The following is a 453730-nucleotide window of genomic DNA, read 5'->3' as shown; positions in this document are numbered from 1 at the left end:
GGTCGCCGACCCGAACGACTATGCGGCGGTGATCCGCGCGCTGAAGCAGGACACCATCGGCAACGACCAGCTCGAATCGCACTACCGTGGCGTCATCGATGCGATCGACCCGATCATCCGCAAGCACGGCATCGTCGACGTGCCACGGCGCCCGCTGCAGATGCGGCTGGGCAGCGAAGCGGAGAGCGCAGCCTCGCCTGCCCCGCATTACCTGCCGGCGCCGCTGGTCGGCAACACCGGCCAGCAGGGCACCTTCGTGTTGCCGCTGGGCAACCCGGCCACCGGCGCGAAGGCGCAGTACGACGACTTCAACTTCGGCTCGGCGGCGTGGACGCTGAGCGCGCATGAAGGCCGCCCCGGTCACGACCTGCAGTTCGCGGCGATGGTCGAGCGGGGCATCTCGCTGGCGCGCACGTTGTTCGCGTTCAACTCGGTCAACGTCGAGGGCTGGGCGTTGTACGCCGAAGCGGAGATGGTGCCGTTCGAGCCGCTGGACGGGCAGATGATCGCGCTGCAGTTCCGCCTGCTGCGTGCGGCCCGCGCCATGCTCGACCCGATGCTCAACCTCGGCCAGACCGACCGCGAACAGGCCCGCCGGGTGCTGGTCGAGGGCGTGGGCCTGTCCGAGGCGATGGCCACCCAGGAACTGGACCGCTACACCGTGCGTTCGCCGGGCCAGGCCTGCAGCTACTTCTATGGCTATACCCGCATCCTGGAGCTGCGCATGCAGACCGAGCTGGCGTTGGGCGACCAGTTCGACCGGCTGGCGTTCAACAACTTCCTGCTCGACCAGGGCCTGTTGCCGCCGGACCAGCTGGCCACGGCGGTCAACGAGGTCTTCATTCCGGCCCAGCGCCGGAAGTGAAAAAAGGGCGCCGCAAGGCGCCCTTCTTTTTTGTAGGAGCGGCCTGGGCCGCGAAGCTGATGCCGTGTGCAATTGCAGGTATCGCGTGTGTTCGACGTTCCCCGGCTTCGCGCCTGAAGGCGCTCCTACCGTCCCGGCGGCACCCAGATCGCCACGCCGGCAGCGCGCTTCTGCTGGGTGGGGATGCCCACGCTCAGGCCACCGGCGCTGTGCCGGCCGTAGCTGCCGGCGCCGACCGACATGCCCACCGGCGAGCCGCCGGCGCCCACGCCCATCAGGATCACGCCGTTGGCGCCCAGGGCGGCGGCCTCGCGCTTGAGGCGGGCGATGGCCGCGTCGGTCTGGCCCTGGGTGCCGAAGCCGACCGCGCTGGAGGACTCCAGCTGGGCGATCTCGACGGCGCCGGCCGGAGGGGTGGAATAGATCTGTACCGTGGCCGGATCCACCGGCGCGCGTGCCTGGCCGAGCATGACCTTGGACGTGCTGGCGCAGCCGCCGGTGGCCAGGGCCAGGCCCAGGCCCAATGCGATGGCGAGCGGGAATTTCATGGCTTCACTCCCCGGTGATCGGTGTTTGCGGATGATCCACGGCCGTGACTGAATCGGCCGCGAACTGGTTGCCGCGACGGCGGCCACTTGAACACGGGCATTTCCGGGCTATCTTGCAGTGAGTTTCTGATGGAGGAAAGGACATGGGACTGATCAGCCTTATCTGGGGTATCGCGGCATTGCTGTGGATGGTGCTGGCCTTCATCCCGCTGCTGGGCTGGGGGAACTGGTTCCTGATCCCGTTCGCCGCGGTGGGCGCGATCATCGCCGCCATCGGCCTGCTGTTCACCCACGCCACCAAGCGTGGCCGCGCCAAGACCGGCCTGGTGCTCAATGCCATCGTCATCATCGTCGGCGTGATCCGGCTGAGCATCGGCGGCGGCATCATCTGAAGCCCCGCCGACCGGGGGAACGGCCATGGCCGGGCAGGGGGCGTAAAATAACGGGGTTGGCCGGGGTGTTTCCCGGCCGCCAGGGCCAGCGACAGGCGTAATCCCCCGATGATCATCCGACCCCGCCCCCACGGCTGGCAGCTGCTGTACATCCTGCGCGGCTCGATCGTGCCGGCCATCGCGCCCAAGGTGCTGGCCATCGGCGCGTTGGCGGTGGCCGTGGCGGCATTCGAGCGGTACTGGCACCCATTCGGCCGTGACGGCGTCACCGTGGTGCCGTTCACCCTGCTTGGCCTGGTGCTGTCGATCTTCCTGAGTTTCCGCAACAGCGCCTGCCACGAGCGCTGGTGGGAGGGCCGCAAGCAATGGGGGCAGCTGGTCATCGAGTCGCGCAGCTTCGCGCGCGAGGCGGCCGCGCTGCTGGCCCACCAGCCGGCGCTGCAGGCGCGCGCCTCGCACCTGCTGATCGGTTTCGCCCATGCCCTGGCCGCCCGCCTGCGCGGCGGCGACGAGGCCGCGGCGACCGCCCCGTGGCTGGCCTCGGACCAGGCCCCGGTGCTGGAACGCCGCAACCTCCCCGACGGCGTGCTGGCGCAGCTGGGGCGCGAACTGGCGGTGCCGCTGCACGCCGGCCAGCTGGACCCGTACCTGTACGCGCAGTTCGAAACACGCCTGCATGCCATGTCCAGCGTCCAGGCCGCCTGCGAGCGCATCGCCGGCACCCCGTTGCCGTTTGCCTACACCCTGCTGCTGCACCGCTGCGCGTGGCTGTTCTGCGTGCTGCTGCCGTTCGGCCTGGCCGGTGCGCTGGGCTGGGCCACGCCGGTGGTGTCGATGCTGCTGGCCTATGCCTTTTTCGGCCTGGACCAGCTGGGCGAGGAAATGGAAGAGCCGTTCGGCCTGGAGCCCAACGACCTGCCGCTCGATGCGATGGTGCGTACCATCGAGATCGACGTGCTGGACGCGCTCGGCCATCGACCGCTGCCCGAGCCCCTGCAGCCGCAGGGCTACCTGCTGCACTGAATCATTGCCATTGGAACCAAGGAGTACCGCGATGGGCCACCCCCTCTACCGTCCGCGCCGCATGCGCCATGACGCGTTTTCGCGCCGCCTGATGCGCGAGCACACGCTGACCACCGACGACCTGATCTGGCCGGTGTTCGTGCACGAGCTGGACGGCCGCGCGCCGGTCGGCTCGATGCCGGGCGTGGACCGCATGTCCATCGACGAGTTGCTGCACGAGGCCGAGCAGGCGCTGGAGCTGGGCGTGCCGGTGATCGACCTGTTCCCGGTGATCGACCCCTCGCGCAAGTCGCTGGACGCGGCCGAGGCCTGGAACGAGGACGGCCTGGCCCAGCGCGCCGTGCGCGCGCTGAAGCAGCGCTTCCCCGAGCTGGGGGTGATGACCGACGTGGCGCTGGACCCGTACACCACCCACGGCCAGGACGGCATCATCGACGAGCGCGGCTACGTGCTCAATGACATCACCGTCGAGGCACTGGTGAAGCAGTCGGTCTCGCATGCGCAGGCGGGCGTGGACATCGTCTCGCCGTCGGACATGATGGACGGCCGCATCGGCGCCATCCGCCGCGCGCTGGAAGCCGCCGGCCACATCAACTGCCGGATCATGGCCTATTCGGCCAAGTACGCCTCGGCCTTCTATGGCCCGTTCCGCGACGCGGTGGGCAGCTCCGGCAACCTGGGCAAGGCCGACAAGAAGACCTACCAGATGGACCCGGCCAACAGCGACGAGGCCATGCGCGAGATCGCGCTGGACCTGGAGGAAGGCGCGGACATGGTCATGGTCAAGCCGGGCATGCCGTACCTGGATATCGTGCGCCGGGTGAAGCAGGAGTTCGGCGTGCCGACCTTCGCGTACCACGTCAGCGGTGAGTACGCGATGCTCAAGGCCGCCGCGCTCAACGGCTGGCTGGACGAGCGCGCGTGCGTGATGGAGACGATGATCGGCTTCAAGCGCGCCGGTGCCGATGGCGTGTTGACCTACTACGCGCCGCAGATCGCGCGCTGGTTGAAGGAGGACTGAGATGGAACCGAGTGCAGGCGTGCAGGTGTACCACTGGGTGGTGTGGCTGGCCGGGGTGGGCCTATTCGCGGCGGTGACCCTGGCGGTGATCGTGGCGATCGTGCGTGCGCGCCGTCGCCCGGCCGAGCTGCACTCGGCCGCCGAGCGGCTGCAGCGTGAAGCCGCATTGCAGCCCGAGGCCGATGCCCGCCTGCGCGCGTTGAGCCAGCTCAAGGAGCGTGGCCAGATCAACGAGGCCGAGTACGAGAAGCGGCGCGCCGAGTTGCTGAAGGGCTGAGCGGTTTTCGCGCGGAAGCTTCCTTCCCGCGCGTGGTGCCAGTACCCCTCCCCAGCCCTCCCCTTGGCTGCGCCAAAGGGAGGGGGTGATTCACGCAGGTCGGTCAGGTCATCGCGAAACCGTGCTCCTGCCCCCTCCCTTTGGCGCAGCCAAGGGGAGGGCCGGGGAGGGGTGCTCTTCGCGCTTGGCTAGCGGCAGTCGTCGCTGCCATCCACCACCGGCGCCTTCATCCGGTAGAGATCCAGCCCGCCGGCCCGCGGTGCCCGCGCCTTGCCGCTGAGCACCAGCTCGGCGGGCTTGTTGGCATCAAGCACGGCCCCGCGGGTATCGCCGTCCTCGCTGTTGAACGACAGCCCCAGCAGCGTGGCCGTGCCCCAGGCCGCCTGTTGGCACTGCGCGACCCAGGTCTGCGCGCCGCCGCCCGCCGTGGCACGGGCGAACACCACCGCGCGGCCACCGCCCAGCCAGCTGCCATCGACTTCATCGGCGGCGCTGTTGATGCCGGCCATCGGGGTCGGTGCGGCGAAACCGTCGCCGGCGCGGGCCGCCGTCCACAGGTCCCAGCCGCCCACACCGCCGGTACGGTTGCTGGCGAACAGCAACCGCCCGTCGTCGGCCAGGGCGGGAGAGCGTTCGTCCTGACGGCCGTTGACCGGCCCGTCCAGCCGTTGTGGTGCACCGATGTGGCCGTCGGCCGCGAGCGGCGCACGGTACAGGTCGAACCCGCCCTGGCCACCGGTGCGGTTGGAGGCGAAGTACAGCCAGCGGCCGTCCGTGCTGAGGAACGGATCCACCTCGTCGGCCGCGCTGTTGAGCGACAGTGGCCGTGGGTCCACCCAGCGCTTGTCCTGCAGCGTGGCCTGCCACAGGTCCCAGCCGCCGGCGCCGCCGTCGCGGTTGCTGGCCCAGACGATGCGCTGCCCGTCGGCGCTGAGCGTGGCGCGCAATTCGTCGGCGCGGGTGGAGACTACCCCCATGCCCTCGATGCCGAACTCGGAAAGCGCCGAGGCTGCGGGGGTACAGAGTAGACTCGCAGTCAGCGCGAGCAGCAGTGGTCGGGTCCGCATCCGGGTTCCGCAGGTGAAGGTCGCGTCCAGTCTAGGTCATGCAGAGGAAACCCATGAGCGCGCCCCGCTACGCCGTATTTGGTCAGCCCATCGCCCACTCGCAATCACCGCGCATCCAGACCGCGTTCGGCAAGGCCCATGGCATCGCGGTGGACTACCGCGCCATCGAGGCCTCGCCGGAACAGTTCCCGGCCGCGTTGGAAGCCTTTGCCGCCGACGGTGGCGTGGGCGCCAACGTGACCCTGCCGCACAAGGAAGCCGCCTTCGCCCTGTGCAGCACCACCACCTCGCGCGCGCAGCGCGCCGGCGCGGTCAACACGCTGTTGCGCAAGGGCGAGCGCTGGCACGGTGACAACACCGACGGCATCGGCCTGGTGCGTGACCTCACCGGCCGCCACGGCCTGGACCTGCGTGGTCGCCGCGTGCTGCTGCTTGGTGCCGGTGGCGCCGCGCGCGGCGTGGCGCCGGCGCTGCTGGATGCCGGCATCCTCGAGCTGATCGTTGTCAACCGCTCGCCGGAGCGTGCCGATGCGCTGGTCGATGCGATGAGCGAACCCGGCCGCGCCATCTCCGCCTACTGGGAGCAGTTGCGCGAGCAGGGCGACTTCGAACTGATCATCAACGCCACCTCGGCCGCGCGCGGCAACGAGAGTGGCTTCAGCCTGCCGCTGTCGCTGGTCAACAGCATGACCACCGCGGTCGACCTGAACTACGGCGAGGCCTCCATTCCGTTCCTGGCCTGGGCGCGTGCGGCCGGTTGCCGCAACAGCTTCGATGGCCTGGGCATGCTGGTCGAGCAGGCCGCCGAGAGCTTCCAGCAATGGCACGGCATGCGTCCGGAGACCGATGCGGTCTACGCCGAGCTGCGCGCGGGCGACGCGCTGCTGGTCACCGCGGACTGAGTGGCGCGATGAACAGTACCGAACTGTTGTCCACGCTGCTGGTTTCCATTGGTTACCGGCTGCCGATCATCATCGCGCTGGGCGTTGCGGTGATGATGGTGTTCGATACCCCGTCGAGCCGGCCACGCCAGATGGCGCTGTGGGGCTTGTTGGTGCTGCTGCTGTGCACCCTGGTGGGCGGTGGATTGGCGGTGCTGCCATTGCTGTTCCTGGCGCAGGGCAACTACGGCGCGCTGAGCGGGCTGAATACGCTGCTCAGCGTCGTCCACATCGGGCTTTCGCTGCTGGAGGCGGCCGGCTTCATCCTGCTGGCATGGGGCGTGGCGCAGGCGCTGCGGCGTCCTGCCGCGGGCGGCAAACTCTGAGCCGGCGGCGCATTCGGTGAATGCGGGCGGGTATGGGAAAATGCCCGCCTTGAACGGAGCAGGTGGCAGGTTGGCGTGACGGAAAAAGTAGAAGCACCCCGGACGCTGACCGAAGACCTGAAAGCCGGCATCCGCGACGCCTACGCCAAGCTGCAGGCCAATACCCCCGGCTTCAGCACGCGCCGCTCGCAGAGCCAGATGATCGGCGTGGTCTCGCGCGCGCTGGCCACCGGCAACGTCGGCGTGGTCGAAGCGCCCACCGGCGTCGGCAAGAGCCTGGGCTATCTCACCGCCGGCGTACCGATCGCGCTGGCCAGCAGGAAGAAGCTGGTCATCAGCACCGGCACGGTGGCGCTGCAGTCGCAGCTGGTCGAGCGCGACATCCCCAATTTCCTCAAGGCCACCGGCCTGCAGGCCACGGTGGCGCTGGCCAAGGGCCGCACCCGTTACCTGTGCACGCGCAATGCCGCCGAGGCGCAGGGTGAGGGCGTGCAGGAAGGCATGTTCGGCGACGACGTGCCGCTCTACGACCGGCCGCTGGCGCCGATCGAGATGGACGTGGCCGAGAAGCTGACCAAGGCCTTCATCGAGGGCCGCTGGAACGGCGACCTGGACAACGCGCCGGAAACCGTCACCCCCACCCTGCGCATGCGCATCACCACGCCGGCCTCGGCCTGCGCCGGCCGGCGCTGTGCCTATTCGGCGCAATGCCCGGTGTTGCGCGCGCGCAACGAGGTACGCGACGCGCAGATCGTGGTGACCAACCACGCCTTGCTGCTGTCGGCGCTGTCCATCGGCGAGAGCGACAGCGGCCAGCCGTTGATCGCCCCGCCCGCTGACATGCTGCTGGTGCTGGACGAAGGCCACCACATCGGCAACGTTGCCATCGACCAGGGCGCGGCGTTCCTGCCGCTGGACGAGATGGCCAAGCGCACCGGCCGCCTGCAGATCCTGATCGCCGGCGCCTACCGCGCGGTGGACAAGGACAAGATCGGCAACCTGCTGCCCAACGAGGCCATCGAGGTGGCTTCGCGGGTCAGCAAGCTGCTCAAGGGCTTCCGCGACGAGATCGCCCACGTCTGGATCCCGCAGCCCGACGAGCGCGAGCCGATGTGGCGCGCCGCCAACGGCCGCCTGCCGGAGGCATGGAAGCAGCCCATCGAGGAACTGGCCGACGAAACCCGCACCCTGCTCAACTGGGCCACCGCCGCCACCGCGCTGGTGGCCAAGGGCAAGCCCGACGATGCCGGCCATGAACGCCTGCAGCGCAACCTGGGCATGGCGTTGGAGATGATCGAGCAGCAGTACAACCTGTGGGCGGGCTGGCGCCGCGAGGACAAGGAAGGCCAGCCGCCGATCGCGCGCTGGGTAACCCTGTCGCGCGAGGGCGACTACCAGTTGCATTGCTCCCCGGTGTCGGCGGCGATGGTGCTGCGCAAGCTGCTGTGGGACGAAGTGGATTCGGTGGTGATGACCTCGGCCACGCTCACCGGTGGCGGTGATTTCCAGTCGCTGGCCATCGACAACGGCATTCCCGAGGACGCGGAGATGGTGTCGCTGGCCTCGCCGTTCGACCTGCCCAACCAGGCCGAGCTGGTCGTGCCGAAGTTCCCGGTGACGCCGGACGACCGCGAGCGCCATCCCAAGGAAGTGGCCAGGTACCTGGCCGCCGAACTGGATTGGGACAAGGGCAGCATCGTGTTGTTCACCTCGCGCTGGAAGATGGAGAAGGTGGCCGAGCTGATGCCGGCCTCGCTGCGCAGGAAGGTGTTGGTGCAGGGCGAGAGCGCCAAGCAGAAGATGATCGACGAGCACCTCAGGCGCACGGCCGCGGGCGAGGGGTCGGTGCTGTTCGGCCTGAACTCGTTCGGCGAAGGACTGGACCTGCCGGGCGAGGCCTGCACCACGGTGGTGATCACCCAGGTGCCGTTCGCGGTGCCGACCGATCCGCAGACCTCGACCCTGAGCGAGTGGTTCGAAAGCCGTGGCCTGAACTCGTTCAACCTGATCGCCATCCCGCACGCGCTGCGCACGCTGACGCAGTTCGCTGGCCGCCTGATCCGCACCTCGACCGACACCGGGCGGGTGGTCATCCTCGACTCGCGGCTGCTGACGCGGCGTTATGGCAAGCGCATCATCGACGCGCTGCCGCCGTTCAAGCGGGTGATCGGCTAGCCGCCGAAATATGAAAAGCCCCTCTCCCGCAAGCGGGAGAGGGTTCGCACACCCGCCTCGTACGCTCCTCCTCCATCCCTGTCCATCCCATGCCCGACTTCACCGCGACCTTCCCCTGGGAAACCCAGCTGCAACGCCTCCAGCAACACGCCCCTGCGCTGGCGTCATTGGCGCTGTTCGACGCCGAGGGGCTGACCGAATCCGGTCGTGCGCTGGAGCAGGTGCTGCAGGCCGGACAGGCACTGGCCAAGTGCGGCGTGGACGTGGGCCTGGTCGCCGACGAGCTGCGTCGCTACCAGAAGTTCGCACCGCCCGGACGCCCGTCACTGCAGATCGTGCAGTTGCGTCGGCAGCAATCGACGGTGCAGCAGGCGCAGCGGGTGGCCAGGCAGGCCTTCATCCGTCATGCCGATGCGCTGGCACGCGTGCTGGCGCTGCAGGTGCCGGCGAAGCTGGGGACGGTAGTGGTGGTCGAGCGTTGGCTGCAGGAGCGACTGGGCTGATCGGTTTCCTGCTTGGACACGCCGCTGCCACGGCGTGGCCAAGGCGAGCAGACGGGCGCAACCGCAACAACCTTGGCCCTGCTCAGTGCCACAGGCCCAGGACCAGGCCGAACAGCACGAACTGCACCGTGTGGTAGCCGCCGTCGATCAGCCACAGCGCGGTACTGCGCTGGGCGAACTGGTAGTTGATGCCGAAACTCGCCGCGACCATCCCGAAGCCCACCACCAGGCCGCTCAGCACGGCGTGCGGCAGCGGCGGTGCCGGGCCCAGCCACCACGCGAATGCGAACGCGGCCACCAGCGAGAACACGAAGCTCACGCCGAACACCTTGGCCGGGTGTCCTTGCGGCACGTCGCCACCGTTCTCCCGGTTCCATGCACGGCCGAACAGCGCCGGTGAGTACCACAAGCCTCCCAGCACGAAGCTGGACACGGCGGCCAACACTACGGCGTAAACGTTCATGCGATTCCCCCTCCCCGGACGATGCCCGCATCGTATCTGCATGCGCGCGCCAACAGCGGGGCTGCAGGCGGTCCGCGGGAAAAAAAAGGCCGGTGGCATGCCACCGGCCTTTCCTGTCTCCTGGCGGTGGCCGGGATCAGGCCTCCAACGCCGCCGCCGGCCCGAAGAACTCGTAGCGGCTCTGTGCGTCCGGCACGCCCACGTCACGCAACAGCTTCTTCACCTGGGCCATGAACGGCTTCGGGCCCAGGAAGTACGCGTCCACGTTGCCTTCGGCCGGCAGCCACTGCTGCAGCAGTTCGCGGCTGAGCAGGCCTTCGGCATCGGCGGCATCGCCCGGCAACGCCTCGCTGTAGCAGGTGTAGCTGCGCAGCTGCGGGTGCTGCTTCTGCATGTCGGCGATGAACTGGCGGAATGCATGCACCTGGCCGTTGCGCGCGCAATGGATGAAGTGCACCGGGCGGCCGCTGGCCAGCGCCTGCTCCAGCATCGGCAGGGTCGGGGTGATGCCCACGCCACCGCTGATCAGGGCGATCGGGCGGTCACCGGCCACCAGCGTGAAGTCGCCGGCCGGGGCGAACAGCTCCAGCGCGTCGCCGAGCCGCACGTTGTCGTGCAGGTGGTTGGACACCTTGCCGCCATCCTCGCGCTTGACGCTGATGCGGTAGCTGCGGCCATTGGGCACGGCCGACAGCGAGTAGTTGCGGCGCACTTCCTGGCCATCGATCTGCAGGCGCATGCCGATGTACTGGCCGGGCTGGAAGTCCACCACCGCGCCGCCGTCGACCGGCTGCAGGTGGAAGGAAGTGATCTCGGCGCTTTCGCGGACCTTGTCGACCACCTGGAACATGCGCCCGCCGCGCCAGCCGCCCGGTGCCTGCGCGTTGGCCGCGTACACCGATTCCTCGGCGCCGATCAGCAGGTCGGCCAGCATCTGGTAGGCGGTGCCCCAGGCATCGATGATCTCGTCGGTGGCGATCTCCGGCCCCAGCACCTCGCGGATCGAACGCAGCAGGTAGTGGCCGACGATCGGGTAGTGCTCGGGCAGCACCTGCAGGGCGACATGCTTGGCCACGATCTGGCCGACCAGCGGGCCCAGCGCCTCCAGCCGGTCGATGTGCTTGGCGTACATCAGCACCGAGTTGGCCAGCGCACGCGGCTGGTCGCCGCTGGACTGGTGGGCCTGGTTGAACAACGGGCGCGCCGCATCGCTCTCGGTCAGCATCAGGCCGTAGAAGTGCTTGGTCAGGGCTTCACCGCCGGTTTCCAGCAGGGGAACGGTGGCCTTGATCAGGTCGCGCTGTGCAGCAGTCAACATGGGTGTTTCTCTTTCTGCTTGGGGTACCCTGTGGGTTCCATGTTTCGTGCCAGCTTTTCTGTATATGAAAATCAATGACTTGGCTTATGTGCGGGTTGAAACGACCCGATTCGATCCGGGTCGGGATGACTCGGTGGTGTCAAAATGACCTGCAACCCCTTCATGTCCGGGATCATCCCGCTGGTCGACGACCTGGCCCGCGACGACCTGGCCGATGTCGAGCGCTATGGCCGGTTGCTGCGGGTGCTGCGGCAGCTGTTGCCCAGCGATGCGGTGGCGCTGCTGCGGCTGGAGGGCGAACAGGCGGTGCCGCTGGCAGTGGAAGGGTTGAGCACCGACACGCTGGGCCGCCGCTTCCGGCTGGACGAGCACCCGCGGCTGGCGGCGATCCTGCAGGGGCAGGGCACCGTGCACTTCGCCGCCGACTGCGGCCTGCCCGATCCCTACGACGGCCTGGTCGAGTCGGTGCACGGCCACCTGGAGGTGCATGACTGCATGGGCTGCGCGCTGTACATCGACGGCCGCCCGTGGGGCATGCTGACCATGGACGCCCTCACCCCCGGCCAGTTCGAGCAGATCCAGCGCGACCGGCTGGAAGCCTTCGCCAGCCTCGCCGCGGCCACGGTCAAGGCCGGCGAACGGATCGGTACGCTGGCGGCCCGGTTGAGCGAGGAGCAGGCGCTGGCCGAAACCTGGCGTGCGGCGGCCGGGCAGCGCACGCCACCGGAGGTGGTGGGGCAGAGCACGGCCTTCAAGGCGCTGCGCAAGGAGATCGCGCTGGTCGCGCCCAGTGACCTGAGCGTGCTGATCAGCGGCGAGACCGGCGTCGGCAAGGAACTGGTGGCACGCGGCATCCATCGCCAGTCCGCGCGCAAGGACAAGCCGATGGTGGTCATCAACTGCGCCGCCCTGCCCGATGCACTGGTGGAAAGCGAACTGTTCGGCCACGTGCGCGGCGCGTTCACCGGTGCGGTGGGCGAGCGGCGCGGCAAGTTCGAACTGGCCGATGGCGGCACGCTGTTCCTGGACGAGGTCGGCGAGCTGCCGCTGGCCAGCCAGGCCAAGCTGCTGCGCGTGCTGCAGAGCGGGCAACTGCAGCGGGTGGGCTCGGACCGCGAGCACCAGGTGGACGTGCGGGTGATCGCCGCCACCAACCTGGACCTGGCCGACGCGGTGCGGCAGGGGCGTTTCCGCGCCGACCTGTACCACCGCCTGGGCGCCTATCCGCTACGGGTGCCGCCGCTGCGCGAGCGCGAGCGCGACGTGCTGCTGCTGGCGGGCTTCTTCATCGAAGAGGCGCGTTCGCGGATGGGCCTGCGCAGCCTGCGCCTGTCCGCCGATGCCCAGGCCGCGCTGCTTGGCTACGACTGGCCGGGCAATGTGCGGGAACTGGAGCATCTGATCGGTCGTGCGGTGCTGCGCGCGCTGGCAGCCAGCGGCACGGTGCGCCCGCGCATCCTCACCGTCGATGCGGCGGCGCTGGAGTTGCCGGTGCACAGCGATGCCAGCGTGCAGGCCCCGGCCGGTGCCGGCGAAGCGCTGCAGGCCGAGGACCTGCGCAAGGCCGTGGATGATTTCCAGCGCCAGCGCATCGCCGCCACGCTGGAGCGCACGGCGGGCAACTGGACCGAGAGCGCGCGCCTGCTGGGGTTGGATCGGGCCAACCTGAATCGCCTGGCCAAACGCCTTGGGCTGAAGTAGCCGGGGTTGGGGTTCGAGGGGCTTGCCGGTGGCACTTGCCCCTTTCCCCTATGCCTGCCGCACAAGCGAGGGGCAATTGCGGTACTGCAGTGGACCGGCCGTTCGCATGGACGGCCCCCTGCCTTGTGCCGCAGGCAGGGGTGAGGGCCGGGGAGGGGGGGAAGCCAGTGCGCCCGGCGTCGTCCCCGTTGCTCAGCCTTCCTCGTCTTCCGGACGGTTCAATGCCGCGGTCATCGCCGCGGCGTCCTCGCGCGCGAGGAACAGGTATTCCAGCTCGCAGCCGCCGAACTTGTCTTCCAGTTCGTGCATGCGCACCGGGTGGCTGCCGAAGCGGTAATGCGTGCTGCCGTCATCGGTATCGATGGCGTACACGCCGAAGGACGGCGGATTGGTCAGCGTGCCTTCCAGCTTGACGGATGACGGGTCGATGGCGCGCTGGATGAGGGCTTCTTGGTCGATCATGGGGGGACGGTAGGGCTGGGGGTCGTGATTTCGGGTGAAGTGGAATCTCTGGCGCGTCCTGCGTCAATGCTTCTCGTGCTTCCAGTTGCGGTGCTTGCCATCGGATAACCACGCGATGGCCTGGGTGATGCGTTGTTGCCGGGTGGTTTCGCGCTTGGCCTCGCCGATCCACTCCAGGTAGTCGCGCTGGTAGCCGGGGGCGAAGCCGTCAAAGGCGGCCTGGGCCTGTGGGGCCGCGGCCAGCGCCTGGGCGAAGGCCGGCGGTATCGGCAGGGCGGCCCGCGGCGCAGGCCGCGGGGCCTTCACGCCGCTGTCGATGCGGCGCATGCCCTCGCGCAGTTGCGCGGCGAACGCGCGCTTGTCCGGCAGGTCCCGGGCGTGCTGCAGGCGCCCGTACTGGCCCATGGCCTCGGTGTTGTCGCCCGGGCCGGTCTGGCGTTGCCAGAAGCCCAGCGTGGCATGCGCCTTGAAAGCGGCCATCCCGCACAGCAGCTTGCCCTTGTACAGAAAGCTGGGCATGCCCCACTTGATGGCTTCCTCGGCCTGGCTGCAACCGGCGTGCACGCGTGCCCGGATCTCGCGCAGGATGGGTTGCGCGAAATCGGCGGCGTTGGCGATGTAGGCGTCGACGCGGGGATCGGGGGACATGACGGGGCCTCGGATGCGCGAAGCCTGCCGTCAGTCGGCCGGCAAAACAAGCCCGCCGATGCGGCGGGCTCGTCAACGGCCTGTTTGGGTACGGTCAGGCGCGGCGTAGGCGCCGTGCCAGGCCGCTGCACAGCGCGATGAAGGCGGTGAACACGGCCATCGACAGGAACTGCAGGCGGGTCTCCGGGGTGCTCAACAGCAGCGCGAAGATCAGCGCGAGGATGGCCAGCGCCAGCACCGTCAGGTAGGGGAAACCGGCCATCCTGAATGGCAACGGGGTGCCGTTGCGTTCGGCGCGGCGGCGCAGGATCAACTGCGAGACCAGGGTCAGGGTCCACACCAGCAGGCAGGTCGAGCCGACCACGTTGAGCAGCACCGGCAGCACCTTGTCCGGGTACAGCAGCTCCAGCACGGTCGCGCCGAAACCGAACAGCACGCTGGCCAGCACCGCGATCAGCGGCACCTGGCGGGCGTTGGTGCGGCCCAGCCAGCGCGGTGCTTCGCCACGCGAGGCCAGCGAGTACATCATCCGCGAGGCACCGTAGAGGTTGGCGTTGAGCGCCGAGAGCAGGGCGATCACCGCGATCAGCGTGATCGCGGTGGCCGCGCCGGGGATGTTGGCCACCTGCAGCACCGCGGCGAACGGGGAGCGCAGCGCATCGCTGGTCCATGGCACCACGGCGATGATCACGCCGATCGAGCCGATGTAGAACACCAGGATGCGCCAGGCCACGGTGCGGATGGCGCGGGCCAGGCTGCGCTCCGGGTCCTGGGTTTCAGCCGCGGCGACGGCCACGATCTCGGTGCCGCCGAAGGCGAACACCACCACCAGCAAGGCCGCGCCGATGCCGGCCAGGCCCTTGGGCATGAAGCCGCCATGGCCGGTGATGTTGGACAGGCCCGGCGACGGCACGTTGGGCAGCAGCCCGCACAGCAGGGCGATGCCGATCAGGATGAAGCCGATGATCGCGCCGACCTTGAGGATGGCGAACCAGAACTCGAACTCGCCGTAGTTGCGCACGCCCATCAGGTTGATGATGGTGAACACCACCATGAAGGCCAGCGATACCAGTGGCACCGACAGCTCCGGCCATATCGTCTTGAGCAGGCCGGCCGCGCCAACCGATTCGGCGGCGATCACCACCACCAGCTGCGCCCACCACAGCCAGCCCACGGTGGCACCGGCGGTCGGGCCGAGCGCGTCGGCCGCGTAGACCGAGAACGCGCCGCTGGTGGGGCGCGCGGCGGCCATCTCGCCCATCGCGTGCATCATGATGATCACCAGGGTGCCGGCGACCAGGTAGGAGATCAGCACGGCCGGGCCAGCGGCGTGGATGCCGACGCCCGAGCCCAGGAACAGGCCGGCGCCGATGGCGCTGCCCAGTCCCATCATGATCAGCTGGCGCGGCTTGAGCGCGCGTTCCAGATTCTGCGACGGCGCACTGGCCGGGGCGGTCGAATTGGCGGACATCTGAACGATCTGGTGTAGAGAAGTGCGACACCTTACCGCGTTCGATTGTCATCGTGTCTGTCCATCGCGCCCGCCACGGCCCGCTGCCAGTAGGATGGACATCCCGGCGCCCGATGTGCGCCTGCAGCAATGGATGACGGATGCGCGGCCTGGATTTCAGCTCGTGGCAGGGCCTGCTTTCCACCCTGGTGGGCCTGGCGATCATCACCCTGATCGGCGTGGGCATCCGCCTGCTGGTGATGCAGGTGGTGCAGCAGAAGCGCGAGGCAGCCAACCGGCAGATCAACGAACGGCTCAAGACCTTGATCGCCGCCTACAAGACCCTGGGTGGTTCCTTCACCGGTGACCTGTCGGTGGACCCGATCCACCTGCGCGAGATCCGCCGACGCGCCGCCGGGTTGGCACAAGGCCAGGCCACCCCCAATGCCGAGGGCGCGCTGTTGCTGCCGCCGATCGATGGCGGCGAGGCCGGGGACCGGGCGCGGCGCATCCGCGATGCGGTGGAGGCGGCCCTGTCGGACGTCATCCTGCTCGGCACCGAGGAACAGGTGCGGTTGGCGGCGCGCGCGGCCACCGACATGGTCGAGGGCCGGCCGATCCATACCGCGGCACTGGTGGTGTCGCTGCGCGACTTCATCCGGGGCGTGCTCGACCTGGACACCATCCCGGCCAGCGTGGCGATCCCGCAGCAGGGGCCGGCGCGCCCGACCTCCAGTGGCGGTGGCGGAAAAGGCGGCGGCAAGGACAAGGAGGGTGCGGCCGGCGGCGCAGGCAAGGGTGGCGGTGGCGGCATGGGCGGCATGGGGGCCGGCGTGGGCATGGGGGCGGGGCTCGGCTATGGCGCCGGGCGCGGCGGCGAGGAGGAGGCGCAGTAGCGGCCTTGGCGATGATCCGGCAGCGCGCACGCCCTGCTCCCTCCCGTGCAGCGAAGGAGAGCCGTGGTTCTGCCGCTGCCTTGCTTCCCCGATCCAGCCGGGACCGGCCGATGGTCAGCCGGTCCCTCCGGGCAGCACCGCGCGTATCGCGTCGCACAGCTCGTCCTGCGAGAACGGCTTGAACAGGGTGCGATAGCGGCCCTCGATCAGGCCCTCCTGCACCAGCACCTCGCCGGCGTAGCCGGTGATGAACAGCAGGGGCGGCAGGGTGCCGGCGCGCTCCAGCGTGTGCACCATGTCCAGCACCGTGACCGGACCGGGCATGCGCACGTCGGAGATGATCAACTCCACCTTCAGGCCGGTGCCCAGGTAATGCAGCGCCGCCTGCGGGTTGTAGGCGGTGGACACCCGGTAGCCGAGGTTGCGCAGCATGTCGGCGAGCGCGTCGCGGACCTGTGCATCGTCTTCGATCAACAGCACCGATTCGCCGTTGCCGCAGGCCGGCGGGGCGGCGCGCGCTGCCGCGACCGGCTCGGCGGCGTGGCCGGAAACCGGCAGCAGGAAACTCACCGACGTGCCGGCTCCCGGGCTGGATTCCACGTCGATGAAGCCACCGGCCTGCTCGACGAAACTGGCCACCATCGGCAGGCCCAGGCCCGACCCCTTGCCGGTGGGCTTGGTGGTGAAGAACGGTTCGAACACCTTGGCCCGCACTTCCTCGGCCATGCCCATGCCGTTGTCGCTGACCGTGACCTGCACGTACGGCCCCGGCGTGCCGCTGCGGCTGGAGACGGTGTTGACCAGCGACATCACGATGCGCCCGCGGCCATGGGTGGCATCGCGCGCCTTGACCGCCAGGTTGATCAGCGAATTCTCGAAGTACGCGCGGTCCACGTGCACGGCATGGATGTCCTCGGCGCAGCGCAGGATGAACTCCCCTTCCTCGCCCACCGCCTTGTGCAGCAGGTCGCCGATATCGGCCAGCAGCTGCCGCGGGTCGATGGTGGTGGCGGTGCGTGGCTTGCGGCCGGTGAAGGTCATCAGCTGGTTGGCCATGCGCCCGGCCTTCTCCACCGCCTTCTCGATGATGGTGGCGTGGCGCAGCACCGCGTCCTCGTCGCTGCCCTTGCGCAGCAGCGAGATGCTCAGCGATATCACGGTCAGCAGGTTGTTGAGGTCGTGGGCGACGCCGCCGGCCAGGTTGCCCACCAGCTCCATCTTCTGCGTGTTGGCCACTTCGCTCTGCATCCGCAGCAGGCGCTGCATGCGCGCCTCGATCTGCTCGCTGTTTTCCTGCCCGCCGTGACGCAGGTCCAGCCCGCGTTGTCCCAGGCCGTGCAGGTCATGGCTGACGCTGACCCAGTGGCCGGCGACGCCGTCGGTGGCAGGCAGCGGCGAGGCGGCGCTGACGAAGCCGTGGTAGCTGCCGTCGGCGGCGCGCATGCGGTACTCCACCGGTGGCATGCGCCCGGCCGCCATGCCACGGCTGACCGCGGCATTGAGGTGCATCACATCGTCGGGATGGACCCGCTGGATCCAGTCGTCGACGTGGAACTGCCGCACCTGCGTGCGCCCGTACAGGGTCCGCCGGGCGGCATCGTTCATCCAGAAGATCTCGCCGCCCTGCCCGAACACGCAGACCTGGCAATCGGTCGCCTGCAGGGCGTCGTGCAGCAGCGGCGACAGGCCCGGTGGCGCGGCCCCGGGCGTGGCCAGCGCGAAGCATTGCACCAGCAGCGGCGCGTCCGCGCGCGGGAGCGGCACGAACACCAGCTGGTAGCCGAGCCCGTCGCGGGCCAGCCGGCGTTCACTGCCGTGCCGGCGGCATGCCTGCACGGCGGCCTGTACCTGCGGGTCGTCCCACAGGTGGGCGGCATCCCCGGTGCGCGCATGGCAGGCCATGAGCAGGGCGTCGAAGGCAGCGTTCTGCAGGTGCGGCCGCGTGGCCTGGCCGATCAGCAGCGCGAACGCCACCGAGGCGTGCTCCATGCCCCGGCAGAGCGCCATTGCCATCGGGTCAGCGGGTGCGCGGTCCATGGGTGTCCTGTCGGTGAAGGGGGGCGGCCGTGCTCAGGCGATGCGCTCGACCCGGCACCGCTGGCACAGCGGGTAGCTGTCCAGCAGCGGCGTGATGGCCGCGTGCATGCGATCGAAGCTGTCGCCGTACATGTACAGCGCGGTTTCGGTGGGACCCTGCCAGTGGCTGTTGAGCATGCCCACGCCTTCCAGGCGGCGCATGCATTCCTCGTGGACGTGGTTGATGTCGCAGGTCTGGTAGACCTCGGCGGGCAGGTCGGTGCCATTGAGGTACAGGCCCAGGCCCTGGTGCACGCCAAATGGAATGCGCGGGCCACCGCCGGGCAGGCTGATGCTGGAGCCGACCGGGGCCAGCATCGCCTCGAACAGGCGCCGGATCAGGAGCACGCTGTCACCGCCCAGGTCATCCACCCGGATCCGCAGGTCGCAGTTGGCGACTTCGCCGCTGGACGCCAGCAGGGTGCCGCCGCCGATCACCTCGGCACGGATGCCGTGAAGCTGGCAGGCATCGCTGAATGCGTCCTCCAGCTCTGTCCGGTGGGCCGGTTGAAGGCGTGCGTTGAGGGTGACCGTGATCGTCCCGCGCGCGCCGGTATTGCCTTGGGTTCCCTGCATTACCGCACCACTCCTGACTGCCTGGGCGGGAGCGGCACCGGCATCGGCATCGGCCGACGCGCCCCCGTGGCTCAGTATCCGCAGCCCGGTGTGCAGGCCCGGTGTGCAGGGGTTGGCTGCGCTGGGCAGGGCAGGGGCAGGCCGGTCACCGGGCAAGGGCATGGAAGCGAGCGAGAGGCCCGGTGAGCGTGCGCCTGCAGCAATCCTCCGCGCCCGATTGAACTACCTTATCCCTACCTTCCGCGCGCGGATGCGCCTTCCAGAGACCGTAATGAGCCTGAAGACCCTGAACCCCTACGATTTGTTCGATGTGCGTTCGTTGCTGAGCGAGGAAGAGCGCGCCGTGCAGGATTCGGTCGCCCGCTTCACCGACGAGCGCGTGTTGCCGATCATCGGCGACTGCTTCGACCAGGGGCGTTTCCCGAACGAACTGATCCCCGAGATCGCCGAGATGGGCCTGCTGGGCAGCACGCTGCCGGAGCAGTACGGCGGCGCCGGGCTGAACGGTGTCAGCTACGGCCTGATCTGCCAGGAGCTTGAGCGCGGTGATTCGGGCCTGCGCAGCTTCGTGTCGGTGCAGAGCTCGCTGTGCATGTACCCCATCTACGCCTACGGCTCGGAGGAGCAGCGCCTGCGTTGGCTGCCGGAGATGGCGCGCGGCAAGGTGATCGGCTGCTTCGGCCTGACCGAGGCGCACGGTGGCTCGGACCCGGCCAGCATGAAGACCCGCGCGGTGAAGGATGGCGGGGACTGGGTCATCAACGGTTCGAAGATGTGGATCACCAACGGCTCGGTGGCCGACATCGCCATCGTCTGGGCCAACACCGAGGAGGGCGTGCAGGGCTTCGTGATCGAGAAGGGCACCCCGGGCTTCACCGCCCAGGAGATCAAGCACAAGATGAGCCTGCGTGCCTCGGTGACCGGCGCCCTGTTCTTCGACAACGTGCGCGTGCCCGATGCCAACCGCCTGCCCAACGTGAAGGGCCTGAAGGGGCCGCTGGGCTGCCTGACCCAGGCCCGCTACGGCATCACCTGGGGCCCGCTGGGCGCGGCCATCGCCTGCCTGGACGAAGTGCTGGCCTACACCAAAGAGCGGATCCTGTTCGGCCGCCCGGTCGCGGCCACCCAGAGCGCGCAGATCAAGATGGCCGACATGGCCCGCCGCATCACCGCCGGCCAGTTGCTGGTGTTGCAGCTCGGTCGCCTGAAGGATGCCGGCGTGATGCAGCCGCAGCAGGTGTCGCTGGCCAAGTGGAACAATTGCCGCCTGGCCATCGACATCGCCCGCGAGTGTCGTGACCTGCTCGGCGGTGCCGGCATCACCACCGAGCACGGTGCGATCCGGCATGCCCTGAACCTGGAATCGGTGATCACGTACGAAGGCACCGAGACCGTGCACCAGCTGGTGATCGGCCGCGAGTTGACCGGCATCAACGCGTTCTGAACGCGCGCGCTGCGTGACACGGACGGCCGGCCCTGCCGGCCGTTTCCATGTCTGGCTGACAACGGCGGTCACACCCGCCTTGGCCCCGCTCGCCTACCATCGGTGACAATGGGCGCGCCTGGCACACGTGGCCAGGCGTATTTCACTCCTGTTGGCAGCACCGAGAACCCGTGAAGACACCCCCCCAACTCCAGGTCCTGATCGACGATGGCGTCATCGACGAAGTGTTGCGCCCACTGAAGAGCGGCAAGGAGGCGGCGGTCTACGTCGTGCGCAGCGGCGATGACGTGCGCTGCGCCAAGGTCTACAAGGACATGGCCCAGCGCAGCTTCCAGCAGCGCGTGCAGTACCAGGAAGGGCGCAAGGTGCGCGGCAGCCGCGAGGCGCGCGCGATCGGCAAGGCCAGCAAGTACGGCCGCAAGCAGCAGGAAGTGGCGTGGAAGAACACCGAGGTCGACGCGCTGTACCAGCTGCGCGAGGCCGGCCTGCGGGTGCCCGAGCCGTACGGCTATTTCCACGGCGTGCTGGTGATGGAACTGGTCACCGACGCCGAGGGCTTCAGCGCCGCGCGCCTGGGCGAGGTGGAACTGGCCGCCGAACAGGCCCGCCAGTTCCACGCGGTGCTGGTGCAGCAGGTCAAGCTGATGCTGTGCTGCGGCCTGATCCACGGCGACCTGTCGCCCTACAACGTGCTGGTCGGCCCGGATGGCCCGGTGGTGATCGACTTCCCGCAGGTGGTCAGCGCCGGCGGCAATAACGCCGCGCGCACCATGCTGCTGCGCGACGTCAACAACCTCACCGCCTACCTGGGGCGCTCGGCGCCCGAATTGCTCGATACCTGGTACGGCGAGGAGATGTGGGAGTTGTTCCAGGCCGGCGACCTGCTGCCGGAGACCGAGTTGCGTGGCCAGTACACGCCCGACGAGCGCGCGGTGGACCTGGACAGTGTCCGCCACGCGATCAACGATGCACGCGAGGAAGCCCTGATCCGGCAACAGGGCCGCGAGGCCGCGGCCGAGGAAGACGGGTACTGAGGCGCGGGTTGCGTTCGCATGCGCCGGCTTCTCCTGCGAGGGGGTTGCCAGTGCATGGCCAACCGCCCCTCCCGTTGCGCCAGCAAGGGGAGGGGGCAGTGGAACCGCCAGGCAGGTCAGAGCGAGACGTAGCGGCCCGCGTCGCGCTCCTCGATCAGGATCATGAAATCGACGTACAGCGATACCAGCGCGCCGCTGTCATCCAGGCCCCAGAACGCCGGATAGGCGCCATCGCCGTAGCCGCTGGGCGTGATGACGCAGTCGTCCGGGTGGGCCAGTGCCAACGTCCGCGCGATGCCTGCGCCTGACCACTGGCGGAAGCAGCGCTCCTGCGCGATGTGGCTCAGCGTCTGCAGCCCACTGACATCGAAGATCGCCAGGTTGCCGGCGTCCACCCCATAGATGCCGGTGCCGTGCTGGGTGCGCGCGGCCTTCCAGGTCACCGCGCGACGGTGCGGGTCGAAGCGGATGCGGATGCCGGCCACGCGCCGGTCGACCATCACCGTTTCCACCGGATGGCGGCCCAGCGGTGCCCGCCGCGCCAGTGGCTGCAGGTCATCGAAGCCATAGCCGAAATCGCTGATGGCCAACACGCCGGAGCGGATGTCGATCTCACCGATCACCTGCTGGGTGATCTGGCCACGGAGGTCGTCCTGCTCGATGCGGCGATCACCCCGGAACAGCAGGTTCTCGTCGAGCGCGAGGTCATCGTTGGGTGCGGCCAACGGCGCATCCGCCGTGCTGAGCGTGCCCAGTTCGGCATACCGCGCGGCGTTGATCACCGGGGCGGTGGGTGGATCGAACAGCGTGAACACCTGGCTGATCCGCCAATCGCCATTGGCGTCGTGCCGCAGGTCGTACACGTGATAGCGGGCGCTGGCAGCGCCGTTGCGGCGCGTATGCACCTGCGCCTGCGTACCGTCGATCCGTTGCCCGATGACCTCGGTGGTGGCCGGGTCGAAGTCCGGGTCCGAGCCGTACGCATCGCTCGTGCCGGAACCGCAATCCCTGTCGAAGTGGGCCTGGTCGGCTTCGGAAACGAGGCTGTGCCAGCGGCCGAAGTCCACGTCGTCGCCCATCGTTTCGCGGGCATGTGTCCATTGCCGGTGCCAGTGCTGGATGAAGGCCCGTACCCGAGCCTCCGGCGTCGGGGCGATGGTGGCAGACGCCGGTGCGGGTGTGGATGGCTTGCCGGTCAACAGGTCGAACAATTTCTTCATCATGTGATGCTCGCGGAAATCAGTAGCGTGTCGTAGCGCGCCGGCGACCCATGGATGCCCATGCGGGCGAGGCCAGGCAGGGCCATCAGTCGTCGCCCAGCGAGGATTCCTGGCGCGGGTCGGCGAACAGGAAGGCATCTTCACCGCCGTCCACGCTGACATAGGCCGTGCCGAAGTTGCGCAGGCGCCATCGCCACTGCCCGTAGCGCGTGCGCAGCGTGCCCTCGACATAGCAGGGCCCATGCAGGAAATAGTCGTGCTCCTGGCGTGGCGTGATCACCACCGCATGCCGGAAGAACGCCACGACCTCGCGCGGGGTGGGCTTGAACGATTCGCACAGCGGCGCATCGCTGGGCGTGTCCACGCCCTGGCCGGTGATCCGGACATCGCTGATGGTCCCGAGTGGGCCAGGGGGTGCCGCGCCCACGGTAAACGGCAGCAGCAGGCCGGCGAGCATCCAGTGCAGTCGGCGGCTGAACGCGGGCGGATGGGGGGTGGACATGGTTCTCTCTCCCTGTGCGATGACGGCGTGCAGCCTTGCAGCGCCGGGGAGAGTTTTACCCGAAGTGGGACCGTTGGCGCGTCAATGCGGACGTGCCGTGCAGACCTGTCCGCTCCTTTGCGCCGCAAAGGAACGGGTTGAGGCCGGATGCGTTGGGCAGGCCGGTCATAGGCGGGCGTCGCGGCGGAGGCCGCCCCTGCGCGAGACCGCGCCTACGAGGGACGCAGGGTGCACGGATCGACCCCCTCCCTTTTGCGCAGCAAAGGGGAGGGTTGGGGAGGGGTGACTTTGGCGGGCCGGTCGCGGGCGTCTTTCGCGGCCGATGTCGGTGCTTCACCGGCCAGCTGCCGTGCCAGATCGGCATTGGTGAGGTGTCCGTGCAGAAACAACAGGTCGCTGAAGATGCGCATTTTCATGCTCCTACTTGAGTAGGGCTCATGTTGCGTCCAAGCTGTTGGCTGGAATAGCGATCATTCCTCAAGCAAGGCTTGAGGAAAATTGAAGGCTCAATGTCAAAGCCACCCCTCCAGCTCCTGCAGGGCTTCATCGCCACCGCCCGTCTGGGCAACCTTTCGCGGGCGGCGGAAACGATGCATGTCACCGTCAGTGCACTGAGCCACCAGATGCGCCAGCTGGAGGAGCGCCTGGGCTATCCGCTGCTGCTGCGACAGGCGCGTGGCGTGGCACTGACCCCGGAGGGACGGCGCCTGTTCGACCAGGTTGCCCCGCATCTGGATGCGATCAACGAAGCGTTCCGCCCCTTCCCCGCACGCCACGACTGCGTGCTCACGGTGAGTGCGGTGCCGAGCATGGCATCGGCCTGGCTGGTGCCGCGCCTGGGGCGGTTCGTGGCATTGCATCCGCAGATCGAGATCAACCTGCAGTCCAGCCAGCACCTGGTCGATTTCGAAAAGCAGTTGCAGTTCGATGCCGCGATGCGCGTGGGCAACGGCCACTGGCCGGGCCTGACCGCCGAGCCGTTGATCGACGAATGGCTGGTGCCCATGGCCAGCCCGGCATTGGTGGCACGCATGGGCGGCATCGACGCGTTGCCCTTGTCGCAATGGCCATTGCTGGGCGACCCGGATGGCGAATGGGACCGCTGGTTTGCGCTGGCTGGTGAGGCACCGCCGAAGCGCTACATCGCCATCCTCGATGACTCCGAATCCCACCACCGCGCCGCGCTGGATGGCGTCGGCGTCGCGCTGGGGCGCGTCACGCGCGCGCGGCTGCTGCTCGAGTCCGGGCAGCTGGTGCTGCTGTCGCCGGAGCGTCTGAAGACGCCCTGGTCACACTGGCTCGTCTACCCGGAGCGCTCGGCCACGCATCGCGGCTTTCTTGCCTTCCGCCAATGGCTGCACGACGAGGCCGCGGAGCATCGTGCACACGTGGGCGGTTAGCACGGGGAATGCGGGACGGCTGCCGTTGGGCCGGTTGGCGGTACGCGTGCCTGGCGGCCGTGGTCGTTCCCGCCAGGTTCGCAGCGTGCACGGATCGGCCCCCTGTTGCGCGGCAAGGGGGAGGGTTGGGGACGGGGGCCTTCGGCAGGCCGGCCGTATGCGTGCTTCGCGCTGAAGACCGCGCCTAGCGCAGCCGGTGGTCCCTGATCCAGGGGGCCAGCAGCCGCAGCCGGGTGGGCTGCCAGGACAGGGTGAACGCGGTCACCAGTGCCGCCCCGGCCAACGCCATCACCCATACCAGCACCGCCATCGAGGCGTGGTCCACGGCCAGGCACAGCAGCAACGCCATGACGATGCCCAGCGTACTCAGCCCCCGCAGCACGCGCAGGCCGCCCCTCGACGGGGCGCGCGCCCACACCTGCCGGGCGTGGACGTCCATCGACAGGGCCAGCCATCCCATGCCGGCCAGCGCACTCAGCAGTGCCGTGGCAAGCAGCAGGTTGTCGAGCAACGACTCAGGCATGCACGGCCTCCTCGCGCGGTGCGTGCGCCGCCGTCACCCGCATCCGCTGGCCCACCTTGCGGGCCGCCATCACCGCGATCACGGCGGTGGCCAGCAATGACAGGTCCACGCCGGCCACCGGCCAATACCCTTGGGCCAGGGTACGCAGCAGGTGATCCCCCGTGGTCATCCCGTTCAACAGCACCGCGGCAAGCGCGAACAGGGCGATCGCCCAGCACTGTTCCCGCCACGCCGGATTGACCAGGCCGCGTGCCACCGGCGCACTGCGCCAACCGGCATGCACCAGCGCCAGTGCCCAGGTGCCCCAGAACGCGTAGCGCTCCCAGTCACCGCGCGCCGGCAGCGCCTCCGGCAACAGCCGGTTGGCGATCAGGATGCCGAGTGTCGCCAGGACCATGCCGGTCACCGTGGTGACCGCCAGCGCATCGACGATGCGCGCGCCCTGGCGGCCCTGCTGCGCGTGTTGTCGCTTGCGCTTCTCGACGAAGAAGATGAAACCGGTGGCGATGCAGGTGGCACCGGCCAGGCCTCCCAGCACGTACAACCAGCGCAGCAGCCAATGGCGGAAGTGCTGCAGGTGCAGGCCGGTGAGGAATTCGTTCATGCGTGCCACCGGGGTGGCCGGCGGGTCTTCGCGGATCAGCTCGCCGGTGGCGGCCTTGAAGTGGATGCCGTCGCCGACCAGTGCGATGCGGTCGGTACCGGCGCGGTAAACGCTGACGTAGCCGTTGGCATCGCCCACGTGCTGCAGCACCAGGAAGCCGACGTCGCCGGCCTTGTCATGGGCCTGCCAGCGCCGCTGCGCCTGGGCCACCATCGCATCCACCGAGGCCAGCCCGGCGGCGACGCCGGCACGCGTATGCGGCAGGCCGGTTTCCCGCGCCTCCACCTGCTCGTGCAGGTCATGCAGGCCATGCAGCTGGGTGTGGCCGACCGGGAAGTAATAGGTGCCGGCGAAGATCAGCAGGCCGGTCAGCGCGAAGAAGAAATGGAACGGCAAGGCCACCACGCCGGTGAGGTTGTGCAGGTCCAGCACGCTGCGCAGGCGCGCCTTGCCCGGACGGAAGGTGAAGAACTCGCGGAAGAGCTTGCGGTGCATGACCACGCCGCTGACCAGCGCGGCCAGCATCACCAGCGCCGAGAAGCCGACGATCCACACGCCCAGGTTCTTCCAGTCCAGGGTCAGGCCGTAATGCAGCGGGAAGAAGAAGCCGCTGCCGATCTTGAGCTGGTCGTCCGGCAAGGCCTTGCCATTGCGCGGATCGATGGTGGCGTATGCCCAGATCTGCTCGTCCGGGTTCTTCGCGTTGGGCACGTCGTAGCCGGCGTACAGCGCAAGCACCGGGTCGCGATGGGTGGTGTAGGCACTCCAACTGCCGACCTGGTCGAAGCGTTGCGGCATGTCACCGTTGACCATCGGCCGCATCGCGGCGATGGCTTCTGCGGTGGGCTGCATGCGCTCGAAGGCCGGCCGCAGCACGGCGTCGAACGACGGCATCGGCTGCGGCTCGATGCGCGTGGCCGGGATCGACCAGCGGTCGATCTCGCGGTCGAACACCGACAGCGCACCGAAGAAGAAGGCGGCCATCAGCACGAAGCCGAGCACCAGCCCGAACCAGGTGTGCAGCCATGCCATGGCCTGACGGAAGCTGTTGAACATGGATGCCTCCGGCTCAGACCAGTCGGGATTGCAGGAGTGATGCGGCCGCGGCCATCAGCGCACCGCCGCCGACCAGCACCATCCACAGCCGCGCCACGTGGTGGGTGGCGATGGCCCACAGGAATGCGCCCAGGTAGGCCAGCAGGCCGACCAGCGCGCCGAGGAACTCGGCGTCATGGAACGCCAGCTTCACCGCGAACAGCGCGCTGGTGGTCAATGCCACCGTGCCCCACGCGAACACATAGCCGCCGAGGATGGCGGCAAGGATGCGCGGGAGGACCTGCAGGCGCCGGGACGCGGCAGGCGGTGCGGAAGCGGTGGATACCTGTGGCATGGCGATGGCTGGTCTCAGGTGGATGGGAAGTGGCGTGGTGCGGCGAATCGCCCCTCTCCCGCGCGGGGAGGGGCTGGGGTCAGAACCGGTAGTTGAAGCTCAACGTGTAGTTGCTCGGTGCGCCGTAGTAGCCCACCTGGTACAGGCTGTTGATGTACTTGCGGTCGGTGAGGTTGTTGACGTTGGCGCGGACGGTGGCGTTGGGCAGCACGTCCCAGCCGATGAAGGCGTTGAGCAGGGCATAGCTGCCCTGGGCGATGGTGGTGCCGGTGTAGGTGTCCCGGGTGGAGATCGCGCTCTGCCAGCGCCCGCCGATGCCATAGGACAACGCCTCGTAGCCGGGAAGGCGCGAACTGAACACCAGGTTGGCGGTGCGGCGCGGCACCCAGGTGTAGGTATCACCGCCGTCCTGGTTGTTCATCGACAGGTGGGTGAAGCCGAACACCAGGCTGGCGTGCTCGCCGAGCTTGCCGGTGGCCTCGAATTCGACGCCCTTGGATTCCACGTCCACGCCGTAGTACCAGTACATCGCGGTATCCAGGTCATAGCCGCCGGAAGTCGCCAGGCCCTGCTGCTTGGCCTTGAACAGCGCCAGCGTGGTCAGCAGGCGGCGGTCCAGCCACTCGGCCTTGACGCCCACCTCGTAGTTCACGCCCTTGGTCGGGTCCAGGTAGACGCGGTTGCGGTCGTACTGGTCCTGCGGCTGGTAGATGTCCGAGTAGCTCACGTAGCCCAGCACGCGGTCGTTGAAGTCCCAGGTCAAGCCGGCGTAGGGGCTGATGTTGCTTTCGGTCTGGTCGAAGGTGTTGCCGTTGTTGCCATCGCGGTGGTACTGCGCCCAGTTGAAGCCGACCACGGCCTTGAGGCGGTCGGTCAGGGCCAGGCGGGTGGCGCCATAACCACGCTTCAGGCGCTGGTTGGTCCAGTTGGAGCGGGTGCGCGGGCCCCATTCCGGCTCGGCGATGGCGTTGCCGGCATACGGGAACGCCGGCAGCGCGCCGAACGCCGGGTCGTTGGGATCGACCGGGTGGTCCCAGGTGGTGGCGCTGCTCTTGGCCACGCTGACGCCGAGCATGGCCTCCTGCTCACGGCCGAACAGTTGGAAGCGACCGTTGAGGGTGACATCGCCCAGGTGCGAGTCCATGTCGTCGATGCCCTTGTAGGCCCAGCCGACCAGGCCGGTGTGGGTCTGCGGGTCCAGGCCGGTGGTGCTGAAGGCGAAGAACAACTGGTCATCGTTGCCGATCTGGCGATAGTTGTAGGACGCCTTCACCTCCCAGTTCTCGCCCAGGTGGTGGGTGTACTCGGCGAAGGCGGTCCGGGTCCGGGTGTTCCAGTAGGTCCAGTCCTGGGTGGTGGACGCGCTGCGTCCCCAGCTCGGCTGGCTGCCATCGGTGTTGGCGAAGCTCAACGCACCCCACATGTTCTGGTCGCTGTTGGCCTTCTGCCACGAATAGCCCAGCGTCAGCGTGCCGTTCTCGCCGATCTGGCCATCGACCACGCCATACAGGAAGTTGCGGTCGTTGGTGAAGCCGCGCAGGTACGAGTCGCCGTCCTCGTGCGCGGCCACCACGCGCGCGGCCCAACGGCCGTCGGCGGTGATCGGGGTGGAGTAGTCCACCTCCACGCGGCGCTTGCCCCACGAGCCCACGCTCACGCCCACTTCGCCCCTGGCTTCGTTGGTGGGGCGCTTGCGCACGTAGTTGATCGTGCCCGAGGCGTTGCCCACGCCGGTCAACAGGCCATTGGCACCGCGGATGACCTCCAGCTTCTCGTAGCCGAAGGCATCCATCGCGCCGGTGACGATGCCCCAGTCATTGGGTAGGCCGACGCCGTCGATCTGGGTGTTCTTGATCTCGAAACCGCGGGCCAGGTAGTTGGTGCGGTTGGTTTCCCATTCCTCCACCTGGATGCCGGTGGCCAGGCGCAGCGCATCGTTGATGCTGTTGGCGCCGAACTGGGCCATCTGCGCGCGGTCCACCGTGCTGATCGACTGCGGGGTGTCCTTGATGTCCAGGTCCAGGTTGGTCGCCCCGTTGCTGACCCGGTTGGCGCGCTGGGAGACCACCCGCACCGCGTCCAGGGTGGTGGCGCTGGCATCGGTGACGGTGCCTTCGGCGGCCATTGCCATCCCCGGGCTGGCCGCCAGGGCCAGGCTGATCGCCCACGGCAGGTGGCCGGAAAGGGAACGGCGGCAACGGGGAGGCAAGCCGGCGCCAGGGGCCGGACGACGGTGGGAGCGACTGGGGGACATGGAAGGCCTGGGGGTTGGAAGGCGGGAAATCGCGTGACGGAGACGGGCGCATGCCACATCCGTTGTGGGCATCTGCCGATGGACAGGCAGGTAATGGCGATTGAGAAATTAAATGCGAATGATTTGCATTTTGCAATATGCGGCCCAGTCAGGTTCTGCCGGAGAGGTGGCCGGTCGCGCTTTGCCGTGCAAACGGACGGTGTGCGCCATTGCCGTATGGACGCGCGGCTTCCCTGCCGCCTTGTATGCTCGCGCTGGCCCATTGCCTGGAGGCGCCATGTCCGACGTGTTCGAGTCTGCGGTTCCCGCCGGGGGGGCTTCCGGTGCCCGGCGCCTGGGATGGTGGGTGCTCTGGCTGCTGCTGGCCGCGATCAGCCTGCATTTCCTGTTCAAGGTGCTCGGCCAGTACGGACAGTTGGATCCGGAGCACTACACGATGTACTGGTCACGCCGCGGCTGGCTGTGGCTGCACATCAGCGGCGGCGTGCTTGGCATCGTGCTGGGGCCGGTGCAGTTCCTGAGCCGTTGGCCGCGTGCCCGGCCACGCCTGCACCGCTGGTCCGGCCGCTTCTACTTCGGCGGGATGCTGCTGGCCTGCGCGGCGGCGGTGGGCCTGATCGCCACCTCGCCGGCGCCGCTGGCGATCACCCTGGCCTTCGCGGCCACCGCGCTGGCGTGGTTGGTGACCGCGCTGGTGGCGATGCTGGGCATCCGGCGCGGCGACGTTGCCCGCCATCGCCGCTGGATGACGCGCGCCTACCTGGTGACGCTGGCACCGGTGAGCTTCCGCCTGTTGTTGCCGGCATGGATCGCGCTGGGCAACGCACCGTCCCCGGACGTGATCGCGGTCCTGCTGTGGGTGAGCTGGGTGTTGCCGGTGTCACTGCACGTGGTCTGGGTGAACTGGCCCAGGCGCTCGCCGGTCATGGCGGCCGGTTGAGGTCGACGGCCGGTCGGTGGCGCGCTTCAGCCGTGGCGGTGTTGCCACACCAGGCCGGTGACCACGCCGGCCAGGCCGATGCCTGTCCCAAGCACGGCCGGGAGCACGCCTCCCGCGCCGCTGAAGTAGATCAGCAGCCCCAGCGCGGCACCGCTGAAGGTGGGCAGCCAGAACCGCCATGCCATCAGGAAATCGGCGATGTCCAGCACGTCCAGCAGATCGGAAAGCGACATGTGAGCTCCTGATGGGGTCCAACGCGGAGGGAGGCGGCATCACCGCAGGACACGCGCGCTAGTGGTCCCCAAGGCCGGCGATGGCCTGGCCGAAGCTCAGTTCATTGCCACTGGGGTCGGCGATGCGGAAATCGCGCATGCCATAGGGGCGGTCACCGATCGGCACGACCATCGTCACGCCGGCTGCCTGCAGCGTGGCGTGGTACGCGTCGATGTCGGTCACGGCCAGATAGACGTGCGCCGAGCCCGCAGGCTTTGCCTCCGCGCGCTGCGTGAGCGTGATCTCGACCGCATCCCGGCACACGGCGGCGATCTCGGCGGGCTCGCCCCAGGACCAGGCAAGATCGAAACCCAGCGTGGTCCGGTAGAAGTCCAGCGACCGCGCGAGGTCATGCACGGAGAGGATCGGCGAAACGGATTCGAACATCATGTGGACGGTCCTTTTCGTGGGCGGGTGGGCCTGTGTTGCGGCATCGCCATGCGCTCAGTCGCCGGCCAGCTCGCGCAGCTCGGCCACGCGCGCGATGTTGAGCTGCATCGGGCAGAACGCGTACATCGGCGAGCCCACGTAGGCACCGGCGAGGTCGCAATGCGTGTTGCGGTAGACCAGCCAGGACTTCTGCGCCTGCTCCAGCCGGTCCGCGTCCTGGGGCGACTGCGTCGAAAGACGGTCGTGGATGCGCTTGTACAGGGCATTCATCTCCGCCTTCACGTGCTCGGAGGTGGTCGACGAACAGGCATCCACCACGCCGTTGTTGAGGGTGCCGGCCCGGTCCACGCAGTCGGAGTACATGCGGTCGTAATCGGCGTGTTCCGGCGCGGCCATGGCCGTGGCACAGGGAAGCAGCAGAAGCAGGAGTCGGCAGGGCAGGCGCATTGGACGTCCGGATGTCGGGGAGAAGCAGCCATGCAATCGCGGGCGGGTCGGTGGCGCAGCCACCGCGCCCGCGCACGGGCATTGCGCCGAAGCTTATCGGCTTTTGCGCCGCCGCAGCGCGGCGAGCGCGTCCCAGGGCAGGCTGCCGTCATCGGCCTCGACGGCCGTGGTGGTCCCGGCGTGCAGGATGAGATCGGCGGCGATGCCGCGCGGGCTCAGCACTGGAAGCCGAGCACGACGTCCGTCCCGTCGCCGCTGGAGCGGTCCAGGTCACTGCGGCGTTGCAGCGGCTCGGTGCAGCCGCGCGGCGTGATGTAGTCCGAGGCCATGCCCACCAGCGCCGCCGCGTCCAGCGGCTTCCCGTCCTTGGCGCGGACATGGATGTAGTACGGCTGCTGGAACATCACGATGTAGGTATCAAGCACGTAGTGGCGGCCGTCGTGCTCCAGTTCGGCGTGGTTCTCGCTGACGGGGGCCCAGGTGCGGTCGATCAGCGTGCTGCGCGCGGCCAGGCAGGGGGTCGACAGCAGGGCGGCGGCGACAAGCATGGCGGTGGTGAATCCTTTCATGGGGTGTCCTGTGCGGTTGTGGGTATTACGCCAGCGGGCGCGGTTTCCGGGCGAGCGGGCAATGCCTGCATATCGGCCGCGCGGCGCGTTCCTGCAGTCAATCGCCGGCGCGCCGGGGCGTGTCGAAACCGCCGTGTGCCTTGCAGGATCGATGTGGCCGGCGCGTCCAGGCACGATCCGCTCGACGCAGGGCCGTTCAACGATGGCTGCGTGAGAGCACCATCGAATAGGCGAAGCGTCCCGGTGGGTGCAGGCTGATGGTGATCAGCAGCAGGCGGCCCTGGGTGTCGCGGTAACGGCGTTGCACGCGCAGCGCCGGTTCGTGTTTCCTGATATCCAGCAGCTTGGCGTCACCGGCGTCGAAGGCGGTGGCGTCGAACACCTGTTCCACCCGCGACAGCCGCCCCGGCTCCAGGAACCGGGCCAGCGTGCGCGCGGTGCTGGCGATGTCCAGGAAGCGCTCGGTGGGCACGCCGGTGCGGATCGGGATCAGCACCTCGATGACCGCGCCGGGCACGTGGGTGTGCTCTTCCAGGCGCAGGCAGTGCAGGCGCAGGTAGTCCTTGCCTTCGGCGATGTCCAGGTACTGCGCCATGGCCTGGTCGGCGATCAGGCGTTCGGCTTCGAGCACCTTCAGGCGGGCGGTGTTGCCGTACTGCATCAGCAGGTCGACGGTGTCGATCTGCTGCTCATAGCGCATGGCTGCGTTCTGCGCGATCACGCGGGTGCCCGCGCCCGGACGGCGCTGCACCAGCCCGGCGCTGATCAGCTGGGCCAACGCCGCGCGTGCGGTATGGCGGCTGACGTTGAAACGCTCGCACAGCTCCAGTTCGGTCGGCAGCAGGGTGCCCACCGGGTGGTCACCTTTCTCGATCGCCGCCTGCAGCAGGTCGCCGAGTTCGGCGTAGCGGGGCTTGCTGCGTCTGGTACCAGTCATCTGTACGGATCCTTGTTCAACGTCATTGCGAAGGCTCCTGCCCGCAACGTCCAGGCCCCTGCGATGTCCCATGACGGCCCGGAAGGCCAGGGCAGCGGCGTGCGTGGGATGGCCGGGGTTGGCCGGCGCTGCTGTCCGCATCCAACCACGCCGTGATCGCCGTTGCCGGAAGCCGCATCGCGTTGGGTGGGGACGGCAATGATGCCGTGGCCGGGCGTGGGTTGGCGAGCACCGGCATGACCTCACGTTGCCTGCCTGCAGGCCCGTGCCTGCGCTTGCGCTGCCCGCTTGTCCCAATGACGTGACGCTTGTGCGACGTCCACCGCTGTCAGCCAGTGGATTGGACCACCGGTGGAATGATCACCGGCAGCGCGTGCGGCACGAAACGGAATGTTGCGCGCGGCCGGCACCTGCCATACCCGTGCACGCGAGGTGACACCTGTGGCGACGGTGCCGGCGTGCGGTGACGGGACACACGCAATGGCTGGCGGGCGGCCTTCAGGCGCTGGCGGGCATGCGTGGGCCGCGCAGGATACCCGAAGCCCGGCGCGGTGCGCTTGCCCTCGGCTGGCCGGAAGCAGCCCGGCAGCCCGCTACCATGTGTGACGCGCCGCGGTGGTGGCGCCTTCCCCGAGTCCGTGCTGCAGGGTGGCTGAAATGACGTTGCTTGAAGGTGTCCGTGTCCTTGACCTGTCGCGCATCCTGGCCGGCCCGTGGTGCACGCAGGTGCTGGCCGATTTCGGCGCCGACGTGATCAAGGTCGAACGCCCCGGCGTGGGCGACGACACCCGCGGTTGGGGGCCGCCCTACCTGAAGGATGGCCAGGGCAACGACACCGCCGAGTCGGCGTATTACCTGTGCGCCAACCGTGGCAAGCGCTCGCTGGCCATCGACTTCACCACCACCGAAGGGCAGGCGCTGGTCCATGCACTGGTCGGGCGCTGCGACGTGCTGGTGGAAAACTACAAGGTCGGTGGCCTGGCGAAGTACGGGCTGGACGCTGCCAGCCTGCTGGCGATCAACCCGAAGCTGGTGTACTGCTCGATCACCGGCTATGGCCAGGACGGTCCGTACGCGCAGCGCGCCGGCTATGACGCCGCCATCCAGGCCATCGGCGGGCTGATGAGCGTCACCGGCGAGCCGGATGGCGCGCCCGGCGCCGGCCCGCAGAAGGTGGGCGTCGCGGCCACCGACCTGATGACCGGCATGTATGCGGCCACCGCCATCCTGGCCGCGTTGCGCCATGCCGAGCGCACCGGCCGGGGCCAGCAGATCGACCTGGCATTGCTGGATACACAGGTGGCCTGGCTGGCCAACCAGGCTTCGAATTACCTGGTGGGTGGTCTGGTGCCGGACCGGCAGGGCACCGCGCATCCCAACATCGTGCCGTACCAGGTGATGCCGGCCGCGGACGGGTACTTCATGCTCGCCGTCGGCAACGACGCGCAGTTCGCGCGGTTCTGCGAGGTGATCGGTGAGGCGCAACTGGCCGTTGATCCGCGCTATGCCACCAACCGTGCCCGTGTCGCCCACCGTGCCGAGCTGGTGCCCCACCTGCAGCAGCGGCTGCGGACGCGGCCGGCCGCCGCGTGGCTGGCCGCGCTGGAGGCCGCCGTGGTGCCGGCCAATCCGGTCAACCGCATCGACCAGGTGTTCGACGACCCGCAGGTGCAGGCCCGCGGCCTGCGCATCGATGTGCCGCATGCCACGGGCGGCACGGTGGCGATGGTACGCAACCCGCTGAAGTTCTCGGCCACGCCGTTGCAGTACACGCAGGCCGCGCCACTGCTGGGGCAGCACACCACGCAGGTGCTGGGAGAGGTGCTGGCCATGGGTGAAGCGCAGCTGCAGCGGCTGCGCGGGCAGGGCGTGATCGGCGGGTAGTCTGTGGGTTGAAGCTATCCCTCCCCAACCCTCCCCTTGGCTAAGCCAAAGGGAGGGAGCGGAAACGGGTTTTGCTGCGAACGATCCGCTCGCGCAGAAGACCCCCTCCCTTGCGCCGCAGGCACAGGGCAGGGATTGGGCGCGTTTACGCGCCGCCCGGGAAGCCGTGCTGGCGCCACGCCTCGAACACCACCACGGCGACCGAGTTGGACAGGTTCAGGCTGCGGTTGTTCGGTTGCATCGGCAGGCGCAGGCGGCGGCCGTCGGGCAGGGCATCGAGTACTTCCTGCGGCAGGCCACGGGTTTCCGGACCGAACAGGAAGGCATCACCGTCGGCGAAGGACACGCTGTCGTAGCGCACGCTGGCGCGGGTGCTCATGGCGAACAGGCGTTTGGGCGCGATGCGCGCCAACGCGGTGTCCAGGTCCGGGTGGACCTGCATCTGCGCGTACTCGTGGTAATCCAGGCCGGCGCGCTTGAGCTGCTTGTCACTGAGGTCGAAGCCCAACGGCTCGATCAGGTGCAGCCGCGCGCCGGTATTGGCGCATAGCCGGATCACGTTGCCCGTGTTGGGCGGGATCTCGGGCTGGTACAGCAGGACATCGAAAACGGGTGCGGAAGTCATCGGCGAAGTTTACGCCGCGGTGCCTCCCGCAGGGCGTGGGCTTACTTGGCGATCACGCTCTGCACGACCACGCCTTCGACCGCGCCGGCAGCCATTTCCACGGCCTTGGCCTGCACCTGCTCCAGGTCCGGGCGGACGTTGACGGCCGGCAGCGAGACGATCCACTGGCCAACGTTGGCACCGATGGCCACCGGGGTGTTGGCGGCCAGGCGCGAGGCGGCCTGTTCTGCCATCAGCTCGACGATCTGGCCGACGGTCGGGCGCACCTGCACGGCGGCCAGGGTCGGGATGCTGCTGTTGGCTTCATGGGTGGCCTGGGCGATCTGGTCGGCCGACGGGCGGACCTGCACGGTCTCCAGGGTGGTGATGTCCGAAGCGTGCACCGCGGAGGCAAACCCGGTGCCGGCAACGAGGGCGATGGCGAAGGCGAGGGACTTGGCGTTCATGGCGATACCTGTGTGGTGTGTGTGAACAGCGGTGTGGTAGTAAAGTAGTACACCAAATATCGGGATGCAAGAACTTTTTCAACTTCCCGAGGTTTATTCAGCATCCAGTCATGTTGCTTTGGGGTTGATCTGGACGCACTCAGGAGTACGCAGGACGCGTGCCAACTGCATCTTGTTGAATTGAAAGGATGTTTCTGATTCTGAAAGTGTCCGCTGTCCGGACACTGGGTGTGCGCAGGGGTTGTCCGCGGACACCGGCCGCCGTTGACGGGCGGCCATGACGCTTGGCGTATGCGGTGGAAGGCGCAGGACGGTTAGGATCGGCGCTCACTTCATGCCCAAGGAAAGTGGAATGAACGCTGCACCCCGTACCGCCCTGTTGACCCTCGCGCTGAGTGCTGCCCTCGGAGGATTCGTCGGCACGCCGTTGCCGGCGCAGGCCAAGACCAAATCGGTGACCGCCGCAGCCACCGTCGACATCCCCTACGACGAGTTCACCCTGCCCAACGGGCTGCGCGTGCTGGTGCACACCGATCGCAAGGCGCCGATCGTGGCGGTCAACCTCTGGTACCACGTGGGCAGCAAGGACGAGCCGGCTGGCCGCAGCGGCTTCGCCCACCTGTTCGAGCACCTGATGTTCAACGGCAGCGAAAACGCGCCGGGCGAATACTTCACGCCGTTCGAGGCGGCCGGTGCCACCGACATGAACGGCACCACCAACACCGACCGTACCAACTACTTCGAGAACATCCCGACCACCGCGCTGGACATGGCGTTGTGGATGGAGTCCGACCGCATGGGCCACCTGCTCGGCGCCATCGACCAGAAGACCCTGGACGAACAGCGCGGCGTGGTCCAGAACGAAAAGCGCCAGGGCGAGAACCAGCCCTATGGCCAGCTGCGCGAAGTCGTCTCGCGCACGATGTTCCCGGTGGGCCACCCGTACCACCACACCACCATTGGTTCGATGAACGACCTCAACGCGGCTTCGCTGGAAGACGTGAAGACGTGGTTCCGCACCTGGTACGGCCCGAACAACACGGTGCTGGTGCTGGCCGGCGACATCGACGTGGCCACCGCCCGGGAAAAGGTCGCCCGCTACTTCGGCGACATCCCGGCCACCCCGACCATGTCCCAGCCCAAGGTGGACGTGGCGGTGCTCGCGCAGAACGGCCGCACCGAGCTGGAGGACAAGGTCCCGCAGGTGCTGGTGCAGCGCATGTGGAACGTGCCGCAGGTCGGCGACAAGGACGCCGACCTGCTCGACCTGACCTCGCAGGTGCTTGGCGGCAGCGCCAGCTCGCGCCTGGACGAGCGCCTGGTCCACCGCGACAAGCTGGTGGACAGCGTCAGCACCAGCAACTACGGCTCGCAGCTGGCCGGCAACTTCTCGATCCGCGCGCTGGTCAAGCAGGGCGTGGACCCGGCCAGGGTCGAGGCGGTGATCGACGAGGAGCTGCAGCGCCTGATCAAGGACGGCCCGACCGCCGAGGAACTGGCCCGCGCCCAGACCGATTACCGTGCGGGCTTCATCCGCGGCATCGAGCGCATCGGTGGCTTCGGCGGCAAGGCCGACGCGCTGGCTTCCTGCGCCACCTTCACCGGCAACCCGGCCTGCTTCCGCGAGTCGCTGGCCACCGTGGCCAGCGCCACGCCGGCGACGGTGCGTGCGGCCACCGCCAAGTGGCTGGGCAACCCGAGCCACACCTTCGTGGTCAAGCCGGGCGAGCGCAAGCCGCTGGTCGAGGAGGCCTCGGCCAAGCCGGCGCCGTTCCAGTTGCCGGCGGTGGATGCCAGGTACACCACCACCGCCAGCAACGTCGACCGCAAGGCCGGCGTGCCGGGCGTGGACAGCTTCCCGCAGCTGGTCTTCCCGGCGCTGCAGCACGCCACCCTGAAGAACGGCAGCAAGGTGATCCTGGCCGAGCGCCATGACACCCCGGTGGTGAACATCAGCTACGAGTTCGCCGGTGGCTACTCCAGTGACCACGGCGGCAAGCTGGGCACGGCCAACTTCGCCAGCCAGATGCTCGACGAGGGCTCGGGTGAACTGAACTCGCTGGCGTTCAAGGCCCGTGCCGAGGACCTGGGCGCGCAGCTCAGTGCCGGTGCCGCGCTGGACGGTTCCAACGCCTACCTGTCGGCGCTGACCGAGAACCTGGACGCGTCGGTGCAGCTGTTCGCCAACATGCTGCGCACGCCGCGCTTCGACCAGGCCGAGATCGACCGCGTCAAGGGCCAGTGGCTGTCCGGGATTGCCCAGGAGAAGGCGCGTCCGCAGACCGCCGCGCTGCGCGTGCTGCCGCCGCTGCTGTACGGCGCCGACCATCCGTACGGCATGCCGTTCACCGGCAGCGGCACCGAAGCCTCGGTCGCGGCGATCAGCCGCCAGGACCTGCTCAACTACCAGAAGCAGTGGCTGCGCCCGGAGCAGGCCACGGTGATCGTGGTCGGCGACACCACGCTGGCGGAGATCGTGCCGGTGCTGGACAAGCACTTCGGCGACTGGAAGGGCGAGGGTGCCGCACCGGCGAAGGTGGACGTGGCCCAGGTGGCACGCCCGACCGCGCCGCGCGTGTTCCTGATCGACCAGCCCGGCGCGGTGCAGGCCAACATCTATGCCGGCGAGCTGATGCCCTCCACCCGTGACCCGGGTGCGGTGCAGCTGGAGATGTCCAACGAAGTGCTGGGCGGCTCGTTCACCTCGCGCCTGAACATGAACCTGCGCGAAGACAAGCACTGGTCCTACGGGGCCCGCACAGTGATCACTTCGGCGCAGGGCCAGCGCCCGTTCCTGGGCATTGCCCCGGTGCAGATCGACAAGACCGCCGAATCGGCCGCCGAGATGCTGCGCGAGATCGCCGAGTACGGCACCGGCAAGGTGCCGGCCACCCAGGCCGAAGTGACCAAGGTGGTCGACAACGACCTGCGCAGCCAGCCCGGTGCCTATGAAACCGCGCAGGCGGTGATGGGCACCATTGGTGGCATCGTCCGCTACGGGCGCCCGGACAACTGGGTGCAGGTGCGCAACGAGCAGGTGGCCAACTTCACCCCGGCGCAGGCCAGGGACGCGGCCAAGGCAATCGACCCGAACGCCCTGACCTGGGTGATCGTCGGCGACCTGTCCAAGATCGAGGCCCCGGTTCGTGCGCTCAAGCTGGGCGAGGTGACCGTGATCGATGCCGACGGCAAGCCGGTGGCCAAGGCCAAGTAAGCCGCAGCGCCCGCTCCCGCGTGCGGGAGCGGGCAGGCAAGGAGAAACAGGCCCCTCTCCCGCCCGCGGGGGAGGGGGTGGGGTAAGGGCCGCCCCCCGCGTCCGGGATCATGACGCGTTCATCCATTGACGGCACAATCCGTTCTGCACTTCACAAGGAATAGTCCATGCGCGTCCTGCTTCTGTCCGTCCTCATCGCCAGCACCGCCGCCTGCACCTGGGTGCCGATCGAGTCCAGCGGCAAGGCCACGCGCGTGCTGCCGGCCGGCCCGGTGGCGCCGGGCTGCATCAACAAGGGCGAGATCGTGGTCTCGGTCAAGAACAAGGTGGGCTTCTACAACCGCAACCCGCTGCGCGTGCAGGAAGAGCTGGAAACCCTGGCCCGCAACGAGGCCCCCAGCGCCGGCGCCAACGCGGTGCAGGCCACCAGCCAGCCGGCCGATGGCAGCCAGCGCTTCGCCGCCTACCAGTGCCCGCCGCGCTGAGCAGGGGGTAGCCGCGGCCCTGGCGACTCCATACGCCGGGGCCGGAATTTGTAAAGATGCGGTAAAAAGGCGCAGACGCTAGAATAGCGCCCCCTTCGCCTGAGTCTTGGCGCTTTCCGATGCCTTTCCAGAATGTCTCGATCGCGGGACTGGCGCATATTGATGCGCCGCATACGCTGACCTCCAAGGAAATCAACGAGCGTCTCCAGCCCACGCTGGAGCGCCTGGGGATTCGTGCCGACGTGCTTGGCGACATCGCGGGCATCCACGCACGGCGCCTGTGGGACCAGGGTACGCAGGCTTCGGACGCGGCCACCATGGCCGGCCAGAAGGCACTGGAAGACGCCGGCATCACCGCCGACAAGGTGGGCCTGCTGGTCAATACCTCGGTCAGCCGTGACTACCTGGAGCCGTCCACCGCCTCGATCGTGTCCGGCAACCTGGGCATCGGCGAGGACTGCGTCACCTTCGACATCGCCAACGCCTGCCTGGCCTTCATCAACGGCATGGACGTGGCCGCGCGCATGCTTGAGCGCGGTGACATCGACTACGCGTTGATCGTCGACGGCGAGACCTCCAACCTGGTCTACGAGAAGACGCTCGAGCGCATGATGTCCCCGGACATCACCGCCCAGCAGCTGCGCGACGAAGTGGCCGCGCTGACCACCGGTTCCGGTGCCGCCGCCATGGTGCTGGCACGCTCGGAGCTGGTGCCGGACGCACCGCGCTACAAGGGCGGGGTGACCCGCGCGGCCAACCAGTGGAACAAGCTGTGCGTGGGCAACCTGGACCGCATGGTCACCGATACCCGCCTGCTGCTGATCGAAGGCATCAAGCTGGCCACCAAGACCTTCGAGGCCACCCGCATCGCGCTGGGCTGGGCCGTGGAGGAGATCGACCAGTTCGTCATCCACCAGGTCAGCCAGCCGCATACCAACGCCTTCATCAAGGCCTTCGGCATCGACCCGAAGAAGGTGATGACCATCTTCGGCGAGCACGGCAACATCGGCCCGGCCTCGGTGCCGATCGTGCTGAGCAAGCTGCGCCAGCTCGGCAAGCTCAAGAAGGGCGACCGCGTCGCGCTGATGGGCATTGGCTCGGGCCTGAACTGCACGATGGCCGAGGTGGTCTGGTAACGCGCTTTTCCCTTCTCCCGGAGGGGAGAAGGGCTTTGATCACGGGGCCGGTTCTGCCGGCCTTTTTCGCAGGTGTGACCCGATGAGCACGTTCCCCGGCTACCCCAGCAGTACCCACCGTTTCGAAGTACGCCCCGGCTTGTCGATGAACTACATCGACGAGGGCCCGCGCGATGGCGAGGTGGTGGTGATGCTGCACGGCAACCCGTCGTGGAGCTACCTGTGGCGGCACCTGGTCAACGGGCTGAGCGACAAATACCGCTGCATCGTGCCGGACCACATCGGCATGGGCCTGTCCGACAAGCCGGACGACAGCCGCTACGACTACACCCTGCAGTCGCGCGTGGATGACCTGGATGCGCTGCTGCGCCACCTGGGCATCACCGGCCCGGTGACCCTGGCCGTGCACGACTGGGGCGGCATGATCGGCTTCGGCTGGGCACTGTCGCACCATGCCCAGGTCAAGCGCCTGGTGATCACCAATACCGCGTCGTTCCCGCTGCCGGCGGCCAAGCCGATGCCGTGGCAGATCGCCATGGGCCGGCACTGGAAGCCGGGCGAGTGGTTCATCCGCACCTTCAATGCGTTTTCCTCCGGTGCGTCCTGGCTGGGCGTGAGCCGGCGCATGCCGGCCGACGTGCGGCGTGCCTACGTGGCCCCGTACGACAGCTGGGACAACCGCATCTCCACCATCCGCTTCATGCAGGACATCCCGCTGTCGCCGGCCGACAAGGCCTGGTCGCTGCTGGAGCGTGCCGCCGCGGCGCTGCCGTCCTTCGCCGATCGCCCCGTGTACATCGCCTGGGGCCTGCGTGACATCTGCTTCGACCATCACTTCCTGGCCGGCTTCCGCGCGGCATTGCCGCAGGCCGAGGTGACCGCGTTCGAGGATGCCAACCACTACGTGCTGGAAGACAAGCACGAGGTGATCGTGCCGGCCGTGCGTGCGTTCCTGGAGCGCAACCCGATCGCCTGATGCGCCTGGCGTGGCGGCGTGGCCGCCCGTGTGGGTGCACGCGTCTCCACGCCGCGTTGCTGCAGGGCGCTGAACGATCGGTGGCTTCGCCGCCGGGGCCCCTCCTGCCGGCCGTGTCTGTGCCAAGCTGTCCGCCTACCCGTACATGGAGCGATGGATGGATTTCGACAGTCTGGACCGTGAGTTGCGCGACAGCGTGCAGGACCGGGTGCTCAGCCCGCAGGAAAAGGTCGAGCTGCGCGAGCTCGGCGAAGAGCTGCCACCGGACCGCGTGCGTTTCCTGCGCAACCGGGCCTTCGACATCGCCCGTGAACAGATCGCAGCCAATCCGGCCGACGCGCTGCCGCTGCTCAAGTGGGTCGAGCAGATCGTGCGCACCCTGGATGCCACCGCTGATGTCCCGGAGACCCTGAGCAGCGTCTACTTCTCGCCGGGGGATGCCTGCATGCAGCGCCTGCGCGGGCTGTGTACCAGTGCAAAGAAGAGTCTGGACATCTGCGTGTTCACCATTTCCGACGACCGCCTGACCAGCGTCATCCTCGATGCGCACAAGCGCGGCGTGCAGGTGCGCATCGTCAGCGACAACGACAAGCTCTACGACGATGGCAGTGACATCCGTCGCCTGCACGAGGCCGGCATCGCGGTGCACGTGGACCACACCCAGTACCACATGCACCACAAGTTCGCGCTGTTCGACGGCAAGCTGCTGGCCAACGGCAGCTTCAACTGGACGCGCACCGCCACCTCGTACAACGACGAGAACCTGGTGGTCACCAACGACCGCAACCTGGTGCGCAGCTTCGCGCAGGAGTTCGAGGACCTGTGGGGGCGTTACACCGCGCTGTGAAGCACCCTGCAGCGGGCTGCCGGCTCGGCAGCCCCGGGTAAGCGCGGCGGCGGGAGCTCAGGCGGCGACCGGCGTGTTCGGTGGCGAGGAGGGGCTGTTGCCGTTGTCGTCGGGATGGTCGTCGTCATTGTCGGCGTCATCGCGCCAGCGCCAGTCCGCCAGGGTCAGCGGCGCCATGCCATGCGCGATGCGCGCGCGGTCGCACTGCGAGCTGGCCTTGCCGTACTCCCACGAGGCATCCACCTCGCGGCACACGCTGGGCCGGTTGGGATGGATGGTGCAGCGCGAGTACACGCCGATCTCCGAATCCAGCGCCACGCAGCGGATCGGGTCCGAGTACGTGCCCTGCATGCACAGGCGATGCGGGTCCAGGCGCTGGGTCAGCTGGTGCGGCACGCCGCCTTCGGTGACTTCATCCGATTCCATCCAATGGAAGGCGACACGGTACTGGGTGCAGCAGGCACCACACGTCAGGCAGGGATGGGGCATGGGAAGCCGGCCTTCGGGCGGCAGCGGGGCGATGGGGAAGGCACGGAATTTTCCACGCTGCCGGGCCGCGCGCAAGAATTTTCTTCAGCGGCGACAATAGGAAGATGAACAAACACTGCAATATCGCCGCGCGCCTGCCTGAACTGGCGCGTGAACGCCCCGACCAGATCGCCATCCGTTGTCCGGGCCGACCCGGTCCCGGGGGCATGGCTGCCTACGACGTGACCCTGGATTACCGCCGCCTGGATGCGCGCAGCGATGCGATCGGTGCCGGGCTGGCCGCGTATGGCATCGGTCGCGGCGTGCGCACGGTGGTGATGGTGCGCCCGGGGCCGGCGTTCTTCCTGCTGATGTTCGCCCTGTTCAAGATCGGCGCGGTGCCGGTGCTGGTCGACCCGGGCATCGACAGGCGTGCGTTGCGCCAATGCCTGGACGAAGCCCAGGCGCAGGCCTTCATCGGTATCCCGCTGGCGCACCTGGCGCGCCTGCTGCTGGGCTGGTCGAAGTCCGCCACGCGATTGGTCACAGTGGGCCGGCGCTGGGGCTGGGGGGGCACCACGCTGGCTGCGCTGGAGGCGGCCGGCAGTGGCAAGGGCAGCCAGCTGGTTGATACCGCGCCCGATGACGTGGCCGCGATCCTGTTCACCAGTGGTTCGACCGGCGTGCCCAAGGGCGTGGTGTACCGCCATCGCCATTTCGTCGGCCAGGTGGAGCTGCTGGGCAATGCCTTCGGCATGCAACCCGGTGGCGTGGACCTGCCGACCTTCCCGCCGTTCGCGTTGTTCGACCCGGCGCTGGGCCTGACCTCGGTGATCCCGGACATGGACCCGACCCGGCCTGGCAGCGCCGACCCGCGCAAGCTGCATGACGCGATCAATCGCTTCGGCGTGACCCAGCTGTTCGGCTCACCGGCGTTGATGCGGGTGCTGGCCGAACACGGCCAGCCGCTGCCGACGATCACCCGCGCCACCTCGGCCGGCGCGCCGGTGCCACCGGAGACGGTGGCCAGGATCCGCGCGCTGCTGCCCGAGCATGCGCAGTTCTGGACGCCGTACGGGGCCACCGAATGCCTGCCGGTGGCGGTGATCGAGGGCCGCGAGCTGCAGGACACCCGCAGCGCCACCGAGGCCGGTGCCGGTACCTGCGTGGGCCGTGTGGTGCCGCCCAACCAGGTGCGCATCATCGCCATCACCGACGTGCCGATCGCGGAGTGGAGCGGGGTGCGCGAGTTGCCGGTTGGCGAAGTAGGCGAGATCACCGTGGTTGGCCCGACCACCACCGACAGTTACTTCAATCGTCCGCAGGCCACGGCCGCGGCGAAGATCCGCGAGGTGCTCGGCGATGGCGGTGAGCGCATCGTGCATCGCATGGGCGACGTGGGATGGTTCGACGCGCAGGGCCGCCTGTGGTTCTGCGGGCGCAAGACCCAGCGCGTGGAAACCGCGCAGGGCCCGCTGTACACCGAGCAGGTCGAGCCGGTGTTCAATACCGTCGCCGGCGTGCGCCGCACTGCGCTGGTTGGTGTCGGCGCGCCGGGCAGCCAGGTCCCGGTGCTGTGCTACGAAGTGCTGCCGGGCACCGATGCCGTGGGGGTGGAGGCGCAGCTGCGCGCGCTGGCCGTGGCGCAGCCGACGCTGGCCGGGATTGCCACGTTCCTGCGCCATCCGGGTTTTCCGGTGGATATCCGTCATAACGCCAAGATCGGGCGCGAGAAGCTGGCGGTGTGGGCGACGGAGAAGCTGGGGGTTTAGGGCCCAAAGCACGACCCCTCCCCGGCCCTCCCCTTGGCTGCGCCAAAGGGAGGGGGCAGAAGCGTGGCTTTCGCGATGACCTGACCGACCTGCATGAACCACCCCCTCCCTTTGGCGCAGCCAAGGGGAGGGCCGGGGAGGGGTCGCTTCTGCTTCTGTTTCTGCTCTACGCATCCAACGCCCGCAGCACATCCTCAAGCACATCGCTGGTCTGCGTGAGCACCGCATCATTCCAGTAGCGCCGCACGCGGTAGCCCACGGCCTCCAGTACTTCGGTCCGACGTGCGTCGTAACCGCCTTGCTGCAGGTGGTGTCCGCCATCGAGCTCGATGATCAACTGCCGCTCCAGGCAGACGAAATCGACGATGTAACCGGCCAGTGGCGCCTGTCTGCGGAAGCGTGCACCTGCCAGTTGCCGGCGACGCAGGAACTGCCAGAGCGCGCGTTCGGCATCGGTGGGGTGGTTGCGTAGTCGGCGTGCGTGTTCGCGCAGTCGATCCATGGCGCGGTTCCCTTCCCTGGTGTGGAGGCTGACGCTGGCAGCTCCGCATCGGGAGCGGTATCGGGCTTTACCCCTCCCCAACCCTCCCCTTGGCTAGGCCAAAGGGAGGGGGCAAGAGCGTGGCTTTCGCGATGACCTGACCGAACCGCATGACCCCTTCTCCCTTTGGCGCAGCCAAGGGGAGGGCTGGGGAGGGGGAGAACGCGGTTCCGGCCAGATCCCCAAAACCCCAGGCCCTCCGCTGCTGCGATACTTGCAACCCGAACAGCCGGCACAGGGGCCGGCAGCAGAGGCGATCGAACAGATGAAGATTCTTGTCACCGGTGGCGGTGGGTTCCTGGGGCAGGCCTTGTGCCGCGGGCTGGTCGAGCGCGGGCATGAGGTGCTCAGCTTCAATCGCGGCCATTACCCGGCGCTGCAGGCGCTCGGCGTGGGCCAGATCCGGGGTGACCTGGCCGATGCCAATGCGGTGCATCACGCCGCCGCCGGCGTTGACGCGATCTTCCACAACGCCGCCAAGGCCGGTGCCTGGGGCAGTTATGACAGCTATTTCCAGGCCAACGTGGTCGGTACCCGCAACGTGCTGGCCGCGTGCCGCGCGCATGGCATCGGCCGGCTGGTCTACACCTCCACGCCCAGCGTGACCCATCGCGCGACCCATCCGGTGGAAGGCCTCGGTGCGGATGAAGTGCCTTACGGCGAGGACTTCCAGGCACCCTATGCGGCCACCAAGACCCTCGCCGAGCAGGAAGTGCTGGCCGCCAACGGTGCCGAGCTGGCCACCGTGGCATTGCGTCCGCGCCTGATCTGGGGCCCGGGTGACAACCAGTTGGTGCCGCGCCTGGCCGAGCGTGCCCGCGCCGGCCGGTTGCGCTTCGTGGGCGACGGCAGCAACAAGGTCGATACCACGTTCATCGACAACGCCGCGCAGGCGCACTTCGATGCCTTCGATCACCTGGTGGTCGGCGCGGCCTGCGCCGGCAAGGCCTACTTCATCTCCAACGGTGAGCCGCTGGAGATGCGCGTGCTGCTCAACAAGCTGCTGGCCGCGGTCGATGCGCCGCCGGTGACCAAGACCGTTTCGTTCAAGACCGCCTACCGCATCGGCGCGGTGTGCGAGCGGCTGTGGCCGCTGCTGCGGCTGCGCGGCGAGCCGCCGATGACGCGCTTCCTGGCCGAACAGCTGTGCACGCCGCATTGGTATTCGATGGAACCGGCGCGCCGCGATTTCGGCTATGTCCCGCAGGTGAGCATCGCCGAAGGGCTGCGCCGCCTGGCGGCCGGTCGCTGAAGCGCAGGGTCGTCATCCGGCGCTCACGCCCCCATCACCGTCTGACCACCGCGTCTTGTCCAGCATGGACCCTGTTTTCATATACAGGAGGTCGCCATGCTTCATTACGCCGTCGTCTTCTTCGTGATCGCCATCATCGCCGCGTTGCTGGGCTTCAGTGGCATCGCCGGTGCGGCGAGCAACATCGCCTGGATCCTGTTCGTGGTGTTCCTGATCCTTGCGGTGATCTCGCTGTTCCGCAAGAAGGGCTGAACCGCTTGAACCACAACGGCCCGCCCGGGTGTCCCCGGGCGGGCCGTTGCGTTTGCCGCCGGGCGCCGGTCAGGGCGCGAGCGGGCACGCGAAGTAGGTCACCGTCTTGCCATTGTCCAGGCGGGCTTCGCCCACCGGCCTGAAGCCGAGCTGCTGGTGGAAGGCCACGGAAGCGGGATTGGGCGGATCGGCGTTGATCTCGCAGACCAGGCAATCATGGCCATGCAGGCGTGCGTGCGCGGCCAACGCGGCGTACAGCTGCCGTGCCAGCCCCTTGCCGCGCGCCCGCGCGTCGACCACCACGCGGTCGATGTAGACGAAGCGCCGGTAGCGCGCCGACAGCCAGGCGAAGTTGGGGTTGTCGTAGTCGGCGTCCTGGTCCAGCGCGATCAGCAGCGCCTGCGCATCGGCGCAGGTGCGGGCGAAGAACGCCTGCCGCAGCAGCCGTGCGAAGGCCGCCGGCTCCTGCCAGGACAGCTCCTGCGCGTGGGCGTTGTTCAACGCCAGCAGTGCCGGCAGGTCGTCGCCGGTGATCGCGCGGGGCGCGTCACCGGCGGCGGGCGCTGGGTTCATGGCGTGGAGGTGATCGAGCTGGACAGCGCCTTGTCGGCGGCATGGCGCTCCAGCGCCAGCTCGACCAGGCGGGTGATCAGCGCGGTGTAATCCAGGCCGGAGGCGCCCCACAGCTTGGGATACATGCTGATCCGGGTGAAGCCGGGCAGGGTGTTGATCTCGTTGATGACCACCTCGCCGGCCTCGGTGAGGAACACGTCCACGCGCGCCATGCCGGCGCACTCCAGCGCCTGGTAGGCGCGGATGGCGATCTGGCGGATACGCTGCTGGGCGTCGTCGCTGATGTCGGCCGGGATCACCGTTTCGGCGCCGTTGGCGCTGATGTACTTGGTGTCATAGGCGTAGAAGTCGTCGTGCACCACCACTTCGCCGCAGACACTGGCCTCGGGGTGGTCGTTGCCGAGCACCGCGCATTCGATCTCGCGGCCGACGATGGCCGATTCCACCAGCACCTTGTGGTCGAAGGACAGCGCCAGCGCCATGGCGGTGGCGAACTCTCCGGCATTGCGCACCTTGCTCACGCCGACCGACGAGCCCTGGTTGGCGGGCTTGACGAACAGCGGCGTGCCCAGTTGCGCGACCAGCGTGGCGTAGTCGGCGCCGGCGGCGGTGCTGCGGTTGAAGCAGGCAAACGGGGCGACGGCCAGGCCGGCGTCGCGCAGCAGGCGCTTGGTCACGTCCTTGTCCATCGCCGCGGCCGAGCCCAGCACGCCGGAGCCGACGAACGGCAGGTTGGCCATGCGCAGCAGGCCCTGCAGCGAGCCATCCTCGCCCAGGGTGCCGTGCACGATCGGGAACACCACGTCGATCTGCTGCAGCGCCGAGGCCGGGTCGCTGGGCACCAGCTGCGCCTGCTCGCGGCCCGGAAGCACCGCCACGGCATTGCCGGAACGGTTCAGCGCGATCCGCGCCGGGTCGTTGGCGTTGAGCAGGAACTGCTGCGGGTCGCTGACGTGCCAATGGCCCTGCTTGTCGATGCCGATCAGGCTGACATCGAACCGCTCCTTGTCCAGCGCGTCGAGGATGTTCTTCGCCGACTGCAGCGAGACCTCGTGTTCGGCCGAACGACCGCCGAAGATGATGCCTACCCGGGTCTTGCCCATTGCCTGTTGCTCCTGCCGAATGCCTGTGAGGGGTATGCATAGCATGAAGCAGGGAAAGGGGCAGGGGGAACAGGAAATGTTCTTGCGGGGAGCGGGCGAGCAGGGACGGGCAGGGCGGTTTCACGCGCTCCCGCGCCCGTTGCCGTTCCACGGCAAAAAAGCACCGGTGTGTCTGGAAAGGTGACATTCAGCCAAACACCCCCCGCGCCGCCGGCCGCATGCGCCCCCGCGTTCCCGGTCCCCGACCACGGCCATTCCCGGTTGCCTGCTTCGGTAGAATGCCCGGCATGTCTCCATCCCCCTTCAATGTCATCAAGCCGCTGGCCGGGCGAGCGCTGGAAGTGGCGCTCAACCGTGCGCTGGCCCTGGACCCGGATACCCGCAGTGCGCTGGCCACGCTGGACGGGCAACGCATCGCCCTGACCCTGGAATCGCCGGCACTGGCGATGCAGATCGGCGTCAGCGGGCAGCGCCTGACCGTGGGCCCGGTCGATCCCGCGCAGGAGGCCGACCTGGCCGTGCGCAGCACGCTGGGCGGCGTGCTGGCGCAATTGCCGTTCCTGGCCAATGCACGGCGCGGCAACAGCGCGCCGGCCGGGCGGGTGAAGGTGTCCGGTGATGCTGAATTGGCGCGCCGGCTGCAGCAGCTGGCCAGCCGTTTCGATCCGGATTGGCAGCAGCCCTTCGTCAAGGCGTTCGGCGAGGTGCTGGGCGTACAGATCGCGCAGACCCTGCGCGCGGCGCTGGTGCAGGCGCGGCGCAGTGCAAGGGACCTGGCCGAAAGCGCGGCCGAATACGTCACCGAGGAGTCGCGTGACGTGGTGCCGCGCGCCGAGCTGGAGGCCTTCCACGACGACGTGGATGTGATACGCGACGACGTCGAGCGCCTGGGCGTGCGCGTGGCGCGGCTGCGCCAGCGCCTGGGAGGTGCCGCATGAAGGCGACCCGCGCGATGTTCCGCGCCAGCCGCATCGGCCGGGTGATCCTGCGCTACCGCCTGGACGCGCTGCTCGATGGCACCCCGGTGGAGCGCTGGCTGCGCCTGGCCAAGCCGTTCGTGCCGCGCGCCAGTGCCGACATCGCCTCGCTCTCGCGTGGCGCACGGCTGCGCCTGGCGCTGCAGGAGCTGGGGCCGATCTTCGTCAAGTTCGGGCAGATCCTGTCCACCCGCCGCGACCTGGTGCCGCCGGACGTGGCCGCCGAACTGACCCTGCTGCAGGACCGGGTCAAGCCGTTCGACGGGGAACGCGCGTTGCAGCTCGTCGAACAGGCACTGGGCCTGCCGATCACCGAGGCGTTCGCCAGCTTCGATACCACGCCGCTGGCCTCGGCCTCGATCGCGCAGGTGCATGCCGCGACGCTGGACGGTGGCCGCCAGGTGGTGGTCAAGGTGTTGCGCCCGGACATCGAGCAGCAGATCGCCGGTGACATCGCCCTGCTCAAGTCGCTGGCCGCGCTGGTCGAGCGCACCCATCCGCGTGCGGACAAGATCCGCCCGCGCGAAGTGGTGGCCGAGATCGAGACCACCCTGGCCGCCGAGCTGGACCTGCAGCGCGAAGGCGCCAATGCCAGCGTGCTGCGCCGGTTCTGGGAGAACTCCGACGACCTGTACGTGCCGGAGGTGATCTGGTCGCACACCGCCGAACGCGCGCTCACGCTGGAGCGGGTGTGGGGTATTCCGTCCGATGACATTGCCGCGCTGGACGCGGCCGGCATCAACCGCCAGGCGCTGGCGGCCAAGGGCGTGCGCGTGTTCTATACGCAGGTGTTCCGCGACAACTTCTTCCACGCCGATGCGCACGCCGGCAACATCTGGGTCGACATCGACCCGGCGCGCCGCGACAACCCGCGTTTCATTGCGCTGGACTTCGGCATCATGGGCCAGCTTTCGGAGGAGGATCAGTACTACCTCGCCGAGAACTTCATGGCGATCTTCAACCGCGACTACCGGCGCATCGCCGAGCTGCACCTGCAGGCGCAGTGGATGCCGGCCACGGTGCGCATCGACGAGCTGGAAGCAGCCGTGCGCGCGGTGTGCGAGCCGTACTTCACCCGCCCGCTGTCGCAGATCTCGCTGGCCGAGGTGCTGGTCAAGCTGTTCCGCACCGCGCAGCGCTACCAGCTGACCCTGCAGCCGCAGTTGATCCTGCTGCAGAAGACCCTGCTCAACATCGAGGGCGTGGGCCGCCAGCTCGACCCGCAGCTGGATATCTGGGCGGTCGCCAAGCCGGTGCTCGAACGCATCCTGCGCGAGCGCTACAGCCCGCGCCGCGCGCTGAAGGAACTGGCCAAGCGCCTGCCGGAAATCATGACCCAGGCCCCGGACATGCCGGCGCTGCTGCACAGTTGGCTGCGCCAGCAGGTGGAGGGCAAGCACGAGCTGGCGATGCGCTCGCAGGACATCGTCAGCCTCAACGAGACCCTGCGCCGCATGCAGCGACGCGTGGTCACCGCGGTGACCGGCGTCGGCCTGGTGGTGGTGTCGGCGCTGCTGTACGGGCTGCAGACCGGTGGCCCGCTGCTGGCCTCGGTGCCGCTGTGGTCGTGGATCACCGGCGGCGTGGGCGTGCTGGCGCTGGCATCGGCCTGGTTGCGGCGATGAGCGCGGCGATGGAAGCCACCGATGCGGAGGTCGTGTTCGAGCCGTTGCCGTTGTTGTACGAGGATCAATGGCTGGCGGTGGTGAACAAGCCGGCCGGGCTGATGGTCCACGACAGCAAGCTGGCCCGCGGCGAGGATGACTTCCTCGCCGACCGCCTGCGCGCGCAGCTGGGCAAGCCGATCTTCCTGGTGCACCGGCTGGACCGTGCCACCAGCGGCTGCCTGCTGCTGGCCTTCGATCGTGAAACGGCCAGTGCGCTGGGCAAGGCGCTGATGGGTGGCGAGGTGAGCAAGGATTACCTGGCGGTGTGCCGGGGCTGGCCGGCCGAAGACGCGTTCACCGTCGACCACGACCTGGACGGCGGCCCGGGTAAACCGGTCAAGAAGCCGGCCATCACCCATTTCCAGAAGCTGCTGACCGGCGAGCTGCCGATTCCCTCGAACGGCTTCCCGACCTCGCGCTATGCCTTGCTGCGCTGCCAGCCGCAGACCGGGCGTTTCCGCCAGATCCGCCGGCACCTCAAGCACCTGTTCCATCACCTGATCGGCGATACCAGCCACGGCGACGGGCGGCACAACCGTACGTTCCGCATGCAGGGCGTGCACCGCATGCTGCTGCACGCCGAGCGGCTGGCGTTCCCGCATCCGCAGGGCGGCCGGGTGGACGTGAGCGCGCCGCTGGACCGCGAGTTCGGCAAGGCGATGGACCTGTTCGGGTGGTCGCTGCAGCCGTGAGGTGAGGGGGCCGTTGCCCCCGACTGCACCCCGCCCTGCTGCGCAGGGAGGGGACGGTTCCTGCAGGTCGGTCCGATCACAGTGATCGCCACGCTCCCGCCTCCTCCCCTGGCATCGCCAAGGGAGGAGGCGGGGTGTCGTTGCTTCCTCTTTGGCTTACTTCCCGCCCTTGGCCTCGGGCTCATTGACGATCTGCTGCAGGTCCTTTTCCAGGTCCGCCAGCAGCGGCGTCATCTTCTGCTGGATGGCGACCATCAGGTTCTGCATCAGCGTCGGGGTCTTGTCGAGCAGGCTCTGGCCGGCCGGGCTCTCGTAGAACTCGGCCATCGCCAGCACGTCCTCCTTCGAGAACGAACGCTTGTACAGGTCCACGTACATCGGCCGCATCTGCGACCACGACAGCGCTTCGCGCATGGTCTGCGAGGTGCGCTGCTGGATGCGCTGGATGCGTTGCTTCTGCTCCGGGCTCAGCTGCTGGTTGCCGCTGAGCTGGGCGAACTGCTGCTGCTGCATGGCTTCCATCTGCGGCAGCATCGCGTCGAGCATGTTCTGCGCACGCGAGGCGGCGAGCAGGCGGTTGATGTCGCTGTCCGACGGTGGCGTGGCCAGGGCGGGCGCGATGCCGGCCAGCAGCAGGCTGCCGGCCAGCAGCAGGGGCGTGAGGCGGGAGCGGACGGTGCGATGTGCAGACATGGGCCTTCCTGGAGTCCGGGGCATGCCCGGAGCATACCTGCGGTGCAGCATCGGCGTGCCGCTCGCTGGGCCTGGCCGACCGGACGTGTGACCGGGTGTTTTCGGCAAGTTGTTGTTTTCAATGTAAAAACAGCAATCCGCGTGAAGGGCCTAGCAGATCAAGATGTCACCTGGATGAAAATTTTGCGGAAAATGAGATGTAAATCACATTTTTAGGCGTAGGCTCTGCCTGAAGGTGCGACACAGGGGAGGGGCAGGCACGGTAGCCAGGCCCCTGCATCAATGGGGGGAAGGGCGATGGAAGAGCTGGCCAAGGGGTCGACTGTCGTGATGATCGCGGGCTGGGTCGCGGTGCTGACCCTGCTGCTCGCGTGCGTGCTGTTGACCCTCATCGTGATCCTGAGAATGCGCGCGCAGCGCCGCGAGCAACGCGACCTGCAGGCACGCGAGCACTGGACGCGGGTGCTGCAGCAGGCCCTGCTGGGGCCGGTGGAGGTGCAGCGGCTGCAGCCGGGTGAAGTGCAGGGCTTTGTCGACGCCTGGAACGCCCTGCACGAATCACTGCCGGAGGAGGCCGCACGGCGCCTGGTCCCGGTCGGGCAGCGGGTCGGGCTGGAGGAGGTCTCGCCACGGCTGCTGCGCGGCAGCTACCACGACCGTGCGATGACCATCATCGCCCTGGGCCACCTGCGCGATCGTCGCCTGTTCGACCGGCTGTCGCCGTTCCTGACCGACCGCAGCCCGATCGTGTCGCTGTGCGCGGCGCGTGCGCTGGCCCAGGTGGACCCGCCCCGCGCGATGGCGATGTTCGTGCCACTGGTGGCCGAGCGCGAGGACTGGGTGCCGGGCAACGTCGCACGCATCCTGGCCGAGAACAAGGACGGCAGCGCCGCCCGCGAGCTCGGCAATGCATTGCTGCGTGCCAACGCCGATACCACGGTGAAGCTGGTGCGCTTCCTGGCCGACATCGATCCGCAACGCGCCAGCGGCGTGCTCCGGCAGCTGCTGGACGGGCACGTCGACGACCACATCATCTCGGTCTGCCTGCAGCTGGTGAACGACCGCCACGAGCGCGAGCGGGTGATCGGGTTCCTTGCGGCCTCGCGCTGGCATGTCCGCATGCATGCGGCGGTCGCGCTGGGCCGCATCGGCGAGGCCGCCGACGCCGCGCGGCTGGAGCCGTTGCTGGCCGACAGCGTGTGGTGGGTGCGCTACCGCGCGGCGCAGGCGCTGATGGCGCTGAGCGGCAATGGGGTGGAGGCCATGCGCAAGGTGCAGCAGCGGCAGGGGGATGCCTTCGGCCGCGACATCATCGACCAGGTGTTGTCCGAGCACGGGCTCAGGGGGGCGACATGAACTACTGGCAATCCTTCGTGGAGTACCTGCAGCAGTTGCCATGGCTGCAGCAGCTGGCCGCGCTGCAGTGGCTGTTCGTCGCCTACTTCGTGGCGATCAACCTGGCCTACCTGGTGCTCAACTACATCTCCGCCTACCAGATCGTGCGCTACATGCGCGAATACCGGGCCAACTACCTGCCGGCGGCGCTGCGCGAGTACCAGCCGCCGGTCAGCATCGTGCTGCCGGCCTACAACGAGGAAACCTCGGTGGTGTCCTCGGTGCGTTCGCTGCTCAAGACCAGCTACCCCGACTTCGAGATCGTGGTGGTCAACGACGGTTCCAGCGACCGCACCCGCGAGGCATTGATCGAGGCCTTCGGCCTGGTACTGGTGCCGGAGGCCTATCGCGCGCGGCTGCACACCGAGCTGGTCAAGGGCGTCTATGCCTCGGCCCGCTACCCGCGCGTGCGCATGGTCGACAAGGCCAACGGCGGCAAGGCCGATGCGATCAACGCCGGGATCAACTGCGTGCGCTACCCGCTGTTCTGCGTGATCGACGCCGACAGCATCCTGCAGCCGGAAAGCCTCTCGCGGGTGGTGCGCCCGTTCCTGGAGGACCGCCGGGTGATGGCCAGCGGTGGCGTGGTGCGCGTGCTCAACGGCTGCACGGTCAAGGACGGCATGTTGTCCGAAGTCGGCCTGCCCCGCCGCCTGCTGCCCAGCTTCCAGCTGGTGGAGTACCTGCGCGCGTTCCTGTTCGGGCGCATGGGCTGGTCGCCGATGAATGCCCTGCTGATCATCTCCGGCGCGTTCGGGGTGTTCTACAAGGAACGGGTGATCGCCATCGGTGGCTATCGCACCGATACCGTGGGCGAGGACATGGATCTGGTGATCCGCCTGCATCGCAACCTGCGCGAGGAACAGCGCGATTACCGCATCGTGTTCGTGCCCGACCCGGTGTGCTGGACCGAGGCACCGACCGACCTGGCCTCGCTGCGCAACCAGCGCGTGCGCTGGCAACGCGGCCTGGCCGAGAGCCTGTGGTCGAACATCCGGCTGATGTTCAGCCGCCACGGTGGCGCGGCCGGATGGGTGGCGTTCCCCTTCATGCTGGTGTTCGAGTTCCTGGGCCCGGTGATCGAGGTGATCGGCTATGCCTCGATGATCGTGCTGGCATTGGTGGGGCTGGTGCCGCTGGATGTGTTCCTGGTGTTCCTGGCCGCCGCGGTGGGCATGGGCATCCTGCTCTCGGTCAACGCGATGCTGCTGGAGGAGCTGTCCTTCGGCCTGTACAAGCGGCCACTGCAGCAGCTGCGGATGTTCGTCGTCGCGGTGCTGGAGAACTTCGGCTACCGCCAGATCAATTCCTGCTGGCGCTTCGTCGGCACCATGCGCTGGTTGTTCAGCCGGCGCCGGCGCCACAGCTGGGGACATGTCAGCCGCGATGGTTCCTGGCAGCAGAACGCGGCCGGTGCGGAGCCGGCGAGCCAACCGCATGCGCCGGAAGGGAGCCACCTACCATGAAGACCAGGAGCGATTCATTGGCCATGCAACCGCCTTCCACTCCCCGCACGCTGCACGTGGCGCTGCTGCTGGTGCTGGCCAGCTGCAGTGCCACCGCGATGGCACAGGATGCCGAGCCGGACGCGCTCACCGTGCAGATGCGCCAGGTGCAGGCACTGGCCACCGGCGGGCAGCGTACCGAGGCCCTGTCACGCTACACGGCCCTGCTGGTCGAGCATCCCGGCAATGGCGACCTGTTGCTGGCACGTGGGCGCACCTACGCGTGGGACGGCCAATATGCGGCGGCAGAGAACGACCTGCGCGCGGTGGTGGAAAAAAGCCCGACCTATGCCGACGCGTGGTCGGCGCTGGGTGACGTGTACCGCTGGAGCGACCGTCCGCAACCGGCCGCCGACGCCTATTCCCATTGGGTGGAACTGGCACCGCAGGATCCGGCCGCGCGCATCGCCCGCGGGCGCGCCCTGCGCGATGCTGGGCAGCGCGAAGCGGCGCGCACCGACTTCGATGCCGCCGCCGGCCTGGGCGCCGACCCCGGCGAGATCGCCGGCCTGCAGCAGAGCCTGTTGCCGCGCCTGTCCAACCCGGACGTGATCGTCGCCGGCTACCGCTGGAGCGCCAGCGCGGGTTGGGACCACACCGGCTTCAGCGGTGACCGGGAAAGCTGGAACGACGCCGACCTGACCGTGCGCCGCCAGTTCAGCCGCGGCTCGCTGGGCCTGGAGCTGTTGCGCGCCGATCATTTCGGCACCCGCGATACGGCCTGGGCACTGGATGGCTACGTCCCGTTGTGGCCGCGCGCCTATGCCAACCTGCGTTACCAGCACGGCCCTTCCGGCGGGGTGCTGCCGCGCCAGGCCTGGCGCGCGGAAGTGTTCCAGGGCGTGGGCAGTGGCTGGGAGCTGTCGGCCAGCGTGGACCACCTGCGCTTCTCCGGCGATACCGAGTTCTACGGGATCGGCGTGGGGCGCTACGTCGGCAACTGGTACGGCCGCTACAAGCTGCAGCACGTGCCCGGCGTCGGCAATGGCAGCTGGAGCCACCGCGTGCTGCTGCGCAACTACTACAAGGGCGATGCCGACGACTACCTGGAGGTCAGCGCCAGCAGCGGTCGCAGCACCGACATGGACCGCTTCGGCACCGTGGTGCGCGACAGCAACGCCGCGGTCGGGGTGGCATGGAAGCACTACTTCGCGCCGAACTGGGGCTTCAAGATCGGGCTCGGCTATGCCGATGACGACGGCGGCTACGACGAGCAGCGTGTCTCCGCGTCGCTGTACACGCGCTGGTAGCCGGGCCGCGGTGATGACGATGACCGAACACGACGGCAATGCATGGTCGCGTTTCTCCTCCGCCTTCCCGGCACTGTTGCTGGCGCAGGCGGTGCTGGTGGCCGGCGCGGTGCTCAATGGCCTCCAGGGCGCGAGCTGGGACGGCAACCAGCGGTGGGCCATCGCGGGCATCGCACTGGTGCAGGCCGGCCTGGTGCTGCTGCGGCTGGTGCCATTGCTGCTGCTGGTGAGCCTGCCGGTGCTGGCCATCCGCCGGCGCGTGCCGCGCGTGCTGCTGCTGGCGGTGGTGTGGTCATTGCTGCTGGTGGTGCAGGCCATGCTCGACCAGTACTACCAGGTGGCGCAGGTGCCCTTGGGCGCGGACCTGTTCGGTTACAGCACGGCGGAAATCCGCACCACGCTGGCCGATGGTGCAGCGCTCAACCCGCGCGGCGTGCTCGCCCTGGTGCTGCCGCTGGTGGTGCTGTGGCTGGGCCTGTTGCTCTGGCATCGCCGCGACGGGCGGGGCTCGACGCTGGCCACGACGATACTGCTGGTCGCCGGCATTGCCGCATGGCTGCTGCCACTGCCGGCCGGGGCCAAGGTGTTGGGTGATGATGCCGCACGTGGCCTGGCCTGCAACAAGCTGGCCTGGTTCAGTGGCGATGTATGGCGCTGGCGCCGGGACGGCGCAGGCATCGTTTCGCCGCCGCAGGTGGCCGCAGCCACGCAGTTGCCGGCGCTGGATCCGCAGTACCCGTTCCTGCGCCAGGAGTCGACCCCCGACACGCTGGGCGACTATTTCTCGCCGACCCGCGACGGCAGCCGGCCGAACGTGGTGGTGATCGTGGTCGAGGGCCTGGGGCGTTCGTTCTCCGGGCCGCAGGCATCGTTGGGCAGCTTCACGCCGTTCCTCGACGAACTGGCCACGCGTAGCCTGTACTTCGACAACTTCCTGGCCAACCAGGGCCGGACCTTCGGCGTCCTGCCGACGTTGTTCGGCTCGGCACCGTTCGCCGAGCAGGGCTTCACCGCGCTGGGGGCCGGCATGCCGGCGCATCCGGGGTTGTTCAGCGTGCTCGGCCAGCAGGGCTACCACACCGCCTTCTACAACGGCACCGACACCGCCTTCGACGACGAGAAGGGATACATGCAGCTGCAGCAGGTCCAGCAGCTGGTGGACATGAACTCCTTCGGCGACGGCTACCAGCGCAACCCCTTCAGTGCCTGGGGCTATCCGGACAAGGAGCTGGTCTCGCGCGTGCTGGCCGACAGCAACCGCCTGCAGGCCCCGTTCCTGGCGGCGATCCAGACCATCTCGATGCACACCAGCTACGCATTCCCCGGCCAGGAGGTCTACCGCGCGCGGCTGGAACAGCGCCTGCAGGCGTTGCAGGTGCCCGCCGCGCAACTGCCGGCGTACCGCGCCAACGCCGCGGAGTACAGCACCATCCTGTACACCGATGACCAGCTGCGCCGTTACTTCGACAGCGTGGCCAGTGCACCGTGGTACGCCAACACCATCTTCGTGGTGACCGGCGACCATCGCCTGCCGGAGATCCCGATGGGCGAGCACGTGGACCGCTACCACGTGCCGCTGATCATCTTCTCGCCCCTGCTCAAGCAGCCGCGACGCGTGCGCGCGGTGTCCTCGCAGCTGGACGTGACGCCGTCGCTGGTGGCGCTGCTGTCCAATACCTACGGCCTGCAACGCCCGGCGCGGACGCCGTGGCTGGGCACCGGTCTGGACATGGCCGAGAGCTTCCGCAACATCCATGCGCTGCCGCTGCAGCAGACCAAGACCAGCGCGCCGGAGTACCTGGCCGAACGCTGGTGGCTGCGCGAGGGCAAACTGTACGAGCTGCAGGACGGCATGCACCTGGCCGAAGCCGACGATCCCGCGGTGCGTGACTGGGTGGCCGCGCGACGGGCGCATTACGTGCAGGCCAATGCGATCTTCATGCAGCAGCGGGCATTGACCCCGGACGGTGCCAACGCGCCGCTGGTGGCGTACCAGGCACCGGCACGGCCGGATGCCCTGGCGGTGGTCGCACCGACCGCGCACGGCGTGGGCATGGAGTCCGCGCAGGTGGCGCGCATCGGCGAGGGCGTGCAGCTGACGGCGGTGTTCAGCAATGGCGACGCGGTCCCGAGCAAGCCGTTCGTGCCGCTGGCCGTGCTGGCGACCGAGGATGGCCGCGAGTTGAAGGAGGTGTACGGCAGCGCCGTGCAGCTGCCGGTGGGCGGCAAACAGCAGGTGCAGCTGCTGCTGCCCTATCCGCAGGCATGCGCCGGCCGCTGCTTCGTGTCGGTGTTCCCGTCCGACCCGGACAACGGCAAGCCGGTCGGCATCGGCCGCTACCACCTGCCGGTGGAGGCCGGTGCCGCCACCGCCGGCGGGAGCGCGCCATGAGGTCGCTGTGGGCCGGTGGCCTGGTCTGGTTGATGTGCGCGCTGCCGGCCACGGCGGCAAGCCCCGCCAGCCGCGCGTTCTGGACCTGGGAAGCGGAGTCGTATGCGCTGGTCGAGGATCCGGCCGTGGCCGAGGAGGCCATCGCCTACCTCAAGCCCCGGCATGTCGACACGCTGTACCTGTATGCCGATGCCTACCAGGGCCGCAACCTGATCGTGGAGCAGCCGCAGCTGTACCGTGCCTTCATCGAGCGCATGCATGCGCAGGGCATGAAGGTCTACGCGCTGCTCGGTTCGGCCTACCTGAACACCGAGAACTACGTGCTGCCATCGCATCGCGCGCAGGCCGAGGCGATGTTCCGGCGGGTGGTCGAGTACAACGCCAGCGTGCCGGAGACGGCGCGCTTCGACGGCGCCAACCTGGACATCGAGCCGCACATCCTGGATGCATGGGACGAAGACACCCGCGAGGGCCTGCTCGCCGGCTTCCTGGACATGAGCGATGCGTTGATGCAGATCAAGCATGCGCATGGCGCGACCTTGAGCGTGGGGCCGGCGATACCGTTCTGGCTCGATGGCATCGAGCTGGAGTGGAAGGGCAGGCGCCGCCCGGTCAGCGAGCACACGATCGACCTGTATGACTACGTCGCGCTGATGGACTATCGCGACAAGGCCGAAGGCAGTGACAGCATTCTTTCGCATGCGGCCAGCGAGATCGCCTATGCCAACCAGGTGGGCAGGAAGGTGGTGATCGGGCTGGAGGTGTCGCCGAACGAGATCGACAAGGTCACCTTCGACGAGGAAGGGCCGAAGGTGTTCGAGCAGGAAGTGGCCAAGGTGGAGCGTGCCTTGCGCAAGGAGCCGTCGTTCGCCGGCTTCGCCATCCACCATTACCGCGCCTGGCGGCGTTGGGAAGCGCGGGAGTGGGATCCGGCGCAGGCGCGCTGAGTTCTCTCCGGGCCGCCTGTGCCGGCCCCTGCCCAGCCTTCCCCTGCCGTGCAGGGAGAGGGTTCGCTGGACGGGAAAGCGCATCGTGATGCTGCGTCTCACTGTCCCTTTGGCGCCGCCAAGGGGAGGGTTGGGTGGAGACTTCCGCCGAGCGCGCCCGCCGAGCATGGCCCGGCATGGGTCGGCTGCTTACAATGCGCCGATGGGGACAGGCCTGATCGAAATCTCGGCGCAGCTGGCGATACCGGAAACGGAGATCGTCGAACGCTTCGTGCGCGCCAGCGGGGCCGGCGGGCAGAACGTGAACAAGGTATCCACCGCGGTGGAACTGCGCTTCGACGTGGCCGGCTCGCCCTCGCTGCCCGAGCCGTTGCGGCAGCGCCTGCTGGCACGCCGCGACCGCCGCATGACCGGCGAGGGCGTGCTGGTGATCGACGCCCAGCGCTTCCGCACCCAGGACCGCAACCGCCAGGATGCCCGCGAGCGGCTGGTGGCCTTCATCCAGACCAGCCTGTCGGTGCCCAAGGCGCGGGTGGCGACCAAGCCCACCTACGGTTCCAAGCTGCGCCGGCTGGACCAGAAAAAGGAACGCGCCCAGGTCAAGCGCGGCCGTTCAACCCGCAATTGGGAGTAGTACTTGAGCCATTCCGAGCCCGTGGTGCCCGTCATTCCGTCCAATGTGCCCAGGGTCAAACCCAATGCGTTCGTCCGTTGGCTGGGGCGCACCGTGCTGCGCCTGGGCGGCTGGCGCATCCGCGGCCCGATCCCGGACCTGTCCAAGGCGGTGGTGATCGCCGCGCCGCATACCTCCAACTGGGACGGGCTGTGGGGGCTGGCGGCCAAGATGGCGCTGGGCGTGGAGGCGCGCATCCTGGGCAAGGACAAGCTGTTCTGGTGGCCGCTGGGCAGCGTGCTGCGCGGGCTGGGCGTGGTGCCGCTGGACCGCAGCTCGCCGCAGGGCACGGTCGGGCAGGCGGTGGCGATGATCCAGGGCAGCGACCGGATCTGGTTCGCGCTGGCCCCGGAAGGCACGCGCAAGCCGGTCAAGGAGTGGAAGACCGGTTTCCTGCGCATCGCGCGCACCGCCCAGGTGCCGGTGATCCCGGCCTATTTCCACTACACCGAACGGGTGATCGGCTTCGGCCCGCCGTTCCACACCAGCGGTGACGACGTGGCCGACATGGCGGCCATCCGCGCCTGGTACCGGCCGTGGCAGGGCCGCAACCGCGGCACCACCTGAGCGGCCGCGCGGCGGGGCCGGCCAGGCCCAAGGCGCCACCATCGGCACATGCTGGAAACCGGTGATCGGAGTAGGGTGATGAGCTGTTCGAAGCCCGTTCCCAAGGAGCCGTTTCATGTCGCGTACCGTAGTTCTGGCCGCTGCCATCAGCCTTGCGCTGGCGGCCTGTTCCGGCAAGGAGTCCACCACCCCCGTGAGCGCCAACGCCCCCGCCCAGGCCGGCCAGCCGGCCGACGCCTCGACCAACCCGTTCATGACCGCCAGCAGCCTGCCGTTCCAGGCACCGGCGTTCGACAAGATCAAGGACAGTGACTACCTGCCGGCCTTCGAGGAAGGCATGCGCCAGCACCTGGCACAGATCAAGCAGATCACCGACAACACCCAGCCGGCCACCTTCGACAACACGCTGCTGCCGATGGAGCAGTCCGGTGAAATCCTGGACCGCGTCAGCCGTGTGTTCTTCAGCGTGGTGCAGGCCGATACCAACCCCGAGCGCCAGAAGATCCAGGAAGACGTGGTGCCGAAGCTGGCCGCGCACAGCGATGCCATCTATCTCGATGCCAAGCTCTTCGCGCGCGTGAAGGCGGTATATGACGCACGCGCCAGCGCCGGGCTCGACGCCGAGCAGCTGCGTGTGGTCGAGGAGACCTACAAGGGCTTCGTCAAGGCCGGCGCCGAACTCAACGACGCCGACAAGGAAACCCTGAAGCAGTACAACGCCGAGGAAGCCACGCTCTCCAACGACTTCCACAACAAGCTGGTGGCGGCCACCGCCGCCGGCGCGGTGACCCTGGATGACAAGGCGCAGCTGGCCGGCCTGTCCGAAGCCGACATCGCCGCCGCCGAAGGTACCGCCAAGGAGCGCAAGCTCGACGGCAAGTGGGTGCTGAGCCTGCAGAACACCACCCAGCAGCCGGCGTTGATGTCGCTGCAGGACCGCGACGTGCGCGCCAAGGTGCTGGAAGCCTCCGAGACCCGCACCGAGCACGGTGACGCCAACGACACCCGCCGCATCATCCAGCGCCTGGCCCAGCTGCGCGCGGCCAAGGCCAAGCTGCTTGGCTTCCCGAACTACGCCGCCTACAACCTGACCGACCAGATGGCGCAGAACCCGGCCAACGCGCTGAAGCTGCTGACCGACACCGTGCCGGCGGCCACCGCCAAGGCGCGGGGTGAACTGGCCGAGATCCAGCAGGTGATCGACGCGCAGAAGGGTGGCTTCAAGGCCGCCGCCTCGGACTGGGACTTCTACGCCGAGCAGGTGCGCAAGGCCAAGTACGACCTGGACGAGTCGCAGATCAAGCCGTACTTCGAGCTGGACAACGTGCTGCAGAACGGCGTCTTCTATGCCGCCAACCAGCTGTACGGCCTGACCTTCAAGGAGCGCAAGGACCTGCCGGTGTACAACCCGGACGTGCGCGTGTTCGAGGTCAGCGACGCCGACGGCAAGCCGCTGGCGCTGTTCTACGCCGATTACTTCAAGCGTGACAGCAAGTCCGGCGGCGCGTGGATGGACGTGTTCGTCGAGCAGAACGGCCTGACCGGCAGCAAGCCGGTGGTCTACAACGTGTGCAACTTCACCAAGCCCGCCGCCGGCCAGCCGGCGCTGCTGAGCTGGGATGACGTGACCACGATGTTCCACGAGTTCGGCCACGCCCTGCATGGCATGTTCTCCAACACCAGGTACCCGAGCGTGGCCGGCACCGCGGTGCCGCGCGACTTCGTCGAGTTCCCCTCGCAGTTCAACGAGCACTGGGCGTCGGACCCGAAGGTGTTCGCCAACTACGCCAAGCACTACCAGAGCAAGGAAGCGATGCCGCAGGCGCTGGTGGACAAGATCGCCAAGGCCAAGACCTTCAACCAGGGCTACATGACCACCGAATACCTGTCGGCGGCGCTGCTGGACCTGGCCTGGCATACGCAGGCGGCCGATGCCCCGCAGCAGGACGTGGACACGTTCGAGGCCGATGCGCTCAAGCGTTACAAGGTGGACCTGGCGCAGGTGCCGCCGCGTTACCGCAGCAGCTACTTCGACCACATCTGGGGTGGCGGTTACTCGGCCGGTTACTACGCCTACTTCTGGGCGGAGATGATCGACCATGACGCCTTCGAGTGGTTCAAGGAGAACGGTGGCCTGACCCGTGAGAACGGCCAGGTGTTCCGCGACAAGATCCTGTCCATCGGCAACACCCGCGACCTGGCCACGGCCTACCGCGACTTCCGCGGCAAGGACCCGAGCGTGGAGCCGCTGCTGCACAACCGCGGCCTGAAGTAATCGCGGCATCACAGTGGTTTGATTGAAACGACGAACGGCAGGGGAAACCCTGCCGTTCGTGTATCCAGCGTTGTTGTAGGAGCGGCCTCGGCCGCGAAGCTGGTAACGGCGAAGCCTGCATGAAGTCTGCAACTGCATCCGCCATGACGTCGTTCCGGCTCGTCAGCTTCGCGGCCGAGGCCGCTCCTACGGCAGCAATCTACAACCGGCTGACCATCTTCAGCCGCACCTGCGAGGCGGCCACATCGTGGCGCTGCGCGGCCATCGCACACAGCCGATCCAGCAGCGCCTGTGGGTCCTGCAGCAGCGGGTCCGCATCACCGATGCGGACGGCAAGATGGCCCCACCAGAACGGGTGGCCGTCCACGTAGATTTCGTAGCCAGCCACGTATTGGTGTTCGTGATGCAGATTGATGATGTCCATCGGCGATATCCAGCCAACTGCGCAGGAGCGGCCTCGGCCGCGAAGCTGGCGTTGGCGATGTACGCAAGACGTCTGCAATTGCAATCTGCAGGAACGGCGTTCTGCCCCAATGGCCTCGCGGCCAAGGCCGCTCCTACACAGGCGTATCTCACGTGCCCACATGCACGCGGTTGCCCACTTCGTTGCAGCCCAGGTGTTCCAGTGCCATCTCCAGCGCCAGCACGTAGCTCTGCGCGCGGAAGCCCTGGGCAACGCCCAGGCGATGCCCATTGATGCTTGGCAGACGTGCTTCCGGCGCCTGACCATCGTCGTCATGTACTTCCACGTAGACGTTGTGCAGGCGCGGCAGCAAGCGATGCAGGCGTGTGCTGCCCACACAGGCACCGGGCGCGAGCAGGGTGACCTCGCCGGGGCTGTGGTCGGCCACGCACAACGCTTCCAGCAGTTCCTGTTCGCAGCGGCAGTCACGCACGGCGATGCTGGTGCCGCTGTCCAGGGCGCGCTGCACCAGCGAGTGCATCACCACCTCCGGCAGCGGCGCGGCGGCGCGTTGCAGCGCCCCGCTGCCCTGGGGGCCGCGCACGATGTTGATCGACATGGCTCAGGCCTCCATTGCCTGCAGGCGACGCGCGGCGATGGCCAACGACAGTTGGCGGGCCTGGTCGCGTTGCGCGGTGCAGACCACCACTGCCGGTGCGTGCTGCGGGTGCAGGTGTGCGTCGAGCGCATCGGCATCGTTGCGCACCATTTCGATGTAGGGCACGGGCAGTGCCTCCAGTGCCGCCAGCAGGGCCTGGCCGTGCTGGTCCCATTGCGGCGCGCCCGCCACGGCGGTTTCGATCAGCACCCACGCGGGCCGTGTGTCCCGCGCTTGGTGCAAGCCGTCGAGCAGGGCCGGCAGTGAATCGCCGCTGCGGCAGTGCAGTGCGTGGCCACCGATGCGGGCCGGAAGCGGCGCCGGCGGCACGCCCTGCGGTGCTTGCCGGATCAACAGGATGCTCATGTGACACCTTTGCGGAGCGCCGTTTGGCGCGGTGGTGACACGATGCGCGCCGGGCAGGTAACACCGCTACGCCGGAGCAGGGGTGTGCGCGTAAAGATTGCGTAGCGTTGCCATCGCCGCAGGAGCGGCCTCGGCCGCGAAGCCGGTGACAACGCTGCGTCCAAAATGCCGGGACATCGCGGGGCGTCAGCGGCCATCGGTCTTGCTCCTACCGGGGAACTTCGCTCTTTCCTGCCAGTCCACTGCCTTGTCTTCCCTCAGGAACGTGCCATGAACGAGACGACCGTCGCGCGCAAACCTCACCCCGCCTTGGCCTGGCTGCGTCGCGAGGCGTTGCCGTTGGCGGTGATGCTGGTGCTGATGGGCGCCGCCCGCGACAGCCTGGCCAACCACTACCAGGTGCCCAGTGGATCGATGCAGCCGACCCTGCAGCCCGGTGACCGGGTCGCGGTGGACATGCGCGCCTATGGGTTGCGCCTGCCCTTCACCGAGCTGCAGGTGCTGGCGACCGGGCAGCCCCGGCGTGGCGACGTGGCGGTGTTCGACTCGCCGGCCGACGGCACGCGCCTGGTCAAGCGAGTGGTGGCCGTGGCCGGCGACCGGGTGGAACTGCACGGAGGCTACCTGCACATCAACGGGCAGCCGTTGCAGCGGCAGGTCGCCCAGGAACTGTTCGGCGACAAGGCGGTACGGCTGGACCTGGCCGACGGCGGTGGCCCGGACATCACCGGCATCACCATCCCGCAGGGCAAGTTGCTGGTGCTGGGCGACCATCGCGGCAACAGCTTCGATGGGCGCTTCTTCGGCCTGGTGGACGCCGACAAGGTCTACGGCAAGGCGGTGGCGGTGTACTGGCGGCGGGGCGAAGGCCTGGAGTGGCTGCGGCTCTAGCGCGGGCGGGTAACACCAGGGAGGCACGAAGCCGGCACGGAAACGTCGCCGGCTTTTTCGTGGATGACGTTCCGGTCGTGGCGGGCTATTGGTATTACCAATAAATCGTAGTAACCCTATGGTCTAATAGGATCATCGCGGCAACAGCGCTTCAATCGCGCTTCGTTGGTCGGATCATTTCATTATTGGTATTACCAATAATGCGACCACGGCACTCCACCTGCGGGTGGCCGCTTCCGCCTTTGTCGAGAACCTGCATGCAGCCCTGGGAACAACTCTACGACCCCGCTGGCAACCTGTGGCTGTCCAGCCTGATCGCGCTGTTGCCGATCGCCTTCTTCTTCCTGGCCCTGGCCGTGCTGCGGATGAAGGGCTGGTTGGCCGGCACGATCACCGTGGCCATCGCGCTGGCGGTGGCGCTGCTGTTCTACCGGATGCCGGTGGCGCAGGCACTGGGTGCGGCCGGCTATGGCTTCATCTACGGCCTGTGGCCGATCGCCTGGATCATCATCGGCGCGGTGTTCCTGTACAAGGTGTCGGTCAAGACCGGCCAGTTCGACATCATCCGCGCCTCGATCCTGTCGGTGACCGAGGACCAGCGCCTGCAGATGCTGATGGTGGGCTTTGCCTTCGGCGCGTTCCTGGAAGGCGCGGCCGGCTTCGGTGCACCGGTGGCGATCACCGCCGCATTGCTGGTCGGCCTGGGTTTCAAGCCGCTGTATGCCGCGGGCCTGTGCCTGATCGTCAACACCGCGCCGGTGGCGTTCGGTGCGATGGGCATCCCGATCATCGTCGCCGGCCAGGTCACCGGGCTGGATGCCTTCGAGATCGGGCAGATGGCTGGCCGGCAGTTGCCGTTCCTGACCATCATCGTGCTGTTCTGGATCATGGCCATCATGGACGGCTGGCGCGGCGTCAAGGAAACCTGGCCGGCGGTGCTGGTGGCCGGTGGCGCGTTCGCCATCGCGCAGTACCTGACCTCCAACTTCATCGGCCCGGAACTGCCGGACATCACCGCCTCGCTCGCATCGCTGGTGTGCCTGACGCTGTTCCTGCGCCGTTGGCAGCCCAAGCGCATCTTCCGCTTCGAGACCGAAGCCAGTGCGGCGGCGGCTGCGCAGGCGCTGGACGCGCCGGCCTACAGCGCCCGGCAGATTGCCAAGGCGTGGTCGCCGTTCCTGATCCTGACCGCGATGGTCACGCTGTGGAGCATCAAGCCGTTCAAGGCGCTGTTTGCCGCCGGCGGCCCGCTGCAGGGCTGGGTGCTGAAACTGCCGGTGCCGGGCCTGGACCAGCTGGTGCAGAAGATGCCGCCGATCGTTAACGCGCCTACTGCCTACGAGGCCGTCTACAAGTTCGACGTGCTCTCGGCCACCGGCACCGCGATCATGCTGGCCGCGGTGATCGCCATCGTCTACCTGCGCATGCCGGTGCGCGTGGCAGTGCGCACCTTCGGCGAAACCGTCAACGAACTGAAGACGCCGATCTATTCGATCGGCATGGTGCTGGCGTTCGCCTTCATCGCCAACTATTCGGGACTGTCGGCAACGCTGGCGCTGGCCCTGGCGCATACCGGCGATGCGTTCACCTTCTTCTCGCCGTTCCTGGGTTGGCTGGGCGTGTTCCTGACCGGCTCGGATACCTCGTCCAACGCCCTGTTCTCGGCGCTGCAGGCCACCACCGCGCAGCAGATCGGCGTGTCCGAAGTGCTGCTGGTGGCGGCCAATACCACCGGTGGCGTCACCGGCAAGATGATCTCGCCGCAGTCCATCGCCATTGCCTGTGCGGCGGTGGGCCTGGCCGGGAAGGAATCGGACCTGTTCCGTTTCACGGTCAAGCACAGCCTGATCTTCACCGTGATGGTCGGCCTGATCACCACCGCGCAGGCGTACTGGCTGACCTGGATGATTCCCTGAGCCATGGACAGCCTGCCAGCCACCGCCCATGGGCTTCGGGCCACAATGTCGGCATGAGCACTCAACGCATCTCCGACAAGGTGGCCGCGCAGCTGCGCGCGCTGGTGGACGAACAACAGCTGCAGCCGGGCGACCGGCTGCCCGCCGAGCGCACCCTGGCGGTGCAGCTGGGGGTGTCGCGCACGGCCCTGCGCGAGGCCATCGCCCAGCTGGGCAGCCAGGGCCTGCTGGTGGCGCGGGTGGGCGGCGGCACCTTCGTCGCCGAGCCGGCCGCGCGTGCGCGGCAGGCACTGGATGAGCCACTGGCCCCTTACCTGCCGCTGTTCCAGGGTGACCCGGAGTACCGCTTCGACGTGCTGGAGATCCGCCATGCACTGGAAGGCGCCACCGCCTGGCATGCCGCATTGCGCGCGACCGACGATGACCGCGTACGCATCACGCAGGCCTTCCAGACGATGATGGACGCGCACGGCAAGGACGACCCGGCCGGCGAGGCGCAGGCCGATGCGGCCTTCCACCTGTCCATCGCCGAGGCTTCGCACAACCTGGTGCTGCTGCAGGTGATGCGCGGCCTGTTCGAGCTGCTGCAGACCAACATCTCGCAGAGCCGCGAGAAGCTCTACACCTCGGCGACCACGTTTTCGCCACTGTCCGACCAGCACCGCGAGATGATGGACGCGGTGCTGGCCGGTGATCCCGAACGCGCGCGCGCCGCCGCGCATGCCCACCTCGCCTTCGTGCACACCACGCTGCGCACGCTCGATGAGAACGAGGCGCGGCGTGCACGCGCCTCGCGCCTGCCTTCCCCCCACGGTTGACCCCATGATCATCTCCGCCTCCACCGATTACCGTGCGGCCGCGCAGCGTCGCCTGCCGCCGTTCCTGTTCCACTACATCGATGGCGGCGCGTATGCCGAACACACGCTCAAACGCAACGTTTCCGATCTGTCCGACATCGCGCTGCGCCAGCGCATCCTGCGCGACATGTCCGAGCTCAGCCTGGAAACCGAGTTGTTCGGCGAGGCACTGGCAATGCCGGTTGCGCTGGCACCGGTCGGCCTGACCGGCATGTATGCGCGCCGCGGTGAGGTGCAGGCGGCGCGTGCGGCGGACAGCCGGGGCATCCCGTTCACCCTGTCCACGGTGTCGGTGTGCCCGATCGAGGAAGTGGCGCCGGCGATCAAGCGGCCGATGTGGTTCCAGCTGTACGTGTTGCGCGACCGTGGTTTCATGCGCAACGCGCTGGAGCGCGCGCAGGCGGCCGGGGTGACCACGCTGGTGTTCACCGTCGACATGCCGGTGCCCGGTGCGCGCTACCGCGATGCGCATTCGGGCATGAGCGGGCCGAACGCCGGCGTCCGCCGCATCGGCCAGGCCATGACCCATCCCCGCTGGGCGTGGGACGTGGGCTTGTTCGGTCGTCCGCACGACCTGGGCAACATCTCCGCCTATCGTGGTCACCCGACCGGGCTGGCCGACTACATCGGTTGGCTGGGCAACAATTTCGACCCCTCTATCTCGTGGAAGGACCTGGAGTGGATCCGCGAGTTCTGGAAGGGGCCGATGGTGATCAAGGGCATCCTCGATCCGGACGATGCGCGTGATGCGGTGCGCTTCGGCGCCGACGGCATCGTGGTGTCCAACCACGGTGGTCGCCAGCTTGATGGCGTGCTGTCCACCGCGCGTGCGCTGCCGGCGATTGCCGATGCGGTGCAGAGTGACCTGAAGATCCTCGCGGACTCGGGCATCCGCAACGGCCTGGACGTGGTGCGCATGCTCGCCCTCGGTGCCGACAGCGTGCTGCTGGGCCGCGCCTTCGTGTATGCATTGGCCGCGCAGGGCGAGGCCGGCGTGGCCAACCTGCTGGACCTGATCGCCAAGGAGATGCGTGTGGCGATGACGCTGACCGGCGCGCGCCGCATCGCCGACATCAGCCGCGATTCGCTGGTCAACCTGGCATGAGCAGGCACGACACCTTGCTGGCGCAGCTGCGCGCGGCCGTGGGCAATGGCTATGTGCTGACCGGCGACAAGGCCACGCGTCGCTTCCGCAAGGGCTACCGCTTCGGCGATGGCCCGGTGCTCGCGGTGGTGCGCCCCGGCACGCTGCTGGAGATGTGGCGCGCCTTGCAGGCGGCGGTGCAGGGCGGGGCGGCGGTCATCCTGCAGGCGGCTAACACCGGCCTGACCGGTGGCTCCACGCCGGATGGCGACGACTACGGCCGGCCGGTCGTATTGATCAGCACGCTGCGGCTGACCGGTGTGCAACTGCTCGACGGTGGTCGCCAGGTGCTGTGCCTGCCCGGTGCGACGCTGGACCGGCTGGAGCAGGCCTTGGCACCGCTCGGCCGTGAGCCGCATTCGGTGATCGGCTCGTCGTGCATCGGAGCCTCGGTGCTGGGCGGTGTCTGCAACAACTCCGGGGGGGCGCTGGTGCGGCGAGGGCCGGCCTATACCGAGATGGCGTTGTTCGCGCAGGTGAACGCGGCCGGTGAACTGCAGTTGGTCAATCACCTGGGCATTGCCTTGGGCGACACCCCGGAGGAGATCCTGCGGCGCGTGCAGGCCGGTGATTACAACGCCGCGGACGTGCAGCTCGATTCCGGCCGCGCCGCTTCCGATCCGCGCTATGCGGAACAGGTGCGGCAGGTGGATGCAGGCACGCCGGCGCGTTTCAACGCCGATGCCAGCCGGCATTACGAAGCCGCCGGTTCGGCCGGCAAGCTGGCGGTGTTCGCGGTGCGCCTGGATACCTTTGCCCGGGAGGCGGCCGAGGTGTTCTACATCGGCAGCAACCAGACGGAAAGCCTGACCGGGATCCGGCGCCACCTGCTGACCGGCTTCGAGCGGCTGCCGATCAGCGGCGAGTACATCCACCGGGTGGCGTATGACATCGGCGAGCGCTACGGCAAGGACACCTTCCTGCTGATCGACACGCTCGGCACCGCGCGGGTGCCGGCGGCGTTCGCGCTGAAGAGCCGGGTCGATGGCTGGTTCGAACGGATCGGCCTGCGCGGCGTCACCGACCGCGTGCTGCAGGCGGTGACCGGCCTGTTGCCCTCGCACCTGCCGGCGCGCATGGGCGAGTTCCGCCAGCGCTATGAACATCACCTGTTGCTGAAGGTATCGGCGCAGGATGCGGCGGCGACCGCGGCCTGGTTGGAGCAGTTCTTCGCCGCGCATGAAGGCGGCTATTTCCACTGCACGCCGGAGGAGGGGCGCAAGGCGTTCCTGCACCGCTTTGCGGTGGCCGGCGCCGCCGTGCGCTACCGTGAAGTGCATCGCACGCAGGTGCAGGACATCGTCGCGCTGGACATCGCCCTGCGCCGCGATGACCGCGACTGGTTCGAGCAGCTGCCGGCCGAGCTGGACGCGCGCCTGCTGCACAAGCTGTACTACGGCCATTTCCTGTGCCACGTGTTCCACCAGGATTACATCGCCCACAAGGGCGAGGACCCGATGGCCATCGAGCACGCGATGTGGAAGCTGCTCGACGAGCGCGGCGCCGAGTACCCGGCCGAACACAACGTCGGCCACCTGTATCCGGCCAAGCCGGCGCTGGCGCAGTTCTACAAGCAGCTTGATCCGAGCAATACCTTCAATCCCGGCATCGGCCAGACCAGCAAGCAACCCGGTTGGAAGGGCTGTGATTGCTGAATCTTGCTCATGCCTTTGCTTAAGCCCCTCTCCCGCGAGCGGGAGAGGGGTTGGGGTGAGGGGAAGCTTCTAGCTGGAAAGGCAAAGGCCAAAGCCAAGAGCCAAGAGCCAAAGCTGCCCTCATCCGCCCCTTCGGGGCACCTTCTCCCGTACACGGGAGAAGGGACGGCATCCGCCGTCATACAGTTCGGCGCGGGCGCGGGCGCGGCATCGGCATCGGCATTGACTCCTGAATCGATACTTCCTGCATATCAATCCGTACACAACAGGTTATGGATCGACCTGTTCAACAGGTCCAAGCTTTCCGCATCTCCAATGAAGCGGCTCGGCTATGGGCCTCGATGCGATGGAACTCGAACACAACGGCACGCCAACCTGCCGTGATTCCCTGGCGCCTGCGACTGCACTGACCGCCACCGTCGAACAACCCCACATCCGCCAGGGCACGCCCGAGTTCCGCCGTGCGGTGGTGGCGCTGTTCATGGCCGGCTTCGCCACCTTCGGCGTGCTGTACTGCGTGCAGGCGCTGTTGCCCGGCTTCAGCCACCACTTTGGCGTGAGTGCGGCCAACAGCGCGTTGGCGTTGTCGGTCAGCACCGGCGTGCTGGCGGTGGCGATGCTGGGGGCCGGCATCCTCTCCGACCGCGTGGGCCGGCGCCCGGTGATGGTGGCCTCATTGCTGGTTTCGTCACTGTTGACCCTGGCCACGGCGATGGTCGATGACTGGAACACCCTGCTGGTGCTGCGCGCTCTGCTGGGCGTCAGCCTGAGCGGTGTGCCGGCGGTGGCGATGACCTGGCTGGTCGAGGAGATGGACAGTCGCGCCTTGGGCTTGGCCATGGGCCTGTACATCGGCGGCAATGCGGTGGGCGGCATGAGCGGCCGCCTGATCGCCGGCGTGGTGGCCGACCACTGGGGCTGGCGCGCCGGCATTGGTGCGGTGGGGGTGATCGCGCTGTTGGCCACGTTCGCGCTGTGGACGCAGCTGCCGGCTTCGCGCCACTTCCGTGCCCGTCATGCCGAACCGGCGCGACTGCCCGCACGTTTCGGCGGCGTGTTCGGCGATGCGGCGTTGCCGTGGCTGTTTGCCTGCGGCTTCCTGCTGCTGGGGGTGTTCGTCACCGTCTACAACTACCTGGGCTATCACCTGATGGCGCCGCCGTACGGCCTGAGCCAGACCGTGGTGGGCCTGATCTTCATCGTCTATCTGGTCGGCAGCTTCAGCTCGGCGTGGATGGGCCAGCTGGCCAATCGCCTGGGCCGCGGTCCGGTGCTGGCGTTGTCGTTCACCTTGATGGTGGGCGGCGTATTGCTGCTGATGCTGCCGTGGTTGTGGGCGATGGCGTTGGGTATCGCCGTGGTCACGTTCGGCTTCTTCGGCGGGCATTCGGTGGCCAGCAGCTGGGTGGGGGTACGCGCCGGCGCCATGCGTGCCGAAGCCTCGGCGCTGTACCTGCTGTCCTACTACCTGGGCTCCAGCCTGCTGGGTGCGCTGGGTGGCGTGTTCTATACGCGCTGGGGCTGGATCGGCGTGTGTGGCTATGTGCTGGTGCTGACGTTGGCGGGCGTGGGGGCGGCCTGGCAGGTATGGCGTCACCTGCAGGCGACGAGCGATGTACCGGTGGTGGTGGGGCGCTGAGGGTTGAAAGCCAAAAGCCAAAAGCCAAAAGCCAAAAGCCAAAAGCCAAAAGCCAAAAGCGTTACCCCTCCCCAACCCTCCCCTTGGCTGCGCCAAAGGGAGGGGGCAGAAGCACGGCTTCGCAGTGATCTGATCGACCCGCATGAACCATCCCCTCCCTTTGGCGCAGCCAAGGGGAGGGTTGGGGAGGGGTAGAGGGGTAAACGCCTTCAGCCCCGCACCACTTCCTGCCGCATCAAGCCGATGAACTGTCGCATCAGCGGCGTCACCGCTTCGCGTCGCCACGCCAGCTGGATTTCCGATGCCGCGCCGCGATCACTCAGCGCGACGAAGCAGGCGCCGTCGACCTGGATATGGCTGCAGGAGGACGGCAGCACGCACACCCCCAGTCCCGCCGCGACCAAGCTGATCAGGGTTGATGATTCCCCCGCTTCCTGCACGATGCGCGGGCTGAAGCCGGCGTTGCGGCACAGCGTGATCACATGGTCGTGGATGCCTGCACCGGCATCGCGCGAGAAGCCGACGAACGGGTCCAGCGCGAACTGGCGCAGGGACAACGAGGCCATGTCCGGATCCTTGCCGGCCAGCGCCGGATGGGTGGCATGCACCACCAGCGCCAGCGGATCGTCGAGCAGGCGCTTGGCGACCAGCTCCGACGGCAGCACCCGCTTGCGGATGATGCCCACGTCCAGCTCGTTGGCCAGCAACGCATCGATCTGGCGCAGGCTGTTCATCTCGCGCAGCTGCAGTTGCACCTGCGGGCGCTGCTGTCGATAGGCGAAGAAGGCGCGCGGGATCTGCGGCAGCAGCGGGGTGGCGCGGGTCAGGCCGACGCGCAGTTCGCCGCTTTCGCCGCGCTGCGCGCGCTGCACCCTGTCCACCGCGGTATCGACGCGCTGCAGGATCTCGCGCGCCTGCTCCAGCAGCACTTCACCGGCTGGCGTGAGCTGCACGCGGCGATGGCTACGCACGAACAGATGCGCGCCGATCAGGGTTTCCAGCTGGCGGATCTGCTGGCTGAGCGGCGGCTGCGACATGCCCAGGCGTTCGGCGGCGCGGCCGAAGTGCAGCGTGTCGGCCACGGCGAGGAAGTAGCGCAGGTGGCGAAGTTCCAGTGACATGCGCCGGTTCCGGGGAAGGTGCGGTGATTGTCGCCGGACTCCACCGCGAATGGGGGCGATGGCGATGCGCGCCGTCGTGCGCGGGCTCAGCGTTCCGAAGGCCCGGTGTCGTCGTATTGCCGTGGCGCGAACAGGTCCGGCTGGATCAGCTCCACGAACGCGCGCGCCTGCGGCGACAGCACCTTGCCCCGCCGCACGACTACGCCGTAGCTGCGCGAAGGGAAGTAGTCGCCCATCGCACGGGTGACCAGCTTGCCGCGATCAGCGTCGTTCAGGCACAGCGCGGTGACGATGGAGATGCCCATGCCCATCGCCACGTACTGCTTGATCACCTCCCAGCCGCCGACCTCCAGCGCCACCGTGTAGGGCACGCGGTGTTGCTGGAACACCAGGTCCACCAGCCGCCAGGTGATCTGCCGGCGCGGCGGCAGGATCAGTGGCCACGGCGACAGGTCTTCCAGGCTCAACTGCTTCTTGTGCGCCAGCGGGTGGTCGGGCGGGGTGATCAGGACCTGGTCGAAGCGGTACACCGGCGCGTAGCTGAGGTCGGCCGGGACATCCATCATCGAGCCGATGGCCAGGTCGGCGGCATCGCTGCGCAGCAGGTCGGTGCCGTCCGCACTGATGGCGTTGTGCAGGGTCAGGCGCACGTCGGGGTACTGGCGGCGGAAGTTTTCGACGATCTTGGGCAGGAGATACAGGATGGTCGACGAATTTGCGGCGATGTTGAGCTCGCCCGCGTCCAGCCCGCCGACTTTCTCGCGGAAGCGCGGCAGCAGCCCGTCCAGGCTCTCCACCAGCGGCTGGGCCATGTCGTACAGCAGCTGGCCCTCGCGGCTGGGTACCAGGCGTCGCCCGCTGCGCTCGAACAGCACCATCCCCAGCTCCCGTTCCAGCGCCTGCAACTGCAGGCTCACTGCCGGCTGGCTGACGAACAGGGCCTCCGATGCCCGCGAAACTGACCCGAGTCGAACCGTCTGCAGGAATGCACGCAGCGGCTTGAGCCGGTCCGACTTGTAGGAAAAACGCGGGTTTACGGGCGTCTTCTTGGGCATGGCAGGTCAAGTATTAGCACAACTTATAAAAAAGATTGCAAAAACTGTTTTGTTAAATACCTCGTTGCGGCGGCAGGTTGGAGTCCCCGACACCCGCAGGAACCTCCGATGTCCGCCGTCGCCCACGCTGTCGCCGCAACGATCCCCCCCCGCCCGACCCCGGGCATCACCGTGACCACCCAATTGGCCGGCCAGTCCGAGCTGTTGCCGGCTGGTGCGCTGGGGCTGCTCGTATCGCTGCACCGCGCGGTGGAGCCGGAGCGGCAGGCGCGTCTGGCCGCGCGTGGCCAGCGCCAGGCCTTCTTCGACCAGGGCGGCAGCCCGGACTTCCGCGACGACACCCGCGCCATCCGCGAGGGCGACTGGACGGTGGCCCCGATCCCGGCGGCGCTGCAGGACCGCCGCGTCGAGATCACCGGCCCGACCGACCCGAAGATGGTCATCAACGCGCTGAACTCCGGCGCCAAGGTGTTCATGGCCGACTTCGAGGACTCCACCTCGCCGACCTGGCGCAACGTGCTGGCCGGCCAGCGCACCATGATCGGTGCGGTGCGCGGGGACCTGGCGTTCACCGCGCCGGCGGCCAACGGCAAGCCGGGCAAGCACTACACGCTGCGTCCGCATGACGAGCAGGCGGTGCTGATCGTGCGCCCGCGCGGCTGGCACCTGGACGAGAAGCACGTGCTGATCGACGGCCAGCCGATTGCCGGTGGCCTGTTCGACGCGGCGGTGTTCGCCTTCCACAACGCGCATGCGCTGATGGAGATCGACCGCGGCCCGTACTTCTACCTGCCCAAGCTGCAGTCGATGGAGGAGGCCGCGCTGTGGGAATGCGCGCTGTCGCACATCGAGGGCATGCTGGGCCTGCCGCAGGGGCAGATCAAGGTCACGGTGCTGATCGAGACGCTGCCGGCGGTGTTCGAGATGGACGAGATCCTGCACGCGCTGCGCGACCGCATCGTCGGCCTGAACTGCGGCCGCTGGGACTACATCTTTTCGTACCTGAAGACCTTCCGTCACCACGCCGACAAGGTGCTGCCCGAGCGCGGCCAGGTGACCATGACCCAGCCGTTCCTGAAGGCCTATTCGGAACTGCTGATCAAGACCTGCCACCGCCGTGGCGCGCATGCGATGGGTGGCATGGCCGCGCAGATCCCGATCAACCACGATGCCGCCGCCAACGAGCAGGCGATGGCGCGCGTGCGCGCCGACAAGCTGCGTGAAGTGACCGCCGGCCACGACGGCACCTGGGTCGCGCACCCGGCGTTGATCCCGGTGGCCAGGGCGATCTTCGACGAGCACATGCCCACGCCCAACCAGCACAGCGTGCTGCGCCGTGACGTGCAGGTCGGCCGCGAGGACCTGGTCGCACCGTGCAGCGGCAGCATCAGCCGCGCCGGCTTCGAGAACAACGTGGAGGTCTGCGTGCGCTACATGGCCGCCTGGCTGGACGGCAACGGCTGCGTGCCCATCCACAACCTGATGGAGGACGCGGCCACCGCCGAGATCAGCCGCAGCCAGATCTGGCAATGGCTGCACGCAGGCAACCAGCACCTGGACGACGGCACCGCCATCGACCTGGCCTTGCTGGACAGCACCCTGCGCGCGCTGCCGGCCCGGCTAGGCGACACCTCCGCACTGCCCGGTGGCAGCCGCATCACCCAGGCCATCGGCCTGCTCGACCAGCTCAGCCGCGCCGACGAACTGGCCGAGTTCCTGACCCTGCCGGCCTACCGGCAGATCGACTGACCTTCCCCCTTACGCATCACGATCATTCGAGGACGCAACGATGAGCACCTACCAGCAACAGATCGACGCCCTGCAGCAGGATTGGGACAACAACCCGCGTTGGAAGCACATCACCCGCACCTACAGCGCCGCCGACGTGGTGCGCCTGCGCGGCAGCGTGCAACCGGAGTACACGCTGGCCAAGCGTGGCGCCGAGCGGTTGTGGGACCTGGTCAACGGCAGCGCGAAGAAGGGCTACGTCAACGCCTTCGGCGCGATCAGCGCCGGCCAGGCGATGCAGCAGGCCAAGGCCGGCCTGGAGGCGGTGTACCTGTCCGGCTGGCAGGTGGCCGCCGATGGTAATACCTCCGAAACCATGTACCCGGACCAGTCGCTGTATGCCTACGACTCGGTGCCGACCATGGTCCGCCGCATCAACAACACCTTCCAGCGCGCCGATGAGATCCAGTGGAAGAACATCATCGACGGCAAGGTCAAGGCCGAGGACGCCATCGACTTCTTCCTGCCGATCGTGGCCGACGGCGAGGCCGGCTTCGGTGGCGTGCTCAACGCCTACGAGCTGATGAAGAACATGATCACCGCCGGTGCTGCGGCGGTGCATTTCGAGGACCAGCTGGCCGCGGTGAAGAAGTGCGGCCATATGGGCGGCAAGGTGCTGGTGCCGACCCAGGAAGCGATCCAGAAGCTGTCGGCCGCACGCTTGGCCGCCGATGTGCTGGGTGTGCCGACCATCGTGCTGGCCCGCACCGATGCCGAGGCCGCCAACCTGCTGACCAGTGACTTTGACCCGAACGACGCGCCGTTCGTCACCGGCCAGCGCACCGCCGAAGGCTTCTACCGCGTGAAGAATGGCCTGGAACAGGCGATCAGCCGTGGCGTGGCCTATGCCCCGCATGCCGACCTGGTGTGGTGCGAGACCGGCACCCCGGACCTGGGCTTCGCCCGCGAGTTCGCCCAGGCCGTGCACGCCGCCAGCCCCGGCAAGCTGCTGTCCTACAACTGCTCGCCCTCGTTCAACTGGAAGAAGAACCTGGACGACAAGACCATCGCCCGGTTCCAGGACGAGCTGGCGGCGCTGGGCTACAAGTACCAGTTCATCACCTTGGCCGGCATCCACATCAACTGGTTCAACACCTTCAAGTTCGCCCATGACTACGCCCGCGGCGAGGGCATGCGCCACTACGTGGAACAGGTGCAGGAGCCGGAGTTCGCCGCGCGCGAGAAGGGCTATACCTTCGTCTCGCACCAGCAGGAAGTGGGGGCCGGCTACTTCGACGACGTGACTACGGTGATCCAGGGCGGCGCCTCCAGCGTCACCGCGCTGACTGGCTCCACCGAGGAGGAGCAGTTCCAGGCGGAAGTGGCAGCCTGAGTCAGATTTGTCCGGTTGTTTTGGAGGGGCTCTTACGAGCCCCTTCTTTTTTGTGATTTGCGTCCTTGCACTTTCATGCTGAAACAGCATGGATGGGCGTTTACTTTGGTGATAACCTCGTGAACCAACCCGCCATGCATGGCGGGGGTCCATGAGGCAGGGAATGAGCGGCATGGTGTCCGGGGGTCTGGCCAAGCAGACGGATCCCCCCGCAGGTCTGTCGGCCGCAGGGGGATCGACGCTGCGTGCCCAGCTTTCGCCCGTGGAGTTCGCTCTGTTCGCTTCGTTCGGCGTCCGCCGCCGGTTGGCCGCGGACCAGGTGCTGTTCCGGCGCGGCGACCTGTGCACCTCGATGTACATCATCGTCAGCGGTGCCATCTGCCTGGACTTCGGTCCCGGCCTGCCGGCCAAGCAGCTGGCGGCCAATGACTTCTTCGGCGAGCTGGCCATGCTGATGGAGCGCCACCCGCGCAGCTCCGATGCCCGCGCCAGCTGCGAGACCCTGTTGATCGAGTTGACCCAGGAAGGGTTCGAGCAGCTGATCGAGCAGGACCCGGCGATGGTGGTGTTCTTCCTGCGCCGCACGGTCTCGCGCGTGGTCGGCAGCGAGCAGCGCCTGATCGGCCAGCTCAGCCGCCGCAACCAGGAACTGGAAGCGGCGCTGGGCAATCTCTACAGCGCCACCCACGAGCTCAACCACACCCGCGAGATGGTCTACAACGACGATCTCACCGGGCTGCACAACCGGCGCTCGCTGACCGCCTACCTGCAGCGCTCGCACCGTTCCGGGCAGCGTCCGCAGGGCCTGCTGCTGATCGACTGCGATGACTTCAAGGGGCTCAACGACCGCCATGGCCACCTTGCCGGCGACCAGGCGCTGCAGCGCCTGGCCCGCATCCTCGACTCGGTGGTCGGCCAGGACGACTTGGCCTGCCGCCTCGGCGGCGATGAGTTCTGCGTGCTTTTGTGCCGTACCGATGCACTGCACCTGATGCGCACCGCCGAGTTCATCCTCGATGCGATGCGCAGCCTGGCCGCGTTCCCGGGGGCAGAGCCCGGCGCGCGTTCGGTCAGCATCGGCGTGTCGCTGGTCAACGAGGCCTACCACTGGAACGAGGCCTACGCGCGCGCGGACCAGGCGTTGTACGAAGCCAAGCGCCTGGGCGGCAACCGCGCCCAGTGGTTCGCGGGCTGATGGGCCGCGTGGAGTGATGACGTGGCCGACGACGCCGACCCCTCCCTTGCCCGCCGCCAGCTCAAGACGCTGGTACTGACCGACCTGTGCGACTCGGTGGCGCTGATCGAACGGATCGGCGACAACGCCGCGGCCGAGTTGTTCCGTGACCTGGACACCCGCGTGCTGCAGCTGCTGCAGGTCTGGAACGGCCGCCTGATCGACCGCTCCGACGGCATGTTCCTGCTCTTCGACGCTCCGGCAAGTGGCCTGGGCTTCGCCCTGGACTACCAGCAGGCACTGCAGGCGCTGGGGGCGGAGCGGAGCCTGTCGCTGCAGGCGCGGGTGGGCCTGCACGTGGGCTACGTGCTGTCGTGGCAGAACAGCGACGAAGCCGTCGCCGTGGGCGCCAAGCCGCTGGAAGTGGAAGGCCTGGCCAAGTCGATGGCGGCGAGGTTGATGAACCTCGCGCGGCCGGGCCAGATCCTGTTGTCGCCGGTGGCCGAATCGCTGTTGCGCGGCAACCTGCAGGCCATGGGGGAGCGGCGCGGCCGGCTGCAGTGGAAGTCGCACGGGCGCTGGCGCTTCAAGGGCGTTCCCGCCGCGCAGGAGGTAATCGAGGTCGGCGAGGCCGGGCGCGCGCCGATGCGCATGCCGGCGGCCTCGGCCAAGGCACGCAGGGAACTGCCGATGTGGCGCAGGCCGCTGGCGCTGGTGGCCGAGGTTGTGCTGGTGGCGGCACTGGCGATCACCGCCTGGGTGATGGTCCGCCCCGAACCGGCCATTGCCTTCGCCGAACGGGACTGGGTGGTGCTGGCGGACCTGGAGAACCGTACCGGCAACACCATGCTGGATGATTCGGTCACGCAGGCATTCCGGGTCAGTCTGGAGCAGTCGCGGTACGTCAATGTCCTGAGCGACATGAAGACGCGTGACACGCTGTCACGCATGCGGCGTGATCCGGCGACCACGCGGCTGGATCGCAAGCTGGCCTCCGAAGTGGCGATGCGTGATGGGGCGCGCCTGGTGATCCTTCCCTCCGCGTCCGAAGTCGGCGGGAAGCTGCGGCTCCGTGTTGAACTGGTCGATCCCCGCACCCAGGCAACGGTGCTGACCGAGATGATGGAAGGCGCGAGCGTGGGTTCGGTGCTGGGTTCGGTGGATGGGCTCGCTTCCCGGCTGCGCACGCGCCTGGGCGAATCGGCGGTGTCGGTGAAGGCCGCATCCGACCCGCTGCCCGCCGTGACCACCTCCAACCTCCAGGCGCTGCGCGCCTATGCGCTTGGATTGCGCAACGCACGGGACGGTAACTGGCAGGTTTCGCGGCAGATGTACCTCGAAGCGGCGCGGATCGATCCCGATTTCGCCCAGGCCTATCTGGGTATCGCACGTGCCCACGCCGCGCTCTCGGAGCGTCCGAAGGCATTGCCGTGGCTGGACAAGGCGCTGGCCCTGCGCGCACGTTTGCCCGACCGTGAGCGGCTCTATCTGGATGCCTGGCAGGCCGAGTTGAGGATGCCTTCGCAGGCCCTGGAGAAGTGGCAGGTGATGGCGGGCCTGTATCCCGATGATTTCGCCGGGCAGGCGAATGCGGCCTGGCACCTGTATGTGGCCAATCGCTTCGATGAAGCGTTGCCGTATGCCGATGCGGCCGATGTTCCGCAGGACCCGCTGCGGAACTACGCCGCCGACTACGTCGGCAGGTTGTGGTTGGCCAAGGGCATGCCGGACAGGGCGCTGGCCCACTTCACCGCAGCGGGCCAGGCCAACAGGATTGGCCATGCCCGGCGGGTTGCCGCGGCCTACGCGGTCATGGACCGGCATGCCGACGCGGAGCGGATCCTGGAGGGCGTTGGCACAATGGACAGCCCCGGCGTGGACCTGTTGCCCTACATCGAACGGGTGAGCATCGCCCTGGACCAGGGGCATTGGCAGAAGGCGGAAATGCTGTCCGAGCGTGCGCGTACGGCGTCCCGGACGAGCGATCCGTTCGTGTACCAGCAGTTCCAGCTCATCCGCTCCGTCGTGGACCAGGTGCAGCTGTCCGAAGGCAGGCAGCAACGTCGCGAGGTGGTCGCGCGGGAACTGAGCGAGGAACTGGCGCAGGCAAGCTGGGACCCGCAGAATCGTGGCGACCTTGCGACGATGTTGCTCGTCAATGCAGGCCTTGGGCTGCGTGATGGAAACACGCGCCTGGCCCAGGACGCACTGGCCCGCGTTGGGAGGCTGCCTGATGACACCCGCTACAGCGTCCTGAGCGCCTTCGAGCGGATTCTCCGTGCAGGGGTGCAGGGCGAGTCCGGTGATCTGGAGGGGGCCATTGCACTGCTTTCCCCGCGACCTGACGACATGTATCAGTCACGGGTCATGCTCTACGGGTTGCTGAGCAAGGCCGGTCGTCATGCGGAGGCTGAAGCGCAGGCGCGCTGGCTTTCAAGCCAACGCGGCCGCGCCTACATCGAGGCCAATGCCTCCCAGGCACTGCAGCCGTTGAACGTGGCCGACGCGCGGATGGCCAGCCTGTGGTTGGCCGAGTCCCTGGCCGCGCAGGGAAAGACAGGTCATGCGAGTGAGGAAGTGGCGCGCCTGCTGGCACGTTGGCCGCAGGAACGCATGCCGCCTCAGCTGCGGTCCAGGGCAGAGGCTATCCTGTCGGCCTCGAAGCAGAAGATCACGTTGTGATTGCCCCGCTGGGAAAGGTGCTTGGCCAGTTGCTCGCGGGCGAAGGCGATCTCTTCCTTGCTGGCCAGTGAGTGCGTGGTCATGCAATAGAACAGGTCGCCCGGCTTCGGCGCATGGTCGATGAGCGCTTGTGCCTCCGCTACGCCCAGGCTGGCCAGTGCGTTGCCCGGATTCTCCTGGAAGCGTTCGCGGAACGCGTCGTCCGTGGACAGCTTTTCCAGCAGGATGTCGGCTACCACGGGGTCCAGCCCCGGGTGCTCGGGCGTCTGGTCGCAATCGTTTGAAGATGTGTTCATCGTCGTCCGCCATTGCCCGGCGGGGAAGGCGTCGCAGACGCCCGTCCGGTCATGAATGAAATGTATTTGCGCCGTGCCCCCTGCACGGCCCGAGGATGATACCGATGAAAGTGCGTCGCTGTACCGCCGTTGTGATCGAGCCGCGCGAGAACTGCCGGTTCGATCTTGGTGACCTGCTGTCAGGCGGAAATGGACTGGTGCGCGAACGGCGTTGGCTGGCGTTGGCACCGCATCTGGAGGCGGCGCAACCGCTGTCCGATGACGAGGTATTGCTCATGGGCCGCTTCAGTCCCGACGCCTGGGAAGAGCGGCAGGTGCCACTGGACGCGGCGGTGGCGCGGTTGCTGCAGTGTGGCCTGCTGATCGCCGACGTACCGGCGTCCGGCCCGCACCGCGAGGCGGACGAGCGCTATCGCGCGCTGCGCTGGTGGCCGCTGGCCGCGATCACCCACCACGCGGCCCGTTGGGATGGCGTGGACAGCGTCCAGTCGATGCAGCGATTGGGTACCGACAACATCGCCGGCCTGTTGCGTGCCTGTGGTACGCCGCCGCCGGCCACGATCGAGCGGGAAGCGGCCGGGCCGGACCTGCGGCTGCCGCGCAGCGCGCCTGGCGCACTGGAGGCGCTGATGGCCCAGCGCGTGACCTGCCGGAACTTCGACCCGGACAGGTCGCTGGAACAGGACCTGTTCTCGCGGATGCTGGAGCGTGTGTTCGCCGCGCAGGCGTGCGTGCGCCAGGGCGAGGGCGTCGACTTCCTGAAGAAGTACACCCCCTCCGGGGGCAGCCTGCATGCGACCGAGGCTTACCTGCTGATCCAGCGCGTGGAGGGCATCACCGCGGGCTTGTATCACTACCGCCCCGGCGAGCATGCGTTGCGGCCGTTGCCGGCGCCGGTGCTGCCATTGCAACAGTTGGCGCGCGATGCCCTGGCCGGCCAGCACTGGTTCGCACACGCGCCGGTACTGGTCGTCTATGCGCCGCGCATCGCACGCAGCCACTGGAAGTACCAGCACCACCCCAAGGCCTACCGCGCCTTGATGCTGGACGTGGGCCACCTGTCGCAGACCCTCTACCTCAGCGCGACCGACCTGGGGCTGGGCGCGTTCGTCACCGCGGCGATCAACGAGGTGCAACTGGAGCAGGCCTTCGGGTTGCCGCCGATGGAAGCCGGCCCGTTTGCCGTGGGCGGCTTCGGCTGGCGCGCAGAGCAGCAGGAGATCGCCGAGCTCGACCCGAACCGGGCGGTGTGGTGAGGCCGGGGCTGGCTGCCTGCCGTCCTCCTGCCGGGCCGGGCTCAGCTGGCCTCGAAATCCACCAGCACCGCGCCGTCGCCCACCTGGTCGCCGGCCTTGGCACGGAAGCCCTGCACGAGACCATCGGCGGGTGCCTGCAGCGTGTGCTCCATCTTCATCGCCTCCATCACCAGCAGCGGCGTGCCGCGGGTGACGGTGCTGCCGGGCGCGACCAGCAGCGTGACCACGCGGCCGGGCATCGGTGCGAGCAGGCTGCCGCCATGGTCGGAGGTGTCGGCGGCATCGGCGACCGGGTCGTGCACGGTGAAGCGCAGTTGGCGGTCATCACCGAAGACGTGCAGCGCGTTGCCATCACGCACGCTGTCGCCGCGGTGCAGCCGGTCGCCGATCTGCAGCGCATAGCCGGCATCGTGGGTGCGGCCCTGGACCTGCAGCAGCCCGTCACCGTCGTGTACCTGCCAACCGCCGGCCATGCGCCGCACCCGCAGCGTGCGCTGCTGTTGCAGGTGTTCCAGCGTGACCGCACGTGCGGCCGGGCCGGTCAGGCGCCAGCCGTCGGCGATATCCCACGCTGACGCATCGGCACCCGCCTCACCTTGTTCACCGGCAACCAGTACCGCGGCCACCGCCCAGTCGGCGGGCGTGGCGGCGTTGTGCTGGATGTCCAGCGCCTCGCGCTCGCGCTCGATCAGCGCGGTGTCCAGGTTGGCATGGCGGAACGAACCGGTCATCACCAGCCGGCGCAGGAACGCGGCGTTGGTGGTCACCCCGACCACCTGGCAGTCCAGCAATGCACGCTGCATGCGCTGCAGGGCGCGGTCGCGGTCCACGTCCCAGACGATCAGCTTGGCGATCATCGGGTCGTAGTACGGGGTGATCGCATCGCCCTGCTCGACGCCAGCGTCCACGCGCACGTGGGCAGTGGCCTGCGGAAGGCGCAGGTGGCGCAACGTGCCGGTGGACGGCAGGAAACCGCGGTCGGCGTCTTCGGCGTACAACCGGGCTTCCAGCGCATGGCCGTGAATCTGCAGTTGCTCCTGCGCCCTGGGCAACGGCTCGCCGAAGGCGACGCGCAGCTGCCATTCGACCAGGTCGGTGCCGGTGATCAGCTCGGTAACCGGGTGCTCGACCTGCAGGCGGGTGTTCATTTCCATGAAATAGAAATCGCCATCCGGCCCGGCGATGAACTCCACCGTGCCAGCGCCCACATAGCCCACCGCACGTGCGGCGTCGGTCGCGGCCTTGCCCATCGCGGCGCGGCGCTCGGGCGTCATGCCGGGAGCAGGAGCTTCCTCCAGCACCTTCTGGTGGCGGCGCTGCACCGAGCAGTCGCGCTCGAACAGATACACCACGTTGCCCTGGCTGTCGCCAAACACCTGGATTTCAATGTGGCGCGGGCGCTCGACGTATTTTTCCACCAGCACGTGCGCATTGCCGAACGCCGACTGCGCCTCACGCTGGCAGCTGGCCAGGGCGGCCTCGAAGTCGGCACTGGCCTCGACCTTGCGCATGCCCTTGCCACCGCCGCCGGCGCTGGCCTTGATCAGCACCGGATAACCGATGGCGTCGGCCTGCGCACGCAGGAAGTCCGGTTCCTGTCGCTCGCCGTGATACCCGGGCGTCAGCGGCACATTCGCCGCCTGCATCAATGCCTTGGCCGCGCTCTTGTCGCCCATCGCGTCGATGGCGCTGGCCGGTGGGCCGATGAACACCACGCCTGCGTCCGCGCAGGCACGCGCAAAGCCGGCGTTCTCGGACAGGAAGCCGTAGCCCGGGTGGATGGCCTGCGCACCGGTGCGGCGCGCCGCCTCGAGAATCACATCGGCGCGCAGATAGCTTTCTGCTGCAGGCGCGGCGCCGATATGTACCGCCTCGTCGGCCAGTCGCACATGTCGCGCATTGCGGTCCGCATCGGAGTACACCGCCACCGTGGCGATGCCGAGGCGCCGGCAGGTGCTGATGACGCGGCAGGCGATTTCACCACGGTTGGCGATCAGGATCTTGTTGAACATGGAAGGTCTCCGGTCGCCGTTACATGCGGAACACGCCGAAGCGTGTTTCCTGCGTAGGTGCATTGAGGCTGGCGGCAAGCGCCAGGCCGAGGACGCGGCGGGTATCGGCGGGGTCGATCACGCCGTCGTCCCACAACCGCGCGCTCGCATAGTACGGATGACCCTGCTGCTCGAACTGGTCGCGGATCGGCTGTTTGAATGCATCCTCTTCCGATGCCGACCACTGCCCACCCTTGGCTTCGATGCCGTCGCGCTTGACCGTCGCCAACACGCTTGCGGCCTGCTCGCCGCCCATCACGCCGATGCGCGCGTTCGGCCACATCCACAGAAAATGCGGCGAATAGGCGCGGCCGCACATGCCGTAGTTGCCGGCGCCGAACGAGCCGCCGATCACGACGGTGTACCTCGGTACACGCGCGTTGGCCACGGCCATCACCAGCTTGGCGCCGTCTTTGGCGATGCCGCCGTGTTCGTACTTGCGGCCGACCATGAAGCCGGTGATGTTCTGCAGGAACACCAGCGGGATATTGCGCTGGCAGCACAGCTCGATGAAGTGCGCGCCCTTCAGCGCCGACTCCGAGAACAGGATGCCGTTGTTGGCGATGATGCCGACCGGATGGCCATGCACGTGCGCGAACCCGGTGACCAGCGTGTTGCCGTAGCGCGGCTTGAACTCGTCGAAGCGCGAGCCATCGACCACGCGCATGATCACTTCGCGCACGTCATAAGGCTTGCGTGTATCGCTGGGGATCACGCCGTACAGCTCATGCGCATCGAACAGCGGTGCTTCATCGTCCTGCAGCGCAACGCCCGGCGCGGGCTTGCGCCAATTGAGGCTGGCGATGATGGCGCGTACCCGCGCCAGCGCCTGCAGGTCGTTGTCGGCCATGTGGTCGGCGACGCCGGAAATGCGTGTGTGCACATCGGCACCGCCCAGTTCCTCGGCGCTGACCACCTCGCCGGTGGCGGCCTTCACCAGTGGCGGACCGCCGAGGAAGATGGTGCCCTGTTCCTTGACGATGACCGTCTCGTCGCTCATCGCCGGCACATACGCGCCGCCGGCGGTGCAGCTGCCCATCACGCAGGCGATCTGCGGGATGCCCTGTGCCGACAGGTTGGCCTGGTTGTAGAAAATGCGGCCGAAATGGTCGCGGTCCGGGAACACCTCGTCCTGCAGCGGCAGGAACGCGCCGCCGGAGTCGACCAGGTAGATGCAGGGCAGGCGGTTCTGCTGCGCGATCTCCTGCGCGCGCAGGTGTTTCTTCACCGTGACCGGGTAGTAGGTGCCGCCTTTGACGGTGGCATCGTTGGCCACGATCAGGCACTCCACCCCGGACACGCGGCCGATACCGGCGACCATGCCGGCGCCGGGCACCGGGTCGTCGTACATGCCATGTGCGGCCAGCGGCGCGACTTCCAGGAACGGGCTGCCGGGGTCGAGCAGCGCATCGATGCGCTCGCGCACCAGCAGCTTGCCGCGCGCGGTGTGCTTGGCCCGCGCCGCGTCGCTGCCACCGCGTGCGGTGGCTTCCAGCGTGGCGCGCAGATCGTCAACCTGCGCCTGCATGGCAGCACGGTTGGCTTCGAAGCTGTCGCTGCCGGGTTGCAGCTGGGAGGTAAGGGTGGTCATGGCGGCGGAATCCTGGAGGTTCTGGAGCATGCCCGGGCTCGCCGAGGCGGGAGCAGGGCGGTTGCTTCCCTTCTCCCGCACGCGGGAGAAGGTGCCCCGAAGGGGCGGATGAGGGGGCTCTTCGGACGTTGAGTCCGCGTGCTCGGAGCTTCCCCTCACCCCAACCCCTCTCCCGTGAACGTGAGAGGGGCTCAAGCGGCATCATGCGGTCTTCTGGAACAACTCACGCCCGATCAGCATGCGGCGGATCTCCGACGTGCCGGCGCCGATCTCGTACAACTTGGCATCACGCCACAAACGGCCGGTCGGGTACTCGTTGATGTAGCCATTGCCGCCGAGGATCTGGATCGCCTCGCCAGCGGCCCAGGTTGCCTTCTCGGCCGAGTACAGGATCGCGCCGGCGGCGTCCTGGCGCGTGGTGCGGCCTTGGTCGCAGGCCTTGGCCACCGCATAGACGTATGCCCGGCAGGCATTGAAGCCGACATACATGTCGGCCAGCTTGGCCTGGATCAGCTGGAACGTGCCGATCGCCTCGCCGAACTGCTTGCGCTCGTGCACGTACGGCAGCACCACGTCCAGCGCCGCGGCCATCAGGCCCAGGGGGCCACCGGACAGCACCACGCGCTCGTAGTCCAGCCCGGACATCAGCACTTTCACGCCGCCGCCCACCTCACCCAGCACGTTCTCCACCGGCACTTCGCAGTCCTGGAACACCAGCTCGCAGGTGTTGGACGAACGCATGCCCAGCTTGTCCAGCTTCTGCGCGGTGGAGAAGCCCTTCATGCCCTTCTCGATGATGAAGGCGGTGATGCCACGTGAACCGGCGTTGATGTCGGTCTTGGCATAGACGATCAGCACGTCCGCATCCGGGCCGTTGGTGATCCACATCTTGTTGCCGTTGAGCACGTAGTGGTCGCCGCGCTTGTCGGCGCGCAGCTTCATCGACACCACGTCCGAGCCGGCACCCGGCTCGCTCATCGCCAGTGCGCCGACGTGTTCGCCGCTGCACAGCCTGGGCAGGTAGTTCTGCTTCTGTGCCTGGCTGGCGTTCTTGCGCAGCTGGTTGAGGCACAGGTTGGAATGCGCGCCGTAGGACAGGCCAATGCCGCCGGAGGCGCGCGAGATTTCCTCCATCGCCACCACATGCGCCAGGTAGCCCATGCCGGTGCCGCCGTACTCCTCTTCCACGGTCATGCCGAGCAGGCCCTGCTCGCCAAGCTGGCGCCAGAGCGGGTTGGGGAAGTGATTGGTGGCGTCGGCTTCCGCGGCCAACGGGGCGATGTGCGCGGCGGCGAACTGGGCCACGCTTTCGCGCAGCATGTCGATCTCTTCGCCGAGATCGAAGGACAGGGTGGGGACGTGCATGGGGCGGCTCCAGTACAACCAGGCGAGGGGGCGCTCCGGGGTGGGGGTGACGGCTGCGGCCGTCCGCACGGGCGTTTGCGCGCAGCCTAGCCGGTCTTCGTGAAAAAGTGAATACAAATTCAAAAATTGAACTTAGAATCACTCCATGGCCTACAAACGCTCGGAATTGATGGAAAAGCGCCTCGCCGGCAACCGCGAGGCGATCCTGGCGGCCGCCCGGCGACTGGTCGCGGCCGGCGGCTACCGCAATGCACCGGTCACTGCCGTGGCGGCCGAGGCCGGGGTCTCCACCGGGTTGATCTACCGCCACTTCCCGTCCAAGGCGGAGCTGTTCGTCGAGGTGCTGACCGCGGCGGTGGAGCATGAGCTGGCGATCCTGTCGGCCATCGCCGATGAAAGCCGTCCGGCGCCACAGCGCCTGCACGCGGCGGTGGCCTCGTTCGTGCGCCGCGCGATGGCCGGGCCGTGGCTGGCCTATGCCTTCATCGCCGAGCCGGTGGATCCGGAAGTGGAGGCCGAGCGCATCCGTTGCCGGCGCCTGTTCGGTGACGTGTTCAAGCGCATCCTTGCCGACGGCGTGCATGCCGGCGAGTTGCCGCCGCAGGACCTGGACGTGAGCGCGGCCTGCATCGTCGGTGCCTTCACCGAGGCACTGGTCGGGCCCGTCGCCCCCAGCCGCGATGGCCTGCGCGATGGCGAACATCTGGTCGATGCGATCGGTGCGCTGTGCCTGCGTGCAGCCGGTGCCGCAGCGCCGCGTTGAGGCCGCTGGGATGGTGCGTTGCCGCATTCATTGAGGCCGCCAACCCGTTGCAGGCGCGGCCCAACGCTGGTCTATACTCGCCGGCAGCCATAGTCCTTCGACTACTCGCCTGGGGTATTGAGACGTGCGGAATTACGACCTCGAGTTTCTCAAGCGCTTTTCCATCGTCATCGTCATTCTGGCCGTCATCACGGTTGGCCTGATCATCTTCGCGTACTTCCTGCAGCACTCCATCCCCGCCGAAGTCTCGCCCACCGTGGCCAAGCGCGTTGAACAGCGCATCGCGCCGATCGGTGCGGTGTATGCGGGTGCGACCGGTGCCTCGGCCCAGGCCGCGGCTGCAGCGGCCGCCGCCGCGGCGGCTTCGGCCAGCGGTGCTTATGGCGGCACCCTCGACGGCAAGACGATCTTCGACAACCTGTGCACCGCCTGCCACACCACCGGCGTGGGCAAGGCGCCGACGCTGGACCACGCGCACTGGGACAGCCGCTTGGCGCAGGGCAAGGACACCCTCTACAAGCACGCCATCGAGGGCTACACCGGCCCGGACGGCGGCATCATGCCGCCGAAGGGCGGCAATGCCGGGCTCAGCGAGGAGCAGATCCACGCCGCCGTGGACTGGATGCTCGACAACCTGAAGTAAGCCGCCAGATTCGGTGGCTTGCGGTCACATCGGCTGCTGCACAATATCCGGCGCCGCCCTCGACGGGCGGCGCTTTTTGTTTGCCCGCCGCCGCCAACCGGAGTTGCCCATGCGCCGTACCCCCACCCTTCTCGCCCTGGCACTGGCTTTGGCCTGCGCCGGTCCCGCGCTGGCCGCCCCGCCGGCGGTGTTGCCGATCGGCAAGGTCCAGGGCAACGGCGCGCGCAGCGCCCATGAAGGCAAGACCGTCACCATCGAGGCCGCCGTGAGCGCCGACCTGCGCGAAGGCCTGGGTGGCATCTATGTGCAGGACGCCGGCGATGGCGATGCGGGGACTTCCGACGGTTTGTTCGTGCAGCTGCCCAAGGACCAGGCGGTGCAGCCCGGGCAGTGGCTGCGTATCACCGGTACCGTGCAGGAGCTGCCGGCCGGCAAGAGCGACAACCGCCTGACCACCCTGCAGGCCGACAAGGTCACCGCCATCGCCGCCCGTCCGGCCCCGGCGGTGACCGTGCTGCAGGACGTGCCGGCCAACTGGGAAGCCCTGGAAGGCATGCAGGTCCGCATCGCCGTGCCGCTGACCCTGGCCGGCCAGGATGGCCTGTCGCGTTACGGTGAGCTGACCGCGGCCTTCGGTGGCCGCCTGTGGCAGCCCAGCGAAGTGGCCGCCGCCGGCAGCCCGGAGCAGGCGGCGGTGATCGCCGACAACGCCCGCCGTCGCATCCGCCTGGACGATGGCAGCAGCCAGCGTGATCCACGCAGCGTGCCGTACCTGGCCGAAGGCACGCTGCTGCGCACCGGCGCGCAGCTCACCGACGTGCAGGGCATCGTCGACCAGCGTTTTGATGGTGACATCCGCCTGCAGCTGACCGCACCGCTGACCGTCGCCGAGGCGCAGCGTCCGCAGCAGCCGCCGACGGTGGCCGGCGGCCTGCGCATCGCGGCGTTCAACCTGGAGAACTACTTCAACGGTGACGGCAAGGGCGGCGGCTACCCGACCCTGCGCGGCGCCAGGACCGCCGAGCAGCAGGCGGCCCAGCAGGCCAAGCTGGTCACCACCATCCGCAGCCTCAACGCCGACGTGGCGGCGCTGATGGAACTGGAGAACGACGGCTACGGCCCCGGTTCGGCGATCGACCAGCTGGTGCGTGCGATCAACGAAGGGCAGGGCAGGGACGGCGACTGGGCGTTCGTCGATGCCGGCCACGGGCCGGGCGACAACCCGATCCGCGTTGGCATCATCTACCGTCGCTCGAAGGTGAGCCCGGTCGGCAGGCCGGCGGTGCTGGAGCGCGAGCCGTTCGGCGAGCGCAGCCGCGTGCCGATGGCGCAGGCGTTCCGCATGGGCCGCAAGGGCACGCCGTTCGTGGTGGTGGCCAACCACTTCAAGTCCAAGGGCTGCTCGGAAGCCAGCGGTGCCGATGCCGACCGCAATGATGGGCAGGGCTGCTGGAACGCCACCCGCGTCGAGTCGGCACGCCTGCTCAACACCTGGCTGCAGACCGACCCGACCCGCAGCGGCAGCAAGGACGCGGTGCTGCTGGGCGACTTCAATGCCTATGCGATGGAAGACCCGATCCGCCAGCTCGCCGCCGACGGCTGGCAGGACGCCTTCAAGCTGGCCGGCGTGCAGCAGCCTTACAGCTATGTCTACAACGGCCTTACCGGGCGCCTCGACCACGCCTTGTTGAGCCCGGGCATGGCAGCGCGCCTGAAGGGCGCTGCGGAGTGGCATACCAACGCCGATGAAGCCGACGAGGCCGGTTACCAGGGCCGCAACGTCCCGGGCCCGTGGCGCAGTTCGGACCATGATCCGCTGCTGCTGGGCTTCGAGCCGTAAGTTCCCGTACGCGAAGACCGCCCTCCCTTGAGGCAACGGCAGGGAAAGGCTTCGCCCCCTCCCTTGAGGCAAAGGGAGGAAAAGGCTTTGCCCCCTCCCTTGCGCCGAAGGCGCAGGGGAGGGCCGGGGAGGGGCAGTTGCCGTTGCGGTTGAAGCCTCACCGCGGAAAGAGGCACTACAGCGTCCCGCGCGCGATCAAGCCAATCGCCGCCACCGCCAGCAGCAGGCCCACGCGGTTGAGCACGCTGGTCTTCTCGCCGAACACCCACACGCCCACCAGTGCGCCCAGGCACACCACGCCGATGTTCATCCCGGCGAAGATCGTCGCCGGGCTGTGCGGCAATGCCTGGTGCGCACGCACGTAGAACAGGATGTTGCCGAAGTTGATCGCACCCAGCAGCAGGCCATAGGCCAGATTGCGGGCATCCAATCGCGAGGCGCCGGTGAAGTGGCGTTGCAGCTGCCAGGCGAGCATCAGCACGAAGGCGATGCCGAAGCTCACCAGCAGCGCCGAGGTCGACGGGGTGCCGGCGGCGGCGACCTGCTTGAGCAGGATGTCCACCAGCGCGAAGCCGGCCCACACGCCCAGCAGCCAGCCCCAGCTCGAACCGGTCGGCGTCGTCGCATCGCCGTTGCGTGCGCTCACCCCGACGATGGCCAGCAGCCCCAGCGCCAACCCGGCCAGCTTCCAGCCGTTGGCCTGTTCGCCGAACCACACGAACGCCGCGGTCAATGACAGCAGCAGCGACAGCCGCTGCGCCACGTCGCTGCGCACGATGCCGGCCTGCCGCACCGCCCGCGCCAGCACCAGGAAGATGCCGGGCAGCGCCACCGCCAAACCCAGCAGGGCCAGCCATGGCGTCTGCCCGCCCTGCAGCGATTGCAGGGAAGGCTTGAGCACCAGCAGCGACAACACGCTGGCGGCCAGGTAGTTCCAGGTCACGGCCTGGGCGATGTCGATGCCGCGGCGTGGCGCTAGTTTCAGCAACACCGACACCAGCACGCTGCAGGCCACGCTCAGGAACAGGAAATGCATTGTTTCGGCTACCGTGAAGACCACGGCGGTGATGCCGCCGGTCGGGGCCGGTATTATGGCTGCATGCAAACGCCCCCATTCCCCCACGAATCGGCGACGCTGACCCTGGAAGGCCCGGCCGGGCCGCTGGAGGTCGCCGTCGACCTGCCCGATGGCGACGCCGCGCCGCGGCCGGTCATCGCCGTCATCTGCCACCCGCTCTCGATCGAAGGCGGCAGCATGCACAACAAGGTGGTCACCATGGTCTCGCGCGCGCTGCGCGACCTGGGCATCACCACCGTGCGTTTCAACTTCCGCAGTGTCGGCGCATCGGCCGGCGTCTACGACAATGGCGAAGGCGAAGGCGATGACCTGCGCGCGGTGGCGCACTGGGTGCGCAGCCAGCGGCCGGACGCCACGCTGTGGCTGGCCGGTTTCAGTTTTGGCGCCTACGTGTCGTTGCGCGCGGCCGGTGCGCTGCAGCCGCAGGCCCTGATCTCGATCGCCCCGCCGGTGGGCCGCAGGACCTGGGATTTCAGCCAGGTGCAGCCGCCGTCGAACTGGCTGGTGGTGCAGGGCGAGGCCGACGAAGTGGTCGACGCGCAGGCGGTCTACCAGTGGCTGGCGTCGCTGGACAACCCGCCGCAGCTGGTGCGCATGCCCGACACCTCGCATTTCTTCCATCGCAAGCTGATCGACCTGCGTGGCGCGATCCAGCATGAAGTGCGGCGCTGGCTGCCCGACAGCAGCAGCTGACCGCATGGACGCACTGACCCCCTCACAACGCTACGCCGCCGGCGTGGCCCGCGGCGACTGGCGTGATGACCCGGCCCAGCATGCGGCGCTGGCCGAGCTGGACCGCATCCACGAGGCGCTGGTGGATTCGGCGCAGGACGGCTGGCTGGACCGCCTGTCCGCCTTCTGGAAGAAGCCCGAGCCGGTCAAGGGCCTGTACTTCTGGGGTGGCGTGGGCCGCGGCAAGACCTTCCTGGTCGACCTGCTCTACGACGGCCTGCCGATCGAGCAGAAGTACCGCACCCACTTCCACCGCTTCATGCGTGGCATCCACGAGCGCCTGCGCGAGCACCAGGGCCAGAGCGACCCGCTGGCCAAGATCGCCCAGGAGTGGCGCAACAACCTGCGCGTGCTGGTGCTGGACGAGTTCTTCGTCACCGACATCGGCGATGCGATGTTGCTGGCGCGCCTGCTGGAGCGCCTGTTCGCCGAGGGCGTGACGCTGGTGACCACCTCCAACACCGCGGTGGAGAACCTGTACCTCAACGGCCTGCAGCGCGAGGGCTTCCTGCCGGCGATCGCGCTGCTGCAGAAGTACTGCGTGGAGCTGTACGCCGAAGGCACCGAGGACTACCGCATGCGTGCGCTGACCCGCTCGCCGGTGTACCGCGCGCCGCTGGAGGATGACAGCGATGCATGGCTGCTGGGCCGCTGGAAGGAACTGAGCGGCAGCGACGACCCGCGCAACGGCAACATCGCCATCGAAGGCCGCAAGATCCCGGTGCGTGGGCGCGGCAAGAGCATCGTCTGGTTCGATTTCCCGGCGTTGTGCGAGGGGCCGCGTGGCCCGTCGGACTACATCGAGATCGCGCGCGAGTTCAACACCGTGCTGCTCGGCGGCATCCCGCATTTCGACCGGATGAACGAAGACGCGGCGCGTCGTTTCGTCAACCTGATCGACGAGTTGTACGACCGCCAGGTCAACCTGGTCTGCACCGCGCAGGATCCGCCGCCGCTGTTGTATTCGGGCACCCGCCTGGCCGGCGCCTTCGAGCGCACCGCCAGCCGCCTGATCGAGATGCAGAGCGCCGAGTACCTCGGTACCCCGCACCGTCATTGAGGGCACCGCCGGGAGTGCCGGGCCACGCTCGGCGCCACGGCGCATCACCGCTTGACCCCGTTCCGCATCCCCGGCCGTTCCTGTATCCGCACGCCACATCGGCACAGGAGCCAGCGCCATGAAGCACACCCACGCATCGAAGCGGTCCCCGGCCCGTACCGCGGCCCTGGCCGCGGCCGTCACCCTGCTGGTCGGCTTGCCGGTGCTGGCCACCGTGCGCACCGCCGGGCCACCGTCGTCCGTGGTGGAAGGCGACCTGCAGGCACCGGGCGTGCAGCGCGTGCGCGAAACACGCGCCAACTTCCAGCCGCCGGCAGGCAGCACCTGCAGCGACACCCCGGTACTGAGCGAAGTGCCCGACCCCGATCGTGGCCAGGTCCAGCACACCCGCCGCAGCCGCCACGCCATCGCCGAGAGCGAAGCGGCGATGGTGTCCGAGGCGGTCATGCCGCCGTCGCCCCCGGCCCCGCCGGCACCCGTGCCGCGCTCGGCCCCGGCGGCCGATGCGGCTTACCGGACATCGGCAAAGGCGATGGCGCCGGCCGGCCGCGCCAGTGAGGTCGCGGTGCGCCAGCAGTCGCAGGTGCCGGTGACGGCCGGCGTGGTCGACGACAACGCCGACTTCGGGGCGTTCCAGCAGTTCCTGCAGCGTCATGGCGAGTCCGCGCAGCTGGGCCGCGACATCCGCGTGCGCCAGCGCCTGCAGGTGGTGGATACCCGGGGCCGCCCGGTGCCGGATGCGGAGGTGTCGGTCGTTGCCGGCAATGGCGCGCGGATGTGGGCGCGTACCGATGCCGATGGCCAGGTGTGGGTGCACCCCAATGCCTTCGATGACCGCGATACGCCGCGCTACCAGGTGCAGGTGCGCCGTGACGGCCGGAGCGTGGAGGCGACCCTGCAGCGTGGGCAGAAGAACGCGCTGCAGGTAGTGATGCCTGACGCCGCGCCGCCGGCTCGTGCGCGGCTGGACCTGGTGTTCATGGTCGATGCCACCGGTTCGATGGGCGATGAGATCGACAAGCTGCGCGGCTCGCTGCAGGGCATCGTGCGCGACATCAGCCGGTTGCCGTCCAACCCGGACATCTGCCTGGGGCTGGTGACCTACCGCGATCGCGGTGATGAGTACTTCGTGCGCGGCTGGGACCTGACCGGCAATGTCGACGCGTTCCAGCAGGTGCTCGATGGCGTGCAGGCCAATGGCGGCGGCGACTATCCCGAGGCCATGAACGAGGCGTTCAACCACGCGGTGCAGTCGTTGAGCTGGCGCGGCCCGTCGACCACCCGCGTGCTGGTGTCCTTGGCCGATGCGCCGCCGCACATGGACTACGCCCCGCCGCGCTATGACCAGACCGCGTTGGCGGCGCTGGGCAAGGGCATCAAGGTGTTCAGCGTGGCCGCGTCCGGCCAGGACACCACCGGCGAGATCGTGCAACGCCAGATCGCGCAGTACACCGGCGGGCGTTTCATCTTCCTGACCTACAAGGACGCCGCCGACCCGGCCAGCGGTGCCGGCACCCAGACCACGCATGACGTGAGCAACTCTTCGGTCGACACGCTGGACCAGCTGGTGGTGCGCCTGGTCCGCGAGGAGCTGGCGCGGTTGCCCAAGGGCTGATCCGGAGGAAGGCGTCGCCGCGCTACGATGGGCGCGGCTTTGGCTGCCAAGCCAATGGCAGGCACCACGGTCGCGCTTACGGCAGCGGGATGCTGTTGCCGGCTTCCCGCTCGTGCACGGCGGCGGTGGCATCGCCGGTGACGCGCATCATCTGCAGCGGCTGGCCGTTGTAGCGGAATTCCAGCGCCGATTGCAGCCGGTCCAGCGCCAGTACCTGGTTGCAGAGCGATTGCGCATGCCGTTCCAGCACCTGCGTGCGCGCTTCCAGGCGTTGTTCCATTTCCGCATCGAGCTTGTCGGCGCGCTTGTCCAGGCGGTCCGAGCCGCCGGTGAACACCGTCCACAACACGCTGCGCGCCATCGAGCCGGCCAACGACTCGGCGGCGGCTTCCACGCGTTGCTCGAAGCCCTCGTCGAAGGCGTCCTGTTCCCAGCGCCCGCGGCCGATGGTATGGGCCACGAAGTCCTCGGCCTCGCGCCGCAGCTTGCGTACCTTGCGCGAGTTGGCGTCGCCGGTCAGCGTCTCGTACACCGCGTCCAGCGCATCGAAGGTGATGCCCACCGACTCGGTGGCGATCCCGGTGACCGCTGGCATCAACTGGCGCACGCCGTTTTCCAGCGCCCGCAGGCGCTGGGCATCGGCCGCCGAGACCGGCTGCATCCGGCCATCGATGCTCAGCTCGCCGTCGTGGAAGACGATCTCGCGCAGCGCCTGCGTGTCGCGTCGCAGCCAGATGCCGCCGCCATCGACCAGCACGTCGTAGTCGGTTTCCACGCCGCATTGGTCGGCCGAGAGAGAGGGGGCGTTCACCGTGGCGGCGTGGCCGGCGACGGGGAGCAGGAGCAGCAGGGTGGCGAGGGCAGCGGTGCGCATGGCGATGTCGTCCTTGGGGTGACGCCAGCTTCGCGACTTGGCGGCAGGTTGGCCCCGGTCGAAAGTCACGCCTGACGGCGGGACGTGATTTTCACGCCATCGGAACAACTGATTTCCGCACAAAGAAATCCGTCAAACCCCTTGACTGCGCAGTCGATTCAGACAGTTCGGATCGTGATTATCCGGACAGTTGCGGCGCAGCCCTTGTGCCACAAGGCTTGGCGAAATTTCACAACATTTCGTGTTGACCCTGTCATATACCCCCACTATCTTGTGGGTCGTCGGTTCCGGCGGGTTTGCTCCCCGCTGGATTCAAAGGGAAGCCGGTGACGCCTTCAGGCCAGTCCGGCACTGCCCCGCAGCGGTAATTGGGAACGACCCCGCCACACAGCACTGAGGCAGCGGCCTTGGGAAGCGGCGGAGTAGGAGAAGGCCCCCGCCTTCATGCCCATGAGTCCGAAGACCTGCCGACAGCCGCGCGAAGCACACCGCGCGGTGCCGGCTGCGGTGTCTTCGAGGGGAAGACGGCTGGTGACGTGGTGCTGCTGACGCCGACCCCCGGGTCGATGCCGTCGCGGCCGCTGCGACGCCGCCCTTCCATGCTCACGACCCGCACCGGCCCCGGTTCCTGCGAGGGCAGGCACCCCGTGCACCACGCCATGAAGGACACACCGTCGTGACCACTTCCGCTACCGAAGTCGCCCCGGCCGAGGCCGGCTTTGAACTGACCCCGCCGCCCACCGCCACCGCCATGAGCGTGACCAAGCGCAATGGCAACACCGAGCCGGTGGACCTGAACAAGATCGTCCGCGCGATCCAGCGCTGCTGCGAAGGGCTGCATTCGGTCGACCCGATGCGCGTGGCCACCCGCACCATCTCCGGCCTGTACAACGGCGCCACCACCCAGGAACTGGACGAGCTGTCCATCCGCACCGCCGCGCTGCTGATCGGCGAGGAGCCGGAGTACGGACGGCTGGCCGCGCGCCTGCTGGCCAACTTCATCGCCAAGGAAGTGTCCGGCCAGGAAATCCACGCGTTCTCGCAGTCGGTGGGGCGCGGCCACGAAGTGGGCCTGATCAACGACCGCCTGCTGAACTTCGTGCAGATCAACGCGCGCAAGCTCAACGATGCGATCAACCCCGAGTACGACCTGAACTTCGATTACTTCGGCCTGCGCACGCTGTACGACCGCTACCTGCTGCGCCACCCGCATTCGCGCAAGGTCATCGAGACCCCGCAGCAGTTCTTCCTGCGCATCTCCAGCGCGCTGAGCGAGGACGTGCCCGAGGCACTGGCGCTGTACCAGCGCCTGGGCAGCCTGGACTACCTGCCGTCCAGCCCGACCCTGTTCAACGCCGGCACCAGCCACGAGCAGCTGTCCTCGTGCTTCCTGCTGGACTCGCCGCAGGATTCGCTCGAGTCCATCTACGCCAAGTACGGCGACATCGCCCAGCTGTCCAAGTTCAGCGGCGGCATCGGCGTGAGCTACACCCGCGTGCGTGCGCGCGGCTCGCTGATCCGGTCCACCAACGGCCACTCCAACGGCATCGTGCCGTGGCTGAAGACGCTGGATTCCTCGGTCGCGGCGGTCAACCAGGGGGGCAAGCGCAAGGGCGCGGCCTGCGTGTACCTGGAAACCTGGCACGCCGACATCGAGGACTTCCTGGAGCTGCGTGACAACGCCGGCGACGAATCGCGCCGCACCCACAACCTCAACCTGGCCAACTGGGTGCCGGACCTGTTCATGCAGCGCGTGGAGGCCGACCAGGAATGGTCGCTGTTCGACCCGCGCGTGGTGCCGGAATTCACCGACCTGTACGGCCCGGCCTTCGAGCAGGCCTACCTGCAGGCCGAGGCGCAGGGCAAGGCCGTGCGCACCATCAACGCCCGCAAGCTGTATGGCCGGATGATGCGCACCTTGGCCGAGACCGGCAACGGCTGGATGACCTTCAAGGACAAGTGCAACCTGGCCAGCAACCAGACCCTGCGCCCGGGCAACGTCATCCACCTGTCCAACCTGTGCACCGAGATCCTGGAGGTCTGCTCCAACGACGAGACCGCGGTGTGCAACCTAGGCTCGATCAACCTGGGCAACCACTTCGACGAGCACGGTGACTTCGATTTCGAGAAGCTGGCCGAGACCGTGCGCCTGGCCGTGCGCCAGCTCGACCGCGTGATCGACCTGAACTTCTACCCGATCGAGACCGCCCGCCGCGGCAACCTGCGCTGGCGTCCGGTCGGCCTGGGCTGCATGGGCCTGCAGGACGTGTTCTTCCGCAAGCGCCTGGCCTTCGATTCGGAGCCGGCCCGCGCGCTGTCCAGGAAGATCGCCGAGACCATCTACTTCCACGCGCTGGAAACCTCGTGCGAGCTAGCCACCGAGCGTGGCAGGCACCCCTCGTTCAACGATACCCGCGCCGCCCACGGCGAGCTGCAGTTCGACGCCTGGAACGTGGTGCCGGAAGACACCGCGCGCTGGGACGACCTGCGCGCGCGCATCAAGCAGCACGGCCTGCGCAACTCGCTGATCATCGCCATCGCCCCGACCGCCACCATCGCTTCCATCGCCGGTTGCTACGAGTGCGTGGAACCGCAGGTGTCCAACCTGTTCAAGCGCGAGACGCTGTCCGGCGACTTCCTGCAGATCAACCGCTACCTGGTCGGCGAGCTGAAGCAGCTGGGCCTGTGGACCGACGAAATGCGCGATGCGATCAAGCTCGCCGATGGCTCGATCCGCAACCTGCAGCAGATCCCGGAAACGCTGCGCGAGGTGTACCGCACCGCGTGGGAGCTGCCGATGCGCTCGCTGATCGACATGGCCGCCGACCGCGGCGCGTTCATCGACCAGTCCGCCTCGCTCAACCTGTTCATGGAAAGCCCGAACATCGGCGCGATGTCGTCCATGTACATGTACGCGTGGAAGAAGGGCATCAAGACCACCTATTACCTGCGTTCGCGCCCGGCGACCAAGATCGCCAAGACCACGGTCAGCGCCTACACGCCGGTGGAAGCCGTCGCCTGCTCGCTGGAAAACCCGGAAGCCTGCGAAGCCTGCCAGTAAGCACCGCTCAAGCCCCTCTCCCGCTTGCGGGGTGAGAGGGGCCGTTTTGCGAACCACCGGTTCGCGGCCCATCGAACGCCCTTGCACTCGTGCAAGGGCCGGGGCGCGAAGCGGGGGTTGGGGTGAGGGCACTGCTGAGCAAGCAGCCCTGAACCTCGAAGAGCCAACCCTCATCCGGCGCCACGCGCCAGCTTCTCCCTGCGGAGAAGCGCAAACGAGATTTCCCATGTCCAAGAAACCCAACCAGATGCTGCTCGACCCCGGCTTCGAGCTGACCCTGCGCCCGATGCGTTACCCGGACTTCTACGAGATGTACCGCAACGCCATCAAGAACAGCTGGACGGTGGAGGAGATCAACTTCCAGATCGACATCACCGACCTGCACCACAAGATGACGCCGGCCGACCGCCACCTGATCCACCGCCTGGTCGCGTTCTTCGCCACCGGTGACTCGATCGTCTCCAACAACCTGGTGCTGAACCTGTACCAGCACCTCAATGCGCCGGAAGCGCGCATGTACCTGTCGCGCCAGTTGTACGAGGAAGCGCTGCACGTGCAGTTCTACCTGACCCTGCTGGACAACTACCTGCCGGACCCGGAGGAGCGCTTCAAGGCGTTCGCCGCGGTGGAGAACATCGATTCGATCAAGAAGAAGGCCGACTTCTGCTTCAAGTGGATCGACTCCATCCAGGGCCTGAAGCGGATCGAGACGCGCGAGGAGCGCCGCCAGTTCCTGCTCAACCAGATCTGCTTCGCCGCGTGCATCGAGGGCCTGTTCTTCTTCGCCGCGTTCGCCTACGTGTACTACTTCCGTTCGCGTGGCCTGCTGCCGGGCCTGGCATCGGGCACCAACTGGGTGTTCCGCGACGAGAGCTGCCACATGGAGTTCGCCTTCGAGTGCGTGCGCACCATCCGCGCCGAGGAGCCGGACCTGTTCGACGCCAGGATGGAACAGCAGGTCTACGAAATGCTGGAGGAAGCCATCGAGTGCGAAGTGCAGTTCGCCGAGGACGTGCTGTCCGGCGGCGTGGCCGGCATCTCCACCCGCGACATGCGCCAGTACCTGCAGCACTGCGCCGACCAGCACTTCGCCAAGTTGGGCATGGCCAAGAAGTACAACGTGCGCAACCCGCTGCCGTTCATGGAGCTGCAGGACGTGCAGGAGCTGACCAACTTCTTCGAGCGCCGCGTCTCGGCCTACCAGGTTGGCGTGCAGGGCGAGGTGTCCTTCGACGAAGCGTTCTGATCGTCGCATGCTGGTAGTACCTGACACCCCGGTGCGAACGCCCGGGGTGTTCTTGTTTTCGGATTGCAGTCGAGGGCGAAGCCGGGATCGCCGCGTAGGAGCGGCCTTGGCCGCGAAGCCGATGTGATCGGCGTACACCAGCCGCACAGCCCGTGCGGCGTATCATCCCGGCATTCCCCCATTGCCGACGTCCCATGACTCCGATCCCGCAGACCGATCCGCCCGTTGAAGTACGCATGGCCGAGATCGTTTTCCCGAACCACACCAACCACATGGGCACGCTGTTCGGTGGCCAGGCGCTGGCATGGATGGACAAGGCGGCCTTCCTCGCCGCCGCCCGCTATTCGCGCCGCACCGTGGTCACCGCGCGCTCGGACCAGGTCGACTTCAAGCTGCCGATCCGCATCGGCCAGATGGTGGAAACCATCGGCCGCGTGGTGCGCGTGGGCCGCAGCTCGATGCACGTGGAGGTGGAGCTGGTGACCGAGGACCTGCTCACCGGTGCCCGCGAGCTGTGCACCAAGGGTACCTTCGTGATGATCGCGCTCGACGCCGAGGGTCATCCGACCAGCGTGCCGTCCCTGCCGCCGCTGTGACCCGGTTGCGATGACCACCTCGTCCCCACCGCCGCTGGGTGGCCTGTCCCCCGCACTGGTGGCCGAACTGCCGGAGTTCATCGCCCGGCACCGGCGCCTGCTGGTGGTGACCGGCGCCGGCTGCAGCACCGACTCGGGCATCCCTGATTACCGCGATGCCGACGGCCAGTGGAAACGCACCCCGCCGGTGACGTTCCAGGCCTTCATGGGCGAGGCGGCGACGCGGCAGCGTTACTGGGCCCGCAGCCTGCTCGGTTGGCCACGCTTCGGCCTGGCCCGGCCCAACACCACCCACCACGCGCTGGCGGCACTGGAAGCCGATGGCCGGGTGGAACTGCTGCTCACCCAGAACGTGGACTGTCTGCACCAGCGTGCCGGCAGCCAGACCGTGATCGACCTGCACGGGCGGCTGGACCAGGTGCGCTGCATGGCCTGCGAAGCGCGTTCGTCGCGTGAACGGCTGCAGGTGCGCCTGCTCGCCGCCAACCCCGGCTGGGACCGGCTCGACGCCGGCATGGCGCCGGACGGCGATGCCGACCTGGAAACCGACTTCAGTGCCTTCCAGGTGCCGGACTGCGAGCACTGCGGCGGCCTGCTCAAGCCGGACGTGGTGTTCTTCGGCGAGAACGTGCCGCGCGAACGCGTGGCGGCGGTGCAGGCGCACCTGCAGCAGTCCGATGCAGTACTGGTGGTGGGGTCATCGTTGATGGTCTATTCCGGGTTCCGTTTCGTCGATGCCGCCGCCAAGGCCGGCCTGCCGATCGCGGCGGTGAACCTGGGCCGCACCCGCGCCGATCACCTGCTGTCGCTGAAGGTGCAGATGCCCTGCGCGCAGGCGCTGGGGTTCCTGCTCGACGGGACCAAGACGCAGTGATCCACCACGCCGGTTGAATCGGGTCCGGCGGGGGCGTGCAATGTGCGTTCCCCACTTTTTGCGGATCTTCCCGTGAGCCACCTGTTCTCGCCCCTGTCGCTGGGCCCGCTGTCGCTTTCCAACCGCATCGTCATCGCGCCGATGTGCCAGTACTCGGCCGAGGATGGCCAGGCCAGTGATTGGCACACCATCCACCTGGGCCAGCTGGCACAGTCCGGTGCCGGCCTGCTGATCCTCGAAGCCACCGCCGTGCTGCCGGAAGGGCGCATCAGCTGGGCCGACCTGGGCCTGTGGGACGAGGCCACCGAAGCCGCGCTGGGCAAGGTGCTGGCCTCGGTACGGCGCTGGTCGAAGATGCCGATCGGCGTGCAGCTGGCCCACGCCGGGCGCAAGGCGTCCACCGCCCGGCCGTGGGACGGGGGCCGGGCGATCGCGCCGGACCAGGAACATGGCTGGCAGGTGCTGGCCCCCTCGGCGTTGCCGTTCCTGGAGGGTGAGCCGACCCCGCAGGCACTGGATGCAGCCGGCATCGATGGCGTGGTCGAGGCGTTCGCCGCGGCGGCCCGCCGTTCGGTGCGCCTGGGCCTGGACCTGATCGAGCTGCATGCCGCGCATGGCTACCTGCTGCACCAGTTCCTGTCGCCGTTGAGCAACCACCGCACCGATGAATACGGCGGTTCGCTGGAGAACCGCATGCGCCTGCTGCTGCGGGTGTTCGATGCCGTGCGTGCGGCGGTGCCGGCCACGGTCGCCGTGGGCGTGCGCATCTCGGCGACCGACTGGGTCGATGGCGGCTGGGACGTCGAGCAGAGCATCGCGCTGGCCAAGGCACTGGAAGCACGTGGCAACCATTTCCTGCATGTTTCCAGCGGTGGACTGGACCCGCGCCAGCAGATCCCGGTGGGCCCGGGCTACCAGGTGCCGGCCGCCGAGGCGATCAAGGCGCAGATCGGCACGCCGGTGATCGCGGTGGGCCTGATCACCGAGCCGGCCCAGGCCGAGGCGATCCTGGTCGACGGCCGTGCCGACGCCATCGGCCTCGCCCGCGGGATCCTCTACGACCCGCGCTGGCCGTGGCACGCCGCCGCCGCCCTGGGCACGCATATCAGCGCCTCGCCGCAGTACCTGCGCTGCGAGCCGCATGAAGCCCGCGGCCTGTTCGACGTCGGCCGCTGCGATTGACCCCGGCCGGGCGTGGCCTGGCACTACGGGTGGTCGATGTCCACTCGCCACGCGGGGGGCAGGGCATCGACCACATGCTGCAGCAGCGTCCTGATCTTCGGCGTGAGGTCGCGCCGGTCGCTGACGCACAGGAACAACCGCATCGGTGCCGGAGCAGCACGGGCCTCGTCGCCGCCCGGGGCGGTGAACAGCGGCTGCAGCTCTCCGCGCGCCAGGTAGGGCGCGGCGACGAAGGCGGCCAGGCGGGTGATGCCGCCCCCGTTGGCAGCCATCTCGGCGAGCGCGTCGATGTCGTCGCTGACCAGCGCCGGCTGCACGTCGGCGTCGAAATGCAGGCCGTCGCGGGTGAAGCCCCAGCGCAGGTAGCGCCCGTCCAGCGGATGGCGGAACAGCAGGCAACGGTGCTCGCGCAGGTCTTCCGGCGAGCGCGGTGTTCCCGCATCGGCAAGATAGGCCGGTGACGCGCAGAACACGAACGGCACCTGCGCGACGGGGCGCGCCACCAGGCCTTCCTCCAATTGGGTTTCGATGCGGAAGCTCACGTCCACGTCCTCGTGTGCATGGTCGACGCTGCGGTCGGTCAGCAGCAGCTCGATCGCAAGGCGTGGATAGCGCTGCTGCAGCGCTGGCAACAGGGACGCGAGGACATGCCGGCCGAAGGCGGCGCTGCTGGCGATGCGCAGCCGGCCGGCCGGCGTGGCATCCGGGTCGGTGACGGCTGCCTGTGCACGCTGCAGGTCGCGCTCGATATGGCGCACCTGCGCCAGGTACAGCGCGCCACGTTCGGTGAGGGCCAGCTGGCGGGTGGTGCGGTTGAGCAGGCGCACGCCCAGGTGGGCTTCCAGGCGGGCGATGTTCTGGCCCACCGCGGCCGGGCTGATGCCCAGGGTGCGTGCGGCGGCGGCCAGGCTGCCGGCATCGGCGGTGCGGATGAAACTGCGGAGGGACTGGAGGATGTTCATGCCGGCGCGCATTTTCCGGGGGGATTGCCAAGTATTTCTTTATAAAGCGCCAAGCCCGAGCCATCTAGCTGGCCGTGGCGGGGCCGGCCAGACTGGCGGGTTCGCGTTCGTCGACGGTTCCGCTGCCGGTGGCAGCGACCGTGTCAGCTGCAACCGGTTTTGCCGGGCTGCTGCCGGAGCGGTTACCTTGCGCGGTCCCCCGCCGTGTTGCTGGCCATGCGCCCTGATTTCATCCTGACCCTGTCCTGCCCGGATCGCACCGGCATCGTCTACCGCGTGTCCGGCCTGCTGTTCGAGGCGGGTTGCAACATCCTGGATGCGCAGCAGTTCGGTGACGAGGAAAGTGGCCGGTTCTTCCTGCGCGTGCACTTTGACATGAGCAATGCCGGCGATGTGCCGTCCGTGCGTGCACGCCTGCAGGCGCTGGGGGAGGCGTTCGCGATGCAGTGGGAACTGCATGATGCCCGTCGTCGTGCGCGCTTGCTGGTGCTGGTCAGCAAGCAGGGCCATTGCCTCAACGACCTGCTGTTCCGCACCCACAGCCGCCAGTTGAAGGTGGACATCGCCGCGGTGGCTTCCAACCACACCGACTTCGCCGGCCTGGCCGGTTCCTACGGGGTGCCGTTCCATCATCTGCCGGTCAGCGCGGACAACCGCGCGCAGCAGGAGCAGCAGATCATCGATCTGGTCGAACGCGAGCGCATCGACCTGGTGGTGCTGGCGCGCTACATGCAGATCCTGTCGCCGCGCCTGTGCCAGGCGCTGGCCGGGCGGGCGATCAACATCCACCACAGCTTCCTGCCCAGCTTCAAGGGCGCCCAGCCGTACCACCAGGCGCATGCGCGCGGGGTCAAGATCATCGGCGCCACCGCGCACTACGTGACCTCCGACCTGGACGAAGGCCCGATCATCGAGCAGGACGTGGCGCGCGTGGACCATGCGATGACGCCGCGTGACCTGGTACAGCTGGGCAGCGATACCGAATCGCTGGTGCTGGCACGCGCGGTGCGGCGTCACGTGGAGCACCGCATCCTGCTCAACGGGCACCGCACGGTGGTGTTCCGCTGATCTGCTCTCCCTTTCGCGCAGCGAAGCGAATGACGGGGGAGAGGGAGCTTTGTCGTGCACCCTCCCTTTCGCGCAGCGAAGGGGAGGGCTGGGGGAGGGGGGCTACACGTTGTCGGGAAGGCGGCCCGGCTTCGCGGCCAAGGCCGCTCCTGCAGAGGCTTATCCCACTACTTCAATCCCGCCTTCGACCAGCGCGATCCGCGTGGCCGCGTCGTTGGCCGAGGACACCGGCCGGGTCAGTTCCCACAGGAAACGTACGCGGAAGCCGCTGATCGCCGCGTCCTGCGCGCTCCACAGCACGCAGTAGTCACGCGCCAGGCCACAGACATGGACCTCGGTGATGCCGCGCTCGTGCAGCCAGCCGGCCAGCCCGGTCGCCGGGCGGTCACCGCGTGGGCCATGGTTCTCGCGGAAGGCGCTGTACGAATCCACCTGCTGGTCGGTGCCCTTGCGCAGGATCAGGTCGGCCACGTCCCAGCCCACGCGCGGGTCCAGCGCGGCCCCCGGGCTGCCCTGCACGCAATGGTCCGGCCACAGCGTCTGCGCCTGGCCATGCAGGTCGATCACCTCGAACGGCGCACGCCCGGCATGCTGGCTGGCGAAGGAAACGTGGTCGGCCGGGTGCCAGTCCTGGGTGGCGACCACCGTGCGGTAGTGGCGCGACGCCAGCAGCGCGGCGATCCCGGGAACGACGGCATCGCCCTGCTGGCAGGGCAGGGCACCGCCGGGCATGAAATCGGGCTGCAGGTCCACCACCAGCAACGCTACATCGGCTGCGTACATCGACTGTTTCCTGACGCGGGAGTGGCGACAGTTTAAGCGGTGGGGCATGGCAGGGCATGACCAGGGAATTCCTGCCCGGCGCGGTGGTGGGATGCGGTGGCGCAACGAGGTGGACTTTCCGGGGCGAAGGCACCCCTCCCCAACCCTCCCCTTCGCTGCGCGAAAGGGAGGGGGAAAAGCGGGGCTTGCGGTGATTTGCCAGTGCACGCGGAACACTCCCTCCCTTTGCCGAAGGCAAGGGGAGGGCGGGGGAGGGGTTGGACGTTGCCGTTGCTTCGGCGTGAGCAGCAACGCGCGCCATCGCGGCGAAAGGCCCCCCTCCCCAACCCTCCCCTTCGCTACGCGAAAGGGAGGGGGCAGACGCAGCATCTGCGGTGATCTACCCGAGCACGGCGCGTTGCAGCCTTACGCGGCCACTTCCCCGCGCAGCGTGCGAGCGGCACCCACCATCGCTTCCAGCGCGGCCCGGGTCTCCGGCCAGCCGCGGGTCTTCAGGCCGCAGTCCGGGTTCACCCACAACTTGCCCGGGGGCAGCACGTCGCTGGCCTTGCGCAGCAGTTCCACCATCTCGGCGCTATCGGGCACGCGCGGGGAATGGATGTCGTACACGCCCGGGCCGATCTGGTTGGGGTAGTCGAAACGCGCGAACGCATCCAGCAGTTCCATGCGCGAGCGCGAGGTCTCGATCGAGATCACGTCCGCGTCCAGGGCGGCCACCGCTTCGATGATGTCGTTGAACTGCGCGTAGCACATGTGGGTGTGGATCTGGGTGGCATCGGCCACGCCGCTGGCGCTGATGCGGAAGGCACGCACCGCCCAGTCCAGGTAGTCCTGCCATTGCGCGCGCCGCAGCGGCAGGCCTTCGCGCAGGGCCGGCTCGTCGATCTGGATGGCACGGATGCCGGCCGCCTCCAGGTCGTTCACCTCATCGCGCAGCGCCAGCGCGATCTGCGTGCAGGTATCGGCGCGCGACTGGTCATCACGCACGAACGACCACTGCAGCACCGTCACCGGCCCGGTCAACATGCCCTTCATCGGCTTGTCGGTGAGCGATTGCGCGTACCGCGACCAGCGCACCGTCATCGGCGCCGGCCGGCTGACGTCGCCGAAGATCACCGGCGGTTTCACGCAGCGCGAGCCGTAGCTCTGCACCCAGCCATTGCCGGTGAAGGCGAAGCCATCGAGCTGTTCGCCGAAGTACTCGACCATGTCGTTGCGCTCGAACTCGCCGTGCACCAGCACGTCCAGGCCGATCTGTTCCTGCACGCGCACACAATGCGCGGTCTGCTCGGCGAGGAAGGCATCGTAGTCGGCATCGGAGAGCTTGCCGGACTTGTTCCGCGCGCGGGCCAGGCGCACGTCCTGGGTCTGCGGGAACGAGCCGATGGTGGTGGTCGGGAACGCGGGCAGGCGCAGCGCCTGTGCCTGCTGCAGCTGGCGCTGTACGTGCGGTGTGGCGCGGGCGGCATCGGTGGCGGTCAGCGCGGCCACGCGTGTCTTCACCGCCGGGTTGTGCACACGTGGCGAGTGGCGGCGCGATTCGATGGCCGCACGTGCCTGGTCCAGCGCCGCCTCCGCCGAGGCCTTGCCGTCCAGGGCATCGGCCAGCACGCGCAGTTCCTGCAGCTTCTGCCGCGAGAACGCCAGCCAACTGCGCAGCTCGGCATCGAGCTTCTTCTCCTGGCCAAGGTCCACCGGGCAATGCAGCAGCGAGCACGAGGGTGCCAGCCACAGCGTGTCCGGTCCCCGATGGCCCAGGGCGTAACGCGCCAGGATCAGCGCATTGTCCAGCGCGGCGCGCCAGATGTTGCGGCCGTTGACCAGCCCCAGCGACAGGACGCGCGTGGCCGGCAGGGCACGCAGCACGGCGTCGAGCTGCTCCGGCGCACGCACCAGGTCCACGTGCAGGCCATCGACCGGCAGCGACGTGGCCAGCGCAAGGTTGTCATCCAGCGCACCGAAGTAGGTGGCCAGCAGCAGCTGTGGGCGCGGCACATCGGCCAGATAACGGTAGGCGCGGTCGAAGGCGGCGCGGGCAGTGTCGTCCAGGTCCTGCACCAGTACCGGCTCGTCCAGCTGCACCCATGCCGCACCGGCGTCCTTCAGTTCGGCCAGCAGTTGCGCGTACACCGGCAGCAGGCGATCAAGCAGGGCCAGCGTATCGCTGCCGTCGGTGGCCTTGGACAGCCGCAGGAAGCTCACCGGGCCCAGCAGCACCGGCCGGGTCTCGATGCCCAGTGCCCGGGCTTCGCGGTACTCGCTCAACGGCTTGTCGGCTTGCAGCGTGAAGGCCTGGTCCTGGGTGAGTTCGGGCACCAGGTAGTGGTAGTTGGTGTCGAACCACTTGGTCATCTCCAGCGCGTGCAGGTCCACGCCGTCGCGCTGCAGGCCGCGTGCCATGGCGAAGTAGCCGTCCAGCGGCGCGCGCTGCGCCAGTGCCCGGTAACGCTGCGGGATGGCATCGAACAGCACCGCGGTGTCGAGCACCTGGTCGTACAGGCTGAAGTCGTTGCTCGGCGGTACGTCGACGCCGGCATCGCGTTGCAGCCGCCAGTGGCGGGCACGTAGTTCAGCGGCGGTCGCCTGCAGTTGCGCGGCATCGGTCTCGCCGCGCCAACAGCTTTCCAGCGCGTGCTTGAGTTCGCGGCGCGCGCCGATCCGGGGGAACCCCAGGTTGGTAACGATAGTCATGTCAGTGTCCTCATTGCATTGGGCATTGAGGAACGAAGGAACCGCGCATCGTGCGCGGCCTTGCAGCCACGTCCGCCACGCCAGCGACCTTCGCCCCCGCGGGCGAACCGGATTCATGGCGGGGACACGGCGGACCGGCCCGCGGCGAGGCAGGGCATCGGTACCGGCCGTCTCCCCGCGGAGGCTCCAGGTCGAATCGAGGGACGGCAGGTCCCCCGGCCAAGGCCGGTATTCGGGCTGATGGACACGGGCACCGGGGTGCCCACCTACTGGCCGTCGCTTCCCGGGGATGAACCCAGTGCTGGATGACGGCGGTTGTTTCCATTCACCGCTGCGGGGCAGCTCCGGAATGGCGGCACGAGGCCGCTTCACCGGATTCCCGTTTAAATTCATCCCTTCATGCGGATAGAGGGATGAATACCTGAGGCGCGCACAAAATAGGCCGGACCGCGCGCGCGGTCAAGCGATGGTTTCCATGCAAGGCGGCGGCTGCCGGAAGCGCGCCACGCACGTGTGTTCGCCCCGGCCGCAGGCGCTGCCGTGCCGGGCGGCATTCAGTGTGCGGTGGAGTGCGAGAACACGTTGATCACCACCACGCCGGCGCAGATCAACCCGATGCCGATCAGCGCCGGCAGGTCCAGTTTCTGCTTGAACACGAACAGGCCAATCAGCGAGATCAGCACGATCCCCACCCCGGACCAGATGGCATAGGCGATGCCGGTGGGCACGGTCTTCATCACCATCGACAGCAACCAGAAGCACACCCCATAGCCGAACAGCGCACCCAGCGTGGGCCAGAGCCGGGTCATGCCATCGGAGGCCTTGAGCAGGGAGGTGGCAGCCACTTCCAGCGCGATGGCGCAGGCGAGCAGTGCATAGGCGTTCATGGCGATGGCCGGCTGGGGGAGAGGGGATTCTAGCGATGGTCGTGCCGGGGGTCTTACGGGGCCTGCGTAGAGTGGCCGCCGGCTGCAGCCATGGCGGTCTGCGCAGGGGCAGGAGAGCGACGTGGTCAGGGCAACGGGCAAGCGACAGTGGCGTCGCCAGACGAAGGGGGGGATGCAGCCGCGCCGGGGAGGCGCGCGCTTCATGCTGCTGGCGGCCCTGTTGTGCCCGGGGATGGCAACGAACGTGCTGGCACAGCATCGTGCTTACAACGTACCGGCCAGCGTGCCCGCGGCCGAGGTGCCGCAGCGGGAAGCCGAACGCCGGCAACTGTTCCAGCAGGTGCTGGACAACCCGGCCGACCTGGAGGCCGGGTTTGCCTATGCGGTGCTGTCCACGCGTCTGGGCGATTACGAAGCCGCCATCGCCACCTACGAGCGCATGCTGATCGAGCGGCCGGGTACGCCGCGGCTGCAGCTGGAACTGGCCGCGCTGTACTTCCGCCTGGGGGCCTATCCACGCGCGCGCCAGCTGTTCGAGAAGGTGCAGGCGTTGCCGGAAACGCCGGATGCGGTACAGCGCCGGATCCGCGGCTACATGGCGGTGATCGACGGCGAGCAGAAGCGCGAAGGTGGCTTCTCCGGTCGGGTCAGCCTTGGCGCACGGGTGGAAAGCAATGCCAACGGTGCGCCGGACCGGCATGCGATCAGCCTCAACGGCCTGGACTTCGAGCTCAGCCCGGACTCGCGCGCGGCCGGTGATGCCAGCAGCCAGTTCGGCCTGCAACTGCGCTACCGGCTGCCACTGTCGGCGCAGGGCGACGTGCTCGACACACGCCTTGCCACGGCCTCCAACCGCTATCGCGACCTGCATGGGTTGGACAGCGACGTGGCCGAGCTGCAGGTCGGGCCGGAGATTTCGCTCAGCCGCTGGGGCATGCGCAACGGCCGCGTGGCCATCGCCGCATTGCTCGGCCAGACCTGGCTGGATGATGCGCGCTACATGCATGCCGCCGGCCTGGCGCTGGGCTTCCGCAGGCCGGTCGGGCGTGAGGCTGCCATCGCCGCGAACCTGGACTGGCGCGACGAGCGTTATACCCCGGCCCCGGCGATGGCCAGTGCGCGCGGTTACTCGGGCGACCGCTACCGCGCCAGCTTCACCTACAGCCGGCAGCTGGATGACGACTGGCAACTGCTGCTGAGTCCCGGCGTGGAGCGGCGCGAAGCGGCCGTGGACGCCAACAGCCATTGGGAGCCGCGCTTCAACACCGCGGTGAACTACCGCTTCCCGGCGCTGCTGGGCAGCCGTAGCCAGCCATGGTTGTTGGCGGTGAGCGCGCAGCTGGCGCGACGCCGGAACGATGCGCCACTGCGTGCGGTTGACCGGCAGGCCAGCCAGCGCGGCAACGACCTGGTGCTGCAGGCCATGCAGACGATCCCGCTGCGCCGTGGCACCGACCTGCAGGTGTATGCCGGCTATCGCCGGGTGAGCTCGAACTACGACCTGCGCGATTACCGCAATCGCTTCGCGGGCGTTTCGCTGGTTCAGGCGTTCTGAGGACATGGGCATGCGTATTTCCCTTCCCCTGGTAGTGGCGATTGGCCTGGCGCTTGGTGCGTCGGCGGTGGCGCATGCCGAGAAAGTGGGCGTGGCCGCGGCAGTCGCGCCCGATGCGCGCAGCCGCTCCGGCAACGCGCCGCTGCAGGTGGTGCGGCTGGGGGACAACGTGGTGCGCGACCAGCGTTTCCAGACCGACGCGAAGGGCGTGGTGCAGGTGCTGCTGGTGGACGGTTCCAGCTTCACCATCGGGCCGCGCTCGTCGCTGGTGATCGACCACTTCGTGTACGACCCCGACAAGGGCACGGCCCGCCTGGCCGGCAGCATGTCGCGCGGGGTCATGCGCTTCATCGGCGGCGCCGCTTCCAAGAGCGCCGATGGCGTGACGGTGAAGACACCGGTTGGCGTGGCGGGCATCCGTGGCGGCATCCTCGGGCTGTGCGTGGATGACGCGCCGGCCGGCTGTGCCGGCAGCGCCCGCGGCGATTTCGAGTTCGGTATCGGTGCCACGTTCGCACCCAACCAGGGCACGCCGGTCGCGTTGCACCAGCCGGGGACCTCGTTCGCATCCAACGGCATGGGCGCCACGCTGCTTCCGGTGATGGGCATGCCCGTGGACCCGGCGGCTGCACTGCCGGCGGCACCGGCGGGCAGCCAGCTCACCGGCGGGCTGGACGCACAACCCAATCACATGGCCGGCTTCAGCGGCGGCCCGATGGCACCGGAGCTGGGTGTGCCGGGGGTCGATCCGCTGCTGGCACTGCTTGTACTGCCCACCGCTGCACCGGCCACCAGCGTGGGCCAGTCCCTGATCGAGACAGGCATCGAACAGCGGCCGCCGGTGGATCCTGTAGATCCCGTAGATCCCGTAGATCCTGTGGATCCCGTAGATCCTGTAGATCCTGTAGATCCCGTAGATCCTGTAGATCCTGTAGATCCTGTAGATCCCGTAGATCCCGTAGATCCCGTGGATCCTGTGGATCCCGTAGATCCCGTAGATCCCGTAGATCCCGTAGATCCCGTGGATCCCGTGGACCCCGTGGACCCCGTGGACCCCGTGGACCCCGTGGATCCCGTGGATCCCGTAGATCCCGTGGATCCCGTAGATCCCGTGGATCCCGTAGATCCGGTAGATCCGGTAGATCCGGTAGATCCGGTAGATCCTGTGGATCCCGCCCCAACCCGAACCTTCTCCGGCAGCCTGCAGGGCTTTGCCGGCGGCCTCGGTGGCGGCTCGCCGTTGCAGCCGGGCAGCGCCGAATTCCAGTTCGACCCGGATGGCGGCACGGTGACAGCGCGCATCGCCCCGCGGACCTGGGAAGGGGCAGCGTTCACCGGCAGCGGGGACTACCTGCACGACCTGAGTTATGGGGTGACCACCGGCGAGGGTGACGCACAGGTGGTCGGTGACAGCAACGCCCTGTGCGATTGCGACTACCTGAGCTGGGGGCAGTGGTCGGCGGACGTGGCGGCCAATGGCACCACCTACTCGGCCCAGAACGGCTACTGGATCATCGGCCAGCTCACGCCGCTGGCCGAACTGCCGACCGACGTCATCGCCAGCTATGCGGGCACCGCGATCGGCAGCGTGTCGGACAACGGCGTGGTCACCACCGGCGTGACCGGTGACTTCACCGCCACGGTGGATTTCGGCAGCGGCACCGGCAGCCTGCAGATCGCCAACTTCGATGGGCGCAGCTTCGGCGACAACGCACTCAACCTGGACCAGCTCATGTCCGGCATGCCGGACGGGGCGTTCAGCGGCTCGCTCGGCATGGATGCCAACAGCGGTTTCTACGGCGAGTATTCGGCTGGTTTCGCCAGTGACGGCACCGATCCGGCGGCGGCGATGCTGGGCACGTTCTGGGGCAGCGATGGCAGCTGGTCGGCCAGCGGCGTCTTCGCCGGTGACAAGACCGGCGATGCGCCGCCCAACGGCCTTTGAGGTCGCCCGTTCTGGCCACGCGCCCGTACTCTGGTGAACGCCCACGCCGATTCCGGCTGCTGCTGGCCGGCGTGGCCATGCTGCTGCTCGCGTTGACGTTGGACATCACCTTCCGCGACGGCTTCTCGCGCCTGGCCGACCTGGTCTTCGACGCGTTCCAGCGCGCCGCTCCCCGGGCGGCCACCGCCGACCCGGGCGTGGTGGTGATCGACATCGACGAAGCCTCGCTGCAGCGCATCGGCCAATGGCCATGGCCGCGTGACCGCATCGGCCAGGCGGTGGATGTGCTCGGTGGCATGGGCGCGGCCGCCATCGCCTTCGACATGGTGTTCACCGAGCCGGACCGCACCTCGCTCGGCCCGCAGCTGCAACGGCTGCGTGCGCAGGGCATCGAAGTGCAGGTTCCGGCCGGGGCGGTACTGGACAACGACGCGTTGTTCGCCGCGTCCATCGCACGCAATCCGGTGGTGATGGGCGTGGCGCTGTCAGACGAAGGCGGGCGCACGCTACTGCCGCCGGTGGCAGGCCTGTCGTTTGCCGGCAGTGACCCGCGTGATTACCTGGATGCCACACGCGGTGGCTTGCCGAACCTGCCGGCGCTGACCGACGCGGCCAGCGGTATCGGCAGCTTCTCGTTCCCGCCGGCGCGCGACAACATCATCCGCACCTTGCCGCTGGCCGCGGTCGCGGCCGGCCAGGTGTACCCGGGCCTCGGCGTGGAGGCCCTGCGCGTCGCCCAGGGCGCATCGGGGCTGACGCTGCGCTCCAGCGACGCGAGCGGGGAGGTGGGGGCTGGCCCGGTGGCGATGACCTCGGTACGGGTCGGGGTGCTGGAGCTTCCGGTCATGGCCGATGGCCGCTTCCGCGTGCATTTCTCCGGCATGCCGCACATGACCGTGATCCCGGCCTGGCAGCTGTTGCAGGACGATGGCGCCGCACTGGCCGACAAGGTCGAGGGCCGCATCGTGTTGATCGGCACCTCGGCGATCGGCCTGCGCGACATCGTCGCCACGCCGCGCGTCGCGGCAGAACCGGGTGTCAACGTGCATGCCGAGCTGATCGACCAGGCGTTGAACCAGCAGTTCCTGCAACGCCCGGACTGGGCACGCGGTGCCGAGGTGCTGGCGGCGGTGGTCGCTACGCTGCTGTTGCTCGCAGTGCTGCGCCTGGGGCGGCCGGTGCTGTCGTCGCTGGCACTGCTGGTGCTGGTGGGCGGCGTGTTCGGCGGCGCGTGGTGGGCCTACCGCAGCCACGCGATGCTGCTCGATCCGCTGCCTGGCCTGCTATGCCTGCTGGTGGTGTTCCTGACCATGATGCCGGCGTTGTTGTTCCTGGGTAACCGCGAGAAACGCTTCGTGCGCACCGCGTTCGCACGCTACCTGTCGCCGGCCCTGGTCGAGCGCCTGTCACAGGATGCGCAGGCGTTGCAGCTCGGCGGCCAGACCCGGCAGATCACGGTGCTGTTCTCCGACATCCGCGGCTTCACCACGTTGTCGGAGCAGCTCAGCCCCGACGCGCTCACCGCGCTGCTCAACCACTACCTCACGCCGATGACCGATGTACTGCTGGCGCACGAGGCCACCATCGACAAGTACATCGGCGACGCCATCATGGCGTTCTGGAACGCCCCGGTGGATATCGCCGACCATCCGCGCAAGGCCTGCCTGGCCGCCCTGGGCATGGCCGATGCGGTGGCCGCACTCAACCGGACCCGCGACAGCGCGCTCCGCATCGGCGTCGGCCTGCATTGTGGCGATGCCTGCGTCGGCAACCTGGGCTCGCAGCAGCGCTTCTCGTATTCGGCCATCGGCGACACGGTCAACCTGGCCTCGCGCGTGGAAGGCCTGACCAAGTTCTACGGCGTCACCGTGCTGGTGACCGAGGCGGTGCGCGCGCAGGCCGCGGACCTGGCCTTCGTCGAGGTCGACCGCGTGCGTGTGGTGGGGCGCGTCGAGCCGGTGGTGCTGCATGCGCTGCTGGGCGATGCCCGCCACGCGGCCGACGCTGCCTTCCTGGCGCTGGCCCGGCACCACGCGGCCATGTTGACCAGCTACCGGCAGGGGGATTTCCAGCAGGCGCGGGTGCTGTTGCAGGCACTGGGCGACGCGCCGGCGGCACGGCCGTTGCAGGCCCTGCACGCGCTGTACGCGCAACGCCTCGAGCACCTGCTGGACCAACCACCCGAGGGGTGGGATGGCATCTTCACGGCCACCTCCAAGTAGTGCCAGACTCCACCTTCAGCCCGAGGCAGGTTGCCAATGGATTCCCACGCACTGCTGCAGACCTTGACCCTGTTGATCGTCGGCCACGCATTGGCCGACTACCCGCTGCAGGGCGAGTTCCTGGCCAAGGCCAAGAACCGTTTCGCGCCGGTCCCCGGTGTGCCGTGGTACCAGGCACTGGGCGCGCATGCGGTGATCCACGGCGGTGCGGTAGGCGTGATCACCGGCAGCATCGTGCTGGGCGTGCTGGAAGCGCTGAGCCACATGCTGATCGATGACCTGAAATGCGGCCATCGCATCAGCTACAACGTCGACCAGTTGCTGCACGTGGTGTGCAAGTTCATCTGGTTGGGGCTGCTGGCCTGGGTGCCCGCGCTGCCCTGAGCGCGCCCTTACTCCTCCAGCGCCGGTACCGTTTCGCCGCGCTGCCAGGCGCGCAGGCCAACCAGCCCATCGATGCGGTCCAGCAATCGGCGCGTGTATTCGTAGCCGGCCTGCTCCTGCGCACGGCCCAGCTTGAAGTTCAGCAGGCCCATGCCCGGCACCGTCGGCGGCTTGAGCAGCAGGTCGTTGCCACGCCCGGCACCGCGCAGCATGCGCCCGGAGGTGATCTGCATCGAGCGCGCGGCCACCACGCCGATGCGCGGGAAGTCATCGCCCTTGCGTCGGCCAGTCAGCAGCTGCCAGGCCAACGACAGCCGCGAGGGCACCTGCGCGTAGGCGCTGCTGACGCGCCACTCGTCGTCGGAGGACAGCATCGAGATCAGGTTGGGGCCGCTCTTGATCGCGCGCATCACCGACACCGGCACGTTGTTCATCACCCCGCCGTCGACCAGGACGTGGCCCTGCGCGCTGATCCACGGCGGCAGCGCGACGGGGATGGCGGTGGAGATGCGCAGTGCATCGCGGGTCAGGCCGTGGCGCACCACCTCCAACTCGTTGGTGGACAGGTTGGCACCCACCGCGAAGCAGTTGATCGGCAGGTCTTCCAGCCGTGAGTCGCCCAGCTGGTCGTGCATGCAGGCATCCAGGTGGCGGTGGTCGAGCAGGCTGTACCAGGGCAGGGTGAAGCGGCCCAGCGCCTTGCGCTGCAGGAAGAACTGGTCGTAGTCGGCCATCATCCGCGCGGCATCGTCACCGGCGGCATAGGCGCGCGCGACCACCGAGCCGATCGAAGTGCCGCCGATGATGTCCAGTTCCACGCCGGCTTCGCTCAGCGCCCGCAACGTACCGATGTGGCCGGCCCCCAGCGCGCCGCCACCGCCAAGGACCGCGCCCAGCGCATGGCCGCTGAGCAGGCGCGCGACGCGGCCGAGGTGCGCGGGGCTGTCCAGGGCGACATGGTGGTGCAGGTGCAGCAGGCGCTGCTGCAGCCAATGTGCGGTGCCGGCGATGGGCTCGCTGGCATGTTCGCGCCACAGCAGCAGGCCGACCTGGCGCGGGCGGAACAGCGGCAACGCATAGGCTTCCAGCGTGCCCAACGGCACGGTGTCCTGGCGGGCCTCGTCCAGCCGGCCGCACAGCAGCAGCTGGTCGCAGTGGCGCAATGCCACGCGGTCCCAGCCGGCATGGCCGTCACCGGCGACCAGCAGCAGCTTGCCGCCGTCCGACTCCTGCAAGCCCAGCCAGCGCGACAGCTGCTGCTCGTCGGCGGTCTCCAGCCCGGCGGGCAGGTCATGCGCGCGCAGCACGGTCACCCGTGGCACGTTGTCGCGCAGCGCCTGCAGCAGCTGCGCGACCAGGGCTTCGGGTACCGGTGCGCCACCGGCCGGGCACAGGCCGATCGCATCGGCGGTGCGTGGGGCCAGGGTTGCGGCGGCCGAGGTGGTCGCCGCCAGCCGCCGTCCCAGCGTGCGCAGGATGGACTGGGTGAAGTCCGGCTGCGCCGCGGACAAGCGGTCGAAGCTCTCGCGGCTGAGTTCCAGCACCTCCGAGTCGCGGCTGGCCACCACGTCGGCGGTGCGGGTCAGCCCGCCGAAGAAGGCGATCTCGCCGACCGGTTCGCCCGCGCCGATCTCGGCCACCAGGTGGCGGCCGTCCAGCAGCACCTCGAAGCGGCCCCGTACCACGTAGTACACGTGGTCGGCCGTATCGCCCTGCCGCACCAGGTGGTCGCCCTTGCGCAGCGCCAGCCGACGCATCTGCGCCAGGATGCTGTCGCGCTGGGCCTCGGACAGGCCAGCCAGCAGCTCGGAGCGGGGAACGGAGGAAGCATCGGCGGACACGGCGGGGCTCTTGCGACAAGGGCGGGATCAGACAGCGGAGGTTGTCCGCATGCCACTGTGCCCCGCCAACGTAAGAGCGGCTGGCCCCGGCCGTCCCGCCACCTGAACGGATCGGCCGGTGCCCACGCCGCCGCGCCAGACCACGACGTGATTCCCCGATGGCCGTAACCGAGCAAGCCGAAAACCCGTCCCCCGCGCCGTCCGCCCGCGACACGCAACGCTATGCCGCCTCGCTGCGCCTGTCCGTCGCCCCGATGATGGACTGGATTGACGCTGTATCTATATTTATGTAAATCAATAGTTTAAGTCGGTACATTGGGGCCTTGTAGCATTGCTGTGCCACCGCTGGTAGCGCTGCGCATTGGCAACGCAGGTGGCGCTATGTGGATGTCCTAATGGATACTATGATCTAGTTGTACTAGGAGGTTGCTATGTCCAGTGTTCACATGACCGACGCATGTCGCTTTTGCTCAATTGGCGCTAAGGCCTCCACGGCTTCGCTGGTTGATAAGCCGTGGCTGGAAGATGACCACTACTACGCAATAGCGTCCATTGGTGCTCTTGTTCCTGGTTGGTCACTAATCGTGCCCAAGAAGCACAGCTACAACTTGGTCGACCATCTTGAGAATGCGGATTTCTACAAGTTCGTGGAAGCAGCTGTTAGTCGCATTGAGAGCATGTACGGACCGGTTCTTGCATTCGAGCATGGCAGTATAGCTGCCGATTCGGCGACGAGCTGTGGAACCGCACACGCGCATCTCCATTTGGTGCCGCTCTCTTTCGCTCTCGCTGACGCTGCAGTCGAAGCCGATTCGAGTTTAGCTTGGGACACGGTTCGACTAGCTGATCTGGCTCAAGTAGTAGGAGGTAATGAATACCTCTTCGTGGCTGACCGGTACAACGGTAGGGAAACCACTGGCCTCGTAACCACTTTGCAGGCAGGTAGATCGCAATTCTTCCGGAGAATTATTGCATCTCATTTGGGATGCCCTGATGAGTATGACTACAAGGAATTCCCTCGACTTGAGATCGCTGCCAGCACGGCGATCTCGTTGAGTCATGACGTAGGCTTGATTTCACGGGTGGCCTAAGTCGTGACATTGCCAGGGAAGGTTCGTCCAAGGCGACGGAAGAGTTTGCTGCAAGAGCGAATGAAGGTCGGCAAGCAGCGAGGCCGACGAGATGAAGGGTCCGTTGCACCAGGCCCGGAAGATGAGGTCCTGAATGATGACGAGCGCGAGCGATTTCATTGGGAGACTAGATATCCCGATAAAACTGCTCGGAAGCTCATACTCATTGAGAGTGTTTTCGTAGTTTGTATCATCATGCTAGCCCTGATTGGGCTTCTCGTGACATGGCATGGTGGCATTATTGATTTTGTTCAGAGCACCTGCGAGGGATGTGGCCCGGGTACTCTTAGAAAATACATGTACATGTTCTTTTCAGGTTTGCTCGGCGGCTCCATGTTCGGGCTCAAGTACTTGTACAAGGTTGTAGCCCGAGGATACTGGAATCAGGATCGTGCAATTTGGCGCTACACCTCCCCGCTTCTTTCGGCTGGACTAGCACTCGCTACCGGCGCATTGACAGATGCCGGGATATTCGGCTTCGCGACTTCTTCGGCTGGTTCCAGCTCTTCGTTTGTTGCGCTGGGTTTCATTGTCGGCTACTTCGCGGACAGGGCGTCGGGGAAGATGCAGGAAGTTGCGGAGACCTTATTTGGTGCGCATCCCTCACAGAAGAGATCTTAGCGTCTGCATATGGGAGGAATCGGCCGATCTTCTGTTTATGTTGTGGGTGCTGCCCAGGATTGTGAGTGCGCTGCCGATAGTCTCACGTCCGAGCTGATCGGGGTTAAGGCCTATGGTTTGCTGCCGCTCCCTGTCGAATGGGTGCCTCCTTTTTTTTGCATAGAAGATGGGGTGTTGCCCGACGAAAATAGGCTCGTCAAAGCAGCGCAGTTTGCTGGCCTCGACGCGAGGGAACCCCTTTACGTTAGGTCAAGTGGAACGAAAGAGGGCATCGATGAACGTGGCGCACTTTGCAGCGAAGAAGCCCGTATCGAGACTATTGTTGAGGTGTTGGGGAGGCTACTGGAATCTGATGCTTTAAAAGAAGCGAGAAAGTTGCAGAAGGTTCACTTCATTATCCAGAGGAAGATCCGTACCCAAGCAAAAGGACATCTCTCGAATGAACGCCGAATTGCAAGGAAGTCGAGAGATTGGGTGGCCGAAATAGAGCCAAGTTTGGGGCACTTGGCCGAGTCAGGCTCGGTTGCGGTAAGGCGTTGGAGATCAGTCGAGGATGGGGGGGCGCCGCTAGCTTGTGACTTGAGGGCAAACCTATATCGCGTATTGAGGGGCGTGGCTGCTTGGGCGGGAATTCGGCGCTTACATTTGGAGTGGGTGTGGGACGGCTTGCGAATCTGGATCGTCCAATGTGAAGAAGCCAAAGATTTGGCTGGCGTCGTACCCAGCGATCTAGCAAAGAAATATGTTTCGGAAGTTGGTGATCTAGCTGGTCTTCGTTGCTTTAGGAAAGCTTCGGCACCAGATTTTTCCAACTATGGGAAATTGAAGAATGCGAGGGTATATAGGGATCTAGGGTATGCGATGCCGCCCTTCTTCATTTTGAACGATCAGAGTCTAATAAAGGCGCTAGTTCTTCGGTCTGAGATCACAGAGGATCTCGAGCACGATCTGAAACTGTTGTGTAAAGCTCCGTTGGTTCTTCGGACGGATGGGACCGGCATCCCTGCTGAAAAACGTCAAATGCTTCCGCGAAGCGACGAACTGCGCTCGAGTGAAGAGGCGAAGAGCTGGTTGCTTGAGGTGCTTCCCGAGCGCCTTTCAGAAATTAATGTCGAGGATGCAGGCCTGGCTCTGATAGGCCATCATTTTCTGCCGGCCGTTTCGTCTGCATGGTGCTTGGCATACCCTGATCGCCGACGAGTGCGCATTGAATCACTGTGGGGTATTCCAGAGGGGCTGTACTATTTTCCTCACGATGTTTTCGATGTTTTCGATGTTTTCGATGTTGACGTGGCTGACGTCAACGACAGCAAAAAACCCGGCGAAAGCGTTCGCATTGTGGGGCAAAGGGAGCGATATAAAGAAAAGTTCATTGCGCCAGATGCTAGCGGAAAATGGGTGATTCATTCGGTTGCGAATCCCCACGATTGGGGTTCGAGCGTAGGGAAGAATGGTTGGGTCAGAGAGATTGCACACACCTCGCGGCGTATTGCTATTGAGGCTCAGCATCCGGTCGTGGTTATGTGGTTCATAGGTCTAGTTGACCAAGTGCAGGCTGATCAGGTGCTGCCCTGGTATCACGAGCCCTGGACTCCAGTGCAGGAAGCTGGAGTCTCGTCCGAGATCTCGAGAGCAACTAAACCGGGTGAGACGCGGACGATAAAGACTTCTGCTGATCTTGATGAATTGATTGCAAGGGGTGCTGGCGGGGCAACAAGAATCGCAATCGAGCCAGAGGAGACTGGCATTGTTCGAGATCAGAAGTTCATTGAACGACTATCCGCCGTGGCAAAAGAGAATGGCTATATAGTCGAGCTTCGCGGCGGTCTTCTTTCGCACGTGTATTACACACTTAAGAGAGACGGAATCGGCGTGGTTTGTGTTGATGCCTTCGCCACCGATGACGAAACGATCGAGTTTAATAAACTTGTCAGGGATAAAATTCCTGAAAAGATCGAAGCACATGGCGAGTCGGCAGAGGTCGCAAAGCTAGAGGGTGAAGCCCTATTGGCTGCACTCAAGAACAAATTGGTGGAAGAAGCCTTTGAGGTCATGGATGCCAAGAGCACCGAGGCCATGAGTGAGGAAATCGCGGACGTAATTGAAGTTCTTCATGCCTTGGAAGATGCACTCGGGTTGGCACGATCTGAGGTTGAGGCGCTAAGAGACGCGAAGAAGAAGAAGCGTGGAGGGTTTCGAGAGGGCGTCATGCTCCTGAATACTCGTTTATCTACTCCAACTAGCGGTGAGCTCGTCACTGGTCCTAAGTCAGGAGCAGTGATACGAGAGGTAAGTTCTCTGCCGTCATATGATCCAGGAGTCAACATCGACAAGAGGGCACAAGGCGGTGATCTCGAGCGCCTGCTCACTTTCTCCATGCCGGCTTACGCTACTGAATTCAAGCTCGCCCGACAGTCTTTCGATCTCGCGACGCAGCTGGGTCATAGTCATCCAATGAGATTTGAGGTGCTGCTCCAGCGCTCCGGCGCAGATCAACGTGTGAGATTTAAGCTCACAAATTCCGCTTACCAGTTGGATCTCTTTCCTACAGCGAGTGCTCCCGTCAACGGTGAAGGTACGGATTGACCGGCAGCTTTAGATTGCCGTGAAACATCAATTCCGTCGCCTTTGGTCGCTTCATATGGGTTGAGTAGTGAAGTTGAAATCGCAACGAGGAAGCGCATTCGTACAAGCTGACAATATCGGGGTGATCGTCGTAGGTGACAATCCATGGTGTTTTTAGCCTTAATACTTGATCCGCCACTTTCCTATGATCGGCCTCGTGGTAGTAATTAGTGTAAAGCTGCTTTCCTTTCACATAATAAGGTGGGTCGCAATAAGTCAGTCGTTTCTTTCTTCTCGTGGGCTCAGAAAGAAGATCAAGAGCGTCGATATTGGTTACCTTGATTCTCTTGCGATAGCTTCCTATAGCTTCGATTCGTTGCGCTAGCCCGTCACGATTGAACCGCGCATCAAGTTTGTACTTTCCAGCTTGAGTTCGCCCGCCGATTGGGCCCCCGCGCAGAATGCCGGACCGGCTTGTACGATTGAGAAGAAATGCTGAGTACGCTACTTGAAGCGGCTCGTGGCCTTCGAAGTTTCTGACAATCTGCTTTGCGGTTTCGCGCGCTGCAATCGTGACGGTCGCGGCTCTGACCATATCCGCAAGTCTCTTTGAGTCATCGACAGCGCACTGCCAAAAGGTGTAGATGATCGGGTCTATGTCGTTGATATGGATCCTCGCCACCAGATCCTGCTGGAGCAGATACAAGGCAGCACCTGCACCACCTGCATATGGCTCGATGTACTCACCGCCAGTAAGGCCGTTGGCTCGCACGACGTCTGCGAGCCAATGGCCAAGGCGACCTTTGCCTCCCGGATATCTGAGTGGTGTGATAAAAGCCATTTAGTATCTGAATTTCCGGGGGCTTAGCATGATTTTACCGAGCTTTGTAGTCTATCCCACTATCGGTGATGTAGACCTCATTGGGGCTTCTCGGGCCGAGCTAGACTAGGTGAGTCCGCTGCCAGTTCTTCGAAGCTTCGCGCCGGCGGGAGTCGATGAACGCGGCGAGGTCGTCTACAGCTACCAGCCATGGCGACTTCTGGCTGCCAAGCCGGAAGACCGGGACTGGGAGCGACTGGCGCGAAGCGCGCCGGTTCGCTTCTTCTGGCTTCATGCCGAAGTGATGGCAGCACTTCTCCAAGGGGATGTGTCCGGTCCCGAACTCTGCCAGTAGCAGGAAGACGGTAGTGGTGTTGGTCATGGGGTGTCTCCTTGCTGGCCTTGATCGGCCAAGGCATCCCATCGGTCAGCCTCGGCCAGGTAGTAGTTCACCCGTTCCTCTCGTACTGAGGGCGGGAAGTTGTAAGCGACGCGCGCTGCATCTGCGGCCTCGCGGTTTTTCTCTGCCATCCAGCGGGCTTTGAACCCGTAGGCGTCCCCCTGGTCGGTCGTGGCATTCATTGCCGCGCGCTGGCCTGTCTATCCGGAAGCGCGAACAGGCGCTGCAGCAGTGCTTGGTGCTGCTCCCGCGTGAGGTCGAGAGTGCTTTCGCACCCAACTGCCCGCACGTGCGCGCGGTACGCCTCCTCATCCAACCCTTTCTGTCCGTGAGCCAGCCTGCGCAGGGCTATCACGAGTGCCTTACTGATGTGAAACTCGCCCATCACGCGCGCTCCTGCTCGGGCCATTCTGCGCAACCGCCCACGCCTCAAACCGAGCGCGAGAATCCGCCTCCTGCGCTGCGGGGGGGCTCACTCTCGCGCTGCTGCATGTCCGTGATGTACGCCAGGACGGTGCGCAAGCGGGCCTTGTGGCTCGCCTTGATGTCGCCGCTGCCTAGCAGCTTGTTGAGCAGATTGACGGCTCCGGTCATGGCGGGGATCGCGCGCTGTGCGCGGTCATCTGAGGTCTTGTCGTTCACGCGCTGGGCTCCTTGCGGCTTGGGCGGTGGCTGTACCGGGCGCGGCCCGGCATCAACGGAATGAGGAGCTTCTGTTTCGTCGGGATGCTGTACTGGGCGACGAGACAGGGCTCTCCGAACTTGTTGTGGACGGTGATGCGGGTGGAATGGATGACATGGCCGTCCGCCCGCAGGTCGTGCACCCGCGCGCTGGCGCGGTAGATGCCGAGTTCCTAGAAAATTTCCACTGCCGTCATGGCGCGGTTGGACAGCGCCGTGAGCAGCCTTTCGCACTGTGCGGCATGGGTCATAAGGGCCTCAGAGACAGAGCTGCATCTGCGGGGGGAAGGCCAGCGCCGGCGCACTGCGACGAACGCGCTTGGGCCTTGCTGGCTGGCCGTGCATCAGCTCCCACTCGGCCAATGCCCGTTCAAAGTCGGGATGGCGGGCCGTATGGCTGCAGGAGCATTCGATTCCGTGGCCGCCGCCGGCGGAGGCGCGGCGAAGGTCGTGGATGTGGCGCGCGGCGTGTCCCTTGCTGCAGGGCAGGAGGGGTTCCGCGTGGCTGACCATGCGTTGCATATCGATCTCCTTAGGAGCTGATGGCGAGCGGAGCGCAGATGGCGACCAGCGCCGCCGCCGCAATCGCGGCGAACAGCAGGAGGTCCAGGAGGGATTTCTTGTCGCCCTTCACGGCTGGGTGCCCACGAAAGCGAGGTCATAGATGACGCAGTGCGCCCGGGCGTCCGCCTTAGAGAGGGGGACCACGGCATCTGCCCGGGCGCATGCGAGGGGAACGGAGTAGGAGCCGCTGGTGACGGCATCCACGGCGTCGAGTGCTTCCTGCCAACGACGGGCGGAGAAGCCATCAGTCAACGCGATGGCGACACCTGCAGCGCAGTCGGGCACGCGGCCAGCGCCGCGGAAGCCGTTGAGCGCGGTTCCCGCGATAGTGGCGCGCAGGCCCCAATCGTCATGGTCGGCAAGCTCGTAGACCGCGAGCGCGGCGCAGATGCGCGGGCTGGAGATCACCAGGTCAGCGGGGACGGTTACGTCGCCGGCGGTCCGGGTTTCGGGGGCCGGTGCCGGAATCGTGGGAGCGGCGCAGCCGCCCAGGGCGAGCAGCAGGGAGGCGAGGAGGGCGCGGATCATGCGGCGCCACCTGTTGCACGCACGATGGCCGCTCGTAGGCGCACTTGCTTTGTCTTGCCCAGGTCATTGGCCGGCGTGTGGCGATTGATCTGGATACGCGCAACCGCCTCGGCAGCCTCAAGCAGCTCCGCGACGGCTGTGTTTGCTTCAGCCAGATCCTTGAGAAGTCGCTTCGCTTGCGGGTCACCAGCCAGCCCCGCGAACATGCGGGCCTGACCTTCGGCGCGAGCGAAGTCATCGAGCACATCCACCCTGCTCACGCCGCACCGCCAATGCGAGCGCCGGGCAGGCGCACGCGGCCGGCGAGATGCGCCATGCGGAACTTGTGGAGAGGCCGGGCACCGTTGGCGGTGAACCAGCCGAGCACATCGCCGTGGAGGCGGGTGGGCTTAAAGAGGGGGCATGCCCCGATGGATTCGAGCAGGAATGCCGGGGTGTCACCGCTGGGGTGGTTGCGCTCGAAGGCGCCCCGCATCTTGTAGGCCGAGCGTGCGGCACGGTATCTGCTGTGCCAGGACTGGCGGGCGGTAGCCATGATCCGAGTCTCCAGCCCCTTCCCGGATGGGTGTGTCGCGGGGCGGGACATGGATCACCCATGGGTATGTCCGCAACGCAATACCTTCGGGTAAGTATTTTTCAGTAGGCCAAAGAGAAGCCCCGCTGGAGCGGGGCTTGGGATGCTGGAGATTCGGCTCGGTGCTATTTCATCTTGTCGGGGTTGAATCCGCTGACGTCGAACTCCCAGGACGGCGCGCCTTGCCGGAAGGTGTTGGCTTGGATGCGCACAACTTCCGCGGACTGCATCCGGCGAACAAAGTCAGCGTACCCCCGGATGAAAAGTGTTTCGGTTGAATTGTCCTCTGGGCCCGTCGCGCTATACCTGCGCGGCTCCGCGTCGCCAAAGCGAACCATAACGTCGCAGCCTGAGTAGCTTCCGCACTGCAGCTGTCCACGTTCAATGGAGAAGATCACATCGTTCCCGTAGCGGGGGTGCTTTCGGAGGGCGAGGGTTGCATGCTGCGGCCCCCTGTATGGGAAGTCGAACTCGTGGGTATTGGTGCTGTAAACGCTTGCTTCCACTGTGGTCTTGCTAGTCATGTCGTCAGTGTGCGACGTATACATCCACTGCTTCCCGACGTTCTCCTTCCGCACCATTTCGCGCAACTCGGGCAGTAGTTCAAGCGCTACCTTTTCTTCCGGAGTGCCTTTGTGATTGGAGACAAGTTGCTCCGCTGAGAGAACGCGAGCTGACGCTGGCCTGGCTTCATTCTTGGCGTCAATGAGCAACTGGGCGGCGGTGATGCGGGGCACTGCTGCAGGCGCGGGAGCGTGGGTGCTCGTCTGCTTTCCACCGATCACCAGGCAGTAAACGACTACAAGCAGAATCAACCCGCCCAGGACCAACATTGGGCCGCTTGAAGAGCGAACGGGTTTAGGGGCCGGCGGCACCGCTGACGCCGGCTGGAACGGAGGCGGCGTTCCTAGCCGCTGCCGTAGCGGGTGGCCGCAATTAGGGCAGCTCTCCGCTTGGTCACTCACCTGATGCCCGCACTCAATGCATGCAACTAGAGCCATCTAAGTTCCCCCCTGTTTCTTGCAACTATTCCGTCAGTTGAACCGCTCGATCCTGTTCCGCAGGTATACCTTTCCACCGATCAATGTTCCTTCCGGAATGTGGAAGGGGGGCATCATAGCTCTTGTTGTCGTTGGCGGCATGGATAACTCCACGATCAAGAAGGCGCTTGATCTGCTGGTCGTTGCCCATGTTGATCAGATAGATGCCGTCACCGTCGAACGAAGTGATGCCCGTGTCCACCACCACGGCATCGCCCGGCTGAATCACAGGTTGCATGGAGTCGCCGTTACCGGTAATAAGCCGCAGCCGGCCGGGCGCAGGCACGAAGCCGACAATGCTGCGGATGTAGCCGGGCTCGAAGTCGATTGCACGGATCACGTCCGGATTGTTCAAGTTCTCCACCCTATCCCCCATGCCGGCAGTCGCGTCCAATTGCTGGACGTGAACGTAGCCTTCGCGTGTCGCCGGGATTGAGATTGTTACTTCGGAGTCAACGCCGGCGCCGGCGAAGTAACCGGGGATACCGAGCGCCTGTTCGATCTTCTCGATGGAGTCCTCGCCGACGCGCTTTGCACCGGCCTTGCCCTCTGGGTACAGCATCCGTGACACGTACGAAGGCGTAATCCCAACGGCATCGGCGAAGCGGGCCGATACGCCAGAAAAGCGCTCCTGGATGAGGTGGCGAAGGAGTTCGCGGCGGCGATCAGCTTTGGTCATATGAGGCGATCAGCCTTTGGTCATATGAGAAGCCTGAAAGGAAGTTACCTGCAAGTAGCTGACCTACGGGTATTGTTTTCGGTGTACTCGGGGATAAATTTTGACGCCTATGGACACCCTTCGTGCCCACCTCTCGACCCTCATCCAGGCGGATCAGGCGGCCTACGCCGCGCGTTGGGGCACAGCCATCGGCTATCTGCGCAAGGCGTTGAGCAAGGGCCAACGCTTCGATGGCGGCCTGGTGCGACTGCTCCACGCTGAAAGCGGAGGCGTCGTCTCCCTAACGGAACTGAGGCCGGACATTTGGCCGCCTGACACACCCCCAATTCCCGGTGCATTTCAAAGTAGAAAATCCGGCGTTCCACGGCACCCTGGAGTTCGCATGGGACCCGTGTTTCAGGGCGAACTCCTCTGGGGTTTTCCATCCTAGTGCACTGTGGGGACGTTCCTCGTTATAGAAGCGCCGCCACCCTTCGATCTTGCTTCGCGCGTCGGCCAGTGACAAGAACCAATGCTCATTCAGGCACTCCTGCCGAAGGCGACCGTTGAAGCTTTCTACAAGCGCGTTGTCTGTCGGCGTGCCGCGTCGGGAAAAATCCAGCTCCATGCTGTTCTCATAAGCCCATCGATCCATTACCTTCCCGGCGAACTCGCTACCGTTGTCCACCTTGATTGCGCCCGGCGATTTTTGGCGCAGGTACTCAGCGGTATCGTCCAGCTCCTGGAGGCGCACGGGTGCCCGCAGGGCCACGCGAGCGGAGCGGAACACTTGTCGGAGCCATATTGAGATCGTTGCCCGCGGTGGCCGGGCCGGCACCCGCCTTCCGGCGCTGTTGCACGTACGCAATGAAATCGCCTTGGGTCAGGCGATCCACGCGGTTATCGCCCAGGTCGCTGGCGAGGATTCGGGCGAGATCGGCGGTCTTTGAGCGCCCCATGGATTGTCGGCGGCCATTTGCGCGGAATACCAGGTGAACATCTGGGCGACGGTCATGCGCACCCCCACGGTCTCCCCCCGAGCGCGCTGACCGGCAAGCTCCGCTTCACGGGGGGTGAGCCATTCTTTCACCAGAGTCTTTGAGGGGGAACGTCTCTGATTCCCGGTGCACGAGCTTTCCTTCGGACTTGAGCCGGATAGTCGCCGTGTAAGATGTGGCGCCGTTGGCGCGCTTCCTGGCTAGGATCGATCCCATGGTGCTACAAGTCGAATTCTGTAGCACTGGATGTAGCACTGCCGATGAGGCAATGCCCGGAAACCCGCAGAAACACTAGACAAATGCAGCAGGCCGAAATGACCGCTCCGCAAGCCGCCAAGCCCCGTCAGCCCTACGTTCTGGAGGGTTTGAGGCTCTCGGTTGCCCCGATGATGGACTGGACGGACCGCCATTGCCGGGTCTTCCACCGCATCCTCGCGCCGGACGCGCGGCTGTACACCGAGATGGTGCACGCCAATGCGGTGATCCACGGCGACCGCGAGCGGCTGCTCGGCTTTGACCGCTGCGAACACCCGCTGGCGCTGCAGCTGGGGGGCAGCGAGCCGGCCGCGTTGGCCGCGGCGGCCCGGATCGCCGCCGACTGGGGCTATGACGAGATCAACCTCAACTGCGGCTGCCCCTCCGACCGGGTCCAGGCCGGGCGCTTCGGCGCCTGCCTGATGCGCGAGCCGGAGCTGGTCGGCGACTGCGTGGCGGCCATGGTCGCGGCGGTGGACATCCCGGTGACGGTCAAGTGCCGGCTGGGCGTGGATGAGGACAACGAGTACGACCGCTTCGCCGGGTTCGTCGACCGCCAGGTGCAGGCCGGCGCGGCGATGGTGGTGGTGCACGCCCGCAATGCGTGGCTGCAGGGCCTGTCGCCGAAGGAGAACCGGGAGATCCCGCCGCTGCGCTACGACTGGGCGTACCGGCTCAAGCGCGAACGCCCGGACCTGCCGGTGGCGCTCAATGGCGGCATTGCCAGCGTCGAGGCCGCGCAGGCGCATCTGCAGCACGTGGATGGGGTGATGCTGGGCCGCGCCGCCTACCACGACCCCTACGTGCTGCACGCGCTGGAGGCCGCCCAGACCGGTGCCGCGGTGCGCACGCGCGAGGAGCTGCTGCTGCAGATGCGGCCCTACGTGGAGGCTCGGTTGGCCGACGGACTGTCGCTCAAGCACATCAGCAAGCACCTGCTGGGCCTGTTCCATGCCCAACCGGGCGGGCGTTCCGCCAGGTCCTCAGCGAAGGCGCCCACCGTCCCGGTGCCGACTGGGGCCTGATCGAGCAGGCACTGCAGGTCACCCGCGACCAGGCCGAACGCGTCGCCTGAGGGTGCGCGGCCGGGCAGAAAGGCGGCAATTTATCCGGTCATTTTGCTGAATGAGCGGCGCGGGAGCGGGCAGGGTTCAGACCGGATTCACTCCCAAAAATCAAGAATTTGCCGTGATTTCGTAAGGGCCGGGAAAAATTTTCAACGTCGCCTTTTACGAATTTTGAACGTTGCCCCGCAGTCCGTTAGGATCGTTCCCATGCATCCGCACTTTCGTCGTCGTCTGCAGATCACCCTCGCCGCCACGTTGACCGTGGCAGGTCCGGGCGTGGTCGCCGCGTCGGCCGAGCCGCCGCCGCGTGCGGAGCCGGCCCGGGCCCAGATGGTGGCCGAGCGTGGGCGTCCGGCCAACGACCGCTCCCTGTCCGACGCCGTGCGCCGGGTACAGCGCGAAACCGGCGGGCGCATTCTCGGTGCCGAGCGCGTGCCGTACGATGGGCGCGACATCAACCGCGTCAAGTACATGGATGACCGCGGTCGGGTCCGTTACATGGACGACCCTTCGCCGTCGCGGGCTGCTCCCCGGCCGCCGCGGTCCGATGACCAGCCACCACGCGGCGATAACTCCTGAACAGCGATAATCGCTACGCGTTCCGCATCAAAATGCCGGCAGGTGCCGGCCCAAGTTACTAGGGAGAGTTCATGCGTATCCTTCTGGTTGAAGACGAAGCCCCGCTGCGGGAAACCCTTGCAGCCCGCCTGAAGCGCGAAGGTTTCGCAGTGGATGCGGCACAGGATGGCGAGGAAGGCCTGTACATGGGCCGCGAAGTGCCGTTCGACGTGGGCATCATCGATCTGGGCCTGCCGAAGATGTCCGGCATGGAGCTGATCAAGGCGCTGCGCGATGAAGGCAAGAAGTTCCCGGTGCTGATCCTGACCGCCCGTTCGAGCTGGCAGGACAAGGTCGAGGGCCTGAAGCAGGGCGCCGACGACTACCTGGTCAAGCCGTTCCACGTCGAAGAGCTGCTGGCCCGCGTCAACGCGCTGCTGCGCCGCGCCGCCGGCTGGTCCAAGCCGACCCTGGAATGCGGCCCGGTCGCGCTGGACCTGGCGGCACAGACCGTCAGCGTCAGCGGCAGCAACGTCGACCTGACCAGCTACGAGTACAAGGTCCTCGAATACCTGATGATGCATGCCGGTGAACTGGTCTCCAAGGCCGACCTCACCGAGCACATCTACCAGCAGGATTTCGACCGCGACTCGAACGTGCTTGAAGTGTTCATCGGCCGCCTGCGCAAGAAGCTGGATCCGGACGGTGAGCTCAAGCCGATCGAAACCGTGCGTGGCCGCGGTTACCGGTTCGCGATTCCGCGTACCGAGGGCTGAGCCCCTCCCAGGGGCGTTGTGGTATGACGGGCCGTCAGTGGCTATTGAAGCGTTGGCGGCCCCGCTCCCTGCAGGCCCGCCAGCTGTTGGCTGCCTCGGTGGGCCTGGTGGCGTTCCTGGCGCTGGCCGGTTACGCACTGGACGCCATGTTCGCCGACACCGCGCGAGCCAACCTCAGTGAACGCCTGAAGAACTACGCCACCGCCTATGCCGGTGGCGTGGATTTCACCCGCGACGGCTCGTTGTACATCCGCGAGCAGCCGCCGGATCCCCGCTTCGACGTGCCAGGCAACGGCCTGTACCTGCAGGTGGTGATGCCTGGTGGCACCGGCAATTCCATGTCCGCCGAAGGCCCGATGCTGCCTGACGTCAGCGGGCGCATGCTCAAGCCGCGCGAGGAAGTGTTCGAAGGCCCGTTGCCGATGACCCAGATCGACGGCACGCCCGGCGAGGTCTACCGCTATGGCATGGGCCTGGTCTGGGGCGGCGACGGCGGCCCGGAAACCGAATTCCCGTACACCATCTACGTGCTGGAGGACTCACGCGCGCTGGGCAAGCAGCTGCGCGTGTTCCGTGGCGCGGTGTGGTTCTGGCTGGGCGTCACCGGCCTGATCCTGTTGCTGCTGCAGACCCTGGTGCTGCAGTGGAGCCTGCGCCCGCTCAAGCGCGTGATCAATGAGCTGACCAAGGTGCAGCGCGGCGAGCGCGAGCGCATGAGCGAGCTGCACCCGCGCGAGCTGGCGCCGCTGACCGAAAGCATCAACGCCTTCATCGAAAGCGAGCGCGAGAACCTGGAGCGGCAGCGCAACACGCTGGCCGACCTGGCGCATAGCCTGAAGACGCCGCTGGCGGTGCTGCGCACCCAGCTGGACAGCGGTGCCAATGACCCGCAGGAGCTGCGCGAGGAACTGGACGTGCAGCTGCAGCGCATGAACAACCTGGTGTCCTACCAGTTGGCGCGTGCGGCATCGTCCGGTCACAAGCTGTTCTCCGCGCCGGTGCCGATCGAGTCCAATGCCGAGGAGATCGTGCGCGGGCTGGAGAAGGTCTACGCCGCCAAGGGCGTGCTCTGCGAGTTCGAGCTGGAGCCGGGCGTCAGTTTCTACGGCGAGCCGGGCGACCTGCAGGAGTTGCTGGGCAACCTGCTGGAGAACGCCTTCAAGTGGGCCAACCGCCGCGTGATGCTGACCGCACGGCCGATCACCAGCGGTGGCGGCCGCCGTGCCGGCCTGATGCTGGCGGTGGACGACGACGGCCCGGGCATCGCCGACGAGAACATCGCCAAGGTGCTGCAGCGTGGCGTGCGCGGCGATGAGCGCGTGCAGGGCCACGGCATCGGCCTGTCGATCGTGCAGGACCTGATCAAGGCCTACCGCGGCCAACTGCAGGTGAGCCGTTCCAGCGAACTGGGCGGTGCCCGCTTCGAAGTCACCCTGCCGCCGGGCATCTGAGCACGGCGCCATCGCGTTGCCCCAGGCAGGCGCGTCAGCCGTGACCACCGCAGGCTGGGATGCAATCCAGGCATCACCACGCGATCAATATCGCGCTTGGGCCGCGCTGCCCGGCGACGGGCCATACAGCCGGCGCAGGTGCGCGGCGACTGCCGGCATCGCCTGTTCCAGGACATCGGGTGCGGAGAAGTGGTACTCGCTGACCACCGCGAAGAACTCTTCCGGGGCTTCGGCCGCGTACGGATCGAGGGTGACCTCCTGCTCCCGGTCCACCTGCGCGCGGAAGTGGTCGTAACAGTGCTGGAAATCGTGCGCCCATTGCCGCTGCCATTCGCGTGGCAGCGGCGGGGTGCCGTCAATGGCGCCGTCCAGTGCGTCCAGCTTGTGTGCCATTTCATGCACGGCCACGCAGAAGCCGGCGTGCGGGTCGGCGATATCGGCCTGCACGTCGGCCCAGGACAGGATCAACGGGCCGCTGTCCCAGGACTCGCCGATCAGCTCGTCGTCCCATTCGTGTACCACGCCCCATTCGTGGCCGTCGTCGATGGCATCGTCATGACGGCGTCGTACCCGGAATGCATCGGGGTAGACCACCAGTTCCGACCAGCCGTGCAGGCCTTCGGCACCGAACTCGATCAACGGCAGGCAGCACAACGCGGCCAGCAGCATGCGCTGGCCTTCGTCCAGGACCAGACCGGCGACCGGCGTGATGGTCTTGTGCCGCAGGAACAACCCGGTCAGGGCGCGTAGCCGCTCTTGCTGGGCGGGCTGCAGGGCATGCAGCCAATGACAACCCCGGCAGGTCTGTTGCCAGAGGGCGTCATCAAGCGGAGCAGGCGTGCGCCGGAACCAGCGCAGCAACGACTGGATCAGCGGAACATCCCGGGCAGCATGCGGTGCCAGCGCGGTGCGCGCAGGCGCGGCAGGATGTCGTCGTCACTGCCGCCGCCGGCACTTTGCGTGGCCTTGGCCTTGGCCGGTGGCGTGGTGGCGGCCGGCGCGGTGGTGGCGATGTTCACCGAGGCCGCCGGGACGGCGACACGTTCCACCTCGCTGGGCGCGTAGCTGCAGCCGCCCTGGCCGGCACCGCCGAGCGCATCCGAAGCCTGCGCCGCAACCGGGGCCAGCAGTAGGATCAGGCAATGAGCGAAGTGGCGCATCGTCGACATCCACAGCAGGGTGAGTTCCCGATTCTAGCCTGCTTTCTGGACTGAATTGGGCCCCCCGTCGGGCGCTTTGCGAGGGCATGCCGCATAATTTCGCGGTCTGTTGTCGAGGAACCCCCTGTGGATGACCGCCAATTGCTGGCCAAGCTGGGCGCTGGAGCGTTCTCCGGTGACGCGCTGGCCCGTGAGCTCGGCCTGACCCGGGCAGCGGTCTGGAAGCGTATTCAAGGCCTTCGCGCCGCAGGCGTGGCCATTGAAGGCCGCGCCGGCGACGGCTACCGGCTGGCGCAGCCACTGGACCTGCTGGATGCCGCACGGATCCGCGCCGGGCTGGCTGCCCCCGTGCAGGCGTTGCTGGCAGGGCTGGAAGTGGCCTGGTCAGTGAGCTCCACCAACACCGAATTGCTGCAGCGCAGCGCGCCTGAGCGCGGGGTGGAGGTATTGCTGGCCGAGCGCCAGACCGGTGGCCGGGGCCGTCGCGGCCGGCACTGGGCCTCGCCGTTGGCCGCGCACGTGTACCTGTCGCTGTCGCGCAGCTTCGCCGGTGGCCTGTCGCGCCTGGGCGGGCTGAGCCTGGCCGTCGGCGTGGCCACGGTCGAGGCGCTGCAGGGATTGGGCTTCGGCCAGGTGGGCCTGAAATGGCCCAACGACGTGGTGGTGGACGGCCGCAAGCTGGGCGGCCTGCTGGTCGAGGGCGGCGGTGAGTTCGCCGGCCCGGCGCGTGCGGTGATCGGGCTGGGACTGAATGTCCACATGCCTGCGGCGGCGGCCGCCGACATCGGCCAGCCCTGGGTGGACCTGGACGCATTGGCCGGCCTGCCGGTGCGGCGCGATGCGGTGGTCATGGCGCTGCTGTCCTCGTTGCTGCCGGCGCTGGACCTGTTCGGGCAGGAAGGGCTGGCGCCGTTCCTGCCGCGTTATGCGGGCATGGACGTGTTGCGTGGCCGCACGGTGCGGGTGGAGGAAGGGGGCGTGATGCACGAGGGCGTGGCCTGCGGGCTGGCCGACGATGGCGCGCTGAAGGTGGAGATGGCCGGGCGGGAAACCTGTTTCCATGCCGGCGAAGTCAGCGTGAGGGCGGCATGAGCGATTGGTTGTTCGACCTGGGGAACTCGCGCTTCAAGTTCGCACCCCTGCATGGCAACCAGGCCGGCAGCGTGCAGGCCTGGGCGCACGGTGCCGAAGCGATGACCGCCAGCGCGCTGGAAGCGCTGCCACGGGGCGAGGCCGCCTGGGTGGCCAGCGTGGCCGCGCCCGCACTGACCGGGGAGGTGATGCGCATCCTGTCCGAGCGTTTCGAGCAGGTGCATGTGGCGCGCACCCAGGCGCAGTGCGCCGGCGTGACCGTGGCCTACGCGCGCCCGGAGAAGTTCGGCGTTGATCGTTTCCTGGGCCTGCTGGCGACGGTGTCGTTGCAACGACCGGTGCTGGTGGTGGGTGTCGGGACGGCGTTGACCATCGACCTGATGGACGGCGATGGCCTGCATCGCGGCGGCCGCATCGCGGCTTCGCCGACGGTGATGCGCGAGGCCCTGCACGCGCGTGCGGTGCAACTGCCCGCCAGCGGCGGTGATTACGCAGAGTTCGCCAACGACACCGCCGATGCGCTGGCGTCCGGCTGCGATGGCGCGGCCGTGGCGCTGGTCGAACGCAGCCTGCAACAGGCTGGCGGGTTGCTGGGTGCCGCGCCGACGTTGATCGTGCACGGCGGCGGCGCCGCACCGTTGGTGCCGCTGCTGCCCGACGCCGAACACCGGCCGGCACTGGTACTTGATGGGCTCGCGCGCTGGGCCGTTCACCACGGCGCCGGTGGACGGTAGGATCTGCGCATGCTGAGCCGCTTCCTGATCGTCATTCTTGTGATCCTCAACGTGGGCGTCGCGTTGTGGTGGATGGTGCCGCGCGCCGATACCGCCGCCGCACCTGCCAAGCCCGAGCTCGGCGTCGCCACGCTTGAGCTGATGCCGTCGCCGGCAGCGCCGGCCGCCACGGGCGATGCCGTGCCGGCGGTTACTCCCGCGGCTGCAGTGGCGACACCGGCCGTTGCACGGCCGGAGGACGCCGAGCCGGCAGCGTCGACACCGGCGCCGGCCAAGCCGACCGAAGCCAAGCCGGCCGAGGCGGTGCCGCCGGTGGCAGCCACGCCCAAGCCGGTCGAACACTGCGCCAGCCTCGGCCCGTTCACCGACGCGGCCAAGGCACAGGCGGCGCAGGCGGCACTGGGTGCCGACGCACAGCGTCCGCGCGTGCGTGAAGTTCCCGGCAAGTCCGGCAGCGGCAGCTACCGGGTCTTCATCCCGCCGGCGGCGTCGCGTGAGGAAGCCCAGGCCACGGCCAAGCGCATCGTGGAAGCGGGCTTCAGCGACTACTTCGTGGTCTCGCAGGGCGAGGAGGCCAATGCCGTCGCGCTCGGCCAGTACCGCAACCGCGAGGGTGCCGAGCGCCGCCTCGCCACGCTGGTGGCCGCCGGGTTCCCGGCGCGGCTGGCTGGCGGCGGCAACGAAACCCCGCCAACCTGGTGGCTGGACGTCGCCTCCAGCAGCGCCTCGCCAGCCACCCTGATGCAACGCGCCGGCGCCGCCCAGCAACAATCGCTGGATTGCGCGCGACTGCGCTAGAATGGCGCCCGCCTCCGGCCAGCGGGGGCGCCCGGCGGGTTCCAGCACCGCCCGAGAGATTTCTTGCCGCTTTAGCTCAGTTGGTAGAGCAACTGTCTTGTAAACAGTAGGTCATCCGTTCGATTCGGATAAGCGGCACCATCGCCTGATCCTCTGGCGTCCAGGTAAGTCCAGAATTCATACTAAGCCCGCAGAAATGCGGGCTTTCTTGTGCACTTTGGTCCGAGCTTGTCCACGTACATCCAGCGACGTTGGGGGTACAAGTGGGGGTACATTTCGGAAAATGGAGTTCAGCAAGGAGGATGTACCCCCAATGGGTGCTAAGCAATTGACAGATATGGCCGCGCGCAACGCGAAGGCCAAGGACAAGCCTTACAAGTTGGCAGCAGGAGCAGGCCTCTACCTGCACGTGATGCCCAACGGTGCGAGGTACTGGCGGATGAAGTACCGCTGGGATGGCAAGGAGAAGCTACTGGCGATCGGGGTGTACCCCGAGGTCTCACTGAAGGAAGCCGGCGAAGCACGGGATCAGGCTAGAGCGAAGCTTCGTGCTGGGCATGATCCCTCCGAGCACAAGCAGTTGAGCAAGCTCACGTCCAAGTTGTCAGTGGATACCCGCTTCCAGGCGATAGCCAAGGAATGGCTCGAGTCACGGGGGGACTTGGCGCAGTCAACGCGGGAGAAGGCAGTGTGGATGGGTAATCCCCCCGCAGATTAGCTGACGCCAAAAGTGGAATTTTCTCGTACCCTTTTCCGAGGAGGTTCCATGAAGACATCCCGTTTCACCGATAGCCAGATCATCGTGGTACTCAAGCGACGTCCCCCCAGCCTGAGTAGATGTCGGGTTTAGAGTCCTGTTTTTATCTTATCTGTCTTCGCCGCCAGCTGCGCGGCGTACTGGGCAGGTGCCATTCCGCCGAGTGCTCTTTTGGGTCTTTCTTCGTTGTAGCCACGTCGCCGGCTTTCGATGCTGGTACGGGCATGGAGCAATGTTGGGAACCAGTGTTCGTTGAGGCATTCATCGCGTAGCCGGCCGTTGAACGACTCAACATATGCGTTCTGATTGGGTTTCCCGAGCTCGATCAGGCGCAGGGCGATTTCCTTGTCGTGAGTCCAAGCCGCCATCGCTTTTCCGCAAAATTCCTTGCCATTGCCCGTGCTGATGACTCGCGGCAGGCCGCGCTGAGCTGCCAGCCTGTCCAGTACCTTGGATACCCCTTGGCCCGATATCGCTCGCTCCACTTCGATGGCAACCCCCTCATGGGTCGCATCGTCGACGATGGTCAGACACTTGATCACCCGACCCTCAGCAGTTCGATCAAACACGAAGTCCATCGACCACACTTCATTTGCAGCGAACGGCCGTATCAGTGGCTGTCGCTCGCCCACTGCGACCTTCTTGCGCTTCCTGCGGCGCACTTGTAGGCCGGCTTCCTGGTACAAGCGATCCACCCGCTTGTAGTTCACAACAAGCCATTTTTGCCGCAGTTTCAGATGAATCATGCCCACGCCGTAGCGTTTGTGCCGTTGCGCCAAAGCGGCGATCTGCTCACGAAGCTCGGCGTTGTTGTCGGGCCTTGGCACATATCGCAATGCGCTGGCGCTCATTCGCGCTACCGCCAGCGCTCGTCGTTCGCTCAACCCCTTCTCAACCATGCTCCGCACCAGCAGCCTGCGCGCTGGTGCAGTCACCACCTTTTTTCGCAATGCGTCCTTGATCACATCGTTCTCGAATACCTGCTCAGCCATTAGCTTCTTTAGGCGCGCGTTCTCCGCTTCCAGGTCCTTCAGCCGCTTGGCGTCGGGCACGCTCATACCGCTGAACTTGCTGCGCCACAGATAGTACGAGGCCTCGCTGAAGCCGTGCCGGCGGCAAAGATCCTTGATGGGCATGCCTGCTTCAGCCTCACGCAGGAAGCCAATGATCTGTTCTTCGGTAAAGCGCTTCTTCACGTCCAATCTCCTTGTCATTGAGGATTGGACTCCAAACCGTTGTGCTACTCAATCTTGGGGGGGCGTCGGGGCCCAAACGTGGAACGCCAGCATTGGATGCCGTCGGTCCTGAGTCATCTGATGGTTGTCTGGAGGACAGCGCGTTCTGTCGTGGATGGAAGCGCCTGATGCAGGCGACGCCTTCGGCCAGGCCATTGGCTTATGCTCTCCGGGAAGTTCTACGGGTCGAGATGGGGGCCCATGGCTCAGCGTGTCAGGGCGGCGGACCACCCGGGCCGCCCTATTGGAGATGCATGAGGATGCCTGTTCGTCCAACGCTTGGCCGTCGAGGTTTCATGGCCCGTCTTGCAGCGCTCGGTGCCCTGGGGATGCTGCCCGCGCGATACCTGCATGCGGCCACGCGTTGTGGGGCGGGCGAGCGCTCGTGGATTCCGGATGACGCGTTCCTGGCGGCGCTTCCGGGAATCATGCAGGCCTTCGCGGTGCCGGGCATCGGCATGGCCGTGGTCGAGGACGGGGCGGTTGCCTGGAGCCGCGGGATCGGTGTGGCCAACACGCTGACGGGCGAGCCCATCAATGCCCGGACGGTGTACGAAGATGCATCGCTGAGCAAGCCGGTATTCGCCTACCTGGTGCTGCAGCTGGCCGACCTGGGCCTGATCGACCTGGATCTCCCGCTGGTCCGGTACCGTCGCCCCGACTATCTCGGGGATCATCCGTGGCTCGACCTGATCACCGCGCGCGACGTGCTGCGGCATAGCAGCGGCCTGCCGAACTGGCGCACGTCCCCGGCAACCGAGGCATTGGTGCCGCTGATCAGGCCGGGCGTGGACATCAGCTACTCCGGCGAGGCCTTCTTCTGGTTGCAGCTGGTGGTCGAGGCGATTACCGGGCAGAGCCTGGATGAAGCGATGCGCGTGCATCTGTTCGGGCCAGCGGGGATGCACGACAGCACCTTCAGCTGGAGTCCGGACATCGCCGCGCGTTCGGTGCATGGATACCGCGCGCATGACAGCACCGAGACGGGAATGCCGGTACAGGTCCTGCGTGACCAGTGGAGCGCCGCGCAGAAGGTCGCCGAGCGCTGGGGAAAGCCGCTCCCCACCTGGAAGTACGAGGATGCCGAGCGCGCGCTTCCCGAGGTGTTGGCGGTCGCGCCACCGGGGCGGGTGGCCTGGGCCGGCGACATCCATGCCAATGCAGCCGCGAGCCTGCGTTCCAGCGTGCAGGATTACGCGACGTTCCTGGCGCTGATGATGGAGCGCAGGCAACGCGCGGCCTGGGAGGTGAGCGAAGCGTCACGGCAGGCGATGCTCACCGCGCAGATCACGGTGCCCGGGCGTTGGACCGAGAAGGGGCTGGGGTGGAACATGGAGAAGACCGGTGACGGCATGGTCTTCCATCATTCGGGAAGCAACAGCGGGATCTTCAAGAATTTCGCGATCGGCGATGCCCGGCAGCGGCGGGGCCTGGTGGTGATGACCAACGGGGGCAGTGGTGCGCTGGTGTATCGGCGGGTGGTTCGCGCGGCGACCGGCCACGACCTGCTTTCCTTCGACCTGTAAGCCATCCGGCTGCAGTGGGAGCGGTTGAGCCTGCGAAGGAGCCGGGCGTTGGTTGCAGCCAGGCAGGAAGGGCGTGGGCTGTTCGGTGGGCGTCGAATGTCCGTTGCCGCTCCCCGCAGCGTGCAGCGTCCGACGGCAATCAGCGCGACGGCTCCGCTTCGCTGCAGCGGACGCGGTGCATCGGGAAGTCGGCCGACTGCGCCGGGTCCTCCCGGGCGATATCGATGCGGGCCAGTGCGCGCTGGTCGTCGATGCGGTGGTAGCGGATACGTTGCGGGAAGTCGTTGTCCGGATTCTCGAAGACCGCCTCATTGGGGTCGACGCGCGTGGCGTTGAATTCCGTCGCGTTGCGGCCGGAGGGCAGCGCGGTCAGCACCAGTCGCCCATCGTCGTGCTGGCGCAGCAGCATGAATTCGAAGCTGGCGGTGCGATGGGCCTGCAGGCTGCGGCTGGTGCCCAGCATCGTGTCGCCGGCCAGGGTTGACCATTGTTCGCCGGAGCCCGGCGGTTGCCCGTCCAACTGCCAGCAACCGGACAGCCAGGCCACGTGGTTGATGTCGGCGGCATTGCCGGCCTGCGCGAACGTGCCGGTGATCACCAGCGAGAATGCGATGAGGGAACGGCCAATGCGCATGGTGACCTCGGTGCAGGCGCGGACGGATGTTGGACGGCGGGGCAGCACGCGCCCTGTAGCGTCCAGTGAATCATGGATACATCCGGAAATCGCCATCGGCCGCCGGTCCGGCGCGCGCGGCAGCCCGACCGGGCTGGCCCGTGGTGGCGGTGCCTGACGCCGTGGCGCGTCCGTGCCTGCCGTCATATGCCTGAAGGGGTTGTGCATTCATCGTGTGCCGGACGGCCCATGAACCGGCTCTGCTGCACTGCGGCAGGTCGGATGCGGGCCGCGCGACTAAACTGGTTTCATCTGAAATGGAGGTGGTATGGCTGTTTTTCGTCCTGTTTCGTTGATCGGTGTGCCCACCGACGTGGGTGCCGGTCATCGCGGTGCGCGTCTGGGGCCGGAGGCACTGCGCATCGCCGGCTTGCCGGAGGCGTTGGCGGCGCGTGGGGTGGATGTACGCGATATCGGCAACCTCGACGGCCCGCGCAACCCATGGACCGGCCCGGTGCAGGGCTACCGCCACCTGCAGGAAGTGGTGGCGTGGAACCACGCGCTGATGGAGGCCAGCTACGCCGAACTGCGCGACGGGCGCATGCCGATCATGCTCGGCGGTGACCACTGCCTGGGCGTGGGTTCGATCACCGCCGTGGCGCGCTGGTGCCGCGAGCAGGGCAAGCAGTTGCGCGTGCTGTGGCTGGACGCACACTCGGACTTCAACACCTCCGATGTCACCCCGTCGGGCAACATCCATGGCATGCCGGTGGCCTGCCTGTGCGGCCTCGGCCCGGAAGCATTGACCCACCTGGGCGGCCAGGCCCCGGCGATCACGCCGGCGCAGGTGCACCAGATCGGCATCCGTTCGGTCGACCCGGAGGAGAAGCGCCTGATCAAGACGCACAACGTCGATGTCTATGACATGCGTTACATCGACGAAGCCGGGATGAAGCGCACGATGGAAGCCGCATTGGACGGCATCGATGCCAACACGCACCTGCACGTGAGTTTCGACGTGGACTTCCTGGACCCGAGCATCGCACCGGGCGTGGGCACCACGGTGCCGGGCGGCGTGAACTACCGCGAGGCGCAGCTGGTGATGGAGATGATCGCCGACACCGGGCGGATGGGGTCGCTGGACATCGTCGAGCTCAATCCGCTGCTGGACCACCAGAACCGCACCGCGGAGCTGGCGGTGGACCTGGTGGAAAGCCTGTTCGGCAAATCGACGCTGATGCGGGACTGACGTGAGGCAGGTGGGGCGCTCGACGCGAGCGCTCCACGCGCTCCCCTGTGCCTGGCAGGGAAGGGGCGATGCCGGCAGGGCCCGTTGCCCGTGGCGCGGCAACGTTTTACCCGGGGCCGCAACCAGACGGGAAACCCACTGCTCCCATGTCGCCGCATCGCCTGCCGGCGCCGGCCACCCCGCACTGACGCCATCGCGACCTGCCTGAACGTGAGCCGGTGATGTTCACGCCCACTGCACGGCGCAACGGCCAGATTCTCCTTCACACGCGGGACGACCGGTGTTCGATACCGGCAGCCGCAGTCGAATGAAGGAGTCATCGAATGAAGCGAGTGCTGATGTTGGCCCTGTTGGGAATGTTCTCGGTCGGCATGCTCAGCGGCTGCAACACCGTTGCCGGTGCCGGCAAGGACATGCAGAAGGCTGGCGAGAAGGTCGAGGACAAGGCGAAGGACTGCAGCGACGGCAAGTGCTGATCACAGTGCGGTGCGCCGCCCGCACCGCGATGGTTTGACCACTGATCCCACCCAGGAGATGAAACATGAAGCGTTTGGTTGCCCTGATGTTGCTGTCGCTGTTCTCGGTCGCCGTCCTGTCCGGCTGCAACACCGTTGCCGGTGCCGGCAAGGACGTGCAGAAGGCGGGCGAGAAGGTGGAGGATGCGGCGAAGCGTTGATCGCCTCGCACCGCATGAATGAAAAAGGCCGGCATATGCCGGCCTTTTTCATTGTCGGCGGGCAGCGAGCTGAAGACGTGTTCAACAACATCATCGCCGTCCAACGTTTCATGGACCCGATGGCAACACCACCGGCGGCACTCTGGTCCTGCGCGGATTGAGCGCGTTTTCCCCCAACGGAGACAGCCCGATGAACAAAGACATCATTTCCGGCAAGTGGAGCCAGCTCAAGGGCAAGGCGCAGGCCAAGTGGGGCGACCTGACCGACGATGACCTGACCATCGCCGAAGGCAACGCCGAATACCTGGCCGGGCGCCTGCAGGAGCGCTACGGCTGGGCCAAGGACCGCGCCGAAACAGAGGTGCGTGACTTCCAGAAGGCCCTGCACAAGGACTACCCGGACTACCACTGAGTCGCGGGGGTACCTTGCCGGGGAAGGGGCCGCGTCCAGCGGCCCTTTCCATTGCCGGCGTGCCCGTCACTCAGCGGCCGCGGGCCGGCGGGTCGGGCACGAAGCCGCCCGGGAAGGCCTGCGGGGCGGCGGCGTTGCCACCGCGGTAGCGCGGCAGCACGCCCATCGCGACCAGGCGGGAGCGGGCGTCATAGCGGATCTGGCTGACCTGCACCGGCGTGCGGCTGGCGCGTTCGAAGTGGGTCAACGAGGACTGCGACCACTCGCGCGCGCCATGGCCGGTACCCAGCTGCTGGCGATTGGCGCTGGGGCTGCGCGCGGACGGCATCGCCGCCGATGCTTCCGCGGCAGCGGCCTTGTCGGCACTGGCCTCCGAGGCCATGCCGCGCGGCATCGGGCGCGGTGCCGGCATCGGCCGGTAGTCGTCGTAGATCCGGGCGCGGGCTTCCTCGAACACGGCGATGCCGACCACGCCGACGTTGGCAGGGCGGCCGGTGCGGCTGGCGTAGCTGTCGCCGTGGTCGGTGAACACGAACTGCGCCACTTCGGCATTGGACTTGCGCCAGCCGGTGATCTCGCTGCTCTGCCACGGCTCCAGCACGTAGCCGGACTGGTCGGGCGAGGCGGTCTGGCCGCTGATCGCGTTGACGCCATCCACCGACAGCACCACCAGCACGCGCTCGCCGGTGCGGTTGCGCAACTGCACGCTGTAGCGGTGGCCCGGGCTGCCGGCCACCCAGCGCTGGCCGCGGTGCGGGTATTGGTCCAGATCACCCTCGCCATCACGGTCGATGATGGACACCGCCACCGGGCCGTCGGCCGGGGGCGGCACGGGGCCGTAGCTGAAGCCACTCAGGGCGAGGACGGACAGCAGGCTGGCGCAGAAACGGTACATGGCGGGCTCCTTGGCGGGGTACGCGGCCTTGAACGTCCCGCCGCGGCCGGTGGGGTTGGGGGCAGGGAGCCGGCCGGGGCGTTACACTGGGCCGGTTAATCCGTCCGTCAGATTTGTGTTCATGACTACCCGCGTCCTTACCGGCATCACCCCCTCCGGTACCCCCCACCTGGGCAATTACGTCGGTGCCATCCGCCCGGCCATCGCCGCCAGCCGCGCCTCGGACATCGAGAGCTTCTTCTTCCTGGCCGACCTGCACAGCCTGATCAAGTCGCAGGAGCCCGAGCGTACCCAGCGTTCGACCCTGGAGATCGCCGCCAGCTGGCTGGCCTGTGGCCTGGACCCGGACAAGGTGTGGTTCTACCGGCAGAGCGACATCCCGGAAACCACCGAGCTGATGTGGTTCCTGACCGTGGTGGCGAGCAAGGGCATCCTCAACCGCGCCCACGCCTACAAGGCCGCGGTGGACAAGAACCGCGAGGAGCAGCTGGACGACGACGCGGGCGTGACCGCCGGGTTGTTCATGTACCCGGTGCTGATGGCCGCCGATATCCTGATCTTCAACGCCAACCGCGTGCCGGTGGGGCGTGACCAGATCCAGCACATCGAGATGGCGCGCGACTTCGCGCAGCGCTTCAACCATGTCTACGGCAAGGAGTACTTCGCCCTGCCGGAAGTGATCATCGACGAGCAGGTGGCCACGCTGGCCGGCCTGGATGGTCGCAAGATGAGCAAGAGCTACCACAACACCATCCCGCTGTTCGCCCCGCGCGAGGAGCTGAAGAAGCTGGTGTTCTCCATCGTCACCGACTCGCGTGCACCGGGCGAGCCGAAGGACACCGAGGGCTCGGCGTTGTTCCAGATGTACCAGGCCTTCGCCACGCCGGAGCAGACCGCGGCCTTCGCGCAGGCCTTTGCCGCCGGCATCAGCTGGGGCGATGCCAAGCAGCAGTTGTTCGAGCGCATCGACGGCGAGCTGTCGCCGCTGCGCGAGCGCTACAACGCGCTGATGGCCGAGCCGGAGAAGATCGAGGCGATCCTGCGCCAGCGCGGCCAGCAGCTGCGCGAGCAGTTCGCCATCCCGTTGCTGAAGGAGCTGCGCCATACGGTGGGCCTGCGCGACCTGTCCACCGCCGGCGATGCGCCCAAGGCCGCGGTGGTCGCCAAGGCCGCGCTGCCACTGTTCAAGCAGTACCGCGAGAAGGACGGCCGCTTCTATTTCAAGCTGCTCGACGGCGAAGGCCAGCTGCTGATCCAGAGCGAGGGCTTTGATTCGCCGCGCGATGCCGGCCAGCTGATCGCGGTGATCAAGCAGGCCGAGCAGGGCGATGCGCTGCAGAGCGAATTGTTCAGGCTGGAGGCCGAGATGGCACCGGTGCTGGACGCGCTGCAGGCACTGCGCGAGGCCGCTGCCAAGGACTGAACCCACGGGAGGAATGCGTCGATGGCCTGGTTGTCGTTGTTGTTGTTCCTCCCCTGGTTCTGCGTGATGGGGGCGTTGTACTGGTGGTTCCCGCGCCAGCCGCGCCACCTCACCCGCACCCTGTTCGACGCTGGCATGCTGGTGCTGGCACTGCTGGTCAGCGCCGGCTTCATGCACTGGGGTTACCGGGTGGGCGCGGCCGAGGTGGCCGACGGCCTGTGGAAACAGATCATGGCGGTGCTGTACGCCTACGGCGGCTTCCTGGCGGTGATGGTGTTGGCGCTGCTGTTGCGCCCGCGCGTGCTGCGGCGCTGAGCCACGCCTGCGACCAAGGTCCGGGTTGAGCCGCCTGGCGGTGGCTGTCAGGATCGAAGCCGGTTCCCGTGGGAGTTGTGCAGATGTCCGTCGAACATGGCATCCATACCATCGACACCGCGTTCCAGCGCGATCATTTCGATGCGGCGTACCTCATCGTGCAGGACGGCCGAGGCGCCTTCGTCGACTGCGGCACCAGCCATTCGTTGCCGAACCTGCTGGCCAGCGTGGCGCAGGCCGGGTTGCAGCCGGCTGACATCGATTGGCTGATCCTGACCCATGTGCACCTGGACCATGCCGGCGGTGCGGGCGCGCTCATGCAGCAGCTGCCCAATGCGCGGCTGGTGGTACACCCACGTGGTGCGCAACACATGATCGATCCGGCGCGGCTGATCGCCGGTGCCACCGCGGTGTATGGCCAAGCCGAGATCGCGCGCAGCTACGGGCAGATCCTGCCGGTGCCCCCCGAGCGCGTGGTGGTGGCCGAGGACGGGCACCGGGTGTGGCTGGCCGGCCGCGCGCTGGAATGCATCGACACGCCCGGGCATGCACGCCACCACCACTGCATCTGGGATGAGGCCAGCCGCAGCTGGTTCACCGGCGATACCTTCGGGCTGTCCTACCGGGAGCTGGACAGCGCTGCCGGCGCGTTCATCGTGCCGACGTCCTCGCCGGTGCAGTTCGAGCCCGAGGCGATGCATGCCTCGATCGAGCGCCTGATGGAACGCCGCCCGGAGGCGATGTACCTGACCCATTACGGGCGGGTGGTTGATACCGCGCGACTGGCCGCGGAACTGCATGAGCAGATCGACGCGATGGTAGTGATCGCCCGCCACTGCGATGGCTTGCCGCAACGTCACACGGTGCTGGTGGAGGCGCTGGCCGGCCTGTATGTGGCGCGATTGCGGCATCTGGGCAGTTCGCTGGACGAGAACGAAGTGCGGCGCGTGCTGGGCATGGATATCGAGCTCAATGCGCAGGGATTGGCGTGCTGGCTGGACCGGGACAAGCGCTGAGGTGTTGGGTGTGGGGCGTGCGGGGATTCTGCGGCGTGGGCGTTCTTCTGCGCAGCGACGCGCGCCCCCTCCCCAGCCCTCCCCTTGGCCTGCGGCCAAAGGGAGGGGGCGGTTCCAGGAGTTCGGTCAGGTCACCATGAAAGCCACTGTTTGCCCCCTCCCTTTTGCGAAGCAAAGGGGAGGGCTGGGGAGGGGGGCTGTTCGTGGTGAGCCCGACGTGAAAGGACGAACGGTGATCCTTTGTTGCCCGATGCGCTGTCAGCTTCGCGGCCAAGGCCGCTCCTACTCATTGGTCGGCTTCCTACGTAAAATCACCCGCTCTGCCTGTTGCTGGTAATTGCCGTGAACCCGATGCGCATCCTGCTGCTCTCGTCCTGCCTGTTCGTTGGCGGCATCGCCAATGCAGCCAACGACCTGCCCGGCGGAGGCATCAATCCGGAGACGCTGTCACAGCACGTCCGCGTGCTGGCCTCCGATGCGTTCGAAGGACGCGCGCCGGCCAGCAACGGTGAGCAGCGCACGGTCGACTACCTGGTCGAGCAGTTCACCAAGGCCGGCCTGCAGCCCGGCGGCGCCAACGGCAGCTGGGTGCAGGAAGTGCCGCTGGTGCGGGCGACCGTCGATGGCGAGGTGGCGGCCAGCCTGACGCTGGGCGGCAAGACGCTGCCGCTGGTCAACGGCGAGGACATCACCCTGCAGAGCCTGAGCCCGTTCGGCGTGGTCGACCAGCAGGACGTGCCGCTGGTGTTCGTCGGCTACGGGATCTCCGCACCGGAGCGGCATTGGGACGACTACAAGGACCTGGACCTGAGCGGCAAGATCGCGGTGGTGCTGATCAACGACGCCGACTTCGAGGCCGAGCAGCCCGGTGCGTTCGATGGCAAGGCGGTGACCTACTACGGCCGCTGGACCTACAAGTTCGAGGAAGCCGCACGCCGCGGTGCCGAAGGCGTGCTGATCGTCCACGAGACCGCGCCGGCGGCCTATCCATGGGCGACGGTGAAGGCATCGGGTACCTCGCCGCTGTTCGACATCGAGCGCAGCCAGGACGACGCATTGGCGGCGCACACGCCGGTGCGAGGCTGGATGCAGCGGGCATTGGCCGAGCGCATCTTCAGCGCCGCAGGGCTGGACTTCGAAGCGGAGAAGCGCAAGGCGATGCGCGCCGACTTCCAACCGATCGCGTTGGGTGACGCGCGCCTGTCGGCCAGCTTCTGGGTCAAGCGCGAGCGCGTGGTCAGCCGCAACGTGGTGGCCAAGCTGGAAGGCGCCAGCCACCCGGAAGAGTCGGTGATCTTCTCCGCGCACTGGGATGCGTTCGGCATCGGCCAGCCCGATGCGAATGGCCAGACCGTGCGCCACGGCGCCATCGACAACGCCACCGGCGTGGCCGCGGTGCTGGAACTGGGCCGCGTGTTCGCCGCCGGCCCGCGCCCACAGCGCAGCCTGTACTTCGTGGCGCTGACCGCCGAGGAGAAGGGCCTGCTGGGGGCGAGCTACTACGCCGCCCACCCGCTGGCGCCGCTGGAAACCACGGTGGCGGTGCTGAACATCGAGATGTTCAGCCCGGACGGCGAGAACGCCGACATCGCCACCTGGGGCAAGGGCCGCGTCTCGCTGGAACAGGACATCGACCGCGTGGCCAAGGCCCGCGGCCGGCGCTGGTCGCCGGACCCGAACCTGGAAGCCGGCTTCTTCTACCGCGCCGACCATTTCGCCTTCGCCCGCAAGGGTGTGCCGGCGATCACCGTGGGCGCCGGGCTGGACAAGCTCGACGGCGGCGTGGCCGCTGGCCGCGCGCTGCGGGATGCCTACTTCGCCAAGTGCTACCACCAGGCCTGCGATGCCTGGTCACCGCAGTGGGATGGGCGTGGCCTGGCCGCCGACACCCTGCTGGTCTACGACCTGGGCCTGGAACTGGCCAACAGCCGCCAGTGGCCGACGTGGGAGAAGGGCGCCGAGTTCGAGGCCGCCCGCGAAGCGAGCGATGCTGCTCGACGCTGAGGCAGGATTCGCACGCCATTCCCGCGTGCGGGAATGACGTAACCCGACGGGTTTCTCACTTCTCCCTGAGGGCCAGGGCCAGAGCTACCCCTCCCCAGCCCTCCCCTGCTGCGCAAGGGAGTGGGCGGTTGTGCGTGGTCGGTGAGATGACGGCGAAGCCTGCTTTTCGCCGCCTCCCTTCCGCGAAGCAGAGGGGAGGGCTGGGGAGGGGGGCCTGGGGACGTGCAGGGGAGCGCACTCCTCTTCACTCCTCACTTCATCCGCGCGTGCCATCCAGCCAATTGGGTCCCTTGTTCTTCAGGAAGAACACGTACACCACCAGCGAGACGGCGATCACGGCGGTGACGTAGATCGCGAAGGTATCGACATGGCCTGTCTTCAACGCGGCCTGGTACAACAGCGGCGCGGTGCCACCGAACAGCGAGTTGGCCAGCGCGTAGCCAAAGCCCACGCCCAGCGCACGCACGTGGGTGGGGAACAGTTCGGCCTTCACCACCGCGTTGATCGAGGTGTAGCCGGTGAGGATGACGAAGGCGATGGCCAGAGTCATGAAGGCCGCCAGCGCATCGTGCTGCTGCGGCAGCTGGGTGACCATGTACCAGGTGTAGAGCACGCCGCCGACGCCGAAGAACACCAGCAGGCTCTTGCGGCCGATGCGGTCCGACAGCCAGCCACCGAGCGGTTGCAGCACCATCAGGAAGGCAAGCACGCCCAGGTTGATCAGCGTACCGGTCATCACGTCATCGCCGGCGAACGCGCTCTGGATCATCTTCGGCCCGTTCACCGAGTAGGTGTAGAACGCCACGGTGCCGCCGGCAGTGATCAGGAAGCACAGCAGGAGCGGACGCCATTGGTGCACGAACAGCTCGTACATCGAGCCGGAGGCCTTGGCGCGGCCCTCCCTGGCGGCTTCGATGGAATCGGCGGTCAGTGATTCATCCATGCTCCGGCGCAGCCAGAACACCACCAGCGCGGCGATGCCACCGATGCCGAATGCCACCCGCCAGCCCCAGGCCGAGATTTCCGGCTTGTCCCAGAAGGTGAGCATCAGCAGCAGGGTGAGCTGGGCCAGCACGTGGCCGCCAACCAGGGTCACGTAGTGGAACGAGGACAGGAAGCCACGCCGGCCGGGCAGGGCGGCTTCGGACATGTAGGTGGCGCTGGTGCCGTATTCACCGCCGGTGGCGAAGCCCTGCAGCAGGCGCGCGAACAGCAGGACCAGCGCTGCGGCGCCGCCGATCTGTGACGCAGTCGGCGTGATGGCGATCAGGAACGAACAGCCGGCCATCACCGACACCGAGACGGTCAGTGCCAGGCGCCGTCCATGGCGGTCGGCGAAGCGGCCGAAGTACCAGGCGCCGATCGGGCGCATCAGGAAGGTGGCGGCGAAGATCGCCCACACGTAGATCGTGGAGTTCTTGTCAGCGGCCGAGAAGAACTGTGATTCAAAGTAGACCGCGAACACCGAGTAGACGTAGACGTCGTACCACTCGACCAGGTTGCCGGCCGAGCCCTTGAGCGTGTTGGAGATCGAGCGGCGCAGTGCGGCATGGTCGGAACGCGCCGGGGTGACGGTGGAAGTGCTCATGTCGGGTGATGTCCTCGCGTGCTGGCCGGGGCCGCTCCGTTGCCGGTGCCGGACGGAGGGGCGCCGCCCACCGTACCGCAAGCCGCCGCTGGGCGATGTAATGACTTGGTAGGGGGGCTGGGCGAAAACAGCATGCCGTTTTCCGTGCTGATAACGCGCGGCCCGGTGCCCTAGAATCCGTGTTCCCCTGATGGTGGTATCTGCCCCATGTCTTCACCTGAAACCACGTCGGCTGCTCCGCGGAGCGGCCTTGTCGTCTTGGCATTGTTCCTGGTCTACGTGGTCTGGGGCTCCACCTACCTGGGCATCCACCTGGCGCTGGAAAGCGGGTTGCCGCCGCTGTCGGTGATCGCCGGCACGCGCTTCGTGCTGGCGGGCAGCCTGCTGTACGCGTTCCTGCGCTGGCGCGGCGTGGCCGCGCCCACCGGCGCGCAATGGAAGACGCTGGCGGTGATGGGCGGATGCCTGCTGTTCCTCGGCAACGGCATGGTGGTGCTGGCCGAGCGCGACGTGTCGTCCGGGCTGGCCGCGGTGGCGGTGGCCTCGGTGCCGTTGTGGATGGCGCTGTTCTCGGCCTTCCGTGGCGACACGGTGACGCGCGGGGAGTGGCTGGGCATCGCGATCGGCTTTGCCGGCGTGGTGTGGCTCAATGCCGGCAGCAGCCTGACCGCCACGCCGACCGGCCTGGTGCTGCTGCTGATCGCGCCGCTGGGCTGGGCGTTCGGCTCGATCTGGTCGCGCGGGCGCGACCTGCCATCGCCGTTCATGACCGCCGCCGGGCAGATGCTGTGCGGCGGCGTGATCCTGGTCTGCGCCGGCCTGCTGCGCGGCGAGCACTTCAACGGCTGGCCGAGCGTGAAGGGCGTGCTGTCGGTGGGCTACCTGACCGTGTTCGGCTCCATCGTCGCGTTCACCGCATACGTATGGTTGCTGCACAACGTGCGGCCGGTGCTGGCCAGCAGCTACGCCTACGTGAACCCGGTGATCGCGGTGGCGCTGGGCATCTGGATCGCGCAGGAGCGTTTCAGTGCCTCCGATGTGGGTGCGATGGCGGTCATCCTGGCCGGCGTCGTGGTCATCACCCTTGCCCGGATCCGTCGCGCATGAGCTCGTCCGACTACCGCAATGGCCTGTGGGCCACCACGTTCGCCTTCGTCATCTGGGGCTTGTTCCCGTTGTACTGGCACCTGCTCAAGCAGGTGCCGTCGGACCAGATCATCGCCCACCGCATCGTGTGGAGCGCGGTGCTGCTGTGCAGCCTGTTGTTCGCGCGCGAGCGCCTGGGCTGGCTGAAGAAGATCTGGGCGGTGCCGCGCACCTTCTGGCTGCTGGGGCTGGCCAGCGTGGTGATCGGCTTCAACTGGAGCCTGTACATCTGGGCGGTCAATGCCGGGCACGTGGTCGAGACCAGCCTGGGGTATTTCATCAACCCGCTGCTGAGCGTGCTGCTGGGCGTGGTGGTGCTGGGCGAGCGGTTGGGCCGGCTGCAGTGGCTGGCGGTGGGCCTGGCCGCGCTGGGCGTGGCCTGGCTGACCTGGCAGGGCGGGCGGGTGCCGTGGATCGCGATCGGGCTGTCGATCTCGTTCGCGTTGTACGGCCTGCTGCGCAAGCTGACCGCGGTGGAGCCGGTGTCGGGCATCGGCATGGAAAGCCTGTTCCTGTTCGTGCCGGCATTGGCCTGGGTGCTGTGGGCCGAGGCCGGGCATGGCGGTGGCTTCACCGGGATCTGGGGCTGGGGCACGCTGGTGCTGCTGGTCGCCTCCGGTGCGGTCAGCGCGGTGCCGTTGATCGCCTTCACCTATGGCGTGCGGCGCATCCCGTTGAGCGTGGTCGGCCTGTTGCAGTACATCGGCCCGACGCTGCAGTTCCTGTGCGGCGTGCTGGTGTTCCGCGAGCCGTTCGGCATGGCCAAGCTGGTGGGTTTCGCCTTTATCTGGGCCGGGCTGGTGGTGTTCGCGCTGGCCGGTTGGCGGGCCGCGCGCAGGGGGCGCGGGTAATGGCGAGGAAGGCGGTGGGAGCGGCGTAAGCCGCTCGACCCCTCCCCAGCCCTCCCCTTGGCTGCGCCAAAGGGAGGGGGCAACAGCCGGCGGCCTGCAGGATGGCTGTCTCCCTTCAGCACCAGCGCGCATGAATACCCCCTCCCTTGCGCAGCGGGGGAGGGTTGGGGAGGGGGGGGAGGTGCGTCGTGGCGGATGTGCTGTCGGCTTCGCGGCGAACGCCGCTCCTGCCGGTGGTCAACCCAGCGGCTGGGGCGTTGGGCAGTGGCCGTGTTCGCCGGCGTCGGCAAACCAGTCGTTGACCACGCCGGACAGCCGGTCCAGCCGCATCGGCAGGGTCAGGTGGTCCTCGCCTTCCACTTCCAGGTAGTGCGCGCGCGGTGCGGCAGCCGCCAGGGCGCGGCCCTGCGCGACCGGGATGTGCTCGTCCTGGCGGCCATGCACCAGCAGCACGCAGGCCGGCACCTGCGCCAGCGCCTGGCCGACATCGACGCGGTCCAGGTCCAGGCCCAGCTTGCGGTCGGCCGCGGCGATGGCCTGGTCCAGGCCCTTGCCACCGTACTGCCAGCGCGCCAGCGGCAGGGCGACATAATCACTCCAGCGCTCGGCAGGCTTGGACAGCATGTGCGGCACCATCGTGCGGATCGCCTGGCCGGCATTGTCGAAGGATTCCATCGCCACCACGCTGCGCAGCTGCGGGCCCAGCTCGCGCGCGGCGAAGATCGCCGTGGCCGCGCCGTAGGACACGCCGAGCAGGTGTACCGGGCCTTCGATCTGGCCTTCGGCCTTCAGCGCCTTCAGCGCGGCCACGACATCATCGGCCTCGCGGGTGCCGTAGCCGGACGGTGCGTGCCCGGAGCGGCCATGGTTGCGCAGGTCCAGCGCCACGGTGCGGTAGCCCTGCTGGGCCAGCTCCAGTGCCCATGGCAGCAGCGAGCCACCGTCCATCATCCAGCCATGCAGCAGGATCACCGTGCCGCGCGCGGGTTGGCCATGCGTGGTCGGTGCCGAAGCCTGCAGCGAGAACTCGGGAAAGCGTTCACCCTTGCCGAGGTAGCGGTAGTCCATCCGGTAGTCGCCCGGGTCGAACGACACCCAATGCAATGCCACGCCATCGGCACCGCTGACGCGGCCCTGGTGGTGGGGTACGCGCGCGAGCAGCGCATCGATGCGTTCGGTGGGGACCAGCGGCGAGGTGCCGCCCGGCGCGGCCAGGCGTTCACTCAGCGACAACGAGGGGACAGGGTGGGAGAAAGCAAAGCCGGCCAGCATCACGCAGACGCCGGCCAGCGCCAGCGAGCGGAGCATGGCGGGATTCCGGAAGTGGGAGGCTGCACACCGTAGCGGCATTGCAGCAGCGCAGCTACCGCACCGCGATGACAGTCTGATGACCGTTGTGTGGTGTTGGGGTTGCGGCAGGGCGTACCGGCTGCGGCGGCCCTCATCCCAACCCCTCTCCCGTGGCACGGGAGAGGGGCGTTGGATCAGCCTTGCTGGATCAGAAGCGCTGCTGGTACTTCATGTACATGAAACGACCGATGTCGAAGCCACCGTAGTAGGTGAAGCTGCTGTTCGGCTGGCTGTACATGATCGGGCCCTCGTGCTTGAACACGTTGTTGACGCCCAGCGACACGGTGCCGTCCCACGGCAGGGCATAGCGCACCTGCAGGTCATGGAAGGTGTTGGAGCCCAGCTTGCGGCTCGGCTGCATGTCCGTGTACGGCGACTGGAAGTCCGGCAGGTTGCACTCCGGGCCGCCTTCCAGGTCGTAGGAGCACTTCTCCTTCATGCTGGAGGTGTAACGGGTGGTCCAGCTCGCGCCGAAGTTGCCGTTCTGCCAGTCCAGGGTCAGGTTGGAGCGCACCCGGAAGTTGCCTTCCCAGCCGGTGAACTGTTCCACCGGGGTGGTGTCCACGTTGTCGCTCTTGCGCGAGAGGTAGTCCACGTAGGTGGTGTTCCAGCGCAGCGACAGCTGGCCGAACGCCATTTCCGGCAGGCGGTAGCGGACACCCAGGTCATAGCCGGCCGTTTCCTGGTAACCGGCGTTGTTCAACGAACGGTTCATGCCGCTGACCTGGCCCTTGTTGGTGCCGGAGGTGTAGCGGGTGAAGCGGTCGCAGGCCGAGGCGATGCCCTGCACGTAGCACTGGTTGAGGATGTCCGTGGCCGACTCGCCGACGATGACGTTGTCGATGCGGATCTTCCACCAATCCAGGCTCAGGTCCAGGCCGGTGACGAAGTCCGGGCTGTACACCAGGCCGACGGTCCAGGTCTTGGCGGTTTCCGGCTTCAGTGCCGCATTGGAGCCGGAGGTGAAGTCGGTCACCGCCTGCACGCCGGAGGTGGTGGCCAGTTCGCCGTCGCCGGTCTTCTGGCGGAAGTCGGCACCCATCCCGGCGGCGGTGCAGCGTGCGGCCACTTCACTGTTGCGTGCGGCGGCGCCGAAGGAGCGGTCACACGGATCGGTGATGCGGTCGCGGGTGGTGACGGTGCCGCCGTACAGGTCATCCACGGTCGGTGCACGGAAACCGGTGCCGTAGGTGGCGCGGACCAGCAACGTGTCGACCGGCTTCCACTTCAGGCCGAACTTGCCGTTGGTGGTGCCGCCGAAGTTGTCGTAGTCCGAGTAGCGGCCCGCCAGGTCCAGCGACAGCTCGCGCACCATCGGCAGGTCGGCCAGCAGCGGCACCTGCAGCTCCAGGTAGACCTCGTCCAGCTTGTAGTCACCGCGCGTGGGCAGGCCACTGGTACCGGCGATCTCGCCCTTCTGCACCATCAGGTCCGGCGTGTAGCTGGCTTCCTCGGTGCGGTGCTCCACGCCCATCGCGGCCATGATGTCGCCGGCCGGCAGGGTGAACAGCGAACCGGAGATGTTGGCGCTGACCACCTTGGTGGTGCTGCGGATATCGTCGACGAAGCTCTTGAACAGGTAGTCACGCACGGCGGGGTCGCCGCTGAGCGAGCCGGGGCTGTCGCTGCCCATCGGCGCCAGCGGATTCCACGGCACGCAGCCTTCGATCACGTTGCCCACGCTGCCGCAGCGGGCCACGCCGTTGCCGTCGATGAAGGACGGGCCGACGGCCAGGTTCACGTTCGGCTGGTACATGCTCTGCAGGGTGCGACGCTCGCCCTCATTGCGGTTGTACATGTAGCTGACGTTCCAGTCCCAGAGATGCGAACCGGTCTCGAAGCTGCCTTCCAGGCCCAGGCTGGCGCGCTTGGTGGTCAGGCTGTTGTTGGTCGCGCGCGGGAACTCCTCGGTGCGGTGCGAGAACAGCACGTCCTTGCCCCAGTGGTTGAACGCACTATCGGCCGAAAGCGCGGCGCGCGAGCCATTGGCGGCCTGCGCGGCCGACACCGAGTACGGGTAGCCGGCCAACTGCTTGATCGATTCACGCTCGCTGTACAGCACGTCGGCGACCACGCGCAGGTCGTCGGTGATCTGGAAGCCGGCGTTGGCGAAGGCGGACTTGCGCTCCAGCGAGGAGAGCAGGGTCATGTTGGTCTTGGTGTTGGCATAGGTGGCCGGGTCACGCGGCTTGAAATTCTCCACCTTGGACGGATCACCGCCGGGGCCGACACTCAGGACATCCTTGCCTACCGTCACCGAGCCCCATGCGGTGGTGCCGTTCAGGCCATCACCGGGGTGGTAGGGGCCGTTCGGGTAGGCGGTGAACGCGCGCGCGCCGCCCAGCACCGGGTCTTCCTTGGACTTCTCGGCGCCGACGCTGAACCAGCCGCGCTCGAAGGTCTTTCCGAAGTTGGCGCTGTAGGAGCGCTTCTGGCCATCGCCTTCGCCGTACTGGCCGACGTAGGCGCTGGCGTTTCCGCCGTCGAAGTTCTTGCGGGTGATGACGTTGATCACGCCGGCGATGGCATCGGAGCCGTACAGCGCCGAGGCGCCGTCGGTCAGCACTTCAATGCGCTCGACGATGGCCGAGGGGATCGAGCCGACGTCGGAGTAACCGCCGGCGCTCACGCCCATGCGGCGGCCGTCGATCAGCACCAGGGTGCGCTCCGGACCAAGGTTGCGCAGGCTGACGAACATGCCGCCGTAGTCGCGTCCGGAGGACAGCGCAGAGGCACGGCTCAGCGACGGTGCGCCGGCGGCGGTGACGTCCTGCAGGATGTCGGCGACGTTGACGTAGCCCTTCTTCTCGATTTCCGCGCGGGTCAGCGCGATGACCGGCTGGGCCGTCTCCACGTTCGCCTGGCGGATGCGCGAACCGGTGATCTCGATGCGGTCCAGCGTGGTGGTGGACTGGTTGGCATCCTGCGCGAATGCAGGAGCGGTGCAGCTGCCGGCGATCGCCAGGGCGATCGCGGTGCGCAGCGGGTTCGACTTCAAAGACATCTCTTTCGGTTTTCCTTTATACCTACTACGAAAAAAGCGCCCGGCTGGGCGCTGTGACAGATGCATCACCGTTGGGGGAGGGACGCAGCATCCGCCATCACAGCTACGCTGCCCGCCGGGTACCCGGCGGGCGCGCATGATGAACCAAATGGATGGATGCGTGAAGGGCGGGTTTCCGCCATGCCCACCTGCCGTGGCGGCAGGGGGCGTTCATCGGGCAGACGGGTTGTCGTGCCGGCGCGGCTCAGGTCTCGCGCAGCGCAGTGGTGATCGGCAGGCGCGCCGCACGCAGCGCCGGGAACAGGCCACCCACCAGGCCAATGCCCAGCGCCCACTTCAGGCCGCTCCACAACAGTGGCGGGGAGACCTTGAACTGGAACACCACCTGGCTGAAGTTGCTGCCCAGCGTGGACACAGTGAAGTTGTTGAAGGCCAGCCAGGCGATCACCCCGCCGAGCAGGCCGCCGAGCAGGGCCAGCAGCATGGTTTCCAGCATCACCGCGGTCACCACCGGCACGCCGCGGAAACCGATCGCACGCAGCGTGGCGATCTCCCGTGCGCGCGTGGCCACCGCCGCGTACATGGTGTTGAGCGCGCCAAACACCGCGCCCACCGCCATGATCGCGCCGATCACCGTGCCCAGCACCTTGAGCAGCTTGTTCAGGCCGCCGCCCTGCTTGCGGTAGTACTCGGCGGTGGTTTCCACATCCAGTTTCAGCCGCGGGTCTGCGGCCACCGCGGCCTTGAACGCCTCGAAGCCCTGCTTGCCGTCGGTCCGTATGCTGATCGACTGCCACGCACTGCGGTCGTAGGTACTGGCCAGCGTCTGCGCATCGGTCCACAACTCGGACTCGTGCGAGTCGCCGGATTCGAAGATGCCCACCACCGTCCATGCCTGGTTGCCGAGCGTGAGCGTCTTGCCCACCTCCAGTCCCTGGAACTGCTTCTGCGCCCCGCGGCCGGCGACGATCTCGCGCAGGCCGGTGCCGAACGCACGGCCCTCGACGATGTGCACCTTGTCGTGCACCGCCCAGGCCTGCTCGCCGACGCCACGGAACTGCGCGTTGACGTCGGTGCCGTCGCTGCGCGAGGTCAGGTTGACCACCTGTGAAAGCTCCGGCGACACCAGCGGACGGCCGTTGTCACCGCGCGCCACGCCGGGCAGGGTTTCCAGCAGCGGCACCTGCTCGCGGGTGATGACCGAGTTGGTCTCGGCCTGCGAGCCTCCGCGCAGCACGATGGCGGTGCTGTCATCGCCCGTGCTCTCCAGCGTTGCCTGGAAGCCCTGGCCCATGGCGAGCATCGCCACCAGCACGCCGACCACGCCGGCGATGCCGATCACGATCACCGACGAGGCCCCCCAGCGCTGCGGCAGGCTGGCCAACCCGATCCGGGTCGCCGCCAGCGCCAGGCGGCCGCTGCGGGTCAGCACCAGCCACAGGGCGATGACCACCACCAGCACCGCCACGCCCACCCAAGGCAGGGCGATCCAGATGCCCAGGCCGGCGGCCAGCAGCACGATCACCAGCGCATTGGAAAGAAAGTTCTTCATGTCGTTCTCCTCAGCGCCCGGCCAATGCGTCGACGATCTTCAGGCGCTTGGCACGCAGTGCCGGCAACACGCCCACCACCAGCCCGATCACCACGATCAGGACCGCCCCCATCGCCCAGGTCTGCAGTGGAACCTGCGGCGGCAGCATTCCGCGTGCCTGTGTGGCCATGCCTGGCAATACCAGCGCGGCCAGCCCCAGCCCGATGACGCCACCAAGACCGACCAGCAGCACCGCTTCCACCATGACCAGCATCAGCACCGTGCCGTCCTTGAAGCCCAGCGTCTTCAGCACCGCCAGTTCCGGGATGCGCTCGCGCACCGCCTGCGCCATCGTGTTGCCGGTGAGCAGCAGCAGGGTGAAGAACACCGCGCCCATGATCGAGGTGACGATCATGCCGATGTCGGCGAACTGCTTGACGAAAGCCTGCTGGAACGCCGATTCGGACTGGCTCTTGGTTTCGTGGTCGGAGTTGGCCGAGATCGCATCAATGGCCTGCGCGACCCGTGAAGCATGATCCGGGTTGTCCAGCGTCACCGTGTACCAGCTGACCTGGTTTTTGATGTAGTCGTTGGATTCGTCGAAGTACTTCCAGTTCATCATCAACTGGCGTTCCTCGTTGTTGGCGACGGCACGGTCCTTGGAGCGGAACGTCCCCACCATCTGCAGCGGCCAGTCATTGCTGCCGCCACGCGGGAAGATGGTGGCCTGCAACGGGATCGTGTCGCCGATCTTCCAGCCGAACTCCTTGGCCAGCGTTTCACCGACGATGGCGCCGGTGCGGGTAGTGCGGAAGGCTTCCAGCTGTGCCTTGGGGATCTCGAATTCGCTATAGACGTCGAAGTAGTTAGGTGCCACCGAGAAGTTGGCGAAGAAGTTCTTCGGATCCTGATAGATGCCGCCGAACCACATGCCGTAGGTGATGTCGCGCACGCCTTCCACCTGACGGATCTGTGATTCCAGGCGGATGGGAAGGGACTGGGTGATCGACAAGCGCGAGGAGACGATCAGGCGATTGGCGCCGGCTACGCTGCTGCCGCCGCTGTTGAAGGCCACGCGCACCGAATCCAGCATGCCGAACAGCAGAAAGGCCGTAACGATGGAGAGCAGCGTGAACAACGTGCGTGTGCGGCTGCGGAACAGCTGCGCCCATACCAGTGAAAAGTACTTCATGGTCGCGCTCCTCAGTGCACGGGGGCGTCGACCAGCTCGCCCTTGTCCAGATGCACGGTGTGGGTGGCGTACTCGGCGGCCTTGGGGTCGTGGGTGACCATGATGATGGTCTTGCCGTGTTCGCGGTTGAGCAGCTGCAGCAGGCCCAGCACTTCTTCCGCGCTCTGGCGGTCGAGGTCACCGGTGGGCTCGTCGCAGATCAGGAAGGTGGGGTCGGAGACGATGGCGCGGGCGATGGCCACGCGCTGCTGCTGGCCGCCGGACAGTTCGTTGGGGCGGTGGTCACGGCGTTCGGCCAGGCCGACCAGGGTGAGCGCGATCTGCGCGCGACGCTTGCGGTCGGCAGCGCTGAGGTTGGTCAACAGCAGCGGCAGTTCCACGTTCTTCTGCGCGGTGAGCATGGGCATGAGGTTGTAGAACTGGAACACGAAGCCGACGTGGTGGCTGCGCCAGGTGGACAGTTGTCCGGCGCTGAGCCGGTCGATGCGCTGGTCTTCGATGTTGATCTCGCCGCCGCTGGGGGTATCCAGGCCGCCGATGAGGTTGAGCAGGGTGGTCTTGCCGGAGCCGGACGGTCCCATCAGGGCAACGAAGTCCCCGCGTTCGATGTCCAGGTCGATGCCGTGCAGGACCTGTACCTTTTCCGGTCCACGCTGGTAGGTCTTGGTGATGTTGCGCAGGGAGACGAGGGTGCTCATGGGTGGTCCTCAGCGATGGAGTGGGCGTCGGCAGCAGTGAAGTGGATATGGGCAGCAGCGGAGCGGATGTAGGCAGCAGTGGAGCGGGTTGGGTCAGCGATGGTGATTGGCGTCCCCTCTCCCGTCCTGCGGGAGAGGGGCAGGGGTGAGGGCAGCTGTTGCAGTTGCCGTTGCTTCTTCCCCTCCCTTTGCCAAAGGCAAGGGGAGGGCCAGGGAGGGGTGCCGTTGCTTTGGCTTTGGTTGTTGCTGTTGCTGTTGCCGTGCCGGGTTCCCTTCCGCAGCGACGGAGCTGGCAGACAAGACCCCGAGAGGGGCGACGCACAAGGATGTGCGTCGTTTTTCGACGGGACAGGGATGTCCCGTCGAAAAATCCTGCCGGCGGAGTGGACCCGCGTCGCGTAGCGGCGTGGGCGCGGAGGCAGGGTGTGCTTTCTTTTGGTTAGCTTTTCTTTGCACAAGCAAAGAAAAGTAACTCGCTCCCCGAAGGGGAGTGAAAGCTCTTGACCTTGCTGTTGCTCTAGGAGCACAAGCAACAGCAACAGCTTTCGTGCCCCTAAAGGGGCGCGAGCCACCTTTCTTTGCTTGTGCAAAGAAACCTGGCGCAAAGAAAGCACACCCTGCCTACGCGCCTTCCGCGCTGCGCGCTACAGGTCCACTGCGCTGCCGGGATTTTTCGACGGGACATCCCTGTCCCGTCGAAAAACGACGTGCATCCATGCACGCCGCCCCTGCGGGGTCCTCTCCGTCAGCTCCGTCGCTGCGGAAGGGGCCCGGGTAGGGCAACAGCAACAGCAACAGCCAAAGCCAAAGCCGAAGCCGAAGCCGAAGCCAAAGCCAAAGCCAAAGCAAAGGCCAAAGCAAAGGCCAAAGCAAAGGCCAAAGCAAAGGCACCCCTCCCTGGCCCACCTCTACGCTTCGCGCAGGGGTGGGGAGGGGAAGAAGCAACTGCAACAACAACGGCAACAACCGAAGCAACTACGCGATCAACAGCAGCTGGCTTTACCGCGCTTGGTTACTGCCATGTGCTACATGACATCAGCGTTGCGTCGCCTGCTTACTTCTGCGCGCCGTCCAATGCCACCTTGTCGCCATCCTTCAGGGTGTCCGGCGGGTTGACCACCACCGTCTGGCCGGCACTCAGGCCGGCCAACACCTGCTTGTCCTTGTTCAGGGCTTCACCGACCTGCAGCACCTGCTGCTGCACCTTGTCGTCGGCCTGCAACACGAATGCCACCGGCTTGCCGTCGCGCTGCGTGATGGCCGTGGCCGGCACGCGGACGCCCTTCGGGGCCTGCGCATCGACCGGTGCCGCCTTCTCCAGGAAACTCACCCGCACGCCCATCTCCGGCACGATGCGGGGGTCCTTCACGCCCAGCGCCACGCGCACCTTCACCGTTGCCTTGCCACGGTCGGCGGTCGGGATGATGGCGATCACCTCGCCGGGGATCTTCCAGTCCTGGTAGGCGTTGAGCACCGTCTCCACCGGCATCTTCGGCTGCACGCGGCCGATGAAGGCCTCGCCCACCTCGACTTCCACCTCCAGCGAATCCATGTCGACGATGGTGCCGATGCCGGTGCGGGTGAAGCCGCCACCGGCCGACAGCGGCGAGACGATCTCGCCCGGCTGCGCGGCCTTGGCGGTGACCACGCCGGTGAATGGCGCACGCACGATGTTGTTGTCCACGCCCAGGTCGGCGATGGCCAATGCATCCACCGCCACCTTGGCGTTGTGCTGGGCGGTCAGCAGCTGCGCGCGCAGGCTGTCGCGGGCGGCGACGGCCTGGTCATACTGCGAGCGCGACACCAGCTGTTGGCCGACCAGTGCCTGCAGGCGCGTGGCCTCGGCATCGGCCTGGCGCAGCTGCGCCTGCAGGCCGCCGATCTGGCTGCGCGCCGCGTCCAGCTGCGCGGCGTTGAGGCTGCGCTGGGCGTTGGCGTCGATCGGGTCCAGGGTGGCCATCACCTGGCCTTCCTCCACCCGCATGCCTTCCTCGATCATCACCTCGCGCACCTTGCCGGTGATCTTGGCCGAGACGGTGGCCATGCGCCGGGCCACGACGTAGCCGCTGGCATCCAGCACGGCATTGCTGCCGCCGCCCTGGCTCATCGCCACCACCGGCGCGGTCTCCACCGTCGCGGCCGGTTTGCCGCGGGCGAGCATGCCCACGGCCAGTGCCGCCAGCAGCACCAGGACCAGCCCGATCACTACCCACAGCCAGCGGCGGGACGGGGAAGGGCCGCGCGGCGGCGGGGCGGCCGAGCGGTCGATGCGGAGTTCTTTCAGCAGTTCAGCGGAGGCATTCATGTAGGAAAGGACGGCGCGTGGCGGGAAATGTGACCGAAGGTACCCCAAACCACCACGACCGGTGCGTCGTGGCATGTGGCCGATTCTAGACAGGCGCCGGGGGCCGCGCAGGTGACGGGTGTCACCCGCTTTGCCTGACCGGCGTGACTGCTGCCAGGCCGATGCCGCGCCTAACGTGGCGCCATTCCCACCAGGAGCGGATCGCGATGACGCAGGGCAACGAGGTACTGGCCAGCCTGCGTGGCGTGTACAAGCGCTACGGCACGTTGGCGGCGTTGGAGGGCGTGGACCTGGACCTGCATGCCGGGCAGGTGCTGGCCCTGCTCGGGCCCAATGGCGCCGGCAAGACCACCACCATCGGCCTGTTGCTGGGCCTGCTGCGGGCCGATGCCGGCCAGGTCACCCTGTTCGGGGAGCACCCGCAGCAGCTGTCGGCACGTCGCCGCATCGGCGTGATGCTGCAGGACGCGGCGCTGCCGGAAACGCTCACCGTGCAGGAACTGCTGCGGCTGTCAGCCAGCTACTACCCGGCACCGCGGCCACTGGCCGACAGTGCCGCGTTGGCCGGCATCGGAGACCTGTTGCGCCGTCCTTACGGCAAGCTCTCCGGCGGCCAGCAACGGCGGGTGCAGTTCGCGTTGGCCATCTGTGGCCGGCCGCGCCTGCTGTTCCTGGACGAACCCACCGTCGGCCTGGACGTGCCGGCGCGCCAGCAGCTGTGGGACACGGTGCGCACGCTGGTGGGCGAGGGCACCGCCGTGGTGCTCACCACGCACTACCTGGAAGAGGCCGAGCGGCTGGCCGACCGCATCTGCGTGATGCTGCGCGGCCGGGTGGTCAGCGATGGCAGCGTGGATGCGCTGCGCGCCCGCGTACTGGTCCGCGCGGTGCGGTGCCAGTCACGGCTGGACGTCGCCCAGGTCGGTCGCTGGCCGGGCGTGCGCCAGGCGCAGCGTGACGGGGAGCGCCTGCACCTGGCCTGCGACCAGGTGGAGGCGGTGGTGCGACGGCTGCTGGCCGCCGACCCGGACCTGTCCGCGCTGGAGGTCAAGCCGGCCGGCCTGGAAGAAGCCTTCCGCGATCTCACCGATCCCCAACCGCAGGCCGCCTGATGAACACCACTTCCTCCGCGTTCCTGGCCGGCGCCCGCATGTCCGGCCGCCGCGTGCTCGGCGCCTACCTGCAGGAGGCACGGGCCGAATGCCTGCGCTACCTGCGCAGCCCCGGCTTCGTGCTGCCGACGATGCTGTTCCCGGCCACCTTCTACCTGATGTTCGCCGTGGTGCTGGGCCTGGGCCAGGGTGCCGATGGGCCGCGCTTCCTGCTCGGCACCTATGCCACCTTCGGGGTGATGGCGCCGGGGCTGTTCGGCTTCGGGGTGTCGCTGGCGCTGGAGCGCGGCAATGGGCTGCTCACGCTCAAGCGTGCGCTGCCGATGCCGCCGGCGGCGTATCTGCTCGGCAAGATGGCCATGGCCATGCTGATGGCGCTGGCGATCGTGGTGCTGCTGCAGATGCTGGCGGTGCTGGTCGCCGGCGTGTCACTGGCGCCGGTGCAGATGCTGCGCCTGACGCTGAGCTGCGTGCTCGGCGCGTTGCCGTTCTGCGCGCTGGGCCTGCTGATGGGCACGTGGGTGAAAGGGGATGCCGCACCGGCGCTGGTCAACCTGCTGTACCTGCCGATGGCGTTGCTGTCGGGGCTGTGGTTCCCGTTGTCGATGCTGCCGCCGGTCCTGCGCAGCATCGCCCCGGTCTGGCCCAGCCACCACCTGAACATGCTGGCCCAGTCGGCCATCGGCTTCGATACGGGCAGCGCATGGCCGCATGCGGCGTGGCTGGGCCTGTTCACCGTGGTGGTGGCCACCCTGGCCGCCTGGCGCCTGCGCCGTTATGGCTGATGGCATCATGGGCCGCACTGCAACCGGAGTCACCCGCTGATGTCCCGCACCCTGCCCGCCTGGCTCAGACCGGCACCGGATTCGGTGGTGGCCGACAACATCAAGATCGGCCGGTGGCCATGGCTGGATGCGATCCACCTGCTGTGGACGGTGTGGGTGTTCATCACGCCGTTGTTCGCCGGCGGCTACACGTGGCGCTGGGTATGGATCACGTTGGCGTCCTACCCGGTGTTCGTGTTGCTGTACGTGATGACCCTGCTGTCCTCGCGCCGTCACGTGGCGATCTTCGCCATCGGCATGGTGGTGCTGGGGATCTCGCTGCTGGGCGTGTATCCCTCGGCCATCAGCTACTTCGTGTTCGGTTGCGTGGGGTTGCGCATCAACCGCTGCATCTCCACCACGCGCTACCTGGTCGAGCTGCTGGCGTTGAACGCGGTGTTCGTGGCGCAGACCTCGTGGATCGGCTACCCGTGGCAGGCGATCGCGTGGGTGCCGGTGTTGTCGATCATCATCGGCCTGATCGTCAGCGGTGAGCGTTCCGGCCAGGAGAAGGATGCGGCGCTGCGGTTGTCGCACGAGGAAGTACGGCGCCTGGCGGCCACCGCCGAACGCGAGCGCATCGGCCGCGACCTGCACGACCTGCTGGGGCACACCCTGTCGCTGATCACCCTGAAGCTGGAGCTGTCGCGCAAGCTGTTCGACCGTGATGCGGAGCGCTCGCGCATCGAGCTGGCCGAAGCCGAGCAGATCGCCCGCGACGCGCTGGCGCAGGTGCGCAGCGCGGTGACCGGTTTCCGCGCCGCCGACCTCGCCGCCGAGCTGGCATCGGCGCACCTGCTGCTGGAATCCTCGCGGGTACACCTGCGTTACAGCCCGCCGCCGGCGATGCCGGCATGGATCGAATCCGGGCTGGCGATGATCCTGCGCGAAGCGGTCACCAACATCGCGCGCCATGCCCAGGCCAACGAGGCCATGATCGCGGTGCGCAGCGAAGGCAATGCGGTGGTGCTGGAAGTGGTGGACGACGGGCGCGGCGGCGTCTCGGCCAACGGCAACGGGCTCGCCGGCATGCGCGAGCGGGTGGAAGCCATGGGCGGCACGCTGGCGATCGATTCGCCACGCTCGCACGGCACGCGGCTGGAGGTGCGTATCCCCGTCAACGGCGTGACCACGGCCTCCATCGACCATGCGGCGCTTGCCATGCGGCACGACAACCCCCTGCCCGATGGAGCGCGCGCATGATCCGCATCCTGTTGGCCGAGGACCAGGCGATGGTGCGCGGTGCGTTGTCCGCGCTGCTCAACCTGGAAGCCGACCTGGAAGTGGTCGGTGCCGCCGCCGATGGCGAAGTGGCCTGGCGCGAGCTGCAACGGCTCAAGCCCGACGTGCTGGTCACCGACATCGAGATGCCCAACCTCACCGGGCTGGAATTGGCCCAGCGCGTGCAGCGCCACCAGCTGCCGGTGAAAGTGGTGATCGTTACCACCTTCGCGCGCAGTGGTTTCCTGCGGCGCGCGCTGGATGCCGGGGTGCAGGGCTACCTGCTGAAGGATTCGCCGGCCGAAAAGCTGGCCGAGGCCTTGCGGCAGGTGCAGCGCGGTGGCCGCGCGATCGATCCGCAGCTGGCGATGGAAGCGTGGTCCGAGGCGGACCCGCTCAATGACCGCGAACGCCAGGTGCTGCGGTTGGCCGGCGAAGGCCGTTCGGCCAACGAGATCGCCGAGCAGCTCGGCCTGTCACACGGCACCGTGCGCAACTACCTGTCCGAATGCATCGGCAAGCTGGGCGTGGCCAACCGCATCGAGGCCCATCGCCTGGCCCGCCAGAAAGGCTGGCTATAACCGCAGGAGCGGCTTCGGCCGCGAAGCCGGGAATGCCTGCGTCATCCGACGACACTGGCTTCGCGACCAAGGCCGCCCCTACGAGATTCAATGCGGCTTGCCGCGCGCCATCGCCTGGAACACGCCGTCGCGGCGCACCCACAGGTGGAACAGCGCCGCCGACAGATGCCCGAGTACGGTGGCGAACAACACGTAGGCCAGCAGGCTGTGCGCGTTGCGCAACGCGGCGTACAGGGCCGGATCGTGCGGGACGATCGGTGGCAGGTTCAGGCCCGACCACATCACGATCGGGTAACCGCCCGCCGACAGCATCGACCAGCCGATCAACGGCATCGCCAGCATCAACCCGTACAACAGCCAATGCGAAGCATGTGCGGCGGCCGCCTGCCACGCCGGCAGGTCAGCCGGCAGCGGCGGCGGCCGGTGGCGCAGGCGGTTGTACAGGCGCACCAGTGCCAGCAGCAGGATCGCGATGCCGAGCGGGCGGTGCAGGTCGATCAGCGCCGGGCGCCAGTGCAGCGAGGCGACCATGCTCACGCCGACGAACAGCATGGTCAGGATCATCGCCGCCATCAGCCAGTGCAGAACGCGGGCAGTGAGGTTGAAGTGGCCTGCGTCGCGGCTCATCGTGCACCTTCCTTGCCGGTGGCGTCGGTTGCCTTGCCGCCGGCGATCTCGCGCTCGCGGCGGTTGAATGACTGCGAATACACCGCTGAGCGCGCGGCCAGGATCGGGTCATCGGAACCCTTGATGCCACGCGGCAGGATCAACGGGTCGTAGTTGAGGTCGCGGCAGGCGCCGTCGGCCTGCGCCTGCATCGAGGTCAGGCTGAGCGTGCCGACCTTGACCTGGCGGCGCTGCCCGGGCCACACCTGCGAGGGATCATCGACCGGGTCGCCGGCCTCGGCCAGGGTCACCCACATGTCCCAGCGCACCGGGCCCAGCGCCAGCCGTTGCTGGAATTCGTCGGCCAGGTAATCCAGCCCGGCCTGCGCGCGTTGTTCCGGCGTCATCTCCACGAACGGTGCCTGTGGGCGCATGCTCCAGCGCACGAAGTGCTCGCTGCCGTCGGCGGCGATGAAGCGGAAGCTGTTGACCCCGTTGTAGTCGGTGTTGGCCCAGCTGTTGGACCACGGCGCGGTCCTGGCCCACTGCCCGAACGCACGTGCCGACGGGTACTTCGCCTGCACCGCGGCCATCTTCGCTGGGTCCGGTTTGCCGGTGGCCGGATCGGGGATGCCGGCACGGGTCTGTTCGAGGAAGGCCTCGGGCGTGGGCACGGCGAAGAACGGGAAGCTGTTCATCGCCGTGCGCCATTCCTGCCCGTCATCGCTGATCAGCTGCAGCGCCATGCTGCGAACGCGCGCGTTGGCGTCGGCGCCGTGCGGGTCACCACCGCCGATCGACAGGCGGCCCAGCACCGGCACCTGCGGTTGCGCGAACACGCGGGCCGAACTCAGTGCCGCGCCTTCCGGCGTGCCCTGGAAGGTGCCTTGCACGCACATGCCCTTGGCATGCGCACGGCGGAAGCCCGGATGCGCCGGCCCGGTGGCTTCGATGCTGTCAGTGAAGGCCTGGGCGGTGGCGCGGTCGCGGCCGATCCAGCCGGCCAGCCAGGCGAAGGCCAGTGCCAGCAGGCCGACGATCAACGCGATCAGCGCGATCCATGGCAGCGGCGAACGGGCGGCGCGGGTATTGCCGAAAAGCGACATGACGGGGTTCCTGCCTTCACGATGCGTGTGGGTGGGCGACGCAGGGATGCTGTCAGAAAATCCGTCGGGCGAATATTCACTTTTTCGCCAACATTTGCCGGAACGACGAATCCCCGCCGAGGCGGGGATCCGTGGCTTCAACCGAAGGCCGGGGAATGCCCGGCTCCAGCTCAGGCGTAGCGCGCCTTCAGCATCGCCCAGGCCGAACGCAGGGCCAGGGCTTCGCCGCCGGCCGGACGGCCCGGGCGTTCGCCGTCGTTCCAGGCGTACACGTCCAGGTGCGCCCAGACCTGGCCGTCGTTGATGAAGCGCTCCAGGTACAACGCGGCGGTGACCGAGCCGGCCATGCGCGAGCCGGAATTGGCCAGGTCGGCGATGCCGCTGTTGAGGTAGCGCAGGTATGGGCGCCACAGCGGCATGCGCCACAGCGGGTCGCGGGTGGCGTCGCCGGCCTGCAGCCACTGGTTGGCCAGCGTGTCGTTGTTGGAGAACAGCGCCGGCAGGTCCGGGCCCAGCGCGATGCGGGCGGCACCGGTGAGCGTGGCGAAATCGATGATCGCCTCCGGCTGCTGCTCGCTGGCGTAGGTCAGCGCGTCGCACAGGATCAGGCGGCCTTCGGCGTCGGTGTTGTCGATCTCCACGGTGATGCCCTTGCGCGTGGTGATCACCTCGCCCGGACGGAAGGCATCCGGGCCCACCGCGTTCTCCACCGCCGGCACCACCAGCGTCAGCCGCACCGGCAGCTGCTGCGCCATCACCAGCCCGGCCAGCGCCAGTGCGTGCGCGGCGCCGCCCATGTCCTTCTTCATGTTGCGCATGCCGTCGGCCGGCTTCAGGTCCAGCCCGCCGGTGTCGAAGCACACGCCCTTGCCGACCAGCGCCAGGTGCGGCGCATCGTCCTTGCCCCAGCGCAGCACGATCAGGCGCGGCGCCCGGTGCGAGGCGCGGCCGACGGCGTGGATGGTCGGGAAGTTCATTTCCAGCAGTTCGTCGCCGGCGATCACTTCCAGCGCGCCGCCGTGGGCGTCGGCCAGTTCGCGCGCGGCGTCTTCCAGCTGCTGCGGGCCCATGTCCTCGGTGGGCGTGTTGACCCAGTCGCGCACGCGCAGGCAGGCGGTGACCACGTCCAGCACTTCCTGCGCGGGGCTGGCGACCAGCTGTGCCGGCGCGCGCGCCGGCTTGCGGTAGCGTGCGAAGCGGTAGCTGCCCAGGCCCCAGCCGAGCTGCAGGGTGGTGATGCTGGCCGCATCCAGTTCATTGGCCAGCTGCCAGGTGGTGCCGGCCGGCAGTGCGAACGGGCCATGCGCGTAGGCATAGGCATCGGCGCGGTCACCCACGCCCAGCACCGCGCCGGCGATGCCGTTGCTGCCCGGCAGCAGGGCCACGCTGTTGGCCGCGGCGTTGAACTGCTGGCTGGCCAGCCAGGCCTGCACGGCGGGCGGCTGGGTGGCCGCCCATGCGGCGAAGCCGTCGCGGTCGAGCACGTACAGCGGCAGGGCGTTGGCGGTGTCGGTAGTGAAGCCGTTGATCGGGGTCATGTCTGTCTCGTATCGGATGGCGGTCGTCGGCTCAGCGCGGCGTGGATGCGTTGGCATCCAGCCAGTCGGCCAGTCCGGTCAGGGTGTCGAACTGCAGGTCCGGCTGCAGTTCCTGATGGGTCCATGTGTGTGCTTCGCGGTTGATCCAGCAGCCGCGCAGGCCGGCGCGCATCGCGCCGGCCACGTCCATCTCGGCGTGGTCGCCCACGTGCAGCACCTGCGCATGCGCCACGCCCAGCCTCTGGCAGGCCGCGTGGAAGATGCCCGGGTCCGGCTTGGCCGCGCCGAACTCGCGCGAGCCCAGCTGGAAGGCGAACAGCTCGCCGATGCCGATGCGCTGCAGGTCGGCGTTGCCGTTGCTGACCGCCGCCACCGGCACGCGCGCGGCGATGCGACGCAGCGCCTCCAGCGCGTCGGGGTAGAAGGTCACCTGGTTGCGCGCCGCGTAGAACGCCTCGTAGGCCGGCTCCAGCAGCGCCGGGCTGGCACCGCTGTTCTCCAGTGCTTCGGCCAGGGTCAGCCGCCGCAGGGCGCTCAGGTCGTAGTGCAGGTGCGGGTTGTCGCGGAACGAGCGCTCGCGCAGTTCGCGCATGGCCGCCACCGGATACATCGCTGCGGTGGCGGGGCTGTGCTCGAGCATCCAGTCGTGCAGCACCTGGTCGATGCGCGCGCCGATGGGCGCGAAGGGCCAGAGTGTGTCGTCCAGGTCGAGGGTGATGGCTAGGACAGGAAAGTTCACCGCGCCATTTTACGGCAAGCCTGCCGCGCTGGCCCTCACGGCTTCAGGCTATTCGAGCAGCCGGGCCCAGCCCTGCATGCCGTCCACGCGGCTGAGCACCAGCTTCACGCAGACCAGCAGCGGCACGGCCAGCAGCAGGCCGACGATGCCCCACAGCCAGCCGAACAGCATCAGCGCCAGGATCAGCATCAACGGCGAGATCGCCATGCTGCGGCCCAGCACGATGGGCGTGACCAGCTGCCCCTCCAGCGTGTGCAGGGCCAGGTAGCTCAGCGCCGGCAGGCAGGCGGTGAGCGGGTCGTCGAACATCACGAAGCCCACCAGCAGCATCAGCGCGATGCCGATCAGCGGGCCCACGTAGGGGGCGAAGTTGAGCAGCGCCGCCACCGTGCCCCACAGCAGTGCCTCGGACAGCCCGATGCCCAACAGCATCAGCACGCCGGACAGCACCAGCCCCAGGGCGATGTTGATGACGGTGATGGTCAGCACGTAGCGCGAGATCTCCCGCTCCATCGACCGCAGGATGTCGGCGGTGAAGCGCTTCTGCTGGCGGTTGGGCAGCAGGTCGATCACGTGCCGCTGCAGGCTCTGCCCGTAGATCATGAAGAACAGCGTCAGCAGCACCACCGCCAGCGCCGAGGCGGCCAGCTTGGGGGTGCGCACCAGTGCCTTGTACGGGTCATCGAGCTGGGTGCGGACCACCTGCACCTTGCGGTTGCCTTCGCCGCCGGCGGCACGGGCAAAGCTCTCGGCGGCCTGGTTGGCCTGCTGCACCGGCTTGACCAGCGCCTGTACCTGGCGCGAGATCTGCCGCATCTGCTGCGGGGCCTGCTGTACCCAATCGGTGGCCGGCCCGGCCAGCTGCACCGCCAGCGCCACGCTGCCGGCCAGGCCGAGCAGCAGCACCAGCAGCGCGGCCAGGAAGCGTGGCAGGCGCAGCTTCTGCAGCAGGCGGATGATGGGGTTGCCGACCAGCGCCAGGAACGCGGCCAGCAGCACCGGCAGGATCACCGTCTGCGCCGCCCACAGCGTGTAGCCGACGGCCAGCGTGGCCAGTACCACCAGGGCGGTGGAGGCACGCGGGCGTGGCGGCAGTGGCGCGGGTGCCGCCGGTTGCGGTGACGGCTCGGACAGGGGCTCGGACATGCAGGCGACGCTCCGGCAGACGGAAGGGCGCGGCGTGAGGCCGGGCCCGGGTCAGGATTCTGACAGTTCCGTCGCGGCTTCGGCGGGTCCGGGTTGGGCCGCGTTGCGCGGGCGGGCCGGTGCCGGCTCGGCGCCCGCCGGTCCGGCGGTTTCGCCGGCGGCCTGCTCGGCCTCGTCGGCGGCATCGGACGCCTGCGCGGCGGCCATGCCTGCCGCCGCCGCGGCGAACGAGGCCACCGATGCCTGCGCCGAAGCGACCAGCCCGGAGACCGAGCCGATCATCTGCAGCCAGCGGGCACCGCTGAACGCACCGCCGGGTTCCAGCTTGCCGGCCAGGAAGCCGCCGGCCAGGCCGACCACGACGATGCGGCCCGGCGTCCACGCGCTGCGCCAGGCCTGGTTGAGTGCATCCCAGCGCTGCGTGGTCTCCTCGCCGCGGACCTGCACCACGGCTTCGGCGCGGCGCACGCGACGCTGCAGGGCTTCGAACTTCATGGCGTGTTCTCCCCCGGTACCTTCACGTCGGCATCCGGATCCTCGTCGCTGGGCTCGTCGAACAGGCCCATGCGCGAAAGCTGGCGGCGGGTGGCGTGCATGCCGGTGTGGTGGAAGAAGTAGGACACCCGCCAGATGGCGTAGCCGGTGACGAGGAGGCTGGCCAGGGTGGGTATCAGCAGCGCGACGAACAGCGACAGCCCCAGGTACTGCAGCAGGGCCACCAGCGTGGCCGCCAGCAGCAGCCACGCCGAGGCGCCGAAGACGATCGCCACGCCGCTCCAGGCCAGCGCCCGGCCGAACGCGCTGCGGGCCAATGCCAGGTCGGCCGAGGCCAACCGTCGCAGTGAGCGCAGCGTGTCCGATGCCGAATCCAGCGTCTGCCGGCCGGCGGCGCCGACCTGGCGGATGCTTTCTTCCAGCCCCGGCTTGGGATCCGGGGTGGGCTGCTCTTCCGGTGGCGGTGTTGCGGTTTCGCTCACGCCGGTCAGTCGTTGCTGCGGGCGAGCTTGGCGATGATCCAGCCGGCGGCGAAGGCCACGCCGAAGGAGGCCAGCGGACGCTCGCGGATCAGGTCGGCGGCGCTGTCGATCAGGTCCTTGCCCTTGTCCATCAGTGCATCGACCTGTTCCTTGGCGGCGGCACCGCCCAGTTCGGCGGCGGCCAGGCCGGACAGCGCGCTGTCGGACAGCTCGGCCTTCATGTTGGCCTTGCCAAGGCGCAGTTCGTCGGCGGCGGCACCGGTGGCGCCCTTGACGGCCGAACCGGCGGCAGCGGCGGCGGACTTCAGGTGTGCGCCAGCCTCGCCCAGGTGTTCCTTCATGTTCTCGGTATTGGTGGGGCTCATCGTGATCTCCTGGTTTCAGCGGGTGCGCCGACGTGCGGCGCGCGGGTTGCAGCAGATAGCAACAAATAACAGTACTGCGGTGTAAGGAACGTTACGCCGGGTCAAACCGGCCTCACGCCGGCATCATCGCATCAACAATTGGCCGCCCCCGTTGCCGCGGCGCACGCTCAGCACCAGCTGCTGCGGGCGCGGGCTGAAGCTGGCGCGCCAGCTGGCCAGGTCGGTGAATTCGCCGCTGCTGGCGGCCACGATCACATCGCCGCTGGCCAGCCCGGACTGCGCCGCGCGGCTGCCGCGCGCCACGTCACTGACCAGCACGCCGTTGAGGCCGGACTGGCGCAGCGACTCGGGCAGGTCGGCGAAGGTGGCGCCGGACAGGCGCGGGTCGAGCATGTCGCCGGTGAGCGCGCGCGGTTGTTCCTTCAGCGTGGCCTTGAGCTGCAGCGGCTTGCCGTCGCGGCGGATGTCCAGGTCCACGGTGCGGCCGACCGTGGAGAGGCCTTCGAAGTTGTGCAGCGCCTGCGCGTTGTCCACGCGCTGGCCGTTGATCGACAGCACCACGTCACCGGCCTTGAGCCCGGCCGCGGCCGCGCCGGAACCGGCCAGCACGCGCGTGACCAGCGCACCGCGAGCTTCGGCCAGGCCCAGGCCCTGGGCGATCTGCGGGGTCAGGTTCTGGGTTTCCACGCCCAGCGTGCCGCGCACCACCACGCCCTTGGTGACCAGCTGCTCGACCACGTCGCGCGCCAGGTTGGACGGAATGGCCAGGCCCAGGCCGATGTTGCCGGCCATGCTGCCCTGCGGGTTGAAGCTGGCGGTGTTGATGCCGACCAGCTGGCCGGCCAGGTTGACCAGCGCGCCGCCGGAGTTGCCCGGGTTGATCGAGGCGTCGGTCTGGATGAAGTTCTGGTAGCCCAGCCCGCGGATGCCACTGCGGCCCACCGCCGAGACGATGCCCGAGGTGACCGTCTGGCTGAAGCCGAACGGGTTGCCGATGGCGACCACGAAGTCACCCACGCGCAGCTGGTCGCTGTTGCCCAGCGGCAGCGCGGTGAGCTTCTCGGCCGGGATGCGGATCAGCGCGATGTCGGTGTCCGGGTCCGAGCCGATGAACTCGGCCTGCACGGTGCGGCCGTCGGCCAGGGTCACGCGCACGTCGTCGGCGTTGTCGATGACGTGGTGGTTGGTCAGTACCAGGCCCTTGGCCGCGTCGATGATCACGCCCGAGCCCAGCGACTCGTTGATGCGCTCCTGCGGCACCTGCGGGAACAGGCGGCGGAAGAACGGGTCGTCGAAGAACGGGTTGCGCACCCGCACCACCTGCTTGGTGTTGACGCTGACCACCGCCGGCATGGCCTGTTCCAGCATGGGCGCCAGCGATGGCACCGGCTGGCCGGCGACCGAGGCCGGCAGGGCGGCGGTGGCGGGCACCACGCTGGCGACGGGGGTGGCCGCGTCGGCGCGGTTGTCCAGGTGGGCGTTGATGGCGGTGGCGGTGAAGCCGCCGAAGGCGGCGGCCAGGGCCAGGGTCAGCAGGGTCGGGATCGGTCGCATAAGCCGGGGGGTTCCATGCAGGGGCGCCGGAGGGCGGCCCGGGGTGGGACGGATTGCTGAACAGGAGTGTGGCCGCAGGCGCCTAAATCAACAATGAAATTTTCTGCATCGCCGCAATCGCAGGGCCGGTGCGGGCTGCACGGATTGCAATAGTCCAGATGCATATTTTTCGTTTGACAACACCCCGGCGGTGGGTAAGCTTGGTCGGGCCATCAGCCACTAGATGTTGGGTTGGTGTGAAAAACGTCCCCAAGCAGTAGGGTTAGTGCTCGGGGTGCAAGCACCCCAACGGAAGGCGTGCAATGACCGCGACAGTGATGCAGAACACCGGCAGTCCCCGGCTCGATCCCATCCCGCCAGCAGGCGCGTAAGCACGCGCCTGCGCGTCGTCGTCGTTGCAGCCCGGCCCGCCGGGGTAAAGAACAAACGCACCGCAAGGTGCCCCAGGAGAGTTTCCACAATCATGAGTACGGTGCGTCTGGAAGTGGTCAGCAATCAAACCAAGTCGGACCTGATTCCCCTGCAACCTGCCTCGCAGGACATCTGGGAGAAGAAGTACCGCCTCACGACCAAGGCAGGCGAAGCGCTGGATGCGGACATCGATGGCACCTACAAGCGCGTGGCCCGTGCCCTGGCCGACGCCGAAGCCACCGACGAGAAGCGCGCCTACTGGTATGAGCGCTTCGCCTGGGCGCTGCGCCGCGGCGCGATCCCGGCCGGCCGCATCACCTCCAATGCCGGTGCGCAGGAACACAAGCCGGCCACCAGCACCATCAACTGCACCGTCTCGGGCACCATCACCGACTCGATGGACGGCATCCTGGAGAAGGTCCACGAAGCGGGCCTGACCCTGAAGGCCGGCTGCGGCATCGGCTATGAGTTCAGCACCCTGCGTCCGCGCGGTGCGTTCGTCGCCGGCGCCGGCGCCTACACCTCCGGGCCGATGTCCTTCATGGATATCTACGACAAGATGTGCTTCACCGTGTCCTCGGCCGGTGGCCGTCGCGGCGCGCAGATGGGCACCTTCGACGTGTCGCACCCGGACGTGAAGGACTTCATCCGCGCCAAGCGCGAGGACGGCCGCCTGCGCCAGTTCAACCTGTCGCTGCTGATCACCGACGGCTTCATGGACGCGGTCAACAACGACGCCGACTGGCCGCTGGTGTTCCCGATCAACATCAAGGAACAGGCCGAGGTCGACCAGAACGCCGCCGACGTGGTCTGGCGCGAGTGGCCGACCCACGAGAACTACATCGTGCGCGACGACGGCCTGGTGGCCTGCAAGGTGTACGGGCACATCCGCGCCCGCCACCTGTGGGACATGATCATGGTCTCCACCTACGACTACGCCGAGCCGGGCTTCATCCTGATCGACCGCGTCAACGAGATGAACAACAACTGGTGGTGCGAGAACATCCGCGCCACCAACCCGTGCGGCGAGCAGCCGCTGCCGCCGTACGGCGCCTGCCTGCTGGGCTCGGTCAACCTGACCAAGTTCGTGCGTGACCCGTTCACCGACAAGGCCTCCTTCGACTGGGACGAGTACAAGGAAGTGGTGCGCGTGTTCACCCGCATGCTGGACAACGTGGTCGAGGTCAACGGCCTGCCGCTGGAGCAGCAGCGCAACGAGATCATGCGCAAGCGCCGCCACGGCATGGGCTTCCTGGGCCTGGGCAGCACCATGACCATGCTGCGGATGAAGTACGGCTCGCCGGAATCGTGCGAGTTCACCGAAGCCATCGCCCGCGACATGGCCGTGGCCGGCTGGGAAACCGGCCTGGAGCTGGCCCGCGAGAAGGGCGCCGCCCCGATCATGGACGAGCAGTTCGACGTCACCGCCGCGATGCTGCGCCAGCGCCCGGAAATGAAGAAGGACGGCTGGAAGGTCGGCCAGAAGATCGCCGGCAAGGTGCTGCACGCCCGCTACAGCCGCTACATGCAGCGCGTGGCCACGGTGGCGCCGGCGTTGGTGGAGGAACTGGCCACGGTGGGTTCGCGCTTCACCCACCACAGCTCCATCGCCCCGACCGGCACCATCAGCCTGTCGCTGGCCAACAACGCCTCCAACGGCATCGAGCCCTCCTTCGCGCACCACTACAGCCGCAACGTGATCCGCGAAGGCAAGAAGTCCAAGGAAAAGGTGGACGTGTTCTCCTTCGAGTTGCTGGCCTACCGCGCGCTGGTCAACCCGCAGGCCATGCCGTTCAGCGATGACGCCGCCGCGCAGCTGCCGGAGTACTTCATCAGCGCCGACGACATCTCGCCCAAGGAGCACGTGGACGTGCAGGCCGCCGCCCAGAAGTGGGTGGACAGCTCGATCTCCAAGACCGCCAACGTACCGACCGATTACCCGTACGAGCAGTTCAAGGACATCTACCGCTACGCCCACGCCCAGGGCCTGAAGGGCTGCACCACGTTCCGCTTCAACCCGGCCGCCTTCCAGGGCGTGCTGGTCAAGGAGACGGACCTGGAGAACACCACCTACCGCTTCGAGCTGGAAGACGGCCAGGTGGTGGAGGTCAAGGGCAACGAGCAGATCGAGTACGACGGCGAGATGCACACCGCCGCCAACCTGTTCGATGCCCTCAAGGAAGGCTATTACGGCAAGTTCTAAGAGCCTTCGCCGTCGCCCCGTGTTCCGGCGCGGGGCGGCAGACGGTGGTCGCCGCCACCGGGTTGTTGCGCGTTTGTTCCCCGTTGCATTCGCTTGGATATAGCATCGCCCGCATGACAGACCCGATGCCCTGAGGAGGGCTCTATGAGCAATGGTAATGGTGTGACGGCGACCGTTTCGCAGGTGGCCGAGAACGTGAAGGAAACCGCCGTCCACGTGGGCGACTCGATCGCCGCCACCGCCAGCGACGCCGTCGCCGCGGTCAAGGCCGGCGCGCAGAAGGCCGAGGCCGGTGCCAAGAAGCAGGTGGCCAAGGTCAAGAAGGCCGTGAAGAAGGCCGAGAAGGTCGTCGCCAAGAAGGCCGCCGCCGCCAGGAAGGAAGTGAAGAAGACCGTCGGCTCGGTGCGCAAGAAGCTGGAGACCGCCAAGGCCAATGCCCAGGCCGAAGCCGCCGAGCTGAAGAAGAAGGGCGCCGGCAAGCGCGCCGCGACCAAGAAGGCCATCGCCAAGGTCGAGAAGAAGGCCGCCACCAAGGTGGCCTCGGCCAAGAAGACGGTCAAGGCTGCCGAGAAGAAGGTCGCCAAGGCCGTGGGCAAGAAGGCTGCCGCGGTCAAGAAGTCGGTCAAGGCCACCGAGAAGAAGGTTGCCAAGGCCGTCACCGGCAAGACCGCTGCTGCCAAGAAGGCAGTGAAGAAGGTCGAGAAGAAGGCCGCCAAGAAGGTCGCCGCGGTCAAGAAGTCGGTCAAGGCCGTCGAGAAGAAGGTGGTCAAGAAGGCCGCCGTCGCCAAGAAGACCGCGAACAAGAAAGTCGCCTCGGCCAAGAAGACCGTCGCCAGGAAGGCCACCGCCGTGAAGAAGGCGGTCAAGAAGGCCACCCGCAAGTAATCGCCGCACCGCGCCCCCCGTCCCAGCCGGGACGGGGAAGGCGCCGTAATCCGTACGCAACGCATAACCAGGACTCGCACCATGGCCGTCAAGATCGACAAGAAAATCAAGGGCTATTCCGTCATCACCCCGGACGACAAGGCGCGCGAAGCCGCGGCCAAGGCGGTCCCGGTCGCGGCGCCCCAGGACGAGTCCCCGGCCGACAACATCGTGCACATGCACGAGCGCATCGAGCGCCCGGAAGTGCTGATCGGCAGCACCTACAAGATCAAGTCGCCGCTGGTGGAACACGCCTTCTACGTGACCATCAACGACATCGTGCTCAACCAGGGCACCGAGCACGAACTGCGCCGTCCGTTCGAGATCTTCATCAACTCCAAGTCGATGGAGCATTTCCAGTGGATCGTGGCGCTGACCCGCATCATGTCGGCCGTGTTCCGCAAGGGCGGCGACGTGACCTTCATCGTCGACGAGATGAAGGCCGTGTTCGACCCGAAGGGCGGCTACTTCAAGGCCGGCGGCGTGTACATGCCGTCGCTGGTGGCCGAGCTGGGCTCGATCGTCGAAGACCACATGAAGGCCATCGGCCTGCTGCACGACCCGGAAATGAGCGCCCACCAGCGCGCCCTGATCGCCGAGAAGCGCAAGCAGTTCGAAGAGCGCTCAAAAAAAAACAGTGACGTAACCGCAGCGTCGGCGCAGGGCGCCGCGCTTGCCCCCTCCCTTCCGCAAAGCGAAGGGGAGAAACTGGTAATCCTCGACAGCGCCGAAAGCGCCGACAACGGCAGCTTCCCGCCTAGCGCCAGCATGTGCCACAAGTGCAGCACCAAGGCGCTGGTGATCATGGATGGCTGCCAGACCTGCTTGAATTGTGGGTATAGCAAGTGCGGTTGAGCTAACCAGATGGTTGTGAATGAAACCCGGCGCAAGCCGGGTTTCTGCCATCTGGGCTCCCGCGTTCGGGTCAGGCCTCGTCCTGCTCATGAGGGTGATGGGGGCTCTGCAATCGCTTGAACATTCTTGTCGCAAAGACTGTTCGGCAGACAATTGAAACTGTCCCCGCCTCTTTCCGCTCCCATGATTTACCAGAGGAAGGCATTGGCGAACTCCTCGGCTCGAAGCAGTTCATCGGGTGCCTTGATGGACGCGCGTAGCAGGGTTCGGATCGTGCCGCGGTCCACCACCCAGAAGTTCACCTGGGTGATATCGTCATGTGGGCCTGCTTCAACCTGGAATATCCAGAGCTGCCCTGGGACGACTCCATCGCGTGTGTTTGCCTGAAAGGGTTGTTGCTCGAGTGCGCCCAGTGTCAGGTTGAACTGCCGGTTCATCACCTCCCGGAACAGCTGTTCCTGGACTGCGTCAGACGCCGGGATATCGAGATTGGTGGTCAGGCCGACAGTCTGACCCGTGCGCAGGTCTTTGAATGCGATAGCCGCTTCTGACTTGGGGTGGCCAACCAGAAATCCGGACAGCCATACCGGAACCTGAACATCCGAATGCTTGTTCTTCAGTGCCAACGAATCTCCGTCCTGATTCTTGAGCCACGGTTCGGCCCACCTTCCTGGGTAGTCCAGATACCTGTTCATGAGCGACGCGCCCCGGGGTGAGTCACCAGCGATGAACGAAAGCGCGGCGGCGTACTGAAGCGAGTCGTCCTTGAGCTGTGCTTCGAACCGGTCCGCACCAACGTACTCCCAGGCGCGCAGTGCATTGGTCAAGTGAGTCGCTGCCTTTACATCGTCTCTCTGTCGAAACGCGGTGATGCCGATGATCGAATTCAGTACGGCAACATCCCTGGGAAAGGTCGCATCGGCCAACGAGCCCGCAGCGAGCTCGGCTGCCTTCTGATCACTTCCCGAGTGCGCCCAGAGCTCCTCGATCATGCGGTCGCGCTCAGCCCACTGTGGATCCCGTTCGATCGGCGTACTCCAGTCCATCGCGCTCCACAGCGACGGTAGCGCTTGCAGCAGGGCGTTGATGCCGTCAGCTTCGGAAGTCATGTCCACACCAACGAGCCAACCGCTGCGATATCCCAGCCATCGGGTGTTCTGCATCGCCGTGCCTTCGATTGTGAAGTGTGATTGGAAGCCGGCTTGTATTAGGCCGGGCAGGGCCATGTCAGGGAGTGTGGCCCCATCGACAGGGACCTCATCGCCAAAACGAGGCTGGAGCCGGTTGAAGAGCTTATGTCGCCGTGCCTGATCATCAAGGCCGGACATTTCGTCCGAATGCTGCATGGAAATCATCACCTCGGTCGTGGTCGCGTCGGTGGCTACGTGAAGGTACTTCCAGCGCGTGATTTTGCCCGGCTTCGAAGCAGGTTCCACATGCACAAGCAGCCAGCTTCCGGCCATCAATGGCATGGATAGTCCTGAGGCCGAGTCGGTAATGTGATGCTTGGAAAAGTTCGTATTCCACTGCTCTGGGAAAAGTCGAGCATCCTCCAGCATTCGATGTGAGTAGCGCTCCGTGGCGACACCGTTCTTGGCCAGGAACGAACTAACCAATCCCTCCGTGATGTAATGGTCCATCTGGTCGAAGTAGGGGCCATTGGCGGAGTTGTCGACCTTGGCAATGAGCCCGTCGATGATCCGGATGGTCTCCTCGTGCCGATTCTCCTGACGTAGGGTGAAGAGCAGTAACTGCAGTGCATCACTGGTCTCATACGGGTTTTGTGCCATCGCCAGCAGTTCTTCGCTGAGTGCGCTGGCCTGGGCCCACTGTTCTGCCTGGATGGCGGCGACCGACCTTGCACGCTCATTCAGATAGGGAGGGGAAAAGGCCGATGACTGTTGATGTACAGATGAGGCGGGCTCCTCCGAGACGGCTAAAATCGGGAAGAAGAGAAGTGCGGTAGCGAGTACCCCGCGAAGTGCCGGAGACAGGGGCAGAGAGCCTCGATACATATCCATGTGCTTGTCCGTGGTTTGTGGCGTCCGTAGCGCAAAGGATAGTCGACAGCCGGTGCACGTCGAGGGAGGGATGAAACAGAACTCCGGCAGTGCTTCGGGATGCTCAGGCGAGAATGGGGCGTAGAGCCCGGTTTTGGGAAGACTCCCTTCTGGTTGGACTGCGCTGGCGCAGTTCAACGAAAATAGGGGTCAAACGAAAATAGGGGGCAGAGTCGATTTTCCGCCTCCACAACCTGCTTGAAGCGGTGCTCGGCGAAGGTGAGTGGATGCCGCGACCAGGATTCCTGGATGCAGGGGACAGAGCGCGATCAGCTCTGAGTTCAGCAGGGCGCCGAATGTCTGCGATGATCGGGACAACGCTGCTTTTTCCAGCCTCACTTGGGAGAACTGAAAGATGATGGATGCCAGCGGAACTCAGCCATGAGCCGCTATCCTTGGTCGGTGATCGTCAGGGTTCTCGTGTTCTTTCTGCCGTTGCTGGCGTTGTATCTGTTTTCGCGTTGGTCGGCGGTGCAAATGGCCGGTCAGGCACATCGCGGGGATAGTGCGCTTGGGATTGCTGTGCTGCTGGGTGCAATGACGCTGGTGATGTTGCTGGGTTTCATCGTTGATTTCGTGGTGCAGCTCCGGCGTCGACGCGCGTTTAATTGGCTGGTCGATGTTCTACTGATCGGCTTGTTGATGACGCCGTTCGGATGGTTCGCTTGTAACTGGTTCGGCGGGAAGGACTACATTCTCTGCAAACTGCCGATGTCGCTGTTTGGGACGGTGCTCGATTGGCTGGGGCTGTGAGCTGAAGTGCCACGGCGCCAAGACAGGGGGCAGCGCCGAATCTTCGGTCTCGCGTGAAACACTATTTTGCCCCCGTTGCCCAACGGCGGTCAGGCAGGCTCTAGGATGAGGCTTGGGATTCAAATCCGGTGGTCGTCATTGAAGAGATTCCTTTTGTTCTTGCTTCTGTGTGGCGCGCCATTCATTGCCATTGGAGGTGACAACCCTGAACTTCGCGCCCTCAAAAGTGCCGATCAAGCAGATAGGCAGGGTGTCGAGAATCTTGAATCACGCGACGCGGTTCTCGATCGAATGAAACGCGACAAGGTAAGGCGGGATAGGGTCTTGGAGATCGTAGAAGCGGGTGGCCTATCCACCGCTTGGGACTACTTCAATGCGGCACTGGTCCTTCAACATGGGCGCGAGATAGAAGATGTTCGCCTTGCTCACGCGCTGGCTATCGTCTCGTCGACCATTGATCCCAGCCATAGTGGTGCGAAATGGCTCAGGGCAGCTTCTTGGGACAGGCTGATGATGCGTTTGGGAAGGCCTCAGTGGTATGGCACTCAATCCGTGCTTGGTAGATCGGGTCGTTGGGAGATCTATCAGGTAGAGCCAGGGGCAGTCACGGATGCTGATAGAGCTGCGCTGGGCGTGCCGTCATTGGCCGATGCCGAAGTGAAAGTTGCGGCGCGTAATGCATCGAGGTAGGTAGCATGAGAGCTGGGGAAAGCTGGGAGGTGGTCACATTACCGCTTTCTTCAGAAAACAGGGGTCCAAAAACAGGGGCAGAGTCTAGTTTCCCTCCACAACCTGCTGGAAGCAGTGCTCTGGATTGGCCCTCTGCTCCGCCCTTTCGGGAACCCGGCTCTGACCCCAGTTTTTCCGAGACCTCTAAGAGCACTTCGGTCGAGTTTGCGGGCAAGTGACATTTCAATCAATAACGACCTCATGATACGTAGTTTCTTGTAGAGGCTCATCAGGAGTAAGCATGCTGAACAACGCCCTTGTAAGTACCCGGTTCTCGTTGAATCGTATGTTGACGAGGTAACTCTCCGAGGCCTCGCCCCCTTTTAGAGATAGAGTCGCCTCATTTCCCGAGAAGGTAATTATCCCTTCCCTCAAATCGCTAATATCAAGAAATGCAGAAACCGGAACAAACAGATTACGGTCATTTACTGTTATCTGAAGGTGTTCAACTCCACGACACGGATGCGTAGTGCCAGCACACATTGGCAGACGTGGATCGCGGCCACTGACCAGCTCGGTTACAATGTTAACTACGACATTAAGCTTTGCAGAATTGCCAACCATCCGGACAGATGGCCTGTCTCTCATGGGTGTAGAACTCGCCTCATCACTAGCTTGCGCGAGCGAACTCCCCATAACCATCAAAATTAGTATTGCAAATAATCGCATATCAGATCACCAGAATGGAAAAATGACGGCCCCAGGGCTTTCCGCAAGCAATACAATATCTCTATTTCGCGAAATTTTATCGCGAATTTCCTGCGTCAATATGGGATAACAGGGGTCAGAGTCGAGTTTCCGTCCCAGAAGGCGTGTGTGATTCATGGCGATTTTCTGTCGTCATTCTTCGGGTTGTTGGTACTCGGTGGCTCAAGCTCAGGCCAAAACGTGGGTAAGAGGCGGGTTTCTGCTCTGATCCTTTCCCGTTGTGAAAGATCAGGGAGCAGCAGATCAGCAGCACGAATCGCAGCCTGATGGTGACACCGACTCCTAGTCAACTTGATCTAGACTTTCGCCTCTCGAAGGTGGGGAGACCGTCCGTTGCCCGCGACTGCTCCCTTCTTCCATCCGGCCCCTCGGCGTTGCACCTGCAGGCACAGCAGCGGCAAGCCTTCGACCAACGTGGCTGTCGCGTTTGGCAATGTGATGGCGGCGTGATGCCGTTCGGCATGGGTCGGTGTTCTGCAATTCCTGAATTCGCATCAACGCCGGTAACGCCTGTTTCAGGCGGTTTTTGCGGCATGCATCCCGTATCGGCGGTGAAGTTGGGTCTTCACGACGCCCTTGCCGAAAGTGTGTATCCATGTGCCACGGCGGTATGAATAAATCGCCGCCGTGGCCGACTGAAATCACCGCGGCGGGTGATCGGGGAGTTCTGCAAGGCCATGCATGAGCGTGGCGCTTCATGGCGCCGGGTGTCGTGCGGGTTCGGCATCGGACGGAACGGCGTTGTTCATTCAAGTGCGGGCGCAAGGGGAGTGCCACGCGCGGCAGCATTGATGCGTCAAAGCAGTCTGTCTCAAACGGGGTCTGTCTCAATCGAGTTGGCGAATGCGCCTCGAGAGGGGTGCAGAAGGGGATGACAGCATGTGGCAGTCGATGGCACCGCGCGCCCGGTCGCGCGGCTTCAACGTTCGATCCACCCGTGTGAGTCCGTGCCTGGCGTTTGCCCGGCGTGTAGCGGGGCTGCTGGTGCTGGTGCTGTGTTTCGCGATGCCGTCCACCGCGTGGGCCGCGGCGTACGCCACCGGAGGCTCGAGTCCCTATCGCAATACGGTGCTGTGGTTGACCTGGGGCGGCGGCACCGATCGCGGCACGCCGGGCGTACTACTGGGCAATGGCAGTGCCTCGTCGATCTCGATGCCGGTAGCGTCCGGCTTCAATCTGGAGGTGACCTGTACATTGGCCAATGCCTCGGGCGTCCCGCTCAGCAGCTATCGCCCCGGTGCGTTCGGCGGTGACAGCCTGGATGACCTGTACAACATCGGGGGGACCGGCAACGCCAACCAGCTGATCGCGGGCATTTCCGGCACCACCGGCGTGGCCAATTTCCGCATCAACTGCGAGTCGACCTTGGGCGGTGCGCCCTATCGCCTGCGCGGCGTGGTGATGGCGGATGCGGAATCGATCAATACCGGCGTCGAGTACGTCCAGGCCACGGCCGACGGCACCTGGAACGTGGTGGAGATGCGCAAGAACGTCGGCGCAGGCCCGTATCGCGTCACCAAGTCGCTCAACGGTGCCGAGGAGGTGATCCGCTTCGGGCCGGGCAACGATAACAACACGGCGGCGGTGACGTTCCTCAGCTTCGACAATGCCGCCTACGCGCCGGGCAACCTGGCAGTGGGCATGGACTTCGAGTTCCGCGGCGGCGGTACCACCGCCATCGCCATCGGCCTGCTGGTGCCTTACGCGGATTTTGGCGATGCACCGACCAGCTATGGCGATGCCATGCATGTGGTGGATGACCTGCAGTTCCGCAACGACAACATCCCCGCCAACGCCACCAACCTGGACATCAACACGGCCGGCTATACGCCCGGTGGCTTGGCGCCGCCGGTCGTGGACTACCTCGGCAGCATGGGCCCGGATACCGAGCAGCGCAGCAGCTACAGCGTGGATGCACGTGGCGATGATGACTTCCCGGCCGGCAACCCGAACGAGGAGAATGCCTGGCCGGCCAACTACCGGCTGACCGTCATGCAGGCAGGCACGGTGGTGAGCCAGCCGGTCGCGTGCGTGGGCAGCGGCCGCGTGGCCGGCTGGATCGACTTCAACCGCAATGGCCAGTTCGACGACGGCGAGCGCAGCAATACCGCAGCCTGCAGCGGCGGCAGCGCCGCGCTGAGCTGGACCGTGCCGGCGACGGTGGTGGCCGGGACCAGCTACGTGCGCCTGCGCTATGCCACCGACCCCGCGGAGATCCAGCAACCGACCGGGGTGGCCGATGATGGCGAAGTGGAGGATCACCGGATCACCATCACCGCACCGGCGTTGCGCATCACCAAGAGCAACAACAGCGGCGACGGCAGCTGGAACTACGGCGAGCCCGGCACCACGTACACGCTGACGGTCAGCAATACGTCCGATGTGGCCACCGGCAATCCGCCGACCGTGCAGCCCGGCACCATCACCGTGCTGGACGAGCTGCCGGCGGGCATCGCTCCCGGATGGAGCGGTGCGCATACAAACAACGGCTGGAGCTGCACGGCCAGCGGGCAGCGCGTGACCTGTACTTCGAACCAGGTGCTGGCCGCCGCGGGAAGCCCGGGTTCAAGCAGTTCCATCGAACTGCCGGTCACGGTGCTGCCCACCGCCGTCGGCACGCTGGTCAACCATGCCAGCGTGGGGGGCGGGCATGACCCCTTCAACACGGGCGTGACCCCGGAACCCGGCACGAGCTGTACCGATGCCGACCACTGCACCCAGAACCCGGTGACCGTGCCGGCCGCGCGCGTGCGGTACGGCAAGCAGGCCAACACGGCCGGGCCGGTGAACGTTGGCGACACCATCAGCTACACGCTGACGGTGACCGTCGAGGACAGTGCCACCCGCGACACCGTTACCTTTACCGATACCCTGGGCACCGGCCTGGATTTCGGCAGCGTCACCAGCGCTGGCGCGTTCAACTGCACCGCGGGTAATCCGTTGGTGTGCGAGCTGCCGGCCGGCACGGCAATCGGCACCTACAACCTGACCTACAGCGCGGTGGTCAACGCGCAGGCCAGCGGCCAGGTGGTCAACACCGTTGTCGGCAGTGGCAACGAGACGCCTACCTGCTCCGGCACCTGCACGACCACCACGCCGGTGTCACCGCCGCAGGTCACCGTATCCAAGGCCAGCACCACTACCGGGCCGGTGGTGATGGGGGACAGCGTCGGTTACACGCTGACCGTCGTGGTGGCCAACGCCCGCACCACCGGCGTCGTCACGTTGACCGACACCCTCGGCACCGGCCTGGATTTCGGCAGCATCACCAACGCCGGCGCGTTCAACTGCACGGCCGGCAACCCGCTGGTATGCACGCTGCCGTCGGGCACCGTGCCGGGCAGCTACAGCGTGTCCTACACCGCCACCGTCAATGCGCTGGCCAGCGGCCAGGTGCGCAACGCCGTGGTGCCCACGGGGCCCGACACCCCCACCTGCGCCGGCAACTGCGACACCACCACGCCGGTGGGCGCGCCGCGCATCACCGTGTCCAAGTCCAGCGCTACCGGCGGTCCGGTGGTGGTGGGGGACACCATCACCTACACCGTGGCGCTGGTGGTCGCCGATGCCAGTACCACCGGCGTGGTCACCCTGACCGACACGCTGGGCACCGGCCTGGACTTCGGCAGCGTCACCAGCGCGGGCGCCTTCAGTTGCGGTGCTTCCAACCCGTTGGTGTGCACGCTGCCCGCCGGCAGCCCGGCCGGCAGCTATCCGCTCACCTACACCGCGGTCGTCAACGACCAGGCCAGTGGTTCGGTGAAGAACGGCGTGGTGCCCACGGGCCCGGACAATCCTGCCTGTGGCAACTGCGAGGTGGTCACGCCGGTGGCCAATCCGGTGGTGCGCTACAACAAGCTGGCATCCACCGGCGGGCCGGTGGTGGTGGGCGACAGCATCGCCTACACGCTGCAGGTCACGGTGCTCAATGCGCGCACCACCGGCCTGGAGATCCTGACCGACACGCTGGGCACCGGTCTGGACTTCGTGGCGGTGACCAGCCCGGGCATCTTCACCTGCAATACGGGCAACCCGCTGATATGCACGTTGCCTGCGGGTACCGTACCGGGCACCTACAGCCTGACCTACACCACCGTCGTCAATGCCCAGGCCAGCGGGCAGGTACGCAATGCGGTGACCGGCACCGGGCCAGACACGCCCTCCTGCGCGGGCAGCTGTGACACCACCACGCCGGTGGCGACGCCGGGCGTGAGCTACGCCAAGTCGGTCAACACCGCCGGCCCGGTATCGGTGGGGGACGTGCTGACCTACACCCTGACCACCGTGGTGACCAACTCGCAGACGAGCGACGTGGTGACCCTGACCGATACGCTCGGGGCCGGGCTGGACTTCGGCAGCGTCACCAGTGCCGGTGCTTACGCCTGCACGCCCGGCAACCCGCTGGTGTGCACCCTGCCGGCCGGCACCGCGCCGGGAAGCTACAGCCTGAGCTACACCGCCACCGTCAACGGGCAGGCGAGCGGGCAGGTGACCAACGCGGTGCTCGGCAGCGGTGGCGACAACCCGTCCTGCACCGCGAACTGCGATACCACCACGCCGGTGAACGCTGCCGAGATCGAGTACCACAAGGCATCCACGCCGGCCGGTCCGGTGTCGGTGGGTGACCGCATCACCTATACGCTGACGGCGATCATCCGCAACTCGCGCACCACGGCGGTGTTCACCCTGACCGACACCCTGGGCACGGGGCTGGATTTCGAAGCGGTCAGCTCCGCAGGCAGCTTCAGTTGCAATGCCGCCAATCCGCTGGTGTGCACCTTGCCCGCCGGCACCGTGCCGGGAACCTACGCGCTGGAGTACACCACCCTGGTCAACGCGCAGGCGCAGGGAGCGGTCACCAACGCGGTGACCGGCACCGGCACGGGCACCTTGCCGTGCACCGCAAACTGCAGCACCACCACGCCGGTGCGTGCGGCATCGGTGAGCTACCACAAGACCACGGGCACGGCCTCGCCGGTGAGCGTGGGGGACACGGTCGACTACCGCGTCGAGGTGGTCGTCAGCGATTCGCGGACGAGTGACGTGGTCACCCTGACCGACACCCTGGGCGTCGGCCTGGACCTGGTCGCGGTGACCCAGCCCGGCGCGTTCACCTGCAACGCGGCCAACCCGCTGGTCTGCACCCTGCCGGCCGGGACCGTGCCGGGGACCTATCCGGTCGCCTACCAGGCCAGGGTCAATGCCCAGGCCAGTGGCAGCGTACGCAATACGGTGCTGGCGACCGGCAACGACAACCCGAGCTGCAGCGCCGACTGCAGCACCGGTCACACCCTGCGCGCCACCGAGGTGCAGGTGGGCAAGCGTTCGGTGCCGGCCGCGGGTACCGAAGTGAAGGCCGGTGACAGCATCAGCTACACCCTGACGGTGGACGTGCTCAACGCCTCGACCAGCCAGCCGGTGCGCCTGGACGACACGCTTGGCGCCGGGTTGGTGTTCGACGCGGTCACCGCCGCCGGTGCGTTCAGCTGCAGTGCCAGCCTGGTCTGCACGCTGCCCGCCGGCACCGCCCCGGGCAGCTACAGCATCACCTACCAGGCGCATGTCGCCGCCGATGCGCGTGGCACCATCGGCAACGTGGTGGTCGGGCAGGGCGGTGGTGGCACCCCGCCGACCTGCACCACCTGCAGCACCGAGCATCCGCTGGCCGAGCCGCGCGTGGTGTTGGCCAAGCAGGCGGACCCGGCCAGCGGCAGCGAGGTACGCCCCGGTGACCGCCTGCGCTACACCCTGTCGGCGACGATCGAGAACGCCGCGCTGCGGCAGCCACTGCAGCTGCTGGACACGCCCGACCCGGGCCTGACCCTGGACGCATTGCCCAGCGGTTGCGTGCAGCAGGGCGCGGACGTGGTCTGCACGCTGCCGGCGGGCACCACGCCCGGGCAGCATGTGTTCACCTACACCGCCACGGTCAACGAGAAGGCATTTGCCACGGTGCGCAACCGCCTGCGGGGCGAGTACCCCGACGGTGGCCAGCCGCCGGAATGCGGCAGCTGCGAAACCGAACACAAGGTGGTGTCCGACTTCGCGCTGCGCATCACCAAGAGCGCCAACCCGCGCCGGGTGAAGGTCGGTGACCTGGTGCGCTACCAGCTGGTGGTGGAGAACGTGGGGGGCAGCGACTGGCGCGACGGCGTGGTGGTGGACACCCCGCCGACCGGTTTCAGCTATGTCGATGGCTCGATGCGCGTGGCCGACGATGATGGCGCCTTCGCGCTGGCCAGCAGCCAGAACCCGCTGCGCATCGCCGCGGTGGACATCGCGGTGGGACGCAACGCGACCATCACCTACCTGCTGCGGGTGGGCGCGGGCGTGCGCCCCGGCAGCCACGTCAACCATGCGGTGGCGACCACCCCCGACGGCACTGCGGTATCCAACATCGCCACGGCCGAAGTGCAGCTGGATACCGATCCGCTGCTGGAGGACAGCCTGGTGTTCGGCACCGTGTTCGACGACCGCGACGGTGATGGCTGGCAGGACAGTGCCGAACTGACCGGGGTGACGGTGCAGGGCGGTTTCGCCGCCTCGGCCTACGTGCCGGGCTCGACCACCATCGATCGCGGGCAAGGCCCGCAGGCGGTGGCCGATGCCAGCGCGCCGCTGCTGCATGGATTGGAGATCGGCACGGTCCACGGACGCGGTTCCACCGCCGAGCCGGCCGAGGCCAATCAGGTGGTCGTGCGGCAGCGCCTGCGCGAACTCGCCTTCACCGATGACTTCGTGCTCGACAGCAGGCAGGGCCAGCGCCTGCAGCTTGATGCGGCGGGCAAGCCGACCCTGCTGCGCAGCGGCGACGCCGCCAAGGGATTGACCGCCGCCGAGCCGGCGGTGCGGCGCGAAGTGTCCGCCGTCGCCGAGGGCTATGAGGTGGCCTACGTGATCGGCAACACCGGCATCCAGGAGCAGGGCATCCCGGGCGTGCGGCTGGCGACGGTCGAGGGCCTGCTGGTCGAGACCGACCCCTTCGGTCGCTATCACCTGGCCGACGTGCACGGTGGCGACGCGCGCCTTGGCCGCAACTTCATCATCAAGCTGGACCCGGCCACGGTGCCCAGCGGGGCGGTGCTGACCACCGAGAACCCGTTGCTGCGCCGGGTGACGCAGGGCGTGCCGACGCGCTTCAGCTTCGGCGTGCGCCTGCCGCCGTCGCCGCAGGCACCGGACGAGCGGGCCGAGCTGGTGCTGGGCGAGGTGTTGTTCGCACCGGGCAGCAGCGAACTGCATGACGCCTACCGGCCGGTGCTGGCGAAGATCGCCGCGACCGTGGATCGCTACCTGGGCGGCGACGTGGTGATCCTGGCCAATGGCGAGAACCAGGACCTGGCCTTCCGTCGCGCCACGGTGGTGCGCGATGCCCTGCAGGCCGAGGTGGCCGAGGCCGCGCGCGCGGGCCTGACGGTGCAACTGCGCACCGATGTCAGCGACCCGCATTCGCTGGTCGCCGGCGTCGATGCCCAGGGCGCGCTGCTTGGCAACGTGCTGTTCGATACCGACAAGTCGCGCATCCGTGACGAGTTCAAGCCGCTGCTGGCGAGCATCGCGGCACGGCTGGAAGCGATGGGGGGCGGCCAGGTGAGCCTGGTTGGCCATACCGACGTGCGCGGCAGCCATGCCTACAACCAGGCGCTGGGATTGCGCCGCGCCGCGGCGGTGTTCGAGGCCCTGCGCGGCCTGCTCAGCCCGGCGGTGCAGCAGCGCATCCGCGTCCGCAACGAGGAGAGCGCCGCCATCCGGGAAGCGGCGCGCCAACAGGAGGCACGCCAATGAGCACACGTCACGTTGCCTCCCGTCGCCTCCGCCGCATCGTTCTGTGCCAGGCGCTGCTGCTGTGCCTTGTCGGCACCGCCCAGGCCGCACCGCCGCCGGAGGCCTCCGGCGCAGCCACGCGCATGGATTGCGATGCCAGCCAATGCAGCGCCGACGGCGCGCTGCTGTTCACCCTGCGCTCGCGCAGCTATGACGAGCCGGTCACCGAGGGCACCTCGGCCCGGTCCTCGTCGCAGGTGCTGCAGCCTGACCGCCGCGTCAGCCTCGCGCTGGATGCGCCGGGCAAGGCCACGGTCACCGGCAACTTCCTGATCCGCCTGCCCGAGGGCGGGGCAATCTGGGCCACCGAAGACCCGGCGATGGGCCTGCCGGAACTCTCGGTCTCGGCCCCTTCGATGGTGGCCTTCGACAACGGGCGCATCACGCGCCCGGTGGACTTCTTCGTCCGTGGCAACTACACCGCCTTCATCACCCGCTTCGAAGTCAGCCTCTACCGCGGCAGTGACAGCGACCGCGTGGCGCCGCTGGCGCAGTTCGACCTGCCGGTGGCCGCGGTGGGGCAACACAGCTGGGACGGCGCCTTGCCGGAGGACGTGCCGCTGCGTCGTGGTGACCGGCTGGTGTACGTGCTGCGCGCGTATGACGCCGAGGGAAACGTGGATGAAACCTCGGCGCAGTCCATCCAGCTGGTGACGCCGGCCGAAGTGGAGCGTGGCAACCAGCAACTGCGGGACGCACTGGAGGACCGCCGTGGCAGCGCGGTGGATGCGGACCAGGCCGCCTCGCTGTCCCTGCTGGAGCAGGTGTTCGACGGCAACGGGCTTCGCCAGCAGAACATTCCCGTGTACGGCGCGCGCGCGACCTCCCGCTGGGTGCGTCGCTGAAGATCAACGGCGAGAGCTACCCGCTGGACCAGGACCGCAAGTTCGCCGCCGAATACCTGATGCCGATCGGCCACCATGCCTTCGACGTGCGCGTGGAGCGGCAGGACGCGCCGGCCATCGCGCGCACGCTGGAGGTGGACGTCAGCGGCAGCTACCTGTTCGGGGTCGGCCTGGCCGACATCACCGTCTACCAGAACAAGGCATCCGGTGCCGGCCGCGACCTGGCCCGCGGTGACCGCGACGACAGCGTGCTCAGTGACGGGCGGCTGGCGTTCTACCTGAAGTCCAAGACCCGGGGCCGCTACCTGCTGACCGCCCAGGCGGATACCCAGAACAGGCCACTGAAGGACCTGTTCACCGGCTTCACCAATGCCGACCCGCGGGACCTGTTCCGCAGCCTGGACCCGGATCTGTATTACCCCACCTACGGCGACGACTCGCTGACCCAGCGTGACGTGGACACGATGGGTCGCTTCTACCTGCGCCTGGACTGGGACAAGAACCAGGCGTTGTGGGGCAACTACAACACCGGGCTGAGCGGCACCGAGTACGCGCAGTACGTGCGCTCGCTGTATGGCGCGGCGTTGTCGTGGCGCTCACGCCGCGCCAATGCCTGGGGCGATGCGCGCAGCGAACTGCGGCTGTTCGGCGCGCAGGCGGAAACGGCCCCGGGCCATAGCGAGTTCATCGGTACCGGTGGCAGCCTCTACTACCTGCGCCATGCCAGCATCCTGGCCGGCTCCGACCAGGTGGTGCTGGAGATCCGCGACCCGACCACCGGGCGCGTGGAGCAGCGCGTGTCGCTGGTGCGTGGTGCAGACTACGAGATCGACGCCCTGCAGGGACGCATCCTGCTGACCCGGCCACTGGCCCAGGTGACGCGCGAGAACCTGCACCGCCTCAGTCGCGACGTGCCGCTGGATGGCTACGAACAACGCCTGATCGTCGACTACGAATGGGTGCCTTCCGGTTTCGATGCCGATGACGTCACCGCCGGCGTGCGTGGCAAGCATTGGTTCGGCGACCACGTCGCACTGGGGGCCACTTATGTCGACGAGCAACGTTCGGGCCAGGATTACACCCTGCGCGGTGCCGACCTGACGTTGCAGGCCGGGCGCGGCACCTACCTGAAGATCGAGCACAGCCGCAGCGAGGCCACCAGCACACCGGTCTTCTTCTCCGACAATGGCGGCCTGAGCTTCCGCCAGCTCAATCCCGGCGGGCCGCGCGAAGGCGAGGCGACCGCGGTGGAAGGGCGCATCAACCTGCGCGAGCTGGGCTGGACCCGGCGCGACTGGAGCGCCGGCGCCTGGTGGCGGCAGGTCGATGGCGGGTACTCGGTGGGACGTTTCGATACCGGCCAGCGCGTGCGCGAGCAGGGCGTGGAGCTGCTCGGCTACGTCACCGACGACTTCAACCTGTACGCCCGCTACAGCGAAGCGCGACGTGGCAGCGAATCCCTGACCCAGGCGCAGGCCACCGTCGAATGGCGCATCGGCGAGAACGACCGCCTGTCGGCCGAGCTGCGGCGCGTCCAGGAAACACGCCAGGCCGGCGATGCCGCGGGCGTGCTGGCCGCAGCGCGCTACACCCATCGCATCGGCACCGCGCTGGACCTGTACGGCGGCGGCCAGCTGACCGTGGACGACGACCATGGCCGCTACCGCGACAACGACGCGGTACTCGCCGGTGGCGCGTATACCTTCGCCAACCAGTCCAGCGTGGGCGCCGAGTTCAGCGACGGTGATCGCGGCAGCGCCGCGCAGGTCAACGCCGAGTACAAGCTGACCCCGCAGCACAGCTTCTACGGCAGCTACACCCTTTCCACCGACCGCAGCGAGTACGACCCGTTGTTCAGCCCGAACGCGCAGGATGGGTGGACGCTGGGCCAGCGTTGGCGCCTGTCCGACCAGGTCAATGTCTTCAACGAAAGCCAGTTCCTGAAGTCCGGCCAGGAGTCCGGGCTCGCGCATACCTTCGGCATGGACTTCTATCCGGCCGTGGGCTGGAACGCGGGCTTCACCCTCAGCGACGGCAAGCTCGACGCCAGCAGCGGGGAAGTGGACCGCAAGGCGGTCAGCCTGTCCGGTGGACGTACCTCACCGGACACCGACTGGCAGAGCAAGCTGGAGTGGCGGCGTGATACCGGTGCCGAGCGGCGCACGCAGTGGGTCAGCACCAACCGGCTCAGCCATCGCCTCAACGACAGCTGGCGGATTGCGGCGCGCTTGAACTATGCCGACACCGACGATGCGCTGAACCCGGTGGCCGGGGCGCGCTTCATCGAGGGCAACATGGGCTTCGCCTACCGCCCCTGGGACAACGATCGCTGGGGCGTGTTCGGGCGTTACACCTACCTGTACGACCTGTCCACGATGGGACAGGTGGATGGCGTGGACTACGACCAGCGCACCCAGGTGCTGTCGCTGGAGGGCGTGTACCGGATCGACCCGCGTTGGGAAGTGGCCGCGAAGCTGGCACGGCGCGAGGGCGAGGTACGGTACGGGCGGGGCACCGGCCCATGGTTCGATTCGGCCACCAGCTTCGGTGCCGCGCAGCTGCGCTACGACCTGTACTACCAGTGGCATGGCCTGCTCGAGTACCGCCTGCTCGATGTCCGCGATGGCGGCCGCCGGCAGGGCTGGCTGGTGGGCCTGGACCGCGACATCGGGCGCAACCTGCGCGTGGGCGTGGGCTACAACTTCACCGACTTCAGCGATGACCTGACCCGCTTCGACTACGACCATCGCGGCTGGTACCTGAGCATGGTCGGCAAGTACTGACCCCGCCGCGCCAGTGGTGCGCGGCGGGCGGGAGCGTTCCTCGCTACTTCGTCGCAGCGGGTGTGCCGAAGGTATGCCGCGTGGCGCTGCTGACCGAATAGTCGGCACCGCCGTCGTGCGGGGTTTCCTGGAAACGGGCGTCGATCTCGTCGCGGCCGTTGCTGCATTCAAAGACCCAGGTCTCCGACCAGTTGCGTGACCCCATCTCCCCTTCCGGCTGCGCGCGCAGGAAAGGCACGACGTTCAGCAGTTCCTGGCAGCCGTCGTTGCGCAGCAGTACGTACATGTGCTGCAGCACGTCCTTCTGCAACTGCTCGCTGGCGAAGGTGCCCTGCTGCACGGTGCCCGCAGGCGCGGCGGTCGCGGCAGGCGGTGCGGCCTGCGCGGCGAAGGGGGCAGCGAGCAGGCTGCCTGCCAGGACGAGCAATGCGGTGCGGTTCATCATCGGGGCCTTCCTTGGTATGGGGTGCCGGTGCCACGGCGCCGTGGCGGTAGGGGCACGCTAGCAAAGCGGATGCAGGCCGGGGTGAAGATGATGGGCGCGGCAGCGGACGCGCTGCCCGCGGATGCGGCCCCGTACAATTGCACGGCTGGCCGGTGCTACCCATGGCGCCGGGCCGGAACACCACTTGCTGACAGGACAAGGAATGAAACATCGAACTGTGTTGGCCGCGCTGTTGCTGGCCATGTTGGCAGGCTGTGGAAAGGCGCCGGATGACGGCGGCAAGGCGGCCGCCGCGCCGGCGACGACGCCTGTTGCGGACACGCCCGCTGCCGCCGCGAGCGCCGAACCGTCCGTCGAGGATGGCGTGGACCCGTCGGTCTGGGACAACGAAGGCGAACCGGAAGGGGAAACCCTCGGGGCGGAGATCACCTGCGAGCAGCAGCCGCTGGCGACCTATTTCTTCACCCTGGTGGGTGGCAACTCGGTGGACAACTGCGGGCGCAAGGATGCCAAGGTGCTCGCCGCGTTTGATGCGCTGATGAAGGAAGCCACGCCGGCCGAATCGACCGACCCGCAGATCCTGCCGCTGCGCGAGCGCCTGCTCAGTGGCCCCAGCGCACCGGGCCAGCCGCTGATGCTGGACGGCGATGTCTGGTGGTATTACTCGGCCTGCCAGGCGCACCAGTGCAGCACCACCGCGTTGGACATGCTGTACGCACCGACGCAGGCGAAGATGGTCGGGCGCCTGGTCGCCAGGTGCAAGGTGTGGTGGCTGGGCGCACCGAGCGCCGAGCAGCAGGCGTCGATCGAAGGCAACCGTCCGCTGGACGAGGCGTCGTTGCAGGTGGACGGCGAGCCCTGCGAGTAACCGCGCACGCCGGCGTGGCAGGTACAACGCAGCGGCCGGGCAGATGCCCGGCCTTTGTGTCTTCCGCGCAAGGCACGGCCGTCAGGGTGCCGGTTCGCGGGCCAGCCCCTCGATTTCATAGAAGCGCTGCAGTTGCCGCGTGTTGGCCAGTTTCAGCTTGGGCAGGGCGATGCCTTCGAACAACTGGTCGTAGCGGCGCCGGTGGGGCGGGGTGACGATGGCGATGTGGTGCAGCATCGCCCACTTCACCGTGTCCTGGTTGCCGGCCAGCGCACCATGGCGATTGCGTTCGAACCAGCTGCGGCGGAAGTAGCGCAGCAGGCTGGTGCGGGTGGGCAGGTCGAGCAGGATGAACCCGGTGGCGCGCGCCAGCCGCGCCGGCAGGCAACGGCTGTAGTTGCCGTCCATGACCCAGCGCTCCTGCGCGATGGCGTCGGCATGCAGCTGCAGGAAGTCGGCCTCCGGCCGCGGCTGCCAGTCGGTGTGTGGCAGGTGGAAGAGCTGATCCAGGTGGACCGCCTGCAGCTGCCGGTGGCGCGCGATGGCCACGGCCAGCGTGGATTTGCCGCTGTTGGAAGGGCCCAGGACGCAGATGCGCGGGCCGAGGTCGGCGAGCGTGGTCATGGGCCGATTATGCCGGCAGTGCCCGGACACGCGGGCGACGGCCGCCGCTTATCATCGGGCGTGGACAGGGAGGATGGCTGTGATTGGACGACTGAAGCGCTTGTTCGCCAGGCCCGAGGCCGCGCGGCCCGCTGCACGGATGGCGCGCGTGCCGGTACACATGCACTGGTTCGACGGGACCGCGCTGCCAATCCCGGACTGGCAGCGCGTGCAGCAGGAAGTGGCGCAGGACATCGACGATGCCGACGCCCACGTGTTCTGGACGTCCGCCGCGCATGCCTGGCTGCAGGCGCTCAACGCAGCGCTTGGCGAGCATTACGGCATCCATGAGTCGCAGGACTTCCTGCTGCTGTCGAACCTGCAGGAGCGGCCGGCCCAGGTGTTCCTGGCGACCTGCCAACGCATGCTGGCACGGATCAACCGCAGCCTGGGCGCGCTTGCGGTGGAGGGCGGCCACGGCAAGTACGTGGTGATGGTGTTCGATGACCCGGACGACTATTACACCTACATCGGCCACTACTACCCCGACGAGGGCGAGTACGCGATGTCCTCGGGCATGTTCATCCAGGCCGGCTACGGCCACTTCGTGATGCCGCTGGAGAACATCGACGCGATGGAGCCGGTGATCGCGCACGAGCTGACCCATTGCCTGCTGCAGCACCTGCCGATTCCCGCCTGGTTGAACGAAGGGCTGGCGGTGAACACCGAGTACACCCTGTTCCCGCACCTGGCCGCGCCGGGTGCGCAGATGTACTTCCCGCACGAGATTGCCGCCCAGCACGCGGCGTACTGGGACGCGGTGAGCATCCAGACGTTCTGGTCCGGAAAGTCGTTCCTCGCCGTCGACGAGGGCAACCGGCTGTCCTACGACCTGGCACGCAAGATCACCGCGCTGGCAGCCAACGACGAGCCGGCATTCCGCGCGTTCGTGGCGGCGGCGCAGCGGGACGATGCCGGCCTGGCGGCCGAAGCCCGCCTGGGCTATCCGGTCGGCAACCTGGTCCAGGCGGTGCTGGGGGAGGGCGACTGGGAGCCACGGCCGGACGCCTGGCGGGAAGGTACCGAGCGCGGTCAGTTCTGAGCCCCGCTCCTGCCGGGCATGCGTTGAATGCAACATGTGTTGTATATTGCCGGCACCCCTTCCGGAGCCGGCGCCATGTCTTCCTTCCTGCAGCTGTTGTTCGGCGGCAACATGATCAGCGGGACGCTCAAGGCGGCGGCCTGGATCATGGCGTTCTGCGTGGCCGGCGGCCTGCTGGTGCAGTCGGTGCTCAACGGCTGAGCAGTGGCGTGCGCGCATGCGCGCGCACCAATCACCGCACCGCGAGCTGCCGTTGAATACCCCGACCAAACGCACCGCCCGCCGCCGGGCCGCCGGGCGTCCGCCCGGCACCGACAACTCCCGCGAGCGGCTGCTCGAACTGGCGCGCGACGCTTTCGCCAGCCGGGGCTACGAGGCCACCAGCCTGCGCGCGATCGCCGCGGCCGGCGAGGTCAATGCCTCCACGCTGATCCATTACTTCGGCTCCAAGGAAGGCCTGTACGCCGAAGTGGTGGCGGGCATCGCGCCGCTGACCGCGGACTTCGTCGCGGCATTGGCGTCCGGCGCCGATGGGCGCAGCCTGGTCACGCATTACCTGCAGATGTGGGAGAACCCGGAGGGCGCCGATGCGCTGCGCGCGGTGATGCGTACCGCGCTGGCGTCACCGACGGGGATGGCGGTGTTCCGCCAGACCCTGACCACCGGCATCCTCAAGGCCGGCCATGCGCGCTCGCCGCTGCAGATGGAGTTGTTGATGTCGCACCTGTGGGGGATCGGCCTGAGCCGCTACTTCACGCAGTTGCCGGCGTTGTCGCAGGCCAGCATCCGCACGATCGCCGAGACGGCTGGGCCCGTGCTGGACCAGTACCTGGCCCGCTGAGCCGGCCCCCGGCCTTCAGCCGATCTTCTTCACCCGCGTGCCGGACGCCGGCAGTGCGTTGCCGTCAGCAGCCCGCGGTGCCATGTAGGGCACCGGCTTGCCGGTGTGGTTGTCGAGCAGCTGCGAATGACGCTCGCCCCGCATGAACAGGTGGCGCTCGCCCCATTGGCGCAGGGCGACCACCACCGGGAACAGCTGCTCGCCCTTCGCGGTAAGGACGTATTCCTGGTACGCGCTGCCATCGGAGGCGGCGCGGGTGGCCAGGATGCCGGCGTCAACCAGCTTGCGCAGCCGGTCGCTGAGGATGTTGCGGGCCACGCCGAGGCTGCGCTGGAAGTCGCCGAAGCGGTGCATGCCGTCGAAGGCATCGCGCACGATCAGCAGCGACCAGCGGTCGCCGATGAGGTCGACGCTGCGTGCGACCGGACAGGGCTGGGGCGTGGGGGTGCTCATCGATGGATTCCACGGGGGACTGCACGGCATTGTAGTTGCATTTCGAAACCATGGTGGCTAGCATCCATCTGGTTGCAATATGCAACTGGATGGATGCGGTGCATGCCTGCCCTGCCAACCCCCTGCCCGGACGGGTGCCGTTCGCCCGCCGCTGTGATGTCGCCGGCCCTGGTTGGGCTGCTGGCGGTCGCCAGTGGCATGAGCGTGGCCAACGTCTATTACGCGCAGCCGTTGCTGGATGCACTGGCGGCCACGTTCTCGATCTCCCATGCGGCCGTGGGCGGGGTGGTCACCGCGACGCAGCTGGGCTGCGCGCTGGCGCTGGTGGTACTGGTGCCGCTGGGTGACCGCATGGAGCGGCGCCGCCTGATGCTGGTGCAGGCCGCACTGCTGGTGATGGCGCTGGGCTGGGTGGCGTTGGCCCGCGGCCCTGCCGCCCTGCTGGCGGGCATGCTGGCGGTGGGCATGCTGGGCACGGCGATGACACAGGGGCTGATCGCCTATGCCGCCAGTGCGGCGACGCCCGGCGAGCAGGGGCGGGTGGTCGGGGCGGCGCAGGGCGGTGTGTTCGTGGGCCTGCTGCTGGCACGGGTGTTCGCCGGGGCGGTCAGCGATGCCTGGGGCTGGCGCGGGGTATATGCCAGCGCGGCGGCCCTGATGCTGGTGATGGCATTGCTGCTGTACCGGCGGTTGCCGGGACAAGCGCCCGCCGCGCAGGGAATGGCGTACGCGCGCCTGCTGGGCTCGATGGGGCAACTGCTGCGGCGTGACCGCACCCTGCAGGTGCGCGGTGTGCTGGCGTTGCTGATGTTTGCCGCGTTCAACGTGTTCTGGACGGCGCTGGTGCTGCCCTTGAGTGCAGCCCCTTACGGGTACTCGCATACGCAGATCGGTGCGTTCGGGCTGGTGGGCGCGGTGGGCGCGCTGGCCGCCGCGCGCGCGGGCCGTTGGGCCGACCGCGGCCGGGCACAGGCCACCACGGCGCTGGCGTTGCTGCTGCTCGTGCTGGCGTGGTGGCCGTTGTCGTGGATGCCGGCCTCGCTGTGGGCGCTGGTGGCCGGCATCGTGTTGCTGGACATGGGCGGGCAGGCACTGCACGTGACCAACCAGAGCCTGATCCTGCGCGGGCAGGCACAGGCCGCCGGGCGCCTGGTGAGCCTGTACATGCTGTTCTACGCGGTGGGGAGCGGCCTGGGCGCCATCGCCACCACCGCCACCTACGCACGCTTTGGCTGGAACGGCGTCTGCGCGCTGGGCGCGGCCATCAGCTGCGCCGCGTGGCTGTTCTGGTGGCTTACCCGCGACACACTCCCCGGATCCACGACCGAGTCATCCTGACGGATGCGCATGCGCCCCCGCGCGCGGATGAGCGCCTGGCCGGCACTTGTGCGGTGGTGCATGCGGGCTTACAACGCGCAATCACTGGATGCCGGGAGATGGGCCGATGTCGCTGGTGCTCTATGGTCACCCGTTCTCCTCGTACACGCAGAAGGTGCTGATCGCGCTGTACGAGAACGCCACGCCGTTCACCTTCCGCAGCCTGGGCCCGGAGACGCCGGAGCACGTCAGCCAGTGGTTGCAGCACTGGCCGCTGGCCAAGTTCCCGTTGCTGCTCGATGGCGATCGTGACGTGGTGGAAACCAGCATCATCATCGAGTACCTGCAGCTGCGGCATGCCGGCGCGGTACGGCTGATCCCGGACGACCCAATGCAGGCGCTGGCGGTGCGGTTCATGGACCGCTTCTTTGACCTGCACGTGATGAGCCCGGTACAGCAGGCGGTGGCCGGTGCACTGAGCGGTGACCCGGCGCGGCGCGCGCAGGCGCATGCCGATGCCGCGCAGAAGCTGGAACGGGCCTACGGCTGGGTCGAGGGCCGGCTGCAGGACGGCGCATGGGCCTGCGGCAGCGCGTTCAGCCTGGCCGACTGCGCCGCTGCGCCCGCGCTGTTCTACGCCGACTGGACCACGCGCATCGCCGACCGCTATCCCGCGTTGCAGGCCTACCGCGCCCGCCTGCTGGCGCGTCCCTCGTTCGCGCGTGCGGTGGAGGAAGCGCGGATCTACCGGCATCTGTTCCCGTTGGGTGCGCCGGACCGCGACTGATCCGGCGACGGCGGTGGCCGCCGACGATGCGCGGTGTCACCCACGCCGGCGACACGCTGAAGGCGACACCGGCCGACCGGACGGGTGGTGTATCGGCCACGCATGCGGCAGGATCGGTCCCTGCAATCAATCGCAAGGAGCACCGCATGGCAATGACGATCCACCGATATGCACTTGGGCTGGTCTGCGTGATCGGCCTGGCCGCGTGCACGCAACCGGCAGCACCTGCTGCGCCGGCCACGCCTGAAGCACCTGCGCCGGCACCGGAAGCGCCGGAAGCCGGCACCAAGCCCGCGCCCAATGCAACGGTGGTCCATGAGGCGCCGGGCCAGGCGCCGCAGGGCCACGCCTGCATGATCGCCGGCGAGTTCAACGTGCTGGGGAAAACCATCCGCTCGCGCGACTGCGTGCAGACCACCGGTGCGTCCAGCGAAGCCGAACTCAAGCGCATGTGCGAGGGATTGGCGCAGACCTCGGCGCAGATGGGAGGCAAGGCCGGCCAGATCACCTACATGGACGCCTGCCCGTCGCCATCGCAGGGCAGCTGCAAGCAGCTGTTCGGCCACCCATTCGATGGCTACTACTACGAGCGCTCCGCCGAAGACCTGGCGGTGCTGCCGGACAGCTGCGCCCAGGGCGGCGGCCGGTGGTCCGGCGGTTGACGCCTGCCGGCAGGGATCAGGCCGTGGTCACCTGCGGTGTTGAAACAGGGACGGCACGACCGGCGTGGCGTCGCTACGGCGCCGGTTGACCGGTTACGCGCGGGCGCTCAGTCTTCCCGCGCCTTGCTCCAGCGCCCGCCATCGTCGGGCGCCACCTCGAAGCGCGCCCATTGGCGCAGTTCCGCGGCACTGGCGTGGCCGATGCTGCCGATGCCGTCACCGGCCACCACCGCGTACACCAGCCGGTCGGAGGACGGGCCGTCCAGCGCCGGCGTCACCGCGATGCGGCGCACGCTCCAGGCGCGGCCCAGCCGGCCATTGCTGTAGTAGCGGCCCGGCGTGATCGCGGCCGGATGCAGGGTGTCGCGCTCGGCGTGCTGCTTGGCCAGCTCCAGCAGCTCGGTGAGGTTCTCGTCGGTGATGTCGACGAAGGAGTTGAGTTGGCCGATCGCTGCGTGGAAATCCTCCTGGGTCAGGTCCACCCGGCGTTGCAGTGGGACGACCGCCGCCGCGCGCGGTTGCCGGCGATGCAGGTGCACCGGGTAGCGCCGCCAGGCGAAGCAGGCATTGAACGCCACCGCGGCGAGCAGGATGGCCGCCACGTTGATCGCCACGGGCGTGAGCAGGTACTGGTAGCCCAGCGCGTGCACGTCGCTGCCACCGATCACCGCGGCCAACGCGGTGGCACCCCCGGGGGGATGGATGCAGCGCAGGTAATGCATCGCGCCGACCGCCAGGCCCACGGCCACCGCACCGGTCCAGGCATGGTCCGGTGCCAGCATCTGGCAGGTGACGCCGATGAAGGCCGAGAACAGATGTCCGGCCAATACCGGCCACGGTTGCGACAGGGCACCGTGCGGGACCGCGAACACCAGCACCGCCGAGGCACCCATCGAGGCGAGCAGGATGGCACCGCCGGCATTGCCGCGGAAACCGTGCGGGAAACACCAATGGGTGAGCTGGTAGACCACCAGGATGCCGAGCAGTGCGCCCAGCGCGGAGATCCACTTCTCGCCATGCCCGGTCTGGTTGCGCTCGATGCTCAACCAGCTGCGCAGGGAATGCAGGGGCACGGGGAAGGATTTCATCACGGCGGGGCAGGGGGCGGGCGCGCAATTCTGCACCGAAGCCGTCCCGCAGGGTGATGCCGAACCGGGCCGGATCGACATCGCGCTGATGTGGATTGGTTGTAGCGATATGCGTCCAGCGGATAAGCCGGCGCGTAGCGGCTACGATGGGGCATGGAAATGATGCTGGATCGTGGTGGGCGATGATTCCCGGACCCCTGATTTCGTGGCAGATGCTGCTGTTGATGTTCGTGCTGCCGACGCTGGGGCTCGGGTTGGCGGTGGCCTTGGCGGGTTATGCGGGGTGGTACTTCCTGGCCAGGAGGGGCAGCATCGCGGCGTTCTTCAGTTGGAAGGTGCGGCTGTGGAGCGTGCTGGCGGTGGTTCTGTGTGGCTGGGCGGTCGTCGTGGTGGTGAAGCTGCACCAGATCGACCGGCAGATCGCGCTCCAGGACTGGTACAAGCAGCGCCGCCGCAGCTTCCTGCTTGACCGGGACTTCCAGTACGGCGAGTTGCAGGTGCCACGCGGCACCCTGGTCAATCGCTATGACCCGTTCGACAACGGTGAGCCGCAACGGCCGGTGGAGCTGCGCGGGCTGGACCGGCTGCGCTTTCCGCAGCCCGTGCAGGTGGCAGGCGCGTGGGCCACCCAACTGGAAACCTCGGCCACCCGCGTGACCCTGGCAGGTGACCAGCGCATCGGCCCGGTGTACCGCTTCGACGGCGACAGCGGTGATTACGTGCTTGACCCCGATGTACCGCACCTGGACTGCAAGGCCGGTGACGATGCGTGGTTCAACGTGCCCTTGATCGACTACGACATCGTGGCCGAGTTCGCCGTCGGCGAGCCGGACGGCGCACAGGCGCGTTTCAAGCCCAGCCAGTGGCAGTTGCTGCGCTGTGGGCCGCCGGAGGATCCGATCCGGATGCTGCCTGCCTTCCAGGCACCGGGGCCGAGGGGCGCGCAGGACCCGGTGTTCCTTGAAGCGGGTGCGGCGCCCTGAGGTTTTATGCGGATTTGATGGCGGCGGACGGTCATCGCCATCGCGGGTTTACGCGAGGGAAAACCACACTTTCCGGGTCGCCGCGCAGGGTGCGCGGTCCTTCCCGGAAAACCCCATGAAACCTTCGATCCTCCCGCTGCCGATCCTCGTGGCAGCCACCTTCGGCTGCAACCCGGATGCCTTCGCTGCCACCATCAGCGGCAATGCGACGCTGACCAGCGATTACGTGTGGCGCGGTTCCTCCCAGACCCAGGGCGATGCGGCCGTACAGGCGGGCTTCCGTGTTGCCGCAGCGGAGGGGCTGTACGCCGCGGTGTCCGGCTCCAACGTCGAGTTTTCCCCGCAGGTGCACGCCAGCAGCGAGCTGGATGTCAGCGTGGGCTGGGCGGGCGCACTGTCCCCGGAGTGGAGCATCGATGCCAACCTGCTGCATTACCGCTATCCGGCCACGACCGTGGACCTGAACTGGACCGAGCTCAACACGACGGTGACCTGGCGGCGCGACTACTGGCTCTCACTGGGCTGGTCAACGCAGGCGTTGGGGACCCCGCAGGATGGCCTGTACAGCCAGCTGGGCGCGCGCTGGCCGGTGAACGAGCGGCTGCGGCTTGAAGCCATGGCCGGCTACTACGCGTTGCAGGACGCGCGCGGCGGTGGTTATGCGCATGGGCAGCTCAATGCGATCTGGAGCGTGGTGACGCCGCTGGAGGTGCGGCTGAGCGTGCATGGCACCGATCGCCATGCACGTGCGTTGTTCGGGGATGATCTCGCCGGCACGCGTTGGGAAATGGCGGTGCAGGGAGCATTCTGATCGAGGCGCGGTGGAGCGACCCCTCCCCAACCCTCCCCTTGCTGTCGCAAAGGGAGGGGGCGGTTGTGCATGGTCCGAACGCATGCAGCACAGCCCCGCCGTTGCCCCCTCCCTTGCACCGCAGGTGCAGGGGAGGGCTGGGGAGGGGGGCTTTGCTGTTGCTTCGTTTCTGCTCCCTGCCCGTGCTCCGCATTGCAGGCACCGCGTACCGCGCCCAAGATGGGGCACCACGTTTCCGGTGCCCCCATGTCCCGCGACAACCTCAACGACCTGCTGGCCTTCGTCACCATTGCCCGGGAAGGCAGCTTCACCCGTGCGGCGGCACAGCTCGGCGTGTCGCAGTCGGCGCTCAGCCACACCATGCGCGAGCTGGAGGCACGGCTGGGCATCCGCCTGCTGACCCGCACCACCCGCAGCGTGTCGATGACCGAGGCCGGCGAGCATCTGTACGAATCGGTGGCACCGCGGCTGGAGGACATCCAGGCCGAGCTGGCGATGATGGGCCAGTTCCGCGATACGCCGGTCGGCACGGTGCGCATCAATACCACCGGCCATGCCGCCGACCTGTACGTCTGGCCGCGGTTGTCGTCGATGCTGCCGCAGTACCCGCAGCTGAAGGTGGAAGTGGCGGTGGACTATGGCCTCACCGACATCGTCGCGCAGCGCTTCGACATCGGCATCCGCCTCGGTGAACACCTGGCGCGCGACATGATCGCGGTGCCGGTCAGCCCGCCACAGCGCATCGCGGTGGTGGCCACGCCGGCGTACTTCGCCACGCATGGCATCCCGCGTACACCGCAGGAGCTGGTCACGCACAACTGCATCGGCATGCGCCTGCCCACCCATGGCGGCCTGCTGCCCTGGGAGTTCGACCGCGATGGCGTGCAGTACAAGTCACGCGTGGAAGGGCAGTGGATCTTCAACGGCAGTGCCCCGGCACTGCGCGCGGCGCTGGCCGGCGTGGGCCTGGCCTACCTGCCCGAAGACCTGATGCACGAGCACCTGGCCACCGGTCGCCTGCAACGGGTGCTGGAGGATTGGTGCGAGCCCTACGACGGCTACTACGCGTACTACCCCAGCCGCCGCCAGGCCTCGCGGGCCCTGCAGGTCGTGATCGAGGCCCTGCGCCACCCCGCAGGGTAGGCGCGCCGTGGCCGCGCAGCACGCTGCATCGCCAATCAACACGCGCTCAGACCGTCATCCCAACCGTGATCGCATGAACCCCGCCACGGCTCGTACCCCGGCTTCGCGGCCAAGGCCGCTCCTGCCGGGATTGATGAGCGGTGCTCATTACCGCATCCCGCGGTCGTGACTTAATCCGTCACGGTCGGCTGCCTAGACTGTCGGCCTTGCTTCGTTCCCCGCTACAGGATGCCCGCATGAAGACCTTCGGCTACGCCGCCTACGACACCACCTCGCCGTTGGCCCCCTACGCCTTCGAGCGCCGCACGCTGCGTGGCAATGACGTGGCAATGGAAATCATCTACTGCGGCGTCTGCCACTCGGACCTGCACACCGCGCGCAACGACTGGGGCTGGAGCTACTACCCGATCGTGCCGGGCCACGAGATCGTCGGCCGGGTGATCGAGGTCGGCCCCGATGTCAGCCGCTACAAGGTCGGCGACCACGTGGCGGTGGGCTGCATGGTCGACAGCTGCATGGAATGCGACCAGTGCCACCGTGGCGAGGAGCAGCTGTGCCGCCAGGGCATGGTGGGCACCTATGCCGGGGCCGACCGCATCAGCGGGGAACCGACCCAGGGCGGCTACGCCAAGCATCTGGTGGTGCGCGAGGAGTTCTGCCTGCGCATGCCCAACGGGCTGGACCTGTCGCGCGCCGCGCCGCTGCTGTGCGCCGGCATCACCACCTGGTCGCCGCTGCGCCACTGGAACATCGGTCCCGGCAGCCGCGTCGGCGTGATCGGCCTGGGTGGCCTGGGCCACATGGCGGTGAAGCTGGCCGTCGGCCTGGGCGCGGACGTCACCGTGCTCAGCCGCAGCCCGGGCAAGCGTGCCGACGCGCTGGCGCTGGGCGCCGACCGCCTGCTGGTGTCCGAGGACGCCGAGGCCATGGCGCAGGCGGCGTCCGCGTTCGACCTGATCATCGATACCGTGCCGGTCAAGCATGCGCTGGACCCGTACCTGCCGCTGCTGGACGTGGACGGCACGCTGGTGATCGTCGGCCAGATCGGGCCGATGGATGAAACCAGCACGGTGCCGCTGCTGCTGGGCCGCCGTCGCATCGCCGGCTCGCCGATCGGCGGCATCCGCGAGACCCAGGAACTGCTGGATTTCTGCGCGAAGAAGAACATCCTGCCGGACTGCGAGATGATCCGCATGGACGAGATCAACCATGCCTTCGAGCGCATGGAGAAGTCCGATGTCCGCTACCGCTTCGTGATCGACATGGCCTCGCTGGCCGCCTGATCGCAGGGATAGCCGCATGCGCACGCGTGTACTTGGAAACAGCGGGCTGGAAGTCTCCGCGCTGGGCCTGGGCTGCATGGGGCTGACCCATGCCTACGGCCAGCCGGTGCGCACCGCCGACGGCATCGCGTTGCTGCGCGCGGCCTTCGAGCGTGGCGTGACCTTCTTCGATACCGCCGAGGTCTACGGCCCGTATACCAACGAGGACCTGCTCGGGCAGGCCCTGGCGCCCATCCGCGAACAGGTGGTGATCGCCACCAAGTTCGGCTTCCGCGATGCCGACGGCAACAAGGGCGTGGACAGCCGGCCGCAGACCATCCGTGCCGTGGCCGAGGCCTCGCTCAAGCGCCTGCGCACCGACCGCATCGACCTGTTCTACCAGCACCGCGTCGACCCGGCGGTGCCGATGGAGGACGTGGCCGGCACCGTGCGCGAGTTGATCGCCGAGGGCAAGGTGAAGCACTTCGGGCTGTCCGAAGCCGGCGCGGATTCGATCCGCCGCGCGCATGCGGTGCAGCCGGTGGCGGCGCTGCAGAGCGAGTACTCGTTGTGGTGGCGCGAGCCGGAGCAGGAGATCCTGCCGCTGCTGGAGGAACTGGGCATCGGCTTCGTGCCGTTCAGTCCGTTGGGCCGGGGCTTCTTGACGGGCGCGATGGATGCGAGCACCCCCTTCGAGGCGAGCGACTTCCGCAGCCGCCTGCCACGCTTCTCGGAGGAAAGCCGGCGCGCCAACGCCGGCCTGCTGGAGGTGATCGCCCGCCTGGCCGCGGCAAAGGGCATCACCCCGGCGCAGATCGCGTTGGCCTGGCTGCTGGCGCGCAGGCCGTGGATCGTGCCGATCCCGGGTACGACCAAGCTGCACCGCCTGGAAGAGAACATCGCCGCCACGACGGTGGCGCTGGACGCGGCCGAGATGGCGGACATCACCGGCGCGCTGGACGCGATCACCGTGGTCGGCGAGCGCTATCCGCAGCAGTTGCAGCGCGTGACCGGACGCTGAGATCGCAGCGGGGGCGTCATTGAACGCCTCCCTCCACGCCGGGCCGGGGGCGGCGGGCACGCGCCAGGCGTTTGACCTGGCAGTCCGCGCCCGCCGTTGCCATGACATGCACGGCCAGCATCACCAGCACCTTGACGGCATCCAGTCCGCTGCTGGCCAGCCATGCCCCCAGCAACGCCATGAAGCACATCACGGCGATGAAATCGAACGCCAGCCGGGACACCGCGCCGGTCACCACCAGTACCAGGAAGTAGCCGGCGCTCGACAACACCCATGTGCTGGACAGCAGTTCGTACGGTGCGGGCATGGCCGACGGCAGTGACGCGGCGTGATGCCGCGCACCCAGAATCCGGTCGTTGCGTGAGCGCTGCATGGGGCGAAGGTGAAGTGGAAGAGAAGTGGCGCCACTGCGTCACGAAACCACTTCAAACCCTGCGCGAAACGTTGGCCGTGGCTGCCTGCATGCTGCTAGCGTTGTGGCCTTCGATCAATCGCAGGGATGGGCATGAAGCGTTCGTGGGGGTGGCGGTTGCTGGCGTGCGCGCTGCTGCTCGGCGGCGGCGCGTGGCTGTGGAAGCAGCCGTTCGCGATCATCGCGCGCGAAGGCTGGCGGCTGTCACGGCTGCCGGCACCGCACGCCATCGCCGTCCCGGTGCAGGGCATCGGTGCGCGGCAGATCGCGGCCACGTTCGGCGCGCCCCGCGGGCGTGACCGCACGCACCAGGGCGTGGACATCTTCGCCGCACGGGGAACCCCGGTGCGGGCCGCCACCGAAGGCGTGGTGCTCAGCGTGCGCGACCGCGGCCTGGGCGGCAAACAGGTCTGGTTGCTGGGCCCGGCCGGGCAGCGCCATTACTACGCACACCTGGACGGCTGGGCACCGGGGCTGGCGGCCGGTGACGTGATCCGGACCGGCCAGGTGCTGGGCATCGTCGGCGACACCGGCAACGCCAAGGGCACGCCGCCGCACCTGCATTACGGCATCTACGGGCCGGACGGCGCGCTGGATCCGCTGCCGTTGATGCATGCAGCCAACCCCGCCAAGCGGTAAGGTACGCCCCCTGCAAGCCGCCCCCCGCGCGGCATGAGTCGCAACGATGGTGATTGACCAATTCGACCGGGACCACCTGTGGCACCCCTACAGTTCGCTGGGCAGCCCGGTGCCGGTGCTCAAGGTGGCGCGCGCCGACGGCGTGCTGCTGCAGCTGGAAGACGGCCCGCAGCTGATCGACGGCATGGCCTCGTGGTGGTGCGCCATCCACGGCTACAACCATCCGGTGCTGAACGCGGCCGCGGTCGAGCAGCTGGGGCAGATGTCGCACGTGATGTTCGGCGGGCTCACCCACGCGCCGGCGATCGCGCTGGGCAAGCTGCTGCTGCAGATCGTGCCGCAGCCGCTGGATGCGATCTTCTACGCCGACTCCGGCTCGGTGTCGGTGGAAGTGGCGCTGAAGATGGCCATCCAGTACCAGGCCGCGCGCGGGCGCCCGGGCAAGAACAACATTGCCACCACGCGCTCGGGCTATCACGGCGACACCTGGAACGCGATGTCGGTATGCGACCCGGTCACCGGCATGCATGGCCTGTTCGGCAGTTCGTTGCCGTCGCGCTGCTTCGTGCCAGCGCCGCGCACGCCGTTCGACGGCACCTGGGACCCGGCCGACATCGCGCCGGTCGCGGCGCTGTTCGCCGAACGTGCCGACGAGTTGGCCGCCTTCATCATCGAGCCGGTGGTGCAGGGCGCCGGCGGCATGCGCTTCTATCACCCGCAGTACCTGCGTGAGCTGGCGCGGCTGTGCCGTGAATACGACGTACTGTTGATCTGCGACGAGATCGCTACCGGCTTCGGCCGTAGCGGCCGCCTGTTCGGCTGCGAGCATGCCGGCATCACCCCGGACATCCTGTGCATCGGCAAGGCGCTGACCGGCGGTTACATGACGATGGCCGCCACGCTGACCCGGCGCGAGATCGCCGACGTGATCGCCGCCGGTGATCCGGGCGTGTTCATGCATGGCCCGACGTTCATGGCCAACCCGCTGGCCTGCGCGGTGGCGCTGGCCTCCACGCAGTTGCTGCTGTCGCAGGACTGGCAGGGCCGGGTGGGCGCGATCGAGGCCACCCTGCGCGAGCGGCTGGCACCGGCGCGCGCGCTGCCGCAGGTGGCCGACGTACGCGTGCTGGGTGCGATCGGCGTGATCGAACTGAAGGCCGCGGTGCGGCTGGAGCGCATCCAGCAGCGCATGCTGGAACAGGGCATCTGGATCCGTCCGTTCGGGCGGCTGGTGTACGTGATGCCGCCGTACGTGATCAGCGACGCGCAGCTGCAACAGCTGTGCGACGGCATGGTCGCGCTGGTGGCGGGACTGGAAGCGGAGGACCTGCGCGCATGAGCGGCAAAGTGGTATTCGTCAGCGGCATCGACACCGAGATCGGCAAGACCGTGGTCACCGGCTGGCTGGCCCGGCAATGGGCCGAGCAGGGCGAGGACGTGATCACCCAGAAGCTGGTGCAGACCGGCTGCGTGGGGGCCTCCGATGACATCCTGCTGCACCGGCGCATCATGGGCACCGGGTTGTTCGAGGAGGACCGCGACGGCACCACCATGCCGGTGCTGTTCGCCTACCCTGCCTCGCCGCACCTGGCCGCGCGGCTGGAGCAGCGGACGCTGGACCTGGACGCCATCGAGCGTGCCACCGCGACGCTGGCCACGCGCTACGGCACAGTGCTGCTGGAGGGTGCCGGGGGGCTGATGGTGCCGCTCACCCAGCAGTTGCTGACCATCGACTACGTGGCGGAGAAGGGCTGGCCGGTGTTGCTGGTGACCTCGGGCCGGCTGGGCAGCATCAACCACACCCTGTTGTCGCTGGAAGCGCTGGCCGCACGCGGCATCGCGCTGCACGGCGTGGCCTGGAACAGCCGTGATGACAGCACCGACGAAGTGATCGCGGCCGACAGCCGCAACTTCATCCGTCAGTGGGTGCAGGCGCGCTTCCCGGACGCGGCCTGGTATGACGTGCCGCGGATCGACCTGGGCTGACGCTGCCCGGTCCCTCTCCCGTAGCCGGGAGAGGGCATGCGCCCGGGGCTATTTCTTCAGCTTGTAGGCCAGCACGTAGTCACCGGCCTTGGTGCCGGTGGAACCGTGTCCGCCGGCCACCAGCAGCACCACTTGTTCGCCCTGGCTGTCCAGGTAGGTCATCGGGGTCGCCTGCCCGCCGGCGGGGATGCGCACGTTCCACAGCACCTTGCCGGTGGCCAGGTCATAGGCACGGAAGTTGTCGTCCGTGGCCGCGCTGAGGAAGGCCACGCCGGTGGCGGTCAGCATCGGTCCACCGATGCCGGGCACGCCGATACGGACCGGCAGCGGGACCGGTGACAGGTCCTGGATGGTGCCGTTGCGGTACTGGTAGGCGATCGTGCCGGTGCGCAGGTCGGCCGCGACCACCGTGCCCCACGGCGGCACCTGGCAGGGCACGCCGATCGGCGACATGAAGGGCGTCATCTCCACCGCGTAGTCGGCGCCCTTGTTCTCGTTGAGCCCGTGCTCGCCCTTGTTCATCTGGCGGCCGCTGGTTTCATGCTTGGGCACCAGCCGCGAGACGAAGGCCAGGTAGGTCGGCATGCCGAACATCACCTGGCGACGCGGGTCCACCGCCACGCTGCCCCAGTTGAAGGTGCCGAAGTTGCCCGGGTAGATCAGGCTGCCCTGCAGCGTCGGCGGGGTGTAGCGGCCGTCGTAGCGCAACGAGCGGAACTGGATGCGGCACAGCATCTGGTCGATCAGGCTGGCGCCCCACATGTCCGCTTCGCGCAGCGCCGGCGGCTCGAAGCTCAGGCTGGAGTAGGGCTGGGTCGGCGCGGTGGTCTGCCCGGGGATGTCCACGTGGCGCGATGCCGGGCGCTGTCCGACCGGCAGCAGCGCGCTGCCGTCGCGGCGGTCCAGCACGTATACGTCACCCTGCTTGGTCGGCTGCACCAGCGCCGGCGTGCGCCCCTGCGGCAGGTCCAGGTCCAGCAGCACCGGTTGTGCCGGGGTATCCATGTCCCACAGGTCGTGGTGCACGAACTGGTGTACCCAGCGCGCCTGGCCGGTGGCGATGTCCAGCGCCACCACCGAGGAGGCGTACTTCTCCTCGGCCGGGGTGCGGTACATGCCCAACTGGTCGGGCGTGCGGTTGCCCATCGGGAAATAGGCCAGCCCCAGCGCCTCGTCGGCGCTGGCCACCGCCCAGCTGTTCGGCGAGCTGGGACGGTAGACCTGTGCGGGATCGTTGGGGTCGAGCGGGGCGGTCTGCTCCGGGTTGCCGGAGTCCCAGTTCCACTGCAGCTGGCCGCTGTGCACGTCGTAGGCGCGGATCACACCGGAAGGCGAGTTCACCGCGTAGTCGTCGTTGACCGCGCCGGCGACGATCACCTTGCCGCCGGCAATCAACGGTGGCGAGGTCGAGTAGTAATAGCCGGCCTGCTTGAACGGCATGTTGTGGGTAAGGTCGAGCACGCCGTTGTCGGCGAAGTCGCTGCAGTGCTGGCCGGTGCGGGCATCGAGGGCATGCAGCTTGGCATCGGCGCTGGGCAGGAACACGCGCGCGGCGCAGGCGGTGGCCGCGGTGACGCCGGGCGCGGGCGGGTCGACGAAATAGGACAGGCCGCGGCAGGTCTGGTGCTGGCGCTGTGGTTCCATGCCCGCCCCCGGATCGAAGCGCCAGCGTTCCTTGCCGGTATCGGCGTCCAGTGCGATGGCCAGGCTGTGCGGCGTGCACAGGTACAGCGTGTCACCGATCTTCAGCGGCGTGACTTCATACGTGGTTTCACCCACGTCGTCGGGGCCGCGGAGGTCGCCGGTGCGCATCTGCCAGGCCAACTGCAGCTGGCCGACGTTTGCCGGGGTGATCTGCGTCAGCGGCGAGAACCGCTGGCCGTAGCCGCTGCGCCCGTAGGCCTGCCACTCACCGTCCGGTTGCGGGGCATCGCCGAGCGCGGCGTCCGCGTTGACGATGGCCATCGGCAGCGTGCCGCGTGTCTCGTGCAGGTGACGGGGGATGCCGGCGAAGGCGACCGCGGCCACCAGCAACGCCGCCAGCAGCACCGGCGCGCCGGACGGCCCGGTATAGCCGTGCCGGCTGGACCGGCGGGCCGCCGGCAGCGCGATCAGCAGCCCGAGCAGGGCCGGCACGCCAAGCCGGGTGGCCAACGGCCACCAGTACAGCCCGGCCTCCCACAGCGACCAGGCCAGCAGTACCAGCAGCCAGCCGGCATACAGCCAGCTCGCCCAGCGGCGGTGCCGCCACAGGCCCCAGGCCACGGCCAGCAGCACCAGGCCACTGAACAGGTAGAACGGGCTGCCGCGCAGGGACAGCAGCCAGGCACCGCCGATGGCCAGTGCCAGTCCGAACAGGGTGGTCAGCAACAGCGTGAGGATCCGCATGGCAGGTTCCGGCGGCCGGGAGAGTGGTGCCATGGTGCGCCGCGGGATGTCTGCATGGCGTCATGTTGGTTTGTCCGTGCTGGCCGTAGAATCGAGCCTTCGTCGACCGGGGAACCGCCATGAGCATTCTGGACTTCATCAAGAAGGAACTGATCGAGATCATCGAATGGACCGATGACTCGCGTGACACGCTGTCCTACCGCTGGCCCGATGACGACCGCCAGATCAAGAACGGCGCGCAGCTGATCGTGCGCGAATCGCAGATGGTGCAGTTCGTGGCCGCCGGCCAGTACGCCGACCTGTTCGGCCCCGGCAAGCACACCCTGAGCACCCAGAACATCCCGGTGCTGTCCACCATCCTGGGCTGGAAGTACGGCTTCGAGTCGCCGTTCAAGTGCGATGTCTACTACCTCAACACGCGCCTGTTCACCGGCAACAAGTGGGGCACCGCCAACCCGGTGATGATGCGCGATGCCGACTTCGGCGTGGTGCGCCTGCGCGCGTTCGGCACCTACGATTTCCGTATCGTCGACCCGCCAAAATTCCTCAAGGAAGTGGCCGGCACCGACCAGAACTTCCGCCTGGACGAGTTCGCCGACACCATGCGTTCGCGCATCGTCAGCGTGTTCACCGAGGCACTGGCCACGGCCAAGGTGCCGGCGCTGGACGTGGCCTCGCGCTACAGCGAGCTGGGCGACGCGCTGCTGCCGATCATCAACCCGGCCATGACCGGCAAGTACGGCATCGAGATCACCAGCTTCGTGCTGGAGAACGTGTCGGTGCCGCCGGAGGTGGAGAAGGCCATCGATGCGCGCTCGAGCATGGGCGTGGTCGGCAACCTCAACGATTACGTCAAGTTCCAGATGGGCAGCGCGATGGGGTCCGGCGGCGACGCCTCGGCCGCGGTGCCGGCGCAGATGGCGGTGGGCTTCGGCATCGCGCAGGAAATGATGCGCGGCATGCAGTCGCCGGCCGCCGATGCCGGCGCCCCGGCGCTGGACGTGCTGACCCCGGAACAGGCCGCGCAGGCGTTGTCGGTGTCGGTGGAGGACGTGATGGCCGCCATCGCCGCCGGTGACCTGAAGGCGCGCAGGATCGGCAACGCCACCCGCATCGCCCGTTCGGCACTGGAAGAGTTCCTGCGCGGCTGATGAACAACGCAACGGTGGGCAAACATCCCTGCCCGGAATGCGGCGGGGATCTGCAATGGAATGCCGCCAAGCAGGCGCTGGTCTGCCCGTACTGCGGCACCGTCGTGCCGCTGTCCGAGGCCGCGCAGGGTGATGGCGATGGCAGCGCCGGCGTGGTCGAGCTGGACCTGCTCCAGGCCCTGGCGCGGATGCAGGCCGATGCCGCCACGCAGCCGCCACCGCCACCGCTGCCGCTGCCGCAGGACGGCAAGGGCCCGGGGGGCGTGCTCGGCATGCTGCAGAGCATGGCCGCCACGCCACCGGCGCAGCGTGGTTACGGTACGCAGCCGCGCGAGGTGCAATGCCAGAGTTGCCATGCGATCTCGGTGTTCGTCGATGGCAAGGTCGCCGACCGCTGCGAGTTCTGCGGCTCGCCGCAGATCATCGCCCACGAAACGCTCGGCGATGCGATCACCCCGCAGAGCGTGCTGCCGTTCCGCATCAGCGACGGCCAGGTGCGTGATGCGATCCGCGCGTGGTACGGCACGCGCTGGTTCGCGCCCAACCGGCTCAAGACCGCCGCGCTGACCGATACGCTCAAGGGCATGTACCTGCCGTACTGGACCTTCGATGCACACGTGGCCGCGCAGTGGACGGCCGAGGCCGGCTACCACTACTACGTGACCGTCAGCTACCGCGATTCGCAGGGCAACACCCAGACCCGCCAGGAGCAACGCACCCGCTGGGAGCCGGCCGCCGGTTCGCTGCAGCATTTCTTCGACGACGAACTGGTGCCCGGCACCGTGGGCGTGCACCCGGCGTTGCTGCAGAAGATCGGCCAGTTCCCGACCACCACCGACCTGAAGCCGTACACGCCGGAGTTCGTGCGCGGCTGGACGGTGGAGCGTTACCAGGTGGACCTGCGCCAGGCCGCGCAGCGTGGGCAGGCACAGATGCAGGAGCAGACCCGCGCGCTGTGCGCCGAACAGGTGCCCGGCGATACTCACCGCAACCTGCAGGTGCGCGCTGACTACAGCAACCGTACCTTCAAGCACATCCTGGTGCCGGTGTGGCTGGTCAGCTACACCTACGGCTCGCGCAGCTTCCAGGTGTTGGGCAATGGCTATACCGGGCAGATCGCCGGTGAACGCCCCTACAGCGCATGGAAGATCTTCTTCGCGGTGGTGGCGGCGCTGGCGGTGTTGCTGGTGGTGGTCTACGTGCTCGGCATGCAGCAATGACGGCCAGCGACGGCGCGGGGGCTTGAAATCCCGTGCGGCATCCCCCATATCGGGTCAGTTGAAACGAGAAAGAGGGAGGCTCATGGAAGCCAACACGACTGGAAGGGTCCAGTGCATGAAGTGCAAGGCGGTGTACGCGCCGGTGATCAAGGTGCTGGAACGGGTCTGCCCGGAGTGCCTTTCGATCAAGACCGTAGCACTGCAGGCCAGCCAGCAGTCCCGCGCCAACGCCGGGGCCTGACCCGCCCGCCACGAGGTCCAAGGCCAGGCTGACGCCTGGCCTTTTTCATGGGCGCTGCCTGGTGGCCGTCACTGGCCCATGTGCAGCACCGGCAGGAACCCGCCGTACACCACGCGCTTGCCATCGAACGGCATCGGGTTGTTGGCCGGATCCATGCGCGGGTCCTCCATCATCCTGCGCATGCCGGCATCGCGGGTCTCCTTGTCCGGCCATTCGATCCACGAGAACACCACGGCCTCATCCGCGCCGGCCTGCACGGCGCGGTGGAAATCGGTGAGCTGGCCATGCGGCACGTCGTCGGCCCAGCACTCGGTCACGCGCAGCGCACCGTACTCGATGAACAGCGCATCGGCGAGCTTGGCATGGGCGATGAAGCGGTCCTTGTTGGCCTGCGGCACGGCGGCCAGGAAACCATCGACGTAGGACATGGGGCACCTCCTGCGGGGGACATCGGACGGTGGCCCGAGTATGCGCCGGCGGATGTTGCGCCCGCGCAAACGGGGCGGGCCTGCCGCGGCCGGATCGGCACGGGGTTGATCTTTGTCAGCCTGGCCGGCGCAGCGGCTGCGGACAATTCCCCCGTCCCCCCCGGGGGCGGGCGGGTCCGCTCAATGAACGTCCACGCCTGCCGCTATGGGGGGATGCCCTGTCCGGCCCGGTCGCCCACCGCCGCCGGACGCCCCCAACCCGACCCGGCGCCCGGCCCGCATGGCGCGCGCTCCTGCAAGGAACGACGATGCACCTCCCCCACCGCGCCGCGCTGGCCCTGGCCGCCCTGTGCATGCCGATGGCCGCGCTGGCACAGGACACCGCCCCGGCCACCCGCGTTTCCACCCAGATCTTCGTCAACGCCAGCCAGCTCGACCGTGATGGTGTCACCCGTGACGACGAAGGCCTGGCCGTCGACCTCAAGCGCACCTTCATCAACGTGGACCACCGTTTCAACGAGCGTTGGTCCATGCAGGTCACCACCGACCTGCAGTGGCTGCGCAACAGCCAGGCCAGCGACCTGTGGCTGCGCCACGCCTACCTGCAGCGCAGTTTCGGCAAGGGCAGCTGGCTGCGGCTGGGCAATGCGCCGTTGCCGTGGATCCAGCAGGAGTCGGCGCGCGAGGGGTTTCGCTACGTCGACGCCGGCCTGATCGCGCGGACCCGGATGGGGAGCACGGCCGATTACGGCGTGCACGGCCAGTACAGCCGCGGGGACCTGGTGTACGCCGCCTCGGTGGTGACCGGCGGCGGTTACCAGAAGCCGCGCCTGGGCCGGCGCGCGGATGTCGAGGCGCGGGTCGGATGGATGCCGGCCAAGGGCGTCGAGCTGGCGGCAGGCGGGTACCGTGGCACCCGTGCGCAGGATGCCGGCAACCGCCCGCGCGAACATACCGCGCAGCGCTGGAACGCGATGGCCAGTTGGGTGGGCGAGCGCGGCCGCGTTGGCGCGCAGTATTTCCACGCACAGGACTGGAACCGGATCACCCGGCCCGGCAGCGACGACCAGCGTGGCTGGTCGGCCTGGGCGAGCTACCGGTTGACGCCCGCCTACGCGCTGTTCGCCCGCCACGAGCAAACCCGCATGAGCCTGGACATCGACCCGCGCACGCGCGAGCGCTATGACCAGTTGGGCGTGGAGTGGAAGCCCAACGGCCACCTGCGCCTGGCGATGGTCGGCAAGCGCGTGGAGCAGCGCACCACCGGCCGCACGCTGGAAAGCCACGAAGCCGGCCTGTGGGCGCAGTTGGCGTTCTAGCGGAACCGCGCCCCTGTGCCGTCGGCGCAGGGGCGGGGAAGGGCATGCCCGCGTGGCGGGGGCTTATTCGCCCTGGTACTGCTTTTCTTCCACCAGCGCCGAGCCGGCGACGCGGTTGATCTCGTTCTTGACCACGATGCGCTCGCCGTTGGTGCCATAGACGCCACGCGCCAGGGTGATGAACTCGGCGCCGAAATCCTGCTGCGATTCCTTGGCGCGCAGGGCGTCCTGGATGTCCCACATGCGCTCGTTGATGGCCTTGAGCTGGTCCTTCAATGCCGCCAGCGCCGGGCGCGCGGCCTGCTGTTCCAGCCACAGCGGCCACAGGCCATCCAGTTCGGTGCGCACGTTGGCCAGCTTGCCGGCCTCGGTGATGCGCTCGGCCTTGATCTCCAGGATGGTGATCTTGTCGATCAGTTCGCCAATCGATACCGGGGTCAGCAGGGTCTGCACGTGGACATTCGCCATTTTCAGGGATGCGCCCATGATACCGCCCGGGGACAACGGTTACCGATGCACCGGTGTTGGCCCGGAGCGCATCGGGTTGCGCACAATGCGGGCCTGTTCATCCACCGGAGTGACCGATGCCGTTGCGTTCCTGTCTTGCAGTGCCACTGCTGCTGGTGGCGTGGGCGGCTTCGGCCAACGACGCCCGCCTGGATGGCGCGTGGGAGTTGCAGTCCGGTGAGTCCATCAATGCCGAAGGCGCGGTGGTCGACTACGCCAGCCTGAAGCTGGCCGGCACCAAGCTGCTGGCCGATGGCCGCTTCGCCTTCACCACGACCCGCGCCGGCACGTTCTGGGCGGGCGGCTCGGGCCGTTGGCAGGCCGAGGCGGGCCAGTACGTGGAAACCCCGCTGATGGCGTCCTACCCGCTGGAGAATGGAGGTACCTACACCTTCCGTTACACGCTGGAAGGCGACGTGTGGACGCTGGAACGCTGGGAAGGGCAGCGCCGGGTCGAGCGCGAAGTCTGGAAGCGCGCCCCCGCACAGCCGTAGACGCGGCCTCGGTGGGGAACCGGCAGCGCCCGAAGCATCATCCGCAAACAGCACCCCTTCCCAACCCTCCCCTTGCTGCGCAAAGGGAGGGGGCAGGGCGGTGCGTTCGGGGGTCAGCCCTCTACCTGCGGCGGGAAACCTGCTTCATCCAGGGCCTGGGTGAAACGCGCCAGCGGCTGCGCCGACTGGATCTGCACGGTCTTGCTGGGCAGGTCGATGTCCACCGTCGCGGCCGGATCGATGTCCTTCACCGTGGCGGTCACGCTGCGCGCGCAGCCGCCGCAGGTCATGCTTTCGATATGCAGTTTCATGGGGAGCTCCTGTGGATGGGCGGCAAGGATGCGCCTTGCCACGGTGGCAAGGTCAAGCGCCATCGGCCCGTGAATGGCGGCGGTTGGCCCGGCCTTCAGGCTGCTTGACCTTCCCATCATGGGAACCTTTAAGGTGCAGCCGACCACCCATGGAGACACGCCGATGACCACGGCAAATGCCGGCCAGCCCGGCCACCAGGACCTGATGATCGAAGGCATGACCTGCGCTTCCTGCGTGGGCCGGGTAGAGCGCGCGCTCAAGGCGGTGCCCGGCGTGCGGCAGGCCAGCGTCAACCTGGCCACCGAACGCGCCAGCGTGCAGACCGACGGCAACGTCGACCGCCAGGTGCTGGTGCAGGCGGTGCGCAAGGTGGGCTACGAGGTCAGCGCGCCGGCGCCGGTGGAACTGGTGATCGAAGGCATGACCTGCGCCTCGTGCGTGGGCCGCGTGGAGCGCGCGCTGAAGGCGGTGCCGGGCGTGCAGTCGGCCAGCGTCAACCTGGCCACCGAACGCGCCAGCGTGCAGGGTGATGCGGCGCTGGACGCCGGTGCGCTGATCGCCGCCGTCGCCAGGGCCGGCTACACCGCCAGCCGCGTCGACCCGGCCGGTGCCAGCGAGGATGCCCAGGCACAGCGGCATGCCGATGAACTGCGCGTGCTCAAGCGCGACCTGCTGCTGGCCGCGGTGCTGACCCTGCCGGTGTTCGCGTTGGAAATGGGCGGGCACCTGGTGCCGGCCTTCCACCACTTCATCGCCGGCACGCTGGGCACGCAGAACAGCTGGTTGCTGCAGTTCGTGCTGACCACGCTGGTGCTGGTGCTGCCGGGCCGTCGCTTCTACCAGAAGGGCATCCCGGCGCTGCTGCGCGCCGCCCCGGACATGAACTCGCTGGTCGCGGTGGGCACGCTGGCAGCCTATGGGTTCTCGCTGGTGGCCACGTTCGCGCCGCGCCTGCTGCCGGCCGGCACGGTCAACGTCTACTACGAAGCAGCGGCGGTGATCGTCACCCTGATCCTGCTCGGCCGCATGCTCGAGGCCAAGGCCAAGGGACGTACCTCCGAGGCCATCAAGCGTCTGCTGACGCTGCAGGCCAAGACCGCCCGCGTACGCCGCGACGGCAGCGTGGTCGAGCTGCCGCTGGAACAGATCGCCAGCGGTGACGTCATCGATGTGCGCCCGGGCGAACGCATCGCGGTGGATGGCGAGGTGATCGACGGCGAGAGCTACATCGACGAATCGATGATCAGCGGCGAGCCGGTGCCGGTGCGCAAGGCACCGGGCGGCACCGTCATCGGCGGCACCGTCAACCAGACCGGCACGCTCGGCGTGCGTGCCACGGCGGTGGGCGGTGCCACGGTGCTGGCGCAGATCATCCGCATGGTCGAGCAGGCGCAGACCGCCAAGTTGCCGATCCAGACGCTGGTGGATCGCATCACCCTGTGGTTCGTGCCGGCGGTGATGGGCCTGGCGCTGCTCACCTTCGTGGTGTGGTTGCTGTTCGGCCCGCAGCCGGCGCTGACCTTCGGCCTGGTCAACGCGGTGGCGGTGCTGATCATCGCCTGCCCGTGTGCGATGGGCCTGGCCACGCCGACCTCGATCATGGTCGGCACCGGCCGTGGCGCGGAGCTGGGCGTGCTGTTCCGCAAGGGGGAGGCGCTGCAGTTGTTGAAGGAAGCGCAGGTGGTGGCGGTCGACAAGACCGGCACGCTGACCGAAGGCCGCCCGGTGCTGACCGACCTGCAGCTGGCCGACGGCTTTGCACGCGCCGAGGTGCTGGCCCGCGTCGCCGCGGTGGAAGACCGTTCCGAACACCCCATCGCCCGTGCCATCGTCAGTGCGGCCCAGCAGGAAGGGCTGCAGCTGCCGGCGGTGGAGGCATTCGAATCGGTCACCGGTTACGGCGTGCGTGCCCAGGTAGGCGGCGCGCGCGTGGAAGTGGGCGCGGACCGTTTCATGCAGACCCTGGGGCTGGACGTGGCGGTGTTCGGCCAGGACGCCAAGCGCCTGGGCGAGGAGGGCAAGACCCCGCTGTACGCCGCCATCGATGGCCGCCTGGCGGCGATCATCGCCGTCTCCGACCCGATCAAGCACGACACGCGCGCCGCCATCGCCAGCCTGCACGCGCTGGGCCTGAAGGTGGCGATGATCACCGGCGACAACCGCCGCACCGCCGAAGCCATCGCACGCCAGCTGGGCATCGACGAAGTGGTGGCCGAGGTGCTGCCGGACGGCAAGGTCGAGGCGGTGCGCCGGCTCAAGGCCGCGCATGGCCGCCTGGCCTACGTGGGCGATGGCATCAACGACGCGCCGGCGCTGGCCGAGGCCGACGTCGGCATGGCGATCGGCACCGGTACCGACGTGGCCATCGAGGCCGCCGACGTGGTGCTGATGTCCGGCAGCCTGCAGGGCGTGCCCAACGCCATCGCGCTGAGCAAGGCGACAATGGGCAACATCGGCCAGAACCTGTTCTGGGCGTTCGCCTACAACACCGCGCTGATCCCGGTGGCCGCGGGCGCGTTGTATCCGCACTGGGGCGTCCTGCTCTCGCCGGTGTTCGCCGCCGGCGCGATGGCGTTGTCCTCGGTGTTCGTGCTGGGCAATGCGCTGCGGCTCAAGCGCTTCCAGCCGACCAAGGGTTGAGGGAGACGAGGATGGAAGCAAGCATGAACATCGGCCAGGCGGCCAAGGCCAGCGGCATCTCCGCCAAGATGATCCGCTACTACGAGGACACCGGCCTGATCGGGCCGGTGGCCCGCACCGAGTCGGGCTACCGCATGTATAGCCCGCGCGACATCCACACGCTGGGCTTCATCAAGCGTTCGCGTGACATGGGCTTCAGCGTCGAACGCATCGCCGAGCTGCTGCAGCTGTGGCAGGACCGCTCGCGCCACAGCGCCGACGTCAAGCGCATGGCGCTGGAGCACGTGCAGGTACTGCAGCAGCGCATCACCGAATTGCAGGAGATGGTGCGCACCGTGCAGGCGCTGGCCGACTGCTGCGCAGGCGACGAGCGCCCCGACTGCCCGATCCTGCGTGACATCGAGACCGGCGTGCCATTGCTGGAAACACCGCTTCCCACCACATTCGGCAAAGTCGGTGGCGCGCACGGGCATTGATTCTTCATGCAGCGGATGCATGGCTGAATGAAATGCGGCGCGCGCTGCGCGCGTGGCAGAAAACGCCTGAATGGAAGCCTAAAAAACGTGTTCTTCGTGGCCCATGGTTTCAGGATGGGTTGGGGTGACTAACGGAAAAATTACATCCGGACGTACGCAGCAGCCCTCATCGCTGCGTGCCATCAAGTCTGTAATCCCCATACGAATAAGGTGTACCCATGAAGACTTCGTTGATCGCTCTGGCCCTGGCAGCCGCTCTCCCGTTCGCTGCTTCGGCCGCCGAAGGCCTGTCCTACAACTACGCTGAAGCGGACTACGCCAAGACCGACATCGATGGCGGCAAGGCCGATGGTTGGGGCGTGAAGGGCTCCTGGGCGTTCCACCAGAACTTCCACGTGTTCGGTGATTTCGACCGTCAGGAAATCGACCACACCAACGCCCGCTTCAACCAGTGGCGCGTCGGCGTTGGCTTCAACAAGGAAATCGCCAACAGCACCGACTTCGTTGCGCGCGCGGCTTACCAGAAGCTGGACCTGCGTTACGCCGACCTGGACTTCAACGGCTACAGCGCTGAAGCCGGCATCCGCACCGCGTTCGGCCAGCACGCCGAAGTCTATGCACTGGCTGGCTACGAAGACTTCGACAAGAAGCACGGCGTGGAGCCGCTGGACGGTGGCCAGTTCTACGGCCGCCTGGGTGGCCAGGTGAAGTTGAACCAGAACTGGGGCATCAACGGCGACATCAAGATGAACCGCCACGGCGACAAGGAATGGACTGTCGGCCCGCGCTTCAGCTGGTAAGACGTTCGTACCTGTTGCACAGAGAAAAGCCCGGCATTGCCGGGCCTTTCTTTTTTGCGCGAGGTGCAGCGCCCTCACCCCAACCCCTCTCCCGCCCGCGGGAGAGGGGCTTCAAACGCTGCAGCGGCGCAGACTCGCCTCAACACGCGCTGGGCTGAGCCCCTCTCCCGCCGGCGGGAGAGGGGTTGGGGTGAGGGCAATCCGCCCTTGTAACCCAGTGGTAACCAAACTGCAGCATCGTGCACGGCGATCCCAAACAATCGCTGCCATGAAGACTCGCCTGCTGCTTGCCGCCTCGCTGTTGCTGACCACGCCGCTGGCCTGGGCCCAGCGCGACCACGTCCCGCTGGAACAGCGGCTCAGTGCCGAGCAGCTGCGTGAGGTCGGGCTGAGCGCGCAGCAACTGCAGTTGCTCAACCGCATGCTGGGCGAGGCCGACGCCGCGGCGCCGGCGGCAACGACGGCGCTGCCGGTGCCGGCACCGATGCAGATCGGCCTGGAAGAAGGCCCGGTGCAGGCCAGGGTGCAGGGCGCGGTGGAAGGCTGGGAGCCGGGCACGGTGTTCACGCTGGACAACGGCCAGCAGTGGCGGGTGATCAAGGGCCAGATGCGCCTGCGCCAGACCCTGCAGTCGCCGGAGATCCAGGTGGTGCCGGGCATCGCCGGCCGCTGGTTCCTGCAGGTCGACGAGGACCTGCCCAAGGCGCGCGTCTACCGCATCCGTTAAGCGCGGCACCGCCGGCAGGCGCGGCTCCAGTGGCCAGGCCGGCATCGTGGGGGCATCACGTGCTTCGCGGCCAAGGCCGCTCCTACGGGCGTACCCGCTGGGTCAGGCCCTTGAGGAAGTTGCGCAGGGCCTGGTCGCCGCATTCGCGGTAGTTCTTGTGGTCCGGCTGGCGGAACAGCGCCGACAGTTCCGGCTTGGACATCGGGAAGCCGGCGGCTTCGAAGATCGCATGCATGTCCACGTCCTTCAGCTCGAAGGCCACGCGCAGCTTCTTCAACACGATGTTGTTGGTGACGCGCTTTTCCGGCGGGCGCTGCGGCTGCGATTCGTCGCGGCCACGGTAGTGGTAGATCAGGCCATCGAGGAAGCGCGCCAGCACCGCGTCCGGGCAGGTCTCGAACAGGGGCTCGTCATCCTTGCGCAGGAAGTCATGCACCTGGGCCTGGTCCACCGCGAAACCGGGGTCGGCCAGCAGGATGGTGTCCACCACCATGGCATCGCTCAGGTCGAGCATGTAGCGGATGCTGCGCAGTACGTCGTTGTTGATCATTGCCACTCCGGAACGGCCGCGCGGGACCGTCCGGCGGCTGCATAGTGTAACGCCGGGCTCCGGCCGGGCCGTCTACAATTGCCGGCGATTCAGCTGGAATACCGCCCCATGCGCACGCTTGCCTACGCCGCCCTTTCCGCCGGCACGCCCCTGCAACCGCTGGCGATCGACCGCCGCGCGCTGCGCGCCGACGACGTGGCCATCGACATCCTGTACTGCGGGGTGTGCCACTCCGACCTGCACCAGGCCCGCAATGACTGGGGCTCGGCGCGCTACCCGATGGTGCCCGGGCACGAGATCATCGGCCGCGTCAGCGCGGTCGGCCCGGCGGTGAAGGGGCTCAAGGTCGGCGACGCGGTCGGCGTGGGCTGCATGGTCGACAGTTGCCAGGACTGCGACCAGTGCCACCACGGCGAGGAACAGTTCTGCCGGCACGGCGTGACCATGACCTACAACGGCCGCGACCGCGTCAGCGGGGAGATCACCCAGGGCGGCTATTCGCGGGCGATGGTGGTGCGCGAGGCCTTCGCCATCGCGTTGCCGCCGGCGCTGGACCTGGCACGCGCCGCGCCGCTGCTGTGTGCCGGCATCACCAGCTGGTCGCCGCTGCGTCGCCATGGCGCCGGCCCGGGCACCCGGCTGGGCGTGATCGGCCTGGGCGGGTTGGGCCACATGGCGGTCAAGCTGGGCGTGGCGCTGGGCTGCGAGGTCACCCTGGTCACCGGCAGCGCCGGCAAGGCCGAGGATGCGCGCGCGCTTGGCGCCCACCACGTGCTGGTATCGCGCGATGCCGAGGCGATGAAGGCCGCCACCGCGTCGATGGACCTGATCCTGGACACGGTGCCGGTGTCGCATGACCTCAAGCCCTACGTGAAGTTGCTGGACGTGGGCGGACGGCTGGTGATCGTCGGTGCGCTGGAAGAGATGCCACCCCTGGATGCCGGCTTGCTGGTGCGCGGACGCAAGCAGGTGGGTGGTTCGCTGATCGGCGGCATCGCCGAGACCGCCGAGCTGCTCGCCTTCTGCGCCGAGAACGGCATCTACCCCGACTGCGAGCAGATCCGGATGCAGGACATCGACGCGGCCTTCGAACGCATGGAGCGCGCCGACGTGAAGTACCGCTTCGTCATCGACATGCGCAGCCTGCAGGAGACGGCCGGCTGAGGCCGGTCCGCTTGCGATGAGCCTGCGCGCGACCATCCACCTGTGCCTGCACGTGGCGGTGCCGGCCCTGCTGGCGTGGCTGTTCTGGCGTCCGCAGTTCGGCAAGGCGTGGCTGTTGCTGCTGCTGGGCTGGGTGATCGACCTGGACCACCTGCTGGCCGACCCGATCTACGCGCCGGACCGCTGCAGCGTGGGCTTCCACCCGCTGCATACCGCGCCGGCGGTGGCCGTCTACGCGGGCCTGACGGTGCCGCGGCGCACCCGCCTGTTCGGCATAGGGTTGCTGGTGCACATCGCGCTGGATGCCATCGACTGCGTGTGGATGCGCTGCAGCAGCTGAGTGCTTACCAGCCGCCCCAGGGGCCGGGGCCGTAGTAACCGAACGGACCGCCGCCCTCGCCCTTGCTGAGGTGGATGTTCACATCCATGCGCCGGGTCTTGCCGTCGTCGTTGGTGTAGTTCTTGCCCAGGTTCAGGTCCACCGCGCTCCAGTGGCTGTTGCCGTAGGCCTTGGAATAGCCGATGCCGGTACTTACCGCGCCGTGCACCTGCAGCGTGTCGTCCACCACGGTGGGGGCATCCGGGTCCGCCTTGCGCGGCAGGCCGCGCCCGCTGTGGTCGCCGTAGTAGGTGCCAGGGGCATCGCGCTGGTAGGACGGGTCGCCCAGGTAGCGCATCGGCGCCTGCGGCACGCTCAGGTCCAGTGATTCGGGAGTCGGGTCGTTGGCCAGGGCAACGACCGGGGCCAGCAGCAGGGCGAGGAGCAGCGGGGATCGGATCACGGGAATCACTCCAGGTGCAGGCCGCGCCGCGGATGACGGGCCATCCGAACGCTACCAGAATCGGCTTGAATGATGCCTGTCATCCCCTGCCGGGTTCAGCCGCCCCGGCCACGTTCGCGCCGCTGGAACGCGTACAGCGCCGCCAGTGGATGCTTCCGGCGCTCGATCGCGGCCTGCACGATGGCCGCGCCGGTCATCGAGTAGGTGATCCCGTTGCCGCCGTAGGCCATCGCGAAATGGACCCGCGGGCCCCATTGCGGGTGCGGGCCGAAGAAGGGCAGGCCGTCGTCGGTTTCGGCGAAGGTGCCGGCCCAGGCGAAGGCAGGGGGCGCCTGCAGGTGCGGGAACAACGCGGCGACCTTGCCGGCCAGGCCGCGTGCCTTGCGATCGACGCGGGCATCGCGCCGGGCCGGGATGTCGACCGCGTCGTCGTCGCCGCCGACCAGCAGGCGCTGGTCCGCGGTGCTGCGCAGGTACAGGTACGGGCGCGCGGTTTCCCACACCAGGGTGGAGGCGAGCGGGCCAAGCATGTCCCGTGGCAACGGGTCGGTGACGTAGGCATAGCTGCTGCGGTTGCTGGCCACCTTGTGCGTCAGCCAGTGCTGGCTGGCGTAGCCGGCGGCGACGACCACTTGCCGGCAACGTACGCTGACGCCGTCGCTGGTACGGAGCAGGACGCTGCGCGGGTGTACCTCGATGCCGTCGATGCGGGTGCGGTCATGCACCCGCCCGCCGGCGCGTTGCAGCCGCCGCAGCAGCCGGTAGGTCATGCGGTAGGGGTCGATGCGCGCGGCCACGTCGCTGAGGATGGCTCCGGGGGCCGTGAAGCCGAAGCGCTCCCGCACGCCCGCCGCATCCAGCCAGTGCACGGCCAGGCCGTGCCGTTGGCGCAGTTCGAACTCGTCGATCAGGGGGCCCAGGTCCCTGCGCCGGCTGGCGTAGTACAGGCTGCCGGCGCGCTGGAAATCCACGTTGCGGACCTGCCCGGCGAGTTCGCCCAGCTCGCTGACGGCCTCGGCGCAGGCCCGGTACGCCTGCAGCGCGGCCTCCAGCCCGAAGCGGCGGGCCAGTTCGGACATCGGCGTGTCGATCTCGTACTGCAGCAGGGCAGTGCTGGCCGCGGTGGAGCCCCAGCCGATGTCGCGTTGTTCCACCACCACGACCTCATGGCCGTGGCGGCCCAGCCGCTCGCCGATCAGCGCGCCGGTGATGCCGCCGCCGATGACCACCACCTCGCAGTGCAGGTCGCGCTCCAGCCGCGGGAACGCCTGCATCAGGCCATTGCGGATCGCCCAGAACGGATAGCCGCTTTTCAGGTCCATGGCTGCCGGTGCCGGTTCATGCCGTGCGGTGCCCGGTGTGCGGGGTGTGGATCAGTTCGTCCACGTCGAAGCCGTTCTGGCGGGCGTAGGCGATGTAATGGCGGCGGGTGGTCTCGTCCATCTCCGGCTGGCGTGCCAGCAGCCACAGCGAGTGCCGGTCGGGGCTGCCGACCAGCGCGGTGGAATAGCTGCGGTCCAGCTGGATCACCCAGTAGTCGCCCACGCCCCAGGGTGCCGCGCGTGCGTCGTGGGTGGGGAAGCTCACTTCCAGCCTGCTGTTGTTGCCATCCACCGGCCACGCCTGGCCGATCGCTTCCTCCAGCTCGCCATGGTGCAGGCAGCGGTTCTGCACGCGCAGGCTGCCGTCGTCGTTGAGCGAGTAGAAGGCGCTGACGTCGGTGGCATCCCGGGGTTCGTGCTGCAGCGGCAACCGGTCGATTTCGTACCACGTGCCCAGGTAGCGCTGGAGCTCCAGCGACGACACGGTGGGCAGGGGCGGAAGCTTGCGCATGGTGCAACGGCGGTCGGGCCTCGGGAGTCCAGCTATAGGCCAGCAGCGGTGAAGGGGTTGTGGCCGGCATACCCCTTTTCGGCAAGCTTGGCGTGCCGTGCGCAGCGGCCATGCCGGTGCGTGGCGCCGTTAACCCGGGCTTGAACCTGGCGGGCTTAGGCTGGTGCCATCCGTCAGCGGGAGAAATCCATGTACGCAGTGATACTGCTCAAGGGCCAGAACCGTTTCGCGCGCGAGCGCTGGGAATCGCTGCCGGCGCGGGTGGAGTACGAAGGGCACGGCTTCTCGCTGCGCGCCGGGCCGCACCAACCCCCGTCCGATGGACCGGAATTCGACCCGGTGGCGGTGTACGCGCCGGACGAGTTGACCGAGGAGGAATTCCAGGAGATCTACGCGCTCAACGCGCCGCATATCGCCGAGCTGCGCGCGATGTATTGAGGCGTGCCGGCGCGAAGCAGCGGATGGTTCGCATGATCTGGACGTGGCCTGTTCTATAGTCGCGCCATGCGCGGTGGTCCGCGCGTTCCGGTGCGTGCCCTTGTTCCTGTCCTGCCTGTTGCAGCCGTTGCGTGCGGCCCTGCTTGCCACTGTCCTGATCGGCGCCGGCGTACCGGCCGGCATTGCCTGGGCCGCGCCCGATGCGGGCAGCGCCGCCACGCTGACGCCGCAGGCCCGCATCGAGAAGGCCTCGCGTGCGCTGGATGCGGTCAAGCGTGCGGTCAATGACGCCGATGCACAGGAAACGCTTAAGACCCTCGTCGACCAGGCCAGCCAGGCCCAGCGTGACGCCGAGGCCAGCGTGCAGGCGCTGCAGCCGGACCTGGAGGCGCTGGACGCGCGCATCGCGCTGCTCGGGCCGGTGCCCGAAGGCGGCGAGGACCAGGACATCGCCCGCCAGCGCAAGGCGCTGGACAAGCAGCGCAGCGACCTCAACAGCGACATCGCGCGTGGCAAGCTGCTGGCCGAGGACGCACGCCAGCAGAGCGAATCGATCGAGAAGATGCGCGCCCAGCTGCTGGGCGAGCAGTTGGGCCGCAAGGTGGCATCGCCGTTGTCGCCGACGCTGTGGCGCGAGTTCGCCCAGCACCTGCCCGATGACCTGTCGCGGCTGCAGTCGCTGGGCCAGCAGGCGCGCGACGGCCTGTCCAGGGCAACCGCGAAACACGGGTGGACCGCGCCGCTGGCCGGTGCGGTGATGGCCCTGTTGATGGTGTTCCCGCTGCGCTTGTGGCTGCGCCACCTGGGGCGGCGCTACGCCGCATCCGAGCGTGCGCCGGCAGGGCGGGTGCGTCGCACCGGTCTGGCGGTGTGGCTGCTGCTGGTCGGCACGCTGCTGCCGGGGCTGGCGGCCAAGCTGCTGGTCGCCAGCCTGGATGCGATCTCGGCGATCGCGCCACGGCTGGTGTCGGTGGCCGATACCTTCGTGGTGGCCACCTTCATCGCTGCCTTCATCGCTGCGCTGGCCGCGTGCCTGCTGGTGCCGACCCGACCATCTTGGCGGTTGCTGGACATCGATGACCTGGCGGCGGTGCGCCTGCGCCGCTTCGCCTGGGGCGCGGCCTGGCTGACCTGGTTGACCATGCTGATGCGCGCGGTCAGCCGCGCGGCACTGACCTCGAACGTGGGCACGATCACCCTGGATGGGCTGATCGCGCTGACCTACGTCGGCCTGATCATGAGCATGCTGGCCACGCTTGCCGCCCTGCACCGGCGCCGGTCGGCCGAGGCCGCGCAGGCCGAGCAGGAGGCCGAGGCGGCGGGCAAGCCGTACGCCACGCGCGGGTCGCGCAGCGGCTGGCTGGTGGTGGCGCGGCTGGGTGGCCACCTGGCCGTGTTCGGCGCGTTGATCGCCACCTTGCTGGGTTACCTGAACTTCGCCATGTTCACCGCGCAGCAGATGGTGTGGGTGACCGTGGTGGTGCTGGCCACGCAGTTGCTGATGAAGTTCGCCGATGACTTCGCGCTGTGGCTGCTGGCGCCGGAGAGCGCCATCGGGCGCACGCTGCGGCTGTCCACCGGCCTGCCGCCGGGACGGCTGGAGCAGGGCGGGGTGCTGGTTTCGGCGACGCTGCGGGTGGTGCTGGTGATCGTCGGCATCACCGCCGTGGTGGCGCCGTTCGGCAATGTCAGCGTGCTGTACGACTGGGTGCAGGCGCTGGCCGGCGGGGTCCGGATCGGCGGCAGCGTGCTGCGGCCGTCGTCGGTGTTCTGGGCGATCGTGGTGCTGTTGTGCGGGCTGGCGCTGATGCGCGTGGTGCAGCGCTGGCTGACCGAGACCTACCTGCCCAAGACCGACCTGGACACCGGCGCGCGCAACTCGATCAGCACCGTGGCCCATTACACCGGCATCGTGCTGGCGGCCTTGTGGGCACTGGCGACGCTGGGCATCGGCTTCGAGAAGCTGGCGCTGCTGGCCAGCGCCCTGTCGGTGGGCATCGGCTTCGGCCTGCAGGCGATCACCCAGAACTTCGTGTCCGGCCTGATCCTGTTGGCCGAGCGGCCGGTCAAGATCGGCGACTGGGTGAAGATCGGCGACCAGGAGGGCGACATCCGCCGCATCTCGGTGCGTTCGACCGAGATCCAGGTAGGCGACAAGTCCACGCTGATCGTGCCGAACTCCGAACTGATCACCAAGACCATCCGCAACATGACCATGGCCAATGCGCTGGGGCGGATCCAGATCCAGTTCTCGGTGCCGCTGGGTACCGACGTGGGCAAGCTGCGCGGCCTGATGCTGGACATCTACGCGGCCAATGAAACCGTGCTGAGCGAGCCGGCGCCGTCGGTGTTCATCGATTCGATCAACGGCGGGCTGGTCGCGATCAACAGCTTCGCCTATGTGCCGTCGGCGCGGAGCGTGTACGGCACGCGCAGTGCGCTGCTGTTCGAGCTATTGGAGCAGTGTGCGGCGAACGGCATTGCATTGGTCACGCCGACCGATATCCACCTGGTCCGCGACCCCCAGCCGTAGGCGCGGCCTCGGCCGCACCCCATCGCCGAACGGCTTGCCCCTCCCCAACCCTCCCCTTGCCTGCGGCAAAGGGAGGGGGCGACACCGTCATGCGCATCGGGGTCGGCAGGCGCGGCCTTGGCCGCGAAGCCACCGGATCGTCTCAAACCCCGCCCCGCGGCGCAGCGCCCGGGTTGCTTCCCGCGCCCTCAGGAGCGCGGGAACCCCGCCGGCGCCGGCAACAACGCATACCCTTCCACCGCCAATGATTCGGCATGGCTGAGCCAGGCGCGGATCTCCAGGTCGTCGATGTCATGGTCCACGCCCACCGGCATGGTGATGCGTCCCTGGCTGTCCGGTTGCACCCATTGCTGGGCCAGCACCACCTTGCGGCTGGAGGACACCGCTTCCACCCAGAACGCACGCGTGGGCCGCTGCGCGGCGTACAGCTCCAGCACGTACTGGCCCGGCTTGGCGTGGCTGGGCTGGCGGCTGATCATGCGCGACTGGCGCACGCTCGGGCGTGGCCCGGTGAACGGCTGCAGCGGTGCATCGATGGCGATGCCACGGCGCAGCTGCGCGTCGCGGAACATGCGCATGCCCTGGTCGGCATCGACCAGCAGCGCACACCACTGGCCGTCGGCCGAGCCGTCCTCGAAGGCGGTGCAGCGGTCCACGTAGGCCAGGCGATGCGTGGGGTCGGCCTCCTCGAACTTGCGCGAGGTGTTCTCCAGGTACATCGATGCCAGCTGCCAGTCCTTGTCGTACTCCAGCAGCACCGGCGGCTGCACCTGCTGCACGCCGACCAGTACCTTCTCGTCCTCCAGGCGCAGCATGCGCGGCTGGTCGCCACCCAGCCACAACGAGCGCGCGAACGCACGGTACGGCGCGTAGCTGCTGCCGGCGTCGCCGCGCAGGGCCGCGACGCTGGCGCTGTCCGGGCGTGGCGAGGCCAGCAGCGAGCGGCCGAAGCCGATCGCCGAGATCGCCGGGTCGATCAGCTGCAGCGCGGTGGCGCCGGAATCCAGCGTGGTGCCCGCGGTGGCGGTGACCTGGCGCGGCGTGATGTCCTTGCCCAGGAACACCAGCAGGTTCTCGCGGCGCTGCTGTTCGAGCACGTGGCTCAGATCATTGGGCATGGCCAGATGGTCGGAGGCCAGCACCACCAGCGTGTTGTCGCCGAACTCGCTGCTGCGGATGCGCTCGACCAGGCGCGAGATCAGCCGGTCGCTGCACTTGAGTGCATTGAGCAGGCCGATGTTGCCCAGCGCGCTGCGGTAGCGCGTGCCCTTGCAGGCGACCGGCAGGTGCCCGGCCGGGTGATGGGTGTCCATGGTCAGGGTGGTCAGCATGAACGGCTGGCCGCCGCGCGAGAGTTCCAGGAAGCGGTCGAACGCGCGGTCCAGCAGCACGTCGTCATGCACGCCCCAGTTGGAGAAGTGCTTGCGCGCGATGTCCTGCTGCTCGAACCAGGCCAGGTCACGCACGTCGTCGAAGCCGTGCGTGCGCAGGAAGTCCGCCTTGGCCGCGAACTGGCCGTTGGCCCCGCCCATGTAGTGGTTGCCGTAGCCCTGCTGCTTCAGGTAATCGCCCAGGCAGAACGCCTCGGGCAGGAAGCTGCCCATCCGGCCCATGCTGTTCTCGTCGCCCTGCGCGGTGGTCAATGGCACGCCGCACATCGAGGACACCAGCCCGGCGATGGTCCAGCCGCCGCCATCGGCCGAGGCGATGTCACGGAAGTCCAGGCCCTGGCTGGCCAGGCGCTGGATGTTGGGCATCAACCCGGGGAAGACGCGCTCGTCCAGGTAGGTCCGTTCCAGGCTTTCGCCGTAGATCCACACGATGTTCGGGCGACGCGCCAGCGGCGCCGAGGGCATCACGTACTCGGGCACCACGGCGCTGTAGTCCACCGGTTTCATCTGCTGCTGCAGGCGGCGCAGGTCGCTGTACAGCGGGCTGGCCAGCACGCAGGCCACCAGCAGCGCGGCGAAGCCGGCGAACACCGGCATGCCGAAGCGCGGCAGGCGCAGGCGGCGCACGCGCAGCAGCAGCAACGGCGAGAACGAGATGATCACCAGGCACGCGAAGCCGAGGATGTAGGCGCTGAAATCGCCGACGCCGGCACCATCCATGTCGCTGCGCAGGTGGTAGAGCGTGGCCGAGTTGATGCCATCGCCACTGAGCTGGTCGATCAGCCACCAGCCACTGAAGGCCAACAGCAACGCGGTGAGCAGGCTGGCCTTGGTCCGGGCCAGGGTGGAGGACAACAGCAGCAGGACGACAAGCGCCGCCAGATACAGCCCGATGATCCAATGCATGCGGTCACGTGGGTAGCGGAGGGAAAGCCTGCGGTGAGCGCAGGCCCGCACCATCGCTGCATTGCAGGCGTATGACGATGCGGGGAATCGATGTTGCCTACAGGAACCTGACTGAAATGTTTCGGTCAAAAATGGGCAATTCGCCTATTCATGATCCAGCCATGACGTGCTAGGCATCATTTTGTGCATCGCAAGGTGAAGTGGCGCCGCAGGCCATCACCGATCTCCGGGGAACAGCAGCTCTTACGGTCGCCATCGATGGCGGCCAGCAACAGGAGCCGGCCCCCGCCTCAAGGGGAAACCAATGGAATTGCAACGCATGCCGGCCTTGTTCGCCGGCCTGGAAGAGTTGTCCGTGCCTGGCTGGGATGCCGCCGCGTTGCAGCAGGCCACCCAGGCCTACCCGCGCCCGCGCGCGATCGTGTGTGTCTCGCCGCGTTGGCAGACGCGCGGGGTCTGCATCAGCATCGCGCCCGAGCAGGACAGCCTGCACGCGATGGAATCGGTATCCACGCGGGTGGCGCGCCGCGTCGCCGGCCTGCTCGACATGCCGAGTGCACGCCTGGACAGCAGTCATCCGCTGGATCCGGAAGTCGTGCAGCTGGTGCAGGCGTTATACCCGCAGGCGGATATCCCGGTGGTGCAGATCAGCCTGGATTCGGAGCTGTCGGCGCTGGAACATGCCGCGTTGGCGGCGTGGCTGCGGCCACTGCGCGAGCAGGGCGTCCTGATCGCCGGCATCGGCACCATCTGCCCGGATGCTGACGATGCCACGCGCCAACAGGTGTCGTGCTTCCGTGACCAGGTGGGCCAGTTGATCGACGAGGGCGACATCGTGCGCCTGGCCGAATGCCGGCTGCCCGCGCCCGGCGGCGAGCGGCACATGCACCTGGCGCCGAGTGCGCTGCCGTTGCTGTATGCGCTGGCCGTGCGCGAGGCCGGCGACAGCGTCGAATTCTTCAATGGCAAGTGCGCGGGCATGCCTGCGACGCCCTCGGTCGTGCTGCATCCCAAGGCTGCCTGAGCCTTCAGCGGTGGCCGCGTTCCTCGCGTTCGCGTGAGCGCGTGCGGCGATCGAACAACAATGCACTGACGATCAGGCCCATGCCGATCGCCACGCCCAGCAGGAACAGCAGGATCGCGAACGCCGGGTAACCGAACAGCGTGAAGCGCGTGGGCACCTGCATCAGCAAGGCCGAGGAGAGCAGCAGTGCGGCGGTGATCAGCCCGGCGGCGATGCGGTTGGCGACCTTCTGGATGTTTTCCATCAGGCGCGACTCCTCCAGCCCGGTGACCTTCATCTGCAGGCGGTTCTCGGCGACCAGGCTGAGGATGTCGGACATGCGCCGCGGGCCGTCGCGCAGCAGGTGCTGCAGCTCCATCGCCTCACTGGCCAGGTTGGCGCGCGAAAGCGACTTGCGGAACCGCGCGCGCATCACGTGCTGGAGCTGTTTTTCCACCACCTTGCGCGTATCCATCTCCGGTGCCAGTACCCGGCACACGCCTTCCAGGTTGAGCAGCGCCTTGCCGAGCAGGCTCAGTTCCGGCGGCGTGCGCAGGTTGCTGGCGGTGGCGATGCGCACGATCTCCAGCACCACCTGGCCCTCGGAGACGGTGCCGTTGGCGGCGTAGCGGGCAATCATCTGCCCGGTCTCGCGCAGGTGGCGTTCCTCGTTGTAGTCCTCCAGCCGGGTGCTGATGGCGATGATCTCGTCGGTCACTTCCTCGCCGCGGCCATCGACGGCGGCGAACAGCAGCTTGAGCAGGCGTTCGCGCAGGCGCGGCGGTACGTGCGCGACCATGCCCAGGTCGAAGATGGCCAGTTGCCCGTCCGGGGTGACGCGCAGGTTGCCCGGGTGCGGGTCGGCGTGGATCTCGCCATGCACGAAGATCTGGTCCAGGTAGCCGCGCACCAGCGCCGCGGCCAACGGCAGCATCGGCTGTTCGGTACGGCGAACCGGCGGGATCGCGTCCACGCGCACGCCGGGCACCAGTTCCATGGTCAGCACGCGCCGGCTGCACAGGTCCCAGATCGGCTGCGGCACCCACAACTCCGGATAGGGCGCCAGGTGCTGGCCGAACCGCGCCAGGCTGGCCGCCTCGGCCTCGTAGTCCAGTTCCATGCGCAGGGTCTTGGCGAACTCCTCCAGCCAATCGGAGAAGCGCACCTTGCGGCCAACCCGGGTGAGGTGGTCGGCGGCGCTGGCGAAACTGCGCAGCACGCCGATGTCCGAGCGCAGCTGCGCGGCGATGTCCGGCTTCTGCACCTTGATCGCCACTTCCCGGCCATCGCGCAACTGCGCGCGGTGGACCTGGGCGATGGAGGCGCAGCCCAGCGGTTCGGGGTCGAACCAGTTGAACAGCTTGCTGATCGACGCGCCGAGGTCTTCCTCGACGATGGCGCGGATCTGCTCGACCGGGATCGGCGCGACCTTCTCCTGCATGCGCTCCAGCGCGGCCACGTACTCGGCGGGGATCATGTCCGGGCGGGTGGACAACACCTGGCCGAGCTTGACGAAGGTGGCGCCCAGCGCCTCCAGGTCGGCGACGAACTGGGTCGGGTCACCGGCGGCCGGCGCGCGCGCCAGGCGCGGCAGCTCGCCGTCGAGCGAGATGCCTGAGAACACGCCGGAGTTGCGATAGCGCAGCAGCAGGCGAACGATCTGCTGGCGGCGGCTCATGCCGCCAACGGTGGCCGGGCTGTCACTGGTGGTGGGCTGCTCGTTCAAACGCAGGGGTCCACAGGGGCAGGGACCCCCAGTGTGGCCGCGGAAGGGTGGGCGAAGGGTGAATGCGGCCCCCTCGCGTTGCGGCGCACCGATGAGTGAGAATCGGCAGCTCTTCCCCCTTCGGAACCTCCCCATGGCTGGAGCCAGCCTGTTCGCCCTGCTCGACGACATCGCCACCCTGCTTGATGACGTTTCCATCCTGACCAAGGTCGCGGCCAAGAAGACCGCCGGCGTGCTGGGCGACGACCTGGCCCTCAATGCCCAGCAGGTGACCGGGGTCAGCGCCAACCGCGAGTTGCCGGTGGTGTGGGCGGTGGCCAAGGGCTCGCTGCTCAACAAGGCGATCCTGGTGCCGGCGGCGCTGGCGATCAGCGCCTGGCTGCCGTGGGCGATCACCCCGCTGATGATGCTCGGCGGTGCCTTCCTCTGCTACGAGGGCGTGGAAAAACTCGCGCACAAGTTCCTGCATTCCAAGGACGAGGACGACGCCCACAAGGCCGAGCTGACCCGCGCGCTGGCCGATGACAGGACCGACGTGGTGGCCTGGGAGAAGAACAAGATCAAGGGTGCGGTGCGCACCGACTTCATCCTCTCGGCGGAGATCATCGTGCTGTCGTTGGGCGTGGTGTCCAGCGCGCCGTTCGGCCAGCAGGTGGCCACGCTGATCGCCGTGGCACTGGGCATGACGGTGTTCGTCTACGGCCTGGTGGCGGGCATCGTGAAGCTCGATGACATCGGCGCGTGGATGCTGGACAAGGGCAGGGCGATGGCCGCGCTCGGGCGCGGCATCCTGCATGCCACGCCGTGGCTGATGCGCGGGCTGTCGATCGCCGGTACGGCGGCGATGTTCCTGGTCGGCGGCGGCATCCTGGTGCATTCGATCCCGGCGCTGCACCACTTCGTGGTCGGGCTGGCCCCGTCCCACCTGGAGTGGCTGGCCAACGCGCTGGGCAGCGTAGTGGTGGGCGTGGGCATCGGTGCGGTGGTGCTGGCGGTGGTGACGTTGGTGCAGAAGCTGCGCGGCGGCTCCGCGCCGGCGCACTGAGGTGCCGGCATGCAGCGCGGCCCGGGCCGCGCTGCATGCGATGACGCCCCGTGGCATGGATCACGGCGGGGTGGAGAGCTCACGCAGGTGCTGTTGCGCGCGTGCCAGTGAGTGACCCGAGAGGCTCTGCAGCAGGCGCTGCAGGCCATGCGTTGGTGGCAGCCGACGCAGCGCCCAGCGCGCCAGCGCGGCGCTGGCGAGCATCGCCACGATGCCGAAGCCCAGCGTGGCAACGAACCATTGCGGCGCCAGCCGGTACAGGTCCAGGTGCAGCCACTGCACGCACAGCCATTGCGTGGCCAGCAGCCACAGGCAGAACCACGGCAGTCCCAGCGCCAGTTCGGTGGCTGCGGTGAAGCGTTGCAGCCGTGCCAGCTGCTGCATCCGCTGGAGGACCGGCGCATCGAGCATGTCGATGCGCAGCGCCAGCAGGGCGCGGGTGATGGACACCCAGATCGCGGCGATGCCATACACGTGGAAGGCCAGGCCGGTGAGCAGCAGGTGCGGGACGTCGCGATGCGCGATCCAGAACCCCGCCGCCAGCATCGTCACTACGATCCACGCCAGCAGCCAACCCAGCTGCAGCGCGCTGAAGCCGCGCAGGCGGCGGCGTACCTGCTGCTGGCGCGGTTGCCGCCAGGCCTCCAGCGCGGTGGCTTCCAGCGCGTCGATGCGTCGTGCCTGGTCGGCCCAGGCGGCCTTGAGCTGTTCCAGTTCCATCGGGGGCCTCGTCAGTCTTGGGAAGGGGACAGGTGCCGGCGCAGCTGCTGGCGCAGGCGGTGCAGGCGGGTGGCGGCATTGCCGGCGCTGATGCCGAGCACCTGGCCGATCTCCTGGTGGCTGCAGTCATCCAGGTGCAGCAGCAACAGGGCGCGGTCCAGTGGCGGCAGGGCGTGGATCACGGCATGCAGTTGCGCGCGCTGGGCAGCCTGCTCGGCGGTGTCCTCCACGGCCAGGCCCGATTCCATCGGGTCGGGGACGAGCGTGCCGTGGTGGCGCTGCCGCAGCTGCCGGCTGCGCTGCTGGGAGATGGCCACGTTCAGGGCCACCCGGTACAGCCAGGTGCCGAACCGGGCCTTGTCCGGGTCGAACGAGGCGAAGCCGCGCCAGGCCTGGATGCTGATGTCCTGGACCAGGTCGCGGCGGTCCTCCGCTGTCTGGCTCCAGGCGCGGGCCACCTTGAGCACGATGCCCTGGTGCTGCTGCAGCAGGTCGGCGAAGTGGTGCTGCAGCGTGGCGTTGGCGGTCACGGGGATGTCCATGCAAGGGTGATTCGCACCAGCGCAGGGAATATCACAGCGGCGGGGAGGAGGCGGTCGCGGTCGGCCGGGGCCGGCCGCACGGCAGGCGGCTCAGTCGGCGTTGCGGATCTGGTCGCGGCCGGCCTGCTTGGCGGCGTAGAGCGCGCGGTCGGCGCGCTGCAGCAGCAACTCGGTCGGCTCGCCGGGGCGGCGTTGCGCCGTGCCGGCGCTGAAGCGTACGTGCACCCGCTGGTCGTCCTGCAGGAAGGGGCGCTGGGCCAGTGCTTCCTGCAGGCGGCGCAACTGGGTCTGTGCCTGCGCCTGCGGCATGGCCGGCAGCACCAGCACGAACTCGTCGCCGCCGAGGCGGGCGACGTGGCCGTGGCTGCCCAGTCGCGCCTGCGCGGTGGCGACCAGGTGGCGCAGCGCACGGTCGCCGCCGGCGTGGCCGAAGGCGGCGTTGGTCTGGCTGAAGTGGTCCAGGTCCAGGAGCGCGATGCTGAGCGTGGAACCGTCGTCGGGCAGGCTGGAAAGCAGGGCATCGAGCCCGCGCCGGTTCAGGGCGCCGGTCAGCGGGTCGGTGCGCAGCTGGTTGCCGGCTTCGGCCAGTTCGGTTTCCAGCTGGCGCACGCGCTGCTCGGCGGCCTGTGCTTCGGCGCGCGCGTTGGCCAGGTGGTCACGCGCCCGCGCGGCCTGCGCCTGCACGCGTGCGGTGTCCTGCAGCACGTCCTGCAGCAGGCTGGTCAGGTCGGCGATGCTGCGGCTCTGGCGCACGGCGATGGCATAGCTGGCGATGCGGTCGTGGTACTCGCCGGTTTCGGTGGCCATGCCGTCGACCTGGTCGATGAAATCGACCATCAGTTCCTTCATCGCCTGCTTGGATTCGTCGATGCCCTGGCGCAGCAACCCCTGCCGGTAGATCACTTCGCGCAGGTCATTGCGGGTCTGTTCCAGCGCATCGCCGTCCAGCGGACCGGACAGCAGCTGGCGCACGCTGCGGATCTGGCCGTGCAGCCAGCTGTCGGCGTCGAGCAGCTCGGTGATGTTCTCCAGCAGCAGGTCGAACAGGCTCAGCAGCAGGTCGCGTTGCTCCTGCAGGCCCTCGCTGCGCACGCCGACCTGGTGGCACAACTCGCGCAGGTGCTGGGCCACCGGCTGCAGGGCCTGGCCGCTGCGCCAGGCCCGCAGTTCCTCGCCCATCCGCCGTGCCTGCTGCTCCAGCTCGGGCGAATGCTGCATCAGGCTCGCCAGCACCGCATCGAGCGTGTTGGCCAGCAGGTCGCGCAGCTGCGCGGCCTCGCCATTGCCGACGGGCTGCTCCTGCTCGATGGTGCGGATGTACTTGTCGATCAGCTGCCGCATCAGGCGGCCATAACGCTCCCAGTCCCGCTCGGCATGCGCGCTGTGCAGGCGCTGGCCCATGTCGCCCAGTTCACCCGGCAGGCTGCACATGCCCTGGGCAAAGGCACCGAGCAGCGGCTCGGGGCTGTCGGCGCCGACGAACAGGCGCTGCAGCAGGGCCATGCCGGGGTTGTCCAGCGTCGCCGGTTCCGGCCGCGGCGCAGGACTGGTCCGACGCGACAGGATGCGTCCCAGCCCGAGGCTGCCTGGTGCGGAGGAATCGGAGCTGTCGGCCATGGCGCGCGGGTTCGGGTGGGGGTGCGGGGGCGCGCAGGCGCCCCCGGGCGGGGTGGTATCCAAGCCTCATTATCGGCAAGGTGGTGGGGGGCTTGAATCGCAGTCGATCACAGGAGCGGGATATGCGGGTGTTGTTGGCGGGGGCGACCGGGTTGGTCGGGGCGCAGGTGCTGCGGCGCCTGCTGGCCGATGCGCGTTGCAGCGCGGTGGTGGCGCCGACCCGGCGGCCATTGCCGGTGGTCGATGCTCGCCTGCACAACCCGGTGCACGATTTCGCCGCCTTGCCGCTGGACGCGCCGTGGTGGCAGGTGGATGCGGCGATCTGCGCGCTGGGGTCGACCTTGAAGCAGGCCGGTTCGCGCGAGGCGTTTCGCCAGGTCGACCATGGCTACCCGCTGCTGATCGCCCGCACGGTACGGGCGCGGGGCTGCGCGGTGTTCGCGCTGAACTCGGCGATGGGAGCCGATGCCGGTTCGAGGTTCTTCTACAACCGGGTCAAGGGCGAACTGGAACGCGACCTGCGCGCGCTGGGGTTCGATGCGTTGACCTTGGTCAGGCCAGGGTTGATCGGCGGTGAGCGGCTGGAGAAACGTGCCGGTGAACACGCCGCCCTGGTGGTATTGAGCGCGCTGGGGCCGGTGCTGCCCAAGGCCTGGCGGATCAATCCGGCCGAACGGATCGCCGGGGCGTTGGTGGAGGCGGTATTGGCACCCACGCTGGGCGAACGGGTGGTGGGCTCGGCGGCGTTGGCGTGAGTTCTGGAGGGCGGGGGGACGTTGTTTCTGACGCAGGCTCGCGGTCGAAGCCGTTCCTACGCCCCCTCCCTTTGCCGCAGGCAAGGGGAGGGCAGGGGAGGGGTGCTCTCGTGCAGGAACCCTGATCGGCTTCGTGACCGAGGCCGTTCCTGCGAGGGTCACGCAGGCAGCGACTGGCCGCCATCCACGGCCAGCACCTGTCCGGTGATCCAGCGCGCCGCCGGCGAACACAGGAACAACGCTGCCTGCGCCACGTCCTCGACATCGCCGAAGCCGCCGAACGGGATCCTGTCGCGGATCCGTGCGTACAACGCCGGTTCCTCGCTGCGGCGACGCTCCCACAGGCCGCCGGGGAATTCGATCGAGCCCGGCGCCAGGGCATTGACCCGGATGCGCTCGTGCGCCAGCTCGGTGGCCAACGCGGTGGTGTAGTAGTTCAGCGCGGCCTTGGCCGTGGAGTACGCCGCCGCGCGTGGGGTCGGCACCGAGGCGTTGATCGAGCTGATGTTGAGGATGGCCGGCATCGCGCTGCGGCGCAGGTGGGGCAGCACGCAGCGGTTGGTGCGCACGGCCGCCATCAGGTCGATGTCGAAGCCGGCCTGCCAACTGGCATCGTCATTGCCGTTGCCATAGCCGGAGGCGTTGTTGACGACGATGTCGACGCCGCCAAGCGCCGTGGCCGCGGCGTCCACCCACTGCGCGATCTGCGCCGGATCGGCGAGGTCACAGGACTGCGCATGGACCGCCTGCGCACCGGTGGCCTCCAGCAGCACGGCGGCCTGCTGCAGTACCTGTGCATTGCGTGCGCACAGACTGATGCGCGCGCCGGCGCGGGCGAAGGCGTCGGCGATGGCCAGGCCGATGCCGCGGCTGCCGCCGGCGACCAGCACGCGGGCACCGGTGAGGGTGGGAACGGACATTGGCTGCATCTCCAGGGAAGGCTGCGCGGATTATCCGATGCCGTGGGTGTTCACTCCCAGACGCGCGGTGGCGCGCCCTGCTCGGGGTGATGCATGCGTACCACGCAGAAACGATGGCCCGTCGGGGCTTCCATCACCCACCAGCGCTTGACGAAGCCGATGCGGCGGGCGCCCAAGGCTTCCAGGCGGTCGGCCTCGGCGTCGATGTCGTCCGCTTCGATGTCCAGGTGCACGTGTGAGGCGTGGCTGACACGCTGCACCTCGACATTCAGGTGGCCGGGGGCATCGCGCAGGCGGCTGTACTGCGAACCATCGGTGTTGGATTCGCTGGGCTCGGCCTCCAACCCCAGTGCGGCGCCCCAGAACGCGGCGGCGGTGTCGCTGTCGGTGTCCTGGCAATCGATGATGAATCCGGCAAGACGGCTGCGGTGGCTCATGGAGGGCTCCGGGTGGCAGGGGAGCCGGCAGCTTACCCGCGTGTGGTTGCAGCGCCGGTTGCGATGGCGCGCGGGCCGGCCAGGCGCCAGGCGGCGCTGCACAGCGCCCCGTAGACCAGCCATTCGGCCAGGCGTTGCAGCAAACCGCGCACGTCAGCCAGCGCGGGACTGCCCATCAGCAGGAACAGCAGCAGCCAGGCCATCGCCAGTGCGATCCACAGCAACCGGGTGGCGGGCCGCAGGCCGGGCGCGGCCGCCATCAACACCAGCCCCAGCGTGGTGCCCAGGTAGGTCAGCACGCCCAACAGGTTGTGCAGCACCTGCCAGACGCTGCCGCCGTGCGGGCAGCCCAGGTCACATGGCGCCAGCGCCGAGCCGATCCAGGCCAGGGGTTCGCACAGCAGCAGCCAGTAGCCGACGCGCCCGATACCCACCAGCGGTACGCGCGCGGCCATCACCACCAGCAGCACCGCGCCCAGCACGCCCACCGGGATGAAGCCGGCCAGGCTGATCAGCCGCGCGTGCGCGCTGCCGGTGGCACCGAGTTCACTGATGTACTGCGCCACCGGCGAATACCCGGGCTTGAGCGCCGCGCCGCCCAGCAACATGGCCAGGTAGACCAGCACGAACAATCCGACCAGCCAGCGCCTGTCCTGCATCGGCGCGCCTCACTGCGGGGTGCTGGACAGGAACAATTCCACCTTGCCGCACGACGGGCAGGCGTACAGGTCGAACTCCTCGCGGTGCACGAACAGTTCGCCCAGTTCGCCTAGCAGGAACGGCATCGCCTGCGAGCCCTCATGGAAGCGGCGGCGACCGATGAAGGCCATTTCGCTGTCGGTGCAGCGCAGGCAGGTCATCTGTCGCGGCCCCTGGACATGCACGACGCCCGGCGCGTGCGCCTCGGGGTCGGGGGCACTGCCGTCGGCATGCGTGCCGCAACGCCAGCACACGCGTGCCTCGATGCCATTGCGTACACCGCATTGCGTACAGATCCAAGCGTCCATGGTGTTTACCGAATCGTGTGCGTGGCTTTCCGGCCCATCGTAACGCCGGAGGATGACACCGCGGTATCCGCCGGCCTGGCAACGATCAGTGGATTGGCGGCGCGTGCAGCTGGGCGAACAGCAGGTTCTGCGCCTTGCGGGCCATTGCACGCGGCACGCTGGCGACGAAGCTGCCACCGCTCAGGGCCATGTCGCCCTTGATGATCAGGCCGTTGATGCGGGTGTAGCTGCGGAAGGTGTAGCGGTTCCCGTCGCGGCTGACTTCCAGGAACATCGGTGCGGTCAAGAAGCCTTTGCCCTTGCGGTAGACACGGTTCGGGCCGGCTTCGCTGGCAAGGTGGTAGCCATTGGCCTGTGCCCAGGTGGCGACCTGCGCCAGGACGTCTTCATCGCTGGTCAGCGTGGTCTGGTCGAACGGCCGGCCGCTGTTCCTGGCGATCAGTGCCATCACGTTCAATGCCCCCAGCCCGATCACGGCGCCGACAACCATCCCTGTCATTATTCCCATTGCGTTTTCCCATTGAAGTAGCGGGCCGTATGGTAACGGCCCGCAGGCGTGCATGCGTGTTCAGCAGGGAGGAACCGCTGCATCGATCCCAAAAAAAAGGGCCCGCATCACTGCGGGCCCCGGGACTGCGCTGGCAGGACCGGTCAGTTGGTCCGGGCCAGGTCGTCGATCAGCGCACGCAGGAAGCGGGCGGCTTCGCCGCCGGTGCAGGCGCGGTGGTCGAAGGTGACCGACAGCGGGATGACCTTGTGCGTTTCCACGCCACCCATCACCGGCGTCAGCTGGAAGCGGGCGCGGCCGGCGGCGACGATGGCCACGCACGGCGGCACGACGACCGGCGTTGCGTAGCGGCCGGCGAACATGCCGAAGTTGGACAGCGAGATGGTGTAGCCGCTCAGTTCCGAAGCGGCGATCGAGCGGTCTTCCACCTGCTGGCGCAGGCGGTTGATGCCTTCGCGCACGCCACGTGCATCGAGCATGTCGGCATTGCGCAGGGCCGGCACGAACAGGCCGTCGTCGGTATCCACCGCAATGCCGATATCCACCTGCGCGTGCAGGGTGCGGGTGAGGTTTTCACCGTCGAACCAGGCGTTCATGGCCGGCACGGTCTGGCAGGCGACCACGATCGCGCGCACCAGGCGCGAGGTCATGTCATTGCCCGGTGCCCAGGCGTGGATGTCGGCGTCGTCGGTCAGCGTGGTCGGCACGACCTTGCTGTGCGCATCGGCCATCACCCGCGCCATGTTGCGGCGTACGCCCTTGAGCGGTTCCGGCTGGCCCTTGGCGACCACGCCCGGCGGCGCGGTACGCATCGGCTTGCCGGCGGCGGAAAGCGGGGTGCGGGCGGCTTCATCCCTTCCACCGCCTGCGGGGGAAGGTGCCCGCAGGGCGGATGGGGGAGCGCCCTCACCCGACGCACGCTGTGCGCCGACCTCTCCCGTACGCGGGAGAGGTGCGCCGACGCGGGCGGTACCGGCTTCGGCGGCCTGCTTCACATCGTTCATCGTCACCGCGCCGTCGGCGCCGGTGGCACGCACGCGGGCCAGGTCCACGCCCAGCTTGCGCGCCATCGCGCGCACGGCCGGCACCGCCTTGACGCCACCGACGGCCACGGCCTGCTCGGTGTGCACGGCATTGGAACTGACCATCGCGCCGACCACGGTGCCTTCGTCGGCACGTTCGGCGGCGGCAGCCGGTGCCGGCGCTGCGGCAGGTGCAGGTGCCGCAGCGGCCGGTGCCGGGGCGCCGTGGTGGTGGCCGGTATCCTGGCCTTCGGCACGCTGCGGCAGGTTCGGGTCGATCTCGAAGTGCGCCAGCATGTGGCCGGTGACCACGATGTCACCCGGCGCGCCGGCCAGCTTCAGTACCTTGCCGGACACCGGCGAGGGCACCTCGACCACGGCCTTGGCGGTCTCCATCGAGACCAGCGGCTCGTCCAGCTTGATCACGTCGCCTTCCTTGACGAACCACTCCACGATGGTGGCGTCCGGCAGGCCTTCGCCCAGGTCGGGCAGGTTGAAGCTCTTGGTCTGGCTCATGTGCAGTTCTCTTCCAGCAATTCAAGTTCGCGTGCCGGTAGCCAGCCCTGCGTGCCATCGGCACGCTCGGACCACCACCAGCCGCCATGTTCATGGTGCAGCCGCACCTGCTCGCCACGGTCCACGTCCAGTTCGCGCGCGCTGTAGTCGCGCAGCACTTCGGCGCGGCCGTCGTCGAGCATCCGCAACCAGGCAATCGGCGTCCATCCGGCATCGCCGGCGTCGGTGGTCACCCACGCGAACGCCGGCCATTCCTCGTCACGCACACCCAGGGCGACGATCTGCCCGGTGTGCACGTGCAACGGATTGCGGTACTGGCTGCGGTGGCTGCCGGTCAGGCGTGCCTGCATGTCAGCCCGCCGCCACCGCGCGCTTGGCCGCCGCCACGATCCGCTCCACGCTCGGCAGGTACTTCATTTCCAGGCGGAACAGCGGGATGTGGGTGTCATAGCCGGTGACGCGCTCGACCGGGGCGAGCAGGTCGTACATCGACTCCTCGGCCAGGCGGGCGGCGATCTCGGCACCGAAGCCGGCGGTCTTGGGCGCTTCCTGCACGATCACGCAGCGGCCGGTCTTGGCCACCGACTCGGCGATGGTGGCGAAGTCGAGCGGGCGCAGCGTGGCCACGTCGATGACTTCGGCACTGATGCCTTCGCCGGCCAGCTTGTCGGCCGCTTCCAGGGCTTCCTTCACCTGCGCGCCCCAGGTCACCAGGGTCACGTCGGTGCCGTCGCGCAGCACGAAGCACACGTCCAGCGGCAGTGCTTCGCCGTCGTTGGCGACCACTTCCTTGTACTGGCGGTAGATGCGCTTGGGCTCCATGTAGATCACCGGGTCCGGCTCGCGGATCGCGGCCAGCAGCAGGCCATAGGCACGCTGCGGGCTGGACGGCAGCACCACGCGCAGGCCCGGCACGTTGGTGAAGATGGCTTCGTTGGCCTCGCTGTGGTGCTCCGGCGCACGGATGCCACCGCCCCACGGCACGCGCAGCACCATCGGGCAGTGCAGGCGGCCACGGGTGCGATTACGCAGGCGCGCGGCGTGGCAGATGATGTGGTCGACCATCGGGTAGACGAAGCCGTCGAACTGGGCTTCGGCCACCGGCTTCATGCCCTGCGCGGCCAGGCCGACGGTGAGGCCGGCGATGGTGGTCTCGTCCAGCGGGGTGTCCAGCACGCGCTGTGCGCCGAACTGCTGCTGCAGGCCGGCGGTGGCGCGGAACACGCCGCCGTTGACGCCCACGTCCTCGCCCAGCACCAGCACCGACGGGTCGTGTTCCATTTCCCATGCAAGGGCCTGGGTGACGGCTTCGATGAGGGTGATCGGGGTGGCGGTCATGGTGGTTTCTCCGCTGTTGCTGGCCGCGCTGTGGGCCACGTCGTGGCCGGCCGGGGTTCCGGGAAGGGCGCGCTTGATGTCATCCATGGCGCTGCTCCAGGGCGATGGCGGCGGCGCGCTGGGCCAGCAGGTCCGGCGGCGGATCGGCGTACAGGTAATCGAACATGGCCTCGACCGGCTGCACCGGGCAGTTGAGGTAGGCGTTGACCTCCTCGTCCACGCGGGTGCCGCACTCGGCGATCCAGGCCTTCTCTTCCTCCTCGCTCCACACGCCGGCGGCGGTGAGGTACTTGCGCAGGCGGATCAGCGGCTCGCGCTGCCAGGCGGCCTTGACCTCGACGTCGTCGCGGTAGCGGCGGGCGTCGTCGGCGGTGGTGTGGTCGGACAGGCGGTAGGTGAGGAACTCCAGCACCGTGCCGCCCTTGCCGGACAGGGCACGTTCGCGTGCCTGCTCCATGGCCGCCAGCACCGCGATCAGGTCGTTGCCGTCCACCTGCAGGCAGAACAGGCCGCCGGCCAGGCCCTTCTGGGCCAGGGTCTCGGCACCGGTCTGGGCCGAACGCGGCACCGAGATCGCCCAGCCGTTGTTGACCACGCACAGGATCAGCGGCAGCTGGTAGGCGCCGGCCGAGTTCACCGCGGCGTAGAAGTCGGTCTTGGAGCTGCCGCCGTCACCGCAGACGGTGACCGCCACCTGCGGCAGGCCGCGCAGCTTGAACGACAGCGCCGAGCCGGCCGCGTGCAGGCATTGGGTGGAGATCGGCACGCAGATCGGGAAGTCGCGGACGGCGTCGCTGTCGCGGTCGTAGTCACTGCCGCGCTCGTCGCCGCCCCAGTACATCAGGACGTCGCGCGGGCGCACGCCGCGCATGAACATCGCGCCGTACTCGCGGTAGCTGGGGGCGAACACGTCGCCGCTCTTCATGGCCGCGCCGATGCCGACGTGGGCCGCTTCATGGCCCAGGCAGGAGGCGAAGGTGCCGAGTTTGCCGGTGCGCTGCAGGGCAACCGCCTTGGTGTCGAACACCCGGGTGGCCAGCATCTGCTTGAACAGCGGCAGCAGGCTGCGCGGGTCGCGCAGCGACTCCGGCAGGTCGTCGCGTACCAGGCTGCCTTCGGCATCCAGGTACTGCAGGTAGTCGATTTGGAACTGGGCGGAAACCGTCATTGCAGCAACACCTTGAACAGATGGTTTCAAATGATAGGAATTGCGCATGGTAAGGAATCAGGCTGGAAAAGCCGTCCTGCGGCGCAGCACGACTGACCGTACAAATGCCGGATTCGTTCCATGGCCCTCGCCACGGCCGAGCAAATACAGCGTATTCAGCAAGGCCGCGCCAAGGCAGGGCATTGTCGCGCCGGTTGCCATCGCAAGTGTTCTTATTCCGTTTGCGCGGAACCGCGCCGTCGGGGGATGCCCGCCGGGCCGGGCCGTGCCCGGCATGCGATCCCGGCAATATCCGGCGGCGCCGGGCGCCGCGCTACCGGGCGTGCGGCTGCGTTACCCTTTGCGCCCCGCGCAGATGGCAAGGCCGATGACCGTAGAAAAGAACCAGCGTGAGCTCGAGGCAGGCATCCACACCGACCTGCAGGGCCGGCTCACCTACGGCGGCTACCTGCGCCTGGACCAGTTGCTGTCGGCCCAGCAGCCGCTGTCCAACCCGCCGCACCACGACGAGATGCTGTTCATCATCCAGCACCAGACCTCGGAGCTGTGGCTGAAGCTGCTGGCCCACGAGCTGCGCGCCGCGCGTGCCCACCTGCAGCGCGACGAGGTCTGGCAGTGCCGGAAGGTGCTGGCCCGCGGCAAGCAGGTGCTGCGCCTGCTGACCGAACAATGGGCGGTGCTGGAAACCCTGACCCCGTCCGAATACATGGGCTTCCGCGACGTGCTCGGGCCTTCGTCCGGCTTCCAGTCGCTGCAGTACCGCTACATCGAGTTCCTGCTCGGCAACAAGAACGCGGACATGCTGGGCGTGTTCGCCCACGACCCGGCCGGGCAGGCGCAGCTGCGCGAGGTGCTGGAGGCCCCCAGCCTGTACGAGGAGTTCCTGGCCTACCTGTCGCGCTTCGGCCATGCCATCCCGGCCACCTACGAGGGCCACGACTGGACCCAGTCGCATGTCAGCGACCCGGCGTTGCGCCATGTCTTCGAGAACATCTACCAGGACACCGACCGCTATTGGCGCGAGTACTCCCTGTGCGAGGACCTGGTGGACCTGGAGACCCAGTTCCAGCTGTGGCGCTTCCGCCACATGCGCACGGTGATGCGGGTGATCGGCTTCAAGCGGGGCACCGGCGGCTCCAGCGGCGTGGGGTTCCTCAAGCAGGCGCTGGAGCTGACCTTCTTCCCGGAACTGTTCGAAGTCCGCACCAGCATCCGCGCCGATCCGCCGACGGGCGCCTGAAAATCCAACGTATTCAGCAGCTTGCAGGGGCGCCTCGGGGCGCCCCTGCGGCGTTTCCGGCCGCCGCCGGCCGGCCCGGGCAAGCCTTCTGTGGATTTGACGTGAAGCCGGCCCTTCGGTGATGCTCGCCCGTCGCGCCGGTTCCGGCCGACTTCTTTCGCATCACTTGCCCATCGAATGACTCAGGGGACACCCGCATGAGCGCTGCCGCGCCCAATTCCGCATCCAACCCGGCGCCCGTGCCGGCGTTCACCAACCTCCTCGGCCATCCACGCCCCCTGTGGATGCTGTTCATGACCGAGTTCTTCGAACGCTTCGCGTTCTACGGCATCCGCTGGGCGCTGACGCTGTACATCGTCGCCCAGTTCTCCGAGAGCCAGGCCGGTGCCAGCAAGCTCTACGGCGCCTACCTGGCGCTGGTGTATGCGGCAGCCCTGTTCGGCGGCTTCGTCGCCGACCGGATCATCGGTTACCAGCGTTCGATCCTGATCGGTGCGGCGGTGATGTCGCTGGGCCTGTTTCTGATCGCCATCCCCAACGACCAGGTGTTCCGTATCGGCCTGGCCACGGTGATCGCGGGCAACGGCCTGTTCAAGCCGAACATCTCCAGCATGGTCGGGCAGCTGTACGGCATCAACGACTCGCGCCGTGACTCGGGCTTCACCATCTTCTACATGGGCATCAACGCCGGCGCGCTGGTCGCACCGGTGCTGACCGGCATCCTGGCCGAGAACGTGTTCGGCACCGAAGCCATGCCGGCCTACAAGTACGTGTTCATCGCCTCGGGCGTGGGCATGCTGATCAGCCTGGTGTGGTTCTGGTTCGGCCGTCGCCAGCTCGGTGATATCGGCAAGCCGCCGGCCGGTGGGGAAGGCATGGGCCGCACCATCGCCGTGCTGGTGGGTTCGCTGGTGGCCGTGCCGGTGGCCTATGCGCTGCTGTCCATCGACGCCGGCATCCTGGGCTGGATCCTGGGCGCGCTGTTCACCGCGCTGTGCGTGATGATCCTGGTCGAGGGCATCCGCGAGGGCAAGGTGGCCCGTGACCGTGCCATCGCCATGCTGATCATCTTCGTGTTCAACGTGCTGTTCTTCATGTTCTTCGAACAGGCCGGCAGCTCGTTCAACTTCCTGGCGCAGAACATCGTCAACCGCGACCTGGGCGGCTGGACCTTCCCGATCGGCTGGTTCCAGTCGGTCAACTCGGTGGCCATCCTGGCCCTTGGCCCGATCTTCGTGTGGTTGTGGACTGCGCTGGGCAAGGCCAACCCGTCGATCCCGCGCAAGTTCGGCCTGGGCCTGATCTTCAACGGCCTGGCCTTCCTGCTGCTGATGTACGCGCTGTCCTCGCTGGTCGACGGCGCCGGCAAGATCCCGTTCTGGACCCTGTTCATGGTCTACGTGATCCAGACCGTCGGTGAGCTGTGCCTGTCGCCGATCGGCCTGTCGATGACCACCAAGCTGGCCCCGCTCAAGGTCGTGGGCCTGGCGATGGGCGGCTGGTTCCTGTCCACCGCCATCGGCAACAACCTGTCGGGCATCTTCGCCGCGGTGGTCAGCGGCGAGAGCGGCATGACGGTGGAATCGGCCCTGAAGGGGTATACCTTCGGCTTCTGGTCGCTGCTGGCTGCAGGCGTGCTGTTGTTCCTGATCGCCCCGCTGGTGCAGAAGCTCATGCATGGCGTGAAGTGAGGAAAGACCGATGAACAAGCTGTTTGGAGTGGTCCCGTTGGTGTTCGCCCTGGCCGTGGCCGGTTGCAACCAGCCGCCACCGCCGGTGGAGAAGGTGCAGCCGCTGGACACCTCCGAACAGAAGGCGCCGGTGGCTGACACCAGCCAGCCGGTGTCCTCGGGCAACACCCCCACCGCGGCGGATATCGCCGCGGTGGCCGCGCTCAACGCGCAGTTCGACCCCGCCCGCAACCCGGTCGCCGACCTGGAAACGGCCAAGGTCGAGGCCCAGCGTGGCGGCAAGCGGATCATCCTGGACGTGGGCGGGGAGTGGTGCTCGTGGTGCCACCTGCTGGATGCCTTCATGGAAGGGGATTCGGAGATCCGCCGCTTCCGTGATGGCAACTACGTGTGGATGAAGGTCAACTTCAGCGAAGAGAACGAGAACACCGCGTTCCTGTCGGGCTACCCGGAGATCAAGGGCTACCCGCACCTGTTCGTGCTCGATGCCGAAGGCAAGCTGCTGCATTCGCAGTTCACCGGCGACCTGGAGAAGGGCAAGGGCTACGACCGCGAGAAGTTCTTCGCCTTCCTCAAGCAGTGGGCACCGCCGGCCGCGCAATGAGCCGCGGCGGTGGGGATGACAACGGCGCCGGAAGGCGCCGTTGTCGTTTGCGCACGGGCCTCACGGCCGAGGCCGCTCCTGCGTGGCAGGCGCAGCTCGCCGTGATCTGCCCTCCCTTTCGCGCAGCGAAGGGGAGGCTGGGGAGGGGAGCTTCCACGCGATAGGTCGTGCACTGGCCTCACGGCCGAGGCGCTCCTGCGTGGCAGGCGCAGCTCGCCGTGATCTGCCCCCTCCCTTTCGCGCAGCGAAGGGGAGGGCGGGGGAGGGGTAGCGCCGCATGCCTTCATATTTCCCGCGCGCGGCCGCTAACGGATGCATCTCCGCCTGCGCACGGCCCGCTCCGTCTTCGCCATGCAGCCTGCTTCTGATTCCCCCTCCATCGTCGATACCCCGCCCGTCGCGTCGGCCAGCGTCAGCCTGCCAAGCGTGGACGAACTGCTCGACGAGACGCCGGCCGCCGAGGACACCTCGCCGGTACCCGCCTCCTCGCGCCTGCCGCAGGCTGCGGTGCCGCCGAACATCATGCTGCAGTCGGCGGTGATGCGGCTGGTCGAGCAGAAGGAGCAGATCGACCAGGTGGCCCGCAATGGCCTGCTCGCCGGCCTGTTGCCGCCGGAGTGGAGCAGTTCGCCCGGCAATGAACTGCGCGCCTTCGTTGCCTCGGTGTTGCCGTTCGCATCGGACAGCGCCCGCGGCGAGACGGTTGCCGCGCGGGTGCCGTTGAAGTTCCTGCTCGGTCATTCGCAGCGCTGGGGCAAGGCCGATGTCGCCGAGCCGCGTTCGCTGGCGGCCTACCTGGCCAGCGACGAGCGCGCCACCGCCGGGGGCACCGATCTGGCCGAGGTGATGCTGCTCTCGCCCCTGGGCGTGGCGTGGACGCAGACCGGCCGTGCCCGCGCCGGTTTCCTGCGCGCGATGGGCGTGGAAACCCTGGCCGCACGCGTGACCGCATTGCCCTATCCGGCGGCCGAGCAGCTGTCGTTGTACCAGGTGCACAGTGGCGGACGGGCACAGGTCTGGTGTGTGTTGGACAAGCGCCGGCTGCGCGCGCTGGCCGTGCCGGCGCTGAGCCTGCCGGTGCTGTCGGCTTATGGCGTGGAAGCGCCGCAGGCATGGCCTTCGAACTGGCCGGATCCTGCGGAAGTTGACGCCGAGCTGGCGTTGGCGGCGGCCGGCAAGTCCGTGCCGGAGGTCGATCTGGTCAAGCTGGTGGACAAGATAGGACGCAGCAGGGCCAGCGAAGCCTGGGTGGGTGCCAGCCTGATGCAACTGCACACCTGGGTGCCGCGCTGGCGGTTCTTCCTGGCTTCGTTCATCGGTTTGCCAGCGGTGCTGTTGCTGCTGGCGGCGCTGGCATTGCCCGGCAGCATCGAAGCGGCGGCGGTGGCCGCTGCGCTGGGCTTTGCCGGTGGCGCGATCGCCGCGTTGGCGGCGCCGTGGATCTATGCCCAGCGCAAGCACCTGAGCTGAGCCGCGCGGCCGCGTGCCCTCCGCCGCCGGCCCGCGGCCGGCGACGTCTCAGGCTTCGCTCATGCGAGGCAGGCCGGCATCGGCCAGGCGGGTGATCAGGCGCTCGAGCACCTGTTCCTCTTCCTCGCTGAGCACCGACATCAGCCGACGTTCCATCTCGATTACCAGCGGAGCGATGGTCTCGTAGACCTCGAAACCGGCCGCCGACAGCGCCAGCACCGAGCGACGGCGGTCATCGCCGTGCGTCTCGCGCTTGATGAAGCCGCGTTCCAGCAGGCGGGCCACGGCGCGGCTGACCGCCACCTTGTCCATCGCGGTGCGCTCGGACACTTCGCTGGCCGAGGAGCCGGGGTACAGCGCCAGGATGGTGATCACCCGCCACTCGGGGATGGCCAGGCCGTAGCGGTCGCCGTACAGCCGGGCGATGTTGCCGCTGACCCGGTTGGACAGGACGCTGATGCGGTAGGGCAGGAACTGCTCGAGATCCAGCAGGACATGCGAGGCCCGGATGCTGGTGGACTTGCTGTAATCGGAAGAGCTCATGCTGCAGTGCACCTTGATGGTGGTTTCATGTGAAACTATAACCTTCGGTCCAGACCCGCGTTTGCGCGTGTCTTCCTGTTTTTTACACCGCCGGCACCCGGCAGTGGTCACGCAATCGGAGGCAACCCATGAATACCCAAGCCCACGCCGCACCCCACGCGCCCAATCCGGGCATGCAGGTCACCACCTTCGAGAACCCGATGGGCATTGATGGTTTCGAGTTCGTCGAGTTCGCCGCGCCGGCCGGGCAGGCCGCCCAGCTGCACACGTACTTCCGGAACATGGGATTCACTGCCGTGCTCCGCCACCGGCAGCGTGCTATTACCGTCTACCGTCAGGGCGGCGTCAACTTCCTCGTGAACGAGGAGCCGGATTCCTTCGCCGCCGACTTCGCGGCCAAGCACGGCCCCTGCGCCTGTGGCTTCGCCATCCGCTTCCAGAAGCCGGCCGCCGAGGTGCTGGCCGCTGCGCTGGGCAACGGTGCCGAGGAAGTCAGCCTGCTGGCCGACACCCGTGCCGTCCCGGCCCCGGTGATCAAGGGCATCGGCGACTGCATGCTGTACCTGGTCGACCGCTATGGCGAAGGCGGCAGCATCTACGACACAGACTACGTGCCGGTCGACGGTGCCGAGCAGGACCCGAAGGGCTTCGGCCTGACCTTCATCGACCACCTGACCCACAACCTGTACCTGGGCAACATGCAGCAGTGGTCGGACTACTACGAGCGGCTGTTCAACTTCCGCGAGATCCGCTACTTCGACATCAAGGGTGCCAAGACCGGCCTGGTGTCCAAGGCGATGACCGCCCCGGACGGCATCGTGCGCATCCCGCTCAACGAGTCCTCCGACCCGAAGAGCCAGATCAACGAGTACCTGGACGCCTACAAGGGCGAGGGCATCCAGCACATCGCCTGCTTCACCGACAACATCTATGACACCGTCGAAGCCATGCGCGAGCGCGGCATCGAGTTCCTGGACACGCCGGACACCTATTTCGACGTGGTCGACCTGCGCATCCCGGACAACGGCGAGGACGTGCCGCGCCTGCGCCGCAACAAGATCCTGATCGACGCCGACCCGGAGACCAAGCAGCGCAAGCTGCTGCAGATCTTCACCCAGAACTGCATTGGCCCGATCTTCTTCGAGATCATCCAGCGCAAGGGCAACGAAGGCTTCGGCGAAGGCAATTTCCAGGCGCTGTTTGAGAGCATCGAGCGCGACCAGATCAAGCGCGGCGTGCTGTAAGCGGCGAACGATGCGCTTGCCTGAAGCCCCTCTCCCGCAGGCGGGAGAGGGGTTGGGGTGAGGGCAAAGGCCACCGAAGCACGTAGCATCACCGCAACCGATCCACCCTCACCCCAACCCCTCTCCCGCCTGCGGGAGAGGGGCTCAATCGCAAGGCAAGGGCGCCACCATGGTCACCAACGGTTATCAATCCGGCTTTGGCAACGAATTCGCCACCGAGGCAGTGCCCGGCACCCTGCCGGTCGGGCGCAATTCACCGCAGCGCGTCGCCCATGGCCTGTATGCCGAACAGTTGACCGGCAGCGCCTTCACCGCGCCGCGTGGCAGCAACCGTCGCAGCTGGCTGTACCGCATCCGCCCGGCGGTGATGCACGGGGAATTCACCCCGTTCGATCAGCCCAACCTGCATGGCGAGTTCAGCCATGCGGCGGTATCGCCCAACCAGCTGCGCTGGAGCCCGTTGCCGCTGCCGTCCACGCCCACCGATTTCATCGAAGGGCTGTACACGATGGGTGGCAACGGCGCGCCCGATGCGCATGCCGGTGCCGGCATCCACATGTACGCGGCCAATGCCGACATGCGTGGCCGCTATTTCTACAACGCCGACGGCGAGCTGCTGATCGTGCCGCAGCTGGGCCGGCTGCGCCTGCGCACCGAGATGGGCGTGATCGACGTCGAACCGCAGCAGATCGCGGTGATCCCGCGTGGCGTGCGCTTCGCGGTGGAGCTGCCCGACGGGCAGGCGCGCGGCTATGTCTGCGAGAACTTCGGTGCGCTGCTCAAGCTGCCCGACCTCGGCCCGATCGGCAGCAACGGCCTGGCCAACCCGCGTGACTTCGAAACCCCGGTGGCCGCCTACGAGAACGTGGAAGGCCCGTTCGAGCTGGTCGCCAAGTTCCATGGCCGGCTGTGGCGCGCGGACATCAACCACTCGCCGCTGGACGTGGTCGGCTGGCACGGCAACTACGCGCCGTACCGCTACGATCTGCGCCGCTTCAACACCATCGGCTCGATCAGCCATGACCACCCGGACCCGTCGATCTTCCTGGTGCTGCATTCGGCCAGCGACACGCCCGGGACCAGCAACCTGGACTTCGTGATCTTCCCGCCGCGCTGGCTGGTGGCGCAGGACACGTTCCGCCCACCGTGGTTCCACCGCAACATCGCCAGCGAGTTCATGGGCCTGATCCACGGTGCCTACGACGCCAAGGCCGAGGGGTTCGTGCCCGGCGGCGCATCGCTGCACAACTGCATGAGCGGCCACGGCCCGGACGCGGCCACCTTCGACAAGGCCTCCAACGCGGACCTGTCCAAGCCGGACGTGATCACCGACACCATGGCCTTCATGTTCGAGACCCGCGGCGTGATCTGCCCGACCGAGCAGGCCATCGCCGCACCGCACCGCCAGCGCGAATACCAGGCCTGCTGGAGCGGCCTGCGCGACAACTTCGCCCCGCCCAGGGGCTGAGTTTCAGGCCGCCGGCAGCGGCGTGGCCTGCAGCACCGTCGCTAGGTGCGGCTCGGGCAGCACTTCCTGCAGGCGGCCACGCACGCGTTGCGCGTAGCCGTCCGAGGTCATCGCCGGCAGGTGCGCCAGCGCCAGCCGGATCGCGTTGACCGTCTCGCCTTCCTCGCGCGAGGACTGCAGTTGCCGGTGCAGTTGCTGCGCGGTGGGGTTGCGCTGCAGCGCCAGGATGTCCAGCACATAGATCCGCGCAGCCACCATCGAGCGCCGGCGCTCGGTGGCAGGCGCCGCCGCTGCTGCCGGCGCAGGCGCAGGCGCCGCCATGGCCACCGGCGCGGGGACGGCCGGTGGGGCGTCGGGGGCATCGGCCAGCAGGTAGCCGTCGCGGATCAACTGCGCGACCAGCGCCGGCGCATCGTTGCCCAGCAACTGGGACAGGTCGTCCAGGCTGCGCTTGCCATCGCACAGGATCAGGGCACGGCGCTGGCGCAGGTCCAGCGGTGCCCGATGGGCCTGCAGGACGGAGAGGGCGAGTTCGGTTTTGCGCGGATGCATGGGACGTGACACGGCGGCGCGGACGCCCAAGCCTGGGTCCGGCAGGTGAAAGCACGATGACAACCGGCATGCCGCTACACTCGGCCCCCGGTCCTCCTTGGAGTTGCCGCATGACCCGCACCGTCCTGTCTTCGCTTGTCCTGCTCGCCCTGCTGGCCGCCTGCAACCGCACCCCCGACGCGCCGGATGCGCCGGTGGCACCGCAAGCCCCTGCGGCAGCGGGCTCGCCCGCGCCGGCCCCGGCCGAGGCCGCGGTGACCGGCAACGCCGATTGGCAGGGCTATGGCCCCCTGCAACTGGGGATCGATGCTGAACAGATGCGCGCGGTCTGGGATGGCGAGCTGCAGGGCGATGCCGTGGCCGACGGCGGCTGCTATTACCTGCAGCCGGCCGGGCAGGGGGCCGACGGCGTGGCCTTCATGCTCGAGGGCGGCAATTTCGTCCGCTACGACGTGCGCGCCGCCGACGTGCAGGCCCCGGGCGGCGGCAAGGTCGGCATGGCGCTGGCCCCGCTGCAGGCACTGTATGCACAGGCCGAAGCACCACAGCCCCACAAGTACGTGGAAGGCGGCAAGGTGCTGCGGGTTCCCGCCGCCGATGGCAGCCAGGGCTGGCTGGTGTTCGAACTGGGCGCCGACGGCAAGGTGACAGCGTGGCGGGTTGGCCTGCCGCCGCAGGTGGATTACGTGGAAGGGTGCAGCTGAGTTCCTGCGGAAAGGCGATGACTGCGCCTAGAATCAGCCGCATTGCCGTCGGGAGAGACGCGGATGTTTGAAGCCATTGGATTGTTCGTACTTGGCTTGGTGCTGCTGGCGCTGGGGGGCGACTCCATCGTGAAGGCCGCGTCGGGGCTGGCCCAGCGACTGGGCGCCTCGCCATTCGTCGCCGGCCTGCTGCTGGTGGCCTTCGGCACGTCGCTGCCGGAACTGGTGGTCAATGCCCGCGCTTTCGCGGTGGGGGCACAGGAACTGGCACTGGGCAACGCGGTGGGCAGCAACATCGTCAACGTCGGCCTGACGCTGGCGCTGGCCGCGCTGGTCTACCCGCTGGTGGTGCGCACGCGCCTGCTGTCGCCATTGCTGGTGCTGCTTGCCGTGGCTTCGCTGGCGCTGATCGTGTTCGGGCTCGACGGTGCGATCAGCCGCGTGGAAGGCATCGTGCTGCTGCTTGGCTTCGTCGCGGTGCTGGTGTTCGTGCTGGCGCGCGCCCGGCGCGAGCCGGCCGCGCTGCAGGAAAGCATCGCCGCCTACGCGACGACCCGCACCGAACTGGGGCTCAACCTGATCCGCCTGGTCATTGCCGGCGTGGTGCTGTATTTCGGCGCGCGCTGGGTGGTGCAGGCGGCACCGGTGATCGGCGCCGGCTGGGGCATGTCGCCGCTGCTGGCCGGCCTGCTGCCGGTGGCCATCGGCACGGCGCTACCGGAAGTGGCCGCCGCGATCGCGGCGGCGCGGCGCGGCCAGGGTGACATGGTCGTCGGCCACGTGATCGGCTCGAGCCTGTTCAACCTGCTGGTGGTGGTCGGTGGCATGGCGGCATTGCGCCCGATGCCGTTGCCGGCCTCGTTCGTGCGCCTGGAGCTGCCGGCGGCGATCGTGCTGGTGCTGATGCTGTACCCGATGCTGCGCGGCGACCTGAAGATCAGTCGCGGCGAGGGCGCCGTGTTGTTCGTCGCGTTCCTGGCCTGGGTCGGCCTGGAGCTGGCGCTGTTGAACTGACCGGATTGAGGCAAGGATGCGGAAGTTTCTGATATTGGGGTTGATGTCGGCGGTATTGGCAGGGTGCGTGCACGGCGGGCGGGCTCCGTCCGCCTGGATTGACCCGGGAATGGCGGTGCAGTTGGCCGCTGCAGCAGGGTTGGGACGTGGCGTGGATGGTGTGTTCGCGCTGAACGTGCGGGCCACGGGGGATGTCAGGGGTTCGTTGTTCCTCAATTCCGAGCGGGACTATCGGGACCCGCGGAACCTGAGCGTGGAACTCATGCCCGCTGCCAGGGCCGCGCTGGCGGACAGGCTGGGACGGGATCCCCGGCAAGCGCTGCTGGGCCGGCCGATCCTCGTGCGTGGCAGCGCACGACTGGTGAAGGTGGTTTTCATCGACGAGGGGCGTGTCATGGACAAGTACTACTACCAGACGCAGGTCATGGTCAGTGATGCTGCACAGGTTCAGCTGCGTTGACCCGGGTGCGCGGCCACGCTGCGCGGGAACACTCCCGGTAGCGCAGCCATGCTGCTCCGGGGTACGACCGGGAGAGCTACCGCCGAGCGCGGCTCGGCGCTACCGGTGAAGTGCGCCGGTCACGGCTTGTCGCCCGGCGGCTCCGGGCGGCTTTCCATCATCAGCGACAGCGCCGCCTTGGCCATCAGGTGGGCGCTGATCGGTGCGGTGATGAACAGGAACACGGTGATCAGCAGCTCGCGCGGTTGCGGGTCCTCGCCGAGGAAGATGTGGTACGCCACCGAGCACACCAGCACGCAGCCCACACCCAGCGTGCTGGCCTTGGTCGGCGCGTGCAGGCGCTTGAAGAAGTCGGAAAAGCGCACCAGCCCCAGCGCACCGACCAGGATGAAGAAGCAGCCGAAGGCCAGCAGCGCGGACAGGACGATCTGCAGGAAAGTGATCATTCGACGATGTCCCGGCGCAGTACGTACTTGCTCAACACCACGGTGCTGCAGAAGCCCAGCATCGCGATCACCAGCGCGGCCTCGAAGTAGATGGCCGAATCCAGGTAGATGCCGAACAGCATCAACTCGGCGATGGCGGTGACCGACAACGTGTCCAGCGCCAGGATCCGGTCCGGGACGGTGGGGCCGCGCAACAGGCGCCACAACGCCAGCAGCATCGCGATGCCGACCACGTGCATGCACACCACCAGCGTGGTCTGGAATATCAGGTAACCGTTCACGGGAAGATCTCCATCAGCGGTGCTTCATAGCGGCTCTTGATCTCGGCGATCAGCGCATCGGCATCGTCCAGGTGCAGCACGTGCACCAGCAGGTGACGGCGGTCATCGGACAGCGCCGCCGACACGGTGCCGGGGGTGAGGGTGATGAAGCTGGTCAACGCGGCGATGCCGTGGATGTTGGCGATGTCCAGCGGCACCCAGATGAAACCGGGCTTGAGCCGTTGCTCCGGGCCCAGCACCTGCATGGCCACGCGGATGTTGGACACCAGGATGTCCCACAGCACCACGCACAGCAGCTTGGGCACCGGCCGCAGCGTGCCCAGCCGGGCGAACTCGCGGTCCAGGCGTGCGGCGAACAGCGGCACCACCAGCCCGAGCAGCATGCCCAGCAGCAGTTGGCCCAGGTTGAAGCTGTCGGACATCAGCAGCCAGAAGGCGGTGACCGTCAGCGACAGTGCCGGCGAGGGGAACAGGCGACGCAGCAGGGGGCGGGGCGTACTCATGGCTGCCTCATCTGTGGCGTGGTGCCGCGCACGTCGTTGAGGTACTGCTCCGGCGACAGCAATTGCGTGGCGATGGCGTCGGTCTGTCGCATCAGCGGCGCGGCGAACACGCTCATCAGCACCACGTAGCCGAGCAGCAGGCAGGCCGCGGTGGTCTCGTAGGGGCGCGCCGGGGCCGCGGGCTGCGGCTCGGGTTCCGGTGCATCGTCCTCATCGCCGGGCACGTGCCAGAACAGGCGGATGCCGGTACGGGTCAGGCCCATGATCACCAGCAGGCTGCTGCCCAGCACCACCGCCCAGACCACGCCGGTATGGGCCTGCGGCACGGCGCTCAGCAGCGCGGCTTTGGCCAGGAAGCCGGCCAGTGGCGGCAGGCCGGCCACGGCCACCGCGCCGACCAAAAACAGCAGGCCCGGCACGGTCTTGCCCGGCAGTACGGTCTGCTCGCCGTCACGTGGCTGGCCGCCACGGATGCGGCGACGACGGATCAGGTCGACCACCAGGAACAGCGCGGCGGCGGTGAAGGTGCTGTGTGGCAGGTAATACAGCCCGGCCGAGATCGTGCCGGCATTGCCCAGCGCGAAGGCGATGAACAGCGTTGCCGCCGAGACCACCACCAGGTAGGCCACCAGCACGCTCATGCGGGTGGCGGCCAGTGCGCCCAGGCCGGCCAGCAGCAGCGTGGCCAGCCCGGCCCACAGCAGCCAGTCGCCGCCGTAGCCGGCCAGTGCGCCGGCACCGGCGCCGAACCACAGCGTGCTGACCCGCAGCACGGCGTACAGCCCGACCTTGGTCATGATCACGAACAGGGCCGCGACCGCCGCCGGTGCACGCGAGTACGACTCCGGCAGCCACAGGTACAGTGGCAGCAGCGCGGCCTTGGAGCAGAACACCAGCAGCAACAGGCCCAACGCGGCCTTGGCCAGCTTCAGGTGCGACGGCGACAGGCCGGCGATGCGCTGGCTGATCTCGGCCATGTTCAGCGAGCCGAGCGTGGCGTACAGCATCGCCAGCGCGATCAGGAACAGCGTGGAGGCGGCGATGTTGAACATCACGTAGTGCAGGCCGATGCGCAGGCGCAGGCCACGGCCGCCGGACAGCAGCAGGCCATACGAGGCGATCAGCAGCACCTCGAAGAACACGAACAGGTTGAAGATGTCGCCGGTCAGGAATGCACCGTTCAGGCCCATCAGCTGGAACTGGAACAGCGCATGGAAGTGCGGTGCGCGCCGGTCCCAGCCGGTACAGGCATACAGCAGGCAGGCGATGGCCAGCAGCAGGGTGGTGCCGAGCATCCAGCCGGCCAGGCGGTCGGCCACCAGCGCCACGCCCAGCCGGGCCGGCCAGTCGCCCAGCAGGTAGGCGGTGATGCGGCCTTCACCGGTCTGCACGACCAGCAGCGCCACCGACACCGCCAATGCGGTCATGCTGGCCCACGCCACGCTGCGCTGTACCTTCGGGCCATAGCGGCGGTGTTCGACGAACAGCGACAGCGCCGCGCCCAGCAGCGGGATCAGGACCGGCAGGATCACCAGGTGGTTCATGCGCCGGCCTCCGGCTTGCCCGCGGTGGGCGGATCCGGCTCGTGGGCGTCGACGTGGTCGCTGTGGTTGTCACTGCGGCTGCGCATGGCCAGCACGATGCTCACCGCGGTCATCGCGAAGGCGATGACGATGGCGGTCAGCACCAGCGCCTGCGGCAGCGGGTCGGTGTAGTGGGCAAGGTCGCTGCTCACCCCGTCCTTGAGCACCGGCGCCTTGCCGGTGACCAGCCGCCCGGCGCTGAAGATCAGCAGGTTGGTCGCATACGACAGGAAGGTCATGCCGAGGATGACGTCGAAGCTGCGTGCGCGCAGCAGCAGGTACACGCCGATCGCGGCCAGCACGCCGATCGCGCTTGCCAGGGCCAGTTCCATCAGTGCATCTCCCCGGTGCGTGCCGAACGGCGGTGGATATCGATTTCGCCGTGGCGGGCGTTGCGGGTGCGCGAGGGCTTGATCGTGCCCATCATCGACAGGATCAGCATCACCCCGCCGAACACCACCAGGTACACGCCGGTGTCAAAGCCCATCGCGCTGGCCAGCGGCACCTCGCCGATCAACGGCAGGTGCAGGTCCAGGTGGCCACTGGTCAGGAACGGCACGCCGAACAGCATCGAGGCCATGCCGCTGAGCACGGCGACCATCAGGCCCAGGCCGATGCAGCGGATGTAGTCGAAGCCGAAGCGCGACTCCACCGACACGGTGCCCTGGATCACGTACTGGATCAGCAGCGGCACCGCCAGCACCAGGCCGGCGACGAAGCCACCGCCGGGCGCGTTGTGGCCGCGCAGGAACAGGAAGATGGACACCGTCAGGGTCAACGGGAACATGATCTGGGCCAGGTCGGCCGGCACCGGCAGCTTGATCGGCGGGCCGGGCATGATCTGTTCCGGCGCCATCCGCGAGCGCCGCAGCAGCGCATGCACCACCAGCGCGGCGATGCCGAACACGGTGATCTCGCCGAAGGTATCGAAGCCGCGGAAGTCCACCAGGATCACGTTGACCACGTTCTGGCCGTAGGCCTCGGGCAGCGAACGCACCAGCATCTCGCCGGCCATGGTGTTCGGCGGCAGCGTCATCATCGAGTAGGCCAGCGCGGCCAGGCCGCCACCGGCGACGATGGCGATCAGCGCATCACGCCGCCTGCGCCAGCGCGAGCGTTCCGGCGGCGACTGCGCCGGCAGGTAGTTCAGGGCGAGCAGCATCAGCACCAGCGTGACCATCTCCACCATCAGCTGGGTCAGGGCCAGGTCCGGTGCCGACAGGAACACGAAGGTCAGCGCCACCATCAACCCGGTGCCGCCCATCACGATCACCGCCAGCAGGCGCTGCTGGAACAGGAACAGCCCGGCGAACGCGCAGGCCAGCATCACCAGCCACAACACCCAGCCCAGCAGCGGCATCGACTGCGGTGCCGGCCATGCCGGCATCGCCGGGCTGGCGATGAACGGTGCGGCGGCGACGATCACCGCCACCAGCACCAACGCCATCAGCATGCGTTGCAGGCTGCCGTTGGCCAGTGCGGCGGTGACGCGGTGGGCGATGCCGAACAACAGGTCCAGGTTGCGTTGGAACAGCAGCTTGCCGGTGGGGCGGTTGGCGGCGGCGTACAGGTCGGTGAAGCGGCGCAGGCCGAAGTACAGGGCGATGCCGCCGGCCACGCCGATCGCGCTCATCGCCAGCGGCAGGTTGAAGCCGTGCCAGATCGACAGGCTGTACGCGGGCATCGCCGGGCCGAGGATGGCGCTGGCGCCGGCCTGCAGCACCGGTGCCACGGTCAGTGCCGGCGCGATGCCGACCGCCAGGCAGATCACCACCAGCACTTCCACCGGCACCTTCATCCAGCGCGGCGGCTCGTGCGGGACCACGTCCAGGTCAAGCGGGCCCTTGCCGAAGAAGGTGTCGTGCACGAAGCGCAGGCTGTAGGCCACGCCGAGGATGCCGGCCAGCAGCGCGGCAGCGCTCATCGCCGTGCGCATCCAGTGCGGACCCTCGGTGGCCAGTGCCTCGGCGAACAGCATTTCCTTGGACAGGAAGCCGTTGAGCAGCGGGATACCGGCCATCGCCAGCGAGGCGATGATCGCCAGCGTGCTGGTGATCGGCATCAACCGGCGCAGCCCGCCCAGCTTGCGCATGTCGCGGGTGCCGGTCTCGTGGTCGATGATGCCGGCGGCCATGAACAACGAGGCCTTGAAGGTGGCGTGGTTGAGGATGTGGAACACGCCGGCCACCACCGCCATCGGCGTGGACAGGCCGAACAGCAGCGTGATCAGGCCCAGGTGCGAGATGGTCGAGTACGCCAGCAGGCCCTTGAGGTCATGCTGGAAGATCGCGTTCCAGGCGCCGATCAGCAGGGTGATCGCACCAATGCCGCTGACCACGTAGAAGAACAGCTCGGTGCCGGCCAGCGCCGGGTGCAGGCGCGCCAGCAGGAACACGCCGGCCTTCACCATCGTGGCCGAATGCAGGTACGCCGAGACCGGAGTGGGCGCGGCCATCGCGTGTGGCAGCCAGAACTGGAACGGGAACTGCGCGCTCTTGGTGAAGATGCCGGCCAACACCAGCACCAGTGCCCACGGATACAGCGTGCTGGCGCGGATCAGGTCGCCGGAGGCCAGCACCACGTCCAGGTCGAAGCTGCCGACGATGCGGCCGATCAGCAGCACGCCGGCCAACAGTGCCAGGCCACCGCCGCCGGTGACGATCAAGGCCATGCGCGCGCCCTCGCGCGCGTCCTTGCGGTGCGACCAGAAGCCGATCAGCAGGAATGAACTGATGCTGGTCAGCTCCCAGAACACCATCAGCAACAGCAGGTTGCCGGACAGCACCATGCCCAGCATCGCGCCCATGAACAGCAGCAGGTAGCTGTAGAAGCGACGCGTGCTGTCCCTGGGCGAGAGGTAGTAATGCGCGTACAGCACCACCAGTGCGCCGATGCCAAGCACCAGCCCGGCGAACATCCAGGCCAGCCCGTCCAGGCGCAGGCTGAAGTCCAGCCCGATCTGCGGCAGCCATTGCCAGCTGTTGCGGATGACCTCGCCGTCGAGCACGGCAGGGGTCACGCTGCCCAGCAGCACCAGCCCGAGCACGGGCGCGGCACCTGCAAGACAGGCAGCGGTGGTCCGTGACAGGCGGGCATACAGGGCGATGGCCGCCGCCAGCAGGAAGGGCAGCAGGAGAAGGCACAACAGGACTGGCGTCATGCGGAAGCGCAGGGGTGACGGGCAGGTTTTCCAGTCTAACAGGCGCTTTTTTCCGCCCGGAACCTTTTTCTGAACGAGCCGTTCGGGTTCGGCGCGCTCAGTCGTCGTTCCCGGCGGCCGCCGCCAGCGAGCGCGGGTCGCGCACCAGCAGGGTGTCGGTTTCCAGCGTTTCGACGATGCGCCGCGCCACGCTGCCGATCAGCAGGTCGAACAACGCGCCCCGGCCGTGGGTGGCCACGACGACCAGTTCGGTGCCGGCGGACCGTGCGTGGTCGGCGAGGACGCGGGCTGGCTCACCGGGTTCGATGACCGCGTGCACGTGCGCTTGCCCCAGCCGTGGCCGCAATTGCGCCAGCAAGGCCTGCGCCTGCGTGCGCGCGGCGCTGGTGGCCTGTTCCTGCAGGGTGTCGCGGTCGCCGCCGGGGAGCAGGCTGCCGGGGGCATCAAGTGCATGCACCAATGACAACTGCAATGGCACATCGAACAGTTCCAGGGCGCAGCCAGCCGCCTGCGCGGCGCTGTCGGAGAAGTCGCAGGCCACCGCGAGGTGGCGGTAAGGGCCGCGTACCCGGTCATGCACGATCAGCACCGGCAGCCGGCTGTGGCGGGTCAGCCACATCACGGTTGAGCCCAGCGTGGGCTGCTCGAACAGGGAATCACGGGCGATGCCGGTGATGATCAGGTCGCAGTCCTCCTGCGCGGCCAGCTGCAGCAGTGCACGACCGACGTGGCCGTGGCCGATGCGCAGCTCCACCTGCAGGTCATCGGCGTCGCCTTCCAGCAGGCGTTGCAGGCGACGTTCGGCCAGCTGCCGGGCCTGGCCGTCGTCGACCGCTGGGGCCGAGGACAGCAGCCCGCCGGTGATGCCGGTGGCCGCTGCGTCCGGCAACACGGTCGCCACCACCAGCCGTGCGTTCCATTGCCGCGCCAGCTGCAACGCACGGGCCAGTGCACGGTCGGTGCGGGCGCTCAGGTCGGTGGCGAGCAGGAGAGCGGTGGGGGTAGTCATGGAATTCTCGTGGGAACGAACAAGCCGCTTCAGCAGAAGTGCGTGTGGGATCGCCTATGCTGTCACGTATGGAAGATAGCACTCACATCGAAAGGGAGCCGCGCACGGCATTGGTGTTCGGTGGCAGTGGGCAGATTGGCGAACGTCTCGTCGCGAACCTGCTGTCACAAGGGTGGGCGGTGACGGCGGTGTCACGACAGCCCCGCACCTCGGTCGCGGGAGAGGCGTGGTTGGTTGCCGACCTGTTCGGTGCATGGCAGGGGCCTGCACGATTCGATGTGGTCTTCAGCTGCGGGCCGCTGGATCATTTTGCGCGCTGGTTTGCGAGTACGTCGTTGGAATGTCCGCGCATCGTGGCCTTTGGTTCGACCAGCATGGAGGTCAAGCAGGATTCGATCGAGCCTGCCGAGCGGGCCGTTGCGCAACGGATGCGGCAGGCCGAGACCACTTTGTTCGTGGCGGCAAGTGAGCGTGGGGTGGCGGCGACGTTGCTGCGGCCGACGCTGATCTATGGTGCGGGCCGGGACAAGACCTTGACGGTGATTGCCGATATTGCGCGGCGTCGGGGTTTCTGCGTGTTGCCCTTTGCTGCGAACGGGCTGCGCCAGCCAGTGCACGTGCAGGATCTGGCCGATGCTGCCATGCAGGTTGTGGCGCGGCCGGAGACGTTTGGCAAGGGGTATGCCTTGGGAGGGGGGGAAACGTTGCCCTATACGACGATGGTCCGCAGGGTGCTGGATGCGCTGCGCCCGCGGCCAAGATTGTTGCGGGTGCCGACTTCACTTTTCAGGTGGGCATTGCACAGGGCACATGCCAAGGGCCGCCTGCAGGGCATGAGCGACGCAACCTTGGCGCGCATGTGCGAGCCGCTGGCGTTCGACACCGCACCGGCACGGCGTGATTTCGGCTATGCGCCGCGTCCGTTCATGGTGGATGCGGCCATGCTCGGACTGGCCGACGCACCCGCCGGCGAGGCGTCACCGTAGCGCGGGTGAACACCCCGGACTGAAAGGGCCGGCAATGCCGGCCCTTTGCATCAGTAACGCCAGCCGAACTGGCGGAACAGCTTGGCCAGCACCCAGATCGGCCCGATCAGCAGGTAGGTCAGGTCGGTCAGGAAGCTGGGCCGGCGGCCCTCGATCTTGTGGCCGATGAACTGTGCGATCCACGCCACCACGAACACGCCGATGGCGATGCGCAGCAGCATCGGGATGCCCAGCCGGTCTTCCAGCAGGCGGCACAGGCAGCCGCTGACGAAGAACAGGAACAGCATGCCGATGCCCAGCGGGCGGGACAGGCGGTTGTAGTAGGCCCAGGTGCCGAACATGGCCAGGGCGGCCCAGATCCCGTGCTGGAACCAGGGCATCAACGGCGGGATGCACCACAGCAGGGCGATCACCGACCACAGGATGGCCGGCACCGCGACCACGTGGATGGCCTGGTTGGTTTCATTGCGGTGGTCGCCGGAGTAACTGGCGAAATAGCGGTCCACCGGACGCGCGGTACTCATGTCCATACTCCCTCCCGGATGTGGCCGGCAGAGCATAGCGCGCCTTCCCTACGGACGCGCATGGTTGCCCAGGCGCGCCCCCGGGGCGGGATCAGTCGAGGTGGATCCCGGCCAGCTTCTGCAGTGCCTCGGCGTATTTGTCGCGGGTACGCCCGATCACCTCGGCCGGCAGCGTCGGGCCCGGCGCGGTCTTGCCCCAGTCCAGCGTCTCCAGGTAATCGCGGACGAACTGCTTGTCGTAGCTGGGCGGGCTGATGCCCACCTGGTACTCGTCGGCCGGCCAGTAGCGCGAGGAATCCGGGGTCAGCATCTCGTCCATGATGTACAGGCGGCCGTCGGCGTCGGTGCCGAACTCGAACTTGGTGTCGGCCAGCAGGATGCCGCGCTCGGCCGCGTACTCGGCGGCGAACTTGTAGATGCGCAGGGTGGCGTCACGCACCTTCTCGGCCAGGTCCGCGCCGACTGCCTTGACCATCGCGTCGAAGTCGATGTTCTCGTCGTGGTCACCGACGGCGGCCTTGGTGGACGGGGTGAAGATCGGCTCCGGCAGCTTCTCGGCCTGCTGCAGGCCGTTGGGCAGCTGGATGCCACTGATCTTGCCGGTGCGCTGGTAGTCCTTCCAGCCACTGCCGATCAGGTAGCCGCGGGCGATGGCTTCCACCGGGACCGGCTTGAGCTTCTTGGTCACCACCGCGCGCTTGGCGTACAGCGCCGGGTCCACGCCTTCGGGCAGCACGCTGGCCACGTCGATGCCAGTCAGGTGGTTGGGCATCAGGTGGGCGGTCTTGGCGAACCAGAAGTTGGATACCTGGCACAGCATCTCGCCCTTGCCCGGGATCGGGTCGGGCAGCACCACGTCGAACGCGGACAGGCGGTCGGTAGCCACGATCAGCAGGTAGTCGCCCGGGGGAGTGCCGGCAGGCAGGCGTTCGCGCGGGATATCAAACACATCACGCACCTTGCCGCGATGGCGCAAGGGCAGGCCGGGAAGATCGGATTGCAACAGCGTGGTTGGCACGGGCACTCCTGGGACTTGGCTATGAAGCCGCCGGCACGGAGGGACCCTTGGGGCCCGCGGCAGGACGGCGGGCGGCCTAGTGTAAAGCCGGATTGGGCCGCTGTGGCATAAAATGCAGGGCCCGCCCGCCCTGAATCGCAACCCCGCCCATGCGCTGGTACGGAAAACTGCTTGGTTTCATCGCCGGGGCCCTGCTTTTCAGGCCCAATCCGCTGTTTGGCGCGGTGATCGGCCTGTTGCTGGGGCATGCCTTCGACAGTGACTGGTTCAAGCTGGGCAAGGACCTTCCGTACCGTGAACTGGGGGTCACCCGCGACGCCACCGACGCCGAGATCGACCTGGCCTACCGCCGCCTGATCTCCCAGTACCACCCCGACAAAGTGGCCGGCGCCGCGCCTGAACTGCGCGAACAGGCCGAAAAGAAGGCGCGGCAGATCAACGCCGCCTACGACCGCATCAAAACCCTGCGCAAGCGCTGAAAGGCTTTCCCATGTCCAACTGCATCATCGCCCCGTCCATCCTGTCGGCCAACTTCGCCAAGCTGGGCGAGGAGGTCGACAACGTCATCGCCGCCGGCGCCGACTGGGTCCATTTCGACGTGATGGACAACCATTACGTGCCCAACCTGACCATCGGCCCGATGGTCTGCCAGGCGCTGCGCAAGCATGGCGTGACCGCGCCCATCGACGTGCACCTGATGGTCGAGCCGGTGGACCGCATCGTGCCGGACTTCGCCGAGGCCGGTGCCAGCCTGATCAGCTTCCACCCGGAGGCCAGCCGGCACGTGCACCGCACCATCCAGCTGATCAAGTCGCACGGCTGCAAGGCCGGCCTGGTGCTGAACCCGGCCACCCCGGTGGAAGTGCTGGACTGGGTGCTGGAAGACCTGGACCTGGTGCTGCTGATGTCGGTCAACCCGGGCTTCGGTGGCCAGGCCTTCATCCCGTCCACGCTGGACAAGCTGCGCGCGGTGCGCGCGATGATCGACAAGCTCGGCAAGCCGGTGCTGCTGGAAGTGGACGGTGGCGTGAAGGCCGACAACATCGGGCAGATCGCCGCCGCCGGTGCCGATGCCTTCGTCGCCGGTTCGGCCATCTTCAATGCGCCGGACTATGCCGAGGTGATCGCGAAGATGCGCGGCAACGTCGCGGCGGCGCGTGGCTGAGTATTGACGGCATGCGTCGTGCAGGCCGGAAGCGCGGGATTTCCGCGCTGTTCCGGGAGCATGTCGTTCGATGTGCCTGGTGGGTGGGCGCATTGGCTGGGATGGCCAGCTCGCCGGCAGCAGCCGAGGCGGTATCGCTATCTGAATCGTTGTGCGGGAAGCAGGTCGTGGCGCTGGGGGAATTGCCCAGTCATGGCGAAGCACTGGCTTTCCAGTTCAAGGCCGATTCTGGCGGACGCAGGAACTGGCTGAATGGCGCCAGTGGCTGTTCGGGACAGCAGTTGGCCGCCGTCGGTTGTACGTCGGCGGCCTGGACGACCAGGTATCCGACACCAGTGACTACGCCGGACAGGCGCTGCCGGCGCTGATTGCGGGTCAGCTGGAGGGTGCCGACAGGTTGCATTGTGAAGTGGCGGTGCGCAGGAACCTTGGATGGGACTACAGCAACGCACATGCCTACGATGCCGACGAGCGGGAGCTGCTCTCGAGCTGCGCCTCCCGGGCTGCCGCGGCCGGTGGTGCGCTTGCGCCCGAGGCGATGCGTATGTTGGTCAGCCTGTCCAGCTACTACGAACGGTCGGCGGCCCGGATCCCGCGGTCAACGCGCGATGAGGCCATGTACCAGAACGTGGTCTGGCATATTGGCCGGCTTCCGCCTGGAGCCAAAGTGGTGATCTGGACGGCGAACGTCCATGCCGCGCGGAGGCCCGGCAGCGGGCCGTTCGTGCCGATGGGCCATTTTCTTGCTCAGCGCTTAGGCGGTGACTACGCCGCCATCGGTGGCACCGCACTGAGGGGCTGGTCCAGGACGGCCGGTGGGCCGACCATGGAGTTGGAGGCCGCGCCGGAGCAGGCACTGGAAGCTCAGGCAGTTCAAACCAAGGGTGCAGTCGTCCTCGTGGATGCTGAGCGGTTGCGGAAGATTGGCCCGGTAGCGTCGCGGCTGACCGGATCGTTCGTCGAGGCGGACTGGTCGCAGTACTTTGATGCGGTGTACGTCGTGCGTGACGAGCGCGCGCCTACCCCACAATGGTGAGATCGCTGGTGAGGGCGTGAGACGGCGGTATGCTGTTCTTCTTCTAGCGAGGTGGACATGTCAGATCTGAACATCCGCCCGGCCACCGCCGATGACGCAGGCCTGATCCTGCATTTCATCCGCGAGCTGGCCATCTACGAGAAAGCCGAATCCTCGGTACAGACCGACGAGGCGGGCATCCGCGCCAGCCTGTTCGGGCCGGACGCCAAGGCGCAGGCGCTGGTGTGCGAGCGTGACGGGCAGGCCATCGGCTACGCGGTGTTCTTCTACAACTATTCCACGTGGCTCGGCCGCAACGGCATCTACCTGGAAGACCTGTACGTGAGCCCGGCGCAGCGTGGCAGCGGTGCCGGCAAGGCGCTGCTCAAGCACATCGCGCGGTTGGCGGTGGAGCAGGGCTGCGGGCGCTTCGAATGGTCGGTGCTGGATTGGAACACGCCGGCCATCGCGTTCTACCGCGCCGCCGGCGCGTTGCCGCAGGACGAATGGACGGTCTACCGCCTGCAGGGGGATGCCCTGCGACAGTTCGCCCAATCCGAATGAGGGAGAGTGCCGGGGCCGTGCGCGGCATCGGCCTTCCCGCCCATGTCCGGCGCAGCAGGGCTGCGCGCTGCCGGGGGAGCAAAAAGAAAGCCGCAGTGCTGCCACTGCGGCCGGGGAATTCATTCGGAGGCTGATCCTGCCTCCATCCGTCGTCCTTGCTATGGACTCCCATTCTCCGGGGAGTTGATGACGGGCATGTGACATTCACCGGATGCATTGCCGGTGCCTGCTAGCCTGCGCGCCTTCGATGGAGAGCCGCATGCCAACGCCCCCCTGGTTCCTGATCCTCAACGGCAAGTCCGCCGGCGATGACGCCGTGCGCGATGCGGTCGCGCGCGTACGTGACCGTGGCCAACCACTGTTGGTACGGGTGACCTGGGAAGCCGGTGATGCGGAGCGCTACGTGCACGAAGCCATCGCCGCGGATGCGGCGGTGATCGTTGCCGGCGGCGGGGATGGCACCTTGAGCGAGGTGGCCGAGGCACTGGCGCATACCGGCGAAGCGGCGGCCGCCTTGCCGGCGCTGTCACTGCTGCCGCTGGGCACGGCCAACGACTTCGCCACGGCAACGGGCATCCCGGTCGAGCCATTGGCGGCGCTGGATCTGATCAGCAGCGGCGGCGCACGGCCGATCGACCTGTTGCAGGTGGACGGCGACGGTGCGGTGCATTGGTGCGCCAACCTGGCCAGCGGTGGCTTCGGCACCGAGGTCACGGTGGAGACCCACGACGGCCTGAAGAAGATGCTTGGCGGCCTGGCTTACGTCATCACCGGCATCGCCCGGCTGGGCAGGATCGAGCCGATCCGCGCCCGCATCCATGGCGAGGGCTTCCAGTGGGAAGGCGGCCTCATCGCGCTGGGCCTGGGCAACGGTCGCCAGGCCGGTGGCGGCCAGGTGCTGTGCCCGGACGCGGTGCTGGATGACGGCCTGCTGGAGCTGACCGTGGTTCCCGAGCTGTCCGGGGAGCTGGTATCGACCCTGGGCACCCTGTTCAGCGACGGCAAGCACGCTGCGCTGGAGCAGGTGGCCGAACGCGCCCGGCTGCGCGAGGTCTGGATCGAGGCCTCGCGGCCGATGACCCTCAACCTGGACGGCGAACCCCTGCAGGCGCGCCGTTTCCATGTGCGCTGCGAGGCGGGGCGGGTGCGGATGCATCTGCCGATGCTTACGGAGCTGATGTCCGGCTGATGTGATCGCGGGCATCAGTGGCCCGTGATGGCCGCGAGGTGAGCGACCTACCCCTGGTTTGCACTGCCGATGATGCCGCCCGCTTGACTGTTCCAGGGTCCAGCGACATCGGGAAGCACGGGTGGAACCCCGCGGCGAAACGGGTCACGCACTGTCCTGAAAACGGGCACGCCGAGGCACGCGGGCGTAAGGCCGGTGTCACTGCGCCCGCCTAGGATCGCGTCCCTGATTCCCTGCCTGGCTTGATCCGCCCATGTTCCTGCGCCCGTCCTTCCCTGCTTTTTCCCATCGCAGCACTGCCGTGCTTCTGTACCCGCTGGCCGTGGTGCTGGGCATCTGCTCCGCGCCGGCGTCAGCGACGGAGCCGCGCCTGAACCAGATCCAGGTCATCGGTACCCACAACAGCTACCGACAGAGCGCCGATGCGCGGGTGTTTGGCGTGATGGACCCGTTGTTGAAGCCGCTCATCGATGCGTCAACCCGGCAGATGTCCATGCAACGCCGGCGCGAGTATGCCGACGAGCATCCGCATGTGTTCACCGATGGCCTCGCGCAACCGCTGGAGTACCGTTTCCCGTCGCTGGAGACGCAGCTGCGCGCGGGACTGCGCAGCATCGAGCTGGACCTGCATGTGGACCATGACGGCGGTCGATTCAGTGACCCGTTGCCCTATCGCCTCCTGCGGTCGCGGGGCGAGAAGGAGCTGGAGCCCCTTTACGACGCAGCGTTGCAGACCCCCGGCCTGAAGGTCCTGCATATGGCCGATGTCGATTTCCGCAGCAGTTGCCCGACCTTCCGGATCTGCCTGCGGCAGTTGCGCAACTGGTCCGATGCCACGCCAGGGCATTCGCCCGTATTCGTGCTGTTGGAGCCCAAGTCCGCTGGCCATGCAATCGCCCTCGCCGGGGCCACGCCGGTCGCACCATTCGATGCCCGCGCGTTCGCGGAAATGGATGCCTCCATCATCCAGGTGCTGGGACGGGAGCGGGTGCTTGCACCGGATGATCTGCGCGGCAAGGCGGCCACGCTGGAAGCGGCCGCGCGTGGCGGCCAGTGGCCCACTCTGGATCAGGCGACTGGAAAGTTCGTCTTCCTGATGATCGTGCCCGGGATGCATCTGGAGACGTTCGCCCCGTACCTGCAGGGACATCCCAATCTGGAAGGACGCATGGCATTCGTACAAGGCCGACCGGGCATGGACCACACTGCGTTCGTGATGATCGACAACGCACTGACGCGCGGCGATGAAATACGCCAACGGGTCGATGAAGGCTACCTGGTCCGCAGTCGCGCCGATATCGATACCGGGGAGGCGCGCGCCAATGACAGCCACCGGCGTGAGGCGGCGCTGGCAAGTGGCGCGCAGATCATCTCGACCGATTATCCGTTCGCACCGAACATCTTCGGCAACGACTACGTGGTCCAGCCGTTCGACGGTGGCTGGCGCTTGAATCCGGTCATTGCAGGCGGGATTGGGCAGGCACGGTGAACCCTCCGCAATCGTTTCGCCCGGCACATCGGCGTCCAAGGGGGGAGGGCGGTTGCGGATATCGACTCCCCATCCTGAATGGGGTGAAAACCCGGCCACGGATGGGTCCCCGTGGCTCCCGGTCGTTGCGGTTGAAAGCAAATTCCGCTGGCTACGTTCCCACGCGCGGCCGCAGTTGCGGTAAAGTGCCCCGGTGCCCATTCTGACGACCAAGCGTTCCCTTTCTTCTGCTCGCCGCTGGTGGCGATGGTGGCCCGTTGCCGTCGTCCGTCCCGCCACCGTCGTTTCCCGGAAGGAAAGCCGTCTTGATCTCGCCAGAGCAGTTCCAGCAGCAGGCCGCTGAAGGCCACACCCGCATCCCCGTCGTCCGCGAAGTGCTGTCCGACCTGGACACGCCGCTCTCGGTTTACCTCAAGCTCGCCGACGGCCCGTTCACCTATCTGTTCGAATCGGTCGAAGGCGGCGAGCGCTTCGGGCGCTATTCCATCATCGGCCTGCCGGCCCGCCGCATCTACAGCTTCCGTGGCCACACGCTGGAGACCAGCGAGCTGGGTGAGGTGATCGAGCGCCGCGACGTCGCTGACCCGCTGGCCGAAGTGGAAGTGCTGCGCGCCCAGCATTCGGTGCCGCAGTTCGAAGGCCTGCCGGGCTTCACCGGTGGCCTGGTCGGCTGGTTCGGCTTCGAATGCATCCAGTACATCGAGCCGCACCTGGGTGCCGGTGACAAGCCCGACGAGCTGGGCACGCCGGACATCCTGCTGATGCTCTCCGAAGAGCTGGCGGTGTTCGACAACCTCAAGGGCCGGCTGTACCTGATCGTGCATGCCGATCCATCACAGCCGCAGGCCTGGGCGCGCGCCAACCGTCGCCTCGACGAACTGGCGCACCGGCTGCGCCAGGGCGGCGCCGGCTACCCGCAGGCGCAGGTGTCCGATGCGATCGACGAGCAGGACTTCAAGTCCTCCTTCACCAGCGAGCAGTACCACGACGTGGTGCGCAAGGCGCAGGAGTACGTGCGCGCCGGTGACATCTTCCAGGTAGTGCCCAGCCAGCGCCTGCGGGTGCCGTTCCGCGCGCGCCCGATCGACGTGTACCGCGCGCTGCGCGCGTTGAATCCGTCGCCGTACATGTATTTCATCGATGTCGGTGGCACCCAGGTGGTGGGTTCCTCGCCGGAGATCCTGGCGCGCCTGCGCGATGGCGTGGTCACCGTGCGCCCGATCGCCGGTACCCGCCCGCGTGGCGCCACCCCGGAACTGGACCAGGCGCTGGAGGCCGAGCTGTTGGCCGATCCGAAGGAACGCGCCGAGCACGTGATGCTGATCGACCTGGGCCGCAACGACGTCGGTCGCATCGCCGAGCCCGGTACGGTCAAGGTTGGCGAGCAGTTCGTGATCGAGCGCTACAGCCATGTCATGCACATCGTCAGCGAGGTCACCGGCACGCTGAAGGCCGGCCTGAGCTACAGCGACGTGCTGCGTGCGACCTTCCCGGCCGGCACCGTCAGCGGCGCGCCGAAGATCCGCGCGCTGGAGATCATCCGCGAGCTGGAGCCGGTCAAGCGCAACGTGTACTCCGGCGCGGTCGGTTACATCGGCTGGCACGGTGATGCCGATACCGCCATCGCGATCCGTACCGCGGTGATCCAGGACGGCCACCTGTACGTACAGGCCGGTGGCGGCGTGGTCTACGACTCCGACCCGGACGCCGAGTGGCACGAAACCATGAACAAGGGCCGTGCGTTGTTCCGCGCGGTGGCGCAGGCAGCGAAGGGGCTGTGATGCCTGCCTTCTGTCGTTCCCCGGATGTCTGACTTCGATCATCAAGGAGATACGTTGATGCCACGGATACTGCCGCGTTTTCTTTTTACCGTGCTGCTGATGCTGCCGTTGGCCGGCATGGCGCAGGTCAATAGCCTGCCGTCGCAACCGCACCTGCTGGTGAAGGGGCAGGCCAGCCAGGAAGTGGTCCCGGATCAGTTCGGGATCAGCATCGTCCTGCGTTCGATGGACAAAGCCCCCTCGGTGGCGAGAGAGAAAGCGCAGGCCAACGCTGCGCAGGTGCTGGCAGCATTCAAGGCACAACATGCGCTGAGCGAGAGCGTGCAGGCATCGGCGCTGAGTATCGGGCCGGAGTATCGATACGAAAACAATGCGCAGGTGTTCGTGGGGACCAAGGTCGAGCGTTCGCTGTCGGCGAAGTTCGGTTCGCTGGAGGATGTACGGCATCTGCTCGCCAGCTTGAAGACCAGCGAAGAGCTGCAGGTTTCCGGCATCACCACCGGCTTCAAGGACGAGGCCAAAGTGCGTGCCGGGCTGAAGCGCCAGGCGGCTGAGCAGACGCGGGAGACTGCGCGCAGGCTTGCCGAGTCCTACGGTGTGCGCCTGGGTGGGCTGTACACCATTTCCGAGGTGGCGCCGAGCTTTGCCTATGGCGTTCAAGCGGGCACGTGGCCACTTGAGCGCGGCTCCGGTGGATTGCCATCGCCGCCTGTGCCGCCAACCGACCTTGCAGTCAATGCGCGCGCGGCAGATGGCTTTTTCTCGGAGTCTCTGGAAGCCGGCAGCCTCACCCTTTCCGAAAATGTCTACGCGATCTTCCTGATCGCCCAATGAGCCTATTTCCATGCTGTTGATGATCGACAACTACGACAGCTTCACCTTCAACCTCGTGCAGTACCTGCAGATGCTCGGTGCCGAGGTGAAGGTGGTGCGCAATGACGCGATGAGCGTCGAGCAGATCGCCGCGCTCAAGCCGTCGCACATCGTGGTCTCGCCGGGGCCGAAGACGCCCAACGAAGCCGGTGTGTCGCTGGAGGTGATCCGCCAGCTCGGCCCGAGCATTCCGGTGTTCGGCGTGTGCCTGGGCCACCAGAGCATTGGTCAGGTGTACGGCGGTGACGTGATCCGTGCCAGCAACATCATGCACGGCAAGACCTCGCCGATCCGGCACGAGGGCAAGGGCGTGTTCGCCGGCCTGCCGGACCGCTACGAGGCCACGCGTTACCACTCGCTGGTGGTGGACAAGGCCACGCTGCCGTCCGAGCTGGAAATCACCGCCTGGACCGAGAACCCGGACGGCTCGATGGAGGAAATCATGGGCCTGCGCCATCGCCAGTATCCTGTGGAAGGCGTGCAGTTCCATCCCGAATCCATCCTCACCCAGCACGGCCATGCGCTGATGAAGAACTTCCTGGACCGCACGGCATGATGATCGAGCCGTCCCAGCTGCTGTTGTTCATGCTGGCCGGTTGGGTGCTGAACCTGACCCCGGGCCCGGACGTGCTCTACATCATCAGCCGTTCGCTGCGTGGCGGGCGCCGTGCCGGCTTTGCCGCGGTGGCCGGCATCAGCACCGGTTGCCTGGTCCACGTGGCGCTGGCATCACTGGGGCTGGGCGTGCTGCTGGCCACTTCGGCGACGTTGTTCATGGTGGTCAAGGGCATCGGCGCCGCCTACCTGCTGTGGGTCTGCGTGCGCCTGCTGCTGGCCAAGGGCAGCCCGGACACCCTGCAACAAGGCGTGGATGCCGGCGGCGGCGCGGGCTCGTGGTGGCAGGTGTTCGCCGGTGGCTTCCTGACCAACGTGCTGAACCCGAAGGTGGTGCTGTTCTTCCTGGCCTTCCTGCCGCAGTTCATCGCCCCCTCGGTGCAGAACAAGACGCTGGCCTTCGCCATGCTCGGGCTGATCTTCACCGTCAACGCGCTGCCGATCACCACGCTCTACGTGCTGGCGGCCGACCGCATGCGCAGTAGTCGCTGGGCCGCGCGCGGCATGCAGTGGCTGGACAAGGTGGCCGGTGTGCTGTTCATCGGCTTTGGCGTGCGCTTGGCATTGAGCGCGAGACCGGTGCCATGAGTGATGCCGACCTGCGCTTGTTCGTGGTGATGCTGGGCGGGCGCCATGCCCGCGCCAACACCGAAGTGCACGACGTCGTGTTCGCCGTGGCACCCAGCATCGAACAGAGCTACCCCCAGCTGCGCCAGCAATGGTTCGGCGATGCGTCCGGGCTGCACTTGGATTCGTGGATGACCGTCGATGGAGTGGAGCAGTGGCAGGTGCGCCTGTCCGCCGAAGCGCCCGCCGCCGAGGCACCCCGGCTGTACTTCGTGAACCTCGGTGGCTACGTTGCCGGCGAGTTCGGCGAGGCCCATCGCTACCTGCTGGTGGTCGCCGGCGACAGCGTCGATGCCAAGCGCAAGGCGCTGGCGCAGGCCGAAGCGGAGTGGATCAAGCCGCACCGTGACGCGCTGCTGGACGTGGACAGCTGCCTGCCGGTCGGCCCGATCGGCGGCCTGCACGTGCAGCTGCTGCCGGGCCCGCATGCCGGCATCCACAGCCAAAGCGACTACATCGTTATTTCCTGATTCCTGGAGTTGTCATGACCCTCACCGCGCAGGAAGCCCTGCAACGCACCATCGAGCACCGCGAGATCTTCTTCGACGAGATGGTCGACCTGATGCGCCAGATCATGCGCGGGGAAGTCTCGCCGACCATGACCGCGGCCATCCTCACCGGCCTGCGGGTGAAGAAGGAAACCGTCGGCGAGATCGCCGGCGCGGCCACGGTGATGCGCGAGTTCGCGCTGCCGGTGGCGGTGCAGGACAAGACCCACCTGGTCGACATCGTCGGCACCGGCGGCGATGGCTCGCACACCTTCAACATCTCCACCTGCTCGATGTTCGTGGTGTCGGCGGCCGGGGCCAAGGTGGCCAAGCACGGCAACCGCAGCGTGTCGTCCAAGTCCGGCAGCGCCGATGCGGTGGAGGCGCTGGGCGCGATCATCGAACTCAACCCGGGGCAGGTCGCGCAGGCCATCGAGCAGACCGGCATCGGCTTCATGTTCGCGCCGATGCACCACCCGGCGATGAAGGTGGTGGCACCGGTGCGCCGCGAGATGGGCGTGCGCACCATCTTCAACATCCTTGGCCCGCTGACCAACCCGGTCGGGGCCACCAACATCCTGATGGGTGTGTTCCATCCCGATCTGGTGGGCATCCAGGCGCGCGTGCTGCGCGAGCTCGGTGCCGAGCGCGCGCTGGTGGTGTGGGGACGCGACAACATGGACGAGATCTCGTTGGGGGCCGGCACGCTGGTCGGCGAACTGCGCGATGGCAAGGTGCGCGAGTACGAGATCCATCCGGAGGACTTCGGCATCGCCATGTCCGCCAGCCGCAACCTGAAGGTCACCAACCCGGAAGAGTCCATCGCCATGCTGCGCGGCGTGCTCGACAATGTGCCGGGCCCGGCCAATGACATCGTCGCGCTCAATGCCGGCGCGGCGCTGTACGTGGCCGGCGTGGCCGACAGCATCGCCGATGGCCTGGCCCGTGCCCGCGCGGTGATCGCCGATGGCAGTGCCCGCGCCCGCATGGAACAGTACGTGGCCGCCACGCGCCGGCTGGCCGCTGTCATTTGAACCCCGGCTCGCCCCGGTCCTCCCGATCACCCGCGCCCGCAATGCCCGTCTTCCAGGAAGCAGAACCATGAGCGACATCCTCAACACCATCCTCGCCCGCAAGTCGCAGGAGGTGGCGCAGCGCAGCGCCCGCGTGCCGCTAGCCGAGTTGAAGGCGCGCGTGGCCGACGCCTCGCCGGTGCGCGGCTTCGCCAATGCGCTGCAGGCGGCCATCGCCAACGGCGACCCGGCGGTGATCGCCGAGGTCAAGAAGGCCAGCCCATCCAAGGGCGTGATCCGCCCGGACTTCCGCCCGGGCGAGATCGCGGTGAGCTACGAGTTCGGCGGCGCCAGCTGCCTGTCGGTGCTGACCGACGTGGACTTCTTCCAGGGCGCCGACGCCTACCTGCAGGAAGCGCGCGAGGCCTGCACGCTGCCGGTGCTGCGCAAGGATTTCGTCATCGACCCCTACCAGGTGGTCGAGGCGCGCGTGCTGGGTGCCGACTGCATCCTGCTGATCGTCTCGGCGCTGGATGACCGTCAGCTGGCCGAACTGTCCGACCTGGCGATGCAGCTGGGCATGGACGTGCTGGTCGAGGTGCATGACATCGACGAGCTGGAGCGTGCCATCCAGGTGCCGGTGCCGCTGGTGGGCATCAACAACCGCAACCTGCGCACCTTCGAGGTCTCGCTGCAGACCACGCTGGCGATGAAGGATGCGGTGCCGCGGGACCGCCTGCTGGTCACCGAAAGCGGCATCCTCGGCCCGGCCGACGTGGCGACCATGCGCGGTGCAGGCGTCAATGCCTTCCTGGTCGGTGAGGCCTTCATGCGGGTCGAAGAGCCGGGCGAGGGCCTGCGTCAGCTATTCTTCCCGGCATGACCGAGTCCTATCCTGTTCCCCGCGACGATGCCCCGCTGGTCGTCTTCGATTTCGATCACACGCTCTACGACGGCGATTCCGGCAGCCACCTGTTCGCCTGGTTGATCAAGCGCAACCCGCTGCGGATGCTGGCCGCGCTGCTGATCACGCCCATCGCCGGCCCGCTGGTGGCGATGCTGCCGACCCGCCGCATCGGGATCTCCGCCTATGTGTGGGTGGCCACCTTCGGCCTGCACAAGGCACGCGAGTTCAACAGCGTGATCGACCAGTACGTGCTCAGGCACGAGGCGGAAATCCGCCGCAAGCTGCTGCCGCATGCGCTGGACGTGTTTGCCGCCCATCGCCGTGCCGGCGACCGGGTGGTGGTGGCCACCGGCGCGCCGCCGGAACTTGCCCGCGCCATCCTGGCCTTCGTCGCCCAGCAGGGCGTGCCGGTGATCGGCAGCGAGGTCGGCCCGCGCCTGGGCGCGGTGGGTGCCACCCGCCACTGCCACAACGAGGAAAAGATGCGCATGCTGCGCGAGCGCGGTTATGGCGACATCGCCATTGCCTATTCGGACAGCACCGCCGACCTGCCGCTGCTCAAGGCCGCCAAGGCCCCGGTGGTGGTCAATCCCAAGCATTCGCGCGTGGCGTACTTCGGCAAGGTGCTGCCGGCCGGCACGCCGATCCTCAACTGGGGTTGCGTCGGCCGCGGCGGCGATCCGCTGCCGAAGTAACGAACGGCCTTCTCCCACGCGGGGTGAAGGCATGCGGCTTGCGAGCCGTTGGCCCGTGCATGGCCGGGGGGCGCAGCGAGGTGCCCAACGGGCGGATGAGGGCTTCTGCGCTCAGCCGGCGCGCAGCTTCATCACCGCCATGCCGATCTGGAACAGGCTGATCGACAGCACCAGCACGCCCACGGCGACCAGCACCCAGCGCTCCTTGACCCGCTTCACCAGCAGCGCCGCCACCGGCGCGGCCATCATCCCGCCGACCAGCAGGCCGGCGACGATGGACAGGTGCTGCAGCCCCATCGAGAGCAGGAAGGTGATCGAGATCGACAGCGTCACCACGAATTCGGCCGCGTTGACCGAGCCGATGGTGGTGCGCGCCTGCCCGCCGCGGGCCAGCAGGGTGGAGGTGGCCACCGGGCCCCAGCCGCCGCCACCGCTGGCGTCCAGCAGGCCGGCGAAGAAGCCCAGCACCGGTACCCGCTTCACTTCCTGGCGCGGTGCGAACTTGCCGGCCGCACGGGCCAGGATGAAGATCGCCAGCACCAGCAGGTAAAGATAGATGAACGGCCGGACCACATCGCCGGGCAGCTGGGTGAGCACATAGGCTCCGATCGCCCCGCCGACCGCGCCGGACACGGCCAGGCGCAGGAACAGCCGCTTGTCGACGTTGCCGGCGACCAGGTGCGAGACCCCGGACGCGCCGGTGGTGAACACCTCGGCGGTATGGATGCTGGCGCTGACCGCCGCCGGTGGCAGCCCCATGCTCAGCAGGACCGAGGACGAAATCAGTCCGAACGCCATCCCCAGCGCGCCGTCCACGAGTTGGGCGCCCAGGCCGATCAGGATGAACCAGTAAAACTCGGTGCCGAATTCCATTCCCTGAGCCTGCGGGCTGGGGCAGGGCAGGTCAAGGCGCAGCGCCCAGGCTGACCGGCTTCAGTGACAGTGGCAGGCCGGGGGTAACGCTCCGGCAACGTCGTGGTCGTGGCCAACGGGCAAGCGACCGTGGACGGTGCGGTTGTCGGCGCTATGGACCTGTCGGCCCTTTGCGGCAAAGGGCGTGAGGGTGTGAGATTCAACGTGGCGCCCAATGTTTGCCCCCTGTAACAAACATCGGGTGGGGTGGGGCAGGCTCAGCGCGTTCCGTACAGGACCACGGTCTTGCCGCGGGCATGCAGCAGCCCGTCGGCCTGCAGCTTCTTCAGCACGCGCCCGGCCATTTCACGGGAGCAGCCGACCAGTCGGGCGATCTCCTGGCGGGAGACGCGCAGCTGGGTGCCCTGCGGGTGGCTCATCGACTCCGGCTCCTTGGCCAGGTCGTGCAGGGTGCGGACGATGCGGTCGGTCACGTCCAGGAAGGCCAGGCGGCTGGCCTTGCGGCTGGTGTGCAGCAGCCGGCGGGAGATCTGCGAGCCGATGGCGTACAGCAGCTTCGGCGCGTCGGTGGACAGCGGCCCCAGGAACAGCTGGTGCAGCCGCTCGTAGCTGATTTCGGCCAGCTCGCACGGCGTCCGGGTACGCAGGATGACTTCACGCTTTTCCGACTCGATGAACAGGCCCATCTCGCCGACGAACTCGCCGGCGCCGAAGTAGCCCAGCACCAGCTCCCGGTCATCTTCCTCCTCGGCGATGATGCTGACCGAGCCGCTGACCACGTAGTACATGGTCCCGGCGGGGTCGCCCGGGCGGAACACATCGGTGCGGGCCGGATAGCGCCGGCGGTGGCTATGGGCCAGGAAGCGGTCGATGGTCGCGATATCCAGCGCAAGCGGGCTGGAGGCGAGGCGCACATTGGTCACAGTGTTTGTGTTCCCAGGGCTCATGTTTGGAGTCCATAAATGAATGAACTTGACGGAGTTCACAAAAAGAATGAACTTGCTTAATGGGCAAGCTTAACGAGCCCGATCATAAGGGGCAAACGACCTTACGTGGGAACCGTATCGCGGGGGGGAACTTTGCCCCATAATTCGCGCTTTCCACCATCTACAGGATCGACCGCCGTGGTCAAGCCTTTGCCTCGCCTGAGGTTGCAAGGATTCAACAACCTCACCAAGGCCCTGAGCTTCAACATCTATGACGTCTGCTATGCGCGTACCGAAGAGGAGCGCCAGCGTTATATCGAGTACATCGACGAGGAATACAACGCCGATCGTCTCACGCAGATTCTCACCGATGTGGCCGAGATCATCGGCGCAAACATCCTCAACATCGCGCGTCAGGATTATGACCCGCAGGGTGCATCGGTCACGATCCTCATTTCCGAGGAACCGGTGATCGACAAGAAGGCCGCCGGCAAGGAGCTGATCTCCGACGCCGTGGTCGCGCACATGGACAAGTCGCACATCACCGTGCATACCTACCCGGAGACCCATCCGCAGGAAGGTATCGCCACGTTCCGTGCCGACATCGACGTGGCCACCTGTGGCGTGATCTCGCCGCTGAAGGCGCTGAACTACCTGATCGAGAGTCTGGAATCGGACATCGTGATCATGGATTACCGCGTGCGTGGCTTCACCCGTGACGTGAAGGGCAAGAAGCACTTCATCGACCACAAGATCAACTCGATCCAGAACTTCCTGGCCAAGAACATCAAGTCGCGCTACGAGATGTTCGACGTCAACGTCTACCAGGAAAACATCTTCCACACGAAGATGCACCTGAAGGACTTCGACCTGGACCAGTACCTGTTCGAGGAGAAGGCCAAGAACCTGTCGTTCAAGGAACGCATGAAGATCGAGGCGCTGCTGCGCCGTGAGATCGAAGAGCTGTTCCACGGCCGCAACCTGGCCGAGTAAGCACAGGCAACACCGGCGGGACGGCCCGCCCTGCAGTCACTGCAGAACGAAACCGACGGCGGCCCGGTGCGGAAGTACCGGGCCGCTTTGTTCTTGAATGAGGAAAACAACGATGCCCTGGATCTATCTGCTGCTCGCCGGCGTGTTCGAGATCGGCTTTGCACTGGGCCTGAAGTACAGCGAAGGCTTCTCCCGGCCGCTGCCCAGCGTGATCACCGTGGTGATGGCCGGCATCAGCCTGTGGCTGTTGACCCAGGCGCTGCGCACCATTCCGGTGGGCACCGGCTATGCGGTATGGACGGGCATTGGCGCGATCGGCGTGGCCATCGCCGGCATGCTGCTGTTCGGCGACAGCACGTCGTGGCCGCGGCTGCTGTGCATCGCGCTGATCGTCTCCGGTGTCATCGGCCTGAAGCTGGTCAGCTGACCCGCAGTACCGAGCCAGGCCCGGCAGGTTCTGCGGACATGCCATAGCGGGGCATGGCCCGCTCTACCCGGAGTCCAGGGAGTGCCGAGCCACGCTCGGCACGGGTTTCACCGACATGTCGCAACGAGGCATGACACCGGTCGGCCGGGCTGTCCCCCCCTGACGGATGTCTCAAATTCGATACGCCACCGACTTCATCGCCCGGGAGGCCAGGGCCATCACCGAGGGGATCGGGAACGGGAGCTTGCGCGCGCCGGCATGCTCGGCGTGTTCGGCATGGCGGGCCTCGTCGAGCTTCATCACCTTCAGGATCTCGCGGCTGCGCTGGTCGGCCGGTGGCAGGGTCTCCAGATGCTCGTCCAGGTGCGCTTCGACCTGGCGCTCGGTCTCGACCACGAACCCCAGGTTCCAGCCATCCCCGCGCAGGCCGGCCAGGGTGCCGATGGTGTAACTGCCGGCATACCACAGCGGGTTGAACAGGCTGGGGCGGCTGCCCAGTTCGCGCAGGCGATCGGCGCACCAGCTCAGGTGATCGGTCTCCTCCTGTGCGGCCGCCAGCAGGTGTTCGCGCGTGGCCGGGTCGCGGGCGACCGCCGCCTGGCCGAAATACAGGCCCTGGGCGCAGACCTCGCCGACATGGTTGATCCGCATCAGGCCTGCCGCATGGCGGGTTTCGGCGGCGTCCAGCACCACCTCGGGGGTGTCGCCGGCCGGGTTCGGGCGTGCGGCCGGCGGATTGCCGAACACCGTGTCCAGGGCGCGCTGGGCTTCGGTCAGCAGGTGGTCCAGGGGCGTCTGTATGCGGGCAGCGGTCATGGCGGGCCGGTGGAGTGGGGTGGCCCGATTCTCGCCCCTGGTCCCTGGCCTGCCAAGGGCACCCAGCCCCGGGGTTGGGGATAACTTGCGCCGGCCCGGCGACCCCGGTACAATCCCGCGCTTCTGTTTCACCATTCACAACGCGTGGCAAAGTTCCGGTGGGATCCTCCGCCGCAATCCGCCCGACCTACCTTGAGTTCTTTATGAGCACTTTCACTGCAAAGAACGAGACCGTCCAGCGCGACTGGTACCTCGTTGACGCCGCCGGCAAGACGCTGGGCCGTCTGTCCACCGAGCTGGCTCGCCGCCTGCGTGGCAAGCACAAGCCGACCTACACCCCGCACGTTGACACCGGTGATTACCTGGTCGTCATCAATGCCGAGAAGATCGCCGTCACCGGCAAGAAGCTGAAGGACAAGAAGTACCATCGCTTCACCGGCTACATCGGCAACCTGAAGACCGAAACCCTGGAGCAGGCGCTGGAGCGTCACCCGGAGCGCGTGATCGAGATCGCGGTCAAGGGCATGCTGCCGAAGGGCCCGCTGGGTCGTCAGATGTACCGCAAGCTCAAGGTCTACGCCGGCACTGAGCATCCGCACGCCGCACAGCAGCCGCAGGTTCTGGATATCTAATCATGGCTATCACTCAAAACTACGGCACTGGCCGCCGCAAGTCCTCCACCGCCCGCGTGTTCCTGCGCAAGGGCACCGGCAACATCACCGTCAACGGTCGTCCGCTGGACGAGTTCTTTGGCCGTGAGACCGCGCGCATGATCGTGCGCCAGCCGCTGGAACTGACCAAGAACACCGAGAGCTTCGACGTCATCGCCACCGCTGCTGGCGGCGGCACCACCGGCCAGGCCGGTGCGATCCGTCTGGGCATCGCGCGCGCTCTGGTCGAGTACGACGCAACCCTGAAGGTTGAACTGCGCAAGGCTGGCTTCGTGACCCGCGACGCCCGTGAAGTCGAGCGTAAGAAGGTCGGCCTGCACAAGGCACGTCGCGCCACCCAGTTCTCCAAGCGTTAATCGCCTTGGGGTGGGATTCTTCGGAATCCCCCTGGGAAAGCAAAAGCCCGGCTTCGGCCGGGCTTTTGTCGTTTCCGGGGTGTGGATCCGGCGTGGGTATCCACCTTGCTGGAATCTTCCGGGCCCGGTCGATGCATAAAAAAAGACCCGATCTTTCGATCGGGTCTTTCGTGTCTGGCAGCCCCGGAAGGATTCGAACCTCCGAATGTCTGAGTCAGAGTCAGATGCCTTACCGCTTGGCGACGGGGCTGTGGTGCAGTGCGATTATCGCACATCCGGCCCGATGGTTGGGCATTGGCGCGAGAGGGTGGAACAGAAAAGGCCTGATCTCTCGATCAGGCCTTTTTGTGTCTGGCAGCCCCGGAAGGATTCGAACCTCCGAATGTCTGAGTCAGAGTCAGATGCCTTACCGCTTGGCGACGGGGCTGTGGTGCAGGTGGAACCTGCGTTCCCATGGTGGCTATGGGTGGACTCGAACCACCGACCCCAGCATTATGAGTGCTGTGCTCTAACCGGCTGAGCTACATAGCCTTGGGAGCCGGTAATTCTGGTGGTGCCGCGTCATTCTGTCAACAGATTTTTTCGCGCTTGTGGCCTGCGCAAGGCCATGGCAGAGTCCTCGACAGTAGAAATTTTAGGAGTCCGCATCGTGATCGATCCGGACGGCTATCGACCGAATGTCGGCATTGTGCTGATGCGGGAGGATGGGCAGGTGTTCTGGGCACGACGCGTGCGCCGGGATGGCTGGCAATTCCCGCAGGGCGGAATGAATACCGACGAAACGCCTGTCGAGGCCATGTACCGCGAGCTGCAGGAGGAAACCGGCCTGCTGCCCGAACACGTCGAAGTACTGGGGGCGACCCCCGGATGGCTTCGCTACCGGCTGCCCAGCCGGGCCGTACGCCGCAACGAACGCCAGGTCTGCATCGGCCAGAAGCAGGTCTGGTTCCTGTTGCGCCTGACCGGCGACGAGGCGCATGTACGGCTGGACCAGACCGAGACCCCCGAGTTCGACCATTGGCGCTGGGTGGATTTCTGGTACCCGGTCGAGCATGTGGTGATCTTCAAGCGCGGTGTCTATGCCCGTGCGCTGCGGCACCTGGCGCCATTGGCGCGGGGCATCGCCGGGTCCGGCGTGCAGTCGATGCCGACATCGGCGCTGGAGGCCTGGCTGCCGGGCAATACCGCCGGGCACGACCGGCCGCGCAAGCGGCAGCGGCGGCAGGGGCCATGGCGGAAGAAGATTAATAATGATTAACGGCTGGAATTGACAACCATTATCATTTGCGGTGGAATGCGCTCAGCCAATCAAGGCTGTCCAACGAGCAAGCATCCGTGTACGTCTGCATCTGCAATGGGGTTACCGATCACCAGATCCGTGAAGCCGCGCTTGCCGGTTGTGACAGCGTGGCCGAACTGACCATGCGCACCGGATGCGGCTCCAATTGTGGCTCCTGCCTGGACATGGCCGCAGGCCTGCTGGAGCAGGCGCGGCTGACCCGCGAGTTGCCCTTGCCGATGTTGCAGGCCGCCTGAGCCTGCCCGCCGCCGCGGCGGCTAATGATCACGATTCGCGTTCCTTCATTGCGCGCCGACAACGGGTAAAGTTCGCCCGTTCACACCGTCGGAGTCCGTGCCATGAAAGGCGACGCCAAAGTCATCGAGTTTCTCAACAAGGTCCTCTACAACGAGTTGACCGCGATCAACCAGTACTTCCTGCACGCCAAGATGCTGAAGAACTGGGGCCTGAAGGAACTGGCCGAGCATGAGTACAAGGAATCGATCGACGAGATGAAGCACGCCGATGCGCTCTCCGATCGCATCCTGTTCCTCGAGGGACTGCCGAATTTCCAGGCGTTGGGCAAGCTGCGCATCGGCGAGAACCCGACCGAGATCCTGAAGTGCGACCTGGCCCTGGAGAACGAGGCGGTCGTGGTGCTGCGCGATGCCGTGGCCTACGCCGAGTCGATCAGCGACTACGTCAGCCGCGAGCTGTTCGTGAAGATCCTCGATTCGGAGGAAGAGCACATCGATTGGCTGGAGACCCAGCTGGACCTGATCGAGCGCATTGGTGAGCCGAACTACCTGCTGACCAAGATCGACGACTGAGTTCCGGCGTCTCGCCGCGACGGCGTCATGTGCGGTGGATGACCGCGCATGGCGCCGTTGTCGTTTGTGCGGTTTGGTGCCTGGGGCGGCGTTGCCGTGTCGCGTTGAGCGGATGTGCCGGGTGCGGACGGGGTTGGGGACGGGGCAGGGATTTCATCCCGGCCCGCGCAACCGGTAGCCAGGGCGCAGGGCTGGCGGGGACCTTCGTCCCGCCGGTGTCAGGACTGCGGCAGGCCGTGCTGGTAGGCGGCCAGGGCGATGCGGGCGCGGGCGAATTCGGCGATCACCAGCGCGGCCATGACCGTCGGGCGTTCCAGCGTGCCGGTGCGCGCGGCGTGTTCGATGCGGCGGGCGGCATCGGACAGGGCCTGCGCACCGACGTTGCCGCTGGAAGACTTCAGGCTGTGCGAGATCTCGCGGATGCGCTCGTTGTCCGCCATCGCGGCAGCCTGCTGCAACTGTTCGACCAGCCGGGGCGTTTCGTCCAGGAACAGGGCGATGATCGCGCCGGTTTCATCGCCGGCGATCTCGAACAGCTCGTCCAGCACGGTGGTGTCCAGCACGGCCATGGCCGGCACGTCGGCCGGGCCAGGTGACGGGGGCGCTGCGGGAGCGCTGGGGGCTTCTGAAGGCATGGGCGTGTCGGTCGTGGTGGTGGCAGCGGGCGGCAGGTGCCGATGGCGTTGCAGGCAGGCCTGCAGCTGGGCGCGTGAGATGGGTTTGGAGAGGTAGTCATCCATGCCGGCATCCAGGCAGCGCTGGCGGTCGCCGGCCATGGCGTTGGCGGTCATGGCGATGATCGGCAGCCGCGCGCTGCCGGTGCTGGCCTCGTGCGCGCGCCAGCGGCCGGTGGCGGCATAGCCGTCCAGTACCGGCATCTGGCAGTCCATCAGCACGGCCTCGTAGTCGTGCCGGCGCAGCTTGTCCAGGGCAATGGCCCCGTTCTCGGCGGCGTCGGGGATGCAACCCAGGACCTTGAGCAGCTTCTGCGCCACCATCAGGTTGACCGGGTTGTCCTCGACCAGCAGCACCTTCATGCCGGTCAGGTCGACGTTGTCGGTCGCGGGAAGCGCCTCGGGCGCAGCCGGCACGGGCGTTGGCGCGCTGACGGCCGGTGCAGCTGGCGTGGTAGGGGGAGCCGGAACCGGCGGGGTCGTCGGTTCCGCGTCGGGCGCGGCAGTGGCTTGAACGTTCGTGGCCGTGGCAACAGGTGCGGTGCTGGTCGCTATCGATGCTGCCGGCGCATCGTCGTGGCGCGATGCGACCACCCGTGGTGCCGCCAGCGCCTGGCGCAGCTGTGCGTCGGCCAGCTGCTTGGGCAGCAGTATCGCCGCGCCGGTCTGCAGGTCCTCGGCCGGCAGCGCATCGCCCTGCAGCCACACCAACCGGGGAGCGGTATTGCCCATGCGCTCGACGGCACGCTGCAAGGCGACCGCGCTGCCGCGCTGGGACTCCAGGTCGCCGATGACGGCATGGAAGCTGCTGCTGGTGGCGGGGTTGCGCAGGTACTCCAGGGCTTCCTGCAGGCCCGGCGCCGCCAGCGGCTCGTAGCCCCAGGTGGCGAGGATGCGCTCGAAGCGCTGGCGCAGGCGTTGTTCGGGCAGGAGCAGCAGGACCTTGCGGGGCTTGCCGAGGTGATCGGGTTGCTGCAGGTCGCCGATGACCTTGAGCAGCGGGATCTCGAACCAGAACGTGGCGCCGCGCCCCGGCTGTGACTGCACGCCGATGGTGCCGCGCATCAGATCGATGATGCGCTTGCAGATGGCCAGGCCCAGGCCGGTGCCGCCGTACAGGCGGGTGGTGGAGGCGTCGGCCTGGGTGAAGGCATTGAACAGGCGTTCCTGCTGCGCGCTGTCCAGGCCGATGCCGGTGTCGCGCACCTCGAAGCGCAGCTGATGCTGCGCCGGGGTCTCGCCGAGCCGCTTGACGTTGACCTGCACGCTGCCGCGCTCGGTGAACTTGATCGCATTGACCAGCAGGTTGCCCATCACCTGGCGCAGCCGCACCGGATCGCCGCGCACCGGCAGGCGCACGGCCGGATCGATGTGCAGCGACAGGCGCAGGCCCTTGTGCTCGGCGGCGCGCTGCATCAGCAGCAACATGCCTTCCAGGGTCTCGCGCAGGTTGAAGGTGGTGATCTCCAGCTCCAGTCGGTTCGCCTCGAGCTTGGAGTAGTCCAGGATGTCATCGACGATGCGGAACAGCTGCCGCGAACTCTCGGTGGCCGTGTTGAGCATGTTGCGCTGCTCCGGATCCAGCGGTCCCTGCGAGACCATCTCCAGCATCGGCAGGATGCCGTTGAGTGGCGTGCGGATCTCGTGGCTCATCGTGGCCAGGAATTCACCCTTGGCCAGCGTGGCGGCCTCGGCGGCCTGCTTGGCCTGCAGCAGTTCCTGCTCGAGCTTGCCGTGGCGCTGCTCGGCCTGGCGCAGGCGATTGCCTTCCAGCTGCAGCTCGTCGTTCTGCAGCTGCAGGGCATGTGCATCGCGTGCCAGGCCATTGCCGCTGATCGCTGCCAGCAGCGCGGCGATGGCCGCGGCGATAGCGGCCGCGCCACCGGCCATGGCCGGCACCTGCGGCAGCCAGGCGGTGGCAGCGGAGGCCGCCGCGCAGCCGGCGGCCAACAGCGCCCAGTTGCGCGCTCCCCCGTGGCCGGCCACTTACAGCACCGCGTTCTGGAAATCGAAATTGAGCTCGGCGCCGGCGTGCTGCACGACGTTGCCCTGGATGAAGTCCACGCCCCCCATCCACATCGCCGCGGCGGCCTGCGGGTCTTCGATCTGCTGGCCGATGATCTGCACGTTGGCGCGGTGGGCCAGGTCGATGGTGGTGCGCAGCTCATCGCGCAGCTTCTGGCTGGTGTGGCTGCCGGCGTAGCGTGCGGCCATGCGCACGTAGCTCAGCGGCAGCTGGGTCAGCAGGGCGTTGGCTTCATCGCCGGGTTCGAACTGGCTCAGGCAGAACTGCACGCCGGCCGGCATCAGCCGTGCGCAGAACTGCTGCAGGCCGACCACGTGCACGAGTGCATCGGACAGGCGGACGTCGATGACCAACCCGTTGCCGGCGACCTGGCGGTCCTGCAACGCCTTGAGCAACCAGTCGGCATAGGCACCGCGGGCCAGCGTGCGCAGCGACTGGGAAACGAACAGGCGCATCGGCGGGGTGGCGAACTGGTACAGGTGCAGCAGGCCGAGCGCGTGTTCGACCACCTGCTGGTCGAGGTCGGCGATGCGGCCGGCGGCTTCGGCGGCCGGGATCACCTGGCCGGCGGAAAGCAGGGTGCCGTTGCTCTGGCGCAGGCGCAACAGCAGCTGGTACTGCGCCGTGTCGCTGCCGGCGACGGCGACGATGGGCTGGTAGGCCAGCTCCAGCTGGCCGTCCAGCAGGGCCAGGTGTTCCTTGTTCTGGGCCTCGTCCTCGGGCACGTAGGCAGCGCTGCCGGTATGGCTCAGGCGCGCCTGCAGGGTAGTGCGCTCGACCGCTTCCAGCGCGTTGTCCGCGTCGGCGAAGCCCTGCGACAGGCGGGCATGGCCGACGGCGCAACGCAGGAAGACCGATTCTTCCTCGCGTGCGGAGAACGGCTGCGCGGACAGGATAGTGCGGGTGAACTGGGCCAGTTCCTCGACCTTGGTCTCGTCCAGGTCGCGCGCCAGCAGCAGGAAGCTGTTGTCGTTCAGGCGTGCCAGCTGGTAAGGCTTGAGCCCGCCGAACAGGCGCTGCGCGGCCTGCACCATCAACCGTTCGAAGCTGGCGTAGCCGTAACGCTCGCGCAGGCCCAGCGCGCTGGCGATCTCGATGAACAGCAGTCCGCCGCTCGCCGAGGCCGCCAACGCCGCCTGCAGCTGCTGCATGACGTTGTGGCGCGTGGGCAGGCCGGTTTCCGGATTGTTCAACAGCGGGCCGGGCTCGCTGCGGCCGGCCGGCTGCATGCGGTTGCGGCGGATCCGGTTGGCGACCGCGGCGACCAGGTGGCGTGGGCGGATCGGCTTGACCAGCACGTCGTCGGCACCGCAATCGAGTACTTCGAACTGACGGTCCGGGTCGGCTTCACCGGTCAGGAACACGATCGGCAGCAACTGCTGCTGCGGATGCTGGCGGATCATCGCGGTCAGGCGCATGCCGTCGATGCCGGGCATGTGCAGGTCCATCAGGATCAGGTCGGGGCGGTGCTCGGTGATGGCCTGCTGCACGCCATCGACATCCATCTGCACGAAGGCCTGCATGCCGGCGCCATGCAGCACGCTCTGCGCGAACAGCGCCTGGGAGCGGTTGTCCTCGATGATCAGTACCCGGTACGGCGCTTCGGCATCGGTGGCCTGCGCCGGATCGGCGGCCGGGGCGTCCTCGCCGCTGCTGCGGATCTGCGCCTGCACGGCTTCGGCCGGCGGCGCATTGCGCACGCTCCAGCGCTGCCAGTAGCCGGCGGGCGGGGTTTCCGCACGAATGGGTCGGGCGGTCGGGGTCGGGGTGTCGGTGCTTGCCATTTCTGCTCCCGGTGGGCCGGGCGATTATGCGTTCAGGAAGAGGGTGGCAGCGACCGTTCGCCACTGCCGGAAAGGGGAGGCGTCGCCGCCGGGGCCGCGAACAGGCGCTTGAGGCCGCGCCACAGCATGCGCCAAACCAGCCAGACCACCAGCGCGCCGAGGATGCTGGCGCCCAGCACGAAGCACAGTGCCAGCCACGGATGCGCCAACGCCAGCGCCAGGCCGCCGACGACCACGGTGTCCTCGGCGACGGAGGCGACCCAGTTGCTGGCCGGTTCGGGCGAGGTGTTGAGCAGGGCGCGGGTGCCGGACTTGAGCCCATGGCTGGCCAGCGCGACGCCGGCGCCGGCAACGAGGGCGCCGGTGCCGAGCTGGCCGTCCGGCGACAGCGTGGCGGCGGCCAGGAACGCCCCGGCGGGCACGCGGGCCAGGGTCTGGACCAGGTCCCAGATCGAATCCACGCCGGGGATCTTGTCGGCGAAGAATTCGGCCGCGGCCAGCGCGGCGGAGGTGCCCAGCACCCACCACGATTCGGTGGCCTGCAGGGCCGGAGGCAGGTCCACCCAGCCCAGCAGCCCGGCCAGGCCGACGCCGAACACGGTCAGGTAGACACGGATGCCGGCCAGCCAGGCCAGCAGGATGCCGATGACGAATATGTGGGCTTCGGTCATGGGAGGGGCCGCGTGCGAACCGTGAGCAGGGTCCCAACTATCGGATATGCCCGCGATGATTGCCAGATGCGCGGGTACAGGCGTCGGCCATCGACTCTCGTTTACACTGGCCCGTCGTTAGTCAGACCGAGCAAGGCCGCCCTGTCGGGGCGCCGGAGCCTGCCATGAGCCCTCGACCCACTTCCCGTTTCCAGATCACCCCCCGTGGCGGCGCATCGGCGCGGCCGGGCTGGGTGCCGCTCGCGCTGCTGGCCGGTGCCTGGCTGTTGTCACTGCTGCTGGTGGGCTGGCTGTCGGCGCGCTATGCCTCCCCCGATGCCGGAGGCCTGCGCGAGAAGCTGCGCCAGGCCGAGAGCCAGGTGAAGGTGCAGCGGGACAAGGTCGAGGAACTGCAGCAGCGCCAGGCCACGCTGGAGGCCTCGGACAAGATCAGCCGCGCCGCCAACACCGAGGTGCAGGCCTCGCTGGCCGAGCGCGACGAGGAGATCGCCGGCCTGCGCGCCGACGTGGCGTTCTACGAGCGGCTGGTGGGTTCGACCAGCCAGCGCAAGGGGTTGAACACCCATTCGATCGAGTTTTCCCCCGAGGCCGCGGGCAGTTGGCACTACAACATCGTGCTCACCCAGAACCTCAACCGTGGCGCGATCAGCCAGGGGCAGATGCGGTTCTCGGTCGAAGGCGTGAAGGACGGCAAGCTGACCACGGTCAGCTGGGACGACCTGCATCAGCAGAAAAGTGCACCCGGCAAGGACTATTCGTTCCGCTACTTCCAGCAACTGGACGGTAGCGTGATGCTCCCCCGGGATTTCACCCCGCAACGTGTGCGAGTCTCGCTCACCGGGCCTGGGGGAGGCGCCACACAGACATTTGATTGGAAACTCGCCGGCAACGGCAGAGGGGAGTAACTATGTTCGGAAGCAAGTCCAGCCGCGACAACCACCTGGTCGTGGACGCCCTGATCGGGCCGCAGGTGGAGATCAGGGGTGACGTCGTATTCAGCGGTGGCCTGTACGTGGAAGGCCGCATCCTGGGCAAGGTGATCGTCGAGGACGGGGGCAACGGCACCCTGACCCTGGCCGAGCAGGGCCATATCGAGGGCGAGGTGCGGGCCACCGTGGTGGTGCTCAGCGGCCGCCTGGACGGTGACGTCCACGCCAGCGAGCGGATCGAGCTGACCCCCAGCGCCCGGGTGACCGGCAACGTGCATTACCAGGTGGTGGAGATGAGCGCCGGCGCGCAGCTCAATGGCCGCCTGGTGCATGCGGCCGCCATGGCCGCGCTGCCGCCGCCGGAGGACAAGCCGGCCGGCAAGGCGAAGAAAACTGAAGCCTCCGAGGCTTGAAAGCCCGCTGCCCGGCCCCCATGCTGGGCAGCATGAGTACGTTAGTGTCCCTGCCCGGCGTCCAGCCGGCGCCTGATTACCAGTCCCTGGACCGCCCGCTGAACTTCACGGCTTCGGCGGCATCGAAGGTGCGCGAGTTGATCCAGGACGAGGGCAATGCCGCCCTGGCCCTGCGCGTCTACATCCAGGGCGGTGGCTGCTCGGGCTTCCAGTACGGGTTCGAGTTCGACGAGAACCGTGCCGAGGACGATCTGGCGGTGGTCACCGAGGGCGTGACCCTGCTGGTCGACCCGTTGAGCCTGCAGTACCTGATGGGCGCCGAGGTGGACTACACCGAGAGCCTGACCGGCGCGCAGTTCGTGATCCGCAACCCGAACGCCCGCACCACCTGCGGCTGCGGCAGCAGCTTCTCGGTCTGATCCGCTGATCCACGCCATGCGTGGCATCGCCGTGCTTGCGGTGGGCGCGCTTTGGCGGCAGGCTCTGGGCGATGTCGACTCCTGACCGTACATTTTCCGGATACGCCTTTGCCGGCGTGCCACTGGACCGTGCCGATGCACTGCGCGGTGATGCCGAAGCGCTGGCGCGGCTGTGGCCGCAGGCCAAGGTGCTGGTGCTGGATGCCGATGGCACCGCATTCGCCGATGGCGAAGGGCAACCCTTCATTGCCGAGGGCCACGCACTGGGCGGCGGGCCGGGTGCGGCGACCTTCCTGGGCCGTGATGGCAATGGCCACCCGTGGTTCGCCGCCGAGGCGACCGGGCTGACCCTGCAGGCGCCGGGGCGCATCGACCTGCGGCTTGCCGCGGCCACCTGGCCGCCGGAACTGGCCGATATCTTCTGTTACGCGCGCGGGATGTCGTACTGGCATTCGCGCAACCGGTTCTGCGGCGTCTGTGGCGCGGCGATCCGCTTTGGCCGCGCCGGCTTCATCGGCCATTGCGACCAGTGCGGCACCGAGCATTACCCGCGCGTGGATCCGGCGATCATCGTCGCGGTGGAAAACCAGGGCCGCCTGTTGCTGGGGCGGCAGTCCAGCTGGGCGCCGCGCCGCTATTCGGTGCTGGCCGGCTTCGTCGAGCCCGGCGAGAGTTTCGAGCAGACGGTGGCCCGCGAGGTGTTCGAGGAATCGCAGGTGCGGGTGCTTGCCTCGCGTTACCTGGGAACCCAGCCGTGGCCGTTCCCGGGGGCGTTGATGGTCGGTTTCATGGCCACCGCCGAGGACGACACGCCACGTGTCAACGGCGAGCTGGAGGACGCGCGCTGGTTCAGCGTCGAAGAGGTCGGTGCGGCGCTGCAGCGCGAGGCCAACGACGACGGGCAGGGCATCCTGCTGCCGCCACGCATCTCGATCGCGCGCAGCCTGGTCCAGCACTGGTACGAGCGGCAGGGAGGCTGATCCGGTGGCGATGGGCGTACGCCATGTGATGGCAGGGCCTACAATCGCCAGCGGAGGAATCACATGTTCACGACCCTGGTAGCAGTGATCGCAGCGCTGGTGGTGGGCCATCTGGCCCCGGCCATGATGGCGACCGTGCGCGATTGGCGCTGGTTCGGCCGCTGGATGCACTGGCTGCAGGGGCAATCCGGCCAGGAGGGCGCCGGGCGCTACTGGTTGGCCCTGCCGATCCTGCCGTGCGTGGGGCTGGTGGCGCTGCTGCAATGGGCGCTGGACGAGCGCCTGTACGGGCTGCCGGCGTTGCTGTTCGGCGTGCTGGTGCTGGCGGTGTGCTGGGGCCCGCGTGACCTGGACCGCGATGTCGAGGCGGTGATCGATGCCGAGGACGCGCCCGCGCGCGATCTGGCGATATCCCACCTGCAGGCCGCCGGCGGCAGCCTGCGCGAGGACGCGCCGTCGCTGGTCGAGGCGACCGTCATCGATGCGCTGCGGCGCTGGTTCGCGCCGTTGTTCTGGTTCCTGTTGCTGGGCCCGTTCGCGGTGGTGCTGTACCGGTTGCTGGCGCAGTCGGTGCAGGGGCCGCAGTCCGCGCAGGTGGGCCCGGCCAGCCGCGAAGGCGGTGGCTGGTTGCTGGCGGTGCTGGAATGGCCAGTGGCGCAGCTGATGACCCTGGCGATGGCGCTGGTCGGCAACTTCGATACGGTGTTCTCCGCGTGGCGGCAGGCAGGCGGCAACCGCTGGGCGCTGTCGTCGGCGTTCGTGGGCAAGGCGGCGCGTGCCGGCGTTGGTGCCGAGCTGGTGGATGAAGCCGAAGAAGCCCGCCTGTCGGGGCAGATGGCCCCGGACGAGCGTTACCCGGAGCTGCGCGATGCGATGAGCCTGGTCTGGCGCATGCTGCTGTTGTGGATGGCGCTGCTGGCCCTGTTGGTGATTGCCGGCTGGGTGGGCTGACCCCCGCAGGAGCGGCCTCGGCCGCGAAGCCGAGGCACTCTCAGTGGCACGGAACGCGGGACATCGTGCAGGTGATCACACGTACTGCCGGGACCGGCACGCAGTTTCTGCTTCGCGGCCGAGGCCGCTCCTGCGGGGGCAACCGGATCAGCCGGGGGCGAGCAGGTTGAAGGGGTACCAGGGCAGGTTGCGGGCGACCCAGTAGCCGAGCACCAGCACCAGCCACGGTATCGGCCGGGCGAACAACCGCACCAGCGGCAGCCATCGCGCGGGCCACAGGCCGGCGCCATGCAGGGCCATCACCAGTACCGGGATGATCGAGAGCACCAGCAGGGGGTTCATCGCCATGGCCTGCGGAAGGTCCAGGTGGACCAGTGCGTGCAGGCAGCGGGTGCTGCCACAGCCCGGGCACCAGATGCCGGTGAGGGCGTAGAACGGGCAGCCGGGGAGTGGATTGCCGGGGACGTTCGGGTCCACCCGGCGCAGGATCACCGCGGCACCGGCGCTGATGCTGGCAATCGCGGCCAGGGGCGCGTAACGGAGCAGGTGCTGCGGGAATTTCATGTCGATCAGGACCGGCCGGTTGCGGGCAACCGGCCGGCCAGGTGCATCAGTAGCTCGAAGCGCCGCTCATCGCGCCGCCCAGGCCCAGCATGGTGAACAGCACGAAGTACAGGATGGTCACGACGATGCCGGCGATGGCAGCGTAGATGGCCCACTTCTTGGCCTTTTCCGAGGCATCACGTGCACCGGCGATATCGCCGGCAGCCAGCAGGCCGTTGACCTTGGCGGCATGGATGATCGACACGATGCCCAGCGGCAGGCAGCAGAACAGGGTGGACAGGATCGCCCAGACGAGGTTGTTGGAAACGGCAGGACTGCTGGTATTCACGTAAAGCTCCTTGTAGAAAAAATCAGCGTGACTTGCAGGAATTTGCGGCAATGATCGGCGAAATGACCATGGTGGCCACCCAGCACAGCGGCCAGGTGATCCATCCGATGAACACGAACAGCAGCAGGAAATTGACGAAGGCCAGCGCCCAGTAACCGAACATGACGATCAGCCCGGTGACGACGTTGCCCGCATACAGGTGGCCGATGCCGAACACCTGGAACAGGCCGGGCACCACTTCCAGCAACGCAGCCACGCCACCGGACTTGTGCGGGTGGTAATAGTGATGCACCTGCTGCGGAGCGGCAGGTGGTGCCGGTGGCGGTACTGGCAATGTCGAGGTGGTGTTCTGGTCCATGAATCCCCTTTCGCGAGGCATGCCGCGATCCCCTTGCAGCACGCTTGGGCGGTAGGGTATCCAGTTGTCCTACTTCTGGAAAGCGTGATCTCTTACGCTTCACCACCTCTTAACGTCCGCACGAGCGTTTCCAGCCGTGCGGCGTCGGTGTCCTGCCCATTCACGGGAGCGGCGGCGACCACCTCCACGTGCGCGCGGAAGCGGCGCGGCACGCGCATCCGGCCCAGGCGGGTATCGCGGCGGCTCCACATGCTGGCCCACATGCCCTTCAGGGCCATCGGCACGACCGGGACCGGGCGGCGGGCCAGGATCTTCTCCACGCCCGACCTGAAGGCGGCGATCTCGCCATCGCGGGTCAATGCGCCCTCGGGGAAGATGCAGACCAGCTCGCCTTCGGCCAGCGCGGCATCGACTTCGTCGAAGGCACGCTGCATCAGCGCGGCGTCTTCCTTGGGGCTGGCGATCGGGATGGCCTTGGCGGTACGGAAGATCCAGCGCATCACCGGGATGTTGAAGATCTTGTAGTACATGACGAAGCGCACCGGGCGCGGGATCGTCGCCGACAGGATCAATGCATCCATGTAGCTGACATGATTGCAGACGATCAGCGCGGCACCCTCGTCCGGCACGTTGTCCTCCACGCCCCTGACGCGCAGCTTGTACAGCGTGCGCACCATCAGCCAGCTGAGGAAGCGCATCAGGAACTCGGGGACGATGCTGAAGATGTAGACCGCCACCACCACGTTGGCGATGGCCAGTACCAGCAGCAGTTGTGGGATGGTCAGGCCGGGCAGCGGCAGCGTGTAGCCGAACAGGGTCAGCTGCTTGAGCTGCAGCAGCAGTCCAAGCACGGCGGCGGCGACGATGAAGCCGGAGTTCTGGATGTTGAGCGCGGCGAACACGCGCGACATCTCCGACCGGGGCGTGCGGCTCTGGATCAGCGCGAACAGCGGCACCACGAAGAAGCCGGTGAACAAGCCGATGCCGAGCAGGTCGATGACGATGCGCGCGCTGCCGGGCTGCTGCAGGAAGCCGGCCACGTCCAGCCCGGCCGCGGTCACCGCGCCGGTGCGGGCGAAATACAGGTCCAACAGGAACACGCTCATGCCGAACGCGCCCAGCGGTACCAGGCCGATCTCGACGATGCGCCCGGACAGCTTCTCGCACAGCAGCGAGCCGACGCCGGTGCCCAGCGAGAACAGCGCCAGGGCGAAGATGTACAGGGTGTCGCCACCGCCGAGGTTGACCACGGCATAGGTGGGCAGCTGGGCGGTCAGCACGGTGCCGAAGAACCAGAACCAGGACACGCCGAGGATGGCGTTGCGCACCGCCTTCTGCTTCCTGGCCAGGCGCAGCACCGCCAGCGATTCGGTCCACGGGTTCCAGTTGATCTTCAGCTCCGGCGCACCGGCGTCCAGCCGCGGGATCATGCGCGCGGCGGTGTTGCCGGCCAGGGCCAGCGCGATGATCGCCACCGCCGCGACGACCGGCCCGTGGCTGCCGGCCAGCGAGAAGATCAGGCCGCCGGCGATCATGCCGGTGAGGATGGAAATGGAGGTGCCCATCTCGACCAGGCCGTTGCCGCCGGTCAACTCCTCCGGCTTGAGGATGGAGGGCAGCACCGAGTACTTCACCGGCCCGAACAGCGTGGACTGCAGGCCGGTACAGAACAGCGCGACCAGCAGGACCGGCATGCTCTGGGTCAGGAAGCCGACCGCGGCCAGCGCCATGATCACGATTTCCATCGTGGTGGTGACCACGATGAGCTTCTGCTTCTCCATGCGCTCGGCGACCTGCCCGGCCAGCGCCGAGAACAGGAAGTACGGCAGGATGAACAGCGCCGGGGCCAGGTTGGTGTAGAGCGTGCGTTCTTCGGTGCTGACGCCGAGGAAGAACAGCAGGCCGATGATCGCCTGCCGGTAGATGTTGTCGTTGAAGGCGCCCAGCGCCTGGACGATGAAGAACGGGAGGAAGCGCCGTTGCTTGAGCAGGGCGAACTGGTTGTGGCCGGACATCGTGTCTCCTCGGTGCTGCGCGGCACATTAGCAGAGCCGGGTCAGCCCTTGGGCGAGGGCAGCAGCGCCAGCAGGGCGCGCGCGGCCGGGGTGGGATCGGCCCGCCAGACCGCGCAGGTGCGGAACTGGAAGGGTTCGTCCAGCGGCCGGGCGATCACGCCGTGCATGTTTTCGGCCATGCTGGCTGGCGTCACCGAGACCGCCAGCCCCGCCGCGACCAGCTGCCGCTGCAACTCGCCGTGGGTGACTTCGTACTGCAGCTGCGGGTGGATGTCGCGGCCAAGCAGGGCGTCATCGACCAGGCGGCGCACGCCGGCGCCGGGCACCAGCGTGGCGTAGGGCTGGCCGTCGAGCGCCTGCAGCGGGATGCGCTCCAACGCCGCCAGCGGATGCCCGGGCGGCAGCACCATCGACAGCCCCTCCTCGTGCAGCAGGCGGTGTTGCGGCGGCAGCGGTACCTGCGGGCCGACCCCGACCAGGGCCACGTCGAGCAGGCCTTCGGCCAGGTCGGCCAGCAGCGCCTCGCTCATGCCCACCCGCAGGTGCACGTCCACCGCGGGATGGGCGGCGCGGAAGGTAGCCAGCAGTGCCGGGACGTCGACCACGTGCAGCGAGGTGATCTGGCCGATGTTGATGCGGCCGCGCACGCTGCCCAGCGCCAGTGCCATTTCCTCCTGCAGGCGGGCGGCCGCCTGCAGGGTGAGCCGGGCATTGCGCACGAACACCTCGCCGGCGCTGGTCAGCCGCACCCGGCGTGGGCCGCGTTCGAACAGGCGCGCACCGAGGGCCTCCTCCAGCCGGGCGATCTGGTGGCTCAGCCCCGATTGCACGGTGTGGCAGCGGCTGGCAGCGGCGGTGAAGCTGCCTTCCTCGGCCACGGCCACGGCGAATTCCAGCTGGCGCAGGGTGAACATGCCATCACTGAAACAGATGGATTGAATGAAAACAATACATTTGTGTCATTCAAGGGTGGGAGCCAGACTGCGTGCACTTTCCCCCGGCGACCGCAGCCATGTCCTCCTCCCCCACTTCCGCCCCGACCCTGCCGCAATCGCGGGTACTGCTGCTGGCCATCGCGACCGGCCTGATCGTGGCCAGCAACTACTACGCCCAGCCACTGCTGCAACTGCTGGCCGGTGATTTCAAGGTCAGCGCCAGCCAGGCCGGCTGGGTGGTGACCACCGCGCAGTTGGCCTATGCCACCGGCCTGTTGTTGATCGTGCCGCTGGGTGACCGCGTCGAACGGCGGCGATTGATCGTCGGCCTGTTCGTGCTGGCCGCGGTAGGGCTGGCGATCAGCGGCAGCGCCGGACACCTGGGCCAGCTGCTGGTGGGCACCGGCCTGAGCGGGTTGTGCGCGGTGGCCGCGCAGGTGATCGTGCCGCACGCGGCGACGCTGACCGCCCCGGAGCACCGCGGTCGCGTGGTCGGCACGATCATGGCCGGGCTGCTGCTGGGCATCCTGCTGGCCCGCACGGCCTCCGGCGTGCTGGCCGGGATCGGTTCGTGGCACACGATCTATTGGGTGGCCTGCGTGGCGCTGCTGCTGTCGGCGTTGGCGCTGGCCCTGTTGCTGCCGGCGCATCGGCCCAGCACGCAGCTGTCCTATCCGCGCCTGATCGGCTCGGTGCTGGCCCTGCTGCGCGACGAGCCGGTGCTGCGCCAGCGTTCGCTGCTCGGTGCGTTGCTGTTTGCCGGGTTCAGCGTGTTCTGGACGCCGTTGGCGTTCCTGCTGTCCGGGCCGGCCTATGGCTATTCGATCGCCACCATCGGCCTGTTCGGCCTGGTCGGGGCCGCCGGTGCGCTGGCGGCCAGCCGCGCCGGTCGTCTGAGTGATCGTGGCTACGGGCGCTGGGTGGCCGGCGGAGGCCTGGTGATGATGCTGGCCTCGTGGGGCGTGCTGTTGCTGGCGCCGGTCTCGCTGGCGGCGCTGGTGGTGGGCGTACTGCTGCTGGATGTCGCCGTGCAGGCGGTGCACATCAACAACCAGAGCGTGATCTACCAGTTGGATGAAAACGCGCGCAGCCGCATCACCTCGGCCTACATGACCTGCTACTTCATCGGCGGTGCCACCGGCTCGGCGCTGGGCACCGCGGCCTGGACGTCGCACGGCTGGATGGGGGTGTGCATGGTCGGCATGGTGCTGGCGCTGGTGGGCGTAGGCGTGTTCTTCCTGCCGGCCAGGGCGGGCGCGGGCGCAACGGCCCGGTAGCGCCGGGCCACGCCCGGGCGGTGGTACGCGATGGCGTGCAGCGCAGCGTGGCCCGGCGCTACCGCTGGCGGGGTTGGATGGCTTCGGCGGCGGTGCCGCGCAGCCGCGGCAGCAGGCGCAGCATCAACGCCAGTTGGGTGCGGACCAGGCGTGCCTTGTCGTCGATGTCATCGGGCACCTGTTCCAGCGCATCGGCCAGGGCGATTTCCTCTTCCTGCGGCGAGGCTGCCTCGCGCCGGCCCAGCGCGTCGGCCAGTTGTGCCAGCGACTGCTGCAGCTGACGGTGGCCGGCATCGATGATCGGGTCGGCATCGACGCTGGCCGATTGCGCGCGGTGTGCACCCAGCGCGGACAGGTAGCTGAGCAGGGTGTTGGACAGGGCGAGGAAGCGGAAGCCGCCATCGAGGTTGCCGCGCGCATAGCCGGGCTCGCGCAACATGTTGGACAGTGCCACCGACAGCGCGACGTCGGCGTTGTGCATGTCGCGGCGGGCAATGCGGTAGGGCAGGTCGTCGCGCATGCCACTGCGGTACTGGCCCAGCACCTGCTCCAGGTAGGCATTGCTGGTGGCCAGCACCTGCGCCATCACCCGGTGCAGGCGCCGGCCCTGCCAGTCGGGCAGGATCAGCAGCGAGGCCAGCGCGGCGATCGCGCAGCCGATCAGGGTGTCAAACAGGCGTGGCCAGATCAGCACGAATCCATTGCCGAGCAGGTTGAAGCAGACCAGCGCCATCACCGTGATCGCGGCGGTGGCGACCAGGTAGCGGTCGGTGCGGGTGAAGAAGAACAGCAGTGCCGCGGCCAATGCCAGCAGCAGCTGCAGCTCGGTGCCGGGGAACAACTGCAGCACCGCCCAGGTGACGCCGAGGCCGGCGAGGGTGCCGCCAATGCGTTCGAACAGGCGCCGCCGGGTGGCACCGAAATGCGGCCGGCACACGAACACGATGGTCAGCAGGATCCAGTAGCCGTTCTCCGGGTGCACCAGCTTCAGCACCGCATAGCCGGCGATCAACGCCAGGGCGATGCGCAGGCCGTGGCGGAACAGCAGCGAGCCGGGGGTGAGTGCCTGGCGCAGGCGCGTGGCCATTTCGCGCAAGGTGTGCGGCGAGGAATCGCGCAGGCGGGTGTCCACGCCTTCCAGCGGGGTGTCGGCCAGCGAGGCTTCGGACAACTGGCGCTCGATGCTGGCCAGGTTGTGTGCCAGCAACTGCAGCGAGCCGAGCAGGCGCGCCCAGTGCGGGCGCTGCTGCTCGCGCAGGTACTGCAGGGATTCATGCAGGTCCTGGCCGGCCTGGCGTGCCTGTTCGCCATAGTCGAACGGCTGGCGCAGGCGGATGGCCTGGCCCAGCGCCTGGCAGGCCTTGCCCTGCAGCGACAGCAGGCGCCGGCAGCGGTACAGCACGTCGCTGTGGAAGAACGTCTCGGCCAGCGCCTCGTAGGGGTAGTGCGAGGAGCTGGCGCGCTCGTGGAAGTCCTGTGCCATGTAGTACAGGCGGAAGTACAGGCCAGACTGCACGCCGGGCCGGCCGGAGCGGCCGAAGCGGCTGAGGATGGCGGTCTTGGCGGTGTTCAGCGCCTCGACCACGCGCACGTTCTGCTCGGCCAGCACCAACCGCCGCGCTTCCAGGTTGCTGTGCCGCACCGGCTCGAACAGATCGGCCTTGAGCTGCAGGAAACGGCCCAGCTCGAAGAACAGCCGTGCCAGCCGCTCACGTACCGGGCGGTTGGCGAACATCGCCGTCCACAGGATCGACAGCGCGCCGTACCACGCAGCGCCGATCAACAGGTGTGCCACCTCGCGCCAGGCCATGTCCGGGGCCTTGAGCTGGTCCATCGCCAGCATGGTGTAGATGGCCAGCGTCACCGTGGCCTGGCCGATCGAGGCATAGCGTTCACCCAGCGCGCCGAGCAGGGTCAGGCCGAAGGCGGCCAGTGCCAGCGCGCCGATGAACGGCAGCGGGTGCGGGAACAGGTACACCACCGACGCGGCGGCCGCGCCGAAGCACAGCAGCGAGAGCAGGACCGATTTGGTGCGCCCCCACCCGTTGTCGTCGGTCTCGGCGATGGCGCTGGCGATGATGCCCAGGAACAGGCCGGGGATGGCGGCGATCTGGTCGTCGTACCAGCCATAGGCGAGCACGGTGGCCAGGGCGATGAACACGCGCAGGCCATAGCTGGCTTTTTCGTGGGCCCAGAGCTGGCCGAGCTGGCGTTCGAGGCGGGGCATATCGACAGAAGGCAAGGCCATTGCGGTGGAGGAAGCGTGCGGCATCGACACGATTACCATCACCGGGTTGGCATTGAAAGGAGAATGGGATGAGACAGCGTCGCATGGGCATGCTTGTGGCCGTGCTGATGACGGTGCCGGCCTGGGGGCAGGCACAACCCTCGGCCGAGGTCAGTCAGGCGGTGCAGGCCGCCACGCCGCAGCTGCAGGCATGGCGACGTGACCTGCACCAGCATCCGGAGCTGGGCGGGCAGGAACGTCGCACCGCCGACCTCGTGGCCAGGCACCTGCGCGCGCTGGGGCTGCAGCCGCGCACCGGCATCGCCGGCACCGGCGTGGCCGCGGTGCTCAAGGGCGGCCGACCGGGGCCGAAGATCCTGATCCGCGCCGACATGGATGCGCTGCCGGTGCGCGAGGAGACCGGCCTGCCGTTCGCCTCGCAGGTGACGGCGACCTATCGCGGCCAGCCGGTGGGGGTGATGCATGCCTGCGGCCACGATGCGCACGTGGCGATCCTGCTGGGGGTGGCGCAGGCGCTGGCAGCACGCCGCGACAGCCTGCCGGGCGAGGTGATGTTCGTGTTCCAGCCGGCCGAGGAGGGTCCGGCCGTGCCCGGTGCGCCGTTCGGCGCCAAGCTGATGCTCGACGAAGGCCTGCTGCGGGACTTCACCCCGGAAGCCGCGTTCGGCCTGCATGTGTGGGCCGGCCTGCAGGTGGGGCAGATCGGTTTCAGGTCGGGGCCGCTGCTGGCCTCGGCCGATGAGTGGTCGCTGACCGTCACCGGCAGGCAGACGCACGGCTCGCGGCCGTGGGATGGGGTGGACCCGATCACCGTGGGCGCGCAGGTGCTGCTGGGCACGCAGAGCATGATCGCGCGCCAGGTCAACATCGCGCAGACCCCGGTGGTGCTGACCGCCGGCCAGTTCAACAGTGGCGTGCGCTTCAACATCATTCCCGAGCAGGCCACGCTGGTGGGTACGCTGCGCACCTTCGATGCGCAGGTGCGCGAGGACGTGATCGCGCGCTTCGAGCGCATCGCCACCGATTACGCGCATGCCGCCGGCGCCACCGCGGCATTGACCGTGGTCAACAACGCACCGGCGACGATCAATGACCCGGTGTTGTCGCAGCGGGTGCGGCCGTCGTTGGAAAAGGTGGCCGGTGCCGGGCAGGTGGTGGAGATGCCTTTGCAGACCATCGCCGAGGATTTCTCGCAGTTCGCCAACCGCGTGCCGGGGTTCTATTTCCTGGTGGGTTCGACCGGTGCCGGGATCGATCCGGCACAGGCACCGGCCAATCATTCGCCGCGTTTCCTGTTGGACGAAGCAGCCTTGGCCAACGGCATGGCGGCGATGTTGCAGGTGACCACGGATTACCTGGAGGCCGGCGCAACCCGCTAGCGCGCCGGCACGCCGCGGCGCTACCGGTTCGCCGCGCGCATGAAGTCGATGAACACCCGCAGCTTGGGGGCGAGCTGGTCGCGCGACGGGTAGTAGAGGTGGAAGCCGGCGAAAGGCGGTTGCCAGGCTTGGAGCACCGCTTGCAGATGGCCGGCGGTGATGTCGGCGCGTACGGTGTGCGCGAACACCTGCTGCAGGCCCAGGCCGCTGCGCGTGGCCTGCAGCGCCAGGTGGCTGTCGTTGAGCAGCAGCGGGCCGTCGACTTCGACATGGAAATCGCGGCCGTCGCGGCTGAACTCCCAGGCCATGATGCGGCCATCGCTGCTGCGGTGGCGGATGCAGGCATGCTCGACCAGTGCTTCCGGGCGGTCCGGGACGCCATGCCGTCGCAGGTAGGACGGTGCGCCCACCACCACCAGTTGCAGCGGTGGCCCCAGCGGCACGGCGATCATCCCGGCGGCCAGCGATTCGCCCAGGCGGATGCCGGCATCGAAGCCTTCGGCCACGACATCGACCATGGCCGGCTGCACCGACAGCTCGACCTGCACCTGCGGGTAGCGGGCGTGGAAGCCGGGCAGGAACGGCAGCAGCAGGTGCTCGGCCGGGAAGCGCGGGGTGGTGATGCGCAATTGGCCGCCGGGAACGTCACGGCTCTCCTCCACCGCCTGCAGCGCCCCACCGATGCGCGCCAGTGCCGGCACCGTTTCCTGCAGAAGACGCTGGCCGGGCTCGGTCAGCCCGACGGTACGCGTGGTCCGCTGCAGCAGGCGGGTGCCCAGGCGGCGCTCCAGGCTGCGGATGGTCTGCGACAGCGCCGAGGGTGACACGCCCAGTTCCGCTGCCGCCTGGCGGAAGCTGGCCAGCCGGGCCACGCAGGTGAAGGCGACCAACGCGGGCAGCAGGGCAGGGTCGATTGTGCGGTCTGGCTTCATGGTCAGTCCCGATTATGCGGGTTTATCGCCTGCCGGGCGCGGCCTACAGTGGCCATCCCCCTGATCCCTGGAGTCGACGATGCAGACCCGCGTATTGGGCCGTGACGGCCCGGTTGTTTCCGCCCTTGGCCTTGGCTGCATGGGCATGAGTGCGTTCTATGGCGGCCGTGGCGATGACGCGGCGGCGATCCAGGTGATCCATCGTGCGCTGGAGCGTGGCGTCACCCTGCTCGACACCGCCGACATGTACGGCCCGCATACCAACGAGGTGCTGGTCGGGCGTGCGATCGCCGATCGCCGCGCGCAGGTGTTCCTGGCCACCAAGTTCGGCGTGCGCCTGGATGCCTATGACCCGCAGGCGCGTGGCGTGGATGGCCGCCCGGAGTACGTGCAGGCCGCATGCGAGGCCAGCCTGCAGCGGCTGGGCGTGGACCACATCGACCTGTACTACCAGCACCGCGTGGACCCGAATGTGCCGATCGAGGACACCGTGGGGGCGATGGCGCGGCTGGTCGAGCAGGGCAAGGTGCGCTACCTGGGCCTGTCCGAGGCGGCGCCGGAGACCATCCGTCGCGCGCATGCGGTGCATCCGATCACCGCGCTGCAGACCGAGTATTCGCTGTGGTCGCGCGAGCCCGAGCACAACGGCGTGTTGCATACGGTGCGCGAGTTGGGCATTGGTTTCGTGCCGTACTCACCGCTGGGGCGTGGCTTCCTGACCGGTGCGATCCGCAGCCCGGAGGATTTCGAGGACGGCGATTACCGGCGCAATTCGCCGCGCTTCCAGGGCGAGAACTTCGCCCGCAACCTTGCGTTGGTGGAGCAGGTCAACGCGATTGCCGCCGCCAAGGGCATCAGCCCCGGGCAGCTGGCATTGGCCTGGGTGTTGGCCCAGGGCGATGACCTGGTGCCGATCCCGGGTACCAAGCGCCTGGCCTACCTGGAGGAAAACCTGGGTGCGCTCGACGTGGTGCTGGATGCCGACGAGCTGGCCCGCATCGACGCGGTGTTCCCGGTGGACGTGGCCGCCGGTGCGCGTTACCCGGCGGCGAGCATCGGCAGCGTGCATCGCTGAGGGAGTGAGGGCTGGGGGGCGGGGCAGAAGCAAAGGCCGCCCTCATCCGCCCTTTGGGCACCTTCTCCCGCTGGCGTGAGAAGGGAAGAATCACCGGCTCCGGCACGCCTGCCTGCGCTTCGCTTCCGCGCGTTCGTCCTGCCGGGCATGAACTGCCCGGCAATGCGGGAGAAGCAAGGATGATCGGGACCCTCCCTTCTCCCGTCTGCGGGAGAAGGTGCCCGAAAGGGCGGATGAGGGCAGCGCTGCGCTGTGTGCTTCTCGCCCCAAAGTGACGTGCTTCAATTCGTCAATAAATGGATGCAACAAAAAAGGGCGGCCTCAAGGCCGCCCTTTTCGTCTTCCGTCACGCCGATGCCTTACTGCTGCTCGCGCGCGATCGCGCGCCAGCCGATGTCGTTGCGATGGAACTCGTTGGCCCAGTGGATCTTCGCAACGCCTGCATAGGCATGCTGCTGCGCATCGGACACGCTGTCGCCCAGCGCGGCCACGCACAGCACGCGGCCGCCGGCGCTGACCACGTTGCCGTCGGCATCCAGCGCGGTACCGGCATGGAATACCTTGGCGCTGCCCGGCACGTCCGCCAGGCCGCTGATGACGTCGCCGGTGATCGGCGTTTCCGGGTACGGCTTTGCCGCCATCACCACGCCCAGCGACGGGCGCGGATCCCATTGCGCGTCCACGCCGGCCAGCGCGCCGTCGATGGCGGCTTCGACCAAGTCGACCAGGTCCGACTGCAGGCGCAGCATCACCGGCTGGGTTTCCGGGTCGCCGAAGCGCACGTTGAACTCGATCACCTTCGGCGCGCCGCTGGCGTCGATCATCAGGCCCGCGTAGAGGAAGCCGGTGAACGGCACGCCGTCGGCGATCATGCCGGCCACGGTCGGTTCCACCACCTCACGCATCACCCGCGCGTGCACGTCCGGCGTCACCACCGGGGCCGGCGAGTACGCACCCATGCCGCCGGTGTTCGGGCCGGTGTCGCCATCGCCCACGCGCTTGTGGTCCTGGCTGGTGGCCATCGGCAGCGCGACGCGGCCATCGACCATCGAGATGAAGCTGGCTTCCTCGCCCTCCAGGAACTCCTCGATCACCACGCGCGCGCCGGCATCGCCGAAGGCATTGCCGCTGAGCATGTCGCGCACCGCGGCTTCGGCTTCGTCCAGCGTCATCGCCACGATCACGCCCTTGCCGGCGGCCAGGCCGTCGGCCTTGATGACGATGGGCGCACCCTTCTCGTGCAGGTAGGCCAGCGCGGCATCAACCTCGGTGTGCACGGCGTAGTACGCGGTGGGAATGCCATGGCGGGCCAGGAAGTCCTTGGCGAACGCCTTGCTGCCTTCCAGCTGCGCGGCGGCGGCGGTCGGTCCGAAGATGCGCAGGCCGGCGGCACGGAAGGTGTCGACCACGCCAGCCACCAGCGGCACTTCCGGGCCGACCACGGTCAGGCCCACGGCCTCGTCCCGGGCCAGTTTGAGCAGCCCGGCGATGTCGGTGACCTTGACCGCGACGTTGCGGCACTTGCCTTCGGTGGCGGTGCCGGCATTGCCCGGGGCGACGATCACTTCGCTCACGCGCGCGGACTGCGCCAGCTTCCAGGCCAGGGCGTGTTCACGGCCACCAGAGCCGATGACGAGGATTTTCATGGGGGTCGGTTCCTGTGGGGAGGGAGCGGGAGGGTTCAGGTGGCCACGCGGACCGGTGCCGGCATGCAGTGCGCGTTGCGGATCACTTCGCACAGCCCTCCAGTTGCAGTTCGGCAGGCATCGGGTAGCGCGACTGCGCAGGCTCGTAGGTGATGACGTGGGTCTTGCTGACACGGCCGCGGCAGCCGTTGCCTTTTTCCTGTACCTGCAACGGCCAGTACGCAAGGCCGGGCTGGCTGTCGTCGAGGCGGACCTCGAGGTTGAGGTCCAGGCGCCCGTGCGAGCAGTGCCCGGCGTCGTTGCACTCGATGGCGTTGTGGTCGTCCAGGTGGGTGCGCAGCCAGCCGGCGTCGGCCACCTTGTCGCCGCCGTCGAACACCAGCCAGGCCCGATTGCGCATCACCGAGCCGACCGCGACCAGTTCGTCGTCGATCTGGTACGCCCAGGCACCGGCGCCAACCTGCAGCGTGCTGACCGTGCCCGGTTGCCCGCCGGCACCACTGGCACGTCCGGGCAGCTCGGCGGCCAACGACATGCGGCCGTCGGCCGCTTCGTGCAGCACGATGAAATCGGTGGTGCCCAGTTCGATGGAAGTGGCGTCATCGTAGTGGGTGCAGACCGCAAGCATGCGGTACCGCTTGCCGCCGATGACCGCGGCCTGGTCGGCGCAGACGTCGCGGTGGATCGGGCGGACGTGATCCATGTCCGGATCCGTCAGCTGCTGCGCCCAGGGTCCCTTCAGCTGTGCAGGCGCGCCGTAGCGTTCCTGCAGCAGTGCCAGCACGGCGTCGTCGTGGCGCAGCACCGGCACCTTCGCCTCCGCCTGGGCGGGGGCGGGCTTGTCCTGCTGGCAGGCGGCCAGCAGGAGCACGGCGCCCAGGGAAACCGATCGTAGAAACACCCCCGTCGCCATCGTCGCGGTACTCAGTGACGGAAGTGGCGAACGCCGGTGAACACCATGGCGATGCCATGTTCGTCGGCCGCGGCGATCACTTCGGCATCGCGCATCGAACCGCCCGGCTGGATCACCGCGGTGATGCCGGCTTCGGCGGCGGCGTCCAGGCCGTCGCGGAACGGGAAGAACGCATCGGAAGCCATCACCGAGCCCGGCACCACCAGCCCGGCATCGGCGGCCTTGATGCCGGCGATGCGCGCGGAGTACACGCGGCTCATCTGGCCGGCGCCCACGCCGATGGTGCGCTCGTCCTTGGCGTAGACGATCGCGTTGGACTTGACGTACTTGGCCACGCGCCAGGCGAACAGCAGGTCGCGCAGCTCGGCGGTGGTCGGTGCACGCTGGGTCACCGTCTTCAGCTCATCGGTGGTCATGTCGCGGTTGTCGGCGCTCTGGATCAGCAGGCCCGAACCAATGCGCTTGGTGTCGTAGTTGTTGCGCGCCTCACCGGCCGGGATGCGCAGCACGCGCACGTTGGCCTTCTTGGTGGCGTACTCCAGCGCGGCCGGCTCGTAGTCCGGGGCGATCAGCACTTCGACGAACTGGCGGTCGAGGATGGCCTTGGCGGTGGCCGCATCCAGCGTGCGGTTGAAGGCCAGGATGCCGCCGAAGGCGCTGGTCGGGTCGGTGTTGTAGGCCATCTCATACGCGGCGCCGACATCGGCGGCCACGGCCACGCCGCAGGGGTTGGCGTGCTTGACGATGACGCAGGCCGGCACGTCGAACTGGCGCACGCATTCCCATGCGGCATCGGCGTCGGCCAGGTTGTTGTAGCTCAGTTCCTTGCCCTGCAGCTGCACGAAGGTGGCCAACGTGCCCGGTACCGGCCACAGGTCGCGGTAGAACACACCGCTCTGGTGCGGGTTCTCGCCGTAGCGCAGGTCCATCACCTTCACGAAGGTGGAGTTCATCTGCGCCGGGTATTCCTCGCGCACCGGTACCGCGGCGGTGGTGTCGCTGACTGCGGACAGGTAGTTGCTGATCGCCGCGTCGTACTGGGCGACGCGGTTGAACGCGGCCACCGACAGCTCGAATCGCTTGGCGGCCGACAGCTTGCCGTCGTGGGCATTCAATTCGGCCAGCAGGGCGTCGTACTGGTCCGGGCTGGTGGCCACGGCGACGCGGGCGAAATTCTTCGCGGCGCTGCGCAGCATGGCGGGGCCGCCGATGTCGATGTTCTCCACCGCGTCGGCCAGGGTGCAGTCGGCCTTGGCGGTGACCGACTCGAACGGATACAGGTTCAGCACCAGCAGGTCGATCGGCGCGATGCCGTGTTCGGCCATCACCGCATCGTCGGTGCCTGCGCGGCCGAGCAGGCCACCATGCACCAGCGGGTGCAGGGTCTTGACCCGCCCGTCCATCATTTCCGGGAAGCCGGTGACATCGGAGACGTCGGTGACCGGCAGGCCGGCGTCGCGGATCGCCTTGGCGGTACCGCCGGTGGAGAGCAGCTCGACGTTGCGGGCGGCCAGGGCGCGGGCCAGTTCGACCAGACCGGTCTTGTCGGAAACGGACAGCAGGGCCCGGCGGACGGGCAGCAGATCAGCAGACATGGGGACAGGGGGCAGCGGAAGCGGGCCGGTATTGTAGCCGGGCCGTCACATCCGTGACCTGTGGCTGGGAGGTTGCATCTGCCGACAAGGGGCAGGTGGCGCCGAGCCATGCCCGGCGGAAGTACCCGGTGAACGCTTCAGCGCAGCGTGGCTGCGCGCGACCGGGCGGGGCGGCTCAGGCCAGCCCGTATTCCTTGAGCTTCTTGCGCAGGGTGGCGCGGTGGATGCCCAGCAGCGCGGCGGCGCGGCTCTGGTTGCCTTCGCAATGGTTGAGAACTTCCACGAACAACGGGATTTCCATCTCGCGCAGGACGATTTCGTACACGTCATCGGCGTCACAGCCGTCCAGATCGCGCAGGTAGCGGCGGACGGACTGGGCGACGTGTTCACGAAGCGGCGGCTTTGCAGCGCCACGACTGATGTCAGGACGTGTGGGGGCAGCGTTCAAGGGAGTTCCCGCAAATTCGACGGAGTCGGGCGCGCTTGGCCCGGCGTGGGGGGAGGAGTCTAGCGCGTGGGCCGGCAGCCCGCCACGCCGTTGTTCCTCCAGTTACTGGAATTCGAAGCTGAAGGCGACCGTCGCGGCGGCCGGTTCGCGCAGCCGGAAGGACACCTGCGCGCTTTGTCCGGGCGCCAACCGGCCCTGCGCATCGGCAGCCGGGCCCAGGTACTCCGCCGGTTGCAGTGTGCGCCGGCCGATCACCCGGCCATCGGCGTCGGACAGCGACAGCCGCAGCGCTGGCCATGCCTGCTCCCAACGCGCTTCATTGCGGAAACTGGCCTGCACCTGCAGGACGCCCGGCTGGCCCGGCACCGGGCGGATCTCGCGGCTGAGCATGCTGTAGGCACTGGGCTCATGCCATGCCGGCAGGGTGCAGCGCAGCACCGTGCACAGGGCGCTGACCAGGGGCCGGGTGCCGGCATCGGCGGCAAGCCGGGCGCGGTCGGCGACCAGCACCTGCACCAGCAGCAACAGCCCCAGCGCGGCGACCACGCCCCATTGCCAGCGCGGCGTCGCACGCGGCGGTGCGCCGGCCTGACGCTCGGTACGCATGAAGCTGGGAGCGGTCACCGCAGGGACCGGCGGGGCCGGTTCCTCGTCCAGCGTGTCGCTGTTGGCCTGCTGCGATGGAATCAGGTCATCGGCAATGGTGATATCGCCGCCCTCGTGCAGCGCCTGCGCGGCCTCCTGATCCGATGCGACGGGCGCAACGGGCTCCGCCGGGAGCGGTGCCGTGGCCGGTGCCTGGCCCTGCAGGAAGGTGGCCAGTGACGGTTGCGATGGCGTGGGTTTGTCGCTCATGTCAGGCGGTGACGGGGCAATGCGCCCATTCAAGCACGGCGCACGCCGGTGATGCGCATCCAGTCGCCGTCCTGCACCGCCTCAAGCTGGTCGAACCAGGCCGCATAGCGTTCCAGCAGTTCGCCCTCCTGGCCATGCAGGATGCCGGACAGGGCGATCCGCCCGCCGGTGGCCACGCGCGTGGCCAGCAGTTCGGCCAGGGCGTCCAGCGCCGAGGCCAGGATGTTGGCCACCACCACCGGATAGGTGGCGACCGGTTCGTCCTCGGGCAGGTAGGCGGCGATATGCACGCCGTTGCGCTCGCCGTTGTCGGCGGTGGCGATCAGCGCCTGCGGGTCGTTGTCCACGCCCACCGCCGCACCCGCGCCGAGCTTGAGCGCGGCCAGGGCCAGGATGCCGGAGCCACAGCCGAAGTCGAGCACGGTGCGGCCTTCCAGTTCGCCTTCGGCCGAGAGCTGGTCGAGCCAGCGCAGGCACAGGGCGGTGGTCGGATGGGTACCGGAGCCGAAGGCAAGGCCCGGGTCCAGTCGCACCACGGCGGCCTCGGCGGCCTGTGCCGCTTCCGGCAGGTCATGGTTCCACGGCACGATCCAGGTGCGCTGGCCGAACGACATCGGCTGGAACTGGTCCAGCCAGGCGCGTTCCCAGTCCTCGTCCTGGACCGCGCGGAAGCTGGCGCTGCTCCAGTCCAGGCCCGGGTCGAATGCCTCCAGTGCGGCCAGCAGGGCCAGGCCGTTGGTATCGGCCGGGAACAGCGCGGTCAGCACCAGGTCGTTCCACAGCGGGGTCTCGCCCACGCCCGGCTCCAGGATCGCGCGCTCGTTGCTGGTGTCGGCATCGGCGTCGAGCATGGTCACCGCCAGCGCACCCACGTCGTCGAGTGCATTCTCGTAACGGGGCTGGGTGGTTTCGGTGCAGCGCAGGGTGAGTTCGAGGAAGGGCATGGCGGGGGACGGCAGCGGCAGGACAGGGCACGCATCCTAGACGAGGCGGGCCCGGATTGCGCGCGGCCGGGGCTGTTGACATCCACACGCCAGTCCATTGCTACACTTGCGCCCTGCACTCGGCCGTCCTGTCCCTGCCTCCGGATGTTCTCCCTGCTTGCCAAAAAGCCCTGGTACCTGCTGGCGCTGCCCGTTGCGGTGCTGCTGGGCGTGCTCGGCTATCGCGGTGGCATCGGGCTGCATGCCGGCGGCGGTGGCAACGCTGAATTGGCGGCCGTCGGTGCCGGTGCGGAGGTGAGCAACGCCAACGGCTTCAGCAGCGGCCCGGCGCAGCCGGAAGTGGCCGCATCCACCGCGATCGGCCCCGGCCTGCCGGTGGACCTGCGTGCGGTGTTCGAGCGCGGGCGCGACCTGTACGCATTTGCCCGCGAGCTGCGTGCCGCCGCCGATGCCGGCGATGCGGAAGCGGCATGGATGGTCAGCCGCATTCATGATTACTGCGGTGTCTATGCGATGGACCCGCGCGGGTATGCGCTGGACAGCAGCACGCTGGCCAGCATGGGCCTGAGCGACGTGCCCGGCCTGAACGCCGCGCGTGAGCGCGTCAGCGTGGGCTGCGTGGGCTTCACCGCCGCCGATGCGATCGGCCGTGGCGTGATCCTGCAGGAGCGCCAGCAGGCCGCAGCGGCCGGCAACCTGGCCGCCGAGGCCGCGCTGCTGGCGATGGGGGAGCCGCTCAAGCGTGATGCGGACTACCGCCGTGGCCTGGTCGAGCGCGTGCTGAACTCGCAGGATCCGGAAGCCTTCCTGGCGGTGTCCTCTGCAATGGGTGTCACAGCCGCCGGCGATGATGCCTACCGCGGGATGGTGGCGGGCGACCAGTTTTCCCAGCTGGCCTGGCAGGTTGCGGCCTGCCGGTTGGGGTTGGCCTGCGGGCCGAACAGCATGTTGATGACAAGCTATTGCGCCAACGGCGGGATCTGCTCCAAGGATCCAGGCCAGGATTTCGAATCGTTCGTGTATGACGCCGCCGTGCCACGGCAGAGCGAGGGAAGAATGAACCAGCTGGTAGACAGCCTGCGCGGTGCGCGGGGAGGTAAGCGATGAATTATCGTCAGTTCGTCCATGGAGCCAAGTTCTGGGTCTGGGTGGTGTTGTTCGTCGCCTACTCCGCCGGTGCGGTGGGAGTGGTGCTGATCGATACCTACGAGGATCGTTACCGTGCGATGAGCAAGGTCAAGCTCACCACCGTGAAATCGGACATCGACACCCGTCGCGCCGGTGCCAGCCAGGCCGCGGCCATCTACCGCGCGCAGAGTGGCGCGCCGTTCTCCACGCTGCAGCCGGGCAGCAGCTTCCAGATCGTGTGGCCGGACGGCTCGGTGGAGACGGTGACGGTGATGGATCCGTCCTCGCCACTGGGGACCGAGCCGGTCACCGGCAGCGCGATCGACGCCCGGTAAGCGGGCGCGAGGCAGGCAACGCGGAAGGGCGGGTTTCCCGCCCTTTTGTTTGCCCGCAAGTATTCCCGCGCGTGGCCGATATCGGGGCGTGCGAATGAGTGTGTTGAAAGACCCGTGATGATGATTGCCCGTTACGACCACACCCTGGTCGGCTTTTCGATAGTGGTCGCCGTGCTGGCGTCGTACACCGCGTTGGACATGGCCGGGCGGCTGGCCACGGCGCAGGGCAGGGTCGCGCGCTGGTGGTTGCTGGGCGGCGCGGTGGCGATGGGGTTGGGCATCTGGTCGATGCATTTCATCGGCATGTTGGCCTTCGACCTGCCGATCCCGCTGGGCTACGACCTGGCGCTGACGCTGTGGTCACTGGCGGTATCGGTGGGCGCGTCGGCTTATGCGCTGTGGCTGGTGTCGCGCCCCAGCCTGCAGGGCCTGCGGCTGCTGGCCGGTGCGGTGCTGATGGGGCTGGCGATCGCGGCCATGCACTACCTGGGCATGAGCGCGCTGCGCATGCAGCCGGGCATCGACTACCACCCCGGCTGGTTCCTCGCCTCGATCATGGTCGCCATCGGCGCGGCGGGCGCGGCATTGTGGATCGCCTTCCGGCTGCGCAACGAGCGCCGCAATACGCTGTACATGCGCGCGATGGCGTCGCTGCTGATGGGGGTTGCCATCGTCGGCATGCACTACACCGGCATGGCCGCCGCGCGCTTCCCGGAGGGCAGCATCTGTGGCGCGGTGAGCGCCGGCGGCATCGACACGCGCTGGCTGGCGGTGCTGGTGATCGTCACCACGGTGGCCACGCTGGGCATCGCCACGGTGGCCTCGCTGTTCGACCGTCGCATGCGCGAGCGCACCGGCGTGCTGGCCGACTCGCTGGCCGACGCCAACCAGAAGCTGGTGCAGGCGGCGCTGCATGACCCGTTGACCCAGCTGCCCAACCGCATGCTGCTGCAGGACCGCATGGGCCAGGCGATCAAGCGCGCCCAGCAGGAAGGACGCATGGTCGCGGTGATCTTCTGTGACCTGGACGGCTTCAAGACGGTCAACGATGCCTATGGCCACCATCTCGGTGATCGCCTGCTGGTGGCGGTGGCACGCCGCATCGGCGCGCTGCTCGGGCCGCAGGACACGTTCGCGCGGCTGGGCGGCGACGAGTTCGTGATGGCGCTGGGCGTGGGAGGCCCGGACGACGCGCTGCTGGTGGCCGAGCGCATCGTCGCGGCGGCGGCGCAGCCGTTCCTGATCGACGCGGCGGAGCTGCAGGTCAGTGCCAGCCTCGGCATCGCGTTGTACCCCAGCGACGCGCGCAACGAGCGCGAACTGATGGCCCATGCCGACGTGGCCATGTACCACACCAAGCGGCTGGGCCGGAACGGCTACACCTTCTTCACCCCGGCCATGCAGGTCAACGCCAATCGCCAGCTGCGCCTGCTGCAGGACCTGCGCAAGGCGGTGGAGAACGACGAGCTGGTGCTGCACTACCAGCCCAAGTTCGACGCCGGTGGCCAGCGGGTGATCGGCGCCGAGGCATTGCTGCGTTGGCAGCACCCGGAGCTGGGCATGCTGGCGCCGGACATGTTCATTCCCATCGCCGAGCGCAGCGGGTTGATCCTGCCGATCGGCGACTGGGTGCTGGACCAGGCCTGCCGGCAGCTGCGGCAATGGCATGACGCCGGCAACCGGGAATGGACGATGGCGGTGAACCTGTCGCCGCTGCAGTTCGATTCGCCGGTGCTGGTGGAGACGGTGCGACGGATCATCCAGGAGCATGGCATCGACCCGACCTGCCTGACCCTGGAAGTCACCGAGACCACGGCGATGAAGGATGTCGAGGCCAGCCTGGACGTGCTCAACCAGTTGACCGCGATGGGGTTGAAGATCGCCATTGACGATTTCGGCACCGGCTATTCCAGCCTGCTCTACCTCAAGCGCATGCCGGCGGCGGAGTTGAAGATCGACCGTGCCTTCGTGCGCGACCTGGAGCGCAACGAGGAGGATGCGGCGATCGTGTCCTCGATCGTGGCACTGGCGCGCGCGCTGAACATCAAGGTGGTGGCCGAGGGCGTGGAGACCGCGGCGCAGCGCGAGTTCCTGCGTTCGCTGGGCTGCGACTCGCTGCAGGGCTACTTCCTGGGGCGGCCGACGGCGGCTGCGGCCTTCATGGGGTTGGCAGCGCCGGCATGACCCGTCGGTGATGCCCGTCATCCACTGAGCGTGGTCGCGAGCGACGCGCCGCGGGCGGGGAGGGAGCGCAGCGCAATCCCGGCCTGCGGCGCCAGGCAAAGGAAAAGGCGGGTTTCCCCGCCTTTTCCTGTTCCATCAAACCCTCGATCAGGTCAGCGCGATCGACTGGTTCTTGCGCTCGGCCAGGCGCTTTTCCAGGTAGTGGATGTTCTGTCCACCGGCCTGGAAGCCCTTGTCGCGCATGATGCGCTGCTGCAGGGCGACGTTGGTCTTGATGCCGTCCACGACCATCTCGCTCAGCGCCACGCGCATGCGCGCGATGGCGGTGTCGCGGTCCGGGCCGTGCACGATCAGCTTGCCGATCATCGAGTCGTAGTTCGGCGGGACCTTGTAGCCGGCGTAGATGTGGGTATCCACGCGCACGCCCGGGCCACCCGGCGGGTAGAAGCCGGTGATCAGGCCGGGGCTGGGGATGAAGGTTTCCGCGTCCTCGGCGTTGATGCGGCATTCGATGGCGTGGCCGTGCAGCACCACGTCGCTCTGCTTGATCGTCAGCTTCTGGCCCGAGGCGATGCGCAGCTGCTCGGCGACCAGGTCGATGCCGGTCACCATCTCCGTCACCGGATGCTCCACCTGCACGCGGGTGTTCATCTCGATGAAGTAGAAGCGGCCGTCCTCGAACAGGAACTCGAACGTGCCGGCGCCGCGGTAGCCGATGCGGATGCAGGCTTCCACGCAGACCTTGCCGATCTGCTCGCGCAGTTCGGCGGTGATGCCCGGTGCCGGTGCTTCTTCCACCACCTTCTGGTGACGGCGCTGCATCGAGCAGTCGCGCTCACCCAGGTGGATGGCGTTGCCCTGGCCATCGGCCAGCACCTGGATTTCCACGTGGCGCGGATTCTCCAGGTACTTCTCCATGTAGACCTCGCCGTTGCCGAAGGCGGCCTTGGCCTCGGACTTGGTGGTCTCGATGGAGGCCTTCAGTGCGCCCTCGGCATGCACCACGCGCATGCCGCGGCCGCCACCGCCGCCCGATGCCTTGATGATGACCGGGTAGCCGATCTCGCGGGCAATCTTGGTGTTGGCGACGATGTCCTCGCCCAGCGGGCCGCCCGAGCCGGGCACGCACGGCACGCCGGCGGCCTTCATCGCGCGGATGGCTTCGACCTTGTCGCCCATCAGGCGGATGGTTTCCGCACGCGGGCCGATGAAGATGAAGCCGGACTGCTCCACGCGCTCGGCGAAGTCGGCGTTCTCGGACAGGAAGCCGTAGCCGGGGTGGATGGCCTGGGCGTCGGTGACTTCAGCGGCGGCGATCAGCGCCGGGATGTTGAGGTAGCTTTCCGACGACGGGGCCGGGCCGATGCAGACCGACTCGTCGGCCATGGCCACGTGCTTGAGGTTGCGGTCGACGGTGGAGTGCACCGCGACCGTGCGGATGCCCAGGGTGTGGCACGCGCGCAGGATGCGCAGCGCGATTTCCCCTCGGTTGGCGATTACGACCTTGTCGAGCATGGCCGGCGCCTCAGGCGATCACGAACAGCGGCTGGTCGAATTCCACCGGGCTGCCGTTCTCGCCGAGGATGGCCACCACGGTGCCGGACACTTCGGCCTCGATCGGGTTGAACATCTTCATCGCCTCGATGATGGCCAGGGTTTCACCGGCCTTGATGGTCTGGCCGACGCTGACGAAGGCCGGCTTGTCCGGCGAGGACGAGGCATAGAAGGTGCCGACCATCGGTGCGCGCTGCACGTGGCCTTCCGGCAGGGCGTTGCCCGGCTTGGCGGTGCCACCGGTGGAGGCCTCGGTCGGGCCGCTCATCGGCATGGCCGCCGGCGCAGCGGCCGGTGCGGGCGCGTAGACCGGGGCGGCGACCGGGGCGGCGTAGCCGCCGACCGGGGTGCGCGACAGGCGCACGGATTCCTCGCCTTCCTTGATCTCGATCTCGGCCAGGTTCGACTCTTCCAGCAGGTCGATGAGCTTCTTGATTTTGCGCAGATCCATGAGGGCCTCTTTCGTTCTGTTGTAGCGGTAAGGTGGGGGCGCGGTGCGCCGGGTCAAAGTTCGTAGAAGTCGCGCAGTTGCCGGGTGCGGTCCTGCGCGTGGATGGTCAGGCAATGCGACCGCGCACCATTGCGCGAGGTTCCATCGGCATTGAAGGCGTAGACCGCGGCGCAGTCCTGGTCACGCAGGGTGATCCAGGCGCGTTGCGCGGCCACCAGCTGCTGCTCGGCGCTGCCGCAATGGCTGCAGCTGCCGTCGGTGGCCTGCTGCCGCAACTGCTGGCGCACCTGGCGGTAGACGGCATTGAGTGCCTCGTCGGCGTCCTCGGCGCGGTCGGCCGCGCACAGGTCGCTTTCCATCGTGCTGACCGCGGTCGTGCAGTCGATGCCCTCAGCGGCACGGTCACGGGCCGGGCGCGCATGCGCCGGCGCCAGCAGCACGCTGCCCAGGGCCAGTCCGACCAGCAGGTGCGGCAGCGCTTTCACGCGGCAGCCGCCAGCCGCTGCAGGGCGGCGTCCATCGCATAGCGGTAGCTGTCGGCGCCAAAGCCGCAGATCACGCCCACCGCCTTGTCGCTCAGGTAGCTGTGCTGCCGGAACGGCTCGCGGCTGTGCGGGTTGGACAGGTGGATCTCGATGAAGGGAATGGCCACGGCAGCCAGCGCGTCGCGCAGGGCCACCGAGGTATGCGTGAAAGCAGCCGGATTGATCAGGATGAAAGCGGTTCCATCGGTGCGCGCGGCCTGCACCCGGTCCACCAGCACGTGTTCGGCGTTGGACTGCAGGTGGTCGGTGGCATGGCCGGCGGCCTGTGCCTGCGCGGCCAGCGCCGCATCGATCTGGGCCAGCGTGGTGTGGCCGTAGACCTCGGGCTCGCGAGTGCCCAGCAGGTTCAGGTTGGGGCCGTGGAGAACCAGCAGTTTTGCCATGGACCGAGGGAAGGCGGGAAAGGGCGGCAGTGTGATCGAAGCCGGCAATGCTGTCCAGTTCGGCGAAATTAGCCGCGTTTAAAGCAATTGTTTGAATCCTGATGCGGCTGGACCCGTGCGGCATGGTGGGCCATTTCCGTCATGTCCACAGCGGTTGGGTGGGAAGAGTCGCAGTGCAGGGCCTACTGCCCACGAACAGCCGCCCGACGCAATGCGCAACGGTTGGCAGCGTGATGGGCGACGTTCGCGGATATCGCACCGCGTAGCTGCACGGCCAGGCGCGCGCGGCCATCTCCCTTCTCCCGAAAAGCGGGAGAAGGTGCCTCGAAGGGGCGGATGAGGGCGGCTTTCTCTGCCGCCGGACACTGCAAGTGAACCCACGATTCCCCGGATCGCGGTCCAACGGATGCCCCCATCCAGTTCGCCCCCGTTAATAGACGACCGGTCTATTTGAAATACGATGCGCCCCATGAACTTGTCCCCCAAAGCCCAAGCCACCCGCCAGCACATCCTCGATACCGGCTACCGGCTGGTATTGCAGAAGGGATTTGCCGCGCTCGGCCTTCAGGAAATCCTCAAGGCCTGCGCGGTGCCGAAGGGCTCGTTCTATCACTACTTCCCGTCCAAGGAAGCGTTCGGCTGCGAACTGCTGCAACAGTACGTCGACGGCTACGGGCGCAAGCTGGAGCAGTTGCTGGCCGATGGCGGCACCGGCCGCGAACGGCTGATGCGCTACTGGGAGGCATGGATGCGTGACCCGGCCGACCCGGCGCAGGGCTGGGCCGAGGAGTGCCTGGTAGTGAAGCTCGCCGCCGAGGTCGCCGACCTTTCCGAGGACATGCGCCGGGTGCTGGATGACGGCGTGCAGCGGCTGTTACAGCGGATCGCCGTGCTGGTCGAGGAAGGCCGCGCCGATGGCTCGCTGCCGGCCGGCAAGCCCGCCCTGGATGTGGCGCGGGTGCTCTACCAGATGTGGCTGGGCGCAGCCCTGCTGTCCAAGCTGAGCCAGGACCACCTGCCCCTGCAGCAGGCGCGCGAGGCCACCGAACACCTGCTGACCTGCGGCCATCGCGCCGCGTGATTCCCCCACCGCCCCAACGATTGAAGGCACTGACATGAACGTCCTGTTCGTACTGACCTCGCACGACCAGCTCGGCGACACCGGGCACAAGACCGGCTTCTGGCTGGAGGAATTCGCCGCACCGTACTACGTGTTCAAGGATGCCGACGCCACCCTCACCCTGGCCTCGCCGGCCGGTGGCCAGCCGCCGCTGGACCCGCGCAGCGACGAGCCCGACGCACAGACGCCGGCCACCCGGCGCTTCAGCGGCGACGATGCGGCGCGCCAGCACCTGGCCACCACGCTGCCGCTGGGGCAGGTCGATGCCAGCCAGTTCGATGCGGTGTTCTACCCCGGCGGCCACGGTCCACTGTGGGACTTGGCCCGCGATGCCGATTCGATCGCGCTGATTGAAACCTTCGACCGTGCCAACAAGCCGCTGGGGCTGGTCTGCCACGCGCCGGCGGCGCTGGTCGCGGCGAAGAAGGCCGACGGCAGTCCGCTGGTGGCTGGCCGCAAGGTCACCGGTTTCTCCAACAGCGAGGAGGACGCGGTCGGCCTGAGCGCGGTGGTGCCGTTCCTGATCGAGGACGCGTTCACCCGCCTGGGAGGTGACTACGCCAAGGGGCCGGACTGGCAGTCCTTCGTTGTGACCGACGGTCGGCTGGTCACCGGGCAGAACCCGGCCAGCTCCGAAGCCGTGGCCCAGGCGCTGCTCGCGCAGCTCGGTTGAGCGAGCCCGTCACTCTCCCCTGGTTCCTGGCCGCGCGAACTGCGCAGGCCACCTCACATACAAGGAATTCCGCCATGAAGATCTTCTACAAGACCCGCGCCACCGCGACCGGTGGCCGTGCCGGCCGTACCGCCCTGGACGACGGCAGCCTTGCGCTCGACCTTGCCCTGCCGGGCTCCGGCAAGGCCGGTGCCAATCCCGAGCAGTTGTTCGCGCTCGGCTATGCGGCCTGCTTCGACAACGCGCTGCCGGTGGCGGCCAAGAAGCTGCAGCTGCAACCCACCCACACCGCCACCTCGGTGGAAGTGGGCATCGGCCAGACCGCCGAGGGCGGCTATGCGTTGGACATCGACCTGAGCGTGGCGGTGCAGGGCCTGGACGAGGCCGACGCGCGCCGCCTGGTCGAGGCCGCGCACCAGATCTGCCCGTACTCCAACGCCATCCGCGGCAATGTCGACGTGCGCCTGCACGTGACTGTCGCCTGAGCCCCCGGGGAGGCCGTCATGCGCAGTGCGATCCACGCCACGTTTGGTGAACCGTCCCAGGTCCTGGTCCTCGGTGACAGTGCCGTGCCGCAACCCGGCCCGGGCGAAGTACGGATCAGGACGATCCTCGCGCCGATCCACAACCACGACCTGTGGACGGTACGCGGCCAGTACGGCTACAAGCCGGAGTTGCCGGCCATTGGCGGCAGCGAAGCGGTCGGCACCGTCGACGCGCTCGGCGAAGGTGTCGAAGGCGTGGCGATCGGCCAGCGGGTGATGGCGGCCTCGGTGCACGGCACCTGGGCCGAGTACTTCATCGCACCGGCACGCATGGTCATCCCGGTGCCGGCCGGCATCGCCGATGAAGCCGCCGCGCAGCTGGTCGCGATGCCGTTGAGTGCGCTGATGCTGCTGGAATTCCTGCAGGCCCGCCCGGGCCAATGGATCGTGCAGAACACCGCCAACGGTGCGGTCGGCAAGACCCTGGCGATGCTTGCCGGCGCGCGTGGCGTGCCTGTGCTTGGGCTGGTGCGCCGCGATGCCGGCGTGGATGAACTCAAGGCGCTGGGCATCGACACCGTGCTGTCCACCGCACAGCCGGACTGGAAGGCACGCGCCCGCGCGCTGCTCGGCGACACGCTGGCGCATGCAGCGGTGGATTCCATCGGTGGCCAGGCCAGCGCCGACCTGGTATCGCTGCTGGGAGACAACGGCACGCTGGTGTCGTTCGGCACCATGGCCGGTGAGCCGATGCAGATTCCCTCCGGCGACCTGATCTTCAAGCAGGCCACGGTCAAGGGTTTCTGGGGCAGCAAGGTCAGCCGCGAGATGTCGGGCGACAACAAGCGTCGTCTGGTCGGCGAACTGCTGCAGCGTGCGATGAGCGGTGAACTGACATTGCCGGTGCAGGCGACCTACGACCTGGCCGACGTCGCCGAAGCCACGCGCGCAAGCCTGCTGCCAGGCCGCAGGGGCAAGGTGCTGTTGCGGCCGTGAGGCACGACGCGCCGCTGGAAAGACACTGCCCCGCGCTTTGGCGCGGGGCAGTGTCATTGTGCGATGCGGTGCACGCTCAGGGGGCGCCGGACGTGGCCCAGGCCTCGATCTCGCCGGCCTTGAACGGGCCAAGCTTGTGCTTGACGAAACGCCCCTGGGCATCGAGCAGCACGCTGTAGGGCAGCAGCCCCTGCGTGTTGCCGAGCTTGACGCTGGCATCGTCGGGGCCGGGCGTGTCGATCACGATCGGGTAGTACACCGGCACATTGCCCAGGAAATCCTGCACCGCTTCCGGGGTGTCCAGGGCGATGCCCACCACCCGTGGGCCGTCGTCGGCATGCGCGGCGGCCAAGCGTGCCAGCTCCGGCATTTCCTCGATGCATGGCGCGCACCAGCTGGCCCAGACATTGATCAGCACCGGGCGGCCCTTGAAGTGCTCCGGGAAACGCACCGGCATGCCGTCCAGGTCGGGCAGGGTGAACGCAGTCAGTGCACTGCCGGGGCGGACGTCATAGGTGGGGGCCACGGCTGGCGCGGCCGGGAACGGGGTCCGCATCGTCGGCGGCGGGGCGGGGCGGGTCAGCCACGCCCCGGCTGCCAGACCGGCGGCAGCGGCGATGCCCGCCACCCACGCTGCCGTGCGGCGCACTTCAGCGCGCCGCGCGCAGCAGCGCGTCTTCGACGATGGACTGGGTCAGCACGGTGGGCAGCACGCGCGGCGGTGCGCCCGGGCCGTACACCACGTACAGCGGCACGCCCACGGCCTTGTGCTGCTCCAGGAAGGCGCTGATCTGCGGATCGACGTTGGTCCAGTCGCCGTGCATGTACACCGCGTCCACGCGCTTGAGCGAATCACGGAACGCATCGCGGTTGAGCACGCCGCGCTCGTTGGCCTTGCAGGTCACGCACCAGTCGGCGGTCATGTTGACGAACACCACGCGGTTGTCGGCGCGCAGGCGGTCGAGCATTTCCGGCGAATAGGCGACCACGCCTTCCTGGGCGGCGGCCGCGGCAGGCGGCGGCAGGCGGGTGACGCCCCATACCGGGATCAGCGACAGCACCGCCAGCACCAGGCCAAGCACCATGCCGGTCCGGCGGCTGTGCCAGCGGCTGCGCTCGAACCACCACAGGCCCAGCGCCAGCGTCGCGGCACCGGCCAGCATCAGCGCCATCGCGTCGATGCCGCGCTGCTTGCCCAGCACCCACAGCAGCCAGATGGCGGTCAGGTACATCGGGAACGCCAGCACCTGCTTGAAGGTTTCCATCCATGCGCCCGGCTTGGGCAGGCGACGGGCCAGCGACGGCACGAAGCCGATCAGCAGGAACGGCAGCGCCAGGCCCAGGCCCAGCGCCACGAACACGAGGAAGGCCAGCGGCGCCGGTGCGGTGAACGCGTAGGCCAGCGCCGAGCCCATGAACGGGGCGATGCACGGGCTGGCCACCACGCAGGCCAGCACGCCGGTGAAGAAGTCGCCGCTGGGGCCGCTGCGGCGCGCCAGCGACTGGCCGATGCCGCCCAGGTTGGTGCCCAGGGTGAACACACCGGTGAGGCTCAGGCCGACCATGAACATCAGGTAGACCAGGGTGGCGATGAACCAGGGATGCTGCAGCTGGAAGCCCCAACCGGCGGCCTGGCCGGCCGCGCGCAATGCCAGCACCAGGCCACCGACCGCGGCGAAGGCCACCAGCACGCCGGCGGTGTACCACAGGGCATGGCTGCGGGCGTGGGCACGGCTCTCACCGCTCTGCGCCAGGCCCAGCACCTTCAACGACAGCACCGGCAGCACGCACGGCATCAGGTTCAACACCAGGCCACCGGCCAGTGCCAGCAGCAGGGCCCACAGCAGCGAGCCGTGGTCTTCGGTGGTGCCCGGCGGTTGGCTACGCTGGCTGTTCTCGGCCGAGGCATCGGGCGCCGGTTCGGTCAGGTTGGGCGCGCCGGGGTCCGGGCGTACCACCAGCGGCTGCGGGGTCGGCGGGCTGGTCGGGTCGATGGCCGGCAGTACCGGCGCGCGATCCTTCTTGCCGCTGGGCAGCGGCGGGATCACCAGGGGCGCGACGGTGGCTTCCTCGCGCGCGGAGATGCGGCCGGCGGGGAGCTGCAGCTTCACCCGGCGGGTCATCGGCGGGTAGCAGATGCCGTCGGTCTGGCAGCCCTGGAAGGTCACCACCAGGGTGGCGGGGCTGGCTTCGGCGCGGTCGCGGCGCAGCGGTAGCGGCACGTCGACCTGGTCGAAGTAGACCACCACGTCGCCGAAATGCTCGTCGCGGTGCGAGGTGCCGTTGGGCCATTGCGGGCGGCCGGTACGGATGCCCGGCGCGCCTTCCAGGCCCAGCGAGGTGCGGTCGCGGTACAGGTAGTAGCCCGGCGCCGGCGAGAAGCGCAGCAGCAGGCGGTTGCCATCATCGACGATGGCCTCGAAGCCGAACGCCTTGTCCGCCGGCAGCGGCAGGTTCTGCGTGGCGGCGGCGCCGGGCAGTTTCAGCCCGCCGCTGTTGTTGGCGGCCAGGGGATTGAACATCGGTGCCGCGGCGGTCGCGGCCGGCGGCTCGCCGCCGGAGCCGGGCAGGCGGACCTCGATGCTGCGCTTCTGCGGCGGGTAGCACACCCCGGCGTCGGCGCAGCCCTGGTAGCGGACCTCCAGCGTGACCGTCTGCGTACCCGCTTCGGCGGTGCCGGGCAACACGGCGCGCAGCTGGCGGTGGTAGGTCTCCACGTCGCCGAAGAACTCGTCGTGCTTCTGCTCGCCCCTGCTGGGGAACTGCAGTGCCTCGGCGGTGAAGCCGGGGCCGGCCTTGATGCTGGTGCGGTGCCGGTAGAGGTAATAGCCGGGGGCGATGTCCCAGCGCAGTTCAATGCGGTCGCGACTCGGCGCGGTGGCCTGCAGGGCGAAGGCCTGGTCCACCGGGAGCAGGTCCTTCTCGCTGACGGCCAGTGCGGGCAGGGCGGTCAGGCAGAGCAGGCAAAGGGCGATAAAACGTCGCAGCAGCATCATCAACTCAGGTTTCCTCCCGGGTCTGTGCCCGGATCCAATCCAGATACGCCGGCAATCCGGCGCTGGCGGAGATCGCCACGATCTCCGGTAGTTCGTAGGGGTGCCGCTCGAGGATGGTGGCTTGCAGGGCCTCCAACCGGTCCGCGCAGGTCTTGATCAACAGCTGGACCTCCTCGGCCTGCTCGATCTGCCCCTGCCAGCCATACACAGACTGCATCGGGGGCAACAAGTTCACGCACGCCGCCAGCCGCCGCGCCACCAGGTGGTGGGCCAGGGCCTGCGCGCTGTCGTGATCGGGGCAGGTGCAGAAGACCAGTCTTACGTCCATCCGCGGGATTGTCGCAGAAGGCGCTGCGGCACTTTCGGATGGAAGTGTTGACATCGTTGTCATCGATTGTATATTGCCCTGCGTCACGATTTCACTCTGCCCTTGGCGCGACTGGCGCTGGTTTGCGACGGTCAGGAGAGTGAAACCGCTGGATGAGGCGCGTTGGCTGATGCCTGACGGAGCCGAGTCCGCCTTGGGGCTGTGCGGCTCAGGCATGCGCAGCCAGCGGTCGCGCTAGCACTCATCGATACAGAGCTGGAAGAAAAGAAAAGCGGTCACCGTTCCATCGGTAACTCTCTCTGGCTTCATGGCGCGGCCCGCTTATCCCCCGGGACGCGCCATTTTTTTTGTCACTGCAGGCCCGGTTCGCGGACCTGCAATGGCCTGCGAGCCTGCTCAGTTCAGTTGGCAGCTCGCCGGCTTGGCCGAGGTGAACAGCGACTCGCTCGCCCACTCGGGGTGGTCGATGAACGGGTTGCGGTTGCCCTGGAAGCTGTAGACCACCTCGTTGCGCTCGCGTTCGCGTGCGGTCGGCGGGTCGGCCAGGTGCCACTGCAGCAGCGTCGACAACAGGCCCATGTACGCCGGCGAGCTGGAGGTCAGCACGATCTTGCTGCGGTCGTTGGTCAACTCCAGGTCCGGCTCGCCCTGGCCGGTGACCGGATGCGGGTCGCCTTCGTAGCGGATGGCCATGTACATCACCGCGCGCGCGATGTCGCCCTTGCGGCCGTCCCACGTCTCGAAGCTGCCGGCGTTGCCGTCGGGGCCGACGAACCAGTTCTTCTGCCCGCGCGCGCTGCCGCCGCCATCACCGTCGTTGGCCTCGGTGGCCAGCGCGGTGCAGCCGCTGCTGCAGTTGGCCAGCGGCTTGTTGCCACGGCTGGAGTTGAAGTTGGTGTCGCTCAGGTAAAGCATGTGTGCATCGGTGTGTGGCGCGTAGGGCAGGCCCTTGTCACCGGTGGCCGAGGAGAAGCCCAGCGACTTGGGCCAGGTGTGCTCGCGGTTGTAGGTGAGGCCCGAACCGGTGCCGGCGCGCGCCGAGACCTTCGGGTAGCTGCGGTTGCGGTAGATGTCCAGGATGTTGTTGGGGTTGTTGGGATCCTCGTCGGCCACTTCCAGGATGGTCCAGGTGTTGGTGCCGGTGCCACTGTACGGATAGGAGGTGTGGCCCTTGATGGTGGCGTGCAGCGAGCAGCGCAGCTGCGAGGGGCTGCTGGTGTTGACCTTGGACCAGTAGCCGGCGGTGGTGGCGCTGGCGACGGTGAAGGACACCGAGGTGTTGCTGGCCGGGGTCATGCCGTCGACGTCGGTGATGCGGCTGGCGGTGACGGTCAGCTGGCAGCTGTCGCCGGCCGGCAGCACGTTCTGCGGTGCCAGCGGGAAGTGCGTGCCGCTGCCCGGGTAGGACAGGGGGATCGCGCCGGCCTGGGTGCATTGCAGGGCGAACGCGCCGCTGCTGGCGGTGACGGCTTCGCTGAAATGCACCTGCAGGTCGGTGGCCACCGCGACGTTGCTGGCGCCGTTGGCCGGCAGCGTGCTGGTCACCGACGGACGCGTACCGGTGCCGGTACCGGTGCCGTTGAAGCTCTGGTTGAGGTTGCATTGGCCGAAAGTCTGCGCGGCGGAGGTTTTCCACGCGAAGTCGGCGTATGCACTGCCACTGCCGCCCAGCTGCAGCGAGGTGCCCTCCGGGGTGCTGTTGGTTTCCGAAACCGGAAGGTTGGTGCTGCTCATGCCGGCCGCGGGGCCGTTGCTGGCGGTCAATGCGCCTTCGTAACTGAGGAACTGCACGACCTGGCCATTGCCATCGACCAGTGCGATGCCATCGTTGCCGCCGTTCTGGATCAGATTGGTCGAACGCAGGCTGGCGATGGTGACGGCGCTGCCGCAGTTGACCGCACTGCCCGCGGGCAGGTTGCGGGTGCTGTAGGTGACGCCGGCCGAGGGCGAGGCGCCGTTGTAGAGCACCACCTTGTAGGTGGACAGGTCCTCGCCGGCGGTGGCGACGACCTCGATGCCTTCATTCGCATCGCCGTTGCTGTTGTCGTAATGCAGTTCATTGACGAATACCGCGGCGGTGGCCGGACTGCTGGCCAGGGCGGCGAGCAGGGCCACACCGAGTGGCCCCGTGATCGAACGCTTGGTCATTGTGCTGTGTTCCCGGATTGGGTGGTGGATCCCCGCCGCCGGCAAGCGTACGGCCTGCAGATGACCGAATGAAGTGAAGGCGACCGTTCCGTCGCAACCGGCGCGGCCACCTCCACACCGGCCCGGCGGCGTTGCTGCTAGGCTGCCCGGATCAACGGCAGGGCGTGGGTCCGGCAAGGTGGTAATGGAAGCGGATGATTACGAGGTCGAGATCGGCCAGCGGCTGGAAAGCCTGCTGGGCGGGCGCGAGGTGGACCTCTCCCAGCTGATGACCGACATGCAGGGAGAACTGCGCCAGATCGCCCGTTACCGCCGGCGCCGCGGTGCGGTTGGCGAGACCCTGTCCACCACCGCGTTGATCAACGAGGCCTACCTCCGGTTCGCGGCCTCGCCCGAGCTGTTCCAGCACATCGACCGCAACCATTTCCTGGCCATCGCCGCGCGCGCGATGCGCAACATCGTCATCAACCATGCCCGCGACCGGGTCGCGCAGAAGCGCGGCAGCGGCGTGCGCCACGAGACACTGGGCCAGGTGGAGGTGATGCAGGCCGACCTGGACGAGGCCGAGCAGCTGCTCGAGCTCAACGACGCGCTGGAGCGGCTGGAGAAGCTGCGCCCGCGCCTGGCGCGGGTCGTGCAGCTGCGTTACTTCGCCGGCCTCAGCGAGGAGGAAACCGGCGAGGTGCTGGAGATCGACCGCAGCACAGTGCGCCGTGACTGGCTCAAGGCACGCGGTTGGCTGTACGAACGCCTGCATCCGGACGCCTGATGGAATCCACGCCCGACGACTGGCTGCGCCGCGAGGCGCTGCTGGACCAACTGCTCGACCTGCCCGAACCCGAGCGCGCGGCGTTCATCGCCCGGGTGGCGGACGACAACACCGAGGATGCCGCCGCCCTGCGCGGCTGGCTGGCCGGCATCGAGCGTTCGGTGGGCTATCTGGTGCCGCGCGCGGCGGCCGACCCGATCGGCCATAGCGGCGAGATCGTCGGCAACTGGCGTGCGCTGCGCATGATCGGCCGCGGCGGCATGGGCGAGGTGTGGCTGGGCGAGCGTGCCGACGGCCTGTTCGAGAAGCAGGTGGCGATCAAGTTCATCCGTGACGACCGCCCGGCGCTGGCCCGCAACATCGAATCCGAGCGGCGCGTACTGGCCGGCCTGCAGCACCCGGGCATCGTGCGCCTGCTGGACGCCGGCAGCATGGCCGACGGCCATCCGTTCCTGGTCACCGACCATATCGAAGGCAGCACGCTGGACGTGTGGCTGGCCCGCGTGCAGCCGGACCTGCAGGCGCGCCTGGCGCTGTTCCGGCAGGTCGCCGTGGCCGTGGCGTATGCGCACGAGCAGCTGGTGATCCACCGGGACATCAAGCCCGGCAACATCCTGGTCGACGCGCAGGGCCAGGCGCACCTGCTCGACTTCGGCATCGCACGGGTGCTGGCGTCGGACCAGAGCGAGGCCGCCGGTGCGACCCAGGTGGCGCTGACGCCGGAGTTCGCCGCGCCGGAGCTGATCATCGACAACAGCGCCAGCGTGCGCTCGGATGTGTATGCGCTGGGCGGGTTGCTGTTCTACCTGCTGTGCGGCCGCGCGCCGCTGGACCTGGATGGCCTGCCGCTGGGCGCGATGATGGCGCGCATCCGCGACGAGCTGCCGCAGGCACCGGCCGCGCAGGCCGTGCCCGCCGTGGCGCAGGGCGGCGCCAGGCCGCTGCTGCAGGACCTGGATGCCATCGCGTTGAAGGCCTTGGCCAAGTCGCCGGCGCAGCGTTATGGCTCGGTGGACGCGTTGCTGGCCGACATCGATGCCGCCATCGCGCGGCGTCCGGTATCGGCACGCGCGCCGGACCGCTGGGATCGCCTGCGCCGCTACCTGCATCGCCATCGTATCGGGGCCAGCGTGGTCGCGGTGCTGTTGCTGACCCTGCTGGCGGGCATGGGCGGCACCCTGTGGCAGGCCCATGAGGCACGCCTGCAGCAGCAGCGCGCCGAGAGCGAAGCACTGCGTGCCACCGAGCAGGCGCGCACCGCCGATGCGGTACGCGACTTCCTGATCAACGTGTTCGAGTCGGCCAACCCGGAGCTGACCGGCGGCAAGACGCCCACCGCGCTGGAACTGGTGGACGCCGGCGTGCGCCAGGCCGAGACCACCCTGGCCGGACAGCCGGAGATGCAGGCGCGCCTGTTCGATGCGCTGTCGCGCACCTACATCGGGCTGGGCGAGTACGCCAAGGCCGAGGCACTGTCCCGGCGCGGCCATGACGCGGCGGTGGCTGCGCTGGGCGAGGATTCGATGCTGGCGACGGAACTGGCCATCACCCATGCGCGCGTGGCCGGGCAGGGCGATGCGCCGGACCCCACGGCGATGCGGATGCTGGAGCGGATCCTGGCCCGGCCCCCGGGTATCAGCACCGCCGCGCGCCTGCAGCGTGGCGTGGCGGCCTACCAGTTGGCCACGCTGTACCGGCGCGCCGGCCAGCTTGATCCGGCCGAACGCTGGTTCAGGCAATCGGTGACGCAGCTGCAGGCGCTGGGCGCGCAGGGCGAAGGCCGGCTCGCCGAGGCCTTCCACCAGTACGCAGGCCTGGACGAATCGCGTGGCAAGCGCGCCGAAGCCATTGCCCACCTGCGCCAGGCCATCGCGCTGGCGCAGCGGCAGGTGCCGCAGTCGGTGGCCGAACTCAACCAGATGCGCGAGGACCTGGCCAACCTGCTCAGCGCCACCGGTGGCAGCGAAGAAGCGGTGAGCCTGCTGCGCCAGGTGGTGGAGGCCAACGGCGGGTTGTACGGCCCAAACCACCCGCGCAGCCTGGTCAGCGCGGCATGGCTGGGCCGTGCGCTGGTCAAGCAGTCCGATTATGCGCAGGCCGATGCCATCCTCGAACCGACGCTGGCCGCCACCCGCGCACAGTTCGGCGAGGAATCCGAGCCGACCGCCGCCGCGGCGATCGCACTGGCCGCATCCAAGCTGGGGCAGGGCGACGTGGATGCAGCCATCGCATTGAGCGACATCGCCCATCGCTACGCGGTGGCCAACGGTGGGCCGGACAGCTTCCGCGCCATCATCACCACCCAGAACGGCGCGCGCATGCACCTGTACAAGGGCGACTACGTCACCGCCGAGCGCATCGCCCGCCAGGTGCTGGCGGCGCTGGAGCGCATCGGCTCGGACAGCACCAACGATGCGCTGGAGCTGATCGGCAACAGCCGCAGTTTCATGGGCGATGTCCAGGGTGCGCAGGCGCTGCACCAGCAGGCCCTGCAGGTGCTGGCCCGCAACGGCGACGACAGCGGCGTCGACGTGCAGCTGTTGAAGCTGGAACTGGCCGGTGATGCCCGTGACCTGGGCCGGATGGATGCCGCGCGCGCGCTTGCCGGGGAGGCATTGGCCGGGCTCACCGCGCTGGGCCAGACGCCGAAGGACGAACTGTTCGTGTCCACGCGCTTCATGCTGGCCGAACTGGAGGTGCTGGAAGGGCGTTGCAGCCGCCCCGATGACCTGCTGGAGCAGGTGCGGCGCAACGAGGGCAGGCAGGGCCAATCGCCGTTGCTGCAGTGGCAGGCCGGCTACGAACGGCTGATCCTGCAGATGTGCCATCGCTTGCAGGGCGCCGAGCGGGAGGCCGTGGATGCACGGATCGCCACCGATGCCCGGTTCCTGCTGGCTTCGCCGATCACGCCGCCGCAGGTCAAGCGGGTCGCTGCCCAGGCCTTGCGTCTTCAATCCCCCTCCCCGCGCGGGGGAGAGGGAAAGTCACCGACGATCTGACCTCCCTGTCGTCCGGCTCCTGTGTACCGCACCGCGTCCTTGCGGTGGCGTCTTACTCTTCTTCGCTGGGGGCCTGCATCTGCAGGGTGATGCGGTGCTTCTTGGCGTAGGCCTCCTGCATCACGTCCAGTTCGTCGGTGAGCGTGTCGAACTTGCCGGCGGCGCTGTCGACCGCGTCCAGCAGCGGCTGTGCCTGTTCGTTGCTGAAGTCATCCGGCAGTGCGGTCAGCTTGAGCATGGCGTCGAACCATTCCACTGCCGAGTCCAGCGAAGCCATGGTCTTGGCGTGCAGTTCCTGTGCATCTTCCGGCACCGGCTGCTGCTGCATCGACTCGCGCAGGGTCACCGTCTCGGCGCGCGCGGTGTCCAGCACCGGCTTCATCTCGACCAGGCCCTTGCGCTCTTCCAGCTTGGCGTTCAGCTGCTCGGCCTTGCTGCCGTCGCTCCACTGGTTGAACTTGGCGATCAGGCTGTTCCAGACGCTGAGGTTGCGCTCCATGTAGTCGGAGGCGGAGGGGCCCATCAGCTGGCTGCAACCGGCCAGCAGGGCAAGCAACAGCAACGGGGTCAGGAATTTGATTTTCTTCATCGTGGATCTCCTTGTTGTAATGGTGTCAATCGGCCTGCATCCGGCGCAATTCATGGCGGGCCTGGGCCGCGGCGAAAAAATCACCAATGCGTTTGGCGAGTTTTTCGCAGTTCATGCCGCGGGCACCGGCGTGCAGGGTCAATCGGGTTTCGTACAGTCCGCTCTTGCGGTCGCGCGTGCTGCCGCCGAACAGTACCAGCAAGCCGAGCTTGGGTGGAGTGAAACCTTCGCTGTGCAGCAGCGTCACCGAGGTGTGCGTGCTGAAGCCGTTGTACGAATGCTCGACCACGCCGTAGTCGACGATGGTGTCCCAGGGCAGCAGCTGCTGCTTCACCCGGATGCCCTCCTCGGTGAGCGTGAAACGCGCCGCGCGCGGGGCAAGCAGGGCCCACAGGCTGGCCAGCACCAGCACCACGCCGACCGCAATGGCGATCATGGCGCTGGTACCCGACATCGCGCTGGAGGTGGACGCGCCATAGGCCACGATGCCACCGGCGAAGCCGAACAACAGCGGCAGCATGATCGCGTGCGGCTTGATCTCGGCCCGGCCCCGCCCGGCGGCCTCGATCCTGCGCAGCTCGGTGAGGGTGCTCTCGCGTTCGCGTTGGGAGATGTCGCCGTATTCCTTTTCCAGCGACGAAGCGATGTCGATCATGGTGTCTCCATTGGCGTGGGGGTGCTGGCCTCCAGGCCCAGTTCCGCGAGCAGGCTGCTCTGGCGGCGGTCGCGGGTGCGGACCAGCAGTTCGGGGGTGATCGCAACGCCCAGTGCATCCAGGCGTTGCTTGAGCGTGGGATGGGTGTCCAGCGGATGCGACTGCTGGTCGTCCAGGTGGTTGCGTGGGTCGCCCAGGCCGTGTTCGGCCACCTGCCGCCGTACCCGGGACAGCACGCCTTCACGCAGGTGCGGGGGAGCCTGCTGGTTGTGTGCCAGCGCCTCGTCGACGAACTCCTGCAGCACCGCGCTGCGCAGCAGGGCCAGCGCCGCCGGCGCGGTGCCTGCGATGCGGCTGCTGAACGCATCGGCCGCCAGTTCACGCTCGCGGCTCCAGTGATGCACCGCTTCGTCGAAGCTGTGCAGGAACCACTTGCCGTACAGGCTGGCCGGCGCGGTGATCCACGCGCGCCAACCGTCATCGTCGGCGGCGTGCTCGTTGGTCACGGCCAGGATGCTGTTGAGCAAGGAACGGTAGATCGGGCTGAACTGCAGGCCGTAGCGGGTGTCCTCGCCGGTGAAGTGGCCCAGTTCGTGCGCCACCACGGCCGAGACCTCGGGGCGTTCCATGAAGCTCATGTACGGCAGCGGCAGGTACAGCACGCGGCCCTCGGGCACGCGCTGGCCATTGGCCAGCTGCACCGCGTGCTCGGTGACGAAGAAGCCTTCGTTCAGGCCCACCACCACGGTGTCCGGCACGCGTGCCTCGGTACGTCGGGCGATGTCCTGCACGAACGACCACAGCTGTGGTGCCTGTGCCGGCGACAGCGTCTGGCCGATGATCTGGATCGGCTCGGCGTCCTGGCGGCGCAGGGTCACGCGCAGCGTGTCCCAGATGATCCGCGCGCCATACCAGAGCAGGGCCAGCACGATCAGGCCGGCGAACATCACCATCTTCATCGCGTTGCCGGAGACGTAGTGCTGGTCGATGGCGCGGCCGATCTCGAACAGCAGCACGCCGATCAGGCCGCCGAACACCAACAGGGTCTGCGCCACCATGAACGCCGGCAGCCAGCGCCTGCCGCGGTTGAACGCCTCCACCAGCGCATCGCGCGAGAGCAGGGCATGCGAGGCGGCGCGGCGCATGCCGAGCAGGGCCAGGCAGAACGTGGCGATGGCGGTCATGCCCAGCAGCAGCGTGACCAGCGCCAGCGGCCCCAGGTACTGTCCGGCGTCGTGGCCGCTGGCCACGTCCAGCCGCCAGTGCGCGGCGCGGTACCACTGCCACGCCGCGACCAGCACGATCGCCAGCGGCACGCCGAGCCCGACCCAGAAGGCGGTCGGGCGGGTCGAGGGCGTACGCAGCGTGCTCATGCCGCGCTTCCTCGTTTGGCCTGCAACGTGCGCCAGGCGTCACGCAGCGCGAAGGCATAGACCATGTTCAGCAGGTAGCGGCAGCTGAGGGTGAGGACGAAGCCGAGCAGCAGGCCGGGCGGGCAGCCCCCGTCATCGGACGCGGCGATGTGCAGCCGCAGCTCGTGCATGGACATCACCATGCCGACGCAGACCGCCACCAGCGCCAGGCAGGCCAGCCAGAAGCCGGCGGCACGGTGCCGCATCAACAGCAGGTTGCCGCTGATGCCGAATACCGCGATGGCCGACTGCACGACGGTCTGGCCAATGGCCAGCGCCGGCGGATAGTCGCCGACGTCGCCGCGGCTGAGGTGGTAGGTGGCCACCAGCGCCAGAATGCCGGTCAGCGTGCACAGGGTCAGGTCCACGCCCAGCCAGATCTGGACGAAGCGCGGGTAGGTGGGCGTGGCCACCGCGGCGGCGGGTCCGGCCGGGGCGGTGGAGGCCAGGGAAGGGGTCATCGGCGGGTTCTCGCAGGCCGGCTCAGAACGGCCGGACCGGCAGCCAGCCCTTGTCGCCCAGCACCTTGAAGGAATAGAAGTCGCGCGGGGCCATGATCCCGAAGGCCACGCCGCCCAGGTAGCGGGCGCCACCGGCCAGGGTTTCGCCGCCGATCAGGTACAGCACCGTCACCACCACGGTCAGGCCCACGAAGGTCATCAGTGCCAGCACCAGGCCCTTCTTCCACATGCCCTTGACCAGGTAGTAGAAGAAGCCGAACACGAAGGCCAGCAGGAAGGCCGACATCGGCGGGGCCATCTCCTTGGCCGCGGCCAGGCGCTCCGGTCCCTTGGGGATGGCCTTGAACAGCTGGCCTTCCAGCCCGCCGTACTTCTGCAGGCCCTTGAAGTACTGCTTCCAGCGGTCGGACACGTCCAGCGCGTCGATCTGGGTGCCGGTGGGGGTGCTGACCGGGGTGGCGGTCGCGGCGTAGGGATTCTGTTCCATGGGGCTCTCCGGTTCGGGGGTCTCGGGTGGCCGCCGTGTGCGGCCGTACCAGGACAATCACCAAAGCGGGCGCGATTGCGTCATTTATTTGGGCACTCAATTGCCGGCCGGCCCTTGAAAGCCTCCGGGCGGGCCCCATCTCCCGAGCAAGCCCGTTGGACGGGCGTTTTTGCGCGTGGCACCGGCACCCTCTGGTCGGGGGTGGTGGTGTCGCCGGATCTTCAGGCCAATCAAATACTTAAGAGGTTCTTCATGAGCATCAAGCCGCTTCACGACCGCGTTGTGGTCAAGCCGATCGAAGCCGACGAAATCTCCGCCGGCGGCATCCTGATCCCGGATTCGGCCAAGGAAAAGTCCACCAAGGGCGAAGTCGTGGCCGTCGGCCCGGGCAAGCCGCTGGACAATGGCTCGGTGCGCGTCCCGTCGCTGAAGGTCGGTGACAAGGTCATCTACGGCCAGTACGCCGGTTCGACCTACAAGGCCGAAGGCGTCGAGTACAAGGTGCTGCGCGAAGACGACGTGCTCGCCGTCATCGGCTGAGCCGCGCTCCCCCTGCTTTCGAAACAGACCCCTTTCCCGATAAAAGCGGCCGAGCATGGCTCGGCTCTACTCAGAGGTAATCGCAATGGCTGCCAAGGATATTCGTTTCGGTGAAGACGCCCGTTCGCGCATGGTGCGCGGCGTCAACGTTCTCGCCAATGCCGTCAAGGCCACCCTCGGCCCGAAGGGCCGCAACGTCGTGCTCGAGAAGAGCTTCGGCGCCCCGACCATCACCAAGGACGGCGTGTCCGTGGCCAAGGAAATCGAACTGGCTGACAAGTTCGAGAACATGGGCGCGCAGATGGTGAAGGAAGTCGCTTCGCGCACCAACGACGACGCCGGCGACGGCACCACCACCGCCACCGTGCTGGCCCAGGCCCTGATCCGCGAAGGCGCCAAGGCCGTTGCCGCCGGCATGAACCCGATGGACCTCAAGCGCGGTATCGACAAGGCTGTGGTTGCCGCCGTCGCCGAGCTGAAGAACATCTCCAAGCCCACCGCTGACGACAAGGCCATCGCGCAGGTCGGCACCATCTCGGCCAACTCGGACGAGTCGATCGGCAACATCATCGCCGAAGCGATGAAGAAGGTCGGCAAGGAAGGCGTGATCACCGTTGAAGAAGGCTCGGGCCTGGAAAACGAGCTGGACGTCGTGGAAGGCATGCAGTTCGACCGCGGCTACCTGTCCCCGTACTTCATCAACAACCAGCAGGCCCAGACCGCCGACCTGGACGACCCGTTCATCCTGCTGCACGACAAGAAGATCTCCAACGTGCGTGACCTGCTGCCGGTGCTGGAAGGCGTCGCCAAGGCAGGCAAGCCGCTGCTGATCATCGCCGAGGACATCGAAGGCGAGGCGCTGGCCACCCTGGTGGTCAACACCATCCGTGGCATCGTCAAGGTCGTGGCCGTCAAGGCACCGGGCTTCGGCGACCGTCGCAAGGCGATGCTGGAAGACATGGCCGTGCTGACCGGCGGCACCGTGATCTCCGAGGAAGTGGGCCTGTCGCTGGAAAAGGCCACCATCAAGGACCTGGGCCGCGCCAAGAAGGTGCAGGTCTCCAAGGAGAACACCACCATCATCGACGGCGCCGGCGATACCGCTGCCATCGAGTCGCGCGTCAAGCAGATCAAGACCCAGATCGAGGACACCTCCTCGGACTACGACCGCGAGAAGCTGCAGGAACGCGTGGCCAAGCTGGCCGGCGGCGTTGCCGTGATCAAGGTCGGCGCTTCGACCGAAATCGAAATGAAGGAAAAGAAGGACCGCGTGGACGATGCCCTGCACGCTACCCGTGCAGCCGTTGAGGAAGGCGTGGTCCCGGGCGGCGGCGTCGCGCTGGTGCGCGCTGTCACCGCGCTGGCGGGCCTGAAGGGCAACAACGAAGACCAGAACCACGGCATCCAGATCGCCCTGCGCGCGATGGAAGCCCCGCTGCGCGAAATCGTTGCCAACGCCGGTGAAGAGCCGTCGGTCATCGTCAACAAGGTCAAGGAAGGCACCGGCAGCTTCGGTTACAACGCTGCTTCGGGCGAGTTCGGCGACATGCTGGAATTCGGCATCCTGGACCCGACCAAGGTGACCCGTTCGGCCCTGCAGAACGCCGCTTCGATCGCTGGCCTGATGATCACCACCGAAGCGATGGTGGCCGAGGCGCCGAAGAAGGACGAGCCGGCCATGGGCGCCGGTGGCATGGGCGGCATGGGTGGCATGGGCGGCATGGACTTCTAAGTCCGCCGCAGCCTCACCGCTGCTGGTAACACACAGAACCCCGCCGCAAGGCGGGGTTCTGCTTTTCTGCAGGTGGCGTGGCGGCATGCGCCGCGGCAGCCTTCCGGCGCAGGGCGGACGGGCTGGGCGCAGCGCACCCGGATGCCGGGGGAGTCCGCCGGCGGTGGGCAGGGCGGGCCTGGGGGCATGCGCCGCTACCTGCCTGTGTGCACCGCCATGGGCAGCACCCGGATGCGCTGCGCTCAGCCCGTGTCGTCCGGCCTCATGTCCCGCTCCAGTGCGGCGGTCGTCGCTCCAGGAAGGCGCGTGGGCCCTCCAGGTAGTCGCGGCTGCCGGCGACCGCGCGGATCGCGCTGGCGCTCATCTCGCGCAGCACGCGGTCGTCATGGTCGAACGCGGCACGGGCCACCGCCAGGCTTTCGCAGACGGCCAGTGGCGCGTTGGCGCTGATGCGCTCGGCCAGCACGATGGCAGTGGCCAGCAGCTCCGGCCCGGGCACCACCTGGTTGACCAGGCCGATCGCCTGCGCACGTGCGGCCGGCAGTTGCTCGCCGGTGAGGATCAGCTCGATGGCCAGTGCACGCGGTATCGCGCGGGTCAGGCGGTACAGGCCGCCGGCGGCGGCGACCAGCCCGCGCCGGACTTCGGGCAGGCCGAAGGCGGCATGCCCGGCGGCGACGATCAGGTCGCAGGCCAGCGCGATCTCGGTGCCGCCCGCCAGCGCCAGGCCATTGACCGCGGCGATCCAGGGCTTGCGTCGGGGCTGGTGCACGAAACCGGCGAAGCCGCCGCGCGTGGTGCTCAGCGCGGCGGCCTCGCCATTGGCGATGGCCTTCAGGTCGGCGCCGGCACAGAACGCCTGATCGCCGGCACCGGTGAGGATCACGCAACGTACCTCGCTGTCGGCATCGGTCAGCTGCACTGCCTGCTCCAGGTTGAGCGCGGTGATGGCGTCGATGGCATTGCGCACCTGTGGCCGTTGCAGCGTGACCAGGACGACGTGGGCGCCGACGCGTTGCACGCTGACCGTGCGGCCCAGCTGGATGACGGCTTCATTGTTCATCGGGGCAGGCTCCATCGGGAATGGCCGCGCGAAGTCGGCTGCAGGAGGCCGCGCCTGCCGATCGGCGCGACCTCGCTGCTGGTCAGCACCGCCAACGTCCAGGCATCGTCGGCGGCCACTTCGGCCAGCGTGCGGGTGCCGCTGGGCGTGCGCAGGATGGCCACGCCGTGCGCGACGGAACCATCTCGGCGGTGGATGACCGTGAAGGCTTCCAGCTGGCCTTCGCCGGCCGGGCTGATTTCCAGCGGCGGCACTTCGCCGCGCCGGCTGTCCGCGATGGACTGCACGCTGCTGAAGGCCAGGTCCGGATGGCCGGGGTAGGGACGCCGGGCCAGCAGCAGCGCATGGTGCTTGGTGACGAATTCCCCCTGGCCATAGAGCAACCCGGGAAAGAACGAACGCGAAGCGCGCAGGCGCCGCACCATCGCGCAGGTGGCATGGGTCATGTAGTTGTTCAGCGGTGCGCCGAAGAAGGTCAACCCGCCGGTGACGGTGGGCTCGAAGCGCGCCGGCAACCCGAGCGCGCGGCGCGCCATCTTGGGGACGCAGGGAAAGCAGCTGTACAGCTCCATCGCTTCGAACACGCCGCCGGCGAGGTGGCGTGCGCTTTCCAGCACCGTGCTCTGGGCGTGGCTTTCCCAGTAGTGGTCGCGTGCCAGGAAGTCGCCGGGCTCGTTGGCATGCACGCCGCCCCAGATGTGCACGAGGCGTTCCTCGGGCAGGCCGGCGCGGCGCGCGAGCGCCAGGCTGGTCACCAGCACGGCCGCCCCCTGGTTGACCTGCGGATTGGCGGTCATGCGCTTGGTGTACGGCCAGGCGATCCAGCGGTTCTGTTCCGATGGCGTGGTGACGTCGGCCGGGCTGTACGGCTCGCGCAGCCACGCGCAGGGATTGCCGGCGGCATGCCGCGCATAGCGGCTCCACAGCTCGCCGCTCTCGCGCTGCGCCGCGGACGGGGTCTGTCCCCAGTGGGCCGTGCTGGCCGTTTCATAGAACGGATAGACCGTGGCAGGCCGGTCGCAGCCGAGCGCGGCGGCCAGTGGATGCACCAGTGTGTGGCCGCGCAGCGGCGCCGGTCCATCCTCGGCCCAGTGCGTCCAGGGCAGGGTGATTCCCTGCGCGGCGGCCTTGCCGACGGTGGACTGGGATTCGGCGCCACAGATCAGCGCGACCCGGCTCTGGCCATCGATGATGCGTTCGGCGGCGTCCTGGATCAGCCGCAACGGGCTCTCGCCGCCCACCGCGCCATACGCGCGATGCGACGGGTCAATGCCCAGGCACTCGGCCAACAGGCCCGGCGCATCGCGGTAGCGCCAACTGGACAGGTTGACCACGTCCAATGAATCGACCTGCTGCAGCAGCGGTGCACGTGCATCGTCCTCGGCCACGCGCGCGGCACGCAGCATCAGGTCGACCGGCTCCAGCCCGTCGCGTGGATCGGCCGGGCGGTCCAGCCATTCACCGATGCCGACGATTACGGGCTGGGTGGCAGGGCTGCTCACCGGGCGGGCTCGGCGGGGGTGTTCCAGACCACCAGGCCGTCCAGTGCCTCGACCCGCCCGCCGCTGGCCAACAGGGGATTGACCTCCAGTGACGCCAGGTCCGGCCCCAGGGCGAGGGCGGCATCACCGATGCGCGCGATCACTTCGGCCAGCCAGCGACGGTCCACGACCGGCCCGCCGCGATACCCATCCAGCAGCGCCGAGCAGCGCAGCTCGTCCAGCATTGCCAGCACATCCTCGGCGCTGACCGGCAACAGGCGCAGGCTGCTGTCCTTGAACAGTTCGACCCAGACCCCGCCCAGACCGACCGCCAGTGCCGGCCCCCACTGTGGGTCGCGCACCACGCCCACCAGCAGCTCGATGCCATGGCGGCGCATCGGCGAAACGAGCACGCCATCGATGCGTGCATCGGGCCGCGCGGACGCAACCGCATGGCGCAGCTGCTGGTACGCGTCGGCAGCTTCTTCGACGGCCACGTCCAGGCGCACGCCGCCGACGTCGCTCTTGTGGGCGATGTCGGGCGAAGCGATCTTCAGCACCACCGGGCCGTTGAAGCTGGCGGCATGGGCTTGCGCCTGCACCGGGTCGGTCGCCATGCGCGCCGGCACCACCGGCACGCCCTGGGTCACCAGGAAATCCAGCGTCTCCCGCTCCGACCGCGGGCGTTGCACGTCTTCGCCGGCCGGCAGCGCGGCGCGGGATGGCTGCGGGGAATGAGGATGTTGTCGTGCCCACCACTGGGCCTGGGCGATGGCGGCCACGCCGCGGTCCAGGCCCACGCCCAGATAGACCAGACCATGGTGCTCGGCCAGCATCCGGCTGAAATCCGGCACCGGTCGCGGTGCGATGCTGAGCAGCACGCCGGGCGTGCTGGCGGCGGAGAACGCCTGCCCCACCTGCTGGATCACCTGCTGGCTGTAGCCATGGCGGGGTTCGGTGGGCAGGTCGTACAGGCAGGCGATCAGGCCGATCTCGGGGTCCTGGTCGAGCACCTCGATGCTGCGCGCGAACAGCGCCGGGTCGAGGATGGCCGCGCCGGTGAGGTCCAGCGGGTTGTGCGGTGTGCCGAAGGACGGCAGCACGTCGCCCAACGCATCACGGCTGCGCACGGACAGCTCGGGCAGTGCCAGGCCGCTGGCTTCGGCGCGGTCGGCGGCGATCTCGCAGATGCCACCGGAAATGGCGATGGCGGCGACGTTGCCGCCACCGCGCGGACGCAGGCGCGACAGCAATGCGGCGGTGGCCACCAGGTCGTCGATCGAATGTACGCGGATGATGCCCAGCTGCCGGCAGGCGGCGTCGAACACCCGGTCATCGCCGACCAGCGAGCCGGTATGCGCCTGCGCGGCTTTCGCGGTGACCGGGCTGGTGCCGATCTTCAACGCCACCACCGGCTTGCCGGCGGCCAAGGCGCGCCGCGCGGCGGCTGCCAGCGTCGCGGTGTCGCGCGTGGTTTCCAGGAACAGGCAGATGACCCGGGTGGCTTCGTCATCGACCATGTAGTCGACCAGGCGTGCCACGCTGAGGTCGGCTTCATTGCCGGTGGAGACGATGTAGCTCAGGCCCACGCCCTGGCGGCCGGCATGGTCGGCGATGTAGCTGGCGGTGGCACCGCTCTGCGAGATCAGCGCGACATTGCCGGTCAGGCGGGTAGGCAGGCCGATCGTCCACAGCGCGATGCGGTCGATGTAGTTGATCAGCCCCAGGCAGTTCGGCCCGAGCAGGTTGACGTGATGCTGCCGTGCCAGGCCCGCCAGCGTGGCCTGGCGTCGTGCGCCATCCTCGCCGGTCTCGGCGAAACCGGAGGTCAGGATCACCGCATTGGCGATGCCCGCCTCGTGCAGGTCGCCGAAGGCATCCTCGATGGCGTGCGCCGGCACCATCAGCAGGGCCGCGTCCACCGGTTCGCCGATCGCCCGGCAGGAGGCGGCGGCACGCAGCCCATGGATATGGCCGCCGCGCGGGTTGACCACGTGTACCTGGCCTGCGTAGCCGAGTTCGCCGAGGTTGGCGAATGCCCCGTTGGACCAGCGGGAGCGTTCGGTGGCGCCGACCAGCGCGATGGCGCGGGGGCGCAGCAGCCCATCGAGCGAGGCGGGCGCATCGGCGTGTGCATTCAATCGTGCATTCATGGGGGAGTTCTCCTGCAGTCGGGCGCCGCCGGCACGCGACGGTTGTTGCCCGCGCGGGCACGGACGCGCGGGCCACGTGCGGTAGCGGATGAGGTCAGGACACCTGAGGGGGCGCACGCCATGCGCCGGCTTGAAGCTGTTCACGCATCTGGGCGGCGTGCGCCCGGCCCGTTGTTCGGACGTGTCCGTGCAGGACGTGAACAGGTTCAAGAAGACGCGGCATGCAATGCACTATCGGAACCGGCGGGGGACGCGTCCAATACGAAAAGCATGGCCATCCAGACGTGTTTGCTCTTGCCCGCGGCGCTCAGCCGGCATCGGCGATGCCCTCGAACGCCGATGCCGTGCGCCAGCACAGTTCCGTGGCCGGATGGGGAGTGCCGCGGCGGCGCGCCAGCCGCAGCAGCACCGGGCGCTGGTCGATCAACGGCCGTGCGCAGAGCTGTTCCTGCAACTGCGCGGGGGGACGGCGGATGAAGTTCAGGCCCAGCGCCCGGTTGGCCAGGATGTGCTCCAGCCACAGGTCGCTCATCATTTCGTGGTCCACGCGCAACACCGCGCCGGCGCGTTTGGGACCGTTGAACAACTGGTCGTACAGCGGTGGGTTCAGGGCACGCTCGAAGACCAGCACCGTCCTGCCGTGCAGGTCGCGGTCGCTGACCGCGTCGAGCGATGCCAGTGGGTCGTCCCGTCGGCACAGCAGTTCGCAGCTGGACTGGGCCACGACGCGGTACTCCAGTGCCGGATCGATCACCTCGCCAACGACGAACGCCATGTCCAGCTTCTCGTCGGCCACCTTCTCGACCAGCTCCGGGCTCCAGCCGACCACGGTCTCGATGCGCAGCCGTGGATGGATCTGCGCGAAACGTTCCAGCAGCACCACGCGTTCGGCGAACAGGTGCGAATACGGTGGCAGCCCGATCCGCAGCAACGGCCACTCCTGCTGCCGGCGCAGCAGCAGCGCGCCGGCGTTGAACGCATCCAGTGCCTGCATCACCGCCCGTGCCGGCGCGAGCAGCGCGGCCCCCTGTTCGCTCAACGCGACGCGCCGGCTGTCGCGGATGAACAGCTCGAAGCCCAATTGTCGTTCGAGCTTGCGGATCTGCGCGGACAGCCATGGCTGGGCAACGTGCAGGGCGTCGGCCGCGCGGGTGAAGGACAGCGCGTCGGCCACGGCGACGAACATCTGGAGCAACCGGGATTCGGTACGCATGCGCGTGGCGGAGTGGCGATGGGGCAGTCCAGTATGGGGAGTCGCCCGGCAGCTGTAATGCGCGGCATCGCCAACCACGCGTGGCCCGCATTCCTGCGTGGTTTCCACCGTTCTGTTTCGGGACAACGGGGTTACAGTCGCCATTGTTCCGTCAGGAAACAACGCCACACCAACGGCCTTGCCACGGTGTACTGCGGCAACAGCCGGACGCCAACGACCGTGATCGGCTCGAACGATGAACGCATGGCATCGCCTGGGTCAGGTTGCTACGCGCGAACGTACGTCCAGGCAGGAATCAGGCCGGCATCGACCGCCAGAGCCATGCCCCCAGCGCCGTCAGCGATGCGACCCAGACGACCACGATGATGACGGCCATGGCGCGGCTGACCGGCCGTGTCGCCGCGGCCGCAGCCCGTTGCCGGGCATCGTCGAGGACTTCTGCCGGCACCCGGCGCAGCACCAGCAGCAGACCGAGCGGCACGATCACCAGGTCGTCGAGATAGCCCAGGAGCGGGATGAAGTCCGGGATGAGGTCGATCGGGCTCAGTGCGTACGCTGCGATCCCGAGGGCGAGCAGGCGCAGCGGCCACGGCGTGCGCGGGTCGCGCGCCACGAAGTAGACGACCAGCGTCTGTCGCTTCAGCTCCCTGGCCCATTGGCGCAGACCTGCCATGTGTGCTCGATGCCGTCGTCAGCGAACGGCCCACTGCACGATCTGGCTGGCCGACATCGCGCCGGACTGGCGCGCGATCTCGCGCCCGCCCTGCAGCAGCACCATGGTCGGGATGCTGCGGATGGCAAAGCGCGCGGCCAGCGCCGGCTGCGCTTCGGTGTCGACCTTGGCCAGCCGCATGTGTGGTTCCAGCTGTGCGGCAGCCTTGGCGAACTCCGGTGCCATCTGCCGGCAGGGGCCACACCATGCCGCCCAGAAGTCGATCAGCAACGGGATCTGCGAGCGCTGCGCATGTGCCTGGAAGCCTGCCTCGTCCAGGGCGATCGGCACGGCGGTGAACAGGGCCTGGTGGCAGCGGCCGCACGCAGGCGACTGCGCCAGCCGCGTGCCCGGCACGCGGTTGATGGCATTGCAGTGCGGGCAGGCGATCTGCAGCAGGTCGGGGCTCGGGGTGCTCATCGGCATGTGGGACAGGAGTGGACTGCGCTGCAGTATGTGGCCACCGGGGTGAAGCGCGGGCGACCGGGGGCGGCCCACGACGGCGCTGGATGAACGAAACCACTGCCGCGTCCGTTGCGGCTGTAACTGTCGCATTGCACAAAAAAGCGTGTTATCAATGCATCCCATGAACGCAGCCCGCGCCAGCTTTTACTTTTGGTATTACTTTCCGAAGCCGCTGGCGGAGGAAGGACTGCGCTCACCCTGAAGAAACCTTCAGACGCATTCCCGAAAAGCCGCCAGCGAACCTGGCGGCTTTTTTCATGCTGCCAGCGCTGGGGCCACACCCTTCACGATCTGGATTGGAGACCCCCGCAATGCCCCCCCACACCGACGACCTGCGCATCCGCAAACTTGAACCGCTGACCCCGCCGGCCCAGCTGCTGTCGCTGCTGCCCTGCGACGAGGAGGCCTCGCAGACCGTGGCCGATGCCCGCGCCGCGCTGCACCGCATCCTGCATGGCGAGGATGATCGCCTGGCGGTGGTGGTCGGCCCGTGCTCCATCCACGACCCGGTCGCGGCGATGGAGTACGCCCAGCGCCTGCGCCCGCTGCGCGATGCGCTCGGCGGCGAGCTGGAGATCGTCATGCGCGTGTACTTCGAGAAGCCGCGTACCACGGTGGGCTGGAAGGGCCTGATCAACGACCCGGACCTGGACGGCAGCTTCAACATCAACAAGGGCCTGCGCGTGGCGCGCGGCCTGCTGCGCGACATCAACCGCCTCGGCCTGCCGGCCGGCGTGGAGTTCCTGGACGTGATCTCGCCGCAGTACATCGCCGACCTGGTGGCCTGGGGCGCGATCGGCGCGCGCACCACCGAAAGCCAGGTGCACCGCGAGCTGGCTTCCGGGCTGTCGTGCCCGGTGGGCTTCAAGAACGGCACCACCGGTGACGTGAAGATCGCCGCCGACGCGGTCGGCGCGGCCTCGCACCCGCACCACTTCCTGTCGGTGACCAAGGAGGGCGGCACCGCCATCGTGGCCACCCAGGGCAACCCGGACTGCCACGTGATCCTGCGTGGCGGCAAGACGCCCAACTACGACGCGGCCAGCGTGCAGGCGGCCAGCGAGGTGCTGGGCAAGTCGCAGCTGCCGGCGCGGCTGATGATCGATGCCAGCCACGCCAACAGCAGCAAGAAGCCGGAGAACCAGCCGCGCGTGATCGAGGACATCGCCGGCCAGCTGGAGGGCGGTGAGCAGCGCATCGTCGGGGTGATGATCGAGAGCCACCTGGTGGCCGGCCGCCAGGAGCTGGTCCAGGGCCAACCGCTGGTCTACGGGCAGAGCATCACCGACGGCTGCATCGACTGGGACAGCACCGTGCAGGTGCTTGAGCGGCTGGCCGAGGCCGTGCGTGGGCGCCGCCAGGCACAGCTGGAAGCGGCCGCCTGACTGGGCCAAGCGTGACAGCCACACTGGCACGCACCGGCCAGTCCAAGTAATTTACGCGGCGGGAGGCGCAACGCCTCCCGCCTGCTGTGGTCTCAGGGGAGAGCGCCTCACGCGGCAGGAAGCCTAGAAATCACCGCTTATGGAGAAGGAAGTGATGCGTATCCGTACGTGCAGTATGGTGCTGGCAATGATGCTGGTGCCGACCGTGGCGATGGCCAAGAGGGAAGTCGTGGATTCGGGCAGTGGCTGCCTGCAGAACCTGGCGGTGAGCGGTGGCTTCACCACCGGCAAGCAGTTCCTGGCCTCCACCGACCACGAAGGCATCAGCTACCCCGAGGCTTTCCGCAAGACGGTGGCCGCGATCGAGGCCGAGGGGCTGGTGGGTGTCTCGCCGAACGAGCAGACCGGCTACATCGCCGCCGAGCAGACGGTGCGCGGTGGCGGTGGCTCCACCGTGCCGCTGCGCACCACCGTGCGCCGCCAGAACGACGGCACCATCCGCGTCGAGGTGCGTTTCAGCATCAAGGGCGGCCAGCTGACCTCCAACAAGGCGGTGGGTGAAGGCCTGTGCAAGATCGCCGACGCGGCGAGCCTGTAACAGCGGGCGGGAGCGCGCGTGGGTAACGGTGCCTGGTTCCTGTACCTGCTGGAATGCCGCGATGGCAGCTACTACGCGGGTATCAGCACCGATGTACAGGCGCGCTTCCAGGCCCATCTGGCCGGCAAGGGCGCGCGTTACACGCGCGCGCACCCGCCGCTGCGGGTACTGGGCATGCGCCCGTACGCCGACCGTGCCGCCGCCTCGCGCGCGGAATGGCAGATCAAGCAGCTCCCCCGCCAGCACAAGCTGGCGTGGCTGGAGCGGGCCGGGGATTGAGGTAGAGTCTGGCTTGCAGCCGCCGTTCCGGGCGGCGCCAACGCCCGGGCAGCCGGGCACCACAGCCACGCATGCGGCTGTCCAGCGGCATGTCGGCATCGTCCTCAAGCGGAGGGTTCGTGATGGCAGGTTGGTACGAGTTGGAGAAGAGCAAGGACGGGCAGTTCTACTTCGTGCTCAAGGCAGGCAACGCCGAGGTGATCCTCACCAGCGAGCGCTACACCACGCGCGCGTCGGCCGAGAACGGCATCGCCTCGGTGCAGAAGAACAGCCCCGATGAAGCGCATTACGAGCGCAAGACCAGCAGCGATGGTCGACACCATTTCAATCTCAAGGCCGCCAACCACCAGGTGATCGGCAGCAGCCAGCTGTACGCATCGCAGGCCGCGCGCGAAGCCGGCATCACCAGCGTCAAGGGCAATGGGCCGAGCACGACGGTGAAGGACAAGACAGCGGGGTAGTTGGGTTTTGCCCTCACCCCAACCCCTCTCCCGCGTGCGGGAGAGGGGCTTTGAAACTGCAGTTGCGCCGATCACTTCAAACCGTCGTGAACCTGGCCCCTCTCCCGCACGCGGGAGAGGGGTTGGGGTGAGGGCAAAACCAGCCAGCTCAATGCACCTCATCCTGGTAGACGAACTTGGGCATCTCCCAGCGGTAGCGGATGGCCAGCAGGCGCAGTGCGAAACCGCCCAGCAGGCAGCACACGATCGCGGTGTCGTCGGCCACCTGCCAGTGCAGCAACAGCAGGTAGGCCGCACCGGTGAGCAGCGAGATGATCGCGTACAGCTCCTTCTGGAAGATCAGCGGCACCTCGTTGCAGAGGATGTCGCGCAGCACGCCGCCGAACGCGCCGGTCAGCATCCCGGCGATCAGCACGATCTGCGGCGCATGCCCGGCCTCGCGCGCGATGGCGCAGCCGATCAGGGTGAAGGCGATCAGGCCCAGCCCGTCCAGCACCAGGAAGGTGCTGCGGAAGTGGTGCATCCAGCGCGCCAGCCAGGTGGCGACCAGCGCCGCGCAGACGGTGAAGCCCAGGTACTCGGGGTGCTTCACCCAGCCCAGCGGGTAGTGGCCAAGCAGGATGTCGCGCAGCGAGCCACCGCCCAGGGCGGTGACGCAGGCGATCATGACCACGCCGAACAGGTCCATGCGGCGCCGGCCGGCGGCCAGCGCGCCGGTCATGGCTTCGGCGGAAATGGCGATCAGGTAGATGAGGGAGAGCAGCATGCTGTGGGTTCCAGGCAGAGCGGTGGGGCCGGCCACGCGCCTGCCGCCACCCTTGCCTGGGCAAGGATGGGACTGCGTTGACCGGTGCCGCTCCCGCTGTCCCTTGTGCCTGAGAGTTCAGCGGCGATGGCCGCGTGCCCCTTCGGCGGATCGCGCGGACGGTGTCCGGCGACCTCTCTCCAGCTCGGCGTGTCGGATGCATGGTTGGTGGGATTCCAGCCCACCGGCCTGAGCGATCATGGGAGCCTGCGCCTTCGGCGGGCGCCAGCGTGGCGCCTCTCTCCTGCATCCGTGGGTCAGTGTAACTGTTGCGTTGCAGCATGAACTGGCCGGATCTGGCAGCCCGCGCCTGTCGGTGCCAGCGCTCCCACATGAAAACAGCCGGCGGCGGGGCCGTCGGCTGCTTCGGTGCTGCGACTGCATGCCCGCTGCCGCGGGCCCTGCTCAGGCCTTCATGCTGCCCGTGTCGATGTAGCGCTGGTGCCAGGACAGCGCTTCGGGCAGCAGGTGCGGGGTGTGCTTGCCGTAGCTGTCGCGGCAGGCGCGGTCGAAGTAGTCGTTGAGCTGGTCGCGGTAGCCCGGGTGCGCGCAGTTGTCGATCACCTGGCGGGCGCGGGCGCGCGGCGGCAGGCCGCGCAGGTCGGCCAGGCCCTGCTCGGTGACGATGATCGAGACGTCGTGCTCGGTGTGGTCGACGTGGCTGACCATCGGCACGATCGCCGAGATGCTGCCGCCCTTGGCCATCGAGGGGCTCAGGAAGGTGGACAGGAAGCCGTTGCGGGTGAAGTCGCCCGAACCGCCGATGCCGTTCATGATGCGGCTGCCCATGACGTGGGTGGAGTTCACGTTGCCGTAGATGTCCACCTCGATCATGCCGTTCATGCCGATGCAGCCCAGCCGGCGCACCAGCTCCGGGTGGTTCGACATTTCCTGCGTGCGCATGATGATGCGGTCGCGGTAGAACCGGATGTTGCGCTTGAACTCCTCGTTCGCCTCCGGGCTCAGCGCGAAGCCGGTGCACGAGGCGTACTCGAGCACGCCGGACTTGAGCAGGTCCAGCATGCCGTCCTGGATCACCTCGGTGAACGCACTGAGCCCGCGCAGGCCACTGTCGGCCAGGCCGGCCAGCACGGCGTTGGGGATGTTGCCCACGCCGGACTGCAGCGGCAGCAGGTTGTGCGGCAGGCGGCCCTTGGCCACTTCGTGCTTGAGGAACTCGATCAGGTGGCCGGCGATCAGGCGGCTGTCCTCGTCGATCGGCTTGAACGGGCTGTTGCGGTCCGGACCATTGGTGCGCACCACCGCCACGATCTTGTCCGGGTCCACGTCCAGCGTGGTCTGGCCGATGCGGTCGTTGGCGTGGATCAGCGGGATCGGCTTGCGGTGCGGCGGCAGCGCGGTGCCGTAGTAGATGTCGTGCATGCCCTCGATGTCGGCGGGCTGCCACTCGTTGACCTCGATGATCACCTTCTTGGCCAGGTCCAGCCAGGTCTTGTTGTTGCCGACCGAGGTGGACGGCACCAACGCACCATCGGCGCGGATGGCCGAGACCTCGACCACGGCGGTGTCGATCTCGCCGTAGAAACCGAACCACACGTGCTGGGCGACGTGCGAGAGGTGGATGTCGATGTAGTCCAGCTTGCCGTCGTTGATGCGCTTGCGGGCATCGGGGTCGGTCTGGAACGGCATGCGCATGGCGATGCCGTCGGCCTTGGCCAGCGCGCCGTCCAGTTCGGGCGCGGTGGAGGCACCGGTCATCAGCTTGATCTGGAACGGCAGGCCTTGCGCATGCACGTCCTCGATGCGCTTGGCCAGCGCCATCGGCACCGCCTTGGGGTAGCCCGAACCGGTGAAGCCGCTCATGGCGACGGTTTCGCCCGGCTGGATCAGCGCCGCGGCTTGTTCGGCGGAGACGATGCGGTCGCGCAGGCGCGCGTCCAGGATGCGTTCGACAGACATGACGACTACGGGTTGTTGTGGGGACCGTCGATTATCGCCCTTCCCGCAGGGCTGGGGGGTTCTACCTTGGTGGGATGGTTTTTGTGGCGCGCAGGCTCTTGTACCGCCAAGTACTGTTTTGCACTGCAGCGTGCAAGTTGCTTCGGCAGGCCGCACGATCGCCCTGCATCCCGACGTGGGGGAGGGAGCAAAGCCCGCTGACAGTTCGCTGTCAGCGGGCTTTTTTAATGGCCGATCGCCGCAGATGGCGACCGCTGGCATGCGCAGATGCCAGAATCGGCGGATGGAAAATTCCCCCGCCGTAGTTCCTGAATACGTTGCCCCGGTGATTGACCGGGCCCTGGCCCGCCTCAAGCTGGCGTTGCCGGACCCGGCGCGCTGGCCGCCGTCGCAGGACGTCGAGGCGGGGCTGCGCCGACTGGCCATCGCCAGCGACTTCGCCATCGACACGCTGTGTCGGCAGCCGGAGCTGCTGGAGCGGCTGGCCGCCCCCGATCCGGCCCCGGTCCCGTTGCCCGGACTGGACCCGCTGCAGCCCACCGCCTGGCCCACCCAGCTGCGCCGCTACCGCGCGGCGGCCTCCACCCGATTGATCTGGCGCGACCTGCAGGGGCTGGATGACGTGGACGCCACCCTGGCCGGGGCCACCCGGCTGGCCGAGGACTGCCTGCAGCTGGCGCTGGCCGCGCTGGAGCAGGAATTCGCCAGCCGCCACGGCTTGGTGCGCAGCGCCGACGGTGGCGTGCAGCGGTTGGTGGTGTTCGGGCTGGGCAAGCTCGGCGGCGGTGAGCTGAATTTCTCCTCCGACATCGACCTGGTCTACGCCTACCCGGAAGGCGGCGAGTCCGACGGCGCGCGTCCGCTGGCGGCCGAGGAGTACTTCGCGCGGTTGGGCCAACGCCTGGCCCGGCTGCTGGATGAAACCACCGCCGAAGGCTTCTGCCACCGCGTCGACCTGCGCCTGCGCCCATTCGGCACCGCCGGGCGGGTGGCCTTGTCGTTCGCCGGCATGGACCAGTACTTCCAGCGCGAGGGCCGCGACTGGGAGCGCTATGCCTGGATCAAGGCGCGCGCGGTGGCCGGTGACATCGCCGCCGGCGAGGCCTGGCTGGAAACGCTGCGGCCGTTCGTCTACCGCCGCTACCTGGATTTCACCGCGCTCGATGGCCTGCGCGAGATGAAGGCGGCCATCACCGCCGAGGTCGCGCGCAAGGACCGCGTGGACGACATCAAGCGCGGCCCCGGTGGCATCCGCGAGATCGAGTTCCTGGCCCAGGCGCTGCAGTTGATCCGCGGCGGCCGCGAGGCGGCGCTGCGCGAGCGGCGCTTGCTGCCGGCACTGCGCGCGCTGATGGATGCCGGGCAGATGGCCGAGCAGGATGGCCAGGACCTGATCAGCGCCTACCGTTTCCTGCGGCGCGTGGAAAACCGCCTGCAGATGCTGCGCGATGCGCAGACCCACAGCCTGCCGACCGACCCGCTGGACCGCGAGCGCATCGCGCTGGGCCTGGACTACGCCAACTGGGAGGCGCTGCTGCAGGCGCTGGATGCGCAGCGCCAGCGCGTGGGCACCGAGTTCGGCGCGTTGCTGGCCCCGCGGCAAGGCCAGGCCGCGCCCGATGCGCTGGCCAGCTACTGGCGCGTGCTGCCCGGTGGCGGCAGCGCCGAGGTGCTGGCCGAGGCCGGTTTCGCCGATGCGGCCGGTGCCGACCAGTCGCTGCGTGAGTTCGCCCAGTCGCTGGGCGTGAAGTCGCTCTCGGACAACGCCCGCGCGCGGCTGGACCGGGTGCTGCCGGCGCTGCTGCATGCGGCCACCCGCTCCCCGCAGCCGGACGCCGCGCTGCGGCGCGTGCTCGGGCTGCTGCAGTCGATCCTGCGCCGCACCAGCTATCTGGCACTGCTGGACGAACAGCCCAGCGCGCTGACCCGCCTGGTCAACGTGCTGGCGCGCAGCGCGCTGTTGTCCGAACGGTTGGTGGCGTTCCCGCTGTTGCTGGACGAACTGCTGGACACGCGCGTGGCCGGGCCGATGCCCGGTGCGCAGGAAATGCAGGACGCCTGTTCGGCCGCGCTGGCCATCGACGACCCGGAAGCGGCGCTGCGCGCGCTCAATGAAGTGCGCCTGGCGCTGAGCTTCCGCATGGCACTGGCCTTCCACGATGGCCGCCAGCGTGCGGTGGACTGCACGTTGCAGTTGGCGCAGCTGGCCGATGCCGTGGTGGTCACCGTGCTGGAGATGGCGCGCGCGGACATGCGCCATGCACACGGTGAGGTGCCGGGCGGGCGCTTCGCGATCATCGGCTACGGCAGCCTGGGCGGCGAGGAGCTGGGCTTCGGCTCGGACCTGGACCTGGTGTTCCTGTATGACCATCCGGCCGAGGCCGAGGAGAGCGATGGCAAGCGACCGCTGGAAAGTGGCCGCTGGTTCGCACGCCTGGCGCAGAAGGTGATGGCGCTGCTGTCGGCGGTGACCGCCGCCGGGCGCCTGTACGACATCGATGTGCGGCTGCGCCCGGACGGTGGCAAGGGTGCGCTGGTGTCTTCGCTGGCCAGCTACACCGAGTACCAGCGCGAGCGTGCCTGGACCTGGGAACACCAGGCGCTGGTACGCGCGCGCGGGGTTGCCGGCACCGGGTCGTTGCTGGCCGATTTCGAACAGGTGCGCGACGCCACGCTGGGCCGGGCGCGCGACGCGGAAACCCTGTTCGGCGACGTGATGAAGATGCGCGGCCGCATGCGCGCCGAACTGGACCGCAGCGATGCCGGACGGCTGGACCTGAAGCAGGGTGCGGGCGGGCTGGTCGACCTGGAGTTCGTGCTGCAGACCGGTGTGCTGTCGCAGGCCGCGGTGCATCACGCGCTGTGCGGGCCCCGCCAGACGCCACGCCTGATCACCGCCCTGGCCGGCGTCGGTTGGCTGCAGGAAGACACCGCGGCGGCACTGCACGATGCGCATGCAACGCTGCTGGACGTGGGGCTGGGCTGCACGTTGGACCGGCGCCCGCGCATGGCGGTGCCGACGGCGGAGATCCAGGCCGCCTGTGCGGCGATCACCGCCGCGGCGGTGGGCAAGGGCCTGGTATTCCCGGGCGGCGCCGGGGAGTGAGGCACGCCGGCGGCGGGGCGCCTGGGGTTACTGCTTCACCGGTGCCATCTTCCACAGCAGGGCACGGAACGGCGCCAGCAGGCACAGGCCGATGCCGAGCTTGACCAGCCAGTCGCCGACCGCCCAGCTGACCCAGGGCAGCTGCGAACCGGCGAAGGCGATCGACCAGAAGATGGCCGTGTCCAACGTGGCGCTGCAGGTGGTGGCCACCATCGGTGCGCGCCACCAGTTGCCCACGCGCAGGCGGTCGAACACGGTGATGTCCAGCAGCTGCGCGCAGATGAAGGCCAGGCACGAGGCCACCGCGATGCGCGGGGTGGCGATCCAGACCGACAGCACCACCGCCACCGCGAAACCGGCCCAGGCCACGCGGCGCGCGGCCTGCGGGCCGAAGCGGCGGTTGATCAGGTTGCTGACCAGGAACGCGACCGGGTAGCTGAAGGCACCCCAGGTCAACCAGTCATTGATCGGGTACTGCACCAGCACATTCGAGCCCAGCACCACGGCGCCCATCGCCAGCACTGCCAGCAGCAGCGAGGTGGGGGTGAGCGGGGCGAAGCGGATGGACGGATGTGGGGACATGGGCACTACGGGCAGCACCGTGAGGCGCCGCATCGACAAGGGATAAGGGGGCAGCCGCGCCCGGACGGGCAGCAAGGCAGGCGCGCATTGTACCCGTAGGTTGCTGGCCGCCATGTAAAGGCGGCCCAGACTTCGTCGCCAGGGGATGCGCACAAAGCCCCTCTCCCGCCTGCGGGAGAGGGGTTGGGGTGAGGGCAGCTCGAGCAGGGGGCCGCCGGGGGTCAAACCGCACCCCTCCCCAACCCTCCCCTCCGCCTATGGCGCAAGGGAGGGGGCCAAAGCGGCTTTTGCCGCAATCTGAAAGACCATGCGGAACCGCCCCCTCCCTTGCGCCGCAGGCGGAGGGGAGGGCCGGGGAGGGGTAAGCCTTCCCCCGTCAAAGCACCTGCGTGCGGCTGTCGTCGGAGGCTTCGACGGTCGGCACGAAGGTCAGCACCGCGCCGTCCTCGGCGCGCAGCATCCAGCCGGCGCCCTGCGGGCTGGGCGTGAAGGCGACCCGTTGGCCGACGTTGAAGTTGGCGGCCGGGTTGTCCTCGCGCTGCGGCCAATGCAGTTGCGCGGTGTTCTCCGCGTTGCTCGGGTCTTCCAGCGCGACGGTGCGGCCGCCATCGGCTGCTTCGGTGATCGACTTCACCTGCATGTCCGGCAGCGGGCCGGCGGTCAGGCGTCGTGCCTGGCGGTCATTGCGTGCCCGGGTGGACGACTCGCCGGCCTTGCCGCTCACGCCGGCGGCCAGGAACAACGGCGCCGACACCAGCATCGAGGCGCCCGCAGACACCACCAGCGTGCTGATCTCGGACTTGTTCATGCCTTCGCCGGCGCGTGCCGGCGCCACCGCCAGCAGGCAGGTCACGGCGACACTGGCGACAAACAGGGTAAGCGGGGTCTTCATGGGAATTCCTGGGGAAAGAGAAACGACGGGTTCACAACATGCGGGTGCGGCTTTCATCCACCGCCTCGATGCTCGGCACGAACGCCAGCGCCGTGCCCTCGGTATCGCGCAGCATCCAGCCAGCGCCCTGCGGGCTGGGCTGGAAGGCGATCATCGCCCCCACGCGGAAGCCGGCCGCGGGGTCGTCCTCGCGCTTGGGCCATTCCAGCGTGGCGCGGTTCTCTGGATTGCCGGGGTCTTCCAGCGCCACCCGGCGGCCGCCATCGGCCGCGGTCTCGATCGACTTGACCTCCAGGTCCGGCAGGTGCCCGGCGCTGAGGCGGCGCTTCTCCCCGCGGCGCTCGCTTGATGCCTTGGACATGTCGGCCGCGCCGCGCACGCCGGCGGCCGACAGGAACATCGGCCCGGACACCACCATCACCGCGCTGAAGCCGGCCACCAGCACCGAGCCCTGCGAGCCGTTGAGGTTCAGCCCGTCCATGCCCGCCTGTGCGGGGGTGCTGGCCAGGCTCAGGCCAGCGACGACGGCGAAGGCGAGCGCGCTGCTGCGGATCAGGTGCTTCATGGGGAGGACGCCTGTCGTGGGGACGCCGTGCCGGTCACCGCCGGCACCGGGGTCTGGTGGGGGATGGACAACTCGCGTTCCAGCGCGCCGCTGCGGTGCAGGAAGTCGAACACCGACTCCACCGTCACCACCGAATAGTTGCCGGAGATGCGTTCGCTGGCCGGATGGTCGGTGACGGCCACGTTGTCGGCGAAGAACCGCGCACCCAGGCGCTTGCCGATGCCGATGTGCATGCGGCTGGGCGTGTAGCCACGTTGCTTGAGCCAATCCAGGGTGCGCTTGCGGTCGTCCAGCACGGTGCCGTCGCCGGACTGTGCCATCGCCGCGGCGGTGACCTCCAGGATCCATTGGTTGGAATTCTGGTACTCGGTGCTGCCGGGGTAGGCCAGCATGCTGTAGCGCGGCTCATGCAGCGCACGGGCCTGCGGCGCCGCGCCGGCCAGCAGCGCCTTCAATGCGCCGCGCACCGCCGGCGTCGGGACGCCCACGCGCAGGTCGGTGGTGATCGAGCTTTCGCCGACCAGGTTGACCAGCCCTTCGCGGTACAGGTCGGAGTGGTCGGTCTTGCAGCGGTTGAGCAGGTGCACCACGTCCCAGCTGCCCTGGTCATTGCGGACCAGGAAGGCCAGGTGGCTGTGGCGCAGGCCGTACTTGCTCAGGTCCTGGCCGCCACGCGCGGCCAGCACCACGTCCACGTCGGGCAGGGCATCGAGCGTGTCCGCGGTGACCGCGGCCATGTCGAACATCGCCGCGATGGTGGTGGGCGGCGGATAGCGCGGTGCGCAGGCCTGCTGGGCAAAGGCCGGTGCGGTGAGGGCGGACAACCCGATGCAGGCGGTCAGCAGGCGTGTTCTGCGATGTTTCATTGGCGCGCATCCTTGCATGGCATTCGAAAAGGAATCGTTAGTTCAGGGGCGGCCGGGCACGGCCGCCTTGCGTTCGCGGGGACCGTGGTACCGGGCCACGTGCGGTGGGGCATGGCCGGTTACAGGCCCAGCCGTGCGCGGACTTCGGCCGCGATCCGTGCCGTCTCCCGCAATGGCTCGACCTCCTGCGCGGGCGGATCAAGCACTGCCAGGCCGTCCAGCAACCGCCCGCGTTCGCGCAGCGCGGCCTGGAAGTGCGCCATCCGCCCCTGCGCGCGCTGTCCCAGCAGCACGCCTGCCGGCACCCGCGTGGCGCAGGCCTCGGACAGCAGGTTCACCGAGTCCGGCGTGCACACGATGCGGTCGGCCCAGCCCAGCAGCCCCGCATAGGGATTGGAACCATCGCCGCCATCGCTCCAGATCACCCCGGGCACGTCGTCGAAGGCACGCAGCAGGGCCTGCGTGGTCGCCCGCGGGGTGCGCCGCGAGGTGGTCGCCAGCACGCTGCCGCCGTCGGCGCGGATGCGCGCGGCCAGTTGCGCGAACAGCGGCTGCAGGTCGGCGTCCTGCCACGGCGCATGGTCGGTGGGGCCACCGACGAGCAGCGCGGTGCGCGGGCCGGGCAGTTGTTCGAAGCTGGAGAACGCCGCGCGGCCCCAGGCCAGCCAGTCGTCGTTGACCGGGTTGAGGCTGCCCAGCAGGGTGAGCACGTTGTCGCCGCGCAGGCGGTCATGCTCGGGCACCACCACCAGGTCCCAGTGGCGCGCGCCGATGCGCGGGTCCAGGATCTGCACGGTGCGGGTGCCGCGGCGGCCCAGCAGCCGCAGCGCCGCCGCGGCCTGGCGGCCACAGCCGATGGCCAGCCCCGGCGGGTTGCCGGCCAGCTCGGCGAAAGTCGGGCCAAAGCCGTGCGCGGCGCCGGGCAGCAGCCGTGGCGACAGCCAGCGCCAGGGCGCCTGCGGCTGCAATGCCAGCCGTTGTTGGCCGCCCAGGCGCAGCGTCGATGCCAACGCCACGGCCTGGCGCACGTTGCCGGCGCGGCCGTCGGTGATCGTCCAGGGAAGCGTCGATCGTTTCGCGTATGGCATTAATTCGTTTCAGTAAGTCTGGGTGTTGCAACAGTCGGGGCGTTCTACACTGCGTCCTTGCATCGACGTTGCCATTGTCCGGGGCTTTCCGGCGCAATGCACGACCGTAGCCCTTTCACCACGGAGTTTCCATGTCCGACATCTTCAACGATGCCGCGCTTGACCAGCTGTTCCGCACCGCCCGTACCCAGAACGCCTTCCAGGACCGCCCGGTCGAGGATAGCCAGCTGCGTGCCCTGTACGACCTGCTGAAGTGGGCGCCGACCTCGGCCAATTCGAGCCCGGCACGCTTCGTGTTCGTGAAGTCCGCCGAGGCCAAGCAGAAGCTGGCGCCGGCCCTGTCCGAAGGCAACCTGGCCAAGACCCTGGCCGCGCCGGTCACGGCGATCATCGGTTTCGACCAGGATTTCCACGAGAAGCTGCCGTACCTGTTCCCGCACGCCGACGCCAAGTCCTGGTTCGACGGCCCGCGCGAAGGCCGCCACGAGGCGGCGTTCCGCAACGGCACCCTGCAGGGTGCCTATCTGATCCTGGCCGCCCGCACGCTGGGCCTGGATGCCGGCCCGATGTCCGGCTTCGACCCGGCCAAGGTGGACGAAGCGTTCTTCGCCGGCACTGCCATCAAGTCCAATTTCCTCGTCAACCTGGGCTATGGCGACCCGTCCGGCGTGTTCCCGCGCCTGCCGCGGCTGTCCTTCGACGAAGCCGCGCGCATCGAGTAAGTGTTGCACCGGCCGCGTCCCTCACATCGGGCAACGCCGGGTATGTTGAAACTGCCTGCATTCCCCATTCCCGTCCTCAAGGAGAGTTCCATGTCCAACCTGTCCAAGCTGTTGCTCCCGCTGGCGCTGGCCGCCGCCATCACCGCCTGCTCCAAGCCGGCCGACCAGGCTGCCGCTCCGGCCGCCACCCCGGCTGAAACCGCTGCGCCGGCCGAAGCCGCCGCCGCTGCCCCGGCTGCGCCGGAAGCGGCCGCCATCCAGGTTGCCGCCGGCACCTACAAGCTCGACCCGACCCACACCGACGTGCTGGTGCAGTGGAACCACCTGGGCTTCTCCAACCCGACCGCGCACTTCGGCAACGCCGACGGCACCCTGGTGTACGACGCCGCCGACGTGACCAAGTCGACCGTGGAAGTGACCCTGCCGCTGTCGGGCCTGAACAGCTTCACCGCCAAGTTCGACGAGCACCTGCGCAGCGCCGATTTCTTCGACGCCGCCAAGTTCCCGACCGCCACCTTCAAGAGCACCAAGGTGGAAGCGGCCGGCACCAACAAGCTGACCGTCACCGGTGACCTGACCGTCAAGGGCGTGACCAAGCCGGTCGTGCTGGACGTGACCGTCAACGGTGCCGGCGAGCACCCGATGGCCAATGTGCCGGCCGTCGGCTTCGACGCCACCGCCACCCTGAAGCGCAGCGATTTCGGCATGGGTGCCTACGTGCCGAACGTCGGCGACGAGATCAAGGTGCGCATCACCACCGAAGCGCTGATCCCGAAGGCTGAAGAAGCCAAGGCCGAGTAATCGGCGCCGGCCCTGGCCGGCATGCGACATGACAAAGGCCCGCCAGCAATGGCGGGCCTTTGTTCTGGATGGGAGCAGCGTTGTCCTCCTCCCTTTGCCGCAGGCAAGGCGAGGGCCGGGGAGGGGTAACGCGCTTACTCGCAGCGCACCGCGGTGATCACATTCCCCGCATCCACGTACACCCGCAGGCGGTCCTGGCGGATGTCGCGCGAGACGATGGTGCCCGGGCCGATCGGGTTGACCAGCCCGGCGCCACTTTCCTGCTTCAGGCGGCGGATGGTGGGTTCGTCGTTGGTCTTGCCCACGGCCCACTGCACGCCGGCATCGCTGCAGCGGCCGAAGTCGGTGTCGCGCGCGGCCGACGGGGTGGGCGTGCTCTGGCAGGCACTCAGGCCGGCTGCCAGCACAGCGGCAACCAGCAGCGTACGAAGGGAAGTGGCGCGCTCCATGGGCATTCCAATGGCAACAGGGGCGCTGAGCATAGCAGCGCCATTTTGTACGGATGCCGTCCGGCGCGGCGGCCGGGCGGCGACTACTCGCAGCGCACGGCGGTGATCACGTTCCCGGCGTCCAGGTACACCCGCAGGCGGTCCTGGCGGATGTCGCGCGAGACGATGGTGGTCGGCGTGATCGGGTTGACCAGGCCGGCACCGCTTTCACGCGAAAGCCGGCGCATGGTGGCCTCGTCGCCCGGCTGGCCCACCGCCCATTGCAGGTCGGTCGCGCTGCAGCGGCCATCGCCGGCGATGGTCGGCCCGGGCGTGGTCAGGCAGCCACCCAATGCCGCAGCGAACACAATGGAAGCGGCGGGCAACAACGCCTTGTGGATGCGGAACAGGTTCATGTGTGGACCCGGGAGTCTGCGGCCGGAGGTGGTTGGGCCGAGCATACCAGCCGGCAATGGCCGCACGATTGATCCGAAACAATGTGTGCGTGCGTGAGATTCCCCACCATCCCGAACGACGCCGTTCCTGCGGTTTCAACCTGCACGCAGCAACGGGTTGCGAAGCCGATCACACCCGCGCATGCGGCGCCGCCGGCGCGCAACACATTGATGGCATGATCCGGCGTGCATGCAACGTGCTGTTCAACTTTAGGGGAGTGATCCATGAAGCGCATCAGACGATCCATTGCCGCTGCCTGTGCCACGTTCCTGTGTGGTGCACTGGCCCTTCCGCAGGCCGAAGCCTGCACACGCTTCGTCTATCACGGTGCCAACGGTGAAGTGATCACCGGGCGCTCGATGGACTACAAGATCGACACCGGCACGCACCTGTGGACCTTCCCGCGCGGCATGAAGCGCAGTGGCGAAGCCGGGCCCAACTCGCTGCAGTGGACCTCACGCTACGGCAGCGTCATCGCCAGTGCCTACGACATCTCCACCACTGACGGCATGAACGAAGCCGGGCTGGTCGCCAACCTGTTGTGGCTGGCCGAATCGGAATACCCCGAGCGCACCACCGGCAAGCCGGGCCTGAGCATCGCGGCGTGGACGCAGTACGTGCTGGACAACTTCGGCAGCGTCGACGAAGCGGTGAAGGCGCTCTCGCGCGAGCCCTTCCTGCTGGTCTCCGACAGCCCGCCCGGCGAGCAGCGCATGGCCACCCTGCACCTGTCCATCTCCGATGCCAGCGGCGACAGCGCCATCATCGAGTACATCAAGGGCAAGCAGGTCATCCACCACAGCCGCGACTACCAGGTGATGACCAACTCGCCGATCTTCGAGGAGCAGTTGGCGCTGGAAAGCTACTGGCGGCAGATCGGCGGCACCGTGATGTTGCCCGGCACCAACCGTGCCTCCGATCGCTTCGCGCGTGCGTCGTTCTACGTCAACGCCATTCCCAAGGCCGAGGACCCGGTGGAATCCATCGCCAGCGTGTTCAGCGTGATCCGCAACGTGTCGGTGCCGTACGGCATCACCACGCCGGACCAGCCCAACATCTCCTCCACACGCTGGCGCACCGTGGCCGACCAGAAGCGCCTGCTGTACTTCTTCGAATCGGCACTCACGCCCAACGTGTTCTGGGTGGACATGAAGAAGCTCGACTTCAGCGAGGCCAGCGGCAAGGTACGGCGGCTGGACCTGGGCGAGTTCCAGCGCACCACCTACGCGGGTGAGGCGAATGACCAGTTCAAGGAGACGCCCGCGTTCCGCTTCCTGGGGATCTGAGCGGCGGTGGCCACGGACGTGTTTCGACAAGGAGGGCATGGCATGCGGCATCTGGCCGTTCATCGTTGCATTGCAGTGGTGCTGTTGGCCGCGGGCGCGCTGCCTGCGGTGCAGGCGCAGGAGGCCGCGCAGGACGGCAGCTGGCGTTTCCAGGCCACGCCGTATGTGTGGATGAGTGGCCTGGAAGGCCGGGTGCGGCCGTTCCGCAATGCGCCGGCCGCCGACGTGGACAAGTCGTTCGCGGAGTTGTTCGAGAGCCTGGATGCGGCGGCCTTCGTCACCGCCACCGCGCGGCGCGACCGCTTCGTGCTGCAGGCTGACCTCACCCACGCCTCCACGTCCGACTCGGCCGCACTGCCGATGGGCCTGTCGGCGCGGGCGAAGGTGCGCCAGACCTCGGCCACGCTGACCGCCGGCTATGCCTTCGCCCCGACCGACGCGGCTGGGGTGGACCTGATGGCGGGACTGCGGCATTGGGAGGTCAGCACCGCAGTGGACGTGACCGGCATCGGTTCGGCACGGTCGAAGTTTTCCTTCGTTGACCCGGTCATCGCCGCGCGCTGGCGGCAGGCCGTGGCACCGCGCTGGTCAACGTTGGTGTACGCCGATACCGGCGGTTTCGGCGTGGGATCGGACGCGACCTGGCAGGTGCTGGCGCTGGCCAACTACCAGGCCCGTGACAACCTGTTCCTGTCGATGGGCTACCGCCACTTGAGCGTGGATTACCGCGAGCACGGGCGGCGGCTGGACGTGGACCTGTCCGGCCCGATGCTGGGCCTGACCTTCCTGTTCGGCAAGGGACACGGCGCGGCCGCCTTGCCGTGAGGCAAGGCCACGCATAGCCGTGTCAAGGCTGCACATGACTGCCCCCTCCCTTGCGCCGAAGGCGTAGGGGAGGGCTGGGGAGGGGTGCTTCTGACGAAGCAGCCAAACACGCCGGCCGGAAGGCAACCGCTCTCCACCACTCATTCCGCGTCGTTCGAGTTCGCCTTCCAATAGCCAGCGGCGTGGGTCCAGTCCTTCGGCACCTGCAGGTGGCCTTCGACGAACTTGCGCATCATCCGGGCGCGCTTGGATTCAGTGGCAATCCAGTAGAACGCATCGCCGTCGGGTTGCTCGAAGTCGACCAGCGCGTCCTCCAGCAAGGTGCTGGTGGCCGCATCCACGCCATTGCGCTCGAACCACGACACGGTGACCTGTGCAGCGCTGTGCAACGGCTGGCGGTCGCCTTCTTCCGGGATCTCGATGAACACCTCGGCCACTGCGCCTTCGGGCAGCTCCTCCAGGCGGCGAGCAATGGCGGGCAGGGCGGTTTCGTCGCCAATCAGTACATAGGCGTCGAAATCGTCGGCAATCACGTGCGAGCCACGCGGGCCGGCCACCACCAGTGCATCGCCGGTCTTGGCATGCGCGGCCCACTGTGTGGCCGGGCCGTCGCCGTGCAGCACGAAGTCCAGCACCAGCTCGCCGGCGTCGGCGTCGTACAGGCGCGGGGTGTAATCGCGGGCCGGCGAGGGCAGCTGGCCTTCCGGGTAACGCGGGCCCTGCTCGGTCAACACCGGCAGCACGAACTGGCCTTCGGCGTTGGGGAAGAACAGCTTGACGTGGTCATCCGGCGCGCGGCTGTCGAAGCCTTCCAGCGCGTCGCCTCCCACCACGATGCGCTGCATGTTCGGGGTCAGGCGTTCGCTGCGCAGCACCTGCAGGTGGCGGAAGCGGGGAGTGAAGCGGATCAACTGGGTTTCATGCAAGGACATGGCAGTACCTGGGGTCAATGACGGCGTGGGCCGGGGTGACCTGGCTGGATCGCTCTGGCTGGGTCGTAACGAAGGGGGAGGGCTTACTCGGGCGGGGTATCGCGCACCAGCGCGGTGGCCTCGTCCAGCAGTGCGGTGATGCGTTCGACGTCGGCACCCTGCCAGCGGCCATGGCGCTGCATCATCGAATGGGTGAGTTCGCGCATGGCTTCGCGCACCGACGGCGGCAGGTTGGCCTTGGTGATCACGCGCGCGCTGTGGCGCGCACGCAGCAGCGCGTCGTCCACCTCGCCCTGGCGCAGCTTCAACTGGGCCTGGCCGACGGCGGTGATGTGGTAGCGCTTGCGGCCGCCTTCCTCCTCGGCCTGCACCCAGCGCTGGTTCTCGAAGTCGGCCAGCAGCGGGTACACCGAGCCGGCGCTGGGCGTGTAGACGCGCATGAACATCTCGCTGACCTGCTGGATCAGCTCGTAGCCATGGCGCGGCGCCTGGCCGATCAGCGACAGCAGCAGCAGGCGCAGGTCGCCCCGGCCCAGCGGGCGGGGGGAGGGGCGGCGACGGGGTTCGGTGGCACTCATCGGGTCTTTTCGATATATCGAAACGTTCGAAACGATATATCGAAAACTCCATCTGGGCAACACCCGGCGGCTGCGGGCAGCCAGACAGAGCGTTTCGCCAGCGGGATGCAGCACGCTGGCTGGTAATTGCTGCAATGCAGCATGATCATGCCTGTCACGCCGCTGACCCGCCGCGCTGCCAGCCTGCAGCCGCGTCGCTGCCTTGGTTCTGCCGCAAGGCTCTCCCGGGGTTGTCCCGTGGTGTCCCTGATCCCGCTGCATCGCTGTCGTCATCTGTCTTGCGGACACTGGCTTTTACGCCTCCATACGTATGCGTAGCCCGCTTGGCAAGGGGTCGGGTGCGCTACACTTTGGAGTTCAAAACAACGAACAAGCGCGCGTGTGCGTGCAGCAACTTGGGAGCGCTAATGAACTGGTTGAATGAGGTGCTGAACAACGACCCGAACCCCCTGGAGACCCAGGAGTGGATCGAGTCGTTGAAGGCCGTTATCGATGTCGAGGGCCCCGAGCGCGCGCATCAGTTGCTGGAAGGCATGGTTGAACTGACCCGTCGTTCGGGTGCGTTCCTGCCGTTCTCGCCCACCACCGAATACGTCAACACCATCGAGCCGCAGCTGGAGGCCAAGAGCCCCGGCAACGCCGAGCTGGAATGGCGCATCCGCTCCATCATCCGCTGGAACGCGATGGCCACCGTGGTGCGCGCCAACCGCAAGCCGGGTGACCTGGGCGGCCACATCGCCTCGTTCGCCTCCGGCGCGACGCTGTACGACGTGGGCTTCAACCACTTCTGGCGCGCCCCGAGCGACACCCATCCGGGCGACCTGCTGTTCATCCAGGGCCACAGCGCCCCGGGCATCTACGCGCGCGCGTTCCTGGAAGGCCGCATCGACGAGCAGCAGCTGGACAAGTTCCGCATGGAAGTGGACGGCGGTGGCCTGTCCTCCTACCCGCACCCGTGGCTGATGCCGGACTTCTGGCAGACCCCGACCGTGTCGATGGGCCTGGGCCCGCTGGCCGCCATCTACCAGGCGCAGTTCATGCGCTACCTGGAAAACCGCGGCCTGATCGAGAAGAGCGACCGCAAGGTGTGGTGCTTCATCGGTGACGGCGAGTCGGACGAGCCGGAAACCCTGGGCGCCATCGCCCTGGCCGGCCGCGAAGGCCTGGACAACCTGATCTTCGTGGTCAACTGCAACCTGCAGCGCCTGGACGGCCCGGTGCGCGGCAACGGCAAGATCATCCAGGAACTGGAAGGCGTGTTCCGTGGCGGCGGCTGGAACGTCATCAAGCTGCTGTGGGGCTCGTACTGGGATCCGCTTCTGGCCAAGGACACCAACGGCGTCCTGAAGAAGCTGATGATGGAAACCGTCGACGGCGAATACCAGAATTGCAAGGCCTTCGGCGGCGCGTATACGCGCGAGCATTTCTTCGGCAAGTATCCGGAAACCGCCGCGATGGTGGCCAGCCTGTCCGACGACGACATCTGGCGCCTGAACCGTGGTGGCCACGACCCGCACAAGGTGTACGCCGCCTACCACCAGGCCGTGAACACCAAGGGCATGCCGACCGTGATCCTGGCCAAGACGGTCAAGGGCTACGGCATGGGCAGCGCTGGCGAGGCACTGAACCCCACCCACCAGACCAAGAAGCTGGACGACGAAGCGGTGCGCCACTTCCGCGACCGCTTCAACATCCCGGTCACCGACGAGCAGCTCAAGGACGGCCAGGTGCCGTTCTACCACCCGGGCCCGGACTCGCCGGAAGTGAAGTACCTGCAGGAGCGTCGTGCTTCGCTGGGCGGCTACCTGCCGCAGCGTCGCCAGAAGGCCGACAAGTCCTTCACCGCCCCGAAGCTGGAAACCTACGAGCGCCTGCTCAAGGAATCCGGCGAGCGCACGTACTCCACCACCATGGCCTTCGTGCAGACGCTGAACATCAGTCTGCGTGACAAGGAGCTGGGCCCGCGCCTGGTGCCGATCGTCGCCGACGAGGCACGCACCTTCGGCATGGAAGGCCTGTTCCGCCAGATCGGCATCTACGCCCCGTATGGCCAGAAGTACAAGCCGGTCGACGCCGACCAGCTGATGTACTACCGCGAGGACCAGAGCGGCCAGGTGCTGCAGCAGGGCATCAGCGAGCCGGGCGCGATCGCCTCGTGGATGGCGGCCGGTACCAGCTACTCGGTCAGCAACGTGCCGATGCTGCCGTTCTACATCTACTACTCGATGTTCGGCTTCCAGCGCGTGGGCGACCTGGCCTGGCAGGCGGCGGACATGCGTACCCGCGGCTTCCTGCTCGGCGGCACCGCCGGCCGCACCACGCTCAACGGCGAAGGCCTGCAGCACGAAGACGGCTTCAGCCACATCGTGGCCGGCGGCATCCCGAACGTGCGCAGCTACGACCCGACCTTCGGTTACGAAGTCACTGTGATCCTCCAGCACGGCACCAAGGCCATGATGGAAGACCAGATCGACGAGTACTACTACATCACCCTGATGAACGAGAACTACACCCACCCGGCCATGCCGGAAGGTGCAGCCGAGGGCATCATCAAGGGCATGTACCTGCTCACCGACGCCGGCAAGCCGAAGAAGGGCGAGCTGCGCGTGCAGCTGCTGGGCAGCGGCACCATCCTGCGCGAGGCCATTGCAGCGGCCGAACTGCTGGACAAGGATTTCGGCGTCACTGCCGACATCTGGAGCTGCCCAAGCTTCAACGAACTGCGTCGCGATGGTTTCGACGCCGAGCGTTGGAACCGCCTGCACCCGGAAGCCGAACAGCGCAAGCCGTACGTCACCCAACTGCTGGAAGGCCGCCAAGGCCCGGTCATCGCCGCAACGGATTACGTGCGCGCCTACACCGACCAGATCCGCGCCTTCGTGCCGGGCACCTATTCGGTCCTGGGCACCGACGGCTTCGGCCGCTCGGACACCCGCGCCAACCTGCGTCGTTTCTTCGAGGTTGACCGTTATTACATCGCGCATGCGGCGATTGCCGCGTTGGCGAAGGACGGGAAGATGACGGCCAAGGATGTCGCCCGGGCGATCAAGCAGTATGGGATTGATCCGGAGAAGGCAAATCCTGTTGGGGTTTGATTGTTAGTCATGGAAAGGGGGTAGCACTGCTACCCTTTTTCTTTAGTGCAGAGCTCACGAACACTTCGGAGGGTAGGGATGCCTGCTCGTTTTGCGTTCCGGCAGATAGATAAACGCGATCTGGCTTTGATTCTTCGCGATGGAGAAATACGGTCTAAAAATCATGTTGCTGCGCAGAGTTGTCATCAGACGAGCCATGCTGACATCGTGGGATTCCGCAATACGCCGGCATTCGAAATGCCTTACGGTGGTGTTGTTAATGATTACGTTCCATTTTACTTCTCTCCCATTACGGCGTTCACTTATGTAATACATCAGGGGGGAGTGCAGACGCGTGCTCCCAGTGGAGATATTTTGGGGGCCTCCTGTATTACAGATCGGATTTTCTTGGTATCCCGGGTCTCTGATATTGAGGCGTCCGACGTGGCTGCGTGTATTAGTGATTTTGCACTGAATTCATTGGCTCCGATGCCGACAGTAATACCAGGCTTGTCCGATTTGGAGGAGCACGTAGCGTGGTCACTGTTTGACGAACACCCTCGAGTAGGCAAGGTTGAAGAAATAGGCTACGAGGGAGTCTGCCAGTACTTCTTTGATAGGGCTGTGCCCGTTAGTAGGCAGCATCGGAAGAGCGCGCGTATGGCGGAGTTGTTAGTCAAGGATACGTTTCCAACATCTTTACTGTGCGGGATTGTGGTGCCTAGGGTTTCTATGTTGCCTCGTGCACGAGAGTTGGCCCGCCAGTATGGATTTACTGGTCAAGTGATTAGTAAACCGGGATGCTTTTTATGAATGAAATTGTATTTAAGACCGGCGATATGTTTGCGAGCTCTGCAGAAGCGCTTGTAAATACGGTTAATTGCGTTGGTGTTATGGGTAAGGGTGTCGCTTTGGAGTTTAAGCGACGTTGGGCTGAAAATTATAAATTCTATAAGAGGGCGTGTGATCGCCGGGAATTGAGGCCGGGAGCTGTTCTTGTATTTGACCGAGGTGATCTCTTTGGTTCTGAGGGGGCTCGATATTTAGTAAATTTTCCAACTAAAGATCATTGGCGATCGAAGTCAAAGTTGGAGTACATTGATTCGGGTTTGGACTCACTAGTTTCGGAGATTCGGCGGCTTTCTATTACGTCCATCGCGCTGCCGCCGCTGGGATGTGGGAACGGAGGATTGGACTGGGCTGTTGTTCGGCCACTCATGCAACGAAAGCTTTCGGCGCTAGATGGGGTTCGGGTCGAGATCTACGGACCGCTGGTTGATGCTACGGATCCTGAGTATATAGATGTGGTTGCAAGGATGACCAGGGGGCGAGCGCTTTATTTGAAGGCGATTGCTTCTCTTGAGCCTAGATTTGGCGGGTCAATAGATAGGTTGTCGTTGCAGAAAATCGCATACTTTTTGCAGAATTTCGGCGTTCCGTTGAATCTTGAATTCAGGAACAGCTTGTATGGCCCATACTCGGAGAGCTTAAAGAAGGCATTGATTAAGCTGGATGGCTGGCGATACATAACTGGCTTGGTCGGCGGTGACCGGAACGCCAAGGTGACCAGTGCGGGGTACGCTGCAGCAGATGAATACCTTCGAGTTAATTCTCTGGATGAAGTTGTCATTGATAAACTGAGTCACCTTTTTCAAGGTTACGACAGTCCTTATGGGCTGGAGCTTCTCTCGACAACGCACTTTAAATCATCACAAGGTTTGATCTCGGAGGTGCGGGAAGACATGGGGGTGAGTGAATCAAACGCATATCGGCGGAACCTATTCACTCGTGCGGAAGTGCAAGTCGCAAAGATTCGCTTAATAGAGGACGGTCTATTGGATCAAGATGGTTGACGGGTTGCTGCCTGCTTGAATTCTTTGAATGGAAAGCAGGGGTCGGAGTCGAGTTTATAATTCTCTGGCCCTTGTTTCTTGGGTCGACCAACTTTTCCGGGTGTTAGCTTGCGAACCAGCTGGGCTTCGATGGCTGCTCGAAATCGGTCGTTCCACATTGGGTTTTGATGTTGCGCATGGTTGCTGAAACGGGAAACATCTTCATCGCAGGCTTGCTGTACCAACTCTCGTTAGGTATGCGGCCGTTCTGCTTCTTAGCGGGTTATGGAATCAAAGAGTTAAGCGATCTTGGCCTAATGGCCTGATAGTATTCTATCGATGAGATCTCCTCCGAATTTTCGTCTTAAACTGATTATGAATTCGGGCTCGACACCGTTTGCGTAGGCGAGCATCCCTCGCAATGATGAGGCATCGGATGCGTTAGTTGGATTTGCCGAAAAGAGGAAAACCTGGGTCTTTAATGAGCGTTTGAGATCTCTTCCAATGGATATTTTTCGGTCTGTCGTGAGGATAAGGCCTGTAACGGTAATGCGTCGCTTCCGCGATAGGTTTTGAGTCTTGTTGTTATTTATTTCGAGAAATGGCAAGAGAATCTTGGCGGCTTCAAGAAATAACTGAACTGATCTTCTTTGATTCTCGCGCGATCGGCCTGAAATATAGATATCGTCCGCATATCTTGTATATATGCAGTCAAGGGATTTGGTAATTTCGGTTGCCCTTGTGTCGAGACCGTAGAGCAATGAGTTGGAGATTTGGGGCGACGAGGGGGCTCCAATGCTAAGGCAGCGGATGTTTCGAACCTTGTCATGGCGGCACACAAGTTTAACTAAGACGTCAATCAGGTCCGAGGATGCGAGTATTTTTTCTGCCAATCGCTGGCTTTCTAGATGCTTCTTGACTTCGTGAGCTGTAATTGACGGAAAGAAGTCTTTAAAATCAAGGCGAGTAACGAAGTTTGAGGATATATGCGCAATTGCATTGTCCCGAATGCTCCGGCCTTTTACATATGACATTACGGACGGATGGACCTGAATATCTGCAATGACCTCGTCGCAGATCAGTCGTTGCAATGCTTTAAGGGTGGGGCTTGGATGATGAATCTTCCTGCGGCCCCCGCTTCTCTTGGCAATTGTGTACTCCTTATACATGTACGGAGCTAAATTCAGGGTCTTTTCAATATCTGCGTTGCTTGTCCGAAGAAGCTTGGCAGCCTTGTTGACGAAGTCAGCTCTGTTCATGCTCTCGCGCCTGCCATTTCGGTGATTGCTTCTGGAATGTTTGACCGATAGCAGTCAAGCCAAGAAGCCTTGATCTCGAGCGCGCTTTGATCCTTTCCGCCGATGAATAGTCCATTTCCGGCTGGTCCCACATATACAATATCTGCGAACTCGGTTCTCTTGATGAGCTCCATGGACGAAAGTAAACCAGTAAGGAGTCTTACTTCTGACTTTTCGTACTTTCCAAATATCATAAAAATAGCATCGAATAAGTCTGCTTCGGTTATTATTCCGGTGAGGCAGAATATTTTCTCGAGAATGAAAAGCTTCATTCTTCTGTCATACTTTGACCACTCTTGATGACTGATCCTCTTATTGTAGCTTCGAGAGCTTTTTGCTTCTCCCAATAACCGATCACGGATTTGCTCGAATGAGGAGCTCAAATCATCTGATATAACCAGTGGCTGTGGAGTGATTGTGCTGGCCTTGGCGATAACGCTAATCGGCCCAAGAGTGATGAAGGAGCTTCCTTGATATTTGCTTTCGATGGCGACCAGGGTCTTCTCTCTGATGGCTGAATTTGCAGAGAAGAGTCCAAGTTCAGCAAATGAGCCGGCACTCTCCGGAAAAATTAACAGACTATGTACAGTCTCGCCAATTATCTCTTCAATGGCAGAAAGGCTCGTAACGCGGCCTCGTTCGTCCTGTTGAAGCAACAGATCAGTGACAGCGTTCTCTGCACGAACGCAAATGAGCTTGGGCTCGCTTGAGCGAACCCAATCGATAAATTTCCTACGGAACGGGGGGGGCTCGTTGGGAGGTCGATCAGCGGCTCCACATACAAAGCAAAGGTGAAGATCTGTCGAGTAATGAAGCCCTTCCTCCTTGAAAAGCAGGGCTAGCCGCTCTCGAGGAGTCTTGAACGCGGAATTTTCCTTAATCTCGCGCAAATGCTACCTACTCTGATGGCGGCGAATCCAATTGGGTTTCGCCGTGGGCGAAACCCAATTGGATTCGCCGCAACGAAGACGTACAAACTGAACGGCCTGGCTATTCGCCCGGCACAGAACCCAACAAAGTTGAGTCCAGCTAGATAGCGACTAGAGCATAGTCCCGGCACGAGTACTCGCGCAACCTGTCGACTTGAGCGGGGAGCAGAGTCGAGTTTCATGCTGACATGGCCTTCCACCCTACATTCAGCGTTTGAATCGATTCTCTCGGTGCCAGCGTAGATAGGTCGAATGCGGGCATTGCTCCGCTTGGGCCGGGACAGTCAACCGGCGCTTTGGCGGAATCAGCTTATCCAGCTCGTCGGGAACTCCGGCTGGGGACAGCAGCACGTTGTACTGGTCATCAAAGCTAATCAGGCCCCGATCAAATAGCCAGTGCACAGTGGCGGTCAGCGCGATGCCGTTGCGCACGGTATCTGGACCGTCAGCTTCCACGGGGCGGATATGCGCGGCTTGCACTTCGGGCCGGCCGCCGCCGTTGATGAGACATAAGCCGGTTACTGCACAGGTATTGGAGTAAGCGTTGCGCACATGCTTGCGAAAGGCCCTGTCACGGAATCGCCGGGAGATGACCTGCTGGATGAGAGGGCGTGGAGTGGATTCGGGGACGTCGCTGTCCGCCTCGTCTGCCAGCTCCCATGGCTCCAGCGCAGAGGTGAAGCCCGCTTTCAAGATCGTTTCAAACTCATCCGCGGGGATCAGTCGGACAGAGCGCCCAAATGCGCCCTTGTTGGTGCTGCCATCCTCCTTCTGCAACAGCGACTCGTAGTAGGTGCCGCCCTCCTTGAAAGGAACGGCCCGGTCGAACTCAAGGAACTGATCCAAATAGGCGTAGAAGTGGCCGTCGAGCGTGCTGTCTGGCTCAATCTTGATGAGGCGTGCGACCGCGAAGTAGGCCTGTCGTCCACCACTGCTGCTCTGCCCGGCATCGCGGCGGGGTTCGTAGTAGGCGATCAGATCGCCAACGGCCTGCGCGGCCTGGCCGTAGTAGGTCTTCGGGAAGTGGTAACGCCGCTCGATCTGGTCGTCGTAACTAGAGCTTTCGGAAGCAGTAAAGATCGCATTCGCCATTCAGACTTTCCCCCTTTCGAGGGATGGTAGGCGAGCCGACTGGAATCTTCCATCTCAATGCGTGGGACGCGTCCAGGTCAGGCTCGCTGCTTGTTGGTTCTCGTGGCTGATGGAATGAGAGAAAGCGTGAGTTACTCGGTGCTGGAGTACATGTATCGCGATGTGGGGAATTGGAAGTCGCATGGCGTCGCTCTGCTGTTGGGCAATGTCGGGGCGTTGGACGTGACGATTCGGTCTTGTTTAGATCCCGGGGCGTTGTTCGTGCCCGAGCAAGTGCTGCTGCCGGGGCTGCACCGCCGGCATTGGACTCAGTACGGCGATGGTCCCAGTGACTTGGACCATGCATTCCACGAGTTCGTAGGATTGCGCGATGTAGGAAAGGAGGATGCTGAGCTTCAACCTCCCATTGGATCGACAGTGGAGGTTGCCGCACTCTTCCTGGAAGCGCGCGGCCGATGGGACGTCCGCTGCTCGCGGTACTTGAGAGAGATGTATTCCGGTTGGGTCGGTTGAGTTAGTACGGGCCCGAGGCCGGGTCACCATGTCTGCGAAAGCATCCGACGATACTCGGGAGCTTGCATCAACCCGGATGGTCGTAAGAGTCAGGTCCATCTCTCGCGTTGCCGATGTTCCATTACGGAGAGGGCCGGTTTAACGGTGCGATTGGGTACGATACGCGCCACCTGATTTCTCCGCTCCGGATTCCGCTGCCCAGCCTGGCGGCCATCCGCGTTGTTCTGCACCTGCGCTTTTCAACCTCGACTACCCCATGATCGCCACCCTTCTCGTAGGCATGCTGTGTGTCTACCTGCTGAGCTTCACGGTGATGTTCCTGCTCATCAGCCGGCGACTGCGCGGCGAGAAGATGGGCATGGACGCGTTTGCGGTGGGCAACCTCACGCTGGGCATGGCCTATGTGCTGCAGCTGCTGGAGGGGCCTGCGGGTTGGAGCTGGATGAGCGTGGTCAACCATTCGCTCACGCTCTGCTCGCTGCTGGCGTATTGCGTGGGGGGAGCGCGCTTCTTTGGCCGCGCCGTGCCCCTGCTGTGGCCATCGGTCGGTATTGGCATGGGCTATGCCGTGGTGCAGGTGCTGGTGGATGCGGCGTGGGGTTCGGTGGCGCGCTATGCGCTGCTCGCGGCGACCTGTGCGCTTTGCTTCATCGGCATGGTGGCGGTGCTGTTGTATGGCGTGCGCACGTTCGCGCGCGACCTGCGCGGTGAGGTGCTGCTGTTCGCGTTGCTGATCAGCGGCATCTGCGTGCTCAATGTCATCAAGCTCATCAAGCTGCTCAGCGGCGGGTTGGCGGCGTTGAGCATGGATGGCCCGTTCCAGATGGTCTTCTATGTCTATATGTGCTCGCTGGCGACCATCCTGCCGCCGTCGATCGTGTGGCTGGTGTTGCGCCGCCTGACCGATGCGCTCCGTGGCATGGCCGCGCGTGATCCGCTGACCCAATTGCTCAACCGTCGCGGCCTGACCGAGGCGTTGGACGCCTGGTTCCGGCGGCCCAATGCCCGGGCCCGCCTGCTGCTGGTCGATGTCGACCACTTCAAGCGCATCAACGACAACTACGGCCACCATGTGGGCGACGCGGTATTGTGTGGCGTGGCGGATGCGCTGCGTGGCGCTGTGCGCAAGGACGACCTGGTGTGCCGGCTGGGGGGCGAGGAGTTCGCCGCTATCTGCATGGGCGCCGACGATGCGGCGGCACGGCGCGTGGCTGAGCGGGTGCGCGGCGCCATCCAGGACAAGGTGATGCTGCAAGGCCCCCGTTACGCCGGGCTGCGCTGCACGGTGACGGTGGGTGTGTCGCACTGCTTTGGCGATGAAGCCTCGCTGGAGCGCGCCATGCAGGACGCCGATGCCGCGCTCTATCGCGGCAAGCGCGCCGGGCGCAATCGCGTGGAGTGGGCGTCGCCGGTGGCGGATGCCCCGCCGGGAAGCGCGCCGATGAAGGCGGAAGCGGACGTGGCGCTTACCTGAGGCACAGCACTGGTCATGCGGGAGGACGTGTGGCCTGGCCGATTCCCGCCGCAGGGGAGGGAACCGGCACGGCCGTCCGTGCGTCGCGCGGCGGGGTCAGGCGGCCGGCGAAACCGGCTGTTGCATGCGGTCCTGCGCGCCGGCCTTCTTCCACGCGCGCAGGCCCATCGCCGCCAGTCCGACGAACACCAGGTACAGGCCCGCCGTGGCATGCAGCGACTTCACCGCGTACATGCCGACGTAAACCACGTCCACCACGATCCACAGCCACCAGGCGGCGGCGTGGCGGCGCGCCTGCCACCACTGCGCGACCAGGCTGAGTGCGGCGAGCATGGCGTCCAGCCACGGCAGGGCGGCGTTGGTCCAGCTGTGCATGGCCGCGCCCAAGGCAAGGCCGAAGGCGATGCCGATGCCCAGGTCACGCGTCCACTGGCCGGTGGCCAAGGGCGCGATGACGATGCGGCCTTCGGCCTGCGTCTGCCTGCGCCAGTTGAGCCAGCCGTACAGCAGGAAGGCGGCGAATGCGCCCTGCAGCAGCGTGTCCGAGTACAGCCGGGCTTCGATGAACACCAGCGCGTACAGGCCCACCGACACCAGCCCCACCGGCCAGGCCAGCATCCGCCGCTGCGCCATCAGCCACACGCCGAGGATGCTGGCCGCGACCGCCGACCATTCCAGGATCGCCGGGTTCATAGCGCGATGGTCACCGACAGGCGCGCCTGCCGCGGTGCACCCGGGAACAGGTAGTAGTCACCGGAGCTGCTGCCGGTATCGCGCCAGTAGAAGCGGTTGAACACGTTGTCCACCGACAGGTTCCAGTTCACCGCGTGCGCGCGCAGCTGGTGCTGGAAGCGCAGGCCGGCATCCACCACGCTGTAGCTGGGCGCACGCACACGGCCATCGGCGGTGGCGACGTTGGAAGAGGCATAGCGCCAGCCGCCGGTGATGCCCAGCCCTTCGGCGAAGGGCAGGGCGTAGTCGGCATGCAGGCTGGCGCGGCCGCTCGGCACGTTGATCAGCGGGTGGCCTTCGTAGGCAGGCGTGCCGCTGTTGCGTGCGCGTGCGCGCAGCGCGGTGGCGCTGGCGGTGAGCTGCAGGCGCTCGGTGACGTGGCCCTGTGCGCTCAGTTCCAGCCCGGTGTGGGTCTGCTGGCCTTCCTGCACGAAGGTGTAGCCGTAGGCGCTGTCGTCGGGCTTGGCGTACTGGAACGGCTGGTTGATGCGGAACAGCGCCGCGCTCAACGTCAGCGCATCCGACGGGGTGTACTTGGCGCCGACCTCGACCTGGCGCGAGCGCACCGCCGGCAGGAAGGTGCCTTCATTGGTGGTCCAGAACGGTGCCTCCTGGCCGAGCGAAATGCCCTGCGCATAGCTGGCGTAGAGGTTGAGATCGTCGTTGGCGCTCCAGATCAGCGCGGTCTGCGGCAGGAAGCGCGACAGCCGGTTGCTGCGTTCCAGGTTGCCGCGCTTGTCGAAGGCGCGCTCGTCCAGGCGCACGAAGCGGCCACCGGCCAGCAGCTGCCAATCGTCGGCGAAGCTCACGCGGTCGAGCACGAACAGCGACTTCTGCGTGCTGTCCAGGCGGCGCACCGACGGGCCCGGCTGCAGGGGCGAGGGTGCGAACTGCGGCACGTCCTTGTCGTGGATGTTGGCGGTGCCCACGTACTCGTTGACGTTGCGGCGCTTGTCCACGGTACGGTCGAAGTAGTCCGCGCCCACGGTCAGCTGGTGCGCGACGTTGCCGGTGCTGAACTGGCCACGCAGCTCGGCGCGCAGCTGGCGGTTGCGGCGGGTGTCGTCCGGGCTGCGGTAGTCGTAGATGTCGTAGTCGCCGTTGGGTGCGAAATAGTTGCCCGGCACGCTGCCGTCGGCGCATTCGGCGGCGTAGTAGCAGCCGTAGGCGAAGGCGACGTTGTCGTCGATGACCGAGCGGCTGTAGCTGGCCGACACGCGTGACTGCCAGGCCTCGTTGAAGTCGAAGGTGTGCAGCGCGGTGAGGTTGGTGCTGTCGATGCCGACCGGCGCCTGCCATGCCTGGTGGCCGAGCATCTTCTTGCGGTCAACGTTGCGTGGCAGGGTGGTGGCGCCCAGCAACTGGTAGCCCGACGCCGAGCGCTGTGCGCTGGTCTGGTAGTTGGCATCCACTTCCAGCTTGCCGCGCTCGCCGATCAGCCAGTCGGTGGCCAGTGCGTAGAAGTTGCGGCGGCCGTCGGCATTGTCGATATAGGAGTTGCTGTCATCCCACGCGGCGTTGAAGCGCAGGCCGATGCGCGGCGTCACCCAATGGCCGACGTCGACCGCGGCATAGCGGCTGCCTTCCGAATCGGTGGCGAGGGTGACGGTGCGTACTTCGGCCGGGCGCTTGCCCACGTAGTTGATGACGCCGCCGGGGGCGATCACGCCAGCGGCCAGGCCAGCCTCGCCCTTGAGGATTTCCACCTGCTGCACGTTCTCCAGCGCCAGGCGCTGCTCGCCGGCCATGCTCAGGCCGTTGAAGCGGTAGCCGGTGGCCGTATCCAGCGCGAAGCCGCGGATGGCGATGTTCTGGTAATAGCCGACCGGCGCGTAGGCGTCGCCCAGCGACGCATCGTTGTAGGCCAGCTCGGACAGCGTGCGCACGTGGCGGCTGTCGAGCAGCTCGCGGTCCAGCACGGTGATCGACGCCGGGGTGTTCTTCCAGTCACCGGCGCCGAAGCTGTTGGACTGGGTGTTCCCGGCATGCGGCTGCTCGGCCTGCACGCGCACCGCGGCCAGCTCGGTGGGCGAGCGCTCGGCGGCGGTTTCGAGGTTGCTGGCGTACAGCGGCAGGGCCGCGCTCAGGGCAGCGCTCAACAGCGAGATTCGGTAGCAGCGGTTCATTCGTTTCGTCATCAGCCGGTGGGGGAGACGAAGCGAAGGCGCGCACGCGCAACCGGCCATGGAGGCGGTGTGCCTGCTGCTCAAAGCTCCCTACGCCGGTGCAAACCGGATCAGGTTCCAAGGGACTCTCTCAGCCTGCGAAAACCAGGCACCCCCGCTTCAGGCGCGTATTTGACCACAAACGGTACGGATTTGCGCCCCGTTGGTATTCAGGCAGCGGCGTGCAGGGCGGACAGCAGGGCCTGGCCGTCGGCGCTGCCGAACCAACGGGCATGGCCGAGCAGGAAGTCGTAGTAGGCGATGTCGGCATTGGCGGTGGAGCCGGTGATGCCGTGGAAGTACTCCACTTCGGACAGTGCGAAGTCCAAATGCACGACGGGCAGCAGATCGGCCAGCAGGTGTACCTGGGCGGCCGGGAGCGGGCGCACCTGCCGGTAGCCGTCGAGCAGGGCCAGTGCGGTATCCACATGCACGGCGGCCATGCCGCGCTCCAGTTCCAGCCAGGCGATGGCATTGCGCTCGATGGCGGTGGCCAGGTCGAACAGCGCGCTGGTCGGCGAGGCCAACCCGAAGTCGAGCACGCTGGCGATCCGCGTCGCCTCGCCCTCGCGCCGCCACAGCAGGTTGGATACATGCCAATCGTTGTGTGCCCACAGGCGTGGTTCGGCCTGCAGGCGCTCGGCCAGGCCGTTGTGCCAAGGCAACACGCTCTGCTGCAGCTCCTGTAGCCATGGGCGTCGGGACAGGTAGTCGTGCAGGGCCGGGCGCGTGGAGGCGTCGCGTGCCAGCAGCGCGATGGGGTCGGCACTGCGGATCAGCTCATCGCGGGCAATCAGGATGTGGGTGTCGCGTTGTGGCGCGGTGTAGCTCTCCGCTGCGTGGTGCAGCGTGGCCAGCATGCGACCGGCCTCGCGTGCCTGGGCGAGGTCGGTAAGCGGCGTCCATGATGGCGCATCGCGGTACAGGTCGTCCCCCTCGCCGATGGCATGCAGCTCGTAGGTCCAGCCTTCGTGCGCAAGGGCGGTGGCTCCGCTGCGGTCCGCCAGTACGTCAACCACGGGGACACCTGCCCGGGCCAGGTGCGCGATGAAGCGGTGTTCCTCGGCCAGCGTGGCGGCGGTGCGGACGCGGTGATGGTGGCGCTTGATGAAGACCCTGCCATTGACGCCTCGCGCGATGGCCGCGGCGGACATCGGGCGTGGGCTATGCCAGATCAGCGTTGCCGTGGCTTCCAGCTGTGGGAAGCGCGTCGCCAGCCATGCGATCTCGCTGGCGCTGATCGCAGGCCAGTCGGCCGGCACCTCGTCGTTGTTGAGGCCTTGGACGCGGTGAGGGGAGGTGGTCATGGCAAAGCGGGGTGGGCGTGGTGGTACAGGGGCGACAGGGTAGCGCGTCGGGCCGGCAGGGGGAGGGGGCGTGCGGCAACGCCCCTCTCCCGCATGCGGGGAGAGGGGCGCCATGCACGGATGACCGGAGTCCGAATGCGCGGGGCAGGGGAATGCCTCCCCTCCATTCCGCCTGGCCCGCAGAGGGTGGCCGACACGTTCATGCCCGCGGCCAACTGGGCGGAAGCCCCCTACAGGCAGGTGAAGCGGGACGTCATCGGATGCTGCAGTTGATCGTCTCGCCATTCCAGCTGCACGACATCCGGTTGCGTCCCGCGGCGGAGCCTCCAATCGGGACACCGTAGAGACGGGCGGATTCGATCCAGCGTTCCAGATTTCTCGAGCCTTCCCGGCCTTCGCCGAAGTAGTAGTTGCCTGCGTACTCCGGTGCGGTATCGCGGGTCGCGATGGTTGCGTCCGGAAACTTGTTGCCGAGACTGTCGCGACTCTCGCCAGTCACGTACTTCGCCTCTCCCACGTTGTCCACGCTGACCCGATAGACGGTCCGTGAGCCGTCGCGCCAGTTGACCATCACGATGATGGACCCGGCACCGCGCTGGGAGCCCCAGGAAAGCGCCAGCTCCTGCAGGGTGAGTGCAACCGAGTTCCAGGCCGCGCTGGTGGTGTTTGCGCCGGCGAGGTCCAGGGCGATTTCCCTGCCGAACCGGGTCCGTGACGTGGCGGACATGACGATGTCACTGGCGCTGAAGTTCTTGTAGGCATCCGGAAAGCGGATGCCCGTGGGGTTGGAGATCTGGGGGTCATCCGGGTGGGCCGTGACAACCAGCCCGCCCTTCGAATCCTTGGAGCGCCCACGTGCTGCCTCATCTGCCGGCGCGGGACCACCGAAGCCTGGGTGACCATTGGTCGGTTGGGAGGAAGGGGCCGCAGCCGCCGCTTCAAGAATCCGGTAGAACGCCGCCGAGATCTTCGCTGGAACGGTGACACGGAGGGTGCGCCAACGCTTGAACTCCTTGTCGTACTCGACATCGTAGGCGGTCAGCTTGGCGCTTTCGAAGTCGACGACCACGGTAATACCCGGCCCTTTGGAAATGGCAGCATTGACGGTGGACGGGCAGCGGTTGCATTCGACCACCCCGCCGGCGATCGCGGGAGTGGCGGTGAGCAGCACGGTGGCGGCGAAGAGCAGGCCAGCAAATGTGGATCGGATCCTTTCCATGGAACGAACTCCAGAAGCGGCTCATGCCGCACGGAAATGGTCAGTGCCAGCTGCTGCTGGATTCAATCCGAAACGCTGCGGACTAGTGCCCCGCGATGGGTCAGGGGACTGGGACTTGCAGGGGCAGGAAACGTGCCAGCCTGCAGGAGCGGCCGGCTCTGGCCCCCTCCCGCATGCGGGGAGAGGGGGTGGGCTGGAGGAAAGGGCTCAATTTCCCGTCCGCGCGGCCGATGCTGTCTCCGGCGATGCGCTATCGTGCGCCGCCCTTTCCCCTTCCGGCGATCCGCCTTTCGAAATGGAGTTCGTACCCATGTCCCCCCGCGCCCTGTTGCTGGCCCTGGCCAGCGTTTCCTTCATCGATGCATCGGCCGCGCAGGCGCAGGCGTCGCCGGTTGCGCCCGCGAGCGTTGAGCGTCCGGCCCGCATCCGCCTGTTCGGGCAGAACGGCGTTGGCCTGACCATGTTCACCAACGCCCACTGCGAGGATGCCTACGAGGAGGAAATCGAGGGTTCGGGTGCGGTGTCGCTCGGCTTCAAGGCACTGGTCGGCAAGCGCCAGCCCAATGCCTCCATTGGCATCCCGCAGAGCGATACCACGCGCACGCTGGAAGACCGCAACCGGTTGATGGCCAACCCTTACTACACCGAGTTCGTGCTGGTGCCGGGACAGCCGGTGGCATTGCAGGCGCAGATCGCCAGCGGCGCCGGGTTGAGCTGCGGGCGCGGACGCGGGGTGCAGGTCAGCTTCGTCCCCGAGGCGGGCGTGGACTACGAGGGCGACATGATCCGCGACTTCGATGCCATGCGATGCGGGATTGCGGTGCGCCAGGTCGCTGCCGACGGCAGCCTCAGCCCGGTTCAGACCGCGCCGTGGCCGAAGAAGTGCGACGCGCCGCCCCGTCCGGCGCCGTCGTTGATGACGCTGTTCCTCGATGCCGACCAGCTGCAGTATCGGTTGGCCGAGGAAGGGGCCGAGGTGGATTCCATCGACAACGACAAGGGCGGCATCGAAGACCTTGAGGAGATGTTGCAGGAAGCACCGCTGGCTGCCGGCGTGGGGCTGTGCATCGTGAGCGACGAGGCGCTGGATGCCAGCGCGCTCGGCGCCAAACTCCCCGGCCTGCTGGAGGCGCGTGGGGTGGCCGACCGTGTGGTGCGGTTCCGTACCGGCGCGCTGGAAGCGGAATGGGGGCTCACCGCGCAGCATCCCTTGAGCTTCGCACTGGCCGAATACTACTGCCGCGCCGCTAGCGGCCAGCGCTGAACCCGGGGGCACTGGGTGGGGCGGGGGGAATGCGTGCATCATTCCCCCATGCAGCCCACCCTCGACCATCTTCGCCGGTATGCCATCGCCCGCTCGCTGTTCACGCCGACCACGCTGATGCGGGCGATCGGCAAGCTTGGCTTTGTCCAGGCCGATCCGATCCGAGCGCCGGCGCGTGCGCAGGACCTGACCCTGCGCCACCGTGTCACCGGCTATCGCGCCGGTGAGCTGGAGCGCCGCTATCCACGGCTGGCGCTGGAAGAGGATTTCTTCGTCAACTACGGCTTCCTGCCGCGCGCGCACCATGCCTTGATGCACCCGCGCCAGGCGCGGGTGGTGTGGACGCCGGCGCGCTGGAAACAGGCGCATGCGGTGCGCGAGTTCATCGCCGAACGTGGCGTGGTGCATCCGCGCGAGGTCGATGCGCAGTTCGCCCACGGCAAGACCACCAACTGGTTTGGCGGCTCGTCCAATGCCAGCACCGAGCTGCTGGACGGCATGCATTACCGCGGATTGCTGCGGGTGGCACGGCGCGACGGCGGAACCCGCGTGTATGCGCTGCGCCAGGGCGATGCGACGCCGGTGACGGCGGAGGTTGCACAGGCCCGGCTGGACGCCCTGCTCGACATCATCGTGGGCAAGTACGCACCGCTGCCGGCGGCCAGCCTGGGCCAACTGCTGGGCCACCTGCGCAGCGGCGTGCCGCAATGGCAGGGGCTGCGTGCCGATGCGCTGAAGCGTGCACGGCAGCGCCTTGGCACGGTACGCGTGGAGGGCGTGGACTGGTTCTGGCCCGAGGGCGAGAACCCGGCCTCGGCGCGTTGGAAGCCCGATGACGCGGTGCGGCTGCTGACGCCGTTCGATCCGGTGGTCTGGGACCGGCGCCGCTTCGAACAGTTCTGGGGATGGGCGTATCGCTTCGAGGCCTACACCCCACCGGCCAAGCGCAAGCTCGGTTACTACGCCCTGCCGTTGCTGTGGGGCGAGCAGGTGATCGGCTGGGGCAACCTTGGGGTGGCTGGCGGCCAGCTGCAGGCGCAGCTGGGCTACGTGGCCGGGCGGGCACCGCGTGACGCCGCATTCCGGCGCGGGCTGGAGGATGAGCTGGCGCGGATGCGGGTGTTCCTGGGGTTGGACCCATGACAACGGAGCGGCGCCGCGCGGCGCGCGCCATCAAGGAGAGCGGCAGACAATGAAGCGGGCGACAGCGGCGATGCGCAGCAGCGCGGTACACATGGCGGTGGCGTTCCTGGGCATGGGCGGTTGGGCGGTGTTCGCCAACAGCGCGCATCCGATGCCACGCCCACTGATCGCCGGCGTGGTGCAGGGCACCCTGTCGGCGCTGATCACGTTGTTCCTGAAACGGATGATCGAGGCCATGTCGGTGCGCCTGCCGGGCAGCGTGGGCGGGTGGCTGCCGCCGGTGGTGGCGATGACGGTATCGCTGGTCCTGCTGACCACCCTGCATTGGCTGGCCGGTACGCCGGAAATCGCGCGCACCATCGCGGTGCCGCTGTCGGTGACCACGGTGTACTCGAGCTTCTACAACCTGGCGCTGCGGCGGGGAGCCAGCGCAGCGCGGTAGTTCGCGACAGTTACGGTGCCGTGCCGGTCAGCGCGACTGCCGGCAGTACAGCGGGTAGCGCTCGATCCGGCCGACGCCGTCGATGGCGGCCCGCACGTCGGCGCGGGCGAGGAACGCGTCCTGCCGCTGCTGGGGAACCTGCTCGCCGGGCAGTAGTGGTGACTGCAGGCAGTCCTGGGCCCAGTCCAGCACGTCGTTGCGCCTGTCCGGCCGGGCCAGCAGCTGCCGCATGAAGGCCAGGGCCTGCTCCGGCTCGACCTGGATCAACGCATCCAGATACGGCATGGGCGCATCATCGCGCAGCGCGTGAAGTTCCTTCAGCGCCTTCTTCTGCTGGCGGCTGTCGTCCTGCTGCAGGGCGGCGCAGTGGCGCACATGGGCCGCCACCGCCTTGCCATAGTTGCTCAGGTTGGCCAGCGGCGCGGCGGCGACGACGCGGATGGCTTCGGCGGCATTGCCGTTGGCGCATTCGAATTCGCCCAGGTTCAACACCTGGCTGATGTTCTCCTCGCCATTCTCGCTGAGCTGGCTGGCGCGACGCATTTCAGCGATGGCTTCCTCGGTGCGTCCCATCCGGCGCAATGCGATGGCCTTGTTGTTCATCAGCCAGACCTGCTGGTCCATGTCACTGAAGGCCGGCTTGTCGGTGCTGGCGGCGGCGATCCGGGCGACGGCGGCGTCGGACAGCGTGATGGCGTCCTCGTTGCGGCCGGCCAGCAACAGGGCACTGCTCAGGTGCAGCAGCGGCTCCAGGCGGTCGGGGAATACCTGGGTGCGGGTGCGCAGCAGGGCGATCTGGCGATCGACCGCCAGGGCGACGTCGAAGCGCGGGCGGTCGCGGTTGAACACCGGGTCGAAACGCTTGTCCGCGCGCATCGAGATCAGGAATTCCGGCTCCTGGATGCGCTGGACCACGGCACGCGCGGCCTCCGTGTCGCCCTGCTCCAGGCGTGCGCGCGCCAGCCGGAACCAGATGGCGCCCGGGGTGTTGGAACTGCCGCCTTTCCAGTTGGCATCGAACAGGGCCTGCTGGAAGCCGATGCGTGCCGGGCTGCGGGTATCGCCGTGGGTGGCCAGCATGAACAGCAGTTCGGGGCGGGTGTTGTCCAGGTATTCCGGCCAGCGTGCGGCGAATTCGGTCATGGCCTCGGCGGCGCCGTCCATGTCGTCCTTCTGCATCGCCACGCCGGCCATGCGGTACCAATCATCGGGGTTGTCGCTGTCCAGCCGGGCCAGCTCCGCATACCGTTGCGAGGCGACGTCCAGGCGGTCGTTCTGCCAGGCAACCAGCGCCGCGCGTGACAGCAGGCGGTTGCGCTCGGCCGGTGGCAGGCCGGCATAGTCCGGATCGGCCAGCAGCCGGTCCAGCAGCGCATCGGCGCGGCTGCCGGGTTCGTCGGCGGCGATGGCCAGGGCCTCGGCGACGCGTTGCCGGTAGAACACATCCGCTGCGGGCGCCGCGATGGCCGTACCGGAAACACAGCCGAACAGAACGGCCAGCATGGCCATGTGCCTGAGAGTCATCCGCCCATCCCATCCCCTTGGAGTCCTTGGATTGTGGCACGCGAAACCCGCAGTTGGGCGCGCGTGGCGTTGGTGGCGCGGATGATGTTTGAATGGCTGCATCTAGGGAGGACGTCGGATGCGTGCTTGTTGGCTTGTCCTGGGAGTGCTGCTGTTGGGGGGATGCTCCTGCAAGGAGCCGCCATTGCCGATGGCGGATGTTGCCGATATCGACCGTATCGAGATCAGGTACGAACACACTGGCTGGGGCGTCATCAACGAGACGTTCGTTCTTGTTCCCGTCCGGCGAGGTGGTGGATTCCACCTGCAGGGGCACTATGAGAGCACCGCTGGCGGCGTCCGTGCCGGGGAGTGGCCGGTGACGTCGACGGCAGTGGCGCAACTGCTGGCCGCCTTGCAGGAACGCCCGTGGCAACGCGAACGTGCCATGCGCGAGATCGCAGGCGGAGTGCGGCGCAGCGAGCTCATTCCCGCTACGTTCTGGACCACCTGGCCGCCACTGGCCTGCGATGCCGATGAGCTGCGTGCATTGGCGCGCAGCCGGTTGCGCGGTCGCAGCGTGCGGGATGAGGTGGATGCCTACTATGGCACCGGGATGCGCTGGACCGATGACGACCCCTACGTCCAGCTGCGCATCCTCCACCGCCAGGGCCGCGAGCAGCGTTGGCACTCGACCGCACAGCACGCCATGTTGGTGCCGTGGGTCGCTGGCGACTACGCGCCGATGGAAGCGCCGGACAGGCAGAACTGGTCGTTGTCGGTCAGCCGCACGCTGCGCGCGCTTGTGCCGGTTGATGCCCATCTCCATGCGCGGCTGGACGGCTTGCCGTCGATGCGTGCCCGGCTGCAGGACTACACGCAGTACGCCGCGGCGAGGGAATGCGAAAGGCTGCACCCACGCTGAGGCGGGGGCGCCGGTCGACGGCACTCGACGCTGCTGGCATTTTTCGCCATGCTCGCTTCGCCAGCGGGGGGCTGGGGCAGCGAACGGAAGGTTCGATATGCGGTTATGGATGCGCGTTTTGTTCGTGCTGATGGCAGGTATGCCAGTTGCCGGTGCGGCAACCCTGGACGTGGAGCCGTTCGTCAGGCAGGACATGTACCAGTGGGTGAAGATCTCGCCCGACGGCTTGCATTACGCGGTGACCGCGCCGCTGGAGGATCGCACCGCGCTGCTGATCCTGCGCCGTTCCGACAACGCCTTCACCGCGCGCATCTCCGGGGACGCCAACTCGGTGGTGGATGACTTCTGGTGGGCGAACAACGAGCGCGTGGTCATCTCCATGGCACGCCGGCAGGGCTCGCGTGATACTCCGGTGGCCATTGGCGAGCTGTACGCAGTGAACGTGGACGGCAAGCAGAGCATGCTGCTGGCCAGCCCTTACGGGGTCAACGAGAGGGCGGGGATCGTCTCTGAATACAAGTCCACCTTCGATCAATCGGTATACATGCTGGACCCATTGGCAGACGATGCGCGCAATGTGCTGGTATCGGCGATGCCGGTGGCGAGCGATCCATTCATCCGCATCGAGAAGCTGGATATCTACAACCGGCACCGGGCCCGCATCGCGGATGTGCCGGTGCGGCGTGCGGACTTCAAGACAGACGCTTCCGGCGAGGTGCGATTCGCGGTAGGTGCCAACACCGACAACGTGTCCAAGCTGTACTACCGCGACGCGCGCGGGCAGGAATGGCGGCTGATCAATGACGAGGGCAGCAGCGGGCACCGGCGCTACCCATTGGGCTTCAGCGCCGACGGCACGCTGGCCTACCTGCAGGTGGAGCGCAAGGCCGGTCCGGACGCGATTGTTTCCTGGAACCCGGCCACGGGTGAGGAAGTGGAACTGTTGCGCGATGCAGTCGTGGACCCGTACCGGATCCTGTATGACCTCGACGGCCGCACGCCGGTGGGCGCGTCGTACATGCGCGAACGGGTCGACAACCGCTTCTTCGACGAGAACGGCCGCGCGGCACGGTTGTACCGCAGCCTGGAGAAGTCCTTCAGTGGCGATGCGATCCGCTTGACCTCGACCACTGCCGATGGCCGGCTGGTGCTGCTGTACGTGTGGAGCGACCGCAACAACGGCGACTACTTCCTGTTCGATACGCAGGAGCGCAAGGCCAACCGGATCTTCAGTCGCCGCGAGTGGTTCATCCCGGACCAGATGCCGGCCACACGGTATGTGAATTTCAAGGCACGCGACGGCATGACGCTGCACGGGTACCTCACCGAGCCCAGGGGCGCGGTGGCGGGGGCAAAGCCGATGGTGTTGCTGCCGCACGGCGGACCTTATGGTGTGTTTGACGGCTGGGAGTTCGATGACGATACGCAGCTGCTGGCGGCCGCCGGGTATGCAGTGCTGCGCGTGAACTACCGAGGCTCGGGCAACTATGGCCGTGCCTTTACCGATGCCGGCGTGCGCGAGTGGGGCGGACGCATGCAGGATGACCTGGCCGATGCCACCCGCTGGGCCGTTGCGCAGGGCATCGCCCAGGCTGATCGGATCTGCATCTACGGCGCAAGCTACGGGGGATACGCTGCGTTGATGGGCGCTGTGCGCGACCCGGAGCTGTACCGGTGTGCGGTGGGGTATGTCGGCGTCTACGACCTGGAGTTGATGCACAGCGATGCATCCTCGCGCAGCCGTTCCGGGCGTACGTGGGCCGCTGAATGGCTGGGCGAGCGCAATACGCTGGCGGCACGCTCGCCCAGCCGCCTCGCCGAACAGATCAAGGTGCCGGTCTTCCTTGCGGCCGGCGGCAGGGATGAGCGTGCACCGGTGGAACATACCGAACGCATGGAGAAGGCGCTCAAGCGTGCCGGCGTGCCGGTGGAGACGCTCTACTACCCGAACGAGGGGCACGGCTTCTACACGCAGCCGCATCGCCGTGCGTACTACCAGCGCCTGCTGGCCTTCCTCGCACGCCATCTCGGCGGAGCGACGGCCAGCGCACAATAGGCGGCAACGGCTGCGAAGGCGGATGCTCGACTCCGCCTTCGCTTTTCCCTACCATGCCGGCACCAGCAAGCCACCCACGCTTCATGCAGCGGGACCTGCCGTCCGACGACGGCCCAGCGAGCCAGGACACCCTTCGTGCCCGACCAAAGGACGCTCGCATGCACTCTCATTTCCTCTTCCGTTCCGCCGCCCTCGCGCTGGCGGTTTCCTTCGCGTTGGCTGCGCCGTTGGCAATGGCCACCGGCAATGCGCCGGCCGCTGCCGATGGCGCGCCTGCCGGCGTGCAGCGCCAGGCCGTGGCCAAGGGTCTATACGAGCTGGCCTACAGCCCTTCGCAACAGGCGCTGTTCGTCGCCTCGTCCGGCGGCTTCGGTGACGATGCCGGGCCGGCACAGGTACTGCGCCTGGACCCGCGCACGCTCGCCGTGCAGGCCCGCATCCCGCTGGAGCGCAAGGCTTTCGGCGTGGTGCTGGACGACAGCAACCACCGCCTGTACGTCGGTAACACCGTGGACACCTCGGTGACCGTGGTCGACACCGCGCAGGGCATGGCCATCGGCACCGTGCAGCTGATGGAGAAGGTAACCGGCAGTGACGGCAAGTCCCGTTACAGCCACGACCTGCGCGAGCTGGTGGTCGATGCGCCCAACCATCGCCTGTATGTCACCGGGCATTCGCAGGAAGGCAGCGTGCTGTTCGTGGTCGACACGCAATCGCTGACGCTGCTGGACACCATTGCCGGGTTGGGTAACGCCAAGGCCCCGGGGCTGGCCCTGGATGCCGCCGGAAAGCGCGTGTACACCTCGAACCTGCGCGGTGAGGTGGTCACCGTCGGCACCGACAGCGGCAAGGTCGAGCAACGCTTCAGGATCAGCGCCGAGCAACCGATGAACATTGCCCTGGACCCCGGCAGTGAGCGCCTGTTCGTCACCGACCAGGGACTGGAGATGATCCGCGCCTACCAGGGCAAGAGCATCGATGGCTTCGTCTCGCGCCACCCCGGCCAGCGTGTGCTGGTGCTGGACCGCCGTACCGGGCGGGAGCTGGCGAGCATCCCGACCGATGCCGGTCCGCTCGGCATCCTGCTCGATGCGGCGCGCAAGCGCCTGTACGTGACCAACCGGGAAGCCGGGACGGTCACCGCCTATGACAGCGACAGCTATCGCCCGGTGGGCAGCTGGTCCGTGCCGACCCATCCGAACAGCCTGGCGCTGGATGCGCGCAACAACGTGTTGTACGTGAGCATCAAGAACGGCGAGGGTGATCCCAAGGGCGGTGAGGAAAGCGTGGCCCGCATCGAACTGGGCAGCTGACCGCGACGGCGGCGGCAGGCAGCCGCCCGGCAGGAAGCGATCGCTGCCGGGCGGTGGCCGCGATGAGCGGCCAGATGCGCCGAGGGGACTGCGTCAGTGGCCGGCGCTTGCGTCACCGATGATCAGCGCACTGCTGTCCACGCTCTGCACGCCATCAATCCGGCGCGCGGTGGCGACCGCGCGGTCGGCCTGCTCCTGCGTGGGAACATGGCCACTGAGCATGACCGTGCCGCGCTGGGTTTCCACGCGGATATCCATGCCTGGCACATCGGCGGCGGCGACCAGCGCCGCCTTTACCTTGGTGGTGATCCAGGCATCGCTGGGCGGCTTCTCGGTGGCAGGAGCCATCTGCGGCGGCGGACCCTCCTGCATCGTCTGCGTGGCGGTGGCCACCGGTGCGCAGGTGGGGACGGCTGCCACGGCGAGGATCAACAACCAGCTCGGGTGACGTTTCATGGACGTACCTCCGGCCTTGTGGGGATGAACGCGGGCCCTGCAAGGACCCGATCACATCCTGCGCCCGCTCGGGTTAATGGACTGCACCGGTTGTGCAAGCAAAAGGTGAGCGTCGGCCATTCAAGTTGATGGGCCGGCGCTGAACGCCGTGCACACCCGTGGTGTTGAATGCGCGCATGCAACGGTACCTGCACATGCCGATTACGGGCGGCTGCGCAGTCTGGACACCGGCAGGCCACCACCGTGCCTGCAGGAGCAGCGACCATGACCCGTGGCGACAAAAGTGCCTATACCGACAAGCAGAAGCGGCAGGCCCAGCACATCGAACAGAGTGAGCGCAAGGAGGGGCGTTCGGAGAAGGATGCCGAACGCATCGCCTGGGCGACGGTGAACAAGCACGATGGCGGCGGCAAGCGCTCCGGCTCCGGCCGTGCGCACCACGCATCCCACCACCGGTGACTCCCCGCCGCAGGAGCGCCTTCAGGCGCGAAGCCGATACCGGTTGCCGGGCTGGCCGCGTACGGAGGATCGACCGGCTTCGCGACCGACGCCGTTCCAGCGCGACTAGGCCGAAAACCGTCTGCGATCGCGCTCGGCGCTCATGCGGTGGGTACCGGACACGTCGAGGTCACGCGTCTTGATGTCCTGCATGAACACCCACTCGCCGGTGATGCGTTGCGGGCGGATGTCGATCATCGCGTAGCCGCGCCGCGAGGTATCGCACCAGTCCAGCTCCGGATTGCTTTCGATGAAGATGCGGGCGACATCACGCGGATCCACGACCACGCTGCCTTCGATGCCGCCCGAGGTGACGGCCTGCACGGCGAACTCGATGCCCGCGGGGCGGCCGTCCTCCTGCAGCGAGTAGGCCCAGGCGTTGTGACTGTCACCGGACAGCATCACCAGGTTGGCGTCCGCCTGCTGGGCCGCACGCAGCAGGCGCGAGCGTGCGGCGGGGTAACCGTCCCAGCGGTCCATCCACATCGGCAGGCCGAGCCGCGCCGCGCGCACGTAGTCGGTGAACGCCTGCACGGTGCGTGCGCTGGCATCCGGGCGCAGCCAGTCCACGGTTTTGGCGGGCATCACGGTGCGGCCGAGGATGGTGCCCATGCCGACCAGTTGCCAGATGCTCTGGCTCGCGTTCTGGCCAAACGCACGGTACAGCCAGCTTTCCTGCTCCAGGCCGAGCATGGTGGCCGACGGGTCCTGCCATGGACCATCGCGGAAGGCTTCCAGCGCGGCCTGGCTGCCAGCCGCGAAGGCGCTTTCGATGTCGGCCTGGCGGGTGCGCCCGAGCAGGCGCGATTCGGTGCGGTACAAGGTGGCAAGCGCGCCGATGGGATAGGCCTTCCACGGCTCGTCTGAAATCGGCAGCCATTCGCGATAGGCCTGCATGCCCGCGACCTTGCGCATGCTCCAGTCGCCTTCGGTAGCCGGTTGGTGGTTCCCTGCGCCGCCCTCCCAGCTGTCGTTGGTGATCTCGTGGTCGTCCCACACCGCCACCATCGGCGCCATCTGGTGCAGCTTCTGCAGGTCGGGGTCGGCGCGGTAACAGGCCAAGCGCATGCGGTAGTCGAGCAACGAGACCATTTCATGGTCGTGCGCGGGCAGCACCTGGCGTTCGGCGATGCGGTCATGCGGCTTGTAGGACGCGATGCCGTACTCGTAGATGTAGTCGCCCACGTGCAGCCACAGGTCCATGTCCTGGCGCTGGGCTGCGTGTGCATACGCGTTGAACCAGCCCATCGGCAGATTGGAGCAGGAGAACAGGCCCAGCCTGAAGCTGGCGACGTCCCCGACCGGCAGGGTGCGGGTGCGGCCCACCGGCGAGTGGCTGCCGTCTGGCGCGATGAACCGGTAGTAATAGGTGGTGCCGGGCTGCAGCCCATCGATGGTGAGCTTGGCGGTCCAGTCGCGATAGGCGCCGGTGCGCACCATGGCGCCCCCGACGACGCGGGTGAACGCCTGGTCCAGGGCCGTCTCCGCCTGCAGGCGGACCTCGTCCGTGTTGCCCGCAGGGACGTAGCGCGTCCACAGCAGCATGGAATCGGGTGCCGGCTCGCCGCTGGCCACGTTGTGGGTGAACCCCCTGGCGTTCATCACCTCGGTGGCGAGCAGCTTGCCACCCGGCAGCAGCAGGGCGCCCAGGCCCAGGCCGGCGCCGATGATCAGGCGACGACGGTCGATGTTGAGGGTCATTGCGAAGGTTCCTGGTGGACGCTGGAGGAAGCGGGAAGGACATGGATGCCGATGCTTGCCTGCCCCGGCCCTTCCCCGCGGGCGGGGAAGGGCGGAGTGCAGGGTGGCGGCCGGCTCAGAAGCGGCCGCGGATGCCGAAGTTCCACATCGAGCCGTAGACCGTGTACATCTGCACGCGGCTGGCCACGTTGGAATAGATCACTTCCGGCTCATCGAAGATGTTGCGGCCGGCCAGCATCACGTCGATGTTGTCGGTGAGCTTGTAGGTGGCGCTGATGTTCCACAGCTCGCGCGAGGCACGGTACAGGATGCCGTTGTTGGCGGTGGTCGGCGTGTTGCTCAGCGCGCTGACGCGGTGGCTGGACTGGTAGTTGCCGTTGATCTGGAAATCGAAGCGGCCGTAGTTGTAGCGCACGCCCCAGTTGGCCGCCTCCTTGGGCAGGTTCTGGCGCGGGCCGTCCGGGTTCACGTGGGTCAGCGAGCCGTACAGGCTCAGGCCCTTGAGGGCGCCCGGCAGGAAGGTCAGCTGCTGGTTGTACTCCAGCACCATGCCCTCGTTGGTGCTGGTGCCCGGCAGGTTCTGCGCACTGCGGAAGGTGTAGCCCTCGTAGTCGCCGGGATTGAAGCCGACGTCCTGCGGGTCCACCGTGATGCCGGTGACCTGCATGTCCTTCATGTCCAGCTTGTAGTAGGACAGGCCGAGCATGCCCGACGGCTCCAGGTAGTACTGCAGGCTGGCGTAGTACTTGGTGGAGTGCTCGGGCTTGAGCTGCGCGTTGGGCACGGTGACGATCATCGTGTCGTCGTTGACCGAGACCACGCCGCCGAGATTGCCGTAGTCCGGGCGCAGGATCGACTGGCTGAAGGAGACCTGGCCGACCAGCTTGTCGGTGAAGTCGTACTTGACGCCACCGCTGAAGAAGAAGTCGTCGTACTTGCCGCGGCGGGTGGTGTAGCGGCCGTTGTTGTACTGGAACATCAGGCCTTCGACCGTGTTGGGATCCAGGCCGGCGGCCTTGACCTCGCTGAGCGGGCGCACGTCGGCGATGCGCGCGGCGGTGCGGGTCTGCTCGTAGCGCAGGCCCAGGTCGATGCGCGCGTCGCCGATGCGGGTCTCGGCCTCGAGGTAGGCCGCGTTCACCTCTTCCTGGATGCGCTTGTTGTTGTCCAGCTCGCGCTTGAGGTTGCCGACCACGTCCGGGGCGAAGTACTCCGGGTGCTCCTTGAAGATGTCGTACATCGCGTAGTTGCTGTCCGCGCGCCAGCCCTGCTGGTTCATGTTGCCCGCGCCGGTACCGATGATGGCGAAGTCGTAGTCACCGGTCCACGGGATCTGCGACGCCGGGTCGGTCTGGCTGCCGTTCGGGCCGATGTACTTGTACTGCTTGTAGGCGCCTTCGTTGGTGCGCCAGTCATTGCTGCGCGTGCCCAACCCGCCCATCAGGGTGAGCGGGTTGTCGTAGAAGGTGAGGTGGCGCTTGAGGTCGAGGTTGACGCCATGCTGGTCGTTGAGCGCGTCCGATTCGGCGGTGCGGATGTTGTAGCCGATGTCGGCGTCGCGGTTGAAACTCTCCGGGTCACCCCATGGGCGTCCGGCGGTCTGGTTGAGGATCCATTCGTGCGAGCTCTCCGACGGACGGTCCAGGGTGAAGCCGATCCCGGTCAGCCAGCTGTCGGTGCGCTGGAAGAAGCCCTTGCTGTTGTCGCGGAAGTTGAACTCGGCGCCGGAGTAGCTGCCACGCAGCACCACTTCCCAGTCCTCGCCCTTGTACTCCAGCTTGGGCGCGACCAGGTAGGCCGGCGTGCCCGCATAGCGATGCGAATACTGCGTATGCAGGCGGGTGTTGGTGCCGTTCGGGTTGACCACGATGTGGTTGGGCGTGGAGCCGGACGCGGTCTCGGACTTGGTCGGGGTGCCGAAGATCAGGTAGGTGTACTGGTTGAAGTACTCCACGTCATACATCGAATAGGTGCTGCGCAGCGAGGCGACCAGGTCATCGGTGATCTGGTAGTCCAGGCTGAGGTTGGCCGCGGTGCGGCTGGTCATCTTCGGGCCCGGGCGCCACATCACGCGGTATGGCATCGCGCTGCCGTCGGCCTTGTAGGCGTAGTCGGTCTGGATGCGGTCCTGCTGCACGTAGTTGGCGTTGTAGCTGGTGTTGAACTCCACGCCCAGGCGGCCATCCATGAACACGTCGCCGAAGCCGAACTGGCCGGACGGGTAGATCGTGGAGTGCTTCCTGTCATCCGGGAAGTACTTGCCCGACCAGGTGGAGTCGGAGGTACCCACCGCGCCCAGCTGGAACACGATGTCGCGCTTGGTGCGCTGGAAGGCGTACTTGCTGCGCAGGTTGATGTTGCCGCCCGGTGCGTCGGCGTCCATCGATGCGGTGAGCGTGTTGTTCAACTCGATCGACTCGATGCCGGTGATGGACATCTGCTCGAACGAATTCTGCCGGCCCGAGTTGTTGTTCGAGGTGGCCGTGGCCATGCGCGCGCCATCGGTGGTGAAGGTGGAGTACTTGGGGTCCAGGCCGCCGATGCGCACGGCGGTGGCGTCCACTTCGGTGTAATCCAGCGACAGGCCCGGCATGGATTTCATGAACTCACCAACGTCACCCATGGTCAGCGCGCCGTAGTTGTCGGCGGCGACCACGTTCTTGGCGTTCATCGCGGCGCGGCGTTCCATGATGGCGCTGGCCTGGCCGTCACGCGAGGCGGTGACCTTGATCATGTCCAGGTCGGTCGCTGCACCGCTGCCGGCCACGTACGACGGTGCCTGCAACGCCACCTCCAGCGCGTTGGCCTTGCCGGCCTCGATGCGCACCGTGCTGCGCGATTCCTGCAGGCCGGTGTACCGGACCAGCACCGTGACCTCGCCGGCCGGAATGCCGGTCAGCTGGAAGTGCCCGCCTTCCTGCGAGTAGGTGACGCTGCGGCTGCCTTCGATGCGCACTTCGGCGTTTCGCACGTAATCGCCGGTGGCGGTGTTGAGCACGCGGCCACGCAGGCTGCCGGTGCCCACGTCCTGCACGATGGCCTCGGCCGACTGCTGTGCATGCGCAACCGGGCAAACGCTGAGCGCAGCCATGATGGCGCTGACCAGCGCCGACTTCCTGAGTTCGAACATGTTTCCATCCGGAGAAGTGTGGGAGTACCGCACACAGCTGAGCGTCCGCCGTGCAAGCGGCGCGAAGGTTACGTCCGGACAATTACAGAACCTTTACGTTTCACCGCCGCAGTCGGCGCGGTATGAAGGTGCTTTTTGTTGTGTGTGATCGCTGACGCCGAATTTCCCGCAGCCCCAGGCCATTTTCGCACGGACAGCAACGGTGGGAGCGGCTTCGACGGCGAAGCCAACGGTGGATGACGTGCATCGATTGCCCACGTTCCTGCAATGACAGGCGCACGCGCGGGCAGGCATGCCGCGCGCGTCGGGGCCTGGGCCGCTCCTATCGGAGGTCAGCGTCGATGGGTGCGAACGGTTGGTGTGCGTCGCCGGTCCAGCGCATCAGGCGCAGATCCGCGCTCTGCTTTCCATCGATGCGGGCGTCCGTGGCCAGGTAGAACAGGCCGTCCCCCAGTGGCTGCAGGCCGACATCGCTCTTCTGGTTCCAGCCCCGCACGCCGCTGGCCGTGTCGTGCAGGCCCATGTCGGCCAGCGGCAACAGCAGGCCCTTCTGCCACTGCCCGGCGCGTTGGCCGGCGACGCCGCGCAGGTCAGCCCGGACCGGGGCGCTGCGTGCATCGACCGCGAACATCAGGTAGTTCGGGAACTGTGGCTTGTTGCCGGCATAAACGCCCATCAACCAGCGCTGGCCGTGGTCGTCGTACGCCAGGTTCTGCACGCCATAGCGGGTATTGCCGGTGCGCACGAAGTACTTGCCGTCGACGGTGGCCGGGCCGCTGTGGTGCGGCGCCGCTTCGGTAAGCGGGCGCGCGAGCGCATCCCACTGCGCCGTGTCGTACTGCAGCAGCACCTGGTGATCGTTGTCGCTGCGCGCGGTGTTGCCGTAGATGCCGTAGGCGACGGTGAGCAGGCGCGGTCCGTCCGTCCGGCCGAAGCGGGGACCGAACGAGACGCCATCGATGCCCGAGCAGCCATAGCGGTGGTCGGGTGATTCGGCCTCCCTGCCGCGATACCTGCCGTCATCGCCTTCGAAGCGCCCATCGCCGTTGACGTCGGCGGTGTAGTCCGCCACCACCTCCGGCAGGTAGACGGTGCGCAGGATGTCGCTCTCCGAGGCGCGGATGCCCACCCGGTCAATGCGCGATACGTCGATCATCGCGATGTAGAAGGCGTTGTCCTTCTTGTACTCCAGCGATCCGTAGACCTTGCCATCGGCGGGGTTGAAGTCCAGGTCGCCCAGGTGGCCGGTCCAGCCGACCAGCGTGCCCACCAGGTTGCCCTTGAAGTCATAGCGCGCCAGCAGGTTGGTGAAGGAGTAGTAGATGTAGCCGTTGGCGCGGTCCACGGCGATGCCCTGCACGTGTCCGGACTCCCATTGCCCGCCGTGGTGTGCCACGGGCAGCACCGGCGGTGTCGTGGAAGGCGCGGCCAGGGCGGTGAGGCTGATGCCGACGGCGAGCAGGGTCAGCAGCGGGGTGCGGATCTTCATGGCGTGCGAGGCGGTCCGGAAGCAACCCAGGAGCATCGAGCGCGGGCGTGACCCGGTGATGACAGGCAAAAAGAAAGCCCGGCTGCGCAGGGCAGGCCGGGCCATCGGAGACGCGGGGGCGAAGGGCTCAGCCTTCGTCTTCTTCCTCGTCCTCTTCTTCTTCCTCGTCTTCCTCCTCCTCTTCCTCGTCTTCGAAGGCATCGAGCTCTTCGACACGGGCGAAGTGGGGCAGGGTGTCGGCCAGGCTGATCAGCTTGCCGTTGGCCACCATCGGCCGCACCGCACGCTTGCCGGCTTCTTCCACGACGGCGAAGCAGACCAGCGACTGCGCGCTTTCATCGCCGTTTTCCTCGAATACCGCGACCCAGCCGTTGGCGGGAATGATCTGGATGATGTTGTCTTGCATGGGTGGAGTGTTGGCCGAAGGGAGCGCAGAGCTTGCGTGATGAAGCCGGTGCCGCGCAACCGCCACGCGCGCGGGGTGCTTTACCTGGCGCAGGCATTGGATGGACCATGCGGGCATGGTTTCCCGTTGCAGGTGCCGTCGATGCTGCATTGCCGTCCCATCACCCCGTCCGCCACGCCACCGGCGCTGTGGGTGGACCTGTGCCAGCCAACGCCGGAGGAACTGGACCAGGCCTCCCGGCAGGTGGGGTTCGCCATCCCGGACAGGGCCGGCATCAGCGAGATCGAGTTCAGCAGCCGGGTCCGGCGCGAGGGCGAGGCGCTGGTGCTGAACCTGCCGCGCTTCCAGTACGCGGTGGACCACGTGGTTGCGCCGCTGGGCTTCGTGGTCGCCCCGCATGCACTGGTGGTGCAGCGCGAGCACACGCTGGACGTGCTCGACGGCCTGGAGGCCGACCTGGGCAAGCACCCCTGCGTGGGCGCGGCGGACCTGTTCCTGCGCGTGATCGAGCACATCGTCGACCACCTGGCCGACCACCTCGAATCGCTGGAGAGCACGATGAGCGAGTTCTCGCGGCAGGCCTTCAACCACCCCAAGGGGCGCCGCGCCTCGCACCGGCTGGAAGGCATGCTGCACGAGGTGGGGGTGATGGGGCGGCGCATCAGTGCCATGCACAACACCCTGCACGGGCTGTTGCGGATGGTGAATTACCTGGATGAGTCGGCGCCGGAGTGGTTCGGCGCCGAGGCGCCCAAGCGGATCAAGCTGGTGCTCAAGGACCTGACCTCGCTGAGCGAGTTCGAGCAGCAGCTGGGGGATCGCAACGAATTCCTGCTCGACAGCGTGCTGGGCCTGATCAACATGGACCAGAACGAAGTGATGAAGGTGATGGCGGTGGCCTCGGTGGTGGGCATCCCGCCGACGGTGCTGGTTGGCGTGTGGGGCATGAACTTCGCCGCGATGCCGGAGCTGCACTGGCATTACGGTTACGCGATCGCCTTGGGCGTGGTGCTGCTGAGCATCGTTGTGCCGCTGGCATGGTTCAGGCGGCGCGGCTGGATCTGAGCGCGCGCCGGGCGCCGGCACGCCCCTTATCCGGCAGCGCCCGGCCACCTACAATCGCGTCTCCCCACGTGTTCCAGGAGCCGCAATGCCCGTCAAGCCGATGTCCCCTGCAGGAAAGCTGTTCGCCGCCGCCGCATTGATCGAAGGCGTCACCTGGGCAGGGTTGTTGGTCGGCATGCTGCTCAAGCGTGGCCTGGAACTCACCGACCTGGGCGTGCGCATCTTCGGGCCGCTGCATGGCATTGCCTTCCTCTTCTACGTCGCCATCTGCCTGTACGCCTGGATCAAACTGCGCTGGCCGCTGTGGGCGATGCTGGTGGCGCTGGTCGCGGCGGTGCCGCCGCTGGTGACCGTGCCACTGGAGATGTGGTTCCGCCGCATCGGCCTGTTGTCCGCGCGTGATGGTTCGGCGCCGTAACCGTTTTCATCCCGGGGCCCGCGACGCGGGCCTCGTCGGTTTTGCTTCAACCGTGCCCGAACAGCAGTGAAACAGTGGTCGATGACCGTTTTGGTGGTCACGCGCGATCATGGATAATGCGCCCCTGCAGCGCCGGGTCGTGGCGCTGCGCTGGTCCGGAGGGGCCGGGTGGTGCGGTCGAGGGGGCTCCCGTACCACCGGAGGGTGTTCCCCCGGTGCGTCGCCGATGCCCCGCGGCATCGGTCCACCTCTGCCCTTCTGGCCTTCAACGCACAACGCGTTCCCTCTTCAAGGATTTCTGGTGCTACACCGAGACAATCAGCAACACGTTGCCGGGCAGCGGTTCGTTTCCTTCGTGATCCCCGGGGCAGCGCGGCAATGAGTAGTTCCGTGACCGAAACCACCGCCGCCCTCGATGCAGGCATCGCCATCCTGCCGGGTGAACACCCGCTGGAGATGCCGGAGCAATCGCTGCGCACCGGCCGCCTGCAGGTGCCGCGCCAGGACACCGCCCCGCCCAACATCGGCCTGCGTCGCCTGTACGTGTTCGGCACCACCGCACTGATGACCGTTGGCGCGACCTGGATGATGGCGCGGGTGCTGCTCAACGGTGGCCTGAACGTGCTCGAAGGCGTGCTGCTGGTGCTGTTCGTGCTGCTGTTTGCCTGGGTCGCGCTGTCCTTCGTTGGTAGCCTGGCCGGCCTGCAGGCGTTGCTGCGCGGCCGGCGCAAGCTGGGCATCTACCCGGACACGCAGCTGCCGACGCTGCGCAGCCGCACCGCGCTGCTGATGCCGACCTACAACGAGGACCCGCGCCGGATGATGGCCGGCCTGCAGGCCATCTACGAATCGGTCGCCGCCACCGGCCAGCTCGAGAACTTCGACTTCTTCGTGCTCAGCGACACCACCCGCGACGCCATCGGCCGTGCCGAGGAACAGGTGTTCGCGCGCCTGGTCGCTGCCACCGGCGGGGAAGGGCGGCTGTTCTACCGGCGCCGCGCCAGCAACGTCGGCCGCAAGGCTGGCAACATCGCCGACTGGGTGCGCCGCTTCGGTGGTGCATACCCGCAGATGCTGATCCTGGACGCGGACAGCCTGATGACCGGTGACGTCATCGTGCGGCTGGTGTCGGCGATGGAGAACCATCCCAACGTGGGCCTGATCCAGTCGCTGCCGGCGGTGGTCAACGGGCGCACCGCCTTTGCCCGCATGCAGCAGTTCGGCGGGCGCGTGTATGGCCCGGTGATGGCCTACGGCGTGGCCTGGTGGCATGGCGCCGAGAGCAACTACTGGGGGCACAACGCGGTCATCCGCACCCGCGCCTTCGCCGAGCAGGCCGGGCTGCCGGAGCTGCCGGGGCGCAAGCCGTTCGGCGGCCATGTCCTCAGCCACGACTTCGTGGAAGCGGCGCTGATCCGCCGGGGCGGCTGGGCCGCGCACATGGTGCCGTACCTGCAGGGCAGCTACGAGGAAGGCCCGCCGACGCTGACCGACCTGCTGATCCGCGATCGCCGCTGGTGCCAGGGCAACCTGCAGCACGCCAAGGTGGTGGGGACGTCCGGCCTGCACTGGATCAGCCGCGTGCACATGATGATCGGCATCGGCCATTACTTCACCGCGCCGATGTGGGCGATGCTGATGCTGATCGGCGTGGCGATCCCGCTGATCCATGGCGGCATCGACCTGGCCGAGGAAGTGCACCTGCGCATGTCCCCGTCGCATTACTGGCGCGGCCTGGACCAGGACGGCGTGCTCTGGGTGTTCGCGATCACCATGGCGGTGCTGCTTGCGCCCAAGGCCATGGGCTACGTGGCGATGCTGAGCTCGCGCAGCGAACGCATCGGTTGCGGCGGCGCGCTGCGCGCCTTCGTCTCGATGGTGCTGGAAACCCTGCTGGCGGCGCTGATGGCGCCGGTGGTGATGTACGTGCAGTCGCGTGGCGTGGCCGAAGTGCTGGCCGGCAAGGACTCCGGCTGGGATGCGCAGCAGCGCGACGATGGCAGCATTTCCTGGGGTGCGCTGCTGCGTGGCTACGGTGGCCTGAGCCTGTTCGGCCTGATGGTCGGTGCCATGGCGTATGCGGTGTCGCCGCCATTGGCGGCGTGGATGGCGCCGGTGGTGGTGGGCATGGCACTGGCGGTACCGGTGGTGGCCTGGACCTCCTCGCGCAAGGTGGGTGACTGGCTGCGCCGTCACGGCCTGCTGTGCATCCCGGAGGAAAGCCACCCGCCGCAGGTGCTGGTGCGTGCCGCCGAACTGCGCGCGGCCGCGCTGCGCGAACCGCTGCAGGACTGACTGCCGCCACCGGGCCCGGGCACGTTCCGGTCTCCGGGCCGTGGCCGTTGAACCGTCGGCCCGAACATCGCGCCGCGGCCAGGCGGCATAATCCCGCTTCGTCTTCGGGAGTCATGCAGATGTTGGAAACGGTGGAGCAGGAAACCGGCGCGGCGCCGGAATGGTCGGTCATCTGGTTGCACGGTCTGGGCGCTGATGGGCACGATTTCGCCCCCATCGTGCCGGAGCTGGTGCGCCCGCACTGGCCGGCGATCCGCTTCGTGTTCCCGCATGCCCCCAAGCGCGCGGTCACCATCAACGGTGGCATGCCGATGCGCGCGTGGTACGACATCGTCAGCATGGATTTCCGCAGCCGCGCCGACGCCAGCGGCGTGGCCGAATCGGTGGCGCAGGTGGAGGCGCTGATCGCACGCGAGCAGGCCCGTGGCATCGCACTGGACCACATCGTGCTGGCCGGCTTCTCCCAGGGCGGTGCGATCACCCTGTCGGCGGGCCTGCAGCGGCGTGCGCAACTGGCCGGGCTGGTGGCGCTGTCGACCTACCTGCCGGAAGTGGACGCCGCGGCCGGCCAGTTGGCCGCCGGTGCCAACACGCAGCCGGTCTTCATGGCCCATGGCAGCGCCGATCCGGTGATCCCGGTGCAGGTCGCCGAGAACAGCGCCCAGGTGCTCAAGGCGCTGGGCTTCGAGCTGGAATGGCACCGCTATCCGATGGCGCACCAGGTCTGCGCCGAGGAAATCCACGCGCTGGGCGACTGGCTGCAGGCGCGTTTCAGCGCCGGCTGAGTGGGCTTCCGGCAGTTGTTGCGGCCTTGTCCGCACCCTGGCTGGGCCATGCACGCTGTGAGCGGGCGTCGCCAGCGGCGATAATGGCCGCATGACCATCCTGCGCATTGCTACCCGTAAGAGCCCGCTCGCCCTGTGGCAGAGCGAACACGTCGCTGACCGCCTGCGCCAGGCCCACCCGGGGCTGACGGTGGAACTGGTGCCGATGAGCACCCGCGGCGACGAGGTGCTGGACCGCTCGCTGGCGGCCATCGGCGGCAAGGGCCTGTTCCTGAAGGAGCTGGAGCTGGCGATGCTGCGTGGCGAGGCCGACTGCGCGGTGCATTCGCTCAAGGACGTGCCGATGGAGCTGGAGGCACCGTTCGCGCTGCCTGCCATCCTCACCCGCGCTGATCCGGCCGATGCCTTCGTTTCCAACCAGTACGACACGCTGGACGACCTGCCGGCAGGCGCGGTGGTGGGCACGTCCTCGCTGCGCCGCCAGGCGCAGTTGCGCGCGCTGCGCCCGGACCTGCTCACCCGCGACCTGCGCGGCAACGTCAACACGCGCCTGGGCAAGCTCGACGCCGGCGAGTACGACGCCATCATCCTGGCCTGCGCGGGCCTGGAGCGGCTGGCGCTGGAAGCGCGCATCCGCAGCCGGCTGGTGGCGCCCCAATGGCTGCCGGCACCGGCGCAGGCCGCGGTGGCGATCGAATGCCGGGCCGATGCCGACGCGGTGATCGCGCTGGTGGCGGCGCTGGACGATGCGCCGACCCGCAGCTGCGTGGAGGCCGAGCGGGCGATGAACCGCGCCTTGGACGGCAGCTGCCACGTGCCGGTGGCCGGCCTGGCGCAATGGCGGGGCCAGGACCTGTGGTTGCAGGGGCTGGTGGGCGGCGTGGCCGATGGCCGCATCGTCCGCGCCGAAGGGCAGGGGCCGGCGACGGACCCGGAGGCGTTGGGCCGCAGCGTGGCGAGCAGGCTGCTCGATGGTGGCGCGGGTGAACTGCTGCGTTGAGCGGCCCGCGTAGGCGCGGCCCCGGCCACGAAGTCGATAGTTCGTCCGGTTGCCAGGAGCACCCCTCCCCAACCCTCCCCTGAGCTGCGCTCAAGGGAGGGGGCTGATCGCCGCGCTGTCGTAGGAGCGGCCTTGGCCGCGAAGCGGATGATGGTTCCGGTCGCGAAAAGCACACCTCCCAATCCTCCCCGGAGTCGCGCTCAAGGGAGGGGGCAGATCGCCGCGCTGTCGTAGGAGCGGCCTTGGCCGCGAAGCCGATGAGGGTTCCGGTCGCGGAAGGCATCCCGCCCCAGCGCACTGCCGAGCCGCGCTCCAATGAAGGAGGGCAGCTCGCCGCCCCATCCATCCACAGCACCCGCGCATGAAAAAGCCGGCGAAAGCCGGCTTCTTCAAGGATCCCGCGCAGTCGCTTACTTGAAGCTGTAAACCACGTTCATCGTGGTCAGCGTATCGGTCTTGCGCTTGTCTTCTGTGACGTCGCTGTTGTGGCGGGCCTGCCAGCCGGCCTTCAGCGCGAAGTGCTTGTTCATGTTCACCGACACGCCGAAATCATTCTGCGCGAAGGTGTTGTACGAGCCCGATTCCACCAGCAACGTGTTCACCAGCTCGGTGTTGTCGGTGATGGTGTACTTCAGGTCGAACAGGCCGCGGCCGATCAGGCCGACGCGGTTCTCGTCGGTATCGGCATTGTGGCTGCGGCGCACGCCGGGGCCGATCTGGGTGTCCAGGATCAGCCGCTCGCCGTCGATCAGGCGGGTACCGTAGCCGAGACCGAAGCTGGCCTGGCGGTCGTAGGTGGCGAAATCGTCCCGTTCATAGCGCCCGGTGGCGGTGATCTGGCGATGCTCGCCCAATTGCAGCGCACTGCCGGCGCTGGCCGTGTAGCGGTTGGCGGTGGTCTGGCGGGTGCGCTTATTGGTGCCGTCGTCGCTGGTCTCGGTGTACTCGGAGCTGGAGCGCAGGCCGAACAGGTCCATGCTGTGCACCCAGTCATCGTCGGTGTAACGCAGCTTGAGGCGGCCGTTGAAGCTCTCGGTGTTGCTGTTGCCGTGGGCCGAGGCGAAACCCAGTTCGCCGCCGCTGCCGCTCCAGGGGGAGGTCATGGCTGCCAGGGTGGCCTCGTCGGGGGTCTGGCCGTCGTCGGCCCAGGCGGCCGGGGCGCACAGCAGCAACGGCAGGAGCAGGGAAACACGCAGGGACATCGATTGAATCTCCGGGGCCAAGGCGGGCAAGTAAACGGTTTCATGATACCGGATGGGTCCGGCGCCGGACCCGTGCCGATGGCCCTGCTTCAGACGCGGTTAGGCGGGCAGGAGCGGTTGCCGGACCCCAACCGGCGCTGAACTTCGGACATAATCGGGCCATGGACCGCTATGAACGCATCAATGCGCTGCATCGTCTGCTCAAGTCCGCCCGCTACCCCATCACGGTGGTGCGGCTGCAGGAGGAATTGGGCTGTTCCCGTGCCACGGTTTACCGCGATCTGGCCTTTCTGCGCGACGCGCTGATGGCGCCGGTGGAGGGCGACGGCGACGCCGGCTTCCGCTACCAGACCGCCGAAAGCGACCGTTTCGAGTTGCCCGGGCTGTGGCTCAGTTCCGAGGAGCTGCATGCGTTGCTGGCCTCCCAGCACCTGCTGGCGCGGACCAGTGGCGGCGTGCTGTCCTCGGTGCTGGCGCCGTTGCAGCAGCGCATCGAGAGCCTGCTCGCGGCCCAGGCCGGGGCGTCCTCCTGGCCGGTCGAGCGGGTCCGGGTCATCCCGCATCGCGGCCGCAAGCTGGACGAGGCCAGTTTCCGCACCGTGGCCTCGGGCGTGCTCGAGCGCAAGCAGCTGTCCTTCGAATACCGTGCCCGTTCCACCGACGAGGCCACCCGCCGCACGGTGTCACCGCAGCGCATCACCCATTACCGCGACAACTGGTACCTGGACGCCTGGGACCATACCCGCGAGGCGGTGCGCAGTTTCGCGGTGGACCGCATCCACCAGGCCCGGTTGCTCGAACAGCCGGCCCGCGACGTGCCGGATGAAGAGCTGAACGAGCAGCTGGCCGCCAGCTACGGCATCTTTTCCGGTGCCCCCAAGGGCTGGGCGACCATCGTGTTCAGTGCCAAGGCCGCCCGCTGGGTGGCCGACGAACACTGGCATTCCAAGCAGCAGGGGCGGTTCCTGCCGGACGGGCGTTATGAACTGAAGGTGCCCTACAGCGTGTCGCGCGAGCTGCTGATGGACGTGCTGCATTACGGTTCGGACGCGGAAATCATCGAGCCACAGTCGCTGCGCGAACAGGCCAAGGCGCTGTTGTCGCTGGCCCTGAGCAATTACGACTGACGTCAAACGCCGCCCCGGGGCGGATGCTGCGCCCCGGCTTCCGTGAGCACCCTGCGGCAGTGATCGCCAGGCAGTGCGCCGTGGCGTCGTGCAGGCCACGGCGAAGGGCGCGGGGGTTCCGGCGGCCGATCCGGCCAGCCGTGGCTACTTCTTGTTCGGTACCTCGAAGCCCAGCCTGTCCACCTGCGCCGGGTGTTGCGGCACGCGCTTGAGCTTGTCGGTGTTGACGTCGTACTTGTCGCGCAGGCGCAGTGCCAGCGCCCGGTAGGTAGCCGCATCCATGTCCGGCTGGCGGGCGAAGATCCAGGCCATCTCGCGGCCCGGGTAGCCGATCAGGGCCCAGGAATAGTCCGGTGCCACTTCCAGGATGCGCGAGTGGGTCGGCACGATCTTGTAGAACCAGGTGCGCCAGCGCCGGTTGCCACTGTCGTCATCGACCTTGGCGCGGATGTTGATCTCCTCCTCGGGCTCGTTGAAGCCGTCGCGGAACTGGTAGCGGATGGCGACCTTGTCCCCGTCCGTCAGCGAGTAGGTGTTGACGCTGGCCACGTGGCCACGCTCGACGAAATTGGGCACCCGGCCAATCACGTACCAGCGGCCCATGAAGCGCTGCAGGTCGATCGGGCCGTCGGCATCGCCCTCCACGACCGGGGCGGCGGCAGCCGGGTCCTGCGCATGTGCAGGGGCCAGCGGCAGGGTGAAGCTCAGCAGCAGGGCGGACAGGATCGCGGGAATGAGTCGCATTGCGTAGGACGCGCCATGGTTGATGACGGCAGCATGTTCGACGGGCAGCGATGGGCGCGTCAATGGCAGGTCGCAGTCCGTGAGATGGCCGATGGCGAGGATGCACGCCAACACCCGTCCCATTGCCGGAGAACGTCATGTCCAAGCCTGCTGCTTCGTCATCCCGTCGTCACCCTGAGCCGACCCCCGATCCGCGGGTGCTGCGTTGCGTCAGGCAAGCCGTGATGGCAGGGTTGGCCCTGGTAGTGGTGTGGCCGGCGGCGCGAGGCCACAGCGAGTGGATCGGCTGGTTGCCGTTGTGGCTGGTCGGCATGCCGTTGAGCGCATGGTGGGCCCTGTACCGCTTCCGCCTGCCTGCGCGCTGGCGCAACCGCCAGGCGGCACCGCGCCGCCGTGGCCCGCAGGCGCGCCGCGCACGCCGTCCGGTCCGGGCGCGCTGGTCGCAGGTGGCCTGACCTTCGACAGGGGGAGGTGGGGCAGGGCCTGTGCTAGCGTTCGCGGCCTATGTCCGCGTGGAGCACACATGTCCCGAATCACCTCCGCCTGCCTCGTTGCAGGCCTGATTTCCTCTGGCCTGGCCGGTGCCGCCATGGCCGCTGACGAACCCCAGGACACCTACGCCTGGCTGGAAGACGTCACCGGCGACAAGCCGCTGGCGTGGGTGAAGGAGCAGAACGCCCGTTCCGAGGGCCGCCTGGCGCAGACCCCGCAGTTCCGGCAGATGGAAGCCGGCATCCGCGAGGTGCTGGATTCGGACGCCAAGATCCCGGGCGTGGAGAAGATCGGCGACTACTACTACAACTTCTGGAAGGACAAGCAGCACGAGCGCGGCGTATGGCGCCGGACCACGTTGGTGGAGTACCGCAAGGCCGAGCCGCTGTGGGAAACCGTGCTGGACCTGGACGCGCTGAACAAGGCCGAGGGCGAGAACTGGGTGTGGCATGGCGCCAACTGCCTGCGCCCGGAGTACACCCGTTGCCTGATCGCGCTTTCGCGCGGCGGCGCCGACGCCGACGTCACCCGCGAGTTCGACCTGTCCAGGAAGGACTGGATCAAGGACGGCTTCTTCCGTCCGGAAGCCAAGGGCGGCCTGGGCTGGATCGACCAGGACAACGTGTTCGTCTACACCGACTTCGGTGATGGCTCGATGACCACGTCCGGCTACCCGCGCGTGGTCAAGCAGTGGCGCCGCGGCACGCCGATGGCCTCGGCCACGACCGTGTACGAAGGCAAGCCGGAGGACATGTACATCGCCGCGATGCACGACGACACCCCGGGCTTCGAGCGCAACTACGTCAGCCGCACCATCGCCTTCTACAACAACGAGCTGTTCGTGCTCGGCGCCGACGGCAAGCTGACCAAGATCGATGCGCCGAACTCGGCCGAGAAGGGCGTGCGCCGCGAGTGGCTGACCCTGGAGCTGCGCGAGCCGTGGACCGTGGGTGGCAAGACCTACGCCGCCGGTTCGCTGCTGGCCACGAAGTTCGATGACTTCATGGCCGGCAAGCGCGAGTTCGACGTGCTGTTCGCACCGACCGAAACGACGTCGCTGGCCGGCATGTCCTGGACCAAGTCGCACGTGGTGCTGAACGTGCTGGACGACGTCAAGAACCGCCTGCAGGTGCTGACCCACGGTGCCAACGGCTGGACCACCGGTGATTTCACCGGCGCACCGGCGTTCGGCACCATTGGCATCGGCGCGGTCGACGCCGACGAAAGCGATGCGGTGTGGATGACCGTCACCGATTACCTGACCCCGACCACGCTGTCGCTGGCAGAGATCGGCCAGCAGCCGGAAGTGCTCAAGACCATGCCGGCGTTCTTCGACGCCAGCGGCAAGGTGATCGAGCAGCATTTCGCCACCAGCAAGGACGGCACCCGCGTGCCGTACTTCGTGGTGCACGACAAGGCGATGAAGCTGGATGGCTCCAACCCGACCCTGCTGTACGGCTACGGTGGCTTCGAGATCTCGCTGACCCCGGGCTACTCCGGTGGCATGGGCCGCGCCTGGCTGGACAAGGGCGGCGTGTACGTGGTGGCCAACATCCGCGGCGGCGGCGAGTACGGCCCGCGCTGGCACCAGGCCGCGCTGAAGCAGAACCGCCACAAGGCCTACGAGGACATGGCGGCGGTGGCGCAGGACCTGGTCAGCCGCAACATCACCTCGGCCAGGCACCTGGGCGTGCAGGGCGGCAGCAACGGCGGCCTGCTGACCGGCAACATGCTGACCCAGTACCCGGAGCTGTTCGGTGCGGTGGTGGTGCAGGTGCCGCTGCTGGACATGAAGCGCTACAGCCACCTGCTGGCCGGCGCCTCGTGGATGGCCGAGTACGGCAACCCGGACACGGCTGACTGGGAGTTCATCAAGACCTTCTCGCCGTACCACCTGTTCGACCCGTCCAAGACCTACCCGCCGGTGCTGTTCACCACCTCCACCCGCGATGACCGCGTGCATCCGGGCCATGCCCGCAAGATGGCGGCCAAGATGATCGACGCCGGCAAGGACGTGACCTACTACGAGAACATCGAAGGTGGCCACGGCGGCGCAGCCAACAACGCGCAGGCCGCGCACATGTCGGCACTGGCCTACAGCTTCCTGTGGGAGCAGCTGAGCAAGAAGTGATGCTCAGCTGGAGTTGATACACAACAAACGCCACCGGAAGGTGGCGTTTGTTGTTTGAAGCCCCTCTCCCGCGGGCGGGAGAGGGGTTGGGGTGAGGGCAGGGGCGAAGTCCTGATGGTGAGCGGATATGAACGCCCTCGAAGTCGAACGCCCCTCATCCGCCCTTCGGGCACCTTCTCCCGCAGGCGGGAGAAGGGAGTCATCAGGTCGCCTGTTGTCCCTGCCAGCGCTCCAACCCGCGCCCGATCCGCAGCACTGCCTCCTGCAGTCGGGCCACGTCCTGCGTGTAGGCGATGCGTACGTGCTGGTTGGCGCGGTGATGGCCGAAGTCCAGGCCGGGCGTGAACGCCACGTGCTCGGTCTCCAGGAAGTGCGCGCAGAAGGCCTGCGCGTCATCGGTGAATGCGCTCACGTCGCAGTACAGGTAGAACGCACCCTGGGGCTCCACGTCGATGCGGAAGCCCAGCTCGCGCAGGGCGGGCAGCAGGTAGTCGCGACGCTGCTGGAATTGCGCGCGACGCTGCTCGAAGATGGCGATCGTCTCCGGCGCGAAGCAGGCCAGCGCGGCATGCTGCGCCATCGAGGGCGCGCTGATGTACAGGTTCTGCGCCAGTTTCTCCAGTTCCGGTACCGCGGCCGGGGGCGCAACCAGCCAGCCCAGCCGCCAGCCGGTCATGCCGAAGTACTTGGAGAAGCTGTTCAGCACGAACGCCTCGTCGTCCACTTCCAGCACGCTGGGGGCGTCGAAGCCGTAGGTCAGGCCGTGGTAGATCTCGTCCACCACCAGGTGGCCGCCGCGTGCCTTCAAGGTGGCCGACAACGCGGCCAGCTGGGTCGCGTCCAGCGTGGTGCCGGTGGGGTTGGCGGGGGAGGCGACCAGCGCGCCGACGCTGTCGGCGTTCCAGTGCCCGGCGATCAGTTCGGGGGTGAGCTGGTAACCGCTGTCCGGGCCGACCGGCACCAGCTGCGCGGCGCCTTCCACCAGGCGCAGGAAATGGCGGTTGCACGGATAGCCGGGGTCGGCCAGCAGCCAGTGCCGGCCCGGGTCGACCAGCAGGCTGGAGGCCAGCAGCAGCGCGCCGGAACCGCCCGGGGTGACCAGGATGCGCTCCGGATCGATCTGCAACCGGTAGCGGTCCGCGTAGAAGCCGGCGATGGCCTCGCGCAGCGCCGGCAGGCCACGCGCGGCGGTGTAGCGGGTATGTCCGGCGGCGAGCGCGGCCTGGCCGGCGCGGATGACCGGCTCGGCGGTGGTGAAGTCGGGCTCGCCGATTTCCAGGTGGATCACATCGTGGCCGGCCTGCTCCAGCGCATTGGCGCGGGCCAGCAGGGACATGACGTGGAACGGGGCGATCTCGTGGCTGCGCCGGCTGTAGCCGGACGGCGTGGGGGCTGGGGTGTTCATCGCCGACATCATAGGCCGCAAGACCGGTGCTGGCAGCCGCACGTCGTCTCGAAGGGCTGCATCGCCCATGGCACACTGTCGGCATTGCGCGGGCATCCGCCCCGTCGATGGGAACCCCTCCGTGAAACCCACCCTTTGTCTGTTGGTAGCAAGCCTGATGATCAATTCCGCCATCGCCGCAACGCCCACTCCGCCGGATGTCGAGAAGCGTCCGCACACGGTCAAGGCGCCGTTCGGTGCGCAGCGCCAGGACGAGTACTACTGGCTGCGCGACGACAAGCGCGAGGATCCGGCCATGCTGGCCTACCTCAACGCCGAGAACGCCTACACCGATGCGTTGATGGCGCCGCTCAAGCCGCTGGAGGACAAGCTGTACGCCGAGATCGTCGGGCGCATCAAGCAGGACGATGCCAGCGTGCCGTACCGCGAGCGCGGGTACTGGTATTACACCCGCTACGAGACCGGCAAGGACTACCCCATCCATGCGCGCCGCAAGGGCGACATGCAGGCCCCGGAAGAGGTGCTGCTGGACCTCAACGCCATGGCCGAGGGCAAGGGCTTCTTCGATGTCGACGACATGGCGGTCAGCCAGGACAACCGCATCCTGGCCTGGGCCGAGGATGACGTGGGCCGTCGCCAGTACACGCTGCGCTTCAAGGACCTGGGCACCGGCCAGCTGCTGCCGGACGTGATCACCGGTGTCTCGGCCAACGTGGTCTGGGCCGATGACAACCGCACCGTGTTCTACGTCGAGAACGACCCGGAAACCCTGCTTACCGTGCGGGTGAAGAAGCACGTACTCGGTACCCCGGCCAGCAGCGACGTGCTGGTGTACGAGGAAACCGATGACAGCTTCTACATGGGCATCGGCCGTACCCGCGACGACAAGTTCATCACCATCGGCGTGGACAGCACCGTGTCCTCCGAGCTGCGTTACACCTCGGCCGCCAACCCGGGCACCTTCACCGTGCTCGCCCCGCGTGCGCGCGACGTGGAATACGACGCCGACCACTTCGACGGCCGCTGGGTGATCCGCACCAACGCCGATGGCGCGAAGAACTTCAAGCTGGTCACCGCGCCGGAAGGTGCCACCCGCCGCGACCAGTGGCAGGACTGGGTGGCGCACGACCCGCAGGTGCTGGTCGAGGGCTTCGAGCTGTTCAACGGCTACACCGCCATCGCCGAGCGCGCCGATGCGCTGGAGCGCGTGCGCCTGCTGTTTGCCGACGGCCGCAGCGAGTTCGTCAAGGCCGACGAGCCGGCGTATTCGATGGGCCTGTCGGTCAATGCCGAGCCCGACACCGACTGGCTGCGCTACGGCTACACCTCGCTGACCACGCCGGCCACTACCTACGAGCTCAACGTGAAGACCGGCGAGCGCCGCCAGCTCAAGCAGCAGCCGGTGATCGGCTACGACCCGTCGCTGTACCAGACCGAGCGGGTCTGGGTGACCGCGCGCGACGGCGCCAAGGTGCCGGTGTCGCTGGTCTACAAGAAGGGTTTCAGGAAGGATGGGAGCGCCGCGCTGTACCAGTACGCCTACGGCAGCTACGGCATGTCGATGGACCCCGGCTTCAACCAGAGCGTGATCAGCCTGCTTGATCGTGGCCTGGTCTACGCCATCGCGCACATCCGCGGCGGCGAGGAAATGGGCCGCAACTGGTACGAGGACGGCAAGCTGCTGCACAAGCAGAACACCTTCAATGACTTCGTCGACGTCACCCGCGCGCTGGTCGCGCAGGGCTATTCCGCCAAGGACCGCGTGGCCGCGTCCGGCGGCAGTGCCGGCGGCCTGCTGATGGGCGCGGTGGCCAACCAGGCCCCGGGTGACTACCGGGTGATGGTCGCCCAGGTGCCGTTCGTGGACGTGGTCACCACCATGCTCGACGCCAGCATCCCGCTGACCACCAACGAGTACGACGAGTGGGGCAACCCCGAGCAGAAGCCGTACCACGACTACATGCTGAGCTACTCGCCGTACGACAACGTGCGCGCCCAGGCCTATCCGTCGCTGTTCGTCGGTACCGGCCTGTGGGATTCGCAGGTGCAGTACTGGGAGCCGGCCAAGTGGGTGGCGCGCCTGCGCGACGTGAACACCGGCAGCCTGCCGATCGTGTTCCGCACCAACATGGAAGCCGGCCACGGTGGCAAGTCCGGTCGCTTCCAGCGTTACCACGAGCTGGCCGAGTCGTATGCCTTCGTGCTGTCGCAGCTGGGCGTGGCCCAGTAATGCCGAACCGGTTGCGGGCCCGGGCGGCCCGCAACCATGACCGGTGCCTGCCCGGTTGCCCTGCAATGGGCGGGCCCCCTGCGCGGGATGGCCAACGGGAGACTGCGGACGCGATCCATGGGTGACTGAACAGCCGCAGTTCCATCCGGACTTCATGGTCCAGTGGCTATACTCGGGGGATGAACATGACGTCCCGTTCCCTGTTGCTCATCCCGGTGGCCTGCGCGCTGCTGGCCCTCACCGCCTGCGGCAACAAAGGCCCGCTGGTGATGCCGCAGAAGCCGGTGCCGGTCGAAGAGCAGGAGGTGGTGCCGGAAGACGCACCGGCTGCCGACGATGCCGCCGTTGTCCCGCCGACCGACGGCACTGAGCCTGCGCAGGCCAGGAAGCCGGCCGAGGGTACCCAGCCGTAATGAGCATGTCTGTTTCAGGGCGCCTGCCGTTCACCAAGATGCACGGCGCCGGCAATGATTTCGTGGTGCTGGACCTGCGTGCCGGCATGGCCCCGCCGGACGCGGACCTTGCCGCGCGCCTGGCCGACCGCCACCGCGGCGTGGGTTGTGACCAGATCCTGACCATCGAGCCACCGCGCTCGGAAGCGTCCGTGGCGTCCTACCGGATCTGGAACTCCGATGGGTCCACTTCCCAGCAGTGCGGCAATGGCGCGCGCTGCGTGGCGGCCTGGCTGGTGCGCGATGGCGCCGCCAAGGGCGAGCACTTCCTGATCGACAGCCCGTTGCGCACGCACGCCGTGCAGCGGTTGGGCGGGGATCACTACGCCGTGGCCATGGGCAAGCCGGAGTTCGAGCCGGAGCGCATCCCGTTGGTCGGCTTCCCGCGCGCCCGCGAGGAATACGCGGTGTCGCTGCAGGGCGAGAACGTGCGGTTTGGCGCGGTGTCGATGGGTAACCCGCACGCGGTGCTGGAGGTCGGCTCGGCCGATGCCGCGCCGGTGGAGCGGGTCGGCCCGTTGCTGCAGCAGCATGCCTCGTTCCCGGAATCGGTCAATGTCGGCTTCGCCCAGGTGTTGGACAGCGGCCACGCCCGGCTGCGCGTGTTCGAGCGCGGTGTCGGCGAGACCCTGGCCTGCGGCAGCGGCGCCTGCGCGGCGGCCGTGGTGTTGATGCAGCGGGGGCGGCTGCGGCGCGATGCGGTGTTGTCGCTGCCCGGTGGCGACCTGCGTATCCAGTGGCCGGACGATGCGGCGGAAATCGTCATGTCCGGTCCGGCGGCATTCGTATTCGACGGAGAGTGGACAGGATGAACGACACGGCCGAAAAGATCGGGGCACACGAGGTGGCCGCCTGGCTGCGCCGGCACCCGACCTTCCTCAAGCAGTTCCCCGACCTGGCCCTGACCATGGTGGTGCCCCGCGACGATGGCCCGACCGCGTCGCTGGCCAGCTACCAGCTGGAAGTGCTGCGCGACAAGAACCGCGAGCTTGCACGGCGGCTGTCCGATCTGGGCGTCAACGCCCAGATCAACGAACGGTTGGCAGTGCGCACGCACCAGCTGACCCTGGCGTTGATGCGCCAGGCGTCGGCGGCGGACACGTTGCGGGCGATGGCGGCCTCGCTGGAGGAAGACTTCGCCGGTGACCTGGTCCGCATCATCAGCCTGCAGCCGGTCGAAGGGCTTGAGCAGGCGCCGTGGCTGCAGGTCATCGCCGCCGACAGCCCGCGCCTGGCGCCGTTCCACGACTGCCTGCAGGATGGCGAGCCGATCTGCGGCCGGCTGCAGTCGGAGAAGAACGACGTGCTCTACGGCGAACGGGTCGACGAAGTGGCATCCACCGCGTTGCTGCCGTTGCCGGGCGTGGGCCTGATCGCGGTCGGCAGCCATGACCCGAACCGTTTCTACCCGGGCATGGGCACGCTGTTCCTGCGCATGATGGGCGAGTCGCTGGTGGTCGGGCTGCAGCGCTTCAACGCGGCGTGAGCGGAGGCGTGCGGCGATGAGCGCCGTCCCGGCGTTCCTGTCCTACCTGCAGGTCGAGCGGCGCATGTCCGCGCATACGCTCGATGCCTACCAGCGTGACCTCGCCGCATTGTCGCAATGGTGCCAGGCCCGTGGCATCGACGACCCGCAGGCGCTGGCCACCGACCAGTTGCGTGAATTCATCGCCGCCGAGCACCGCCGCGGGCTGGCGGCCAAGAGCCTGCAGCGCCGCCTGTCGGCCTGCCGCAGCTTCTATGCGTGGCTGCTCAAAAACAACGCCATCGACACCAGCCCTGCCGCCGGCCTGCGCGCGCCCAAGGCGCCGCGCAAGTTGCCGCAGGTGCTCGATGCCGATGAAGCGGTGCAACTGGTCGAGCTGCCCACGGATGCACCGCTGGGCCTGCGCGACCGTGCGCTGCTGGAACTGTTCTATTCCTCCGGCCTGCGCCTGAGCGAGCTGTGCGCACTGCGCTGGCGTGACCTGGACATGGCCAGCGGCCTGGTGCTGGTGCATGGCAAGGGCAACCGCGAGCGCAGCGTGCCGGTGGGTACGCATGCGTTGAACGCACTGCAGGACTGGCGCAGGGACAGCGCGGGAAGCGGCGACAAGCCGGTGTTCCCGGGGCGCGCTGGCGGCCCGTTGAGCCAGCGGGCGGTGCAGATCCGCATCAAGCAGCTGGCGCAGCGGCAAGGGCTGTTCAAGAACGTACACCCGCACATGCTGCGGCACAGTTTCGCCAGCCACATCCTGGAGTCCTCCGGCGACCTGCGTGGCGTGCAGGAACTGCTCGGGCATTCGGACATCGCCACCACCCAGATCTACACGCACCTGGATTTCCAGCACCTGGCCAAGGTCTACGACGCGGCGCACCCGCGCGCCAAGCGCAAGCGCTGAGCTGGCCGGTCAAGGCGCGGCGGCGCCATGATTGTGGTGTCCGGATGCGGCGAGCACGTCGCGGCGCGGATCGCCATGCTGCAGCTCCCCATTCCTGGTGCATGCACATGGCGTCCTTCATCCTGCGGGGCCTGGCCCCCGATACGTTTGCTCCGCTGTTCCTGCTCCCTGATGTCGTGCTCAGCGCCCGGCAGATGCAGCGGCTGACGGTTCCCGACACGGCGACGACGGGATTTCCCTGCCGGATCAGCCTGGTCGATGCCCAACCGGGCGAACAGGTGCTGCTGTTGCCCTACCAGCACCAGCCCGCCGAATCGCCATACCGCGCCAGCGGGCCGATCTTCGTGCGGCGCGGCGCACGCAGCGCCGTGCTCGGGACGGACGAGGTGCCGGCGACGATGCTGCGGCGGCTGCTGTCCGTGCGCGCCTACGATCATGCGCATCGGATCATCGCCGCCGAGGTCTGCGAAGGGACCGCGGTCGCGGCATGGCTGCAGGCCCGCTTCGATGACCCTGCGGTGGATTACGTGCATGTCCACCATGCCCGCTACGGTTGCTATTCCTGCCGCGCCGACCGCGCGTGAAGCCCGCGCCAGGCGCACGGAAGCCTGGCGCACGATCAGGCCGGGGATTGATCTGCGTCAGGGCCAGCCGCACGCCCACGGCGCACACTGCGCCACGGATGGTCGTGGCGTTGCTGAAGATGGCGAAACCGTTCCCGCTCAAACCCCGTCATCCCGAGCGCATCTGCTGGGGATGCGACCGCTATTGCGCGAGCGACGCGCTGGCCTGTGGCAACGGCTCGGGCCGCACCCTGCATCCGATCGAGACGCAGGGCGAGGACTGGTACGTGGCGTGGGGCATCGAGCCCGAACCGGATCGCCCGAATCTGGCCCGGCTGGTGCCTTAGGAGCCGGGATGGTGCTGCGTGGGTGCGGTCGACGCCTCCGGACCTGGCCGTTTTGCTGAACGCCGGCTGTCGCCGGTGGGGGAGGGGGCAGGCTTGATCGCCGCGCGTCTGGCCCCACTTCGGTTGGACAGTATCCCGGAGGCCACATGGACCCCAGTCAGAACCCCAATGTTTTCCACGCCACCACCATCTGCTGCGTGCGTCGCGGCGAGCACGTGGCGATCGCAGGTGATGGCCAGGTCACGCTGGGCCACACGGTGATGAAGGGCAATGCCCGCAAGGTGCGTCGACTGGGCCGCGATGGCCAGGTGCTGGCCGGTTTCGCCGGTGCGGCGGCCGATGCGTTCACCCTGTTCGAATTGTTCGAAGCCAAGCTCGAGAAGCATGGCCAGTTGACCCGTGCCGCGGTGGAACTGGCCAAGGACTGGCGCACCGACCGCCGCTACGGAAAGCTCGAGGCGCTGCTGGCGGTGGCCGACAAGGAAACCTCGCTGATCATCAGCGGCACCGGTGACGTCATCGAGCCGGAGGACGGCATCATCGCCATCGGCTCCGGCGGCTCCTACGCGCTGAGCGCCGCGCGCGCGCTGCTCGCGCACACCGGGATGGATGCGAAGTCGGTTGCCATGGAGGCCATCAACATCGCCGGTGGCATCTGCATCTACACCAACACCAACGTGGTGGTTGAAGAGCTCTGAGCGCTTCGGCCAACGACTGCGAGTACCCCATGAACCACAAGATCGAAGTCTCTTCCGCCACCATGACCCCGCGCGAGATCGTGCAGGAGCTGGACCGGCACATCGTCGGCCAGCATGACGCCAAGCGTGCGGTCGCCATCGCCCTGCGCAACCGCTGGCGCCGCATGCAGCTGCCGGCCGACCTGCGCAACGAGGTGATGCCGAAGAACATCCTGATGATCGGCCCGACCGGTGTCGGCAAGACCGAAATCGCGCGCCGCCTGGCCACGCTGGCCAACGCGCCGTTCGTGAAGGTGGAGGCCACCCGCTTCACCGAGGTCGGCTACGTCGGCAAGGACGTGGAGCAGATCATCCGTGACCTGGCCGACACCGCGGTCAAGCTGTACCGCGAACAGGCCAAGGTGCGCGTGCGCACCCAGGCCGAGGAGCGCGCCGAGGACCGCATCCTGGATGCGCTGCTGCCGCGTCGCAGCGTCGGCATCGGCTTCGATGCCGAGGCCGCGCGCAACGAGCCGTCCGCCGCCGACAACGAAACCCGCATCAAGTTCCGCCGCATGCTGCGTGCCGGCGAGCTGGATGAGCGCGAGATCGAACTGGAAGTGGCGGCCAACGTCAGCATGGACATCATGACCCCGCCGGGCATGGAGGAAATGGGCCAGCAGCTGAAGTCGATGTTCGCCAACCTGGGCGGCAGCAAGTCGAACAAGCGAACGCTGACGATCAAGGCCGCACGTCCGCTGCTGGTCGAGGAAGAGGCCGGCAAGCTGGTCAACGAGGACGACATCCGCACCGCCGCCATCGAGGCCTGCGAGCAGCACGGCATCGTGTTTATCGACGAGATCGACAAGGTCGCCAAGCGCGGGGACAACGTCGGTGGCGGCGATGTCTCGCGCGAGGGCGTGCAGCGTGACCTGCTGCCGCTGGTGGAAGGTTCCAACGTTTCCACCAAGTACGGCACGGTGAAGACCGACCACATCCTGTTCATCGCCTCCGGTGCGTTCCACCTGGCCAAGCCCAGCGACCTGATTCCGGAACTGCAGGGCCGCTTCCCGATCCGCGTGGAACTGGGCGCCCTGACCAAGGCCGATTTCGTGCGCATCCTCACCGAGCCGAAGGCCGCGCTGACCAAGCAGTACGAAGCACTGCTGGCGACCGAGGGCGTCACGGTCAACTTCACCCCGGACGCGGTGGATCGCCTGGCCGAGATCGCCTTCCAGGTCAACGAGCGCCAGGAGAACATCGGTGCACGCCGCCTGCACACGGTGCTGGAACGGCTGCTCGATTCGCTCAGCTACGAGGCGCCGGACCGTGACGGCGAGGCCATCGCGATCGACAGTGACTACGTGAACAAGCACCTGGGCGAACTGGTGCAGGATCCGGACCTGAGCCGCTACATCCTGTAAGCGAATCGGCCCGGTGTTCGTGGAAACGGCAGCACGTCGGTGCTGCCGTTTTTCGTTGGGGATTCGTGGCTGGGCTTGGCGCTGGGGTTGCATCCCCGCCCATGCAGCGGGGATGGGCTCGCCGTGCTGCACCCGCGCGTTTCAGTCGTGCTCGTCCGGGTCGGCCGGCGGCAAGGGCAGGGGATCGGCCCCCGGGGTGATGACGCCGGGTTTGACGTAGTAGGACAGCAGCGCATCCATCACCTCGCGGCTGTCGCGCTGCAGCTCGAACTGGCGGGGTTCGAGCATCGCGCTGTACAGCACGCCGGTCATGCCCGCATGCAGGATGCGTGAGACCACGGCCGTGTCGACGCCCTCGCGCAACTGGCCCAGCTCGCGGGCGCGTTCGAAGGCGCGGCGGAAGATCGCCATCTCCTCCTCGATGCTGTCGTGCTGCAACTGCTGCATCGCCTGGCTTTCAGCGCTGAGGTCGTTGCGCAGCATGATCTCCATCATGTCGCGCAGGTGCGGCTCGGTGGCCAGTTCGCTCAGCGAGACCAGCATCGCCGAGCGCAGGTCCAGGATCGGCGTGTTGCGGTGGGGCGAGTAGGTGCGGCGCAGGCGCTTGATGAAGGGGACGCGCTCGCGGTTGATCATCGCTTCGAGCACTTCGGTCTTGTTCTTGAAGTGCCAGTACACCGCGCCGCGCGAATAGCCGGCACGCTCACCGATCGCCGCCAGCGAGGTGTTGGCGACGCCGTTCTCATGGAAGCAGGCCAGGGCCGCATCAAGGATGTGTTCGCGGGTGGCCTGGGCTTCTTCTTTGGTCTTTCTGGCCATGGCACTGCGCCGTTGCTGGATGAAACCGGGCTGAATTGTAGCCGTTTACAAACATGCGTGCATGTATGTATATTTCGCCGGCTTGCTTCGCAGGATGGCGCTGCTGTGCATTTGTAGTGGCGGTTCTCACGGGCCTCCACGTAAGTTATGCACACCGTGCGTGCCGGGCCCTTCGGGGGGCCGGCGCAGGTCCGCGAGCGCCACCTTTCCCATTGAGTCTTCCACATGTCTCGAATCCGCAGCTATCGCGTCGTCGCGCTTTCTCTTGCCCTTTCCGTTGCACTGGCCGCTTGCAAGGGCGGGGAAGCACCGCCGCAGGGCGGCCCGGGCCAGGTCACGGTCGTCACCCTCAAGACCGAGCCGGTCACCCTGACCCGCGAACTGGTCGGCCGCGCCAATGGCTACCAGGTGGCCGAGGTGCGCCCGCAGGTCAGCGGCATCGTGGCCAAGCGCCTGTTCACCGAAGGCAGCTTCGTCAAGGAAGGCCAGGCGCTCTACCAGCTGGACGACGCGGCCTACCGCGCCCAGGCCAACAGCGCCCGCGCGCAGCTGGCCCGCGCCGAAGCCACCGCCAGCGCTGCACGGCTGGCGGCGCGCCGCAGCAGCGAGCTGGTCCGGAGCAAGGTGATCAGCGTGCAGGACGATGAGAACGCACAGGCCGCCTGGAAGCAGGCCGAGGCCGACGTCGGTGCCGCGCGCGCCTCGCTGGACGCGGCCAACGTGACGCTGGGCTACGCCCGCATCACCGCGCCGATCAGTGGCCAGATCGGCAAGTCCAGCGTCACCCAGGGCGCGCTGGTCAGCGCGGGCCAGGCCGCAGCGCTGGCGACCATCAACCAGCTCGACCCGATCTACATCGATGTCACCCAGTCCTCGGCCGAGCTGCTGCAGCTGCGCCGCGAACTGGCCGAAGGCCGCCTGGAAGGCGCCTCCGAGCTGCCGGTGGACATCGTGCTGGAAGATGGCACCCCGTTCGCCCACAAGGGCACGCTGGAGTTCTCCGAGGTCAACGTCGACCCGTCCACCGGCAGCTACGGCTTGCGCGTGCGGGTGGAAAACCCCGACCACGTGCTGATGCCGGGCATGTTCGTGCGCGCGGTGCTGGGCAGCGGCGTGCGGCCGAACGGCCTGCTGGTGCCGATGCAGGGCATCGCCCGCGATGCCAAGGGCGACACCAGCGCGATGGTGGTGGATGGCGAAGGCAAGGTCGCCGTGCGTCCGGTCACCGTCAGCCGCACCATCGGTGACAAGTGGCTGGTCGAGAGCGGGCTGAAGGCCGGTGACAAGGTCATCGTCGAAGGCCTGCAGAAGATCGGCCCGGGCATGCCGGTGCAGGCCACCGAGAAGGGTGCCCAAGCCGCCAAGCCCGCCGCCGCGCCCGACGCGACGGCGCCGGCGGCCAAGCAGTAAGCGGAGAACTCCATGGCACGCTTCTTTATCGACCGGCCCATCTTCGCGTGGGTCATCGCCATCATCATCATGCTGGCTGGCGCCCTCGCCATGCTCAAGCTGCCGATCTCGATGTATCCGGAAGTGGCACCGCCTGCGGTGTCCATCTCGGCCAGCTACCCGGGCGCGTCGGCCAAGGTGGTCGAGGACTCGGTGACGCAGATCATCGAGCAGAACATGAAGGGCCTGGACGGGCTGATGTACTTCTCGTCCAACAGCTCCTCCAATGGCCAGGCCAGCATCACCCTGACCTTCGAGAGCGGCACCAACTCGGACATCGCGCAGGTGCAGGTGCAGAACAAGCTGCAGCTGGCCATGCCGTTGCTGCCGCAGGAAGTGCAGCGCCAGGGCATCAACGTCGCCAAGTCCAGCTCCGGCTTCCTCAACGTCATCGGCTTCGTGTCCGAGGACGGCAGCATGGACGAGAACGACATCTCCGACTACGTCGGCTCCAACGTCGTCGACCCGCTCAGCCGCGTGCCGGGCGTGGGTTCGATCCAGGTGTTCGGCGGCAAGTACGCCATGCGCATCTGGCTGGATCCGACCAAGCTGCAGACCTACAAGGTCTCCGTCGACGAGGTCACCGCCGCGGTGAAGGCGCAGAACGCGCAGGTCGCGGTGGGCCAGCTCGGCGGTGCGCCGGCGGTGAAGGGCCAGCAGCTCAACGCCACCATCAACGCGCAGGACCGGCTGCAGACGCCGGAGCAGTTCCGCAACATCGTGGTGCGCACCGAAGCCGACGGCTCGGCACTGAAGCTCGGTGACGTGGCCCGCGTCGAACTGGGCGCGGAAACCTACGACTTCGTCACCCGCTTCAATGGCAAGCCGGCCTCCGGCCTGGCCGTGACCCTGGCCACCGGCGCCAACGCACTGGAGACCTCCGAGGGCGTGAGCCGCACGCTGGATGAGCTCAAGGCCAACTTCCCGGCCGGCATGAAGGCGGTGATCCCCTACGACACCACGCCGTTCGTGCGCGTGTCGATCAAGGGTGTGGTCAAGACGCTGCTGGAAGCCATCGTGCTGGTGTTCGTGGTGATGTACCTGTTCCTGCAGAACTTCCGCGCCACGCTGATCCCGACGATCGCCGTGCCGGTGGTGCTGCTGGGTACGTTCGGCATCCTCGCGGTGCTGGGCTTCTCGATCAACATGCTGACCATGTTCGCGATGGTGCTGGCCATCGGCCTGCTGGTGGACGATGCCATCGTGGTGGTGGAGAACGTCGAGCGCATCATGTCCGAGGAGGGCCTGTCGCCGCTGGAAGCCACCCGCAAGTCGATGAGCCAGATCACCGGCGCGCTGGTCGGCATCGGCCTGGTGCTGTCGGCGGTGTTCGTGCCGATGGCCTTCATGAGCGGCTCCACCGGCGTGATCTACCGCCAGTTCTCGGCCACCATCGTCTCGGCGATGGCGCTGTCGGTGCTGGTGGCGATCGTGCTGACCCCGGCGCTGTGCGCGACCATGCTCAAGCCGCTGAAGAAGGGCGAGCACCATGTTGCCCACGCCGGCCTGCTGGGCCGCTTCTTCAATGGCTTCAACAACGGCTTCGACCGCACCAGCGGCACCTACCAGCGCGGGGTGAAGGGCATCCTGCTTCGCCCGGGCCGGTTCATGGCGGTGTTCCTGGCGCTGGCGGTGGTGATGGGCCTGCTGTTCGCACGCCTGCCCAGCTCGTTCCTGCCCAATGAAGACCAGGGCATCCTGATGGCGCTGGTGCAGGCACCGGTCGGCGCCACCCAGGAGCGCACGCTGGAGTCGATCTACAAGCTGGAAGACCACTTCCTCAACAACGAGAAGGACGCGGTCGAATCGGTGTTCTCGGTGCAGGGCTTCAGCTTCTCGGGCATGGGCCAGAACTCGGGCATGGCCTTCGTCAAGCTCAAGGACTGGGGCGAGCGCTCGGCCGATCAGGGCGTGGGCCCGATCACCGGCCGCGCGATGATGGCGCTGGGCCAGGTCAAGGACGCCTTCATCTTCGCCTTCCCGCCGCCGGCCATGCCGGAGCTGGGCATCGCCTCGGGTTACACCTTCTTCCTGAAGGACAACTCCGGGCAGGGCCACGAAGCGTTGGTCAACGCCCGCAACCAGCTGCTCGGCCTGGCCGGGAAGAGCCCGAAGCTGGCCAATGTGCGCCCGAACGGCCTGGATGACACCCCGCAGCTGCGCCTGGACATCGACGTGGCCAAGGCCGGCGCGCATGGCCTGTCGCTGGACACCATCAACAGCACGCTGGCAACGGCCTGGGGCTCGAGCTACATCGATGACTTCATCGACCGTGGCCGCGTCAAGCGCGTGTACGTGCAGGCCGATGACGGCTTCCGCATGAACCCGGAGGACTTCAGCCTGTGGACGGTGAAGAACAACGCCGGCGAGATGGTGCCGTTCTCGGCCTTCGCCAGCCAGCGTTGGGACTACGGTTCGCCGCGCCTGGAGCGTTACAACGGTGTCTCGGCGCTGGAAATCCAGGGTGAAGCCGCACCGGGCGTGGCCTCCGGCGACGCGATGCTGGAAGTGGAGCGCCTGGCCAAGGAACTGCCGCCGGGCTTCAGCATCGAATGGACCGCGGTGTCCTACCAGGAGCGCGAGGCCGGTTCGCAGACGCCGCTGCTGTACACGCTGTCGCTGCTGATCGTGTTCCTGTGCCTTGCCGCGCTGTACGAGAGCTGGAGCGTGCCGACCGCGGTGCTGCTGGTGGCGCCGCTGGGCATCCTCGGCGCGGTGCTGGCCAACACCATACGTGGCATGGAGCGTGACGTGTACTTCCAGGTGGCGATGCTGACCACGGTCGGCCTGACCTCGAAGAACGCGATCCTGATCGTGGAGTTCGCCAAGGAGCACCTGGAGAAGGGCGCCGGCGTGATCGAAGCGACGATGCATGCGGTCCGTGACCGCCTGCGCCCGATCATCATGACCTCGCTGGCGTTCGGCCTGGGCGTGTTGCCGCTGGCCATCGCTTCCGGTGCGGGTTCCGGTGCGCAGCGCGCCATTGGTACCGGCGTGCTCGGCGGCATGGTGGTGGGCACCTTGCTGGGCCTGTTCTTCATCCCGTTGTTCTTCGTGGTGGTGCAGCGCCTGTTCAACCGCAAGCTGCGCGACAAGCCCGAAGACGCGGCGCACTGAGCGACGACGTGGTGAAACGGAAAACGCCGGGCAATGCCCGGCGTTTTTTTTTGCAGGAGCAGCCGTGGCCGCGAAGCTGGCAATGCCCGGAAGGAAAGCGTTTAGGTCACCTGCAGGCGTAATGGCCTCGCGGCCATGGCCGCTCCTGCCAATGCGTGCGCAGGCACATCAGGCAGGCGGAGGATCTTCTTGGTGCAGGAGCGGCCTCGGCCGCGCAGCAGGCAACGGATGAAGGCAAACGTCGCAGACAAGAACACCGGGCAGTGCCCGGTGTTCCCGTTTCAATGCTCGAACTCGGCGGTTTCCAGCAACTGGGCCTTTTCAACCGCGCCCAGCCGCTGCGCGAAGACCGCCAACCGGTTGCACAACTCGGCCTGGTGCTCGGGGTAGGCCGCGACCAGCTCGCGCTGGACCTGCTGGTAGGCATCCCAGAACGGGGCCGAACTACGGTAACGCTGGTAATGCTGGCGTAGCCGTTCCCCAGCCTGTTGCAGAGAACGGCGACTGCTGGCTTGGATGGGCGCGATGAACATCGCTTCACCTCGTCAATGGCAGTGCCCCTGTCCGCGCAGCTTACGCTGCCAACTCTTACGATTGGGTTTCACTGTCTCACATTGGCGTGATACCAGTCATGCCGCAGTCAGCTGGCTTACTCGCCGATGTCTTCGTACCAGATCTCCGGATGGTCGGTGATGTAGCGGCCCATCATCTCGATGCAGCCGGCGTCGTTCAGGTCGATGACCTTGACCCCGTTCTCGCGCAGCCAGTCGATGCCGCCGCCGAAGCTGACCGATTCGCCGACCACCACGGTGCCGATGTTGAACTGGCGGACCAGCCCGCTGCAGTACCAGCACGGGGCCAGGGTGGTGACCATGATGGTGTCGCGGTAGCCACGCTGGCGGCCGGCCTTGCGGAAGGCATCGGTTTCGCCGTGGATGGACGGATCGCCTTCCTGGATGCGGCGGTTGTGGCCGCAGCCGAGCAGGCGGCCGTCGTTGTGGTACAGCGCCGCGCCGATCGGGATGCCACCCTCGGCCAGGCCCTGGCGGGCTTCGGCGATGGCGGTTTCGAGCAGGGCGCGGTAGTCGGGGGTGGTGATCATGCGGGGTCCTCAAGGCGCGCGGGCGCCGGTGCGGCCATGATAGCGGCGTGATTCAGGCGCCTGCCGCCGCAAGCACTCCGGCGGTGCGATAATCGCGCTCATGAGCGAATCCCCCTACAAGACCGGCACCACCCACTTCGGCTTCCGCGACGTACCGGCCAAGGACAAGCAGAAGCTTGTCGGCCAGGTGTTCACCTCCGTGGCCGACAACTACGACCTGATGAATGACCTGATGAGCCTGGGCATCCATCGCTTGTGGAAGCGCTACTTCGTGGCCACCGCGCAGGTGAAGCCGGGTGACCGCGTGCTCGACCTGGCCGGTGGCACCGGGGACATCGCCGTGCTGCTGAAGGAGCGACTGGGGCCCGAGGGCAGCGTGGTGCTGGGCGACATCAACGCCGGCATGCTGTCGGTGGGGCGTGACCGCCTGACCAACCGCGGCCACGTGTCCGGCTTCGAGTGGGTGCAGCTCAACGCAGAGGCACTGCCGTTCCCGGACCAGAGCTTCGACCTGGTGACCATCTCCTTCGGCTTGCGCAACGTCACCGACAAGGACGCCGCGCTGCGCGAGATGTACCGCGTGCTCAAGGTGGGTGGCCAGGCGCGTGTGCTGGAGTTCTCCGAGGTGACCGTGGACTGGTTCAAGCCGATCTACGATTTCCATTCGTTCAAGGTGCTGCCGAAGCTGGGCAAGTTGTTCGCGCGTGGCGATGCCGACAGCTACCAGTACCTGGCCGAGAGCATCCGCAAGCACCCGCCGCAGGAGGAGCTGAAGGGGATGATGACCGAGGCCGGGTTCGGCCGCTGCCATTACAAGAACCTCAGTGCCGGCATCGTGTCGATCCATTCCGGCTACAAGCTCTGAGGCGGGTTCAGGATGCAGGGAAAGGGCGGCTAAGGGCCGCCTTTTTCATGGCCGCAAGGCGGTAGCAGCGGTCTTGGCCGCGAAGCAGGCATTGCGTTCTGTCGTGGGGCTGCCGGCAATTGCAGATAAGCGGGTGGTTGGGGGCGTCGGCTTCGCGACCAAGGTCGCCCCTATAGCGGTGTCGGAACCGGTGCCGTTGTAGGAGCGGCTTCAGCCGCGAAGCTGGCGATGCGGCCGCTGCCGGAAGGTCTGCAATTGCAGGTGGCGCCGTGTCGGAAACCTTGCCGGCTTCGCGACCAAGGTCGCTCCTACGGGGGGCCGAGGCGCTCCTACGGTGCACCGCCGCATCCGGCAAGGCGGTTCGGGTTTAAAATCGACGGCTGTTCCCTGAACCGGTTCTCTTCAGATGCGTTCTTCCCTGCTGATGCTGCCCCTGGCCGTGGCGCTTGTCGCCGGCTGTGCCAAGGAACCTGCCGCCCCCACCGCCGACCCCGTCGCCCAGAAGCCCGCCGCCGCCGTGAATACCGTCAGTCGCAGCCACGATGAAAGCTCCTATGCCGAGCCGGACAAGGTCGTCATCAAGGACCTGGCGCTGGACCTGAAGGTCGATTTCGACGCCAAGCAGATCGGTGGCACCGCCACCTACACGCTGGAGTGGAAGGACAAGGCCGCCAAGCAGCTGGTGCTGGACACCCGCGAGCTGACCGTGGAGAAGGTCGAGGCGATCGCCGCCGACGGTGCCGCCTCGCCGCTGCAGTTCGCCCTGGCCCCGGCCGACAAGGTGTTCGGCAGCAAGCTGAGCATCGAGACCCCGGACCAACCGGCCAGCGTGCGCATCACCTACCACACCGCACCGACCGCCTCGGGCCTGCAGTGGCTGGAGCCGTCGATGACCGAGGGCAAGAAGCTGCCCTTCATGTTCAGCCAGTCGCAGGCCATCCACGCCCGTTCGTGGGTACCGCTGCAGGACACCCCGAGCGTTCGCTTCACCTACAGCGCGCACGTGACCAGCCGCCCGGACGTGATGGTGCTGATGAGCGCCGACAACGACCCGAAGGCCGCGCGTGATGGCGATTACGCCTTCAAGATGCCGCAGCCGATCCCGTCCTACCTGCTGGCCATCGCCGCCGGTGACCTGGTGTTCCAGCCGATCTCCGGGCGTTCGGGCGTGTGGGCCGAGCCGACCATGGTTGGCAAGGCGACCAAGGAATTCGAGGACACCGAGAAGATGATCGGTGCCGCCGAGAACCTGTACGGCGAATACCGCTGGGGCCGCTACGACATGCTGGTGCTGCCGCCGTCGTTCCCGTTCGGCGGCATGGAGAACCCGCGCCTGACTTTCGCCACCCCGACCGTGATCGTCGGCGACAAGTCGCTGGTCTCGCTGGTGGCCCACGAACTGGCGCACAGCTGGTCGGGCAACCTGGTGACCAACGCGAGCTGGAAGGACATCTGGCTCAACGAAGGCTTCACCACCTACGTGCAGGCACGCATCACCGAGGCGCTGTACGGCCAGGAAATGGCCGAGATGGAGCGCGAGATCGACCAGACCGACCTGCTCAACGAAGTGAAGGACATGAGCCCGGCCGACCAGGCACTGGCGCTGCCGCCGCTCAACGAGCGTGACCCGGACGAGGCGCTGAGCAACGTTGCCTACGTCAAGGGCGCCTGGTTCCTGCAGTTCCTGGAACAGCGCTTCGGCCGCGAGGTGTTCGATCCGTTCCTGCGTGGCTGGTTCAACGACCATGCCTTCCAGAGCGCGAACACCGACCAGTTCGTCGAGTACATGAAGAAGAACCTGCTGCCGAAGAACCCCTCGGCGGTCACCGATGCCGAACTGAAGGCATGGCTGGAGGAGCCGGGCATCCCGGCCTTCGCCACCCGCGCCCGTTCGCGCAACTTCGCCGTGGTCGACACCGCCCGCATCGCCTACCTGGGCAGTGACGCCGTGCCGAGCAACCAGGTCACCGGTGCGTGGGGCACGCAGGAGTGGGTGCGCTTCATCGACGGGCTGGGCGAGAAGCAGCCGGTGGAGAAGCTGGCACAGCTGGACAAGGCCTACCATTTCACCGGCACCGCCAATGGCGAGATCGCCATGCGCTGGTACCCGCTGGCCATCCGCAGCGGCTACAACGAAGCGCTGCCGGCGGCCGGTGAGTTCATCCAGAAGGTGGGCCGTCGCAAGCTGGTGCTGCCGATCTACGCCGAGCTGCTGAAGACCCCGGAAGGCCTGGCCTTCGCCAAGGAAGTGTTCGCCAAGGCCAAGCCGGGCTACCACCCGATCACCACCGCCTCGGTGGAAGACATGATCGCCAAGGCGGAAGCTGCATCGACGCAGCAAGCTGCGCCCAAGCCGTAATCGGCCTCGGCAGGTTCCAAGGCAAACGGCGAGCTTCGGCTCGCCGTTTGTTCTTGCGCCGCTGTTGGCTTGCGGGCTGCGCATGCCCGCCTCCAACATCGATCACGGCGTTGGGTTGGGAGTCTTCAGCGTGGCCCCCGGCAAGCCTTTCAACACCGACTTGTCGATCTTCGCGGCCACGCCCACACTGCGGCCGGCAAGATTGACCACGCTGTACTGCACTGCCACGCCGAGCACCTGGGTGGCCTGCGACATATCCAGTCCATGGGACTGGCGCAACCACTGCAGCATCCCCGACGTCGCCAGCCGCAGCGCATCGTCGCTGGAGCCTGCCTGCCCCAGGGTCATGATCTGCGTCGGTGATTCAACGCGTGGCGTGGCGATGGACTGCTTCTTGATCAGCTCCACTTTCAGTACCACGTCCAGTGATGTCTCCAGCGCCCATTGGCTGGTCTCGCCATCGCCCTGCAGGGCATGGCCATCGCCGACATACAGCAACGCGCCGGGTTGCTGGACCTGAAGGTAGACGGTGTTGCCTTCGACCACGGCATTGAAATCCATGTTGCCGCCGAAATCGCCGGCGTCGCCGGTGGAGAACGCGGGGTAACCGAAGCCCGGGGCGACGGCGAGGCCGCCGAGCATCGGTTTGACCGGGATCTGGAAGTGTTCCAATGCGCCGCTGGCACCCTGTGGGCGAGCCGTGCCACGTACGCGGTCCAGTTCCCAGCGCACCGGCTTTCCCAGCGTCGCGGTTTCGGTGGCGATGCGCGGGGTCTTCAGGCGGCCGACGATGCCGTCGAGGCTGTCGGCGTAATCGCGGTTGAGTTTCAGCGAACGGATGGTGATTGCCAGCGTGTCGCCAGGCTCGGCACCGGCGACGAAGAACGGCCCGACCTGTGGGTTGCCGAACAAGGCGCGGGTGACGCCGTGCTCGTCGACACCGCCGGAATCCAGGGTCCTGGTCTGCACGGAGTCGCCGGGCCAGATCACCAGCGCCGGGGCGCGCTCTGCGCTGAAGGTATTGGAGTAGTCGCTCGGCGTGAAGTCGTGCAGACGCGGGATATTCCCTGGTCGTGACGGCACCCGCCATGCGCTGAACTCATGCGCTGCACGGGCATTGCGATTGTTGGTGTCCGGCTCGTCGCTGCGGCCCCGCATGCGGTTGCCATCGATCTGGCCATCGTAGTGGTAAACCTGGCCGTCGCTGCCGGTGGCGGTGAACTTCAGCTGCGCGCCGTTCAACGTGCCTTTGATCGGGTCGCCGCCCAGCGTTCCGCTGACACGCGAGCCCTGGACGTCCAGATTCAACGTCTGCCTGGCGCTGTTGCCCCATAGATCGGTGGCCAGGATCCATTGATCGCTGGCCAGGGCGGCGAGCGGAAATGCGGACAACAACAGCGAAGACCATTTCAGGCAGGTGCGCACGATGCGTGTCCGCGTAGGGCCCGGCGGGCGTGTTCGCGGAGTGTACGAATGGCGATGCTGCCGTCGCAGTGTCAAACGTAACGACACGTGTAGTCAGATCGGCCGCCGTGAAGCCGGGCGAGGACTGTGGCCGCTGGTGACCGATACCGGCCAGGGCCGCACTCAGGGCTTGAGCGCGCGCAGCGCCAGGAACATGTCCACGCAGTCTTCCATCAGGCGCTGCTGCGCGGCCTGGTCCAGGGGCGGCTGGCCCAGCGTGATCTGCGGCCAGAACGCGAAGGCCTTGACCATGCCCTGCAACTGGTGGGCCGCCTCGGCGGGCGCGATGCCCGCGCGCAGCCGGCCATCGGCCTGTGCGGCGCGCATCCAGGTGGTCATGCCTTCCTCCTTCTCGGCGAGCTTGTCCATCACCACGCGTGCGCGTTCCGGCGCGTGCACCAGTTCGGCGATGGCCACGCGCGAGAGGTCGATGAACCCCGGGTCGGCCAGCAGGCGCAGCTTCTGCGCCAGGAATGCCAGCAACTGGTCGCGCAGCGGGCGGGCCGGGTCGTACGCCACCCCTTCAAGCGCGCGGCTGGCCTCCCACAGCTGCAACAGGATCGCGACGAACAACTCGTCCTTGCTGCTGAAGTGGTTGTAGACCGTGCGCTTGGAGACATCGGCGGTCGCAGCGATGCGATCCATGCTGGTGCCGGCGAACCCGAACGCGCGGAACTCGGCCACGGCCGCCTGCAGGATGGCGGCGCGTTTGCGGTCGGTGAGCCGGGGAGGGCGGTTGCTGGTGGTCATGTCGTCGATTTTACACCGTTCAGTTTACTTTCTGGAAATTGGAAGTAGACTAGCCGGTGTACTTTCCATGGCAAGCCCCGATGAAGCGTCGCCTGCCCCGTTTCCTCCTCCTGATCACGGTACTGACTGCCATGTCCATTGGCCTGTTGATCTGCGGCGCGCACCCGGCCGCTTCCTATGACCAGTCGCCGCAATACGGCGATGGCCGCTTCCACAACGCGGCGGCGAAGAAGACCTCGCTGGGCGCGGCCCGCACGCTCGGCGTGCTGTGGCGGTTCCTGTTCGACAAGCCGGCCGATGCCACACCGCAGGCCCCGATCCCGGTGCAGGCCCTGACCCGCCAGGCGCTGCTGGACGCGCCTGATGACAGCCTGTGGCGGCTTGGGCACTCGACCATGCTGCTCAAGTTGGACGGCCACTTCTGGCTGACCGACCCGGTGTTCTCCGAACGGGCCTCGCCGATGTCGTTCATGGGGCCCAAGCGCTTCCACGCGCCGCCGCTGTCGATCGAGGCGCTGCCGCCGATCACCGGCGTGATCATCTCCCACGACCACTACGACCACCTCGACCATGCCGCGGTGTTGGCGCTGGCACCGAAGGTGCGCCATTTCGTGACGCCGCTGGGCGTGGGCGACCGGCTGATCGGCTGGGGCGTGCCGGCCTCGCAGGTGACGCAGCTGGACTGGTGGCAGGAGACGCGGGTGGAGGGGCTGAAGATCGTCGCCACCCCGGCGCAGCACTTCTCCGGGCGCGGGCTCTCCGATGGCAACCGCACGCTGTGGGCATCGTGGGTGATCGACAGCGGCCGGCTGCGCCTGTTCTTCAGCGGCGACAGTGGCTACTTCGATGGCTTCGCCCGCATTGGTGAACGGTATGGGCCGTTCGACCTGGCCATGGTCGAGACCGGTGCCTACGACGCGGACTGGCCCGACGTGCACATGCAGCCCGAGCAGAGCCTGCAGGCGCACCTGGATGTGCGTGGCAAGGTGCTGATGCCGATCCACAACGGCACCTTCGACCTCGCGTTGCATCCGTGGACCGAGCCGTTCGAGCACATCACCGCGCTGGCGCAGCAGCAGGGCGTGGCCCTGACCGCACCGCGGATGGGCGAGCGCCTGGACCTGGGGGCACCGGCCCCGTCCACGCACTGGTGGCGCGGGGAAGCCGCGCAGCCCCTGCCGGCCGAGTGAGCCCACGCATGTGCAGCGGGCAGGGCGCAGGGCGAGCAATCACTGGCGTGGATGTTTAAAGTGGGCGGCGTCGCGCGGCCAGGTGCCGCGCCCTGTTTCCCTGGAGCTGCCTGATGAAACCCTTGATCCTTGGCGTGCTGTGCGTCGTTGCACTGGCCGGTTGTCGCGACCCGGAAGCCGAGCGCCAGCAACAGGAAGCCGCTGCCGCGCAGGAGCGCGCCAAGCGCGAGGCCGACGCCGAGGGCATTGCAAAGCTGTACGACGCAGCGGTGACCGGCACCGACTGGGAGAAGGCGAAGATCCACGGTGCCGCGCTGCTGGACCAGTTCCCCGATTCGGAGGCGGCCAAACGCATCGAGCCGGGCTTGGCCGAGGTGAGGGAGAAGGCCGACGCAGCACGCGAACTGCGCCGCATGCAGGGCCTGTGGAACTACAACCAGGTGGCGGTGAAGGGGGGCACCCAGCGTTCGGCGGCGATCTACAGCAAGGACCGCGTCGACGTGGATGGCACGGGTACCAAGCCGGTGCAGCTGGTGTTCCGCGACCACCCGGAATGGAAGCGGCATGCCTACCTGGTGCTGCAGTCCAGCGACTTCGCGCGCGCCTGCTACCGCAGCTGCCAGGTCACGGTGAGCGTGGACGGCGCCGCCCCGCGCAGCATGGCCGCGAACCGCCCGGATACCGACGAAGCCATCGCCATGTTCATCAATGACAACCGCGGCCTGTGGCGCCAGTTGCGCAAGGCCAAGGTGGTCGAGATCGACTTCCCGGTGAAGGCCGGCGGCACCCGCAAGGCGGTCTTCGAGGTCGGCGGCCTGGATGGCAGCCAGATGCCGAACTGGGATTGAGCGTGGGGCAGGGCATGGCAGCGCGGGCGCTGGCCCAGTCGCATCACTGGGTGTTCGACATGGACGGCACCCTCACCGAGCCGGTGCATGACTTCGCGCTGATCCGGCGCGCGCTGGATATCCCGGCCGAGGCCGACATCCTGCAGCACCTGGCGGCGTTGCCACCGCCGCGTGCCGCCGAAGGCCATGCCTGGCTGATGGAGCACGAGCATGCATTGGCGGTTGCCGCCACGCCCGCGCCGGGCGCGGTGGACCTGGTGCGGACCCTGCATGCCGAGGGCTGTCGGCTGGGCATCCTGACCCGCAATGCGCGCGCGTTGGCACAGGTGACGCTGGCGGCGATCGGCTTGGCCGATTGTTTCGCGCCGGAAGATATCCTGGGGCGTGACGAGGTCACGCCCAAGCCTTCCCCGGCTGGCCTGCAGTACTTCGCGCAGCGCTGGGCGGTGGCACCGGCGGTGATGCGGATGGTCGGCGACCACTACTACGACCTGGCCACCGCGCAGGCTGCGGGCGTGCCGGGCATTCTGGTCAACCAGCCCGGCGATCCGTGGCCGGGCATGGCGCAATGGCACGCCCGCGATTGCGCCGAGCTGCTGCGGCAGCGGCGTGCGCTGGCGGTGCCGGTGGCGTGATGCCGCTGAGCTAGCGATGACATGAAAACGCCGCCCGGAGGCGGCGTTTTCATGTCCAACGTACCGCAGGCGCTTACAGCTTGGCGCGCTGCTCCTGCAGGCCGGCCAGCTGGCTGTTCCAGTCGGCCAGGCGCACGCGCTCCTGCTCGACCACCGCCGCCGGCACCTTGTCGGTGAACTTGGACAGTTTGGCCTCGCTCTTTTCCTTCTCCGAGGAAACGCGGGCGATCTCCTTGTCCAGGCGCGCGCGTTCGGCATCCAGGTCGACCAGGCCTTCCAGCGGCACCAGCAGCTTGAGCTCGCCGACGATGGCGGCCGCGGCCGGCGGGGTCTGCGCGTCGGCAGCGAGCCATTGGATGCTTTCCAGCTTGAGCAGGAAGCGCAGCTGCGAGGTGAAGCGCTCCACGCGCGCCGGGTCCGTCGCCTGGCCACCCTGCAGCAGCAGGCGCACCTGCTTGGACGGCGGCACGTTGAGTTCGCTGCGCACGCGGCGCAGCGCGCTGACCATGCCCTTGAACCATTCCACGTCGGCTTCGGCCTGCGCGTAATCACCGGCGAACTCGGCGGCGGTCGGGTAGGCGCGCAGCGACAGCGTGTCGGCGGCGATGCCCAGGCGCGGGGCGACCTGCTGCCACAGCTGCTCGGTGACGAACGGGGTCAGCGGGTGCAGCAGGCGCAGCACGGCTTCCAGCACGTACAGCAGGGTGTGGCGGGTGCTGGCCGCATCGTCGGCGTTGTCGCCGTTGAGGGCCGGCTTGGTCAGCTCCAGGAACCAGTCGCAGAACTCGTTCCAGACGAACTCGTACAGGCACTGTGCCAACAGGTCGAAGCGGTAGTCGGCGAAGTTCTGCTGCGCTTCGGCCGAGACCTTGGCCAACCGCGACAGGATCCACTTCTCGGCATCGGTACGCGGCTGCGGCACGCCGCTGAAGCTGGACCCCTCGGTGTTCATCAGGGTGAAGCGGCTGGCGTTCCACAGCTTGTTGCAGAAGTTCTTGTAGCCCTCGGCGCGGCTCATGTCGAACTTGATGTCGCGGCCGTGGGTGGCCAGCGCGGCGATGGTGAAGCGCAGCGCGTCGGCGCCGTGGGCGATGATGCCGTCCGGGAATTCCTTGCGGGTGGCCTTCTCGATCTTCTCGGCCATCTTCGGCTGCATCAGGCCATGCGTACGCTTGGCGACCAGGTCGTCGATGGTGATGCCGTCGATGATGTCCAGCGGGTCGAGCACGTTGCCCTTGGACTTGGACATCTTCTGGCCCTGGCCGTCGCGGATCAGGCCGGTGATGTAGACGTCCTTGAACGGGATCTGCCCGGTGAAGCTGTCGGTGGCCATGATCATGCGCGCCACCCAGAAGAAGATGATGTCGAAGCCGGTGATCAGCACGTTCGACGGCAGGTAGCGGTCGAAACCGCGCTCGGCCATGGCTGCTTCGTTCGGCCAGCCCAGCGTGGAGAACGGCCACAGCTGCGAGGAGAACCAGGTCTCCAGCACGTCGCTGTCCTGGGTCAGCACCACGTCATCGGCCAGGCCGGCCTTGGCGCGGGCTTCGGCCTCGTTGCGGCCCACGTAGCAGTTGCCCGCTTCGTCGAACCAGGCCGGGATGCGGTGGCCCCACCACAACTGGCGGCTGATGCACCAATCCTGGATGTTCTCCATCCAGTGGCGGTAGGTGTTGATCCAGTTGCCCGGCACGAACGTGATCGAACCGTTCTCGACCAGTTCCAGGCCACGCTTGGCCAGGCCGTCCATCTTCACGAACCACTGGTCGGTCAGGTACGGCTCGATCACCTGGCCGGTGCGGTCGCCGCGCGGCACCTGCAGCTTGTGCGCCTTGGTCTCGACCAGGATGCCCAGGTCCTCCAGCTCGGCCAGGATCACCTTGCGTGCTTCGTAGCGGTCCAGCCCACGGTACTGCTCCGGCGCGTTCTCGTTGAGCGCGGCCACCGGGGTGAACAGGTTGATCATCGGCAGGCCGTGGCGCACGCCCACCTGGTAGTCGTTGAAGTCATGCGCCGGGGTGACCTTGACCACGCCGGTGCCAAACGCCTTGTCCACGTAGTCGTCGGCGATCACCGGCACGCGGCGGCCGGTCAGCGGCAGGGTGACGGTCTTGCCGACCAGGTGCGCGTAGCGGCTGTCCTCCGGGTGCACCATCACCGCGGTGTCGCCCAGCAGGGTTTCCGGGCGGGTGGTGGCCACGACCAGGTAGTTGCGGGTTTCGCGCAGGGTCTGGTTGCCGTCGGCATCGACCTCGACGTGCTCGTAGCTGGCGCCGTCTTCCAGCGAATAGGCGATCGACCACAGGAAGCCGTCTTCCTCGGCACTTTCCACCTCCAGGTCGGAGATGGCGGTCTTCAGCACCGGGTCCCAGTTGACCAGGCGCTGGCCACGGTAGATCAGGCCCTGCTCGTGCCAGCGGATGAACGATTCGATCACCGCCTCGCTCGGGCCCGGGTCCATCGTGAAGGTGCTGCGCGACCAGTCGGCCGAGGTGCCAAGGCGGCGCATCTGGCCTTCGATCACGTTGCCCGAATGCGCCTTCCACTCCCACACCTTGTCGATGAAGCCGTCACGGCCCAGCGAGTCGCGGGTTTCCCCCTTGCCTTCCAGCGCCAGGTTGCGGCTGACCACCATTTCGGTGGCGATGCCGGCGTGGTCGGTACCCACCTGCCACAGCGTGTCGTAGCCGCGCATGCGGTGGTAGCGGATCAGTGCGTCCATCAGCGTCTGCTGGAACGCATGGCCCATGTGCAGGGTGCCGGTCACGTTCGGCGGCGGCAGCACGATGGTGTACGGCTCGCCCTTGCCGGACGGCTTGAAGTGGCCGGCCTTCTCCCACGCGTCGTAGAGATCGGTTTCGAAGGATTTGGGGTCGTAGCTGGAGGCGAGTTGGGTCATGCGGGGAAACCGGGTCGAAGCGTGAAAAGGGGATCAGCGGGCGCCGAGCGCGCGTTTGATCTTCTGGTCGGTGTGGTACTGGCTGACCGCGTATGCAGCCCAGATGGCGCCGGGCAGCCAGCCGATCAAGGTGATCTGCAGGATCAGACAGACAATGCCGGAAATGGGACGACCGATGGTGAAGAAGGCCAGCCAGGGCAGGAGGATGGCGATGAGCAGGCGCATGGTCGTTCCTTACATGTCGTGTTTGTTGAGCGTGTAGCCGGCGGCTTTGTACTGGCGCCAGCGCTCGCGCAGCGGTTCGCGGGCTTCCGGGTCGGCCGGCACCACTTCCAGCACGCGCTCGCAGGCGCCCAGCCAGGGTTCGTCGCGCAGGTTGATCACCAGCGGGCGTTCCGGCGCATCGGCACCGGGCACGGCGATCAGCACGATGGCTTCCTCCTCGTCCACGTCCTCGCCCACGATCTGGTGCGGGATGTAGGCATCCGGGTCGAACGACCACAGCAGCTCGTCCAGTTCCTCGGCCTGGGCGGCATCGCGCGCCAGTACGAGCGTGTACAGCCCGCCGTCGTTGGCCTTGCGGGCCAGCTCGCACACCAGCTTCAGCGGTTCGGTGAGGAAACGCGGCTTGGCGATCAGGTAGAAGTCGGCGCGGATGGTCAAGGCGGGGAACCGGGAAAGGGGAACGGGGAAGGACGGTGCGGAAGGCGGCGTGGGGAACCGGCGCGGGGCATTCGCATGCCCGGTTGCCGGCTCCCCGTCACCTGCCTCAGGCCACCCGGTCCAGCAGCCACTGGGTCAGCAGGCCCACCGGACGGCCGGTGGCCATGCCGCGCTTGCCTTCGTCGCTGGCCACGCCGGCGATGTCCAGGTGCGCCCAGCGCTGGCCTTCGGTGAAGCGCGACAGGAAGCAGCCAGCGGTGATGGCGCCGGCCCAGCGGCCGCCGATGTTGTAGACGTCGGCGAAGGTCGAATCCAGCATGCCCTGGTACTCGTCCCACAGCGGCAGGCGCCAGGCGCGGTCGAACACGTGCTCGCCGGCGGCGACCAGCTCATTGGCCAGGTCGTCGTGCTTGCTCATCAGGCCGGCGGTCTGGTGGCCCAGGGCGACCATGCAGGCACCGGTGAGGGTGGCCACGTCGACCAGCGCGGCCGGTTCGAAGCGCTGCGCGTAGGTCAGTGCGTCGCACAGGATAAGGCGGCCTTCGGCGTCGGTGTTGCCCACTTCGATGGTCTTGCCGGACATCGAGGTGATCACGTCGGACGGGCGGTAGGCATTGCCGTCAATGGCGTTTTCCACGGCCGGCACGACCACCACCAGGTTCAGCGGCAGCCTGGCCTTGACCGTGGCCACGAAGGTGCCGATGACGTTGGCGCCGCCGCACATGTCGTACTTCATCTCCTCGATGCCGCCCTGGGTCTTCAGGTTGACGCCGCCGGTATCGAAGGTGATGCCCTTGCCGACCAGCACGTAGGGCTTGGCGTCACCGCCGTTGTTCCACTTCAGCACCACCAGCCTGGGGCGGTTGGCCGAGCCGCGGGCCACGGCCAGCAGCGAGCCCATGCCCAGCGCTTCCATCTGCTGCTCGTCCAGGATCTCGGCTTCGGCGCCGTCGTGCTCGGCGGCGAAGGCGACCGAGGATTCGGCCAGGTAGGCCGGGGTGCACAGGTTCGGCGGCAGGTTGCCCAGTTCGCGGGCGTACTCCACGCCGGCGGCGATGGCCTGGCCCTGCAGCAGCGCGGTGTCGTCCTGGCCGAGGATGGCCAGCGTCTCCAGGCCCGGGGCGTCCGGCTTCTTCTTGCCCAGGGTGGCGGTGTAGCGGTAGTTGGCGTGGTTGGCGGCGATCACGGCCTGGCGGATGTTCCAGGCGGCATCACGGCCGCTTACGGCCAGTTCGGACAGGGTGAACAGGGCGCTGCGGGTGACGCCGCTCTTCAGGGCGCGACCGGCGTCGCCGACCGCCTTGATGTACTGGGGCACACCGAACTTGGCCGGTTCGCCCAGCCCGACCACCAGCACGCGCGGCGCGGTGACGCCGGGCAGGTCGTGCAGCACGGTGGTATTGCCGGTCTTGCCGCCGACATCGCCACGCTCGACCAGGGCCGTGAGACGGCCGCCGCTGGCGGCGTCCAGGGCCTGGGCGGCCGGGCTCAGCGACTTGTCGGCGAAGGCGCCGACGATGATGCAATCGAAGCCGGCGGAGGCCGGGGCGGCGTGGTTCAGGGTGAATTCCAGAGACATTGATCAGATTCCGTTGCCAAATCCGTACAATCGCAGGCTGTTTACGTACGGTCCCATGGACCCACGTGCCGCGGACGAAACCGAGAGTTTAAACCACCGACCCTATGGCGAAGCTTGACCGCTACCTGCTGAGCGACTTCCTCCAGAGCTTTCTGGCCACTTTGATCGTCCTGCTGGTGGTGAGTGTCGGCGGCGTGCTGGTCGACATCCTCGGCCGCATCGCCGACGGGCGCATGCCCGCCGGGCTGCTGCTGTCCCAGCTGGGCCTGCAGTTCGTGGTCTACCTGCCGATCATCGTGCCGCTGGCGCTGATGCTGGGCCTGGCGCTGGCCATCGCCCGGCTCTACCGAGACTCGGAAATGGCGGTGCTGACCGGCGTGGGCGTCGGCCCGCGGCGCCTGCTCAAGCCGATCCTGCTGCTGGTGGCGCCAGTCGTGGCGCTGGTGGCGCTGTGCTCGGTGTGGCTCGGCCCCTGGGCCGACCGCACCTCCGAGCAGATGATCGAGGAGGCCAGCCGCAGCGTCGTGGTGGCCGGGCTGGAGCCGGGCAAGTTCACCCAGGTGTCCGGCGGCGGCATCGTCTACCTGTCCTCGCTCAACGAGGACGGCACCCGGATGGGCAAGGTCTTCATGCAGCGCACCCGTGATGGCCGGATCGACGTGGTGTCGGCCAAGCAGGGCTCGATGTTCTTCGAGGGCGAGCGCCAGCGGTTCCTGCGCCTGGAGGACGGCTACCGGGTCGAGGGCCCGGAGAACGGGGCACTGGATTACCGCCTGATGCGCTACGCCAGCAACGAGATCGCCTTGCCCGACCGCGACGAGACGCGCGACAAGGACGACCCGGAAATGATGACCACCGGGCAACTGCTCGCGGACCCACGGCCGGAGGCCAAGGCCCAACTGCACTGGCGCATCACCCCGCCGCTGCTGGCGCTGGCCTTCGCCCTGCTGACCCTGCCACTGGCGCGCAGCGCGCCGCGCCAGCAGCGCTATGGCCGGATCATGATGGCGTTCCTGGCCTACATGGTGGGCGTGCAGCTGAGCATCCTCGGCCGGCAGTGGCTGGCCAAGGGCGACATCCCGGCCGGGCTGGGCATGTGGTGGCTGACCGTACCGCTGCTGGCGCTGGCGCTCTGGCTGTATTTCCGTGATGGCCGGCTGGGTCGCCCGCGCGCAGGAGCAACGGCATGAGGCTGACCCCGCGCATCCATGACATCTACGTCGGCCGCAACGTGCTGGCGACCGTGCTGCTGGTCTGGCTGGTGCTGTTGGGGCTGGACGCCATCCTGGCGCTGTCCGGCGAGGCCAAGAACATCGGCGTGGGCAGCTATACCTTCGGCCATGCGCTGGCCTGGACCGCCTACACCGTCCCGCGCCGTGCCTACACGCTGTTCCCGATGGCCGCGGTGATCGGTGCGCTGATGGGCCTGGGCCAGCTGGCGGCGACCTCCGAGCTGACCGCGCTGCGCGCGGTGGGCGTGTCGCGGCGGCGGATCGCCGGGTCGGTGGCGATCGCCTTGTCGCTGCTGACCGTGCTGATGGTGGTCAACGGCGAGACGCTGGCACCGTGGTCGCAGAACCGTGCCGATGCGCTCAAGACCAGCGCCAAGTACAACACCGACATGACCATGGCCCGCTATTACGGGTTGTGGGCGCGCGAGGGCGACACTTTCCTCAACGCACAGAATGGCGAGGAGCTGCTCGACGACGAGGGGCGCAGCCGCCTGGTGCTGAACGAGGTCCGGCTGTACACCCTCGACGATGCCGGCCGGCTGGCAACGCTGACCTATGCGGTGACCGCCACCCATGACCAGAATGGCTGGGTACTGGGCAAGGTCCGCCGCGACGTGTTCGGCGACCGTTCGGTGACCCGCGAAACCGCCGAGAGCGAAGTCTGGGAGTCGAACCTGGACGCCGCCGCGCTGGCGTCAGGCCTGGCGCGCCCGCGCAACCTCAGCGCGGGCGAGCTCAAGACCAGCATCGACTACCGCAAGCGCAACGGGCTGGACGCGCGGGACTACGAGGACACGTACTGGAGCCGCTGGTTCTACCCGTTGAACGTGCTGGCGCTGTGCCTGGCCGCGGTGCCGTTCGCGTTCGGTTCGCTGCGCAGCGGCGGCATGGGCAAGCGCCTGTTCCTGGGCATGCTGTTCGCGCTGGGCTTCCTGCTGCTGCAGATGTTCTTCGGCCGCATGGCCGGCGCGTTGAAGATCGACTACCGCATCGCCTATGCGCTGCCGCCGATCATGATGCTGGCCATCTCCGGCTGGCTGTCACGACGACGGGTCGGCTAGGCGCAGCCTTCGCCAAGCCTGTACCCGTGACGCGGCCATTGATCCAAGGCTGAGATGGCGTCCCAACCTGCGTGAGCGTGCTCGCCTGCCGGCAGGCGGGGAGTCCGCGCAGCGGCTCCCGGCACGCATCCGCGTCGGACGATCACGGCTTCGGCAGCTTCACCAGGCGCGTGCCGCTGGCACGGTCATGCCAGGTCAGGCGCTGGCGATCCACCAGCGCCCACCAGAACCCAAGGCCGCCACACAGCAGCGACAACGTGCCGACCGCGTAACGCACCCACAGCGCGCCGGTGCCGATCGGGCCGCCATCGATCGCGCGCAGGTGCAGGTGCCACGGACGCATGCCCAGGGTCTGCCCGCCGCGTTTCCAGCTGGTGGTGGCGTAGATGCCAGCCACGATCCAGCAGCACAGCCACAGCAGCCATTGCAGGCCGCTGAAGGGATGGATGTTCTCGCGTGCGGCATGACCGGCCAGGGTGTAGCCGACGGTGAACACCGCCGAGACCAGCATCCACAACGCCAATGCCGGCCAGAAGTCGTAGAACAGCGCCGCCAGCCGACGTGGCAGCAGGGCGGAAGGGCGGGCGGGAGGAGCGTCGGCGGCGATCGTCATGTGCCGAGCATACGGGCTGGGACGGCGACGATGCATGGGCAGCGGCACGGCCAGCCCCTATGCTTGTGCCGATGTCCGCCGCATTGACGCCCGCCGAACGCCGCCAGATGGTGCAGCAGCTGCCGCCGCTGCGCGATGCCGATGCCCGCCTGATCCAGCGTTTCCTGGATGCGATCTGGGCCGAGCAAGGCCTGGCCCGGGCATCGCTGGACAGCTACCGCCGTGATCTGGAAGGGCTGGCGCGGTGGCGTGACGGCGCCGGCGATGGCCTGGCTGGCATCGATCGCGCGGGCCTGTTCGATTACCTGGCCTGGCGTACCCGGCATGGCTGGACGGCCCGCAGCAATGCACGGCTGCTGTCGGCGTTGCGGGCGTTCTTCGGATATGGCCTCAAGCGCGGTGAGCGGCATGACGATCCGTCCGCCCTGCTGGAGCCGCCCAAGCTGCCGCGCTCGCTGCCCAAGGCCTTGGCCGAAAGCCAGATCGATGCGCTGCTGGCCACGCCCGACGTGGAGACCGCCGAAGGCCTGCGCGACCGCGCGATGCTGGAGTTGATGTACGCCGCCGGCCTGCGCGTGAGCGAACTGGTCAACCTGCCGGCCAATGCGGTCAACCTGCGCCAGGGCGTGCTGCGGGTGACCGGCAAGGGCAGCAAGGAGCGGCTGGTGCCATTGGGCGAGGAGTCCCAGCACTGGCTGGAGCGCTACCTGGCGCAGGCGCGCCCGCAGTTGACCGGCGGCAAGGCGGTGCAGGCCACGCCGGACGGGCAGGTGCCGTTGTTCGTCGGCAACGAGCGCAAGCCCTTGAGCCGGCAGCAGTTCTGGGCCTTGGTGAAGGCCAGTGCGGCGGTCGCGGGCATCGACCCGGGCAAGATCAGCCCGCACGGCCTGCGCCACAGCTTCGCCACCCACCTGCTCAACCACGGCGCGGACCTGCGCGCGCTGCAGATGCTGCTGGGCCACAGCTCGCTGTCCACCACCCAGATCTACACGCTGGTGGCGCGCGAGCACCTGCAGAAGCTGCACCGCAGGCATCACCCGCGCGGTTGAGGGGTTTTCCACAACGGGTGTGCGGCAGTGGCCGCACAAGCTGTGGATAAATGCCGATACCCCTTGCCCCGCCAGCGTTTCCGGTGGCTGGTGAATATTTGTCCAGATGGCCCGTGGCAGGTTGCCGGCTGCCCGCACGGCGCGTTGCAGGGGCGTATGCGAGAATCGGCCGGATATTTCTTCCCACGGGTTGCCGATGTACCGAATTGCCATTGCCGCGCTGCTGGGCGCGATCAGCCTTACCGCCTGTGCGCAGCAGGCCTCGCCGACCGCCGCCGCCCCTGCGCCGCAGGTCGCCGAAGGCCCGGTCGAGCAGACCGTGCGCGATGCGCTCAAGCAGCTCGACCCGAACTTCAGCCCCGACTACATCGGCGCCGCGCCGTTCCCGGGTTTCCGCGAGGTGATCGTGTCCGGCCAGGTGCTGTACGTCACCGACGACGGTCGCTACCTGATGCAGTCGCAGCCGTATGACATCCAGAAGAAGGCCATGGCCACCAGCGCCGGGCTGCTGCAGTACCGCCGCGGGTTGCTGGCGACCCTGCCGCACGCGGACCGCATCGTGTTCGCCCCGCCGAATGCCAAGTACACCATCAGCGTGTTCACCGACATCGAGTGTGGTTACTGCCGCAAGCTGCATCAGGACATCGCCGAGCTCAACCGCAACGGCATCGCGGTCGAGTACCTGGCGTTCCCGCGCATGGGCCTGGGCAGCAAGGACTACACCGACATGATCTCGGTCTGGTGCGCCAGCGACCGCAAGGCCGCGCTGACCGCGGCCAAGTCCGGCCAGCCGGTGTCCCCGAAGACCTGCACCAACCCGGTCGCCATGCAGTACAACCTCGGGCAGCAGCTGGGCATCAACGGTACCCCGGCGATCTTCGCCGCCGATGGCAGCCAGCTCGGTGGCTACCTGCCGCCGGCACAGCTCAAGGCCGCGCTGGAGCGCATCGACGCCGCCGGCGGCGGTCGCTGATCAAGGCGCCGGCTGATCGGCTGCACGTGATACCGGAAGCCCCTCCAATGGAGGGGCTTTTTGTTTGCGGGCGTGCTGCTTACTTCAGGCCACGGTCCAGGGTATTGACCATCGTGCCCTGCGCATCGTCACCGCTGAATTCCCAGAAGAACGCGCCGCCAGGCCCTGGGCCTTCACGTAGGCCATCTTCTCGATGAGCATCTCCGGGGTATCGAAGCTCCAGAAGGTGGTGCCGTTGTAGATCCACGCGGCCTTGGCGGCCGGGTCGCGGTAGGCCGGCCAGCCCAGGTCCTTGAGCACTTTCCAGTCCTCGATGCCGGCTTCGTATCTGCCAGTCGCGGGGCGTCCAGGCTGGTACAGGCCGTTGTTGGTCGGTGCCACGTTGGTCCAGCCGCGGCCGTAGAAGCCCACGCCAAGGTTCAACTTGTGGGCCGGCACGCCGCGGGCAAGGTAGGCCTCGATCGCGTCATTGCTGTTGTACAGGCGCTCGTCCCCGCTGGACGGGTCGGCCGGCGAATCGAACAGTGCCGAATGGTGGTTGGTACGTGGTGCCCAGGCACCGTGGAAGTCGTAGGTCATCACGTTGATGAAATCCAGGTAGCGGTGGTACTCCCCGGGGTCGGTCACGCGGATCTTGTCGATGCCGGCACCCACCGCCACGGTCAGCAGCAGGCCGGGGCGGACCGCATCGAGCTGGCGACGGAACTCGGCCAGCAGTGCGGTGAAATTCTGTCGGTCGGCCGGGCTGCCGCAGCCCAGGCCGCAGGCAGCCGGGTACTCCCAGTCCACGTCGATGCCGTCGAAGATGCCCGCGGCCACGCCCGGCCCGCCCGCGTTGTCGGTGAACGGCAGGTTGCCCTTGATGTAGGCATCGATGCACGAGGCCACGAAGGCGGCGCGGTTCTGTGGTTGCGCGGCGCTGGAGAAGCCGCGTGACCAGGTCCAGCCACCGAGCGAGATCAGCACCTTCAGGTGCGGATGCCTGGCCTTGAGCTGGCGCAGCTGGTTCCAGTTGCCGCGCAGCGGCTGGTTCCAGGTATCGCCACGGCCGCTGACGCTTTCGGCCGCGCCGAAGGAACGGGTGTAGTCGGCATAGGCATCGCCGCCGCTGCCGGTGCCCGGGTTCGCGGCCTGGGTGATGCCGACCTCGCAGCGGTTGTTGCGCACGTTGCCGAAGGCGTAGTTGATGTGAGTCAACCTGGCCGCCGAGCCGCTGCTGTCGATCTGCTTGACCTTGTAGTTGCGGCCGTAGATGCCCCACTGGGTGAAGTAGCCGATGAGCCGCCTGGCGCCCGGGCCGTCGCCGTCGGTGTCGGCGGGCGGGGTGCGCACGTCCACCGGTGCGCTGCGGGCCGAAGCATTGCCGGCCACGTCGCGGGCCCGCACGGCGTAGCGGTAGGCGGTGTCAGGTGCCAGGCCGCTGTCCAGGTAGGAGGGGGTGGTGGGCGAGGCGACCAGGCGGTCATTGCGGTACAGGTCGTAGCCGGCCAGCCCGCTGCCACCGGGATTGTCGCTGGACGGATTCCAGCGCAGCTGGACGCGGTTCGGGTCCAACGCCTGGGCCGACACTGCGGCGGGGACGGTGGGTGCGGTGGTATCCGTGTCCTCGTGGGGAGCGGGGGTGACGATGAGGGTGACCGTGGCCGAGCGCGTGCTCACATTGCGGTCGTCGGTGGCCAGGGCGCTGAGTACATGGGTGCCGGCTGGAACCGCTTGCCATTGCAGGGTGTACGGGGCCTGGAGGTCCACGCCCAGTGACCTGCCGTCATGGAAGAACTCGACCTTGCGGATACTGCCATCGCGATCGGAGGCATCGGCGCGGAGCGTGACCGTGCTGCCGGCGGCAAAGCGGCTGCCGGCCGAAGGGGCGGTCAGCCGGACCTGCGGCGCCTGGTTGGCCGGTGGCGGGGAAGGCGGTGGCGGATTACCGGTGCCGCCCTCGCAGCGGCCAAGGGAGCGGTAGTAGCGCCGGCCGGCGGGATGGTCCGGCGCGGCGTTCCAGATCCGTTGCTGGACCTGGTAGAGGACCCCGTCCTTCTGCAGGGTCTGCCCGGGCGAGTAGATCGTGGTGGCGATCCTGGGCTTCACGCCGGTGCAATCGGCGGCCTGGGCCGCTGGCAGCGCGGCCAGGCCCATCACCGTGGCCAGAAGGAGGCCGGCGCGGGGACGATGGCGCAGGTGGGGCGGGTGGTGGTTGGGGTGATCCGTCATGGTCAATCTCCTTTGGGGGCGGCCGGCGCGGGGCATGCCTTCGGCATGGCAGGCGCATCAAGCGCCTGGCCGGGGCCGGGTTGGGGGAGTTCCGTTGGCGAGCGGGAAGGCGGGCGGACGGGCCGGGGCAGCGCCACCGGCTGAATGAGCATAGCGAGGGGGGAACCGTAACCCTGCTTTCCCTCCACACCGGGCGATTGCCGCTGGCGCCCGGCCAGCGCCTGCCCGCGCTGAACCGGAAATCAGGGGAGCGGCGGCGGACTCCGGTACAATGCCGGGCCCGATTCCTAACCATGGTTTCCCGGACATGATCGTCCTCGAGGGCGCAGCTGCCCTTTCGCCGTTCCGTCGCGAACGTCTTGAATCCCGCCTGCAGTCCATCGCCGCCGACCTGCGTATCACCGGTGCCTGGCATGTCTATTTCACCCAAGCTGCCGATGCCGGCGCGGTCGACCTGACCACGCTGGGCCGTATCGTGCAGGGCCAGCCGCAGGCGGCCGAACGCGCCGACGGCGCGGTGTCGCGCTACGTGGTGCCCCGCCTGGGCACGTTGTCGCCGTGGTCGAGCAAGGCCACCGAGCTGGTGCGTGGCGCCGGCCTGGCGATCCAGCGCGTGGAGCGCGGTACCCGCATCGATCTGAGCGGCTGGCCGGCCGACCCGGCCCAGCAGGCCGCCGTGGCCAAGCTGCTGCACGACCCGATGACGCAGTCGCTGCTGACCGACATCGGGCAGGCGCAGGCACTGTTCACCAGCCTGGCGCGTGGCCAGCTGGAGCGCATCGCCCTGGCCGACCTGGAAAGCGCCAACAAGCGACTGGGCCTGGCCCTGGCCGAGGACGAGATCGAGTACCTGCGCCAGCGCTACACCGAGCTGGGCCGCGATCCGTCCGACGTCGAGCTGATGATGTTCGCGCAGGCCAACTCCGAGCACTGCCGCCACAAGATCTTCAACGCCAGCTGGACCATCGATGGGCAGGCGCAGGACCGCTCGCTGTTCAAGATGATCAAGAACACCCATCAGCAGACCCCGCAGCATACGTTGAGCGCGTACAGCGACAACGCTGCGGTGATCGAGGGTGAACCGGCTGCGCGTTACCGCCCGGACCCGGCCAGCGGCAAGTACCGCAGCGAAGCGGTGGTGCCCAGCGCCTTCCAGATCAAGGTGGAAACCCACAACCATCCGACCGCGATCGCGCCGTTCCCGGGTGCTTCGACCGGTGCCGGTGGCGAAATCCGCGACGAAGGCGCGACCGGCCGCGGCGGCAAGCCCAAGGCGGGCCTGACCGGTTTTTCGGTCTCGCACCTGCGTATCCCGACCCTGCCGCAGCCGTGGGAAGCGCCGCGCGCGCTGAACCCGCGCATGGCACCGGCGCTGGACATCATGCTCGACGGCCCGCTCGGCGGCGCCGCGTTCAACAACGAGTTCGGCCGCCCGAACCTGCTGGGTTACTTCCGCAGCTTCGAACTGCCGGAAGGCGAGATCACCCGCGCCTATGACAAGCCGATCATGCTGGCCGGTGGCCTGGGCGCGATCGACCGCGTGCAGGTGGACAAGCTGCGCCTGCAGGACGGTGACATCGTCATCGTGCTCGGCGGCCCGGCGATGCTGATCGGCCTGGGCGGCGGTGCCGCCTCGTCGGTGGCCTCCGGCGAGAGCGCCGAGGACCTGGATTTCGCCAGCGTGCAGCGCGACAACCCGGAAATGGAGCGCCGCTGCCAGGAAGTGATCGACCGTTGCGTGGCCATGGGCACCGACAACCCGATCAAGTTCTTCCATGACGTCGGTGCCGGTGGCCTGTCCAACGCCATCCCGGAACTGCTGCACGACTCCGGCGTGGGTGGCGTGATCGATATGGGCAAGGTGCCCACCGACGATCCGTCGCTGTCGCCGCTGGAACTGTGGTGCAACGAATCGCAGGAACGCTACGTGCTGGGCATCCCGGCCGAGCGCCTGGCCGAGTTCACCGACATCTGCGCACGCGAGCGTTGCCCGTTCGCCGCGGTCGGCATCGCCACCGCCGAGGAACGCCTGGTTGTCGCTTACGGCGCTACGCCGGGCAACATCCCGGCCGATGCACCGATCGATCTGCCGATGGACGTGCTGTTCGGCAAGGCGCCGAAGATGCATCGCGACACCACGCATCCGGCTGCACCGCGTTGGCCGCAGCTCAAGACCGCCGGCATCGACCTGCATGACGCCGGCCTGCGCGTGTTGGCGCATCCGACCGTTGCTTCCAAGAGCTTCCTGGTCACCATCGGTGACCGCAGCGTCGGCGGCCTGACCGCGCGCGAGCAGATGATCGGCCCGTGGCAGCTGCCGATGGCCGATGTCGCCATCACCCTGGCTGGTTTTGACACCTACGCCGGTGAAGCGATGTCGCTGGGCGAGCGTACCCCGCTGGCCCTGCTCAACGCCGCCGCCTCGGCGCGCATGGCGGTGGGCGAAGCCATCACCAACCTGTGCGCCGCGCCGGTGACCTCGCTGGACACGGTGAAGCTGTCGGCCAACTGGATGGCCGCCTGCGGCCACGACGGCGAAGACGCGCTGCTGTACGACGCGGTCAAGGCGGTGGGCATGGAACTGTGCCCGCAGCTGGACATCAGCATCCCGGTGGGCAAGGACTCGCTGTCGATGCAGGCGCAGTGGCAGGCTGACGGCAAGGCCGAGAAGTCGGTGTCGCCGGTGTCGCTGGTGATCTCGGCGTTCGCGCCGGTGGTCGATGCGCGCCAGCAGCTGACCCCGCTGCTCGACCGCGAGACCGAAAGCGAGTTGTGGTTGATTGGGCTGGGCGCGGGCAAGCAGCGCCTGGGGGGTTCGATCCTGGCCCAGACCCAGGCCGACCACAGCGCGTTGCCGGCGTTTGCCGGTGAAGTGCCGGACCTGGACGACCCCGAGCGCCTGCGTGGGTTCTTCGAACTGATCCGCGATGCACGTGAAGCCGGCCTGCTGCTGGCCTACCACGACCGCAGCGACGGTGGTGCGTTCGCCGCGCTGTGCGAGATGTCCTTCGCCTCGCGCCTGGGCCTGGACATCGTGCTCGATGCCTGGGGCGATGACCCGTTCCGCAGCCTGTTCAACGAAGAACTCGGCGCCGTGGTGCAGATCGCCAAGGAAGACCGCGCCGCGTTCGCCGACCTGGTCGAGCGCCATGCGCTGACCGAGTGCGCGCAGCGCATCGCCCGCCCGACCACCGCGCCGGTGGTGCGGGTGCAATTGGGCGGCGAAAGCCTGGCCGAGTGGCGCTGGGAAGACCTGTTCGACGCCTGGTGGTCGGTGACCCACGCCATGCAGAAGCTGCGTGACAACCCGGAAGCGGCCGACCAGGAACGCGCGGTGGCCCGCAACTTCAACGCCCCGGGCCTGAAGCCGAAGCTGAGCTTCGACCCGGCCGAGGACGTGGCGGCACCGTTCATCGCCACCGGTGCGCGGCCGAAGATCGCGATCCTGCGCGAGCAGGGCGTCAACGGCCAGATCGAGATGGCCAACATCTTCGAGCGCGTGGGTTTTGATGCCTACGACGTGCACATGAGCGACCTGATCGCCGGCCGCGTGCAGCTGTCCGATTTCCGCGGCCTGGCCGCGTGCGGCGGCTTCAGCTACGGCGACGTGCTCGGTGCCGGCCGTGGCTGGGCGACTTCGATCCTGGAGCGACCGGCGCTGCGTGAGGCCTTCGCCGCCTTCTTCGCCCGCCCGGATACCTTCGCGCTGGGCGTGTGCAACGGCTGCCAGATGATCAGCCAGCTCAAGGCCATCATCCCCGGTGCCGAGCACTGGCCGACCTTCCTGCGCAACCGCAGCGAGCAGTTCGAGGCACGCACCGCCCTGCTGGAAGTGCAGGAGTCGCCGTCGATCCTGCTGCGTGGCATGGCCGGTTCGCGCCTGCCGGTGGCCGTGGCCCACGGCGAAGGCCGCGCCGAGTTCGACAGTGCGGTGGACCAGGCCGCGGCCAGCATCGCGTTGCGTTACGTCGATGGTGATGGCCGCGTGGCCGAGCAGTACCCGCTGAACCCGAACGGTTCGCCGGACGGCATCACCGGCCTGACCACCAGCGATGGCCGCGTCACCATCCTGATGCCGCACCCGGAGCGCACCCCGCGCACCGTCAACCTGAGCTGGGCGCCGGCGCGCTGGGGCGAGGATTCGCCGTGGCTGCGGATGTTCCGCAATGCCCGCGTGTGGTGTGGCTGAGTAACGCTGGGAAATGGCCCCGACCCTGTCGGGGCCGTCCGGGAAAGCCCGTGGCCGCTGCCGCGGGCTTTTTTGTTGGGTGGACAGGCCCGGTGGCGGGCGGGTATCCGGTGGCGGTGGCAGGCTGCCCGGGACGGTTTGGCGCGCGTCCGGCGCCGCGGTCATTCCTGCAGCGCAAAAAAAGCCGCCCTGAACACGCGTCGCCATCGGGATCGGGTTCCCCGACCGAAGATTGGCTGGAAACGCCCGTGGGACAAGGCCCGGGGCTGGCCGCCGGCCGGGCCCGTCATGCCTGCAGAGCGTGCGGCGATGGCCTGGGGACAACACACGCATCCGTTTGTTTCATAAGAAATTTCCCAAAAATCATCTCCTTTGGGAAGGAGATTTGTGCGGTGCATCTCAAAAGTCGTTATGAAGCCGGAAACTTGACGCTAGATAAATCGTCGATTAACACTCGAACCATCCTGTAGCGCCTCGACACGTACGGAACCGTGGTTACACATCCGTACGGGCGAGAGCCGCCACGGCAGGCGTGAGCCTCGCGTGCCCGGTTGTCCGGGAGACAGGATCCACAACACCTCAGGGGGATCGTTGGACGCGTTCAGTCCAGCGATGGCCGTTTCTGCAAGCGGAATAAACCACCCCACTTGAGGAGCTGTGACGATGAATCGGATTTATCGCAAGGTGTGGAACAAGGCATTGGGGCAGCTGGTCGTGGCATCGGAGTTGGCCACTTCCAACGCGTCGGGCGTCGTCGTCGATGAGCGACGCGCCGGCAGCCATCGGCTGCAGGCCTTGTCCCTGGCCATCGCCCTGGGACTGGGCGCAGGAACGGTTACCGCCGTACAGGCGCAATCGGTCGAAGTGGGCGGCAGCGGGCAGTGCATGGTGCTGGGCAGCGCGACCCTGGTGGATTGCGCGACGTCCGGTGACGCGCAGGCCACGGGCAGCAACGCGGTGGCCATTGGCGCCGGCACGGTCGCCTCGGCCGACGGCAGCGTGGCACTGGGTGCCGGCTCGGTCGCCGACCGCGCCAACAGCGTTTCGGTGGGCACGTCGGGCAGCGAGCGGCAGGTCACCCACGTGGCCGCCGGCACCGAGGCCACCGATGCGGTGAACAAGGCGCAGCTGGATGCCGTGGCGGCCGCCGGCGAGAACGTGCAGCGCTACTTCAAGGCCAACGGTGTCGGTGACGGCAGCGATGACGCGGTGGCCAGCGGCGACGGTGCCACGGCGGCGGGCGTGGGCTCGGTGGCCAGCGGTGCGGAGAGCATCGCGGTGGGCAGCTACAACAGCGCGGCGGGCGACTACGCCAGTGCGGTGGGCTACGTGAACACCGCCAACGGCACCAACAGCTCGGCGGTGGGCAACTTCAACCAGGTCGATGGGCAGAACAGCAGCGCGTTCGGCTTCGCCAACTTCGTCGATGGCGACAACGCCACGGCGGTGGGCAGCAACAGCATCGCCAGTGGCGGCAGCAGCTTCGCCGCCGGTGACAGCGTGATCGCCAGCGGCGAGTACGCCACGGCGGTGGGTTCGGAAAGCGTGGCCAGCGGCGAGCAGAGCGCAGCCTTCGGTGCGGCCTCGGCGGCCTCGGGGGATGGCGCCACGGCGGTGGGCGTGCTGGCCGAAGCCGATGGCATCGAGTCCACCGCGGTGGGCTACTACAGCAGCGCCGAAGGCAATGGGGCGACCGCGCTGGGCGCGGAGAGCGTGGCCAGTGGCACCACGGCCAGCGCGCAGGGCTTCGCCGCGCAGGCCACGGCCAGCTACGCCACGGCGGTGGGTGGCTATGCACAGGCGGCGGGCTTCAACAGCACCGCGCTGGGCAACAGCAGCACGGCCAGCGGCAGCAACGATGTGGCTGTTGGCGCCGATGCGGTGGCCAGTGGCGAAGACAGCCTGGCCGCCGGTCAGGGCGCGCTGGCGACCGGCTACAACAGCGTCGCGGTGGGCGGGTCGCTGTTCGGCCTGCTGCCGGCCGAAGCCTCGGGTGACTACTCCACCGCCGTGGGCGGTGGTGCGTGGTCGCCGGGTACCAACAGCACGGCGCTGGGCAACGCGGCCATCGCGCAGGGAGCAAACAGCGTGGCGCTGGGTGCCGACTCGCTGGCCGAGCGTGACAACACGGTCTCGGTGGGCGATGTCGGCAACGAACGGCAGATCACCAACGTGGCCGCCGGCACCGAGGACACCGATGCGGTGAACAAGGCGCAGCTGGACGAAGCCACCGCCAACAGCAAGTACTTCGTTGCCACCGGCGAGAACGGCGCCATCGCCGAAGGCGAGGAGGCGACTGCATCGGGCAGCAACGCGATGGCGCAGGGGGACTACGCCACCGCGCTGGGTTCTTCCAGTTCGGCACTGGCGCTGGGGGCTTCGGCCATCGGTAGCGGCGCGGTGGCCACCGGCCAGTACGCCACGTCCACCGGTTACAACGCGGTGGCCGAAGGGGATTCCAGCACCGCCAACGGTGGCCGCCTGTACTTCGAGGATGCCGACGGCAACGTCGTGCTGGACCAGACCACCACGGCGTCCGGCGTGGGCGCATCGGCCTTTGGCGCCGGCGCGGTGGCGACCGGGGCGTTCTCGACGGCGAATGGTGCCGGCGCGACGGCCGAGGGTGCGCAATCCACCACCACCGGCTACCGCAGCAGCGCTGGCGGGGCCTATTCCACCGCCAACGGCAGCTTTGCCGATGCCAGCGGCGCACGCAGCACGGCGCTGGGCTATGGCAGTGAATCCACGGCCACCTATGCCACCGCGGTGGGCTTCGCGGCGGTGAGCAGCGGCGACTACAGCACCGCGGTGGGCGGCGTGGCCGACATCGGCGACCTGCTGTACGGCTTCCCGGGCTTCATCACCCAGGCGACCGAGGCCAGTGGCGTTGCATCCACCGCCTTGGGCAACGGCGCGCAGGCGACTGATCTGGGCGCGACCGCCGTGGGCACCGCGGCGACCGCCGAAGGGGTGCAGGCGACCACGCTGGGCACGTTGGCCGCGGCCGCCGGTGACGGCGCCACCGCGATCGGCGGCGGCAGCTACGCCAATGCCGAGAACGCCACCGCCGTGGGCTTCCTGGCCGAGGCCAGTGGCGTGAACAGCGTCGCGCTGGGTGCCAACTCGGTGGCCGATCGCGACGACACCGTGTCGGTCGGCAGCGATGGTGCCGAACGGCAGGTCACCCACGTGGCGGCCGGCACCGAGGCCACCGATGCGGTGAACAAGGCGCAGCTCGACGATGTCGCCGCCGTCGCCTCCAACACCGACAAGTACTTCAAGGCGACCGGTGGCGACGACAGCGATGCCGGTGCGCTGGCAGAGGGCCAGAATGCGACGGCGGCCGGCGAGGCCAGCAACGCCATCGGCAATGGCGCTTCGGCCTACGGCAACGGTGCCAATGCACTGGCCGACAACGCGACCGCGCTGGGTACCAGCGCGCTGGCGACCGGCGAGGGCGCGATCGCCGTGGGCCTGAACGCCAATGCATCGGCGCAGGACAACATCGCCATCGGTACCAATGCCAGCACCGCGCAGGGCGGGCAGCTGGCCATTGGTGCGGACAGCAGCGCCAATGGCCTGTTCGCCGCGGCCATCGGTGCGGACGCGCAGGCCTCGGGCCTGGCCGCGACCGCCATCGGCAACGCGGCATGGGCCACCGGGCGTGAGTCCACGGCCATCGGCTTCGGCGCGACCGCCGATGCCTGGCAGGCGGTGTCGGTGGGTTCGGGCGCATATGCGACGTTCTTTGGTACCGCCGTGGGCACCCAGGCGCAGGCCGCCGAGGTCGCCACCGCGGTGGGCCAGAACGCCATCGCCGACATCGCCGGTGCCGCCTTCGGCGTGCAGGCGCGCGCCGGGCAGGGTGGCGTGGCGGTCGGCAACAACGCCGCCACCGGTGAAATGGGCGTGGCGGTCGGCACCAATGCACTGGCCGGGCAGGATGCCTACAGCGAAACCGAGGGCAAGCAGACCACCGCGCTCGGTGCCGAGGCATGGGCGACCGAGGACGGCGCCACCGTCGTCGGTTACAACAGCTACGCGCAGGCGCAGAACGCAACCGTGCTGGGCTCCAATGCGTGGACCACCAAGGACGCGCATAACAGCGTGGTGCTGGGTGCCGGTTCGCTGGCCGACCGGGCAAACACGGTGTCGGTGGGTGCCGCGCAGGAATGGACCGATGCGGCCGGCGTGACCCATGCCGCCATCGACCGGCAGATCACCAACGTCGCCGCCGGTACCGAAGGCACCGACGCGGTGAACGTGGACCAGCTCAATGCAGCGGCCGAAGGCGCGCTGCTGGCGGGCCGCTACTTCAAGGCCAACGGTGCCGGCGACGGCAGCGACGGCAGCGACGACGCGGTGGCCAGCGGCGACGGTGCCACGGCGGCGGGCGTGGGCTCGGTGGCCAGCGGTGCGGAGAGCATCGCGGTGGGCAGCTACAACAGCGCGGCGGGCGACTACGCCAGTGCGGTGGGCTACGTGAACACCGCCAACGGCACCAACAGCTCGGCGGTGGGCAACTTCAACCAGGTCGATGGGCAGAACAGCAGCGCGTTCGGCTTCGCCAACTTCGTCGATGGCGACAACGCCACGGCGGTGGGCAGCAACAGCATCGCCAGTGGCGGCAGCAGCTTCGCCGCCGGTGACAGCGTGATCGCCAGCGGCGAGTACGCCACGGCGGTGGGTTCGGAAAGCGTGGCCAGCGGCGAGCAGAGCGCAGCCTTCGGTGCGGCCTCGGCGGCCTCGGGGGATGGCGCCACGGCGGTGGGCGTGCTGGCCGAAGCCGATGGCATCGAGTCCACCGCGGTGGGCTACTACAGCAGCGCCGAAGGCAATGGGGCGACCGCGCTGGGCGCGGAGAGCGTGGCCAGTGGCACCACGGCCAGCGCGCAGGGCTTCGCCGCGCAGGCCACGGCCAGCTACGCCACGGCGGTGGGTGGCTATGCACAGGCGGCGGGCTTCAACAGCACCGCGCTGGGCAACAGCAGCACGGCCAGCGGCAGCAACGATGTGGCTGTTGGCGCCGATGCGGTGGCCAGTGGCGAAGACAGCCTGGCCGCCGGTCAGGGCGCGCTGGCGACCGGCTACAACAGCGTCGCGGTGGGCGGGTCGCTGTTCGGCCTGCTGCCGGCCGAAGCCTCGGGTGACTACTCCACCGCCGTGGGCGGTGGTGCGTGGTCGCCGGGTACCAACAGCACGGCGCTGGGCAACGCGGCCATCGCGCAGGGAGCAAACAGCGTGGCGCTGGGTGCCGACTCGCTGGCCGAGCGTGACAACACGGTCTCGGTGGGCGATGTCGGCAACGA

General features: G+C 67.5%; 418 protein-coding genes, 4 tRNA genes, 7 pseudogenes and 5 riboswitches (1 of these 434 cut by a window edge). Of the genes and pseudogenes, 231 read left to right on the top strand and 198 right to left on the bottom strand.

Translation table 11 applies throughout. The features are described 5' to 3' along the window. A protein-coding gene (locus ACIPR8_RS09580) for a DUF885 domain-containing protein (protein WP_446540874.1) crosses the window boundary here: on the top strand, positions 1-865 show its 3' portion. The gene continues 926 nt to the left of window position 1, outside the view; 865 of the gene's 1791 nt are visible here — the last part of the coding sequence; its start codon lies beyond the left edge, outside the window; the stop codon is at positions 863-865. Between the two features lie 125 nt (positions 866-990). On the opposite strand, the gene ACIPR8_RS09575 is transcribed toward ACIPR8_RS09580, so the two are convergent. Further along, on the bottom strand, positions 991-1413 hold the full coding sequence (locus ACIPR8_RS09575; protein ID WP_446540873.1) for a hypothetical protein: 423 nt from the start codon (positions 1411-1413) through the stop codon (positions 991-993). A gap of 143 nt (positions 1414-1556) precedes the next feature. On the opposite strand from ACIPR8_RS09575, the gene ACIPR8_RS09570 reads away from it, so the two are divergent. From ACIPR8_RS09570 to ACIPR8_RS09555, 4 genes are all read left to right on the top strand, one after another. Then, complete coding sequence (locus ACIPR8_RS09570; protein WP_132863745.1) at positions 1557-1805, top strand: hypothetical protein; 249 nt, start codon at positions 1557-1559, stop codon at positions 1803-1805. Positions 1806-1913: 108 nt separating this feature from the next. Then, positions 1914-2828: a bestrophin family protein gene (locus tag ACIPR8_RS09565; RefSeq protein WP_313253494.1), complete on the top strand. Its 915-nt coding sequence runs from the start codon at positions 1914-1916 to the stop codon at positions 2826-2828. A 31-nt stretch (positions 2829-2859) separates the two neighbouring features. Next, on the top strand, positions 2860-3849 hold the full coding sequence (hemB, locus tag ACIPR8_RS09560; RefSeq protein WP_446540872.1) for a porphobilinogen synthase: 990 nt from the start codon (positions 2860-2862) through the stop codon (positions 3847-3849). Between the two features lies 1 nt (position 3850). After that, positions 3851-4126, top strand: coding sequence for an SHOCT domain-containing protein (locus ACIPR8_RS09555; protein WP_446540871.1), 276 nt, complete (start codon positions 3851-3853; stop codon positions 4124-4126). A 188-nt stretch (positions 4127-4314) separates the two neighbouring features. Here the strand turns inward: ACIPR8_RS09555 and ACIPR8_RS09550 are convergent, their stop codons facing one another. Then, a complete protein-coding gene (locus ACIPR8_RS09550; protein WP_446540870.1) occupies positions 4315-5193 on the bottom strand; it encodes a TolB family protein in 879 nt (292 codons plus the stop codon). A gap of 53 nt (positions 5194-5246) precedes the next feature. On the opposite strand from ACIPR8_RS09550, the gene aroE reads away from it, so the two are divergent. The 4 genes from aroE to ACIPR8_RS09530 all read left to right on the top strand — a co-directional run bounded on the left by aroE (position 5247) and on the right by ACIPR8_RS09530 (position 9138). Continuing rightward, on the top strand, positions 5247-6095 hold the full coding sequence (gene aroE / locus ACIPR8_RS09545; RefSeq protein WP_446540869.1) for a shikimate dehydrogenase: 849 nt from the start codon (positions 5247-5249) through the stop codon (positions 6093-6095). 8 nt (positions 6096-6103) lie between these two features. Further along, on the top strand, positions 6104-6460 hold the full coding sequence (locus ACIPR8_RS09540; RefSeq protein ID WP_446540868.1) for a hypothetical protein: 357 nt from the start codon (positions 6104-6106) through the stop codon (positions 6458-6460). Between the two features lie 75 nt (positions 6461-6535). Next, the gene (dinG, locus tag ACIPR8_RS09535; RefSeq protein WP_446540867.1) at positions 6536-8635 is read left to right on the top strand and encodes an ATP-dependent DNA helicase DinG; all 2100 of its coding nucleotides are present in this window, start codon (positions 6536-6538) and stop codon (positions 8633-8635) included. Between the two features lie 89 nt (positions 8636-8724). After that, entirely contained in the window at positions 8725-9138 is a 414-nt protein-coding gene (locus ACIPR8_RS09530; RefSeq protein ID WP_446540866.1) for a hypothetical protein, read from the top strand. Between the two features lie 82 nt (positions 9139-9220). Here ACIPR8_RS09530 and ACIPR8_RS09525 read toward each other — a convergent pair whose 3' ends face one another. Together ACIPR8_RS09525 and hmpA are read right to left on the bottom strand one after the other, a co-directional pair. Then, on the bottom strand, positions 9221-9601 hold the full coding sequence (locus tag ACIPR8_RS09525) for a DUF1761 domain-containing protein (protein ID WP_446540865.1): 381 nt from the start codon (positions 9599-9601) through the stop codon (positions 9221-9223). Positions 9602-9737: 136 nt separating this feature from the next. After that, a complete protein-coding gene (gene hmpA, locus ACIPR8_RS09520) occupies positions 9738-10919 on the bottom strand; it encodes an NO-inducible flavohemoprotein (protein WP_446540864.1) in 1182 nt (393 codons plus the stop codon). Between the two features lie 162 nt (positions 10920-11081). Between hmpA and norR the strand changes: the two genes are divergently transcribed. Further along, positions 11082-12620: a nitric oxide reductase transcriptional regulator NorR gene (norR, locus tag ACIPR8_RS09515; protein ID WP_446540863.1), complete on the top strand. Its 1539-nt coding sequence runs from the start codon at positions 11082-11084 to the stop codon at positions 12618-12620. Positions 12621-12812: 192 nt separating this feature from the next. Here norR and ACIPR8_RS09510 read toward each other — a convergent pair whose 3' ends face one another. The 3 genes from ACIPR8_RS09510 to ACIPR8_RS09500 all read right to left on the bottom strand — a co-directional run bounded on the left by ACIPR8_RS09510 (position 12813) and on the right by ACIPR8_RS09500 (position 15201). Then, positions 12813-13082, bottom strand: coding sequence for a hypothetical protein (locus tag ACIPR8_RS09510; protein WP_192287010.1), 270 nt, complete (start codon positions 13080-13082; stop codon positions 12813-12815). A gap of 63 nt (positions 13083-13145) precedes the next feature. Beyond that, positions 13146-13730 carry a YdeI/OmpD-associated family protein gene (locus ACIPR8_RS09505; RefSeq protein ID WP_192287009.1) on the bottom strand — a complete coding sequence of 195 codons (585 nt, stop codon included), beginning with the start codon at positions 13728-13730 and terminating at the stop codon, positions 13146-13148. A gap of 94 nt (positions 13731-13824) precedes the next feature. After that, positions 13825-15201 (bottom strand): amino acid permease, encoded by a 1377-nt coding sequence (locus ACIPR8_RS09500; protein WP_192287008.1) that lies wholly within the window; start codon positions 15199-15201, stop codon positions 13825-13827. A gap of 140 nt (positions 15202-15341) precedes the next feature. On the opposite strand from ACIPR8_RS09500, the gene ACIPR8_RS09495 reads away from it, so the two are divergent. Next, on the top strand, positions 15342-16076 hold the full coding sequence (locus ACIPR8_RS09495) for a hypothetical protein (protein ID WP_192287007.1): 735 nt from the start codon (positions 15342-15344) through the stop codon (positions 16074-16076). Between the two features lie 114 nt (positions 16077-16190). Here the strand turns inward: ACIPR8_RS09495 and ACIPR8_RS09490 are convergent, their stop codons facing one another. Further along, entirely contained in the window at positions 16191-18113 is a 1923-nt protein-coding gene (locus ACIPR8_RS09490) for an ATP-binding protein (RefSeq protein WP_446540862.1), read from the bottom strand. 33 nt (positions 18114-18146) lie between these two features. Beyond that, on the bottom strand, positions 18147-18728 hold the full coding sequence (locus ACIPR8_RS09485; protein ID WP_446540861.1) for a hypothetical protein: 582 nt from the start codon (positions 18726-18728) through the stop codon (positions 18147-18149). Between the two features lie 271 nt (positions 18729-18999). Between ACIPR8_RS09485 and ACIPR8_RS09480 the strand changes: the two genes are divergently transcribed. Together ACIPR8_RS09480 and ACIPR8_RS09475 are read left to right on the top strand one after the other, a co-directional pair. After that, positions 19000-20172: an acyl-CoA dehydrogenase family protein gene (locus tag ACIPR8_RS09480; protein ID WP_446540860.1), complete on the top strand. Its 1173-nt coding sequence runs from the start codon at positions 19000-19002 to the stop codon at positions 20170-20172. A gap of 170 nt (positions 20173-20342) precedes the next feature. Then, positions 20343-21206, top strand: coding sequence for a PA4780 family RIO1-like protein kinase (locus tag ACIPR8_RS09475; protein WP_132863708.1), 864 nt, complete (start codon positions 20343-20345; stop codon positions 21204-21206). A gap of 116 nt (positions 21207-21322) precedes the next feature. On the opposite strand, the gene ACIPR8_RS09470 is transcribed toward ACIPR8_RS09475, so the two are convergent. The 3 genes from ACIPR8_RS09470 to ACIPR8_RS09460 form a co-directional block, all read right to left on the bottom strand. Further along, a complete protein-coding gene (locus ACIPR8_RS09470; protein ID WP_446540859.1) occupies positions 21323-22426 on the bottom strand; it encodes a DUF4241 domain-containing protein in 1104 nt (367 codons plus the stop codon). Between the two features lie 85 nt (positions 22427-22511). After that, positions 22512-22928: a hypothetical protein gene (locus ACIPR8_RS09465; RefSeq protein WP_446540858.1), complete on the bottom strand. Its 417-nt coding sequence runs from the start codon at positions 22926-22928 to the stop codon at positions 22512-22514. A gap of 212 nt (positions 22929-23140) precedes the next feature. Next, on the bottom strand, positions 23141-23338 hold the full coding sequence (locus tag ACIPR8_RS09460) for a hypothetical protein (protein WP_446540857.1): 198 nt from the start codon (positions 23336-23338) through the stop codon (positions 23141-23143). 99 nt (positions 23339-23437) lie between these two features. On the opposite strand from ACIPR8_RS09460, the gene ACIPR8_RS09455 reads away from it, so the two are divergent. Further along, positions 23438-24328 (top strand): LysR substrate-binding domain-containing protein, encoded by an 891-nt coding sequence (locus tag ACIPR8_RS09455; RefSeq protein ID WP_313253444.1) that lies wholly within the window; start codon positions 23438-23440, stop codon positions 24326-24328. Positions 24329-24512: 184 nt separating this feature from the next. Here ACIPR8_RS09455 and ACIPR8_RS09450 read toward each other — a convergent pair whose 3' ends face one another. From ACIPR8_RS09450 to ACIPR8_RS09435, 4 genes are all read right to left on the bottom strand, one after another. Then, positions 24513-24851 (bottom strand): DUF3325 domain-containing protein, encoded by a 339-nt coding sequence (locus ACIPR8_RS09450; RefSeq protein WP_446540856.1) that lies wholly within the window; start codon positions 24849-24851, stop codon positions 24513-24515. Beyond that, on the bottom strand, positions 24844-26511 hold the full coding sequence (locus tag ACIPR8_RS09445; protein WP_446540855.1) for a PepSY-associated TM helix domain-containing protein: 1668 nt from the start codon (positions 26509-26511) through the stop codon (positions 24844-24846). Before ACIPR8_RS09445 ends, ACIPR8_RS09450 begins: the two co-directional genes overlap by 8 nt. A gap of 13 nt (positions 26512-26524) precedes the next feature. Next, a complete protein-coding gene (locus tag ACIPR8_RS09440) occupies positions 26525-26845 on the bottom strand; it encodes an iron uptake protein (RefSeq protein ID WP_446540854.1) in 321 nt (106 codons plus the stop codon). Between the two features lie 79 nt (positions 26846-26924). Further along, positions 26925-29054: a TonB-dependent siderophore receptor gene (locus ACIPR8_RS09435; RefSeq protein ID WP_446540853.1), complete on the bottom strand. Its 2130-nt coding sequence runs from the start codon at positions 29052-29054 to the stop codon at positions 26925-26927. A gap of 322 nt (positions 29055-29376) precedes the next feature. On the opposite strand from ACIPR8_RS09435, the gene ACIPR8_RS09430 reads away from it, so the two are divergent. Further along, positions 29377-30039, top strand: coding sequence for a DUF2306 domain-containing protein (locus tag ACIPR8_RS09430; RefSeq protein ID WP_446540852.1), 663 nt, complete (start codon positions 29377-29379; stop codon positions 30037-30039). A gap of 26 nt (positions 30040-30065) precedes the next feature. On the opposite strand, the gene ACIPR8_RS09425 is transcribed toward ACIPR8_RS09430, so the two are convergent. The 6 genes from ACIPR8_RS09425 to ACIPR8_RS09400 all read right to left on the bottom strand — a co-directional run bounded on the left by ACIPR8_RS09425 (position 30066) and on the right by ACIPR8_RS09400 (position 32655). Continuing rightward, on the bottom strand, positions 30066-30272 hold the full coding sequence (locus ACIPR8_RS09425) for a hypothetical protein (RefSeq protein WP_446540851.1): 207 nt from the start codon (positions 30270-30272) through the stop codon (positions 30066-30068). A gap of 58 nt (positions 30273-30330) precedes the next feature. Further along, a complete protein-coding gene (locus tag ACIPR8_RS09420; RefSeq protein WP_446540850.1) occupies positions 30331-30702 on the bottom strand; it encodes a bleomycin resistance protein in 372 nt (123 codons plus the stop codon). Between the two features lie 54 nt (positions 30703-30756). Continuing rightward, a complete protein-coding gene (locus ACIPR8_RS09415) occupies positions 30757-31098 on the bottom strand; it encodes a lysozyme inhibitor LprI family protein (protein ID WP_446540849.1) in 342 nt (113 codons plus the stop codon). 144 nt (positions 31099-31242) lie between these two features. Further along, positions 31243-31371, bottom strand: coding sequence for a hypothetical protein (locus ACIPR8_RS09410; protein WP_446540848.1), 129 nt, complete (start codon positions 31369-31371; stop codon positions 31243-31245). Next, complete coding sequence (locus tag ACIPR8_RS09405; RefSeq protein WP_446540847.1) at positions 31365-31718, bottom strand: hypothetical protein; 354 nt, start codon at positions 31716-31718, stop codon at positions 31365-31367. Before ACIPR8_RS09405 ends, ACIPR8_RS09410 begins: the two co-directional genes overlap by 7 nt. Before the next feature lie 196 nt (positions 31719-31914). Further along, entirely contained in the window at positions 31915-32655 is a 741-nt protein-coding gene (locus ACIPR8_RS09400) for a GntR family transcriptional regulator (RefSeq protein ID WP_446540846.1), read from the bottom strand. Between the two features lie 657 nt (positions 32656-33312). Between ACIPR8_RS09400 and ACIPR8_RS09395 the strand changes: the two genes are divergently transcribed. Next, positions 33313-34539, top strand: a complete 1227-nt coding sequence (locus tag ACIPR8_RS09395) for a CaiB/BaiF CoA transferase family protein (protein ID WP_446540845.1) — start codon at positions 33313-33315, stop codon at positions 34537-34539. Positions 34540-34684: 145 nt separating this feature from the next. Here the strand turns inward: ACIPR8_RS09395 and ACIPR8_RS09390 are convergent, their stop codons facing one another. Beyond that, complete coding sequence (locus tag ACIPR8_RS09390) at positions 34685-35164, bottom strand: tRNA (cytidine(34)-2'-O)-methyltransferase (protein WP_323438836.1); 480 nt, start codon at positions 35162-35164, stop codon at positions 34685-34687. Between the two features lie 41 nt (positions 35165-35205). Continuing rightward, positions 35206-35610: a hypothetical protein gene (locus ACIPR8_RS09385; RefSeq protein WP_192286985.1), complete on the bottom strand. Its 405-nt coding sequence runs from the start codon at positions 35608-35610 to the stop codon at positions 35206-35208. Positions 35611-35962: 352 nt separating this feature from the next. On the opposite strand from ACIPR8_RS09385, the gene ACIPR8_RS09380 reads away from it, so the two are divergent. From ACIPR8_RS09380 to ACIPR8_RS09360, 5 genes are all read left to right on the top strand, one after another. After that, a complete protein-coding gene (locus tag ACIPR8_RS09380) occupies positions 35963-38824 on the top strand; it encodes a M16 family metallopeptidase (RefSeq protein WP_446540844.1) in 2862 nt (953 codons plus the stop codon). A gap of 167 nt (positions 38825-38991) precedes the next feature. Next, on the top strand, positions 38992-39309 hold the full coding sequence (locus tag ACIPR8_RS09375) for a DUF4156 domain-containing protein (RefSeq protein WP_132863682.1): 318 nt from the start codon (positions 38992-38994) through the stop codon (positions 39307-39309). 119 nt (positions 39310-39428) lie between these two features. Continuing rightward, positions 39429-40445 (top strand): 3-oxoacyl-ACP synthase III, encoded by a 1017-nt coding sequence (locus ACIPR8_RS09370; RefSeq protein ID WP_132863681.1) that lies wholly within the window; start codon positions 39429-39431, stop codon positions 40443-40445. An 82-nt stretch (positions 40446-40527) separates the two neighbouring features. After that, the gene (locus ACIPR8_RS09365; RefSeq protein ID WP_446540843.1) at positions 40528-41421 is read left to right on the top strand and encodes an alpha/beta fold hydrolase; all 894 of its coding nucleotides are present in this window, start codon (positions 40528-40530) and stop codon (positions 41419-41421) included. 157 nt (positions 41422-41578) lie between these two features. Then, positions 41579-42268 (top strand): phospholipase D-like domain-containing protein, encoded by a 690-nt coding sequence (locus ACIPR8_RS09360; protein WP_132863678.1) that lies wholly within the window; start codon positions 41579-41581, stop codon positions 42266-42268. Positions 42269-42325: 57 nt separating this feature from the next. Here ACIPR8_RS09360 and ACIPR8_RS09355 read toward each other — a convergent pair whose 3' ends face one another. Further along, positions 42326-42757 (bottom strand): YkgJ family cysteine cluster protein, encoded by a 432-nt coding sequence (locus ACIPR8_RS09355; protein ID WP_132863676.1) that lies wholly within the window; start codon positions 42755-42757, stop codon positions 42326-42328. Between the two features lie 104 nt (positions 42758-42861). Here ACIPR8_RS09355 and oleC point away from each other — a divergent pair, with 104 nt between their 5' ends. Further along, the gene (oleC, locus tag ACIPR8_RS09350) at positions 42862-44508 is read left to right on the top strand and encodes an olefin beta-lactone synthetase (RefSeq protein WP_446540842.1); all 1647 of its coding nucleotides are present in this window, start codon (positions 42862-42864) and stop codon (positions 44506-44508) included. 166 nt (positions 44509-44674) lie between these two features. Here the strand turns inward: oleC and ACIPR8_RS09345 are convergent, their stop codons facing one another. Beyond that, complete coding sequence (locus ACIPR8_RS09345; RefSeq protein ID WP_446540841.1) at positions 44675-45010, bottom strand: endonuclease domain-containing protein; 336 nt, start codon at positions 45008-45010, stop codon at positions 44675-44677. 304 nt (positions 45011-45314) lie between these two features. On the opposite strand from ACIPR8_RS09345, the gene oleD reads away from it, so the two are divergent. Both oleD and ACIPR8_RS09335 read left to right on the top strand, forming a co-directional pair. Continuing rightward, on the top strand, positions 45315-46301 hold the full coding sequence (gene oleD / locus ACIPR8_RS09340; RefSeq protein WP_192286980.1) for a 2-alkyl-3-oxoalkanoate reductase: 987 nt from the start codon (positions 45315-45317) through the stop codon (positions 46299-46301). Between the two features lie 96 nt (positions 46302-46397). Further along, the gene (locus ACIPR8_RS09335) at positions 46398-46553 is read left to right on the top strand and encodes a DUF1328 domain-containing protein (RefSeq protein ID WP_104940304.1); all 156 of its coding nucleotides are present in this window, start codon (positions 46398-46400) and stop codon (positions 46551-46553) included. Positions 46554-46622: 69 nt separating this feature from the next. On the opposite strand, the gene ACIPR8_RS09330 is transcribed toward ACIPR8_RS09335, so the two are convergent. Together ACIPR8_RS09330 and ddlA are read right to left on the bottom strand one after the other, a co-directional pair. Further along, complete coding sequence (locus tag ACIPR8_RS09330; RefSeq protein WP_192286979.1) at positions 46623-47126, bottom strand: GNAT family N-acetyltransferase; 504 nt, start codon at positions 47124-47126, stop codon at positions 46623-46625. Next, on the bottom strand, positions 47123-48229 hold the full coding sequence (gene ddlA, locus ACIPR8_RS09325) for a D-alanine--D-alanine ligase (RefSeq protein WP_132863671.1): 1107 nt from the start codon (positions 48227-48229) through the stop codon (positions 47123-47125). Before ddlA ends, ACIPR8_RS09330 begins: the two co-directional genes overlap by 4 nt. A gap of 287 nt (positions 48230-48516) precedes the next feature. Here ddlA and ACIPR8_RS09320 point away from each other — a divergent pair, with 287 nt between their 5' ends. The 3 genes and pseudogenes from ACIPR8_RS09320 to ACIPR8_RS09310 all read left to right on the top strand — a co-directional run. Then, positions 48517-49167 carry a ubiquinone biosynthesis accessory factor UbiJ gene (locus tag ACIPR8_RS09320; RefSeq protein WP_425603639.1) on the top strand — a complete coding sequence of 217 codons (651 nt, stop codon included), beginning with the start codon at positions 48517-48519 and terminating at the stop codon, positions 49165-49167. Beyond that, complete coding sequence (ubiB, locus tag ACIPR8_RS09315; RefSeq protein ID WP_446540840.1) at positions 49164-50831, top strand: ubiquinone biosynthesis regulatory protein kinase UbiB; 1668 nt, start codon at positions 49164-49166, stop codon at positions 50829-50831. Before ACIPR8_RS09320 ends, ubiB begins: the two co-directional genes overlap by 4 nt. 44 nt (positions 50832-50875) lie before the next feature. Further along, a pseudogene (locus ACIPR8_RS09310) lies at positions 50876-51565 on the top strand (pseudouridine synthase); the annotation flags it as partial. A 156-nt stretch (positions 51566-51721) separates the two neighbouring features. On the opposite strand, the gene ACIPR8_RS09305 reads toward ACIPR8_RS09310, so the two are convergent. Further along, a complete protein-coding gene (locus ACIPR8_RS09305; RefSeq protein WP_132863666.1) occupies positions 51722-52258 on the bottom strand; it encodes a DUF2059 domain-containing protein in 537 nt (178 codons plus the stop codon). 297 nt (positions 52259-52555) lie between these two features. Here ACIPR8_RS09305 and ACIPR8_RS09300 point away from each other — a divergent pair, with 297 nt between their 5' ends. The 8 genes from ACIPR8_RS09300 to dcp all read left to right on the top strand — a co-directional run bounded on the left by ACIPR8_RS09300 (position 52556) and on the right by dcp (position 63262). Next, entirely contained in the window at positions 52556-53614 is a 1059-nt protein-coding gene (locus ACIPR8_RS09300; protein WP_192286974.1) for a HEAT repeat domain-containing protein, read from the top strand. Continuing rightward, positions 53611-55119 (top strand): glycosyltransferase family 2 protein, encoded by a 1509-nt coding sequence (locus tag ACIPR8_RS09295; protein WP_192286973.1) that lies wholly within the window; start codon positions 53611-53613, stop codon positions 55117-55119. Before ACIPR8_RS09300 ends, ACIPR8_RS09295 begins: the two co-directional genes overlap by 4 nt. Beyond that, positions 55116-56408: a YaiO family outer membrane beta-barrel protein gene (locus tag ACIPR8_RS09290; protein WP_446540839.1), complete on the top strand. Its 1293-nt coding sequence runs from the start codon at positions 55116-55118 to the stop codon at positions 56406-56408. The genes ACIPR8_RS09295 and ACIPR8_RS09290 overlap by 4 nt, the downstream gene beginning before the upstream one ends. A gap of 19 nt (positions 56409-56427) precedes the next feature. Continuing rightward, on the top strand, positions 56428-58800 hold the full coding sequence (locus ACIPR8_RS09285) for an LTA synthase family protein (protein WP_446540838.1): 2373 nt from the start codon (positions 56428-56430) through the stop codon (positions 58798-58800). After that, positions 58797-59747, top strand: a complete 951-nt coding sequence (locus ACIPR8_RS09280) for a hypothetical protein (RefSeq protein ID WP_446540837.1) — start codon at positions 58797-58799, stop codon at positions 59745-59747. The genes ACIPR8_RS09285 and ACIPR8_RS09280 overlap by 4 nt, the downstream gene beginning before the upstream one ends. Before the next feature lie 202 nt (positions 59748-59949). Next, the gene (gene arfB / locus ACIPR8_RS09275) at positions 59950-60381 is read left to right on the top strand and encodes an alternative ribosome rescue aminoacyl-tRNA hydrolase ArfB (protein WP_192286969.1); all 432 of its coding nucleotides are present in this window, start codon (positions 59950-59952) and stop codon (positions 60379-60381) included. 3 nt (positions 60382-60384) lie between these two features. Further along, positions 60385-60987 (top strand): lysophospholipid acyltransferase family protein, encoded by a 603-nt coding sequence (locus ACIPR8_RS09270; protein ID WP_132863657.1) that lies wholly within the window; start codon positions 60385-60387, stop codon positions 60985-60987. 115 nt (positions 60988-61102) lie between these two features. Beyond that, positions 61103-63262 carry a peptidyl-dipeptidase Dcp gene (gene dcp, locus ACIPR8_RS09265; protein ID WP_323438732.1) on the top strand — a complete coding sequence of 720 codons (2160 nt, stop codon included), beginning with the start codon at positions 61103-61105 and terminating at the stop codon, positions 63260-63262. Positions 63263-63461: 199 nt separating this feature from the next. Here dcp and ACIPR8_RS09260 read toward each other — a convergent pair whose 3' ends face one another. From ACIPR8_RS09260 to ACIPR8_RS09250, 3 genes are all read right to left on the bottom strand, one after another. Then, positions 63462-63686 (bottom strand): hypothetical protein, encoded by a 225-nt coding sequence (locus ACIPR8_RS09260; RefSeq protein ID WP_446540836.1) that lies wholly within the window; start codon positions 63684-63686, stop codon positions 63462-63464. A gap of 148 nt (positions 63687-63834) precedes the next feature. Beyond that, positions 63835-64284 (bottom strand): 3-dehydroquinate dehydratase, encoded by a 450-nt coding sequence (locus ACIPR8_RS09255; protein ID WP_446540835.1) that lies wholly within the window; start codon positions 64282-64284, stop codon positions 63835-63837. Positions 64285-64287: 3 nt separating this feature from the next. After that, a complete protein-coding gene (locus ACIPR8_RS09250; protein WP_446540834.1) occupies positions 64288-64689 on the bottom strand; it encodes a hypothetical protein in 402 nt (133 codons plus the stop codon). Positions 64690-64959: 270 nt separating this feature from the next. Between ACIPR8_RS09250 and lepB the strand changes: the two genes are divergently transcribed. The 6 genes from lepB (at position 64960) to ACIPR8_RS09220 (ending at position 72791) form a co-directional block, all read left to right on the top strand. Next, a complete protein-coding gene (gene lepB / locus ACIPR8_RS09245; RefSeq protein WP_446540833.1) occupies positions 64960-65580 on the top strand; it encodes a signal peptidase I in 621 nt (206 codons plus the stop codon). A 257-nt stretch (positions 65581-65837) separates the two neighbouring features. Further along, on the top strand, positions 65838-67496 hold the full coding sequence (lldP, locus tag ACIPR8_RS09240; protein WP_446540832.1) for an L-lactate permease: 1659 nt from the start codon (positions 65838-65840) through the stop codon (positions 67494-67496). 53 nt (positions 67497-67549) lie between these two features. Then, a complete protein-coding gene (lldR, locus tag ACIPR8_RS09235; protein WP_192286961.1) occupies positions 67550-68314 on the top strand; it encodes a transcriptional regulator LldR in 765 nt (254 codons plus the stop codon). Between the two features lie 4 nt (positions 68315-68318). Then, the gene (lldD, locus tag ACIPR8_RS09230) at positions 68319-69458 is read left to right on the top strand and encodes an FMN-dependent L-lactate dehydrogenase LldD (protein WP_446540831.1); all 1140 of its coding nucleotides are present in this window, start codon (positions 68319-68321) and stop codon (positions 69456-69458) included. Next, positions 69455-71152 carry a D-lactate dehydrogenase gene (gene dld, locus ACIPR8_RS09225; RefSeq protein ID WP_446540830.1) on the top strand — a complete coding sequence of 566 codons (1698 nt, stop codon included), beginning with the start codon at positions 69455-69457 and terminating at the stop codon, positions 71150-71152. The genes lldD and dld overlap by 4 nt, the downstream gene beginning before the upstream one ends. A 346-nt stretch (positions 71153-71498) precedes the next feature. After that, positions 71499-72791: an MFS transporter gene (locus ACIPR8_RS09220; RefSeq protein ID WP_446541058.1), complete on the top strand. Its 1293-nt coding sequence runs from the start codon at positions 71499-71501 to the stop codon at positions 72789-72791. Between the two features lie 209 nt (positions 72792-73000). On the opposite strand, the gene ACIPR8_RS09215 is transcribed toward ACIPR8_RS09220, so the two are convergent. Both ACIPR8_RS09215 and ACIPR8_RS09210 read right to left on the bottom strand, forming a co-directional pair. Further along, entirely contained in the window at positions 73001-73912 is a 912-nt protein-coding gene (locus ACIPR8_RS09215) for a LysR substrate-binding domain-containing protein (RefSeq protein WP_446540829.1), read from the bottom strand. 86 nt (positions 73913-73998) lie between these two features. Then, on the bottom strand, positions 73999-74967 hold the full coding sequence (locus ACIPR8_RS09210; protein ID WP_132863642.1) for a LysR family transcriptional regulator: 969 nt from the start codon (positions 74965-74967) through the stop codon (positions 73999-74001). 108 nt (positions 74968-75075) lie between these two features. Between ACIPR8_RS09210 and aceB the strand changes: the two genes are divergently transcribed. From aceB to ACIPR8_RS09190, 4 genes are all read left to right on the top strand, one after another. Beyond that, a complete protein-coding gene (gene aceB, locus ACIPR8_RS09205; RefSeq protein WP_446540828.1) occupies positions 75076-76716 on the top strand; it encodes a malate synthase A in 1641 nt (546 codons plus the stop codon). A 40-nt stretch (positions 76717-76756) separates the two neighbouring features. Next, positions 76757-78088 carry an isocitrate lyase gene (aceA, locus tag ACIPR8_RS09200; RefSeq protein WP_192286956.1) on the top strand — a complete coding sequence of 444 codons (1332 nt, stop codon included), beginning with the start codon at positions 76757-76759 and terminating at the stop codon, positions 78086-78088. A 262-nt stretch (positions 78089-78350) separates the two neighbouring features. Beyond that, entirely contained in the window at positions 78351-79283 is a 933-nt protein-coding gene (locus tag ACIPR8_RS09195; protein WP_446540827.1) for a diguanylate cyclase domain-containing protein, read from the top strand. Positions 79284-79304: 21 nt separating this feature from the next. Beyond that, positions 79305-81944, top strand: coding sequence for a putative peptide modification system cyclase (locus ACIPR8_RS09190; protein WP_446540826.1), 2640 nt, complete (start codon positions 79305-79307; stop codon positions 81942-81944). On the opposite strand, the gene ACIPR8_RS09185 is transcribed toward ACIPR8_RS09190, so the two are convergent. After that, entirely contained in the window at positions 81884-82240 is a 357-nt protein-coding gene (locus ACIPR8_RS09185) for an NHLP-related RiPP peptide (protein WP_446540825.1), read from the bottom strand. The genes ACIPR8_RS09190 and ACIPR8_RS09185 overlap by 61 nt on opposite strands. Before the next feature lie 104 nt (positions 82241-82344). Between ACIPR8_RS09185 and ACIPR8_RS09180 the strand changes: the two genes are divergently transcribed. Next, positions 82345-83496 (top strand): putative peptide maturation dehydrogenase, encoded by a 1152-nt coding sequence (locus ACIPR8_RS09180; RefSeq protein ID WP_446540824.1) that lies wholly within the window; start codon positions 82345-82347, stop codon positions 83494-83496. A gap of 41 nt (positions 83497-83537) precedes the next feature. Here the strand turns inward: ACIPR8_RS09180 and ACIPR8_RS09175 are convergent, their stop codons facing one another. The 3 genes from ACIPR8_RS09175 to ACIPR8_RS09165 form a co-directional block, all read right to left on the bottom strand. After that, entirely contained in the window at positions 83538-85508 is a 1971-nt protein-coding gene (locus ACIPR8_RS09175; protein ID WP_446540823.1) for an acetyl/propionyl/methylcrotonyl-CoA carboxylase subunit alpha, read from the bottom strand. A 19-nt stretch (positions 85509-85527) separates the two neighbouring features. Beyond that, positions 85528-87138: a carboxyl transferase domain-containing protein gene (locus ACIPR8_RS09170; RefSeq protein ID WP_446540822.1), complete on the bottom strand. Its 1611-nt coding sequence runs from the start codon at positions 87136-87138 to the stop codon at positions 85528-85530. A gap of 201 nt (positions 87139-87339) precedes the next feature. Continuing rightward, positions 87340-88503 carry an isovaleryl-CoA dehydrogenase gene (locus tag ACIPR8_RS09165; protein WP_446540821.1) on the bottom strand — a complete coding sequence of 388 codons (1164 nt, stop codon included), beginning with the start codon at positions 88501-88503 and terminating at the stop codon, positions 87340-87342. A gap of 145 nt (positions 88504-88648) precedes the next feature. Here ACIPR8_RS09165 and ACIPR8_RS09160 point away from each other — a divergent pair, with 145 nt between their 5' ends. The 3 genes from ACIPR8_RS09160 to ACIPR8_RS09150 all read left to right on the top strand — a co-directional run bounded on the left by ACIPR8_RS09160 (position 88649) and on the right by ACIPR8_RS09150 (position 91749). Beyond that, on the top strand, positions 88649-89266 hold the full coding sequence (locus ACIPR8_RS09160) for a TetR/AcrR family transcriptional regulator (RefSeq protein WP_446540820.1): 618 nt from the start codon (positions 88649-88651) through the stop codon (positions 89264-89266). A gap of 124 nt (positions 89267-89390) precedes the next feature. Then, positions 89391-89909 (top strand): c-type cytochrome, encoded by a 519-nt coding sequence (locus ACIPR8_RS09155; protein ID WP_132863625.1) that lies wholly within the window; start codon positions 89391-89393, stop codon positions 89907-89909. 109 nt (positions 89910-90018) lie between these two features. Further along, a complete protein-coding gene (locus ACIPR8_RS09150; RefSeq protein ID WP_446540819.1) occupies positions 90019-91749 on the top strand; it encodes an ExeM/NucH family extracellular endonuclease in 1731 nt (576 codons plus the stop codon). A gap of 175 nt (positions 91750-91924) precedes the next feature. On the opposite strand, the gene ACIPR8_RS09145 is transcribed toward ACIPR8_RS09150, so the two are convergent. Beyond that, entirely contained in the window at positions 91925-92785 is an 861-nt protein-coding gene (locus tag ACIPR8_RS09145) for an EamA family transporter (protein ID WP_446540818.1), read from the bottom strand. A 63-nt stretch (positions 92786-92848) separates the two neighbouring features. Here ACIPR8_RS09145 and ACIPR8_RS09140 point away from each other — a divergent pair, with 63 nt between their 5' ends. The 3 genes from ACIPR8_RS09140 to ACIPR8_RS09130 all read left to right on the top strand — a co-directional run bounded on the left by ACIPR8_RS09140 (position 92849) and on the right by ACIPR8_RS09130 (position 96234). Continuing rightward, positions 92849-93520 (top strand): alpha/beta hydrolase, encoded by a 672-nt coding sequence (locus ACIPR8_RS09140; protein ID WP_132863620.1) that lies wholly within the window; start codon positions 92849-92851, stop codon positions 93518-93520. Between the two features lie 4 nt (positions 93521-93524). Next, positions 93525-94619: a cell division protein ZapE gene (zapE, locus tag ACIPR8_RS09135; protein WP_446540817.1), complete on the top strand. Its 1095-nt coding sequence runs from the start codon at positions 93525-93527 to the stop codon at positions 94617-94619. A 118-nt stretch (positions 94620-94737) separates the two neighbouring features. Then, a complete protein-coding gene (locus ACIPR8_RS09130) occupies positions 94738-96234 on the top strand; it encodes a vWA domain-containing protein (protein WP_446540816.1) in 1497 nt (498 codons plus the stop codon). A gap of 76 nt (positions 96235-96310) precedes the next feature. On the opposite strand, the gene ACIPR8_RS09125 is transcribed toward ACIPR8_RS09130, so the two are convergent. After that, positions 96311-97108, bottom strand: a complete 798-nt coding sequence (locus tag ACIPR8_RS09125) for a DUF2884 family protein (protein ID WP_323437623.1) — start codon at positions 97106-97108, stop codon at positions 96311-96313. Positions 97109-97373: 265 nt separating this feature from the next. Next, a riboswitch (cobalamin riboswitch) is annotated at positions 97374-97594 on the top strand. 265 nt (positions 97595-97859) lie between these two features. On the opposite strand from ACIPR8_RS09125, the gene ACIPR8_RS09120 reads away from it, so the two are divergent. From ACIPR8_RS09120 to ACIPR8_RS09100, 5 genes are all read left to right on the top strand, one after another. Next, the gene (locus tag ACIPR8_RS09120) at positions 97860-100169 is read left to right on the top strand and encodes a ribonucleoside-diphosphate reductase subunit alpha (RefSeq protein WP_225591762.1); all 2310 of its coding nucleotides are present in this window, start codon (positions 97860-97862) and stop codon (positions 100167-100169) included. A gap of 226 nt (positions 100170-100395) precedes the next feature. Beyond that, the gene (locus ACIPR8_RS09115; protein ID WP_132863611.1) at positions 100396-101415 is read left to right on the top strand and encodes a ribonucleotide-diphosphate reductase subunit beta; all 1020 of its coding nucleotides are present in this window, start codon (positions 100396-100398) and stop codon (positions 101413-101415) included. Positions 101416-101609: 194 nt separating this feature from the next. Beyond that, the gene (locus tag ACIPR8_RS09110; RefSeq protein ID WP_132863610.1) at positions 101610-102011 is read left to right on the top strand and encodes an acyl-CoA thioesterase; all 402 of its coding nucleotides are present in this window, start codon (positions 101610-101612) and stop codon (positions 102009-102011) included. 10 nt (positions 102012-102021) lie between these two features. Then, positions 102022-102885, top strand: coding sequence for an NAD-dependent protein deacetylase (locus ACIPR8_RS09105; RefSeq protein ID WP_446540815.1), 864 nt, complete (start codon positions 102022-102024; stop codon positions 102883-102885). A 72-nt stretch (positions 102886-102957) separates the two neighbouring features. Continuing rightward, entirely contained in the window at positions 102958-104067 is a 1110-nt protein-coding gene (locus ACIPR8_RS09100) for an NADH:flavin oxidoreductase/NADH oxidase (protein WP_446540814.1), read from the top strand. A 23-nt stretch (positions 104068-104090) separates the two neighbouring features. Here ACIPR8_RS09100 and ACIPR8_RS09095 read toward each other — a convergent pair whose 3' ends face one another. Beyond that, positions 104091-105029, bottom strand: a complete 939-nt coding sequence (locus ACIPR8_RS09095; RefSeq protein WP_446540813.1) for a LysR family transcriptional regulator — start codon at positions 105027-105029, stop codon at positions 104091-104093. Positions 105030-105245: 216 nt separating this feature from the next. Here ACIPR8_RS09095 and purU point away from each other — a divergent pair, with 216 nt between their 5' ends. Then, a complete protein-coding gene (gene purU, locus ACIPR8_RS09090; RefSeq protein WP_446540812.1) occupies positions 105246-106097 on the top strand; it encodes a formyltetrahydrofolate deformylase in 852 nt (283 codons plus the stop codon). A gap of 159 nt (positions 106098-106256) precedes the next feature. On the opposite strand, the gene pncA is transcribed toward purU, so the two are convergent. From pncA to ACIPR8_RS09075, 3 genes are all read right to left on the bottom strand, one after another. Beyond that, positions 106257-106880: a bifunctional nicotinamidase/pyrazinamidase gene (gene pncA, locus ACIPR8_RS09085; protein WP_446540811.1), complete on the bottom strand. Its 624-nt coding sequence runs from the start codon at positions 106878-106880 to the stop codon at positions 106257-106259. A gap of 405 nt (positions 106881-107285) precedes the next feature. Further along, positions 107286-109571: a 5-methyltetrahydropteroyltriglutamate--homocysteine S-methyltransferase gene (gene metE / locus ACIPR8_RS09080; protein ID WP_446540810.1), complete on the bottom strand. Its 2286-nt coding sequence runs from the start codon at positions 109569-109571 to the stop codon at positions 107286-107288. 206 nt (positions 109572-109777) lie between these two features. Beyond that, positions 109778-110011, bottom strand: a riboswitch (cobalamin riboswitch). A gap of 114 nt (positions 110012-110125) precedes the next feature. After that, positions 110126-110458: an SMR family transporter gene (locus tag ACIPR8_RS09075; protein WP_132863597.1), complete on the bottom strand. Its 333-nt coding sequence runs from the start codon at positions 110456-110458 to the stop codon at positions 110126-110128. Between the two features lie 121 nt (positions 110459-110579). Between ACIPR8_RS09075 and ACIPR8_RS09070 the strand changes: the two genes are divergently transcribed. Genes ACIPR8_RS09070 through ACIPR8_RS09055 form a run of 4 tightly spaced genes read left to right on the top strand, consistent with a single transcriptional unit; the run spans position 110580 to position 116564 of the window. Further along, complete coding sequence (locus ACIPR8_RS09070) at positions 110580-112013, top strand: tetratricopeptide repeat protein (protein ID WP_446540809.1); 1434 nt, start codon at positions 110580-110582, stop codon at positions 112011-112013. 10 nt (positions 112014-112023) lie between these two features. Beyond that, a complete protein-coding gene (locus ACIPR8_RS09065; protein ID WP_446540808.1) occupies positions 112024-113958 on the top strand; it encodes a FecR domain-containing protein in 1935 nt (644 codons plus the stop codon). Then, on the top strand, positions 113955-116180 hold the full coding sequence (locus tag ACIPR8_RS09060) for a CHASE2 domain-containing protein (protein WP_446540807.1): 2226 nt from the start codon (positions 113955-113957) through the stop codon (positions 116178-116180). The genes ACIPR8_RS09065 and ACIPR8_RS09060 overlap by 4 nt, the downstream gene beginning before the upstream one ends. Positions 116181-116216: 36 nt before the next feature. Beyond that, positions 116217-116564, top strand: coding sequence for a DUF3307 domain-containing protein (locus ACIPR8_RS09055; RefSeq protein WP_192286932.1), 348 nt, complete (start codon positions 116217-116219; stop codon positions 116562-116564). Between the two features lie 8 nt (positions 116565-116572). Here the strand turns inward: ACIPR8_RS09055 and ACIPR8_RS09050 are convergent, their stop codons facing one another. Continuing rightward, positions 116573-118405, bottom strand: coding sequence for a patatin-like phospholipase family protein (locus tag ACIPR8_RS09050; protein WP_446540806.1), 1833 nt, complete (start codon positions 118403-118405; stop codon positions 116573-116575). Between the two features lie 431 nt (positions 118406-118836). Between ACIPR8_RS09050 and ACIPR8_RS09045 the strand changes: the two genes are divergently transcribed. Genes ACIPR8_RS09045 through ACIPR8_RS09035 form a run of 3 tightly spaced genes read left to right on the top strand, consistent with a single transcriptional unit; the run spans position 118837 to position 122742 of the window. Further along, positions 118837-119496: an HIT family protein gene (locus ACIPR8_RS09045; protein ID WP_446540805.1), complete on the top strand. Its 660-nt coding sequence runs from the start codon at positions 118837-118839 to the stop codon at positions 119494-119496. 60 nt (positions 119497-119556) lie between these two features. Then, positions 119557-120156, top strand: a complete 600-nt coding sequence (locus ACIPR8_RS09040) for a hypothetical protein (protein WP_446540804.1) — start codon at positions 119557-119559, stop codon at positions 120154-120156. Between the two features lie 9 nt (positions 120157-120165). Next, positions 120166-122742 carry a hypothetical protein gene (locus ACIPR8_RS09035; protein WP_446540803.1) on the top strand — a complete coding sequence of 859 codons (2577 nt, stop codon included), beginning with the start codon at positions 120166-120168 and terminating at the stop codon, positions 122740-122742. Here the strand turns inward: ACIPR8_RS09035 and ACIPR8_RS09030 are convergent. The 13 genes and pseudogenes from ACIPR8_RS09030 to ACIPR8_RS08970 form a co-directional block, all read right to left on the bottom strand. Then, on the bottom strand, positions 122720-123562 hold the full coding sequence (locus tag ACIPR8_RS09030; RefSeq protein ID WP_446540802.1) for a DNA adenine methylase: 843 nt from the start codon (positions 123560-123562) through the stop codon (positions 122720-122722). The two genes, ACIPR8_RS09035 and ACIPR8_RS09030, sit on opposite strands and share 23 nt — an antisense overlap. Positions 123563-123662: 100 nt before the next feature. Continuing rightward, positions 123663-123923 carry a pyocin activator PrtN family protein gene (locus ACIPR8_RS09025; protein ID WP_446540801.1) on the bottom strand — a complete coding sequence of 87 codons (261 nt, stop codon included), beginning with the start codon at positions 123921-123923 and terminating at the stop codon, positions 123663-123665. Beyond that, positions 123920-124123, bottom strand: coding sequence for a hypothetical protein (locus ACIPR8_RS09020; protein WP_446540800.1), 204 nt, complete (start codon positions 124121-124123; stop codon positions 123920-123922). Before ACIPR8_RS09020 ends, ACIPR8_RS09025 begins: the two co-directional genes overlap by 4 nt. 247 nt (positions 124124-124370) lie before the next feature. Then, positions 124371-124583 (bottom strand): hypothetical protein, encoded by a 213-nt coding sequence (locus tag ACIPR8_RS09015; protein WP_446540799.1) that lies wholly within the window; start codon positions 124581-124583, stop codon positions 124371-124373. Next, the gene (locus ACIPR8_RS09010) at positions 124580-124786 is read right to left on the bottom strand and encodes a helix-turn-helix domain-containing protein (RefSeq protein WP_446541057.1); all 207 of its coding nucleotides are present in this window, start codon (positions 124784-124786) and stop codon (positions 124580-124582) included. Before ACIPR8_RS09010 ends, ACIPR8_RS09015 begins: the two co-directional genes overlap by 4 nt. A 94-nt stretch (positions 124787-124880) precedes the next feature. Continuing rightward, positions 124881-125144 (bottom strand): hypothetical protein, encoded by a 264-nt coding sequence (locus tag ACIPR8_RS09005; protein ID WP_446540798.1) that lies wholly within the window; start codon positions 125142-125144, stop codon positions 124881-124883. A gap of 108 nt (positions 125145-125252) precedes the next feature. Beyond that, entirely contained in the window at positions 125253-125714 is a 462-nt protein-coding gene (locus ACIPR8_RS09000) for a hypothetical protein (RefSeq protein WP_446540797.1), read from the bottom strand. Further along, the gene (locus tag ACIPR8_RS08995) at positions 125711-125959 is read right to left on the bottom strand and encodes a hypothetical protein (RefSeq protein ID WP_446540796.1); all 249 of its coding nucleotides are present in this window, start codon (positions 125957-125959) and stop codon (positions 125711-125713) included. Before ACIPR8_RS08995 ends, ACIPR8_RS09000 begins: the two co-directional genes overlap by 4 nt. Before the next feature lie 11 nt (positions 125960-125970). Then, the gene (locus ACIPR8_RS08990) at positions 125971-126249 is read right to left on the bottom strand and encodes a hypothetical protein (RefSeq protein WP_313253262.1); all 279 of its coding nucleotides are present in this window, start codon (positions 126247-126249) and stop codon (positions 125971-125973) included. A 164-nt stretch (positions 126250-126413) separates the two neighbouring features. Beyond that, positions 126414-127121, bottom strand: a complete 708-nt coding sequence (locus tag ACIPR8_RS08985) for a hypothetical protein (RefSeq protein ID WP_446541065.1) — start codon at positions 127119-127121, stop codon at positions 126414-126416. Positions 127122-127214: 93 nt separating this feature from the next. Continuing rightward, a pseudogene (locus ACIPR8_RS08980) lies at positions 127215-127289 on the bottom strand (zinc ribbon domain-containing protein); the annotation flags it as partial. 25 nt (positions 127290-127314) lie between these two features. After that, positions 127315-128007, bottom strand: coding sequence for a S24 family peptidase (locus ACIPR8_RS08975; RefSeq protein WP_446540795.1), 693 nt, complete (start codon positions 128005-128007; stop codon positions 127315-127317). A 397-nt stretch (positions 128008-128404) separates the two neighbouring features. Beyond that, a pseudogene (locus ACIPR8_RS08970) lies at positions 128405-128689 on the bottom strand (integrase core domain-containing protein); the annotation flags it as partial. 609 nt (positions 128690-129298) lie between these two features. On the opposite strand from ACIPR8_RS08970, the pseudogene dusA reads away from it, so the two are divergent. From dusA to ACIPR8_RS08950, 4 genes and pseudogenes are all read left to right on the top strand, one after another. Then, positions 129299-130314: pseudogene (gene dusA, locus ACIPR8_RS08965) on the top strand (tRNA dihydrouridine(20/20a) synthase DusA). A 322-nt stretch (positions 130315-130636) separates the two neighbouring features. Continuing rightward, complete coding sequence (locus ACIPR8_RS08960) at positions 130637-130885, top strand: PepSY domain-containing protein (RefSeq protein ID WP_132866029.1); 249 nt, start codon at positions 130637-130639, stop codon at positions 130883-130885. A 71-nt stretch (positions 130886-130956) separates the two neighbouring features. Beyond that, positions 130957-131640 carry a response regulator transcription factor gene (locus ACIPR8_RS08955; RefSeq protein WP_003469280.1) on the top strand — a complete coding sequence of 228 codons (684 nt, stop codon included), beginning with the start codon at positions 130957-130959 and terminating at the stop codon, positions 131638-131640. Positions 131641-131663: 23 nt separating this feature from the next. Then, entirely contained in the window at positions 131664-133091 is a 1428-nt protein-coding gene (locus ACIPR8_RS08950; protein ID WP_192286927.1) for an ATP-binding protein, read from the top strand. A gap of 84 nt (positions 133092-133175) precedes the next feature. Here ACIPR8_RS08950 and ACIPR8_RS08945 read toward each other — a convergent pair whose 3' ends face one another. After that, positions 133176-133952: a M90 family metallopeptidase gene (locus ACIPR8_RS08945; RefSeq protein ID WP_446540794.1), complete on the bottom strand. Its 777-nt coding sequence runs from the start codon at positions 133950-133952 to the stop codon at positions 133176-133178. Positions 133953-133960: 8 nt separating this feature from the next. Continuing rightward, positions 133961-134251, bottom strand: coding sequence for a hypothetical protein (locus tag ACIPR8_RS08940; RefSeq protein ID WP_446540793.1), 291 nt, complete (start codon positions 134249-134251; stop codon positions 133961-133963). A 126-nt stretch (positions 134252-134377) separates the two neighbouring features. Between ACIPR8_RS08940 and birA the strand changes: the two genes are divergently transcribed. From birA to ACIPR8_RS08915, 5 genes are all read left to right on the top strand, one after another. Continuing rightward, positions 134378-135343 carry a bifunctional biotin--[acetyl-CoA-carboxylase] ligase/biotin operon repressor BirA gene (gene birA / locus ACIPR8_RS08935; RefSeq protein ID WP_446540792.1) on the top strand — a complete coding sequence of 322 codons (966 nt, stop codon included), beginning with the start codon at positions 134378-134380 and terminating at the stop codon, positions 135341-135343. Beyond that, positions 135340-136077 carry a type III pantothenate kinase gene (locus tag ACIPR8_RS08930; protein WP_192286924.1) on the top strand — a complete coding sequence of 246 codons (738 nt, stop codon included), beginning with the start codon at positions 135340-135342 and terminating at the stop codon, positions 136075-136077. Before birA ends, ACIPR8_RS08930 begins: the two co-directional genes overlap by 4 nt. A 9-nt stretch (positions 136078-136086) precedes the next feature. Further along, positions 136087-136875: an SPOR domain-containing protein gene (locus ACIPR8_RS08925; protein ID WP_446540791.1), complete on the top strand. Its 789-nt coding sequence runs from the start codon at positions 136087-136089 to the stop codon at positions 136873-136875. A gap of 65 nt (positions 136876-136940) precedes the next feature. After that, positions 136941-137016: transfer RNA gene (locus tag ACIPR8_RS08920), tRNA-Thr, on the top strand. A 172-nt stretch (positions 137017-137188) separates the two neighbouring features. Continuing rightward, on the top strand, positions 137189-137593 hold the full coding sequence (locus ACIPR8_RS08915; protein ID WP_446540790.1) for an Arm DNA-binding domain-containing protein: 405 nt from the start codon (positions 137189-137191) through the stop codon (positions 137591-137593). A 128-nt stretch (positions 137594-137721) separates the two neighbouring features. Here ACIPR8_RS08915 and ACIPR8_RS08910 read toward each other — a convergent pair whose 3' ends face one another. Further along, positions 137722-138846 carry an IS3 family transposase gene (locus ACIPR8_RS08910; RefSeq protein ID WP_446540789.1) on the bottom strand — a complete coding sequence of 375 codons (1125 nt, stop codon included), beginning with the start codon at positions 138844-138846 and terminating at the stop codon, positions 137722-137724. Between the two features lie 317 nt (positions 138847-139163). Here ACIPR8_RS08910 and ACIPR8_RS08905 point away from each other — a divergent pair, with 317 nt between their 5' ends. Next, positions 139164-140393, top strand: coding sequence for a serine hydrolase domain-containing protein (locus tag ACIPR8_RS08905; protein WP_446540788.1), 1230 nt, complete (start codon positions 139164-139166; stop codon positions 140391-140393). Positions 140394-140532: 139 nt separating this feature from the next. Here the strand turns inward: ACIPR8_RS08905 and ACIPR8_RS08900 are convergent, their stop codons facing one another. Next, on the bottom strand, positions 140533-141027 hold the full coding sequence (locus ACIPR8_RS08900) for a DUF6265 family protein (protein ID WP_446540787.1): 495 nt from the start codon (positions 141025-141027) through the stop codon (positions 140533-140535). A gap of 307 nt (positions 141028-141334) precedes the next feature. Here ACIPR8_RS08900 and rocF point away from each other — a divergent pair, with 307 nt between their 5' ends. From rocF to ACIPR8_RS08875, 5 genes are all read left to right on the top strand, one after another. After that, entirely contained in the window at positions 141335-142255 is a 921-nt protein-coding gene (gene rocF / locus ACIPR8_RS08895) for an arginase (protein ID WP_446540786.1), read from the top strand. A 323-nt stretch (positions 142256-142578) separates the two neighbouring features. Next, a complete protein-coding gene (locus tag ACIPR8_RS08890; protein WP_132862474.1) occupies positions 142579-142731 on the top strand; it encodes an entericidin A/B family lipoprotein in 153 nt (50 codons plus the stop codon). Between the two features lie 65 nt (positions 142732-142796). Next, entirely contained in the window at positions 142797-142931 is a 135-nt protein-coding gene (locus ACIPR8_RS08885) for an entericidin A/B family lipoprotein (protein WP_132862475.1), read from the top strand. Beyond that, positions 142928-143092: a hypothetical protein gene (locus tag ACIPR8_RS08880; RefSeq protein WP_313253159.1), complete on the top strand. Its 165-nt coding sequence runs from the start codon at positions 142928-142930 to the stop codon at positions 143090-143092. Before ACIPR8_RS08885 ends, ACIPR8_RS08880 begins: the two co-directional genes overlap by 4 nt. Positions 143093-143121: 29 nt before the next feature. After that, complete coding sequence (locus ACIPR8_RS08875; protein ID WP_132862476.1) at positions 143122-143343, top strand: CsbD family protein; 222 nt, start codon at positions 143122-143124, stop codon at positions 143341-143343. 70 nt (positions 143344-143413) lie between these two features. On the opposite strand, the gene ACIPR8_RS08870 is transcribed toward ACIPR8_RS08875, so the two are convergent. Continuing rightward, positions 143414-144238: a hypothetical protein gene (locus tag ACIPR8_RS08870; protein WP_446540785.1), complete on the bottom strand. Its 825-nt coding sequence runs from the start codon at positions 144236-144238 to the stop codon at positions 143414-143416. A 121-nt stretch (positions 144239-144359) separates the two neighbouring features. Here ACIPR8_RS08870 and ACIPR8_RS08865 point away from each other — a divergent pair, with 121 nt between their 5' ends. The 4 genes from ACIPR8_RS08865 to ACIPR8_RS08850 all read left to right on the top strand — a co-directional run bounded on the left by ACIPR8_RS08865 (position 144360) and on the right by ACIPR8_RS08850 (position 148996). After that, on the top strand, positions 144360-145661 hold the full coding sequence (locus tag ACIPR8_RS08865; RefSeq protein ID WP_446540784.1) for a tryptophan--tRNA ligase: 1302 nt from the start codon (positions 144360-144362) through the stop codon (positions 145659-145661). A 21-nt stretch (positions 145662-145682) separates the two neighbouring features. After that, positions 145683-145976, top strand: a complete 294-nt coding sequence (locus ACIPR8_RS08860; protein WP_446540783.1) for a hypothetical protein — start codon at positions 145683-145685, stop codon at positions 145974-145976. Between the two features lie 83 nt (positions 145977-146059). Then, positions 146060-146992, top strand: coding sequence for an MBL fold metallo-hydrolase (locus tag ACIPR8_RS08855; RefSeq protein WP_446540782.1), 933 nt, complete (start codon positions 146060-146062; stop codon positions 146990-146992). A 351-nt stretch (positions 146993-147343) separates the two neighbouring features. Beyond that, positions 147344-148996, top strand: a complete 1653-nt coding sequence (locus tag ACIPR8_RS08850; RefSeq protein ID WP_446541056.1) for a M28 family metallopeptidase — start codon at positions 147344-147346, stop codon at positions 148994-148996. 256 nt (positions 148997-149252) lie between these two features. Here ACIPR8_RS08850 and ACIPR8_RS08845 read toward each other — a convergent pair whose 3' ends face one another. Further along, a complete protein-coding gene (locus tag ACIPR8_RS08845) occupies positions 149253-150584 on the bottom strand; it encodes an MFS transporter (protein ID WP_446540781.1) in 1332 nt (443 codons plus the stop codon). Positions 150585-150791: 207 nt separating this feature from the next. Here ACIPR8_RS08845 and yedA point away from each other — a divergent pair, with 207 nt between their 5' ends. Both yedA and rarD read left to right on the top strand, forming a co-directional pair. Then, complete coding sequence (gene yedA, locus ACIPR8_RS08840; RefSeq protein ID WP_132862482.1) at positions 150792-151691, top strand: drug/metabolite exporter YedA; 900 nt, start codon at positions 150792-150794, stop codon at positions 151689-151691. Then, positions 151688-152581 (top strand): EamA family transporter RarD, encoded by an 894-nt coding sequence (rarD, locus tag ACIPR8_RS08835; protein WP_446540780.1) that lies wholly within the window; start codon positions 151688-151690, stop codon positions 152579-152581. The genes yedA and rarD overlap by 4 nt, the downstream gene beginning before the upstream one ends. Positions 152582-152818: 237 nt before the next feature. Here the strand turns inward: rarD and ACIPR8_RS08830 are convergent, their stop codons facing one another. The 6 genes from ACIPR8_RS08830 to ACIPR8_RS08805 form a co-directional block, all read right to left on the bottom strand. Then, the gene (locus ACIPR8_RS08830; protein ID WP_132862484.1) at positions 152819-153889 is read right to left on the bottom strand and encodes an alpha/beta fold hydrolase; all 1071 of its coding nucleotides are present in this window, start codon (positions 153887-153889) and stop codon (positions 152819-152821) included. Positions 153890-154079: 190 nt separating this feature from the next. Next, entirely contained in the window at positions 154080-156935 is a 2856-nt protein-coding gene (locus ACIPR8_RS08825) for a TonB-dependent receptor (RefSeq protein ID WP_446540779.1), read from the bottom strand. Positions 156936-157179: 244 nt separating this feature from the next. Continuing rightward, entirely contained in the window at positions 157180-158487 is a 1308-nt protein-coding gene (locus ACIPR8_RS08820) for an ABC transporter permease (protein WP_192286912.1), read from the bottom strand. A gap of 10 nt (positions 158488-158497) precedes the next feature. Further along, the gene (locus ACIPR8_RS08815; RefSeq protein WP_446540778.1) at positions 158498-159658 is read right to left on the bottom strand and encodes an ABC transporter permease; all 1161 of its coding nucleotides are present in this window, start codon (positions 159656-159658) and stop codon (positions 158498-158500) included. 11 nt (positions 159659-159669) lie between these two features. Next, positions 159670-160356, bottom strand: a complete 687-nt coding sequence (locus ACIPR8_RS08810) for an ABC transporter ATP-binding protein (protein ID WP_313253132.1) — start codon at positions 160354-160356, stop codon at positions 159670-159672. 1054 nt (positions 160357-161410) lie between these two features. Next, complete coding sequence (locus ACIPR8_RS08805) at positions 161411-162661, bottom strand: efflux RND transporter periplasmic adaptor subunit (protein WP_446540777.1); 1251 nt, start codon at positions 162659-162661, stop codon at positions 161411-161413. Positions 162662-162867: 206 nt separating this feature from the next. Here ACIPR8_RS08805 and ACIPR8_RS08800 point away from each other — a divergent pair, with 206 nt between their 5' ends. Genes ACIPR8_RS08800 through ACIPR8_RS08785 form a run of 4 tightly spaced genes read left to right on the top strand, consistent with a single transcriptional unit; the run spans position 162868 to position 166399 of the window. After that, positions 162868-163773, top strand: a complete 906-nt coding sequence (locus tag ACIPR8_RS08800; protein WP_446540776.1) for an ABC transporter ATP-binding protein — start codon at positions 162868-162870, stop codon at positions 163771-163773. Then, complete coding sequence (locus tag ACIPR8_RS08795; RefSeq protein ID WP_446540775.1) at positions 163773-164558, top strand: ABC transporter permease; 786 nt, start codon at positions 163773-163775, stop codon at positions 164556-164558. The genes ACIPR8_RS08800 and ACIPR8_RS08795 overlap by 1 nt, the downstream gene beginning before the upstream one ends. 39 nt (positions 164559-164597) lie before the next feature. Continuing rightward, positions 164598-165800, top strand: a complete 1203-nt coding sequence (locus ACIPR8_RS08790) for a sensor histidine kinase (protein WP_446540774.1) — start codon at positions 164598-164600, stop codon at positions 165798-165800. Then, a complete protein-coding gene (locus ACIPR8_RS08785; protein WP_446540773.1) occupies positions 165797-166399 on the top strand; it encodes a response regulator in 603 nt (200 codons plus the stop codon). Before ACIPR8_RS08790 ends, ACIPR8_RS08785 begins: the two co-directional genes overlap by 4 nt. 87 nt (positions 166400-166486) lie before the next feature. Here ACIPR8_RS08785 and ACIPR8_RS08780 read toward each other — a convergent pair whose 3' ends face one another. The 9 genes from ACIPR8_RS08780 to ACIPR8_RS08740 form a co-directional block, all read right to left on the bottom strand. After that, positions 166487-167026, bottom strand: coding sequence for a cytochrome b (locus tag ACIPR8_RS08780; RefSeq protein ID WP_446540772.1), 540 nt, complete (start codon positions 167024-167026; stop codon positions 166487-166489). After that, the gene (locus tag ACIPR8_RS08775) at positions 167023-168111 is read right to left on the bottom strand and encodes a catalase family peroxidase (protein WP_446540771.1); all 1089 of its coding nucleotides are present in this window, start codon (positions 168109-168111) and stop codon (positions 167023-167025) included. Before ACIPR8_RS08775 ends, ACIPR8_RS08780 begins: the two co-directional genes overlap by 4 nt. Before the next feature lie 170 nt (positions 168112-168281). Further along, positions 168282-169649, bottom strand: coding sequence for a leucyl aminopeptidase family protein (locus ACIPR8_RS08770; protein WP_192286904.1), 1368 nt, complete (start codon positions 169647-169649; stop codon positions 168282-168284). 31 nt (positions 169650-169680) lie between these two features. Next, on the bottom strand, positions 169681-170388 hold the full coding sequence (locus tag ACIPR8_RS08765) for an HAD family hydrolase (RefSeq protein ID WP_446540770.1): 708 nt from the start codon (positions 170386-170388) through the stop codon (positions 169681-169683). A 48-nt stretch (positions 170389-170436) separates the two neighbouring features. Further along, complete coding sequence (locus ACIPR8_RS08760; protein ID WP_132863179.1) at positions 170437-171534, bottom strand: AI-2E family transporter; 1098 nt, start codon at positions 171532-171534, stop codon at positions 170437-170439. Between the two features lie 51 nt (positions 171535-171585). Further along, on the bottom strand, positions 171586-172029 hold the full coding sequence (locus ACIPR8_RS08755; protein WP_446540769.1) for a protein sip-5: 444 nt from the start codon (positions 172027-172029) through the stop codon (positions 171586-171588). Next, a complete protein-coding gene (locus ACIPR8_RS08750; protein ID WP_446540768.1) occupies positions 172026-172511 on the bottom strand; it encodes a phage holin family protein in 486 nt (161 codons plus the stop codon). Before ACIPR8_RS08750 ends, ACIPR8_RS08755 begins: the two co-directional genes overlap by 4 nt. A 5-nt stretch (positions 172512-172516) precedes the next feature. Further along, entirely contained in the window at positions 172517-172876 is a 360-nt protein-coding gene (locus ACIPR8_RS08745; protein ID WP_132863182.1) for a hypothetical protein, read from the bottom strand. Positions 172877-172999: 123 nt separating this feature from the next. Beyond that, complete coding sequence (locus ACIPR8_RS08740) at positions 173000-174430, bottom strand: Do family serine endopeptidase (RefSeq protein ID WP_132863183.1); 1431 nt, start codon at positions 174428-174430, stop codon at positions 173000-173002. 463 nt (positions 174431-174893) lie between these two features. On the opposite strand from ACIPR8_RS08740, the gene ACIPR8_RS08735 reads away from it, so the two are divergent. The 3 genes from ACIPR8_RS08735 (at position 174894) to ACIPR8_RS08725 (ending at position 178823) form a co-directional block, all read left to right on the top strand. Continuing rightward, positions 174894-177044: an adenosylcobalamin-dependent ribonucleoside-diphosphate reductase gene (locus tag ACIPR8_RS08735; protein WP_132863184.1), complete on the top strand. Its 2151-nt coding sequence runs from the start codon at positions 174894-174896 to the stop codon at positions 177042-177044. Between the two features lie 144 nt (positions 177045-177188). Further along, positions 177189-177929, top strand: coding sequence for a hypothetical protein (locus ACIPR8_RS08730; protein ID WP_446540767.1), 741 nt, complete (start codon positions 177189-177191; stop codon positions 177927-177929). Between the two features lie 81 nt (positions 177930-178010). After that, the gene (locus ACIPR8_RS08725; protein WP_446540766.1) at positions 178011-178823 is read left to right on the top strand and encodes a TSCPD domain-containing protein; all 813 of its coding nucleotides are present in this window, start codon (positions 178011-178013) and stop codon (positions 178821-178823) included. Positions 178824-179011: 188 nt separating this feature from the next. Here the strand turns inward: ACIPR8_RS08725 and ACIPR8_RS08720 are convergent, their stop codons facing one another. Continuing rightward, positions 179012-180844 (bottom strand): hypothetical protein, encoded by a 1833-nt coding sequence (locus ACIPR8_RS08720; protein WP_446540765.1) that lies wholly within the window; start codon positions 180842-180844, stop codon positions 179012-179014. Positions 180845-181264: 420 nt separating this feature from the next. Here ACIPR8_RS08720 and ACIPR8_RS08715 point away from each other — a divergent pair, with 420 nt between their 5' ends. The 5 genes from ACIPR8_RS08715 to ACIPR8_RS08695 all read left to right on the top strand — a co-directional run bounded on the left by ACIPR8_RS08715 (position 181265) and on the right by ACIPR8_RS08695 (position 194525). After that, positions 181265-181636, top strand: a complete 372-nt coding sequence (locus tag ACIPR8_RS08715) for a hypothetical protein (RefSeq protein WP_446540764.1) — start codon at positions 181265-181267, stop codon at positions 181634-181636. 138 nt (positions 181637-181774) lie between these two features. Further along, positions 181775-182326 carry a hypothetical protein gene (locus ACIPR8_RS08710; RefSeq protein WP_446540763.1) on the top strand — a complete coding sequence of 184 codons (552 nt, stop codon included), beginning with the start codon at positions 181775-181777 and terminating at the stop codon, positions 182324-182326. Between the two features lie 1686 nt (positions 182327-184012). Then, complete coding sequence (locus tag ACIPR8_RS08705; RefSeq protein ID WP_446540762.1) at positions 184013-190858, top strand: CshA/CshB family fibrillar adhesin-related protein; 6846 nt, start codon at positions 184013-184015, stop codon at positions 190856-190858. Then, the gene (locus tag ACIPR8_RS08700; protein WP_446540761.1) at positions 190855-191742 is read left to right on the top strand and encodes a hypothetical protein; all 888 of its coding nucleotides are present in this window, start codon (positions 190855-190857) and stop codon (positions 191740-191742) included. Before ACIPR8_RS08705 ends, ACIPR8_RS08700 begins: the two co-directional genes overlap by 4 nt. A 59-nt stretch (positions 191743-191801) precedes the next feature. Next, positions 191802-194525: a hypothetical protein gene (locus tag ACIPR8_RS08695; RefSeq protein WP_446540760.1), complete on the top strand. Its 2724-nt coding sequence runs from the start codon at positions 191802-191804 to the stop codon at positions 194523-194525. Between the two features lie 43 nt (positions 194526-194568). Here the strand turns inward: ACIPR8_RS08695 and ACIPR8_RS08690 are convergent, their stop codons facing one another. Then, a complete protein-coding gene (locus ACIPR8_RS08690; protein ID WP_132863191.1) occupies positions 194569-194970 on the bottom strand; it encodes a hypothetical protein in 402 nt (133 codons plus the stop codon). 202 nt (positions 194971-195172) lie between these two features. Here ACIPR8_RS08690 and ACIPR8_RS08685 point away from each other — a divergent pair, with 202 nt between their 5' ends. Continuing rightward, positions 195173-195838: a hypothetical protein gene (locus tag ACIPR8_RS08685; RefSeq protein ID WP_446540759.1), complete on the top strand. Its 666-nt coding sequence runs from the start codon at positions 195173-195175 to the stop codon at positions 195836-195838. 81 nt (positions 195839-195919) lie between these two features. Here the strand turns inward: ACIPR8_RS08685 and ACIPR8_RS08680 are convergent, their stop codons facing one another. Next, complete coding sequence (locus tag ACIPR8_RS08680; RefSeq protein WP_446540758.1) at positions 195920-196462, bottom strand: AAA family ATPase; 543 nt, start codon at positions 196460-196462, stop codon at positions 195920-195922. 79 nt (positions 196463-196541) lie between these two features. On the opposite strand from ACIPR8_RS08680, the gene ACIPR8_RS08675 reads away from it, so the two are divergent. From ACIPR8_RS08675 to ACIPR8_RS08665, 3 genes are all read left to right on the top strand, one after another. Further along, positions 196542-197543: a hypothetical protein gene (locus ACIPR8_RS08675; protein ID WP_446540757.1), complete on the top strand. Its 1002-nt coding sequence runs from the start codon at positions 196542-196544 to the stop codon at positions 197541-197543. A gap of 75 nt (positions 197544-197618) precedes the next feature. Further along, complete coding sequence (locus tag ACIPR8_RS08670) at positions 197619-197744, top strand: hypothetical protein (protein WP_263863695.1); 126 nt, start codon at positions 197619-197621, stop codon at positions 197742-197744. Between the two features lie 16 nt (positions 197745-197760). Beyond that, entirely contained in the window at positions 197761-198384 is a 624-nt protein-coding gene (locus ACIPR8_RS08665) for a TetR/AcrR family transcriptional regulator (protein ID WP_446540756.1), read from the top strand. A 15-nt stretch (positions 198385-198399) separates the two neighbouring features. On the opposite strand, the gene ACIPR8_RS08660 is transcribed toward ACIPR8_RS08665, so the two are convergent. Next, complete coding sequence (locus tag ACIPR8_RS08660) at positions 198400-198837, bottom strand: winged helix-turn-helix transcriptional regulator (protein WP_313253068.1); 438 nt, start codon at positions 198835-198837, stop codon at positions 198400-198402. A gap of 102 nt (positions 198838-198939) precedes the next feature. Here ACIPR8_RS08660 and ACIPR8_RS08655 point away from each other — a divergent pair, with 102 nt between their 5' ends. The 3 genes from ACIPR8_RS08655 (at position 198940) to ACIPR8_RS08645 (ending at position 201603) form a co-directional block, all read left to right on the top strand. Further along, positions 198940-200175 (top strand): MFS transporter, encoded by a 1236-nt coding sequence (locus tag ACIPR8_RS08655; RefSeq protein WP_446540755.1) that lies wholly within the window; start codon positions 198940-198942, stop codon positions 200173-200175. Positions 200176-200281: 106 nt separating this feature from the next. Then, the gene (locus ACIPR8_RS08650) at positions 200282-200941 is read left to right on the top strand and encodes a glutathione S-transferase family protein (RefSeq protein ID WP_446540754.1); all 660 of its coding nucleotides are present in this window, start codon (positions 200282-200284) and stop codon (positions 200939-200941) included. Between the two features lie 146 nt (positions 200942-201087). Further along, positions 201088-201603: a hypothetical protein gene (locus ACIPR8_RS08645; protein ID WP_446540753.1), complete on the top strand. Its 516-nt coding sequence runs from the start codon at positions 201088-201090 to the stop codon at positions 201601-201603. Between the two features lie 107 nt (positions 201604-201710). On the opposite strand, the gene ACIPR8_RS08640 is transcribed toward ACIPR8_RS08645, so the two are convergent. Beyond that, positions 201711-202676: an HPP family protein gene (locus ACIPR8_RS08640; RefSeq protein WP_313253059.1), complete on the bottom strand. Its 966-nt coding sequence runs from the start codon at positions 202674-202676 to the stop codon at positions 201711-201713. Positions 202677-202873: 197 nt separating this feature from the next. Here ACIPR8_RS08640 and ACIPR8_RS08635 point away from each other — a divergent pair, with 197 nt between their 5' ends. The 5 genes from ACIPR8_RS08635 (at position 202874) to ACIPR8_RS08615 (ending at position 207911) form a co-directional block, all read left to right on the top strand. Continuing rightward, positions 202874-203674: a hypothetical protein gene (locus ACIPR8_RS08635; RefSeq protein WP_446540752.1), complete on the top strand. Its 801-nt coding sequence runs from the start codon at positions 202874-202876 to the stop codon at positions 203672-203674. 115 nt (positions 203675-203789) lie between these two features. Further along, positions 203790-204485: a TorF family putative porin gene (locus ACIPR8_RS08630; protein WP_446540751.1), complete on the top strand. Its 696-nt coding sequence runs from the start codon at positions 203790-203792 to the stop codon at positions 204483-204485. A 246-nt stretch (positions 204486-204731) separates the two neighbouring features. Beyond that, on the top strand, positions 204732-205628 hold the full coding sequence (locus tag ACIPR8_RS08625; protein ID WP_192286880.1) for a LysR family transcriptional regulator: 897 nt from the start codon (positions 204732-204734) through the stop codon (positions 205626-205628). 236 nt (positions 205629-205864) lie between these two features. Further along, positions 205865-206911: an NAD(P)-dependent alcohol dehydrogenase gene (locus ACIPR8_RS08620; RefSeq protein ID WP_446540750.1), complete on the top strand. Its 1047-nt coding sequence runs from the start codon at positions 205865-205867 to the stop codon at positions 206909-206911. A 16-nt stretch (positions 206912-206927) separates the two neighbouring features. Continuing rightward, positions 206928-207911, top strand: coding sequence for an aldo/keto reductase (locus tag ACIPR8_RS08615; RefSeq protein ID WP_446540749.1), 984 nt, complete (start codon positions 206928-206930; stop codon positions 207909-207911). Positions 207912-207927: 16 nt separating this feature from the next. Here ACIPR8_RS08615 and ACIPR8_RS08610 read toward each other — a convergent pair whose 3' ends face one another. Then, positions 207928-208218 (bottom strand): hypothetical protein, encoded by a 291-nt coding sequence (locus tag ACIPR8_RS08610; RefSeq protein WP_446540748.1) that lies wholly within the window; start codon positions 208216-208218, stop codon positions 207928-207930. Positions 208219-208416: 198 nt separating this feature from the next. Here ACIPR8_RS08610 and ACIPR8_RS08605 point away from each other — a divergent pair, with 198 nt between their 5' ends. From ACIPR8_RS08605 to bioD, 3 genes are read left to right on the top strand one after another with little or no spacing between them, the layout of a single operon-like run. Then, complete coding sequence (locus ACIPR8_RS08605) at positions 208417-208962, top strand: M23 family metallopeptidase (RefSeq protein WP_446540747.1); 546 nt, start codon at positions 208417-208419, stop codon at positions 208960-208962. A gap of 46 nt (positions 208963-209008) precedes the next feature. Continuing rightward, positions 209009-210301 carry an adenosylmethionine--8-amino-7-oxononanoate transaminase gene (gene bioA, locus ACIPR8_RS08600; RefSeq protein WP_446540746.1) on the top strand — a complete coding sequence of 431 codons (1293 nt, stop codon included), beginning with the start codon at positions 209009-209011 and terminating at the stop codon, positions 210299-210301. After that, positions 210298-210948: a dethiobiotin synthase gene (bioD, locus tag ACIPR8_RS08595; RefSeq protein ID WP_446540745.1), complete on the top strand. Its 651-nt coding sequence runs from the start codon at positions 210298-210300 to the stop codon at positions 210946-210948. The genes bioA and bioD overlap by 4 nt, the downstream gene beginning before the upstream one ends. A gap of 48 nt (positions 210949-210996) precedes the next feature. On the opposite strand, the gene ACIPR8_RS08590 is transcribed toward bioD, so the two are convergent. Further along, entirely contained in the window at positions 210997-213336 is a 2340-nt protein-coding gene (locus ACIPR8_RS08590) for a membrane-bound PQQ-dependent dehydrogenase, glucose/quinate/shikimate family (RefSeq protein ID WP_446540744.1), read from the bottom strand. Between the two features lie 119 nt (positions 213337-213455). Here ACIPR8_RS08590 and ACIPR8_RS08585 point away from each other — a divergent pair, with 119 nt between their 5' ends. From ACIPR8_RS08585 to ACIPR8_RS08575, 3 genes are all read left to right on the top strand, one after another. After that, positions 213456-214487 (top strand): SPFH domain-containing protein, encoded by a 1032-nt coding sequence (locus tag ACIPR8_RS08585; RefSeq protein WP_446540743.1) that lies wholly within the window; start codon positions 213456-213458, stop codon positions 214485-214487. Beyond that, entirely contained in the window at positions 214487-215707 is a 1221-nt protein-coding gene (locus ACIPR8_RS08580; RefSeq protein ID WP_446540742.1) for a hypothetical protein, read from the top strand. The genes ACIPR8_RS08585 and ACIPR8_RS08580 overlap by 1 nt, the downstream gene beginning before the upstream one ends. Positions 215708-215822: 115 nt before the next feature. After that, positions 215823-215948: a hypothetical protein gene (locus ACIPR8_RS08575; protein WP_263863694.1), complete on the top strand. Its 126-nt coding sequence runs from the start codon at positions 215823-215825 to the stop codon at positions 215946-215948. 68 nt (positions 215949-216016) lie between these two features. On the opposite strand, the gene ACIPR8_RS08570 is transcribed toward ACIPR8_RS08575, so the two are convergent. After that, on the bottom strand, positions 216017-216376 hold the full coding sequence (locus ACIPR8_RS08570) for a DUF1428 domain-containing protein (RefSeq protein WP_132863211.1): 360 nt from the start codon (positions 216374-216376) through the stop codon (positions 216017-216019). Positions 216377-216684: 308 nt separating this feature from the next. Here ACIPR8_RS08570 and ACIPR8_RS08565 point away from each other — a divergent pair, with 308 nt between their 5' ends. After that, positions 216685-217695, top strand: a complete 1011-nt coding sequence (locus tag ACIPR8_RS08565) for a hypothetical protein (protein WP_446540741.1) — start codon at positions 216685-216687, stop codon at positions 217693-217695. Positions 217696-217758: 63 nt separating this feature from the next. On the opposite strand, the gene ACIPR8_RS08560 is transcribed toward ACIPR8_RS08565, so the two are convergent. Further along, positions 217759-218148: a DUF6165 family protein gene (locus ACIPR8_RS08560; RefSeq protein ID WP_313253720.1), complete on the bottom strand. Its 390-nt coding sequence runs from the start codon at positions 218146-218148 to the stop codon at positions 217759-217761. 131 nt (positions 218149-218279) lie between these two features. On the opposite strand from ACIPR8_RS08560, the gene ACIPR8_RS08555 reads away from it, so the two are divergent. Beyond that, positions 218280-218696, top strand: coding sequence for a hypothetical protein (locus tag ACIPR8_RS08555; protein WP_132863213.1), 417 nt, complete (start codon positions 218280-218282; stop codon positions 218694-218696). A gap of 113 nt (positions 218697-218809) precedes the next feature. Here ACIPR8_RS08555 and ACIPR8_RS08550 read toward each other — a convergent pair whose 3' ends face one another. Further along, on the bottom strand, positions 218810-219007 hold the full coding sequence (locus ACIPR8_RS08550) for a heavy-metal-associated domain-containing protein (RefSeq protein ID WP_192286870.1): 198 nt from the start codon (positions 219005-219007) through the stop codon (positions 218810-218812). Between the two features lie 163 nt (positions 219008-219170). Between ACIPR8_RS08550 and ACIPR8_RS08545 the strand changes: the two genes are divergently transcribed. From ACIPR8_RS08545 to ACIPR8_RS08530, 4 genes are all read left to right on the top strand, one after another. Further along, positions 219171-221648 carry a heavy metal translocating P-type ATPase gene (locus ACIPR8_RS08545; RefSeq protein WP_446540740.1) on the top strand — a complete coding sequence of 826 codons (2478 nt, stop codon included), beginning with the start codon at positions 219171-219173 and terminating at the stop codon, positions 221646-221648. A gap of 23 nt (positions 221649-221671) precedes the next feature. Then, positions 221672-222124 carry a Cu(I)-responsive transcriptional regulator gene (cueR, locus tag ACIPR8_RS08540; RefSeq protein ID WP_192286869.1) on the top strand — a complete coding sequence of 151 codons (453 nt, stop codon included), beginning with the start codon at positions 221672-221674 and terminating at the stop codon, positions 222122-222124. Positions 222125-222342: 218 nt separating this feature from the next. Next, positions 222343-222924 carry an OmpO family porin gene (locus ACIPR8_RS08535; RefSeq protein WP_132863217.1) on the top strand — a complete coding sequence of 194 codons (582 nt, stop codon included), beginning with the start codon at positions 222343-222345 and terminating at the stop codon, positions 222922-222924. Positions 222925-223192: 268 nt separating this feature from the next. Next, on the top strand, positions 223193-223651 hold the full coding sequence (locus ACIPR8_RS08530) for a hypothetical protein (RefSeq protein WP_446540739.1): 459 nt from the start codon (positions 223193-223195) through the stop codon (positions 223649-223651). Positions 223652-223733: 82 nt separating this feature from the next. On the opposite strand, the gene ACIPR8_RS08525 is transcribed toward ACIPR8_RS08530, so the two are convergent. Then, positions 223734-224201, bottom strand: a complete 468-nt coding sequence (locus ACIPR8_RS08525; protein WP_132863219.1) for a DUF1456 family protein — start codon at positions 224199-224201, stop codon at positions 223734-223736. Positions 224202-224309: 108 nt separating this feature from the next. Between ACIPR8_RS08525 and ACIPR8_RS08520 the strand changes: the two genes are divergently transcribed. Beyond that, on the top strand, positions 224310-225365 hold the full coding sequence (locus tag ACIPR8_RS08520; RefSeq protein WP_313253021.1) for an NAD(P)-dependent alcohol dehydrogenase: 1056 nt from the start codon (positions 224310-224312) through the stop codon (positions 225363-225365). Between the two features lie 16 nt (positions 225366-225381). Then, positions 225382-225705, top strand: a complete 324-nt coding sequence (locus ACIPR8_RS08515; RefSeq protein WP_446540738.1) for a DUF6122 family protein — start codon at positions 225382-225384, stop codon at positions 225703-225705. A 4-nt stretch (positions 225706-225709) separates the two neighbouring features. Here the strand turns inward: ACIPR8_RS08515 and ACIPR8_RS08510 are convergent, their stop codons facing one another. From ACIPR8_RS08510 to ACIPR8_RS08500, 3 genes are all read right to left on the bottom strand, one after another. Beyond that, positions 225710-226147 (bottom strand): hypothetical protein, encoded by a 438-nt coding sequence (locus ACIPR8_RS08510; protein ID WP_132863222.1) that lies wholly within the window; start codon positions 226145-226147, stop codon positions 225710-225712. Between the two features lie 95 nt (positions 226148-226242). After that, a complete protein-coding gene (locus ACIPR8_RS08505) occupies positions 226243-227469 on the bottom strand; it encodes an NAD(P)/FAD-dependent oxidoreductase (protein WP_446540737.1) in 1227 nt (408 codons plus the stop codon). 16 nt (positions 227470-227485) lie between these two features. Further along, a complete protein-coding gene (locus ACIPR8_RS08500; protein WP_313253013.1) occupies positions 227486-227980 on the bottom strand; it encodes a lipocalin family protein in 495 nt (164 codons plus the stop codon). Positions 227981-228169: 189 nt separating this feature from the next. Here ACIPR8_RS08500 and ACIPR8_RS08495 point away from each other — a divergent pair, with 189 nt between their 5' ends. Both ACIPR8_RS08495 and ACIPR8_RS08490 read left to right on the top strand, forming a co-directional pair. Beyond that, positions 228170-228418 carry a hypothetical protein gene (locus tag ACIPR8_RS08495; protein WP_192286864.1) on the top strand — a complete coding sequence of 83 codons (249 nt, stop codon included), beginning with the start codon at positions 228170-228172 and terminating at the stop codon, positions 228416-228418. Positions 228419-228518: 100 nt separating this feature from the next. Beyond that, positions 228519-230951, top strand: a complete 2433-nt coding sequence (locus ACIPR8_RS08490; RefSeq protein WP_446540736.1) for a DUF3772 domain-containing protein — start codon at positions 228519-228521, stop codon at positions 230949-230951. A gap of 188 nt (positions 230952-231139) precedes the next feature. Here the strand turns inward: ACIPR8_RS08490 and ACIPR8_RS08485 are convergent, their stop codons facing one another. After that, positions 231140-233248: a phosphoglycerol transferase I gene (locus ACIPR8_RS08485; RefSeq protein WP_446540735.1), complete on the bottom strand. Its 2109-nt coding sequence runs from the start codon at positions 233246-233248 to the stop codon at positions 231140-231142. A 304-nt stretch (positions 233249-233552) separates the two neighbouring features. Between ACIPR8_RS08485 and ACIPR8_RS08480 the strand changes: the two genes are divergently transcribed. Then, complete coding sequence (locus ACIPR8_RS08480) at positions 233553-234272, top strand: hypothetical protein (RefSeq protein ID WP_192286862.1); 720 nt, start codon at positions 233553-233555, stop codon at positions 234270-234272. A gap of 4 nt (positions 234273-234276) precedes the next feature. Here ACIPR8_RS08480 and ACIPR8_RS08475 read toward each other — a convergent pair whose 3' ends face one another. Further along, the gene (locus ACIPR8_RS08475; protein WP_243694074.1) at positions 234277-235929 is read right to left on the bottom strand and encodes an ABC1 kinase family protein; all 1653 of its coding nucleotides are present in this window, start codon (positions 235927-235929) and stop codon (positions 234277-234279) included. 181 nt (positions 235930-236110) lie between these two features. Here ACIPR8_RS08475 and ACIPR8_RS08470 point away from each other — a divergent pair, with 181 nt between their 5' ends. After that, a complete protein-coding gene (locus ACIPR8_RS08470; RefSeq protein ID WP_446540734.1) occupies positions 236111-237022 on the top strand; it encodes a DUF808 domain-containing protein in 912 nt (303 codons plus the stop codon). A gap of 60 nt (positions 237023-237082) precedes the next feature. Here the strand turns inward: ACIPR8_RS08470 and ACIPR8_RS08465 are convergent, their stop codons facing one another. From ACIPR8_RS08465 to ACIPR8_RS08455, 3 genes are all read right to left on the bottom strand, one after another. After that, on the bottom strand, positions 237083-237742 hold the full coding sequence (locus ACIPR8_RS08465; RefSeq protein WP_446540733.1) for a hypothetical protein: 660 nt from the start codon (positions 237740-237742) through the stop codon (positions 237083-237085). Between the two features lie 11 nt (positions 237743-237753). Continuing rightward, on the bottom strand, positions 237754-238284 hold the full coding sequence (locus tag ACIPR8_RS08460; RefSeq protein WP_446540732.1) for an RNA polymerase sigma factor: 531 nt from the start codon (positions 238282-238284) through the stop codon (positions 237754-237756). 90 nt (positions 238285-238374) lie between these two features. After that, positions 238375-239901 carry a GGDEF domain-containing protein gene (locus ACIPR8_RS08455; protein WP_446540731.1) on the bottom strand — a complete coding sequence of 509 codons (1527 nt, stop codon included), beginning with the start codon at positions 239899-239901 and terminating at the stop codon, positions 238375-238377. Positions 239902-240023: 122 nt separating this feature from the next. Between ACIPR8_RS08455 and ACIPR8_RS08450 the strand changes: the two genes are divergently transcribed. Continuing rightward, positions 240024-240656: an NAD-dependent dehydratase gene (locus tag ACIPR8_RS08450; RefSeq protein ID WP_446540730.1), complete on the top strand. Its 633-nt coding sequence runs from the start codon at positions 240024-240026 to the stop codon at positions 240654-240656. 158 nt (positions 240657-240814) lie between these two features. Here the strand turns inward: ACIPR8_RS08450 and ACIPR8_RS08445 are convergent, their stop codons facing one another. The 9 genes from ACIPR8_RS08445 to pdhA all read right to left on the bottom strand — a co-directional run bounded on the left by ACIPR8_RS08445 (position 240815) and on the right by pdhA (position 247572). Beyond that, the gene (locus ACIPR8_RS08445; RefSeq protein WP_313252999.1) at positions 240815-241576 is read right to left on the bottom strand and encodes an SDR family NAD(P)-dependent oxidoreductase; all 762 of its coding nucleotides are present in this window, start codon (positions 241574-241576) and stop codon (positions 240815-240817) included. A 50-nt stretch (positions 241577-241626) separates the two neighbouring features. Beyond that, positions 241627-242013: a VOC family protein gene (locus ACIPR8_RS08440; protein ID WP_313252997.1), complete on the bottom strand. Its 387-nt coding sequence runs from the start codon at positions 242011-242013 to the stop codon at positions 241627-241629. A gap of 32 nt (positions 242014-242045) precedes the next feature. Next, positions 242046-242672 carry a DUF998 domain-containing protein gene (locus ACIPR8_RS08435; RefSeq protein WP_313252995.1) on the bottom strand — a complete coding sequence of 209 codons (627 nt, stop codon included), beginning with the start codon at positions 242670-242672 and terminating at the stop codon, positions 242046-242048. A 9-nt stretch (positions 242673-242681) separates the two neighbouring features. Continuing rightward, positions 242682-243020, bottom strand: coding sequence for a hypothetical protein (locus tag ACIPR8_RS08430; protein ID WP_192286853.1), 339 nt, complete (start codon positions 243018-243020; stop codon positions 242682-242684). An 85-nt stretch (positions 243021-243105) separates the two neighbouring features. Then, a complete protein-coding gene (locus ACIPR8_RS08425) occupies positions 243106-243519 on the bottom strand; it encodes a hypothetical protein (protein ID WP_132863247.1) in 414 nt (137 codons plus the stop codon). 152 nt (positions 243520-243671) lie between these two features. Beyond that, complete coding sequence (locus ACIPR8_RS08420) at positions 243672-245066, bottom strand: dihydrolipoamide acetyltransferase family protein (protein ID WP_313252993.1); 1395 nt, start codon at positions 245064-245066, stop codon at positions 243672-243674. Beyond that, positions 245063-245416 (bottom strand): SH3 domain-containing protein, encoded by a 354-nt coding sequence (locus ACIPR8_RS08415; protein ID WP_132863251.1) that lies wholly within the window; start codon positions 245414-245416, stop codon positions 245063-245065. The genes ACIPR8_RS08420 and ACIPR8_RS08415 overlap by 4 nt, the downstream gene beginning before the upstream one ends. A 1-nt stretch (position 245417) precedes the next feature. After that, on the bottom strand, positions 245418-246404 hold the full coding sequence (locus tag ACIPR8_RS08410) for an alpha-ketoacid dehydrogenase subunit beta (protein WP_446541055.1): 987 nt from the start codon (positions 246402-246404) through the stop codon (positions 245418-245420). A 79-nt stretch (positions 246405-246483) separates the two neighbouring features. Beyond that, on the bottom strand, positions 246484-247572 hold the full coding sequence (pdhA, locus tag ACIPR8_RS08405) for a pyruvate dehydrogenase (acetyl-transferring) E1 component subunit alpha (protein ID WP_313252989.1): 1089 nt from the start codon (positions 247570-247572) through the stop codon (positions 246484-246486). 367 nt (positions 247573-247939) lie between these two features. Between pdhA and ACIPR8_RS08400 the strand changes: the two genes are divergently transcribed. The 4 genes from ACIPR8_RS08400 (at position 247940) to ACIPR8_RS08385 (ending at position 252577) form a co-directional block, all read left to right on the top strand. Then, positions 247940-248812 carry a tryptophan 2,3-dioxygenase gene (locus tag ACIPR8_RS08400; RefSeq protein ID WP_313252987.1) on the top strand — a complete coding sequence of 291 codons (873 nt, stop codon included), beginning with the start codon at positions 247940-247942 and terminating at the stop codon, positions 248810-248812. A 197-nt stretch (positions 248813-249009) separates the two neighbouring features. Beyond that, positions 249010-250503 (top strand): peptide MFS transporter, encoded by a 1494-nt coding sequence (locus tag ACIPR8_RS08395; protein ID WP_192286850.1) that lies wholly within the window; start codon positions 249010-249012, stop codon positions 250501-250503. A 10-nt stretch (positions 250504-250513) separates the two neighbouring features. Further along, on the top strand, positions 250514-251107 hold the full coding sequence (locus tag ACIPR8_RS08390) for a thioredoxin family protein (protein WP_446540729.1): 594 nt from the start codon (positions 250514-250516) through the stop codon (positions 251105-251107). Positions 251108-251458: 351 nt separating this feature from the next. Further along, entirely contained in the window at positions 251459-252577 is a 1119-nt protein-coding gene (locus ACIPR8_RS08385; RefSeq protein ID WP_446540728.1) for a hypothetical protein, read from the top strand. A gap of 48 nt (positions 252578-252625) precedes the next feature. On the opposite strand, the gene ACIPR8_RS08380 is transcribed toward ACIPR8_RS08385, so the two are convergent. Beyond that, complete coding sequence (locus tag ACIPR8_RS08380) at positions 252626-253120, bottom strand: MarR family winged helix-turn-helix transcriptional regulator (protein WP_132863263.1); 495 nt, start codon at positions 253118-253120, stop codon at positions 252626-252628. 173 nt (positions 253121-253293) lie between these two features. Between ACIPR8_RS08380 and hppD the strand changes: the two genes are divergently transcribed. After that, complete coding sequence (gene hppD, locus ACIPR8_RS08375) at positions 253294-254364, top strand: 4-hydroxyphenylpyruvate dioxygenase (protein ID WP_192287308.1); 1071 nt, start codon at positions 253294-253296, stop codon at positions 254362-254364. A 169-nt stretch (positions 254365-254533) separates the two neighbouring features. Further along, complete coding sequence (hmgA, locus tag ACIPR8_RS08370; RefSeq protein WP_132863267.1) at positions 254534-255832, top strand: homogentisate 1,2-dioxygenase; 1299 nt, start codon at positions 254534-254536, stop codon at positions 255830-255832. A 3-nt stretch (positions 255833-255835) separates the two neighbouring features. Here the strand turns inward: hmgA and ACIPR8_RS08365 are convergent, their stop codons facing one another. Beyond that, positions 255836-256384: a hypothetical protein gene (locus ACIPR8_RS08365; RefSeq protein ID WP_446540727.1), complete on the bottom strand. Its 549-nt coding sequence runs from the start codon at positions 256382-256384 to the stop codon at positions 255836-255838. A 110-nt stretch (positions 256385-256494) separates the two neighbouring features. Between ACIPR8_RS08365 and ACIPR8_RS08360 the strand changes: the two genes are divergently transcribed. The 3 genes from ACIPR8_RS08360 to ACIPR8_RS08350 all read left to right on the top strand — a co-directional run bounded on the left by ACIPR8_RS08360 (position 256495) and on the right by ACIPR8_RS08350 (position 258562). After that, positions 256495-257088 (top strand): lectin, encoded by a 594-nt coding sequence (locus ACIPR8_RS08360; protein ID WP_192286847.1) that lies wholly within the window; start codon positions 256495-256497, stop codon positions 257086-257088. A 63-nt stretch (positions 257089-257151) separates the two neighbouring features. Continuing rightward, positions 257152-258102 (top strand): calcium/sodium antiporter, encoded by a 951-nt coding sequence (locus ACIPR8_RS08355; protein WP_446540726.1) that lies wholly within the window; start codon positions 257152-257154, stop codon positions 258100-258102. A 16-nt stretch (positions 258103-258118) separates the two neighbouring features. Next, positions 258119-258562 carry a hypothetical protein gene (locus ACIPR8_RS08350; RefSeq protein WP_192286845.1) on the top strand — a complete coding sequence of 148 codons (444 nt, stop codon included), beginning with the start codon at positions 258119-258121 and terminating at the stop codon, positions 258560-258562. A 119-nt stretch (positions 258563-258681) separates the two neighbouring features. Here ACIPR8_RS08350 and ACIPR8_RS08345 read toward each other — a convergent pair whose 3' ends face one another. From ACIPR8_RS08345 to ACIPR8_RS08315, 7 genes are all read right to left on the bottom strand, one after another. Next, positions 258682-259008: a Na+/H+ antiporter subunit G gene (locus ACIPR8_RS08345; protein ID WP_132863274.1), complete on the bottom strand. Its 327-nt coding sequence runs from the start codon at positions 259006-259008 to the stop codon at positions 258682-258684. Beyond that, a complete protein-coding gene (locus ACIPR8_RS08340) occupies positions 259005-259247 on the bottom strand; it encodes a K+/H+ antiporter subunit F (protein ID WP_263863709.1) in 243 nt (80 codons plus the stop codon). The genes ACIPR8_RS08345 and ACIPR8_RS08340 overlap by 4 nt, the downstream gene beginning before the upstream one ends. Positions 259248-259285: 38 nt before the next feature. Further along, positions 259286-259792 (bottom strand): Na+/H+ antiporter subunit E, encoded by a 507-nt coding sequence (locus ACIPR8_RS08335; RefSeq protein ID WP_132863277.1) that lies wholly within the window; start codon positions 259790-259792, stop codon positions 259286-259288. Next, a complete protein-coding gene (locus tag ACIPR8_RS08330; protein WP_313252975.1) occupies positions 259789-261336 on the bottom strand; it encodes a monovalent cation/H+ antiporter subunit D in 1548 nt (515 codons plus the stop codon). Before ACIPR8_RS08330 ends, ACIPR8_RS08335 begins: the two co-directional genes overlap by 4 nt. Then, positions 261333-261707, bottom strand: a complete 375-nt coding sequence (locus ACIPR8_RS08325) for a Na+/H+ antiporter subunit C (RefSeq protein ID WP_132863281.1) — start codon at positions 261705-261707, stop codon at positions 261333-261335. The genes ACIPR8_RS08330 and ACIPR8_RS08325 overlap by 4 nt, the downstream gene beginning before the upstream one ends. Then, positions 261707-264535: a monovalent cation/H+ antiporter subunit A gene (locus tag ACIPR8_RS08320; RefSeq protein WP_446540725.1), complete on the bottom strand. Its 2829-nt coding sequence runs from the start codon at positions 264533-264535 to the stop codon at positions 261707-261709. Before ACIPR8_RS08320 ends, ACIPR8_RS08325 begins: the two co-directional genes overlap by 1 nt. 97 nt (positions 264536-264632) lie before the next feature. Further along, entirely contained in the window at positions 264633-265544 is a 912-nt protein-coding gene (locus ACIPR8_RS08315; RefSeq protein ID WP_446540724.1) for a universal stress protein, read from the bottom strand. 68 nt (positions 265545-265612) lie between these two features. Here ACIPR8_RS08315 and ACIPR8_RS08310 point away from each other — a divergent pair, with 68 nt between their 5' ends. After that, on the top strand, positions 265613-266530 hold the full coding sequence (locus ACIPR8_RS08310) for an SDR family oxidoreductase (protein WP_446540723.1): 918 nt from the start codon (positions 265613-265615) through the stop codon (positions 266528-266530). Positions 266531-266580: 50 nt separating this feature from the next. Here ACIPR8_RS08310 and ACIPR8_RS08305 read toward each other — a convergent pair whose 3' ends face one another. Continuing rightward, entirely contained in the window at positions 266581-267060 is a 480-nt protein-coding gene (locus tag ACIPR8_RS08305; RefSeq protein ID WP_132863287.1) for an Mpo1 family 2-hydroxy fatty acid dioxygenase, read from the bottom strand. An 85-nt stretch (positions 267061-267145) separates the two neighbouring features. Then, positions 267146-268072: a phosphoribosylaminoimidazolesuccinocarboxamide synthase gene (locus ACIPR8_RS08300; RefSeq protein WP_313252969.1), complete on the bottom strand. Its 927-nt coding sequence runs from the start codon at positions 268070-268072 to the stop codon at positions 267146-267148. Positions 268073-268221: 149 nt separating this feature from the next. On the opposite strand from ACIPR8_RS08300, the gene ACIPR8_RS08295 reads away from it, so the two are divergent. The 14 genes from ACIPR8_RS08295 (at position 268222) to ACIPR8_RS08230 (ending at position 280493) form a co-directional block, all read left to right on the top strand. Next, on the top strand, positions 268222-268551 hold the full coding sequence (locus ACIPR8_RS08295; protein WP_132863290.1) for a J domain-containing protein: 330 nt from the start codon (positions 268222-268224) through the stop codon (positions 268549-268551). 11 nt (positions 268552-268562) lie between these two features. Continuing rightward, a complete protein-coding gene (rpe, locus tag ACIPR8_RS08290) occupies positions 268563-269237 on the top strand; it encodes a ribulose-phosphate 3-epimerase (RefSeq protein ID WP_132863292.1) in 675 nt (224 codons plus the stop codon). 295 nt (positions 269238-269532) lie between these two features. Continuing rightward, complete coding sequence (locus ACIPR8_RS08285) at positions 269533-270273, top strand: erythromycin esterase family protein (protein WP_446540722.1); 741 nt, start codon at positions 269533-269535, stop codon at positions 270271-270273. Between the two features lie 57 nt (positions 270274-270330). Continuing rightward, positions 270331-270816, top strand: a complete 486-nt coding sequence (locus tag ACIPR8_RS08280) for an N-acetyltransferase family protein (RefSeq protein WP_446540721.1) — start codon at positions 270331-270333, stop codon at positions 270814-270816. Between the two features lie 259 nt (positions 270817-271075). Continuing rightward, positions 271076-272005: a lipid kinase YegS gene (yegS, locus tag ACIPR8_RS08275; RefSeq protein WP_446540720.1), complete on the top strand. Its 930-nt coding sequence runs from the start codon at positions 271076-271078 to the stop codon at positions 272003-272005. Positions 272006-272258: 253 nt separating this feature from the next. Then, positions 272259-273494, top strand: coding sequence for a Ca2+-dependent phosphoinositide-specific phospholipase C (locus tag ACIPR8_RS08270; protein WP_446540719.1), 1236 nt, complete (start codon positions 272259-272261; stop codon positions 273492-273494). A 305-nt stretch (positions 273495-273799) separates the two neighbouring features. After that, positions 273800-275275 (top strand): anthranilate synthase component I, encoded by a 1476-nt coding sequence (gene trpE, locus ACIPR8_RS08265; RefSeq protein WP_446540718.1) that lies wholly within the window; start codon positions 273800-273802, stop codon positions 275273-275275. Positions 275276-275332: 57 nt separating this feature from the next. Next, positions 275333-276109 carry an SIMPL domain-containing protein gene (locus ACIPR8_RS08260; protein WP_446541054.1) on the top strand — a complete coding sequence of 259 codons (777 nt, stop codon included), beginning with the start codon at positions 275333-275335 and terminating at the stop codon, positions 276107-276109. 10 nt (positions 276110-276119) lie between these two features. Further along, positions 276120-276704, top strand: coding sequence for an anthranilate synthase component II (locus tag ACIPR8_RS08255; protein ID WP_192286834.1), 585 nt, complete (start codon positions 276120-276122; stop codon positions 276702-276704). Further along, positions 276704-277351, top strand: a complete 648-nt coding sequence (locus tag ACIPR8_RS08250; RefSeq protein ID WP_446540717.1) for a LysE family translocator — start codon at positions 276704-276706, stop codon at positions 277349-277351. Before ACIPR8_RS08255 ends, ACIPR8_RS08250 begins: the two co-directional genes overlap by 1 nt. Further along, positions 277348-277860, top strand: coding sequence for a DUF1543 domain-containing protein (locus ACIPR8_RS08245; protein ID WP_446540716.1), 513 nt, complete (start codon positions 277348-277350; stop codon positions 277858-277860). Before ACIPR8_RS08250 ends, ACIPR8_RS08245 begins: the two co-directional genes overlap by 4 nt. 14 nt (positions 277861-277874) lie before the next feature. Continuing rightward, positions 277875-278912 carry an anthranilate phosphoribosyltransferase gene (gene trpD, locus ACIPR8_RS08240; protein ID WP_446540715.1) on the top strand — a complete coding sequence of 346 codons (1038 nt, stop codon included), beginning with the start codon at positions 277875-277877 and terminating at the stop codon, positions 278910-278912. Between the two features lie 67 nt (positions 278913-278979). Next, positions 278980-279774, top strand: a complete 795-nt coding sequence (gene trpC, locus ACIPR8_RS08235) for an indole-3-glycerol phosphate synthase TrpC (RefSeq protein ID WP_132863308.1) — start codon at positions 278980-278982, stop codon at positions 279772-279774. After that, entirely contained in the window at positions 279771-280493 is a 723-nt protein-coding gene (locus ACIPR8_RS08230; protein WP_192286830.1) for a haloacid dehalogenase-like hydrolase, read from the top strand. Before trpC ends, ACIPR8_RS08230 begins: the two co-directional genes overlap by 4 nt. A 111-nt stretch (positions 280494-280604) precedes the next feature. Here ACIPR8_RS08230 and ACIPR8_RS08225 read toward each other — a convergent pair whose 3' ends face one another. Both ACIPR8_RS08225 and crp read right to left on the bottom strand, forming a co-directional pair. Continuing rightward, positions 280605-281366: a sulfite exporter TauE/SafE family protein gene (locus ACIPR8_RS08225; RefSeq protein WP_446540714.1), complete on the bottom strand. Its 762-nt coding sequence runs from the start codon at positions 281364-281366 to the stop codon at positions 280605-280607. 257 nt (positions 281367-281623) lie between these two features. After that, a complete protein-coding gene (gene crp, locus ACIPR8_RS08220) occupies positions 281624-282313 on the bottom strand; it encodes a cAMP-activated global transcriptional regulator CRP (RefSeq protein WP_132863313.1) in 690 nt (229 codons plus the stop codon). Positions 282314-282490: 177 nt separating this feature from the next. On the opposite strand from crp, the gene speD reads away from it, so the two are divergent. Beyond that, complete coding sequence (speD, locus tag ACIPR8_RS08215; protein WP_054667806.1) at positions 282491-283285, top strand: adenosylmethionine decarboxylase; 795 nt, start codon at positions 282491-282493, stop codon at positions 283283-283285. Positions 283286-283397: 112 nt separating this feature from the next. After that, positions 283398-283712: a DMT family transporter gene (locus tag ACIPR8_RS08210; protein WP_446540713.1), complete on the top strand. Its 315-nt coding sequence runs from the start codon at positions 283398-283400 to the stop codon at positions 283710-283712. A gap of 171 nt (positions 283713-283883) precedes the next feature. On the opposite strand, the gene coq7 is transcribed toward ACIPR8_RS08210, so the two are convergent. Continuing rightward, complete coding sequence (coq7, locus tag ACIPR8_RS08205) at positions 283884-284528, bottom strand: 2-polyprenyl-3-methyl-6-methoxy-1,4-benzoquinone monooxygenase (protein ID WP_192286828.1); 645 nt, start codon at positions 284526-284528, stop codon at positions 283884-283886. A 203-nt stretch (positions 284529-284731) separates the two neighbouring features. Here coq7 and rplM point away from each other — a divergent pair, with 203 nt between their 5' ends. Next, complete coding sequence (rplM, locus tag ACIPR8_RS08200) at positions 284732-285160, top strand: 50S ribosomal protein L13 (RefSeq protein ID WP_132863317.1); 429 nt, start codon at positions 284732-284734, stop codon at positions 285158-285160. Positions 285161-285162: 2 nt separating this feature from the next. Beyond that, positions 285163-285555, top strand: a complete 393-nt coding sequence (gene rpsI / locus ACIPR8_RS08195; RefSeq protein WP_132863318.1) for a 30S ribosomal protein S9 — start codon at positions 285163-285165, stop codon at positions 285553-285555. A gap of 175 nt (positions 285556-285730) precedes the next feature. Here rpsI and ACIPR8_RS08190 read toward each other — a convergent pair. The 3 genes from ACIPR8_RS08190 to ACIPR8_RS08180 form a co-directional block, all read right to left on the bottom strand. Next, positions 285731-285805, bottom strand: a tRNA-Gln gene (locus ACIPR8_RS08190). 102 nt (positions 285806-285907) lie between these two features. Continuing rightward, positions 285908-285982 (bottom strand) — tRNA-Gln (locus ACIPR8_RS08185). A gap of 27 nt (positions 285983-286009) precedes the next feature. Beyond that, positions 286010-286086: transfer RNA gene (locus ACIPR8_RS08180), tRNA-Met, on the bottom strand. A 118-nt stretch (positions 286087-286204) separates the two neighbouring features. On the opposite strand from ACIPR8_RS08180, the gene ACIPR8_RS08175 reads away from it, so the two are divergent. The 3 genes from ACIPR8_RS08175 (at position 286205) to bfr (ending at position 287664) form a co-directional block, all read left to right on the top strand. Continuing rightward, a complete protein-coding gene (locus ACIPR8_RS08175) occupies positions 286205-286813 on the top strand; it encodes an RNA pyrophosphohydrolase (protein WP_132863320.1) in 609 nt (202 codons plus the stop codon). Positions 286814-286890: 77 nt separating this feature from the next. Beyond that, positions 286891-287091, top strand: coding sequence for a (2Fe-2S)-binding protein (locus ACIPR8_RS08170; RefSeq protein ID WP_132863322.1), 201 nt, complete (start codon positions 286891-286893; stop codon positions 287089-287091). Positions 287092-287193: 102 nt separating this feature from the next. After that, the gene (gene bfr / locus ACIPR8_RS08165; RefSeq protein ID WP_132863324.1) at positions 287194-287664 is read left to right on the top strand and encodes a bacterioferritin; all 471 of its coding nucleotides are present in this window, start codon (positions 287194-287196) and stop codon (positions 287662-287664) included. 218 nt (positions 287665-287882) lie between these two features. On the opposite strand, the gene ACIPR8_RS08160 is transcribed toward bfr, so the two are convergent. The 3 genes from ACIPR8_RS08160 to ACIPR8_RS08150 are packed head-to-tail and all read right to left on the bottom strand — an operon-like array spanning position 287883 to position 292819. Next, the gene (locus ACIPR8_RS08160) at positions 287883-290324 is read right to left on the bottom strand and encodes an ATP-binding protein (protein WP_446540712.1); all 2442 of its coding nucleotides are present in this window, start codon (positions 290322-290324) and stop codon (positions 287883-287885) included. Then, positions 290325-292148: an EAL domain-containing protein gene (locus ACIPR8_RS08155; protein ID WP_132863328.1), complete on the bottom strand. Its 1824-nt coding sequence runs from the start codon at positions 292146-292148 to the stop codon at positions 290325-290327. A gap of 32 nt (positions 292149-292180) precedes the next feature. Next, the gene (locus tag ACIPR8_RS08150; protein ID WP_132863329.1) at positions 292181-292819 is read right to left on the bottom strand and encodes a DUF4126 domain-containing protein; all 639 of its coding nucleotides are present in this window, start codon (positions 292817-292819) and stop codon (positions 292181-292183) included. A 164-nt stretch (positions 292820-292983) separates the two neighbouring features. Between ACIPR8_RS08150 and ACIPR8_RS08145 the strand changes: the two genes are divergently transcribed. From ACIPR8_RS08145 to ampE, 5 genes are all read left to right on the top strand, one after another. Next, positions 292984-293724, top strand: a complete 741-nt coding sequence (locus ACIPR8_RS08145; protein ID WP_132863330.1) for a DUF6776 family protein — start codon at positions 292984-292986, stop codon at positions 293722-293724. 2 nt (positions 293725-293726) lie between these two features. Continuing rightward, positions 293727-294161 (top strand): bactofilin family protein, encoded by a 435-nt coding sequence (locus ACIPR8_RS08140; RefSeq protein WP_132863332.1) that lies wholly within the window; start codon positions 293727-293729, stop codon positions 294159-294161. A 32-nt stretch (positions 294162-294193) separates the two neighbouring features. Further along, positions 294194-294580 carry an iron-sulfur cluster insertion protein ErpA gene (erpA, locus tag ACIPR8_RS08135; protein WP_132863333.1) on the top strand — a complete coding sequence of 129 codons (387 nt, stop codon included), beginning with the start codon at positions 294194-294196 and terminating at the stop codon, positions 294578-294580. 71 nt (positions 294581-294651) lie between these two features. Beyond that, positions 294652-295560, top strand: a complete 909-nt coding sequence (gene nudC / locus ACIPR8_RS08130) for an NAD(+) diphosphatase (RefSeq protein WP_132863335.1) — start codon at positions 294652-294654, stop codon at positions 295558-295560. A gap of 63 nt (positions 295561-295623) precedes the next feature. After that, the gene (gene ampE / locus ACIPR8_RS08125; RefSeq protein ID WP_192286825.1) at positions 295624-296511 is read left to right on the top strand and encodes a regulatory signaling modulator protein AmpE; all 888 of its coding nucleotides are present in this window, start codon (positions 295624-295626) and stop codon (positions 296509-296511) included. 147 nt (positions 296512-296658) lie between these two features. Here ampE and ACIPR8_RS08120 read toward each other — a convergent pair whose 3' ends face one another. The 5 genes from ACIPR8_RS08120 to ACIPR8_RS08100 all read right to left on the bottom strand — a co-directional run bounded on the left by ACIPR8_RS08120 (position 296659) and on the right by ACIPR8_RS08100 (position 300690). Beyond that, entirely contained in the window at positions 296659-297075 is a 417-nt protein-coding gene (locus ACIPR8_RS08120) for a DUF2752 domain-containing protein (RefSeq protein WP_132863338.1), read from the bottom strand. A gap of 46 nt (positions 297076-297121) precedes the next feature. Further along, a complete protein-coding gene (locus tag ACIPR8_RS08115; RefSeq protein WP_132863340.1) occupies positions 297122-297403 on the bottom strand; it encodes a CD225/dispanin family protein in 282 nt (93 codons plus the stop codon). Positions 297404-297425: 22 nt separating this feature from the next. Next, entirely contained in the window at positions 297426-297761 is a 336-nt protein-coding gene (locus ACIPR8_RS08110; RefSeq protein WP_132863342.1) for a hypothetical protein, read from the bottom strand. Between the two features lie 92 nt (positions 297762-297853). Beyond that, on the bottom strand, positions 297854-299776 hold the full coding sequence (locus ACIPR8_RS08105; RefSeq protein WP_313252939.1) for an MFS transporter: 1923 nt from the start codon (positions 299774-299776) through the stop codon (positions 297854-297856). A 41-nt stretch (positions 299777-299817) separates the two neighbouring features. Continuing rightward, positions 299818-300690, bottom strand: a complete 873-nt coding sequence (locus ACIPR8_RS08100) for a LysR family transcriptional regulator (protein ID WP_132863345.1) — start codon at positions 300688-300690, stop codon at positions 299818-299820. Positions 300691-300788: 98 nt separating this feature from the next. On the opposite strand from ACIPR8_RS08100, the gene ACIPR8_RS08095 reads away from it, so the two are divergent. Next, a complete protein-coding gene (locus ACIPR8_RS08095; RefSeq protein WP_132863346.1) occupies positions 300789-301988 on the top strand; it encodes an MFS transporter in 1200 nt (399 codons plus the stop codon). Between the two features lie 58 nt (positions 301989-302046). Here the strand turns inward: ACIPR8_RS08095 and yccS are convergent, their stop codons facing one another. After that, entirely contained in the window at positions 302047-304215 is a 2169-nt protein-coding gene (gene yccS / locus ACIPR8_RS08090; RefSeq protein ID WP_446540711.1) for a YccS family putative transporter, read from the bottom strand. Positions 304216-304304: 89 nt separating this feature from the next. Here yccS and ACIPR8_RS08085 point away from each other — a divergent pair, with 89 nt between their 5' ends. Continuing rightward, positions 304305-305615, top strand: coding sequence for an amidohydrolase (locus ACIPR8_RS08085; protein WP_446540710.1), 1311 nt, complete (start codon positions 304305-304307; stop codon positions 305613-305615). A gap of 20 nt (positions 305616-305635) precedes the next feature. Here the strand turns inward: ACIPR8_RS08085 and ACIPR8_RS08080 are convergent, their stop codons facing one another. Next, the gene (locus ACIPR8_RS08080; protein WP_446540709.1) at positions 305636-306547 is read right to left on the bottom strand and encodes a LysR family transcriptional regulator; all 912 of its coding nucleotides are present in this window, start codon (positions 306545-306547) and stop codon (positions 305636-305638) included. A gap of 79 nt (positions 306548-306626) precedes the next feature. Between ACIPR8_RS08080 and ACIPR8_RS08075 the strand changes: the two genes are divergently transcribed. Continuing rightward, positions 306627-307622 (top strand): aldo/keto reductase, encoded by a 996-nt coding sequence (locus tag ACIPR8_RS08075; protein ID WP_192286820.1) that lies wholly within the window; start codon positions 306627-306629, stop codon positions 307620-307622. Between the two features lie 359 nt (positions 307623-307981). Here ACIPR8_RS08075 and purD read toward each other — a convergent pair whose 3' ends face one another. From purD to prmA, 6 genes are all read right to left on the bottom strand, one after another. Continuing rightward, complete coding sequence (gene purD, locus ACIPR8_RS08070; protein ID WP_446540708.1) at positions 307982-309268, bottom strand: phosphoribosylamine--glycine ligase; 1287 nt, start codon at positions 309266-309268, stop codon at positions 307982-307984. A gap of 82 nt (positions 309269-309350) precedes the next feature. Next, entirely contained in the window at positions 309351-310139 is a 789-nt protein-coding gene (locus tag ACIPR8_RS08065) for a hypothetical protein (protein ID WP_446540707.1), read from the bottom strand. 53 nt (positions 310140-310192) lie between these two features. Further along, on the bottom strand, positions 310193-311776 hold the full coding sequence (gene purH / locus ACIPR8_RS08060; RefSeq protein WP_446540706.1) for a bifunctional phosphoribosylaminoimidazolecarboxamide formyltransferase/IMP cyclohydrolase: 1584 nt from the start codon (positions 311774-311776) through the stop codon (positions 310193-310195). 175 nt (positions 311777-311951) lie between these two features. After that, a complete protein-coding gene (fis, locus tag ACIPR8_RS08055; RefSeq protein WP_132863360.1) occupies positions 311952-312224 on the bottom strand; it encodes a DNA-binding transcriptional regulator Fis in 273 nt (90 codons plus the stop codon). 102 nt (positions 312225-312326) lie between these two features. Further along, positions 312327-313079, bottom strand: a complete 753-nt coding sequence (locus ACIPR8_RS08050; protein WP_446540705.1) for a DUF3426 domain-containing protein — start codon at positions 313077-313079, stop codon at positions 312327-312329. A gap of 29 nt (positions 313080-313108) precedes the next feature. Further along, on the bottom strand, positions 313109-314023 hold the full coding sequence (prmA, locus tag ACIPR8_RS08045) for a 50S ribosomal protein L11 methyltransferase (protein WP_446540704.1): 915 nt from the start codon (positions 314021-314023) through the stop codon (positions 313109-313111). Positions 314024-314167: 144 nt separating this feature from the next. Between prmA and ACIPR8_RS08040 the strand changes: the two genes are divergently transcribed. From ACIPR8_RS08040 to ACIPR8_RS08030, 3 genes are all read left to right on the top strand, one after another. Continuing rightward, a complete protein-coding gene (locus ACIPR8_RS08040; protein ID WP_446540703.1) occupies positions 314168-315130 on the top strand; it encodes a hypothetical protein in 963 nt (320 codons plus the stop codon). Continuing rightward, a complete protein-coding gene (locus ACIPR8_RS08035) occupies positions 315127-315486 on the top strand; it encodes a hypothetical protein (RefSeq protein ID WP_192286812.1) in 360 nt (119 codons plus the stop codon). The genes ACIPR8_RS08040 and ACIPR8_RS08035 overlap by 4 nt, the downstream gene beginning before the upstream one ends. Positions 315487-315606: 120 nt before the next feature. Further along, on the top strand, positions 315607-317670 hold the full coding sequence (locus ACIPR8_RS08030) for a putative bifunctional diguanylate cyclase/phosphodiesterase (RefSeq protein ID WP_446541053.1): 2064 nt from the start codon (positions 315607-315609) through the stop codon (positions 317668-317670). A gap of 147 nt (positions 317671-317817) precedes the next feature. On the opposite strand, the gene accC is transcribed toward ACIPR8_RS08030, so the two are convergent. The 4 genes from accC to aroQ are packed head-to-tail and all read right to left on the bottom strand — an operon-like array spanning position 317818 to position 320603. Then, on the bottom strand, positions 317818-319185 hold the full coding sequence (gene accC / locus ACIPR8_RS08025; protein WP_192286810.1) for an acetyl-CoA carboxylase biotin carboxylase subunit: 1368 nt from the start codon (positions 319183-319185) through the stop codon (positions 317818-317820). Positions 319186-319195: 10 nt separating this feature from the next. Beyond that, complete coding sequence (gene accB / locus ACIPR8_RS08020; RefSeq protein WP_192286809.1) at positions 319196-319675, bottom strand: acetyl-CoA carboxylase biotin carboxyl carrier protein; 480 nt, start codon at positions 319673-319675, stop codon at positions 319196-319198. A 53-nt stretch (positions 319676-319728) separates the two neighbouring features. Beyond that, positions 319729-320160 carry a lysozyme inhibitor LprI family protein gene (locus tag ACIPR8_RS08015; protein WP_446540702.1) on the bottom strand — a complete coding sequence of 144 codons (432 nt, stop codon included), beginning with the start codon at positions 320158-320160 and terminating at the stop codon, positions 319729-319731. Further along, entirely contained in the window at positions 320157-320603 is a 447-nt protein-coding gene (gene aroQ, locus ACIPR8_RS08010) for a type II 3-dehydroquinate dehydratase (protein WP_132863376.1), read from the bottom strand. The genes ACIPR8_RS08015 and aroQ overlap by 4 nt, the downstream gene beginning before the upstream one ends. Before the next feature lie 469 nt (positions 320604-321072). Here aroQ and ACIPR8_RS08005 point away from each other — a divergent pair, with 469 nt between their 5' ends. From ACIPR8_RS08005 to ACIPR8_RS07990, 4 genes are all read left to right on the top strand, one after another. Further along, complete coding sequence (locus tag ACIPR8_RS08005) at positions 321073-321684, top strand: TetR/AcrR family transcriptional regulator (protein WP_192286807.1); 612 nt, start codon at positions 321073-321075, stop codon at positions 321682-321684. Positions 321685-321718: 34 nt separating this feature from the next. Beyond that, on the top strand, positions 321719-322396 hold the full coding sequence (locus ACIPR8_RS08000) for a type 1 glutamine amidotransferase domain-containing protein (RefSeq protein WP_446540701.1): 678 nt from the start codon (positions 321719-321721) through the stop codon (positions 322394-322396). A 74-nt stretch (positions 322397-322470) separates the two neighbouring features. Then, positions 322471-322881, top strand: a complete 411-nt coding sequence (locus ACIPR8_RS07995) for an organic hydroperoxide resistance protein (protein WP_446540700.1) — start codon at positions 322471-322473, stop codon at positions 322879-322881. Positions 322882-322899: 18 nt separating this feature from the next. Next, positions 322900-323877 carry a zinc-binding dehydrogenase gene (locus tag ACIPR8_RS07990; RefSeq protein WP_446540699.1) on the top strand — a complete coding sequence of 326 codons (978 nt, stop codon included), beginning with the start codon at positions 322900-322902 and terminating at the stop codon, positions 323875-323877. Positions 323878-323953: 76 nt separating this feature from the next. Here the strand turns inward: ACIPR8_RS07990 and ACIPR8_RS07985 are convergent, their stop codons facing one another. From ACIPR8_RS07985 to ACIPR8_RS07970, 4 genes are all read right to left on the bottom strand, one after another. Continuing rightward, entirely contained in the window at positions 323954-324526 is a 573-nt protein-coding gene (locus tag ACIPR8_RS07985; protein ID WP_446540698.1) for a TlpA disulfide reductase family protein, read from the bottom strand. Position 324527: 1 nt separating this feature from the next. Continuing rightward, positions 324528-326873, bottom strand: coding sequence for a protein-disulfide reductase DsbD family protein (locus ACIPR8_RS07980; protein ID WP_446540697.1), 2346 nt, complete (start codon positions 326871-326873; stop codon positions 324528-324530). A gap of 4 nt (positions 326874-326877) precedes the next feature. Further along, a complete protein-coding gene (gene cutA, locus ACIPR8_RS07975) occupies positions 326878-327210 on the bottom strand; it encodes a divalent-cation tolerance protein CutA (RefSeq protein WP_446541052.1) in 333 nt (110 codons plus the stop codon). Between the two features lie 387 nt (positions 327211-327597). Continuing rightward, positions 327598-329349 carry an endonuclease gene (locus ACIPR8_RS07970; RefSeq protein ID WP_446540696.1) on the bottom strand — a complete coding sequence of 584 codons (1752 nt, stop codon included), beginning with the start codon at positions 329347-329349 and terminating at the stop codon, positions 327598-327600. A 184-nt stretch (positions 329350-329533) separates the two neighbouring features. Here ACIPR8_RS07970 and ACIPR8_RS07965 point away from each other — a divergent pair, with 184 nt between their 5' ends. Together ACIPR8_RS07965 and ACIPR8_RS07960 are read left to right on the top strand one after the other, a co-directional pair. Further along, complete coding sequence (locus ACIPR8_RS07965) at positions 329534-330118, top strand: ECF-type sigma factor (protein WP_192286795.1); 585 nt, start codon at positions 329534-329536, stop codon at positions 330116-330118. Continuing rightward, the gene (locus ACIPR8_RS07960) at positions 330118-333117 is read left to right on the top strand and encodes a protein kinase domain-containing protein (protein ID WP_446540695.1); all 3000 of its coding nucleotides are present in this window, start codon (positions 330118-330120) and stop codon (positions 333115-333117) included. Before ACIPR8_RS07965 ends, ACIPR8_RS07960 begins: the two co-directional genes overlap by 1 nt. Positions 333118-333169: 52 nt before the next feature. On the opposite strand, the gene ACIPR8_RS07955 is transcribed toward ACIPR8_RS07960, so the two are convergent. Genes ACIPR8_RS07955 through ACIPR8_RS07935 form a run of 5 tightly spaced genes read right to left on the bottom strand, consistent with a single transcriptional unit; the run spans position 333170 to position 336721 of the window. After that, positions 333170-333706, bottom strand: a complete 537-nt coding sequence (locus tag ACIPR8_RS07955) for a hypothetical protein (RefSeq protein ID WP_132863390.1) — start codon at positions 333704-333706, stop codon at positions 333170-333172. Positions 333707-333731: 25 nt separating this feature from the next. Next, positions 333732-334361 (bottom strand): hypothetical protein, encoded by a 630-nt coding sequence (locus ACIPR8_RS07950; protein WP_192286793.1) that lies wholly within the window; start codon positions 334359-334361, stop codon positions 333732-333734. Further along, positions 334358-335734: a M48 family metallopeptidase gene (locus ACIPR8_RS07945; RefSeq protein WP_446540694.1), complete on the bottom strand. Its 1377-nt coding sequence runs from the start codon at positions 335732-335734 to the stop codon at positions 334358-334360. Before ACIPR8_RS07945 ends, ACIPR8_RS07950 begins: the two co-directional genes overlap by 4 nt. Further along, the gene (locus ACIPR8_RS07940; RefSeq protein WP_446540693.1) at positions 335731-336234 is read right to left on the bottom strand and encodes a hypothetical protein; all 504 of its coding nucleotides are present in this window, start codon (positions 336232-336234) and stop codon (positions 335731-335733) included. The genes ACIPR8_RS07945 and ACIPR8_RS07940 overlap by 4 nt, the downstream gene beginning before the upstream one ends. Before the next feature lie 22 nt (positions 336235-336256). Further along, a complete protein-coding gene (locus ACIPR8_RS07935) occupies positions 336257-336721 on the bottom strand; it encodes a DUF2628 domain-containing protein (RefSeq protein WP_446540692.1) in 465 nt (154 codons plus the stop codon). Between the two features lie 252 nt (positions 336722-336973). Here ACIPR8_RS07935 and ACIPR8_RS07930 point away from each other — a divergent pair, with 252 nt between their 5' ends. Further along, entirely contained in the window at positions 336974-337261 is a 288-nt protein-coding gene (locus ACIPR8_RS07930) for a co-chaperone GroES (protein ID WP_446540691.1), read from the top strand. A gap of 85 nt (positions 337262-337346) precedes the next feature. Next, a complete protein-coding gene (gene groL / locus ACIPR8_RS07925; RefSeq protein ID WP_132863399.1) occupies positions 337347-338993 on the top strand; it encodes a chaperonin GroEL in 1647 nt (548 codons plus the stop codon). A gap of 262 nt (positions 338994-339255) precedes the next feature. Here groL and ACIPR8_RS07920 read toward each other — a convergent pair whose 3' ends face one another. From ACIPR8_RS07920 to trxC, 6 genes are all read right to left on the bottom strand, one after another. Continuing rightward, positions 339256-340056 (bottom strand): enoyl-CoA hydratase-related protein, encoded by an 801-nt coding sequence (locus ACIPR8_RS07920; RefSeq protein WP_446540690.1) that lies wholly within the window; start codon positions 340054-340056, stop codon positions 339256-339258. Then, entirely contained in the window at positions 340053-341558 is a 1506-nt protein-coding gene (locus ACIPR8_RS07915; RefSeq protein ID WP_446540689.1) for an acetyl-CoA acetyltransferase, read from the bottom strand. Before ACIPR8_RS07915 ends, ACIPR8_RS07920 begins: the two co-directional genes overlap by 4 nt. Further along, a complete protein-coding gene (locus tag ACIPR8_RS07910; RefSeq protein WP_446540688.1) occupies positions 341555-343690 on the bottom strand; it encodes an acetate--CoA ligase family protein in 2136 nt (711 codons plus the stop codon). Before ACIPR8_RS07910 ends, ACIPR8_RS07915 begins: the two co-directional genes overlap by 4 nt. Positions 343691-343997: 307 nt before the next feature. Then, on the bottom strand, positions 343998-344903 hold the full coding sequence (locus ACIPR8_RS07905) for a LysR family transcriptional regulator (protein WP_446540687.1): 906 nt from the start codon (positions 344901-344903) through the stop codon (positions 343998-344000). 295 nt (positions 344904-345198) lie between these two features. Further along, positions 345199-345576, bottom strand: coding sequence for a YkvA family protein (locus ACIPR8_RS07900; RefSeq protein ID WP_446540686.1), 378 nt, complete (start codon positions 345574-345576; stop codon positions 345199-345201). Between the two features lie 18 nt (positions 345577-345594). Then, positions 345595-346035, bottom strand: a complete 441-nt coding sequence (gene trxC / locus ACIPR8_RS07895; RefSeq protein WP_446540685.1) for a thioredoxin TrxC — start codon at positions 346033-346035, stop codon at positions 345595-345597. A gap of 356 nt (positions 346036-346391) precedes the next feature. Here trxC and ACIPR8_RS07890 point away from each other — a divergent pair, with 356 nt between their 5' ends. From ACIPR8_RS07890 to ACIPR8_RS07875, 4 genes are all read left to right on the top strand, one after another. After that, entirely contained in the window at positions 346392-347465 is a 1074-nt protein-coding gene (locus tag ACIPR8_RS07890; RefSeq protein ID WP_446540684.1) for a 3-deoxy-7-phosphoheptulonate synthase, read from the top strand. Between the two features lie 154 nt (positions 347466-347619). Then, the gene (locus ACIPR8_RS07885) at positions 347620-348063 is read left to right on the top strand and encodes a hypothetical protein (RefSeq protein ID WP_192286783.1); all 444 of its coding nucleotides are present in this window, start codon (positions 347620-347622) and stop codon (positions 348061-348063) included. Between the two features lie 18 nt (positions 348064-348081). Next, on the top strand, positions 348082-348342 hold the full coding sequence (locus tag ACIPR8_RS07880; RefSeq protein WP_132863412.1) for a GIY-YIG nuclease family protein: 261 nt from the start codon (positions 348082-348084) through the stop codon (positions 348340-348342). 122 nt (positions 348343-348464) lie between these two features. Beyond that, positions 348465-348803 (top strand): YegP family protein, encoded by a 339-nt coding sequence (locus tag ACIPR8_RS07875; RefSeq protein ID WP_132863414.1) that lies wholly within the window; start codon positions 348465-348467, stop codon positions 348801-348803. Positions 348804-348951: 148 nt separating this feature from the next. On the opposite strand, the gene ACIPR8_RS07870 is transcribed toward ACIPR8_RS07875, so the two are convergent. Then, positions 348952-349569 (bottom strand): trimeric intracellular cation channel family protein, encoded by a 618-nt coding sequence (locus ACIPR8_RS07870; RefSeq protein ID WP_446540683.1) that lies wholly within the window; start codon positions 349567-349569, stop codon positions 348952-348954. A gap of 88 nt (positions 349570-349657) precedes the next feature. Further along, positions 349658-349762: riboswitch (glycine riboswitch) on the bottom strand. Positions 349763-349775: 13 nt separating this feature from the next. Next, positions 349776-349865, bottom strand: a riboswitch (glycine riboswitch). Between the two features lie 148 nt (positions 349866-350013). Next, on the bottom strand, positions 350014-351528 hold the full coding sequence (locus ACIPR8_RS07865) for an acetyl-CoA hydrolase/transferase family protein (RefSeq protein ID WP_132863417.1): 1515 nt from the start codon (positions 351526-351528) through the stop codon (positions 350014-350016). 283 nt (positions 351529-351811) lie between these two features. On the opposite strand from ACIPR8_RS07865, the gene glnE reads away from it, so the two are divergent. Then, positions 351812-354634, top strand: a complete 2823-nt coding sequence (gene glnE, locus ACIPR8_RS07860; protein ID WP_446540682.1) for a bifunctional [glutamate--ammonia ligase]-adenylyl-L-tyrosine phosphorylase/[glutamate--ammonia-ligase] adenylyltransferase — start codon at positions 351812-351814, stop codon at positions 354632-354634. Positions 354635-354661: 27 nt separating this feature from the next. Here glnE and ACIPR8_RS07855 read toward each other — a convergent pair whose 3' ends face one another. From ACIPR8_RS07855 to ACIPR8_RS07835, 5 genes are all read right to left on the bottom strand, one after another. Continuing rightward, the gene (locus tag ACIPR8_RS07855; RefSeq protein ID WP_132863419.1) at positions 354662-355216 is read right to left on the bottom strand and encodes a queuosine precursor transporter; all 555 of its coding nucleotides are present in this window, start codon (positions 355214-355216) and stop codon (positions 354662-354664) included. A 376-nt stretch (positions 355217-355592) separates the two neighbouring features. Next, the gene (locus tag ACIPR8_RS07850; RefSeq protein ID WP_132863420.1) at positions 355593-356108 is read right to left on the bottom strand and encodes a hypothetical protein; all 516 of its coding nucleotides are present in this window, start codon (positions 356106-356108) and stop codon (positions 355593-355595) included. A gap of 31 nt (positions 356109-356139) precedes the next feature. Continuing rightward, a complete protein-coding gene (locus ACIPR8_RS07845) occupies positions 356140-356673 on the bottom strand; it encodes a hypothetical protein (protein ID WP_446540681.1) in 534 nt (177 codons plus the stop codon). Next, positions 356670-357539, bottom strand: a complete 870-nt coding sequence (locus ACIPR8_RS07840; protein WP_313252870.1) for a DUF2145 domain-containing protein — start codon at positions 357537-357539, stop codon at positions 356670-356672. The genes ACIPR8_RS07845 and ACIPR8_RS07840 overlap by 4 nt, the downstream gene beginning before the upstream one ends. A gap of 119 nt (positions 357540-357658) precedes the next feature. Then, positions 357659-358627 (bottom strand): mitochondrial fission ELM1 family protein, encoded by a 969-nt coding sequence (locus ACIPR8_RS07835; RefSeq protein ID WP_446540680.1) that lies wholly within the window; start codon positions 358625-358627, stop codon positions 357659-357661. Positions 358628-358758: 131 nt separating this feature from the next. Here ACIPR8_RS07835 and ACIPR8_RS07830 point away from each other — a divergent pair, with 131 nt between their 5' ends. Both ACIPR8_RS07830 and ACIPR8_RS07825 read left to right on the top strand, forming a co-directional pair. Beyond that, positions 358759-359349: a malonic semialdehyde reductase gene (locus tag ACIPR8_RS07830; RefSeq protein WP_132863426.1), complete on the top strand. Its 591-nt coding sequence runs from the start codon at positions 358759-358761 to the stop codon at positions 359347-359349. 90 nt (positions 359350-359439) lie between these two features. Beyond that, positions 359440-360150 carry a YceI family protein gene (locus tag ACIPR8_RS07825; RefSeq protein ID WP_446540679.1) on the top strand — a complete coding sequence of 237 codons (711 nt, stop codon included), beginning with the start codon at positions 359440-359442 and terminating at the stop codon, positions 360148-360150. A gap of 134 nt (positions 360151-360284) precedes the next feature. Here the strand turns inward: ACIPR8_RS07825 and ACIPR8_RS07820 are convergent, their stop codons facing one another. Both ACIPR8_RS07820 and ACIPR8_RS07815 read right to left on the bottom strand, forming a co-directional pair. Beyond that, on the bottom strand, positions 360285-360599 hold the full coding sequence (locus tag ACIPR8_RS07820) for a hypothetical protein (protein ID WP_446540678.1): 315 nt from the start codon (positions 360597-360599) through the stop codon (positions 360285-360287). An 83-nt stretch (positions 360600-360682) separates the two neighbouring features. Beyond that, positions 360683-360994 (bottom strand): I78 family peptidase inhibitor, encoded by a 312-nt coding sequence (locus ACIPR8_RS07815; RefSeq protein WP_132863431.1) that lies wholly within the window; start codon positions 360992-360994, stop codon positions 360683-360685. 264 nt (positions 360995-361258) lie between these two features. Here ACIPR8_RS07815 and ACIPR8_RS07810 point away from each other — a divergent pair, with 264 nt between their 5' ends. Then, positions 361259-362320 (top strand): linear amide C-N hydrolase, encoded by a 1062-nt coding sequence (locus ACIPR8_RS07810; RefSeq protein ID WP_132863432.1) that lies wholly within the window; start codon positions 361259-361261, stop codon positions 362318-362320. A gap of 42 nt (positions 362321-362362) precedes the next feature. Next, on the top strand, positions 362363-363145 hold the full coding sequence (locus ACIPR8_RS07805; protein ID WP_446540677.1) for a hypothetical protein: 783 nt from the start codon (positions 362363-362365) through the stop codon (positions 363143-363145). Between the two features lie 140 nt (positions 363146-363285). Here ACIPR8_RS07805 and ACIPR8_RS07800 read toward each other — a convergent pair whose 3' ends face one another. Next, positions 363286-364077, bottom strand: coding sequence for a siderophore-interacting protein (locus tag ACIPR8_RS07800; protein WP_446540676.1), 792 nt, complete (start codon positions 364075-364077; stop codon positions 363286-363288). 83 nt (positions 364078-364160) lie between these two features. Next, a complete protein-coding gene (locus ACIPR8_RS07795) occupies positions 364161-364655 on the bottom strand; it encodes a PadR family transcriptional regulator (protein ID WP_132863436.1) in 495 nt (164 codons plus the stop codon). A 407-nt stretch (positions 364656-365062) separates the two neighbouring features. Between ACIPR8_RS07795 and aceE the strand changes: the two genes are divergently transcribed. From aceE to darG, 3 genes are all read left to right on the top strand, one after another. Further along, complete coding sequence (gene aceE, locus ACIPR8_RS07790; RefSeq protein WP_446540675.1) at positions 365063-367750, top strand: pyruvate dehydrogenase (acetyl-transferring), homodimeric type; 2688 nt, start codon at positions 365063-365065, stop codon at positions 367748-367750. A gap of 78 nt (positions 367751-367828) precedes the next feature. Continuing rightward, positions 367829-368542 (top strand): DarT ssDNA thymidine ADP-ribosyltransferase family protein, encoded by a 714-nt coding sequence (locus tag ACIPR8_RS07785; protein WP_446540674.1) that lies wholly within the window; start codon positions 367829-367831, stop codon positions 368540-368542. Next, on the top strand, positions 368539-369582 hold the full coding sequence (darG, locus tag ACIPR8_RS07780) for a type II toxin-antitoxin system antitoxin DNA ADP-ribosyl glycohydrolase DarG (protein WP_446540673.1): 1044 nt from the start codon (positions 368539-368541) through the stop codon (positions 369580-369582). Before ACIPR8_RS07785 ends, darG begins: the two co-directional genes overlap by 4 nt. Positions 369583-369875: 293 nt before the next feature. On the opposite strand, the gene ACIPR8_RS07775 is transcribed toward darG, so the two are convergent. The 3 genes from ACIPR8_RS07775 to ACIPR8_RS07765 form a co-directional block, all read right to left on the bottom strand. Then, positions 369876-370820: a retron St85 family RNA-directed DNA polymerase gene (locus ACIPR8_RS07775; RefSeq protein WP_446540672.1), complete on the bottom strand. Its 945-nt coding sequence runs from the start codon at positions 370818-370820 to the stop codon at positions 369876-369878. Beyond that, positions 370817-371749 carry a retron St85 family effector protein gene (locus tag ACIPR8_RS07770; RefSeq protein ID WP_446540671.1) on the bottom strand — a complete coding sequence of 311 codons (933 nt, stop codon included), beginning with the start codon at positions 371747-371749 and terminating at the stop codon, positions 370817-370819. The genes ACIPR8_RS07775 and ACIPR8_RS07770 overlap by 4 nt, the downstream gene beginning before the upstream one ends. Before the next feature lie 246 nt (positions 371750-371995). Then, positions 371996-372880, bottom strand: coding sequence for an HNH endonuclease (locus tag ACIPR8_RS07765; protein ID WP_446540670.1), 885 nt, complete (start codon positions 372878-372880; stop codon positions 371996-371998). A 126-nt stretch (positions 372881-373006) separates the two neighbouring features. Between ACIPR8_RS07765 and ACIPR8_RS07760 the strand changes: the two genes are divergently transcribed. Together ACIPR8_RS07760 and ACIPR8_RS07755 are read left to right on the top strand one after the other, a co-directional pair. Continuing rightward, positions 373007-373393: a hypothetical protein gene (locus tag ACIPR8_RS07760; RefSeq protein ID WP_446540669.1), complete on the top strand. Its 387-nt coding sequence runs from the start codon at positions 373007-373009 to the stop codon at positions 373391-373393. A 256-nt stretch (positions 373394-373649) separates the two neighbouring features. Next, a complete protein-coding gene (locus ACIPR8_RS07755) occupies positions 373650-374867 on the top strand; it encodes a GGDEF domain-containing protein (RefSeq protein ID WP_446540668.1) in 1218 nt (405 codons plus the stop codon). Positions 374868-374963: 96 nt separating this feature from the next. On the opposite strand, the gene pnuC is transcribed toward ACIPR8_RS07755, so the two are convergent. The 4 genes from pnuC to ACIPR8_RS07735 form a co-directional block, all read right to left on the bottom strand. After that, complete coding sequence (gene pnuC / locus ACIPR8_RS07750) at positions 374964-375560, bottom strand: nicotinamide riboside transporter PnuC (RefSeq protein WP_446540667.1); 597 nt, start codon at positions 375558-375560, stop codon at positions 374964-374966. Beyond that, positions 375557-377725, bottom strand: coding sequence for a TonB-dependent siderophore receptor (locus ACIPR8_RS07745; protein WP_446540666.1), 2169 nt, complete (start codon positions 377723-377725; stop codon positions 375557-375559). Before ACIPR8_RS07745 ends, pnuC begins: the two co-directional genes overlap by 4 nt. 70 nt (positions 377726-377795) lie before the next feature. Beyond that, a riboswitch (TPP riboswitch) is annotated at positions 377796-377891 on the bottom strand. A gap of 43 nt (positions 377892-377934) precedes the next feature. Further along, positions 377935-379071, bottom strand: a complete 1137-nt coding sequence (locus tag ACIPR8_RS07740; RefSeq protein WP_446540665.1) for a phosphotransferase enzyme family protein — start codon at positions 379069-379071, stop codon at positions 377935-377937. 253 nt (positions 379072-379324) lie between these two features. Continuing rightward, positions 379325-380290, bottom strand: a complete 966-nt coding sequence (locus tag ACIPR8_RS07735; RefSeq protein ID WP_446540664.1) for a hypothetical protein — start codon at positions 380288-380290, stop codon at positions 379325-379327. Between the two features lie 310 nt (positions 380291-380600). Here ACIPR8_RS07735 and ACIPR8_RS07730 point away from each other — a divergent pair, with 310 nt between their 5' ends. From ACIPR8_RS07730 to ACIPR8_RS07720, 3 genes are read left to right on the top strand one after another with little or no spacing between them, the layout of a single operon-like run. Beyond that, the gene (locus tag ACIPR8_RS07730) at positions 380601-381554 is read left to right on the top strand and encodes a hypothetical protein (protein ID WP_446540663.1); all 954 of its coding nucleotides are present in this window, start codon (positions 380601-380603) and stop codon (positions 381552-381554) included. A gap of 48 nt (positions 381555-381602) precedes the next feature. Continuing rightward, positions 381603-382697 carry a DNA glycosylase AlkZ-like family protein gene (locus ACIPR8_RS07725; RefSeq protein WP_192286761.1) on the top strand — a complete coding sequence of 365 codons (1095 nt, stop codon included), beginning with the start codon at positions 381603-381605 and terminating at the stop codon, positions 382695-382697. 49 nt (positions 382698-382746) lie between these two features. Beyond that, positions 382747-383139, top strand: coding sequence for a hypothetical protein (locus ACIPR8_RS07720; protein WP_446540662.1), 393 nt, complete (start codon positions 382747-382749; stop codon positions 383137-383139). A gap of 27 nt (positions 383140-383166) precedes the next feature. Here ACIPR8_RS07720 and ACIPR8_RS07715 read toward each other — a convergent pair whose 3' ends face one another. Further along, positions 383167-384663 carry a tetratricopeptide repeat protein gene (locus ACIPR8_RS07715; protein ID WP_446540661.1) on the bottom strand — a complete coding sequence of 499 codons (1497 nt, stop codon included), beginning with the start codon at positions 384661-384663 and terminating at the stop codon, positions 383167-383169. Positions 384664-384853: 190 nt separating this feature from the next. Between ACIPR8_RS07715 and ACIPR8_RS07710 the strand changes: the two genes are divergently transcribed. The 3 genes from ACIPR8_RS07710 (at position 384854) to ACIPR8_RS07700 (ending at position 388936) form a co-directional block, all read left to right on the top strand. Further along, positions 384854-385567: a hypothetical protein gene (locus ACIPR8_RS07710; RefSeq protein ID WP_446540660.1), complete on the top strand. Its 714-nt coding sequence runs from the start codon at positions 384854-384856 to the stop codon at positions 385565-385567. A gap of 97 nt (positions 385568-385664) precedes the next feature. Further along, entirely contained in the window at positions 385665-387623 is a 1959-nt protein-coding gene (locus tag ACIPR8_RS07705) for an alpha/beta hydrolase family protein (RefSeq protein WP_446540659.1), read from the top strand. A gap of 158 nt (positions 387624-387781) precedes the next feature. Continuing rightward, positions 387782-388936 carry a YncE family protein gene (locus ACIPR8_RS07700; protein WP_446540658.1) on the top strand — a complete coding sequence of 385 codons (1155 nt, stop codon included), beginning with the start codon at positions 387782-387784 and terminating at the stop codon, positions 388934-388936. A gap of 93 nt (positions 388937-389029) precedes the next feature. On the opposite strand, the gene ACIPR8_RS07695 is transcribed toward ACIPR8_RS07700, so the two are convergent. Beyond that, a complete protein-coding gene (locus tag ACIPR8_RS07695) occupies positions 389030-389392 on the bottom strand; it encodes a BON domain-containing protein (RefSeq protein ID WP_313252827.1) in 363 nt (120 codons plus the stop codon). Between the two features lie 264 nt (positions 389393-389656). On the opposite strand from ACIPR8_RS07695, the gene ACIPR8_RS07690 reads away from it, so the two are divergent. Beyond that, a complete protein-coding gene (locus ACIPR8_RS07690; RefSeq protein WP_446541064.1) occupies positions 389657-389851 on the top strand; it encodes a hypothetical protein in 195 nt (64 codons plus the stop codon). A gap of 105 nt (positions 389852-389956) precedes the next feature. On the opposite strand, the gene ACIPR8_RS07685 is transcribed toward ACIPR8_RS07690, so the two are convergent. The 4 genes from ACIPR8_RS07685 to ACIPR8_RS07670 all read right to left on the bottom strand — a co-directional run bounded on the left by ACIPR8_RS07685 (position 389957) and on the right by ACIPR8_RS07670 (position 396616). Further along, positions 389957-391591, bottom strand: a complete 1635-nt coding sequence (locus ACIPR8_RS07685) for an alkaline phosphatase D family protein (RefSeq protein ID WP_446540657.1) — start codon at positions 391589-391591, stop codon at positions 389957-389959. A gap of 115 nt (positions 391592-391706) precedes the next feature. After that, entirely contained in the window at positions 391707-394721 is a 3015-nt protein-coding gene (locus ACIPR8_RS07680) for a TonB-dependent receptor (RefSeq protein ID WP_446540656.1), read from the bottom strand. Between the two features lie 322 nt (positions 394722-395043). Further along, entirely contained in the window at positions 395044-396210 is a 1167-nt protein-coding gene (locus ACIPR8_RS07675; protein WP_446540655.1) for a hypothetical protein, read from the bottom strand. Between the two features lie 127 nt (positions 396211-396337). Further along, positions 396338-396616 carry a hypothetical protein gene (locus ACIPR8_RS07670; RefSeq protein ID WP_446540654.1) on the bottom strand — a complete coding sequence of 93 codons (279 nt, stop codon included), beginning with the start codon at positions 396614-396616 and terminating at the stop codon, positions 396338-396340. A gap of 141 nt (positions 396617-396757) precedes the next feature. Between ACIPR8_RS07670 and ACIPR8_RS07665 the strand changes: the two genes are divergently transcribed. From ACIPR8_RS07665 to hemC, 5 genes are all read left to right on the top strand, one after another. Further along, entirely contained in the window at positions 396758-397681 is a 924-nt protein-coding gene (locus tag ACIPR8_RS07665) for a CorA family divalent cation transporter (RefSeq protein WP_446541051.1), read from the top strand. Positions 397682-397781: 100 nt separating this feature from the next. Beyond that, positions 397782-398099 carry a DUF3817 domain-containing protein gene (locus ACIPR8_RS07660; RefSeq protein WP_192287302.1) on the top strand — a complete coding sequence of 106 codons (318 nt, stop codon included), beginning with the start codon at positions 397782-397784 and terminating at the stop codon, positions 398097-398099. A gap of 378 nt (positions 398100-398477) precedes the next feature. Further along, on the top strand, positions 398478-400394 hold the full coding sequence (mdoH, locus tag ACIPR8_RS07655; RefSeq protein WP_446540653.1) for a glucans biosynthesis glucosyltransferase MdoH: 1917 nt from the start codon (positions 398478-398480) through the stop codon (positions 400392-400394). 119 nt (positions 400395-400513) lie between these two features. Beyond that, positions 400514-401179, top strand: coding sequence for an alpha/beta hydrolase (locus tag ACIPR8_RS07650; protein ID WP_446541050.1), 666 nt, complete (start codon positions 400514-400516; stop codon positions 401177-401179). A 91-nt stretch (positions 401180-401270) separates the two neighbouring features. After that, positions 401271-402179 carry a hydroxymethylbilane synthase gene (gene hemC / locus ACIPR8_RS07645; protein ID WP_446540652.1) on the top strand — a complete coding sequence of 303 codons (909 nt, stop codon included), beginning with the start codon at positions 401271-401273 and terminating at the stop codon, positions 402177-402179. Between the two features lie 410 nt (positions 402180-402589). On the opposite strand, the gene ACIPR8_RS07640 is transcribed toward hemC, so the two are convergent. Continuing rightward, entirely contained in the window at positions 402590-403381 is a 792-nt protein-coding gene (locus tag ACIPR8_RS07640) for a DUF481 domain-containing protein (protein ID WP_446540651.1), read from the bottom strand. A 161-nt stretch (positions 403382-403542) separates the two neighbouring features. On the opposite strand from ACIPR8_RS07640, the gene ACIPR8_RS07635 reads away from it, so the two are divergent. After that, positions 403543-404508: a helix-turn-helix transcriptional regulator gene (locus tag ACIPR8_RS07635; protein ID WP_446540650.1), complete on the top strand. Its 966-nt coding sequence runs from the start codon at positions 403543-403545 to the stop codon at positions 404506-404508. A 144-nt stretch (positions 404509-404652) separates the two neighbouring features. Here ACIPR8_RS07635 and ACIPR8_RS07630 read toward each other — a convergent pair whose 3' ends face one another. After that, entirely contained in the window at positions 404653-405252 is a 600-nt protein-coding gene (locus tag ACIPR8_RS07630) for a lipocalin family protein (RefSeq protein WP_132865080.1), read from the bottom strand. Positions 405253-405389: 137 nt separating this feature from the next. Between ACIPR8_RS07630 and ACIPR8_RS07625 the strand changes: the two genes are divergently transcribed. Next, a complete protein-coding gene (locus tag ACIPR8_RS07625) occupies positions 405390-405707 on the top strand; it encodes a hypothetical protein (protein ID WP_313252816.1) in 318 nt (105 codons plus the stop codon). Between the two features lie 68 nt (positions 405708-405775). Continuing rightward, positions 405776-407875: a prolyl oligopeptidase family serine peptidase gene (locus tag ACIPR8_RS07620; RefSeq protein ID WP_446540649.1), complete on the top strand. Its 2100-nt coding sequence runs from the start codon at positions 405776-405778 to the stop codon at positions 407873-407875. A 202-nt stretch (positions 407876-408077) separates the two neighbouring features. Here the strand turns inward: ACIPR8_RS07620 and ACIPR8_RS07615 are convergent, their stop codons facing one another. Further along, a complete protein-coding gene (locus ACIPR8_RS07615) occupies positions 408078-409280 on the bottom strand; it encodes a pyridoxal phosphate-dependent aminotransferase (protein ID WP_446540648.1) in 1203 nt (400 codons plus the stop codon). 121 nt (positions 409281-409401) lie between these two features. On the opposite strand from ACIPR8_RS07615, the gene ACIPR8_RS07610 reads away from it, so the two are divergent. From ACIPR8_RS07610 to hslU, 9 genes are all read left to right on the top strand, one after another. Beyond that, positions 409402-411510 (top strand): S9 family peptidase, encoded by a 2109-nt coding sequence (locus ACIPR8_RS07610; RefSeq protein ID WP_446540647.1) that lies wholly within the window; start codon positions 409402-409404, stop codon positions 411508-411510. A 179-nt stretch (positions 411511-411689) separates the two neighbouring features. Next, positions 411690-411923, top strand: coding sequence for an LPS translocon maturation chaperone LptM (gene lptM / locus ACIPR8_RS07605; protein WP_446540646.1), 234 nt, complete (start codon positions 411690-411692; stop codon positions 411921-411923). Next, a complete protein-coding gene (gene dapF, locus ACIPR8_RS07600) occupies positions 411923-412774 on the top strand; it encodes a diaminopimelate epimerase (protein WP_446540645.1) in 852 nt (283 codons plus the stop codon). The genes lptM and dapF overlap by 1 nt, the downstream gene beginning before the upstream one ends. Beyond that, positions 412771-413448, top strand: coding sequence for a DUF484 family protein (locus tag ACIPR8_RS07595; RefSeq protein WP_132865073.1), 678 nt, complete (start codon positions 412771-412773; stop codon positions 413446-413448). Before dapF ends, ACIPR8_RS07595 begins: the two co-directional genes overlap by 4 nt. A gap of 16 nt (positions 413449-413464) precedes the next feature. Further along, on the top strand, positions 413465-414343 hold the full coding sequence (xerC, locus tag ACIPR8_RS07590; RefSeq protein ID WP_446540644.1) for a tyrosine recombinase XerC: 879 nt from the start codon (positions 413465-413467) through the stop codon (positions 414341-414343). A gap of 107 nt (positions 414344-414450) precedes the next feature. Further along, positions 414451-414927, top strand: coding sequence for a DUF1203 domain-containing protein (locus ACIPR8_RS07585; RefSeq protein WP_132865071.1), 477 nt, complete (start codon positions 414451-414453; stop codon positions 414925-414927). 119 nt (positions 414928-415046) lie between these two features. After that, on the top strand, positions 415047-415253 hold the full coding sequence (locus tag ACIPR8_RS07580) for a DUF3079 domain-containing protein (RefSeq protein WP_192287300.1): 207 nt from the start codon (positions 415047-415049) through the stop codon (positions 415251-415253). A gap of 146 nt (positions 415254-415399) precedes the next feature. Next, positions 415400-415951: an ATP-dependent protease subunit HslV gene (gene hslV, locus ACIPR8_RS07575; protein WP_313252804.1), complete on the top strand. Its 552-nt coding sequence runs from the start codon at positions 415400-415402 to the stop codon at positions 415949-415951. Positions 415952-415980: 29 nt separating this feature from the next. Continuing rightward, a complete protein-coding gene (gene hslU / locus ACIPR8_RS07570; RefSeq protein ID WP_446540643.1) occupies positions 415981-417354 on the top strand; it encodes an ATP-dependent protease ATPase subunit HslU in 1374 nt (457 codons plus the stop codon). Between the two features lie 141 nt (positions 417355-417495). Here hslU and ACIPR8_RS07565 read toward each other — a convergent pair whose 3' ends face one another. Then, entirely contained in the window at positions 417496-418173 is a 678-nt protein-coding gene (locus ACIPR8_RS07565; protein ID WP_192286741.1) for a TetR family transcriptional regulator, read from the bottom strand. Between the two features lie 225 nt (positions 418174-418398). Between ACIPR8_RS07565 and ACIPR8_RS07560 the strand changes: the two genes are divergently transcribed. After that, a complete protein-coding gene (locus ACIPR8_RS07560; RefSeq protein ID WP_313252802.1) occupies positions 418399-419583 on the top strand; it encodes an efflux RND transporter periplasmic adaptor subunit in 1185 nt (394 codons plus the stop codon). Positions 419584-419595: 12 nt separating this feature from the next. Continuing rightward, positions 419596-422739 carry a multidrug efflux RND transporter permease subunit SmeE gene (gene smeE / locus ACIPR8_RS07555; RefSeq protein ID WP_192286739.1) on the top strand — a complete coding sequence of 1048 codons (3144 nt, stop codon included), beginning with the start codon at positions 419596-419598 and terminating at the stop codon, positions 422737-422739. A gap of 281 nt (positions 422740-423020) precedes the next feature. On the opposite strand, the gene ACIPR8_RS07550 is transcribed toward smeE, so the two are convergent. Together ACIPR8_RS07550 and ACIPR8_RS07545 are read right to left on the bottom strand one after the other, a co-directional pair. Continuing rightward, the gene (locus ACIPR8_RS07550) at positions 423021-423272 is read right to left on the bottom strand and encodes a hypothetical protein (RefSeq protein WP_132865065.1); all 252 of its coding nucleotides are present in this window, start codon (positions 423270-423272) and stop codon (positions 423021-423023) included. Positions 423273-423388: 116 nt separating this feature from the next. Continuing rightward, positions 423389-423841: a nucleoside deaminase gene (locus ACIPR8_RS07545; protein WP_132865064.1), complete on the bottom strand. Its 453-nt coding sequence runs from the start codon at positions 423839-423841 to the stop codon at positions 423389-423391. 100 nt (positions 423842-423941) lie between these two features. Between ACIPR8_RS07545 and ubiE the strand changes: the two genes are divergently transcribed. Further along, complete coding sequence (gene ubiE, locus ACIPR8_RS07540; protein WP_132865063.1) at positions 423942-424706, top strand: bifunctional demethylmenaquinone methyltransferase/2-methoxy-6-polyprenyl-1,4-benzoquinol methylase UbiE; 765 nt, start codon at positions 423942-423944, stop codon at positions 424704-424706. Between the two features lie 406 nt (positions 424707-425112). Continuing rightward, entirely contained in the window at positions 425113-427065 is a 1953-nt protein-coding gene (locus ACIPR8_RS07535; RefSeq protein ID WP_446540642.1) for a M1 family metallopeptidase, read from the top strand. Between the two features lie 102 nt (positions 427066-427167). On the opposite strand, the gene ACIPR8_RS07530 is transcribed toward ACIPR8_RS07535, so the two are convergent. Together ACIPR8_RS07530 and ACIPR8_RS07525 are read right to left on the bottom strand one after the other, a co-directional pair. Continuing rightward, complete coding sequence (locus tag ACIPR8_RS07530) at positions 427168-428460, bottom strand: acetamidase/formamidase family protein (protein WP_446540641.1); 1293 nt, start codon at positions 428458-428460, stop codon at positions 427168-427170. A 192-nt stretch (positions 428461-428652) separates the two neighbouring features. Beyond that, positions 428653-429279: a TetR/AcrR family transcriptional regulator gene (locus tag ACIPR8_RS07525; protein WP_446540640.1), complete on the bottom strand. Its 627-nt coding sequence runs from the start codon at positions 429277-429279 to the stop codon at positions 428653-428655. An 80-nt stretch (positions 429280-429359) separates the two neighbouring features. Between ACIPR8_RS07525 and ACIPR8_RS07520 the strand changes: the two genes are divergently transcribed. From ACIPR8_RS07520 to ACIPR8_RS07510, 3 genes are all read left to right on the top strand, one after another. Beyond that, positions 429360-430469, top strand: coding sequence for an MBL fold metallo-hydrolase (locus tag ACIPR8_RS07520; RefSeq protein ID WP_446540639.1), 1110 nt, complete (start codon positions 429360-429362; stop codon positions 430467-430469). A gap of 113 nt (positions 430470-430582) precedes the next feature. After that, positions 430583-431317 (top strand): hypothetical protein, encoded by a 735-nt coding sequence (locus ACIPR8_RS07515; protein WP_446540638.1) that lies wholly within the window; start codon positions 430583-430585, stop codon positions 431315-431317. Positions 431318-431331: 14 nt separating this feature from the next. Further along, positions 431332-431952: an HAD family hydrolase gene (locus tag ACIPR8_RS07510; protein ID WP_192287298.1), complete on the top strand. Its 621-nt coding sequence runs from the start codon at positions 431332-431334 to the stop codon at positions 431950-431952. Between the two features lie 73 nt (positions 431953-432025). Here the strand turns inward: ACIPR8_RS07510 and ACIPR8_RS07505 are convergent, their stop codons facing one another. From ACIPR8_RS07505 to ACIPR8_RS07490, 4 genes are all read right to left on the bottom strand, one after another. After that, positions 432026-434851: a valine--tRNA ligase gene (locus ACIPR8_RS07505; RefSeq protein WP_446540637.1), complete on the bottom strand. Its 2826-nt coding sequence runs from the start codon at positions 434849-434851 to the stop codon at positions 432026-432028. A 33-nt stretch (positions 434852-434884) separates the two neighbouring features. Beyond that, positions 434885-435076 carry a YqaE/Pmp3 family membrane protein gene (locus ACIPR8_RS07500; protein ID WP_132865057.1) on the bottom strand — a complete coding sequence of 64 codons (192 nt, stop codon included), beginning with the start codon at positions 435074-435076 and terminating at the stop codon, positions 434885-434887. A gap of 9 nt (positions 435077-435085) precedes the next feature. Continuing rightward, the gene (locus tag ACIPR8_RS07495) at positions 435086-435508 is read right to left on the bottom strand and encodes a DNA polymerase III subunit chi (RefSeq protein WP_446541049.1); all 423 of its coding nucleotides are present in this window, start codon (positions 435506-435508) and stop codon (positions 435086-435088) included. A gap of 112 nt (positions 435509-435620) precedes the next feature. Beyond that, on the bottom strand, positions 435621-437093 hold the full coding sequence (locus tag ACIPR8_RS07490; protein ID WP_192286733.1) for a leucyl aminopeptidase: 1473 nt from the start codon (positions 437091-437093) through the stop codon (positions 435621-435623). 104 nt (positions 437094-437197) lie between these two features. Here ACIPR8_RS07490 and lptF point away from each other — a divergent pair, with 104 nt between their 5' ends. Both lptF and lptG read left to right on the top strand, forming a co-directional pair. Continuing rightward, entirely contained in the window at positions 437198-438283 is a 1086-nt protein-coding gene (lptF, locus tag ACIPR8_RS07485; protein WP_313252789.1) for an LPS export ABC transporter permease LptF, read from the top strand. Beyond that, positions 438280-439386, top strand: coding sequence for an LPS export ABC transporter permease LptG (gene lptG / locus ACIPR8_RS07480; protein WP_132865054.1), 1107 nt, complete (start codon positions 438280-438282; stop codon positions 439384-439386). The genes lptF and lptG overlap by 4 nt, the downstream gene beginning before the upstream one ends. Before the next feature lie 142 nt (positions 439387-439528). Here lptG and ACIPR8_RS07475 read toward each other — a convergent pair whose 3' ends face one another. Then, positions 439529-439999 carry an RDD family protein gene (locus ACIPR8_RS07475; RefSeq protein WP_446540636.1) on the bottom strand — a complete coding sequence of 157 codons (471 nt, stop codon included), beginning with the start codon at positions 439997-439999 and terminating at the stop codon, positions 439529-439531. 71 nt (positions 440000-440070) lie between these two features. Here ACIPR8_RS07475 and xerD point away from each other — a divergent pair, with 71 nt between their 5' ends. Continuing rightward, positions 440071-441048 (top strand): site-specific tyrosine recombinase XerD, encoded by a 978-nt coding sequence (gene xerD, locus ACIPR8_RS07470; protein WP_132865052.1) that lies wholly within the window; start codon positions 440071-440073, stop codon positions 441046-441048. Between the two features lie 196 nt (positions 441049-441244). Beyond that, a complete protein-coding gene (locus tag ACIPR8_RS07465; RefSeq protein WP_132865051.1) occupies positions 441245-442021 on the top strand; it encodes a DsbC family protein in 777 nt (258 codons plus the stop codon). A gap of 79 nt (positions 442022-442100) precedes the next feature. Here ACIPR8_RS07465 and ACIPR8_RS07460 read toward each other — a convergent pair. Both ACIPR8_RS07460 and ACIPR8_RS07455 read right to left on the bottom strand, forming a co-directional pair. Then, positions 442101-443392 (bottom strand): annotated as a pseudogene (locus ACIPR8_RS07460) (glycoside hydrolase family 18 protein). A gap of 18 nt (positions 443393-443410) precedes the next feature. Further along, positions 443411-444157 (bottom strand): annotated as a pseudogene (locus ACIPR8_RS07455) (Ig-like domain-containing protein); the annotation flags it as partial. Between the two features lie 382 nt (positions 444158-444539). Between ACIPR8_RS07455 and purL the strand changes: the two are divergent. The 3 genes and pseudogenes from purL to ACIPR8_RS07440 all read left to right on the top strand — a co-directional run. Further along, entirely contained in the window at positions 444540-448421 is a 3882-nt protein-coding gene (purL, locus tag ACIPR8_RS07450; protein WP_446540635.1) for a phosphoribosylformylglycinamidine synthase, read from the top strand. 663 nt (positions 448422-449084) lie between these two features. After that, a pseudogene (locus ACIPR8_RS07445) lies at positions 449085-449168 on the top strand (ESPR domain-containing protein); the annotation flags it as partial. Positions 449169-449285: 117 nt separating this feature from the next. Beyond that, positions 449286-453730: beta strand repeat-containing protein (locus ACIPR8_RS07440; RefSeq protein WP_446541048.1), on the top strand; the 4445-nt coding region annotated here is incomplete at its 3' end.

The sequence above is a fragment of the Stenotrophomonas sp. LARHCG68 genome, assembly GCF_052871705.1.
Note: the sequence above shows the minus strand (reverse complement) of the source record. Positions and strands in the feature narration are given on the sequence as shown.

Coding starts and splice junctions, on each gene's coding strand:
- ACIPR8_RS09575 (WP_446540873.1), bottom strand. CDS start 1,413: ATGAAATTCCCGCTCGCCATCGCATTGGGCCTGGGCCTGGCCCTGGCC.
- ACIPR8_RS09570 (WP_132863745.1), top strand. CDS start 1,557: ATGGGACTGATCAGCCTTATCTGGGGTATCGCGGCATTGCTGTGGATG.
- ACIPR8_RS09565 (WP_313253494.1), top strand. CDS start 1,914: ATGATCATCCGACCCCGCCCCCACGGCTGGCAGCTGCTGTACATCCTG.
- hemB (WP_446540872.1), top strand. CDS start 2,860: ATGGGCCACCCCCTCTACCGTCCGCGCCGCATGCGCCATGACGCGTTT.
- ACIPR8_RS09555 (WP_446540871.1), top strand. CDS start 3,851: ATGGAACCGAGTGCAGGCGTGCAGGTGTACCACTGGGTGGTGTGGCTG.
- ACIPR8_RS09550 (WP_446540870.1), bottom strand. CDS start 5,193: ATGCGGACCCGACCACTGCTGCTCGCGCTGACTGCGAGTCTACTCTGT.
- aroE (WP_446540869.1), top strand. CDS start 5,247: ATGAGCGCGCCCCGCTACGCCGTATTTGGTCAGCCCATCGCCCACTCG.
- ACIPR8_RS09540 (WP_446540868.1), top strand. CDS start 6,104: ATGAACAGTACCGAACTGTTGTCCACGCTGCTGGTTTCCATTGGTTAC.
- ACIPR8_RS09530 (WP_446540866.1), top strand. CDS start 8,725: ATGCCCGACTTCACCGCGACCTTCCCCTGGGAAACCCAGCTGCAACGC.
- ACIPR8_RS09525 (WP_446540865.1), bottom strand. CDS start 9,601: ATGAACGTTTACGCCGTAGTGTTGGCCGCCGTGTCCAGCTTCGTGCTG.
- hmpA (WP_446540864.1), bottom strand. CDS start 10,919: ATGTTGACTGCTGCACAGCGCGACCTGATCAAGGCCACCGTTCCCCTG.
- norR (WP_446540863.1), top strand. CDS start 11,082: ATGTCCGGGATCATCCCGCTGGTCGACGACCTGGCCCGCGACGACCTG.
- ACIPR8_RS09510 (WP_192287010.1), bottom strand. CDS start 13,082: ATGATCGACCAAGAAGCCCTCATCCAGCGCGCCATCGACCCGTCATCC.
- ACIPR8_RS09505 (WP_192287009.1), bottom strand. CDS start 13,730: ATGTCCCCCGATCCCCGCGTCGACGCCTACATCGCCAACGCCGCCGAT.
- ACIPR8_RS09500 (WP_192287008.1), bottom strand. CDS start 15,201: ATGTCCGCCAATTCGACCGCCCCGGCCAGTGCGCCGTCGCAGAATCTG.
- ACIPR8_RS09495 (WP_192287007.1), top strand. CDS start 15,342: ATGCGCGGCCTGGATTTCAGCTCGTGGCAGGGCCTGCTTTCCACCCTG.
- ACIPR8_RS09490 (WP_446540862.1), bottom strand. CDS start 18,113: ATGGACCGCGCACCCGCTGACCCGATGGCAATGGCGCTCTGCCGGGGC.
- ACIPR8_RS09485 (WP_446540861.1), bottom strand. CDS start 18,728: ATGCAGGGAACCCAAGGCAATACCGGCGCGCGCGGGACGATCACGGTC.
- ACIPR8_RS09480 (WP_446540860.1), top strand. CDS start 19,000: ATGAGCCTGAAGACCCTGAACCCCTACGATTTGTTCGATGTGCGTTCG.
- ACIPR8_RS09470 (WP_446540859.1), bottom strand. CDS start 22,426: ATGAAGAAATTGTTCGACCTGTTGACCGGCAAGCCATCCACACCCGCA.
- ACIPR8_RS09465 (WP_446540858.1), bottom strand. CDS start 22,928: ATGTCCACCCCCCATCCGCCCGCGTTCAGCCGCCGACTGCACTGGATG.
- ACIPR8_RS09460 (WP_446540857.1), bottom strand. CDS start 23,338: ATGCGCATCTTCAGCGACCTGTTGTTTCTGCACGGACACCTCACCAAT.
- ACIPR8_RS09455 (WP_313253444.1), top strand. CDS start 23,438: ATGTCAAAGCCACCCCTCCAGCTCCTGCAGGGCTTCATCGCCACCGCC.
- ACIPR8_RS09450 (WP_446540856.1), bottom strand. CDS start 24,851: ATGCCTGAGTCGTTGCTCGACAACCTGCTGCTTGCCACGGCACTGCTG.
- ACIPR8_RS09445 (WP_446540855.1), bottom strand. CDS start 26,511: ATGTTCAACAGCTTCCGTCAGGCCATGGCATGGCTGCACACCTGGTTC.
- ACIPR8_RS09440 (WP_446540854.1), bottom strand. CDS start 26,845: ATGCCACAGGTATCCACCGCTTCCGCACCGCCTGCCGCGTCCCGGCGC.
- ACIPR8_RS09430 (WP_446540852.1), top strand. CDS start 29,377: ATGTCCGACGTGTTCGAGTCTGCGGTTCCCGCCGGGGGGGCTTCCGGT.
- ACIPR8_RS09425 (WP_446540851.1), bottom strand. CDS start 30,272: ATGTCGCTTTCCGATCTGCTGGACGTGCTGGACATCGCCGATTTCCTG.
- ACIPR8_RS09420 (WP_446540850.1), bottom strand. CDS start 30,702: ATGATGTTCGAATCCGTTTCGCCGATCCTCTCCGTGCATGACCTCGCG.
- ACIPR8_RS09415 (WP_446540849.1), bottom strand. CDS start 31,098: ATGGCCGCGCCGGAACACGCCGATTACGACCGCATGTACTCCGACTGC.
- ACIPR8_RS09405 (WP_446540847.1), bottom strand. CDS start 31,718: ATGAAAGGATTCACCACCGCCATGCTTGTCGCCGCCGCCCTGCTGTCG.
- ACIPR8_RS09400 (WP_446540846.1), bottom strand. CDS start 32,655: ATGACTGGTACCAGACGCAGCAAGCCCCGCTACGCCGAACTCGGCGAC.
- ACIPR8_RS09395 (WP_446540845.1), top strand. CDS start 33,313: ATGACGTTGCTTGAAGGTGTCCGTGTCCTTGACCTGTCGCGCATCCTG.
- ACIPR8_RS09390 (WP_323438836.1), bottom strand. CDS start 35,164: ATGACTTCCGCACCCGTTTTCGATGTCCTGCTGTACCAGCCCGAGATC.
- ACIPR8_RS09385 (WP_192286985.1), bottom strand. CDS start 35,610: ATGAACGCCAAGTCCCTCGCCTTCGCCATCGCCCTCGTTGCCGGCACC.
- ACIPR8_RS09380 (WP_446540844.1), top strand. CDS start 35,963: ATGAACGCTGCACCCCGTACCGCCCTGTTGACCCTCGCGCTGAGTGCT.
- ACIPR8_RS09375 (WP_132863682.1), top strand. CDS start 38,992: ATGCGCGTCCTGCTTCTGTCCGTCCTCATCGCCAGCACCGCCGCCTGC.
- ACIPR8_RS09370 (WP_132863681.1), top strand. CDS start 39,429: ATGCCTTTCCAGAATGTCTCGATCGCGGGACTGGCGCATATTGATGCG.
- ACIPR8_RS09365 (WP_446540843.1), top strand. CDS start 40,528: ATGAGCACGTTCCCCGGCTACCCCAGCAGTACCCACCGTTTCGAAGTA.
- ACIPR8_RS09360 (WP_132863678.1), top strand. CDS start 41,579: ATGGATTTCGACAGTCTGGACCGTGAGTTGCGCGACAGCGTGCAGGAC.
- ACIPR8_RS09355 (WP_132863676.1), bottom strand. CDS start 42,757: ATGCCCCATCCCTGCCTGACGTGTGGTGCCTGCTGCACCCAGTACCGT.
- oleC (WP_446540842.1), top strand. CDS start 42,862: ATGAACAAACACTGCAATATCGCCGCGCGCCTGCCTGAACTGGCGCGT.
- ACIPR8_RS09345 (WP_446540841.1), bottom strand. CDS start 45,010: ATGGATCGACTGCGCGAACACGCACGCCGACTACGCAACCACCCCACC.
- oleD (WP_192286980.1), top strand. CDS start 45,315: ATGAAGATTCTTGTCACCGGTGGCGGTGGGTTCCTGGGGCAGGCCTTG.
- ACIPR8_RS09335 (WP_104940304.1), top strand. CDS start 46,398: ATGCTTCATTACGCCGTCGTCTTCTTCGTGATCGCCATCATCGCCGCG.
- ACIPR8_RS09330 (WP_192286979.1), bottom strand. CDS start 47,126: ATGAACCCAGCGCCCGCCGCCGGTGACGCGCCCCGCGCGATCACCGGC.
- ddlA (WP_132863671.1), bottom strand. CDS start 48,229: ATGGGCAAGACCCGGGTAGGCATCATCTTCGGCGGTCGTTCGGCCGAA.
- ACIPR8_RS09320 (WP_425603639.1), top strand. CDS start 48,517: ATGTCTCCATCCCCCTTCAATGTCATCAAGCCGCTGGCCGGGCGAGCG.
- ubiB (WP_446540840.1), top strand. CDS start 49,164: ATGAAGGCGACCCGCGCGATGTTCCGCGCCAGCCGCATCGGCCGGGTG.
- ACIPR8_RS09305 (WP_132863666.1), bottom strand. CDS start 52,258: ATGTCTGCACATCGCACCGTCCGCTCCCGCCTCACGCCCCTGCTGCTG.
- ACIPR8_RS09300 (WP_192286974.1), top strand. CDS start 52,556: ATGGAAGAGCTGGCCAAGGGGTCGACTGTCGTGATGATCGCGGGCTGG.
- ACIPR8_RS09295 (WP_192286973.1), top strand. CDS start 53,611: ATGAACTACTGGCAATCCTTCGTGGAGTACCTGCAGCAGTTGCCATGG.
- ACIPR8_RS09290 (WP_446540839.1), top strand. CDS start 55,116: ATGAAGACCAGGAGCGATTCATTGGCCATGCAACCGCCTTCCACTCCC.
- ACIPR8_RS09285 (WP_446540838.1), top strand. CDS start 56,428: ATGACCGAACACGACGGCAATGCATGGTCGCGTTTCTCCTCCGCCTTC.
- ACIPR8_RS09280 (WP_446540837.1), top strand. CDS start 58,797: ATGAGGTCGCTGTGGGCCGGTGGCCTGGTCTGGTTGATGTGCGCGCTG.
- arfB (WP_192286969.1), top strand. CDS start 59,950: ATGGGGACAGGCCTGATCGAAATCTCGGCGCAGCTGGCGATACCGGAA.
- dcp (WP_323438732.1), top strand. CDS start 61,103: ATGTCGCGTACCGTAGTTCTGGCCGCTGCCATCAGCCTTGCGCTGGCG.
- ACIPR8_RS09260 (WP_446540836.1), bottom strand. CDS start 63,686: ATGGACATCATCAATCTGCATCACGAACACCAATACGTGGCTGGCTAC.
- ACIPR8_RS09255 (WP_446540835.1), bottom strand. CDS start 64,284: ATGTCGATCAACATCGTGCGCGGCCCCCAGGGCAGCGGGGCGCTGCAA.
- ACIPR8_RS09250 (WP_446540834.1), bottom strand. CDS start 64,689: ATGAGCATCCTGTTGATCCGGCAAGCACCGCAGGGCGTGCCGCCGGCG.
- lepB (WP_446540833.1), top strand. CDS start 64,960: ATGAACGAGACGACCGTCGCGCGCAAACCTCACCCCGCCTTGGCCTGG.
- lldP (WP_446540832.1), top strand. CDS start 65,838: ATGCAGCCCTGGGAACAACTCTACGACCCCGCTGGCAACCTGTGGCTG.
- lldR (WP_192286961.1), top strand. CDS start 67,550: ATGAGCACTCAACGCATCTCCGACAAGGTGGCCGCGCAGCTGCGCGCG.
- lldD (WP_446540831.1), top strand. CDS start 68,319: ATGATCATCTCCGCCTCCACCGATTACCGTGCGGCCGCGCAGCGTCGC.
- dld (WP_446540830.1), top strand. CDS start 69,455: ATGAGCAGGCACGACACCTTGCTGGCGCAGCTGCGCGCGGCCGTGGGC.
- ACIPR8_RS09220 (WP_446541058.1), top strand. CDS start 71,499: ATGGAACTCGAACACAACGGCACGCCAACCTGCCGTGATTCCCTGGCG.
- ACIPR8_RS09215 (WP_446540829.1), bottom strand. CDS start 73,912: ATGTCACTGGAACTTCGCCACCTGCGCTACTTCCTCGCCGTGGCCGAC.
- ACIPR8_RS09210 (WP_132863642.1), bottom strand. CDS start 74,967: ATGCCCAAGAAGACGCCCGTAAACCCGCGTTTTTCCTACAAGTCGGAC.
- aceB (WP_446540828.1), top strand. CDS start 75,076: ATGTCCGCCGTCGCCCACGCTGTCGCCGCAACGATCCCCCCCCGCCCG.
- aceA (WP_192286956.1), top strand. CDS start 76,757: ATGAGCACCTACCAGCAACAGATCGACGCCCTGCAGCAGGATTGGGAC.
- ACIPR8_RS09185 (WP_446540825.1), bottom strand. CDS start 82,240: ATGAACACATCTTCAAACGATTGCGACCAGACGCCCGAGCACCCGGGG.
- ACIPR8_RS09180 (WP_446540824.1), top strand. CDS start 82,345: ATGAAAGTGCGTCGCTGTACCGCCGTTGTGATCGAGCCGCGCGAGAAC.
- ACIPR8_RS09175 (WP_446540823.1), bottom strand. CDS start 85,508: ATGTTCAACAAGATCCTGATCGCCAACCGTGGTGAAATCGCCTGCCGC.
- ACIPR8_RS09170 (WP_446540822.1), bottom strand. CDS start 87,138: ATGACCACCCTTACCTCCCAGCTGCAACCCGGCAGCGACAGCTTCGAA.
- ACIPR8_RS09165 (WP_446540821.1), bottom strand. CDS start 88,503: ATGCACGTCCCCACCCTGTCCTTCGATCTCGGCGAAGAGATCGACATG.
- ACIPR8_RS09160 (WP_446540820.1), top strand. CDS start 88,649: ATGGCCTACAAACGCTCGGAATTGATGGAAAAGCGCCTCGCCGGCAAC.
- ACIPR8_RS09150 (WP_446540819.1), top strand. CDS start 90,019: ATGCGCCGTACCCCCACCCTTCTCGCCCTGGCACTGGCTTTGGCCTGC.
- ACIPR8_RS09145 (WP_446540818.1), bottom strand. CDS start 92,785: ATGCATTTCCTGTTCCTGAGCGTGGCCTGCAGCGTGCTGGTGTCGGTG.
- ACIPR8_RS09140 (WP_132863620.1), top strand. CDS start 92,849: ATGCAAACGCCCCCATTCCCCCACGAATCGGCGACGCTGACCCTGGAA.
- zapE (WP_446540817.1), top strand. CDS start 93,525: ATGGACGCACTGACCCCCTCACAACGCTACGCCGCCGGCGTGGCCCGC.
- ACIPR8_RS09130 (WP_446540816.1), top strand. CDS start 94,738: ATGAAGCACACCCACGCATCGAAGCGGTCCCCGGCCCGTACCGCGGCC.
- ACIPR8_RS09125 (WP_323437623.1), bottom strand. CDS start 97,108: ATGCGCACCGCTGCCCTCGCCACCCTGCTGCTCCTGCTCCCCGTCGCC.
- ACIPR8_RS09120 (WP_225591762.1), top strand. CDS start 97,860: ATGAGCGTGACCAAGCGCAATGGCAACACCGAGCCGGTGGACCTGAAC.
- ACIPR8_RS09115 (WP_132863611.1), top strand. CDS start 100,396: ATGTCCAAGAAACCCAACCAGATGCTGCTCGACCCCGGCTTCGAGCTG.
- ACIPR8_RS09110 (WP_132863610.1), top strand. CDS start 101,610: ATGACTCCGATCCCGCAGACCGATCCGCCCGTTGAAGTACGCATGGCC.
- ACIPR8_RS09105 (WP_446540815.1), top strand. CDS start 102,022: ATGACCACCTCGTCCCCACCGCCGCTGGGTGGCCTGTCCCCCGCACTG.
- ACIPR8_RS09095 (WP_446540813.1), bottom strand. CDS start 105,029: ATGAACATCCTCCAGTCCCTCCGCAGTTTCATCCGCACCGCCGATGCC.
- purU (WP_446540812.1), top strand. CDS start 105,246: ATGCGCCCTGATTTCATCCTGACCCTGTCCTGCCCGGATCGCACCGGC.
- pncA (WP_446540811.1), bottom strand. CDS start 106,880: ATGTACGCAGCCGATGTAGCGTTGCTGGTGGTGGACCTGCAGCCCGAT.
- metE (WP_446540810.1), bottom strand. CDS start 109,571: ATGACTATCGTTACCAACCTGGGGTTCCCCCGGATCGGCGCGCGCCGC.
- ACIPR8_RS09075 (WP_132863597.1), bottom strand. CDS start 110,458: ATGAACGCCTATGCACTGCTCGCCTGCGCCATCGCGCTGGAAGTGGCT.
- ACIPR8_RS09065 (WP_446540808.1), top strand. CDS start 112,024: ATGCGTATTTCCCTTCCCCTGGTAGTGGCGATTGGCCTGGCGCTTGGT.
- ACIPR8_RS09055 (WP_192286932.1), top strand. CDS start 116,217: ATGGATTCCCACGCACTGCTGCAGACCTTGACCCTGTTGATCGTCGGC.
- ACIPR8_RS09045 (WP_446540805.1), top strand. CDS start 118,837: ATGTCCAGTGTTCACATGACCGACGCATGTCGCTTTTGCTCAATTGGC.
- ACIPR8_RS09040 (WP_446540804.1), top strand. CDS start 119,557: ATGAAGGTCGGCAAGCAGCGAGGCCGACGAGATGAAGGGTCCGTTGCA.
- ACIPR8_RS09035 (WP_446540803.1), top strand. CDS start 120,166: ATGGGAGGAATCGGCCGATCTTCTGTTTATGTTGTGGGTGCTGCCCAG.
- ACIPR8_RS09030 (WP_446540802.1), bottom strand. CDS start 123,562: ATGGCTTTTATCACACCACTCAGATATCCGGGAGGCAAAGGTCGCCTT.
- ACIPR8_RS09025 (WP_446540801.1), bottom strand. CDS start 123,923: ATGACCAACACCACTACCGTCTTCCTGCTACTGGCAGAGTTCGGGACC.
- ACIPR8_RS09020 (WP_446540800.1), bottom strand. CDS start 124,123: ATGAATGCCACGACCGACCAGGGGGACGCCTACGGGTTCAAAGCCCGC.
- ACIPR8_RS09005 (WP_446540798.1), bottom strand. CDS start 125,144: ATGCAACGCATGGTCAGCCACGCGGAACCCCTCCTGCCCTGCAGCAAG.
- ACIPR8_RS09000 (WP_446540797.1), bottom strand. CDS start 125,714: ATGATCCGCGCCCTCCTCGCCTCCCTGCTGCTCGCCCTGGGCGGCTGC.
- ACIPR8_RS08990 (WP_313253262.1), bottom strand. CDS start 126,249: ATGGCTACCGCCCGCCAGTCCTGGCACAGCAGATACCGTGCCGCACGC.
- ACIPR8_RS08985 (WP_446541065.1), bottom strand. CDS start 127,121: ATGTTGGTCCTGGGCGGGTTGATTCTGCTTGTAGTCGTTTACTGCCTG.
- ACIPR8_RS08975 (WP_446540795.1), bottom strand. CDS start 128,007: ATGACCAAAGCTGATCGCCGCCGCGAACTCCTTCGCCACCTCATCCAG.
- ACIPR8_RS08960 (WP_132866029.1), top strand. CDS start 130,637: ATGGTGGCCGAGCGTGGGCGTCCGGCCAACGACCGCTCCCTGTCCGAC.
- ACIPR8_RS08955 (WP_003469280.1), top strand. CDS start 130,957: ATGCGTATCCTTCTGGTTGAAGACGAAGCCCCGCTGCGGGAAACCCTT.
- ACIPR8_RS08950 (WP_192286927.1), top strand. CDS start 131,664: ATGACGGGCCGTCAGTGGCTATTGAAGCGTTGGCGGCCCCGCTCCCTG.
- ACIPR8_RS08940 (WP_446540793.1), bottom strand. CDS start 134,251: ATGCGCCACTTCGCTCATTGCCTGATCCTACTGCTGGCCCCGGTTGCG.
- ACIPR8_RS08930 (WP_192286924.1), top strand. CDS start 135,340: ATGAGCGATTGGTTGTTCGACCTGGGGAACTCGCGCTTCAAGTTCGCA.
- ACIPR8_RS08925 (WP_446540791.1), top strand. CDS start 136,087: ATGCTGAGCCGCTTCCTGATCGTCATTCTTGTGATCCTCAACGTGGGC.
- ACIPR8_RS08915 (WP_446540790.1), top strand. CDS start 137,189: ATGGGTGCTAAGCAATTGACAGATATGGCCGCGCGCAACGCGAAGGCC.
- ACIPR8_RS08910 (WP_446540789.1), bottom strand. CDS start 138,846: ATGACAAGGAGATTGGACGTGAAGAAGCGCTTTACCGAAGAACAGATC.
- ACIPR8_RS08905 (WP_446540788.1), top strand. CDS start 139,164: ATGGCCCGTCTTGCAGCGCTCGGTGCCCTGGGGATGCTGCCCGCGCGA.
- ACIPR8_RS08900 (WP_446540787.1), bottom strand. CDS start 141,027: ATGCGCATTGGCCGTTCCCTCATCGCATTCTCGCTGGTGATCACCGGC.
- rocF (WP_446540786.1), top strand. CDS start 141,335: ATGGCTGTTTTTCGTCCTGTTTCGTTGATCGGTGTGCCCACCGACGTG.
- ACIPR8_RS08890 (WP_132862474.1), top strand. CDS start 142,579: ATGAAGCGAGTGCTGATGTTGGCCCTGTTGGGAATGTTCTCGGTCGGC.
- ACIPR8_RS08885 (WP_132862475.1), top strand. CDS start 142,797: ATGAAGCGTTTGGTTGCCCTGATGTTGCTGTCGCTGTTCTCGGTCGCC.
- ACIPR8_RS08875 (WP_132862476.1), top strand. CDS start 143,122: ATGAACAAAGACATCATTTCCGGCAAGTGGAGCCAGCTCAAGGGCAAG.
- ACIPR8_RS08870 (WP_446540785.1), bottom strand. CDS start 144,238: ATGTACCGTTTCTGCGCCAGCCTGCTGTCCGTCCTCGCCCTGAGTGGC.
- ACIPR8_RS08865 (WP_446540784.1), top strand. CDS start 144,360: ATGACTACCCGCGTCCTTACCGGCATCACCCCCTCCGGTACCCCCCAC.
- ACIPR8_RS08860 (WP_446540783.1), top strand. CDS start 145,683: ATGGCCTGGTTGTCGTTGTTGTTGTTCCTCCCCTGGTTCTGCGTGATG.
- ACIPR8_RS08855 (WP_446540782.1), top strand. CDS start 146,060: ATGTCCGTCGAACATGGCATCCATACCATCGACACCGCGTTCCAGCGC.
- ACIPR8_RS08850 (WP_446541056.1), top strand. CDS start 147,344: ATGCGCATCCTGCTGCTCTCGTCCTGCCTGTTCGTTGGCGGCATCGCC.
- ACIPR8_RS08845 (WP_446540781.1), bottom strand. CDS start 150,584: ATGAGCACTTCCACCGTCACCCCGGCGCGTTCCGACCATGCCGCACTG.
- yedA (WP_132862482.1), top strand. CDS start 150,792: ATGTCTTCACCTGAAACCACGTCGGCTGCTCCGCGGAGCGGCCTTGTC.
- rarD (WP_446540780.1), top strand. CDS start 151,688: ATGAGCTCGTCCGACTACCGCAATGGCCTGTGGGCCACCACGTTCGCC.
- ACIPR8_RS08830 (WP_132862484.1), bottom strand. CDS start 153,889: ATGCTCCGCTCGCTGGCGCTGGCCGGCGTCTGCGTGATGCTGGCCGGC.
- ACIPR8_RS08825 (WP_446540779.1), bottom strand. CDS start 156,935: ATGTCTTTGAAGTCGAACCCGCTGCGCACCGCGATCGCCCTGGCGATC.
- ACIPR8_RS08820 (WP_192286912.1), bottom strand. CDS start 158,487: ATGAAGAACTTTCTTTCCAATGCGCTGGTGATCGTGCTGCTGGCCGCC.
- ACIPR8_RS08815 (WP_446540778.1), bottom strand. CDS start 159,658: ATGAAGTACTTTTCACTGGTATGGGCGCAGCTGTTCCGCAGCCGCACA.
- ACIPR8_RS08810 (WP_313253132.1), bottom strand. CDS start 160,356: ATGAGCACCCTCGTCTCCCTGCGCAACATCACCAAGACCTACCAGCGT.
- ACIPR8_RS08805 (WP_446540777.1), bottom strand. CDS start 162,661: ATGAATGCCTCCGCTGAACTGCTGAAAGAACTCCGCATCGACCGCTCG.
- ACIPR8_RS08800 (WP_446540776.1), top strand. CDS start 162,868: ATGACGCAGGGCAACGAGGTACTGGCCAGCCTGCGTGGCGTGTACAAG.
- ACIPR8_RS08795 (WP_446540775.1), top strand. CDS start 163,773: ATGAACACCACTTCCTCCGCGTTCCTGGCCGGCGCCCGCATGTCCGGC.
- ACIPR8_RS08790 (WP_446540774.1), top strand. CDS start 164,598: ATGTCCCGCACCCTGCCCGCCTGGCTCAGACCGGCACCGGATTCGGTG.
- ACIPR8_RS08785 (WP_446540773.1), top strand. CDS start 165,797: ATGATCCGCATCCTGTTGGCCGAGGACCAGGCGATGGTGCGCGGTGCG.
- ACIPR8_RS08780 (WP_446540772.1), bottom strand. CDS start 167,026: ATGAGCCGCGACGCAGGCCACTTCAACCTCACTGCCCGCGTTCTGCAC.
- ACIPR8_RS08775 (WP_446540771.1), bottom strand. CDS start 168,111: ATGTCGCTTTTCGGCAATACCCGCGCCGCCCGTTCGCCGCTGCCATGG.
- ACIPR8_RS08770 (WP_192286904.1), bottom strand. CDS start 169,649: ATGACCCCGATCAACGGCTTCACTACCGACACCGCCAACGCCCTGCCG.
- ACIPR8_RS08760 (WP_132863179.1), bottom strand. CDS start 171,534: ATGTCCGAGCCCCTGTCCGAGCCGTCACCGCAACCGGCGGCACCCGCG.
- ACIPR8_RS08755 (WP_446540769.1), bottom strand. CDS start 172,029: ATGAAGTTCGAAGCCCTGCAGCGTCGCGTGCGCCGCGCCGAAGCCGTG.
- ACIPR8_RS08745 (WP_132863182.1), bottom strand. CDS start 172,876: ATGAGCCCCACCAATACCGAGAACATGAAGGAACACCTGGGCGAGGCT.
- ACIPR8_RS08740 (WP_132863183.1), bottom strand. CDS start 174,430: ATGCGACCGATCCCGACCCTGCTGACCCTGGCCCTGGCCGCCGCCTTC.
- ACIPR8_RS08735 (WP_132863184.1), top strand. CDS start 174,894: ATGAGTACGGTGCGTCTGGAAGTGGTCAGCAATCAAACCAAGTCGGAC.
- ACIPR8_RS08730 (WP_446540767.1), top strand. CDS start 177,189: ATGAGCAATGGTAATGGTGTGACGGCGACCGTTTCGCAGGTGGCCGAG.
- ACIPR8_RS08725 (WP_446540766.1), top strand. CDS start 178,011: ATGGCCGTCAAGATCGACAAGAAAATCAAGGGCTATTCCGTCATCACC.
- ACIPR8_RS08720 (WP_446540765.1), bottom strand. CDS start 180,844: ATGGATATGTATCGAGGCTCTCTGCCCCTGTCTCCGGCACTTCGCGGG.
- ACIPR8_RS08715 (WP_446540764.1), top strand. CDS start 181,265: ATGAGCCGCTATCCTTGGTCGGTGATCGTCAGGGTTCTCGTGTTCTTT.
- ACIPR8_RS08700 (WP_446540761.1), top strand. CDS start 190,855: ATGAGCACACGTCACGTTGCCTCCCGTCGCCTCCGCCGCATCGTTCTG.
- ACIPR8_RS08695 (WP_446540760.1), top strand. CDS start 191,802: ATGCCGATCGGCCACCATGCCTTCGACGTGCGCGTGGAGCGGCAGGAC.
- ACIPR8_RS08690 (WP_132863191.1), bottom strand. CDS start 194,970: ATGATGAACCGCACCGCATTGCTCGTCCTGGCAGGCAGCCTGCTCGCT.
- ACIPR8_RS08685 (WP_446540759.1), top strand. CDS start 195,173: ATGAAACATCGAACTGTGTTGGCCGCGCTGTTGCTGGCCATGTTGGCA.
- ACIPR8_RS08680 (WP_446540758.1), bottom strand. CDS start 196,462: ATGACCACGCTCGCCGACCTCGGCCCGCGCATCTGCGTCCTGGGCCCT.
- ACIPR8_RS08670 (WP_263863695.1), top strand. CDS start 197,619: ATGTCTTCCTTCCTGCAGCTGTTGTTCGGCGGCAACATGATCAGCGGG.
- ACIPR8_RS08665 (WP_446540756.1), top strand. CDS start 197,761: ATGCGCGCGCACCAATCACCGCACCGCGAGCTGCCGTTGAATACCCCG.
- ACIPR8_RS08660 (WP_313253068.1), bottom strand. CDS start 198,837: ATGAGCACCCCCACGCCCCAGCCCTGTCCGGTCGCACGCAGCGTCGAC.
- ACIPR8_RS08655 (WP_446540755.1), top strand. CDS start 198,940: ATGCCTGCCCTGCCAACCCCCTGCCCGGACGGGTGCCGTTCGCCCGCC.
- ACIPR8_RS08650 (WP_446540754.1), top strand. CDS start 200,282: ATGTCGCTGGTGCTCTATGGTCACCCGTTCTCCTCGTACACGCAGAAG.
- ACIPR8_RS08645 (WP_446540753.1), top strand. CDS start 201,088: ATGGCAATGACGATCCACCGATATGCACTTGGGCTGGTCTGCGTGATC.
- ACIPR8_RS08635 (WP_446540752.1), top strand. CDS start 202,874: ATGATTCCCGGACCCCTGATTTCGTGGCAGATGCTGCTGTTGATGTTC.
- ACIPR8_RS08630 (WP_446540751.1), top strand. CDS start 203,790: ATGAAACCTTCGATCCTCCCGCTGCCGATCCTCGTGGCAGCCACCTTC.
- ACIPR8_RS08625 (WP_192286880.1), top strand. CDS start 204,732: ATGTCCCGCGACAACCTCAACGACCTGCTGGCCTTCGTCACCATTGCC.
- ACIPR8_RS08620 (WP_446540750.1), top strand. CDS start 205,865: ATGAAGACCTTCGGCTACGCCGCCTACGACACCACCTCGCCGTTGGCC.
- ACIPR8_RS08615 (WP_446540749.1), top strand. CDS start 206,928: ATGCGCACGCGTGTACTTGGAAACAGCGGGCTGGAAGTCTCCGCGCTG.
- ACIPR8_RS08610 (WP_446540748.1), bottom strand. CDS start 208,218: ATGCCCGCACCGTACGAACTGCTGTCCAGCACATGGGTGTTGTCGAGC.
- ACIPR8_RS08605 (WP_446540747.1), top strand. CDS start 208,417: ATGAAGCGTTCGTGGGGGTGGCGGTTGCTGGCGTGCGCGCTGCTGCTC.
- bioA (WP_446540746.1), top strand. CDS start 209,009: ATGGTGATTGACCAATTCGACCGGGACCACCTGTGGCACCCCTACAGT.
- bioD (WP_446540745.1), top strand. CDS start 210,298: ATGAGCGGCAAAGTGGTATTCGTCAGCGGCATCGACACCGAGATCGGC.
- ACIPR8_RS08590 (WP_446540744.1), bottom strand. CDS start 213,336: ATGCGGATCCTCACGCTGTTGCTGACCACCCTGTTCGGACTGGCACTG.
- ACIPR8_RS08585 (WP_446540743.1), top strand. CDS start 213,456: ATGAGCATTCTGGACTTCATCAAGAAGGAACTGATCGAGATCATCGAA.
- ACIPR8_RS08580 (WP_446540742.1), top strand. CDS start 214,487: ATGAACAACGCAACGGTGGGCAAACATCCCTGCCCGGAATGCGGCGGG.
- ACIPR8_RS08575 (WP_263863694.1), top strand. CDS start 215,823: ATGAAGTGCAAGGCGGTGTACGCGCCGGTGATCAAGGTGCTGGAACGG.
- ACIPR8_RS08570 (WP_132863211.1), bottom strand. CDS start 216,376: ATGTCCTACGTCGATGGTTTCCTGGCCGCCGTGCCGCAGGCCAACAAG.
- ACIPR8_RS08565 (WP_446540741.1), top strand. CDS start 216,685: ATGCACCTCCCCCACCGCGCCGCGCTGGCCCTGGCCGCCCTGTGCATG.
- ACIPR8_RS08555 (WP_132863213.1), top strand. CDS start 218,280: ATGCCGTTGCGTTCCTGTCTTGCAGTGCCACTGCTGCTGGTGGCGTGG.
- ACIPR8_RS08550 (WP_192286870.1), bottom strand. CDS start 219,007: ATGAAACTGCATATCGAAAGCATGACCTGCGGCGGCTGCGCGCGCAGC.
- ACIPR8_RS08545 (WP_446540740.1), top strand. CDS start 219,171: ATGACCACGGCAAATGCCGGCCAGCCCGGCCACCAGGACCTGATGATC.
- cueR (WP_192286869.1), top strand. CDS start 221,672: ATGAACATCGGCCAGGCGGCCAAGGCCAGCGGCATCTCCGCCAAGATG.
- ACIPR8_RS08535 (WP_132863217.1), top strand. CDS start 222,343: ATGAAGACTTCGTTGATCGCTCTGGCCCTGGCAGCCGCTCTCCCGTTC.
- ACIPR8_RS08530 (WP_446540739.1), top strand. CDS start 223,193: ATGAAGACTCGCCTGCTGCTTGCCGCCTCGCTGTTGCTGACCACGCCG.
- ACIPR8_RS08525 (WP_132863219.1), bottom strand. CDS start 224,201: ATGATCAACAACGACGTACTGCGCAGCATCCGCTACATGCTCGACCTG.
- ACIPR8_RS08520 (WP_313253021.1), top strand. CDS start 224,310: ATGCGCACGCTTGCCTACGCCGCCCTTTCCGCCGGCACGCCCCTGCAA.
- ACIPR8_RS08515 (WP_446540738.1), top strand. CDS start 225,382: ATGAGCCTGCGCGCGACCATCCACCTGTGCCTGCACGTGGCGGTGCCG.
- ACIPR8_RS08505 (WP_446540737.1), bottom strand. CDS start 227,469: ATGGACCTGAAAAGCGGCTATCCGTTCTGGGCGATCCGCAATGGCCTG.
- ACIPR8_RS08500 (WP_313253013.1), bottom strand. CDS start 227,980: ATGCGCAAGCTTCCGCCCCTGCCCACCGTGTCGTCGCTGGAGCTCCAG.
- ACIPR8_RS08495 (WP_192286864.1), top strand. CDS start 228,170: ATGTACGCAGTGATACTGCTCAAGGGCCAGAACCGTTTCGCGCGCGAG.
- ACIPR8_RS08485 (WP_446540735.1), bottom strand. CDS start 233,248: ATGCATTGGATCATCGGGCTGTATCTGGCGGCGCTTGTCGTCCTGCTG.
- ACIPR8_RS08480 (WP_192286862.1), top strand. CDS start 233,553: ATGGAATTGCAACGCATGCCGGCCTTGTTCGCCGGCCTGGAAGAGTTG.
- ACIPR8_RS08475 (WP_243694074.1), bottom strand. CDS start 235,929: ATGAGCCGCCGCCAGCAGATCGTTCGCCTGCTGCTGCGCTATCGCAAC.
- ACIPR8_RS08470 (WP_446540734.1), top strand. CDS start 236,111: ATGGCTGGAGCCAGCCTGTTCGCCCTGCTCGACGACATCGCCACCCTG.
- ACIPR8_RS08465 (WP_446540733.1), bottom strand. CDS start 237,742: ATGGAACTGGAACAGCTCAAGGCCGCCTGGGCCGACCAGGCACGACGC.
- ACIPR8_RS08460 (WP_446540732.1), bottom strand. CDS start 238,284: ATGGACATCCCCGTGACCGCCAACGCCACGCTGCAGCACCACTTCGCC.
- ACIPR8_RS08455 (WP_446540731.1), bottom strand. CDS start 239,901: ATGGCCGACAGCTCCGATTCCTCCGCACCAGGCAGCCTCGGGCTGGGA.
- ACIPR8_RS08450 (WP_446540730.1), top strand. CDS start 240,024: ATGCGGGTGTTGTTGGCGGGGGCGACCGGGTTGGTCGGGGCGCAGGTG.
- ACIPR8_RS08445 (WP_313252999.1), bottom strand. CDS start 241,576: ATGTCCGTTCCCACCCTCACCGGTGCCCGCGTGCTGGTCGCCGGCGGC.
- ACIPR8_RS08440 (WP_313252997.1), bottom strand. CDS start 242,013: ATGAGCCACCGCAGCCGTCTTGCCGGATTCATCATCGATTGCCAGGAC.
- ACIPR8_RS08435 (WP_313252995.1), bottom strand. CDS start 242,672: ATGCAGGACAGGCGCTGGCTGGTCGGATTGTTCGTGCTGGTCTACCTG.
- ACIPR8_RS08430 (WP_192286853.1), bottom strand. CDS start 243,020: ATGGACGCTTGGATCTGTACGCAATGCGGTGTACGCAATGGCATCGAG.
- ACIPR8_RS08425 (WP_132863247.1), bottom strand. CDS start 243,519: ATGACAGGGATGGTTGTCGGCGCCGTGATCGGGCTGGGGGCATTGAAC.
- ACIPR8_RS08420 (WP_313252993.1), bottom strand. CDS start 245,066: ATGAGCCAGACCAAGAGCTTCAACCTGCCCGACCTGGGCGAAGGCCTG.
- ACIPR8_RS08415 (WP_132863251.1), bottom strand. CDS start 245,416: ATGCAGGCACGCCTGACCGGCAGCCACCGCAGCCAGTACCGCAATCCG.
- ACIPR8_RS08410 (WP_446541055.1), bottom strand. CDS start 246,404: ATGACCGCCACCCCGATCACCCTCATCGAAGCCGTCACCCAGGCCCTT.
- pdhA (WP_313252989.1), bottom strand. CDS start 247,572: ATGACGGTTTCCGCCCAGTTCCAAATCGACTACCTGCAGTACCTGGAT.
- ACIPR8_RS08400 (WP_313252987.1), top strand. CDS start 247,940: ATGACCGTAGAAAAGAACCAGCGTGAGCTCGAGGCAGGCATCCACACC.
- ACIPR8_RS08395 (WP_192286850.1), top strand. CDS start 249,010: ATGAGCGCTGCCGCGCCCAATTCCGCATCCAACCCGGCGCCCGTGCCG.
- ACIPR8_RS08390 (WP_446540729.1), top strand. CDS start 250,514: ATGAACAAGCTGTTTGGAGTGGTCCCGTTGGTGTTCGCCCTGGCCGTG.
- ACIPR8_RS08385 (WP_446540728.1), top strand. CDS start 251,459: ATGCAGCCTGCTTCTGATTCCCCCTCCATCGTCGATACCCCGCCCGTC.
- ACIPR8_RS08380 (WP_132863263.1), bottom strand. CDS start 253,120: ATGAGCTCTTCCGATTACAGCAAGTCCACCAGCATCCGGGCCTCGCAT.
- hppD (WP_192287308.1), top strand. CDS start 253,294: ATGCAGGTCACCACCTTCGAGAACCCGATGGGCATTGATGGTTTCGAG.
- hmgA (WP_132863267.1), top strand. CDS start 254,534: ATGGTCACCAACGGTTATCAATCCGGCTTTGGCAACGAATTCGCCACC.
- ACIPR8_RS08365 (WP_446540727.1), bottom strand. CDS start 256,384: ATGCATCCGCGCAAAACCGAACTCGCCCTCTCCGTCCTGCAGGCCCAT.
- ACIPR8_RS08360 (WP_192286847.1), top strand. CDS start 256,495: ATGACCCGCACCGTCCTGTCTTCGCTTGTCCTGCTCGCCCTGCTGGCC.
- ACIPR8_RS08355 (WP_446540726.1), top strand. CDS start 257,152: ATGTTTGAAGCCATTGGATTGTTCGTACTTGGCTTGGTGCTGCTGGCG.
- ACIPR8_RS08350 (WP_192286845.1), top strand. CDS start 258,119: ATGCGGAAGTTTCTGATATTGGGGTTGATGTCGGCGGTATTGGCAGGG.
- ACIPR8_RS08345 (WP_132863274.1), bottom strand. CDS start 259,008: ATGATCACTTTCCTGCAGATCGTCCTGTCCGCGCTGCTGGCCTTCGGC.
- ACIPR8_RS08340 (WP_263863709.1), bottom strand. CDS start 259,247: ATGCACGTGGTCGGCATCGCGATGCTGCTGGCGTTGTGGCGCCTGTTG.
- ACIPR8_RS08335 (WP_132863277.1), bottom strand. CDS start 259,792: ATGAGTACGCCCCGCCCCCTGCTGCGTCGCCTGTTCCCCTCGCCGGCA.
- ACIPR8_RS08330 (WP_313252975.1), bottom strand. CDS start 261,336: ATGAACCACCTGGTGATCCTGCCGGTCCTGATCCCGCTGCTGGGCGCG.
- ACIPR8_RS08325 (WP_132863281.1), bottom strand. CDS start 261,707: ATGGAACTGGCCCTGGCAAGCGCGATCGGCGTGCTGGCCGCGATCGGC.
- ACIPR8_RS08320 (WP_446540725.1), bottom strand. CDS start 264,535: ATGACGCCAGTCCTGTTGTGCCTTCTCCTGCTGCCCTTCCTGCTGGCG.
- ACIPR8_RS08315 (WP_446540724.1), bottom strand. CDS start 265,544: ATGACTACCCCCACCGCTCTCCTGCTCGCCACCGACCTGAGCGCCCGC.
- ACIPR8_RS08310 (WP_446540723.1), top strand. CDS start 265,613: ATGGAAGATAGCACTCACATCGAAAGGGAGCCGCGCACGGCATTGGTG.
- ACIPR8_RS08305 (WP_132863287.1), bottom strand. CDS start 267,060: ATGGACATGAGTACCGCGCGTCCGGTGGACCGCTATTTCGCCAGTTAC.
- ACIPR8_RS08295 (WP_132863290.1), top strand. CDS start 268,222: ATGCGCTGGTACGGAAAACTGCTTGGTTTCATCGCCGGGGCCCTGCTT.
- rpe (WP_132863292.1), top strand. CDS start 268,563: ATGTCCAACTGCATCATCGCCCCGTCCATCCTGTCGGCCAACTTCGCC.
- ACIPR8_RS08280 (WP_446540721.1), top strand. CDS start 270,331: ATGTCAGATCTGAACATCCGCCCGGCCACCGCCGATGACGCAGGCCTG.
- yegS (WP_446540720.1), top strand. CDS start 271,076: ATGCCAACGCCCCCCTGGTTCCTGATCCTCAACGGCAAGTCCGCCGGC.
- ACIPR8_RS08270 (WP_446540719.1), top strand. CDS start 272,259: ATGTTCCTGCGCCCGTCCTTCCCTGCTTTTTCCCATCGCAGCACTGCC.
- ACIPR8_RS08260 (WP_446541054.1), top strand. CDS start 275,333: ATGCCACGGATACTGCCGCGTTTTCTTTTTACCGTGCTGCTGATGCTG.
- ACIPR8_RS08255 (WP_192286834.1), top strand. CDS start 276,120: ATGCTGTTGATGATCGACAACTACGACAGCTTCACCTTCAACCTCGTG.
- ACIPR8_RS08250 (WP_446540717.1), top strand. CDS start 276,704: ATGATCGAGCCGTCCCAGCTGCTGTTGTTCATGCTGGCCGGTTGGGTG.
- ACIPR8_RS08245 (WP_446540716.1), top strand. CDS start 277,348: ATGAGTGATGCCGACCTGCGCTTGTTCGTGGTGATGCTGGGCGGGCGC.
- trpD (WP_446540715.1), top strand. CDS start 277,875: ATGACCCTCACCGCGCAGGAAGCCCTGCAACGCACCATCGAGCACCGC.
- trpC (WP_132863308.1), top strand. CDS start 278,980: ATGAGCGACATCCTCAACACCATCCTCGCCCGCAAGTCGCAGGAGGTG.
- ACIPR8_RS08230 (WP_192286830.1), top strand. CDS start 279,771: ATGACCGAGTCCTATCCTGTTCCCCGCGACGATGCCCCGCTGGTCGTC.
- ACIPR8_RS08225 (WP_446540714.1), bottom strand. CDS start 281,366: ATGGAATTCGGCACCGAGTTTTACTGGTTCATCCTGATCGGCCTGGGC.
- crp (WP_132863313.1), bottom strand. CDS start 282,313: ATGAGCCCTGGGAACACAAACACTGTGACCAATGTGCGCCTCGCCTCC.
- ACIPR8_RS08210 (WP_446540713.1), top strand. CDS start 283,398: ATGCCCTGGATCTATCTGCTGCTCGCCGGCGTGTTCGAGATCGGCTTT.
- coq7 (WP_192286828.1), bottom strand. CDS start 284,528: ATGACCGCTGCCCGCATACAGACGCCCCTGGACCACCTGCTGACCGAA.
- rplM (WP_132863317.1), top strand. CDS start 284,732: ATGAGCACTTTCACTGCAAAGAACGAGACCGTCCAGCGCGACTGGTAC.
- rpsI (WP_132863318.1), top strand. CDS start 285,163: ATGGCTATCACTCAAAACTACGGCACTGGCCGCCGCAAGTCCTCCACC.
- bfr (WP_132863324.1), top strand. CDS start 287,194: ATGAAAGGCGACGCCAAAGTCATCGAGTTTCTCAACAAGGTCCTCTAC.
- ACIPR8_RS08155 (WP_132863328.1), bottom strand. CDS start 292,148: ATGGCAAGCACCGACACCCCGACCCCGACCGCCCGACCCATTCGTGCG.
- ACIPR8_RS08150 (WP_132863329.1), bottom strand. CDS start 292,819: ATGACCGAAGCCCACATATTCGTCATCGGCATCCTGCTGGCCTGGCTG.
- ACIPR8_RS08145 (WP_132863330.1), top strand. CDS start 292,984: ATGAGCCCTCGACCCACTTCCCGTTTCCAGATCACCCCCCGTGGCGGC.
- ACIPR8_RS08140 (WP_132863332.1), top strand. CDS start 293,727: ATGTTCGGAAGCAAGTCCAGCCGCGACAACCACCTGGTCGTGGACGCC.
- erpA (WP_132863333.1), top strand. CDS start 294,194: ATGAGTACGTTAGTGTCCCTGCCCGGCGTCCAGCCGGCGCCTGATTAC.
- nudC (WP_132863335.1), top strand. CDS start 294,652: ATGTCGACTCCTGACCGTACATTTTCCGGATACGCCTTTGCCGGCGTG.
- ampE (WP_192286825.1), top strand. CDS start 295,624: ATGTTCACGACCCTGGTAGCAGTGATCGCAGCGCTGGTGGTGGGCCAT.
- ACIPR8_RS08120 (WP_132863338.1), bottom strand. CDS start 297,075: ATGAAATTCCCGCAGCACCTGCTCCGTTACGCGCCCCTGGCCGCGATT.
- ACIPR8_RS08110 (WP_132863342.1), bottom strand. CDS start 297,761: ATGGACCAGAACACCACCTCGACATTGCCAGTACCGCCACCGGCACCA.
- ACIPR8_RS08105 (WP_313252939.1), bottom strand. CDS start 299,776: ATGTCCGGCCACAACCAGTTCGCCCTGCTCAAGCAACGGCGCTTCCTC.
- ACIPR8_RS08100 (WP_132863345.1), bottom strand. CDS start 300,690: ATGTTCACCCTGCGCCAGCTGGAATTCGCCGTGGCCGTGGCCGAGGAA.
- ACIPR8_RS08095 (WP_132863346.1), top strand. CDS start 300,789: ATGTCCTCCTCCCCCACTTCCGCCCCGACCCTGCCGCAATCGCGGGTA.
- yccS (WP_446540711.1), bottom strand. CDS start 304,215: ATGCCCCGCCTCGAACGCCAGCTCGGCCAGCTCTGGGCCCACGAAAAA.
- ACIPR8_RS08085 (WP_446540710.1), top strand. CDS start 304,305: ATGAGACAGCGTCGCATGGGCATGCTTGTGGCCGTGCTGATGACGGTG.
- ACIPR8_RS08080 (WP_446540709.1), bottom strand. CDS start 306,547: ATGAAGCCAGACCGCACAATCGACCCTGCCCTGCTGCCCGCGTTGGTC.
- ACIPR8_RS08075 (WP_192286820.1), top strand. CDS start 306,627: ATGCAGACCCGCGTATTGGGCCGTGACGGCCCGGTTGTTTCCGCCCTT.
- purD (WP_446540708.1), bottom strand. CDS start 309,268: ATGAAAATCCTCGTCATCGGCTCTGGTGGCCGTGAACACGCCCTGGCC.
- purH (WP_446540706.1), bottom strand. CDS start 311,776: ATGTCTGCTGATCTGCTGCCCGTCCGCCGGGCCCTGCTGTCCGTTTCC.
- ACIPR8_RS08050 (WP_446540705.1), bottom strand. CDS start 313,079: ATGAGCGACAAACCCACGCCATCGCAACCGTCACTGGCCACCTTCCTG.
- prmA (WP_446540704.1), bottom strand. CDS start 314,023: ATGCCCTTCCTCGAACTCACCCTGCGCTGCACCGAAACCACCCAGCCC.
- ACIPR8_RS08040 (WP_446540703.1), top strand. CDS start 314,168: ATGTTCTCCCTGCTTGCCAAAAAGCCCTGGTACCTGCTGGCGCTGCCC.
- ACIPR8_RS08035 (WP_192286812.1), top strand. CDS start 315,127: ATGAATTATCGTCAGTTCGTCCATGGAGCCAAGTTCTGGGTCTGGGTG.
- ACIPR8_RS08030 (WP_446541053.1), top strand. CDS start 315,607: ATGATTGCCCGTTACGACCACACCCTGGTCGGCTTTTCGATAGTGGTC.
- accC (WP_192286810.1), bottom strand. CDS start 319,185: ATGCTCGACAAGGTCGTAATCGCCAACCGAGGGGAAATCGCGCTGCGC.
- accB (WP_192286809.1), bottom strand. CDS start 319,675: ATGGATCTGCGCAAAATCAAGAAGCTCATCGACCTGCTGGAAGAGTCG.
- aroQ (WP_132863376.1), bottom strand. CDS start 320,603: ATGGCAAAACTGCTGGTTCTCCACGGCCCCAACCTGAACCTGCTGGGC.
- ACIPR8_RS08005 (WP_192286807.1), top strand. CDS start 321,073: ATGAACTTGTCCCCCAAAGCCCAAGCCACCCGCCAGCACATCCTCGAT.
- ACIPR8_RS08000 (WP_446540701.1), top strand. CDS start 321,719: ATGAACGTCCTGTTCGTACTGACCTCGCACGACCAGCTCGGCGACACC.
- ACIPR8_RS07995 (WP_446540700.1), top strand. CDS start 322,471: ATGAAGATCTTCTACAAGACCCGCGCCACCGCGACCGGTGGCCGTGCC.
- ACIPR8_RS07990 (WP_446540699.1), top strand. CDS start 322,900: ATGCGCAGTGCGATCCACGCCACGTTTGGTGAACCGTCCCAGGTCCTG.
- ACIPR8_RS07980 (WP_446540697.1), bottom strand. CDS start 326,873: ATGATGCTGCTGCGACGTTTTATCGCCCTTTGCCTGCTCTGCCTGACC.
- ACIPR8_RS07970 (WP_446540696.1), bottom strand. CDS start 329,349: ATGACCAAGCGTTCGATCACGGGGCCACTCGGTGTGGCCCTGCTCGCC.
- ACIPR8_RS07965 (WP_192286795.1), top strand. CDS start 329,534: ATGGAAGCGGATGATTACGAGGTCGAGATCGGCCAGCGGCTGGAAAGC.
- ACIPR8_RS07960 (WP_446540695.1), top strand. CDS start 330,118: ATGGAATCCACGCCCGACGACTGGCTGCGCCGCGAGGCGCTGCTGGAC.
- ACIPR8_RS07955 (WP_132863390.1), bottom strand. CDS start 333,706: ATGAAGAAAATCAAATTCCTGACCCCGTTGCTGTTGCTTGCCCTGCTG.
- ACIPR8_RS07950 (WP_192286793.1), bottom strand. CDS start 334,361: ATGATCGACATCGCTTCGTCGCTGGAAAAGGAATACGGCGACATCTCC.
- ACIPR8_RS07945 (WP_446540694.1), bottom strand. CDS start 335,734: ATGAGCACGCTGCGTACGCCCTCGACCCGCCCGACCGCCTTCTGGGTC.
- ACIPR8_RS07940 (WP_446540693.1), bottom strand. CDS start 336,234: ATGACCCCTTCCCTGGCCTCCACCGCCCCGGCCGGACCCGCCGCCGCG.
- ACIPR8_RS07935 (WP_446540692.1), bottom strand. CDS start 336,721: ATGGAACAGAATCCCTACGCCGCGACCGCCACCCCGGTCAGCACCCCC.
- ACIPR8_RS07930 (WP_446540691.1), top strand. CDS start 336,974: ATGAGCATCAAGCCGCTTCACGACCGCGTTGTGGTCAAGCCGATCGAA.
- groL (WP_132863399.1), top strand. CDS start 337,347: ATGGCTGCCAAGGATATTCGTTTCGGTGAAGACGCCCGTTCGCGCATG.
- ACIPR8_RS07920 (WP_446540690.1), bottom strand. CDS start 340,056: ATGAACAATGAAGCCGTCATCCAGCTGGGCCGCACGGTCAGCGTGCAA.
- ACIPR8_RS07910 (WP_446540688.1), bottom strand. CDS start 343,690: ATGAATGCACGATTGAATGCACACGCCGATGCGCCCGCCTCGCTCGAT.
- ACIPR8_RS07905 (WP_446540687.1), bottom strand. CDS start 344,903: ATGCGTACCGAATCCCGGTTGCTCCAGATGTTCGTCGCCGTGGCCGAC.
- ACIPR8_RS07900 (WP_446540686.1), bottom strand. CDS start 345,576: ATGGCAGGTCTGCGCCAATGGGCCAGGGAGCTGAAGCGACAGACGCTG.
- trxC (WP_446540685.1), bottom strand. CDS start 346,035: ATGAGCACCCCGAGCCCCGACCTGCTGCAGATCGCCTGCCCGCACTGC.
- ACIPR8_RS07890 (WP_446540684.1), top strand. CDS start 346,392: ATGCCCCCCCACACCGACGACCTGCGCATCCGCAAACTTGAACCGCTG.
- ACIPR8_RS07885 (WP_192286783.1), top strand. CDS start 347,620: ATGCGTATCCGTACGTGCAGTATGGTGCTGGCAATGATGCTGGTGCCG.
- ACIPR8_RS07875 (WP_132863414.1), top strand. CDS start 348,465: ATGGCAGGTTGGTACGAGTTGGAGAAGAGCAAGGACGGGCAGTTCTAC.
- ACIPR8_RS07870 (WP_446540683.1), bottom strand. CDS start 349,569: ATGCTGCTCTCCCTCATCTACCTGATCGCCATTTCCGCCGAAGCCATG.
- ACIPR8_RS07865 (WP_132863417.1), bottom strand. CDS start 351,528: ATGTCTGTCGAACGCATCCTGGACGCGCGCCTGCGCGACCGCATCGTC.
- glnE (WP_446540682.1), top strand. CDS start 351,812: ATGGAAAATTCCCCCGCCGTAGTTCCTGAATACGTTGCCCCGGTGATT.
- ACIPR8_RS07855 (WP_132863419.1), bottom strand. CDS start 355,216: ATGTCCCCACATCCGTCCATCCGCTTCGCCCCGCTCACCCCCACCTCG.
- ACIPR8_RS07850 (WP_132863420.1), bottom strand. CDS start 356,108: ATGAAGACCCCGCTTACCCTGTTTGTCGCCAGTGTCGCCGTGACCTGC.
- ACIPR8_RS07845 (WP_446540681.1), bottom strand. CDS start 356,673: ATGAAGCACCTGATCCGCAGCAGCGCGCTCGCCTTCGCCGTCGTCGCT.
- ACIPR8_RS07840 (WP_313252870.1), bottom strand. CDS start 357,539: ATGAAACATCGCAGAACACGCCTGCTGACCGCCTGCATCGGGTTGTCC.
- ACIPR8_RS07835 (WP_446540680.1), bottom strand. CDS start 358,627: ATGCCATACGCGAAACGATCGACGCTTCCCTGGACGATCACCGACGGC.
- ACIPR8_RS07830 (WP_132863426.1), top strand. CDS start 358,759: ATGTCCGACATCTTCAACGATGCCGCGCTTGACCAGCTGTTCCGCACC.
- ACIPR8_RS07825 (WP_446540679.1), top strand. CDS start 359,440: ATGTCCAACCTGTCCAAGCTGTTGCTCCCGCTGGCGCTGGCCGCCGCC.
- ACIPR8_RS07820 (WP_446540678.1), bottom strand. CDS start 360,599: ATGGAGCGCGCCACTTCCCTTCGTACGCTGCTGGTTGCCGCTGTGCTG.
- ACIPR8_RS07815 (WP_132863431.1), bottom strand. CDS start 360,994: ATGAACCTGTTCCGCATCCACAAGGCGTTGTTGCCCGCCGCTTCCATT.
- ACIPR8_RS07810 (WP_132863432.1), top strand. CDS start 361,259: ATGAAGCGCATCAGACGATCCATTGCCGCTGCCTGTGCCACGTTCCTG.
- ACIPR8_RS07805 (WP_446540677.1), top strand. CDS start 362,363: ATGCGGCATCTGGCCGTTCATCGTTGCATTGCAGTGGTGCTGTTGGCC.
- ACIPR8_RS07800 (WP_446540676.1), bottom strand. CDS start 364,077: ATGTCCTTGCATGAAACCCAGTTGATCCGCTTCACTCCCCGCTTCCGC.
- ACIPR8_RS07795 (WP_132863436.1), bottom strand. CDS start 364,655: ATGAGTGCCACCGAACCCCGTCGCCGCCCCTCCCCCCGCCCGCTGGGC.
- aceE (WP_446540675.1), top strand. CDS start 365,063: ATGAACTGGTTGAATGAGGTGCTGAACAACGACCCGAACCCCCTGGAG.
- ACIPR8_RS07785 (WP_446540674.1), top strand. CDS start 367,829: ATGCCTGCTCGTTTTGCGTTCCGGCAGATAGATAAACGCGATCTGGCT.
- darG (WP_446540673.1), top strand. CDS start 368,539: ATGAATGAAATTGTATTTAAGACCGGCGATATGTTTGCGAGCTCTGCA.
- ACIPR8_RS07775 (WP_446540672.1), bottom strand. CDS start 370,820: ATGAACAGAGCTGACTTCGTCAACAAGGCTGCCAAGCTTCTTCGGACA.
- ACIPR8_RS07765 (WP_446540670.1), bottom strand. CDS start 372,880: ATGGCGAATGCGATCTTTACTGCTTCCGAAAGCTCTAGTTACGACGAC.
- ACIPR8_RS07755 (WP_446540668.1), top strand. CDS start 373,650: ATGATCGCCACCCTTCTCGTAGGCATGCTGTGTGTCTACCTGCTGAGC.
- pnuC (WP_446540667.1), bottom strand. CDS start 375,560: ATGAACCCGGCGATCCTGGAATGGTCGGCGGTCGCGGCCAGCATCCTC.
- ACIPR8_RS07745 (WP_446540666.1), bottom strand. CDS start 377,725: ATGAACCGCTGCTACCGAATCTCGCTGTTGAGCGCTGCCCTGAGCGCG.
- ACIPR8_RS07740 (WP_446540665.1), bottom strand. CDS start 379,071: ATGACCACCTCCCCTCACCGCGTCCAAGGCCTCAACAACGACGAGGTG.
- ACIPR8_RS07735 (WP_446540664.1), bottom strand. CDS start 380,290: ATGGAAAGGATCCGATCCACATTTGCTGGCCTGCTCTTCGCCGCCACC.
- ACIPR8_RS07730 (WP_446540663.1), top strand. CDS start 380,601: ATGTCCCCCCGCGCCCTGTTGCTGGCCCTGGCCAGCGTTTCCTTCATC.
- ACIPR8_RS07725 (WP_192286761.1), top strand. CDS start 381,603: ATGCAGCCCACCCTCGACCATCTTCGCCGGTATGCCATCGCCCGCTCG.
- ACIPR8_RS07720 (WP_446540662.1), top strand. CDS start 382,747: ATGAAGCGGGCGACAGCGGCGATGCGCAGCAGCGCGGTACACATGGCG.
- ACIPR8_RS07715 (WP_446540661.1), bottom strand. CDS start 384,663: ATGACTCTCAGGCACATGGCCATGCTGGCCGTTCTGTTCGGCTGTGTT.
- ACIPR8_RS07710 (WP_446540660.1), top strand. CDS start 384,854: ATGGCGGATGTTGCCGATATCGACCGTATCGAGATCAGGTACGAACAC.
- ACIPR8_RS07705 (WP_446540659.1), top strand. CDS start 385,665: ATGCGGTTATGGATGCGCGTTTTGTTCGTGCTGATGGCAGGTATGCCA.
- ACIPR8_RS07700 (WP_446540658.1), top strand. CDS start 387,782: ATGCACTCTCATTTCCTCTTCCGTTCCGCCGCCCTCGCGCTGGCGGTT.
- ACIPR8_RS07695 (WP_313252827.1), bottom strand. CDS start 389,392: ATGAAACGTCACCCGAGCTGGTTGTTGATCCTCGCCGTGGCAGCCGTC.
- ACIPR8_RS07690 (WP_446541064.1), top strand. CDS start 389,657: ATGACCCGTGGCGACAAAAGTGCCTATACCGACAAGCAGAAGCGGCAG.
- ACIPR8_RS07685 (WP_446540657.1), bottom strand. CDS start 391,591: ATGACCCTCAACATCGACCGTCGTCGCCTGATCATCGGCGCCGGCCTG.
- ACIPR8_RS07680 (WP_446540656.1), bottom strand. CDS start 394,721: ATGTTCGAACTCAGGAAGTCGGCGCTGGTCAGCGCCATCATGGCTGCG.
- ACIPR8_RS07675 (WP_446540655.1), bottom strand. CDS start 396,210: ATGAAGATCCGCACCCCGCTGCTGACCCTGCTCGCCGTCGGCATCAGC.
- ACIPR8_RS07670 (WP_446540654.1), bottom strand. CDS start 396,616: ATGCAAGACAACATCATCCAGATCATTCCCGCCAACGGCTGGGTCGCG.
- ACIPR8_RS07665 (WP_446541051.1), top strand. CDS start 396,758: ATGCTGCATTGCCGTCCCATCACCCCGTCCGCCACGCCACCGGCGCTG.
- ACIPR8_RS07660 (WP_192287302.1), top strand. CDS start 397,782: ATGTCCCCTGCAGGAAAGCTGTTCGCCGCCGCCGCATTGATCGAAGGC.
- mdoH (WP_446540653.1), top strand. CDS start 398,478: ATGAGTAGTTCCGTGACCGAAACCACCGCCGCCCTCGATGCAGGCATC.
- ACIPR8_RS07650 (WP_446541050.1), top strand. CDS start 400,514: ATGTTGGAAACGGTGGAGCAGGAAACCGGCGCGGCGCCGGAATGGTCG.
- hemC (WP_446540652.1), top strand. CDS start 401,271: ATGACCATCCTGCGCATTGCTACCCGTAAGAGCCCGCTCGCCCTGTGG.
- ACIPR8_RS07640 (WP_446540651.1), bottom strand. CDS start 403,381: ATGTCCCTGCGTGTTTCCCTGCTCCTGCCGTTGCTGCTGTGCGCCCCG.
- ACIPR8_RS07635 (WP_446540650.1), top strand. CDS start 403,543: ATGGACCGCTATGAACGCATCAATGCGCTGCATCGTCTGCTCAAGTCC.
- ACIPR8_RS07630 (WP_132865080.1), bottom strand. CDS start 405,252: ATGCGACTCATTCCCGCGATCCTGTCCGCCCTGCTGCTGAGCTTCACC.
- ACIPR8_RS07625 (WP_313252816.1), top strand. CDS start 405,390: ATGTCCAAGCCTGCTGCTTCGTCATCCCGTCGTCACCCTGAGCCGACC.
- ACIPR8_RS07620 (WP_446540649.1), top strand. CDS start 405,776: ATGTCCCGAATCACCTCCGCCTGCCTCGTTGCAGGCCTGATTTCCTCT.
- ACIPR8_RS07615 (WP_446540648.1), bottom strand. CDS start 409,280: ATGAACACCCCAGCCCCCACGCCGTCCGGCTACAGCCGGCGCAGCCAC.
- lptM (WP_446540646.1), top strand. CDS start 411,690: ATGAACATGACGTCCCGTTCCCTGTTGCTCATCCCGGTGGCCTGCGCG.
- dapF (WP_446540645.1), top strand. CDS start 411,923: ATGAGCATGTCTGTTTCAGGGCGCCTGCCGTTCACCAAGATGCACGGC.
- ACIPR8_RS07595 (WP_132865073.1), top strand. CDS start 412,771: ATGAACGACACGGCCGAAAAGATCGGGGCACACGAGGTGGCCGCCTGG.
- xerC (WP_446540644.1), top strand. CDS start 413,465: ATGAGCGCCGTCCCGGCGTTCCTGTCCTACCTGCAGGTCGAGCGGCGC.
- ACIPR8_RS07585 (WP_132865071.1), top strand. CDS start 414,451: ATGGCGTCCTTCATCCTGCGGGGCCTGGCCCCCGATACGTTTGCTCCG.
- ACIPR8_RS07580 (WP_192287300.1), top strand. CDS start 415,047: ATGGCGAAACCGTTCCCGCTCAAACCCCGTCATCCCGAGCGCATCTGC.
- hslV (WP_313252804.1), top strand. CDS start 415,400: ATGGACCCCAGTCAGAACCCCAATGTTTTCCACGCCACCACCATCTGC.
- hslU (WP_446540643.1), top strand. CDS start 415,981: ATGAACCACAAGATCGAAGTCTCTTCCGCCACCATGACCCCGCGCGAG.
- ACIPR8_RS07565 (WP_192286741.1), bottom strand. CDS start 418,173: ATGGCCAGAAAGACCAAAGAAGAAGCCCAGGCCACCCGCGAACACATC.
- ACIPR8_RS07560 (WP_313252802.1), top strand. CDS start 418,399: ATGTCTCGAATCCGCAGCTATCGCGTCGTCGCGCTTTCTCTTGCCCTT.
- smeE (WP_192286739.1), top strand. CDS start 419,596: ATGGCACGCTTCTTTATCGACCGGCCCATCTTCGCGTGGGTCATCGCC.
- ACIPR8_RS07550 (WP_132865065.1), bottom strand. CDS start 423,272: ATGTTCATCGCGCCCATCCAAGCCAGCAGTCGCCGTTCTCTGCAACAG.
- ACIPR8_RS07545 (WP_132865064.1), bottom strand. CDS start 423,841: ATGATCACCACCCCCGACTACCGCGCCCTGCTCGAAACCGCCATCGCC.
- ubiE (WP_132865063.1), top strand. CDS start 423,942: ATGAGCGAATCCCCCTACAAGACCGGCACCACCCACTTCGGCTTCCGC.
- ACIPR8_RS07535 (WP_446540642.1), top strand. CDS start 425,113: ATGCGTTCTTCCCTGCTGATGCTGCCCCTGGCCGTGGCGCTTGTCGCC.
- ACIPR8_RS07525 (WP_446540640.1), bottom strand. CDS start 429,279: ATGACCACCAGCAACCGCCCTCCCCGGCTCACCGACCGCAAACGCGCC.
- ACIPR8_RS07520 (WP_446540639.1), top strand. CDS start 429,360: ATGAAGCGTCGCCTGCCCCGTTTCCTCCTCCTGATCACGGTACTGACT.
- ACIPR8_RS07515 (WP_446540638.1), top strand. CDS start 430,583: ATGAAACCCTTGATCCTTGGCGTGCTGTGCGTCGTTGCACTGGCCGGT.
- ACIPR8_RS07510 (WP_192287298.1), top strand. CDS start 431,332: ATGGCAGCGCGGGCGCTGGCCCAGTCGCATCACTGGGTGTTCGACATG.
- ACIPR8_RS07505 (WP_446540637.1), bottom strand. CDS start 434,851: ATGACCCAACTCGCCTCCAGCTACGACCCCAAATCCTTCGAAACCGAT.
- ACIPR8_RS07500 (WP_132865057.1), bottom strand. CDS start 435,076: ATGCGCCTGCTCATCGCCATCCTCCTGCCCTGGCTGGCCTTCTTCACC.
- ACIPR8_RS07490 (WP_192286733.1), bottom strand. CDS start 437,093: ATGTCTCTGGAATTCACCCTGAACCACGCCGCCCCGGCCTCCGCCGGC.
- lptF (WP_313252789.1), top strand. CDS start 437,198: ATGGCGAAGCTTGACCGCTACCTGCTGAGCGACTTCCTCCAGAGCTTT.
- lptG (WP_132865054.1), top strand. CDS start 438,280: ATGAGGCTGACCCCGCGCATCCATGACATCTACGTCGGCCGCAACGTG.
- ACIPR8_RS07475 (WP_446540636.1), bottom strand. CDS start 439,999: ATGACGATCGCCGCCGACGCTCCTCCCGCCCGCCCTTCCGCCCTGCTG.
- xerD (WP_132865052.1), top strand. CDS start 440,071: ATGTCCGCCGCATTGACGCCCGCCGAACGCCGCCAGATGGTGCAGCAG.
- ACIPR8_RS07465 (WP_132865051.1), top strand. CDS start 441,245: ATGTACCGAATTGCCATTGCCGCGCTGCTGGGCGCGATCAGCCTTACC.
- purL (WP_446540635.1), top strand. CDS start 444,540: ATGATCGTCCTCGAGGGCGCAGCTGCCCTTTCGCCGTTCCGTCGCGAA.